The organism is Rufibacter glacialis, assembly GCF_008271745.1.
Classification (GTDB): Bacteria; Bacteroidota; Bacteroidia; order Cytophagales; family Hymenobacteraceae; genus Nibribacter; species Nibribacter glacialis.
In genome coordinates, this window is sequence record NZ_VKKZ01000022.1 from 57,672 (window position 1) to 519,044 (window position 461,373).

Annotated in this window: 311 protein-coding genes, 3 tRNA genes and 3 pseudogenes (2 of these 317 running past the window's edge); 208 read left to right on the forward strand and 109 right to left on the reverse strand. The window is 50.3% G+C overall.

Annotation, left to right across the window (positions count from 1 at the left end; all coding sequences use genetic code 11):
• The 5 genes from FOE74_RS14295 to FOE74_RS14315 all read left to right on the forward strand — a co-directional run.
• On the forward strand, positions 1–326 hold the 3' portion of the coding sequence (locus FOE74_RS14295; RefSeq protein ID WP_149099312.1) for a phytoene desaturase family protein. 1,180 nt of this gene lie to the left of the window's left edge; the window shows 326 of its 1,506 coding nt (coding positions 1,181–1,506); the start codon falls outside the window, past its left edge; it ends in the stop codon at positions 324–326.
• 7 nt (positions 327–333) lie between these two features.
• Complete coding sequence (locus tag FOE74_RS14300) at positions 334–1,182, forward strand: phytoene/squalene synthase family protein (protein WP_149099313.1); 849 nt, start codon at positions 334–336, stop codon at positions 1,180–1,182.
• Positions 1,183–1,190: 8 nt separating this feature from the next.
• Positions 1,191–1,712 (forward strand): hypothetical protein, encoded by a 522-nt coding sequence (locus tag FOE74_RS14305; RefSeq protein WP_149099314.1) that lies wholly within the window; start codon positions 1,191–1,193, stop codon positions 1,710–1,712.
• Positions 1,713–2,164: 452 nt separating this feature from the next.
• Complete coding sequence (locus FOE74_RS14310; RefSeq protein ID WP_149099315.1) at positions 2,165–3,010, forward strand: 4-hydroxy-3-methylbut-2-enyl diphosphate reductase; 846 nt, start codon at positions 2,165–2,167, stop codon at positions 3,008–3,010.
• A gap of 362 nt (positions 3,011–3,372) precedes the next feature.
• Positions 3,373–4,032: a fatty acid desaturase gene (locus FOE74_RS14315; RefSeq protein WP_149099625.1), complete on the forward strand. Its 660-nt coding sequence runs from the start codon at positions 3,373–3,375 to the stop codon at positions 4,030–4,032.
• A gap of 88 nt (positions 4,033–4,120) precedes the next feature.
• Here the strand turns inward: FOE74_RS14315 and FOE74_RS14320 are convergent, their stop codons facing one another.
• The 4 genes from FOE74_RS14320 to FOE74_RS14335 all read right to left on the reverse strand — a co-directional run bounded on the left by FOE74_RS14320 (position 4,121) and on the right by FOE74_RS14335 (position 9,496).
• Positions 4,121–5,995, reverse strand: coding sequence for a M1 family metallopeptidase (locus FOE74_RS14320; RefSeq protein WP_149099316.1), 1,875 nt, complete (start codon positions 5,993–5,995; stop codon positions 4,121–4,123).
• Between the two features lie 233 nt (positions 5,996–6,228).
• Entirely contained in the window at positions 6,229–6,582 is a 354-nt protein-coding gene (locus tag FOE74_RS14325; protein WP_149099317.1) for a heavy-metal-associated domain-containing protein, read from the reverse strand.
• Positions 6,583–6,755: 173 nt separating this feature from the next.
• Entirely contained in the window at positions 6,756–8,978 is a 2,223-nt protein-coding gene (locus tag FOE74_RS14330; RefSeq protein ID WP_149099318.1) for a TonB-dependent receptor, read from the reverse strand.
• An 83-nt stretch (positions 8,979–9,061) separates the two neighbouring features.
• On the reverse strand, positions 9,062–9,496 hold the full coding sequence (locus FOE74_RS14335) for a hypothetical protein (protein WP_149099319.1): 435 nt from the start codon (positions 9,494–9,496) through the stop codon (positions 9,062–9,064).
• 329 nt (positions 9,497–9,825) lie between these two features.
• On the opposite strand from FOE74_RS14335, the gene mraZ reads away from it, so the two are divergent.
• The 13 genes from mraZ to ftsZ all read left to right on the forward strand — a co-directional run bounded on the left by mraZ (position 9,826) and on the right by ftsZ (position 25,419).
• A complete protein-coding gene (gene mraZ, locus FOE74_RS14340) occupies positions 9,826–10,293 on the forward strand; it encodes a division/cell wall cluster transcriptional repressor MraZ (protein ID WP_149099320.1) in 468 nt (155 codons plus the stop codon).
• 6 nt (positions 10,294–10,299) lie between these two features.
• The gene (rsmH, locus tag FOE74_RS14345) at positions 10,300–11,226 is read left to right on the forward strand and encodes a 16S rRNA (cytosine(1402)-N(4))-methyltransferase RsmH (protein WP_149099321.1); all 927 of its coding nucleotides are present in this window, start codon (positions 10,300–10,302) and stop codon (positions 11,224–11,226) included.
• A gap of 39 nt (positions 11,227–11,265) precedes the next feature.
• Positions 11,266–11,706, forward strand: a complete 441-nt coding sequence (locus tag FOE74_RS14350) for an FtsL-like putative cell division protein (protein WP_149099322.1) — start codon at positions 11,266–11,268, stop codon at positions 11,704–11,706.
• On the forward strand, positions 11,696–13,849 hold the full coding sequence (locus FOE74_RS14355) for a penicillin-binding protein (RefSeq protein ID WP_149099323.1): 2,154 nt from the start codon (positions 11,696–11,698) through the stop codon (positions 13,847–13,849). Before FOE74_RS14350 ends, FOE74_RS14355 begins: the two co-directional genes overlap by 11 nt.
• The gene (locus FOE74_RS14360; protein WP_149099324.1) at positions 13,788–15,251 is read left to right on the forward strand and encodes a UDP-N-acetylmuramoyl-L-alanyl-D-glutamate--2,6-diaminopimelate ligase; all 1,464 of its coding nucleotides are present in this window, start codon (positions 13,788–13,790) and stop codon (positions 15,249–15,251) included. The genes FOE74_RS14355 and FOE74_RS14360 overlap by 62 nt, the downstream gene beginning before the upstream one ends.
• A 73-nt stretch (positions 15,252–15,324) precedes the next feature.
• Positions 15,325–16,542: a phospho-N-acetylmuramoyl-pentapeptide-transferase gene (gene mraY, locus FOE74_RS14365; RefSeq protein ID WP_149099325.1), complete on the forward strand. Its 1,218-nt coding sequence runs from the start codon at positions 15,325–15,327 to the stop codon at positions 16,540–16,542.
• Positions 16,543–16,781: 239 nt separating this feature from the next.
• A complete protein-coding gene (gene murD, locus FOE74_RS14370) occupies positions 16,782–18,131 on the forward strand; it encodes a UDP-N-acetylmuramoyl-L-alanine--D-glutamate ligase (RefSeq protein WP_149099326.1) in 1,350 nt (449 codons plus the stop codon).
• Positions 18,128–19,297, forward strand: coding sequence for an FtsW/RodA/SpoVE family cell cycle protein (locus tag FOE74_RS14375; protein WP_149099327.1), 1,170 nt, complete (start codon positions 18,128–18,130; stop codon positions 19,295–19,297). The genes murD and FOE74_RS14375 overlap by 4 nt, the downstream gene beginning before the upstream one ends.
• On the forward strand, positions 19,290–20,393 hold the full coding sequence (gene murG, locus FOE74_RS14380; RefSeq protein WP_149099328.1) for an undecaprenyldiphospho-muramoylpentapeptide beta-N-acetylglucosaminyltransferase: 1,104 nt from the start codon (positions 19,290–19,292) through the stop codon (positions 20,391–20,393). Before FOE74_RS14375 ends, murG begins: the two co-directional genes overlap by 8 nt.
• On the forward strand, positions 20,393–21,802 hold the full coding sequence (gene murC, locus FOE74_RS14385; RefSeq protein ID WP_149099329.1) for a UDP-N-acetylmuramate--L-alanine ligase: 1,410 nt from the start codon (positions 20,393–20,395) through the stop codon (positions 21,800–21,802). Before murG ends, murC begins: the two co-directional genes overlap by 1 nt.
• A gap of 199 nt (positions 21,803–22,001) precedes the next feature.
• Positions 22,002–22,550 carry a cell division protein FtsQ/DivIB gene (locus FOE74_RS14390; RefSeq protein ID WP_225840828.1) on the forward strand — a complete coding sequence of 183 codons (549 nt, stop codon included), beginning with the start codon at positions 22,002–22,004 and terminating at the stop codon, positions 22,548–22,550.
• Positions 22,551–22,558: 8 nt separating this feature from the next.
• Positions 22,559–23,887, forward strand: a complete 1,329-nt coding sequence (gene ftsA, locus FOE74_RS14395) for a cell division protein FtsA (RefSeq protein ID WP_149099331.1) — start codon at positions 22,559–22,561, stop codon at positions 23,885–23,887.
• A gap of 23 nt (positions 23,888–23,910) precedes the next feature.
• Positions 23,911–25,419, forward strand: coding sequence for a cell division protein FtsZ (gene ftsZ / locus FOE74_RS14400; protein WP_149099332.1), 1,509 nt, complete (start codon positions 23,911–23,913; stop codon positions 25,417–25,419).
• A gap of 84 nt (positions 25,420–25,503) precedes the next feature.
• Here ftsZ and FOE74_RS14405 read toward each other — a convergent pair whose 3' ends face one another.
• The 4 genes from FOE74_RS14405 to FOE74_RS14420 all read right to left on the reverse strand — a co-directional run bounded on the left by FOE74_RS14405 (position 25,504) and on the right by FOE74_RS14420 (position 29,719).
• Positions 25,504–26,028, reverse strand: coding sequence for an NADPH-dependent FMN reductase (locus tag FOE74_RS14405; RefSeq protein WP_149099333.1), 525 nt, complete (start codon positions 26,026–26,028; stop codon positions 25,504–25,506).
• 185 nt (positions 26,029–26,213) lie between these two features.
• A complete protein-coding gene (locus FOE74_RS14410) occupies positions 26,214–26,966 on the reverse strand; it encodes a succinate dehydrogenase/fumarate reductase iron-sulfur subunit (protein ID WP_149099626.1) in 753 nt (250 codons plus the stop codon).
• Between the two features lie 139 nt (positions 26,967–27,105).
• Positions 27,106–29,019, reverse strand: coding sequence for a fumarate reductase/succinate dehydrogenase flavoprotein subunit (locus FOE74_RS14415; RefSeq protein ID WP_149099334.1), 1,914 nt, complete (start codon positions 29,017–29,019; stop codon positions 27,106–27,108).
• A 10-nt stretch (positions 29,020–29,029) separates the two neighbouring features.
• Positions 29,030–29,719, reverse strand: coding sequence for a succinate dehydrogenase cytochrome b subunit (locus FOE74_RS14420; protein ID WP_149099335.1), 690 nt, complete (start codon positions 29,717–29,719; stop codon positions 29,030–29,032).
• Between the two features lie 346 nt (positions 29,720–30,065).
• Here FOE74_RS14420 and FOE74_RS14425 point away from each other — a divergent pair, with 346 nt between their 5' ends.
• From FOE74_RS14425 to FOE74_RS14490, 14 genes are all read left to right on the forward strand, one after another.
• Positions 30,066–32,813 (forward strand): T9SS type B sorting domain-containing protein, encoded by a 2,748-nt coding sequence (locus FOE74_RS14425; protein WP_149099336.1) that lies wholly within the window; start codon positions 30,066–30,068, stop codon positions 32,811–32,813.
• 1,102 nt (positions 32,814–33,915) lie between these two features.
• Positions 33,916–34,932 carry a GntR family transcriptional regulator gene (locus FOE74_RS14430; RefSeq protein ID WP_149099337.1) on the forward strand — a complete coding sequence of 339 codons (1,017 nt, stop codon included), beginning with the start codon at positions 33,916–33,918 and terminating at the stop codon, positions 34,930–34,932.
• 449 nt (positions 34,933–35,381) lie between these two features.
• On the forward strand, positions 35,382–38,567 hold the full coding sequence (locus FOE74_RS14435; RefSeq protein WP_149099338.1) for a SusC/RagA family TonB-linked outer membrane protein: 3,186 nt from the start codon (positions 35,382–35,384) through the stop codon (positions 38,565–38,567).
• 22 nt (positions 38,568–38,589) lie between these two features.
• Positions 38,590–40,101: a RagB/SusD family nutrient uptake outer membrane protein gene (locus FOE74_RS14440; RefSeq protein ID WP_149099339.1), complete on the forward strand. Its 1,512-nt coding sequence runs from the start codon at positions 38,590–38,592 to the stop codon at positions 40,099–40,101.
• 157 nt (positions 40,102–40,258) lie between these two features.
• Positions 40,259–40,465 (forward strand): hypothetical protein, encoded by a 207-nt coding sequence (locus tag FOE74_RS14445; protein WP_149099340.1) that lies wholly within the window; start codon positions 40,259–40,261, stop codon positions 40,463–40,465.
• A 141-nt stretch (positions 40,466–40,606) separates the two neighbouring features.
• Positions 40,607–42,223 (forward strand): arylsulfatase, encoded by a 1,617-nt coding sequence (locus FOE74_RS14450; protein WP_149099341.1) that lies wholly within the window; start codon positions 40,607–40,609, stop codon positions 42,221–42,223.
• The gene (rhaM, locus tag FOE74_RS14455; RefSeq protein ID WP_149099342.1) at positions 42,223–42,546 is read left to right on the forward strand and encodes an L-rhamnose mutarotase; all 324 of its coding nucleotides are present in this window, start codon (positions 42,223–42,225) and stop codon (positions 42,544–42,546) included. The genes FOE74_RS14450 and rhaM overlap by 1 nt, the downstream gene beginning before the upstream one ends.
• A gap of 83 nt (positions 42,547–42,629) precedes the next feature.
• Positions 42,630–45,506: a glycosyl hydrolase gene (locus FOE74_RS14460; RefSeq protein WP_149099343.1), complete on the forward strand. Its 2,877-nt coding sequence runs from the start codon at positions 42,630–42,632 to the stop codon at positions 45,504–45,506.
• Between the two features lie 204 nt (positions 45,507–45,710).
• Entirely contained in the window at positions 45,711–48,413 is a 2,703-nt protein-coding gene (locus tag FOE74_RS14465) for an exo-rhamnogalacturonan lyase family protein (RefSeq protein WP_149099344.1), read from the forward strand.
• Between the two features lie 62 nt (positions 48,414–48,475).
• Positions 48,476–49,219, forward strand: coding sequence for a DUF6250 domain-containing protein (locus FOE74_RS14470; protein ID WP_149099345.1), 744 nt, complete (start codon positions 48,476–48,478; stop codon positions 49,217–49,219).
• 681 nt (positions 49,220–49,900) lie between these two features.
• The gene (locus tag FOE74_RS14475; protein WP_225840829.1) at positions 49,901–53,011 is read left to right on the forward strand and encodes a SusC/RagA family TonB-linked outer membrane protein; all 3,111 of its coding nucleotides are present in this window, start codon (positions 49,901–49,903) and stop codon (positions 53,009–53,011) included.
• A 19-nt stretch (positions 53,012–53,030) separates the two neighbouring features.
• A complete protein-coding gene (locus tag FOE74_RS14480) occupies positions 53,031–54,941 on the forward strand; it encodes a RagB/SusD family nutrient uptake outer membrane protein (RefSeq protein WP_149099347.1) in 1,911 nt (636 codons plus the stop codon).
• Positions 54,942–55,435: 494 nt separating this feature from the next.
• Positions 55,436–58,354, forward strand: a complete 2,919-nt coding sequence (locus FOE74_RS14485; RefSeq protein WP_149099348.1) for a glycoside hydrolase family 2 protein — start codon at positions 55,436–55,438, stop codon at positions 58,352–58,354.
• 252 nt (positions 58,355–58,606) lie between these two features.
• The gene (locus tag FOE74_RS14490; protein WP_188686768.1) at positions 58,607–60,628 is read left to right on the forward strand and encodes a rhamnogalacturonan lyase; all 2,022 of its coding nucleotides are present in this window, start codon (positions 58,607–58,609) and stop codon (positions 60,626–60,628) included.
• Positions 60,629–60,867: 239 nt separating this feature from the next.
• On the opposite strand, the gene FOE74_RS14495 is transcribed toward FOE74_RS14490, so the two are convergent.
• Positions 60,868–63,801: a DUF6298 domain-containing protein gene (locus tag FOE74_RS14495; RefSeq protein ID WP_149099349.1), complete on the reverse strand. Its 2,934-nt coding sequence runs from the start codon at positions 63,799–63,801 to the stop codon at positions 60,868–60,870.
• Positions 63,802–64,068: 267 nt separating this feature from the next.
• The gene (locus tag FOE74_RS14500; RefSeq protein WP_149099350.1) at positions 64,069–65,085 is read right to left on the reverse strand and encodes a family 43 glycosylhydrolase; all 1,017 of its coding nucleotides are present in this window, start codon (positions 65,083–65,085) and stop codon (positions 64,069–64,071) included.
• 747 nt (positions 65,086–65,832) lie between these two features.
• Here FOE74_RS14500 and FOE74_RS21260 point away from each other — a divergent pair.
• The 11 genes from FOE74_RS21260 to FOE74_RS14555 all read left to right on the forward strand — a co-directional run bounded on the left by FOE74_RS21260 (position 65,833) and on the right by FOE74_RS14555 (position 95,427).
• The gene (locus FOE74_RS21260; protein ID WP_188686771.1) at positions 65,833–70,662 is read left to right on the forward strand and encodes a rhamnogalacturonan lyase family protein; all 4,830 of its coding nucleotides are present in this window, start codon (positions 65,833–65,835) and stop codon (positions 70,660–70,662) included.
• A 1,256-nt stretch (positions 70,663–71,918) separates the two neighbouring features.
• Positions 71,919–74,129: a fasciclin domain-containing protein gene (locus tag FOE74_RS14510; protein WP_225840853.1), complete on the forward strand. Its 2,211-nt coding sequence runs from the start codon at positions 71,919–71,921 to the stop codon at positions 74,127–74,129.
• Positions 74,130–74,157: 28 nt separating this feature from the next.
• Entirely contained in the window at positions 74,158–77,436 is a 3,279-nt protein-coding gene (locus tag FOE74_RS14515) for a SusC/RagA family TonB-linked outer membrane protein (protein ID WP_149099352.1), read from the forward strand.
• A gap of 30 nt (positions 77,437–77,466) precedes the next feature.
• Positions 77,467–78,966, forward strand: coding sequence for a RagB/SusD family nutrient uptake outer membrane protein (locus FOE74_RS14520; RefSeq protein ID WP_149099353.1), 1,500 nt, complete (start codon positions 77,467–77,469; stop codon positions 78,964–78,966).
• An 18-nt stretch (positions 78,967–78,984) separates the two neighbouring features.
• Complete coding sequence (locus FOE74_RS14525) at positions 78,985–80,640, forward strand: fasciclin domain-containing protein (RefSeq protein ID WP_149099354.1); 1,656 nt, start codon at positions 78,985–78,987, stop codon at positions 80,638–80,640.
• A gap of 223 nt (positions 80,641–80,863) precedes the next feature.
• Entirely contained in the window at positions 80,864–82,204 is a 1,341-nt protein-coding gene (locus FOE74_RS14530) for a fasciclin domain-containing protein (protein WP_225840854.1), read from the forward strand.
• 65 nt (positions 82,205–82,269) lie between these two features.
• Entirely contained in the window at positions 82,270–85,446 is a 3,177-nt protein-coding gene (locus FOE74_RS14535) for a SusC/RagA family TonB-linked outer membrane protein (protein ID WP_225840830.1), read from the forward strand.
• Between the two features lie 117 nt (positions 85,447–85,563).
• The gene (locus FOE74_RS14540) at positions 85,564–87,165 is read left to right on the forward strand and encodes a RagB/SusD family nutrient uptake outer membrane protein (protein ID WP_372427674.1); all 1,602 of its coding nucleotides are present in this window, start codon (positions 85,564–85,566) and stop codon (positions 87,163–87,165) included.
• A gap of 452 nt (positions 87,166–87,617) precedes the next feature.
• Positions 87,618–90,578: a glycosyl hydrolase 115 family protein gene (locus tag FOE74_RS14545; RefSeq protein ID WP_149099358.1), complete on the forward strand. Its 2,961-nt coding sequence runs from the start codon at positions 87,618–87,620 to the stop codon at positions 90,576–90,578.
• A 151-nt stretch (positions 90,579–90,729) separates the two neighbouring features.
• The gene (locus FOE74_RS14550) at positions 90,730–93,714 is read left to right on the forward strand and encodes a glycoside hydrolase family 2 protein (RefSeq protein ID WP_149099359.1); all 2,985 of its coding nucleotides are present in this window, start codon (positions 90,730–90,732) and stop codon (positions 93,712–93,714) included.
• 408 nt (positions 93,715–94,122) lie between these two features.
• Positions 94,123–95,427 carry an acetylxylan esterase gene (locus FOE74_RS14555; protein WP_149099360.1) on the forward strand — a complete coding sequence of 435 codons (1,305 nt, stop codon included), beginning with the start codon at positions 94,123–94,125 and terminating at the stop codon, positions 95,425–95,427.
• 86 nt (positions 95,428–95,513) lie between these two features.
• Here the strand turns inward: FOE74_RS14555 and FOE74_RS21635 are convergent, their stop codons facing one another.
• Positions 95,514–96,638 (reverse strand): PKD domain-containing protein, encoded by a 1,125-nt coding sequence (locus FOE74_RS21635; RefSeq protein WP_188686783.1) that lies wholly within the window; start codon positions 96,636–96,638, stop codon positions 95,514–95,516.
• Positions 96,639–97,125: 487 nt separating this feature from the next.
• Positions 97,126–98,553, reverse strand: a complete 1,428-nt coding sequence (locus tag FOE74_RS14565) for a glycoside hydrolase family 28 protein (protein ID WP_149099361.1) — start codon at positions 98,551–98,553, stop codon at positions 97,126–97,128.
• 777 nt (positions 98,554–99,330) lie between these two features.
• On the opposite strand from FOE74_RS14565, the gene FOE74_RS14570 reads away from it, so the two are divergent.
• The 3 genes from FOE74_RS14570 to FOE74_RS14580 are packed head-to-tail and all read left to right on the forward strand — an operon-like array spanning position 99,331 to position 105,315.
• Positions 99,331–102,357: a SusC/RagA family TonB-linked outer membrane protein gene (locus tag FOE74_RS14570; protein ID WP_149099362.1), complete on the forward strand. Its 3,027-nt coding sequence runs from the start codon at positions 99,331–99,333 to the stop codon at positions 102,355–102,357.
• 28 nt (positions 102,358–102,385) lie between these two features.
• Positions 102,386–103,909, forward strand: coding sequence for a RagB/SusD family nutrient uptake outer membrane protein (locus tag FOE74_RS14575; RefSeq protein ID WP_149099363.1), 1,524 nt, complete (start codon positions 102,386–102,388; stop codon positions 103,907–103,909).
• A gap of 56 nt (positions 103,910–103,965) precedes the next feature.
• Positions 103,966–105,315 carry a PD40 domain-containing protein gene (locus FOE74_RS14580; RefSeq protein WP_149099364.1) on the forward strand — a complete coding sequence of 450 codons (1,350 nt, stop codon included), beginning with the start codon at positions 103,966–103,968 and terminating at the stop codon, positions 105,313–105,315.
• A gap of 793 nt (positions 105,316–106,108) precedes the next feature.
• Here FOE74_RS14580 and FOE74_RS14585 read toward each other — a convergent pair.
• Entirely contained in the window at positions 106,109–107,530 is a 1,422-nt protein-coding gene (locus tag FOE74_RS14585; protein ID WP_149099365.1) for a glycoside hydrolase family 88/105 protein, read from the reverse strand.
• A gap of 253 nt (positions 107,531–107,783) precedes the next feature.
• Complete coding sequence (locus FOE74_RS14590) at positions 107,784–109,070, reverse strand: DUF4861 domain-containing protein (protein WP_149099366.1); 1,287 nt, start codon at positions 109,068–109,070, stop codon at positions 107,784–107,786.
• Between the two features lie 516 nt (positions 109,071–109,586).
• On the opposite strand from FOE74_RS14590, the gene FOE74_RS14595 reads away from it, so the two are divergent.
• The 16 genes from FOE74_RS14595 to FOE74_RS14670 all read left to right on the forward strand — a co-directional run bounded on the left by FOE74_RS14595 (position 109,587) and on the right by FOE74_RS14670 (position 130,091).
• Positions 109,587–111,437, forward strand: a complete 1,851-nt coding sequence (locus FOE74_RS14595; RefSeq protein ID WP_188686786.1) for a rhamnogalacturonan lyase — start codon at positions 109,587–109,589, stop codon at positions 111,435–111,437.
• A 6-nt stretch (positions 111,438–111,443) separates the two neighbouring features.
• A complete protein-coding gene (locus tag FOE74_RS14600) occupies positions 111,444–112,223 on the forward strand; it encodes a rhamnogalacturonan acetylesterase (RefSeq protein WP_149099367.1) in 780 nt (259 codons plus the stop codon).
• 49 nt (positions 112,224–112,272) lie between these two features.
• Complete coding sequence (locus tag FOE74_RS14605; protein ID WP_149099368.1) at positions 112,273–113,124, forward strand: rhamnogalacturonan acetylesterase; 852 nt, start codon at positions 112,273–112,275, stop codon at positions 113,122–113,124.
• A gap of 178 nt (positions 113,125–113,302) precedes the next feature.
• Complete coding sequence (locus tag FOE74_RS14610; protein WP_149099369.1) at positions 113,303–114,451, forward strand: glycoside hydrolase family 88/105 protein; 1,149 nt, start codon at positions 113,303–113,305, stop codon at positions 114,449–114,451.
• 131 nt (positions 114,452–114,582) lie between these two features.
• On the forward strand, positions 114,583–115,890 hold the full coding sequence (locus FOE74_RS14615) for a rhamnogalacturonan acetylesterase (protein ID WP_149099370.1): 1,308 nt from the start codon (positions 114,583–114,585) through the stop codon (positions 115,888–115,890).
• A 124-nt stretch (positions 115,891–116,014) separates the two neighbouring features.
• Positions 116,015–116,953 (forward strand): glycoside hydrolase family 43 protein, encoded by a 939-nt coding sequence (locus FOE74_RS14620; protein ID WP_149099371.1) that lies wholly within the window; start codon positions 116,015–116,017, stop codon positions 116,951–116,953.
• A gap of 331 nt (positions 116,954–117,284) precedes the next feature.
• Entirely contained in the window at positions 117,285–118,337 is a 1,053-nt protein-coding gene (gene rhaT, locus FOE74_RS14625) for an L-rhamnose/proton symporter RhaT (protein WP_149099372.1), read from the forward strand.
• A gap of 104 nt (positions 118,338–118,441) precedes the next feature.
• Positions 118,442–120,568, forward strand: coding sequence for a bifunctional aldolase/short-chain dehydrogenase (locus tag FOE74_RS14630; RefSeq protein WP_149099373.1), 2,127 nt, complete (start codon positions 118,442–118,444; stop codon positions 120,566–120,568).
• Between the two features lie 201 nt (positions 120,569–120,769).
• Positions 120,770–122,044, forward strand: a complete 1,275-nt coding sequence (locus tag FOE74_RS14635; protein WP_149099374.1) for a sugar isomerase — start codon at positions 120,770–120,772, stop codon at positions 122,042–122,044.
• A 105-nt stretch (positions 122,045–122,149) separates the two neighbouring features.
• The gene (locus FOE74_RS14640; protein WP_149099375.1) at positions 122,150–123,541 is read left to right on the forward strand and encodes an FGGY-family carbohydrate kinase; all 1,392 of its coding nucleotides are present in this window, start codon (positions 122,150–122,152) and stop codon (positions 123,539–123,541) included.
• 3 nt (positions 123,542–123,544) lie between these two features.
• On the forward strand, positions 123,545–124,285 hold the full coding sequence (locus tag FOE74_RS14645) for a (Fe-S)-binding protein (RefSeq protein WP_149099376.1): 741 nt from the start codon (positions 123,545–123,547) through the stop codon (positions 124,283–124,285).
• 2 nt (positions 124,286–124,287) lie between these two features.
• Positions 124,288–125,673: a lactate utilization protein B gene (locus tag FOE74_RS14650; protein ID WP_149099629.1), complete on the forward strand. Its 1,386-nt coding sequence runs from the start codon at positions 124,288–124,290 to the stop codon at positions 125,671–125,673.
• Positions 125,666–126,253, forward strand: a complete 588-nt coding sequence (locus FOE74_RS14655) for a LutC/YkgG family protein (protein ID WP_149099377.1) — start codon at positions 125,666–125,668, stop codon at positions 126,251–126,253. The genes FOE74_RS14650 and FOE74_RS14655 overlap by 8 nt, the downstream gene beginning before the upstream one ends.
• A 260-nt stretch (positions 126,254–126,513) precedes the next feature.
• Entirely contained in the window at positions 126,514–126,888 is a 375-nt protein-coding gene (locus FOE74_RS14660; RefSeq protein WP_149099378.1) for a hypothetical protein, read from the forward strand.
• Between the two features lie 381 nt (positions 126,889–127,269).
• Positions 127,270–128,145 (forward strand): ACP S-malonyltransferase, encoded by an 876-nt coding sequence (gene fabD / locus FOE74_RS14665; RefSeq protein ID WP_149099379.1) that lies wholly within the window; start codon positions 127,270–127,272, stop codon positions 128,143–128,145.
• Between the two features lie 71 nt (positions 128,146–128,216).
• Positions 128,217–130,091, forward strand: a complete 1,875-nt coding sequence (locus FOE74_RS14670; protein WP_188686789.1) for a polysaccharide biosynthesis protein — start codon at positions 128,217–128,219, stop codon at positions 130,089–130,091.
• A gap of 350 nt (positions 130,092–130,441) precedes the next feature.
• Here the strand turns inward: FOE74_RS14670 and folK are convergent, their stop codons facing one another.
• Both folK and FOE74_RS14680 read right to left on the reverse strand, forming a co-directional pair.
• Positions 130,442–130,924, reverse strand: coding sequence for a 2-amino-4-hydroxy-6-hydroxymethyldihydropteridine diphosphokinase (gene folK, locus FOE74_RS14675; protein WP_149099381.1), 483 nt, complete (start codon positions 130,922–130,924; stop codon positions 130,442–130,444).
• Positions 130,921–131,781: an alpha/beta hydrolase family protein gene (locus FOE74_RS14680; RefSeq protein WP_149099382.1), complete on the reverse strand. Its 861-nt coding sequence runs from the start codon at positions 131,779–131,781 to the stop codon at positions 130,921–130,923. Before FOE74_RS14680 ends, folK begins: the two co-directional genes overlap by 4 nt.
• A 104-nt stretch (positions 131,782–131,885) precedes the next feature.
• Here FOE74_RS14680 and FOE74_RS14685 point away from each other — a divergent pair, with 104 nt between their 5' ends.
• Complete coding sequence (locus tag FOE74_RS14685; protein ID WP_149099383.1) at positions 131,886–132,863, forward strand: polyprenyl synthetase family protein; 978 nt, start codon at positions 131,886–131,888, stop codon at positions 132,861–132,863.
• 66 nt (positions 132,864–132,929) lie between these two features.
• Here the strand turns inward: FOE74_RS14685 and FOE74_RS14690 are convergent, their stop codons facing one another.
• Positions 132,930–134,042, reverse strand: coding sequence for a sensor histidine kinase (locus FOE74_RS14690; RefSeq protein WP_149099384.1), 1,113 nt, complete (start codon positions 134,040–134,042; stop codon positions 132,930–132,932).
• Positions 134,043–134,241: 199 nt separating this feature from the next.
• On the reverse strand, positions 134,242–135,495 hold the full coding sequence (locus FOE74_RS14695; RefSeq protein WP_225840831.1) for a peroxiredoxin family protein: 1,254 nt from the start codon (positions 135,493–135,495) through the stop codon (positions 134,242–134,244).
• Positions 135,496–135,648: 153 nt separating this feature from the next.
• Between FOE74_RS14695 and FOE74_RS14700 the strand changes: the two genes are divergently transcribed.
• The gene (locus FOE74_RS14700) at positions 135,649–137,925 is read left to right on the forward strand and encodes an aconitate hydratase (protein WP_149099385.1); all 2,277 of its coding nucleotides are present in this window, start codon (positions 135,649–135,651) and stop codon (positions 137,923–137,925) included.
• A gap of 110 nt (positions 137,926–138,035) precedes the next feature.
• Here FOE74_RS14700 and FOE74_RS14705 read toward each other — a convergent pair whose 3' ends face one another.
• On the reverse strand, positions 138,036–140,852 hold the full coding sequence (locus FOE74_RS14705) for a S8/S53 family peptidase (protein ID WP_149099386.1): 2,817 nt from the start codon (positions 140,850–140,852) through the stop codon (positions 138,036–138,038).
• A 975-nt stretch (positions 140,853–141,827) separates the two neighbouring features.
• Here FOE74_RS14705 and FOE74_RS14710 point away from each other — a divergent pair.
• A complete protein-coding gene (locus FOE74_RS14710) occupies positions 141,828–142,238 on the forward strand; it encodes a response regulator (RefSeq protein WP_149099387.1) in 411 nt (136 codons plus the stop codon).
• A gap of 431 nt (positions 142,239–142,669) precedes the next feature.
• Here FOE74_RS14710 and FOE74_RS14715 read toward each other — a convergent pair whose 3' ends face one another.
• Positions 142,670–142,966 carry a sll1863 family stress response protein gene (locus tag FOE74_RS14715; RefSeq protein ID WP_149099388.1) on the reverse strand — a complete coding sequence of 99 codons (297 nt, stop codon included), beginning with the start codon at positions 142,964–142,966 and terminating at the stop codon, positions 142,670–142,672.
• 136 nt (positions 142,967–143,102) lie between these two features.
• On the opposite strand from FOE74_RS14715, the gene FOE74_RS14720 reads away from it, so the two are divergent.
• The 3 genes from FOE74_RS14720 (at position 143,103) to treF (ending at position 147,415) form a co-directional block, all read left to right on the forward strand.
• Complete coding sequence (locus tag FOE74_RS14720) at positions 143,103–144,926, forward strand: TrkH family potassium uptake protein (RefSeq protein ID WP_188686792.1); 1,824 nt, start codon at positions 143,103–143,105, stop codon at positions 144,924–144,926.
• A gap of 12 nt (positions 144,927–144,938) precedes the next feature.
• Positions 144,939–145,625, forward strand: a complete 687-nt coding sequence (locus FOE74_RS14725) for a potassium channel family protein (RefSeq protein WP_149099390.1) — start codon at positions 144,939–144,941, stop codon at positions 145,623–145,625.
• A 185-nt stretch (positions 145,626–145,810) separates the two neighbouring features.
• Positions 145,811–147,415 (forward strand): alpha,alpha-trehalase TreF, encoded by a 1,605-nt coding sequence (gene treF, locus FOE74_RS14730; protein ID WP_149099391.1) that lies wholly within the window; start codon positions 145,811–145,813, stop codon positions 147,413–147,415.
• A gap of 64 nt (positions 147,416–147,479) precedes the next feature.
• Here the strand turns inward: treF and FOE74_RS14735 are convergent, their stop codons facing one another.
• Positions 147,480–147,827 (reverse strand): TM2 domain-containing protein, encoded by a 348-nt coding sequence (locus FOE74_RS14735; protein WP_149099392.1) that lies wholly within the window; start codon positions 147,825–147,827, stop codon positions 147,480–147,482.
• Between the two features lie 172 nt (positions 147,828–147,999).
• Between FOE74_RS14735 and nhaA the strand changes: the two genes are divergently transcribed.
• Positions 148,000–149,208, forward strand: coding sequence for a Na+/H+ antiporter NhaA (nhaA, locus tag FOE74_RS14740; protein ID WP_149099393.1), 1,209 nt, complete (start codon positions 148,000–148,002; stop codon positions 149,206–149,208).
• 172 nt (positions 149,209–149,380) lie between these two features.
• Positions 149,381–149,773: a response regulator gene (locus tag FOE74_RS14745; protein WP_188686795.1), complete on the forward strand. Its 393-nt coding sequence runs from the start codon at positions 149,381–149,383 to the stop codon at positions 149,771–149,773.
• 40 nt (positions 149,774–149,813) lie between these two features.
• On the opposite strand, the gene FOE74_RS14750 is transcribed toward FOE74_RS14745, so the two are convergent.
• The gene (locus tag FOE74_RS14750) at positions 149,814–150,071 is read right to left on the reverse strand and encodes a hypothetical protein (protein ID WP_149099395.1); all 258 of its coding nucleotides are present in this window, start codon (positions 150,069–150,071) and stop codon (positions 149,814–149,816) included.
• Between the two features lie 260 nt (positions 150,072–150,331).
• Between FOE74_RS14750 and FOE74_RS14755 the strand changes: the two genes are divergently transcribed.
• Both FOE74_RS14755 and FOE74_RS21780 read left to right on the forward strand, forming a co-directional pair.
• On the forward strand, positions 150,332–152,926 hold the full coding sequence (locus FOE74_RS14755; RefSeq protein ID WP_192576621.1) for a PAS domain S-box protein: 2,595 nt from the start codon (positions 150,332–150,334) through the stop codon (positions 152,924–152,926).
• A 232-nt stretch (positions 152,927–153,158) separates the two neighbouring features.
• Positions 153,159–153,773: a YqaE/Pmp3 family membrane protein gene (locus FOE74_RS21780; protein ID WP_317131766.1), complete on the forward strand. Its 615-nt coding sequence runs from the start codon at positions 153,159–153,161 to the stop codon at positions 153,771–153,773.
• 256 nt (positions 153,774–154,029) lie between these two features.
• On the opposite strand, the gene FOE74_RS14765 is transcribed toward FOE74_RS21780, so the two are convergent.
• From FOE74_RS14765 to FOE74_RS14775, 3 genes are all read right to left on the reverse strand, one after another.
• Complete coding sequence (locus tag FOE74_RS14765) at positions 154,030–156,855, reverse strand: M16 family metallopeptidase (RefSeq protein ID WP_149099397.1); 2,826 nt, start codon at positions 156,853–156,855, stop codon at positions 154,030–154,032.
• 494 nt (positions 156,856–157,349) lie between these two features.
• Positions 157,350–158,330, reverse strand: coding sequence for a TIGR03885 family FMN-dependent LLM class oxidoreductase (locus FOE74_RS14770; RefSeq protein WP_149099398.1), 981 nt, complete (start codon positions 158,328–158,330; stop codon positions 157,350–157,352).
• A gap of 369 nt (positions 158,331–158,699) precedes the next feature.
• Positions 158,700–159,464, reverse strand: a complete 765-nt coding sequence (locus FOE74_RS14775; protein ID WP_149099399.1) for an oxygenase MpaB family protein — start codon at positions 159,462–159,464, stop codon at positions 158,700–158,702.
• Positions 159,465–159,718: 254 nt separating this feature from the next.
• On the opposite strand from FOE74_RS14775, the gene FOE74_RS14780 reads away from it, so the two are divergent.
• The 21 genes from FOE74_RS14780 (at position 159,719) to FOE74_RS14880 (ending at position 182,128) form a co-directional block, all read left to right on the forward strand.
• Complete coding sequence (locus FOE74_RS14780; RefSeq protein ID WP_149099400.1) at positions 159,719–160,555, forward strand: glycosyltransferase; 837 nt, start codon at positions 159,719–159,721, stop codon at positions 160,553–160,555.
• A gap of 349 nt (positions 160,556–160,904) precedes the next feature.
• The gene (locus tag FOE74_RS14785; protein WP_149099401.1) at positions 160,905–162,029 is read left to right on the forward strand and encodes a glycosyltransferase; all 1,125 of its coding nucleotides are present in this window, start codon (positions 160,905–160,907) and stop codon (positions 162,027–162,029) included.
• A gap of 28 nt (positions 162,030–162,057) precedes the next feature.
• On the forward strand, positions 162,058–162,429 hold the full coding sequence (locus FOE74_RS14790; protein ID WP_149099402.1) for a hypothetical protein: 372 nt from the start codon (positions 162,058–162,060) through the stop codon (positions 162,427–162,429).
• Between the two features lie 93 nt (positions 162,430–162,522).
• Complete coding sequence (locus tag FOE74_RS14795; RefSeq protein ID WP_149099403.1) at positions 162,523–165,816, forward strand: glycosyltransferase; 3,294 nt, start codon at positions 162,523–162,525, stop codon at positions 165,814–165,816.
• A 147-nt stretch (positions 165,817–165,963) separates the two neighbouring features.
• The gene (locus FOE74_RS14800) at positions 165,964–169,014 is read left to right on the forward strand and encodes an acyltransferase family protein (protein ID WP_149099404.1); all 3,051 of its coding nucleotides are present in this window, start codon (positions 165,964–165,966) and stop codon (positions 169,012–169,014) included.
• Between the two features lie 166 nt (positions 169,015–169,180).
• Complete coding sequence (locus tag FOE74_RS14805) at positions 169,181–169,594, forward strand: sugar 3,4-ketoisomerase (RefSeq protein ID WP_149099405.1); 414 nt, start codon at positions 169,181–169,183, stop codon at positions 169,592–169,594.
• Positions 169,584–170,003: a sugar 3,4-ketoisomerase gene (locus FOE74_RS14810; protein WP_149099406.1), complete on the forward strand. Its 420-nt coding sequence runs from the start codon at positions 169,584–169,586 to the stop codon at positions 170,001–170,003. The genes FOE74_RS14805 and FOE74_RS14810 overlap by 11 nt, the downstream gene beginning before the upstream one ends.
• Positions 170,000–170,521 (forward strand): GNAT family N-acetyltransferase, encoded by a 522-nt coding sequence (locus FOE74_RS14815; RefSeq protein ID WP_149099407.1) that lies wholly within the window; start codon positions 170,000–170,002, stop codon positions 170,519–170,521. The genes FOE74_RS14810 and FOE74_RS14815 overlap by 4 nt, the downstream gene beginning before the upstream one ends.
• On the forward strand, positions 170,511–170,744 hold the full coding sequence (locus FOE74_RS14820) for an acyl carrier protein (RefSeq protein ID WP_149099408.1): 234 nt from the start codon (positions 170,511–170,513) through the stop codon (positions 170,742–170,744). Before FOE74_RS14815 ends, FOE74_RS14820 begins: the two co-directional genes overlap by 11 nt.
• Entirely contained in the window at positions 170,744–171,754 is a 1,011-nt protein-coding gene (locus tag FOE74_RS14825; RefSeq protein ID WP_149099409.1) for a 3-oxoacyl-ACP synthase III family protein, read from the forward strand. Before FOE74_RS14820 ends, FOE74_RS14825 begins: the two co-directional genes overlap by 1 nt.
• Before the next feature lie 11 nt (positions 171,755–171,765).
• Positions 171,766–172,872 (forward strand): DegT/DnrJ/EryC1/StrS family aminotransferase, encoded by a 1,107-nt coding sequence (locus tag FOE74_RS14830; protein WP_149099410.1) that lies wholly within the window; start codon positions 171,766–171,768, stop codon positions 172,870–172,872.
• The gene (locus FOE74_RS14835; RefSeq protein ID WP_149099411.1) at positions 172,865–173,791 is read left to right on the forward strand and encodes a glycosyltransferase family 2 protein; all 927 of its coding nucleotides are present in this window, start codon (positions 172,865–172,867) and stop codon (positions 173,789–173,791) included. The genes FOE74_RS14830 and FOE74_RS14835 overlap by 8 nt, the downstream gene beginning before the upstream one ends.
• A 73-nt stretch (positions 173,792–173,864) precedes the next feature.
• A complete protein-coding gene (locus tag FOE74_RS14840; RefSeq protein ID WP_149099412.1) occupies positions 173,865–174,629 on the forward strand; it encodes a rhamnan synthesis F family protein in 765 nt (254 codons plus the stop codon).
• Positions 174,626–175,459: a hypothetical protein gene (locus FOE74_RS14845; RefSeq protein WP_149099413.1), complete on the forward strand. Its 834-nt coding sequence runs from the start codon at positions 174,626–174,628 to the stop codon at positions 175,457–175,459. The genes FOE74_RS14840 and FOE74_RS14845 overlap by 4 nt, the downstream gene beginning before the upstream one ends.
• Before the next feature lie 3 nt (positions 175,460–175,462).
• A complete protein-coding gene (locus FOE74_RS14850) occupies positions 175,463–177,667 on the forward strand; it encodes a glycosyltransferase (RefSeq protein ID WP_149099414.1) in 2,205 nt (734 codons plus the stop codon).
• Positions 177,667–178,464 (forward strand): ABC transporter permease, encoded by a 798-nt coding sequence (locus FOE74_RS14855; protein WP_149099415.1) that lies wholly within the window; start codon positions 177,667–177,669, stop codon positions 178,462–178,464. The genes FOE74_RS14850 and FOE74_RS14855 overlap by 1 nt, the downstream gene beginning before the upstream one ends.
• An 8-nt stretch (positions 178,465–178,472) precedes the next feature.
• Positions 178,473–179,222 (forward strand): ABC transporter ATP-binding protein, encoded by a 750-nt coding sequence (locus tag FOE74_RS14860; protein WP_149099416.1) that lies wholly within the window; start codon positions 178,473–178,475, stop codon positions 179,220–179,222.
• A gap of 41 nt (positions 179,223–179,263) precedes the next feature.
• Positions 179,264–180,298, forward strand: a complete 1,035-nt coding sequence (locus FOE74_RS14865) for a GHMP family kinase ATP-binding protein (RefSeq protein WP_149099417.1) — start codon at positions 179,264–179,266, stop codon at positions 180,296–180,298.
• 1 nt (position 180,299) lies between these two features.
• On the forward strand, positions 180,300–180,890 hold the full coding sequence (locus tag FOE74_RS14870) for a D-sedoheptulose-7-phosphate isomerase (RefSeq protein WP_149099418.1): 591 nt from the start codon (positions 180,300–180,302) through the stop codon (positions 180,888–180,890).
• Positions 180,880–181,596: a nucleotidyltransferase family protein gene (locus FOE74_RS14875; RefSeq protein WP_149099419.1), complete on the forward strand. Its 717-nt coding sequence runs from the start codon at positions 180,880–180,882 to the stop codon at positions 181,594–181,596. Before FOE74_RS14870 ends, FOE74_RS14875 begins: the two co-directional genes overlap by 11 nt.
• Positions 181,583–182,128 carry a D-glycero-alpha-D-manno-heptose-1,7-bisphosphate 7-phosphatase gene (locus FOE74_RS14880; protein WP_149099420.1) on the forward strand — a complete coding sequence of 182 codons (546 nt, stop codon included), beginning with the start codon at positions 181,583–181,585 and terminating at the stop codon, positions 182,126–182,128. The genes FOE74_RS14875 and FOE74_RS14880 overlap by 14 nt, the downstream gene beginning before the upstream one ends.
• Before the next feature lie 75 nt (positions 182,129–182,203).
• Here the strand turns inward: FOE74_RS14880 and FOE74_RS14885 are convergent, their stop codons facing one another.
• Entirely contained in the window at positions 182,204–183,532 is a 1,329-nt protein-coding gene (locus FOE74_RS14885; RefSeq protein WP_149099421.1) for an O-antigen ligase family protein, read from the reverse strand.
• Positions 183,533–183,854: 322 nt separating this feature from the next.
• On the reverse strand, positions 183,855–184,229 hold the full coding sequence (locus FOE74_RS21265) for a hypothetical protein (protein WP_188686800.1): 375 nt from the start codon (positions 184,227–184,229) through the stop codon (positions 183,855–183,857).
• 550 nt (positions 184,230–184,779) lie between these two features.
• Here FOE74_RS21265 and FOE74_RS14895 point away from each other — a divergent pair.
• Together FOE74_RS14895 and FOE74_RS14900 are read left to right on the forward strand one after the other, a co-directional pair.
• Entirely contained in the window at positions 184,780–188,133 is a 3,354-nt protein-coding gene (locus FOE74_RS14895) for a VCBS repeat-containing protein (protein ID WP_149099422.1), read from the forward strand.
• Positions 188,133–189,488: a vanadium-dependent haloperoxidase gene (locus FOE74_RS14900; protein ID WP_149099423.1), complete on the forward strand. Its 1,356-nt coding sequence runs from the start codon at positions 188,133–188,135 to the stop codon at positions 189,486–189,488. Before FOE74_RS14895 ends, FOE74_RS14900 begins: the two co-directional genes overlap by 1 nt.
• 346 nt (positions 189,489–189,834) lie before the next feature.
• Here FOE74_RS14900 and FOE74_RS14905 read toward each other — a convergent pair whose 3' ends face one another.
• From FOE74_RS14905 to FOE74_RS21735, 7 genes and pseudogenes are all read right to left on the reverse strand, one after another.
• Positions 189,835–190,269 carry a hypothetical protein gene (locus FOE74_RS14905; RefSeq protein ID WP_149099424.1) on the reverse strand — a complete coding sequence of 145 codons (435 nt, stop codon included), beginning with the start codon at positions 190,267–190,269 and terminating at the stop codon, positions 189,835–189,837.
• Positions 190,270–190,457: 188 nt separating this feature from the next.
• A complete protein-coding gene (locus FOE74_RS14910; RefSeq protein WP_188686803.1) occupies positions 190,458–191,483 on the reverse strand; it encodes an acyloxyacyl hydrolase in 1,026 nt (341 codons plus the stop codon).
• Positions 191,484–191,892: 409 nt separating this feature from the next.
• Positions 191,893–193,038, reverse strand: coding sequence for a multinuclear nonheme iron-dependent oxidase (locus FOE74_RS14915; protein WP_188686807.1), 1,146 nt, complete (start codon positions 193,036–193,038; stop codon positions 191,893–191,895).
• Between the two features lie 27 nt (positions 193,039–193,065).
• Entirely contained in the window at positions 193,066–193,230 is a 165-nt protein-coding gene (locus tag FOE74_RS21270; protein ID WP_188686810.1) for a chryseobasin-related MNIO class RiPP peptide, read from the reverse strand.
• Positions 193,231–193,887: 657 nt separating this feature from the next.
• On the reverse strand, positions 193,888–196,326 hold the full coding sequence (hrpB, locus tag FOE74_RS14925) for an ATP-dependent helicase HrpB (protein ID WP_149099427.1): 2,439 nt from the start codon (positions 196,324–196,326) through the stop codon (positions 193,888–193,890).
• 419 nt (positions 196,327–196,745) lie between these two features.
• Positions 196,746–198,287, reverse strand: coding sequence for a Fic family protein (locus FOE74_RS14930; RefSeq protein WP_149099428.1), 1,542 nt, complete (start codon positions 198,285–198,287; stop codon positions 196,746–196,748).
• 112 nt (positions 198,288–198,399) lie between these two features.
• Positions 198,400–198,590, reverse strand: a pseudogene (locus tag FOE74_RS21735) (hypothetical protein); the annotation flags it as partial.
• Between the two features lie 280 nt (positions 198,591–198,870).
• On the opposite strand from FOE74_RS21735, the gene FOE74_RS14940 reads away from it, so the two are divergent.
• The 4 genes from FOE74_RS14940 to FOE74_RS14955 are packed head-to-tail and all read left to right on the forward strand — an operon-like array spanning position 198,871 to position 203,993.
• A complete protein-coding gene (locus FOE74_RS14940; RefSeq protein ID WP_149099429.1) occupies positions 198,871–200,031 on the forward strand; it encodes an AAA family ATPase in 1,161 nt (386 codons plus the stop codon).
• 10 nt (positions 200,032–200,041) lie between these two features.
• Positions 200,042–201,841, forward strand: coding sequence for an SAP domain-containing protein (locus FOE74_RS14945; RefSeq protein WP_149099430.1), 1,800 nt, complete (start codon positions 200,042–200,044; stop codon positions 201,839–201,841).
• A gap of 5 nt (positions 201,842–201,846) precedes the next feature.
• Positions 201,847–203,364, forward strand: coding sequence for a class I SAM-dependent methyltransferase (locus FOE74_RS14950; protein WP_149099431.1), 1,518 nt, complete (start codon positions 201,847–201,849; stop codon positions 203,362–203,364).
• A gap of 2 nt (positions 203,365–203,366) precedes the next feature.
• Entirely contained in the window at positions 203,367–203,993 is a 627-nt protein-coding gene (locus FOE74_RS14955; RefSeq protein ID WP_225840833.1) for an alpha-ketoglutarate-dependent dioxygenase AlkB, read from the forward strand.
• 138 nt (positions 203,994–204,131) lie between these two features.
• Here FOE74_RS14955 and FOE74_RS14960 read toward each other — a convergent pair whose 3' ends face one another.
• Positions 204,132–204,713, reverse strand: a complete 582-nt coding sequence (locus FOE74_RS14960) for a TMEM175 family protein (protein ID WP_149099433.1) — start codon at positions 204,711–204,713, stop codon at positions 204,132–204,134.
• Positions 204,714–205,076: 363 nt separating this feature from the next.
• On the opposite strand from FOE74_RS14960, the gene FOE74_RS14965 reads away from it, so the two are divergent.
• Positions 205,077–206,906, forward strand: coding sequence for a mechanosensitive ion channel family protein (locus FOE74_RS14965; RefSeq protein ID WP_149099434.1), 1,830 nt, complete (start codon positions 205,077–205,079; stop codon positions 206,904–206,906).
• 318 nt (positions 206,907–207,224) lie between these two features.
• Here FOE74_RS14965 and FOE74_RS14970 read toward each other — a convergent pair whose 3' ends face one another.
• The 4 genes from FOE74_RS14970 to FOE74_RS14985 all read right to left on the reverse strand — a co-directional run bounded on the left by FOE74_RS14970 (position 207,225) and on the right by FOE74_RS14985 (position 212,174).
• Positions 207,225–208,310, reverse strand: coding sequence for a zinc-binding metallopeptidase family protein (locus FOE74_RS14970; RefSeq protein WP_149099435.1), 1,086 nt, complete (start codon positions 208,308–208,310; stop codon positions 207,225–207,227).
• A 74-nt stretch (positions 208,311–208,384) separates the two neighbouring features.
• Complete coding sequence (locus FOE74_RS14975) at positions 208,385–209,290, reverse strand: transglutaminase-like domain-containing protein (protein ID WP_149099436.1); 906 nt, start codon at positions 209,288–209,290, stop codon at positions 208,385–208,387.
• 21 nt (positions 209,291–209,311) lie between these two features.
• Positions 209,312–210,265, reverse strand: coding sequence for an alpha-E domain-containing protein (locus FOE74_RS14980; protein ID WP_188686816.1), 954 nt, complete (start codon positions 210,263–210,265; stop codon positions 209,312–209,314).
• A gap of 307 nt (positions 210,266–210,572) precedes the next feature.
• Positions 210,573–212,174: a circularly permuted type 2 ATP-grasp protein gene (locus FOE74_RS14985; RefSeq protein ID WP_225840835.1), complete on the reverse strand. Its 1,602-nt coding sequence runs from the start codon at positions 212,172–212,174 to the stop codon at positions 210,573–210,575.
• 965 nt (positions 212,175–213,139) lie between these two features.
• Between FOE74_RS14985 and FOE74_RS14990 the strand changes: the two genes are divergently transcribed.
• Positions 213,140–214,222, forward strand: a complete 1,083-nt coding sequence (locus FOE74_RS14990) for a hypothetical protein (protein ID WP_149099438.1) — start codon at positions 213,140–213,142, stop codon at positions 214,220–214,222.
• 428 nt (positions 214,223–214,650) lie between these two features.
• Here the strand turns inward: FOE74_RS14990 and FOE74_RS14995 are convergent, their stop codons facing one another.
• Positions 214,651–215,856, reverse strand: coding sequence for a DUF1624 domain-containing protein (locus FOE74_RS14995; protein ID WP_149099439.1), 1,206 nt, complete (start codon positions 215,854–215,856; stop codon positions 214,651–214,653).
• A gap of 1,127 nt (positions 215,857–216,983) precedes the next feature.
• On the opposite strand from FOE74_RS14995, the gene FOE74_RS15000 reads away from it, so the two are divergent.
• Together FOE74_RS15000 and uvrA are read left to right on the forward strand one after the other, a co-directional pair.
• Positions 216,984–217,553 carry a DUF6169 family protein gene (locus FOE74_RS15000; RefSeq protein ID WP_149099440.1) on the forward strand — a complete coding sequence of 190 codons (570 nt, stop codon included), beginning with the start codon at positions 216,984–216,986 and terminating at the stop codon, positions 217,551–217,553.
• A 180-nt stretch (positions 217,554–217,733) separates the two neighbouring features.
• The gene (gene uvrA / locus FOE74_RS15005) at positions 217,734–220,280 is read left to right on the forward strand and encodes an excinuclease ABC subunit UvrA (protein ID WP_149099441.1); all 2,547 of its coding nucleotides are present in this window, start codon (positions 217,734–217,736) and stop codon (positions 220,278–220,280) included.
• Between the two features lie 501 nt (positions 220,281–220,781).
• Here the strand turns inward: uvrA and FOE74_RS15010 are convergent.
• Positions 220,782–221,333, reverse strand: a complete 552-nt coding sequence (locus FOE74_RS15010) for an REP-associated tyrosine transposase (RefSeq protein WP_149099442.1) — start codon at positions 221,331–221,333, stop codon at positions 220,782–220,784.
• A gap of 195 nt (positions 221,334–221,528) precedes the next feature.
• Complete coding sequence (locus FOE74_RS15015) at positions 221,529–221,966, reverse strand: hypothetical protein (protein WP_149099443.1); 438 nt, start codon at positions 221,964–221,966, stop codon at positions 221,529–221,531.
• A gap of 496 nt (positions 221,967–222,462) precedes the next feature.
• Here FOE74_RS15015 and FOE74_RS15020 point away from each other — a divergent pair, with 496 nt between their 5' ends.
• Positions 222,463–223,371, forward strand: a complete 909-nt coding sequence (locus tag FOE74_RS15020; RefSeq protein ID WP_149099444.1) for a hypothetical protein — start codon at positions 222,463–222,465, stop codon at positions 223,369–223,371.
• Positions 223,372–223,530: 159 nt separating this feature from the next.
• On the opposite strand, the gene FOE74_RS15025 is transcribed toward FOE74_RS15020, so the two are convergent.
• Both FOE74_RS15025 and FOE74_RS15030 read right to left on the reverse strand, forming a co-directional pair.
• Positions 223,531–224,235 (reverse strand): alpha/beta hydrolase, encoded by a 705-nt coding sequence (locus FOE74_RS15025; protein ID WP_149099445.1) that lies wholly within the window; start codon positions 224,233–224,235, stop codon positions 223,531–223,533.
• Between the two features lie 229 nt (positions 224,236–224,464).
• Positions 224,465–225,199, reverse strand: coding sequence for a hypothetical protein (locus FOE74_RS15030; protein WP_149099446.1), 735 nt, complete (start codon positions 225,197–225,199; stop codon positions 224,465–224,467).
• Positions 225,200–225,474: 275 nt separating this feature from the next.
• On the opposite strand from FOE74_RS15030, the gene FOE74_RS15035 reads away from it, so the two are divergent.
• From FOE74_RS15035 to FOE74_RS15055, 5 genes are all read left to right on the forward strand, one after another.
• Entirely contained in the window at positions 225,475–226,380 is a 906-nt protein-coding gene (locus FOE74_RS15035; RefSeq protein WP_149099447.1) for a S66 peptidase family protein, read from the forward strand.
• A 74-nt stretch (positions 226,381–226,454) separates the two neighbouring features.
• A complete protein-coding gene (locus FOE74_RS15040; RefSeq protein ID WP_149099448.1) occupies positions 226,455–227,291 on the forward strand; it encodes an alpha/beta fold hydrolase in 837 nt (278 codons plus the stop codon).
• Positions 227,292–227,624: 333 nt separating this feature from the next.
• Positions 227,625–228,950 (forward strand): SDR family oxidoreductase, encoded by a 1,326-nt coding sequence (locus FOE74_RS15045; RefSeq protein WP_149099449.1) that lies wholly within the window; start codon positions 227,625–227,627, stop codon positions 228,948–228,950.
• Positions 228,951–229,318: 368 nt separating this feature from the next.
• A complete protein-coding gene (locus FOE74_RS15050; protein ID WP_225840836.1) occupies positions 229,319–230,743 on the forward strand; it encodes an erythromycin esterase family protein in 1,425 nt (474 codons plus the stop codon).
• A gap of 115 nt (positions 230,744–230,858) precedes the next feature.
• Entirely contained in the window at positions 230,859–232,034 is a 1,176-nt protein-coding gene (locus tag FOE74_RS15055; RefSeq protein ID WP_149099450.1) for an MFS transporter, read from the forward strand.
• A 206-nt stretch (positions 232,035–232,240) separates the two neighbouring features.
• Here FOE74_RS15055 and ggt read toward each other — a convergent pair whose 3' ends face one another.
• Positions 232,241–233,833, reverse strand: coding sequence for a gamma-glutamyltransferase (gene ggt / locus FOE74_RS15060; RefSeq protein WP_149099635.1), 1,593 nt, complete (start codon positions 233,831–233,833; stop codon positions 232,241–232,243).
• Positions 233,834–234,591: 758 nt separating this feature from the next.
• On the opposite strand from ggt, the gene FOE74_RS15065 reads away from it, so the two are divergent.
• On the forward strand, positions 234,592–235,368 hold the full coding sequence (locus FOE74_RS15065) for a DUF5602 domain-containing protein (protein WP_149099451.1): 777 nt from the start codon (positions 234,592–234,594) through the stop codon (positions 235,366–235,368).
• Between the two features lie 188 nt (positions 235,369–235,556).
• Here FOE74_RS15065 and FOE74_RS15070 read toward each other — a convergent pair whose 3' ends face one another.
• Together FOE74_RS15070 and FOE74_RS15075 are read right to left on the reverse strand one after the other, a co-directional pair.
• Positions 235,557–237,101, reverse strand: a complete 1,545-nt coding sequence (locus FOE74_RS15070) for a hypothetical protein (RefSeq protein ID WP_149099452.1) — start codon at positions 237,099–237,101, stop codon at positions 235,557–235,559.
• A gap of 591 nt (positions 237,102–237,692) precedes the next feature.
• Positions 237,693–241,085: a DEAD/DEAH box helicase gene (locus tag FOE74_RS15075; protein WP_149099453.1), complete on the reverse strand. Its 3,393-nt coding sequence runs from the start codon at positions 241,083–241,085 to the stop codon at positions 237,693–237,695.
• 314 nt (positions 241,086–241,399) lie between these two features.
• On the opposite strand from FOE74_RS15075, the gene FOE74_RS15080 reads away from it, so the two are divergent.
• Both FOE74_RS15080 and FOE74_RS15085 read left to right on the forward strand, forming a co-directional pair.
• Complete coding sequence (locus FOE74_RS15080) at positions 241,400–242,410, forward strand: glycoside hydrolase family 43 protein (RefSeq protein WP_149099454.1); 1,011 nt, start codon at positions 241,400–241,402, stop codon at positions 242,408–242,410.
• 647 nt (positions 242,411–243,057) lie between these two features.
• Positions 243,058–245,283 (forward strand): M3 family metallopeptidase, encoded by a 2,226-nt coding sequence (locus tag FOE74_RS15085; RefSeq protein WP_149099455.1) that lies wholly within the window; start codon positions 243,058–243,060, stop codon positions 245,281–245,283.
• A gap of 288 nt (positions 245,284–245,571) precedes the next feature.
• Here the strand turns inward: FOE74_RS15085 and msrB are convergent, their stop codons facing one another.
• The gene (gene msrB, locus FOE74_RS15090; RefSeq protein WP_149099456.1) at positions 245,572–246,045 is read right to left on the reverse strand and encodes a peptide-methionine (R)-S-oxide reductase MsrB; all 474 of its coding nucleotides are present in this window, start codon (positions 246,043–246,045) and stop codon (positions 245,572–245,574) included.
• 333 nt (positions 246,046–246,378) lie between these two features.
• Between msrB and FOE74_RS15095 the strand changes: the two genes are divergently transcribed.
• The 6 genes from FOE74_RS15095 to FOE74_RS15120 all read left to right on the forward strand — a co-directional run bounded on the left by FOE74_RS15095 (position 246,379) and on the right by FOE74_RS15120 (position 250,938).
• Positions 246,379–247,938, forward strand: a complete 1,560-nt coding sequence (locus FOE74_RS15095) for a DUF3943 domain-containing protein (RefSeq protein WP_149099457.1) — start codon at positions 246,379–246,381, stop codon at positions 247,936–247,938.
• Between the two features lie 264 nt (positions 247,939–248,202).
• Positions 248,203–248,637, forward strand: a complete 435-nt coding sequence (locus FOE74_RS15100; RefSeq protein WP_149099458.1) for a hypothetical protein — start codon at positions 248,203–248,205, stop codon at positions 248,635–248,637.
• Positions 248,638–248,741: 104 nt separating this feature from the next.
• Positions 248,742–249,089 (forward strand): hypothetical protein, encoded by a 348-nt coding sequence (locus FOE74_RS15105; protein WP_149099459.1) that lies wholly within the window; start codon positions 248,742–248,744, stop codon positions 249,087–249,089.
• 227 nt (positions 249,090–249,316) lie between these two features.
• Positions 249,317–250,114 (forward strand): HipA family kinase, encoded by a 798-nt coding sequence (locus tag FOE74_RS15110; RefSeq protein ID WP_149099460.1) that lies wholly within the window; start codon positions 249,317–249,319, stop codon positions 250,112–250,114.
• Entirely contained in the window at positions 250,092–250,475 is a 384-nt protein-coding gene (locus tag FOE74_RS15115) for a DUF3037 domain-containing protein (protein ID WP_149099461.1), read from the forward strand. Before FOE74_RS15110 ends, FOE74_RS15115 begins: the two co-directional genes overlap by 23 nt.
• Positions 250,476–250,758: 283 nt before the next feature.
• Complete coding sequence (locus FOE74_RS15120; protein ID WP_149099462.1) at positions 250,759–250,938, forward strand: hypothetical protein; 180 nt, start codon at positions 250,759–250,761, stop codon at positions 250,936–250,938.
• 189 nt (positions 250,939–251,127) lie between these two features.
• Here FOE74_RS15120 and FOE74_RS15125 read toward each other — a convergent pair whose 3' ends face one another.
• The 8 genes from FOE74_RS15125 to FOE74_RS15165 form a co-directional block, all read right to left on the reverse strand.
• Entirely contained in the window at positions 251,128–251,592 is a 465-nt protein-coding gene (locus FOE74_RS15125) for a cold-shock protein (RefSeq protein ID WP_149099463.1), read from the reverse strand.
• A 414-nt stretch (positions 251,593–252,006) separates the two neighbouring features.
• Positions 252,007–252,198 carry a cold-shock protein gene (locus FOE74_RS15135; protein WP_149099465.1) on the reverse strand — a complete coding sequence of 64 codons (192 nt, stop codon included), beginning with the start codon at positions 252,196–252,198 and terminating at the stop codon, positions 252,007–252,009.
• A gap of 398 nt (positions 252,199–252,596) precedes the next feature.
• On the reverse strand, positions 252,597–253,340 hold the full coding sequence (locus tag FOE74_RS15140) for a pseudouridine synthase (protein WP_149099466.1): 744 nt from the start codon (positions 253,338–253,340) through the stop codon (positions 252,597–252,599).
• A 111-nt stretch (positions 253,341–253,451) separates the two neighbouring features.
• Positions 253,452–254,531, reverse strand: coding sequence for a LacI family DNA-binding transcriptional regulator (locus FOE74_RS15145; RefSeq protein WP_149099467.1), 1,080 nt, complete (start codon positions 254,529–254,531; stop codon positions 253,452–253,454).
• 511 nt (positions 254,532–255,042) lie between these two features.
• On the reverse strand, positions 255,043–256,479 hold the full coding sequence (locus FOE74_RS15150) for a Gfo/Idh/MocA family oxidoreductase (protein ID WP_149099468.1): 1,437 nt from the start codon (positions 256,477–256,479) through the stop codon (positions 255,043–255,045).
• 138 nt (positions 256,480–256,617) lie between these two features.
• Positions 256,618–257,262 (reverse strand): carbohydrate-binding family 9-like protein, encoded by a 645-nt coding sequence (locus FOE74_RS15155; RefSeq protein ID WP_149099469.1) that lies wholly within the window; start codon positions 257,260–257,262, stop codon positions 256,618–256,620.
• 4 nt (positions 257,263–257,266) lie between these two features.
• On the reverse strand, positions 257,267–258,415 hold the full coding sequence (locus tag FOE74_RS15160) for a phosphotransferase enzyme family protein (protein ID WP_149099470.1): 1,149 nt from the start codon (positions 258,413–258,415) through the stop codon (positions 257,267–257,269).
• The gene (locus FOE74_RS15165) at positions 258,412–259,341 is read right to left on the reverse strand and encodes a sugar phosphate nucleotidyltransferase (protein ID WP_149099471.1); all 930 of its coding nucleotides are present in this window, start codon (positions 259,339–259,341) and stop codon (positions 258,412–258,414) included. Before FOE74_RS15165 ends, FOE74_RS15160 begins: the two co-directional genes overlap by 4 nt.
• 918 nt (positions 259,342–260,259) lie before the next feature.
• On the opposite strand from FOE74_RS15165, the gene FOE74_RS15170 reads away from it, so the two are divergent.
• The 18 genes and pseudogenes from FOE74_RS15170 to FOE74_RS15250 all read left to right on the forward strand — a co-directional run bounded on the left by FOE74_RS15170 (position 260,260) and on the right by FOE74_RS15250 (position 294,969).
• Positions 260,260–261,810 (forward strand): alpha-L-fucosidase, encoded by a 1,551-nt coding sequence (locus tag FOE74_RS15170; RefSeq protein ID WP_149099472.1) that lies wholly within the window; start codon positions 260,260–260,262, stop codon positions 261,808–261,810.
• A 131-nt stretch (positions 261,811–261,941) separates the two neighbouring features.
• Positions 261,942–264,182, forward strand: a complete 2,241-nt coding sequence (locus tag FOE74_RS15175) for a glycoside hydrolase family 20 protein (RefSeq protein WP_225840837.1) — start codon at positions 261,942–261,944, stop codon at positions 264,180–264,182.
• A gap of 405 nt (positions 264,183–264,587) precedes the next feature.
• Complete coding sequence (locus FOE74_RS15180; RefSeq protein ID WP_225840838.1) at positions 264,588–266,936, forward strand: glycoside hydrolase family 20 protein; 2,349 nt, start codon at positions 264,588–264,590, stop codon at positions 266,934–266,936.
• Positions 266,937–267,341: 405 nt separating this feature from the next.
• Positions 267,342–269,807 carry a glycoside hydrolase family 95 protein gene (locus FOE74_RS15185; protein ID WP_149099474.1) on the forward strand — a complete coding sequence of 822 codons (2,466 nt, stop codon included), beginning with the start codon at positions 267,342–267,344 and terminating at the stop codon, positions 269,805–269,807.
• A gap of 270 nt (positions 269,808–270,077) precedes the next feature.
• Complete coding sequence (locus tag FOE74_RS15190) at positions 270,078–271,373, forward strand: glycoside hydrolase family 27 protein (protein WP_149099475.1); 1,296 nt, start codon at positions 270,078–270,080, stop codon at positions 271,371–271,373.
• A 50-nt stretch (positions 271,374–271,423) separates the two neighbouring features.
• Positions 271,424–273,361 carry a peptide-N-glycosidase F-related protein gene (locus FOE74_RS15195; protein ID WP_149099476.1) on the forward strand — a complete coding sequence of 646 codons (1,938 nt, stop codon included), beginning with the start codon at positions 271,424–271,426 and terminating at the stop codon, positions 273,359–273,361.
• A gap of 867 nt (positions 273,362–274,228) precedes the next feature.
• Entirely contained in the window at positions 274,229–275,335 is a 1,107-nt protein-coding gene (locus FOE74_RS15200) for an ROK family protein (protein WP_225840840.1), read from the forward strand.
• 551 nt (positions 275,336–275,886) lie between these two features.
• Positions 275,887–279,138 carry a SusC/RagA family TonB-linked outer membrane protein gene (locus FOE74_RS15205; RefSeq protein WP_149099478.1) on the forward strand — a complete coding sequence of 1,084 codons (3,252 nt, stop codon included), beginning with the start codon at positions 275,887–275,889 and terminating at the stop codon, positions 279,136–279,138.
• 11 nt (positions 279,139–279,149) lie between these two features.
• Positions 279,150–279,797: pseudogene (locus FOE74_RS21740) on the forward strand (RagB/SusD family nutrient uptake outer membrane protein); the annotation flags it as partial.
• Entirely contained in the window at positions 279,798–281,144 is a 1,347-nt protein-coding gene (locus FOE74_RS15210; RefSeq protein WP_229726197.1) for a RagB/SusD family nutrient uptake outer membrane protein, read from the forward strand.
• 411 nt (positions 281,145–281,555) lie between these two features.
• Positions 281,556–282,380 (forward strand): glycoside hydrolase family 16 protein, encoded by an 825-nt coding sequence (locus tag FOE74_RS15215; RefSeq protein WP_149099480.1) that lies wholly within the window; start codon positions 281,556–281,558, stop codon positions 282,378–282,380.
• Between the two features lie 137 nt (positions 282,381–282,517).
• The gene (locus FOE74_RS15220; RefSeq protein WP_149099481.1) at positions 282,518–285,061 is read left to right on the forward strand and encodes a beta-N-acetylhexosaminidase family protein; all 2,544 of its coding nucleotides are present in this window, start codon (positions 282,518–282,520) and stop codon (positions 285,059–285,061) included.
• 408 nt (positions 285,062–285,469) lie between these two features.
• On the forward strand, positions 285,470–286,993 hold the full coding sequence (locus tag FOE74_RS15225) for a sulfatase (protein ID WP_149099482.1): 1,524 nt from the start codon (positions 285,470–285,472) through the stop codon (positions 286,991–286,993).
• A gap of 152 nt (positions 286,994–287,145) precedes the next feature.
• Entirely contained in the window at positions 287,146–288,573 is a 1,428-nt protein-coding gene (locus FOE74_RS15230) for a glycoside hydrolase family 125 protein (protein WP_149099483.1), read from the forward strand.
• Between the two features lie 326 nt (positions 288,574–288,899).
• A complete protein-coding gene (locus FOE74_RS15235; RefSeq protein WP_149099484.1) occupies positions 288,900–289,877 on the forward strand; it encodes an isoaspartyl peptidase/L-asparaginase family protein in 978 nt (325 codons plus the stop codon).
• Positions 289,858–290,655: a copper homeostasis protein CutC gene (locus FOE74_RS15240; RefSeq protein ID WP_149099485.1), complete on the forward strand. Its 798-nt coding sequence runs from the start codon at positions 289,858–289,860 to the stop codon at positions 290,653–290,655. Before FOE74_RS15235 ends, FOE74_RS15240 begins: the two co-directional genes overlap by 20 nt.
• 30 nt (positions 290,656–290,685) lie before the next feature.
• Positions 290,686–292,539 (forward strand): alpha-L-fucosidase, encoded by a 1,854-nt coding sequence (locus tag FOE74_RS15245; protein WP_149099486.1) that lies wholly within the window; start codon positions 290,686–290,688, stop codon positions 292,537–292,539.
• A 120-nt stretch (positions 292,540–292,659) separates the two neighbouring features.
• Positions 292,660–294,969, forward strand: a complete 2,310-nt coding sequence (locus FOE74_RS15250) for a family 20 glycosylhydrolase (RefSeq protein ID WP_149099487.1) — start codon at positions 292,660–292,662, stop codon at positions 294,967–294,969.
• Between the two features lie 719 nt (positions 294,970–295,688).
• Here FOE74_RS15250 and FOE74_RS15255 read toward each other — a convergent pair.
• Positions 295,689–297,989: a GH92 family glycosyl hydrolase gene (locus tag FOE74_RS15255; protein WP_149099488.1), complete on the reverse strand. Its 2,301-nt coding sequence runs from the start codon at positions 297,987–297,989 to the stop codon at positions 295,689–295,691.
• A gap of 94 nt (positions 297,990–298,083) precedes the next feature.
• Entirely contained in the window at positions 298,084–300,756 is a 2,673-nt protein-coding gene (locus FOE74_RS15260) for a glycoside hydrolase family 2 protein (RefSeq protein ID WP_149099489.1), read from the reverse strand.
• Between the two features lie 824 nt (positions 300,757–301,580).
• Here FOE74_RS15260 and FOE74_RS15265 point away from each other — a divergent pair.
• Positions 301,581–302,567, forward strand: coding sequence for a CgeB family protein (locus FOE74_RS15265; RefSeq protein ID WP_149099490.1), 987 nt, complete (start codon positions 301,581–301,583; stop codon positions 302,565–302,567).
• 458 nt (positions 302,568–303,025) lie between these two features.
• Here FOE74_RS15265 and FOE74_RS15270 read toward each other — a convergent pair whose 3' ends face one another.
• From FOE74_RS15270 to FOE74_RS21275, 3 genes are all read right to left on the reverse strand, one after another.
• The gene (locus FOE74_RS15270) at positions 303,026–303,646 is read right to left on the reverse strand and encodes a TlpA family protein disulfide reductase (protein WP_149099491.1); all 621 of its coding nucleotides are present in this window, start codon (positions 303,644–303,646) and stop codon (positions 303,026–303,028) included.
• A gap of 544 nt (positions 303,647–304,190) precedes the next feature.
• Complete coding sequence (locus tag FOE74_RS15275) at positions 304,191–304,985, reverse strand: sulfite exporter TauE/SafE family protein (RefSeq protein ID WP_149099492.1); 795 nt, start codon at positions 304,983–304,985, stop codon at positions 304,191–304,193.
• 157 nt (positions 304,986–305,142) lie between these two features.
• Entirely contained in the window at positions 305,143–305,280 is a 138-nt protein-coding gene (locus tag FOE74_RS21275; RefSeq protein ID WP_188686823.1) for a hypothetical protein, read from the reverse strand.
• A 700-nt stretch (positions 305,281–305,980) separates the two neighbouring features.
• On the opposite strand from FOE74_RS21275, the gene FOE74_RS15280 reads away from it, so the two are divergent.
• Complete coding sequence (locus FOE74_RS15280) at positions 305,981–307,291, forward strand: DUF5690 family protein (protein ID WP_149099493.1); 1,311 nt, start codon at positions 305,981–305,983, stop codon at positions 307,289–307,291.
• Positions 307,292–307,663: 372 nt separating this feature from the next.
• Here FOE74_RS15280 and FOE74_RS15285 read toward each other — a convergent pair whose 3' ends face one another.
• Together FOE74_RS15285 and FOE74_RS15290 are read right to left on the reverse strand one after the other, a co-directional pair.
• Entirely contained in the window at positions 307,664–309,172 is a 1,509-nt protein-coding gene (locus FOE74_RS15285; RefSeq protein ID WP_149099494.1) for a serine hydrolase, read from the reverse strand.
• A gap of 67 nt (positions 309,173–309,239) precedes the next feature.
• Entirely contained in the window at positions 309,240–310,205 is a 966-nt protein-coding gene (locus tag FOE74_RS15290; protein WP_149099495.1) for a GlxA family transcriptional regulator, read from the reverse strand.
• A 449-nt stretch (positions 310,206–310,654) separates the two neighbouring features.
• Here FOE74_RS15290 and FOE74_RS15295 point away from each other — a divergent pair, with 449 nt between their 5' ends.
• From FOE74_RS15295 to FOE74_RS15315, 5 genes are all read left to right on the forward strand, one after another.
• Positions 310,655–311,461: a carbon-nitrogen hydrolase family protein gene (locus FOE74_RS15295; protein ID WP_149099496.1), complete on the forward strand. Its 807-nt coding sequence runs from the start codon at positions 310,655–310,657 to the stop codon at positions 311,459–311,461.
• Positions 311,462–311,571: 110 nt separating this feature from the next.
• Positions 311,572–312,468 (forward strand): polysaccharide deacetylase family protein, encoded by an 897-nt coding sequence (locus FOE74_RS15300; protein WP_149099497.1) that lies wholly within the window; start codon positions 311,572–311,574, stop codon positions 312,466–312,468.
• Positions 312,469–312,479: 11 nt separating this feature from the next.
• Positions 312,480–312,800 carry a hypothetical protein gene (locus FOE74_RS15305; RefSeq protein WP_192576623.1) on the forward strand — a complete coding sequence of 107 codons (321 nt, stop codon included), beginning with the start codon at positions 312,480–312,482 and terminating at the stop codon, positions 312,798–312,800.
• On the forward strand, positions 312,790–313,803 hold the full coding sequence (locus FOE74_RS15310; protein ID WP_149099499.1) for a CobW family GTP-binding protein: 1,014 nt from the start codon (positions 312,790–312,792) through the stop codon (positions 313,801–313,803). The genes FOE74_RS15305 and FOE74_RS15310 overlap by 11 nt, the downstream gene beginning before the upstream one ends.
• 442 nt (positions 313,804–314,245) lie before the next feature.
• A complete protein-coding gene (locus tag FOE74_RS15315; RefSeq protein ID WP_188686825.1) occupies positions 314,246–316,030 on the forward strand; it encodes an arylsulfatase in 1,785 nt (594 codons plus the stop codon).
• Between the two features lie 1,023 nt (positions 316,031–317,053).
• Here FOE74_RS15315 and FOE74_RS15320 read toward each other — a convergent pair.
• Both FOE74_RS15320 and FOE74_RS15325 read right to left on the reverse strand, forming a co-directional pair.
• On the reverse strand, positions 317,054–318,721 hold the full coding sequence (locus FOE74_RS15320; RefSeq protein WP_149099501.1) for a gliding motility-associated C-terminal domain-containing protein: 1,668 nt from the start codon (positions 318,719–318,721) through the stop codon (positions 317,054–317,056).
• A gap of 522 nt (positions 318,722–319,243) precedes the next feature.
• Positions 319,244–320,071 (reverse strand): helix-turn-helix transcriptional regulator, encoded by an 828-nt coding sequence (locus FOE74_RS15325; RefSeq protein WP_149099502.1) that lies wholly within the window; start codon positions 320,069–320,071, stop codon positions 319,244–319,246.
• 103 nt (positions 320,072–320,174) lie between these two features.
• Here FOE74_RS15325 and FOE74_RS15330 point away from each other — a divergent pair, with 103 nt between their 5' ends.
• The 5 genes from FOE74_RS15330 to FOE74_RS15350 all read left to right on the forward strand — a co-directional run bounded on the left by FOE74_RS15330 (position 320,175) and on the right by FOE74_RS15350 (position 324,772).
• On the forward strand, positions 320,175–320,744 hold the full coding sequence (locus FOE74_RS15330) for a sugar O-acetyltransferase (RefSeq protein ID WP_149099503.1): 570 nt from the start codon (positions 320,175–320,177) through the stop codon (positions 320,742–320,744).
• Between the two features lie 42 nt (positions 320,745–320,786).
• Positions 320,787–321,884 (forward strand): alpha/beta hydrolase, encoded by a 1,098-nt coding sequence (locus FOE74_RS15335; RefSeq protein ID WP_149099504.1) that lies wholly within the window; start codon positions 320,787–320,789, stop codon positions 321,882–321,884.
• Between the two features lie 155 nt (positions 321,885–322,039).
• A complete protein-coding gene (locus tag FOE74_RS15340) occupies positions 322,040–322,528 on the forward strand; it encodes a cupin domain-containing protein (RefSeq protein ID WP_149099637.1) in 489 nt (162 codons plus the stop codon).
• A 52-nt stretch (positions 322,529–322,580) separates the two neighbouring features.
• The gene (locus FOE74_RS15345) at positions 322,581–323,060 is read left to right on the forward strand and encodes a cyclophilin-like fold protein (protein ID WP_149099505.1); all 480 of its coding nucleotides are present in this window, start codon (positions 322,581–322,583) and stop codon (positions 323,058–323,060) included.
• A 602-nt stretch (positions 323,061–323,662) separates the two neighbouring features.
• Positions 323,663–324,772 carry an MBL fold metallo-hydrolase gene (locus FOE74_RS15350; RefSeq protein ID WP_149099638.1) on the forward strand — a complete coding sequence of 370 codons (1,110 nt, stop codon included), beginning with the start codon at positions 323,663–323,665 and terminating at the stop codon, positions 324,770–324,772.
• Positions 324,773–325,621: 849 nt separating this feature from the next.
• Here FOE74_RS15350 and FOE74_RS15355 read toward each other — a convergent pair.
• Together FOE74_RS15355 and FOE74_RS15360 are read right to left on the reverse strand one after the other, a co-directional pair.
• A tRNA-Glu gene (locus tag FOE74_RS15355) sits at positions 325,622–325,693 on the reverse strand.
• A 431-nt stretch (positions 325,694–326,124) separates the two neighbouring features.
• Positions 326,125–327,444 carry a hypothetical protein gene (locus FOE74_RS15360; protein WP_149099506.1) on the reverse strand — a complete coding sequence of 440 codons (1,320 nt, stop codon included), beginning with the start codon at positions 327,442–327,444 and terminating at the stop codon, positions 326,125–326,127.
• Between the two features lie 404 nt (positions 327,445–327,848).
• Between FOE74_RS15360 and yjjX the strand changes: the two genes are divergently transcribed.
• Positions 327,849–328,394: an inosine/xanthosine triphosphatase gene (yjjX, locus tag FOE74_RS15365; RefSeq protein WP_149099507.1), complete on the forward strand. Its 546-nt coding sequence runs from the start codon at positions 327,849–327,851 to the stop codon at positions 328,392–328,394.
• A gap of 130 nt (positions 328,395–328,524) precedes the next feature.
• On the opposite strand, the gene FOE74_RS15370 is transcribed toward yjjX, so the two are convergent.
• Positions 328,525–329,079: an RNA 2'-phosphotransferase gene (locus FOE74_RS15370; RefSeq protein WP_149099508.1), complete on the reverse strand. Its 555-nt coding sequence runs from the start codon at positions 329,077–329,079 to the stop codon at positions 328,525–328,527.
• Positions 329,080–329,440: 361 nt separating this feature from the next.
• Positions 329,441–332,665 carry a S41 family peptidase gene (locus tag FOE74_RS15375; RefSeq protein ID WP_149099509.1) on the reverse strand — a complete coding sequence of 1,075 codons (3,225 nt, stop codon included), beginning with the start codon at positions 332,663–332,665 and terminating at the stop codon, positions 329,441–329,443.
• Between the two features lie 606 nt (positions 332,666–333,271).
• Between FOE74_RS15375 and FOE74_RS15380 the strand changes: the two genes are divergently transcribed.
• Together FOE74_RS15380 and FOE74_RS15385 are read left to right on the forward strand one after the other, a co-directional pair.
• Positions 333,272–335,719, forward strand: coding sequence for a TonB-dependent receptor (locus tag FOE74_RS15380; RefSeq protein WP_149099510.1), 2,448 nt, complete (start codon positions 333,272–333,274; stop codon positions 335,717–335,719).
• A 91-nt stretch (positions 335,720–335,810) separates the two neighbouring features.
• Positions 335,811–337,124 carry a PepSY-associated TM helix domain-containing protein gene (locus tag FOE74_RS15385; RefSeq protein WP_149099511.1) on the forward strand — a complete coding sequence of 438 codons (1,314 nt, stop codon included), beginning with the start codon at positions 335,811–335,813 and terminating at the stop codon, positions 337,122–337,124.
• Positions 337,125–337,840: 716 nt separating this feature from the next.
• On the opposite strand, the gene FOE74_RS15390 is transcribed toward FOE74_RS15385, so the two are convergent.
• The gene (locus tag FOE74_RS15390) at positions 337,841–339,481 is read right to left on the reverse strand and encodes an amidase (protein WP_149099512.1); all 1,641 of its coding nucleotides are present in this window, start codon (positions 339,479–339,481) and stop codon (positions 337,841–337,843) included.
• A gap of 164 nt (positions 339,482–339,645) precedes the next feature.
• Here FOE74_RS15390 and FOE74_RS15395 point away from each other — a divergent pair, with 164 nt between their 5' ends.
• Both FOE74_RS15395 and FOE74_RS15400 read left to right on the forward strand, forming a co-directional pair.
• Complete coding sequence (locus FOE74_RS15395; protein WP_149099513.1) at positions 339,646–340,791, forward strand: DmpA family aminopeptidase; 1,146 nt, start codon at positions 339,646–339,648, stop codon at positions 340,789–340,791.
• Positions 340,775–341,626 carry an aminotransferase class IV gene (locus FOE74_RS15400; RefSeq protein ID WP_149099514.1) on the forward strand — a complete coding sequence of 284 codons (852 nt, stop codon included), beginning with the start codon at positions 340,775–340,777 and terminating at the stop codon, positions 341,624–341,626. Before FOE74_RS15395 ends, FOE74_RS15400 begins: the two co-directional genes overlap by 17 nt.
• Positions 341,627–341,926: 300 nt before the next feature.
• Here the strand turns inward: FOE74_RS15400 and FOE74_RS15405 are convergent, their stop codons facing one another.
• The 4 genes from FOE74_RS15405 to FOE74_RS15420 form a co-directional block, all read right to left on the reverse strand.
• Positions 341,927–343,054: an endo-1,4-beta-xylanase gene (locus FOE74_RS15405; protein ID WP_149099515.1), complete on the reverse strand. Its 1,128-nt coding sequence runs from the start codon at positions 343,052–343,054 to the stop codon at positions 341,927–341,929.
• 160 nt (positions 343,055–343,214) lie between these two features.
• On the reverse strand, positions 343,215–343,982 hold the full coding sequence (locus FOE74_RS15410) for an SDR family NAD(P)-dependent oxidoreductase (RefSeq protein WP_149099516.1): 768 nt from the start codon (positions 343,980–343,982) through the stop codon (positions 343,215–343,217).
• A 10-nt stretch (positions 343,983–343,992) separates the two neighbouring features.
• Positions 343,993–346,158, reverse strand: a complete 2,166-nt coding sequence (locus tag FOE74_RS15415) for an alpha-glucuronidase family glycosyl hydrolase (RefSeq protein WP_149099517.1) — start codon at positions 346,156–346,158, stop codon at positions 343,993–343,995.
• A gap of 156 nt (positions 346,159–346,314) precedes the next feature.
• Positions 346,315–347,370, reverse strand: a complete 1,056-nt coding sequence (locus FOE74_RS15420) for a LacI family DNA-binding transcriptional regulator (protein ID WP_149099518.1) — start codon at positions 347,368–347,370, stop codon at positions 346,315–346,317.
• 680 nt (positions 347,371–348,050) lie between these two features.
• Here FOE74_RS15420 and FOE74_RS15425 point away from each other — a divergent pair.
• The 6 genes from FOE74_RS15425 to fsa all read left to right on the forward strand — a co-directional run bounded on the left by FOE74_RS15425 (position 348,051) and on the right by fsa (position 360,786).
• Complete coding sequence (locus FOE74_RS15425) at positions 348,051–351,173, forward strand: SusC/RagA family TonB-linked outer membrane protein (protein WP_149099519.1); 3,123 nt, start codon at positions 348,051–348,053, stop codon at positions 351,171–351,173.
• Positions 351,174–351,183: 10 nt separating this feature from the next.
• The gene (locus tag FOE74_RS15430; RefSeq protein WP_149099520.1) at positions 351,184–353,142 is read left to right on the forward strand and encodes a RagB/SusD family nutrient uptake outer membrane protein; all 1,959 of its coding nucleotides are present in this window, start codon (positions 351,184–351,186) and stop codon (positions 353,140–353,142) included.
• 362 nt (positions 353,143–353,504) lie between these two features.
• Positions 353,505–354,677 carry a mannonate dehydratase gene (uxuA, locus tag FOE74_RS15435; RefSeq protein ID WP_149099521.1) on the forward strand — a complete coding sequence of 391 codons (1,173 nt, stop codon included), beginning with the start codon at positions 353,505–353,507 and terminating at the stop codon, positions 354,675–354,677.
• 200 nt (positions 354,678–354,877) lie between these two features.
• The gene (locus tag FOE74_RS15440) at positions 354,878–357,775 is read left to right on the forward strand and encodes a glycosyl hydrolase 115 family protein (protein ID WP_149099639.1); all 2,898 of its coding nucleotides are present in this window, start codon (positions 354,878–354,880) and stop codon (positions 357,773–357,775) included.
• A 408-nt stretch (positions 357,776–358,183) separates the two neighbouring features.
• Positions 358,184–359,929, forward strand: coding sequence for a glycoside hydrolase family 43 protein (locus FOE74_RS15445; protein WP_149099522.1), 1,746 nt, complete (start codon positions 358,184–358,186; stop codon positions 359,927–359,929).
• A gap of 182 nt (positions 359,930–360,111) precedes the next feature.
• Positions 360,112–360,786, forward strand: a complete 675-nt coding sequence (fsa, locus tag FOE74_RS15450; RefSeq protein ID WP_149099523.1) for a fructose-6-phosphate aldolase — start codon at positions 360,112–360,114, stop codon at positions 360,784–360,786.
• A 709-nt stretch (positions 360,787–361,495) separates the two neighbouring features.
• Here the strand turns inward: fsa and xylA are convergent.
• Positions 361,496–362,827, reverse strand: coding sequence for a xylose isomerase (gene xylA, locus FOE74_RS15455; RefSeq protein WP_149099524.1), 1,332 nt, complete (start codon positions 362,825–362,827; stop codon positions 361,496–361,498).
• Positions 362,828–362,851: 24 nt separating this feature from the next.
• On the reverse strand, positions 362,852–364,333 hold the full coding sequence (locus FOE74_RS15460; RefSeq protein WP_149099525.1) for a xylulokinase: 1,482 nt from the start codon (positions 364,331–364,333) through the stop codon (positions 362,852–362,854).
• A 379-nt stretch (positions 364,334–364,712) separates the two neighbouring features.
• Between FOE74_RS15460 and FOE74_RS15465 the strand changes: the two genes are divergently transcribed.
• From FOE74_RS15465 to FOE74_RS15475, 3 genes are all read left to right on the forward strand, one after another.
• Positions 364,713–365,732 (forward strand): LacI family DNA-binding transcriptional regulator, encoded by a 1,020-nt coding sequence (locus FOE74_RS15465; RefSeq protein ID WP_149099526.1) that lies wholly within the window; start codon positions 364,713–364,715, stop codon positions 365,730–365,732.
• A 338-nt stretch (positions 365,733–366,070) separates the two neighbouring features.
• A complete protein-coding gene (locus FOE74_RS15470) occupies positions 366,071–366,958 on the forward strand; it encodes an MBL fold metallo-hydrolase (protein ID WP_149099527.1) in 888 nt (295 codons plus the stop codon).
• 354 nt (positions 366,959–367,312) lie between these two features.
• Complete coding sequence (locus FOE74_RS15475) at positions 367,313–367,627, forward strand: hypothetical protein (RefSeq protein WP_149099528.1); 315 nt, start codon at positions 367,313–367,315, stop codon at positions 367,625–367,627.
• A 149-nt stretch (positions 367,628–367,776) separates the two neighbouring features.
• Here FOE74_RS15475 and hrpB (FOE74_RS15480) read toward each other — a convergent pair whose 3' ends face one another.
• Positions 367,777–370,329, reverse strand: coding sequence for an ATP-dependent helicase HrpB (gene hrpB, locus FOE74_RS15480; RefSeq protein WP_149099529.1), 2,553 nt, complete (start codon positions 370,327–370,329; stop codon positions 367,777–367,779).
• A gap of 154 nt (positions 370,330–370,483) precedes the next feature.
• The gene (locus FOE74_RS15485; RefSeq protein ID WP_149099530.1) at positions 370,484–370,975 is read right to left on the reverse strand and encodes a YciE/YciF ferroxidase family protein; all 492 of its coding nucleotides are present in this window, start codon (positions 370,973–370,975) and stop codon (positions 370,484–370,486) included.
• Between the two features lie 436 nt (positions 370,976–371,411).
• Between FOE74_RS15485 and FOE74_RS15490 the strand changes: the two genes are divergently transcribed.
• The 11 genes from FOE74_RS15490 to FOE74_RS21485 all read left to right on the forward strand — a co-directional run bounded on the left by FOE74_RS15490 (position 371,412) and on the right by FOE74_RS21485 (position 383,576).
• Positions 371,412–372,320, forward strand: a complete 909-nt coding sequence (locus tag FOE74_RS15490) for a lytic transglycosylase domain-containing protein (RefSeq protein ID WP_149099531.1) — start codon at positions 371,412–371,414, stop codon at positions 372,318–372,320.
• 170 nt (positions 372,321–372,490) lie between these two features.
• A complete protein-coding gene (locus FOE74_RS15495; RefSeq protein ID WP_149099532.1) occupies positions 372,491–373,039 on the forward strand; it encodes an RNA polymerase sigma factor in 549 nt (182 codons plus the stop codon).
• Complete coding sequence (locus tag FOE74_RS15500; RefSeq protein WP_149099533.1) at positions 373,036–373,647, forward strand: cupin domain-containing protein; 612 nt, start codon at positions 373,036–373,038, stop codon at positions 373,645–373,647. The genes FOE74_RS15495 and FOE74_RS15500 overlap by 4 nt, the downstream gene beginning before the upstream one ends.
• A 562-nt stretch (positions 373,648–374,209) precedes the next feature.
• On the forward strand, positions 374,210–374,983 hold the full coding sequence (locus FOE74_RS15505; protein ID WP_149099534.1) for a sensor histidine kinase: 774 nt from the start codon (positions 374,210–374,212) through the stop codon (positions 374,981–374,983).
• 105 nt (positions 374,984–375,088) lie between these two features.
• A complete protein-coding gene (locus FOE74_RS15510; RefSeq protein WP_262713749.1) occupies positions 375,089–375,718 on the forward strand; it encodes a response regulator in 630 nt (209 codons plus the stop codon).
• A 212-nt stretch (positions 375,719–375,930) separates the two neighbouring features.
• Positions 375,931–376,455, forward strand: a complete 525-nt coding sequence (locus FOE74_RS15515; protein ID WP_149099536.1) for a hypothetical protein — start codon at positions 375,931–375,933, stop codon at positions 376,453–376,455.
• Positions 376,456–376,518: 63 nt separating this feature from the next.
• Positions 376,519–377,628: a transglutaminase-like domain-containing protein gene (locus tag FOE74_RS15520; RefSeq protein WP_149099537.1), complete on the forward strand. Its 1,110-nt coding sequence runs from the start codon at positions 376,519–376,521 to the stop codon at positions 377,626–377,628.
• 349 nt (positions 377,629–377,977) lie between these two features.
• Positions 377,978–379,402, forward strand: a complete 1,425-nt coding sequence (locus FOE74_RS15525; RefSeq protein WP_149099538.1) for a hypothetical protein — start codon at positions 377,978–377,980, stop codon at positions 379,400–379,402.
• A 965-nt stretch (positions 379,403–380,367) separates the two neighbouring features.
• On the forward strand, positions 380,368–381,642 hold the full coding sequence (locus FOE74_RS15530; RefSeq protein ID WP_225840841.1) for a S8 family peptidase: 1,275 nt from the start codon (positions 380,368–380,370) through the stop codon (positions 381,640–381,642).
• A 76-nt stretch (positions 381,643–381,718) separates the two neighbouring features.
• Positions 381,719–381,952: a hypothetical protein gene (locus FOE74_RS15535; protein ID WP_149099539.1), complete on the forward strand. Its 234-nt coding sequence runs from the start codon at positions 381,719–381,721 to the stop codon at positions 381,950–381,952.
• Between the two features lie 1,099 nt (positions 381,953–383,051).
• Positions 383,052–383,576, forward strand: a complete 525-nt coding sequence (locus FOE74_RS21485) for a D-arabinono-1,4-lactone oxidase (RefSeq protein ID WP_225840842.1) — start codon at positions 383,052–383,054, stop codon at positions 383,574–383,576.
• A 135-nt stretch (positions 383,577–383,711) separates the two neighbouring features.
• Here FOE74_RS21485 and FOE74_RS15545 read toward each other — a convergent pair whose 3' ends face one another.
• Positions 383,712–383,903 carry a cold-shock protein gene (locus FOE74_RS15545; protein ID WP_062542011.1) on the reverse strand — a complete coding sequence of 64 codons (192 nt, stop codon included), beginning with the start codon at positions 383,901–383,903 and terminating at the stop codon, positions 383,712–383,714.
• A gap of 347 nt (positions 383,904–384,250) precedes the next feature.
• Here FOE74_RS15545 and FOE74_RS15550 point away from each other — a divergent pair, with 347 nt between their 5' ends.
• Positions 384,251–384,649 carry an NUDIX hydrolase gene (locus FOE74_RS15550; RefSeq protein ID WP_149099540.1) on the forward strand — a complete coding sequence of 133 codons (399 nt, stop codon included), beginning with the start codon at positions 384,251–384,253 and terminating at the stop codon, positions 384,647–384,649.
• 617 nt (positions 384,650–385,266) lie between these two features.
• On the opposite strand, the gene FOE74_RS15555 is transcribed toward FOE74_RS15550, so the two are convergent.
• Entirely contained in the window at positions 385,267–386,565 is a 1,299-nt protein-coding gene (locus FOE74_RS15555) for a DEAD/DEAH box helicase (protein ID WP_149099541.1), read from the reverse strand.
• 593 nt (positions 386,566–387,158) lie between these two features.
• Between FOE74_RS15555 and FOE74_RS15560 the strand changes: the two genes are divergently transcribed.
• The 4 genes from FOE74_RS15560 to FOE74_RS15570 are packed head-to-tail and all read left to right on the forward strand — an operon-like array spanning position 387,159 to position 389,693.
• Complete coding sequence (locus FOE74_RS15560; RefSeq protein ID WP_149099542.1) at positions 387,159–387,587, forward strand: hypothetical protein; 429 nt, start codon at positions 387,159–387,161, stop codon at positions 387,585–387,587.
• Between the two features lie 20 nt (positions 387,588–387,607).
• Entirely contained in the window at positions 387,608–388,693 is a 1,086-nt protein-coding gene (locus FOE74_RS15565) for a toxic anion resistance protein (protein WP_149099543.1), read from the forward strand.
• Entirely contained in the window at positions 388,693–388,869 is a 177-nt protein-coding gene (locus tag FOE74_RS21280) for a hypothetical protein (RefSeq protein ID WP_188686828.1), read from the forward strand. The genes FOE74_RS15565 and FOE74_RS21280 overlap by 1 nt, the downstream gene beginning before the upstream one ends.
• Positions 388,866–389,693, forward strand: a complete 828-nt coding sequence (locus FOE74_RS15570; protein WP_149099544.1) for a hypothetical protein — start codon at positions 388,866–388,868, stop codon at positions 389,691–389,693. Before FOE74_RS21280 ends, FOE74_RS15570 begins: the two co-directional genes overlap by 4 nt.
• Before the next feature lie 212 nt (positions 389,694–389,905).
• Here the strand turns inward: FOE74_RS15570 and FOE74_RS15575 are convergent, their stop codons facing one another.
• Together FOE74_RS15575 and FOE74_RS15580 are read right to left on the reverse strand one after the other, a co-directional pair.
• Positions 389,906–393,988 (reverse strand): chemotaxis protein CheB, encoded by a 4,083-nt coding sequence (locus FOE74_RS15575; protein ID WP_149099545.1) that lies wholly within the window; start codon positions 393,986–393,988, stop codon positions 389,906–389,908.
• A 51-nt stretch (positions 393,989–394,039) separates the two neighbouring features.
• Positions 394,040–395,596, reverse strand: coding sequence for a GAF domain-containing protein (locus FOE74_RS15580; RefSeq protein ID WP_149099546.1), 1,557 nt, complete (start codon positions 395,594–395,596; stop codon positions 394,040–394,042).
• 971 nt (positions 395,597–396,567) lie between these two features.
• On the opposite strand from FOE74_RS15580, the gene FOE74_RS15585 reads away from it, so the two are divergent.
• Positions 396,568–399,771, forward strand: coding sequence for a T9SS type A sorting domain-containing protein (locus FOE74_RS15585; RefSeq protein ID WP_192576624.1), 3,204 nt, complete (start codon positions 396,568–396,570; stop codon positions 399,769–399,771).
• A gap of 124 nt (positions 399,772–399,895) precedes the next feature.
• Here the strand turns inward: FOE74_RS15585 and FOE74_RS15590 are convergent, their stop codons facing one another.
• Complete coding sequence (locus tag FOE74_RS15590; RefSeq protein ID WP_149099548.1) at positions 399,896–401,788, reverse strand: amidophosphoribosyltransferase; 1,893 nt, start codon at positions 401,786–401,788, stop codon at positions 399,896–399,898.
• Positions 401,789–402,418: 630 nt separating this feature from the next.
• Between FOE74_RS15590 and FOE74_RS15600 the strand changes: the two genes are divergently transcribed.
• The 4 genes from FOE74_RS15600 (at position 402,419) to FOE74_RS15615 (ending at position 405,860) form a co-directional block, all read left to right on the forward strand.
• Positions 402,419–403,306: a DMT family transporter gene (locus FOE74_RS15600; protein WP_149099550.1), complete on the forward strand. Its 888-nt coding sequence runs from the start codon at positions 402,419–402,421 to the stop codon at positions 403,304–403,306.
• Positions 403,307–403,385: 79 nt separating this feature from the next.
• A complete protein-coding gene (locus FOE74_RS15605) occupies positions 403,386–403,646 on the forward strand; it encodes a hypothetical protein (RefSeq protein ID WP_149099551.1) in 261 nt (86 codons plus the stop codon).
• Positions 403,647–403,800: 154 nt separating this feature from the next.
• Positions 403,801–405,213 carry an aspartate ammonia-lyase gene (gene aspA / locus FOE74_RS15610; protein WP_149099552.1) on the forward strand — a complete coding sequence of 471 codons (1,413 nt, stop codon included), beginning with the start codon at positions 403,801–403,803 and terminating at the stop codon, positions 405,211–405,213.
• Positions 405,214–405,608: 395 nt separating this feature from the next.
• Complete coding sequence (locus FOE74_RS15615) at positions 405,609–405,860, forward strand: hypothetical protein (protein ID WP_149099553.1); 252 nt, start codon at positions 405,609–405,611, stop codon at positions 405,858–405,860.
• Between the two features lie 154 nt (positions 405,861–406,014).
• Here the strand turns inward: FOE74_RS15615 and FOE74_RS15620 are convergent, their stop codons facing one another.
• Positions 406,015–412,389, reverse strand: a complete 6,375-nt coding sequence (locus FOE74_RS15620; protein ID WP_149099554.1) for a YDG domain-containing protein — start codon at positions 412,387–412,389, stop codon at positions 406,015–406,017.
• 830 nt (positions 412,390–413,219) lie between these two features.
• On the opposite strand from FOE74_RS15620, the gene FOE74_RS15625 reads away from it, so the two are divergent.
• The gene (locus FOE74_RS15625; protein WP_149099555.1) at positions 413,220–414,356 is read left to right on the forward strand and encodes a fatty acid desaturase family protein; all 1,137 of its coding nucleotides are present in this window, start codon (positions 413,220–413,222) and stop codon (positions 414,354–414,356) included.
• A 243-nt stretch (positions 414,357–414,599) separates the two neighbouring features.
• On the opposite strand, the gene FOE74_RS15630 is transcribed toward FOE74_RS15625, so the two are convergent.
• The 3 genes from FOE74_RS15630 to FOE74_RS15640 form a co-directional block, all read right to left on the reverse strand.
• Entirely contained in the window at positions 414,600–415,631 is a 1,032-nt protein-coding gene (locus FOE74_RS15630) for a radical SAM protein (RefSeq protein ID WP_188686835.1), read from the reverse strand.
• A 199-nt stretch (positions 415,632–415,830) separates the two neighbouring features.
• Positions 415,831–417,507, reverse strand: coding sequence for a hypothetical protein (locus tag FOE74_RS15635; RefSeq protein ID WP_149099557.1), 1,677 nt, complete (start codon positions 417,505–417,507; stop codon positions 415,831–415,833).
• A gap of 11 nt (positions 417,508–417,518) precedes the next feature.
• A complete protein-coding gene (locus tag FOE74_RS15640) occupies positions 417,519–418,265 on the reverse strand; it encodes a hypothetical protein (RefSeq protein ID WP_149099558.1) in 747 nt (248 codons plus the stop codon).
• A 181-nt stretch (positions 418,266–418,446) separates the two neighbouring features.
• Here FOE74_RS15640 and FOE74_RS15645 point away from each other — a divergent pair, with 181 nt between their 5' ends.
• Positions 418,447–418,701 (forward strand): hypothetical protein, encoded by a 255-nt coding sequence (locus tag FOE74_RS15645; RefSeq protein ID WP_149099559.1) that lies wholly within the window; start codon positions 418,447–418,449, stop codon positions 418,699–418,701.
• A gap of 36 nt (positions 418,702–418,737) precedes the next feature.
• Here the strand turns inward: FOE74_RS15645 and FOE74_RS15650 are convergent, their stop codons facing one another.
• Positions 418,738–419,352 (reverse strand): ankyrin repeat domain-containing protein, encoded by a 615-nt coding sequence (locus FOE74_RS15650; protein ID WP_225840843.1) that lies wholly within the window; start codon positions 419,350–419,352, stop codon positions 418,738–418,740.
• Between the two features lie 663 nt (positions 419,353–420,015).
• Between FOE74_RS15650 and FOE74_RS15655 the strand changes: the two genes are divergently transcribed.
• The 3 genes from FOE74_RS15655 (at position 420,016) to FOE74_RS15665 (ending at position 423,245) form a co-directional block, all read left to right on the forward strand.
• Entirely contained in the window at positions 420,016–420,447 is a 432-nt protein-coding gene (locus FOE74_RS15655) for a cupin domain-containing protein (RefSeq protein WP_149099560.1), read from the forward strand.
• 486 nt (positions 420,448–420,933) lie between these two features.
• On the forward strand, positions 420,934–422,046 hold the full coding sequence (locus FOE74_RS15660; RefSeq protein ID WP_225840844.1) for an acyltransferase family protein: 1,113 nt from the start codon (positions 420,934–420,936) through the stop codon (positions 422,044–422,046).
• A gap of 341 nt (positions 422,047–422,387) precedes the next feature.
• Complete coding sequence (locus tag FOE74_RS15665; RefSeq protein ID WP_149099561.1) at positions 422,388–423,245, forward strand: EamA family transporter; 858 nt, start codon at positions 422,388–422,390, stop codon at positions 423,243–423,245.
• Positions 423,246–424,088: 843 nt separating this feature from the next.
• Here the strand turns inward: FOE74_RS15665 and FOE74_RS15675 are convergent.
• Complete coding sequence (locus FOE74_RS15675) at positions 424,089–425,447, reverse strand: S41 family peptidase (protein ID WP_149099563.1); 1,359 nt, start codon at positions 425,445–425,447, stop codon at positions 424,089–424,091.
• A 715-nt stretch (positions 425,448–426,162) separates the two neighbouring features.
• On the opposite strand from FOE74_RS15675, the gene FOE74_RS21745 reads away from it, so the two are divergent.
• The gene (locus FOE74_RS21745) at positions 426,163–426,330 is read left to right on the forward strand and encodes a histidine kinase (RefSeq protein ID WP_149099643.1); all 168 of its coding nucleotides are present in this window, start codon (positions 426,163–426,165) and stop codon (positions 426,328–426,330) included.
• Positions 426,331–426,387: 57 nt separating this feature from the next.
• A complete protein-coding gene (locus tag FOE74_RS15685) occupies positions 426,388–426,621 on the forward strand; it encodes a hypothetical protein (protein ID WP_149099564.1) in 234 nt (77 codons plus the stop codon).
• 94 nt (positions 426,622–426,715) lie between these two features.
• Here FOE74_RS15685 and FOE74_RS15690 read toward each other — a convergent pair whose 3' ends face one another.
• The 5 genes and pseudogenes from FOE74_RS15690 to FOE74_RS15710 form a co-directional block, all read right to left on the reverse strand.
• Positions 426,716–427,588, reverse strand: a complete 873-nt coding sequence (locus FOE74_RS15690; protein WP_149099565.1) for an alpha/beta fold hydrolase — start codon at positions 427,586–427,588, stop codon at positions 426,716–426,718.
• A 305-nt stretch (positions 427,589–427,893) separates the two neighbouring features.
• Positions 427,894–428,136, reverse strand: a pseudogene (locus FOE74_RS15695) (acetyl-CoA C-acetyltransferase); the annotation flags it as partial.
• A gap of 107 nt (positions 428,137–428,243) precedes the next feature.
• Positions 428,244–428,741: a DinB family protein gene (locus tag FOE74_RS15700; RefSeq protein WP_149099566.1), complete on the reverse strand. Its 498-nt coding sequence runs from the start codon at positions 428,739–428,741 to the stop codon at positions 428,244–428,246.
• A gap of 50 nt (positions 428,742–428,791) precedes the next feature.
• A complete protein-coding gene (locus FOE74_RS15705) occupies positions 428,792–429,394 on the reverse strand; it encodes a TetR/AcrR family transcriptional regulator (RefSeq protein WP_225840845.1) in 603 nt (200 codons plus the stop codon).
• 66 nt (positions 429,395–429,460) lie between these two features.
• Complete coding sequence (locus FOE74_RS15710; protein WP_149099567.1) at positions 429,461–429,706, reverse strand: SOS response-associated peptidase family protein; 246 nt, start codon at positions 429,704–429,706, stop codon at positions 429,461–429,463.
• 118 nt (positions 429,707–429,824) lie between these two features.
• Between FOE74_RS15710 and FOE74_RS15715 the strand changes: the two genes are divergently transcribed.
• Together FOE74_RS15715 and FOE74_RS15720 are read left to right on the forward strand one after the other, a co-directional pair.
• Positions 429,825–430,460 carry a recombinase family protein gene (locus tag FOE74_RS15715; RefSeq protein ID WP_149099568.1) on the forward strand — a complete coding sequence of 212 codons (636 nt, stop codon included), beginning with the start codon at positions 429,825–429,827 and terminating at the stop codon, positions 430,458–430,460.
• 35 nt (positions 430,461–430,495) lie between these two features.
• Positions 430,496–430,807 (forward strand): zinc ribbon domain-containing protein, encoded by a 312-nt coding sequence (locus FOE74_RS15720; RefSeq protein ID WP_149099569.1) that lies wholly within the window; start codon positions 430,496–430,498, stop codon positions 430,805–430,807.
• A gap of 456 nt (positions 430,808–431,263) precedes the next feature.
• Here the strand turns inward: FOE74_RS15720 and FOE74_RS15725 are convergent.
• Positions 431,264–431,335, reverse strand: a tRNA-Glu gene (locus tag FOE74_RS15725).
• Between the two features lie 179 nt (positions 431,336–431,514).
• On the opposite strand from FOE74_RS15725, the gene gap reads away from it, so the two are divergent.
• The 3 genes from gap (at position 431,515) to FOE74_RS15740 (ending at position 433,943) form a co-directional block, all read left to right on the forward strand.
• The gene (gene gap / locus FOE74_RS15730; protein ID WP_149099570.1) at positions 431,515–432,510 is read left to right on the forward strand and encodes a type I glyceraldehyde-3-phosphate dehydrogenase; all 996 of its coding nucleotides are present in this window, start codon (positions 431,515–431,517) and stop codon (positions 432,508–432,510) included.
• Between the two features lie 154 nt (positions 432,511–432,664).
• Positions 432,665–433,594 (forward strand): diacylglycerol/lipid kinase family protein, encoded by a 930-nt coding sequence (locus FOE74_RS15735; protein WP_225840846.1) that lies wholly within the window; start codon positions 432,665–432,667, stop codon positions 433,592–433,594.
• A gap of 4 nt (positions 433,595–433,598) precedes the next feature.
• Positions 433,599–433,943, forward strand: a complete 345-nt coding sequence (locus tag FOE74_RS15740; RefSeq protein WP_149099571.1) for a translation initiation factor — start codon at positions 433,599–433,601, stop codon at positions 433,941–433,943.
• Between the two features lie 62 nt (positions 433,944–434,005).
• On the opposite strand, the gene kdsB is transcribed toward FOE74_RS15740, so the two are convergent.
• On the reverse strand, positions 434,006–434,749 hold the full coding sequence (kdsB, locus tag FOE74_RS15745) for a 3-deoxy-manno-octulosonate cytidylyltransferase (RefSeq protein WP_149099572.1): 744 nt from the start codon (positions 434,747–434,749) through the stop codon (positions 434,006–434,008).
• A 363-nt stretch (positions 434,750–435,112) separates the two neighbouring features.
• On the opposite strand from kdsB, the gene FOE74_RS15750 reads away from it, so the two are divergent.
• A complete protein-coding gene (locus tag FOE74_RS15750) occupies positions 435,113–435,337 on the forward strand; it encodes a DUF2905 domain-containing protein (protein ID WP_149099573.1) in 225 nt (74 codons plus the stop codon).
• Positions 435,338–435,420: 83 nt separating this feature from the next.
• Complete coding sequence (locus FOE74_RS15755; protein ID WP_149099574.1) at positions 435,421–436,185, forward strand: YdcF family protein; 765 nt, start codon at positions 435,421–435,423, stop codon at positions 436,183–436,185.
• On the opposite strand, the gene FOE74_RS15760 is transcribed toward FOE74_RS15755, so the two are convergent.
• Complete coding sequence (locus tag FOE74_RS15760) at positions 436,176–437,555, reverse strand: NAD-dependent succinate-semialdehyde dehydrogenase (RefSeq protein ID WP_149099575.1); 1,380 nt, start codon at positions 437,553–437,555, stop codon at positions 436,176–436,178. The genes FOE74_RS15755 and FOE74_RS15760 overlap by 10 nt on opposite strands.
• A gap of 223 nt (positions 437,556–437,778) precedes the next feature.
• On the opposite strand from FOE74_RS15760, the gene FOE74_RS15765 reads away from it, so the two are divergent.
• From FOE74_RS15765 to FOE74_RS15795, 7 genes are all read left to right on the forward strand, one after another.
• Entirely contained in the window at positions 437,779–438,312 is a 534-nt protein-coding gene (locus FOE74_RS15765; RefSeq protein WP_225840847.1) for an RNA polymerase sigma factor, read from the forward strand.
• A gap of 2 nt (positions 438,313–438,314) precedes the next feature.
• Complete coding sequence (locus tag FOE74_RS15770; protein ID WP_149099576.1) at positions 438,315–439,154, forward strand: anti-sigma factor; 840 nt, start codon at positions 438,315–438,317, stop codon at positions 439,152–439,154.
• Between the two features lie 175 nt (positions 439,155–439,329).
• On the forward strand, positions 439,330–439,665 hold the full coding sequence (locus FOE74_RS15775; protein ID WP_149099577.1) for an arsenosugar biosynthesis-associated peroxidase-like protein: 336 nt from the start codon (positions 439,330–439,332) through the stop codon (positions 439,663–439,665).
• A gap of 172 nt (positions 439,666–439,837) precedes the next feature.
• Entirely contained in the window at positions 439,838–440,890 is a 1,053-nt protein-coding gene (gene arsS, locus FOE74_RS15780; RefSeq protein ID WP_149099578.1) for an arsenosugar biosynthesis radical SAM (seleno)protein ArsS, read from the forward strand.
• A gap of 2 nt (positions 440,891–440,892) precedes the next feature.
• On the forward strand, positions 440,893–441,417 hold the full coding sequence (locus tag FOE74_RS15785; RefSeq protein WP_149099579.1) for a rhodanese-like domain-containing protein: 525 nt from the start codon (positions 440,893–440,895) through the stop codon (positions 441,415–441,417).
• Complete coding sequence (locus FOE74_RS15790) at positions 441,410–442,027, forward strand: TIGR04282 family arsenosugar biosynthesis glycosyltransferase (protein WP_188686844.1); 618 nt, start codon at positions 441,410–441,412, stop codon at positions 442,025–442,027. The genes FOE74_RS15785 and FOE74_RS15790 overlap by 8 nt, the downstream gene beginning before the upstream one ends.
• 305 nt (positions 442,028–442,332) lie before the next feature.
• On the forward strand, positions 442,333–443,022 hold the full coding sequence (locus FOE74_RS15795) for a DUF2461 domain-containing protein (RefSeq protein WP_149099581.1): 690 nt from the start codon (positions 442,333–442,335) through the stop codon (positions 443,020–443,022).
• Between the two features lie 95 nt (positions 443,023–443,117).
• Here FOE74_RS15795 and FOE74_RS15800 read toward each other — a convergent pair whose 3' ends face one another.
• The 3 genes from FOE74_RS15800 to FOE74_RS15810 all read right to left on the reverse strand — a co-directional run bounded on the left by FOE74_RS15800 (position 443,118) and on the right by FOE74_RS15810 (position 446,638).
• A complete protein-coding gene (locus tag FOE74_RS15800; RefSeq protein WP_149099582.1) occupies positions 443,118–444,305 on the reverse strand; it encodes a putative hexosyltransferase in 1,188 nt (395 codons plus the stop codon).
• A gap of 164 nt (positions 444,306–444,469) precedes the next feature.
• On the reverse strand, positions 444,470–445,936 hold the full coding sequence (locus FOE74_RS15805; RefSeq protein ID WP_149099583.1) for a glycosyltransferase: 1,467 nt from the start codon (positions 445,934–445,936) through the stop codon (positions 444,470–444,472).
• A 6-nt stretch (positions 445,937–445,942) separates the two neighbouring features.
• On the reverse strand, positions 445,943–446,638 hold the full coding sequence (locus tag FOE74_RS15810; protein ID WP_149099584.1) for a glycosyltransferase family 2 protein: 696 nt from the start codon (positions 446,636–446,638) through the stop codon (positions 445,943–445,945).
• A gap of 179 nt (positions 446,639–446,817) precedes the next feature.
• On the opposite strand from FOE74_RS15810, the gene FOE74_RS15815 reads away from it, so the two are divergent.
• The gene (locus FOE74_RS15815; RefSeq protein WP_149099585.1) at positions 446,818–447,696 is read left to right on the forward strand and encodes a TolB family protein; all 879 of its coding nucleotides are present in this window, start codon (positions 446,818–446,820) and stop codon (positions 447,694–447,696) included.
• An 84-nt stretch (positions 447,697–447,780) separates the two neighbouring features.
• Here the strand turns inward: FOE74_RS15815 and FOE74_RS15820 are convergent, their stop codons facing one another.
• The 3 genes from FOE74_RS15820 to FOE74_RS15830 form a co-directional block, all read right to left on the reverse strand.
• Positions 447,781–449,094 (reverse strand): metal-dependent hydrolase family protein, encoded by a 1,314-nt coding sequence (locus FOE74_RS15820; protein WP_372427606.1) that lies wholly within the window; start codon positions 449,092–449,094, stop codon positions 447,781–447,783.
• Positions 449,084–450,013 (reverse strand): PhzF family phenazine biosynthesis protein, encoded by a 930-nt coding sequence (locus FOE74_RS15825; RefSeq protein ID WP_149099586.1) that lies wholly within the window; start codon positions 450,011–450,013, stop codon positions 449,084–449,086. Before FOE74_RS15825 ends, FOE74_RS15820 begins: the two co-directional genes overlap by 11 nt.
• Positions 450,014–450,173: 160 nt before the next feature.
• A complete protein-coding gene (locus FOE74_RS15830; RefSeq protein WP_149099587.1) occupies positions 450,174–450,977 on the reverse strand; it encodes a DUF1206 domain-containing protein in 804 nt (267 codons plus the stop codon).
• A gap of 1,424 nt (positions 450,978–452,401) precedes the next feature.
• Here FOE74_RS15830 and FOE74_RS15835 point away from each other — a divergent pair.
• The 3 genes from FOE74_RS15835 to FOE74_RS21490 all read left to right on the forward strand — a co-directional run bounded on the left by FOE74_RS15835 (position 452,402) and on the right by FOE74_RS21490 (position 455,070).
• Positions 452,402–452,484, forward strand: a tRNA-Leu gene (locus FOE74_RS15835).
• Positions 452,485–454,129: 1,645 nt separating this feature from the next.
• Positions 454,130–454,564, forward strand: coding sequence for a hypothetical protein (locus FOE74_RS15840; RefSeq protein ID WP_149099588.1), 435 nt, complete (start codon positions 454,130–454,132; stop codon positions 454,562–454,564).
• A 230-nt stretch (positions 454,565–454,794) separates the two neighbouring features.
• The gene (locus FOE74_RS21490) at positions 454,795–455,070 is read left to right on the forward strand and encodes a hypothetical protein (protein WP_149099589.1); all 276 of its coding nucleotides are present in this window, start codon (positions 454,795–454,797) and stop codon (positions 455,068–455,070) included.
• 159 nt (positions 455,071–455,229) lie between these two features.
• Here FOE74_RS21490 and FOE74_RS15850 read toward each other — a convergent pair whose 3' ends face one another.
• The 6 genes from FOE74_RS15850 to FOE74_RS15875 all read right to left on the reverse strand — a co-directional run.
• Positions 455,230–456,387, reverse strand: a complete 1,158-nt coding sequence (locus FOE74_RS15850; RefSeq protein ID WP_149099590.1) for an AI-2E family transporter — start codon at positions 456,385–456,387, stop codon at positions 455,230–455,232.
• 655 nt (positions 456,388–457,042) lie between these two features.
• Positions 457,043–458,605, reverse strand: coding sequence for an NFACT RNA binding domain-containing protein (locus FOE74_RS15855; RefSeq protein WP_149099591.1), 1,563 nt, complete (start codon positions 458,603–458,605; stop codon positions 457,043–457,045).
• A gap of 2 nt (positions 458,606–458,607) precedes the next feature.
• Complete coding sequence (locus tag FOE74_RS15860; protein WP_149099592.1) at positions 458,608–459,369, reverse strand: MBL fold metallo-hydrolase; 762 nt, start codon at positions 459,367–459,369, stop codon at positions 458,608–458,610.
• Positions 459,366–459,644 carry a hypothetical protein gene (locus FOE74_RS15865; protein ID WP_149099593.1) on the reverse strand — a complete coding sequence of 93 codons (279 nt, stop codon included), beginning with the start codon at positions 459,642–459,644 and terminating at the stop codon, positions 459,366–459,368. Before FOE74_RS15865 ends, FOE74_RS15860 begins: the two co-directional genes overlap by 4 nt.
• A 20-nt stretch (positions 459,645–459,664) precedes the next feature.
• Complete coding sequence (locus FOE74_RS15870; protein ID WP_149099594.1) at positions 459,665–460,042, reverse strand: response regulator; 378 nt, start codon at positions 460,040–460,042, stop codon at positions 459,665–459,667.
• A 2-nt stretch (positions 460,043–460,044) separates the two neighbouring features.
• Positions 460,045–461,373, reverse strand: the final stretch of a protein-coding gene (locus FOE74_RS15875; RefSeq protein WP_149099595.1) for a PAS domain S-box protein. 3,936 nt of this gene lie beyond the right edge of the window; 1,329 of the gene's 5,265 nt are visible here — the last part of the coding sequence; the start codon falls outside the window, past its right edge; its stop codon occupies positions 460,045–460,047.

Below are 461,373 nucleotides of genomic sequence, written 5' to 3' on the forward strand. Positions count from 1 at the left end.
AATACTACCAGATGGTCATGACGCGCCTGGAGAAGATCACAGGGCAGGAAATCAGGAGCCACGTGCTTTATAAACGCACCTACGCCCATCAGGACTTTATCAAAGATTACCACGCCTTCAAAGGCAACGCCTACGGCTTGGCCAATACCCTGCTGCAGACGGCCGTGCTCAAGCCCAGCCTAAAGAGCAAGAAAGTACACAACCTGTTTTACACAGGCCAACTCACCGTGCCAGGCCCCGGGGTGCCACCGTCGCTCATCTCGGGGCAGGTGGTGGCCGCAGAGGTCATGAAGGAATTTGCCTTGCAGGAACCCACTTTAATCTGATGACATTATGATATCCTCGCCCAAGGCCCTTTTTGATGCCACCACCTTGGAATGCAGCAAGCTGATCACCCAGCGCTACAGCACGTCCTTCACCTTGGGGATCAGAACACTACACCCTCGGTTCCATGAGTCCATCTACGCCATTTATGGGTTTGTGCGGTTCGCGGATGAGATCGTGGACACCTTCCACGCCCATGACCGGGCGGGGCTGTTAGAAAGGTTCAAGCAGGAGACTTACCGGGCGCTTGAGGAAAAGATAAGCCTGAATCCGGTTTTGCACGCGTTCCAGATGGTAGTGCACCGGTACCAAATAGACGTGGCCTTTATTGATGCCTTTCTGCACAGCATGGAGATGGACCTGCTGGACCAGCGCTACAACTGTGACCTGTATGACGAGTATATCTATGGCTCTGCCGAGGTAGTGGGCCTCATGTGCCTGCGCGTTTTCTGCGAAGGGGACCAAGCCATGTTTGACCGTCTTCAACCGGCGGCCTGCGCCCTGGGAGCGGCTTTCCAGAAAGTGAATTTCCTGCGCGATATCCAGAGCGATTTCCAGGACCGGGGCCGGGTGTATTTCCCTGAGGTGGATTTTAGGTCGTTCTGCAACCAGGACAAAGAAGAGATAGAGGCCAATATCCAACAGGATTTTGACAAGGCCTACCAAGGAATCCTTGCTCTGCCCAGAGGTGCCAGAATGGGCGTTTATCTGGCGTATATCTATTATTTAAAGCTTTTTAAGAAAATTAAGCAACTTCCTGCTGCCCAAATTTTGGTAGAACGCGTAAGAGTGCCTGATAATACGAAGCTGGCTTTACTGCTAAGTTCGTATATTAGATACCAGTTTAATACGATCTAATGCAGTCAATGGCCTCTCTTCTTTCTTTGTGTCTCTTTCTGGTGGCCCTTCAGCAGAAAGCCGACCCTTATGCCCATTCCTCTTTGCTTGCCTATTACCAGACGGCCACCAAAGATGAGGGCATTGCCAGGAAGTTCATCACCCTCATGGACAATTACCAGGGCAGGGATCCTCTGAAGCTAGGTTATAAGGCGGTTTCGCACGCCATTATGGCCAAACATGTCTGGAGCCCCTACGCCAAGATGAAGTACCTGCGGCAATCATCGCAGATCTTTGAAGAAGCCGTGGCCCTTGATAAACATGACCCTGAGGTGCGATTCCTGCGTTTTTCCATTGAGAACTACATACCGCGCTACCTGAACATGAGCAACAACCTGGCAGAGGACAAGAAGGTGTTCATGGCCGCCATCATGCGGCATCCCCGTTCTGGAATCTCTTCTGAAACCGTTAAGATCATGCGTGATTTCCTGGTACGCAAAGATCTGCTCACCAAGCAGGAACAACAACAAATGGAGAAAATCAACCTGTAAGGGCTCAACGCATTAACAGTTTCATTTACTACCTAGGCCCTTTGTGCTTGCCTCAATTTCTTAACCATGAAAATAGCATAGAGGGTTAGGAGGTGGCGCTTTTGTACTAAAGCAAAAAAACCATTCACTAAAAAGCTTTTCTACCTCTTGGCTTGATGCTTTTTGTTGCTTGACAAAGTTTCAAGTATGAATCCGCACTTGGACTTCTTCCATAAAGAATGAATTTTCGGGAGAAAGGTGCAAGGTGTTCTTTAATTTGTTTAATTTAAGGCAACCAAAGAAAAATGGGAGCGGCAGAGAAGCTGCTCCTTTTCGCGGTGTCCACCAATCCACAGGCTCTACACTACGGGCTCCAGTATCTGAGAAGAAAGGCAGCCACCCTGCAAAATGGGATTACCACCAAAAATTCAGGCAGGCACAAACAATCTGGGAAGGGAATTGGTTAAACAGATATGCGTCAGCTACAGGTACATATTGATTCAAATTCAGGCTTTTGCTTTGGGGTGATCTATGCCATTCAGATGGCCGAAGACCTGCTGGAAGAACAGGGCTACCTGTACTGCCTGGGTGATATTGTGCACAATGATGTGGAGGTGGAGCGGTTGCAGAAAAAGGGGCTGCGGATCATCAACTATGAGACGTTACAAAGCCTTCGTGATGAATGCGTGCTCATACGGGCCCATGGCGAGCCACCCTCTACCTACCAGACGGCGCTGCAGAACAACCTCACCTTGGTAGATGCCTCCTGCCCCGTGGTGCTCAAACTCCAGAACCGCATCAAGACCTCCTTCGACAAAAAAGACCAGATTTTCATTTACGGGAAACACGGCCATGCCGAAGTTCTGGGCTTGTTAGGCCAAACCAATAATGAGGCGATCGTGTTTGAGAACCTAGACGAGTTGTTGCGCCATGAGTTGCCCCAGAACATCACGCTCTACAGCCAAACCACCAAAAGCACCGACAATTTCTACCGCATCAAGAACGAGCTGGAAACGCGGGGGTATTCCGTGGCAGCCAATGATACCATCTGCCGCCAGGTGTCTAACCGCGACAAGGAGTTGCGGCGCTTCGCCCAGCAGTATGATAAGATCGTGTTCGTCTCTGGTACCAAATCTTCCAACGGACGGGTGCTGTACCAGGTCTGCAAAGACACCAACCCCAATACCTTCTTTGTGTCTATGGTGGAGGAACTGAACCCTGCCTGGTTTGAAGAGGGAAACACCATTGGCATCTGCGGCGCCACCTCCACGCCCATGTGGCTCATGGAAGAGGTACGTGATGCTTTGTTGACGTTCTAATCATTGGAAGCAGCAGGTGTTTAAACAGCAATTGGAAAAGAGGCTTGCTTTTGGGCCAGTTTGTTAGCCTTTCGTCATAATAGTGAAATTTCAAAACTGTCTGGGGAGGAAGGAATGCGTACGACGTTTCCCTGTAACGTCGCTACAGAATACCCGGTCATGTAGCCTCGTTGCCTGGTAACGAGGTACTTGAGCAAGGCTAATGGAAACTGCCTCTCCTTAGCTTGACAGCAGTGGTTGTTGCCATTCACAAGCATTGTTAGCAGAAACAACATTACCTTCGTAAAAGGAACAAAGTAAGATTCGTTTTGAAGCACCTTTTGCAAAAGCACACCGGAATCCTTATCGCCTGCGCCCTTCTTATGGCCTGGGGGAGCGTGCTGTGGTTTCTGTTGCATTGGCCAGTTTCCTGGAGTTCTCCAATTACTTACCTGGGCGTGTTGGTGATGATGCATCTGTACACAGGTTTGTTTATCACGGCCCATGATGCCATGCACGGCGTGGTGGCCCCCGGAAATAAAAAGCTGAATACGATCATTGGCACCCTTACCGCCGGGTTGTTTGCCTATAATTACTACGGGCGCCTTTACCCCAAGCACCACCAGCATCACCGCCACGTGGCCACGGACCAAGACCCCGACTACCACGGCGGAAACTTCTTCCTGTGGTTCTTCAGCTTTGCCAGGCAGTACATTACGGTGGTACAGCTGCTCTTGATGGGCGGCAGCTTTCACTTGCTGCAGCTCTGGTTCCCCCAAGAGAACATCATTCTCTTCTGGATGGCGCCAGCGGTGTTGGCCACGTTCCAGCTGTTCTATTTCGGGACCTATCTGCCGCATAAAGGGGAGCATGACCCAGACAACAAGCACAAATCCTCCACCCAAGGCCGCAACCACCTATGGGCATTCCTGAGCTGCTATTTCTTTGGGTATCACTATGAGCACCATGACAAGCCTTACCTGCCCTGGTGGAAGCTCTACCAAGAGAAAGACCGGCTGGTGAAAGGGCGGCAAACCGTTTAAGGGCTACTTTCATGAAAAAAAACAAAAAAAGAAGGCCGGGCAGAAGAAATCATCTTTCTCTGCCCGGCCTTCCATTTTTGTTGGTGCCTTACTTCATCACATACACATTATCCTTGGGGTTGGTGTCTGGCACATAGGTTCCTTTCAGCTCCAGTTTCCTCACCGTTTTCTCTGATTTGAACTCCACTTGCAAGGTTGTGTTGCCGGCTTCCCAGACAGACACATCCCGAAATATTTTGGAGGTGGTGTTGTCAGCGTAGGTAACCACTAGTTCTATGGGTACGGGTTTGGTGCCTTTGGCTTCCACGGTGACCTGTAAGTTGCCGGCTTGTTGCTGTACGTGGGCAATGGCGAGGTCTGGGTGGCCAGGGTCAAAGAACCAGCGCTTCCAGAACCAGTTGAGGTCACGGCCCGCGCCGGCATTCATGGCGTTGAAGAAGTCCCAGGGCAAGGGGTGCTTGCCGTTCCACTGCCCAATGTAGTGGTGCAGGGCCTTGGTGAAGAGTTCGTCGCCCAGCATCTGTTTCACATAGAGATAGCCCAGGGCCGGCTTGGGGTAGGAGTTCAGGAAGAAAGGGGTGCCGGTTTGTTGGGTAGACAAGGTCATGGTGGGCATGTCAGCCTCAGTGGAAGCCAGTTGAGCATAAGGCTGCACGCCGTAGTCATCTACCAGCTTGGGCTCTATGATAGAGGAGATGATCCATTCACCCAGGGTAGCCCAGCCTTCGTCCATCCAGCCGTACTTGGTTTCATTGGTGCCCATGTAGAAGGGGAACATGGCGTGGAAGATCTCATGGTCTGTGAGCATGATGGCGTCTTCGCGGGTTGTCACGGGGTTGTCGTTCGCCATCATGGGGTATTCCATCTGGTCCAGGCCATCAAAAACGGTCTGGTGGGAGAAGGGGAAAGGCCATTTAGGGAAAGAGTAGCTCATGGCTTCCACCGTTTTGCGCGTGAAATGGATCACCTCCACAAAGTCATGGTGAACGGGGCTGAAAGCCACATCTACCCGGGTGCGGCGCTTGGTCTTGGGGTCCACTACCAGGCTGGTGGCGTTCCAGAGGTAATGGTCTGACGTGGCGAAGGCAAAGTCCACCACGTTCTGGGCGGTGAATTTCCAGGTGTTGCGGTCGTTCTGGGCGGTGATGTCGCGGCGCTTCAGGTCTGTGCTGTCAATGATGGCGATGATGGCGTCTTTCTTCTCGGCGTTGGCCAGGCGCTTGGCGTATTTTTTGGTGAGCACCTCCTGGGCGTTGTTCAGGTCGCCGGTGGCCCACAACACAAAATTCTTGGGTACCGTGATTTCCGTGGTAAACGAGCAGAAGTCATTGTAAAACTCCTGCGGACCCAAATAGGGCGTGCGGTTCCAGCCGTCCACGTCATCATACACGGCAATGCGCGGGAAAAAATACGCCACAAACGCCGAGCCGAGCGAGTCTACCTGCCCCGTCCGCATGTGCGACCCGGCATTCAAGAAGTAGTGGTAAGCAATAGAGAACTGCGCTTTCTGCTTAGGCGGAAGAGGTTTGATGCGAAGCGTGAGGTTGGTAGCGTCTATGCGCAGTTTCTTTACGTCTTGCGGTTCCTGGTTCACGCTGAGGCGCTCAATCTGTACTCCTTCGCTCACGTCTTGCGGGGCAATGCGGCTGGCCCGCGGGGCTCCTTTCTGGTACAGGTTGGGGTAGAGTTTGAACACGATCTGCTTGAGCGTGTCTGGGCTGTTGTTGGTGTAGTCAATATCTACGGTTCCGGACAGTTTTCTTGAAAATGGATCAAAATCGACTTTGATGGTGTAGGCGGCCGTGTTCTGCCAGTAGTTTTTGCCGGGCAGGCCGTCAGGGCTACGGGTGCCTTTCTGGTAAGCAGCCGCAATGTTACGGGGCATGGGCAGTTGGGGCTGGGCAACAGCAGGAACGGCGGCTGTCAGCCAGGCCAGGCATAGAAGCGTTGTTATTAATCTCATGCAGCAAACGGAAAGTGGATAAGCCAACCTATGGATGGTATACTTAAAGGTAAGGCGATTTTCCTTTTTGTGAAAAAGTGCCAGCCCAGGAAGCTATGAGGAAAACTGCTGCCAAGGTACCACGTTTTCAATAGGTTTTCGGGAAAACTAACCTTAAAAGGGTAAGACCTGAAAACAGGAAAGCCTGCTCATTTGAGCAGGCTTTCCTGTTGAAACTTTAGGGAAAAGGAAGCTTAGTGGCTGCCGTTCTCCTTCTTGCAGCAGGCATCCAGGCGGTCATAGGCGCGGAGCGTGGCAGGAGAAGCATCAGCGTCATAGCCCAAGTCATTCACGGCTTTCTTCAGTTTCTCCACAGAGGTTTTGTCGCTATTGAAAGCCACTGTCAGGACTTTTGAATTCACATCCAGGGTAGCTTTGTTCACGCCTTTCTCATAGGCCAGACCTTTCTCCAGGGTGGCTTTGCACATACCGCACACCGCAGAGGTCTTGAATTTCACTTCTTCGACTTTCTTGCCGCCTTGGGCAAAGCTTACAGAAGCCAGACCAGTAAGAATTAAAGAAAGCATCCAGATTTTAAGCGTTTTCATGATGTTTTAGTAAGAGGTTAAGGATTATAGGTTTATAGACTAAATTCAGTTTGAAAGGATTACTGGCTGTTTTGCCAAAATCGGGCCAGAAACGGTTTTAATTGTTGATTGTCTGTTGTTGATTTTTTTCTTTTTAAATGGACAACCAGCAATGGACAATCAGCAATACTCCACTATTTGATAGTAAAACGCATTCCTGCATAAATCACGCGGCCAATGACCGGCGCCCACACCATACTGGCGTCAAAGTCCTGGCTAAAGGGGCGGTCAGCGGCGATGATCGGGTTTTTCTGTTTATAATCCAGCAGGTTCTCGCCACCAACGTACACTTCCCAGCGTTTGAATGCCCGCGTGATCTGACCATTGAACACCGCATAGGGGTGAACAGTTCGCGTTTTGATAGGCGCGTTGTGCTGATCCATGGCATGCTCCATCACGGGAACCAGGCGGTTGCCGAACCATTGGGTGGTCAAATCAGCGCGCCATTTGTCAAAAGGCGTGGCAAACCCCAGGTTCAGGAACGCCCGGTGGTTGGGGATGAACGGCCGCTGCAACAGTTGGCCATTATAGGTGGTGCGCACATCAAAATATTTGTAAGCCGCTTTCACATCCAGCATAGACGAGATCTCATACTGCAGCTCGGCCTGGAAGCTTTTAGAGAAGGATTCCCCGTTCAGGTTCGTGAACGCTACCTGGTACGGGCTGCTGTACATGTCGGGCACGATCTGGTTCTGGAAGGTGGTGTAGTAGTAATCCGTGATGAAGGCTCCTTTGCGCTCGCCCACCTCAAAGTACTGCGTGAAGCTTCCCCCCAGGTTCCAGGCTTTTTCCGGCTGCAGGTTGTTCTGGAAATAGAACGCCCGGTTGCTGATGAGCGAGGCCACGTTCTCAGCGATGGGGTTGGCTACCCTGAACCCTTTTCCAGCGGCCAGGCGCAAGATGGAGTTGGGGTTGAAATCGTACTTCATGTTGAAGCGGGGCGTGTACACCCAACCATACAGGTTGTGGTGGTCGGCTCGAACCCCACCCACCAAAGTCAGATTCTTGCTGTTTTGGTAAATGTACTCGAAAAACGCCCCCGGCACCCGTTCCTTCCGGCTCAGGCGTTGCCCGGCCAGGTCTTCCTGAAAGTCTTCGTACTGGTAGCTTAGCCCGGTTTTGTAGGTGTGGGCAGTATTTCCAAACGCCGACTGGAAGATCAGATTCGCCAGGCCGCTGTTCTGGTAGCCGTCATACGTTCTGGGACCGTAGTGCGAGTCAAAGTCATGACGGGCACCTGATAAGATCAGCCCGATGCTCTGGTACGGCCTGTTTTTGAAGGTGTAGGAGGTTTTGGAAAAGGCGCTGAACCGGTCCGTCTCCGACTCAATGCCGTAGAGGCTGCCTTCCCGTTGCGGCATGCCGGGGCGGTAGCCAACCTGCCCGCTCAAACGGGTTTCGCGCAGGGCCTGAATACCAATCTCGGCCACCCACTGCTTGCCCGTGTTGTACTTCCACTTGTTGAACACGTTGTAGTGCTTGCCCAGCGGCAAATCCAGGAAACCGTCATTGTTGCCGTCTACGCGGTTGCTGAGCTGGTCAGTGTGCAGCATGAGCACGGTGCTCAGTTTGGGGGTGAGGGTGAAGGAGGTGTTCACGTTGGCGTCCCATTTGGCCAGGCTGTTGCCGTAGAGGTTCACGTACAGCCGGTCTGATTTCTCTGGATCCTTCAGCCGCACGTTCACCTGCCCTGAGATAGACTCATAGCCATTCAGTACCGAGCCCGTTCCCTTGATGATGTCAATGGCGTCTATATAAGTACCCGACAAGTAATTCAAGCGGTACGGGGTAGCGAGTCCACGCAGGGCCGGAACATTGTCTGTGGTCATCAAGGTATAGGCGCCATCTAAACCCAGCATCTGGATCTGCTTTGCGCCTGACACCGCGTCTGAGGTAGAAACCTCCACGGAGGCGTTCGTTTCAAAGCTTTCCGCCAGGTTGCAGCAGGCTGATTTGGTTAAGTCTTGGGCGGTGATGACCTGGGAGTTGGTAGGCGTTAGCGCCGAATAGCGGTCTTGCCGCCCCGTGATGGTGACTTCCTGCAGAGAAGTGACAGGCTTCAATTGCACTACTAGATGGGCGCGGCCCTGTACCTGCACGGTATCTGATTTGTAGCCAATGTAGGAGACCAAAACGGCGGTCTCGCCGTTGGGTGCCGGAGCCAGGGTGAAATGGCCGTTGGCATCTGTGCTGGTGGCCTGGCTGGTGCCTAACCAGAGAATGGAGGCGCCAATGAGAGGAGTGGCGTTGGCTGCGTCTACCACGCGGCCAGCAAGGGCTTGGGCTTGTCCTATAAAAGGAAGCAGGAGCCCCCATAAGGTCAACGCGAATACCGCCTGACGTTTAGAGAATAACATGGGTGGATTTCATTTAAGTAAAACATCTGTTCTGGAGCGAAAGCACGGGAAACCGGCTTCAACTGAGCGAAGGGATGTAAGACCTAAATGTTGAGGATGTGCAGACGGTGGAGTAGGGCCCGGCCTGCCAAAGGGGGCGAGGTATCTGAGTAAAAAGGCCAGGAACCTTCAATAGGAGTGAGGGCTACTGGGGGTAACAGGAATACCGAGGCTAAGGCCGGCGGCAGCGCCACAAACTCTACCTTGCTGAGCTTCAGGGTAGAAGGAATGTCCAGTTTGTGGTGGGTGGTGGCTACCGAACAACAAGGGGTTTTGTCTACCCGCGTGGTGCCGTCTGGGCAGGAGGCTTTTTTCTTGGCCTTGCAGCAGCCCATCTCCTCCATTTTCCGGGTCATTTCCTGAGAAGGAGCCATGCTCAACATGGCGCAGAAGCGCTGGGTTGCCGCCATCCCAACAGAACCTGTCAGGAGGCTAAACGCCAGCACCAAAAGCACCACATGACGGAGTTTTCCTCTCATGCTGCAAATATATGGTTTTTTGACCCACTTTCCACCACCTTCTCACCACAAGTGATTTTTGCTGTAGGTGCTTGGCGGTAAACTAAGTTAACCGATTGATTGTAAGGGTTATACGTAAGTATTCACGGGTTATTTACTAAATATATTGAAAACGTTATCCATAACTTATCCCGAAGTGGCGGGGAAAAATGTGGATAATGTGCATAAGTGGGGTGGATAACCATGATTTATCCACAAAGTGGGAAAAAGTGGGAGACCGTGGTTGACTTTGCCTGCCCCTTTAGTACTTTTGTTTTGTACCAAAGACTCTCGTCACTGCCTCTACCACCATGAATTTCCTCTCCGGCGAATACGAATGTAAGCTAGACCCGAAGGGAAGATTGGTGCTGCCTGCCAAAATCAAATCCAACCTGCCAGATGAGTGCGGGAACCAGGTAGTCTTGACCCGCGGGTTTGAGCCATGCCTGGTGTTGTACCCTAAAACAGAGTGGAAAACGATCTATGACCGGGTGGCGAGTTTGAATGAGTTCAATGAGGAGTACCGCCATTTCCAGCGGAACTTCTTCCGGGGAAACACGGAGATTGAACTGGACGGGGCCGGCCGTTTCATCTTGCCGCGCACCATGGTACGGTACGCCGAGATTGAGAAAGAGGCCATTGTGGTAGGCTTAGGGAACCGGGTGGAAATCTGGAACCCAGACAAATACGACGCATTTTTAATAAAAGACCAGCAGAACTTCTCGCAACTGGCGCAGAAGTTCCTCGGGGACCAACCGAGCTTACCCCCAACTGAATAACAGCCTATGCTATACCACCAGCCCGTTTTGTTGCAGGAATCGGTAGATGCGTTGGCCCTTAAACCCGGCGGCATTTACGTAGACGTCACCTTTGGCGGGGGCGGCCACTCTGCACATATCCTAACTCAGATGCAGGGCGGGCAACTTTACTCCTTTGACCAGGACACCGATGCCGAGCAACAGGCTGAAAAGCTGATCTCTGACAAGTTCACCTTTGTGAAGGCCAACTTCCGGTACCTCAAAAAATACCTGCGCCTGTACGGCGTGAAGCAGGTTGACGGCATTCTGGCAGATCTGGGCGTTTCTTCCCACCAATTCAATACCGCAGAGCGCGGCTTCTCCACCCGTTTTGACGGTCCCCTTGACATGCGCATGGACAAAGAAAGTCCGCTCACGGCGCAGCAGGTGATCCTGGAATACTCAGAAGAACAACTGCACCGCATCTTCGGGCTGTACGGCGAGGTGAAGAACGCCAAGACCCTGGCGCGGGAAGTAGTATCTGCCAGAAATGTGCAGACCATAGAAACCATCGCAGATTTCAAGCAGGCCATCATGGGCTGCACGCCCAGAGGCAAAGAGAACAAGTACCTGGCCCAGGTGTTCCAGGCGCTCCGCATTGAGGTGAACGATGAACTGAAAGCCCTGGAGGAGATGTTGGAGCAAGCTGTAGAGGTGCTGAAGCCCGGCGGAAGACTGTCGGTGATCTCTTACCATTCCCTGGAAGACCGGCTGGTGAAGAACTACATCGCCAAGGGCAAGTTCTTCGGTGAGGTGGAGAAAGACTTCTTCGGGAATGAGATCAAGCCGCTGGATTCCGTGACCCGCAAACCCATTGTGCCCGGGGCGCTGGAACTGCAGGAAAACAACCGCTCCCGCAGTGCCAAGCTACGGGTGGCGCAGAAGCGCGAGACCCCAGAATCGTTGAAGAAGTAGAAAGATAGAAGGGAAAGCACATTAGTTTACGATTTGATTATGGCAGTCAACACCGCACGTCCACAAGTGAATCGGCCCAAGGCAAACACCCTGCGGGAAGTGCCTAAGGTAGAGAAGCCACGTCCGGCCCGGCCGCCGCGCCAGAAGGGCACCAGCCTGTTTGAATTACTGGACCGCTACACCAAGGTAGACTGGTTCTTTGCCGAAGGTTTGCCGGTACGGTACCTGCCCAAGGTGCTTTTTCTCATGGCGGTGACCTTGTTCTACATTGGCAACACGCATTACGCAGACCGCACGCTCCGCCGCATTGACAAAACCAAAGCCGAGACCGAAGACCTGCGAGCCGACTACACTACCCTCAAATCTGATTACATGGAGGCCAGCAAACAGTCTGAGGTGGCCCGTAACGTGTCGCCTCTGGGTTTGATGGAAAGTTCTACCCCACCCATTCAAGTAGTTATCAAGAAAGATGAATATTAAAAGGTCTATCGTCACGCGGGTGCGGGTGGCCTTTTTGGCGATCTGCCTTTTCGCGTTCGCGATTATTTACAAAGTAGGGTACATCCAGTTGAAAGACGGTGACCGCTGGCGCGAGATCGCGAATGAGAAACGGTTCCATTACCAGCCCGTCTACGCTACCCGCGGCAACATCTACTCCAATGATGACCGCATCATGGCTACCTCGCTGCCGTTCTACCGGGTGGCGTTTGACCCTACCATTTCCCCAGATGACGTTTTCGCCAAGGGCATAGACTCCTTGTCCATCCAGTTGTCCCGTTTCTATGGGGACCATTCACCGGAATATTACAAACGCAAAATCAAGAACGCCCGCAGCGCCGGACGTAAATACGTGCGTCTGAACAGCCGCCTTATCAATTACCAGGACAAGAAGATGATGGCCAAATGGCCGGTTTTCCGGGCGGGTAAAAACAGGGGCGGGGTGATCTTCGAAAAGCTGGACCGTAGGTTCCTGCCGTTCGGGTCACTGGCCAAACGGACCATTGGGTTCATCAACGAAGACCGCAACGGCGCGGGGCTGGAGTTCAGCTTTAACCGCCACCTGGCCGGGAAAGACGGCGAGGCCCTGTATGAGCGCATGGCGGGTGGTAACAAACCCATCAACGACGGTACGGAGGTGAAACCCATGCCCGGCTTTGATATCCAGACCACCATTGACATCAACCTGCAAGACGTAGCGGAAAATGCCTTGCGCCACGCTTTGACCATTAACGACGCTGCCCACGGCTGCGTGATCCTGATGGAGGTGAGCACCGGGCACATCAAGGCCATTGCCAACCTGGGCCGCCAAAGCGAAGGCGTGTACGCCGAAGATTACAACTACGCCGTGGGTAACCAAGGCCGCACAGAGCCGGGCTCCACCTTCAAGTTGGCCTCTATGATGGCCTTGTTGGAAGAAACCGACCTGCAGTTGAATGACACTGTAGACACTGGCGTGGGTTCTGAGCGCATCGGCGGGGCCGTGAAAACCGATACTCGCGGTTACGGGAAAATCACGCTACAGCAGGTGTTTGAGAAGTCCTCTAACGTAGGGGTGGCCAAGCTGATTCAGCAGACGTTTGAGAGCAATCCCCAGAAGTACGTGGATTACCTGCACAAATTCGGGTTGCACCAGCCGCTGGGCTTCCAGATGAACGGCGAGGCGGTGCCTTACATCAAATCACCCAAAGACCGCAGCTGGAGCCGTCCGTCCCTTTCCACCATGGCCATTGGATATGAGATGAAGCTTTCTCCTTTGCAGACCCTGGCCTTCTACAACGCCGTGGCCAACAATGGCGTGAAGGTGCAGCCCATGATCGTGAAAAGCATCAAGCGCGCTGACCAGGTGCTGGAGTCTTTTGACACCAAGGTGCTCATCCCAAAGATCTGTTCAGACGAGACCCTGGTGCAGTTGAAGACAATGATGGAAGGCGTAGTGGAAAACGGCACGGCTAAGCACCTGAAAAGCAAAGACTACAAGGTGGCCGGTAAAACCGGAACTGCCCGCAAGGTGATCAACGGCCAGTACACCAGAAGATACTCCACCTCGTTTGTGGGCTACTTCCCCGCTGACCGGCCCAAGTACAGCTGTATCGTGATCATTGACAACCCGCAGAAGAACGCCCAGTACGGTGGTGATGTGGCCGCCCCGGTGTTCCGGGAATTGGCCGCCAAAGCCTACGCCCAGGATTTGGCCATCCATGCGCCCATGGCGCGCCGCCCGGTGGGGATAGCGCCTAAGCTGCCGGTCTTGCACGCCGGTAACCAGGAAGAACTGACCATTCTCTGCAATAAACTTGGCGTGAGTGCCCACCCCATGAGCCCTGAGGAAGATTGGGTGCGGGTAGACACGCAAAAGCAATCCGTGGCCTTGAAACCGGTGCCGGTGAAAATGGGGCGAGTGCCCGATGTCACGGACATGACCTTGAAAGATGCCCTGTTCCTCTTAGGGAACCACGGCATCAAAGTGCGGGCCATCGGGCTGGGCCGGGTAGAAAGCCAAAGCATTCCGCCGGGAGAACCCGTGGCCAAAGGAACCACCATTACCATTACATTAACTACACATGGCGCAACTAGAAAACCTGCTACAGGTACTCCAGTCACCGCAATTGCTCGGGCCTACTAACCCCGAGCTTTCTGCGTTAACGATGGATTCTCGCCAGGCAGGCCCGGGCGTAGGGTTCTTCGCGATCCGGGGTACGCTCCGCGATGGCCATGACTTTATTGCCTCCGCCGTGGAACAGGGCGTATCGGCCGTGTTTTGCGAAGAACTGCCCCAGAACACCCCCGCGCACGTGACCTTTGTGCAAGTGCCCAATGCCGCCGAGGCGATGGGACACGTAGCGGCTGAGTTCTACGGTAACCCCTCTAAGAAACTCAAACTGGTTGGCGTGACGGGTACCAACGGCAAAACCACCTGTGTGACCTTGCTGCACAAGCTGTACCGCGACCTGGGCTACAATGCTGGTTTGTTGTCAACGGTGCAGAACCAAATCAACGAGACGGTGATTCCGGCCTCGCATACCACGCCAGATGCCATTACCCTGCAAGGCCTGTTGGCGCAGATGGTGAAAGCCGGCTGTACCCACGCCTTCATGGAAGTGAGTTCGCACGCCCTGGTGCAGCACCGCGTGACCGGCGTGCAGTTCACCGGGGCCGTGTTCACCAACATCAGCCATGACCATCTGGACTACCACGGCACTTTTGATGAGTACATCAAAGCTAAGAAGCTGTTTTTTGACCATCTGGGCAAAAAGGCCTTCGCGTTGGTGAACTCAGATGACAAGCGCGCCATGGTGATGCTGCAGAACACCAAAGCCGCCAAATACACTTACGCCCTCCGCAAGGAAGCTGATTTCAAGGCCCGCCTGCTGGATAATTCCATTCAGGGGCTGCAACTGGAGCTGGAAGGGCAGGAGGTGTGGTTCCGGTTGATCGGTACGTTCAACGCCTACAACCTGCTTGCCGTGTACGGAGCCGCCACGCTGCTGGGCGAAGACAAGCAAGAGGTGCTGGCGAGTCTGTCCAGCCTCACTTCTGCCGCGGGCCGCTTTGACTATGTGGTGTCTGCTGGGCAGATTACCGGCATAGTGGATTACGCCCATACCCCTGATGCGCTGGAGAACGTGCTGCAAACCATTCAGCAGATCAGAAGGCCCGACCAGAAAGTGATCACCATTGTGGGTTGCGGCGGAAACCGTGATGCCACCAAGCGCCCGGTCATGGCGGACATCGCTGCTAAGATGAGCGACCGCGTGATTTTGACTTCTGACAACCCCCGTGATGAAGACCCGCAGGAAATCCTGAACCAGATGCAGGCGGGCGTGAAAGCTACCGACCTCAAGAAGGCGCTCTCCGTTATTGACCGCCGTGAGGCCATTAAAACCGCGGTACTCCTGGCCGAGGCGGACGACATCATTCTGGTAGCGGGCAAAGGCCATGAGACCTACCAGGAAGTGAAAGGCGTGCGTGCACCATTTGATGACAAGCAGGTGCTCCAGGAATCGTTTGCCTTGTTGCAGAAATAAGGGCTAGCGCCAAAAAGGAACTTCACCAGAGCAGGGCGGGCATTTCCGTTCTCCTTTTGAAAGATAGAAACAGATGCTTTATTACCTATTTGATTTTTTAGACAGGCAATTCGACTTCTACGGGGCGGGCGTGATGCGCTACATCTCGTTCAGAGCCGGGTTGGCTGCGCTTTTTTCGCTCTTGATCGCCATGATCTTCGGGGGGCGCCTTATTCGTTTGCTGCACCGCAAGCAAGTGGGCGAATCTATCCGTGACCTGGGCCTGGAGGGGCAGTTGGAGAAAAGAGGCACGCCCACCATGGGTGGGTTGATCATCATCCTGGCCATCATGCTGCCCACTCTGCTTTTTGCCCGGCTAGACAATGTGTACATCCTGTTAATGTTGGTGTCTACGGTGTGGCTGGGGGCCATCGGGTTCCTGGATGACTACATCAAAGTCTTCCGCAAGAACAAAGAGGGCTTGGCCGGCCGTTTCAAAATCCTGGGCCAGATTGGGCTGGGCCTCATTGTTGGCTTGACCCTGTTTTTCTCGGAGGATGTGGTGGTGCGGCAGTACCTCACCAGCAAGGGCATCACCGCCATTGACTTCTCCACCTCTTACCAAGATGTCCGGAAAATGATCACCACGGTGCCGTTCACCAAGAACAATGAACTGGATTACCACCATTTCTTCAGCTTCGCCAGCCCTTTGTTGGGATCTTACGCCCGGTTCCTCTACATCCCGCTGGTGATCCTGATCATTACGGCCGTGTCTAACGGCGCCAACATCACCGACGGCATTGACGGCTTGGCCGCGGGTACCTCCGCCATCATCGGTACCACGTTGGCCGTTTTTGCCTGGGTTTCCGGTAACTCCGTTTTCGCCGATTACTTTGACATCATGTACATTCCCAACACGGGCGAGCTGGTAATTTTCTGTACCGCCTTCGTGGGGGCCTGCGTGGGTTTTCTGTGGTACAACTCTTATCCGGCGCAGGTGTTCATGGGCGACACGGGTTCCTTGTCTATTGGCGGTATCATCGCTGTTTTAGCCCTGATTTTGAGAAAAGAGCTCCTAATCCCTATCCTGTGCGGCATTTTCCTGGTGGAGAACCTGTCTGTGTTGCTACAGGTGAGCTACTTCAAATACACGAAAAGGAAATACGGCGAGGGCCGCCGCATCTTCAAGATGTCGCCGCTGCACCACCACTACCAGAAATTAGGGTACCATGAGTCCAAGATCGTATCGCGCTTCTGGACCGTGGGCATTATGCTGGCCATTTTGACGCTCGTTACATTAAAATTAAGATAAGCTGTTTAGGGGCCTTTTTCGTGAAATTGGCCCGAACCCCCTTTTTCCTGTCATCCTGAAAGGATCTTGTGGGCAAACTAGATGGACAGTGGTGGTAGCGTAGTTACCGTTCGCAACCAAGATCCTTTCAGGATGACAAAGAGGGAGAAATAGTTTAGAAAAGCAGAAGTGAAAAGGAAACGTTTCAGGCTTCTTTCTTGGAAAACAGGTCTGAAACGAAGAACATAAAAACAAAAGCAATGCAAAAAATAGCCATACTAGGAGCAGGGGAGAGCGGCGTGGGAGCAGCCTTGTTGGCAAAAGCCAAGGGCTTTGACGTGTTCGTCTCAGACCGTGGGTCTATTGCAGAAAGATACCGGGTGCAGTTGAGCCAGGCCCAGATTCCTTTTGAGGAGGAAACCCATTCGCTGGAGCAGATTTACTCGGCCCAGGAAATCATCAAAAGCCCGGGTATCCCAGACACGGCCCCAGTGATTCAGGGCGCGGTGGAGCGGAATATCCCTGTCATTTCTGAGATTGAGTTTGCCGGCCGCTATGCCAAGGGCAAGTTCATCTGCATCACTGGCACCAACGGCAAAACCACCACCACACTCCTCACTTACCACCTGCTCAAAAGCGCCGGGTTGAAGGTAGCACTAGCCGGGAACGTGGGGGAGAGCCTGGCGGGGAAGGTCTTGGAAGGCGGGTATGACTACTACGTGGTGGAACTGAGTAGTTTCCAACTGGATAACATGTATGCCTTCCAGGCCCACATTGCCATTCTGCTCAACATCACCCCAGACCACCTGGACCGCTACGGCTACCAGATGGAGAATTACGCCGCCTCAAAGTTCAGGGTGGCGCAGAACATGACCTCTGAAGATTATTTCCTCTTCAACCAGGATGACGCAGAGATCCAAAAGTACTTAGGGGCTCATGCCGTGCCCGGAACCCAGGTGCCGTTTGGCTTGAAAAATACCCAGGGGGCAGCGCTTCAATTCCAGGGGCATTCGATTTCGGCTTCTTTTGCTGGAAAGAGTGTCCAAGTAGCCACCTCCAACTCCCCGCTAATTGGGCAGCATAACCAATACAACACCATGGCGGCCGTGGGTGCTGCCTTGCTAGTAGGCATTTCTCCGGCGCAGATAGAAGCGGCGTTGGGCACTTTCCAAAACGCCGGCCACCGCCTGCAACCCGTGGGAGAAATAGATGGGGTTCGCTTCATCAATGATTCCAAAGCCACCAACGTGGAGGCGGTGTGGTACGCCCTGGATGGTATTCAGAAGCCCATTGTATGGGTGGTAGGCGGTACCGACAAAGGAAATGACTACTCGCCCCTGTTGCCTTTGGTGCAGGAGAAGGTGAAAGCCATTGTGTGCCTGGGCGTGGATAACAGCAAGCTTTTCGCCTCTTTTTCCCAAACCGGCCTGAAAATGGTGGAGACCCAGGATGTGCAGGAAGCGGTGCAGCTAGCCAAAGACTTCGCCGCGGCCGGAGACGTAGTGCTGCTTTCCCCCGCCTGCGCCAGCTTTGACCTTTTCAAGAATTATGAACACCGGGGCCGGGCCTTTGCCGAGGCAGTAGCCGCCCTTAACCAACCCGTAGCATGACCACTCCTATCAAAAACTGGCTTCGCGATAACCTGAAGGGCGACCCTATTTTGTGGGGGATCGTCTTGACGTTTGGGCTCATCAGTATTGCCGTGGTGTATTCGGCCACGGGTACGCTGGCCTACAAGAAAATGGGCGGTAATACTGAGTATTATCTGTTCAAACACTCCAGCCTTATCTTCATTGGCTTGGCCTTTGTGTGGCTGGCGCACAAGATCAACTACCGGTATTATGCTAAACTAAGCTTGCTGGCTTTGATTTTCTCGGTGCCCTTGCTGATCTACACCTACCTGAAAGGCTCCAACATCAACGAGGCGTCGCGCTGGCTCACTATTCCTATCATCAACCAGACGTTTCAACCCTCAGATTTGGCCAAATTGGCCCTGATCTCTTACCTGGCCAGTATCCTGAGTAAGCGGCAGATGGACATTGATTCTAAAAACACACTTATTCCGCTGGTGTTGTGGAGCGGGCTCATCTGCGGGTTGATTGCCATGAGTAACATCTCCACGGCTTTGCTTCTGTTTTTGACCTGCCTTTTGCTCATGTTTATAGGCCGGGTTCCCATGAAACCCATTCTATCCATGATCGCAGTGGGGATTTTCTTTGGGGTGATCGCCTTGTCTTTGGGGCAACGGGGGAAGACGGCCATGAGCCGGATTGAGAACTTTATGGATAAAGAGCAGACGGTTTTCCAGTTGGAACAATCGTACATCGCCATTGCCACGGGCGGGGTGTTGGGCAAAGGGCCCGGTAATTCCGACCAACGCAACGTGCTGCCCCACCCATACTCTGACTTTATCTACGCCATCATCATTGAGGAGTACGGCATGCTGGGAGGGGCCGTGGTGGTCTTCCTGTACCTGGCATTCCTGTACCGGGGCATGATGGCCGTCACCAATAGTTTGGGGGCCTTCGGCGGATTGCTCTCGGCGGGCATCAGTTTCAGTCTGGTCATTCAGGCCATGGTGAACATGGGGGTGGCCGTTGGGCTGGGCCCAATCACGGGTCTGCCGCTGCCACTGCTGAGCATGGGAGGTACCTCCTTGATTTTTACGGGTATCTCCATTGGAATTATCCTGAGCGTGAGCCGGAGCGAGCACGAAGCCAAACTGGCGGCGATGCCTTCGGCGAACAAACCCGTTAATGTATTGACGAATGCCTGAGAAAAACTATAGGTTCATCATCAGCGGCGGGGGCACAGGCGGACACATTTATCCGGCGGTGGCCATTGCCAATGAAATCAAGCGGCTGCACCCCTCGGCAGAGATCCTCTTTGTGGGAGCCATGGGCCGCATGGAGATGACGCGGGTGCCCGAGGCGGGCTATAAAATCATTGGCCTTTGGATCAGTGGGCTCCAGCGCCGCCTGACCCTGGACAACCTCTCTTTCCCGTTGAAGGTCCTTTCCAGCGTTAGGAAATCATATAAAATCATCAAAGACTTCAAGCCAGATGCTGTGGTAGGGGTAGGGGGATACGCCAGCGGCCCGCTATTATACGCGGCTACAAAGATGGGAATCCCGTCCCTGATCCAGGAGCAGAATTCGCATGCGGGCATCACCAATAAGCTGTTGGCTAACAAGGTAGATAAGGTCTGCGTGGCCTATGACAGCATGTACAAGTATTTCCCCAACGCCAAGATCGTGCTCACGGGAAACCCGGTACGCCGTGATATCACAGAACTGGCCGGAAAACGGCCGGAGGCCATGAAGTTCTTCGGCCTGAACCCAGACCGGCTCACCTTTTTGGTCATTGGCGGAAGTCTGGGCGCCCGTACCCTGAACCAAAGCACTGAGCTGGCTTTGCAGAAAATCCAGGAGGCCGGCTATAACCTCATCTGGCAGACGGGGAAACTCTATTACCCTACTGCAGAGGCCGCCGCCAAACAGCAGCCAACTGACCAGATCAAGGCCTATGACTTCATCAAACGCATGGACCTGGCCTACGCCGCCGCTGACGTGGTGATTTCCCGGGCCGGGGCTCTCTCAATCTCAGAGCTTTGCCTGGCCCAGAAACCCGCCATCCTGGTGCCTTCGCCCAACGTGGCCGAAGACCACCAAACGAAAAATGCCATGGCCCTGGTCCAGAAAGAAGCCGCCGTGTTGGTGAAAGATGTGGAAGCCTCCCAGAAATTGTGGGATACCGCCTTCGCTCTGGCGCAGGATACCACCAGACAGCAGGTCTTGCGGAAAAACATCGCGCAACTGGCCAAGCCGCAGGCTACTGAAGCCATTGTTCAGGAACTTTTGAAATTAGCCTAATGAATCTGCAACAATACCGTCATATCTATTTCCTGGGCATTGGGGGCATTGGCATGAGTGCCTTGGCCCGCTGGTTTTTGGCCAAGGGGTTTGCCGTGGCGGGGTATGACAAAACACCTACGCCCTTGACCCAGAAACTGGAGAAGGAAGGCGCCACCATTCACTTTACGGATGACGTGCAGCTGATTCCGGCCTCTTTTAGGGAAAACAAAGAGGAAACGCTGGTGATCCTGACGCCCGCCGTTCCAGCCTCGCACCAGGAGAAACAGTACCTGGTCCACCACGGCTTCACCATCATGAAGCGCTCCCAGGTGCTGGGGCTCTTAACGCAGGACCAGTACCTGGTGGCCGTAGCAGGAACCCACGGGAAAACCACCACCTCCAGCATGGTGGCGCACCTTCTGCACCACGCCGGGGTATCTACTTCCGCGTTTTTAGGGGGCATTTCCACTGATCTAGGGTCTAACCTGCTGTTGCCGCACCAGGAGGAAGAGCGGGCTCTAGCCGTGGTGGAAGCTGATGAGTATGACCGGTCGTTTCTGACCCTGCACCCAGACATTGCCATTGTCACCTCCACTGACCCAGACCATCTTGATATCTACGGCGAGAAAGAAGCCTTGGTAGAGTCATTTAAGCAGTTTGTGCGGCAGATCAAGCCCAACGGCTACCTTTTGCTGAACCACACGGCAGACCAGAGCCTGGCAGAAGTGGTGGACCCATCGGTAACGGTTATCCGGTACGGACTTGAGAAAGAGGAGTTAGCCGTCACCGACTTGCAGATAGCTGATGGGGCCATGAATTTTTCCGTCAAAGGAAGGAACTTAGTTTTGCCCCAGACCGCTTTGCAAGTGCCCGGCTTCCACAACGTGGAGAACGCGGTGGCCGCGGCGCAGGCCGTTTCCCTTTTAGGCGTACCGGTCCAGAAAATCCAATCAGGAATTTCTACTTACACCGGCGTAAAAAGAAGGTTTGAAAAGTTATACGCAACCAAAAAAAGAGTATATTTAGACGATTACGCGCATCACCCCAGAGAGATAGAAGCGTTCCTCCAATCGGTCAGGGCGTTATATCCGGGGCAGAAGCTGAGAGTTATCTTTCAACCCCACTTATTCACTCGCACCCGCGACTTTTTAGAAGGATTTGCCCGGAGCCTGAGCCTCGCAGATGAGGTATGGCTCTTGGAGATCTACCCGGCCCGGGAAGAACCTATCCCGGGGGTGACCTCGGCCCTGTTATATGACCAGATAACAGGTGTGAAAAAGCGCCTTTTGCCCAAAAATGCAGTTCTGCAGGCACTCAGAGAAGATTTGGATTATAAAGTGTTGGCCACCATTGGGGCAGGCGACATAGACACCCTGGTACCAGAGATTAAATGTTTATTGGAGGAGAAGGACCATGTTATGGAATAGGAAGGTAAAAGCGCTTCTATTTGCCCTATTCTGCATGGGGGGCTTTGTTTTTTTAGCGGGATTTTCAAAAAATAGGCAGGAGGGAAAAATATGCAAAAAAGTCAATATTAAAATTGATAATGAGTATAACAATTACTTTCTTAGTGAATCGGAAGTGATGGCGCTGCTGACCCGTAACGGGAACCAGCCACTCACCGGAATGAAAAAAGAGGAGATTGACCTGAAGCGGCTGGAAATGCGAATAAAATCGCATAAATTTGTAAGGCAAGCGGAGGTCTCTCGAGATCTGGAAGGGAATATTAACGTCACCATACAGCAAAACCGGCCTATTGCCCGGCTGCTGAGTACTGAGAAAGACGTGTACTTAGACGAAGAAGGAAATCAACTGCCTTTGTCCACCCTGTACACGGCCCATGTCATCCCCGTGACATCCTCAGTGGTGGCCAAACCCAAGTCCGGTTCTTTTTTTCAGGATTCTGTGGGCAAGGCGTACTTGTCTCTGCTCCGCTTCATAGAAAAAGATCCCTTTTGGAACGCCCAACTTGCCCACATGGACATTGACCAGAAAGGCAAGGTGAGTTTTTTGACCCAGGTGGGGGACCAGCGCATTGAATTTGGCAAGCCGGTAAACGTGCAGGAGAAATTCAGAAAGCTTTTCATCTTTTACAAAGAGGTGATGCCAGTAGTGGGCTGGGATAAGTACAGCCGCTTGAATATTGAATACAAGGATCAGATTATTTGTGAATAGTTAATGATATGACGCAGAACGACAAAATAGTTGTAGGCTTAGACATTGGAACAACCAAAATTTGCGCGCTGGTAGGTAGGAAGAACGAGTATGGCAAGCTGGAGATCCTGGGCTTGGGCAAAGCAGTATCTGAAGGGGTAGTGCGGGGCATGGTAAGTAACATTGACAAGACAGTTGAGGCCATCCGCAAAGCCATTAGGCAAGCAGAGGAGCAATCTGGAATTGATATAAAAGTAGTGAACGTAGGTATTGCCGGGCAGCACATCAAGAGTCTGCAGCACAACGGCAGCATCACGCGCACTTCCTTAGACAGTGAGATCACCGTGGAAGACGTGAACCGTCTTACCAATGACATGTACCGCCTGGTGACCCCACCCGGCAGTGAGATCATCCACGTGATGCCGCAGGACTACAAGGTGGATTACGAAGATGGCATCATGGACCCGGTGGGCATGTCTGGCGTGCGTCTGGAAGGTAATTTCCATATCATCACGGCGCAGTCTAACGCAGTCAACAACATCACCAAGTGCATTACCCGCGCGGGCCTGGAGATTGATCAGTTGATCCTGGAGCCCTTGGCCTCTTGCATGTCTGTGCTGAGTGAGGAAGAGCGCGAGGCTGGTGTAGCCTTGATTGACATTGGCGGCGGAACCACAGACCTGGCTATCTTCAAAGACAATATCATCCGGCATACGGCGGTTCTCCCTTTCGGTGGAAATATTATCACTTCAGATATCAAGCAGGGCTGCATGGTCATGCAGAACCAGGCGGAGCAGTTGAAAGTGCGTTTCGGGAAGGCTATTGCCGACGAAGCCTCTGACAATGAGATTGTTTCCATTCCTGGCTTGCGTGACCGGACCCCTAAAGAGATATCCTTGAAAAACCTTGCTTTTATTATAGAAGCAAGAATGGAGGAAATTGTTGAACTCGTTTACTCAGAAATTGTTAGAAGCGGGTATGCGAACCAGTTAGCGGCGGGCGTTGTGATAACCGGAGGCGGGGCACAACTGCAGAACCTGGTGCAATTAGTAGAGTATTTGACTGGCCTTGATGCCCGTATCGGTTATCCGAATGAGCATTTGGGAAAGAGCAAGATAGACTCTGTGAAAAGCCCCATGTTTGCAACTACCGTTGGGTTGGTTCTAGCTGGTTATCAAGCCCTGGATGAGCGGGTAAACCGCTACACTGAAATGACCAACAGCCCAGACACCCGGGTGGTGAATGAGGTGAAACCAGTGCAGAAGGCCAGCAGCGGAGGTGGATTCTTTAACAAGATTATAGAACGCACCAAAGGCATGCTCATCGATGATTTTGACGATAAGCAACAGAACTATTAACGCGTAATTTCAGGAGAGATAACATGAGTTTTTCATCGTATAAGTTTGATGTGCCATCACACTCCAAATCCATCATCAAGGTCATTGGTGTTGGCGGAGGGGGAAGCAATGCCGTGAACCACATGTTCAACCAAGGCATTAAGGACGTGGAGTTTGTGGTGTGCAATACCGATGAACAGGCGTTGAAAAGCAGCAGTGTGCCCAACAAGCTCCAGATTGGTACCACCCTGACCGAAGGTCTTGGCGCGGGGGCTAACCCAGAGCGTGGCAAACAGGCTGCCTTGGAAAGCAAGGAAGAGATACGGGAACTGTTAGGCGCCCATACCAAAATGGTTTTCATCACGGCAGGAATGGGAGGAGGAACCGGTACCGGTGCCGCCCCAGTTATTGCCAAGGTGGCCAAGGAAATGGACATCCTGACGGTAGGTATCGTGACCGCTCCCTTTGCCTTTGAGGGCCGCAAGAAGCGTACTGCCGCTGACAACGGGATCAAGGAACTGAGCGAAAACTGCGATACGGTCCTTGTTATCTTGAATGATAAACTACGCGAGATGTTCGGGAACCTGCCTATCAGGGCAGCGTTTGCCAAAGCAGATAACGTCTTGACCACCGCCGCCAAAAGTATTGCCGAGATCATCACGGTGACTTCTGAGGTGAACGTGGACTTTGAAGACGTGAAAACTGTCATGAAAGACTCCGGTGCCGCCGTGATGGGTTCTGCCATCACCGAAGGCGAGAACCGTGCCCTTCGGGCCGCCGAGGAATCCCTGTCTTCGCCGTTGCTGAACAACACCGACATCCATGGCGCTCAGAAGATCCTTCTCTCCATCATGTCTGGTGACCAGGCCGAGTTGGAGATGGATGAACTGACGGAGATCACAGATTACATCCAGGAAAAAGCAGGTGATGATTCTGAGGTGATCTTCGGGCACGGCATTGATTCTTCTTTGGGAGCCAGCATCCGGGTAACGGTGATCGCTACCGGGTTTGCGCGGGAAATTGAAAGCCTGCCAGCTCCAAAAAAGACCGTTGAGGCCGGACCAACCATTGGAGCAACTGCGCCTCAGGCAGTAACTGAAGAAGTTATAGAGCCAGTCGCTCCGGTAATCCCTACCACGTATTCGGTGACGCCGCCTGCTTCCGCTACCCAATTGGTAGCCAACGAGCCGGTACGCAAGCCCGTGCCAGTGGCAGAGAATACAAGCAGAATCGTGTTTGACCTGGATGCGGATAGCGGAATCGTTTCACCTGCGTACGAGGAAGAGGTTTTTGTCCCTGAACCTGTCCAGGAAAGCCGGAACCCCCAGACCAACCGCATGGATGAGCGCCGCGAGCGCCTGCGCAGATTAAGTGCAGATGCTTATTCAGATGCTTCTATCAAAGAGAAACTGGAAGTTCCTGCTTACTTGCGCAGAAACGTGCAGCTGGAGAATGTGGTGCCCTCTGCAGAGCAGAAGATCTCCCGGTTCAACCTGAATGATGACAATGAACTACTAGGAGACAACCGTTTCCTGCATGATAATGTAGACTAATTACCGTCTGCTTTCAAAAAAGAAGCCCGAAAACGTTCTACGTTTTCGGGCTTCTTTTTTGAATAGGCCTACAAGATTCATGGATTAAAACTGGAGGAACTCGGTGATCTGCTCTTCCAGCAACTGCAGGTACAGCGTGTTGGTGAACTGGCCATCCTGGAGGTGCTTGTGGATGTACGGGAACCGGGGCTTCTGGGCCAGCACATGCAAGCCACAATAATTCAGAACATCGGTTAAATGGCTTAAGGCAATGTTGCCGCCTTGGCTACCCGTAGAAAGCCCCACCAGGGCTCCCTTCTTGTAACGCAGCGCCTGGGGGTACTCCAACCCGTCAATGAACGCCTTTAATACCCCGGGGTATGAGCAGTTATATTCTGGCACAATAAACACCATCTTCTGGACCCCCGCCACGCGTTGCCTAAGTTCCAGGAACCCCTGCGAGTACAACTCACTTTTGTACAGGGTAGGGGAGGCGAAGTCTAGCGGCAGGTCTTGCAGGTCCAGGATCTCTGCCGTTTGCCCTTTGGCAATGAGTAGTTGCTGGTAGAGCCTGGCTACCTGCAGGGTGATGGAGTTGGGCCGGTTAGTGCCCGATATGATTAGGATCATCAGGATCTTTGTTTGGCTGAAAATGAAGCGAAGCAGGCGCTAATTTACTCCATTTTATGAGAAGGGAAGAACAACTGGTGTTTCCCTGTTCCCCGTTTCCCGCCTGTTTTTATAAAAGGAACCAAAAAAAGGCGAGGCCTTCCAGATAGAAAGCCTCGCCTTTTGTAAAAACACCCGGGAAATCGTTACACGTTCTCTGAGGTGAAGGAGGCGTTGATGTACTCGCGGTTCAGCATGGCAATGTTCTCCAGAGAGATACCCACCGGGCACTCAGCCGCGCAGGAACCAATATTGGTACAAGCCCCGAAGCCTTCTTTGTCCATCTGGGCCACCATGTTCTCTACACGTGTCTTCCGCTCTACCTTACCCTGGGGCAACATGGCCAGCTGAGAAACTTTGGCAGAAGTGAAGAGCATGGCAGATCCGTTCTTACAGGCCGCCACACAGGCGCCGCACTGAATACAGGTAGCCGCGTCAAACGCTTTGTCCGCAATATTCTTAGGGATCGGGATCTCATTGGCGTCAGGTACCCCACCGGTGTTCACGGAGATGTACCCACCTGCCTGCTGAATGCGATCCAGGGCCGAACGGTCGGTGCAAAGGTCTTTCAACACCGGGAACGGACCTGCTCTCCAGGGCTCAATGGTAATGGTGTCTCCGTCAGAGAACTTGCGCATGTGCAACTGACAGGTGGTCGTGCCACGCTCCGGGCCGTGAGCCCGGCCGTTGATGTACAGGCTGCACATTCCGCAGATACCCTCGCGGCAGTCATGGTCAAACGCCACCGGATCAATGCCTTTCAGGAGCAAGTCCTCATTGAGCACGTCCATCATTTCCAGGAAAGACATTTCCGGGGAGATGTCTTTAATTTGATATGTTTCCAGCGTACCGGCCGCCTGGGAGTTTTTCTGTCTCCATACTTTCAGCGTCAGGTTCATTGGTTTGCTGTTAGGATTATTACCAGCCATTTTCTTTCTAATTAAGAATTAAGAATCTGGAATCAGGAATGGAAGGAAGTGGAGCTACTCAAACAGCTTACTGGAGTTTATCTCCTGCTTCTTTATTCCTAACTCTTACTTATTTATAGCTTCTCTGCGTCAGTTTCACATTCTCAAACTTCAGCTCTTCCTTGTGCAATACCGGCTGTTGGTTAATGCCTGTATATTCCCACGCAGCTACATAGGTGTAATTCTCATCATCACGCAGGGCTTCGTTCTCTGGGGTCTGGTATTCTTCCCGGAAGTGACCGCCGCAGGACTCGTTGCGGTTCAGGGCATCCTCTACCATCAGTTCGCCCAGCTCCAGGAAGTCGGCCACACGGCCGGCTTTCTCCAGGGTAACGTTCAGTTCCTCGTTCACGCCAAGGATCTTCACGTCTCTCCAGAACTCATCACGCAGCTTCCTGATTTCCTGTTTGGCATACTGAAGGCCTTCGGCGTTACGGGCCATACCGCAGTAATCCCACATCAGAAGACCCAGGGCCTTGTGGAAATCATCTACCGTTCTGGTACCGTTGATGCTCAACAACCGGTTCACGTCAGCCTGTACCTTCGCTTCGGCCTCTTTGAAGGCCGGGTGAGTGGTCTCTACTCTAGTGGTAGGGTTCTGAGCCAGGTAGTCACCAATGGTGTAAGGAATCACGAAATATCCATCGGCCAGGCCTTGCATCAGGGCAGATGCGCCCAGACGGTTGGCACCGTGGTCAGAGAAGTTACACTCACCGGTGGCATACAAGCCTGGCACGGTGGTCATGAGGTTATAATCCACCCAAAGCCCACCCATGGTGTAGTGTACCGCAGGGTAGATGCGCATGGGTTGCTCATAAGGGTTCTCGCCGGTGATCTTGGCGTACATCTCAAAGAGGTTCCCGTATTTCTGGCTGATTTTGTCCAAGCCTTCGCGTTTGATGGCATCAGCAAAGTCAAGGTAAACGGCCAGCTTGGTGGTTCCTACGCCACGTCCTTCGTCGCAAGCCAGCTTGGCGTTACGGGAAGCCACGTCGCGGGGCACCAGGTTACCAAAGGAAGGGTATTTACGCTCCAGGAAGTAATCACGCTCGTCTTCTGGGATTTGGTCGGCCGGACGGTTATCACCCACGGCTTTCGGCACCCAAACCCGGCCATCGTTCCGCAGGGACTCAGACATCAGCGTCAGCTTAGACTGATAGCCGCCAGACACGGGAATACAGGTAGGGTGAATCTGGGTAAAGCAAGGGTTGGCGAACAAAGCACCTTTCTTGTGCGCTCTCCAGATAGCCGTGGTATTGGAACCCATGGCGTTGGTGGAAAGGAAGAACACGTTGCCGTAGCCCCCGGTGGCCAGAATCACAGCATGGGCGCTATGTGACTCAATCTTACCGGTGATCAGGTGACGGGTCACAATGCCGCGGGCTTTGCCGTCTACCATCACCAGGTCCAGCATCTCGGTGCGTGGGTACATCTTCACCTTGCCATAGGCAATCTGACGGTTCAGGGCAGAGTAGGCACCCAATAACAGCTGCTGACCGGTTTGGCCCCTAGCGTAGAAAGTCCGGCTTACCTGGGCACCCCCGAAGGAGCGGTTGGCCAGCAACCCGCCGTACTCACGGGCGAAAGGAACGCCTTGGGCCACGCACTGGTCAATGATGTTCACACTCACTTGGGCCAGACGGTACACGTTGGCCTCGCGGGCACGGTAGTCACCCCCTTTGATGGTGTCATAGAACAAACGGTACACGCTGTCCCCGTCGTTCTGATAGTTTTTGGCGGCATTGATACCTCCCTGGGCGGCAATGGAGTGGGCACGACGCGGGCTGTCCTGATAGCAGAATGCTTTTACGTTGTAACCAAGCTCGGCTAGGGTAGCCGCGGCAGAAGCGCCGGCCAAGCCGGTTCCCACCACAATGATATCGTATTTTCTCTTGTTGGCAGGGTTTACCAACTTCACGTTGAATTTATGCTTGTCCCATTTCTCGGCCAATGGCCCTTCGGGAATTTTAGAATCTAAAATCATAGCGTATTGCTTAGTTCAGAAGACCTTGAATGAAAAAGTAGAGTGGCATGGAGGCAAAGCCAGCAGGTACTACTATGGAAAAGAACGCCCCAAACTTCTGGATGGCCGGCGTGTACTTCTTGTGGTTCAGCCCCAAGGTGTGGAAGGCGCTGGAGAAACCGTGGTATAAATGAAGGCCTAAAGCAATCTGGGCTACCACGTAAATCAATACATACCACCACAGTTGAAAAGACTGCACCACCACTGAATATAAATCGTCATAGCCGGTGCCTTCAATGTCAATCATGTTAGGTTCGCCAAAGCGGGCGCGCCAGAAGAAGTTGTATAAGTGGATGATCAGGAACAGCAGGATCACCGTGCCTAGCAATCCCATGCTGCGCGAAGACCAGTTGCTGTTGTCTTGCGGGCGGTTGTAGGCATAAGGCACCTTTCTAACGCTGTTGTTTTTACGGTTCAGGTAAAGGCTTTGGTAAATGTGGAACACGAACCCAAGCAACAGCACGATCTCCATTGTCCGGATGATCGGGTTGGTGGCCATAAAGTGGGAATAAATATTGAAGGACGCGCCTCCATCACTTTTGAACAACTGAAGATTCCCTATAAGGTGGACCACCAAAAAAGAGCAGAGAAACAAACCAGTCACGGCCACGACCAATTTACGGCCTATACTACTGGAAAACGTTTTAGAAAACCAACTCATTTTGTTGTGTTAAGGTTGATAAAAAGGTGTGTAAAGGATCGGTTAAATCTTTTCAAAGGTACATGCCAAGGCTTTCTCAAGCAATGGAAGTTTTTATTTTAAATGAATCTAAATAATTGGCCTCTGAGAGGTGAAACAGGAGGAAAAAGCCGCTTGTTTTTGAACTGTTTGCCCCAAATTCGCTTAAAAACACTAAATGATTCGTAAATTACAACAGTGGTACAGGTAATTCGTTATAGCCATACAAACGTATAAATATAACCATGAGGCATTGGATTTGTTTCTCTTGCCAGTGGGCTGTATCTAGCTTCTTCTATCTTTGTTTTTGCGTGCAAAACCCTACTATATGCCTCTAATTTTACAGAAAGTGAGAGCCTTATTGTTTTTGCTGGGTGGGCTGATCTTTTTTTCCTTGGTTTCCATACAAGAAGCGCAGGCTACCCACTTGCGGGCCGGAAACATCTACGTGAAAAGTGATACCACTGCTGCCCGGAATCCCCTTCGGTTCTTCTTTACCCTTGAAACCTACAGTGTGGCACCACCCCCGTTTGAGGATCTGGAAGCTACCCTCTATTTTGGTGATTGCACCAGCCAACGCGTGCCCAGGGAATCAAGGACATTGATAGGTGGTAACCAGAACGGTACCTTCCTGAATATTTATCGGTTTGAACATATCTACTCTGGACCGGGCACCTTCACTGTGACCTTTGTGGGGGAAAACCGGAATGGCGGGGTAGTCAATATTTCTTCTTCCGTACAGCAGACCTTCTTCTTGCAGAGTACCCTCACCGTAGATCCTTTCTTAGGAATCAACAAATCACCTGTGCTTCAATATGATCCGGTAGACGTTGCTGTTCGGAATCAGATTTATATCCATAACCCGGGAGGCTATGACCCTGACGGGGACAGCCTTTCTTATAAAATGCTGGAGCCAAGGGTCTTTAATGCAAACGATGCCTGTGGTAACCCAACCGGCAGAACCGCACCTGGATACAGAGGATTAGAAAACTATTTAGGTAGAGTTGATAATGCTAACAACAGGCCTGCTGGGCTCACCCTGGACCGCAATACCGGCCAGCTGACCTGGAACACTCCCGGGGTGCTGGGTGAGTTCAACATCGCCTTCGTGGTGGAGGAGTGGCGAAATGGTCGCTTGATTGGCCAGGTGATCCGGGACATGCAGATCTTCGTGCGCGAGGACCCCAACCGCCCGCCCGTCCTGTTCATCCCCCGCGACACCTGTATCGTGGCGGGTACCCTGCTGCGCGACACCGTCAGGGCCCGTGACCCGGACCGCGATCCGGTCATTATCACGGCCATAGGGAGCATGCTGCCCCCGGCCACCTTCCCCAAGTTGAATGACACCACCCATATCTTCAACTGGCAGACCAGCTGCGCCGATGTGCAACGGACTCCTTACCAGGTCGTGTTTCGGGCAGAGGATGTACCTCCTGCTGGTAGGATAAAACTAGTGGATCTGCGGCCCTGGCGGATAACGGTGGTGGGGCCGCCGCCGGTATTGGTGAATGCGGTTCCCAAATCTGGCAGCAGCATCCAACTGACTTGGCAGGACTATGTTTGTCCTAATGCCACCACCATGTACATCTACCGCAAAGAAGGGCCTTCTGACTTTAAACCTGATGCATGTGAGACCGGAATCCCTAAATCAGCGGGCTATACGCTGGTAGGGCAGGTAAGTGCCGGTGTGACCACCTTTCTGGACAACAACAACGGCCAGGGGTTGGCACGTAACCGTACCTATTGCTACCGCATCTACGCTGAGTTTCCTCAGCCCAAGGGCGGAAGCAGTATTGCCTCTAATGAGATTTGCGCCTCCCTGGAGTCCATTTCCCTGACTAAAGTGAGTGTGACAGAAACCAGTGCTACCACCGGTAAGATGAGGGTAGAGTGGAGCAAGCCCCGCCCGGCGGTAGTGGCATTGTTCCCTGGTCCGCATACCTACCGCTTGCTGCGGGCCTTGGGTCAAAACAGAGGGGCAACGGCGGCCTTCACCCCGGTACCAGGGTATACCTTCACCAGTTTGAACGATACCGTGTTCACGGATAACAACCTGAATACGCGAGACACCTCCTATACCTACCGGATAGAATTTTATAATTCCGGAAATACCGGTTCACCCACTAGTCTGGTAGATTCCTCCTCGGCCTCCAGCGTACGGTTGAGAGCACAGGCCGCTGGTCCGGCCCTGGTGCTGAACTGGACCTATAATGTGCCCTGGAACAATGCCAGCACCCCGGAACGGCAGCTCTACCACGTGATCTACCTGGCCCAGAATGGTAGCCGGAATTTCGTGAAATACGACAGTGTGCAGGCCACCGCCACCTCAGGGACCTACCGAAAAGAGATTCCGTTGCAGCCCGGCCAGGAGTACTGTGTGTTTGTGCAAACCAAAGGTACCTTCAATAACCCCTTCCTGCCAGATCCTATCCTCAACAACAGCCAGGAGGTGTGCGTCACCAGGCCTTGTATCCCGGTCCTGGAGATTGACCCGCTAGTCTGTGATGAAAGTTTTGAGCCCGGTCCCGCTCCCTTCACCAACCGGTTGCGGTGGACCCTGCCGACAGGTTGTAGCCCCAATTCCATAGATTTCTACACCTTATATTATAAAGAGACCGAGGACGGGCCGCTGGTAAAAATTGCCACCATAGACAATACCGGACAAACCGTTTACGAGTACCTCCACCAGAATCTGGTATCTTATGCCGGGTGCTACGTGGTGACCGCTACTGGCCTGGATGGGGTAGAAGGGGAGCAGAGCAATGTGGTGTGCAAAGACAATTGTATCGTGTTCTCGCTGCCTAACATCTTTACCCCTAATGGTGATTTAAAGAACGATGTCTTCACGCCAAAACAGGGAGCTACCTTTATCAGAAAAGCCACGCTGAAGGTGTTTAACCGCTGGGGGAACAAAGTCTTTGAAGGCAGCGGTGATCCGGCCCTGAACTGGAGCGGCGTTGACAACAGCGGCAAAGCCCTCTCAGAAGGCACCTACTTCTATCAGGTGGAAGTGGATTTCTATGGCCTGAAGCCAGACGTAAGAACCTTTAAAGGCTGGGTAGAGATTGTAAGATAGAGCCCAGTTGCTGGCGAGGACGTTGCCCCTGGTGCTCCTCCTTGCCATAACATGTTGAGAAAAGCCCGTTCCTGGGAGAGAAGAGATGGTACCTCTTTTCCTCCAGAACGGGCTTTTCAATTTCCCTGGTTCCCTTACAGATTGAAAGGAAATGCGTATTGGATGTTCCCGCTTTACCCATAAGGATCCAAAGTGGCCTTTAAGCTGGAACCTATGATGGAAGTACTGCTTCCCACTGGCTTAGATAAATAGCTTGGGCAGTTTAGGGCCTGTTTTTTAGAAATCCTTCAAGAAGCAGGTTGCATAGCCTCTTAGCCAGCGCCGTTTTCCCAAGTATTGACTTCTAATGCGGGAGGCCCCAATTGATCTTTCATGAATTCGGCCTTCTTTTCCCAAAACTACTTCAAAACATTGACTCAGTTGGTCAGGCTCCTGGAGAGCCTGGATCTTCTCAATAGAATCCTTGGGAGAGGTAAGGAACTTAGAAAAAGGCAAATTAGTCAAGAGCAGGAAGTAGAAGAAGACTGATAATAGGGGCTTAGGTTTTTGCCAAAAACGCAATGTCTGTGCAAACATTACCATCATCCACCTGCTTTGGTTTCAGCTGGAGTTGCCAATGATAAGCCCTTGCTTTTCCTTCGTTTCTTTGAACTGTTTGCCAAGACGTTTCCTGTATCCAAAGGCTACAAGATTGGCTTTGAATAGTACCGCCTTGTTGCAGCAATAAGGCAAACGAGCGAGCTGGCCTAAAAATGGAAGAAGAAAAAAATAATTACAGAATTTTTATTTTAAACCTAGTATGAAAAGAAATAATTGATTAAATTTCAATAGAAAGACCAAGGATTGGATAATATCTAATCAGGTTGTCATGAGTATTCAAGGTGTTTTTCCACCTCTTTTTTATATAGGATTGTGCAATCGATAGCACAAGTACCAATCGGACTGTGGAGAAGTTGGCGGAAGGAAGAAGTAGTAAGTAGCATCTAAGGAGGGTAGGGAGGTAAACGGAAATTACAATTTTTGCAAAACCTCAAATGGCCTCTAGTTTAGTTTTCTTTGAATAAGTTGTTTAAATATTGATATCCCCTTTTTAATTAACTCTATGGAACTTCTAGACAGAATAGATTCTACATCAGCCATCCCCAAGTACTTACAGGTGGTCAATGCGGTAATTCAGGATATAGAGGCCGGTGTATTGAAACGTGGTGAGCGTGTTCCGTCCATCAACGAGACCAGTGAGATGTACTACCTTTCCAGAGACACCATTGAGAAAGCGTACAGGATTCTGCGTAAGAAAGGCGTGATCAGCTCAGTCAAAGGCAAAGGCTGTTATATCAGCAATAGCTTCGCCGCCAGCAAAATAAGGGTGCTGTTGCTGTTCAATAAGCTGAGTGCTTATAAAAAAGCCATCTACTATTCCATGCTCAAGGTATTAGGGGAAGACGCGGTGGTAGATCTGCACATCCACCATTATGACGGTAAAATCTGCGGGAACCTAATCCAGGAGAATATCGGCAAGTATGACTACTATGTGGTCATGCCCCATATCTCCTCCGGCTTGGAGGAATTCACCCAGGCCCTGAACAAAATACCCGAAGACAAGCTGATTCTCCTGGATAAGAACGTAGAGACGTTTCATGGGAATTGTGGGGCCGTTTTCCAGGATTTTGAACGGGACATCAGAAGAGCCTTGCACTCTGGGGAAGACCTGTTGAGTAAGTATAATAAGTTTGTGCTGGTGTACCCACGGGAGATTTCCTACCCCATAGAGATTGTCAAAGGTTTTCGGCAATTCTGCCGGGAAATGTCTATGGAGCATGCCGTCATAGGCTGCGTGCTGCAGGAACCCTTGGTTCCCGGAACGGCCTTCCTTGTCCTGGAAGAGTCAGACCTGGCCAACCTGATCACCCAAACCCGGGCCAACCATTTGCAATTAGGAAAAGACATTGGCCTGATCTCCTATAATGATACCCCCTTGAAAAAGATCCTGGATGCCGGCATCACGGTAGTTTCCACAGACCATGAATTGATGGGGGAAACGGCAGGGTTTATGATCAAGCAGAAGTTGAGAGAGAAAATCCATAATCCCTTTATGCTTGTTCGAAGAAATTCGCTCTAATTATAAAATAGAACTTTAAAATTTTTAACCCTGGCTTTTCTTAAGAAGAGGCAGGGTTTTTTTATGCGTTTGATTCAGGTAATCCATGTTTTGTTCAGCTACAAATTTGCTGAGCCTTGCCTATTGGCAATTTAGAAGATTGGCTCAAAGTTGTTTTCAATAGCAATACCTAGAAGATAAATTTTGCTAGCTGTTAACAGGATACAACAGGATAGAAAGAAGTAAGTGATGATCTAGTTTTGGTAAAAGGCTGGAAGAAGGAATAAGGTTCTTGAGTTCTCTAGGAATCTAGTTTCCATCATTATTTCTAGTGTAGCATTTTGTTAATATTTAAAGAAGATACCAGCGGTCAATATTTGATACAGGGTCTTTGGGGTATATCTCCTACCTATTCATGGCAGGTGAGGTTTTCTAAACAGAATAGTGTTTTACATATTTAAAGATAAAGTATGACTAAGTTTTTACCAAAGCAAAGTAGGCTATGGCGGCTTAATTGCTTCCTCGCATGTATTCCTTTGAGTATGGTAGGTGTTGTAGTTCCGTATAAGGCTACATCTCATCCATTTGCAGACAATAACTATGCTTTTCAGTGGACACTTTCTGGAAAAGTTGTTTCTAGTACTGGAGATCCTTTACCAGGAGTTACTGTTTTACTGAAAGGCTCTACCACTGCTTCTTCTACCGGGGTAGATGGGAGCTTTACTATCGCTGTTCCAGAAGCCCCAGGAACCCTGGTTTTCTCTTATATAGGATTTACCTCCCAGGAAAAGGCCTTCACCGGGCCAGCAACTTTAAATATCACTTTGTCTGATGATGCCAAAGCCTTAGAAGAAGTAGTGGTAGTAGGTTATGGCACCCAGAAAAGAGCCGATGTAACTGGGGCTATTGCCACCATGAATGCTGAAAAGCTAAATGAGCGCCCTTTGGCCAGGGTGGACCAAGCATTAGTAGGCCAAATGGCCGGCGTAAGGGTTCAACAAACCAGTGGAGTGCCTGGCAGAGGTTTTAGTATCCAGGTTAGAGGAACAGGATCAATTTCGGCCAACAATGAGCCTCTTTATGTGATTGATGGTTTCCCGTTAGCGGTTCAGCCGCAAAATTCTGGCGGGGGTTATTCCAGTGGCAACCCCTTAGATAATATCAATCCCAATGATATAGAGTCCATCCAAGTATTAAAAGATGCGGCTGCTTCGGCTATCTACGGCTCCAGGGCATCAAACGGAGTGGTACTGATCACCACAAAAAGAGGGAAAACGGGTAAAGCCAAGATAAACCTGAATGTTTATGGAGGTGTTAGTGAAGTGGTTAAAAAGCTTGATGTGCTTAACGGGGAAGAATGGATTGATAGGGCGATTGAAAGCATTAATTACAACTGGGTGCGTTCCGGTACAGGCAGAACAGCCAATCAAACTACAGAAGAAAGGCGAGTACTACTAAAGCTGCCTGCCGGGTCAGTAAACCGCAACTTCATGATTGATGACAGATGGCTACAGGAAGGATACCCTGGCTTGAAGTTTATTGATTGGCAGGATGAATTATTCCGCCAAGGTAATGTGAAAAACTACCAGCTTTCTGCCAGTGGAGGCACAGATGCAGTCAATTACTTTGTTTCTGGTGATTACTTAAATCAGCAGGGAGTGGCCATTGGCCTGGGGTATGAGAGATACTCTGCGCGAGCCAATGTGGAGGTAAAAGCCAATGACAAATTAACTTTAGGTCTAAATCTTTCTCCTTCTTATGCGGTTACAAATGACCCTGGGGTGGAGGGTAAAGACCAGTTAATGCACTTATCGGTTTCTATGCCCCCGGTAGTGGAGGAAAGTGCAGGTCTGCAAACAGGTGTTGCTCCTTTTAACGTGTACACCTGGGGACCTGCCAGGGTAAGTCCGGTTGCGGTTGCCAGAGAAGCCATAGGGGAAAATAAAGTTTTCAGAACGCTGGCTACCATTTTCGGACAGTATAAAATCCTGGAAGGGCTTAATTTTAGGACTACGTTTAACTTAGACCATGCTGATGCAACAACCAAAAACTGGTTACCCGCTAAGTTAGCCATCAACAGAAACACCACAGGGAGTCTGTTAGGCTATCGTAGACAAACCTTCGTAAATGAAAATACCTTAGACTATAATAGAACCTTTGCCAAGATGCATAATATTTCTGCACTAGGTGGGATTTCTTATAGCAACTACAAATTCGACAGCTGGCGACTTAGCGGGGCAGGGTATACTTCCAATGAGATTCCAACCTTAAATCAAGCTACCTCCTTTTCAGGCACCAGTGCTGAAACTCGGAATGTTCTGTTCTCCTACTTTGGTCGGGTGCAGTATAACTACAATGACCGTTACCTGCTTTCGGCCTCTATCCGGAGAGACGGTTCTTCAAGATTCGGAGATGAAACACAGTGGGGCGTTTTCCCATCTGCTTCTATTGGCTGGAGGGTTTCTCAGGAGAGGTTTATGCAGAATATACCAGTTATCAATGATCTGAAGTTAAGGGCAAGCTGGGGTATTGCCGGTAACAACGGGGTTGGTGATTATGATGATATCTCCCGCTTACGGGTAGCTAATTACTCTTTCGGATCAGGTTTGGCGAACGGGCAGGTTCCACAAAACTTTCCTAACCCAAGGTTAAGTTGGGAGGAATCAGAGACCATAGATGTTGGTTTTGATTTGGGCCTGCTCTCAAACCGCGTATTCACCTCATTTGACTTTTATGTTAAAACAAACAGAGACCTTCTGTTGAATATTCCGGTTCCTACGGCTTCCGGATTTACCACCGCGCTCACGAACATTGGGAAAGTAGTCAACAGAGGCTGGGAATTAGAGCTTACCACCCGCAACCTGACGGGTTTGTTTGAGTGGAATACAAACCTGAATTTCAGCCACAACCAGAATGAAGTAAGGCAGCTTGGTCCTAACAATACCCCCATTGCAGGCGGAGATTGGGACATAAACCATAACTTATTAATGGTTGGTCAGCCGATGTACAGCTTGTGGTTGGTACAGCAAGTGGGCCTGTTGTCAGCCCAAGACATAGCTGCTGGCTACCCCATGTATGGCAAGCAAGAGCCAGGAGATCCTAAGTACCTAGATGCCAACAAAGACGGCAAAATAGATGCAGGTGACCGTGTGTTATCTGGCCATCCTAATCCAGATTATGTGTGGGGTATCAACAATTCCTTTAGTTACAAAGGGTTTGATCTAAGTGTTCTGGTGCAAGGCCAGTGGGGCGGAAAAATCTACTCTACCTTTGGGCGTGCGGTAAACAGAACGGGTATGGACTTTATAGACAATACCTTGGGGATGTACCGCAACAGATGGAGGTCGCCCGAAGACCCTGGCGACGGGGAGACCCACAAAGCCCCATCCAGCTTTGGCCGGATCAAGAACACAGATTGGTTATACCCTTCTGATTATTGGCGGGTAAGAAACATCACCTTGGGCTATAACCTTGGAGGGCTTATGAAAAGCAAATTCATCAGCGGTGCCAGAGTGTATGTAACTGCTGAAAACTGGTTTGGGGATGATAAGTACACCGGAGGTTTCAACCCAGAAGCTGTGAACAATGGAGGTGATGATTATGGCGCTTTCCCATTATCTAAGTCCATGATAGTTGGATTGAACCTCACCTTTTAACTACCCTTAAAAGACCAGAATCATGAAAAGAATAGGAATACTACTTTGTTCGGCTTTGCTACTTAGTCTAGGAGCATGTGAAGACGATTTAGACCAAGCACCCATTTCAGAAGCCAGTGCTGCTAATTTCTACCGAAACACGGAAGATTTCCAAATTGCAGTAAACGGTATTTATAATGCCTTGGGGAGCTATCCGGTCAGGAGCCTGAACTTGTCTGAGGTTAGATCAGATAATGTGTATGCTCCCGGTGTGTCTGGTGTGCGAGAGTGGAACCCCGTGAACAACTTTGAGAAAACGTTGGCCACCAACCCGTTGATATCAGATGCCTGGAACGCCAATTATGTAGGTATTTTACGATCGAACACGGTTTTAGATAAAATAAACGAAACGGTAGTTCCAGATGCCGCTACCAGAGACAGGTTCATCGGGGAGGCAAAATTTTTAAGGGCCTTCTACTACTTTGATCTGGTGAGGTTGTTTGGCAGAGTTCCATTATTCAATAGAGTTCTGACGCCAGCCCAGGCCCTTGAAGTACCCAGAAGCCCGGTTGAAGAAGTATATGCGTTGATCATATCAGATCTTGAAGATGCCATTTCAAAGTTGCCTACTACCTACAATGCCCAAAACAGAGGAAGGGTAACTGCATCTGCCGCCAAAGGAATATTAGCCCTGGTACACCTAACCCGTTCCGGGCCCAAGCTACATCCGGCCGGACCTACCTTGGGGGTAAATGAGTATAGTAAAGCACTTACTTTATTGAATGATGTCATCAGCAGTGGGCAGTACTCCTGGGTTAATAACTATGCCAGCATCTTCTCCTATACCAATGAGAACAACCCAGATATAGTTTTTGATGTGCAAGCCATTGGCGGAAGCGCCGGGGATGTAGGGGTGGGTTCTAATCTGCCATCTGAGATGTATGAAGAGCTATATGCGCGAGCCATAGGTATTCCATTTCCGGGCGGTATTCCAATAGATGGCCCTAAAACACCATCTAATGATTTGATCAACTCCTATTCAGCAAATGACGTGCGTGATAATTTCATCATCTTGCCTTCTTACAGAGATCCAAACGGAGCTTTGGTCAACCGGGCACAGTTTGTGAAGTTCTTGGATGTAAGCCGGGCAGGGGTAGACCGTTTTAACTGGCCTATCAATTATCCCGTGCTACGGTACACAGATGTCTTGTTGCTGAAGGCAGAAGCCATTTTGAGAGGTGGAGCCGGAGGCAGTCAGGGAGAGGTGGATGTCATCGTGAATCAGGTAAGGGCCAGAGCAGGTCTGCAACCTATTGCTAATGTGAACCTGGATATGCTTTTAGCCGAGCGAAGAAGAGAGTTTGCGGCTGAAGGGCTTAGGTGGCATGATCTGGTAAGAACAGGTAAGGTGCTTGACGTGATGAATGCTTGGAGAGCCACGGAAGATGTTGCCAGAAAAATTAATGCGGTCACTGCAAATGATATTGTCTATCCTATTCCGCAAACCCAACTAGATGTTAAAAAAGGCTTGTATGACCAAAATCCAGGTTATTAAGATTCTTTTTCAGGAGAATAACTTTGTAGAAAGAGCGCGCCCAAGGGCGCGCTCTTTCTTTTTGTAAGAATTTATAATTAAGGATGGTATTCCACAGAAAAGAAAAGCTTTTATTTTATTATTACCCTTCTCAGTTGACAAGCCTAAGCCGCTCAGGGTGCACCTAAAGACCGGTGACCTCATCCAGAATTTCAAGTACACGGATATCAAGGGCTTCGCCTACAACAGCTATATCCCGGGAGGTGCCGCCACGGTGTTGGATCTTCCCTTGAATTCCAAAAAGAAGCTAAAATCATTAGAAGTGAAAGCCCTGGCCAATGATGTCGTGATTGGGCTGATGGGAGTGTCATTGGTGAGGAGATAAGGGGCAGGAGCCTGGAACAGAGCTTTTGCGGGCAGGTCACAGCAGGATAATCAAAAGGAAAAGAGCGGCTATATTTAGCATGGATGACGTGCGCGCACGCCTCTAGTAGACACCTTTTGTTTTACCTTTCAGGCTACTTCCATGAAAACGCCCCGTGTCCTTAGCCTTTGTTTGGTGGTTGCTGCCAGCCTTTTAGTGGGCCTGGGGCCACGGAAAACGCCGCCCAACATCATCATCATCCTAGCTGATGACATGGGGTATTCTGACCTGGGCAGTTTTGGGGCGGAGATAGAAACCCCGCACTTAGACGCGTTGGCCAGGGGAGGGCTCAAAATGACCCAATTCTACAATGCCTCGCGCTGTTGCCCTACCCGGGCGTCTTTGCTCACCGGCGTCTATCCGCACCAGGCGGGAGTAGGGCATATGGTGAATGAGCGGCAGCATCCTTCGTACCGGGGCATGCTCAACCAAAACTGTGTCACCATGGCTGAAGCCTTGAAAGAAGGAGGCTATACGACCCTGATGACCGGCAAATGGCACCTGAATTCCCGCAAAGAAGAATGGCCCCTGAAACATGGCTTTGACCGGTATTTCGGGCTATTGGATGGCGCCAACAGCTACTTCGGGAACCGGCCTTACCGCCCCAACCAAAAACTCACCTATGCCTTGGATGAAGCGGAATACACGCCTGGCAAAGACTTCTATGCCACCAATGCCTACACAGAGTACGCCTTGAAGTTCATAGACGAACGGAAAAATAAGAACAACCCCTTCTTTCTCTACCTGGCGTACACCGCCCCGCACTGGCCCTTGCATGCGCTGGAAAAGGATATCGCCAAGTACAGAGGAAAGTACCGCAAAGGGTGGGACGTGCTGCGGGAAGAGCGCTTCAGACGCATGCAAGCCTTGGGTGTGGTAGGCCCAGGAGCTAAACTCCCGTCTAGAGCCCCGGAAGTGCCCGCCTGGATTTCGCTTTCAGCAGAAGAGAAAAAAGGGTGGGAAGAGAAGATGGCGGTATATGCGGCCATGATAGATAGAATGGATCAGAACATTGGCCGGCTTCGGCAGAAACTCAAAGAAACCGGGGAAGACCAGAATACGCTCATCATGTTCCTGTCAGACAACGGAGGAAGCTATGAAGTCATAGAGGGCCCCGAATTTACCTCTGAGATAAATGAAGCCAGTAAAAAGCCTGCCAGTGATCCTGCTTCCTTCACCTCCTATGAATACGCCGGAGCCAACCTGAGCAACACGCCCTTCCGCAAGTTCAAACGCTGGGAGCACGAGGGCGGCATTTCCACGCCGTTTATCGCCTATTTTCCAGGAACCATCAAACCCGGCAGCATCAACCATCAGCCCGCCCACCTCATAGATTTAATGGCCACCGCCTTAGATTTCGCTGGGGTGGCTTACCCAAGCACCTACAAAGGAAAAAACATCAAACCCATGGAAGGCATCAGCCTGGCACCTGTGTTCAGAGGCCAGAAATGGGCGGGGCATGAAGCGCTCTTCTTTGAGCACGAAGGCAACCGCGCGGTACGGAAGGGCGACTGGAAACTGGTTTCCATGTTTCCGGAAAACAAGTGGGCGCTTTACAACATCACCGCAGACCGGTCAGAATTGAACGACCTAAGCGCCCAACATCCTGAAAAGGTGAAGGAAATGGAAACGCTTTACAATGGCTGGGCCACCCGGGCGAATGTGGTGCCCTTTGCCCAGTTGTTGGAGTTAGATAAGCAGCAGAAGGAAAAGAAATAATGGTACAAACGAAACAGAGATTCGCGTTCAAAATGAAATTGAAACCAGGCTGTGCGGCGGAATACAAAAAACGCCATGACCAGATCTGGCCAGAGGTAGCCCAACTTTTGAAAGAGGCAGGCGTCAGTGACTATTCCATCTTTCTGGACGAGGAGACCCATACCTTATTTGCGGTGCAAAAGCAGCAGGGAGCCTCTTCCCAGGATTTAGGCACTACCCAGATCGTGCAGAAATGGTGGGCCTACATGGCCGACATCATGGAAACCAACCCAGACAACTCACCGGTCTCCGTTCCCCTGCCAGAAGTGTTTTACCTGGCGTAGCTTTATTAAGAACACAAAAAAGTTAAAAGGCTAGAATACCGGCTATTCCTCCCTATTTTACCTCACCACCCAGATTCTTCCCCATGGCATTTAAATACAGATCCCTTGCCTCGCTTGCTTTGTTCGCAACTCTGCTGGCCAATTGCCGTCAGCCGCAAGCCTCCACGGTGGTTTCCGGGGCTATTTCAGCAAAACAGGCCCAAACGGAGGCCTTGTGGCCTGAGGTGAAAAAAGAGAACCGCCCCTGGACCCGCTGGTGGTGGATGGGGAATGCGGTAGATGAAAAGAACATTGACCGGCTATTGGCCGAATATGCAAAGGCTGGCATAGGCGGCGTGGAGATTGCGCCCATCTACGGGGCTAAAGGGCATGAGAGCAGGTACCTTGATTTCCTGTCCCCGCAATGGATGGCCATGCTGGATGCTACGGTAAAGAAAGCGGGCAGCCTGAACATGGGCGTGGACATGACCCAAGGCACGGGATGGCCTTTTGGTGGGCCGCAGGTAACGCCGGAGCATGCTGCTTCCAGGTTGATTCTGCAAAAGTACGCCCTAAACGGCGGGCAGACGCTGACCGAGAAGCTGGAGGTGAAAGACCCCAAGCAGAAGGAAGTAGGCGTGGTGTTGCAGGCGGTCATGGCCTACCATGACAAAGGAGCCATCCTGAACCTCACCGACAAAGTAAGCCCCGAGGGCAAGCTGAACTGGAAAGCTCCGGCTGGTACCTGGGAGATTTACGCCGCTTTCAACGGAAAGACCCGCCAAATGGTGAAGAGAGCTGCCCCGGGCGGAGTAGGCTATACGTTGGACCATCTGTCAAAAACAGCTACCCAAGCCTATTTACAGCCTTTCACCCAAGCCTTCAACGGCAGCAACCACGGCGTAAGGGCGTTTTATAACGACAGCTATGAAGTGTACGGCGCGGACTGGTCGGCAGGCTTTTTTGAGGAGTTCCAGAAGCGGCGAGGGTATGACCTGCGGCCTTTCCTGCGGGAGCTGGTGAGCAAAGAGCACACAGAGAAAGTAGCCCGCCTTAAATCTGATTATCGGGAAACCATGAGCGAAATGCTCTACCACAACTTCTATACTCCTTGGAACGAGTGGGCGCACAAACACAAGAGCCTCACCAAAAACCAATCGCATGGCTCTCCCGGGAACCTCCTGGATTTATACGCCGCCGTAGACATCCCTGAGTGCGAGACCTTCGGGTCTAGTTATTTCCCCATCCCCGGTCTGCGCCGCGACAGTGCCGATGTGCGGAACGTAGACCCAGATCCTATCATGTTGAAATTCGCGTCTTCGGCAGCGCACGTGACCGGGAAAAACCTGGTGTCCAGTGAGACCTTCACGTGGTTAGGGGAACACTTCAAGACCTCCTATTCCCAGATGAAGCCCGAGGTGGAGCAGGTTTTCCTGTCTGGCGTGAACCATGTCTTCTACCACGGGGTCACCTACTCGCCAGAAGAGGTGGCTTGGCCCGGTTGGTTGTTTTATGCCTCGCTCAACATGACCCCGGCCAACAGTTTGTGGCCGCAGTTCAACGGGTTCAACCAATATATCACGCGGGTCCAGTCGGTGTTGCAAGCGGGCAAGGCAGATAATGAGATATTGGTGTACTGGCCCATCCATGATGTGTGGAGCAAACCTGAGGGCATGCAAATGATGATCGGGGTACACGAAGTGGATGAATGGCTGCATCCCACGCAATTCTACAAGCAGTCAAAAGGATTGATGGAAGCGGGCTACTCTGTTGATTTTGTCTCCGATAAAATGCTGCACCAATCCAGCGTAAACAATGGTCAGATTATGACGGCCGCTGCTGCTCCGGAGCACAAAGTGCTGGTACTACCCCAAAGCAAGTACATGGCCGAAACCACCTTTGAGAGAGCTATCCAACTGGCCAACGAAGGCGCTACTGTTATCATAGAGCAATTGCCCACCGAGGTTCCCGGTTTGCATGACCTGGAGAACAGAAGACAGAAGCTGCAACAAGTAACGAAGTCCCTTTCTTTTACCGATGCGGGCAACGGCATCAGGCAAACGAAAGCCGGCAAAGGCGAGATCCTGCTATCCAAAGACATCCAAAAGGCCCTGGCTTATAAGAACATCCAGCGGGAAGCCCTCACCGACACCGGACTGAAATTCACCCGCCGCCATATTGGCAATGGGAAGTACTACTACCTTGTAAACCATACCGCCAAAGCCATTGACACCACTATACCTTTGAACGTGGCTGCCCAGTCGGTGGTGATGCTGGACCCGCAAAGCGGAAATGCCGGGTTGGCGGCTTCCTCCACCTCTCATGAGAAAACAACGGTACGGGTCCAGATGAAACCCGGCGAGGCACTCATCCTGAAGGCCACCACCCAACAGACCCCTGAGGTGATAGCTTGGCAATACCTGGATAATGCCGGTGCTCCCTCAGAAGTAAAAGGAACCTGGAGCCTCCGCTTCACCCAAGGCGGACCCGAGTTGCCTGCTGAGCAGAAGTTAACGCAACTGACCTCCTGGACCGAGTTACCAGACAAAAAAGGCGAATCCTTCTCTGGTACCGGCGAATACACCATCACCTTTGAGGTGCCTGCCAAAAAAGCGGCCGAATATGTGCTGGATTTGGGAAAAGTAAACGAAAGCGCCAAAGTGTGGATTAACGGTCAGGAAGTGGGGTATATCAACAGTATCCCGTTCCAGGCCAGGGTAGGGCAGTACCTGAAGCCGGGTAAAAACACCCTGAAAATTGAAGTAGCAAACCTGATGGCCAACCGCATCCGGCACATGGACCAGCAGAAAATCCAGTGGCGTAATTACTACGAGATCAATTTCGTGAACATCAATTACAAGCCTTTTGATGCCTCGGTATGGCAACCAATGCCTTCCGGGTTGTTGGGGCCAGTGACCTTGACCCCTTACAGTACCTCGGCAGGTGCGGTTTCCGGCTCCTTAGGAAGAAAAGGCAACTAAACCTACCGCCCGCCAGAACTCCCGTTCCCCAGAAAGCCTACGTGAAAACCGAGCCTTTCTAAGGAATGTCTTTCCGGCATTGGCCACACAAGTGGGAGTGCCCGGCAGAGGACCGCCCGCCCGTAGACCCTGTTAGCGTGGGGTAGCAAGACTGAGCTTTGGGTAGATTTTTCAGAATGCCTTCACCACCTAAAGAACACGCCCATGGGAAAGTTACGTTTCACCTGTTTGGTTATTGGCCTCTATTTGTGTTTTGGGGTTGTTTTTCCAATTTCGGCCCAAAAAGGGAAACCTGTCCCCGTAGACCTCAAGTGGCTCCATGGTCACACCTTGAACAGCGCTACCGGGGTAAGTTGGGGAGTGCCGTGGCCGAAGGGAACTGTAAAGAAGGGGCAGTCCTTCCACTTGACGGATGCTGCTGGCAAGACCTTGCCCCTGCAAACGTGGCCGTTGGCGTATTGGCCCGATGGCTCGTTGAAGTGGAGCGGTTTTGCCACGGTGGCTAGGCCTGACAAGGCTGGCCTGAAACTGCACCTGGGCAAAGCAGAAGCTGCCAAAACAGAAGGGCCGGTGCAGGTAAAGGAAAATGCCCAAGGCGTCCGCATCCAGACCGGCAACCTCCAGTGCGTCATCCCCAGAACCGGGCGCTTTCTCCTGGACTCTCTGGTGACGGGTGGCCGTGTGGTAGGCACGCAAGGCCGGTTAGAATGCGTGTTGCAGAACGGCCCGGACGGGGAGGTGCATGAATCTCCCAGAAAGGAGCTATTCTTTAGCAAGGTGGAGAAAGTAACGGTAGAGCAATCTGGGCCGGTGCGGGCGGTGGTACGGGTAGAAGGCAAACTGAAGGCGGAGAAAGGCGGACGTTCGTGGCTGCCCTTCAGTATCAGGATGTACTTCTATGCCGGATCAACTGCCGTGCGCCTGGTGAACACCCTGGTCTATGATGGCCATGACCAGCAGGACTTCATCAAAGGACTGGCGGTGGTGTTCTCTGTGCCCCTGCGCGAACAGCTCCATAACCGGCACGTGCGTTTTGCGGGGGAAGGGCCCGGAATCTGGGCAGAACCGGTGCGGCCTTTGGTGGGAAGACGGCTGGTTACCTACCAGGGTGAGAATGTCTTCCCAAATCAGGTAGCCGGAAAGCGCATCGCCAACCAGGAACAATTCGCTGAGCCGGAGCAAAAACTTATCCAGGACTTCCCGGTCTGGAATGACTACAAACTGGTCCAGAACAACGCAGACGGATTCAATATCCAGAAAAGGACCAACTCCCAAAGCACCTGGTTAGACGCCAGTGCCGGCAAGCGGGCCTCTGGATTGGCTTTTGTGGGAGATGTGCAAGGCGGGCTAGCCGTGGGTTTGAAAGACTTCTGGCAATCTTACCCCGCGGCTCTGGAAGTGCGGAATGCGGCCAAAGGGGTGGCCGACTTGAAGGTTTGGCTATGGTCCCCGTACGCAGAGGCCATGGACATGCGCCATTATGATACCCTGGCCCATGGCCTGGAGGCCACCTATGAAGACGTGCAGGAAGGGTTCAGTACGCCCTACGGGATTGCCCGCACGAGTGAGCTGACCTTGTTCGCCAGGGCAGAGGTTCCCTCGCATGAAGAATTGAGTGGCTTCACCAGCCTTAGCCGCCAGACACCTTTATTGGTTTCCACGCCAGAATACCTGCATTCGGTCAATACCTTCGGTGTATGGAGTTTGCCCGACCGCTCCACTTCCGGTAAAAGCTGGATAGAAGATCAACTAGACAAGGCCATTGCCTTCTACCAAAAGGAAATAGACCAACGCAACTGGTACGGCTTCTGGAATTACGGCGATGTCATGCATGCGTATGACCCCGTGCGGCATACTTGGCGCTATGACATAGGTGGATTCGCCTGGGCCAACACGGAACTAGCCCCTGACCTGTGGCTCTGGTACAGTTTCCTGCGTACCGGCCGCGCCGATATCTTTAAGATGGCCGAGGCCATGACCCGCCATACCAGTGAGGTAGATGTCTACCACATCGGGAAGCTGGCCGGATTGGGCTCCCGCCATAACGTGCGGCACTGGGGAGACGGCTCCAAAGAAGTGCGCGAAAGCCAGGCGCCTTACCGCCGGTTCTACTATTACCTCACCACCGATGAACGTACCGGTGACATGATGCGCGCAGTAGCCCAAATCGCAGACAAAGCAATGGTAGAAGTAGATCCGCTGCGGTTGATTCTGCCTAAAAGCGAATACCCCACGCACTCCCGCATTGGTCCAGACTGGCTGGCCCTGGTAGGGAACTGGATGACCGAATGGGAACGGACGGGTGATAAACGGTGGCGCGATAAAATCATGGCCGGGGTCAACAGCTTCGCTAAGATGCCGTATGGGTTCTTCTCTGGCAAGCAGGGAGCCTTTGGGTATGATCCGGCTACGCAGAAAATGTACATGCTCAGCAAAGATGCGATTGGTTCTGCGCATTTGACCGTACTCATGGGTGGCCCAGAGGTAGCCTTTGAATTAACCGACCTTTTGCAAAACGACACTTGGAACAGACTCTGGCTGCAATACAGTGAGTTATATGGGGCTTCAGAAGACACCATTGAAAAAGCCTTAGGCAGACGCACCACCCTGGGAGCGCCCGGTCCCCATTTTGCGCGTTTACCGGCCTATGCTGCCAAAAGGAAGCGAAACCCGGAACTGGCAAAACGCGCCTGGGCCGAGTTTCTGACTCCCAGAACCAAGGCGCAGTTTGACCCACAATTAATTCAGGGGGTACAGGCCTTGAAACCCCTGGAAGAAGTGCCCACTATCTCCACCAACAATACCGCGCAATGGTGCCTCAATGCCATTCAGTTGCTGGAATTGGTAGGGGACCAGATGCCGGAACAAAACGAGCTCTGGAGTTCTACCGGGAAACCCAAAAACTAACCATCGCTTACGTTGGAAAACCCTCAGAATTAATTTTCCACACTTGTTTTGCCCATAGACTGATGAAAGAAGTTAAATTCTTAGGGCTCCTGTTTTCGTTTAGTTTGCTGGTCTTTGTGGGTAGTTGTGTTCCGCAGACAGGAGCAACTACGGGAAGTGGGGCTGTTCCCCAGAAGAGCAGGGCGTTCTACCAGAAAGCTGAACTGCTGTATGAAGACAACTTCGATTCAGACTTACGCAACTGGGTGGTAGAAGCCCAACTTTCACCCTCCTCTAAGGTGCATGTCCAAGGCGGTAAACTGGTACTGGATGTAGCCGGAGGCGCCACCGTCTGGTTTAACAAAAAGCTTTCAGGGAACCTGTTGATTGAGTTTAAACGGAAAGTGTTGGTGGGAAATGGAAAAAACGACCGGCTTTCAGACCTGAACCAGTTCTGGATGGCCCTTGACCCCAAGAACGGAAACCTCTTTACCAGGTCTGGGGAATTCAGCCAATATGATTCCTTGCTTCTGTACTATGTGGGCTTTGGCGGGAACACTAATTCTACCACCCGTTTCAGAAAATACACCGGAAACGGGGAGCGGGTCCTTTACACTGACCTCACGGATACCGCTCATTTGCTACAACCTAACAAGGAGTACTTCATCACAATTGTCGTGAAAGACGGCATCACCAAGTTCTACGTGGACCAGGAAGAGTACTTCTCCTTTCAAGACCCAGAACCGTTACGGGAAGGATACTTCGGATTCAGGACGGTACAATCCCGGCAAGAGATAGATGATTTCAAAGTGTACCGAATTAGATAAAATAGCTGCTCATCTCCCGGTAAGCCTGCTTTTGGGCTTCCTGTAGGCTGGTTTTTTCTCTCATAAACCCTTTAGGTGTCACATCTTCTATTCTGCTCCCTCCACCAAGGCTGGACTGGGAGAAGAACGTCCTTGTACCCTATCTGTTTCTGAGCTGGTGAGAAGAATGATTGGACTCTAGAACCTTAGTTTGCCAGAACTACTTCTGCCGCTTTCCTCCAGGCAAGTCGGGCCGCAGCGTGCCAGGAAAAACCATCCTTTCCAGAGCTTCCTTCTTTTAGGGGTATTTTTTTTTCTTCGCCCTCCAATAATCCTGTCTACCGGGTACTCTCCCTGAGCCGCTGTTTTGATGGCTTATTCGGTGAAGTAGCTGCTGTTCTTAGGTGGTTTAAAAGCGAGGAAAAGCAAGGTGAAAATACCGTGACCCGCAACAACAGACAGGATAGTGCAGGATACGTGTCCATTGAAAGGTTTTTATTTTTAAGTAATAGTCCATTGAGCAGACCGCCATGAAAGCCCTGTAGTACTTAATAGAAGGATAGTATGAAGAAGAGATTTTATTATGCTTGCTATGTTTGTTTAGCCTTGCCCTTGCTTGGCATTGGCACAAATGCAGCGCATGCTGATAGCATGGTGACCTTGAAAGGAGCCAGCAACGGTAGGGCCGCCTTTACCGCAACTGTGGCTACAACCAAAAGAGGGGAGGCAAATCAGAACCATAAGACTTCCGCCTACGCAGACGTGGCCGTCAGTGGGAAAGTGACCGGTGAAGACGGGAAAGGCATGCCAGGCGTGACGGTGATGGTAAAAGGTACCACCATTGCTACTGCCACAGACGTGGAAGGTAATTTTACCTTAAACGTACCAGATGCAAATGCTACTTTATTGGTCTCTTTCATAGGGTATGTGACCCAGGAGGTGGCCCTTAACGGGCGTACCACCATCAACGTCTCCCTCAAAACAGACGCCCAGGCGTTGGATGAGGTGGTGGTGGTGGGGTACGGAACTGCCCAGAAAAGCGACGTAACGGGTGCCCTGTCTTCAGTATCAGCGGAACAGATTGCGCAGGTGCCGGTGCAGAATATCTCCCAAGCGCTTCAAGGGCGGGCAGCTGGTGTTGACGTAGCTGCTGGTACCTTTAGACCTGGAGAGGCTCCCGTCATCACCATCAGAGGAAACCGATCTATAAGTGCTACTAACCAACCCTTATATGTAGTAGATGGAATACCGCTAGCCCAGGGAACAGGGTTAAACGACTTTAATCCATTAGACATTGAGTCTATAGAAATCTTGAAAGATGCCTCCTCAACAGCTATTTACGGCTCTAGAGGTGCTAATGGGGTGATTCTAGTAACCACTAAAAAGGGGAGGGAAGGTAAATTCACCGTCAATTATGATACCTACCTCAGTTTAGACAGGCCATTGGTGAAATTAGATCTTTTTGATGGTCCAGGGTTTGCTGAACTCAGGCGCGAAGCCTATAGGAATATAAATGGTCAAGATAGATACTCTACTCCTTTTCCCAATCCTGTAGATGACTTCCGGTTATTTGGGGCGGACCCTTATACCTGGGAATCCTTAGCCATGGGGTACGAGTGGGTTGACCGGGAAAAGCGTATTCCCCGCATGCGCCCTGCCACGGCAGAAGAACAGGCCCGGTACGGAGTAGCTGAACTCCCCATCTATAACCCAGCGAATGTAAGAAGCACTGATTGGCAAGATATGGCCTTTCAAGATGCCGTTACCCAAAACCACCAGATCATGGTTAGGGGCGGCTCTGACAAAGTCAGAACTGCTTTTTCTGTGGGGTATTTAGACCAGGAAGGGATTCAGCGGGGCCAGGACTTTAAGAGATATAATGCCCGCCTGAATATGGATTTTGACGTAGCCAAGTTCCTGACCATGGGTGCTTCTATCAACGCCAACGTCAACATCCAGAATTTGGGGGGTAATATCTACGGCCGGTTTATTGCCCAGAACTCACTTGCTGTGCCGTATGATCCTCAAGGGAATTTCATAGAACTTCCGGGAGCGGATGATCAGGTGTACAACCCAGTTCGGGAAGCCGACTTGGTTTTCAACGAGCGACGGACGACACGTTTCTTCGGTAGTTTTTATGGCGAAGCAAAATTGGGGAAAGGCTTGCGGTACCGGCTGAACTTCGGGCCTGATTTCCGGCAAACCAGAAATGGGACCTATGAAAGTGGTATTTCTGCAGAGCGCCAGGGTACCTCCAGGGCGGTCAACAGCCAAAACCAGAATTTCACTTATGTGGTGGAGAACCTGCTGTTCTATGACAAGAACTTTGGGAGTGACCATGCTTTAGGGGTAACCTTATTACAAAGTGTCCAGAAAGACAGATTTGAATCTTCAGGTATCACAGCCACTGATTTGCCTTATGAAAGCCAGTTATGGTACAACATAGGAACCACCAATCTAGGGCAGCCCAGTGCTTTTTCGAGTGGCTATTCCCTTAGAACCATGCAGTCCTTTATGGGCCGGGTTAATTATAGTTTTAAAGACCGCTATTTGTTGACTGCCTCTGGTCGCTATGACGGGTCTTCTGTATTAGCCTCGGGTAACCAATGGGATTTCTTCCCTTCTTTTGCCTTGGCCTGGAAAATGCAGGAAGAAGAGTTCCTGAAAGCTGTAAGCTTTATCAACGAACTTAAATTGCGGGTAGGCTACGGTGCGGTAGGTCAGTCTTCTGTTGACCCTTACCAGACAGGTGGAGTTTTGAGTCGTACCCCGTACATATGGAATGAGACGGCGGCCTACGGATACACCCCAACTGGTCAACGGTTACCAGACTTAAGTTGGGAGAAAACCAGCACCTTCAATGGTGGTATTGATTTCACCTTCTTTAATCACAGAATCAGTGGGTCGGTAGATGTTTACCAGGCAAACACCACAAATTTAATTATGCCTAGAGCGGTGCCAACCGCCTCTGGTTTCGGCAGTGTTTTACAGAACATTGGCGCTACCCGTAACACGGGGGTAGAAGTTTCATTAACTACCCATAATGTACAGTCAGCAGATGGTTTCAACTGGAGCACTGACTTTATCTTCTCCAGAAACAAAGAAGAGTTCGTGGAAACACACCTTGGGGAGGTGGATGATGTGGGGAACAGGTGGTTTATAGGACAACCGCTGGGGGTTTATTATGACTATAAGTTTGACGGAATCTGGCAGACAGACCAGAAAGACCTAGCCGCCAAATATGGACGGGTACCTGGTGACATACGGGTGGTAGATGTCAATAACGATTTTCAGATCAATGCCCAAGACCTGATGGTGCTGGGATCTAACAGACCCAAGTGGTCTGGTAGTGTCAACAACAGGTTGTCTTACAAAGGGTTTGAGTTGACGTTCCTGGTGTACGCCAGAATGGGCCACCTGATAAACAATATCATGTACCGCCCAGGTTTAGGTGGCAGATATCAAAGCATTGCCCGTGATTATTGGACTCCTACTAATCCAAGCAATGAGTACCCACGGCCAGTTAAAGACAAGGATATCTCTGAGTTTGGGCAGTCACTCCAATACCAGAAGGGAGACTTTGTGAAAGTGAGGAACATCTCTTTGAACTACACTTTCCCGCAGTCATTTGTCTCCAAATTCAGGGGAAGCAACTTAGGAGTGTATGTGAATGTGGTCAATCCTTTCTTGTTCACTGATTTTGAAGCCTTGGATCCTGAGGTAAGTGATCCGGGTACAGGTGCTTCGGAAAATAGAAGAGCTCTTGGCCTGAGCACCAGAAGCTATGTGTTTGGTTTGAGAGTTGGGTTTTAATGAATAAAGAGACAAGGAAATGAAAAAGAGGAATATACGTATTGCATCCATTTTGGCGTCGCTTCTGCTGTTAGGTACCCTCTCTTGTAATGACTTCTTGGAAGAGGAATTAGTGGGTACGCTCACAGAGGACTATTACCGTACTGAGCAAGGGGTAGAGGATCTGATAGACGCTTCCTATGAGCCAACGCGCACAAAATTCACCTACGAATGGGCATACGCCCTTTGGAATTTTGGGACCGATGAATTTACCCATGGGGACCAGGTGAACTTTAACTACTATAACACTTATGATAGCCGGTTGAATGCCAACCCAGCTGACCCAGATGTTTTTATACACGAGGTTTGGGCTACTTATTATGATGGAATAAACCGCACAAACAACGGAATCAAGTATCTGCCAGAGGTGCAAGGGGTGAGAACCCTTACCACACCGGTAGCCAAAGCCCAACGAATGGGAGAATTACGCTTCTTGCGGGGGCTCTACTATTTTACCCTGGTGCAGCAGTTTGGGGCAATTCCATTGGTGCTGGAGCCCACCCAAGGTATCAGAACAGAATTCAACAGAGCCCCGGTGCCAGAGGTATACAAAAGCATCATTTCAGACCTCAGGTTTGCGGCTGATAATTTACCAGCAACCCAACGGGATTTTGGCCGGGCAACAAAAGGAGCCGCCCAGCATTTCTTGGCAAAGGCCTACCTTACCAGAGGCAGCGCCAAGGCGGAACAGCGCGGCCAGCAGCCAACTGATATAGACAGCGCTGCTTATTTTGCTGATTTGGTTATCAAATCCCCTGTATATGTTCTGGAAAATGACTTTTCTAATTTGTGGGCTTTGTCTAGTTATGATGACAATGTAAACAAGTCCCAGACCAGCAAAGAAATTATATTCTCTGCCCAATGGAACGATGATCCTTTGATTGCCGGGCGTTATGGGAACCAGACCCACATGTATTACATCATGCAGTATGACAACCTTCCTGGCATGCGGCGTGATATCATAAATGGAAGACCTTTCCGTAGGTTGATGCCCACGGATTATACCATGGACATATATGATCGTAAGAATGATTCCCGCTTTTATAAGAGCTTCAAGCTAGCCTGGATCTCCAATAACCCGGGTACCATTCCTAAATGGTCAGCTTCCAATGCGCCTGACCCAAGCCTAAGAGACAAACCCAAATTTACTGAGGGGGATACAGCAGCCTATATCTGGGTCAACACCCCGGCTACCGCTTTGACACAGGCTACCATTGATGCGTCACCCCATGCTCTTTTCCCTAGATACTACAGAAATAGTAGAGGTGAATTGGTTTCAGCCTTTACCACCCGGAATAGGTACCCAACGTTGGTGAAGTGGCTTGATCCATTCCGGCTAACGGCGAACCAGCAACAAGGAGTAAAAGATGGTATACTGGCGCGTTTAGGAGAAACGTACCTCATTGCTGCCGAAGCGTATGGACGTAAAGGTGATTATGCCAAAGCCCTGGAATATATCAATGTCCTAAGGCAAAGGGCCGCCTATAAAGCCGGGGAAGCAAAGCGTCCGGAATACTGGCTAGTGGAAGGTGGTCAAAAAGACAATGTGGCTAGTACCTATTCTGAGATAAGGGCCACTACCGCCTTGTTTACCACTAATGCCCCAAGTGAGCTTTACCCCTCTGGTGTGTCTTCCACGGCAGATAGATTTATCCATTTTGTCCTGAATGAAAGGACCCGTGAATTGGCGGGTGAGTTCCACCGGTGGGAAGACTTGGTTCGGACAGAATCACTTTTGAATAGGGCAAAGGCCTTCAATCCGGATGTTAAAAATCTACAAGGCTTCCATGCCCTTAGGCCAATTCCATTACAACACCTGGAGCGGTTAACCGTCAATGGGCAACCGCTTAACTCTGATCAACGTCAGGCTCAACAAAACCCTGGGTATTAATTAAGGAAAGGCCCAATAGGAAAGGGAGACAGGAGGTCCATCTTCTGTTTCCCTTTTCTTTTAGGAAGAAAGCAGGAAATCCAGGATTACCTTAATTCACCAGTCAATATCCTAATGGGGCCTTTTTTGGCTGTTTTTAGTAAAATAAGCCTGAAACAGTTTTTGCCCTTAGGGAGATTCTGGGGGAGAGGGTGCGCAGGGCAACAGCTAAAACCAAGACAACCGGATAGAACAGGATGCTTCCGCCAAATCGCGGGTTTAATTTCAAAGCTAGTAACGAGCAGAAGGAGCGAAGGGCACCCCAGAAGCAATAAAATAAAAGGTGAGTTAACAGCTGATTTGCTGAAAACAGCTCCTAAACCGGCCTTACATTGGGAAGGAAGTCACAAGACGTTCCCTTGCTTGGGTAAGGCTTCCAGGTAAGCATCTTACCTCTGGTAGTCAATAAACTTACCATTGAGTATCTAGTACCATACCACCACAACACGTAGCACATGCTGATTAGAAGAATCGTACTCCTTAGTTTCCTGTGGCTGGGCCTGGCCGGAGCCTACGCGAAAGGGCCAGAAACCCGGCAAGTCCAGTACCTGTCTGGCACCGACAACAAGAACACCGTAGCCTGGGACTTTATGGTGACTGGCGGACGGCAAAGCGGGAAATGGACCACCATTCAGGTGCCCTCGCACTGGGAGCAGCAGGGCTTTGGGACTTACAACTACGGGCGTGACTACGTGACGTACGGCAAGAACTTTCGCTTCGCGGATGAGAAAGGCCTGTACAAGCACCGGTTCCAGGTACCCAAGAACTGGAAAGGCAAAGACGTGTACATTGTTTTTGAAGGTTCCATGACCGACACCGAGGTGAAAATCAACGGCAAATCAGCAGGGCCCATCCATCAGGGGGCCTTCTACCAGTTCAAATACAACATCAAAGACAAGCTGGAGTACGGCAAAGACAACCTTCTGGAAGTCACGGTGAGCAAAATGTCAGCAGATGCGTCCGTGAACAACGCGGAACGCCTGGCCGACTACTGGATCTTCGGGGGCATTTTCCGCCCGGTTTTCCTGGAAGCCTATCCAACGCAGCACGTGGCCTATACCGCCATTGACGCCAAGGCAGACGGAGCCTTCTCTATGAACGTGCACCTGGTGAACCCGCAGCCGGGCCAGGAAGTGGTAGCCGAAGTAGTGGACGCCGCCGGCAAAGTGGTGGGCACCGGTCGGGCCATTATTGCCAAAGACACCCTGGTGAACATCAAAACCAAGGTCAACAGCCCCTTGCAATGGACCGCAGAAACGCCTCATCTCTATACCGTCAAGACCTCTATCCGGTCAGGCCGGAAGAACCTGTACCAGACCTCGGATAAGTTCGGGTTCCGTACCATAGAGATCAGACAGGGAGACGGCATTTACCTCAACGGCACCAAGATCAAGATGAAAGGGGTGAACCGCCACGTGTGGTGGCCAGAGACGGGCCGCGCAGTGAACCGCGACATTGACCTGATGGATGTGAAGCTGATGAAGGAAATGAACATGAACGCCATAAGGTGCTCCCACTACCCGCCAGACAAAAGCTTTCTGCAACTCTGTGATTCTTTGGGGCTGTATGTGCTGAACGAGCTGGCCGGTTGGCAGAAAGCCTATAGCACCAAGGCCGGAGCCCCGCTGGTGAAGTCAATGGTGACCCGTGACGCGAACCACCCGTCCATCATCTTCTGGAGCAACGGCAATGAAGGTGGCCACAACAAAGAACTGGTAGATGACTATGCCAAGTATGACCATTCTAACCGGCCGGTCATCCATGCACATCATCGTCCCGGCAACGCGTTCAACGGCATAGACTGCAACCACTACGAAGATTACTACAGCACCAAAAACTTACTGGAAGGCCCTAATATTTACATGCCTACGGAGTTCCTGCACGCCCAGGATGATGGCGGCGGTGGAACCTCGCTGGCTGATTTCTGGGAACTGCACTGGAACAGCAAACTGGGGGCAGGCGGCTTCCTGTGGGACCTGGCCGACGAGGGAATCGTGCGCACGGACTTGAACAATATCATAGACGTGAACCGGGTAAACGCCCCCGATGGGCTGGTGGGCCCGCATCGCCAGAAAGAAGGCAGCTTCTTCGCCATCAAGGAAATATACTCGCCGGTCCACCTCAAAATGGAGAAACTGCCCGCTGCGTTTGATGGCACTATCCCGGTGGAGAACCGTTACCATTTCACCAACCTGAACCAATGCACCTTCCAGTGGGAGCTGGCGGATTACCGCAAGCCCGGTGACACGTTTACCGGAACGGTGACCCGCAAGAAAGGCACCGGTGCCGGGCCTTCTATCGCGCCAACGGCCAAAGGAAGCCTGAAACTCAACCTGCCCGCTGATTGGAAAGAGTATGACGTGCTGCTGCTTTCAGCCTTTGACCCGCAGAAAGAACTGCTCTACACCTGGACCTGGAACGTTAAAACCCCTGATAAACTGCTGGAGGGCATTGTGCTGCTGACCAAGGACCAGGCCAAAGCCGCCACTAAAACTGATTCTGCCAATCAGAAAAAAAACGCGGTGCCGGACTGGAAAGTGGAAGTCACGGAGACGGATTCCACCATCCAACTGAGAGGCGGCGAGATTGGGATCAAGCTGGACAAGAAGAAAGGCACTTTGACGGAGGTCACCAATATCACGGCCAAAAACCTGAATTTCGGCGATGGACCTGTCATGGTTTCCGGGAATGCGAAGGTAGCCAACGTGAGGCATTACAAAGACGGTGACGGCCACGTGGTGGAAGTCAATTACTCCGGCGACCTGAAGTATGCCAAATGGAAGATGCACGGCAGCGGCTGGGTAAGCCTTGACTATGAGTACAGCCTGAACGGGCACTATCCTTTCACCGGTATCAGCTTCACCTACCCAGAGAACTTCATTATTGGGGCCAAGTGGCTGGGCAAAGGCCCGTACCGCGTTTGGAAAAACAGACCTCAGGGTATGGAGCATGGCGTGTGGGAGAATTACTATAACGACACTCAGACCGGAAGTGCCCCGTGGCAGTACCCAGAGTTCAAGGGGTACTTCTCAGACATCATCTGGATGGAGTTCAACACCGCGGAAGGCAAGTTCATTGTCGCCTCTCCGCAGGAAGGGCTGTTTGTGCGCCGCTTTGACTTCTATGGGCTTTCAGGGATAAAGCCGCATCCGGAACTGCCTGTCGGGAATGTGTCTTTCCTGGACAACATTCCGGCGTTGGGCACCAAATTAGCCTTGAATATCAGTGCCAACACCAAAAACCTGGGCCCCGCAGGCGAGTTGAACAAGGTTTCCGGGCCTATCAAACGGACCCTGTACTTCTACTTCGGCCTGCCAAAAACGGACGGTAATTCCCAGCAGTTTGACAGGCCTGTAGTAAACGAATTGTTTTAAACGGGAAGCCCTGGCAGGTAGAACACTTGTCAGGGTTTTTTTTCCTTCAGGTAATAGATCAGGTTCTATTGAATTGCCTGATTCAAAAAGAATTGTTCCAGCTAGCGGCTCCCTTGAAAGGCCCGGGACAAAATCCTCTTATTAGGAGGATGGCTTAATTGGTTTTAGGCCTTTTTCCGCTAAACCGGCTCTGAAACAGAAGGAAACCAAGGGTTGTAACTTTGAAAACTGCCTCCTCTTAGTCTTACCTATATGAATCAATACGAACCCGTTTCTTTTGAGCATCAATCTCCAAAAAGAAAGGAGAATCCTATAGAACGCCTGCTCCCCCATAATGAAAAGCAGCACAGGTATGGGAACAAGAGGCTGGGGATCTTGTGCCTGTTGCTGTTTGTCTTTACTGCCGGAGTTGCGCAACGTCATGTAGAAAACCTGGGGCGCGGGGTAGTAGCAGTCAGAACCGCCCAGGATCAGGTATTCGTGAGCTGGCGGGTTTTGGGCACTGATCCCCAGAATATTGCCTTTAACCTGTACCGCGGGAAGAGTAAACTGAATACTTCTCCCATCACCGGCGCCACCAATTACGCAGACAAAACAAATGTGAATGAAACCTACACCGTTCGGCCGGTCATAGGTGGGAAGGAGCAAGCGGCTTCTGCTCCGGCTTCAGTATGGGTTGAGCCCTTTAAGCGGATACCCCTTCAACAACCAGCCAGCGGTACCACTCCAGATGGCGTAAATTATACTTATAGTCCCGGAGACTGCAGTGTTGGTGATTTAGACGGCGACGGTGAGTATGAAATCATTGTGAAATGGGACCCTTCCAACGCCAAAGATAATTCCCACAGAGGGTATACCGGGAACGTCTTCCTGGATGCGTACAAAATAAATGGAACCCGGTTGTGGCGCATTGACTTGGGCAGGAACATCAGGGCTGGGGCCCATTATACCCAGTTTATGGTGTATGACCTGGACAGTGATGGCAAAGCCGAAATAGCTTGTAAAACCGCCGATGGAACGGTAGATGGAGCGGGTAAGGTCATCGGGAATGCTTCAGCTGACCACCGGAACCAGTCTGGGTTCATTCTGGAAGGACCGGAATACCTGACCGTCTTCAATGGGCGAACAGGCGCTGCCATGGCAACCGCGGACTATGTGCCGGCCAGAGGCGAGGTGGCTGGTTGGGGCGACTCAAATGGTAACCGGGTGGACCGTTTCCTGGCCGGGGTGGGGTATTTTGACGGTCAGCGGCCGAGCCTGCTCATGACCCGGGGCTATTACACCCGGGCGGTATTGGCGGCCTGGGACTGGCGGAACGGCAAGATAACCCAACGCTGGGTTTTTGATTCTAACAACGAAGGCAACAGGGCTTATGCGGGACAGGGCAACCACAACTTAAGCATCAGTGACGTAGACAAGGACGGCAAAGATGAAGTGGTGTTCGGTTCTATGACCATCAATGATGACGGTACCGGGCTCTATAGCACGGGTTTAGGCCATGGTGATGCCCAGCACGTGGGTGATCTGGACCCGGACCGCCCTGGCTTAGAAACCTGGACCGCCCATGAGTCACAGCGGCAATACCAGGGCAACGGTCTCTGGATGCGTGATGCCGCTACCGGCGAAAAGCTTTGGGGCGTGCCTGCCCAGGGAGACATCGGTCGGGCCATGACCGCTGACATTGATCCCAGACACAAAGGATATGAGGCCTGGGGAGCTACCGGAGGATTGTATAACGCCAAAGGGGTAGAAATTTCGCCTACCCGGCCCCGAAGCATGAACTTTGGCAGCTGGTGGGACGGCGACCTGCTGCGCGAACTCCTAAGCGGCACTGCCATAGAAAAATGGGACTACAACACCAGCAAGCTGGAGAGACTACTGTCCGCAAACGAGTTTGGGGCGCAGAGTAACAACGGCACCAAAGCCACCCCTGGCATAAGTGCTGATATTCTGGGGGACTGGCGCGAAGAGGTGATTTTCAAAAGTAGCGATAACAAGGAGCTGCTCCTCTTTACCACTACCATTCCTACTACCCATCGGTTTTACACCTTTATGCATGATACGCAATACCGCACGGGCATTGCCACTCAGAACGTAGCTTACAACCAACCGCCCCACCCTAGTTTTTATGTAGGGGAAGGCATGGCATCTCCTCCAACTCCTTCTATTTTCTTAGTACCAACCTCTGCTTCCTCTTCTTCTGCTAAGTCGGCTACCGTTAAACCTACTTCTGCTAAACCCATCCGAAAAAAAGTAGTAAGCAAACGGCTTTAACTCCACCTTTTGTCATTCTGTAAAGACCTTGGTAGCATACGGCACTGGCGGTTCAGAAAGGCCGGTCTAGATTGTTCACTAGGTCGTTTCAGGGTGACAGAGAAGGAAGGAGTACCTGGGCTATGTTTTTTTGGGAAGGCCTTTTTCTGTGCGCAGCTAATAATCTTATAAATGAGATAGCTTCTGAATCACTTCCTTCTCCAATAGTTTAGTGGCAATTAATTTCTACCTGTTTAAAATTATCGAGCAGCCTTCAGTAACAAGAGCCAATGGGCGGCAGTAGGCTTAGGTAAGGCCGTTCCCTTTTTTAACTTGGCTGGTAACTCAGCAGGTTGCGTTTTACCCGAATTCGGATCAAACCAACGACCGGTATAGGTTTTCTTAGGAAGCTTCTGATCAAAGGTGATTTCCTGACCAGCAAGGGAGGACAGAAGAACCGTGTTCCTTTTTAAATCAGTTAATGCCCAGTTCTGGGTACTATGGGCAAGCAGTCCGTCTTGAGGTTGCAGGTGCATGAGGTGGGCGGCCAGATGCTGCTGTACAAAGGAATCCAGCGGATGGGCATCTACGGTCCTTCCTTGCCCGTGCCCAGCCGTAGGGTTGCGCATGATGACCTGCGCCCCGCCCGCCATCAAGGCGGGCACTGGCCCGGCGCCGCTGTGCCAGGCAACAATGGCTTTGTCTGGGTATTTGGTGTGGTATTCCCGCACCTGCCGATAGACTTGCTGTGGGGTGGTATTGTCGCCGAACTCCTTGGGGTGCATTTCACGGAAAGCCAGGTTCTTGCCGCCTTCTGGGGCCCACAAGGTACCGTCTGGCAGGTAGTGCCAGTAACGCATGTCTATGACGGCCACCTGTTTCGCCAACGCAGGGTCAGCCAATACGGCATCGGTGACGTTCTTGCTGGTGTCCAGCACCAGGCGCACAGTGCGGTTGTTCTTCTGCTCCCATTCGGCCACAGTTTCCTGAAAAAACCTCTGAAACGCAAAGGGCCCGGAATACTGGAAACTTAACCCGAAGAGGATGTTGTCAAAGTGTCCCAGTAGGTCTAATACATGGAAGATGTACGCCCGGTGCAGTTCTCTTAGCTTTGGGTTGGTGGCGTCATAGAACTGGTTGGCCACGTGAACCCGGGCTTTCGGTTCCAGCGGATCTGGCAAGTTGGTTTCATTGATGTTGTTGGCAGGCCGCCAGGGGAAGTCTATCCAGTGCGAAGCGGTTTCTAATAGGTTGTGGTTGTTGTACAGGTGATGGTACAGCACAAGGCCTTTCTGGTCGCTGAGACGGGCGAATTCCCGGGTGCGGTCAAAGTACCAAGGATTGTAGGTGCTCACGTCGTACTTACTTAAACCGTCCCAGGCTTTGCCTTGCCCGCTGCGGGCCCAGGGTAGTTCATAGAAGGCGGCCCACACGTTGCTGTTGGGGCGCTCCACAATGGAATGGTCATCGCGTCGCCGGTCATACCAGATGGCGGGGCCGCTTTGGTAAAAAGGGGTGCCTTGTGCAGCTACTCTGGAGGCTAGGGCAGAGAGGTCTTCCGTCAGGCCTGGGCCCGTTCTGCCCGGCACGAAACGGGTAATACTGAGGCCGGCATCTAAGGCGTTGTTTGGTGAGGTTTGTCCCAGCCACCAGGCATCATTCACCATTCCTCCCCAGAGCGTTTTGTTCCCGATCACAAACCGGCCGTTCACAATTTGAAGGGGAGAGGAAGCCAGTTTCTGCTCAGATGGAGCAGGAGGGAGGTCTGTGGGGGTGAATTCTCTGAGAAGGCTGAAATCTGTTTGGGTGTATTCAGCCGGCTGTTTCCTGATGGCTGCCAACGCCTGTTTACCCAGTCTTTTTGAAAGCTGGATTGAGAAGAGCGGCTCAGGTGACGTGACGGAAACTACTGGCGCGGTAGCAGGTCCTTTAGTGACAATCTCTTGGGCAGTACAATTCCAGAGGACAGAATTAGCGGCAGTCCAGCCGCCGGCTTGTGCCCGTTCTATGTCATAGGTAAGCCTTAGGCCATTTCCGTTTACCTGCACATTTTCATAAAGTACGCCCGAAGCCCAACTCTCAAAAGAGCCGCTGGGGCCTTGGGCCTTGGTAGCAATACAATTCAGGAAGACATTGGGGCCGGCTGCCGTAAACCCGATGGCGAAGTCATTGATTCCTGCCTCTGCGGTGCAGTGTTGCACAAGTACCTGTTGCCCCTCAACTAAGAAGCTATGTCGGCGGTAGCCGCCAACCTCAGAGATGGGTTGTTCACTCCGGCAGCTTTCTACCGTTATTCTTCGGGCCCTAGGGCCAACCCGTACCGCCGAAGACACAAAGTGACGCGCCGTGATATTCTGCACCCAGGCATCCTGCACGTGGTTTACACTGATGGCATACCAGGCATGTTCCTCATCTTTGGGGTTGGCCTTGGAAAACTCACTTTCCAGAACCAGGTTTTCTAGGCCTAGGTGCTGTAGTGGTGCCTCTGCCATGACTTTCGCTACCGTGCCACCTCCGTATGGCTTTTCCAGGGCAGTGGTAATGGGGGCGTCAACGGTAATCTGGTTTTTAGCTGGGTCAAGAGAGATGATTGTGCGGTCCCAAACAAGGTTTCGGGAACCTGCCGGCCAGTGGAAACGAAGATCAGAGAACACCCCTTTTAACGTATCCATGCCTAGGGCGGCGATCCATTCTTTGGTGCTGGGACGGGTTATCACGACCAGGTCACCCGTATGGAACCCTTCCAGGGTTTCCAGGGTAAAGGTGCGGCTCCCGGCCGGAACAACTTGGTCTGTTACTTTGACGGAGGGGCCTGGCTTGGGGAGATTCTCTTTGCCAACAACCAGCAAGCTTCGCCGGCCCTTGCCGGTAGCTACTATGATTGTTTTTAGGTTTCCGCTTCCTCTTAGCACCACTCCATCTGCCTTCAGGTGAAGCTGTCCAGAGACCAGGAATTTACCTTCGCCCAGTTGCAGGGCACCTCTGAATCCATTTGGCTGAAGCGGTAAACGTGCTGCCTGATCCAAGGCTCCTTGCAATAATTTAGTGTCATCTTGCCCCGAAGGCCTTACAAGTAAAACTGCCGGAACTTTAGGGATGGAAACACCGCCTCCCCCGTAACCAGCATGCGAAAAATCAATAGCCGGTAAGAAAGGTGTGGGCTGCGCGTGCACAGGAAGTAGCGGCAATTCCATGAATAGAAGCGTAGCCAAAAAGAAAAGCATTCTGACTGGTGCTGGCTGCTTATGCTGGAAAGCGTTGGGGAGAAGTGAATACATAACGGTTTCAGGGGAGTTATTCCAAAACTTGCCTTAAACTGTTCCTGCGGTTTAGGACTTATTTTACCAAAAGAGGCCCTATACCGGAAGATACTGATGATATGGAGGAGCCGAATTATCCGCTTTGCGTGCTTTTAGATTACGCCTTTCCTTACTTGCCCAAGAAGGGAGATGTGATAAGATCTATGGCCGTTTTCCTGGTTTTAAGTTGATAAAGGTAGGCTTATCCCGGTCAGAGGTGAGTTTGCCTTCCTGGTACCCCAGTTCAGCGAGTTGGATCACACTCCTTTTGGCGGCCACTGAATTAGCCGGGGCCGGATTGGCTTTTGATCTTCCGGGGTGAGTGAAGTAGAAAAGGTACGCCTTGTCCCCGTTCACTACTACGTCTGGGTGTCCGCCTATGGCTTGGTCATCGGGGCCTTGGCCTGGTTCCTCCAATAGTCGCTCTTCCAGGGCTTGCCAATGGAGCAGGTCATTGGATTTGAATACCTGTAAGCCTTTCCAGGCGTCAATAATCATCCAGTACTGGTCTTTCCATTGGAATACCTTTGGTCCTTCTCCTCTGGCCTGAAGGGCCTTACCTTTGTCTTGCCAATGGTACAGGTCTTTGCTGTCTGCGTAGTAAATGGACTTGCCGTCTCTTTCATTGTTGTACCAGAGCCGCCAGGTGCCATCGGGTAACCGAAACACGCAGGCATCAATGACTTTGTCGGTGACTAGGGGCAGGGTAGACTGGTAGTCCCAATTGAACAGGTCTTTGCTGGTCAAGTGGATGATGTGGCGCGGGTGGTTCCAATCGGTGAAAATGCCGGGTACGTAGGTGAGGTACATGTGGAACACGCCATTATGTTCTACCACGTCTGGTGCCCAATGCGTATAGGCGGCCACCGGACGGTAATTGATGTTGGCTGTGTCCCGGTAGGTCCAGGAGGCACCGCCGTCGGTTGACTCCGCTATCCCTATGCGGGTTCCGTGGACCCAGGTAACACCTTCGGCCTGGGTATCTGTGGCCCGGCGGTTGGTGTAGAGCATAAACCATTTCTTTTCCTTTTTATGGTAAATCACCACCGGGTCAGCCGCGCCATCATAGATGGGGTCCGCAAACAAAGGTTTGGAAACCGGTTGCCGCGGCAAGTTCTTCTGAGCGCAGGCACCTAAGGGAAGCATCAGAACCATACCGAACAGACAAAGCTTCTGCATTTTTCTCAAGGCAGGGTGGCGTAGAAAGCTAGAAATGATGGATAGAGTATTTTTCACTATTAAGATAGGGTAGAGGAAAGGCTTTGAGAAACAAGGGTTTCGAGGCCTCTTTTCTAAAAGTAGCTCCTTTTTGAATGTTTCCTATCCTGTGCTATCCTGCCAACCTAATGGCCTGCTGAAGAAAGGAACCTTGACCTGGTGGAAGTACAGAAAAGCATTCTCTTTGGTCTTGTGAGTTGGTTACTTGAAAGTATAAAGTACGGGGCTTGGGCCTCTACTTAGGTATCCTCTTCAACGCCCTTACAACCTGAATAGTAAAAGCCAACGGCCCCTTTGGTCCAGCCAATCTAAATTTTACCGGAAATCCTCCGCTGGGTTCTAGCAGAAGCAGAGAAAAGACCAGCGTCTAGTCTGATTCTCTGTCTATTCATCTACTATTCTATCAGGTTGAGGTGTGGCAGGTGGTTTGTATTTTATTTATAAAATATTAGAAATAATCATAAGAAAACAGGATAGAACAGGATGCGCTATCCTCCTTAGTTACATAAACTTACCTATCCATAATCATGATTTTAATGGAGAAGCCATATGGCATATTCTACCAGCAAGTTAGGAACAGCCACAGGTAACTAAGTTTTACATCATTTCTTCACCTCATTTCAGTATTCTATGGGAATATCTCTACTATTTAAAAGAAGAAGGGGCACTTCGAAAATCTTGTCCTTTATCCATTCAAAATTAAGCTATTTGGCCCTGACACTGGTTTTCATAGTCTCAGGTGCCACTGATTCTTCCGCTCAGCAATGGAAGATTTTGGGGAATGAAGGCCAGATAGCATCTTCTGCTGCTTCCTACCCGTCTATTACCGCCCTAGATGATGTTCCGCATGTTGTTTTCCGCGAAGGCAGTTCGCCTGTGGTGAAAGTAAAAAGAAGGAACCCTGCTACAGGTCTCTGGGAACAGGTGGGGGACAACCTTGGTAACAACCTTACTTATACCAGAATCCACCTGGATAAGAAGAACAACCTGTTTGTAACCTATGTAGATGCCTCAAATGGCAATAAGCTGGCTGTCAAAACTTTTAACCCAGAAGGCAATGTATGGGAGCCGCTGAACAATGACAACAGCAACCTTTACGTGTCAATTGGTTCGGTGACCAATACCGTTTCCCAATACAGCTCCACGCCCCGGAGTTCGCTGGCCTTTGACTCAGACAACACGCCCTATATCGCCTTCGGGGAAGGGAGCACCCTGGCTCCTTATGTAAAGAAATTCGATGGCACTTCCTGGGTGACCGTAGGTGCTGGTGCAGTTACTGCAACCGTTGCGGTTGGCGTAAGTTTGGTATTAGACGAAACAGATGTTCCCTGGTTAGCATTTGTGAGCCAATCAACTCCTACTTCCACCACCGGAAATATGGCGCTCTTCCGGTACAGCAATGGCGTCTGGGCATCTGCCACAGCCACCACCATAGGGGGCATCCGGCACACGAACATGGCCCTTAATGCAGCCAATAATCTGGCTATTGCTTACTTTAATACCGGAAACTCCAACAGAGCTACCATCATTGTATACAATAAAACAGCCGGTACCTGGGGATCGCCCACGGCGCTTTCTTCCCGTGATGCTCCTAGTCTAAGCTTGACCAGAGATGTTTCAGGCAACCTGTACTGTTCTTTTATTGACAACATTGCCAGCACCTCCCGTTCACAAGCCAGGGTATTCAAACAGTTGGCAGGTGCTACTGCCTGGGCTGAATTAAGAGACCCAAATAATACGTTGGGAGGCATAGACGAGCCGGTGGGTAACCTGACGATTGCCTCTGGAAGTGAATTTCCCTTTGTTGTGTACACCAAAACAAATTCAAGCGGGGTTTCTACCCCTATTGTCCGGGTGTACACCCCGCCGGCGGCCCCTGCCGTTCTTTCTACCACTGGTTTCAGTGACATCACACCTACAACTGCGGTAGCGGGAGGTAACATAACCTCTGATGGCGGCTCAGCTATTACCGAACGCGGCGTGGTATACAGCACCAGTCCCAACCCAACCACTGCCAATGCCAAGGTGGTTGCTTCTACAGCAGGTACCGGGCAATTTACCGTGAACCTTACCGGACTTGCTCCCTCCACCTTATATTATGTAAGAGCCTATGCCATCAACGGGGGTACCACCTATGGCAACACCCTGCGCCTCAGCTCGCTTGCCCAGCCCGATGCCGTGGTGTCCGGGCCAAAGCAAATGGAGTTTCTGAACCGTGGCGTTGTGGCGGCCCGTACCTCCAGCACCAAGGTGTATGTAGGCTGGCGCCTGCTGGGCACAGATCCTTCGGCTATCGCCTTCAACGTGTACCGCGATGGGGTAAAACTAAACCCAACGCCCATCACCGCCTCCACTAATTTTGAGGATAATACCCCTGTGAATGGCACGTACACAGTGCGCCCTGTTCTGAACGGAAAGGAAGGCGCACCGTCTGCTCCGGTTTCGGTTTGGGCCAAGAATCAATTATCCCTTCCCCTGCAAATCCCAGCCGGAGGCACCACTCCAGATGGGGTAGCTTATACCTATTCGGCCAACGATTGCTCCGTGGGTGATGTAGACGGCGACGGTGAATACGAAATCTTCCTGAAGTGGGACCCCTCCAAGTTGAACCACAATTCAGGCGGTTATTCCGGTGATCAGATCATTGATTGCTATAAATTGAACGGTACCCATTTGTGGCGCATCAACCTGGGCAAGAACATCAATGCCGGGCCGCATTTCACCCAGTTCATGGTCTATGACTTTGACGGAGACGGGAAGGCAGAGATCATCCTGAAGACCGCCGATGGCACAATGGATGGCATGGGTACCATCATTGGGGATGCTAATGTGGATCACCGCAACTCTGGTGGCTGGGTGCAAAAAGGCCCTGAATACCTGACGGTTTTCAACGGTCTAACCGGGGCAGCCATGGCTACTACCACCTATGAACCAGCCCGCGGCAATGTGACAGATTGGGGCGATAGCTATGGTAACCGGCAGGACCGTTTTGTGTCGGCGGTGGCTTATCTGGATGGTACCCGGCCCAGCCTGATCGTAGGCCGAGGGTATTATGACAAATTAGTAAGAGCTGCTTATGATTGGAGAGACGGGAAACTTACCCTGCGCTGGATCTTTGACAGCAAGGATGCCAGTGATCCCACTAACAACACCTTTTCAAGCCAGGGGAACCACCAGATGACCATAGGGGATGTGGACGGTGACGGGAAAGATGAGGTGATCAACGGTTCCAGTGCCATCAACGATGACGGTAAGCGCCTTTGGACCTGGGGCTATGGCCACGGGGATGCCCTGCACATGAGTGACATGGATCCAGACCGCCCGGGACTGGAAATCTGGCAAAGCCTGGAGTCTCCCAGCCAATATGATACCTACGGGTTGCGGTTAAATGACGCCAAAACGAGCCAGACTATCTTTGGGGTGCCTACTACCGGTGACGTTGGTCGGGCCATGGCCGCCGATATTGACCCGGCGCACAAAGGCTATGAGATATGGGGCTCCTCCGGGAACCTGTACAACGTGAAAGGAGAGCAGATTGGCACCAGCAAGCCTAATTTCAATTTTGGGATCTGGTGGGACGGCGACCTAAGCCGCGAGCTCTTAGACAAAAACGTACTGGACAAGTGGAATCCGGCCACTAAGTCCATGAACCGGCTTTTTACCATTTACCAGGCAGCGCCGGTCACCTCCAACAATGACAGCAAGGCCACGCCTGGTCTCACCGGCGACCTGTTGGGTGACTGGCGGGAGGAAATGATCTTCAGGACTTCAGATAACACGCAGCTCATATTATTTACCACCACCATCCCTACTCAGCACCGGATTCCTACTTTGATGCATGACCCGCAGTACCGGACAGCAGTGGCCTGGCAGAATTCGGGCTACAACCAGCCGCCCCACCCAAGTTTCTACCTGGGTACTGATATGGAGGCTCCTACCATGGCTAACATTAAGGTCACTGATATGGTGGCACCTGAAGTTTCCAGCATCACAAGAGAGGCAGCTGCCCCGCAAGTCAGTAATGCTACTTCTGTTACCTACCGGGTTGATTTCTCCGAAGAGGTGTTGGGTGTGGATGTTTCTGATTTTACCCTTACGTCAACTGAAACCGCTGCCGGAGTCATTGAATCGGTGAGTGCAGGCTCAGGATCGTCCTTTGTCGTAACCGTTGGTAATATCACAGGAGACGGCACCCTGCGCCTGAATGTGAACAGCAGCAACACGGGCATCACAGACGAAGCCAATAATCCTTTGGGCGAAGGTTATGCCAAGGGAGAGATCTATACCTTTGATCATACCGCCCCAACCCTGACCGCTGTGACCATTGCTTCTAGCAACGCTACACCTGCGCTAGCCAAAGAAGGCGATGTGGTTGCCTTGACCTTCACGGCTTCGGAAGTTGTCACCAATCTGAAGGTAACCGTTGCTGGCAAAGTAGGGTCAGTCACGGCAATGGAAAATAATCAGTTTAGCGCCTCTTTTCCCTTAACCAATGCCGAAGCGGAGGGCCTGGTACCCTTTACTATTCATTTTGAAGATGAGGTAGGCAATGCAGGGATTTTGGTAACTGCCACAACCGATGCCAGTACCGTTACCTATGATCGGACCAAACCAACCTTGTCTTCTGTGGCTATCTCGTCTGGCAATCATAATCTGGGGTATGCCAAAGAGGGAGATGTTATCACCCTGAACTTCACCGCCTCAGAAAGTACCGAGACTCCTAGGGTAACCATAGCCGGCAACCCGGTGCCTCCCACGGCTGGGGTCACTAATAGTTACACTGCCTCCTACATTATGACCGCCGCTGATGCGGAAGGACAGGTTGCTTTTACCATTGATTTCCAAGACCAAAGTGGGAATATGGGAACGCAGGTGACCACCACTACCAATGGAAGCAGCGTTGCTTATGACCGCACGGCTCCGGTGATCACCAAAGCTTCTGTCAATAAGCCAAAGTTAATGGTACCGAACCATACCTTGGAAGACATCAAAGTAAGCTATGTAGTCACCGACAGGAATAATGTGAACGTGGTGCTGTCTGTCACCAGCAATGAGCCCGAAAATGGTGTAGGCGATGGTAATACAGGCCCAGATATGGAAATAGTGAATGAACACCAGGTAAGGCTTCGGGCAGAACGCTCCGGAACAGGCAATGGCCGCATCTACACCATTACTATAACAGCTACTGATATAGCAGGAAATATTAGTACCCAAGCCTTAACGGTTACGGTACCACTCCACCACGGTGTGTCTCCAATATCCAATTCAGGCGCTGCAGCAGCCCTGCTGGAGGAGAGGGATTTTCAAATTTCGGCCTATCCTAATCCGGCGACTGACTTCTTCAACCTCCAGGTTAAAAGCAGGAATCCTACGCCCATCACCTTGATCATCACTGATGCTGCGGGCCGGCTTATTGAGGAGAAAAGAGGTGTGGCTGCCAACAGCAAACTGCTGATTGGACACGCCTACCTACCGGGGGTTTATTATGTGCAGGCAATCCAGGGAAATGAAAGGTCTGTTCTGAAACTTGTGAAATAAGCTCGGTTTTATGGGTATTTGCCTCCTTTTTTAAAACTGCTTTGAAAGGCAGGAAAGGTTCTAAAGTAGGAGGCGCTCAAAACGAATAGGAGAGGCCAAATAACAGATTACTTCAACAGGCCGCCTCCGGTGCTCTAAGTTAAAGCACCGGAGGCGGCCTGTTGAAGTTAAAATGATAAAACTCCTGTACCAGGTAGTATGCCTTTAGGTTAGAACCATACTACTTAAGGCTGGACTTTAAGGTCGTCACCAGAACTCTTAGGTGGGACCAGAAGAAATCAAAAGCCCATTGATCAGGATTTTAATGGTCTTTTTTCTAAAACTGCTCTGAAACAGCTAAAGGGTTCTTTTTCCAACCTAACCGCATTGGCCCTTAGTAGAAGGTGAGGAAAAAATAAGATAACAAGATTTTTAAGGATTCCTCTGCGCTACAATTTATAAAGTCAGAGGTCTAAGGATTGGAAGATTTTCAAAATTCGGCGGTTTTTTTCTCTAAACGGTAATACTTGACGGATGAGGAGCAATGAAAAAGAAAGAATAATAAACGGAAAGCAAGACAGAGCAGGACAGAGCAGGATAGTTGGTTCCGGCCTACTCATTAGCTTTATAACATTAATACTAAATAAAATAACAAAACTATCCCCACCAAAGAAATTTGCATATATGGCCAAACTCTACTAATCTAATTCTTACCTCATTTAGGCAAGGTAACTCACGTAGCCCCAGTCTAAAACCTACAGAGGTCACCTAAACATTTAGGCAGGGAAAATCAACAAAAGGTGCTGGTATTCAGTGGGATGCCTGCCTTATGGTACTGACATGGACGGTGTTCCAAGGATGCCTTTGGCAGAATGTCCACCTCGCTAGGTAGTACCCAGTCTTAGCTGCCCTATTCCTCTTTTGATCGTGCAACTAAAGCGAAGTGCTCGCTTCTAGTTTAACAGAATCTGCGCCCTGGTAAGGGAGGAGGTCAATTTTACCGGCCAAGGCCTTTGGCAAAAAGGGGGGATAAATAAGAGTTTAAAGCTATAGCATTAAATTTCAGGGAATTAGTATTTCCCTGTATTGGAATAAAACTAGGAAAATAGTCTAAGCACTGACTTTTTAGCTCCTAAAATAGAATGCGATTTTAAACAGTGGCTTTTCTGGGGAAGGTGGTTCTTTACCTGCTTAAGCCAACAAGGGTGGTAGACCATACCACAAAATGGAAGCCTGATTCATTTACTGTTACTATGACCAAATCTGTAAAAGTCTTCATGTACTTGCTGTCATTATTAGTTTTTCTGACTAATTGTGATGACAAAGAGGAATATTATGCCAGGCCTGAAAACCTTGAGCCCGCTATTTACAAGCAATTAGAGGATAGGGGTAATTTTAAAAACTTTTTAGCCTTGATTGATAAGGCTGAGTACAAGAATATTCTTAGTGCTGCCGGTTATTGGACCCTTTTTGCCCCAAATGACCAGGCATTTGTGAAGTACTTTGCGGAAACAGGTATTTCTGGGGTAGACGCCATCTCCACCGAAACAGCCCGGCAGATAGTTTCCTATGCCTTGGTATATAATGCTTTCATGACCGACCGGCTGGATGATTATCAGGCCAATGTAGGTTGGACGGTAGATCAGGCCTTTAAGCGCAGAAGTGCCTATTACAAAGGGGTCTATACCGGTTCCGCGAAAATAGGAACCCAGGTAGTGGCCAATCAACATATCATTTCCGGCAACAGGACCGGAAACTTTGTATTCACCGATAACAACAATAAATACCTTCCCTACTTTACGCAGATCTTTTTCGCCAAGCAACAGCTTTCGGCTACAGATTATAATTTCTTTTACCCTGGCAGCAACTGGAACGGGAACCTACATGTGGCAAACGCCCAGGTGGTTACCCCCAATATTATTTCTGAGAATGGCGTGATTCATGAAATTGATCAAGTGATCCTCCCGCTGGCAAACATAGAAGAACACCTGGCCAGCAAATCAGAATACAGCGTTTTCAGGGGACTTTTTGAAAAGTACATGGTTTACTACCAGGAAAACGCAGAGGCAACGGCCCGCAACAAGGTATTAACCGGTTCGGCCAACCCAGTGTACGCTAAGATCTATGATGGGCAATTGGAGTTTGCCTTGAATGATGAAGGGTTTGAAGTACGTGGTGCCAACCGCCTGAATAATGAAGGGCAGACCAATACCTACACCATTTATGCTCCCCGGAATGAGGTAGTCACCAATTATATTAACAGAGTACTTCTTCAGCATTATACATCACTGGATGAGATGCCGGTTGAGATCATCCGTGATTTCTTGAATGCCCATATGTTCCCTTCGGCGGTATGGCCTTCTAAATTCAGGCAGGCTCCTCTTAAAACCAGCGAACAGGCCAGAATGGACCCTAGCAGCAACGTGGTAGAGGCAAAAATGCTGAGTAATGGGTTCTTCTACGGGACCAATAAAGTGCAGGAAGCCAATGTTTTCCATACCGTTTATGGAAAAGCGTACCTGGATCCCAAGTATTCCATGATGATCAGGGCTTTGGCCGGTTATAAAGAAAGCCTCAACCTGCCAAACGTGAAGTATACCCTGTTCCTGATCTCTGACCAGGTGTTAACGGCCGCCGGATTCTCCTGGGATACCCGTTTCAATTACTGGGTGTATACTCCGCCTACCGGAGGGGCCACCATTACAGGTGCCCCGGCTTCTGTCCGCCTGCAAAGAATCATAGACCAACATATTGTTCCGGCCGGGGAAAACCAGAACAGGATTTACAGTGACCTCACTGGGGACGGCATTATCAAGACCTTTAGTGAAGAGTACATCAAATACAACAATAAGAAAGTATTTGCTGCCGGTAATGTAGACAGAAACGAAGTAGTTAACCTAACCGGGCCAGTAGAAGCCAGCAATGGGGTGGTCTATTACGTTGACCGTATCCTGAACTTCTCTGAGCTGAAAGTGAGTCAGCACATCGCGGCTAATCCTAATTTCTCCCATTTTAATAGTTACCTCAGAGGTTCCACCATCATGTTTGATGCGTCTACCAATGATGTAAAAGGAACAACCGTAGGAACGCCCTATACTTACCTCATTCCTACCAACGCCGCCATACAACAGGCCGTGAAAGATGGTCTTCTTCCGGGTACTGTAGCAACAGGAGTGCCTAATTTCAACCCTGCTACTCAAACCCAAGAGCAACGTGATCAGGTAGCCAGGTTTATCCAGTACCATATCATTGCCAAAGAACAGGTGCCGGTGAAAGACCAGCCTGAGGACCCGAGAGGGTATGAAACTCTATTCCAAAGTATTAGTGGCAATATAGGTACAGTAGGTGTTTCTTATGTGGGCGGGCAAATGGTGATCACAGATGCCTTTAACAGGAAAGCGAATGTCATCAAGGCAAACAGCAATGTTTTGTCAAATAGAGCCATCATTCACCAGCTTGACAACTACTTACGGTACCGCGACAATTAAGAATTTCGGTAATCTATAGATTATACATATGAAAAGAGTTTTAGGGAATTTCTCTTGTTTCATTCTAACGGTGGTTTTTGTCTGCTGCGGTATGGTGGCCAAAGCCCAGCCAGGGCAGACCATTGTTAGGGGAACGGTGACGGACAGAGCAACCAAAGAGCCACTGATTGGGGTGTCTGTGTATGAGATAGATAGCGAGAACCGGACCCTGGGCGGAGTAAGCACCGACATCAACGGAGGGTATGCTCTTAGAATGAGAGACCCCCAGCATAGGGTAATGGTCTCCTACATAGGCTATAAGAACTTCTCCTTCACGGTGAACAACCGGTCTGTGGTCAATGTGCCTCTGGAGTCTACATCCAATATGCTGAACACGGTGGAGGTGATCTCTCAGCAAAAAACAAACACGGGGATGATGGACGTGGACACCCGAAACCAGACCTCAGCTATCAGCACCATTGATGCTTCCAAATTGGCGGAATTACCTGCTGCCTCTATAGATGAAGCTTTGCAAGGCCGTTTGGCAGGGGTGGACATTGTGGCCAGCACCGGTGACCCAGGAGCAGGGATGCAGATCCGTATCCGGGGTACCTCTTCCATCAACTCCTCTTCTGAGCCATTGATTGTGGTAGACGGCATGCCATATGATATAGAGATTGCCTCTGACTTCAACTTTGCCACGGCAGATGAGCAGGGATATGCCCAGCTCCTGAACATTGCCCCTTCAGACATCAAAGAGATTTCAGTTCTGAAAGATGCGGCGGCTACCGCCATTTGGGGTGCCAGGGCTTCCAATGGGGTACTCGTGATCACTACTAAAAGAGGTAGAATTGGAAAACCAGCCTTAAACTATACCTTCAGGGGATCAGTTACCAAACAGCCTGATGCGCTCCCCATGCTGACTGGAGACCAGTACTCCCAGTACATTCCGGAGGCTTTCATGAATAGAACGGGAACTCCTCTCAGACCAGATGTGAAAGAATTCCAGTATGATCCTAAAGATCCTTACTGGTACCACAACTACAATAAAAACACCAACTGGATAGATGAAATCACGCAGTTAGGTCATATCCAGGACCACAACATTTCCTTATCTGGGGGTGGTGACAAAGCCAGATACTACACTTCCCTGGGCTTCTTCAAGCAGGCAGGTACCACCATTGGCACAGACCTTTCCCGCATATCTGCCCGGATCAACCTGGATTTTACTGTATCAGACAGAATCAGGTTCAAAACAGACCTTTCCTATACGCACCTGGACAACAACCAGAACTACACCAACACCATCAGAAGTGTGGCTTATAACAAGATGCCCAACATGAGTGTGTATGAGTACAATGAATTTGGAGAGCGCACACCTAACTATTTCTCACCGGCCAACAACATTCAGGGGGGCTATATAGGAACGGATAACCCAAATCGTGGTGCCGGTACTTTCAACCCGGTGGCAATGGCACGGGAAGGCATTAACCGGCAGCTAGGGGAACGTATCATCCCTAAATTCAACCTGCAGTATGATGTGTTACCAGGTGTTTTGCTGGCCACTTCTGATATCCAGTTCGATATCAATAACAGCAAAACAAAAATGTTCTTGCCCCAGACCGCAACCGGCCGTCCCTGGACAGAAACCACCGTAAACCGCGCCTCAGACTCAGACAATGACAGGTTCAGTGTGAATACCAAAACAAACCTGCTCTATACGCCCAGATTGGGCGACAATCATAACCTGCAGGGGGTCTTCTCCTTCATGACCTTTGATGCCAAAAATGAAGGATTTGGCGTGATGAGCTCCAACACTGCTTCTGCTTACCTGCAAGACCCGTCCGTTCCCGCCAGGATCCAGGGGAATGAGCACCGGTTAGGCTCCTCCTCTTCCCAAACCAGAAGCGTGGGGGCCTTGCTTTCCGCCCAGTACGGGTACCTGGACCGCTATATCGTGAACGTGAGTGTTCGCCGCGACGGAAGTTCAAGATTCGGGGAAAACAACCGGTATGGAACCTTTCCTTCCGTCTCCGGACGCTGGAGAGTATCTGGCGAGACCTTCATGCAGGGGGTAACCTTCATCAATGACCTGAGCATAAGAGGCAGTTACGGGGCAAGCGGTAATGAGCCGCGGGCCGCCTACGGGCACTATGACCTGTATGAAAACTACAACTACAATTACCTGGGAATGGCTGGTTTGTACCAGTCTACCATGAAATTGAAAAACCTGAAGTGGGAGCAGGTATTGCAGTCAAACATTGGAATTAACCTGATCATGATGGACCAGCGGGTTTCCATTGACGCGGATATCTATAAAAGACGCACGAAGGACATGTTCTTCCAGGACCTGCTGATTTCATCTATCACAGGCTTTACTGATATAGACATGAACGTGGGCACCATGGACAACATGGGCTGGGAGGTAGGGTTAAATTTGACGGCCTATAGAACAAAAGACCTCACCGTTGACTTTGGCCTGAACCTGTCCCAGAATCAGAACATGATCAGGGAGATATCAGAGTTTTACCCGCGTGAAAGAGGGAATTTGAATGCCAACGGAAACTACCTGATCACCATTCAGGAAAACAACCCATTTGGTTCTTTCTATGGCTACCGGTATAAAGGCGTCTACAAAGATGCAGAGGCAACCATTGCGAAAGACAAAAACGGGAATGCCATTGTAGGACCTAACGGTCAGGTAGTACCCATGCGCTTTGGCTATCCTTCCCTTGATTATGTATTTCAGCCTGGTGATGCCATCTATGAAGACATCAACCATGATGGCAACATAGACTATAAAGATGTTGTGTATCTGGGCAATGCCAACCCCAAGCTTACCGGCGGTTTTGGTCCTACCATCAAGTACAAGAACTGGAGATTGAACATGTTCTTCAACTTCAGATACAAGTATGACATTGTCAACCAGACCAAGATGTATACGGAGAATATGTATGATTTCTCCAACCAGAGCACTGCTATCCTGAGAAGATGGAGACGCTCCGGAGACGTTACAGACATGCCTCGTGCCTTGAACAATATGGGGTACAATTGGCTGGCCTCTGACCGGTATGTAGAAGATGGGTCTTTCCTCAGATTTAAAACAGTTACCGTCAGATATTATCTTCCTAAGCCACTCATTGAGAAGATCAGAGCCAATGACCTGAGCTTCTATCTAACAGCCAACAACCTGTTTACTTTCACCAACTATACAGGCCAGGATCCGGAAGTGGGTCTGGCAGGAGGCGATCCCTTTAAAATAGGGTTTGACACCTCAAGAACCCCTCCGGTGCAAACGCTGACCTTGGGTTTTGATGTAAGGTTTTAAAGATTTGTTTTTGATTAAGAGAAAAACAGAATGTTGAAAAAATACACATATAAAGCAGCGTTGGTCCTCTTGGTTCTAGTATCAAGTGCTTGCGATAGCTGGTTAGATCTTAAACCCGAAAATGGTATTGTAGGGGATGAATTCTGGAAAACCAAAGAACAGGTGAATTCTGCTGTAGTAGGCATTTATTCTTCCATGTTAGACCAGGACCTAGCAGAAAAGCTCTTTTTATGGGGAGAACTGAGGGCCGATATGCTTTCAGCTAATACAGGGATCAGGTTTGGGGAGCTGGAGGTAATGAACGGGAATATCGTAGATACCAACCCTCTTTCTAACTGGAGACCCTTCTACAGAACCATCAACCAATGTAATACGGTCATAGAGCGGGCCCCGGGGGGTCTGGCAGAAGACAAGACCTTTACGCAGGAGCAGCTGAATACCTATTTGGGGGAAGCCTATGCCATCAGGGCACTCATGTACTTCTACCTGGCCCGGAGTTTTGGCGATGTTCCGTTGAAGCTTACGGCCACCATTAGTGATGATCAGGCGGTTGCCATGGCCAAAACAAGCCAGGCCAAGGTATTGGACCAGGTGGCAAATGACCTGTTGAAGGCAGAAGAGTTAGCCATTATTTCCTACGGGAACAGTGCCTTTAACAAAGGCCGGATCACAAAATACTCGGTCAACGCCATACAGGCAGATGTGTACCTCTGGAAAGAAAAATATGATAGTGCCCTCATCGCTACTGATAAGATCATCAACTCAGGGCAATTCGGGCTGGTACAAGGGGTGAATAACCCGCAATGGTTTCAGCAACTCTTTGTCCAGGGAAATTCCAGCGAGATCATTTTCTCCCTGCAGTTCAACCCCCAGCGGACAAACCCTTTCTTTCCCATGTTCAGCACCGTGACGGGCAGAAGATTTGTGGCGGCCACCCGCGTATTGGAACAAGTTTTCCCTCCTGATCCTGTAGACGTGCTGAACGCCGATATCAGGGCAAACGCTTCGGTAAGAGTGTCAACCGGTGCTGTCTGGAAATACCTTGGCCTCACAGAAGAAGAGAGCAGAACGCAAGACCAATCCTATGCCCATTGGATTTTTTACCGCTACGCGGATGTGCTGCTGATGAAGGCCGAGGCGCTGGTGGCGCAGAACAGCGGAAAAGGGCCAGAAGCACTGGAGTTGATCTACCGGGTTCGGCGCCGGGCGAACGCTCTCCCGGGTACGGATAACCCAAACATCAACCCCAACTCCATGAATGATATGATCAATTTCATTCTGGAGGAACGGGCCCGCGAGTTTGCCTTTGAAGGCAAGCGGTGGTATGATGTTTTGAGAAATGCCAGGAGATCTAATTATTCCCGCCAAGATCTTCTGAACCAGTTGGCCATCAACAGCGCTCCGGCCGACCGGCAACAGTCTATTCTAAATAAGTACAAAGATCAGAACAGCCATTATTGGCCAATATACCAATATGAGCTTACCACCAACAAGAGCTTAGAGCAGAATCCTTTCTACAAAGGCAGATAATATTTTAAAACTTTTATTATGGGAAACTCAATTTTTGCCAAAGCCTTGAAAGCTAGAATAACGGCTCTGAGCCTTGTATTGATGACTTTATTGTGGGGCTGTGAAAAAGAGGTGGTAGATGTTGCTACCACCACTGACGTGAACATGCTGGGCTATTTTGAGAAAAACGCAAATCAGTTTTCCAGTTTGATAAAGATTCTGGAAAAAACCGAAGTGGCCGGCTTTCTGGCAGCTTATGGTTCCTATACCATGTTTGCGCCCACCAATGAAGCTATTGACATTTTCTTGAAAGAGAAAGGGGCTACCTCCGTAGATCAGTTAGATGCTGAGGAAATGAAGCGGATAATACGGTTGCATTTGTTGGAGGACACCATCCCTACTTCAACGTTTACTGATGGAAAGCTTCCAAAAATCACCATGCTGGGGCAATATGTCATCACGGGTGCTGAGGTGGAAAATGGTGCTTCCAGAACCCGAGTGAACCGGCAGGCGAATGTGATCCAGGCCAACATACGGGTGGGAAACGGAATCATTCACACCATTGACCGGGTATTACAGCCTGCCAGCAAAACAGTGGCGCAAATGCTGGAAAGCAACCCGGAGTATTCCATTTTCACGGCGGCTTTAAAGGCGACTGGTTTGTTCAATCAATTGAACACAACCGGCGCTGGAATTTGGTATACGGTTTTGGGTCAAAAAAATTCCGTCTACCAGAAAATGGGGATCAGCAATTACAACGCCTTGAAGGCCAAGTATTCCCACACCGGCAACCCAGCTGATAAAAGTGACAGCCTTTACTTGAACATGGCTTATCATATTCTGAATGACAGTAAATATCTCGCTGATCTGGTAACAGCAACTTCCCATGTTACCCTGGCACCACAGGAAGTTATTACTTCAAAGTTGAAAGGGGAGCAGGTCTTGATCAATGAGGATATCTTCAATGGCGTGCTGGAAAAAGGAGCGTTGGTAGACAGAAAAGCCAGCGACAATACGGCCACCAATGGGGTGCTGCATGATGTTACAGAAAACTACCAGATAAAAAAGAGAAACCCCGTGCGGGTGTATTTTGACGTAGCTGATCAACCTGAAATACGCATTCTACCGCAATTCAGAAGACAGGGGTCTCCTAATGTCGTTTTCCCGGTGGGCTCTTTCAAAGATATATATTTTGAAGGTTCTAATAGTCCAACCATTTCTTATGTCACTGGTGCCGACGCCAACGCCGGGTATGCCTACAATGATTATTTACTTGTTAGGATGAGTGATAACGTGGCAAGGTTAGTAGAATTTACAACGCCTAGCCTTGTCAAGGGAAGATATAAGGTTTGGATTGCGTTCAGGCAAATTGGTAACACTGCGCCCTTGCAGGTATATTTTAATAATCAAGTATTGCCAAGAACCATTGATATGAAGCTGTTCTACCCTGGAGGTGTTGAAAGAGAACTGTTGGCCCAAGGAATAAAACACTACTTAGCTGATAACCCAGGTAATTCCCACGCCAGATTAGCCGGCACTATCACCGTGGAAACTACAGGGCGTCATAAAATCAAGTTTGTAGGCCTCGCCAACACCAATGGCGTCCATAGGCTTGACATGATCCAGTTCATTCCAGAGGATCAGGACCAGCTTTACCCTAAAATAAAAAGGGATGGTACCCTAGTTTACGAATAGGATGTAGTGCTAAATGTAGGATTTGCTTCAAACAGATTTACCGGTAGAAATCGAAAATCTGCCGGTAAACCCTCAAGATGATTTTGTCTATAAACAATCAACAGAAATGGACTTTTATAAAAAGTTGCTGATAATGGCCTTTCTTCTGGCAGGGTTTACCGCCTGTAAAGATGCCTGGGAAGACCATACAGACCAGAATGACCAGGCACTGACTAAGAACTTAATGCAGGAGATTAGCAGTAATTCCAGGCTAACCAGGTTTCATGACCTTCTTGTGAAAACAGGCCTTAATCAGGTGCTCGAATCTTCTAAAACCTTCACGGTTTGGGCGCCCACCAATGAAGCGCTGCAGAACGTAGACCAGAACATTTTAAACAACCCGGAAAGGCTAAAGCAGTTTGTAAGCAACCACATCAGTTACCAGCAATATTTTTCCCATACGCCGCTGCCTGCTACAAACCAGATCAAGACCTTAAGCGGTAAGAATGTTCTCTGGAACAAGGCGAACGCTACCGTAGAGTCAGCCAAAATTGAGGAAGCGAATAAATATACCGCCAACGGGGTATTGCATATTGTTGGGGCACCGCTGACGCCCAAAATGAACTCCTGGGAATTCTTAACCAGTACCAACCTCAGCCCGCGTCAGAAAGCTTATATGCAGTCACTGGACGAAAGGGTTTTTGTGGATAGCCTTGCTGTACAAACGGGGGTTGACCCCGCTACGGGTAGACCCGTGTATGATCCTGCAACCGGTTTTGTCCAGCAGAACCAGTTTTTCCAGCGCGTTTACAACCTCGCCAATGAAGATTCTGTGTACACCTTCATCATGCTGACAGATGAAGCCTACTCAGCAGAATTCAGCAGATTCCAGAAGTTCTTTTCTACTAGTACTACAGACAGTACCAATGCCCTCACCAATTGGGCGGTTACTAAAGATCTTGCCTTTAGAGGGGCGTTCACCAAAGAAACCTTACCACCTACCCTGGTTTCCAGATCTGGCGTGCAGGTGCAAATAGATAAGAGTGCCGTGGTACGGGAAGAGCGTACTTCCAATGGAATGGTATTGGTGGTAAACAAACTCACTGTTGCCAACCAAGAGAAAATCAAACCGATCAGGGTTGAGGGTGAGTCTATTTTTGACATAAGAGCTCTCCGGTTGAGCCATCCTGATAAAGCAGGAAATGTTTCCGTTCAGACAAGAAGAAGCGGCACGTCAGGGGAGAACTACCGATACTTGCGTGCCACTGGGCACGGTGTCTCTGGCTTATGGTTACGGTATGTGATTCCTAACGTGAACTCTACCAAGTACAAAGTCTACTGGAGTGTGATCAATGATTTTCAAGCCGATCCCTTCAATCAAAGAATTGTTCTTGGAACACTAGATGCCACCGCTTTCCCTTACAAGGCAGTAGCGGCTTCTACCTTGCCAGTGCGAGAGGAGCTAGGAGAGTACACCGCTGCAAAATATGGCAATTTGAATGCCTTTCTGAGAAGTGCCCTTTCCACTACCAATGCACTCAATCCCCTCACCCTGGATTACCTGGAATTAGTGCCGGTCTTTTAACAACCCTTTAGCTAAGGAAGTACATGCCTGTATTTTACAAAAAAATAAAAGAGATATCATTCCTTTTGGCTTTAGCCAGCACCCCTTTTTGTGCGGTGGCTCAACAGACAGATTCTGTTGCTACCTTATCTGACACAGTAGCGGTGGCCAGGCAGCCAGTGGGGGGGGTAGTGGTGACCGGTACGGTAACGGCTGCTGCCACCAAGCTTCCGCTGGCCGGCATCAGTGTGAGTGTGCCCGGGTATTCAGCCGCCTTGACAGATGATAAGGGAACCTTCTCCCTCTCGGTGCCCTCTTCTGCGTCTACCCTTACACTAGAAGGCGAAGGCTTTCAGCGGAAAGAGGTGGCGATAAAGGGAAGGAGCCAACTCATGGTGAGTCTGCATGAAGGCAATTTCACTTCCATTTATGATATCGCGGTCTTACCGAATAACATTGATAAACCTATAAACCAGGTGACGGGGGCGGTAGTCTCCTTGAATCCGAGCCTGCAAAAATGGAGTACTTCTGCTGAATCGCCGGAAAACTACCTCCAGGGGAAAGTAGCCGGCCTAAATGTGGTTCGCCGGTCTGGTACGCCCGGAATAGGTGCCAATCTGTTCTTAAGAGGGTACTCTTCTCTGTACACCACAAACCAGCCGTTGATCATAGTAGATGGAATGATCTATGACATGAACGATTATGGCGGATCCATTATCAGCAACCACTTCACCAACCCGCTCTCCAATATTGATATCAAAGACATAGATAACATCACGGTTATCAAAGACGCTGCTTCCCTCTATGGCTCTAAGGGAGCCAACGGCGCTATCATGATCACCACTGGCCGGGCCCAGGAATTAGCCACCAAGATTGACTTTGCCACGTACGCGGGCGTCAATTTCACTCCTAATTTTATTCCGGTGATGAATGCCTCCAATTACCGCATTTACTTATCTGATGTTTTAAAAAGCACAGGGTTAACGGATAACCAAATCCAGGCGCGGCCCTATATGAATGATGATGTATCCAGTCCTGGCTATTACACCTACCATAACAATACCAACTGGCAGGAGGAAGTAATGAAGAGAAGTTACAGCCAGAATTATTACATGCGGGTAGTGGGGGGCGACAACATAGCCAAGTACGCCTTGTCGCTTGGGGTTCTGGATAGTGATGGTATTGTCCAAAATAAGGGATTTCAGCGGTATAACACCTTGTTTAATGCTGACCTGAACATGACGCCAAAGCTGACGGTCAACTCCAATCTGGCTTTTACTTACAGTGAGCAGAATCTGGTGGACCAGGGGATTGCCCTGAATACCAACCCTATTTACCTCAGCTTAATCAAGGCTCCGTTTCTGTCTAAAAATGAAATATCCAACGAAGGTATCACCTCACCCAACTTATCAGATACGGATATCTTCAATGTAGGCAATCCGGTGGTTCTTACGGGTAACATGCAGACCAAAGGAATCAACTACCGGTTCTTTGGCTCCGCTAAATTCAATTATGCCTTCACCAAAAACCTGGTGGCCAGCACGCAGTACGGCATTACCTATGATAAAATACGCGAGAGTTTCTTTGTGCCACGCAGAGGCACCAGCGCAGAACAGTTAGAAAATGCCATTGCAGAAAGCAGGATGGGGGCACAGGTGCAAAGATTGTTCGCCACCTTCAGTGACACCCGCTTAGCCTATACCAATACCTTCCACAACATACACCGCGTTGACGGCAGCATTGGCCTGAGATACAGCAAAAACGAAAGCGAATCAGATACTGGTTTCGGGTATAACTCCGCCACTGATGAATTGAGAACCATTGGTACCGGAGCTGCTGCCTTGCGCAGGGCCGGTGGTGAAATTGGGGACTGGCTTTGGCTGAACTATTACGCCGGGGCCAATTACGGGTTGTTGAGCAAATATTTCCTCTCGCTTACGGTGGCAGTAGATGGTTCTTCCCGGTTCGGGACAGAGGCGAAAGAGGGAATCAGCCTGTTCAACAGAAAGTTTGGGGTGTTCCCATCTGTGGGGGCTGCCTGGCTGGTTTCTTCTGAGAATTTTATGGCAGGGTTTGATTTCATTGAGATGCTGAAACTGCGCACCACCTACAGCATCAGCGGGAATGATGACATTGGGAACTACAACGCCCGCCAGTACTATGTTTCACAGAACCTGTTAGATTTCCAGGGGTTGGTAAGGGGCAATATAGGCAACCCAGCCTTGCAATGGGAAACGAACCGGAAGGTCAACGCTGGAGTAGATCTGGGCTTGTTCAATGAACGGCTATCTATCAGTGTAGACGCCTTCCGCAACGTGACTGATAACATGCTGGTGCGTGAACAACTGGTTTCCGCTTCCGGGTTTGATTTCATGTTCACCAACAACGGGAAAATGAAAAACGAAGGGGTGGAGCTGGCATTGAACAGCCGCCTGGTCAACACCGGTACCTTTAAATGGGATATAGGCCTTACCCTTTCAAGATACAAAAATGAAGTGACAGCCTTATCTGCTGATCAATTCACCACACAATACGCCGGCGCTACTATTCTTACCAAAGTAGGCCAGGAAGCTAATTTGTTCTATGGCTATAAAACAAACGGGGTGTACACTACCAACGCCGAGGCCGTTCAATCAGGCTTAAGCACAAGAACACCCAGTGGCCAAGTGGTCGCGTTCCAGGGGGGAGATATGCGTTTTGTGAATCATAATGATGAAGGGGCTTCTAAAGGCATGATTGATGAAAACGATAGGGTGGTGATAGGAAACCCTAATCCTGACTTTACCGGCATGTTCACTACCAGACTGGAGTATAAAAGATTCTCCCTGGATACCTACTTCACGTTCAGCCAGGGCAACGATATCTATAACTACACCAGAGCACAGATTGAGTCCGCCGCCGGTACCGGCAACCAAACAGACGCGGTCATAAGAAGATGGCGAACAGATGGTCAGGTAACCGATATGCCAAGAGCCAATTTTGGAGACCCACTGGGCAACAACCGTTTCTCCGACAGGTGGATTGAAGACGGCTCTTACCTGCGGCTAAGAACCCTTACGGTAAGGTATGACCTGCCACTGAACACGAAATACATCAAATCGGCTTCTTTCTATGCCACTGGTAACAACCTCCTTACTTTCTCTAACTACAAAGGCTATGACCCTGAGTTCAGTGCCGGGGAAACCATTTTCGCCCAAGGGGTAGACGTGGGGCTGGTACCGCAAGTTAGATCAGTCTTGCTAGGGGTGAGAATTGGTCTGTAAGAGAAAGTGTTCACAAAAGCATTAAGTGATTAACCCATGAAAAATAAATTTATCAGGTCCGTAGTCCGTGGTGTGGCATTGGTGCTGGTTGGCCTCAGCACCTTCTCCTGTGAAGACATGCTGGATGTAGCGCCTGAAACCACCATTGATGCAGGACAGGCCTACCAGAATATCTTTGATGCAGATGCGGCGGTGATTGGGGTGTATGGCAAGTTCATGAATCTGGCAGAACGGCACATTATCTTAAATGAGCTACGGGCAGATTTGCTGAATGTAACGCCAAACGCCGCTGGTAATTCTGATTTGCTACAGATCAATTACCATTCTGTACTGCCAGAAAATAACTACGCTAATCCAAGACCTTATTATGAAGTCATCATCAACTGTAATGATGTGCTGCACAACTTCAATAAGATGGTCAAGGAAAACAAGATCACCAGAGATGAGTACAACCATCGTTACTCTGATATTATGGCCTTAAGAAGCTGGTTGTACCTGCAACTGGGCATTCAGTATGGGCGGGTACCCTATATCACAGACCCCTTGGCCCAGGTAGTAGACCTGACAGATCAGTCTAAATTCCAGAGAATTGAGTTTGAGGTGTTGTTAGACAGTTTAATTGCGGTAACTGAAAGAATACCTTACAAGGAAGTGTACCCAACGGGTAGCTCCCTTGTGACAAACATAGGAGGTTTTGGTACCCAAAAGTTCTTCGTGAATAAACGTTTGGTATTAGGAGACTTGCATCTGTGGAAAGGGAATTACACGCAGGCCGCAACTAACTATAGGGCCCTGCTGGAAACCGGTGCTACTGATGCCTCAAGAGGCAACAGGTACTTTGACCAGTATAGAGTTAGCGGGTTTAGTACAGCAGTATTCAATCATGCTGCAGATTTTGCTGGTATTCAAAATTCATTTTATAATAATGAGTGGATATGGGATCTGCCTTTTACCGCAAATACTACTCCTTCCAATCCTTTCATTAGGTTATTTGCAAATGCAGGAGGCAGTTATTTATTAAAACCCTCACAAGCTGCAATTGACAAATGGGCTGGTGAAACTAATAATAATTTAACTCCTGGTGATTCCAGAGGAACGGCTGTAAGATATCAACTAGGACAACCGGTAGTAGGAAAGTATCTGCAGAATTTCAGTGCGGCTCAGCCTTTTGAAAACAGAGGTAACTGGTTTTTGGCTCGAGCATCACTTTTACACCTTCGGTTTGCCGAGGCTGCCAACCGTGATGGTCATTCTAAATTAGCTCTGGCACTATTACAGAATGGTATAAAAGCTGCCTATACTGATCCAAGCCTACCTACTTTAAACCCAGATGTAACACACAGTCAGCAGACTTTTCTGCCAGCACCCTATAACTTTGATGCAAGGCAGGGGGACTTCCCGTCTTTTAGGGGAGACTGGTACCGTAATGCTGGAATCAGAGGCAAGGTAGGTTTGCAAAATATCAATTTTTATGCTCAGGGTACAGAAAATTTAGTGAATCGGGTAGAAGACGCCTTGATACATGAAGCTGCCTTAGAGTTAGCATTTGAAGGCCACAGATGGCAAGACTTGCTAAGAATTGCAAGAAGAAGAAAAGATCCAGCATTCCTCGCTGATAAAGTCTATGAGAAGTTAGTGAAAGCAAATGACCCAAGGGCCCAGGAAGTAAGAGCAAGATTGGTGGATCCAAATAACTGGTACCTGCCTTTTAAAATGTAAGGACTTTTGTACTGCCATTGACGGAAGCCTGTTTTAAGGGGTAGGCTCCCTCTTTTCTATGTTTCTCAGGATCAATGTTTCTCAGAATAGAAACGCAGCCTTCTCTCTGAAAGAGCCAGCTCAGTTTGGGACATTTTTGCTCCGATTTTTTAAAAACAGGCGAAAATCATCTTCCTCAGGTTTCCAAAACAACGAAAGCGAGTTTTTTCCCATTGGCTTGGTTTAAAGTAGGTAGCCCCTGATAGGTTCTAGAACTTGTCAGGGGCTACTAGTTCCAGGGGCTCCAAAAAGTAAGAGTCCTCTTAAGGTTAGGTCCTTCTGGGGGAAGACCTGTAAGAGCAGGATGCGATCCTTGAATTGTTTCGTGTAGTTAGTTTCTCAAAGTATAAAATCAAAAGCTCAATCATCAGCGAAGGGTGAGAAAAGCCTTTCAATAGCCACAAAACACGTGAATGACTAAACGAATTGCCTTCTTGTTGGGTCTTGCCTATACGTTGATAGGCTTCAGGCTTCAGGCCCAAACCGCGCAGAAGGCGGGAGGCATCTCCGTAACGGCTGAGCCAACGCCTGGTAGCTTCCCACTGGTGCAGGCGGGCCAGGCAGCTCCCATCTATCTAGATGCTCAGGCGGCGGAGGTGGTGCGAATCGCGGTAGCGGCCTTAGCCGAAGACATGAAAGCAGTCACCGGTTTTGGGCCCGAAATCAGAAAAACAGGCCCAAAAGAGCTTCCTGCCTTGCCGGTCATTGTCGGTACCATTGGGCAGTCTGGGCTCATAGACCAGTTGGTGGAGAGCAAAGCGTTGCAGGTGCAGGAAATCAAGGGGAGGTGGGAAAGTTATACCATTGCCGTTGTGGAGAAGCCTTTCGCGCCAGTATCAAAAGCCTTGGTCATTGCCGGCAGCGACCCCCGCGGAACGGCGTTCGGGGTGTTTGAGGTGTCCCGCAGGATGGGCGTGTCCCCCTGGTACTGGTGGGCCGATGCCAAGCCTGCCCTTAAAAAGGATCTTTTTGTAACAGCCGGTACCCTGGTGAAGGGTCCGCCCTCGGTCAAGTACCGGGGCATCTTCCTCAACGACGAGGACTGGGGACTGCAGCCCTGGGCGGCCCAGAACCTGGACCAGGACCTCAAGGACATCGGGCCCAACACCTACGCCAGGATCTTTGAGTTGCTGCTGCGCCTCAAGGCGAACCTCATCTGGCCGGCCATGCACCCCAGCACCAAGGCTTTTTTCCATTACCCAGCTAATCAAAAGGTGGCTGATGCCTACTCCATTCTGGTGGGCACCTCGCACGCAGAGCCCATGCTGCGCAACAACGTAGATGAATGGCAGGAGACCACCATGGGTTCCTTTGACTATTTCAGCAACCAAAAGGCGGTGCAAGCTTATTGGGAGAATCGGGTAAAAGAGGCCAAAAACCTGGAGGCCATCTACACCATGGGCATGCGGGGCGTGCATGACAGTGGTATGAAAGGAGCCAAGAACACTTCTGAGGCTGCCACCATGCTGGAGAAAATCATTTCAGATCAGCGTGAGCTGCTGAAGAAGCATGTAAGCCAAAACGTAACCGCCGTTCCGCAGGTCTTTACCGCTTACAAAGAGGTACTGGACATCTATGACCATGGCCTTAAACTCCCCGAAGACATCACCCTAGTTTGGCCCGATGATAACTACGGCTATATCCACCGGTTAAGCAACCCGCAGGAGCAGCAGCGGGCCGGGGGATCTGGTGTGTACTACCATGCCTCTTACTGGGGGAGGCCCCACGATTATCTGTGGCTGAGTTCCACCCACCCTTCGCTGATAAAAGAAGAAATGATAAAGGCCTATGCCATGAAGGCAGACCAGCTGTGGGTTCTGAACGTGGGCGACATCAAGCCGCTGGAACACAACATAGACCTTTTCCTGGACATGGCGTATGACGCCAGCGCTTTCCAAGGCCGTAACTCTGCGGAGCAGCACCTGCGGCAATGGGTAAGCGAGGTGTTTGGGGAGGAGAAGGCCGGCGCTATGAGCCAGATTCTCTGGAAGTACTATCACCTGGCTTTTGAGCGGAAACCGGAGTTCATGGGTTGGAGCCGGACCGAGCCTACCACCCAGACGACGTACACCGCCTACAACCATTTCTACTACGGTGACGAAGCCCAGAAAAGAATAGACCAGTATGAGGCGCTGGAGAAACAGGTAAAAGCCCTGCGTGGCCAGATAGCTGCCAAAGACGCAGACGCCTTCTATCAGTTGGTCTACTACCCGGTGGTAGGTGCCTCGCTCATGAACAAGAAGTTCCTGTACCGCGACAAAAGCTACCTGTATGCCAAGCAGAACCGAACCAGTGCGGCTGACTATGTCCAACTAGCTAAGCAGGCCTATGAGGGCATCATGAAAGAGACGGACTATTACAACCATCAATTAGCCAACGGGAAGTGGAAGGGCATGATGTCCATGAAGCCCCGTGACCTCCCCGTTTACCAGGAGCCGGTTTTACCTGAAATTGCCAAAAACAGCTCTTTTTCGTGGAGTATCGCACCAGAGGGATTTGTCACCCAGGATTCATCTCTGACCTCAGGGCCAGGCCTTCAATTGCCGGCTTTCCAACCTTGGGGAAGTACCTCTTACTTTGTGGATCTGTTCCTGACCAATCATCAGTCTGTTTCCTGGCAAGCGAAGCCTTCTGACAAATGGATCAAGGTGTCAGTGCCGAAAGGGGAGTTAACAACAGTCATTGGGCAAAAGCAGCAGCGTATCTGGGTAAGCGTTGATTGGGACAAGGTTCCAAAAAAACCAGAGGCATTAGGTCACATTACTTTCAAAGGAGGCGGCCAGGAGTTTAAAGTAGCGGTGAAGGCTGCTAACCAAATGGAACCTTCCTTGAAAGATCACAAAGGCTTTGTAGAAGAGAAGGGGTACGTCTCCATCCACGCCGAGAATTTTTCCCGCGCCTCCGGAAAGGAAGGAAAGAGCTGGGAAGTGGTGGAGGGCCTGGGGCATACGGGGAAATCCCTGATGGCATTGCCCCTACAGGTGAACTCCGTTCCCCAACCTGAAAGCCTGAAAGAGCAGGCACCGGTAGTAGAATACGACTTCTACGCCCTCACGGCCGCCGCGCCCACCGTCTCTGTCTTCACACTTCCTACCCATCCGGTTACTACGGGGTATAGTATGCGCTACGGGGTTTCCTTAGACAACGGCCCCGTGCAGGTGGTGGACTTCAAGACGGTGGGAAGAAGCGAGGAATGGAAGGTGAATGTGCTGGAGAACCGGGCAAAGCGGCAGGTGAAGTTTCCTGCGCTAAGCAAAGGAAAGCACACCCTTAAGATCTACCTGCTGGACCCCGGCGTGGTGCTGGACTACATCACCATTGATCTGGGCGGGTTGAAAAAGGCGTATTCTGTCCTTCCGGAGACTAAAAAATAAAAAGCAGACTCCTCTTAGAGCATGGCAATAACACTCCTATAGAAACAGTATCAGGGGCAATCCACTGCTTCTTTCACCACATGATGGTGCCAACAAAATTGCCTGATGCCTTTTGGTAACTCATCTAATTCTTGCTTTGAACTTAATGGTCATGAAGAGAACAATTTTTACTTTTCTATTTCTGGTTAGCTTTTTACTAAGCGCCGCCCAACGGGTAAAATATAACTTCAACAGTGACTGGAAAGTATTAGTGGGAGATGCGAAAGAAGCGGCGGCTCCTTCCTTTAATGATGCCAGTTGGAAAAAGGTAACGCTGCCCTATGCCTGGAACGAAGATGATGCCTTTAAAAAGGACATCGTGGACCACCCCACAGGAATTGCCTGGTACCGCAAGCATTTTAAGCTACCCGCCTCGGCCAAGGGCCATAAGATATTCCTAGAATTTGAGGGCATCCGGCAGGCCGGTGAATTCTATCTGAACGGAAAGCCTATCGGGTTGCACGAGAACGGAGCCATGGCCTTTGGTTTTGACGTGACCGATGTAGCCAACTTCGGGAACGAGGAAAATGTGCTGGCCGCCCGTATTGACAATGACTGGAACTACCGAGAGAAGGCCACAAACTCAAAATTCCAGTGGGAGGACAAGAACTTCAACGCCAACTATGGCGGCATCAATAAAAACGTGTACCTGCACGTGCTGCCAAAGATTTACCAAACGCTGCCGTTGTATAGCAATCTGGGTACTACCGGGGTGTATGTGTACGCAGATGCTATCAATATTAAGGGAAAGTCGGCCATCCTTCATGCTGCTTCCCAAGTGAAGAACGAGAGCACCCAGCCGCAGCAGGTGGCCTATGAAGTCAGCGTGACAGATCTGAATAATAAATTGGTGAAAACCTTTACCGGGGAGAAGGTCACCCTAGCACCTGGCGAGACCAAAACCATCAAGGCTGCCGCCAAAGTCAATGGCCTGAATTTCTGGAGTTGGGGCTACGGGTACCTGTATGACGTGAAAACGGTACTTAAGGTAAACAATAAGCCCGTGGATGCGGTCACTACCAAAACCGGTTTCCGAAAAACCGCCTTCCAGGACGGCATGATTTACCTGAATGACCGGGTGATCATGGTGCATGGGTACGCGCAACGTACTTCCAATGAGTGGCCGGCCATCGGGCTTTCTGTTCCGGCCTGGCTGAGTGACTATAGTAACGGCCTGATGGTGGAAAGCGGGGGCAACCTGGTCCGTTGGATGCACATTGCCCCTTGGAAGCAGGACGTGGAAAGCTGTGACCGCGTGGGCCTCATGCAGGCCATGCCCGCCGGTGACGCCGAGAAAGATGTGGAAGGCGTACGCTGGGATCAGCGGAAGGCGCTCATGCGCGATGCCATTATCTATAACAGGAACAACCCAAGTATCATTTTTTACGAGTGCGGCAACGAGAGCATCAGCGAACCACATATGGCAGAAATGAAAGCCATCAGAGACCAGTATGATCCGCACGGCGGCCGGGCCATCGGTAGCCGTGAGATGTTAGACAGCAAGATTGCCGAATACGGCGGCGAAATGCTGTACACAAACAAAAGTGCCCGCGTTCCTATGTGGGCCATGGAATATTCCCGTGATGAAGGTTCCCGCAAGTACTGGGATGAGTTCACGCCCCCTTTCCACAAAGACGGTGATGGTCCCCTCCATAATGGGCAGAGCGCGGCCGCGTACAACCGCAACATGGAAAGCCATGCGGTGGAAAATGTGAAACGCTGGTTTGAGTTTTGGAACGAGCGGCCCGGAACCGGGAAACGGGTAAGCAGCGGCGGCGTGAACATTATCTGGTCAGAGACGAACACCCACCACCGAGGAGAGGAAAATTACCGACGCAGTGGGGAGGTAGACGCCCTCAGAATCAAAAAACAGAACTTCTTCGCCCACCAGGTCATGTGGGACGGCTGGGTGAATCCAGAGAAACACCGCCTGCACATTGTGGGCCATTGGAATTATGCGCCCGGCGTGAAGAAGGATATCGTGGTCATCTCTTCAGCAACTAAAGTAGAGCTGAAGGTGAACGGGAAGTCGCAGGGCTTTGGCACCAGGAGTGATGGGTTTCTCTTCACGTTCAAAGACGTTGCCTGGCAGGAGGGGACCATCAGCGCGGTAGGGTATGATGCTAATAACAAAGAAGTTTGTTCCTATGCCCTCAAAACGGTGGGTGCCCCTGTGGCCTTACGTTTGACCCCAATTAAAAGACCAACAGATTTTCTGGCCAATGGCCATGACCTGGCCTTGGTGGAAGTGGAAGTGGTAGATGCCCAGGGAAATCGTTGCCCCACCGCGTTGAACATGATTAGCTACACCTTAGACGGACCGGCGGAATGGCGGGGCGGCATGGCCATGGGGCCTGGTAATTATGTCATGGCCAAAAGTTTTCCGGTGGAAGGGGGCGTGAACCGGTTCTTGATCCGCTCTACCACTAAGGCTGGCAAGATCACCGTGCAGGCCAAAGCCGAAGGACTCAAAAGCGCCACCCTGGTGTTAACCACTAAACCCTTCAAGACCGAGAATGGCCTGGCAAAAGCCTTGCCGGCCGCCGGTCTTCCTTCCATCCTGGACCGGGGCCCAACTCCGGCCACGCCTTCTTACACCATGACCCGGACCCCAATCAAAGTGGTCAGCGCCACTGCCGGGGCCAATGCTGATAAAGCAGAAGCCAGCTTTGATGACAACGAGCTTTCTGACTGGGTGAATGATGGTAAACTGGCCACCGCCTGGATTGAGTATACCTTAGAACGGGAGGCAACGGTTAACGAGATAACCCTTAAACTGAATAATTTCCGATCACGTGTTTACCCGTTATTGATCACCGTAGACGGCAAAGAAGCCTTCAACGGGAGCACCCAAACCTCTTTGGGGTACCACACCATCAAATGCAAACCCCTCAAAGGAACCAAAGTAAGAATCCAATTGGCCGGTACAACGGCCACCAATGGGGCTAACTCCGGAGTGGAAGTGAATGGCAAAAAGCTAGACGATGGGGTGGCGCGGGATGATGCCAAAGCGAAAGGTACCATGAGTATCATTGAAGCCGAAATTTATGAGAGCCTTTCAACCGGGACTGAATCTGCATCAAAGTCAGGAGAATAGTTGTAAGGAGAAATTCCTAGCTCCGATATGGAGAAGTGCTCTGTCCTTTTGCCTGATGTTGCTTTACCTAAAGCTCATATTTCCCAACTAGATGGTACCTGACCAACAGCCTAAAAGCATCACCATAACGGGTGGTGCTTTTAGGCTGTTTGGAGTAATTATTGTGAAAAGAGGTCAGAAATCACGACAGGCGTTTTTATACTGAAGGTTGGTGCTTAACTGAAACTTTGCTGTGGAAGCATCTTCTGCCAGGTTCTTCTGAATAGCATACAATTCCCTGGAGAGAGATGATATTCGTGAAACTTCAAAGGGTCAAAATCCTTTACTTTACAAACTTGTTTAGCGTTTATTTCTAGAAAAAAGGTCGCTAAACAAGTACCCACATATTTTATGTTTAAGCTCCTTCCAATGAGAAAGACTTACTTTCTATTAACTCTATGCCTCTATCTGCTGCTATCAGGCCAAGTAGGTGCTCAGAATTCGGCGGCGCCATTAAAGCTGATCTCCTTTGTGCTCACCCCTAATGCCGCTGACTGGAAGTACAATGTGAACCAATCCGCTTCTGTACAGGTAATGGTGTTCAAGAATGATGTGCCTCTGGAGGGGGCGAGCATCAGCTATGAGTTTGGCCCTGAGATGCTGCCGGCAGAGAAAAGAGGAACCCTGAAACTGAAGCAGGGACAAGGAAAGATAGACATAGGAACCAGCAAGGAGCCAGGTTTTCGGCAATTGGTAGTCAAGACAGAGCACCAGGGCAAAACGTACAGCAGCCAGGTGAAAGTTGGTTTTTCACCGGAAAGAATAGCGCCTACCGTGACCCTGCCTCCTGACTTCACTTCTTTCTGGGAAGAGGCGAAAGCGGAGGCCGCCAAAGTGCCCATGGATGCGAAACTGACCTTTCTGCCTGAGCACTCCACCACCACGGTAGACGTGTACCTGGTCAACCTCCAGAATCACAAGAAAGGACAACGCTTGTATGGCTATCTTTGCAAACCGAAGGCTCCCGGCAACTACCCGGTTCTGTTCTCGCCACCGGGGGCAGGGGTGAAAGCCTCTAGTCCCAGCACCTTTTTCGCTGACCACGGCTTTATCAGTCTCAGCATTGAAATACATGGCATCTCTCCCCAGTTGGACAGTGACACCTATAAAAACATCAGCAACGCCTTCGGTGATTACATGTTCCATAAGCTGGATGACCGGGACAACTACTACTATAAAAGCGTTTACCTGGGCTGCGTGCGCTCCATAGACTACCTGTGCAGCCTCCCTGAGTTTGACGGGAAGAACGTGGTGGTTACCGGTGGCAGCCAGGGTGGGGCCTTGGCGATTGTCACGGCCGCCCTGGACAAGCGGGTAAAGGCACTCGCCTCTTTCTACCCAGCCTTGGCTGATATGACGGGGTATTTGCACGGCAGGGCCGGAGGGTGGCCCCACCTGTTGAGCGCCCGCTACGCGGCCGTCACCAACACCCCCGCCAAGCTCAGGACCATTGGCTATTATGACGTGGTTAATTTTGCCCGGCACGTCACCGTTCCCGGGTTCTACTCGTGGGGTTACAACGACAATACCTGTCCGCCCACCTCGGTGTATGCTGCGGTGAACGTTGTAAAGGCCCCAAAAACCCTGGCCATCACGCCTATCACCGGTCATTGGCGCTTTGAGGAAACAAACCAGGAATCCATGGAATGGCTGAAGCAGCAGTTGGTGAAGTAACCTATCCAAACTCCCGCGCATGAAAAGAGGCTGTTTTTTCTGAAACAGCTTCTTTTCATGAACCGGTTCTGTTCCTCAAAATCCTTCTACTTCACAGCCACATCCCACACTTTCGCCCGGTGCGATTTTCCGGCTGGTCCTTCTACCCATAGGGTGACCACATATAGGCCTGCTTTTTCATAGGTGTGGGTAGGGTGCTGGTTTGTGGACGTCTTCCCGTCGCCGAAATCCCATTTCCAGGAAGTGATGTTGCCTTCTGATTCATCTATAAAGGAAACCAAACGGCGGTCCATGTCCACTACTTTGAACGACCATTGGGCATTCAGCTTCTTTTTAAATTGGTCTTCCAGCGGCATAAGCCGGAAAGGCAGCAGGAAAGACGCATTCCCGTACATGGTGTGCTCTTTAGACAGGTTCCAGAAGGCGTGTTGTTTGCTGTTGACATCATCATAGTCCAGCACGGCCCAGGCAAGGCCCACGTTTTTGTTTTCCACTAGTTTCGTTTCTACGGCCCGGGAGGGGGCCTCTGCCCCGGCGTAGTCAAAAGGGGTGATCCAAAACTCCAGAATCAGTTTGCCTGCCTCGCCCGGCCTGAATTTGTAGTCATAGGCGAAGTTGGCATAGGGAAGGTCTTTGATCCAGGGTTGGCTGCCCCAAGCCAAGGCCCAGTCTTTCCCCTCTGCGGGGGTAAAGATGTGGTAGTTCTGGGCGTGCACTCCGTGGAAAGAGAAGTAAGCGTCCATGGGAGACAGGCTTTTGTTGGGGTGGAATCGGTCTATAAGAGGCCCACCCGACTGGTCTCCATCTACTACCACCTCAAAAATGTCGTTGTGCAGGTCTGGGTGCGTGAAGTCCCAGTAATTGTCATAGGCTTCATAGAGGAAGTACAGGCGGTTCAGGCCCTTCACCCACCCTACTTTCACCTTTACGTCCAGGTTCTTCGGGTCTGGCTTGGGGTTTTTGCCGGTATCATCTATCAACTGGTCCATGCCAACGGTATAGGACTCGGGCACCATGCTCCAATCTTCCTTGCTGCCATCAATGCGCGGTATCATGTTGGCTGGGAATTGGAAGATCTTATAACTGCGGTTTTCCTTCCCTTTTTCCTTTTCCTGGCCAAAACTGTTGGGGCTTCCCAGCAAAGCACACCCTAAGAAAAGAAAGCAGAACTTGACGGTAGAGGAAACAGACAGCATAGGAGAGAGGTACATTTTGTTAAGATATTTTGAAGGATAAACCTTTAGGTGAAAGTTTTGATCGTTCTGTTTAAGTGCCGTTTTTCAAGAATCAGCTCTAAAATAGAATCCAAAGGTTTTTTTAAGGAGCAGCACTATTCTTCAATCAGCACTCAGTATTCTAAATGCAGTATTCTCAATAAGGAATGAATAGATGGCGTGAAGAGTATCATAAAGGGCGAGGGGTACCCTGGGCTTATCCTTTCTATTCCTCCTTGTCATCTTGGAAAGATCTTGTGGGCGAACGGTAATGACCATCATATAAAGCTATCGCAGTTCGCTCTCAAGATCCTTTCAGGATGAAAATAAGGGAGAGTGGGGTTTTCATTACTTAATGGCTTGGCTACTTAATGAATGCTTCATAAGAGGATGTACCTTAAAGGTTGTTTAGGGGCCGTTTTCTGAAAATAGTCCTGAAACAAAAATGCTTGCCTACTCCTCATCTCCAGCTTCCTCCTCAGCTTCAGCTTTCTATCTTTATGGAAATGGGGTTGAACTTGGTGGGGTGCGCGGCTTCTCCCTTGAAGTTCTTTAGCTTGAGGCCGGTGACATCATGAGCTTCCAGGGCATGGCTGTAGTAGTCGGGTAGGTTTTTCCCCCACTTCACGGTGCAGTTTTTCAGGGTAACGCCATCGGCAAACCTGAGGTAAAAGCCCGGATTTCTATGAGGTTCTATGTCTGGGTAAGCGGTGGTGGGCCGGTTATCAAATAAACCACCTGGATAGCGCGTCCAGCGTTCAAAGGTGAGGTCCACGTTCTCAAAGGTCACGTTCTTGAGGCGGCTTTCTTTGGTGCCGTTGAGGCGCACACTGTTCTCAGCACGGCCTTTTACGTTTTTGACTTTCACATTCTCAATGACCCCAATCTTGCTTTGCGGGGTTCTGGGAATGGCGGTAAAGGAAATCGCTTCGCCCCGGCCCCACCAGGGCGCAGAGTGGTACCGTGACACAAAGGTGATGTCCTTGAATTCAATGTTGCGCACGTTCCCCTCATCGCGGAGCTGGATGGTAAGGCCCCGGCAACTGGTCTTGATCTCACACCGCTCAAACGTGACATTGTAGATATCCTGCGTGGTCTCCGTCCCGATTTTAACCCCGGAGTCCTGGGTTTCCAGGAGGCAGTCCCGGACGGTGATATTGGCAGAAGGCCCGAAATCCTCCTTCTGGCGGGTGGCTTTGATCACGATGGCGTCATCGCCGCACACGATGTGGCAATTGCGGATATCTACGTGGCGGCAGTGGTCTGGGTCAATGCCGTCACAGTTGGGTACATCCAGGTGGTTGCGGATTTTGATGTTGTCTACCAACACGTTTTCGCAACCCATCATGTGGAGGCTCCAGCTAGGCGCCTTGGCAATGGTGATATCCCTTACTTTCAGGTTATGGCAGGCAGTGAGGATGAAGAGCTTGGGGCGCCATTCCTTGGGAATCCACCACTCATTGGCCTCGTCAAAATGGGTCATGAACTCCAGGGCGCGGCCGTTGATGCTACCAGTGCCCGAGATGGTGAGATTATGGGCATCACGGGCTATAATGGCGGCGGATTGGGCGGTGTAATCGTTCTGGTTCGTGCTCACCAGCAGCTCGGCATCTCCTTCCAGGTGGAAATCTATGTTAGGTTTAAGGTCCAGGGTTCCTATCAGGTACTTGCGCCCCCCTTTCACCAACACCCGGGCGCCCTTTCCCGCCTTAGTGGCTTCATTGATGGCTTTCTGAATGGCTTCCGTGTCTGGGGTTTTCCCGTCGCCTACCGCTCCAAAATCCAATACATTAAACACCAGAGCACCCTTTTTTCTGCCTTGGGCTAAAAGAGAAACAGGACCCACCGCAATGCCCAAAGCAGAGAGGGCGACAATTTTTACACCCGTTTGCAAAGCTTGGCGTCGTTTCATAAGTGGTTTAAGGCTAGACATGGGTGGGCTGTTTAACGGAAGGATAAAAGAGAGCTACCCGGGCCGGTATAATTAGTGGCAGAAACTGTCAAACAAATCAGGGAAGCGCAGGCAGTGCTATCCTTTAAAAATAATCAACCAGTCAGGCATAAGTATCCTGCACTATCCGGTTGTTTGTCTCCCATTTAATGATTGGCTTTTGCTTCAAGGGCCCAAGGTGCAGCGCCTTACTTATACACCTGAAACCTGACCAGGAAACAGTTAGCCGTTTCAAGCCTGCTTTTCTAAAAGAACTCCTTAAATGACTTAGGCTACTAAAGGAATTACCAAAGAAGGGAAGCCCACAGGCTAGGGGAAATATAGGACTGATAGCGAAAGAAAAGATTCTTTACACTCCTAAAAAGGTTTACTAGGCTAGGTGCGCAGTACGTGAAGCATAGGTTTTTATAGAATAACTTTTAGGGTTTTTTCATGAAAAAGTTAGGGTGGGTCAGGACACAGCAGGATGCCCCCGCCGTTTTGGTTTGGTATACTTACTATGGTAAAAGGCATCTGATCCATGATTTCCTTTGAGAGGGAATGTTTAGCCTTGCTAGCGCCTGATCACCTTTTACAGAATCCCTTCGCTGATTGAAAACAGGGGTTTTTAAGATATGAGGCTTGTCCCATGAGGCAAGGTCCCACCCTTTGTATCTAAAGACGGAACCCTGAATCAGAGTATCCCTGAAGTTTCGGTTCATCCAGCACTCACATCCATTTCTTTATATCAACACAATCATGGACAGATTTTATTCTAGACGCATGGGCAAGGTCTTGCTTATGCTGATGCTTTGCCTGTTGCAGATAAGTGCGTTGGCACAATCTGCCGTGACGGGCAAGGTAACGGCCGCCGGCAGTGGTGAAGGGCTGCCGGGGGTAAGCGTGGTGGTGAAAGGCACCACCATTGGTACCGCTACGGCGGTAGATGGCAGTTACTCTATTGAGGCACCCGCTAACGGGACCTTGGTTTTCAGTTACATTGGCTACAACAGCCAGGAAGTGGCGGTGGGCAACCGGACGGTGGTCAATGTGCAATTGGCCACTGATACCAAAGCCTTGGACGAGGTGGTGGTAGTGGGCTATGGTACCCAGAAACGGGGCGATATAACCGGTGCTATCACCTCTGTGGGGGCCGAAGAATTCAATAAGGGGGTAGTGGTGAGCCCGCAGCAATTGATTCAAGGCAAAGCGGCTGGGGTGAATGTGACCCCCAGCAGCGGCAGGCCAGGTGGGGCCTCTACCATCAGGATCAGGGGAGGTACTTCTATCAGCGCCGGAAATGATCCTTTGTATGTGGTAGACGGGGTGCCCCTGCAATTGTCAAATGCGGCCCGGCAAAGCAACATAGGGGGGAGCGGTGGCCAGTTGATGATCTTCAACCAGGAACCCGTGAACCCGCTCAACTCCATCAACCCGTCTGACATTGAATCCATGGAGATCCTGAAAGATGCCTCTGCTACCGCTATTTACGGGTCCAGGGGAGCCAACGGGGTCATCATCATCACCACCAAGAAAGGCAAGCAAGGGTCTATCAGCACCAGCTATGACACCTATTTTGGGGTGTCTAAGGTAGCCAAGACCTTGGAGGTCTTGTCAGCCGATGAGTACCGCCAGTTCATGAAGGACAACAACATCACCAATTTCACAGACAAAGGAGCCAGCACAGATTGGCAGGATCAGATTTTCCGGACGGCGTATTCCCAGAATCATAACCTATCCGTGAGTGGTGGAACGGAAAACACCTTGTACCGGGCTTCGGTGGGGTACATCTCGCAACAGGGGATCATCATCTCCTCTGGTATAGATAATTTTACCGGTAGGGTGAACATCAACCACAAAGCCTTGAACGATAAATTGTCCATTGACCTGAACCTGGGCGGAGCAGTGGTAGAGGAAGACAACGCCCCTATCTCCAGTGCCCTGGGGGGCGAAGGCGGGAATATCCTGAAAGATGCCCTTCGGTTTAACCCTACCTACCCCGTGTATGATGAGAAAGGGAATTATTCCCAGATAAACCAGTTCATCATCAACCCAGTCTCTTACGCCGAGCAGATTGAGGACATGCGGACCACCAGAAGAAACCTGGGCAACATTTCTACTACTTACAACATATGGGGGCCGGTGAGTGTCAATGTAAACCTGGGCTACACTTATGAGAACATCAAAGGAAACGCCTACGTGCCCAGGGCCAACCCCTTAGGCCAGGGGTTGGGCGGATTAGCCAACGCCCAGGCCTCAGAACACTGGAGTAAGTTGTTAGAGACCACCCTGATCTTTAAAAAGGAGATCAATGCCAACAACCATATTGACGCCATTGGGGGGTATTCTTACCAGTATTTCGTAGATGAGGGCTACCGCACAAGGGTCTCCAACTTTGTTTCTGACGAATTCAAATACTACAACATTGGCGCCGCCAGCCAGAGAGACGCCATTACCTCTTACCAGGAAAGCAGTAAACTGATCTCTTTCTACGGCCGCGTGAACTACAACTTACTGGACCGGTACCTGGTTACCTTGACCGTACGGCGTGACGGGTCAAGCCGGTTTGGCGCAGACAACAAATGGGGCGTTTTTCCCTCTGGTTCCGTGGCCTGGAGAGTCTCCAATGAAAGCTTCTTCCCTAAAACGGACCTGGTAAGTGACCTGAAATTTAGGGTTAGCTACGGCATCACCGGTAACCAGGAAATCGGGAACCTGTTGTCTTTGCCCACTTTGGGGGCCACTTCCAGCACCTATAACATTGGAGGCAACGCGATCACCATTGTGTCACCGGAACGCTATGCGAACCCAGACCTGAAATGGGAGGAAACCGCCCAGTTCAACGTTGGGGCAGATTTCCAGTTCTTCAAAGGCCGGGTGTACGGCTCGCTTGACTACTACAAGAAGAACACCACTGACCTGTTGCTGAGCTTCAATATTCCTTCTCCCTCGGTGGTGACGACCCAATTAGCCAACGTGGGGGAAGTAGAGAACAAAGGGGTGGAGCTTGCCTTAGGCGGGTATGTTTTTGACAAAACGGACTTCCAATGGAAGGTGGATTTAAACTGGAGCGCCAACCGGAACGAGGTGATCAGCCTTTCCAACGAACAATGGAGCACCAAAATCCTGCAGAACTATGAGCTTTCAGGGTTTGGGTTTACCGGCATCAACAGCCAGGCCATCATTCCCGGCCAGCCCTTAGGAACGTTTTATGGTCCAAAATACATAGGTACCGAGAATGGGGTGGAACAGTATGAAGACGTGAGTGGGAACGGTCGGTTTTCTTTAACGGAAGATGTAACCATCATAGGAAACACCCAGCCTGACTTCACCTTTGGGGTCACCAACACCTTCAACTACAAGCGGTTTGATCTCTCATTCATGCTCAGAGGGTCTAAAGGGAATGACGTACTCAACAATACGGCCTTAGACCTGCAGCGGAAAAACATATTGCCTGGTCAGAATATCCTTAGGGCGGCCTTGGAAGATGAGGTAGGGTACAAAGGAGACGTAAGGTATTCTTCCAGATGGATTGAAGACGGCTCTTTCATCAGGCTTGATAACATGACGCTGGGCTACAATTTCAATACCGCCAAGGTGTCCATTTTGAAGAATGCCCGGGTGTATGTCACCGGCCAGAACCTCTTCCTGATCACCAACTACTCAGGGCTAGACCCTGAAGTGATTTCCAGCATCAGTGGCATTGGCGAATCTCCCAGAGGCATTGACTACATGACCTATCCCAGGGCTAGAACCTACATGGTAGGTGCCAGCATCACTTTTTAAGTAGCCTTCATTTTTTAAGACTTATCAGATGAAAACGTTTATATCAAAAAAGAAAAGTATCATCCTGGGGCTGTTGGTGGCTTTTTGCGGAAGTTGCACCGACCTGGATGAAGAGCTGTATGGAAGGGTGACACCAGAAAGCTTCTACCAGACCGACGTGGAAGTGTTGTCTGCTATGGCAGGCGTCTATAGTGCCATGTCTTTTGCCGGGAACGGAGGTAATGGGTGGCGGGTAATCCATTTAGGCACAGATGAGTTTCTAATTCCCTCCAGGTCAGACGGACGATGGGGGGACGGAGGCGTTTGGCTGGAGCTAGCCAACCACACCTGGACTCCGCAGAACAATAGAATTTTAAGTGCCTGGCGGGAAGTATTCACTGTGATTGGCAGAGCCAACGCTGTACTAGAGAACTTGGGAAACACCCCTAGAGAAGGATTGGAAGATGAAAAAGCAGAAATGAGGGCGGTTAGGGCATATGCTTATTTTTATGCCATGGACTTGTTTGGGAATGTTCCCCTTGTGACCCAATCCCGCATAGATCCTAAGAACCTCCCCAAAACAAATTCGCGGGCAGAAGTCTTTGATTTTGTGGTGAGCGAGCTAAATGCCGCCATTCCAAACTTGCCTTCTGTAGGAACAGGAAATAATAGAAACAACTATTACGGCCGCATAACCAAGGAGGCTGCCTACTCCATATTAGCCATCACCTATTTAAACGGACAGGTTTATACTGGGAAAAGTTCTTGGCAGGAATCCATTGCCGCCAGTGATATGGTCATAAACTCTGGGGGCTACAGCCTGCCTCTAAATTTCCTGGACAACTTTGTGGCGAACAATCATACCTCCCCGGAGTTCATTTATGCCATCACGGTAGACCCCGGTAGAAACGGAGGGGCGAACAACTTTGTGCTTAGGGGCACCCATGACTCCCATAGGTTCAAATACAACCTGCCTTTCACGCCCCAAAATGGCTTTACTGTGCTTGAAATGGCCTATGACCGCTATGAGGATCAGGATGTGCGCAAGAGCTTATTTCTTTTGGGCCCCCAAACGGACGCCAACGGAAGACCCCTTCCTAGAAATACTGGGGCAGGGCAGTTGGTATTAGTGCCTCACCAAAACATCACCAATTCGGCAGAAAACGAAGGCTACCGGTTGGTGAAGTGGCAGCCAGATCCGTCATGGGTGGGTCAGTCAGGGAATAATGACGTCGCCTTGATCCGGTTCGCGGAGATTCTGCTCACCAAAGCCGAGGCCTTGTTGCGATCAGGAGGCTCTGCCGCTGAAGCCTTACGCCTTGTGAACCGGGTGAGAACCAGAAGCAATGCTACGCCACTGGCTACCGTCACCCTTACTGACATCTATGACGAAAGGGCGCGGGAACTCATTTGGGAAGGTTCCAGAAGAAGGGATATGATACGGTTTGGCACCTTCCTGACCTGGGACTGGAGATTCAGGACCACCGATTCTCCCAAGTTCAGGGAGCTGTTTCCGGTGCCTATTATTGAATTGAATGCCAATCCCAACCTGACGCAGAACCCTGGTTATTAAGTTTCAGCTTCTTTTCAACTTGCTAGATATTCCCCATGCTAATGAACATCAATTCCATGAATAAAAGAAAAGCCCAAAGAATTCCTTCCCCTGTGAAACAGGGGATAGGCATTCTGTTAGCGTTTTTGGGCACCACAGGCGTGTCGGTGTCGGCCCAGGCCCAGGTAATTGGGGGCGTGGATTACTCAGACCGGGCACACGTAGACAAAACCTTTGACATGGCCGGCACTGATATCTTCGGGCAACGGTTCCCCTCTGAGAGCCTGACTATTCCAGACCCCGTCACCGGGGTGAAAATCACGGCGCTTACTACCTCCAGGCACAGCAGTTCCAAGATATACCAGGACCACCCCAACTGGACGGCAGACGGGAAATATATTGTCTTTACCTCTAACCGTAATACAGCAGCCGGCGGCAATGTTACGTTTGCGGCCAATGCTGGGGCTCCCCGCAGGGAAAGGCAGTTCTACGCCATTTCCATGGACACCCATGAAATTGTACAGGTGACCACCGGCGCCGGGGTGGGGGATCTCCTGCTGGGCCACAAAAGAAACGTGGCCTTCCGGATAAGGGACAACCAGGTGATAGAGCTGAACCTGGGTGAGCTGCTCAAAGACAGCGAAGCCGGCCAGGTGAAACCGCCCGGCAGCTATGAAAAAGTGGTGGCCACCATTCCCAGTGACCTTAAACCGGGTGGGTCTTGTCTGGATATCAATGATAAGCGGATCTTCTTCTCCACCAGAGTAGGGGAAGCGAATTCAGCCATCCACAGCATTGACCTGGACACGAAAAAGACGACCAAACTGGTGGAGGTGCCTTTCCGGACGGGCCACTTTCAGGCAAACCCTTTTGTCTCTGGCGAGATGATGTACTGCTGGGAAACCGGTGGTGATGCTCCGCAACGCATGTGGGTTTTAACGGTGGACAAGAACGGAAAGGCCACCAACCGCCCCGTGTACAAAGAGAAGGCAGATGAATGGGTCACGCACGAGGTATTTGCCGGGCCAGACCACATCCTTTTCAACGTGATGGGGCATATTGACCGGTTAAAAAAGAACCCCACGGGCATTGTCTTGCACAACATCCGCAACAATGAATCAAAGCTGCTGGGGCAGGCGAAAGAACTGGGAGGGTATTGGCACGCTGCCGGTACAAAAGACCTGAAATGGGCCGTGGGCGACTCTTTTGACGGCAACATTTACCGCCTGAACATAGACCAAGGCACCGCCACCTTATTAACCACCGGGCACCGGCCCAACACCAAAAGCCCGTTCTCCAGCCAGGCACACGCGCACCAATCCATCAGCCCAGACAGGAAATGGGTGCTTTTCAACTCCAGTATGTTAACTGAAAGTGACCTCATGATGGTGCCTCTGCACCCGGATGGCTTATCCCTTAAAAAGTAAGCCAGAAGGAGCGCTTTAGGTCTACTCCGAAGAGCAAATATCAAAGCCGGTGCAACCGAGGTTATTCTTGGTTCGCACCGGCTTTTTGGTTTGGAATTGGAAAAGACTGGGTAAGTTGGGGACGCACTATCCCTGCTAGAAGGAGTCTCTTTATTAGCAGTTAATTAAATGTCGTTTCTGTGAAACCAGCCCCTAAACAAACCTGAAGCCTAATCTATGGCGCAGGAGTTACTTCCTTGTCTTTCCCCAAAGTTCAGAAGGCACGGAAGAAGCTTCTGCGCCATAGGGTGGTAGGCAGTGAGGGACCATAGTTTGGGTTAGCACCAGAACGTTGCCTATAGTGGACAACAGGTGAGGCCTACGAACAAGAGCCTCCTTCCTGAAAGGTCAATGTCATACTTCAATTTTAGCTCTCTTTTCTAAAAACAAGGTAAAAACCTAAAGCAGCAAGGCCATTTTGTTTCCGGATCAAAACCCCACTTTAGCATCTCCTACTTCTTTTGCTGTACCACCACCTATAAGGGCTTTATCCTTATTTGGCAGAGTTGAAGTTTAACACATTTTCATGGATGTGCTATTTCCCGGTTGCTTTACCTGAGGCCACATTCTTTATCTGGACAACATTAATAGGGAGCTCTTTCTAGCCAAAAACAAAGTACCTAGCAACCCCAGGTAGAGGAGGGCATTTTTCATAGCAGTGTTCTTCCCCATGTAAAGCACCAGCGCGTTCATGGAGGAGGTGAGACGAAAAAGAAAGGTAGGGATAGGCAGAAGAGGGAGCTGGCCTTTTAGCCTACCGGGAGGAAAACTGGACAGAGCTATCGTTGATTTCGTATTTGCTTCCTTTGAGCAAGGTAATGACCTCAGCTCCGGCTAACAGCACCGGGCCGTACCCATGCGCGGCATACACATTGATGGGCCGGTAAAAGTAGAAGGCCGGATCAAAAGCCATGCCCGTTCCCACGCAGGTTCCTTCCACCTGGCCTTTGGCGTTGATTTTGGTGGCCACGGCGTTCCAGGCAAGTAGCACCATAGGGCCATACGCCTGTTTGTCAAGCCACCCTCTATTGATGCCGCGGGCAATGGAATACGCGTAAATGGCGGTGGCCGAGGTTTCCAGGTAGGAATTATTGCGGTCAAGGAGCTGGTGCCAGAAACCTTCCCCTGCCTGGTACGCCGCCAAGCCTTTCACGTGCGCCCGTAACTGATCCAGGACTTTAGGGTACCCGGGGTGGTTCTGGGGCAGCACGTCCAGCAATTCAACCAGGGTCATGACGGCCCAGCCATTGGCCCGGGCCCAGTGGAATTGCGGGTGGGGTTCCATGCCTTGTACCCAGCCGTGCATGTACACACCTTTCTCCTTGTTGAACATACGGTCAGAGAACTGCACCACCTGTTTCACCGCATCATCATAATAGCGCTGCTCACCGGTTAATTTTCCCATCTGGGCCAAAGCGGGTACGCTCATGAACAGGTCATCCAGCCAAAGGGTGTTCGGCAAAGGCCGGTTTCGGGCCAAGGTGCCATCGGCGAGCCGAAATTCTTTGTTACTGATATAGTCCAGGTAGTTGTTGATGAGGGGCCGAAGGTCTGACTTGACCACGTTGGCCCGCGAGGCTTTAATCATGGCGGCGGCCATGGCACCCGCATCATCCAGGGCGTGGGGCAGGAGAACCTGCCGCATAGGCGTTTCCAGTTTAGGGTTCTTCTGCAATTCCGTGCGGTAATAAGGTGCCAGATCAGCCAGGAAATTCAGCCGCTGGGTAGTGTAATTGGTAAAGCGCTGGTCACCGGTGGCCTCGCCGGCCAGCAACATGCCGGAATAGGTGACGCCCCACTCGTAGCTGGTGAGCCTAAAATCTCCTTGTTCAATGGCGGAATTTTCATTGAGCTTCTTGAGATCTGTTACCTGTTTGCCGGTTTTCTTGTCCACCACCCGGGCGGGGGTAGCGGCGTCCAGGTAGGAGTGGACCCGGTGCAGGACTTTGGTCACATCCTCTACTTTGGTAGTGCCATAGGGGGTAGGATAATCGGGCTGCATGGCATGGAGCGGCGTGTTGGTGTCAGATACCTTCTTAGGGGTAGTCTGGGCGTCCGCTGCGTGCCAGGAACCAAAAAAAGCCAGGGCCAGGAACGCTTTTCTGGCGTTGCCCCAGAGCCAAGCTTGCGGTTGGCGCGGGGCAGTAAAGGGTATGAAGGTTGCTTCAGGTCTCATGGTATGGATAGTTTTCGGTTACGGTTGTTTTTATCTCACCCTTTTGAAAACAGGCCATAAATGGCTGAAAGCAGGTGAGTTAGACAAAGTAGAAAGAAATTCAGACGAAGCTATCCTGTACTGTCCCGTAGGGAGGAAGGAGCGGCAAAAGTTAACTGTTCAGCGCTTGTTTTTTAGCTGGTGAGGAGGGAAAAGGCCTAAAAAAGGCCTCTTTTTGGAGAAAGAGGCCTTTTTTAGAAGAAAAGGGTTGGTTCTATTTGACCTGCACCTGGACCTCGGCCCCCAGCTGTCTGGCTAGGTCCAGCACGTAGTTCTGAAAAGAGGCGGCCTCTTTGAAGGCCTCGTTGCTCAGTTCCCATCCACCCACGGCGTAATAGGTCACGGGTTGGTTGTCCTGCACCTTCATCTTGGCAAAATACCCTTGGGCCAGCCTGCCCGAGACTGGGGCCTCCACAAAGCCTTGATAGGTGCTTTTGGGTAGGATCAGGGCCAGGCCTAAGAGCCATTCTTTGTTATAGGTTTCGCGGTCATGCGTGAGCAGTACCACCCATTTGTCGTCCACGTTGATTTCCTTCACCGGATCGGTCGGGTCCAGGTTGTTCATGCCAATGAGCAATAGCTCATCGCCCTGCAAGCCAGAAATTCTAGCGGTATTCTGGTAGGCATACATGCCGGGCCAGATGGCGGGGTTTTCCTCCACGGTGTACCGGCGGTTGGTGCCGTCCGGCCTCCAGGCGTGGTACTTCAGGTGCATGACCGAGCGCACGGGGCCTTCGGTGAGAATCTGGAAGCTGGTGCTTTCCACGTTGTTGATGGAGTCATTCACCGTCACCCCTAAGCGGTGAAAGTTATTGTTGATGAGGAGGGCAAGGCCCCCAATGCCCGCTGAGTTACCAACCGCCATGATGTCCCGGCCCCAATCGGCCATGACGTGGTAATTGTCCTCTACTGCCCCGGTAGCGCTAATGCCCACGGTTTCTGGAGACATATACGCCACCCGCTTCCCGAAGAGGTCTTTGGCGTTGCGGCCGTCAAAGTAATGCCGGAACCCAACTTTGTCATTTTCCCAGGAGGGGCCATCGGTTTGGTAGGGCTGGTAGCCGTAGCCAGGGCTTTTGGGTAATTGGTTCGCGTACAGAGTATCACTGGTCTTGGGCTGCACCGGCGTGTCTTTAGACGTGCGCTTGCCAAAACGAACACTGGTCTTGACGGGGTATGCGGGCTTGGTAGGCACCCAGGAAAGCGTCAGGGTCTGTTGGCCGGCAGCGGGAAGGTCTGTCACGAAAAACAGCTCATCCCACTTCTGGTCCCCGTCCAGGTCATCGGTCTGGGCCGCCACGGTGTCGCCGGACTGGGTTAACAAGACGGGGAATGCACCGGTGGCGGAGGGACTTTTGAGCTGGTCTCTCTTAATGGCAATGGCCTTGTCCTGCAAAGCAACCGAAGAACGGTTGGTGAGCACCACCTGCTGTGTGGAGACGCAGGAGACCAGGGAGCAGCTGAAGGAGAAGACCGAAAGTAGGAGGAGTTTTCTATCCATGGCAGATGGGAAGTCAATATAAAACGTAGGATTCCGGGTAGATTTCTGAAAAATAGGCTAAAAACGAATAAAACGTTTCCTTGGGGCGGAGCTTGCCTGGCCGGTGATAGTAGGTGCCCGGTTTCCGCTCCCTTTTTTTAACTCCAGCAAATGCCTACCCCAAATTCTCTTTAGGCAACGTTGCCTTGGGCCTAAAGGTAGCAAGGCAAAGGTCCTGGGCCATCCTGCCGTGCCCTGTTTTTCTGGGGGCAGTAAGGGGGTAGGCGCCGGAAATATTTTTCCTCCCCGGCCTGGCAGGATAGTGCAGGATAGGAAAAGAATTTAGGGTGCTTACTTTTAGAGGAATTGATCAAGCGTGTGATGGGTAGGTTCTTGAAGGATACGTTCTTCCGCCATTTTTTATGGATTTTCTGTCCAAGGAAAGCCAGGCACCAAAGGGAGGCGGTAGTTTAAGGACTTCTTTTAAAAAATCACAGCCGAAACATCTTTTTTGCACCAGTGTTTATACCAGATCCTATGCATGCATGTAGCTTCCCAGGCAAAGTCTTCCTTCTCTGTATAGGGCTCCTATACACCGGGCAGGCGCTGGCGCAAAGGCAGATGGAATACCTGGGCAGAGGGTTGGTAGCGGTGCCCATAGGATCAGGTTCCGTGTATGTGGGTTGGCGGTTTCTGGGAAACGAGCCCGAAAACCTGACCTTCAACTTATACCGGAAAACCGGGAGCAGCAAAGCCGTTAAGGTAAACCAAAGCCCAATTACCACTAGCACCAACTACCTAGACCCCAAGGCAGACCTGCGGCAACCCACCGCTTATTTTGTGCGGCCTGTATTGCAGGGCAAAGAGCAGGAAGCCTCAGAGCCGGTGAAGGTGTGGACCCAGCAGTATCTTTCTATCCCTTTGAAGACGCCCCAAGGCTACACGCCCAATGACGCCTCAGTAGGGGATCTGGATGGCGATGGGGAATACGAGATCATCTTGCACCAAACAGGGCAAGGCCGGGATACCCCCTCCAAGGGTTTCACCGACGAGCCCATCTTTCAGGCCTACAAGCTGGATGGTACGCTGCTCTGGACCATCAACCTGGGCAAGAACATCAGAGAAGGCGCGCATTATACCCAGTTCATCGTCATGGACATGGACGGAGACGGCAAGGCCGAATTCGCCTGCAAAACCGCCGACGGCACCATAGACGGCGCCGGCAAAGCCCTGGGTGATAAAGCCAAAGACTGGCGGGATGCTGACGGGAAAATACTTCAGGGCCCTGAATTCTTTACCGTGTTCAACGGCCAGACCGGAGCGGCCTTGGCCACGGCTGACTACCTTCCGGGGCGCGGAAACCTGGCGGGCTGGGGGGGCGTAGGCGGCAACGGCGGCAATGACGCTACCGGAAACCGCGTAGACCGCTTTGTGGCCGGCGCCGCTTATCTGGACGGGAAACTGCCTAGCGTGCTTATGTGCCGGGGCTACTACGGCCGCAGCGTCATTGCTGCCTGGGATTACCGCGGCGGCCAACTCACCTCGCGCTGGGTATTCGACTCCCAGGATGGAGAAAACCCTTATTCCGGCATGGGCAACCACGGTCTCAGCATAGCAGACGTGGACCAGGATGGCAAAGACGAGATCATTTACGGCGCCATGGTAGTGGACGACAACGGCCAGGGCTTGTTCACCACGGGCTTGCGCCACGGCGATGCCCTGCACGTGACAGAACTGGACCCTTCCCGGCCGGGATTGGAGGTGTTCGGAATTCATGAGAATGAGCATTCTACCTCAGGCCCGGGTGCTGCTTTGTATGACGCCAGAACCGGCGCCATCCTTTGGAGAGGACTAGAAGGGCAGGATGTAGGCAGAGGCGTGGCCGCTGACATTGACCCAACCAACCCAGGAGCAGAGATGTGGTTTTCAGGTTCCAACGGCTTGTTGAACCTAAAAGAACAAAAGATCGGCCCCAATCCACCTTCCACCAACTTCGTGATCTGGTGGGATGGGGACCTCACCCGGGAGCTTTTAGACGGCAACCACATTGACAAATACCGGGGCGGGCGCCTTGTCACGGCAGAAAACTGCGCCTCCAACAACGGCTCCAAATCTACCCCTGCATTAAGTGCCGACATCTTGGGAGATTGGCGCGAGGAAGTCATCTTCCGGACGAAGGATAACCAGGAACTGCGCATTATTACTACCACCATGCCCACCTCCCACCGGTTTCTTACCCTCATGCATGACCCCCAGTACCGGATGGCCATTGCCTGGCAGAATGTGGCCTATAACCAGCCTCCGCACCCAAGTTTCCATATAGGAGAAGGCATGCAGCCCATTAAACGTACCCCCATCACCATTGTCAAAAGGAAAAACAGCAACTAGAGAACCATGCACCTGAAAAAACTTTTTGCCTTTGCCTTTCTCCTTCTCCTGGCAGCAGGCCTTCTGGCTGGGTTCACCCAGAAAACCAAGCCAACGCTGTACATCATCGGCGATTCCACCGTCCGGAACACGGGTGACGGGTATGGGGGTTGGGGATCTTATATCGCGGAGCTGTTTGACACGACCAGGATCTCGGTGAGCAACCAGGCCATGGCCGGCCGAAGCACCCGCACCTTCCTCAAGGAAAAACGCTGGGACAAGGTGCTGGCTACGCTCAAGCCTGGTGATTTCGTGATCATGCAGTTCGGGCACAATGAAGGCAGCGTGCCAGACACCAGCAAAGCAGGTTACCGGGGCGTGTTGCGAGGCACCGGCGAAGAAACAAAGGAACTGATCTGGAAAGACGGGGAAAAAGAGGTGGTGCACACCTACGGCTGGTACCTGCGCAAATTTGTAAGGGAAGCCAAAGCCAAAGGAGCTACGCCCATTATTGCCTCCATGATTCCGCGCAACCAATGGAAAGAGGGCAAAGTGGTGCTGGCAAACCAGGATTTTGGGAAATGGGCGGCGGAAACCGCCCAGGCAGAGAATATCCTGTTTATTGACCTGAACAAAATCACCGCTGCTAAATACGACAAGCTGGGGCCAGAGCAGGTAAAAGCGCTTTTCCCCACTGACCACACACACACCAACCCCCAGGGCGCCCGAATCAATGCGGCCTCCGTGGTGGAAGGCTTGAAAATGAACAAAAAGCACCCTTTGGTAAAATACCTGAAGAAATCCTGAAAGCTTTTCTTCCCTCCCCACTAGTTGTCCTGCATACCGTGAATGCCCTATGAAAATACCTGTCCTGCCCCACCACCGTTTGAACAAGAGAAAACCTACTGGTTTTCTGCTTCTGCTATGCCTGACATTTGCTGTTTCCTGCGCGGTTTTGAAAACTTATGAGCCAAAGCCCACCCTCTTTCTCATTGGCGACTCTACTGTGAAGAACGGCCGGGGAGATGGCGGCGGGGGCTTGTGGGGCTGGGGCAGTTTCCTGGCCAACCATTTTGACACCACCAGGATTAAGGTGGAAAACCACGCCTTGGGCGGCACCAGCAGCCGCACCTTCCGCACCCAAGGCCATTGGGACAAGGTCTTGCCCAAAGTGAAAGCCGGTGACTTTGTCATGATCCAGTTCGGGCACAATGACAGCAGCCCCGTGAATGACACCCTTCGGGCCCGGGGTACTATCAAGAATAACAGCGAGGAAACGCAGGAGATTGACAACCTCATCACCAAGAAGCAGGAGGTGGTGCATTCGTATGGTTGGTACCTGCGGCAGTTCATCTCTGAGGTGCAGGCCAAGGGCGCCACGGCCATTGTTTTGTCGCCGGTGCCCAGAAATACCTGGAAAGACGGAAAGGCCAACCGCAACCGGCAGGACTACGGCCAATGGGCCGCCGAGGCCGCCGCCCAGATGAATGCGCCCTTCCTTGACCTGAACGGCATCATTGCTGACCGTTATGAGAAAGAAGGTGAGGCCAAGGTGAGAAGCACCTATTTTAACACCAAAGACCATACCCACACCATTGAGGCCGGGGCCCGGGTAAACGCCGCCGCCGTGGCAGAGGGAATCAGGCAGAACAAGAAGCTGGAGTTGAATAAGTACCTCCTGAAGCCGGGCAGAACCGCCCGCTTATAAGTATCTCCGGGGCTGCAAAGTGTGGATCTGTTTTGAGCCCGTTTTAGTTAAAGCAGCCTTGAAACGGCCTTTTGGCTTACCCTATTTTCTCCTCCTCAGCAAGGAGGCATTAAACAGGGGCTAGCAGAGTTTCACTCATAACATGTTTACAAGCAATTTTCATAAAAACACCCTCAAAATGACAAACCGAATAATCTTGCTGAGAAGCTTCTTCCTGTTCAGTTTTCTATTGCTCTTTAGCGTGGCCCAGGCCAAGCCAGGAAAATTGCCTAAAAAGAAAAAGATCCTCAAAACCCTGCGGCTCACCAACGACTACTTCATGCAGAAGTGGCCCGACCCAGGCAAGGAGATTGTCACCAATAAAACCCGGCCCAGCAACATCTGGACCCGCGGCATCTACTACATTGGCCTCATGGAACTGTACCGCACAGACCCGCAGCAGCGATACTATGATTACGCGGTAGATTGGGGGCAGAAACATAATTGGGGCTTGACAGGGGGTGATCATGTGCGTCATGCTGATTATCAGACCTGCGGCCAAACGTACATTGACCTGTATAAAATAGATCCGAAGCCAGAGCGCATTCGTTCTATCAAAGCCTCTATGGATAACATGGTGAACAGCACCAAGGTCAATGACTGGGATTGGATTGACGCCTTGATGATGGCGATGCCCTTGTACACCCAGTTAGCGCAGGTGTACCCGGAAAGTGCCGACAGCTACTACAAAAAAATGCACGAGATGTACCTGGCTACTAAAAACGAGATTGGCGGGGGGCTATACAACCAGGAGCACGGGCTGTGGTGGAGAGATAAAGATTTTGTGCCGCCGATGAAATCGCCGAACGGGAAAGATATCTACTGGTCCAGAGGAAACGGTTGGGTAGTAGCTGCGCTGGTGCGGGTGATGAGCATGCTGCCGAAAGACCATCCCAACTACCAGGAATACCAGAAGACGTACCTGGAAATGATGAAGGCACTCGTTCCGATTCAGCGGGAAGATGGCTTTTGGAACGTGAGCTTGCATGACCCGAATCATTTTGGCGGGAAAGAAACCTCTGGTACGGCGCTGTTTGTCTACGGCATGGCCTGGGGCGTGAACAATGGCCTCTTGGATAAAAAAATGTACACCCCCATCATAGCCAAAGCCTGGAATGCCATGACCAAAGATGCCGTTCACCCCAATGGATTCCTGGGCTACCTGCAAGGCACCGGCAAAGAACCAAAAGACGGGCAGCCGGTATCTTACACCAGCAAGCCAGATTTCGAGGATTATGGCCTGGGTTGTTTCCTGCTAGCCGGAACCGAAATCACGAAAATGAAATAGGCTTTGCCTTAAACAAGAACCAGAAAGCTATTATATAGGCTTTCTGGTTCTTGTTCTAATTACCCCTTACCCTTGGGTCTTTCCTGCTGTGGGACCCTTCCATTTTTAGGTTTGATTCTACTCCAACTAGCATGTTAAAAGGTAATCGCCTGCAGGGGCTTTGTGTAGCACTTCTTTTCTTTGGATGCACTGCTGCTTTTGCCCAGAAAACCACGGTCAAGTTTGATTTCGGCAGCGGCAAAGTGGCCAAAGGATTTACCGGCGCCACGGCAAAGGATGTGTATTCAGAAGCGAAAGGCTACGGGTTTGAACCGGCTACCCCGGTCACGGCGGTAGACCGGGGTAGCAAAGATGCGCTGAAGGGCGATTTTGTGACAAGCGAGAAGCCCTTCTATTTTTCAGTGAAGGTGCCGGAAGGCAACTACAAGGTGACCGTCACCTTGGGCGACCCTAAAGGGAAATCCGCCACCACCGTGAAGGCGGAATCACGGCGCCTGATGCTGGAGAACATCCAGACCCAGGCAGGGCAGTCGGTGAGCAAGACTTTTATTGTACATATCAAAGACCGCAAAATAAACGACACCAAGCAGGTAAGCCTGAAGCCCCGGGAGCTGACCAAGCTGGACTGGGACAACAAGCTCACCCTGGAATTTAGCCAGAAACCTGCCTTGGCAGCGGTGGAGATTACCAAAGTGGAAGACCAAATCACCGTTTTCCTGGCGGGGAATTCCACGGTGGTCAACCAGGAAGATGAGCCCTGGGCCTCCTGGGGGCAGATGATTCCCCGTTTTTTCAAACCCGGGGTAGCCATTGCCAACCACGCTGAGTCAGGCTTGTCGTTGGGCAGCTTTATTGGGAGCCACCGGCTGGAGAAGATCCTGAGCGTTCTCAAGCTGGGCGACTATGTTTTCGTGGAATTTGGGCACAACGATGAAAAGGAAAAAGGACCCAACGCAGGCCCTTATAAGTCTTACACCGAGCGGCTTCGCCTGTTTGCCAGCGAGGTGAAAAGCAAGGGCGGTCATCTGGTGATTTTGACGCCTACGGCCAGAAGGTCTTTCAACGAACAAGGGGATATGACCAACTCGCACGGGGATTACCCAGACGCGGCCAAAAAAGTAGCCGAGCAGGAGAAGGTTCCCCTCATAGACCTAACCGCGCACACCACTACTTTGTATGAGACGCTAGGGGTAGAGGGTTCTAAAAACGCCTTCGTGATTTACCCAGAGCAGAACCTGAATGACAACACGCATTTCAATCCCTACGGGGCATACCAAATCGCTAAAATGGTGGCAGAGGGAATAAAGGCCCATAACCTCAACCTGGCGGCCTACTTGCAGGAACTTCCTACCTATGACCCCAAAAAGCCTGATCCGTTTAAAAACTTTAACTGGCCCCCCAGCCCTAGTGCCAGTTTGCTGAAACCAGACGGGAATTAGCCTCAAGCTTAAGGAAGTAGTTGAAAGTAAAAGGTCCTTTCTCCTGACTTCCTATTGGTTAAAAAAGCCTTCCTTATGCCTGTTAAATCAAAAGTGCCACCCCAGTGTTCTTGCTGAAAATAGTATGAAGCAACTTCTATCCTTTCTTCTTTTATCTATTACCCTGATTTCCTGTACGGTACTGCCAAAGCAACCTGCGCAAGAGGAGGTGTATCTCTTCTCCTACTTCAAAGGAAACGGCGACGGTTTGCACTTGGCCTATAGCCAGGACGGGTACCAATGGAAGGCGCTCAAAAACGACTCTATCTTTCTCAAACCAACTGCGGGTATTGACAAATTGATGCGGGACCCTTGCATTATTAGGGGCGGAGACGGCAAATTCCACATGGTCTGGACGGTGAGTTGGAACGAGAAAGGAATAGGATACGCTAGTTCAGAGGATCTCCTGCATTGGTCGGAGCAAAAGTTTATTCCCGTAATGGCGCATGAGCCAAACGCCCGCAACACCTGGGCCCCGGAGATTACCTATGATGCCAGGAACAAAGAGTACCTGATCTATTGGGCCACTACCATTACCGGTCTGTACCCTGAAACGCAATCTGCCATGGATAAGGCATACAACCACCGCATCTACTACGCCACCACCAAAGACTTCAAAGACATTAGCCCCACCAAGCTGCTGTATGAGCCGGGGTTTAATGTCATAGACGCCAGTATTGTCAAAGACCAAAACCGGTACGTCATGTTCCTGAAAGACGAAACCCGGGAACCGGCGCAGAAAAACCTTAAAGTAGCCTACAGCAAGAACCTCACGGGACCCTACTCGGCGGCCGGTCCTCCCATCACCGGCAACTATTGGGCAGAAGGCCCCACCACCCTGCAACTGGGGAAGAAGTGGATCGTCTACTTTGATAAATACACGCAGCGTGCCATGGGGGCCGTGCAGTCTGAGGATCTGGAAACCTGGGAAGATATCTCAGATAAAATCTCTTTTCCGCAAGGAATGCGGCATGGCACCATCTTCAAGGTGAGCAAGCACGAGTTTGAGAAACTGTTGCAGTAAGCACCTCCCAAAACAAGCTCGGTATCCGCTGCCCCACCTCTTGGAATCCTTTTATTTCCCAGATGTGAAATAGCCAAAGGGTTCAAACCAAGGTTTTTCCAGTGCGACTTATTCAGGCAAAGCTGGAGCGCGGAAACCGGGAGAAGAAGCTGCGGGCCTGTAGTACCACTCGTAGGAGCCTCCCTATTTTCCCGCAAGCCTTTTCCCTCTGAGAAGCAGAGCCAACCGTCCAAAGTATTTTCCTGAAAACAGCTGCTTGCCATGACAGTACAGGATAGTGTTTATCTGCCATCCTTCTATCTTGAGTCATCATTCATTCTAGACCCACGTTATGCAGGCACTTCTTGGCGTTCTTTTCCACTTTATCGGCGGTTTCGCTTCCGGTAGCTTTTATATCCCTTACAAGAAGGTAAGGAATTGGGCCTGGGAGTCTTACTGGATTGTGGGCGGCATTTTCTCCTGGCTTTTTGCCCCTTTGGTAGCAGCGTACCTGACCGTTCCTGATTTCATGGGCATCATCAGCAGAACAGATTCCACCACGGTCATGTGGACTTACCTGATGGGACTTTTCTGGGGAGTGGGGGGCCTTACCTTCGGGTTGGGCATGCGCTACCTGGGCGTTTCCCTGGGTATGTCGTTCATCCTGGGTTTCTCCTCCGCCTTCGGGGCGTTGGTGCCACCTATCTACCGCGATTTTGTGGGTACTACCGACGGGGAGACCTTCACCGGGATGCTGAGCAGCCCCGGCGGGCAGGTAGTTTTGCTGGGCATTGCGCTCTGCCTGGTGGGCATTGCGGTCTGCGGAAAAGCGGGCACCATGAAAGAGAAGGAGATGACCACCGAGCAGAAAACCGAAGGCATCAAAGAATTCGACATTAAAAAAGGCTTCACGGTAGGCATCATCTCGGGTGTCTTGAGCGCCTGCTTCAACTACGGAATTGAGGCCGGCAAACCCATGGCCCTGGAAGCGGTGCAGATGGGCGGCAATCCTCTTTTCCAGAACAACGTCACCTTTGTGGTGATTCTCTGGGGCGGCCTTACCACCAACTTCATCTGGTGCATGATCCTGAACGCCCGCAACAAGACCTTCAGCAATTACACAGATAAAGGCACTCCCTTGCTGAGGAATTACCTGTTCTCGGCCCTGGCCGGGGTCACCTGGTTTATGCAGTTCTTTTTCTACGGCATGGGCGAAAGCAAACTGGGCAACGGCGCCAGTTCCTGGATTCTGCACATGGCCTTCATCATCCTGATCTCCAGCGTGTGGGGCATGGCCCTGGGTGAGTGGAGAGGCGTACGGCGCAAAACCTTTAGAACCATTCTGGCGGGCGTAGCCGTGATCATGACCTCCATCATGGTGGTGGGCCTGGGAAACTCCTTTTAAATCAGAGGCGCGTTTAGCATCTGATTTCCTGAAAACATACCAAAAACAGCGCCTTTCCTTGACAGAGGGCGCAATCAACCATCTACACTTTCATATTGTGTTTTATGTCAGAAGTTAAGACAAACACCACATTCAAGCACGTGAGCTATCTGTGGGACGAGGCCAAGGCGGCCGAACTGGAGGGCGATGAGGTAGCACTGCTGATCTACCGCTCTAACCTGTTGGGGGCAGACCTGCGCCTGACGAATTACGGCGGGGGAAACACCTCCTGCAAGACCACGGCCAAGGACCCCTTGACCGGTCAGGAGACGGAGGTGATGTGGATCAAAGGTTCCGGCGGTGACATTGGGACCCTGAAGAAAAGTGGTTTGGCGGCTTTGTACGTAGACCGGCTCAGAAGCCTGGAGAGTGTCTACCGCGGCATTGCCCACGAAGACGAGATGGTGGAGCTGTTCAACCACAGCATCTTTGACCTGGCCTCCAAAGCCCCGTCCATTGACACGCCTTTGCACGGTTTTCTGCCGTTCAAGCACATAGACCACCTGCACCCAGACGCGGCCATCGCCATTGCGGCGGCCAAAGACGGCAAGCGCATCACCGAAGAACTCTTTGGTGGGGCCATTGGCTGGGTAGACTGGCAGCGCCCGGGCTTCGACCTGGGATTACAGCTGCGCCAGTGCCTGAACGAGAACCCCGGCATCAGGGGCATCATGCTGGGTTCGCACGGCCTTTTCACCTGGGGTGACACCGCCTATGAAAGCTACTTGAACACCCTGGAGGTGATTGAGCAGTGTGCTGAATATTTAGAAGAAAACTATGCTAAAAACGGTCCGGCCTTCGGCGGAGCCAGAATAGAGAGCCTGCCTGCTGGGCAGCGCCTGCAACAAGCCGCGGCTTTGGCTCCGGTCTTGCGAGGTTTCTGCTCCAGCGAGCGCCACATGGTGGGCCATTTCACCGATGATGCCCGCGTGCTGGAGTTTACCAACTCCCATGATTTGGACCGGTTGGCGCCCCTGGGTACCAGTTGCCCAGACCACTTCCTGCGCACCAAGATCAGCCCGTTGGTACTGGACCTGCAGCCCGGTGAGGATCTGTCTGACGTGAAGGTTTTGAAGGAGCGTTTAGCGCCTGCTTTTGCTCAATACCGCCAGATGTATACCCAGTACTACGAATCCTGCAAGCACCCCAACAGCCCGGCCATCAGAGATACCAACCCGGTGATCATCCTGTACCCGGGAGTGGGCATGTTCTCCTTCTCCAAAGACAAGCAGACCGCCCGCGTGGCTTCTGAGTTCTACGTGAACGCCATCAACGTGATGAAAGGAGCCGAGGCCATTTCAGAATACACCTCTTTGCCGCGTCAGGAAGCCTTTGACATTGAGTACTGGCTCCTGGAAGAAGCCAAGCTGCAGCGCATGCCAAAGCCTAAAGCCCTTTCCGGCAAGATTGCCCTGATCACGGGAAGTGCCGGGGGGATTGGCAAAGCCATCGCGAAGAAGTTTGTGGAGGAAGGCGGCGTGGTGATCCTGAACGACATGAACGAGGAACGCCTGCAAAGTGCCGGCGAGGAGTTCAAGAAGCAGTACGGCAAAGATTCCTACGCCACGGCTACCCTGGATGTGACCAAGAGCGACGAGATTCACGAGGCATTTGCCACCGCGGCCCTGGCTTTTGGGGGCATTGACATCGTGATCAACAACGCGGGCCTGTCCATCTCCAAAACCATTGAAGCCCACCAGGAGAAAGACTGGGACTTGCTGTATGATGTGTTGGTGAAGGGCCAATTCTTCGTGACGCAGGCCGCGGTGGAAGTGATGCGCAAGCAAGCCATTGGCGGCGATATCCTCAACATCGTGAGCAAGAACGCCCTGGTGAGCGGACCCAACAACGCCGGTTACGGCAGCGCAAAAGCCGCCCAGCTGCACCTGAGCCGCCTCAATGCCGCCGAACTAGGCGCCGACGGAATCCGGGTGAACGTGGTGAACCCCGACGCGGTGATCTCAGACAGCAACATCTGGGCCGGTGGCTGGGCCGAAGGGCGGGCGAAAGCCTACGGCATCACCGTAGAGGAACTGCCGGCTTACTACGCCAAACGCACGCTGCTGAATCAGATCATTCTGCCGGAGGACATCGCCAATGCCTGCTTCGCCTTTGTGGGCGGACTGCTGAGCAAATCCACGGGAAACATGCTCAACGTGGACGGCGGCGTGGCCATCGCCTTCCCCAGGTAGCCGGCTAAGGCAATCGTTTTGGCGCTGTTTCTCTGGAAATGGCCCCAAAACGATTTAGCTTACCCTTGAACTACCGTGAAATGAGCTGAGGAAAGGGCATTGCCACAAGCTTCGCTGTTTTCAGGCGGTTTTCTGAAAATCAAGACCAAAACCCATGTCCCATCCTTCTCTCTCCGGAGGGGGGACCTAACAAACAAAGCCATGCAACTAGAGAAATATAAAATAGACGAATTCAACCACAGCCAGCAGGCGGAACATACGCGCAAGTTTGAGTTCCTGGCCGAGGGGCTTCCCAAGGTGGAGGAGGTGCTGCAGAAGCTGGTGGATTTTCAGATTGCCATTCCTTCGTGGGCCTTGGGAACCGGCGGAACCCGTTTCGGGCGTTTCTCCGGGGGCGGCGAGCCCAGAAGCCTGGAAGAGAAGATTGAGGACGTGGGCTTGCTGCACGCCTTGAACCGCTCCAGCGGGGCCATCTCGCTGCACATTCCCTGGGACATTCCGCAGGACTACAAAGCCACCAAAGCCCTGGCGGCCCAATTCGGGCTCAAGTTTGATGCCGTCAACTCCAACACGTTCCAGGACCAAGCGGACCAGGCCAAGAGCTACAAGTTCGGGTCTATGCAACACGTGGACCGGGCGGTGCGCCAACAAGCCATTGACCATAATATTGAGGTGATCAAACACGGCGTGGAACTGGGTTCAGATTCGTTGACCGTTTGGCTCGCCGATGGCTCCAGCTTCCCGGGCCAGCTGAATTTCCGGAAGGCGTTCCAGAACACGCTGGAGTGCCTGCAGGAGGTGTACGCCGCCTTACCAGATAACTGGAAAGTGTACGTGGAGTACAAAGCCTTCGAACCCAATTTCTATTCCACCACCGTGGGCGATTGGGGCCAGTCTTTGCTGTACGCGAACAAACTGGGTCCTAAAGCTTATACCCTGGTAGACCTTGGGCACCATTTGCCCAATGCCAACATTGAGCAGATCGTTTCTCTGCTCTTGATGGAAGGCAAGTTGGGCGGGTTCCACTTCAACGATTCCAAGTACGCAGATGATGACCTAACTGCCGGCAGCATCAAGCCTTACCAACTGTTTTTGATCTTCAATGAACTGGTAGAGGGCATGGACGCCCGAGGCATGAACCACGCCACTGATCTGGGTTGGATGATTGACGCCTCGCACAACCTGAAAGACCCATTGGAAGATCTGTTGCAGTCGGTGCAGGCCATCATGATTGCCTATGCGCAGTCGTTAATGGTAGACAGAACCGCCTTGAATGAGGCCCAGCAGCAGAACGACGTGGCCCGGGCGCAGGAAATCCTGCAAGACGCTTTCCGTACTGATGTGCGGCCCTTGGTGGCCGAGGCGCAAATGCGGGCGGGCGGAGCCGTGAACGCCTTGCAACTGTACCGTCAGCTGAAGGTGCGGGAGAACCTGATTCAGGAAAGAGGCCTTAAAACCGTTTCCTCTGGTTTATAGGCAAAGACGAAGACCTTGAGGTTGGAACGAGAGAAGGAAGAGGGTGAACCTTCCCTTTCTATTCTCTCTTTCACTCCATCACTCCATCACTCAATTAACCAAGGCATGCAGAAGATACCGGTAATCGCCATCTTTGACGTGGGCAAGACCAACAAGAAGCTGTTCCTCTTTGATGAGCACTATCGGATCGTGTATGAGCGGACGGCTAAGTTTACCGAGACGGTAGATGAAGACGGTGACCCGTGCGAAAACCTGGAAAGCCTGCGGTTATCGGTGTTTGATTCTTTGCGGGCGGTCTTCAAACGGCCTGAATTTGAGATCAAGGCCATCAACTTCTCCACTTACGGGGCCAGTTTCGTGTACGTAGACGAAGACGGCAAGCCGCTCACGCCCCTTTACAATTACCTGAAACCCTATCCTGAGGAGCTGCAGAAGCAGTTCTACGCTACCTACGGGGGAGAGGAGAATTTTTCAAAGGAAACCGCCTCGCCGGTGCTGGGTAGTCTCAACTCAGGCATGCAGTTGTACCGGATTAAGCAGGAGCAGCCCGTGGTATTCCAGCAGATGAAGTACGCGCTGCACTTGCCTCAATACCTCAGCTCCCTTATTTCCGGCGAGTTTTATTCAGACATCACCAGCATAGGCTGCCATACCAACCTCTGGGATTTTACCAAAGGGGATTACCACGCGTGGGTAGACCAGGAAGGCATACGGGAGAAACTGGCCCCGCTGAAAGGAGCCGACGAGGTGCTTTCGGCCTGTTTTCCGGGAAACACCTACAAAGTAGGCATTGGGCTGCATGACAGTTCGGCGGCGTTGATCCCGTACCTGGTGAATTTCCAGGAACCATTTGCCCTGATCTCCACCGGTACCTGGTGCATCACGCTCAACCCGTTCAATACCGCGCCCCTCACGGCCGAGGAGTTGAAGCAGGATTGCCTCAGTTATCTACAGTACAAAGGCAAACCCGTGAAGGCCTCCCGTTTCTTTGGCGGGTATGAGCATGAACAGGAGGTGAAACGCATCGCCATCCATTTTGACATGAGTACCGCTTTGTTCAAGACATTGGAGTATCACCCGGAGATCATCCAGAAACTGCAGCGAAACCAGAGAACTCCAGAAGTCAACCAGGAGAAAGGCAATGCCTTGCCCACCTCCGGTTTTGCGGAGCGGGATCTGGCGGCTTTTTCAAACGGGGTAGAGGCCTACCACCAGTTCATGCTGGACTTGGTGGCGCAGCAGGTGGCTTCGAGCCAATTGGTGCTGCAGGATACTGGGGTAAAACGGATTTTTGTGGACGGAGGCTTCGGTAAGAACGCCATTTACATGAACCTGTTGGCCGGCCATTTTCCAGAGAAGGAAGTGTACGCCGCTTCCCTGGCGCAGGCTACCGCCATTGGTACGGCCTTGGCCATACACCCGCAGTGGAACACCAAGCCGTTTCCCAATGATCTCATTGAACTGAAATATTACGCAGTAACCCACCAGGAGGCATAGAAGATGACGGTAGGGCTTTTCATTCCTTGTTACGTGGATCAGTTTTACCCCAACGCGGCCATTGCCACGCTGGAACTGCTGGAGAAAGCAGGAGTGAAGGTGGTGTACCCCCAGCGGCAGACCTGCTGCGGGCAACCCATGGCCAACTCCGGGTTTGAGCACCTCACCAAAGACTGCAACGAGCTCTTTGTGCAGAACTTCGCCCAATTTGATTATATCGTGTCTCCCTCGGGAAGCTGTGTGTTGCACATCAAAGACCACCTGCACTCAGAGAAGCACGAAGACCAGGCCCAGGGCATACGAGGGAAAGTTTACGAGTTAGTGGAATTCCTGACGGATGTGGTGAAAGTAGAGAAACTGACTGCCCGCTTCCCGCACAAGGTAGGGCTGCACCAGAGCTGCCACGGCCAACGGGGTCTGGGATTGGCGCAGATGTCAGAATTGGTGGCCCCGGCCTTTTCCAAGCCTGAGCAACTGCTGAGCATGGTGCAGGACCTGGAACTGATCTCGCTTTCCCGGAAAGACGAGTGCTGCGGTTTTGGGGGCACGTTTTGCGTAGCGGAGGAAGCCGTCTCCGTAAAGATGGGCAAAGACCGCGTAGCGGACCACCTGCAACACCAGGCCGAGGTCATCACGGGAGCCGACATGAGTTGCCTTATGCACTTGGAAGGCATTCTGAGAAGGCAGAAAAGCAACGTGAAGGTGATGCACATCGCCGAGATCTTAAACGCGCAGGAGGGATGAGGATGAAGGAAGAGCACACCAAAGACCACGCGGCACTGGCCGAGGATTTCAACCAGGACGAACCACGGGTCAACTGGCACGACGAGACGCTCTGGTTTATCCGGGAGAAGCGCGACCGGGCCGCCTTTGCCATCCCAGACTGGGAGCTGCTGCGCGAGACGGCCTCGCAGATCAAATTCCATACCCTGTCTAACCTGAGCCAGTATTTGCAGCAGTTTGAGGCCAATGCCCAAGCCAATGGTATGACGGTGCATTGGGCAGCCGATGCGCAGGAGCATAACCAGATCGTGCACTCCATTCTCCAGCAGCACGGGGTGACCCAAATGGTGAAAAGTAAATCCATGCTCACCGAGGAATGCCACCTGAACGATTACCTGGAACAGCAAGGCCTGGAGGTGATCGATTCTGATTTAGGGGAACGCATTGTGCAGCTGGCCAAAGAGCCGCCCAGTCACATTGTGCTGCCCTGTATCCATTTAAAGAAAGAGGAAATAGGCAATATCTTCCACCAGCACCTGGGCACCGAGGCCGGCTTGTCGGACCCGCAGATTTTAACCGAAACTGCTCGCCAGCACCTGCGCGAGACGTTCCTGACCCGTAAGGCGGCCCTTACCGGAGTGAACTTCGCTATTGCCGAAACCGGGGAGTTCGTGGTCTGCACCAATGAGGGCAACGCCGATATGGGTGCTCACCTGGCAGATGTGCACATTGCCAGCATGGGAATTGAAAAGCTGATTCCCAGACGGTCTGATTTAGGGGTGTTTTTACGATTATTGACCAGAAGCGCCACCGGTCAGCCCATTACCACCTATTCCAGCCACTTCAAGAAGCCCCGTCCCGGGCATGAACTGCACCTCATTTTGGTAGACAACGGCCGCAGCGTGCAGTTAGGGCGCGAGGATTTCCGGAACTCGCTTAAGTGCATCCGGTGCGGGGCCTGCATGAACACCTGCCCGGTGTACCGGAGAAGCGGCGGACACAGTTACCAGTCGGCGGTGGCGGGACCTATCGGGTCTATTCTGGCCCCTAACCTGGACATGAAGAAGCACGCCGATCTGCCCTTTGCCTCCACCTTGTGCGGCTCCTGCTCCAACGTGTGCCCCGTGAAGATTGACATCCACACCCAACTCTACAAATGGCGGCAGGTAATTGTGAAGGAAGGCTACGCTGATCCAAAGAAGGCCATCGGTATGAAAGCCATGAACCTGGTGCTGTCTTCGCCCAACACCTTTAAGCTGTCGGGCAAAGCGGGCCGCTGGTTTATGAAAACCGTTCCTTTTTTGGTCAGCAACCAGATGAATCCCTGGTACAAACAGCGCGAGATGCCGCAGCCTCCAAAAGAATCTTTTGGCGAATGGTACCGCAAAAACCGCCCACAGCATGACTAGCAGAGAACGCATACTGGCTGCCGTGGCCCAGAACCAACCTGCTTTGACACCTTTGCCGCTGGTGCCCTCTTTTCAACTGGAGACGCCTGACCTGGTGGAGAAGTTTTCTCAGGTAGCCGTGAACATTGGGAGCTGGGTGCTAGAAGTGAGGGATTATGAGGAGATCCAGGAAATCCTGCTGCAGGATTTCAAGGCCCACCACCGGATCATCTCCCACGTGCCGGAAGTATCCTCTTTTGCAGATGCCACGGCGTTGGAAGACCCACAACGGCACCTGTTGGAGAACGTGGACCTGGCCATCATAAAAGGGCATTTTGGAGTAGCGGAAAACGGGGCTTGCTGGGTGACCGAGGATCTGCTGGGGGTGCGGGTGGTGCCGTTCATCTGTCAGCATTTGGCTATTATTCTGCCAAAACACCAGATGGTGCCCTTGATGCATGATGCCTACGAGAAAATTGGCGACGCAGAATACGGGTACGGGGTCTTTATTGCCGGGCCTTCCAAAACGGCAGACATTGAGCAGTCCCTGGTTTTAGGAGCCCACGGCCCCAGAACCCTGACTGTGTTTCTGATGGAGTAAAGATGAGTAAGTAAGACAAAAGCAAAGCAACATCTACAAGCCCTCTATAAGAAATAAGTATAACAGAAATAGTAACTGCCCTATATTATCCTTCTTACCCCTTGCCCTTTAAAGTTATATCCTAATAAACAATCGGTAACCAGTCTTGCATAGAATCCCGGAGGCTGATCAACCGCTAAGTCACTATCTAATATTTGAAAAGCAATAATATATAACCACCTAAAAGATACTTCGGACCCTTCTGCCTAACAACCTCCTATTTGGGTGATGCCTCTTTAAAAATCCTTGCCTCACCTGACCCTTCTTTTACAGCAAAGCCCCTGAAGATTGAACCTGCTTTTAGAAAAACATCGTGTTTCGCTATGGATACCTCCAAACAAATTATTGCTGTTGCCTCCCGGTATGGAGTGGTGATTCAGCACATGTTTTCTGATCTATATTCAGCCATCCGGTTTCTTAAAAAAGGGGAGAGGGAAGGGAAACATTTTGCCTTAGGGGCCTTTGATCCTGTGAGCGGGGTGGTGTATACCTTAGAGAAAGAAGCGGAAAGCTGTACCTCTCGCAAGGTAGTGCATGAGAAATTAAGTTATTTTTTAGAATTAGGGCTGAAAGCCTCCAGTGTAAAAGCCTACTGAAGAACCGTCTAAGCTTCTTTTTTCACTTGGTTCGGCCTGAACTTCAACCCCAGCCTTTTTCCTTTCTGAAAAGAAAACAGCTTGTTTCAGGTTTAACGGGCTGCCGCCCTCTTCCTGCCTTACGCAAGTGCGGAATCTTTATTTTTTGGCGGAAACTTCCCATCAGATAAATCCTCTATTTGTCCTCCATCAGGTACCTTGGGTGCTTTAGCACCTAAGGAAACGTTCCCTGCCTTACCCCATCAGGTATAGTCCAAGTTGGCTATTTTCATGAAAGATGGACACCATTTTTATATCTTTGCTTTTACCAAAAAAATTAAAACGTACGTTTTAAGTCTTATTTGCAGAAAATAGGCTGAAAACCTCTATAACACGCAACGCATGAAAGCATATGTTTTCCCGGGCCAAGGCTCTCAGTTTGTAGGAATGGGCAAAGACCTCTATGAGCAGCACCCCGCCGCCAAAGACCTTTTTGAAAAAGCCAATGAGATCCTGGGGTTCCGCATCACCGATATCATGTTCTCCGGGACCGACGAGGAACTGAAACAAACCAAAGTAACCCAACCCGCCATTTTCCTGCATTCCGTCATTCAGGCGGCAGTGGCCGAGGACTTCCAGCCTGAGATGGTGGCCGGTCATTCTCTGGGTGAATTCTCTGCCCTGGTGGCTAATAAGGTATTGTCTTTTGAAGATGCCCTGCGACTGGTGTCTAAACGTGCCCTGGCTATGCAAAAGGCCTGCGAAGAGCAGCCTTCTACCATGGCGGCTATTTTAGGCCTGGAAGATGAAAAAGTAGAGCAAATCTGCGCCGAAGTGGACGAGGTAGTGGTAGCTGCCAACTTCAACTGCCCGGGCCAGTTGGTAATTTCGGGCTCTATTGCCGGGGTTCAGGAAGCCTGTGAGCGCCTGAAAGCCGCCGGTGCCAAACGGGCCCTCGTATTGCCTGTGGGCGGTGCTTTCCATTCGCCCCTTATGAAATCAGCGGAGGCGGAACTGGAGGAAGCCATCAAACAGACGGAGTTCAAGCAGGGTATTTGCCCTGTTTACCAGAATGTAGACGCGAAACCGCACGTAGATCCGCAAGAAATCCAACAGAACCTTATCCAACAATTGACCGCTCCCGTACGTTGGACTCAGTCTGTGCAGCAGATGATCGCTGACGGCGCAACACTCTTTGTGGAGTGCGGGCCCGGCAAGGTGTTGCAGGGATTGGTGAAAAAAATTGACAAGAACGCCGAAGTTAGCCAGGTAGGATAAACCAAGTTTGCTTTTCCGGCAACCAGATAAAACGCGAGATGGGGCACATACAGCAGCTTTTCAACCAGAAAATGCCAAGACAATTAGTGTTTGGCCTGGACATCTGTTTATGTGCCCTGTCTTTTTTCATGGCGTACCTGTTGCGCTATAACTTTGACCTGAAGAAGTACACAGAGCTTTCAGTGGTGCAGATGCTGCCCATTGTACTGGTGGTAAGGGCTATTGCCTTTTATTACTTCCGCACGTATGCCGGCATTCTGCGCTACACCAGCTTAGATGACCTGCGCAAGCTGTTCCTGGCGCTCACGGCCAGCTCATTTCTGCTGATTTTCGCGCAGCTAGTCTACAACAAGCTGCTGGGTTTCCAGAATTTTATTCCCATCTCGGTGCTTCTGATTGACTTTCTGGGGAGCATCCTGGCTATGTCCTTGTTTAGGGTGTGGGCCAAGATCGTGCATTATGAGTGGCAGCATAGTAGTTCCAGCAAGGTCAATGTGGTCATCTTTGGCGCGGGCGAGGTGGGCAGCATCACCCTCCAGACCTTGCAGCAAGACATGGGCACGTATTACAACTTCGTGACTTTCCTGGATGATGACAAAGCCAAGCAGAACCTGATCATCAACGGGGTGCCCATCACCTGTCCGGCGGCAGATCTGGAAAAGCACCTTGCCTCCCTGCAGGTAGATCTGCTGATCGTGGCGGTGCAGCAGCTTCCTATTGCCCGGCGCCGGACCTTGGTAGAAGCGTGTCTCAATGCCGGGGTACAGGTGTTGGTGGTGCCACCCGTCTATAAATGGATCAACGGTGAACTCAGTTTCAAGCAGATCAGGGAAGTGCGCATTGAGGATGTCTTAGGTCGGCCCGCCGCCGAGATTGATTCTCCTCTGCTGCACAAGGAACTGCAGAACCGCACCATCTTGGTCACCGGCGCCGCGGGCTCCATTGGGAGCGAGTTGGTGCGGCAACTCATTAAGTTCAAGCCAAAGCAATTGATCTTGTTAGACCAGGCCGAATCTGCTTTGTATGACCTGGAACTGGAACTGACGGAACTGTATGTAAAGCTCCACTTTGAGGTAGTGCTGGGCGATATCTGCCACAAAGAACGCATGGAAGCGGTTTTCCGCAGCTTCAGGCCGGAGCTGGTTTTCCATTGCGCGGCCTACAAACACGTGCCGGTGATGGAGGAGAACCCTACGGAGTCGTTGAATACCAATATTCTGGGTACCAAAATACTGGCGGATCTGGCCATCAAGTACCAGGCCCAGAAGTTCGTGCTCCTTTCCACCGACAAAGCCGTGAACCCTACCAGTGTCATGGGCGCCTCTAAACGGCTCTGCGAGATGTACGTGCAGGCCCTGGACCATTACCTCCGCGATTCCGGCAACAAGCGCACCCGTTTTGTGACTACCCGCTTCGGGAATGTGCTGGGCAGCACGGGTTCCGTGATTCCCCGGTTCAGAAAGCAGATTGAAGACGGCGGCCCCGTTACGGTGACGCACCCTGATATTTCCCGGTACTTTATGTCCATCAGGGAAGCCTGCCAGCTGGTGTTGGAAGCGGCCTCAATGGGCACCGGCGGCGAAATCTATATCTTTGACATGGGTGACTCCATTAAGATCGTGGACCTGGCCAAAAAGATGATCAAACTCTCTGGCCTGACGCTAGGCAAAGACATCCAACTTGTGTATACAGGATTGAGACCCGGCGAAAAGCTGGAGGAAGAGCTGTTCCATGAGAATGAATCGGTGCAGGCCACCGCGCACCCCAAGATCAGGCTGGCCAACCTACCCACGCCCCACAGTGAGCAGGTGCTCCACGAAACCCAGGCCCTGATCGACCTTTTCGCTTCACAGAACAATGTGGCAGTGATCAAGAAAATGAAGCAGCTGGTGCCGGAGTACGTAAGCCAGAACTCTGTCTACCAGAAATTCGATGTGCGCAAGTAAGGGTTAATGTGCTAATTTGTTAATTTGGAAATTTGAAGATTTGGAAATTTGGGGATTGGAAATGAGCTAAATCGTTGTTAACCGATGACCTCTCCCTGATCTACTCTTCAGTTTTTGACCTGTTTTACTAAAGTAAACCTAAAGTGTTTTCTATAGGTTACCAACCCCATTTCTTGGGCGTTTTGACAAGATTTCTTTAAAATCAGGCCCATTTAGGGCATCAGCCTAAAAATAATTGCCCAATTTTACCTTCAACACCTCAGCCCATTGCCTCATTTTCACATCTCCACATCTCCAAATCTTCACATCTTCAAATCTTCACATTAGCACATTAAAAAATTAGCACATTATTACCCAACTTCTTTCACTTCCAGCGGGTCTGGGCATTCTTCCAGTAGTTGGGATATAGTTTTCTGCAGGACCGGGTGCATAAAGGTGGGGGCTACCTGGGCTAAGGGCGTTAATGTGAACCGGCGGAGGTGGAGCTGTGGGTGGGGCAGGTGTAATTCCGGGGTGGTTATCACCTGTTGGCCATAAAACAGCACATCAATATCAATCACCCGGGCTCCCCAGCGCTCCTTTCTGATGCGGCCCAGGTCCTGTTCTATGCGTTGGGTAAGGGCCAGGACTACCCTGGGCGAAAAGCCGGTGTTGAAGACCAGCACCTGGTTCAGGAACGGGGGTTGGTCTTCCAGGCCCCAGGCCGCCGTCTCGTAGAAGCTGGATTTTTGCCTTGTTTTCCCGAAAAGGGCCTCTAAACGGGTGGTGGCTTCCGCTAAGTAAAAGCAGCGGTCGCCCAGGTTGCTGCCTAGCAGGAGGTACAGAGAAGTCATGAAAGGCGCGCCAGGGTGTCTTGGAAGAATTGGATGGTTTTGTCGGCGGCGGCTTTGGCCAGGTCTGGCAGGTGTTCCTGGTCGTAGGGGTGGCGGCCCCCGAAGGCATGGTCGCCTTCCGGCAGAAGGAAAAGCTCTGCGTAAGGGTTAGCAGCATGCAGGCTATGCGCCATCTGCACGGGCAGGGTTTCGTCTTTCTCCCCGTGCACAAGCAGCAACGGCATCTGTAGTTTCTCTATGGCTTTGGGAATGTCCAGCCTTGCCCGGTTGGCATGGAAGTTCTCCACCAACTGGTAGTAGAGGGGCATCTGCTGGCCGGTGCGGGCGTTGGCAATGTACTGTACCCCGTCTTGCTTCCACTTAGCCATGACCTCTGGGGCCCAGCGCTGGTCTATGTCACTGATGGCGGACCAGGTGGCCACCGCCGTTACCTCTGGGGCCTCCGCGGCCTTCAACAAGACCAGTCCGCCCCCGCGGCTGTGGCCAATCAGGAAAAGGTAGTCGGTATCAATCTCCTGGGCTGGAATAGCGGCAGGGTTGGTTTTCAGGTAGTCCAGCAACGTGCCCACGTCGTCTAGCTCAATGCAGAAATTGTTGTTCCCGAAGGCTTCCAGATTGGTCAGGTCACTGCCGTCTGGTTCTACCCCGTTGTGGGAGAGGTTGAGTTTCACGAACACGAAGCCGTGGTGCGCGAAATAGTCGGCGAGCAGGTTGAAATGGCCCCAGTCTTTGAATCCTTTGAAGCCGTGCACAAACACCACCACCGGTTTGGCTTGGCCGTCTGCGAGCCAGCGGGCGTCTACCGCAAAGTCACGGCCGTGGGGGGAGGAGAGAAGAAAGTGGGCGCGTTTTATCATAGACGCAAATATCTTAAAAAGCCGGGAAGTAACGCGGGAATAACGGGAATTCCAAACCGGCGTTTGCTTCTGAGGGCGGAGCCTCGTAATATTGCGCCCGAGAGATGAGCAGCCCTTTAGACCAGATACAGGCCCCGATTGCGATTGAGATGCAGGAATTCGAAAAGAAATTCCGCCAGTCTATGCAATCAAACGTTTTGCTCCTGGACAAGATCATGGGCTACATTGTGAAACGCAAGGGCAAGCAGATGCGGCCCATGTTCGTGTTTTTCATGGCCAAGCTCGTCCAGGAACAGATCCCCGATGCCACGTATCGGGGCGCCGCGCTCATTGAACTCCTGCACACGGCCACCCTGGTGCACGATGACGTGGTAGACGATTCCAACTACCGCCGGGGATTCTTCTCGGTGAACGCCCTCTGGAAAAACAAGATCGCGGTGCTGGTGGGGGATTACCTTCTCTCCAAGGGCTTGCTGCTTTCGCTCAACAATGATGATTTTGGGCTCCTCAAGATCGTGAGCAACGCCGTGCGCGAAATGAGCGAGGGCGAACTGCTCCAGATGGAAAAAGCCCGTCGGCTGGACATCACCGAAGAGGTCTATTTTGATATCATCAGGCAAAAAACGGCTTCGTTGATTGCCTCTTGCTGTGCCGTAGGCGTGTCCTCGGTGGGAGCTGATGCGGCCTTGGTGGAACGAGCGCGCCTGTTTGGGGAGAAGGTAGGGCTGGCCTTCCAGATCAAAGATGATTTGTTTGACTACGGCACCGCCGAGATCGGGAAGCCTGTGGGCATAGACATCAAGGAAAAGAAGATGACCCTGCCCCTGATCTTCGCCCTGCAAAAGGCCGATTGGCTTACCAAGCGCCAGATCATCTACCAAGTAAAGAACAACAACGGCAAATCTGAACGGATCAATGCGGTGATTGACTTCGTGAAGAAATCAGGCGGCCTGGAGTACTCTATCCAGTGCATGAACAAACTGCACGCCGACGCCCTGGAGCTGCTGCACACGTTCCCGGCTTCGCCCTCCAGGGATTCCCTGGAGCAACTCATCCGCTACACCATAGAACGCGAGAAATAGGTGTCTGGCTGATTTAGGCCTGGTTGGAAGAAAGGAGGTCCAAAATAGGAACATCCTGCATCTATTTTACGCCTGTTCTTGTAAATAGACCTTGAATTCAGAGCCTTCTCCTGGCTTGCTCTTGACGGTGATTTTTCCCCCGGCATTCTCCACTATTTTCTTCACAAGGTAAAGCCCTATGCCGGTTCCTTCCACCTTTTTCTCATAGCGGGTGAAAGGAATGAAGATGGAATCCAGCTTGTCTTTCGCAATGCCCAGGCCATTGTCTTTGACAGAGATCACGGTAAAATCCTTCGTCTTTCTGGTTTTGATATGGATCTCTGGTTCTATGCCAGGGGCGCGGTACTTAATGCCGTTGCTGAGCAGGTTGTAAAGAATACTCCTTAGGTTTTTGCGGGAGAATTTGATTTGGGTTTCTTTCAGGTTAAAGTGGAGGTGCGCCTTGCTTTCGTTTATTTTTTCCTTGATCGTCAGCTCCACTTCTTTCAGAATGTCGTCAAACTGGATCGTCTCCAGCTTTTCCTGGTAGTTGCCTTCAATCTTGGTTATCTCAGATAGCTCGTTGATGATGTTCCGCATGGACTTCACGGATTTTTCCAACATGCCCGCCACCAACTTCTGCTCTTCTTTGCTATCGGCTTTGCCCTTGGCTAGTTCATCTGAGATTTCCAGTAAGTTGTGGACCAACCCTTCAATGTTAGAAAGGGGGGCCTTCAGGTCATGGGAAACCGAGTAGATAAAGGTCTCATGCGATGTGTTAAGCCTTTCCAACTCCCGCAGGTTTTTCATGCGGTCTGTGATGTCTACAAACGTGATGATGACCCCGTTGGTCTTTTTCTCCTTTAAGATGATGTAAGGGAGGATATTCATCTGGAACCACCTGAAGTCAGACGTCTGGATTTCCTTCTCAAAGATCTCCCCGGTTTTAATGACCTCCTCTATGTTCTCTACAATGGTGGAATACCTGATGTTGTCCACCATTTCTTCCATGGGCCGGCCAATGTGTTTTGGCGAGAAGTCAAACTGCTTCATGGCCGGCGGGGTGAACTTTCTGAGAATCAAATCAGCGTCTACAAACAGCTGCGGAATAATGGTGTTCTGGAAATAATTCTCCAGCTCGTCATTCAGTTCAATCAGCTCTTTTTTGGTTTTGGCGCTGTCAGGATTTGATTGGGGCATGGCTTAAAACTGTTTGGGAATGGCAAGGGTAAGCCTGAAGGTATTTTCTGTTTCCAGAAAAACCCAAGCTTTGGCTAAAAGCTTGGGTTTACGTTAATTGGTCTGAAACAGATTTAAGGCAAGGAGGAAAAGCAAGGGGACGGTTAAACATTTCCTCTTCAGGCGGATAATCCAACCTCAAGCCCTAACTGACTGGTGGTTATTTCTCCGCCAACAGTTCATCAACGGTTTTATTGAAATCCTGCACAAACGCGTCATAATACTTGCCGGTGCCAGGGCCCGAGAAGCCAGTGTGGATTTTGCGCACCTTGCCCTGCTTGTCAATGAAGATGGTGGTAGGGAAGGAGAGTACGTGGTTCAAAGCCGGCAGTGACTTGGCCACCAGTTCCTTGTCTTTGGTGCCGCCAATCAGCAAGGGGTACGTGACGTTGAGCCGGTCGCGCATTTTCTCTACCCGTGCTTTGGCTTTCTCAAAGTCGGGGCTTACCTCGTAGCCCAAGCCCACTACCTCTACACCCCGGTTTTTGTTTTTGGCGTACCAAGGCGCCAGGAATTGCGTCTCATCCATGCAGTTGGGGCACCAGGACCCGAAGATCTGCGCTATGACCACCTTGCCTTTGAACTGCGGGTCATTCAGCGAAACCTTCTTGCCGTTCAGGTCAGGAAAAGAGAAGTCCAGCCGCTCATAGCCGGGTTTGAGGTAAGTCAAAGTATCTGCGGAAGCCAGTTGGAAGTTGTCGTTGCGTTTGGCCGTCCAGGTCTCGTGGCTGGACTGACCCGCGTAGAAGTCGCCTTTGAGGGAACCGTCTGGTTGGGGCTGGGCAGTGAACAGGTAGGCGTGCGCCCCGTCAAAGGCAGACAGCTTGAGTTGATCTCCGTCTACCTGGCCCTGCAGGTAGCGGTAGTCGCCGGTAGCGGTCAGGAACGTGCCGGTCAGGGCATTGCCTTGCTGCTGGAACTCGCCAATGGCCGGGTAGGTTTTGCCGTCTTCCTGAGTGAACAGCACTTCCCATTTGCCAGAAACGTCCAGGGCGGGTTTGGCCGGGTTTTCAGAAAAACGGGCGGTTTTCCCTTTTTCAGCGGTAAACGGCAGGCTGTAGGGTACGGCCTGGTCTTTCCGCTCCCAGCGGCCATTCAGTTTGTCGCCGTCTACTTTGGCAATGAGGGCCGCGTCAAAAATATGCATCTGCAGCCGCACGCTGTCCTGCGAAAAGGAAATTTCATCAATCAAAATCTTCTCATCTGCGTTAAGAAGATAGGCTACCTTCTTTCCTTCCTGGGTGGAAACCGTGAAGTTGAACGGCATGGGTTGGTTGCTTACCTGGAGGATACCACGCCAGGCGCCTTCGGGCAGCTCAGAAGTAGCCGTAGAAGGAGAGGAACAGCCCTGTAAACCCATGGCGGCCCAGGCCAGCGTGAAAAAAGAATATTTGAAAAGGGAATTCTTGTTCATCTGGTAAAAGTAAGCTTCGCGCTTCAAAATGCCACATGGCCGGGTAAAAACCTTTCAGGGCGGTGGGCCTTTAAAAGTTTGTGTAAAAGTGTTCTGTTTGCGACATTTGTGCGCGACGTTAGCATTGAACTTAAATTAATACAAAGCAGATCTATGGCATTTGATGTAGACATGATCAAGGCAGTGTATGCGCAACTGGGCGACCGGATTGCAGCGGCACGTACGGCAGTAGGCCGGCCTTTAACTCAGACTGAGAAAATTCTTTACGCCCACTTATACAATGGCTCTGCAACAGAGGCGTATGAGCGGGGTAAATCCTACGTAGATTTCGCGCCAGACCGCGTAGCCATGCAGGATGCCACGGCTCAGATGGCTTTGCTCCAGTTCATGCAAGCAGGCCGTCCTACGGTAGCGGTTCCATCCTCGGTACACTGTGACCACTTGATCCAGGCCCGCGTGGGTGCTGACCAGGATTTAGCTGAAGCGTATTCAGAAAACAAAGAGGTCTATGATTTCCTGGCCTCTGTCTCTAATAAATATGGTATCGGGTTCTGGAAGCCGGGTGCGGGTATCATCCACACCGTGGTATTTGAGAACTACGCCTTCCCGGGCGGAATGATGATCGGGACCGACTCCCACACGCCGAACGCGGGTGGTTTGGGTATGATCGCGATTGGCGTGGGCGGTGCTGATGCCGTAGACGTGATGGCCGGCATGGCATGGGAACTGAAGTTCCCGAAAGTGATTGGCGTGAAACTGACCGGTAAACTGAGCGGTTGGGCTGCGCCAAAAGACATTATCCTGAAAGTGGCGGGTATCCTGACCGTGAAAGGCGGAACAGGGGCCATTGTGGAATATTTTGGCGAAGGTGCCGCAAACATCTCCTGCTCCGGTAAATCCACTATCTGTAACATGGGTGCTGAGATTGGCGCTACCACTTCGGTGTTTGCCTATGATGAGTCCATGGCGGAGTACCTGAGACAAACCGAGCGCGGTGAGATCGCTGAACTGGCAAGCCAGGTGGCTGAGCACCTGCGCGCCGATGAGGAGGTGTACGCGAACCCAGAGGCGTTCTATGACCAACTGATTGAGATCAACCTGAGCGAGTTGGAGCCGCATGTGAACGGTCCGTTCACCCCAGATGCCGCCTGGCCTATCTCTCAGTTTGCCGCTGCCGTGCGGGAGCACAACTGGCCCACCAAACTGGAAGTAGGTTTGATCGGGTCTTGCACCAACTCTTCTTATGAAGACCTGACCCGCGCCGCTTCTCTGGCCAGACAGGCCGTTGAGAAAGGCTTGACCGTAAACGCCGAATATACCATTACCCCAGGTTCTGAGGTGGTACGGTACACGGCAGAGCGTGATGGTATCCTGGAGAACTTCGCTGAGATTGGCGGCGTGGTATTGGCCAACGCTTGCGGTCCTTGCATTGGCCAGTGGGCACGTCACACAGATGACCCGAAACGCAAGAACTCCATCATCACCTCGTTCAACCGGAACTTCGCGAAGCGGAACGACGGGAACCCGAACACGCACGCATTTGTGGCCTCGCCTGAGATTGTGACTGCTTTTGCCATTGCCGGTGATTTGACCTTCAACCCCTTGACAGATACCCTCACCAATAAGAACGGCGAGCAGGTGATGCTGGATGAACCAACCGGTATCCAGTTCCCGGTAAACGGTTTTGACGTGGAAGATGCGGGCTATGTAGCCCCGGCGGCAGATCCAAGCCAGGTAAGCGTGGTAGTAGACCCTACCTCAGACCGTCTGCAACTATTGGAGCCCTTCCAGCCTTGGAGCGGACAAGACCTCATTGGTCTGCGTCTGTTGATCAAGGCCCAGGGTAAGTGTACCACTGACCACATCTCTATGGCGGGTCCTTGGTTGAAATACCGTGGTCACCTGGACAACATCTCCAACAACATGCTGATTGGGGCCATCAATGCTTTCAACGGCGAAGCCAATAGCGTGAAAAACCTGTTGGTACAAGGCGAAGGGTATGATGAGGTTCCTAGAGTAGCCCGTACCTACAAAGCAGCCGGCGTAGGGTCTGTGGTAGTGGGTGATGAGAACTACGGAGAAGGATCTTCAAGAGAGCATGCGGCCATGGAGCCTCGTCATTTGGGCGTGAAAGTGGTATTGGTAAAATCTTTTGCCCGTATCCATGAAACCAACCTGAAGAAACAAGGCATGCTGGCGCTTACCTTCGCCAACAAAGAAGACTACAACCGCATTGAAGAAGCGGATGTGATTGACGTGTTAGGCTTGACTTCTTTCACCCCAGGGGTTCCTCTGCAGGTAAGGTTGACGCACAAAGACGGTACTACCTATACTTTTGAGGCGAACCATACCTACAACCAAGGTCAGATTGAGTGGTTTAAAGCCGGTTCAGCCCTGAACTTGATCCGTTTGCAGCAACAGCAAGCTTAACCGTTTGTTGATTCCTAAAACAGAAAAGGCGGCCCAACGGTCGCCTTTTCTGTTTTATGGCATGTAGTGGTTTTACCCTTATTTTCTAAAAAACATCCTGAAACGGAAGGCTATTTGGCAATCAGGAATTTCTGCGTGACCACTCCGGCGTCTGAGGCCAACCTCAGGTAGTAGATGCCGGCAGAAAGGGAGGAGAAGTCAAATTCCAGCTTCTCTTTCTTATGAAACGTACCCTGTGGTGAAACAAGGCCTTTGCCGTCCAGGAGTTGAACCGTTACGGACGTTTGTCTCATGGCAGAGGGCAACGCTACGGTGATTTTGCCGGTGGTAGGGTTAGGGTACAAAGCCACCGTTTTGGAAGTGATTTCCTTTGGAACGGAGGTCACGGTTTTGCCGGCGTTTATCTGGTGGTATTTCAAAAGAGCCGCCGAAGCGTTTTTGGTAATTTCCTCTCTTGACCTTCCGGCCACCAGAGCAAAGGCCACGGTGTCTGTTTCGGCGGGAGCCAATGGGCCTATTTTGGAGGAGATCACGAAATAAACATCTTTACCTTCGCCTACCCCCGCCCGTTCCCGTTGTACGCCGCCTGAAAGTGCCAGGAATTTCTCCTGGGTGGAGAACCCGTCTGAAAGCACTATTCCGGCCGAAGGGGAGTTGTCCAGCGCATAGAACCCCGGGGCCCCGTTCGTCAGGATCTGGATGCCCGCCCAAAGGGTGCTGTCTGTCAGGTGCCGCACCATGCCCAGGCGTAGGGGCGCATTCCATTCGGCCACGTTCTTAGAGGCAGCCTTGATGTCCCAATCAGCGAACATGCCGGCAAAAGCTTCGGTGATGGGTTCTTTCGTGCGGTTCGTGAGAACATATTCAAGCACTACAAAATCCTGGTTGGGGGCGTTGGTCCAGGCATAGACGTTCTGCTGGATCCGGAGGCCTTTGGTCTTGGTGGCGGTGATGGAATCCTCCATGAGGTTGGAGGCATAGAAATCGGCGTAGGGCGCATTGTACTTCTGTTGCAGGTTGGTCACTGCGTAGAAGTCCCCGTCTGTGCTGCCTTTTTCATTCCTGATGTTGTCAGAGACGTGCGTGGGGGAATACCCGATCATCAAACCGCCTTCCGGAAGCAAGGGCTCACTGCCCCGGTAGGTAACGCCTTTGCCCTGGGTGAATTTAAGCCCGTTGTAGCCAATGTTGCCACTGCTCATGATAGAGGCCACCAGGTTGTTGACATTCGCCGTCACAAAATCTGGGTTCAGCACCAGCCTGATGTACTGGTAATCAGAATAGCCCCCGGCATTGAAAGCGAGCCTAACGGTGACTGCCGTGTTAGAGGGCGTGTTTTCGGCGATCTTTAATATGAAGGGGTTGGCATAAATGTCGGTAGCCGCCATGGTAGCCACGCTGCCCACTGCCACTCTTTCCTGGATTACCTGCAGATAAGGGCTGGAGGAGGAAATGCTCACCGTTAGCCCTGAAACCGGGCTCAGGTAATTCACAAAGTTTCCCGCTAGCCTGATCTCAGCCCCCGGGGTCAGCGCCGCGGAGCCGGTCAGACTCCAGGTGGTCAATCTCACTGAAACAGGGGCAGCTTCTGTGAGGGCGCGGTATACGTTTAACCTGCCTTTTCCCAATTTCTCACGGAAAGCAGCATTGCCGGCAATAGAATAGATGTCATCAGCCGTTACCCGTAGCCTTTCTATGACCTGCAGCGCCGTGAGCGCGGGGAAATAACTACGCAGCAAGCCCGCCGCGCCGGCCACCATAGGAGAAGCATAGGAGGAACCAGTACCGTGCGCATAAGCTTGATCCCCAGAATTATGCGTGGTCAATACGTCCATTCCCTGGGCACCCAGGTCAATTTGGTGGCTGTAGGTGTGGCTGTTACCCTTTACATCATTTCTATCCAGGGCAGCCACCGAGAGAACGTTCTGGTAAGAAGCCGGATAAAAGTCCAGTTCCTCATTGGTGTTACCCGCGGCGGCTACAATTACCACGTCTTTGTTGATGGCCGCATAGTTGATGACATCCTGCTCAAAGGCAGAATGGAAACTAGCCGCCCCCCAGGAAAGGTTGATGACTTTACTCCCGCGGTCGGCAGCGTATACTATGGCTTCATAGCCTTTGAAAGAGCCGGTAGCCTTAGACGCATACACTTTGATGGGCAAAAATTTGCAGTTGTAACCTACCCCGGCTAACCCCACCCCATTGTTTGGTTGCGCCGAGGCTACTCCCGTTACCATGGTGCCGTGTCCGTTGGCATCGGCGGAAGGATCGTTGTCGCCGTCGGCCAGGTCCCAACCCCTGAAATTGTCTACATAGCCGTCTTTGTCGTTATCAATGCCATCTATGGGGTCTGCGTAGTTATACTTCAGGTTGTTTTTAAGGTCTTCATGGGTAAGCTTTACCCCAGTGTCTAAGATGGCAATGACCACGGTGGTATCACCTTTGGTGATGTCCCAGGCTTTGTAGGCGCCAATTCTTTTCAGGTAGTTCTGGCCTCCGGAAACGGAGTCTGCCTGGGGGTCAGAGGGAACGAACAACGGGGCATGGAGATAGAGGGGCTCCACGTATTCTACCTGGCCAGTACTCAGCAACTGCTTTTTAACCTGTTCAAAGGTCTGCGTGGGGGCATACCGTAACTGGTAGATCAGGGAAAGGTCTACGGCACCCTTTTTTGAGGATTTAGCCTGTGCGAGGGGAGTAGCCTGGGGGAACTTCTGTTCAGGCTTGGTGGTGGCTATTCGTTGCACTACCTCCTGCACGGCGGAAGAACCAGCGCTTTTGGCAGTGGCGGAAGCGGCAGAGGCCTTCAGTTTGTATACCAGGGTGAACGGCTCTGTCTTTGGCAGGTTTTGAGCCTGGGCAATTGGCCGGGCAAGACCCATGATGGCAAAGATAGCCAGGCAAAGGAGGTGGTAACGGTAGGTCATTGAATCAGGGTAGAGGTAGTATCAAATAGCCAATTCGTTTAATGGGACTGCTCTTGTTAGTGGCAAAGGTTAAGCAAGAAGATTTGTATTTTATGGGTATTACGTTTTTGAGCCAGGAAAGGATAGGGGAGAAGTAAGATATTAAATATATTCACATGGTATATTTCAAATATACCGTTTTATTTATATTAATTTATTTGCCCTTTGGGATTATCTCTTGCTAATTGCCGCCTCTTATGCCAGAATAAAAGAGGTTTTCTCCCTACCAAGGAACCAAGAGAAGAGCGTTGATGCTCATTTTCCGCGGAGAAGAGAAAGTTCTTTCTGGGTTGTATCCAAAGTAGAGGATAAATTTCTTTCGTCCTTGGCTCGTATATAATTTAAGAAGGAGGAGACCGGTCAAGCACCATAAGCCCGAAAGTCCTATCAAATCCAACTTGAAAATTTATGGAGAAGGAAGGGAGATACGGCTTCCCAGGAAAAACCTGGGGCTTGTAAGAGGTAGAAAACCTGAAGGTGGTAAAATAGAGGATGAGGCTTGTACTTTAAATGGGTTTTAGCTTTCTTGAGAACCAACTCGCAGGAATAATCAAACTACGGGAGAAAGGAATAGGCCAGGCAGGTGGCAGAAGGAATAAGGAGGAACTGAAGGTAGGAGTAACAGCTGTTTTATTTTTTATCTCAGGCTTACAAAGCATTAAATTCTGGGGCAAAAGCATGATTTGGAATTCCATTTTATTCCTGTATTTTCAAACGGCTTTTGACTCCTCCAAATACATAGCTATGAGGTAGGCATAGACAATAAAGCGGGGCAGTGAAATTTTTGAGCCCTCTCATCGTTTTCTCCCTCATATAGGGGCAGCGAGGGAGGGTGGCACATGGTCAATCCCAGGTTGAAGCAAAGAGCGGAGAGTTTAGGAATAGGGGTTGGCGTGAGGTCTATGTTCAAAGTGTTTTTTTCAAGTACCACCAAAAATGGCGAAATACCAGAAAGTCTTCTTAATTGACGATGATGAGATCCACAATTTCCTTTGCGAAAGTGTGATCAGGAGTCAGCAGTTCGCGACGAACGTGTGCAGCTACTTATGGGCAGAAGAAGCGTTGGAGGCCTTGGGCACCCTGGTGAAAGAGAATCCGGAGGAATTTCCGGAGATCATTTTCCTGGACATTAACATGCCGGGCATGGATGGCTGGGAATTTATTGAAGAGTACCGCAAACTGCCTTTGGAACTCACCCAGAAATGCTTGCTGTTCGTGCTCTCCTCGGCCGTAGACAAGAACGACATCACCCATGCCAAAAACCTGTCTGAGGTAAATGACTTCTTCTCAAAACCCCTCACCTCAGATATTCTCCATATTATCTCGGAGCAGTATTCCACGCTGTAAGAGAAAAGATAGCTGCTTCCATAAGCCTTGGGTGCTGGTTTCTGATGACGTGCGCTTTCCTTTCCTGCCTTCATCCTGAGGTGTAGCTGACAGGCATATTCAAGAGTTCTTGGCTGCGTTTTCAGGTAAAGTTGGTTTTGCGGCTGTTTCTGGAAAATAAGCAGGAAACCAGATCCACTGGAACTAGCTAAAAGTAAAAATGAGAAGGTAAAAAGTAACCTGGTGCGGGGGAATCAGAACCAGGCTAATGGACGAGCGGGTTAGAACTTAGGCTTTGCCCCTGTAAGTAGAAGATAGGAGTCCCAAAGTAAGGTAGTAAAAAGCCCGAGGGTTTAGAGGCTGATTTCGCAAAATCAGCCTCTAAACCCTCGGGCTTTTCAAATCATACCGTATTCCGTTCTTCTAAAATTAAACGGTGGGGCAGGAGGGGGCTAGAAAAGTTTCTTTATGCCGTCAGTAAGTTCTTCCAGGCTGCGTTTGATGTCTTGCCAGGTGCTATCTGTGGCGCTGGAGGAATTGTCCAGCTTCTGAGCGATCAGGGCGCGCTTGGCTTCCAGCGCTGCAATGTGCTCATGGTACGTATGGTGTGAGTCTGCGGTAGTGGCGTGGGCCCTGCCCTGCAGCACCTTTATCTTAGCGTCCAGTTCTTCCAGGCTTTGCCGGATTTCCTTCTCATTCAAGTGCTCAGGGGCTCTCATGTGTTCGGGTTTCAGGTTATAGGTATCCATAGTAGGCGAGGTTAAGGTGAGCGTTTGCCTTTTAAGTACTTCCTGGCGGCAAAAATGTTCTGCCAAGTATTCATTTGTCTCGTACATTGGGGCTGGTATGGGAGGTGTGTTGGTTCATCCCCGGCTTTTTTGGCAAATGAACGTTAAGAAAAATAAATTCCCCATCTCCCCCCTTAAGGCTGCCCTGGGGCAAACCCCAATGGTGGTGCGGGTGGTAGATACCTTGCTGCTCTACCTAAGTTCTGTGGGTTTGGTGGTGTTTCTGTATGACATAGGTTTTGAGCACCCGGCCTACGTGCCGGCCCTGCTGCATTACTTTTATCACACCTTTTTCCTGGTGGTTCTGGCTGGCCTGGGCTTGAGAACCGGGGTGCTGTTGGCCAATGGGGTACGAAGGCCATCTCTGATCTTTGAAAGCCTTTTGCTCCTCTTCATGCTCTTTACCTTGGTGTCAAGGTTTATGATGCATAACCAGTTTACCAGTGCCAGCACCTTGCTGCGGTTCTTTGACAGTGAGCAGCCGGTCTATTTTATCATTTTCTATGTGTTTTTCATAGAAATGTCAAAAAAGACGCTGCTTTTCTACCGCAGCACGGTGCACCCGGCGCAGATGTTCGTGCTGAGCTTCGTGTTCCTGGTATTGGTGGGCACTTTCCTGCTGCTGTTGCCGCAAGCCACCTTTGCAGGAATCAGTTTCATAGACGCCCTCTTTACCGCTACCAGCGCCGTATGCGTGACCGGGCTGGTGACTCTAGACACGGCTACCGTTTTCACCCCCACCGGCAAGGTGATCATCCTCATCCTCATTCAGGTGGGTGGTTTGGGAATCATGACCTTTGCCAGCTTTTTTGGGATCTTCTTCCAGGGGTCTTCGCTTAAAAGTTCGCTCTTCATCAAAGACTGGCTTAATGAAGACAACCTGGGCCAGATTACGGGCACGCTCTTCAAGATTGTCAGTTTTACGCTGGGTCTTGAGTTGGTGGGGGCTTTGCTGGTGTATGCCTCCCTGCAGGGAATTCCGGCGGAGGTGTTACCAGACAAGTTGAGCTTTGCCTTGTTCCATGCGGTCTCGGCTTTCTGTAACGCTGGTTTCTCTACCCTTTCCATGGGACTATATGACCCTATGCTGCGGTTCAATTATCCCCTGCAAATCATTATTGCGGTTCTCATCATCATTGGCGGACTTGGATTCCCCATCGTCTTCAACCTCTTTAAATTTGTGCGCTATAAGTTCCTGGCCTGGCTGGACCGGCTTACGCCCAACACGCCCATCAAGCACACGCCAAGGTTGCTGAACGTGAATACCTTGCTGGTGATCATCACCTCCACCATTCTCTTGGTAGTGGGCATGGTGCTTTACTTTCTGTTGGAGTACAATAACACCTTGGCAGAACACAGCTTGACCGGGAAAGTGGTGGGTGCCTTCTTTGGGTCAGTCACGCCCCGCACGGCGGGCTTCAATACCGTGAACATGTCGGCGCTGGCGGCCCCCACCATTTTGCTTTACTTGCTGCTGATGTGGATCGGGGCTTCGCCGGCCTCGGTGGGTGGGGGTATCAAAACCACCACGTTCGCGGTGGCCATCCTCAACATCGTGAACCTGGCCCGGGGAAAAGACCGGGTGGAGGTATTCAAACGGGAGATCGATAACGAGTCGGTGTCCAAGGCCTTCGCCATTATCCTGCTTTCTTTGTTGGTGATAGGGGTGGCGGTGTTCCTTATCACTATTTTTGACCCCCAGATGGAGTTGTCGGCGGTGGCTTTTGAGTGCTTCTCAGGTTTCAGCACCGTAGGGTTGACGGTGGGCATTACCCATTTATTGAGTACCCCCAGCAAGGTGGTGCTTATCTTGACCATGTTCTTAGGACGGGTGGGCACGCTTACCTTGATCATAGGGCTGCTGCGCAAGGTGTCTACCCTGCGGTACCGCTACCCTAAAGAAACCATCATTATCACATAACATCAGTAGAATATGCGTTACATAGTCATTGGACTGGGGTATTTTGGGTCATCGCTTTCCATGAAATTGACCGAGATGGGCCATGAGGTGATTGCCGTGGACAAGAACATGCAAAAGGTGGAAACCTACAAAGACAGCGTGACCCACACCATTTGCCTGGATGCCAGCGATCTGCAAGCCCTTTCCACCCTGCCCACCGCGGAGACCGACGTGGTGGTGGTGGGCATAGGCGAGGACTTTGGGGCTTCTGTCATGGCTACTGCCATTTTCAAACAATTAGGCGTGAAACGGCTTATGAGCCGGGCCATCTCTCCCTTGCACCAGACCGTGCTGGAAGCGATAGGGGTAGACCAGATCATCAGGCCGGAGCAGGAAAGCGCTGAGCGTCTGGCCAAAAAACTGGAGATGCGGGGCGTGATCGACTCCTTTGACCTCACGGAGGATTACAACATCATTGAGGCCACCGTGCCGGATCGCTATGTAGGCAAGACCATTGCCGAGTCTGATTTCAGGGCCCGCTACCAGGTGAACGTGCTCACTATCCTGCGCTCCCAGGAGTCTAAGAACCTTTTCGGGAAAACGTACCAGAAACCCACGGTGCTGGGCGTGGTGAAGGCCGAAACCAGATTTGAGGCCGGCGACATCTTGGTGGTGTTTGGCAAGATCCAGGACATTGACCGGTTGTTGCACATGCGGTAAGTTGTCTTGGCCTTGCCTCCGCCTTGGGGCATTTCAACGGGTCTCCTGAACCCGGCCTATTTTTATAAAATTAGGTGGGAAACGGTTGGTTGCCAGCCAGGCTAGCGCCCACTAGTGCGGGGTTTTGTATCCTAAAACAAAGGTTTCTGCGTAAAGAAGGGGAAGTTGAACCCAGTCCTTTCCCCATGAAACACCCGTTCTCCTTCTCTCCACGTCTTGTTACTTTCCCTTTTCTATTGGTTCTTTTCATCTTCCTCGGGGGCGGGGTCTTCTCGTCACAGGCCCAGTTCAAGCCGCATGAGCAACTGGGCCAACTTTTCAAGGATGTGCAGTTGGCACCTGTTTTCCCAGATTCCAAGACCTTCCCAGATTGTATTCCCAAGGCTCCTCCAGAGCAGATCATGCAGGCCTACACGCAGGAAAAAGACAAGCCTGGGTTCAACCTGAAAGCCTTTGTGCTGAAGCACTTTGAGTTGCCGCAGGAGCCCGCCACTAATTTCACCTCCAACGCCAGCTTGCCCGTCACCCAGCACATTCACCGGTTATGGCCGGTATTGACCCGCCAGCCGTTGGCGGAGCAAAGTTCCCTTATTCCCTTGCCCAAGGCTTACGTGGTACCGGGCGGGCGCTTCAGGGAGATCTATTACTGGGACAGTTATTTCACCATGCTGGGCCTCCAGGAGAGCGGTCAAACCCCCTTGATCCAAGACATGGTGGATAACTTCACGTACCTCATCCAAACGGTGGGCCATATCCCCAACGGGAACCGGAGCTACTACGTGAGCCGGTCGCAGCCGCCGTTCTACGCGCTCATGCTGCGCCTCCTGGCCCAGGAGAAAGGACCTGAGGTGCTGAAAACCTATGAGCCGGCGCTTTTAAAAGAGTATGCTTTCTGGATGCAGGGGCAGGAAACCCTTTCAGCGGACCAGCCCCATCACCGGCGGGTGGTACGGATGCCCAACGGCACGGTCCTGAACCGCTACTGGGATGACGACCCCTCGCCCCGCCCTGAAGCCTATAAAGAAGACGTGGAAGTGGCCCATGCCTCGGGCAGGGATCCGCAGGAGGTCTACCGTGGCCTAAGGGCCGCCGCCGAGTCTGGCTGGGATTTCAGCAGCCGCTGGTTTGAAGACGGAAAAACCCTGCTGACCATCAGAACCACCCAGTTGGTGCCGGTAGACCTGAACGCTTTGCTGTACCACCTGGAAGTAACTCTTGCCCACATGGCCCAACTAAACGGCAACCGCGCGCAGGAGCTGTTCTACACTCAGAAGGCAGAACAGCGGAAAGAAGCCTTGCTTCTCTATTGTTGGAACCCGAAGGAACGGTTCTTCTTTGACTATGACCTGGTGCAAAAGAAGACCACCGACATTCCTACGCTGGCGGCAGTTACCCCGCTTTTCTTCTGCATGGCCTCCAAAGCGCAGGCCAAAGCGGTGGCGCAACGCCTGGAAAAGGATTTCCTGCGGCAGGGCGGGTTGAGGACCACGCTCACCCATTCAGGACAGCAATGGGACGCGCCCAACGGCTGGGCGCCGCTGCAATGGCTCAGTATCCAAGGCTTGCGTGCCTACGGGCAGAACAGGCTGGCGGCTGCCATTTCCGCCCAATGGGTCAGACAGAATGAGAACGTTTACCAGGCTACGGGAAAGCTCACCGAGAAGTACAACGTGGAAAAACCTGGCGCTCAGGGCGGAGGCGGGGAATACCCCAACCAGGATGGGTTTGGTTGGACGAACGGGGTGCTGCTAAAACTGTTGAGGCAAACGCACCCGCCGGAAAAAAAATAGCAAAGGGTAATCCTTCCTTTTTAGGGCCGAATTTTCAAAAAGGGGCAGAAAACAGATGGGAGCCTTAGCTTCTATGCACCATTTTGATGTTGGCCAGGCACTCCAGGGCCCAGGCGTCATTATACCTCCTGATTATGCCCGGCATTCGGAACAGGTCAATGATCCACCAAACCCCCAGGCCGCCACCCGTGATCCAGAACACGAACTGCACGGCCCATTTGTTCACGTAGGCGTAGTGCAAACCGAAGAGGACCCAGAGCAGGTAGGCAAATCCCATAGACTTGCGGCGCTGCATGTATTGGGCAAAAAAGGCGTGCTGCAGCTCGGTAGAAAGCGTAGGCAACTCTACCTGCGCCAGGTACGGAAGCTGCTGCAGAAAGGACAGGGGCAAGGTAGAGGAGTTGGAGTCCAAGGCTTTATGAAACAATGATGAAATTAAATATACGCGTTTTTTTAAGCGATTGTGCCTATGTTTGTAAAAATTCGCCCAGAAAAGCCGCTGATTTTTCCCTATTTCTGGCTAAAGAGTGAGTGTTTGTTAATCAACAGCGCCACCATCTGTCTTCTCATCAACCCTTCTGCCTATGATCCGTCAGTTAATCAACCTCACTGTTTTCAAGTCCTTTCTCCAGTCAGCCTCTGCTGGCGGCTTAATCCTGATTGTTTGTGTGATCCTGTCACTAGTGGTGGCCAATTCCCCGCTGGGCCCAGGTCTAGAGACTTTTCTGGCAACTGAGGTAGGGTATGCCTCAGAGAGCATTGGCCTTAGGTACCCCATCTTGCTGTGGGTGAACGACGGCCTCATGGCCATCTTCTTTTTATTGGTGGGGTTAGAGATCAAGCGCGAGCTGGTAGAGGGAGAGCTGTCTTCTTTCAAACAGGCGGCCTTGCCCATCTTCGCGGCCTTGGGTGGGGTGGCCGTGCCCGCCATCATCTATTCCCTTTTCAACATGGGAACGCCCACCGCCAGTGGTTGGGGCATTCCCATGGCTACTGACATTGCCTTCGCCATTGGCCTGCTTTCTTTGTTAGGGAACCGGGTGCCCCTTGGTTTGAAGATCTTTTTAACCGCCCTGGCCATCGTAGATGACCTGGTAGCCATTTTGGTGATCGCTGTTTTCTATTCCACTGACCTGCACCTGCAGTATTTGCTGTACGTGGGCGGCCTGCTGGCCCTGTTAGTGGCTTTCAACCGATTGGGCATTACTAACCTGCTTTTTTACCTGGTGCCAGGCGCGGTGATGTGGTACTTCATCCATCATTCCGGGGTGCATGCCACCTTGGCGGGGGTATTAACGGCCCTTACCATCCCCACCAATGAAACCGACCAGGAGTCTCCGCTGGAGCGCCTGGAGCACGCTATTGTGAAGCCTGTCAATTTCCTGATCATGCCCATCTTCGCGTTCGTGAACACCAACATCAGGTTTGAGGAGAGCATGGTGGCGGGATTAGCCAGCCCTCTGGGATTGGGAATTTTGCTGGGACTTTTCCTGGGCAAACCCATAGGGATCATGTTGCTTTCATGGCTGTCTGTGCGGCTGCGGATCAGTTCCTTGCCTTCCTATGTGACGTGGGGGCAGATGCTGGGAGCCGGGTTGTTGGCCGGAGTGGGCTTTACCATGTCCATCTTCATCGCGTTGCTTTCCTTCCAGGAGGAACTGTTCCAGACCAATGCTAAATTTGCTATTCTGGTGGCCTCTTTGGTGAGCGGTTTGGCAGGGTATTTGGTTTTGAAAAATAACAAGGGCAAAAACATACCGGACGAATTAGAAAATATAGAAACTAAGCTATAGAAGGTTTTTATAGGCCTTTTAATCCTCTTTTTCTTCTTTTATTGGCTATACCTTCCACTTTCTGCCTTGTTTTTTCACTTTTTAAGTAAAAACAAGGCAGAAAGATGTGTATTTATCCATGCCTTTGGTGTTACTTTACTACCTCAATCTCACAACCTGAAACAAAGTGCCAGTGAAAAAATTAAAGTCAATCCTTCTGATAGAGGATGATGAAATCACGAATTTCCTCAATCAAACCGTTATCGAAGAAACAGGAATAGCGGAAGAGGTGATTGTGGCTTTGAACGGCATGGAAGGGTTGTCTTATTTGCAAGGGCTGCAGAGCCCGGAGGCGTTTCCCTCTTTGATTTTGCTGGATATCAATATGCCCGTTTTAGATGGGTTCTCCTTTATAGAGGAATATAAAAGGTTACCCCTGGTGGAGGAAACCTCTACTAAGATTGTGGTGCTGTCTACCTCGGGCAACGCCTCAGACATCAACCAGATGCGGTCTTTAGGCATTACCACCAGCCTGTTGAAACCCTTGAAGGAGTCAGACTTCAGGAAAGTGGTAGCTGAACTATAGCCATGGCTGTTTCATAGAAGATTCATTTCTTCCATTTCCTTTATCCTACATTATACTCCCTCTTTTCTTCCTTTTTGGTTCTCTTGCCATTAGGAGAGGAGGAACTCCTATCTCTACCTATTGCCCGTTTCTTCAATCCAAGAACCGTTTCCAAACCGTTCTTTAGGAAGTCCCGTGAAAACGATATGCCTTTCCTTTCTGCTGGTGCTTCTTCAATTTTAGGTTGTAACCCCTTCCACCCGCATCTTAAATAAAACCATCTGCGCCTTTTCCTCTCTGGAATAAACAGTGACTTCAAGCTATGGCTTTAGAAGAAGCAATTGTAGAGGAATAGCTGTGACATGTTGGTAAAGTATAGAAAAAGTGAGTTTTGAAGTACAACTATGAGTTGGTAAAAAATTCAATTTCCTATGTGTTATGGGAGAATTTCGGGCTTTTAGTAAAAGATAAAGCATAAAGTTGCACAATTTGAACTACTTCTTTTGTTGTAGCCATAATCCTATTTAAAATGATTTCAATTGCTGTAATTTGCCTATCATTCAGTAAACCAGTTCAGCAGTGGAAGCAAACGCGTCAGGGGTACCAGAGAGGCAATGGGATAGAATCATATTGGATAAGGTCATGGAGGGGTCCTCAGACGTTCTCTGTGCCCTGGATCAGAATGGCTACTTTGCTTATTTGGGACAGGCCTGGCAGGAAGTGCTGGGCTATGCTCCGGAAGAACTGGACCGGAAAAACTTTTTGGAAGTAATTTCCCCCGCCGACCAAGCCTCCACCTTGGCTGCTTTCCAGAACACCCTCCAGGGCAAACGGCTCCAGCATTACCTGAACCGGTACCTGCACAAAGAAGGATTTGAGGTGCCTATTTTCTGGTCAGTGGTATGGTCTGAACAGGATCAGCTCATGTACTGCCATGGCCGGGTAGCCCAAGACCTGCTCCGGGCGCAGCAACAATTGCAGATAAAGGAAGGAAGGCATAAAGCACTGGTAGACCACGGGCCCTGCCTGATGGGACTATTAAATGAAGCCGCAGAATTCACCTACCTGGAAGAACCTGGGCCCCTACGGTTCAAATATCAAACTTACCAGTTACTAGGGTCCCGCTTGTTGGATTGGCTCCACCCGGAAGATGTAGCCCTGGCAACGGCTGCTTGGGAAGAGGTAAAGGATTCTGAGGTGGTGCAGGTGCCAGACGTGCGGTTCAAAGCCGGAAACGGAGCGTGGCGGTGGGTGGAGGCAGTGATCAGTAACCATCTGCAGAACCCCATGATCAGGGCCTTTGTGATCACCTGCCGTGATATCACGGAGAGAAAGCAGGCGGTACTTCAGTTAGAGGAGAGTGAGCAGCGGTTCAGGTCTTTGTTTGACAGCAACCCAGACATGATGATTTATGAAGATCGGGCCGGAAACATCCTGGACGCGAATGCTCAATTCATCGCTTCCTGTGGCCTGCCCAAAGAGGAAATCATCACCCGAAACCTTCGCGAGATCATACCCCAAGACGCGCTTGCTCCTTGCCTCCATTACCTGGAAAAAGCTTTTCAAGGAGAGATTGTCACCTTTGACTTGCAGGTAAACCAGCCAGACAAACCACCCACTGATCTGAGGGTAACCAAGATGCCGGTGCTGGGGAAAGACGGGGTGAAAGGGGTGCATACCATTGCCAAAGACATCACAGAGAAGAACCAGACCCGCGTCATCATCAGGAAACAGGCCGAAGCCCTGCTGGCGGTTTTTGAGAGCATCACAGATGCCTTCTTCATGCTGGACCACGCCTGGTGCTTCCAGCTGATCAACAAGGAAACGGAACGGATCCTTCAGCTGGACAGGCAGGAGTGTTTAGGCGAAAGTATCTGGGAACTGCTCCCTATTCTCAAGACCAGTGCCTTCTTCCGCTATTTCCACCAAGCCGTGGAAACGGGCCAGGCGGTGCATTTTGAAACCTATCTGGAGCGTTACAACCTGTGGTTTGAGGTCAAGGCCTATCCTTCAGAAGAAGGGCTTTCGGTTTACTTTTCAGATATCACGGAGAGAATACAGGCCAAGAAAGAGTTAGAGAAACTGTCTCTGGTAGCCAGCAAGATCTCCAACGGCGTGATCATCACTGATGCCGCGGGCCGTATTGAATGGGTCAATGAAGCGTTCACCCGCAATACCGGTTTCAGGTTGGAGGAAGTGAAAAGCAAGATACCCGGTACCTTTGTTTTGGGGCCAGATTCTGATCTAGACGTAGGGCAGCAAATCATTGACAAACTGCAGCTGGGTAAGCCTTTCCACATCAGTACCCTCAATTACCGCAAAACGGGCGAGAAGGTGTGGTTTGCTATGGATTTCACGCCAATCCTCAATGAGGAGCAGGCCATTACCCGGCACATCGTCATCCAGAAGGACATCACCTTCCGGAAAGAGGCAGAAGAAAAGCAGCTGGAAATGACCCGTGACCTGTACCGGCAGAACCGTGATTTTCAGCAGTTCACCTATATTGTGTCGCATAATCTGCGGGCGCCGGTAGCCAATGCCATGGGTTTGGCCGAGTTTCTTTCAAAACAGGACAAAAACTCTGACACCTATGATCAGTCATTGGCTTACCTTAAAACCAGTGTCTTCAAGATGGACACGGTCCTGCGGGACCTTAGCCTGATTCTTTCCCTGAGAGACAAACAAGACGTACTGGAGAGGGAAATGGTAGCCGTGGCCGAGGTCTGTGAACAGGTGCGTCAGTATTTCCTGGAATCCCTGATGCACCACAAAGGGGAGTTGAAGGTGGAGATGGACACCTCCATCAGGCTCAATACCAACCGGGCCTACCTGTACAGCATCTTCTATAACCTGCTTTCCAACGCCATCAAGTACCGGGCAGAAGGCAGGGCCCTGCAGGTCATGATCCAGTGCCACCTCCAGCCCGAAGGCGGGGTGGTGATCCATTTCTCTGATAACGGGTCTGGCTTTGACATGGCCAAAGCCGGTGATAACGTGTTCAAACTGTATAAGCGCTTCCACTTGAACAAAAAGGGCCGGGGCATGGGTCTGTTCCTGGTGAAAACCCACGTGGAAAGCATGGGCGGCACCATTAAAATGACCAGCAAGCTGAATGAAGGCACCCAGGTAACCATACAGCTCCCTGGGGAGATCTCCAGCCATCCGTCGGCCTAAAGTCAGACCGCAAGGAGCCTCTCGTATTGCAGAATTGCCTAAAGAATGTGCTAACAGGTACATTTTTTATGGTTTCCAGGCATAATTTCTTATTTATTTTATAACAAATATCAGATAAGCATAGTACAAAAGAAGGTGCGCGTAAAACCTGTTTTGCGAAGGCCGGCCACGTTGGCGGTCCGGGGCAAAGCAGCCGTTACAGGCGTTTTTGTTCACCTAATACCCATGTATTATGAAATTCAAAAGTTTACTCCAGTTCGTTCTTGTGGTTCTGGCTGGCCAGTTTCTGTTTTCCTGTAGCTCAACTGAGTACTACCGGTTCGCCTCTGTCAAACCAGAAACCTACCAGAGAGCCATCGCTAAAACAGAACCGGTGCAGGCGCCCGCAGAAACCGTAGTTCCCGCCCAAGCGGTGCCGGTGGTAACAGTAACGCCCAGCCCAACGGTGGCCAAAAAGGCCGAGCCGGTATTGGAAGCCTCTGCCAAAAAAGCCCAACCTGTATTGCTGGAAACCAAAAAAGTGGCCGGCAACCTACCTGAGGCCAAGGTAACGCAGCCTGTGCAGAAATTGGAAGCAAACACTGCCTTGGAAGCCGCCAAAACCCGCCTGGCGCACATGACCAAGGCAGAGAAGAAGGAATTCAGAAAAGAGATGAGACATGCCCTGCGTGAAACCAACGCGTTAAGTGACATAGTAATGATCGTCCTGGCTATTCTCCTTCCTCCGTTGGCGGTATTCCTGCATGAAGGTCTGGGAAGCAGGTTCTGGATAAGTATTCTGTTGACATTGCTGTTCTTTATACCTGGGGTGATTTTCGCGCTTTTGGTGGTGACAGATTCTATCTGATAAAGCCTTCCTCTTCAGGTTACTTTAAAAATGCCCTGGCACCAGATGCCAGGGCATTTTGTTTTAGAGGCTCTAATCATTTTTATAATCCAGGCGGGCCGAAGGGGAAGAGAGGCATTGGTTTCCCCTACAGCACATGAAACCCAAAGAGGGCCTAACTTGGTTTACAGCCTGATTTAGAAAAGTAAGTGGTAAAAGAACGGCCTGCCCTTTGTTAAGGGACAGGCCGTTCTTTTATGCTAGTTACAAGTTGGGTTTAGTTAAGGAGCACCGGTTTCCCGAAACCTAATTGTTCCAGTTTTTTAAGTTGGGTAGCGGCGTCGCCTACAATCAGGTAATACATGCGGTTAGGGTTCACATACTGCTGCGCCAGCCCTTTAATTTTGTCTACCGTCATCTCTTTTACCAGCGCCTCGCGTTGTTTGGCGTAGTCAACGGGCAGGCCATAGGTGCTGATGTTGTGGAGCATCCCCAGCTTGGCACCCATGGTTTCAAACGCGCGGGCATTACTTTTTACCAGGAAGCCTTTGGTAACGTCCAGATCCTGGCCTGAGTAGGTAGGACCGTAGCTCTGCATGATCTGCTTGATCAGATCCACTGATTCAAAGGTGACATTGCTGCGCACCCCGCTCTGGATCTGGAACGGCCCGGCCAGCTGAGAACCGCCAAACGAAGAACTGATGCCGTAGGTATACCCCTTGCCTTCACGGAGCTGCTGGGTAAGCTTGGAGGCAAAGCCACCCCCGCCCAGAATGTAGTTCATCACCTGCGCCGGGTAGAAGTCCGGATGCGTGGCCGGCAAGGCCAGGTATCCCAGCCTGAGCACCGATTGCTTGGCACCCGGCACGTCATAAAAATAAACGGTGGCTGTTTTGGGCGGGGCGGGAGCAGGGTATCTGGGCTCAAATACTTCCTTCGCTTTCCAATTCTGCTCTAACCCACTCAATGAAGCGAGAACCTCTGGTTGGCTCACGGCCCCCACCACCTGATACGCCGCCAGGGTAGGAGAGAGGTTAGCTGCGTAGTAGTTTTTGAGGTCCTGGAAGGAAATGGCCTGCAAAGAGGCTTCGGTACCCAGAATGTTCCGGGAAAGGATATGGCCAGGGCCGTAGAGTAATTTGCGGAATTGGTTTTCAGCAATGGCGTTAGGATTGGCTTTCTGCTGCTTTATCTGGCTTTCTACCCGTTGCTTGGCCAGTTTGAACTCCTGCTCGTCCCAGCGCGGCTCCAAGAGGATCTCCTGCACCAGCGCCATGGTGGGGGCATAGTTGCGGGCCAGGGTTCTGCCGGAAACGGTGATGCTTTCCTCACCGGCGTTGACGCTGATGGAGGCCCCCAAAGCCTCAATGGCTTCTTCCAGTTGGGCCGTGGTTTTGTTCTTGGTGCCTTTCAGGAGAAGTTCGGCGAGCAGGTTAGAAACCCCCACTTTGGCCGAGTCTTCCAGAAGCAGGCCTCCCTGCAGGCGCAGGTTAAACTGCACCAAGGGCACTTCTCTGTCCACAATGCCCAGCGTTTTAAGCCCGTTTTTCAATTTTCCCTCCCAAACGGCGGGCACTCTGGTCTCGGGGGCTTTGCCGTAAGGCGGTTCCACGGTGCGGTCAAAGCTGGAGGGGGTGCGGGGGTAGCTGGCATAGGCCGTGGCATCAAATTTCTCTTCGGCGCCCTCGGTGATCTTCTCCTCCACCACACTGGCTTTTTGGGAACCGGCCAGTGCCAGTTCGGCCTGGCCTTTGGGTACGAAACTGGTGGCTACGTACGGCTTGTTTTTGATATACTGCCCAAATACCCGCATCACGTCTTCGCGCGTGACAGCCAGCATGTTCTGGATGTCTTTGCTGATGAAGCCCGGGTCGCCGGCAAAGATCTGGTATTGGGCCAACTGGAAACCTTTGCCTTGTACGCTGGACAGGCTGTTGTAGAAATTCACCTCCTGCACTGCTTTGATCCGGGCCAGGTCTTCGTCAGAGAATCCTTCCTGCTCAAAGCGGGCAAAAGCCTCTTCTACCGCGGCATGGATCTGGTCCAGGTCTACTTTCTCATATCCCCTGATGCTCAGCATGAGTTGCCCTGCCAGTTCAGCGCTGCTTTGGTACATGGTGATCCGGCCGGCCAATTGCTTCTCGTCCACGATCAGCTTGTTGAGGGGCGCTTTCTTACCATCTGTTAATAAAGTAGCCAGGGTTCTGAGGGCGTAAGAATCTTTGTGGTACGTGTGGATGGTTGGCCAGGCCATGGTGAGTTCCGGCAGTCGCGCAAAATTGTCTTCGTGGTAGAGTTTCTTGGTTTGGCTGAGCACCGCCGGCCGCTTCTCCTGCTTGGGTATGTCAGCCCCTTTCTTGATCTCCGCGAAATATTTCTCTACCCAGGCTTTGGCTTGGGCCGGCTCAAAGTCACCGGAAACCACCAGCGTCACGTTGTTGGGGGCGTACCAGCGGCGGTAGAACTCCTTCACGTCTGCAAGGGTGGCGTTCTGCAAATCTTCCAGCGACCCGATCACCTGCCAGTGGTAGGGGTGGTCTTTGGGGTACAGGTTCTGGTCAATCACGTACGAGGTATGGCCATAGGGGGCGTTGTCATAGCTTTGCCGCTTCTCATTCTTCACAACCTGCTTCTCTTTGGCCAACACCTGATCGGTCACGGTGTTGATGAAGAAGCCCAGTTTGTCGGCCTCGGCCCAGATCATTTTCTCCAGCGCGTCATTGGGAACGGTCTGGTAATAGTTGGTGCGGTCACGGTTGGTAGAGCCATTGGCTCCGGAGCCGCCAATGCGGGCGCTCATCTTGTCCAGGCCGCCTTTGCCCAGGTTCTCAGATTCCAGGAACAGCAGGTGCTCAAATAAGTGCGCAAAACCGGTGCGGCCTTCTTTCTCCCGCGCAGAACCCACGTGGCTCGTCAGGGCCACGGCCACCACCGGGTCAGATTTGTCTACATGGAACACCACAGTCAATCCGTTGTCTAAGGTGAATTTTTCAAAATCTACCTGGAAATCCTGTGGCGGGGTCTTTGATTTGCTTTGCCGTTGGCAGGAAAGCAGCGCCACTGCCATGAGGCAGAGAAAGGTAAGGTGCTTGGGAAGGTGCATGAAATCGTCTGTTTTTGTTTGGATGTTCTAGGAAAGAGGTCAAGCCGTAAAGGTCCCTTCTCTTCCTTTACAAAGGTAGCAGAGCAGTTCTCTTGAACTATCTTCTGGCAAAATAAACCAATTGTCAGGTTAAGGAGAGAGAGAAATCCTGTGATCAGTGGGTGAAGTGGCAGTTGTTTAGCGGCAGTTTTTGTGAAAAGGTGCCTGAAACATGCCTAGGCAATACTTGTTTATGGTTCCTTTTTACAAAACGACCCTGAAAACCAGAACCGCCTATGTGGAAAGGGTGGGTTTCTATGAGTGATAAGGAACAAGGGTGATAGAATCTAGGAAAACCACAGCTCCCAAGGCTTTCAGACTTAGTACCCGGTGCCCCAATTAGGTGCGGCGGCTTCCGGGCGTTCTGCCGCCAGGAACATGAGAGTTTTAGCGCTCCTAATGTATTCCGTGGCAACTACCAAGTTGAATGAAAGAGAGGGTTGGGCAATAAGGGGCTATTTTCTTTTCAAAAGCTCAGGCAGCACCTTTTCCCCGAAAAACTGGATATACTGTTCCTGCTGCAGGTTCACGTTGTGCAGGTGGAGGTGCGTGAATCCTAATTCCAAATCCTTGGCGAGCCATTCTATGTGCTCCTGGGCACTGTCAGAGATGCGTACGTGCGGTTCCAATTCGTCGGGCTTTACCATAGAGCCGGCGGCGTCAAACCCTTTCACCGTGGGAATCTCGGAGAGCAGGGCCGAAGGGAAAACATTGTTCTTCCACTGCTCATGGGCTCCCTGCCGGGCTTTTTCTTTGGTTTGGTCATAGGAGAGTTGCACCTTCAAATGCATGGGCTTCCCTTCGCCGCCGCCTCGTATGAAGGCATCTACCACGGCCTGGAGCTCTTTAGGCGGTTGGGAAATGGTGATCAGGCCATCTGCCCAGGACCCCACCCACTCCGCGGTCTCCGGGGTGATGGCGGCTCCCAAAACCGGAGGTGTGTAGCTGGGGCGGGTGTAGAGTTTGGCGTTTTCTACTTCCACCAACCCCTTGTGCGAAACGGTTTCTCCTGCCCATAGGGCTCGCATGATGTCAACACAGAGTTTCAGGCGTTCATTTCGTTCCTGTTTGTTGGGCCATTTCTGCCCTGTGATGCGCTCGTTCAGGAACTGTCCGCTGCCCGCGGCTATGAAAAAACGGTGCGGAAACATCTCGCAGAGAGTGGCTACTTTCTGGGCGGCAATGGCCGGGTGGTAGCGTTGGCCTGGGGCAGAAACCACGCCAAAGGGCAAAGAAGTGGCTTGCATGGCGGCTCCCAGCCAACTCCAGGCATATCCGCTTTCCCCTTGGTTTTCGCTCCAGGGGTAGAAATGGTCTGAGGAGAGGATGTTGCCAAAACCGGCCTGTTCCGCCTGCTGCACCAGGGAGAGCAGGTGACTGGGCTTGAATTGTTCATGGGAGGCGTGGTACCCAATACTGACGTCTTTGTTTTCCATGGTTCAGTTCCTGTGGGGAAGTAGTTTGCGCCCCGTGTTATAGGTGATTTTTCGGTTTGCCCCTATTTGTGTAAGGCTCCTAAAGCTCCTAAGCTTGGTTCTTCAGTGTATCACAACGGCTTTCTCCGGAAAGGGTAGGAGAGGTGCTGGGGGAAAGAACCACTGGAATTTCCTGGGAAGATGTACGGGTCGGAGGGGAAGGGGTTTTCCCGGAAGGAGCCCCTGGGTTTGATTTCGGGAAAGGATTCTTTTGCTTTAGCCACTCAAGTTTTCCATGAAAATGCGGAAGGCATCCTCAGGTACGTTCTAGGTAGGTTTAATTGCTGAAATCCAAAAAACAAGGCTAAAACAATTAACCTCAGACACGGTTTAAGTAGGCCTTTGGTCAAGGTCCTTAATCTCTTTTTTATAAGCCCCCGGTAAGATGAGGGATTTAAGAAACCAATCCAGTTGCAGGGCCCGGCTTACTTTGTAGCCCTGCAAGAGTGGTGTTAACAGGGAGATTTTCCGGAAGCCCAACAGCTCCTTTACCCGGTCTGGCACCACCATCATCTGGGCTTCGAGCAAGATCCGGTACCGAAGCGTGCCCAGGTGCTTTTTGTATTGCTGGAACAAATCATGGGTGTAGTGGCTGGAGGCTAGGTCTTGCTGAAGATGGCTTTGCCGCATCTGGGTCCATTCTTGGAAAGTACCCGGTAAACCGGTAAGGCCCATGCGGTGCCCCACCCGGTAAAAAACATCGAATACCTCCGTCTTTTCTTCCACGGAGAGTTTGCGTTCCAGCAGCTCAAATGACCGGATGGAATAATCAATCAACATGAACAGGACATCGCGGTACGCCCAGTCAGGAATAGCCATGCCCCGCTTGGCTTCCACGCCGGCATGGATACTGGCCATCTTGTCTATGGTTTTATGGGCGCCCTCCAGAGAGGAAAACACAATCTGCCGGGCATAGGCCACGGTAGAGAAAAGCCTGCCTAAGGGGTCAGCCGGAAGCCTTCCGGTAAAATAAAGCCAGTCAACGGCCTTGTTGAGAGCAAATTCCGCCGCAGATCCCGCGAAAATAAAAAGGATGGTATCTCCCTTCCCCCAGATCTCCCGAACCACAGAATCTTTCTCCACAAAATATTGCATATCCTCTCCCATTGATTTTGCTCCTAGGCCCTGTGGCGTTTTGTCTTTTACGGTAGTCCCTTTTAGCAGTACGCTTCCCTACTTTGATTTCCGAAGTAAAAAAGGGAAAACGGAAGAAAAGAAGGAAAATAACCAGGCTGGACTTTAGTGCCTTCCTTTGCCACCGTTTGGGAACCACTGCCAAGTGCAGTAAATTTGGGTGAATAAATGGAGAAAAGCAGCAGGGTAAAGCCTGCTACCTTTCCTCTTCTTGAATGTACTGTTCTATTTTGAAAGAAACCCAGACGTCCCCCATTGCTGAATTTGAAGTATGCGTTTTAATCCCGTGCTACAATAACCATGAGGGGTTGAAAGCGTCTTTGGAAAGTATTTCCTATTACCCCGGCCGGTTGTGCGTGGTGGTGGTAGATGACGGTAGTACCACCCCGGTTTTGAAAGGAATTGAGGGGAATCAGAAAGACATGATCACCCATGTCATCAGGATAGAGAAGAACGTGGGCATTACTGCGGCTTTGAATACCGGCCTGCAGTGGATAGAGGACAACCTAGTGGTACGCTATATAGCCAGGTTAGACTGTGCTGACATCTGTCACCAGGACCGGTTTTATGACCAGGTGGCCTTTCTTGATCAGAACCCGGAGGTAGGGTTGTTGGGGACTTGGTGTAAGTTCCTCGACCCCCAATCAGGTTTCAGCTACCTCTATACCACCCCCACCCAGCATGAGGCCATCCTGATTGAGATGCATTTCAGGAATGTCTTTATTCATCCCACGGTCATGTTTAGGGCACAATTGTTGAAAAAGACAGGATTTTATCCCCTTAACTTCCACCTGGTAGAGGATTATGCCCTGTTTTTTGTCATGCTGCACCAAACCAAAGGTGCTGTTTTAGACAAGGTATTGGTTACCTGTGAAATCAACCCCAAGGGCCTTTCCATCTCGAACAGAAGAACTCAATTAATAGGAAGGGATCGGGTTGTCAATGAGTTCGGAATTGGTACTATTTATAAATGGTTGGCGAAGGCTAAGCTCTTAATTCTAAGAGGGTTGCCGTACCAATTCGTGTTATTTGTCAAAAACAAAAGGAATTAAATTATATGTATATACATATAAAAAAAGAAAGAAATTTCGTGATCTGGTAATAAAAAGGAATTAAAATCGACTAATAAACTGTTAGGAGGCCAAATAGATAATTTAATATAACTTGGAATAATATATAAACTTAAATTAATAGAGGAGTTTCTTGAAAAAAAAGGTAAAAAGTATTAATATATGTTGCCAGTTTCTTCTTTTTTGGACAAAGGAAACAAGGTAGTCTTTAAAAAATGACGCCAAAGAAGGATTGGTAGTTTTATCTGATATAAAAATAACTAACTTTGGTGTCTCCCAAACCAAATTTATAAAGTAGCTTTTAGTACCTCCCCCAACTGTTCCCCAGCGCATGAAAATAGTACACGTAATAGAACCTTTTGCCTCTGGGGTTGCCGTTTTCGTGAAGTCGCTGACGGAGACCATGCCAGAGGATCTCCACATCATTGTACATGGTGAACGGAAACAGGTGATGTCTGCCAAAGATGTCAAAAAGACCTTCCCAAAGCAGAATGTACGGTTTATCCGGTGGAAATCTGCCCAGAGGTCCATTCATCCTTTCAAAGACTTTTCTGCGCTAACTGAACTCCATTACATTTTAAAAAGACTCAAAAACAGGGGCTTTGTAGATGCGGTGCATTTACATTCCTCTAAGAGCGGTCTTTTGGGCCGACTAGCGTGCAGGTGGGCCGGAATCAAAAATGTGGTATACACTCCAAATGGCGCTCCTTTCCTCTCGGCAGGAAACCCATTCGTAAATTTCATTTTCAAGCAAATTGAAAGGTTTGGGAACGGGGTAGGAGGGAAGGTAGTCTGTTGTTCCGCCTCAGAAATGGCTGAATACCAAAAAATTGGCATTAACGCGACTTATATAAATAATGGGGTTGTCCTACCTGAAATACCTTATTCTCCTTTCCCTAGGAAAAAGAAAGAGAAATTCCAGGTGATAACCACAGGTCGTATTGAGGAGCAAAAGAACCCAACACTCTTCAACACCATTGCTGCTTTTTTTGAGGATTATGATCAAATAGAATTTATTTGGGCGGGTGATGGCAAAGAACGAACTGCTTTATCATCCAAAAACATTACGGTTACAGGTTGGCAAACCCCGGAAGTCGCCAAAGAATTGGTAGCTCAGGCAGATGTCTTTATCTCTACTTCACTCTTTGAAGGACTTTCTTTTAGTGTGCTGGAAGCATTAGCATTGAAAAAACCAGTACTTCTGAGTGATTGTGTGGGCAACTCAGATATTATTAAAACCGGGTTAAATGGGGACTACTTTAAAAACGAGGTGGAGGCTATTGTTAAAATCTTGAATTACTATAATAATCAGGAAATGCTAGGAGTGATGGGTGATTACTCCTTTGGTGTTTGTGAGACAAAATTTAACGTTGGTTTAAATTTCAAAGAATACAGGTCTGCTTATAAGATTTTTAATAAGCAAGAAAAGAGAGTTATAATGGCTCTGACCACGTGAGCGCTTGAATATTAGATAGAATATTGATATGAGAAAAACCTTACTATTACAAGATTATATCTCCCCCAAAGATCCACTTGAAGAGATACATAGTTCCCTTGATAGTATCCAAAAGCAACTGCTGCAAGAGCTTTCTAATAAACAGGAAATACTTGAGGAGAAGAACATGGAGATAATGGAACTGAAATGCGCCTTAGCAGGACAAAAGCAACTTGTAGAAGAGTTGAAAGAAAAAGTAGCTTCTGTAGAAAAGAATAATGAAGGAAATAAACAGCTGAATAAGAAGTTAATCAGTGAAATTGTGCGCAAGCAGCAGGACATAGAATGGTATAAACGTACCTATGAGAAAAGAAGCTTTCTGGGCACTATCAAAGAAAAGGTTTTAAAAAGGCTGTTTTGAATAATAAGGCACACTATTTTTAATATATAAGTCATGGTTTTAAGGTGCTCCTTGTGAGCCAGATTTTAATCTTTTATCTTTTAAGGTATCACCGTGGAGTTTACAGGGGAAAGGTTTGTTCCTACAACAGAATTATTAACCGATGAAATCGGGATAGAGCATTTACACCGATATGAGACTTGTGTCGGGTTTGTCAACAATAAAGATGTACTAGATATTGCGTGCGGCGTAGGCTATGGCTCAGCGCTATTTGCCAAAAATGCTCGCACAGTTATTGGAATCGATATTGACTCAATTAGCATAGAATACGCTACCCAAACCTATAGCAGTCATAACACTAATCTTCGTTTTTTAACAGGGTCTGTTGCTAAAATTCCACTCCCAGATAATTCCATTGATGTTGTGGTTTCTTTTGAAACCATTGAACACGTAGATGAACCCACGCAGCATGCCTTTCTGCAGGAAGTAAAAAGAGTTTTAAGGAATAATGGAAGTTTAATTATTTCTACACCAGATAGAGCGAATTATTCTGAACGGTACAATTATGTCAATGAATTCCATATTAAGGAATTTAATGCAGAAGAGTTTCAGCGTTTTTTAAGTCGATATTTTACTAACATAGAATTTTTTAGTCAAGGCTTTGAAATTATCAGTGCTATTACTCCAGTCGGTTCTACCCAGCTAAATCAGGTTAAAGTATGTGATTTGGACTTACACTCACCATCAAGTTCAAAGAAGTATCTACTCTCTGTTTGTAGTAATATTGTACAACAAGAGGCACTGCAGTTGTCTTCAGTTGTATTTAATACTGGCAAGGATTACCTGGAAATCACAGATACAATTGTCGAGAAAGAAGCACACATCTTAGAGTTAGGAGCATGGGGTAAATCGCTTGACAAGCATATAGCAGAAAAGGATAACCTTATACTTTCAATGCAAGAGGAACTGGAGCTGAAGGCAGCCTATGTGCTGGCATTGCAGTCGGAGAATCAAAAAAAGTCTTTAGAGTTAAGCAATGCGAAGGCAGCCAATGACCTTCAACTTGAAAAACTAACCGAACTGGGGAAAAGCATTCTACAACTACAAGAAGGAATACAGAATGCTACTTCAAAAAACACATCTTTACAACAAGAATTAGAAGATAAAGACAATATAATAACGTCTCAAAAGCAGAAATTACACAGCCTATATAACCAGATAGACAATTTAAATGGAAGATTAAATGAAATTTATGTTTCAGAAGGCTGGAAGCTACTAAGTCTTTACTATGGGGTAAAAGGGAGGTTACTCAAAGAAGACACTAAAAGGTACAAACTTGTCAAGAAGGTAGTGAATAAACTTAGAGGTAAGACTGAGAGTTCCTCCAGAATTATGGCTTCAACTAACACTACCGAATTATCGGCCCCAACTTCTTTGCTCAAAGAGCCTGATGTTGTCTCCTATGATCCCATCACGTTGCCAAAATACGCCCAACCATTAGTGTCCATAATTATTCCAGTTTATAATGCTTGGGAAATGAATTATAGGTGCATTAAGGCTATTCAGAGAAACTCCTTAGGGGTAAGCTATGAGGTGATCATTGGGGATGACTGCTCCACAGATGAGACGAAGGAGATTGATTCTTACATAGAAAACCTCGTTTCAGTACGCAACGAGGTGAATTTAGGTTTCTTGCAGAATTGTAACCATGCAGCCACATTTGCCAAAGGCAAGTACTTGATTTTCCTCAATAATGATACTGAGGTAAAAGAAGGCTGGCTGACGGCATTAACAGACCTAATGGAACGTGATATTACCATTGGGTTGGCTGGCTCTAAACTTATCTACCCAAATGGGAGATTGCAAGAAGCAGGTGGCATAATCTGGGATGATGCTTCTGGCTGGAATTATGGCCATAAACAAGATCCAGATGCGCCTGAATTCAACTATGTGAAGGAGGTTGACTATGTTTCTGGAGCCAGTATTATTATCAGGTCTGAATTATGGAAGGAACTTGGGGGATTTGATATTAGATATACTCCGGCCTATTGTGAGGATTCAGACTTGGCTTTTGCCATTAGAAAGAAAGGTTTCAAAGTAGTGTATCAGCCTTTATCTGAGGTGATTCATTATGAAGGGTATTCACATGGTAATGACCGAGAGCAAAGTGCAATTAGTTCTATCAAGGAATATCAAAAAATAAATAATACTAAGTTTTTTGAAAAGTGGATACTGGTCTTGCAGAAAGATCAATTCCCAAATGCTGAGAATGTATTCTGGGCGCGCGATAGAAGTAAGGGGAAGAAGACCATATTAATGATTGACCACTACGTGCCCCAGTTTGATAAAGATGCTGGTTCAAGAACCACTTTTGGTTACTTAGAGCTCCTCGTGAACATGGGGTTCAATGTAAAGTTCTTAGGAGACAATTTCTATCAGCATGAACCTTACACCACAGTACTTCAGCAAATGAGTATTGAAGTATTGTATGGTCCTTGGTACCGAGACAATTGGCAACAGTGGTTTAAAGATAATAGTGATAAATTTGATTACGTTTATTTGAATAGGCCTCATATCTCCATCAAGTATATTGAATTCATCAAACAACATTCAAAAGCCTTGATTTTATATTATGGCCATGATCTTCATTACCTGCGTGAGCAGAAAAGATATGAACTGGAGAAGGATCCTTCTATTCTAAAAGGAGCCAATAAATGGAAAGAAACAGAGACATACCTTTTTGACCATAGTGATGTAATTCTAACTCCCAGCGAAGAAGAAAAGAAAATTATTGGTGCTTTGAACCCCAACTACAATGTACAGGTCATAAGACCTTTTATTTACAATACCCTAAATGAACCTGTTGTTGACTTTGCATCAAGAAAAGACATATTATTTGTAGGAGGCTTTGGGCACATGCCCAATGTGGATGGAGTAATATGGTTTGTAAAAGAGGTATGGCCTTTGGTGAAGCAACAAATACCAGATGCGAAATTCATCATAATTGGCTCTAACCCTCCAGAGCAGGTAAAACAGCTAGCTAATGAAGATGTCATCTTTAAGGGCTTTGTAAGCGATGAAGAGTTAGAGCGCACCTACAAGGAGGTAAAGTTAGTTGTAGTGCCACTACGATATGGAGCAGGAGTAAAAGGTAAATTGGTGGAAGCTATGCACTATGGAGTTCCTCTAGTAACTACATCTGAAGGAATAGATGGATTACCAGGGGATGTGTCTTTTATTGTACCTGCTAATAATCCTGTACAGCTTTCTGAACAAGTAATAGAATATTATTTATCTAATGAAAAGCTTGTTAAGCTTAGTAATCTTGAAACAAATTATATCAGGGAATACTTTTTCAAGGATGCAGCTAAAGAAGTGCTTAAAGATATATTAACCATGGCTACTTAAGTAAGATAGCTTCTAAGTTTGCCAACTCTTAAATTAATTCTGTATTGAAAGTAACGAAGAGATAGAGCAAGGCTTATGCCTTTATAATATCAATGGTTTAGTAGGTAGCGCTTTACAAGAATTCTATACGAATCTGTAGGTGTTTTTATGTTAGTTTTTGTTTTAATGTATTCCCAGAAGAATTTAAAAGACGTTTTAAAAAGAGGAGAAAACAATTTTGATATACTAAGATTGTTTGCGGCCTTAGCTGTTATAATAGGGCATTCCTATTCCATTTCACCTGAACCTCCCTATCAAGATATAGTACTTAATTTTCTGCATTTTGACTATTCTGGTTCATTAGCAGTAAAGTTTTTTTTCTTTTTAAGTGGCTTATTGGTGACAAATAGCATTATAGCAAAACCAGATCCATTTAGCTTTCTATTAAAGAGAGCATTGCGGATTTTTCCTGGACTGCTTGTTTGTTTATTGATCTCAGTATTCATGATTGGGCCTTTGTTTACGCATTTGCCTTTAATTGAATACTTCTCAATGTCAGAAACTTGGAGGTATATAAGCGATAACCTTTTCTTATACAATATCCGGTGGAAATTATCAGGTGTTTTTACAGAGAGCAAGTTTGGTCTGAACGGATCACTATGGACTCTCTCTTATGAAATTTTGTGCTATTTATATTTAGCCGTTTTTTATGGTTTAGGATTTCTTAGGAACAAAGTAAATTCAAATATCTTCTTTACTATTATTATTGGTGTATCATTCTTTGCTCCATTATATCTACCTGGCTTCTTCTCGCAGAACCCAGAAGCACATTTACTGCCTGGTTGCTTTAGTATTGGTGCTCTATTTGCTGTCAACAAAGAAAATATACAAGTAGGGATTCCCTACTCCATTTTGTTCCTGTTGCTTATTATTCTGCTCAAGGATTCAATTGTTTTTCAATTTGTATTCTATATAGCATTGTTCTATATGACAGTTGTTGTTGCTTCATTGCCCTATGTTGTACAAAAAATAAAGCTTCCATTTGATGCATCTTTTGGGGTGTATATTTATGGCTTTGTAATTCAACAATGTCTTCATGCTGTTTTTCCAGAAATGGGAGTCCATAGCCATCAGGTTATTTCATCATTATTAGCCATTGGGTTTGGGGTATTTTCATGGCAATTTGTAGAAAAGAGGTTTATTAAGCTTGGTAATGAGATAAGGGTAACCGATTTTATAAATTTTATAAACAAAAAATCTAAAGTTCAAATTGAAAACATACCACAAACTCAACAAATCTTTTTTAATGATAGAGTTTTAGGAATTGATATAAAGAAACTCAAATCTTCTAAATTTATATTTTTGATATCTTTTACATTAGTAGCGGCAGTTATTCACGCTCTTGTGTTAAAGTTTGTCTTTCCTGGTTATTATAGCCCATTATATCCACTTCATTCGGATTATTACATACCTGCAGCTGTAGCCAACTCAAGCTTGGACGTTTATTCTTTTTCTGGATTGTTAACTTGGCCAAGACCGGTTCATATAACATTCATGAAAATAATAGGATACACAGGAATACAAGGAAGTATTGCTTGTGTTATTGCTTTAGTATGTATTAATACAGCTTTGGGTGCTCTTTTACTTAAATACATATTCAAGATTCCAATTACCAAGTTGTTTTTGCTATTCTTTATACTGTACTGCTTTCTGTTGTTTTCTCAACCCTATTTCTATATATTTTATGCTCAAGATATAGGTTCTCAGTTATCATACTTTTTTCTACTAATTGGAGCCCTTGTATATTTTTTTAAGTATGAAGATTCAATAACCTTTGCAAATATAAGTCTATTTGTATTTTGTTTCTTGGCATTTTTGAGTAAAGAAACTTATGGATTAGTAGGGTTATCATCAGCTTTTCTTTGGTTTATTTATTACCGGAGAAAACATGCATTTAATGCTTTCATTCCAATGATTGCAACTGGTAGTGCTTTGGTAATTGCATTTGCTATTAATATTCTAGTAAAATCATCATTCATTAATCCTGACGCAGAAGTAAACTCAGATTACCACATAAGTTTAAATCCTATGTTGGTGATTCCGGAGTGGCTTAGGTATGCAAATGAATCAATTAACATTGTTAACATTATAGTAGCGATATTGATTCTATTCCTGGTAATCAAATCAAAAAACTCTAATCGAATAAAACTACTGTATTTATTAGCAGGATGTATAATAGCAACTGGTTTGTCATGGGTGCCTAATGCTATTCTGCCAAATCATCATTTCAAAGGTTACTCCTTCAATGGTGCATATTTGTTTTACTTGCCTTTGTTAATTTTACCTGTAGTTCTTTTTGAAAAAGATAAAGCTAAAGGTTTTTCGATTGCTGTTGTTGTACTGTGTCTTCTAAGCCCCGTATTCAATAAAAATAAATACAGCGATTTAGATAATACTTGGGTTCTGATTCAGGAAGGTACCCAGCGAAACCTATTAAAAAGTCTTGATAAGCAGATAGGAAGATTAGAAGCTTCTAGCACTCCTCAAAAGATAATTATTCAAGGCATTTCCTTTCCATTTCATCCATTTTCACATCCAGAAGCATTAAGAGTTTTCTCCAATGCTAAATTTGCTCATTTTGACGTAGTGAATACTAACCCTTCATTCCAAAATGGAGTTAGAACAGATCTTGTTAAATTTATTAGCCCTTCTGATACTTTGAAAACAAGATATGATGAAAGATGGCAATTTGATGATCAAGGCAATTTGATTGCAGCTATAGATTTAGAAGCCGAAAAGGTTTTCTTAAAGCCGAAGGTTAGAGAAAGTGCTTTTATAGTAACCTCAGAAAGTTTACCACTTCATAAAACTGAAGGTTTTTATAATCTTGAAGGTAATCTTAGGTGGACGAATGGTGAAGCTTCCATTGGCCTAGATTCCACAATTTCAGTCAAAGATAGTGTGATATTAAAGCTGGATACATTTATGCCTCCTATTTGCAAAAATGTTAGCCCTGAGTTGAAAATTGTTGGTAGCAATAATAAAATTTATAAACCTAGAATGTTTATGAGAAGTGGAGATACTTTTTATTTCTTATTTCTAATGAACAATTCTGATTCAATCAAAAAAATTGATATTACTTCTGAACGTATAGATGCATCACCTGATTTGCGCATTTTATCCTTCCCTTTTGTAAGGTTAGAGGTTATAAAAAAGTAGTCTTTAAAAAGTAGTCTTTAATTAGATAATTAAACGAGCATGTAAAATATTCTTCTCTCATAAAAGAATATAATTAACCTTGATTTTTTTGAATGTTATATTCATAGCATACATCTATAGATGTAACTAATCTTTATTTTAACTTTTTAGATTGTATTTTTATTAAGTGGCTACTTTAAATGAATGCGGTATAATTGATTTTCCTAAGATACTTGATCCAAGGGGTAATCTTTCATTTTTGGAGGAGAACAAGCATTTTCCATTTCACATTGAAAGGACCTACTGGATCTATGATGTACCTGGGGGAGAAAAGAGAGGTGGCCATTCTTTCAAAACTAATCAGGAGGTCATTATTGCTCTATCCGGCAGTTTTGACGTTGTCTTGGATGACGGGGTCAATAAAAAGGTGTTTTCCCTTAACCGTTCTTATTATGGCCTGTATATTCCCCAACTAATTTGGAGGCATATGGAAAATTTCTCGACGAACTCTCTTGCATTGATGGTTTCATCTACAGTGTTTGCCGAGTCAGATTACGAACGCGATTACGGGGTGTTTTTAAATACAAAAAATGGTAAATAGGGGGCTGGGTATCTATGGCTGCTCAGTGATCGAGCTGCAGAGAATCAATTTCCGGGCAGGTAATATAACGCCTGTGCATAACTCGGTGGACGTTCCGTTCGATGTGAAACGTATCTTCTATCTGTATGACATACCCGGGGGAGAATCAAGGGGGGCACACGCCCATAAGGAGTGTCACCAGTTCCTGGTTGCAGCAAGTGGTAGTTTCGAGGTTCTTCTGGACGATGGGTATAACAAGAAAATTGTAAGCTTGAACAGACCCTATTACGGGTTGCACATTCCGCCCATGATTTGGGCCTCCGAGATAAACTTCTCCTCCGGGGCCATCTGCTTGGTCTTAGCTTCCCACACCTATGCTGAAGCTGACTACATAAGAGACTATTCTGATTTTAAGTTAAGGCTGGCATGATGGAGTTGAAGCTGGAAAATTTTACGATGAGGCTGGTAGAGGAGGAGGATTCTGAGTTTATCGTGCAGTTGAGGGACAATAAGTACCTCAGCGGTACCTCCCCTGACGTTGAGGAGCAGAAGGCTTGGGTTAGGAGTTATAAGGAGAGGGAGGCCGAAAGGAGGGAGTATTACTTCATTGCCGAGGACCTCAAGGGTAAGAGACTTGGCCTGGCAAGGATCTACAACTTCAAGGGCGAAAGTTTCGAATTGGGAAGCTGGGTCTTCATGAAGGGTATCGACGAGTCTATTCCGGTGCTGGTGGACATTGCGGTACGGGATTTTGCCTATGACCGGTTAGGCTTCCGGGTCTGCAGGTTCACGGTAAGCAAGGAAAACAAGGCGGTGCTCCGGTACCACCGGATGTATAAGCCTGAGTTGGTCAGGGAGGATGAAGAAAACTATTACTTTGAGTTAGAGCTCAGTGCTTACAAGAACAGTAAAAGAAAGATCTTAAACATAATCGAAAATGGAAGCTAAAGCCTTTATAGACAATTTCCGGGAACAGTTCATTGACGCAGATGAGATCACGGTAGGAATGGATACACGGTTCCGGGACCTTCCTACCTGGGATTCCCTCACGGGTATGTCGATTCTGGTGATGATACAGGATGACTACCAAGTATCCTTCACTGCCGAGGAATTGAAGCAATGTAACACGGTACAGGAGGTTTATGACAAGGTAAGCCTAAAGCAAGGGTAATGGGTAGTGCCAGAGCAAAGTATATCGAATACTATCTCCCTGACCACGTCCTGGACAATCAGCAAATCGCTGCCGAGCACCCGGAATGGACTATTGAGAAGATAGCCGCCAAAACGGGTATCTTCCGCCGCCATATTGCCGCCAAGGATGAATTCGCCAGCGATATGGCTGTCAGGGCCGCCCTGGATCTGTTCTCAGCCCATGGTATTGATCCACAGAGCATAGATTTCATATTGCTTTGCACCCAGAGCCCCGACTATTTCCTCCCCACAACCGCGTGCCTGGTGCAGGATAGGTTGGGGTTAAGCAAACAGTGCGGCGCCCTTGACTTCAATTTGGGCTGTTCGGGGTACATCTATGGGCTTGGTATGGCCAAAGGTCTTATTGCCACAAAACAGGCCAAGAACGTTCTACTGATAACCTCTGAAACATACACTAAGTTTATTCACCCCTCTGACAAGAGCAATAAAACCCTGTTCGGGGATGCGGCTGCTGCCACACTAGTAACAGGTGAAGAAGACGGTGAATCTTTGGGTGGCGAGATTCTTGAGTTTGTGTATGGAACAGACGGATCCGGCGCCAGCTCATTGATTGTGAAAAATGGCGGCGCTAGGACGAACTTCGTGCGGAACAACTTGGTTGAGGGCCTAGAACCTGATGGGGATGACCTCTACATGGATGGTGGGGCTATCTTTGAGTTCACCGCATTTAATGTTCCCAAACTGGTAAAAGACACCTTAGTTAAGCATGAGTTGTCAATGGAGGAAATTGACCTATTTGTTTTTCATCAAGCTAACCAGTTCATGCTGAACACCATCCGGAAAAGGGCGGGTATTCCCGAAGAAAAATTCTTTGTTTACCTGGAGGATTGCGGGAATACGGTCTCCTCCACCATCCCGATCGCACTTAGGGAGGCAATGAGACAGGGCAGAATTAAAAAAGGCGACAAAGTGCTGTTGGCCGGGTTCGGGGTGGGCCTTTCCATGGGCGCAACTATTTTACAGTTTTAACTTATTCAAATATGCAAATACCTTTTTTATCCTTTAATTCCCAGAATGCATTGATCCGGGATCAGGTACTTGAGGCAATGCAGGGCGTATTTGACTCCAAATGGTACATCTTAGGCGACTACGTTAAGCAATTTGAGAGGGAATACGCCATTTTCAATGATACCGCTAGTTGCATAGGGGTGGCCAATGGGTTGGATGCGCTGCAGATTTCGTTGAAGGTGCTAGGGATAGGCGAGGGGGATGAGGTGATTGTCCCGTCAAACACATACATCGCCACTTGGCTGGCCGTGTCATACGTAGGGGCCACCTTGGTGCCCGTAGAACCTAATATAGCTACCTATAATATTGACCCAGCTAAAATAGAAGCTGCTATTACTTCCAGAACCAAAGCCATAATTCCTGTCCATTTATATGGCCAGGCGTGTGAAATGGACGCTATAATGGCAATCTCAAAGAAGCACAATCTGTATGTTGTGGAGGACAACGCACAGGCACAGGGGGCCTTGTATAACGGAAGGAAGACCGGGAGTTTTGGTCATGCCAATGGGACCAGCTTCTACCCTGGGAAAAATCTTGGAGCCTTGGGAGATGCGGGCGCCATCACCACCAATGATGAGGAGATATCTAAGAAAATTACTTCTTTCCGAAATTATGGGTCTCATAAGAAGTATTACAACGAGGTCAAGGGCGTTAACTCTAGGTTGGATGAGCTTCAGGCGGCCATATTAAGTGTGAAATTACCTTATTTGCTTGAGTGGACTGAACAGAGAAAAAACTTGGCAGACCATTATAATAGATGCTTGGCTGACGTGCATCAACTTAATACACCCGTTTTAACCAATGGTGCAACACACGTCTACCATATCTATATGGTACGTACAACAAAGCGGGACGAATTACAACAATTTCTTCAAAGGAAAGGGATAGGCACGGTCATCCATTACCCGGTGCCACCCCACCTGCAGGAAGCTTACAAATATTTAGGATACAAGAAAGGAGACTTCCCAATAGCAGAAGATATAGCAAATACCTGCCTGAGCTTGCCCTTGTGGCCTGGTATGACCAAAGAGGAGGTAGAAACAGTATGTAGTAGTATTGAAGAATTCTTTCATGACTAAGCTTTCCATAGTAATTCCTTGTTACTTCAATGAACAGAATATACCTGCCACAACAAAAGAATTAATATCTAGTGAAAGCCTTTTTGATGAAGAGGTTGAGTTTGAGTATATTTTTGTTGATGACGGTTCAGGAGATAATACCCTCCAAGAACTACTAAAATTTAAGAAACTGTATCCAAGTAAGGTTAAGGTGTTAAAACTGGCAGGGAATGTTGGTTCCTATAATGCGGTTGTAGCAGGCATGGAGGTAGCAAGCGGTGATTGTACGGTTATCATTGCAGCAGATTTGCAAGACCCACCTGAATTGATGGTTCAAATGTATAACTATTGGAAGCAGGGATTCAAGTTGGTAATTGGGAACAGAATGGATAGGGAAGAATCGCCTGTTCAGAAATTCTTCTCCAATACCTTCCATTCCATTATGAAAAAAATCGCCCTTAAGAATATCCCTGATGGAGGCTTTGACTATGTTTTCTTTGATAGACAGATAAGGGAAGAGGTTGTTAAGATGAAGGAGCGTAATAGCAACATCTTTTATCTTATGACTTGGATGGGGTACGCCTACATAAACATACCCTATGTAAGGAAGAAGCGAGAGATTGGAAAGTCAAGGTGGACTCTACAGAAAAAGATTAAGCTTTTAATCGACTCATTACTCTCATTTTCATTTTTCCCTATTCGAGCTATCTCTGTAATCGGAATAGGGCTTGGGTTAGGGGCTTTCATTTACGGGTTATACATTATGATCTCTCGTTTTATGGGCTTTATAGATGTAGAGGGTTGGTCTGCGCTTATGGTAGTGGTATTGTTTGTGTCTTCCTTTCAAATGATAGCTATAGGAATATTAGGAGAATACGTTTGGCGCGGTCTTGATGCAAGTAGAGAAAGGCCTCTATTCGTAGTTGAAAAAGTTTACTAAACGTCAAGGCTAGTCATGATGCTTGCTTAAGGCTTTTTTTCATTTAAGGAAAGCTTAGTTTAACTGATGGATATTGAAATTTTATTTATCTTCCAATTTCTTAATGAAAGGGGCACCCATATTTTCTATAATGGTACATTGCTTTTATGGAGTGGATAGCTTTCAGGAACAGATACATCCTTTGAATGAAAAGTATCCTTTTCAATTATTCCTTAACTCAGTGATTCATAATGGGATGTGCAATGATACTGCAATCACAGATTTCGATTTCATACCCAGCCAAAATGTGGTCTTTAGAAGGTCAACCAACGTAGGGAAAGACATTGGAGGTAAGTTTGTTTTATTAGATACTTACTTAAGATTAGGTATAAAAACCAAATACATAGTTTTTATCCATGACAAAAAAAGTCCTCACTTAGTTAATGGAAGCAAGTGGTTTGATAATCTTATTAGAATTGTTGAACCTACTTTAGTTGATGAGATTATAAACTCTTTTGAAAGAAACAATAAGATTGGCATAATCGCATCAAGAGGATCTGTAATGAAGGAAGCTAGTTCGCCAGGGTACTTTGAAAGCAATAATGGTAGGTTACTTTCTCAGTTACAAAAGAAATATGATGTTTACCCAATAGACTTAGCCTATGTGGCCGGCACTATGTTTTGGGTAAGATCTGACATCATAACAAAGTTTTTCCAGCGTTTTCATCCTCTGGAGATAAGGGCAAGTTTAGAAGAAGGGAATATATTAGACAATGAGGCAGGTACAATTACGCATTCTTGGGAAAGGCTTTTATCGTGGATCGTCACCTCTCAAGGGTACCACATCAAAGAAGTATGAAACTCATTGATGACCTTTGCATCATTCTGAAAGATCCATCAGAACTGGTGGATTATGGACTAGGCTCTTTATCCCAAGATCTATATGTATCATTTTTGATCGATCAATACAATTTAGATAAAATTAAAGAACTGTATAAGATCATTAGTGAGAGCCAGTTAGATGTCAAGTTTTCCCTTACTCTTAAAATAGGGTCTGAGAGCCTCCTGAAGCATTCACCTTTTGATATTGCTGCTTTCTTCTTCCTTTCAAAATACAAGTTGGCAAGTGGTAACCCTGTAGTCAATATATTGTCAATTAATGATAAGGAATATGATGTAACTTTTAGTTTCTTAGATAAATTATCAAAAGAACAAGGATTTGGTAGAGTCATCTGTAATCGTTTAACTTTGTATAACTACATTGACTTTACAGACATCAGGAATTTAGGTAGTGAAAAATTCGATGAGATTCAGAAAATTATATCTGGACGAGATTGGTTAAATGAGAGCAACTTCTTTTTAGGAGCACAACTATATACTTTAAAGGATTTGCCAGAATTTATTCATGAGGTGGAAAGACAAGAAGATAATATAGTTAAGAGTAACCCTCAACTATTTAAGCTATTTGTTTTGAAGGTGAATTTGCAAAAGGAGGTTGAAAACCTTCAAAGCCAAGTCCAATACCTTACTGAGTGTCTATGTAATGAAAAAACTTATAATAAATTTTTAAAGGAGAACCATCAGGGGAAACTATTGCAAGAGTATTATGACCACGAGTATGAGATTCTTCCAACCTGGTTTAAGCGAGTGGGCCATGTCATCAAATATATTACAGGAAAAAGAGCGTAAAGCTTGAATTTATTATCTATACCCAATTTGAATTACTGGCTCCTTACAACAGAATATCCTCCTTTCTTTGGCGGCGGAATTAGCACATACTGTTATCATACCGCAATAATGCTTGTTGCCAATGCCCACAAGGTGACGGTTTTTGTGAATGATACCTCGGTTCCAAAAATCATATCTGAGGAAAGGGAGGGAGTTAGAATAGTAAGATTTAACCCAAACCATACTAACTCTTCCTCTCATCTTGGTCACGTGACCAACATAAGCTATGAATTTGCATCTATTGTAAAAGCCTATGTAGAAGCAGAGGGAGCCCCAGACATTATAGAAGCACAAGAATACTTAGGAATAGCTTACTACCTGTTGCAGTTCAAACACCTGCACTACAATTGGGTAAAGGATGTTCCAGTGGTTATCACCATGCATTCTCCCTCTTTCCTTTATATGGAGTATAACCATGTGCAGCAATACAAATATCCCAATTATTGGATTTGTGAAATGGAGAGGTTTTGTTTGCAGGCAGCAAATCTTGTCATATCACCAAGTCAATTTATGGTTAGGGAATTGGCGGAAAGATTTCATCTCTCCAATGAGAAGGTGAAAATTATTCCTAATCCTTATGAATTTCAGGACGTTGTTCTTCCAGAATCTGAGAACGACCAGCTTGCCGAAATTATTTTTTTTGGGAAGTTAACTTATCAGAAAGGTGCCTCCAACCTGTTGAAGTACTTCAAGGAAATGTGGGATAGTGGTTTTACTGAGCCATTATTTTTAATTGGAGGACAAGATATAGTGTATCATCCAGAGGGTAAGACTATGGGTGATATCATTAGGCATAAATATAAAGTCTATATTCAAAAAGGCTTACTTAAGCTTGAAGATAAAATTAGCCCTTCTCAAATCAAACAACGCTTGGCAGCAGCCAAGGTAGTGATTGTTCCTAGTTTGAATGATAACCTGCCTTATGTAGTGTTTGAAATGATGAGTCTAGGTAAAATTGTATTGGCTTCAAAACAAGGTGGCCATTACGAGGTGATTGAGCCTGAGATTGACGGCTTCATCTTTGACCATGATACACCTGGATCTTTTGCGATTCAATTAAAGGCAATACTTGCCCTTCCTAAAGAACAAAGGATCTCCATTTCTAAAAATGCCATCAAGAAGGTGAAAGAGGTGTATGACCTTAAATCCATCTATCGCAAAAAAAATCCTGCTCTTCAAGCTGTTCTTAAGCAAAACCAGGAATCCAGTTATTTTCCGTACATAAGGAATAATCCATTTTCGGGCATTCCCTTAGGTACTCCTGACAAAGTAGAAGAGGAGGATTTACTTTCCATTGTTATTCCATTTTTTAATTTGGGCCAGTATTTGGAAGAGACGGTATCTTCCATTGAAGGCTCAGATTATAAGTACAAGGAAATCATTATTGTTAATGACGGCAGTAATGACAGTTTGAGTATTTCTGTTTTAGACAAATTCAGGAATCGAAATGGTTTTGTAGTCATAGATAAACCTAATCAAGGTCTTGCATCAGCAAGAAACACTGGAGCTTTATATGCTAAAGGGGCATTTCTGGCATTTTTAGACGCTGATGATATAGTTGGCTCAGAATATTTTACCAAAGCAGTTAACGTCCTGAAAAATAAAAGTAATGTTCATTTTGTAGGTTCCTGGACGCAGTATTTTGAGGGAGCTAGCACAATTTGGCCTACCTTTGTCCCAGAACCACCTGTTATCTTATTTCATAATGTGGTTAATTCAAGTGCACTGGTTTTTAAGAGGCAATCCTTTTTAAGTGGTGGTCTCAATGACAATAAAATGCCATTTCAAGGACTAGAGGATTATGACGGTGTTCTGTCTATGGTAAATAAAGGTCTTTATGGTGTAGTTTTACCGGAGGTGTTGTTCTTTTATAGGGTTCGTAAGTCTTCTATGATTAGAAGTATCTCGAAAAATAAAAAATTGTTGTTATATGAATACATCACTAGGAAGTATCCAGAGGTTTATGGCACTTTTGCAGCTGATGTCTTTAATTTGGCTCTTGCAAATAAGTCGGTCACTGTTTTAGATAATCCTTCTAAAGATAGTAATCTGTTAGAAGGACTGCCATTTGGGGGGGAGTTATCTGCAAAAGCTATCTCCTTTATTAAGAAGAATAGCTTGGTTAAACCTATCGCTTATAAGGTATATAGTACATTTTTTAAAAAATAATGCTTTTACAAGATTCTGTTACTTGGTTTAAGAAAAATAATAAATTAGAAAGGCTTTGGCTATTAGCTAAAATCGAATTTAAGTTACGCTACTATGAAAATAGGCTTGGCCTGTTTTGGGCATTGCTAAAGCCTATATTAGATATTTGTATATATTATCTAGTATTTCAAATAATCTTAAAACAAGATATTCCAGCTTTTGCCTCTTATCTTTTTATTGGTCTTATTTTCTATAATTTCTTTATAGAAAGTACTAGTGGTACCATTAGCCTTCTCCATACAAAGAAGTATTTATATGAATACAGTAATATGAATAAATTGGAGATTTACATTTCTACTTTAATGAGTAATGTAATAGGGTTTTCTTTTAACCTTATTATGTTTATGCTTTTTTATAATTTAATTGAACCTGAATCTATGGGTCTTTCATTTTATAATTTTTGGATTATACCTGTCTTTGTGAACATTTTTATACTTGCTTTAGGAGTTTCTCTTATCCTTTCAAATATTTTTATATATGCTAAAGACATAACCCAGATCTGGCAGGTTATTGCTACTCTACTTTTATTCACGTCCCCTATTTTTTATAAACTGACTAGCTTCAAACAAGCTTTGCCCACTTTTGATCATCTTAATCCAATAGCTGGTATCATCATTAATGCTAGGCGGGTAATGATGCAAGGCGTATCTCCAGATTTTAGTTTAATGCTATTTGATTACGGGTATGCTTGTTCATTCTTAATAATTGGGTTGATTCTTTTAAATAAAATCGGTTCTAAGGCTGCTGAGAAATTATAATAGTTGACATGGAGAAAACGGATGTGCAGAAGTCAATTGCTATAGAGGCAAAGAATATTAGTAAGACTTTTAAGATTTCAGAAAATAGCCATAATACGGTGAAACACCGTTTATTTAATATTTTTAACCCTCCAAAGACCAAATATGTACCCGCGATTAAAAATATGTCCCTTGAGATTCTGCAAGGTGAATGCATTGGTCTGCTGGGTAGAAATGGATCTGGTAAGTCAACCTTGATTAAGCTTCTTGCAGGTGTTTATCCTACAGATAGTGGTTATGTTAAAATTAAAGGCACAACCATGCTTATGAACCTTGGGGTAGGTATGAGCCATGAATTAACTGCCAGAGAGAATATTTATGTGTCCGGCTCCGTACTAGGTTTGAAGATCAAAGAAATAGATGCAATCTTTCATCAGATCATTGATTTCGCAGAACTTGATGGATTTATTGATTCTAAAATCAAGTTTTTTTCCTCAGGAATGGTAGCAAGACTAGGTTTTTCAATTGCCGTTAATGCTGGAGCCGATATTATGTTTCTTGATGAGATTTTCGCAGTTGGTGATGTGAAATTCCAAGAGAAAGCCGTTAAGGTGTTTGAAAGTTCATGGATAAAAGGTAGAACGGTAATTTTGGTGAGCCACAGCATGGATGTTATCAAACAATACTGTAATCGTGCGGTATTTATGAAAAATGGTGAAATGAAATATGTAGGAGATACAGAAAAAGCAATAGAAATGTATATGGAAGATAATCATTAGACCAAGAAGAAAAAATTTATACCATATTTTACAAATTATAAATGTTAATTCGCGCAAAGGCCCCTTTAAGACTAGGTTTAGCAGGAGGTGGTACAGATGTAAGCCCTTATAGTGATACCTATGGAGGGGCAATTTTAAATGCTACCATTAATAAGTTCGCTTATGCTACCCTGATCCCGCTAACCACTCCTCAGGTTATTTTTAAGTGTTTTGATATTGATAAGAGCATCGTTTTTGATAACGTGAATTATTTTGCAAATGAAAACGACGATTTTAGGTTGATTAAAGGGATTCATAATAGGATCAAATCTGAATTCAATATTGAAACGCCCCTTTATTATCAACTAGAAACCTTTGTTGATGCACCTCCAGGATCAGGATTAGGATCATCTTCCACTTTGGTGGTAGCCATTGTGGCGGCATTCGCTGAATGGTTAGGTCTTCCTTTGGGAGAATATGACATTGCCCACTTGGCCTATAGCATTGAGCGGGAAGATTTGGCATTGTCGGGTGGAAAACAAGACCAATATGCAGCAACCTTTGGGGGGTTCAATTTTATGGAATTCCATGCAGACCGGGTGGTCGTGAATCCTCTCCGGATCAAAGAAGAGTATATCCATGAACTGGAGTTCTCTCTGATCCAATACTATACTGGTACATCCCGGTTGTCTTCTAAGATCATTGATGCGCAGGTTAAGAACGTGCATAATAATTCAGCTAAATCAATTGAAGCCATGCATTCTCTAAAAGCGCTAGCCTTCAATATGAAAGAAGCATTATTAAGAGGAAAATTAGATGAGATAGGAGAATTGCTTCATGAAAGCTGGATTTCTAAGAAGAAAATGGCAGATGAAATCTCTAATCCGGTGGTAGATGAGATTTATGACACTGCTATTAAGAATGGAGCCATTGGAGGCAAGATATCTGGTGCCGGGGGCGGGGGGTACATGATGTTCTATGTTAGAAATAGCTCGCTATATCCTTTGATTAATAAGCTAAATCAATTTGGTGGCCAAGTAGAAAGGGTGAATTTTTATAGTCAAGGAGCTATTTCCTGGAAGACAAAATATATTTAGTATGCAAGACTTTATCTCATCAAAAATTCAAGAGAGTATAGATGTAAAAGCCCAACTGCTGAAAGACAAGAGATTATTAGAAACCATAGCTAAAGTTTCGGATTATATTTCTTCAGCTTTTAAAGCAGATAAAAAAGTGTTTTTCTGCGGAAATGGAGGGAGTGCTGCGGATGCCCAACATTTAGCTGCTGAATTTTCTGGAAGGTTCTATCTGGATCGTGCACCCTTGTTTGCTGAAGCGCTACATGTGAATACTTCCTATTTAACGGCAGTAGCGAATGATTATTCCTATGATGAAGTTTACTCAAGATTGATTAAAGCAAAAGGAAGAAATGGAGACGTATTAATAGGGATTTCTACCTCAGGAAACTCTAAAAACATTATTAATGCTTTTAGGGAGGCGAAGAAGAATAATGTACTTACAGTTGCCCTAACTGGAGAAAGTGGGGGAGCAATGAGAAATGAAGTTGATTATCTCTTGAATGTTCCATCTAATGATACTCCCCGGATTCAAGAATCTCATATCCTCATAGGCCATATTATCTGTGAAATTGTGGAGAGGGAACTATTTGTTATAAATAATGACAAATGAGGCCATTGTCTTAGCCGGAGGCTTAGGTACCCGGCTAAGATCTGTTATTCAAGATGTTCCTAAACCAATGGCCGAGGTAGCAGGTAGGCCATTTCTTGATTATATTCTTTATTCCCTTAAAAAGAATAACATCAAGAAGGTGGTTTTTGCCGTTAGTCATAAGTATGAAGTAATCCAAGACTATTATAAGGACAGCAGAAACAGTTTTGGGATTGAGATAAGTTATAGCATTGAAAAAGAACTTTTAGGGACAGGCGGAGCCATATATGAAGCCTCGCAACAAATCCTGGGAGATAGCTTCTTCATATTAAACGGAGACACTTATTTTGAAATAGATCTATCCCAACTGCATACTTTTGCGAAGGAAACCTCGGCAGATTTAGCCTTGGCACTAAAAATGATGCCTCACTCTGACAGGTATGGTAGCGTAGTTTGCGCCAACGACCATAAAATAGTATCCTTTAAAGAAAAAGAACCTGGTAAAAAGCAGGACCTTCTAATAAATGGGGGAATCTATCACATGAATAAAAGAGTAATAGAAATTTTATCCATGCCATCAAAATTTTCTTTTGAAATTGATTTCCTGCAAAGAGATCTCAACAAAATAAGTGCCTATGGAAAGCTTTTTGATGAGACCTTTATAGATATTGGAATACCAGAAGATTATGAATATGCCCAATCCCTTTTGAAGAATGTCATTCCCTAAGCTGTTTGATACTCTGTTTCTGGATAGGGATGGAGTAATTAATCTTAAAATAGAGAACGGGTATGTGACTAATTTTTCAGCCATTGAAATTCTACCTGGTATCTCAGAATTTTTAGCTGCGGCTCAAGAAAAATTTGAAAGGATTATTGTTGTAACTAACCAGCGTTGCGTTGGAAGAGGGATAATTTCAACAGATGATTTAATACAAATCAATAACAAGATCAATGAACTGACGGGTAATTTAATCACCCAATTCTTTTTTTGCCCTCATTTAGAGGAAGATGGCTGCACTTGCAGGAAACCTAAAGAGGGGCTTTTCCTTAAAGCTGCAGATACTTTTAAGATTGATTTTTCTTCCTCTTGGATGGTAGGTGACTCAGAAACTGATTTAATTCCAGCAAAAAAATTAGGCTTAAAAACAGTTTTTATAGGGGGAATAAGTGAGTTCGCTGATGTAAAGGTTGATAATACCCTTGAGTTGCTTTCCTTCTTCGCTCATATGTATACTAGTGAAGTCTTACCTTCAAATTAGAAGAAGAGTTTACTGAAAAATTTACTATTTTTTTGGATCTTAAATTTTTTTTTTATAATTCTTCTTATAGAGTCTTCAATATCTCTTTTGGGTAGTACTGATCAATGGATCACTAGAAATAAGCACAAACGGAACAAAGAACCCCACCAGCATCGTCCCAAAATTCTTGCCAAAATACACCTCTGTAATCCATGCAATGGCAAAGGTAGCCACTACCAGCAGTGCTAAGCTATTCTGGGTTTTGTACGCATATAAAATGGGTAAAAGCAGCCAGCCTGATAGGAAGATAAGAAAGCCTATAATGCCTAAACTGAACAAGATGTCTAAATAATTATTGTGCACATTTTTGTCTGTTTCAATGGCTATGTAAAACTTCTTCTCCTGGTATTTCTCAATCAGTTCAGTCTCTTTATCTCCTAAGCCCACTCCTAGTAAGGGAGCCTTTTGAAAAACTTCCCAACCACACGTCCAAGCGGCTAAACGGAAGTTAGCCCCGTTCCATTGGTCTGGAGTAACTTCCATGTTGTAATGGCTTTCCTTGCCCCGGCTCTCAAAATCAAACTTCTGGTAGGTAAGCTCTTTGTATCGGTTGAAGGTAGAAGGCATTAATTTATGGATGACCACCGTCCCTATGACCATTCCTAACACCAAAGTAATGCCTTCCAAAACCCTTCGTTGCCGGATAATATAATAAAAGCTGAAACCTAGCGAGCTTGCTAGAAGTACCGCAAACATGATTCTGCTGGCCAGGAGGTAACTAAACCCAAATAAAAATACGACTGCCAAGCACATAAGGCCTTTGTAAGAGCCTGGGCGGAAGAAGATATGTCTGGCGAAAATAAAAATAGCAATATTTATAGCCAACGCCACGTAAATAGATTGTTGTCTACTGATCGCAGTGAGTGAATCATTGTAAAGATATTCTGGCCGTGAGAAGAAATCAGAAGTATAGACTGCTGTCACAAAACAAAACAGGGCGACTAACGTGGCAATGATGGCATAGGATAACAAAATCCTCTCTTTAAGCTTTTCTTGTAAATGCAAAAGCCCAATGCTGGCTGGGAAGAGGAGCAAGGGTAACCTGATCTTCAGATTGTGGAGTCCCCAACCAATGTCATCAGACAAAATCGTGCTCACCACCAAGGCAAAATAGAACAACAACATGCCTTGAATGTAAGGCCGTTGCTTAAGGGTTTCCCATTTTTCCCGGAAGGAGCTGAACCAAAAACAGTAGAGCACCAAGATCCCTGTTACAACGGCATTCACCCCGCTTAATTTAGCAAAGAAGAGGGTAGTAAAGAAGAGAAGAACAAGTAGGTAGAGGCCTTTTTCTTTTTTATTAAGGTCTTGAAGGTTTACTATCATCACAGAAACAGGAGGGAAGGCAACCTGGCTAAGTTGCAAGATGCCTTCTTTTATGGTGAAGAATGGTGAGATAAAAGAGGATATTTTGCTCCCTTTTTTACAAAAATAACCAATTAATAAGTAGGAAGTGACGTCAAAAGGATTTTACTCCTATAACTTATAATGTAGCTTGCCTTAAAAGCGGATGGAAGGTTTTGCGGCCGTTTTTAGAGAAAGAGCCTTCAACAGGAAATGTCTGTCAGAGGAAGAGCATTGCTTCTGTTAAAGCTTTTGTTTGGCCTGACCAGGCTGCTGGCAAAAAGAAAGGTGCGGGTAGGAAACCCGCACCTTGAAAAGGGAGATAGGGTGCCAAGGCTTGCGCCTATCCTTGGTGGTTGTGATCGCCGCCGTTGTAGTTTCCGGTGTTGCCACTGCCGCCATAGCCGCTGCCAGCTCCTGAGGCAGTGCTAGCATCTGAACCAGACTGGTGGCCGCCATACGATTGGCCTCCTTTATTTTTGTTTTTCTTTCCGCTGCCCACTTGGCCAGAGGTGGTTTTTTTGCTTCCTCGGTTCAGGAAAAAACCATAGGCAATCAGGCCTATACCTGCCGCAAAGGCAACATATTGTTTGTCTTTGTTGCGGAGCGACTGGTAGAATTTCATGCCATTATCAGCCGGATTGTTGATGATATTGGAGATCTCCTGCGGATTTTGGATTAGGTCAGAAAGGGCTTTGGTTTCTTGATTATCTTCCATAGTTGTAAAGGTTTATGAGGTTTTAGGTACGGCTTTTTATCCTTAAAAGATGCCTCGTTTGGCGTAATAAGTCATTTTTGTAGACGCGGGGCAAAAACAGCTTTTACATTGGGCCAGTGATCTTTCCTTTGCATAATAGCTTACATAGGAGTAAAGGGCTTTTCCTGCTACCTGCACCTTCCTCTTCTTTAAGAGGTGCTTAAACAAAGATAAATAGCCTGTTAAGTAGCGGAGGTAGGAGCAGTATGTAGGTGCTAGGAGGGGAGTGAATCCTTTATGGGCAAGCCAAGAAGTGTGGTTTCCTATGCACAGGTCAAGTTCCAGCTTACACGGTTAGCCTTTTTATTCAACCAAAGCTAACCCGCAGAAGAACAGCATTCTATAAATCACCGGTTGGGAACAGGAAATTAAAAGCAAGATAATCCTAGCAGAAAATGCCTTCCTCATCCGTTTTGGGCGTTGTTTCCATTTTTTATCCTGGAAACAGGAAAAGGCCTCTTACATAATTCAAAAGTTTTCTGTATTATTATAGGCTTTTTAATAATCCGTCATGGTTTTGTGTAAACGTTTCTCTTTTAGTGGGCTCGTTTTTGGGTTGCTGGTTATTTTGGGTTGCGGGGGGAATTACAAAGAGAAAGACCAAAATAAACCCACCGTGGCCCACGCGGATCCTGCTTTATTCTCTTTGCTCGCGCCGGAGAAAACCGGGATCGGGTTCCAGAATATGTTACGGGACATGCCCAAGGTCAACATCATTACCTACCAGTATTTTTACAATGGGGGAGGGGTGGCCATCAGTGACGTGAACGGGGATGGACTACAGGATCTCTATTTCTCGGGGAACCTGGTAGCCAATAAACTCTACCTGAACAAAGGGCAAATGAGGTTTGAAGACGTGACCAACGCCGCCGGCGTCTCGGGCCGGGCCAACACCTGGAAAACCGGTACCACCATTGCTGATGTCAACGGAGACGGCAGGCCCGATATTTACCAGTGCTATTCGGGAAATCTGCCCGGAAACGCCCGCGCCAACCAACTATTCATGAACCAGGGAGTAGGGGAAAACGGGACACCCACGTTCATTGACCAGGCTCGTGAAATGGGCCTCGCAGATTCTTCCTTCAGCACCCACGCCGCCTTCTTTGACTATGACCAGGACCATGACCTGGACATGTTCCTCTTGAACCACAACCCGGTTCAGTTCAACAACCTGGATGATGTGACCATTCAAGACATCCTGAAGAAGCCGGCCCGTAACATGCAGGCAAAGCTGTACCAAAATAATAACGGAACTTTCCAGGATGTCTCAGACAAGGCAGGCCTGCATAAATCGGCCTTCTCGTATGGGTTGGGGGCCGGTATCTCAGACCTAAACCAAGACGGCTGGCCAGACCTGTATGTGTCCAATGATTATTCCGCACCTGATTTCCTGTTGATCAACAACTGGAACGGTACCTTCTCAGACCAATCAAAGACAAGCCTTCAACATACGGCCATCTACTCCATGGGCAACGACATAGGTGACATCAATAATGATGGCCTGCCCGATATCATGACCCTGGACATGCTGCCCGAAGACAACAAGCGCCAGAAACTGCTCTTCGGGCCTGACAACTATGAGTACTTTGACATGATCGTGCGCGCGGGTTTCAACCACCAGTACATGCGCAACATGCTGCAGGTCAACAACGGGAACGGCACGTTCAGTGAAGTGGGCCAGTTGAGCGGCGTTTCCAACACAGACTGGAGCTGGGCGCCTTTACTAGCGGATTATGACAACGACGGCTGGAAAGACCTGTTCGTGAGCAACGGTTTCCTGAAAGATTTCACCAACATGGACTTCCTCAAGTTCAGAAGCGCTTTCTTTCAGTATCTGGGTGGCAAGGTGACGCCCCAGAGTGTGATGAATCTGCTTTCCAAAATGCCCGCCTCTAACGTGACCAACTACATGTTCAGGAATACGGGCAACCTTCAGTTCCGCAACATGGGCAAAAGCTGGGGCTTTGACCAGGCTTCTAACAGCAACGGTGCGGCCTACGCGGACCTAGACAATGACGGCGACCTTGATTTGGTAGCCAACAACGTGAACCAACCCGCTTTTGTGTACCAGAACCATGCTGAGAAGCAACTGAAGCACCACTACCTGCAGGTAAAACTAGCGGGCAGTGGCAAAAATACCCAGGGCCTGGGCGCCAAAGTGACGCTCTACCACCAAGGGCAACAACAGTTCCTAGAACAGATGCCCTCGCGTGGGTTTCAGTCCAGCGTAAGCCCGGTCTTGCATTTCGGGCTGGGCAAGACTGCTATCGTGGACTCGGTGCGGGTAGTGTGGGTAGGCGGAAAACAGCAGGTATTGACCCAGGTGAAAGCCAATCAGGTGTTGACGCTGGAGGAAAAAAATGCCACTTCTACCTACAGGAGCCCCAGCCGCAAGAAAAGCTATTTCACAGAGACGGCCGCGCCAGTCTCCTTCGCGCACCAGAAAAGCCCTATCAATGATTTCAAGCGGCAGCCGCTCCTGATCAACCCACTGTCGTTTTCAGGGCCATGTTTGGTAAAAGGCGACGTAAACGCTGATGGGCTAGAAGATATTTATATGGGCGGGGCGGCTGGCCAGGCGGGAACCCTCTATATACAGGGCAAAAACGGGAAATTCAGCTTAAAACCCACCGTGGCCTTCGCCTCTGATAAAAGCAGCGATGACGTGGATGCCCTTTTCTTTGACGCCAACCAGGACAAGGCACTTGATTTGTATGTGGTCAGCGGCGGCTACCACAACTTTATGCCCACAGATGCTGCGCTGCAAGACCGCCTGTACCTCAATGATGGCCAAGGCAACTTCACTAAAAGTACGCAGGCGCTCCCGGCTATGCCCACCAGCAAAAGCAGTGTGAGGGCCTCAGACGTCAACGGCGACGGTTTCCTGGATCTGTTCGTGGGCGGAAGGGTGGTGCCGGGACGTTATCCTGAAACGCCCCGCAGTTACCTCCTGCTTAACAACGGCAAGGGCCAATTCACTGACCAGACTACCGCCCTGGCGCCCCAATTGCAATCCATTGGCATGGTCACAGATGCCGCCTGGCAAGACCTTAACGGCGACCGCCAAGCAGAACTGATTGTGGTTGGTGAGTGGATGCCCGTGACGGTTTTCAGCAATGCCAAGGGCAAACTGCAAGACAACACGTCGGCTTTCTTTGCCAGAAAGTACAGCGGCTGGTGGAACAAGATCTTGGTAGGCGACTTCAACCAGGACAAACAGCCAGACCTGATCCTGGGTAACCAGGGCCTGAACACCCAATGCAAAGCTTCAGACAAAGAGCCCGCCGAACTGGTGTACAAAGACTTTGATGACAACGGCGCCATTGACCCCATCCTTTGTTTCTACATGCAGGGCAAAAGCTACCCGTACGTTACCCGAGACGAACTCCTTGACCAGATGAGCATGATGCGCACCCGCTTCCAGGATTACGCCAGCTATGCCAATGCTACCCTGACCAATATCTTTACCCCGGAGGAAATCAAGGGAGCCGGCCGGTTGTCTTGCAATTATCTGCAAACGGCTTATTTCCAAGGAAATGCCAACGGAAAATTCAAAGAAATGAAGTTGCCTTTAGAAGCCCAGTACGCACCCATTTTTGCCATGGCTACGGTAGACCATAACCAAGACGGAGCACCTGATCTTTTGATGGCAGGAAATGTGAACAAAGCAAGGCTGCGGTTCGGCAAAGCCGATGCGAATTATGGCCTCTTGTTGCAGAATGATGGGAAGGGCAACTTCACCTGCGTGCCACAGCACAAATCTGGGTTTAAGTTGGTGGGAGATGTGCGCAGCATTTTACCCATCCACAACCAGGTGTTGTTTGGCATGAACCAACTTCCCCTTAAAGCTTACCGGTTACAATAATGAAAAGGCTGCTATTAGTGGTATTGGTCTGGTTTCTGGGGTGGGGATGTGCCATGCCAGGCAAGGAAAAGAAGCAGAACCTGGCGTTCGGGCCCGCGCAGATCAGTCAGGTGATCCACAAGATGACTGATATCATGGTGAATGATGTCACCAACCCGCCCTTGGCCTCCCGGTTTTTCTCTTACGCTTCCTTGGCGGGCTATGAAGTGATCACCCAAAATGATAGCGCCTATGTAACTATGCATGGCGTCCTGAACCAGTACCCGGCCATTCCCAAACCCGACGGACTGTCTGGGTATTCCACCGAGTTGAGTGCCTTGCTGGCCATGATGGAAACGGCCAAAAAAATGCAGCCGTCGGGCCGGTTGCTGGACTCGCTGCAGGTACAGTTCCTGGATTCCTGCCGGCGGGAAGGGTTGGCCGAAGAGGTGATTGGGGCTTCTCTCACCTATGCGCAGGCGGTAAGCAAACAGGTGCTGGCCTACGCCAAGGCAGACCGGTACAACCGCATCAGTAACTACCCCAGGTACACGCCCACCCTGCAGGAAGGTACCTGGTACCCCACCCCGCCCGCGTATTTCTCGCCGGTGGAACCTTATTTCAATACGGTACGGCCTTTCACCTTAGATACCTGCCATCAGTTTAAGCCAGCGCCACCCATTCCTTTCTCCAAAGACAAAAACTCGCCGTTTTTTAAAATGCTGCGGCAAAACTACGAGCAAAGCAGAAGTATCACCCTGGAACAACAGGAAATGGCCGCCTTCTGGGACTGCAATCCGTTTGCCCTCCAGGACAACGGCCACCTGCAAGCCGGCCTGAAGAAAATATCGCCGGGGGCGCATTGGCTGGGCATTACGGGCATTGCCTGCCAAAAAGCGAAGGTGTCTTTTGCCCAGGCCCTGAAGGTGCACACGTTGGTGTCCATCGGTCTCATGGACGGTTTCATTTCCTGCTGGGACGAAAAATTCCGGAGTAACCGCATCCGCCCGGAAACCGCTATCCGGCAGTACCTGGATCCCTCTTACAAGCCTTTGCTGCAGACACCACCGTTTCCTGAATACCTGAGCGGACATTCTACCATCTCGGCGGCCTCGGCGGTGATTCTGAGCTATTATTTCGGAAACGACTTTAACTACACAGACACCGTGGAAGAGCGGTTCGGGTTGCCTGCCCGTTCTTTTGACTCGTTTCAGGCGGCGGCCGTGGAAGCCGGCCTTTCGCGGTTTTATGGCGGCATCCATTTCATGGATGCCATTGACAACGGCCGTACGCAGGGCTTGCAGGTAGGGGAGTGGGTGCTAGGTAAAGTAGAGAAGAAACCCCAGACGCTAGCCGCTAGCAGGCACCAGAAATAAGGTCTAGGAAGTCAGCCTGATTTAAGTGCGTTTTTTGAAATAAACCCTTTAAACTGGTAAATGGCTTTGAGGAGGAACGGTGTAGGAAAGCCCCTACCCATTGCCTGCAATGACCTGGAAACTCCTTTGCTAACAAGTGCCTGTAGCTTTCGGTAAGGATCCTATTCTATGGGCAGCCAGGGTTTCTGGGGTGTTTTGAAGAAAAGGGGCCGGAAATGGGGCTGCCTCACTGTAAGCGGAAAGAGGGCAAAGGTTTCCTTCAGGCTCCTTCCCAAAGAGATAAAACAAAAGCCGCTCTTACCATAGCAAGAGCGGCTTTCTTTATTTAAAAGGGAAATGGCAGCGCTTAGTTGCCGGGCCAGGCGTTCCAGGGAATGCGGCTCAGGATAAGGAGCAAGCCCAGTCCGTAGAAGATAGCCATGGTTTTAAAGCCTTGTGTAGACCCGATTTGGCGTTTGGCCTTGGAATAGCCAATGGTGATCAGGATCACGGCAATCACCATCATTAAGGGGTGCTCCAGAAAATAAAGGCGGGAGGTGGCGTCTTTCATGGCGGCCCCAGAGGCATTAGACATGCCCAGCGGCGATACAAAATATAGGATCAGGCCAATCACCCATTGCAGGTGCGTAGGGATCAAGCCTAGCAGGCCCATTTTCCGGTTTTGGTCAGTAAAGGTTTTTCCTCCGAATAAGCCGGCCAAGGCCGCGAGGAAGGCGATTGCTACCCCTAAAAGCACCAGATAGGCCAGGTAAGAGTGCGCGTGCTGAAGTCCAGTATACATGTTCTCAAAGATTGGTTGCAGGTGTAAATATAGGGAATACGTTCTATTTGGCAGTAGGTGCCAGCGCCCAAAAAGGTAAACCCCCGAAAAGAGGACCAGGAACCCCAGGCTTTCCAGGCAGTTTATTAGGCTTTCCGGTAAAACAGCCCTTAAACAGAGGCCTCAGGAAAAAGGGACCTTAGAAATTATCACAGATGCAAGCCCAGACCCCATTCAATCACGTTGGCGTGGCCGTCATGGGCCATGAGCAACGCACTCGCCGACAGGTGCCTGGAGACCATGAACTTGAAGCCGTACCGCTGGTAATAGTCAGGGAAGAGGCCGTGGGGTTGGTACAGGTAGCGCCCAAAATGGAAGACCACCGCGAGGCGGCTCAGGTGCAGTTCATGGCCCAGAAACACCCCCGCTGATTCTTTCTCCAAAAACCCTTCTGGGATATCCATGCCCTTGTTCAGGTATTCTTCCCCAATGGCCGTGTCATGGATCGCATCTGCGCCCAACAGCAGGGAGTTGGTATGGCTAAGCCGTTTGCTGGCGTACGCCGACATCATGTACACCGGGTGCTTGAAGTCATCCCGCAGAACCTCTTTCACCCCGCCTGCTACGAGCACATTAAATCGGAGGGACTTGTCAAGGGCGAGAATCAAGGAATCAGGAAAGGCCACGGGCACGGCCATTCTGGGTTGGTACCGCACCCCCACGCCCAACAGGGGCATGTTCATGCCGTTGTTGGACTGGTTCAGGCTTCCGTTAGAGAAGTGCCTAAATGCGAAGATGACATTCAGGAACCATTTTTGGGTAAGGGGGTGCTCGTAGCGCAGGTTCCCCCGCAGGGAGAACGTGATGGGGCTGCCAATGGCTTTGTTGTTCTCGTTGGAGGTGGAGTTGTAGTACCGGGTAGTATAGACTAATCCCGTGCCCAGGTTATAGCGCAGGTTTCCTTTGCCAACCTTCGTGATGAAGCCATCCAGGTAAGAGGTGCCGGTCACCGATTCGCCAAGTTCCTGGGGTACCCCATAGTTAAAGTAAGAGAGCGCGAAGCCAATCTGCGGGAGCTTGTAGCGCTGTTCCCAGTGGCGCTTGCCCAGTGTGTGCTTGTTGGCGTACAGTTCCACCCCGTGCAAGTTGGCATAGTTTAGCAGCGAAAGCCCAGACCGGTACCGGAAGTAGGCACCATAATACCCGTTTACGCCATAGGACCAGGGTTCTTTCATTTCTGGAGTTTTTTCCTGGGCCAGTACAAAAGCCGGCCAGGAGAAAGAGAGCACCAGGAAAAGGAAAAGAACTTTAAGGGGTTGGGACATAAAAACGAAGGAATTTGCCAAAAACACACCTAAAAACCATAGAAGCTGAGTGTGGGTACAAATTAGAAAATAGTTTCAAGGGTAGAGGCACGTTTATGGGTAAATACTTGCGGGCAAGGCTTGGCCACCGCAGAAATTACCCATGGGAGACAGAAAAAAGGAATGGGTGCCCCTGTTACCGACCGGCAAGCCACGGGAATCCGCTAGCAGGTTCCGGTTAGGGCGCCACGGGAAGTTGGTAAGAATAGAAAGGTTTTTGGCAGGTTTTCAGCTTGTATTCCCAAAACGAAGGCGTAAACCTCTGGTGGCCCTTCGCAAGTCAAGCGGAAAGGTCAGGCTTTTTCCATTTCTGGGCCAGGTGGAGGGCCGTTTCCAGCAGGTGGGGTTCCCAGTGCTCAATGGCCCAGGCAGTGTTCGCCAGGGACGAGGCCAGTAACCGCTGGTGGGCCTGGGTCAGGGAAGGGGACTCTTCCAGAATAGAGGAAAGCAGAAGTTGTTGCTGGTAAAGGGCTTCATCCTCTACGGGCGCCGGAAGCTTTCCAGGAGCCAGGGGCAGAAACAGATTGGGCGCGGTAAGAGACGGGAAAGTAGAGGCATTGTGCTGCTTTACCAGGGTTTCCATCCGGCAGAAGTCCTGGTAAAACAAGGCTTTGTCTTCCGGTGATTTGAGGCCGGTGCCTAGTTGCTCCAACACCACGTATTTTAATTGGGGGCACAGGGGCATGGTGGCGGAAAGGAGGTCAAAAACCTCTTCGGGTACTGCGCTGTCATGGGTGTCTCTCCTGACTTTGCGCTGGGGAAGTACCGCAGAATCTTGCCAACTGCCCCCAGAAATATGGATTTCCCGCACGCGGTGCAAGGGGTACCATGGAAGGAGCGCCTCCAAAGGCAAACTGAAATTGTGGAGTTGGCAGTACAGGTTGTGCAAGTCCAGGATCAGAAACCCGTTGACAGGTTCCACCAACTCCTCCAGGAACGCCCCGTGCCGTTTCACTTCCTCTAAAGTGTAAGAGAAAGCCAGGTTCTCCAGTCCCACCGGGCATTGGGCCGCCTCTTGAATACGGGCTAACCTATCTCGGCCTATGGCCAGCGTGGCGGCCGTATACGGAATTGGAAGCGGGGCGCCATGGTGGAAGTTCTTCCCGGTCATGAACCCGAAGTGTTCCGTTACGTGGTCAAAGCCGTACGCAGCCGACATCTGAGTTAAATGCCGGAGCCAGGCCTCCTGGTGCTCTGACCATTTGCCCGAGAACAGCGAAAAAAACACGCCGTGCCCTATCAGGCGTTTTTCCCGCCCGTAGGTCTCCAGCAAGGCCAGAAACCAAGAGGGCACCTGTTCCTGCTGGAACAAGGTGTCAAAAGACCACTCCAGACCTTCCACGCGGCCTTCCTGCAGCAAGGGCAGGGAAGCCGAGAGAATATCTACGTCCAGGTTACAAGCAAGCGAGGCAAAGACTTTTGGCATGGCGGGAACAGGAAGAAAGTGAGGTTTTTATCCCATGCCACAGCTCAGGCAGTTACCAGCTGTTTTAGGTTTTCCTTCCGCGTCACTTTGTTCCTGTTTGGGCTTTGGTAATTCTTCCTCGTCTACGCAACTGGTGGCCTGCACAGAGATACCAATCAGAATAGCGCTCAAAATACTCTTAGGTACGTTCATTTGGGTAACGGTTTAGGGTTGATAAGAAGAAAGAAGGCGTAAGAATCTGTCTTGTAAAAGGAAGAGTCTTTTTCAAAGCAAAAGGATGCAGGAGGCCTGTTTTTTTTTCAGAAAAAGTGAGAGAAGAAAAGTGAGAGGAGAAAAAGAAGCGGCAGCCTTTATTTAAGGCCGTTTTTGTGAAAAGAAGCGGGAAAGAGGAGCTGGGCTGTCGCACCCAAAGATTTCTGATTTGTGCCGGTGCCGTTACCCCAACTAATAAACCGGGCAATGGGTCGCTTAGCCCTTCTGTAGCAATAGGCGCTTTGCTTCTGAGGCCAATAAAGATTTTTCTGGCCTGGTCAGAGAAGAACACCCACCAAACCGGAAGCACTAAGCCACCTGAAAAAGCGAATCGTTTTCAGGCGTTTTTTAGAAAAGACACCTGAAAAGCCCCCGGGCTAGTAGCAATGCCAAGGAAAAGCAGGAAAAGTAAGGAACCAGCTATTGGCGTAGCTGCCACCCCACCTTAAATAAAAGATTTCCGTTTCATGCTTGTTTTTTGTAAAACAAGTATGAAACGGAAATCGCTGTATAAAGAAAGACCTCACAGGTTTTCAAAACCTGTGAGGTCTTTGTGGCTGGCGCGTAACATTCAGCAATCAACAACCAGTAATCAAACTATCGCCAATCCACCTTCGGGAAGCGGGCTTTCAGGGAGCCTCGCATCAAGCGGTACTCCTCTGCCCAGAAGTAATGCAGGCTGTTGACTACTTTCAAGGGCTTTAAATCAGGAGAGAGCAAGTGCAAGGCCACTCCCACATCACCGCCGTCTACGGTAGGGTTGTTTTCCCAGTCAAAAATATCTTGTAACCTAACCTCCATGATGGGGGCCTGGGCGTTGTCTGGGTAATAAAGCTCCAAGGCATGGCCGTCGGGTAAGGTCAAGGTAGCGGGGGCCAGTTCTTCCAGGCGTTGGCGTTGCTCACGGGTAAGCATGTTCTGGAGCAGGGGCAGCAAGTCAATGTCCAGCAGGTCCTGGCCAATCTGCACGTCTTCCAGGTGATACGCCAGCCACTCCTGGCAGGTCATGAGCAGGGTAGGGGTGCTGATATCCGGGAAGCCTTCGGTGGGGTGCCATTTCCGAAGGCAGAGCACGCGGTTCTGGAACTGCTTTACCTGGTCAGAGAAATTAAGCCAATCTTCGCCTTCACGTTTGATGGTCTCGCAGATGGCGGGTATTAAGAAGCGTTCGTCGGGTTCGGGCAGGGGTTTGCTTTGGAGCACGATGGAACCGATGCGCATGTCACGGGAGGCGGTGAGTTCGCCTTCTTCGGGATCCCAGTTGACCACGTCTTTCTGCTTTACCAGCGGGGCCAGGTCTTTGGGGTTGAGCGGTGAGGCAAGGAAAATACGGCCCGGTCCGTCGCCGCCGGCGTGCAGGTGGGCAATGGCCAGCCAAGGGTCATGGGCAAGGTCATCGCGGTGGCCGGCAGAGGCGTATTTGCCGTTAGCGAGCTGGAACTGGGCGTTGTTCCCCGGGCGGGCGTAGGCAATGCGCTCGGGGTAGCAGTTGGCCAGCAGCACACCCGTTTCATAGGGGTCTACGGCCGTATTCTCGGGTTCAAGGGAGAACATCCGGCGGTAAGAGGCGGCAATCTTGTCAATCTTGGAAAAGCGCTTCTGGTGCAGCCCTTCCTTGCGGGTGCGGCGCAGGGCCTCAATGCGCAGGTTCAGGTCAATACCGGCCTCGCGGGGCAACGGATCACGCTCTTCCAGCAGGGCGGCAATATCGGTGGCCAACGCCAGATGGTCGCTTTCCTGGGCGGCCAGCAGCATGTGGGCCAGACGCGGGTGCGTGGGCAGGGCGTGCATCTTACGGCCATGGGCGGTGATGCGTCCGTTCTCCAGGGCGTTGAGCTGGTGCAGGGTTTCCTGGGCGTATAGCAGGGCGGCTTTGGGCGGCGGGGTTAGCCAGGTGAGCGCCCTGATGTCTGAGATGCCCCAGGCGGCCATGTCCAGTACCAGCGGGGCCAAGTCGGCTTCCTGGATCTCAGGGGTGCGGTGCGGGGCCAGGCGTTCGTGCAGGGCCTCGGTCCAGAGGCGGTAACAGGTGCCGGGACCTAACCGGCCCGCCCGACCAGCGCGTTGGTCGGCGGCGTCCTTGGAAATGCGCACCGTCTCCAGCCTGCTGAGGCCGGTGGCGGGGTCAAAGCGTTGGGTTTTGGCGAAGCCAGTGTCAATGACCACGGTCACGCCTTCAATGGTGAGGCTGGTCTCGGCAATGGAAGTAGCTAGCACCACTTTGCGCTTGCCGTTGCGGTCGGGCATGATGGCGGCGTACTGCTTGCCGGGGGGCAACATGCCGTACAGCGGATGGATAGCCACTTCGCGCAGGCCGCGCCGGAGCAGGGCTTCCACTTTCCGGATGTCCTGCTCGCCGGGCAGAAACACCAGCACATCGCCTTGCTGGTCTTGCAGGGCTTTCCGGATGGCGCGGTCGGTCATCTCATGCAGCAATTGGGCATCAGTTTCGCCGGCGTACTGCACTGTAATGGGGTATTGCCGGCCTTGGCTCTCTACGGCGGGGGCGTTGAGCAGGCGGGTGAGCTGGGGCATGTTGAGGGTAGCGCTCATGACCAGAATGCGCAGGTCGGGGCGCTGGTGGGCCTGGGCTTCGCGGCAGAGGGCCATGGCCACGTCTGCGTGGATGCTGCGCTCATGGAACTCGTCAAAGATGACCAGCGCCACGCCTTTGAGCGCATTGTCTGAGTGCAGCATGCGGGTGAGGATGCCCTCGGTGACCACCTCCAGGCGGGTCTTCTCTGAGATGCGGTTCTCAAACCGGATGCGGTAGCCCACGGTCTGGCCCACCTCCTCGCCCAGCAGCTGCGCCAGCCGTTCGGCAATGGTGCGGGCGGCCAGCCGGCGGGGTTCCAGCATGATGATTTTCTGCCCCTTCAACCAGGCCTCGTCTAAAAGGGCCAACGGCAACAGGGTGCTCTTGCCCGCCCCCGGAGGCGCGTTCACAATGAGCGTGTTCTGGGCAGCCAGGTGTTCACGCACCGCCGGGATAATCTCCCGAACGGGTAAGTCTATGGTAAAAGGATCGAAAGGCAAGGGGTGAGAATTTAAGAGGTTGAGCTAAGCGTAAATGAATTCTACCAACGACTTAGACTACAAAAATACGGGCTAAAGCTTCTGCTTGTGCCCACTTCTGCAAAAGTACTCATTATGTATGACGCCTGTATTTGAGAAAATAGCCCAAAAACAGCGGCACAAGCAGATGATTTGGTTCGTGAATGCAAACAGGAGGGTTACTTACTACCTGGCTTTTGGTTTCCCATTTCAATAGAATGGTCAAAAACCTTTTGCACGCATTCCGTCCCCCTTAGAAGGGGGTAGGGGGATGACCAAGGCTGTTGAAGAGCCATCAGCAACAGTTATGAAGCGTGAATGTATAAGTCTCGGGAATGTGATTATCTGCAAGAGTAATCATCCCCCTACCCCCTTCAAAGGGGGACGAGACGCGTGGTACGCTACTCCCTCTCAAAAAAGAGCCTGAACTGCGCTTCTATGGCTTCTACTTCTTCTGGCGTGAGGGCCGCGAATTCCTTCGTTCTGGCGAGGGCTGACAAAAGGCCATCGCCCTGCCATAGGAACTGGATAAGTAAGGCCACGGTTTTGTCCGGCATCTGGAAACGGTCATCCAGCCAGGCTTTCATACGGTCATATTTCTGCAGATACGCTACTTCTTCCGGAATAATGTGGCTGATGGTGTAGGCCACGCATTGGAACAGGAATTCCGCCTGCGGGGTGGCGTCAAAATACTGGTAATAATCTTGGGTATCATTCAAGACCTCCACGTTGTGGTCTGCGGTGGTGCGCCATTCTATAAAGTCCAGCAGGGGGTGGGAGTAGGCTTCCAGCACCTGGCGGTAATCTGTGATGTGTTCCAGAATGGCAGCCGACACCGGGAAGATGATGCCTTGCGGGGTAAAGCGCATAGCCGCCAGTAAATGGTGGATCAGGTAGCGGTGCAGCCGGCCATTGCCATCTACCAACGGGTGAAGGAAGACAAACCCGAAGGCAATCTGGGCAGCCGCCAGCACCGGATGGAACTGCGCCTTTTGCAGGAGCTGGGCCGCAGACAGCAAGCCCTCCATCAAAGGTTCCAGGTCTTGCCAGCGGGCCGAGATATGGTCTGGGATTGGCTCCCCGTTGCTTCGGTCATGTTCCCCCACAAACCCACCGGCCGTGCGGTAGCCCAGGGCGGTGAAACGGCTGCTGCCAATGACTTGTTGCTGCAGCCGGAGCAGTTCGGCTTTGCTTAACGGCCTGGCCCCGGCCTGCCCAATGGCCTGTCCCCAGCGTACGGCCCGGCTTTGGGTAGGGTGCTCGCCTTCTATGCTGAAAGAGGCTTTGGAGTCTTTCAAGAGCAGAAACGCCGAGGTGCGGCTCAGCACATCTTTGTGCACCCCGCGCAGCACCTGGCCTATTTTCTCATCCAGCTTTTCCTGCAGGAAGTTGTCCAGGGCAGGGGTTTTACAGATCAGCGGACAAAAGGCGACGGAGCCGGGCAGGTTGTTCAGGATGCGGTGCCGCCCCGACCGCAAGCCCGTCTGTATCCCGTACTGTAGTTTCTCATCCAGCAAGGGCACGTAATTCTTGAAGGTCAGGTCTGGAAGCGGCAACTGCTCCTGTAGGAGCCACTCATACAGAAACCAGACCTTGCGCATGTACTGCCCCGTGTATTCCTGTTGAATAAGCGCCACCACCTCGGTGAGCGGCAGGTGCTGGAACAGCTTTTTGAAAAACAGCAGGTGAACGCCTTCATACTTCAGGGCGAAGGTAAGGTGCCCGGCCAAGGTGTCTGCCGGCGCATAGGAAGGCGGAAACACCAGCCACTCCGGTTGCTGGTACCGGCGGTTCTTCTTGCTGATCAGCGCCAATTGCCGAGGCAAAGGCAGGGCCAAGGTAAAATGTGCCATCAAGGCCCCATACCCCACCAGGTTACCCGCCTCGGGTGCAGTGCGGCCGTGAAAAACAAGTATTTCCTGTGAGATTTGGGTATCAGGCATGAGGTAGCATGAAAAGCCGGTCATGCGAAGGTAGTGAAATTGGGTATAGGTTGTGAAAAGTAGATAAAATTGGAAGCTTGTTGAGGAATTGGGGTATTGGTTTGTTTGATTAAATGGTGCGAGCCGCCAGCCGACGGGGTTCCAGCAGGATGATTTTCTGCCCCTTGAGCCAGGCCTCGTCTAAGAGAGCCAGCGGCAACAGGGTACTCTTGCCCGCCCCCGGAGGCGCTTTCACAATGAGCGTGTTCTGGGCGGCTAGGTGTTAACGGATGGAAGGGATATCTCCCGAACGGGCAGGTCTATGGTAAATGGGTTGAAAGGCAAGGGGAAAGGGTTGTTATTTAGAAAAGTATATAAGGTGTTTAAAGTACTATACTATAAATTTATATCAAATCTAGTAGAATAAAGTTTTGTTCATTAGAATCACTGTACGATATTGAGTGAAAATTTAAAGGCAGCTAGTTTTATATTTTAGATGTCTGGCATGTGGGCCAGTTAAAATATAACTTAGGTATTATAAAGAAAATAAGTAATAAGTAAAACCCAAACAGTAATTGTTGAATTTTTTTAAATAATAGATTATATGGCATTTGTTTTTAATACAATTTCAGAAACTGAAATACTCAATTCTCCAGGTGGTAGAATGATGATGGATGCAATAAATTATAGTGGGGAAAAACATTTAATTGTAACTGGGTGTCCTGGAAGTGGCAAGACTACAGTTACCTTAATGAGAGCAGCTAAATTATCAAGAGAGAAGAAAAATGTATTAGTGCTTACTTATCAAAATCTATTGAAAATTAGCTTAGTGAATATTGCTACTCCAGATATGAAGTGGAGGATAACTGGATTTTACGAATGGTATGTAAAGAATACAAGTTCATACCTTGAGCACAGCGACACGTGCGAAAAAATGATTGAGAAGCTCAAGAATGTTGGCGAATTTGATGAAATATTAATAGATGAAGGCCAAGATTTTGAGAAGAGGATATTGAAAACTATTGGTAATAAAACGAAAAGAATAAATGTAGGCGCTGATAACGCTCAAAAGTTACATAGTAAAGGAACTAATGCTCAAGATATAATTTCAATTGTTGAAGATTTTGGAGGTGTTCAAAGAGTTAATTTGCAATATAATTATAGGAATAACTTTGAAACTTATAATTTTGCAAGGTTCTTTTTGCCATTAAATGAGAGGGCAAACAATTTGGTTACTTTGGATAGGATGCCAAAAGGGAGAGGTATAAAGCCTACTGTTTTTATGGCTAAAAATGAGCAGGAAAGGCATAAAATACTTAAAACAAGGCTGAATGACGCTGGAGATGTTAATATTGCTATTTTAGTGTACTCAATTGAAGAAGTAGAATATTACTATAAATTAATTCCAACTCTTGGAGATTTCAAATGTTCTAAATATTACAATGAAATGCCTAAGGCTGAAAAGAGGAATGTTGAATTATATATGGAGAATATAATAGTTACAACATACAAGTCAGCAAAAGGTCTAGAGTTTCAGGTAGTCATTATGCCCAATATGGAAACGGCTATGGATGAAATATATAAAACACCAGAACATTATTATGTTGGATGTACCAGAGCGAAAGAGCAATTATTCTTAATTGCAAATATTCACAAGCCAAAATATTTGAATAATTTCGACAGCTCAACATATGAATTTGTTGAAGACGCTGGTTTGGATAATAGTAATTTCTTTAATGATGAAGATGATGATTTGCCTTTTTAACCAACAATAGATGAAAATTAATAAATTAAAGGTTGAAGATTTAAGGGCTAAGTGCATATCCCTAGGCCTACCCTCTGACGGTAATAAGCGTGAGCTGTTAGGAAGATTAGAGGCACAGAGCGTAAGTCAGAACGAAGAATCGAGCTTATTTGGAACTAATGTTATAGAGGGCAGTAATAAAAAGAGCTCTATCATAGAAAGAAACTCTTTTTATATTCAAATGAATATTGGGAATCTACCCATCTATTTAAGTAAAGGAGTCTTATACCCTAACTGCTTCGAAGATAATGAGGTTTATATTAAGGAGAATAGGAAACAAGATAATTTAAGCTTATTTCCAAATTATCTTGTTTTATCAAAGCATGCAATTAATGATTTTGATGAAACACAAGTTTTAGTGGAGGTTGTCTTGAATAACCAAGAAAATAGTAGGCTTTTAGAGAATACTAATTTGTTTTTTTTGAGCCAGCCATTGCCAGTCTCTAGAATTAGGTATGTGCATTTTTTTAATAATTCTGTAAGGAATTCATTTTTAGCTTCATTGAATTCTTTTCCTGACTCATATTTGCCAGAAAGTGTTACTTCTATTATTTCTGATAAACTAGATTCTATTTCATTATTAGATGTGCAATATGGAAATGAAGTATCTGAAAGAGATATTGAGCAATGGAAGGGCGTTTTATTAAAATTTGATAAAATTCTAGGGTCTATAGCATTTTTGAAAAATGCTTCTTTGCTATATTCTAATATAACAAATGAATTTAATGAATATTCACCAGGCTATTTCGATGTCTTAAGTCTAATAAATACATATGAAAGCGAGAGTAAAAAAATAAACGTATTTTTTAAATGGATTTTATTTCCTTCTGAAATTGAAGTTGAGGGTAATATTAATAGGTTTATTTTTAAAAGTATCATAGAGGGGATTTATGCTAATTTTGTATTTGATATTGATTGGGCAGTAGCTCTGATTGATGAATGTGTTAAATTGGAAAAAACAATAGAAAAGAGAGATGAGTTAAAGAAAATTGCTATTCTGTTTAATCAATATAAAAAGTTTAGTATTGACTATAAATCATTAATAGCAAATAAAGCAATTCAATCATCTCTGCCAGTTACGATTTTAGTATTCTTAATAAAGTTTTCTAATAAATCTTTAGGGCATACTGATAAGCAAGCTGTTAGAAATTATTTTAGTGGTGTTGACAATTCAATAGAAAAAGTTAATGCAGAATTTATTTTAGCTGTACTTGGGTTATATTATGGGTATAGGAATTTAGTTAAGACTGATGTTTTAAATTTTAGAAATGAATTCTATAAATCTTTAGGCAAAAACAGAGAAAATATTAAATTCCAGCTTAATTCATATTTTGATAGGTTTGCTATAGAAAGTGTGTTTGAATTTTGTAAGAAAGGATGCGCAAGGTTAAATAATAGTTTTGATTTTTTGGTATTCTCTGATAAAGCAAAATTGGAAATGGATAACCATATTAAATCGGATGTTTTGAATTTTAATAATGATGGTAAATATGTTGATAAGTCGGTAATTAAGTTTAACAAGTATTTGCCTATTTACAAACACCTTGACCCATTTGAATCTGTTTGTAGCTTAATTGATGGGTTTTATCCTAAAAATATTTCGCAACAGTATCATTTGTTTGCTTTTGTGTTCAATAATTTTCCAGAGCTTATAAATATTGATAAAGATAAATTGATTGAAAAATTGCGTGATTCAAGTAAGTTTAATTTAGATGAATTAGTTGCGGTTGCAGAAGTTGATAAAAAAATAAAAAATATAAGAAATAAATAAGTTAAATGAATATTGCTGAATTTGTATCTACAGTAAAGCGAATAGACACTGTCTACGAGTTTGAAAGATTTATTGATTCGAAGATTGTAAGTGTTAGATTGTATTATTATGGGTTAAAAAAAGTAGACCTTTTAGCGAGTGCTCATGAGTTTGAAGATTCGTTTTATGAGCTCAAGGATTGTGCCCTATTTAAAGAGGTCTTGTTATCTAGAGAACCTTATTCTGAGCAAATAATTAATTTATTAGTTTTTTTTGCTACTATTTTTGAAAGAATTAACCCAAATCCAATATTTGATATTGTCTCTAACTTGCCTGACTCTTCTATAAAGTTTAGATTATTAGCTCATATGTTAGCTTATGAGGAAATTGATAACGCAAAGACTCATTTCAGAATGAACTTCCTTCGAATTTTGGATTTACTAGCAAAGTCCCAATTCGATGGAGAAGAAGATTATACTCATGCTGTTGTAGTATTTTTAGTAAAAATGTATCAAAGGGCAGTAGTGAAACTGGCTGGTTATCATTTTTATGATGAAATAACTCATTTACAATCATTGTATATTAATGAAGATAATAAAAACAAGTACCCATTTCTTCTCCATCCACTAATTGAAAATGTAATTAGTGGTAATCTTGAAACCTTAGATGATTTAGTTGTTGATTCGAATAAATCAAAATTATATGTACCATCTGATAGGATGTTAGGGATTTTTGATTTAGAAATTGTAAAACCAATAATTAATCATGTCGATACTGAAGGGTATCAAATGCCTTTAGGATATCCTAGTAGAGTGGTTAGAGAGCAAATATTAGAATTTGGCAAAGCAGATTTTACTATAGGTTTTAGAAATCTAACAGATGATGATAAAGTATTGCTTTATTGTTATTTTAATATGCGTAAGCATTTTTTCACCACTTTTTTTGTATTAGAAAGGATTTATGATTCGCTCCTTTCGCTTTTTACTAATGCCAATCTTGTACCTATTTTCATTGATATTGGTTGCGGACCTTTAACATCTGGTTTAGCTATATCAGATTTGCATTATCAGAAGTCTGGGGAATTATTGAAAACTAATTATATAGGAATTGATATTTCCCCTGCTATGTTAAGAAAAGCTCATGGCTTTTGGAATAGAGGAATTTTTGCCAAAGAAAGTAGAGCCTCTTTTTTTTGTAGTTGGAATCAAATTTCAGATGATTTATTAGCAGATTATGTGGGTTTGCAAAACCCTATAATAATAAATGCGTCTTATCTTTTTGCAAGCAAATCCTTAGATGAAATTCAGTTAGCAAGGTTTATTAAAGGTGTTGCTAGGAGACATGAGCAAAGTAAATTATATTTTGTTTTTCAAAATCCAAATTCTTTGGAAAAAAATAATAAGTATTTAAGCTTTAAATCTCAATTTGAGTTTATAACGTATTTGAGTAATGTTGAACAAATAGATTATAAAACAAATCCATATAGTAGGAACGATGTTAGTGGTGAAGTTGTTTTTTTTGAAATTCTAGAACTTAAAAATTAGAAATGATGGCGCAGTTGGATTTGTTTTCTTCAGAAGCTAAAATTCCAAAAAATAAATTTGATGCCCTAAATAAAGTTAAAGGGTTAGTGTACTGTGAAAACTATATATCATCAGAAGAGCATTTTAACCTACTTCATTTTATTGATAACCAAGATTGGTTAGGTGATTTAAAAAGGAGAGTTCAGCATTATGGATATAAATACGATTATAAAAGCAGGAAGATTGATTACTCCATGTTTATTGGAGATCTTCCTGCATGGGCTTCCCATTTAGCACAAAGACTCTATAATGATGGATACATTAATTCTATTCCAGACCAAGTAATAGTAAATGAATATTTGCCTGGTCAAGGTATAGCTCATCATATTGATTGCGTTCCTTGCTTTGATGATACTATAATCTCATTGAGTTTAGGTTCACCTTGTATAATGGATATTTTATACAAGTTTGATAGAACTCTTAGAGTAGAAGTATTATTAGAACCAAGGAGCTTAATAGTTTTAAAGGGAGAGTCTCGATATAAATGGTTACATGGGATATCAGCCAGGAAAATAGATAATTTTAATGGAATTAGTTTTAATAGAGAAAGAAGGGTTTCCCTTACCTTTAGAAAGGTAATTATTGAATAACTGACAGAGAAGTAGTTGTTCTTTGTGTGAATAGAATAATTGCAATTGATAATATTTGTTTCTTGTTTTTAGCCTGTTTTTATTTAAGAAAGTTAACATTAAGTTTTCTTAAATTTTTGGTGTATGTGGTGTAGGTTGTCAATGCCCCTCTTCATAAACCCGCTCAATCCTTCTATCTGGTATTAACCACATCATCGCCACCAGCACATAGACCCCGTTCGCGGCCCAGGGGCTCCAGAAGGAGAGGGCGATGCCGGTCAGGTACAATACCGGGGAGATTTTGCCTTTCAGGTCAGGGCCAATGGCTTTAGCGAGCACAGAGTCTTTGCCGTCCTTTCTGATAATCATTTGCTCCAGTACCCAATAGGCAATAGAGCACAGGAGTAGGATGCCGCCGTACAAGGCCGTAGCCGCCGGCGCGAAGCTGTTTTCGCCCATCCAGCCGGTGGCAAAGGGAATCAAGGATAGCCAGAAGAGCAGGTGCAGGTTGGCCCAGAGAATACTGCCGTTCACCTTGCTGGTGCTGTGCAGCATGTGGTGGTGGTTGTTCCAGTAAATGCCCAGGTAGATAAAGCTGAGCACGTAGCTCAGGAACACGGGCAGGAGCGGGGCCAGGGCCGTCCATTCGGTGCCGTGCGGTACCTTGATCTCTAAGACCATTATGGTAATGATGATGGCTATCACCCCGTCACTGAATGCCTCAAGCCGCGTTTTGTTCATAGATAGTTGCGCCGGGTGGTTTCCCGTTGCCGGCAGGAAGGTACAAAAAAAAGCCGTTGGCTGGGAAGTGGAAAAGCGCACGCTTCTTTGGAACCTCTTTTTTGAAAAACAGGCCCCAAAGAAGCTGATGCTGGCAGATTAAAGAAAAGAAAAGGCTCCGTTTTTTACCAAGTTTCTAAAGACTGGTGAGGGGATTTCTTTGCCGCCAGGGGCAACTCAGGGCCTGGGGAGCCGTTTGTAAGGTATTCTAGGGAAGACCAGGAGGGTCAGCGGATACTGGTGGGCATTCCACGTTAAGCCAGAGGCAGCTTGGCCCTTGGGAACGGTGCTTCCAGCAGTAGTTTGAATCTGTAACCTCAGTCCATGGAATTTTCACTTTTTGGCGGGCCAGCTTTTTCACGTCCTCTCAGACGGGCCGCCTCCTTTCGTTTCCTCTTCTTTTTTACGTTTTTCTTGAGTGCCGTGGCGCCGGTAGAATCTGCCCTGGCCCAGGAAACCGCCAAAGAGCCGGCCGCTGACACCACCTCAGTGGTGGAAGAAATTCTGGCGCCCGACTGGCTCCCTGATTCGCTGGGCCGCCGCACGCCCCGGGGAACCGTGTCTGGTTTCATCAAAGCCATTTCAGAGGAGAATTATAACAAAGCGGCCCTTTTCCTCAACCTGGACAGTGCCCTGCAAGACGAGCAACACGGGGCCCGGCTGGCCCATGCCCTGCAACGCCTGTTGAACAAGGGAAACCTGACGCCCTATACCTTGATCAATGACACCTATGACGGCAAGACAGACGACAACCTGGGTCCTAACCTGGAGCGGGTTGGTTCGGCCTCAGTGAACGGCGAAACCTTTGACCTGTTCCTGGAGAAAACCGAAGACCCGGTCGGTGGCCCTATCTGGTTGTTTTCGTCCCAGACCGTTCAGCGTATTCCGGTCACCATAGAAGAAGTGTCCAAGCCCCTCGCGGACAAGGTCATGCCTGAGTTCACCATTGAGAAGAAGTGGGAAGGCATCCCCATCGGGCACTTGCTGGCGCTGCTGGTCACGGCCCTGTTCGCCTACGCGGCCGCCTGGGCCATTACCCGGGCTTTGGCGTACCTGCTGCGGCTGGTTTGGAAGAAAGCTACCCAGGAACCCACCATGGGCATTATCAAGGCGTTCACGCTGCCCATTCAGGTTTACTTGTCGCTGTGGCTCTTTATTTTCTCTAACCAGGAAATTGGCATCTCCATTATCGTGCGGCAGCGGTTCAGCCAACTGACCGTGATCATAGGCATGCTGGCGTTTCTGCTGCTGTTGTGGCGGTTGGTAGATGTGCTCACCCAGTTCCTGCAGCGCCGCATGATGAACCGCCACAACCTGGCGGGCCTGTCGGCGGTGCTGTTCCTGCGCCGGGGGGCCAAGATCGCCATCATCGCCTTCGGGATCATCGGTTTCCTGAGTTCGCTGGGCTTTGACGTGACCACGGGGCTGGCCGCTCTGGGGATTGGCGGTATCGCCCTGGCGTTGGGGGCGCAGAAAACCGTGGAGAACTTTGTAGGGAGCGTGACCCTTATTGCGGACCAGCCCATCAGGGTAGGTGATTTCTGCAAGGTGGGCGAGACCTCGGGTACCGTAGAGTCCATTGGCATGCGGTCTACGCGCCTCAGAACCAACGACCGCACAGTGGTCACCATTCCCAACGGCGATTTCTCTTCGCAGCGCATTGAGAACTTCGCCCACCGGGACCGCGTCTGGTTTCACCCCACCCTGGGCGTGCGGGCCGACTCCAGCCCAGACCAGATCAGGTACCTGCTGGTTGAATTGCGGTCATTGCTGTACTCGCACCCCAAGATTGATCCAGACAGTGCTCGGGTGCGGTTTGTGGGCATAGGCGCTTCTTCTTACAACCTGGAGGTGTTCTCTTACGTGCTGGTGAAAGACTACAACGAGTTTCTGGAGATCCAGGAAGACCTGCTGCTGCGCATGCTGGATATTGTGGAAGCCAGCGGCACCGGTTTGGCTTACCCCACGCAAACCTTGTTCATGGGCCGCGACACGGGCAAGTCAGAGGAGAAAACCCAGGCCACCGAGGAAAGGGTACAACAATGGCGCGATGCCGATGATTTGCAGCTTCCTAGTTTTGACGAGAAACGCATCAAAAGCCTCCGGAACAAAATCCCATACCCCACCAAGAAACCGCATTCCCCCAAGAAGTAACCTAACTCCCGCACCGGAAGCGTATGGTAATTAGGGAAACCCGAAAAAGGCCTGTTTTTCAGAAAACAGGCCTTTTTTATGCCCCAGCCCAAGCCTTTTGATAACAGCCTGAACTACGAAAAACACCCCGGAAACGGGGGCAGGTTTCTGGCCTGCGCTCGTTTCCGGGGTGTTTTGGAATAATCAATGGATTTCTTCCGGAAGTACTTTCCAGGGGAAATGGTAAAAACGCCCTTGAAACGGCCTTGGGCGAAAACCTCCATGAATTTCCCAAGAGTTTACCCATTTCCTTAGGCTGAAGACCTGGCGAAAAAAGCGTTAGGCAGGGTCAGGCTTTTTCCGATTGCGCTGGATGAGGCGGTGAATGTAGGTGAGTTTTTCCACCACAGGATCAGAGAAGGTCTCAGGCAGCAGGTCGGGGAGGCCCAGCGACCGGTTCACTTCGTTTACCCGCAGGCTTAGATCGGCGTAGCGCGTGAGCATTTCCTCTAGTTGGGTGTCTACCAGATCATGGTTGGGGAGTTGCAGCAGTTCCTGGTTGTCAGCGGTGTCCAGAACGGCCATCATGTCCAGGTAGGTGCCCCAGGTCTCGGCGAAGTCTTCCCAGGAGTGCATGGTGGCGTAGGCACTGATGTAGCTATGCGCCCAGTTGGCTTTGGGGCCGTTTTTGTAGTACTGGTCCATGGCGTCTGAATAGGACGGGTTTTCATGGTCGCCGAAGATGGCTTTGTAGGCTTCCTCGTCTTTGTCCTGCACCAGCAATTGCCAGTAGTAGTGGCCTATCTCATGCCTGAAATGGCCAATCAAGGTGCGGTGGGTTTCCCCGAAGGCGACGCGCAGTTTTTCCCGCTCCACCGGGTCCGCCTCCTGCAGGTTGATGGTGATCTTGCCATCGGCGTGGCCGGTAAAGACCTTTTCGCCTTTCTCCAGGCCCATCCAACCCAGCACCGATGAGGCTTCCACATCTTCCTTGAAGTCAAAGGAGAGGGGCAACTCAAAGTTAGAGGATTTAGAGCCGTACGGGAGGCCCAGCTGGTCCAGCAGGTAGAGCAGGCGCCGTTTGGCTACTTCTAAGTGGTACCATTTCTGGGGGTTGCCCTCCACTGACAGGTCTGGAATGGTCTCGGTGAGTTGGCAGTACCCGCATAGCTGCTGAAAATTGTGCGGCTGGCCCTGCGGGGTTTCAATCATGCGGTTACACACGTTGTGGGTAACGTAGTTACAACATTTCACCACGCTGGACCGGCACGTTGGATTGGTGCAGACATAGCCCCCCTTGCCGTCCAGCTCCATGGCATGGATGCCCTGGCAAACCGGGCACCAGCCTGTTTCGCGGTGACACTTCAGGCAGAAAGAATTCTCAAAGAACAACTTGTTGCCGCAACTGCAGTGAAATGTTTTCATGGTTTCTCTTGAGGAACAGAAAGCTGCTACTTCTGGTAAAACACCTGTTAAACGCAGAAGAAGCGCCGCCCTGGTTAAAGTGATAGGGTAGATTGGGCTTGTTGCTGTTGTTGCTGAGCGGCCTGTGGGGGTTCTAGCGGGGTTACTGTCACGCCATAGGTGGTTTTATGGCCGCCGTTCGTCTTTAAGGTTCCCCGCAGGGGGCTACAGTCGGCGTAATCAGAGCCGTGCGCCGCCTTGAGGTAGTGCCCGTCGGCCAGCAGGTGGTTGGTGGGGTCAAAGCCCTGCCAGCCGAAGCCCGGGATGTAGGCCTCGGCCCAGGCGTGCATCACCGCCGAGCCGGTCAGGTTCAGGCCCTGGTTCAGGTACCCAGAAACGTACCGGCACGGGATCTGGTTGAGCCGGGCAATGCCTATGAACAGGTGGGTGAAGTCCTGGCAAACGCCCCGGCGCAGTTTCAGGACCTCGTTGGCCGTGGTGCACACGTGCGTAGGCTCGGGGTCAAACTCCAGCAAGCCGTGCACAAATCGGTTCAACTGCTGCAGGTAATCATACACCAGCTGGTCTGGGGCCCGCATCAACAAGCCAGGGCGGTAGGCCTCCTTGATCTGCGTGTACTGCCCGGCGCCCAGAAACAAATGGTTTTCCAGGTAGAACAGGTGATCACAGAGGAGTTGCTGCTCCTCAGGCACCGACAAGATGCCTTCCAGCGGAAACAAGGGAGCGGTTTTCTCCACCAGGGCCCGCATCTGAAACTCAAAGACCTGGAACGGTTTCACCGTGTGCAGGCTGGTGACCTCAAACCCGAACGCGTTGGGGTGGTGGAATACCTCGGCCTCCAGAGAGTTAGACAAGGAGAGATGGCGTACTACCTGGCTATCATCATGGCAGGGAAGAACCAGGAAGGAATAGAACGCTTCCCTAACGGTTTCCTCATAGATGTTCTGGGTGCTGTACACCACCTCGTATTCTGTCTTCATTCTGGCGGAAGCCGCGGGGGCTTAGTTGTATTTCAGGTATTTGACGTCTAACTGGCTGGCGAGTTCATACACATTGTCAAGGGTTCTTTTCAGGAACTGCGGCGCCCGGTCTTCCACCTCCTCAATGGTGAGGTACTGGAAACGGCAGGCCAGCTTGCCGGCCATGAACTCCAGAGATTCCTTCCGGCTTTCTTCCTGGTTAAAAGAGATGCCCTCAATGCAATCGCGCACCCGGTTCATGCTATACGCAACAGATTTGGGAAACTGGGTATCAAAAAGCAGAAAATCTAACACGTGTGACCGGGTGGGGCTGGTTTTGTGGCAGCGCATGAACATGTCAAAGGCCTCGGTGCTCTTAAGGGTGGTGCTCCACTGGTAGTTTTCCAAGGCGCTTTCCTGGGTATTCATCTCCAGTTTCTCAATGTCGTCTAGCTTGGTTTGCAGAATCCGGACCACCTGGATCACGCGTTCCAGGTGCATGCCCAGCGAAATGAGCATCCAGACGTCATTGTGGAGCAGCGTGTTCTCTATGTACCCTTTGGTGATGTAGCTGTTCTCTTCAATACGCCGGGCGAAGAACTCAATCTCTTCAGAGGGCATCTCAGAGGTCATGAGTTCATTGACCTTGTGGTAAAACCGGTTAATGGCTTCCCACAACTCAATGGAGATGTTGTCACGGGAGCCGCGGGCATTCTCCCGGATGCGGCCAATATAGCTGATGATGGAGAAGGCGTTGTCTTCCGAGATGGAGATGAAGTCAATGACCTTGTCGTCTTCCAGTTTCTCATGCAGGGCCAGGTACGCGTCTTTGCTGCCCGCCATGTCCAGGATAGATTCCAGGATCAGCTCGCGGTTCTGCCCCAACGGGGCATCTACGCTGGAGACATACTGTACCCGGGTGTAACGGGCAATGTGTTCGGCTCTCTCAATGTAGCGCCCCATCCAAAACAAGCTGTTGCCAATTCGTGAAAGCATAATGTTTTTATAGTTCTGAGTCCTGAGTCTTGAGTTCTGAGTCAGGAGGTTGGTGTACGTGGTAATAGGTGGGAGTAGGGGCAATCCCTTGTGGTTGCCCTTCTCTGTTTTTAAGTAAATATTCTCCCCTTGAGGGGAGCGAAGAGGGGTGTTGACACCTTGCGATCCACGCATTGCGGATCATGTGCTTCGTACGAACATAGGTGGAGTAGTATCGCTGCCATCTGTGCTCTCCTGTGTCAACACCCCTCTTCCTCTACCCTCACGGCTAGAGTCTGCAGTGAGAAGCCTAAAAGTAATTCACCGGCTATTCGGCGCCTGGTTTGGCCATAGACATGCCTTCCGGGCCCATGGTCATAGTTTGCCCGTTCATGGTCATGCTTTGGGACATAGACCCATTTTGCTGCATAGAGGCGTTGTTGGAGCCGTCGTCCATCATAACCCAGGTGTCTTTGGAGCCGCCGCCCTGCGAGGAGTTCACAATGAGGCTGCCTTTTTTGAGGGCCACGCGGGAAAGTCCGCCTTTGAGCACGAACTGCCGGTCTTTGCCCAGCAGGGTGAACGTGCGCAGGTCCACGTGGCGGGGCTCAAACTGGTCTTCGCCCTCAATGAAGGTGGCGTGCATAGACAGGTCCATGATGGGCTGGGCAATGTATTTGCGCCGGTTTTCAGAAATGAGGGTTTTAAACTCCTTCAGCTCTTCCTGGGTGGCCTTGTTCCCGATCAGGATGCCGTAGCCACCGCTTTCATCCACGGGTTTGATGACTAGGTTGGCCATGTTCTCCAGCACGTACTTGAAATCATCTTCCTTCTCACAGCGGTAGGTGTGCACGTTGTTGAGGATGGGCTCCTGGTTCAGGTAGTATTTGATGATCTCGGGCACATAGGTGTACACGGCCTTGTCATCGGCGAAGCCGGTACCGGGGGCGTTGATCAAATTCACGTTGCCTTTCTTGTAGGCGGCCATGATGCCGGGCACGCCCAGGAGCGAATCTGGTTTGAAGGCCATTGGGTCCAGGAAGTCATCATCCAGGCGGCGGTACACAACGTCTACCCGTTTGGGGCCGTTGATGGTTTTCATGTACACAAAGCTGCGCTCTACGTACAGGTCGCGGCCTTCTACCAGGGGCACCCCCATGGTAAGGGCCAGGAACGCGTGCTCATAGTACGCCGAGTTGTACACGCCCGGGGTGAGCACCACGCAGTTGGGGGCATCAATGCCGTGCGGTGACACTGACTGCATGGTGGCCAGCAGCTCCTGCGGGTATTCCTGCACCGTGCGCACGTTGAACTGCCGCACCATCTGGAAGAGGGTGCGTTTCATGGCTACCCGGTTAGAGAGCACGTAGCTGATGCCCGAAGGGCACCGCAGGTTGTCTTCCAGCACGTAATACTCGCCATCTGAGTGCTTGATGAGGTCGGTGCCGGAGATGTGGTTGTAGATGCCGCCCACTGGTTTAATGTCCAGCATGGCCTTGAGGTAGTTCTTGGAGGAGAAGATCAGCTCGGCGGGCACTACTTTGTCTCTGAGGATGTGCTGCTTGGAGTAGATGTCCTGAATGAAGAGGTTCATGGCCACGCAGCGCTGCAGAATGCCTTCCTCTACCCGGGCCCACTCGGTGGCCGGGATAATGCGGGGGAACAGGTCAAAAGGGAAAATACGCTCCACGCCCTTTGCCTTGTCTGAGTACACCGAGAAGGTGATGCCCTGGTTGAAAAAGGACATCTTGGCGTGCTCATTGAGTTCTTTGAACTCTTCTTTGGAGAACTCCAGGAACTGCCGGTACACGTTCTCATAGTGGGGGTGCACCTGGCCCGGGGCATTGAATACTTCGTCTAGAAACTGCGGCGGAATCTGGTAGTTCCGGAATACATCACTGGTCTGGGTCTGGCGCATGGCTGCATCCATAGGGTCTTTGGGGGCTAAACAGTTAAGCTGGTTTGAGGATATTCTTTCGCGGTGGTGCAACTGGTAGGAAGCCGTCACCTAGGCATGACCTCCTGGGAAGGTCCTTGAAGTTGGCTGTCACTTTGGTCTTTTATTATGTTCAGCAGGTGGCGCGGGGTAAATATCATACCTTCAGGCAGGGAGGTTTAGGGTGGAGGCAAGGGCATTTCACAGGTGCCTGGTGCCTTCTTAGATTGCCCCTTACGCAAAAGGGGGAGGGTTTTGTTGACCTCTTTGCCGTTTCTGACCCGTTTTTCTCAAAATACAGTATTTGCCTAGGCTCAGCTACGTAGTTCACGCAAAATAGAAGAACTAGCGCCGCGCTCTGCGGCGTTTTCTTCCTCTATATTCCCTTTTGATAGATACGGAAAGGGTAGAGAAATCTAAGGTGCTCTGGGTCTGGGTACTAGGTGGCGCGTGGTCTGGTGTTTCAGGCCTCTTTTGGAAAAAGAGGCCTGAAACCATTGTGTTCCGGCCCTGCCTATGGAGTAAGTTTAGAAAGGGGCGTCCATAAAGGCAGTAGAAAACGCCTGCCGGGTACCTGATAGGCAAAAGAGAGGAAGAGAAAACCCAGAAGAGCCGGCGCAGGCCTTGAAAGGAGAAGGAACTGTGGTGAATCCTCTGGGACCGGCATTTTACGACAATAGCCTTGTACGTTTTGGGCAAGTGCAAGTGGTTAAGTGGACTCCTAACTTCAGAAGGAGAAGGCTATCTAGAGTGCGCTTCAGGCACATCCTGGGAAGTATCAAGTAAGTAGACCCTTCCGCTTTATACAGGTCACATGTTTGTATAAATCTCTTTAAATCAGTAAATTATAATAGGTAACGGGGTTGAATTACCCATAAGTGGGTATTTGCTGCGGGAAAACCATACCCTACCTTAGGCTACCTCCATTGCCAAGAGTTGTCACCTCTAAAGCCAACGCCATGTTAGATCCAGTATTCAATGCCACGTTTGCGGCTAAGTCCTTGTCAGACATGGCCAGCGCTGAAATAGCCAAAGCCTCCAACCTCTTGTATGAGAAGGCGTCTAAGGCAAAGGAGAAATACCAACAGCACCGGTTCAATCCTGACGACCCCATTGAGGTATTGCGCAACAACTGCCTGAGCAAAATCTGTACGCTGCAACATCAGGTAGTGCTTTGTGTCATTGATGCTGACTTTCTGAGGAAGGTGATGCCTTTGCTCCTGGACCACGTGGGGAACGTGTATGAGGCCACCACCACCCAGGAACTAAGGATCATGGACATGAGTTTGGCCCGCATAGAGAATGCCATCAACTCCTATAAACGAGAAAAAGATAGAAGGAAGAACATCAGGATGGTGGCGGTGGTGGTTTCTTTGGCCAGTCTGGTGGGCATCAGCCTGTTTCTGTGGTATGGCTCCACGCACTGGAACATCACCACTGAAACCACCATCAAGATTCTCTCTATCCCGGTGCCAGTGTTGATCTGGAGCATCTTAGGAAGTTTTTCGGCCATCTTGTACCGGTTCACCAATGCCGGCGACAAAGAACTGAACGAGCCCTTGCGGTGGCTGTTCGCCCGGCCTTTGACCGGCATCATCATGGGGGTAATCTCTTACCTGGTGCTCAAGGTGGGGTTGTTGACCATTCAAGGGTCTGAGGCGGGAACAGGCATTGGCAACCCCGAGGTGATTTGGCTTATTGCTTTCTTAGCGGGTTTCAGTGACCGGTTTTCTGAATCTCTCTTACGCACCGTGGTAGGCAAGTTTGGGGGCGACAAAGAAGGCGAATTGGTTTCCATGGAAATGCGGTCAACCAGTACCACCGTAGAATCGCATAGCCCTTATCTGGAAGTGATAGGCGAAAGAACCCAGGGTGACAACCCTGCGAGAGAAGTAGACGAGCGGCTTTTAGTAGACCAGGCAGACGCCGCCATTCCTACCGGTACCCCTATGGGAGAAGCAGCACCCCCCAACAAGGTGAAGAAAGTAGAGACCGAAAAAATTGAAATCACCCAAACCAAAACAGATGCTGACAAGTCCTGACCGTTCCTATTCTATTTCTGGTGTACCAGGTTGTAGGAGGGAAAGGAAATAAGCGTAAGAAAGGAGTTAGAAGCATTGAAATATACCATACACCAGAAGCTCCATCTATTTTAAGATGGAGCTTCTGGTGTATAAAAGGCAACGGATTGGAAAGAGGGGTGAAGAGGATAGTTTACCTAAGGAGCCCTTCAACCCGAATCTACCTATTCATAAGCAGAACAAACTTCTTCCTACAGATAACTGAGCCTTTTCATGCCGCAAGTTTGAGCGAAGCGGTAACTTGTGGCTTACATTAATGCCAGTTTGTAACTGGCGTAGGATGCAATCCTAAAATGCAAAACGCCAGTTTCAAACTGACTAACATTTCTCCTCCATTTACCGCTGCGCTCCAACTGGAAGTATGGTTCTCTTCAGTTTTAAAGCAGATGCTACAGATAACTCAGCCACTTCTTCTCGGCGTGGGCGGCTTTGTAGCGGCTGTACCAGCGGCAGGCGGGGTAGAGCACCAACACCACCGCTACCCAGACCAGGTACACATAGGGCAGCTCCACGCCCACGCCTACTTTGGGCCGGCCAAACTCCAGCGTGCCGAACGGCAGTTGCTGCCAGGTGAGGCCCTGCCAGAACATGAGCAACAGCATGCCGGTGTGAATGAGGTACCAGTGCGCCAGGTAGAAGAACAGCGGCACCCGGCCGTAGACGGTCAAGAAGCGGGCAAAACCGTTTTGGGCCCGTTCCAGCAAAACCAGCGCTAAAAACATAAGCCCTAGGAACAAGGCCGCGTACAACAGGGACGGCGGGTATTTGGTTACGTTCAGGAACGACAGCACCGTGAACACCGCCGTTTTCTGCACCGCCCAGGGGTTAGGATCTCCGTAGACCTGCACGTACCGCAGCACGGCGAACACGCCCAGGGCCACCGCCGCTGAAAGCCAGAGCAGCTTCCGGCGTTCTGGCTCCGTTTTCCTGAAAACAGGCCCAAAACCGAAGCCCAGCAGCAGAATGCCCAGCCACGGGATCACCGGATACGCCACCAGAAACGAAAAATGCTCAGTGGCCGGGAAGAACCCCTGGCGGAACAGCAGGGAATAGGCGAATTTACCCGCCATGCCCTCCGCCGGACCTACTTGCGGCAGCAGGTTGTGCAGCAGGATAATAGCCAACCCGATCCCTCCAATGACTTTGGCCGGGAGCCGTAGCAACGCTGCCAGCACCACAAACCCGAACCCGATGGCAAAGATCACCTGGAACATGGTCGTCCGGAAGAAGATGTCAAACCAGATCCCGAAGCTGATGATCGTGACCTCCAGCACCATAAGCCAGACGCCTCGGGAAAGCAGGAACCGCTGGGCGCGCCCATAGTTTCCGTCTCGGTGCAGCGACAGGTAGGCAGAGGTGCCCGCCAGGAACACAAAGGTGGGCGCGCAGAAATGCGTGACCCAGCGTGTCAGGAACAGGGCCAGGGTAGTGGTGTCAAACGACAGCGGGTCTTGCGCCAGCGAGGTGGTGTGCCACAGATCGCGCACGTGGTCTAGCGCCATGATCACAATGGCCAAGCCTCGCACCACATCAATGGAGGAAACCCGGGTTTGGCGGGCTTGCGCCAGCGGGGTAGAAGCTTCGGTGCGGAGCATGAGCGGAAAGGCTTGGATGGTTTGATGCTGTTTCTAAGGTAAGAATCCTCCCCCTTCTTTCCTATATGCTCAAGGCCAGCGAAGTAAGTGTAAAGAAAGATTGTTGATATGTAATTTTTCTGTAGTGGTCTATCCTGTATGATGGATAAGAGGAGGTGGGATTCTGAGCCTGTATCACATAATGCCTTTACGGTTAAATAGCGCAATCCAGTAGAAGGCTTTTGCTGATTGTCAAACCTATTTGGGCGTCAGCATATATGGTAGTCAACAGCCAATTTTTTTTGTCCTCCTTTAAGGATCTGGTTGGCAATCTGTAATTCCTTGACGCCAGGCCTTTTCTGGTTCGTCCACCAGGCCCTTTCAGGGGGGCAGAGTAGGGAAAGGATATGTATTGCTGTCAAATATACTTTATGGCTATCCACCGCCTTGAATCTGCGCTAATAAAACTACTTGCATTAACAAGTGAATACTTTATCCCCTTCCATTTGGTTGGAAGTACATTCTGATTACAGGCAGATTTTCATAAAACAGCCTGCAAACAAAAGTTGCTTTGTATAGGGGAGGAACGGGGAAGTAAAACCGCTGCTTTGGCCTTTCGTAACTGGGGTTGACGTTCGTCTCCTAATTTCACGGCATGGCACAAGATTTTACTTCTCTCTCTAATATTTCTTTCACCGTCATCGTTCGCGGAGCGCGCGCATAATTTAAAGAACGTAGACCTATCTATACCCCGAGATGCGCTGGTGGTGTTCACAGGCGTGTCGGGATCGTGGATTCGTCGCTGGCGGTGGAGACGCTGTACGCTGAAGCACATCGCAGATACCCACCTTTATGATCGTCTTGTTTAACGTCTACTTTCCCGAAAAAGCCCTCCAATAGAACTGTAGCAACTTAGGAGGCAAGCTTTTCAAATTCGTCCTTAGGCAACGCCAAACCTTTTGTGGCTCAATTTTGTATAGATTATAATAACTTTGTAAATAGTAGTGTTGAAGTAGTTGCAAGAGTTACTTACAAAAGCACGTAAACAAGAAAGGAGAGCCTGATGGCAACCGAAACAAAACGAAAAGTAGACTGGGACCAGGTAGTGAAGCAAATGGCCGCTGATAAAAAGCGGATTGAAGCTTACCTTGAAAACCCTGAAGAGAAACAAATCAATGACATCAAGTTCGTCAAACCTGAATCCTTACGAACTTCTAGAAGTAAGTAGTGGATTTCAATTCTTAACGGATCAGGGTAAAGCCTACTTCGTATATACAACTGAAGCAGAAGGGTACTTTCCAGAAGGTACCCTTTTTGCTGCCCATGCCTTTATGTTCGGGTTTAAGCCACTGCGTGAAAACCAACATTCTTTAGAGGAGACTACTTCTCCCTTCCATTCTTTCCCAAGGTCTCGTTTTATTACCTTTGATCCCAGAATTTCAGATACTATTGTTTCTTTCATTCTGGAGTTATTCAAAGACAAAAGAATCGTGCTTCTGTATGTTTGTGACCCGTCAGATAGCAGGCAAGGAGTCCGGGCGAAGCTCTTTGATATATGGTTCCGCCAATACAGGATTCAAAATATCATCAAAGTCACCCTCGCCAACACTTCTTCGGTGTCCGCCTGTATGCTTTTTAGCAGTGAGAACACTTATAAAGGGGAAATAGAAGACTGCCTCCCTGAAATGATGGAGAAGATAAGCAACTACTTGGAGTAACAAGAGGGTACTTTTATACTCTTCCTTCTGGTTGGAAGTACCTCCTGTTTACAGGCAGATTTTCATAAAACAGCTTGCTAACAAAGTTGCCTTGTATTGGGTGGGGTAGGAAAGGGGAAGTAAAACCGCTGCTTCGGCCTTTCGTAAGCGGGGTTGACCTTCGTTTCCTACTTTTACAGCATGGCACAAGATTTTTCTTCTCCCCCTAATACTCCTTTCACCGGCTTCGTCACCGTTCGCGGGGCACGCGAGCATAACCTCAAGAACGTAGACCTATCTATACCCCGAGATGCGCTGGTCGTGTTCACCGGTGTGTCAGGGTCGGGCAAGTCGTCGCTGGCGTTTGGCACCTTGTACGCCGAGGCCCAGCGCCGGTACCTGGAGAGCGTGAGCCCCTACGCGCGGCGGCTGTTCCACCAGATGGCCGTGCCCGAGGTAGACGCCATTGAGGGCCTGCCCCCGGCCGTGGCCCTGCAGCAACAGCGCGGCACGCCTACCACGCGCTCCAGCGTGGGCAGCGTGACCACGCTCTCCAGCCTGGTGCGCATGCTTTATAGCCGGGCCGGAGATTACCCCAAGGGCCAAGGCATCATCTACGCCGAGGCCTTTTCGCCCAACACCCCCGAGGGCGCGTGCCCCACCTGCCACGGCCTGGGCCGCATCTATGATGTCACCGAGCAAAGCATGGTGCCCGACCCTTCGCTCACCATCCGGGAGCGGGCCATTGCCGCCTGGCCCATGGCCTGGGGCGGGCAGAACCAGCGCGACATTCTGGTGACCCTGGGCTTTGACGTGGACCGCCCTTGGCGCGATCTGCCCCAGAAAGACCGCGACTGGATTCTCTTCACCGACGACCAACCCGTGGTGCCCGTGTACCCCGGCTATTCGCCCGAACAGACCCAGCGCGCCTTCAAACGCAAAGAGGAACCCAACTACATGGGCACCTTCTCCAGCGCCCGGCGGCACGTGTTCCATACGTTTGCCAACACCCACAGCCCCCAGATGAAAAAGCGGGTGCTGCAGTACATGCTCCACACCGACTGCCCCACCTGCCAGGGCAAACGCCTCAACCCCGCCTCGCTTTCCGTCACCTTCGCGGGCCTTGACATCACGGAGTTTTCCCGCCTGCCGCTGCAGCGCGTGGCCCAGACCCTGCAACCGTACGTGAATGCCGTTACCAACCCCCACACCCAACACGAGGAGGAACACCCCGAGCAGGTGATTGCCAAGCAGCGCATCGCGCAGGATTTGGTAGCGCGTATTCAGGTGCTGCTGGATTTGGGGCTAGGATATCTGGCGCTGGAACGCAGTACGCCTACCTTGTCGCCCGGCGAGTTGCAGCGCCTGCGGCTGGCCACGCAGCTGTACTCGCACCTGTTCGGCGTGGTGTACGTGCTGGACGAACCCTCGGCGGGCCTGCACCCCAGTGACACGCTGGCCCTGCTCACCGCCCTGGCCAACCTGAAGAAAGCCGGCAACTCCCTGTTTGTGGTGGAGCATAACCTGGACGTAATCCGGCAAGCCGATTGGCTCGTGGACGTGGGCCCCGCGGCCGGCGAGAAAGGCGGCGAAATCCTCTACAGCGGCCCGCCCGATGGCCTGCAGCAGGTGGCCAACTCCCAGACCGCGGCCTACCTGTTCGGCTTGGCGCCGATGCCATCGCGTGAGCGCCGCTCACCTGCCGGCTGGCTCAAGCTGAGCGGCGTGACCCGCAACAACCTCCATAACCTGGATGCCGAATTTCCGCTGGGCGCGTTCACCACGGTCACGGGCGTGTCGGGCTCGGGCAAGAGCAGTCTGGTAAGCCAGGTATTGGTAGAGCTGGTGGCCGAACAGTTGGGCCAGGAAATCCAGGCGGAGGAAGAGGAGGGAGATGACCTGGAACGGGCCGCGCCGCAGACCACCGGTGGCCGAATCGTGAGTGGGATGGAGCACATCCGGCGGCTGGTGCGGGTAGACCAGAAAGCCATCGGGCGCACGCCCCGTTCCAACATGGCCACCTATACCGGCCTCTTTGACCACGTGCGCAAACTCTTCGCGGCCACGCCGCTGGCCAAGAAACGCCGCTATGACGCGGGCCGCTTCTCGTTCAACGTGGCCAAAGGCCGCTGCGAGAACTGCCAGGGCGAGGGCTTCGTGATGGTGGAACTGCTTTTCCTGCCCAGCGTGTACGCGCCCTGCCCCGTCTGCCACGGCGCCCGCTACAACGCGCCCACGCTGGAGGTGACCTACAAGGACTTTAACATCGCCCAGGTCCTGAACCTCACCGTAGACGCCGCCGGCGAATTCTTCGATGAGGAACCCGCCATCCACCGCGCCCTGACCGTGCTGCGCGATGTAGGCCTGGGCTACCTGCGCCTGGGGCAGCCCGCCACCGAGCTCTCGGGCGGCGAGGCCCAGCGCATCAAACTCGCCACCGAACTCCAGCGCGCCAACCGCGGCAACACCCTTTATGTCCTGGACGAGCCCACCACCGGCCTGCACCCGGCAGACGTGGAGAAACTCATGGCCCAACTGGACACGCTGGTAGAGGCCGGCAATACCGTGCTGGTGGTGGAACACACCATGCGCGTAGCCGCCGCCTCTGACTGGGTCATCGACATCGGACCCGGAGCAGGGGAGGAGGGCGGCCAGATCGTGGCTACCGGCACGCCGGAGGAAGTAGCGGCTGCCTCCATGAGCAAGACGGCCCCTTTTCTGGCGAAAGAACTAGGAATTAAGAATTAGGAATGGTGCTTTTTGGGAGGTTTTTTGGGAATTGAGGCCTTGATCGATTTAAGGTATTTCTTTACCTGCCGGAAACTTGAGCCTTATCTGCCCCTTTACCTGCCGCAAGTTTGAGCGAAGCGGTAACTTGTGGCTGACAATGAAGCCAGTTTGTAACTGGCTTGGTCATAATTAGGTAGTGTGTTGCGCCAGTTACAAACTGACGGTCATTTCTACTCCAAGTTACCGCTTCGCTCAAACTTGAAGTATGTTTTGTTTTTGGGCCGGTTCCTTAACTTCAGGGCTTAAACAGTGGTGTTTCCATCACCTATCATCCGTCACCTCCATAGTCAATAGCGCTTTCATGCCGCAAGTTTGAGCGGAGCGGTAACTTGTGGCTATTCATGAGGACAGTTTGTAACTGCCCTTGGTATTCCTGTGGTAATAGGTGCGCCAGTTGCAAACAAACGGTCATTTCTACTCCAAGTTACCGCTTCGCTCAAACTTGAAGTAGCCTTGCTTTTACTCTATCAGAATTACCTCCACCAGTCCCTTGCCACCTGCATAATCTATGGCGCTGCTGTAGAGATACTCCTGGGGCTCCCGCACAATTCCTGCTTCAACGGGGTTCTGATGAATGTACCGGAGTTTTTGCTCTAGCAGGAAGTTGGTGTTGAGCGCAATGGGGTGATTGTGCTGTTGCCAGAATTGGAAGTGCTGGTTGTTGGGGTTGCTGCGGCCCGCTCTCTCAAACATCCACAACATCCAGGCTTTCCTGCTTTCCTGCGGATTTTCAGCAATGGCTTGCAGGATGGTTTTGGCGGTGTATTTCTTCAAGTCGCGGAGGATGCCCTCTAAGGCGTTCTCACCCTTTGTGCCCACAATAGCATGTACGTGGCTGCTCATGATACACCAGGCATATACCTCCAATCCTTTGTGCCGGATGCAGTACTGGAAGCTGTCTACCACAATGTCTTTGTACTCGGGCCGAATAAAAACATCTAACCAGTTTAAAGGACTGAAGGAGAGAAAGTAACGCTTTTCCTGATCATGGATGCGGTAATGCCGGCTCATAAGGGGCGAAGTTGGTCCTTCCCCCTATACGGAATAGAATGGGTGAATATTTCAAGGGGAGTGCGACGGTGACGGGGTGTAGCGGAGGCCCCTTGCTAAGGGACCATAAAAAGGCGTTTAGGGGCTGTTTCCAGAGAAACAGCCCCTAAACGCCCATCTTGTTAAGGCTAGCAGTGGCGGTGGCGAGGAAGATTACTACCGCTCCAGGAGGACTTCCTCTATTTTGAGGAGGGTTCGGCCGTCTTTGGTGGTGGTTTCCTCCTTGACTAGAAGCGCTCGCTGCCCCTCTATGGTGACGGTGTAAGGTTGTTTGTTCGGGTGGTTCTGCCCGATGAACAATTTATCTCCGTCCATCCAGGCGGGTAAGGTGGTGGAGTGGTTTCCGTGGCCATCCACAATCACCAGCTTCCCGTCGGCGGTAAAGGTATAGGTCTTCTCTCCGGCATCATATCCCTCTTTCTCCACCTCAGGCGCCTCGCCGGGGAAGGTTTCCGTTTTGGTTTTGGAAAGCACGTTCCATTTGCCTAGCAGCCGGTGGTCGGTGGGGTTCTGCCCAGAATCATCAGAGCAGGCGGTGGTTACCAGAAAGAAGAAGAGAAGGAGGAGGTTGAAAAAGTGTTTTGGAAGATGCATGGCTATTGGTTTAGTGGGCGCTCCCTCGGGCCAGTTCAATTTGAAGAGCTAGTCGCGGCGAAGGCAAAGGGGTGCCCGGTGAACGTAAGCAAAAGTAGGGGAGCCTGGTTCCGGAAGCATTGACCCAGGGCAACGTTTTCAGACCATGGCTTGGGCAGCGGGCAGGAACCCGGCAGCAGCAGGCCTAGGGGTGCGAAAAGGTAGGCGCCAAGGGTGAAAATTTGTTGGCGGCAAGGGCCCTGGGTATTCCATTTTTTTGTCCAATCTCCTACTTTTACAGCGGCATACAGAAGGCTGGGCCCCTTATGGCATGGCGTAGCTTCAGAAGAGAATTACTAGCCTAACCCTGGTTTGCCTCCCCCTGCATTTATCCCCCATTTTTTGAAAAACACTTAGAAAACCAGTGAGTAGCCCGGTGGGTACCTGTGCTCCGTAGGCTTTTCCCGGTTCATTTTTTGAAGTCCCTTTGAAACCAAACCTTATTCCTTTAAACCCTATGGCCAAACTTTTACGAACCTACTTGACCCTTTCCTGCTTCCTTTTCCTGCTGGGTGGCTGTTCAGGCAAAAAGGAAGAAGACCCGGCCCCAACGCCTGAACCCGAAGTAGTCCTTTGCAGACTGCTCAAGGAAGAGGTGGTCTCTCCCAACCCCAGCCAAACCTTCACCCGGGACTATATGTATGTTGGCCTTGACCTAACGGGGGTAGAAGATGTCTATCCGCAGAATCCGGCCTCTTCCAGCACCATTGCCTTTGGGGTAGATGTGGCCGGGAAGATTGTGAGCACCACCATTTTCAGAAACGGTACGGTCTTCCAGTACTACCTTTTTGAGCATGATGCGCAAGGCCTGATCAGCCGGGTAGATCTGTATGCCAGAACGGGCCCACCTGGCTCGCAGCCGGTGAAAATGGCCACCAGAGAGCATACCTACAATGCCAAAAAGCAGCTGATTTCCAGCAAGAACTATCAGGTCACCGGCGGTGCGCCGCGCTTGTTGAATGATTTCACGTTCACCTACAATGACAAAGGCAACCTCACGGAGGTGCGGGAATACCGGGCTTTTAATTTCCAGAGCTCCGGGGCCTTCAATGACATTGTCATCAAGACCACCTATACCCATGACGATAAAATAAACCCCTACCATGAATACCCTTCGCAGAACTACCTGCCGCCGGGCCTGGTGATCCAGAACATGTCGCCTAACAACATCCTCACGGTCACGTCCATGACCACCACAGAAGGCACCACGCACGGGCCAGGCGCCACCTTTGACACCGCCGCCCTCAACTTCACCGGCACCAACACCTATACCTACACCGCCAACAACCGTCCGGCCAAAGTAACCGGCTCCCTGGGGGTGACCAGAACCTTCACGTATGCTTGTGCGAAGGTGACCAAACCCTGAACTAACATTGCTGGTGCTCCAGAAAGCCGGAGGCGGGGAATAAAACCCCGCCTCCGGCTTTTTAGGTTTTATACTGCAGGCCTTGCCAGCGGAACGTTTAAAGCTACCCGGTTCTCTGGTTTCCTGCCCCTTGGTGCTCTGCCTTTCCTGGACCTTCCTCTATCCGATTTTCTTCCCTAGAAACCATTCTACCGCTGCCGCTGAGACAGGGCCTGGTATTTCGTGCTCTCCCTCAAACTCCAGGTAATTTACTTCCAGGCCCAAGTCCTTCAGTTCGCGGTACACTTTCCGGCTGCAGGGGTCAATGGGCAGAATGGGGTCTTGCTGGCCATGCGATAGGAAGACGGCGGCCTGGCCTGTTTTCTCTCGGCTAAAGCCGAAGCCGGGGGAGAAGGCGATGACATGTGTGAAGAGGTCGCCGTTGGTCAGGCCCATGCACAGGGCGTACGAGGCACCGTCTGAGAAACCGCCCACGGCTATCTTGCCCGGGTCAATGGCATAATGGGAGAACACGTGCGCCAGGGCCTGGTCAGTGTACCACGCATCTGGGCCAAAACTGTCGCTCACGATCACGTCCCAGGTGTATTTGCGGGAGGCCGGCGCCAGGAGAATGAGGTTGGCAGCATCAGCGTATTGCTGCAGTAGCCATTGGCCTTGCTCTGGGTTGCCACCTGAACCATGGTACAGCACCGCCAGGGCGGCGGGCAGCGCCGGGTCATAACCTAATGGCACGTAGAGCAGCCCATCTTTGTCGGGGTCCAAGCCCAGAGGGTGCAGCCCGGTCTTAGAAGTGGTTTCCAGGGTGGGAAGATGGGGGGCGGCGGTCAAACGCCCGGTCTGGTAGCTGTTTCTGCTGGGGATCATCCGGCCTCCTTCTTTTCTGTGATTCACCTAAGACATACGGGAAACAGGCAGAGGGTTGTGTCTGTTGGTAAGATTCAGGTTAAATACGGAGGAGTGGCCCACACCCTCAGAAGGAAGAAACAACTTAGCGCATTACGTTTGAACCGGAGGCTGAGAACCGGCGGGTTTATTGCCCCTTTTTCGCCAAATAGGCCGAAAACAGACCCTGGACCTGCGAACCTGCCCTTGGCTATGGCGCCAGAACCGCCTGTTCGTAGAGCAGCTCGTTCCGAAGCTTGCCCACTACGGCCAGGGCTTCCATCTTGCGGAGGCAGTAGGTGATCTGGCGGCACCGGTGTAAGGGCAGGGCCAGGGCTGCCGCCAAGTCTCGGTTAGAGAAGGGCTGCGGCAGGTCTTGTGGCAGGAACTGCAGGAAATCCTGCGACGAGGAAAACCGGTGCGTGCTCACCACCTCCAGCAGCTTACGGTCTTTGATGCTCACTTTCTTGCGGTGCTTGCTGCCCTTGCCATCGCGGCAACGCACTTCCTCTTCCCTAATGAGGGCAAACTCCAGGGTAAAGCCTTTTAGCGGCACCAGGTCCGGGAGGCGTACCAGTTCCTCAAACAGGTCAGTAAGGGCGCCCCTGTACGGTGATTTGCGGCGCGACAGCATAGCGCCCCCTTTGTCCTCTACCTGCACCACCCATTTCTCATAGGTGACCGGGTGCAGCAGGTGCACGGGGTGGTCCTGGAGCAGCGCCTTCAGTTTGGGCCTGATGGCGGTAAAGTTCCGGGTCTGGATCTCTACCAGCTGCGGGCCTCTTACCAGGTCAATCACAAACCCGCTCACCGGCACTTCAAACCGGTCGTGCGGTTGCGCATACCACTGTTTCAGGCCGGCGTGCAGCGAGCGCTCGTTGTGGAGGTTGATCCCCTGGCGTTCTGCTGCCGTTTTAGGCGATTCTGTCTCTTCCCCTGCTGCCATTCTCTGCCGTTCCATATTTCCCAAAACTACACAATCTTCATTAGTCCGGTTATATGGGTAAAGGTCAGGAAACGCCTGACCGGTGAATTTTGGCCGTTTTTCTGAAAAAGAGTGCTAAACAGAAAGGAGCAGGGGCCCATCTCCGCGCTTTCTTTCTCCCGCCTCGGGGAGGACTGTTTGGAGAAAACTACGGAGGTGAAGCGGGGAAAACACGGTATTCGCGGTCTGGCCCAACCACCTAAAGAATCCCGCGTTGCGGAGAGAAAGGCAAATGCATGATGGTACCTCCATTTCTGAAGCCCGGCGACAAAGTAGGCCTGGTCAGCACCAGCAACTACACTGTGCCTGGGTACATTGAGGCCATGGTCAGGATTCTAACGGAATGGCAGCTGAAACCCGTGCTGGGGCGCACCATTGGCCCCCGGCACGGAAGCATGGCCGGACCAGATGCGCTGCGGCGCCAGGACCTGCAGCAGATGCTGGACCAGGACGAGGTAAAGGCGGTGTTCCAGACCATGGGCGGCTACGGCATCAGCAGGGTAGTGGACCAGCTGGACTTCAGTAAGTTCAAAGACCACCCCAAGTGGCTCGTTGGGTACAGTGACACTACCTTCCTGCACAGCCTCGTGCAGAGCAGGCTGGGCACCGCCACCCTCCACGGCACCATGGCCGCCGACCTGGAAACCGGCTACGACCAAGAGTCCTGGGAAAGCCTGCGCAAGGCGCTGTTCGGGGAGAAGCTGGCTTACCGCGTGCCTCCGCACCCGCTCAACCGGACGGGAGCCGCAGAGGCCCCGCTGGTGGGTGGCACCCTCAGTGTGCTCTGCATTGCCAAGGGCACCCTGTCAGAGGCTAACACCAACGGCAAGATCCTGTTCCTGGAAGAAGTAGGCGAGAAGCCCTTCCGACTAGATAGTTACCTGATTTCTTTGAAGCAGGCGGGTAAGTTTGACCAGGTGAAAGGCCTGCTGGTAGGGGAGCTGGTAGACATGCAGGAAGATGACCCGCCCTTTGGCAAAACCCCCGAGGAGATTCTCCTGGACGCGGTGCGGGAATACGACTTTCCAGTGTGTTTCGGGTTTCCGGCGGGGCACGGCAAGGTGAACAAAACCTTGGTCTTGGGGGCGCTCGTGCGGCTGGTGGCGACTGCGAAAGGAGGCAGCATCACGTTTGTACGGTAAGCCGGCCTTCCGCCCCTGCGGATGGTGCAGAAGTGGAGAGAATCATTTAGCCCCTGGTTACAGAAAAGAAAGCCATGAACGTACTGCTGCCCCATCAAGATGCCTGGTTGTTTACCACCCTGCACCTCAACCCCGGTAAGGAAACCGTGCTGCTGCTGCACGGCGGCCCGGGCGTGCCCGAGGGGCTGACCTTTGTGCGCAAGTACCTGGCCCGGCAGTTTCAGGTCCTCTCCTTTCACCAGCGGGGTACGCTTATGTCGCCGTGCCGGTCCCAGGACTATTCCCTGGACCGCTACCTGTCAGACATCACCTGCCTGGCCGGCCATTTCAGGCTAGAGCGGTTCCATTTGTTAGGGCACTCCTGGGGCGGGCTGTATGCCCAACTGTATGCGCAGCGCAACCCCAACCGGCTGTTGAGTTTGTTTCTCGCCAACCCGGCCTCGGGCACCGGCACCCACTGGAAAGAGATGAGCCTGGAGATTGCCCGCTACAACCAGAGAAAGAGCACGTGGTGGGAGTGGCTGGCTATGAACGCCCACGCTGGCCTGGGGCTGTTGGGGCGGGATCAGGGATATCGGGGTTTCTTTCGGCAGGCCCTCCTGAACTTCAGCCGGGGCTTTAAAGAGGTGTACCCAGAGCAATTTGCCCTGCATTGCATCAAAGCCCAGCCAATCAACCGCACGGTAAAAGCCATCTTATCCCACCCGGAATTGTCGCCGGGCCAGGACCCGAGTTGTCCTGTGACGGTGGTGTATGGGCAGCAGGATATTTACGGGGAAAGCATGCGCCATGTGGTGCAGCGGTACCCAAAGGCCCGGTTCGCGTTCCTGCCCACTTGCGGCCATATCCCCTGGTCGCACAACCAGCCCGCTTTTCTGGAAGTGCTGAACGGCCATTTCAGGATTAGCTGACTTCTCTTCCGCCGGTTCGGCGCCTGGGCTTCAAGGGGTAGATTTCTGGCATCGGAATTCAACGGGTGCCGGGGTGCCAGGTTTAAAGCCCGTTTTTGGCAAAGGAGGCGAAAAACAAACTACGCGCTTTTTGTCAGGACTGCCCCTTCGCCAATTCTAAGATAGGGAACCGATCCCTCTGTTTTGGGGCTGTTTTCTCTGAAACGGCTCCTTTTCAGGGTTTGCGGAAAACGACAGGAGGAATGTGGGAAATACCTAATTCCTTTAGGCTGATGAACTTAACCAGTAGGCGGGCGTACCTCTTTACCAGTATCAACCTGAAACCGAACGCATATGATAGCAGTGATCACAGGGGCTTCCAGCGGTATTGGCCGCGCCACCGCGTATGAATTTGCCCGCCGCGGGTACCAATTGGTGCTGGCCGCCCGTTTTGGGGCTGGTTTAGAAGAAGTAGCCGAGAAATGCAACCGCCTGGGAGGCCAGGCCATTGCCGTGCCCACCGATGTAGCCAAAGAGGAGGAGGTCAATGCGTTGGCTTACCAGGCCCAATCCTCGTTTGGCGGGTTTGACGTATGGGTGAACAACGCGGCCGTGGGGCTTTTCGGGCGCTTTGAGGAAATCCCTACTGAGGACATCCGGCAGTTGATGGAGGTCAATGTGTTTGGGTACATTTATGGGGCCCGAGTGGCCATCCGGCAGTTCCGTTCGCAGGGGTATGGTACGCTCATCAACGTTTCGTCTATGGCGGCGCTGGTGGGGCAGCCCTTCTCCATCCCGTATACCATGAGCAAGTACGCGGTGCGGGGCATGAGCATCAGCCTGACCCAGGAACTCGCCGATGAAGAAAATATCCATGTGTGCTGCGTGCTGCCGGCGGTTATTGACACGCCTATTTTCCAGCATGCCGGTAATTACATGGGCCAGGCCGTAAAAGCGCCAGACCCGGTGATTCCTGCCAAACGGGTAGCCAACGCCATTTACCGCCTCACCAGAAAGCCGCAGGAGCAGGTCACGGTGGGCAACATGAGCCGCATGATGCGGTTGCAGCGCCTGGTGTCTCCGGCCCTGCTGTTTGATAAGTACCTGCAGAAAATGATCGCCCACAACCACTTCAAAAGCCAACCGTCGGGTCCGTTCCAGGGCAACCTGTATGCCCCTATGACCAACTGGAACAAGGTGAACGGCGGCTGGTTGCCCAAGGATTCTGGGAAAACCGCCGGAAAAACCTTCCCGGTGCTGGCCGGACTAGCCCTGGCCGGGGCAGTGGGGTATTACCTGCAGCAGCAGAAGAAAGGCACCTACACCGGCTCTGCTTCGGCGCAACGGCCGGTTCCCCAGCCAGCCACCTACCCCGTGGCCGCTGATCACCACACCTCCTTAAGCCAGACAAGTAAAGCTGGAAGCGTAGGCAGCACCTCAGAATCCACCACCGGAAGCACCAGCCGCAGCACCGGCGACCAGACAGGCAACTTCCCGGACCATCGCCCCGGCAGTGCCAATGACCATATCAGCACTTCACCAGATATTTACGGAACCGGCACTGTGGGCCATAGCGGTACCAGTACCAACACCGGAAGTGGAACTGATGCGGTCCGGCCGGCGGGTGATCCATTGGGTGGCCTCACCGGTTCACCCGGCACTACGCCTGGAACCCTGTAAAAGAGAATGGGTGGGCCGCCATGGCTTCTGCGTAAAAAGCCTTGGCGGCCTCAGTCCCTGACCGTAGGCGCTTCTGCAAGTGGTTCACGGCGAGTCTGGAGAATCGCTTCCTCCCATGTCATGAGTCTGGAGACTCGCGCCAGCAGGTTATATTATCAGACTCAGGACTCTCGACTCAAGACTCAGAACTCAACCCGACCTCGTAGGGTGTGCAGCTCCTGCGAGTGTCTCTGCCAATCCCGTTTTAGGGCCATTTTAAGGAGAATAGCCCCTAAACACGGTTAGCACAGGCTTTCTGGTGCAAGTTCAGGTTTCCAGAACAGGCTATCCCAAAACCTTAGATACACTTCTAGAAATTGAAATGCGGTATGAACAAGTGGAAAATACCCCTACGGGCGATCTGGTTTCTGTTTTTGCCTTGTTTTCTGATGTTGGGCTGTAAACCGTCTCCGGCGCAAAAAGCAGCCCAGCAGAATTCTGCGCCACCCGTTGCGCAAAAAAGCGACAAGACCGTCACGCTCACCATTCCCAACCATCCGCTTAAAAACGAGCAGGACCTGGATCTCCTGTTACAGGAGATTGGCGAGGCCCGGGTGGTATTGCTGGGCGAGGCCTCGCACGGCACCTCTGAGTACTACACCTGGCGGGCCGCCATCACCAAGCGGCTTATGCAGGAGAAAGGCTTTGACTTTATGGCGGTGGAGGGCGAATGGGCCGATTCTTATCGGGTGAACCAGTTTATCAAAGGTCCCGGAAAAGACAGTGCCGCCACCGTTGCCCTGCTGGAGCAATACAACCGCTGGCCCACCTGGATGTGGGGGAACCATGAAGTGGCAGACCTAGTCACCTGGCTCAACGGCTACAACCAGGGCAAACCGGTTGCACAGAAAGTAGGCTTCTACGGTTTGGATGTGTACTGCCTCTGGGAATCTATGAACGAGCTCATGCCCTACGTGGAGCAAAACCCAGCATTGTTGAAAGCCGCCCGGCAGGTGCATCAGTGTTTCCAGCCCTACAGCGCAGACGCCATGCAGTACGCCCAGGCGGTGGCCAATGCCTCGGCCAGTTGCCGTACCCAGACCAGCCGCCTCTGGAAGGAAATACAGCAACAGAACCTCGCCGCGGGCACGCGCCCTACTGAAGCCCAATTTGTGGCCGAGCAGTATGCCCTGGTGGCCCTGAACGGCGAACGCTACTACCGTGCCGCGGTGAGCAGCAACACAGAATCCTGGAACGTGCGGGACAACCACATGGCCCAAACCATGAAACGCCTGCTGGACTTCCATGGGCCAGAGGCCAAGGCCATTGTCTGGGAGCACAATACCCACGTAGGCGACGCGCGCTACACCGACATGGCCAGCAGCGGTGAGGTAAACGTGGGCCAGCTGGCCCGGAAGGAGTACGGGGAGGAAAATGTCTATATCGTGGGTTTTGGGTCGCATAGAGGCACCGTGATCGCGGCCAGCAGCTGGGGAGCCCCCATGAAAACCATGCCGGTACCGCCCGCCACGCCCGGCAGCTGGGAACAGATTCTCCACCAGCTAAGCCCCACAGACAAGATCATCTTTTCTAAAGACCTGCGCGAGAACAAGGTGCTGAACAAGCCGGTGGGGCACAGGGCCATTGGCGTGGTGTATAATCCCAAAGTAGAGCACTTGGGCAACTACGTGCCTTCGGTCATGCCCAAACGCTATGACGCTTTCATTTTTATAGATAGCACCCGGGCTTTACGGCCCATAAAGACCATCAAGGTTCGGCAAGAACCGCCAGATCTTTACCCATCAGGGACATAATCGCGTAGAAGGTTTTGCCCGCAGGGGGAAAAGCCGGTGCCCTGGAAAGGCAAAGGGCAAGCATTGGCACCGGTTTAGCCATAAAAGCGCATCTTTGCGCCCTTACGTTAGTACAATGCAGTTGATTCAAAAGCAGCGGATTTCGCTTAGTTTATTCTTTTTCCTGTCCGGTTTTAATTTCTCCAGTTGGGCTTCCAGAATACCTACCATCAAACAAGCTCTAGACCTGAATGAGGCAGAGTTAGGCACCATTTTGCTCACCATGCCGGTTTCCTCGTTGATTGGGGTGCCTTTGTCTGGCTGGCTGGTGTCTCGGTTTGAGACCAGGATTCCCCTGGCCGTGGGCTTTCTGCTGAATTCCCTGGCGCTTTCCCTCATTGGGCTGGCTCCTTCGCCGGGTATGCTGGCCGTTGTCTTGTTCCTGTTCTCGTTGAGCATGCGTATTTTCAATATCTCCGTCAATACGCAGGCCATTACCCTTCAGAAACAATTTGACCGCAAGATCAACGGGGCTTTTCACGGACTTTGGAGCACTGGGGGCATTGTGGGGGTTGGCTTTACCACCTTGTTGATTTCTTTGGGCGTACCCATGGTGCCCCACCTGATCTCGGTGTCGGTGGTGAGTTTGTTGGCAACGGTTTTCACCTTCGGGTACCTCCTCAAAAATGACCAGTCCCCATCTGGCAACAAGCTGTCTTTCAAAAAGCCCGACCCGTACATCATGTACCTGGGGTTGCTGGTGTTCTTTGCCGCTGTGTGTGAGGGGGGCATGTTTGACTGGAGCGGCATTTACTTCCAGGAGGTGGTGAAAGAAGAGGTGTTTACCGTCGGGTACCTCACATTTATGACCTTTATGGCCCTCTCGCGGTTTGTGTCTGACAAGATCATTGACCGCATTGGCATGGCCACCACCTATATGCTGAGCGGGGTATTCATCTTCACCGGCATCAGCCTGGCCATTCTGTTCCCCACGTTCTGGCCCGCCATGATTGGTTTCTCGCTGGTGGGGTTTGGCACGGCCTCTGTCATTCCCATGACCTATACGCTGGCCGGAGCGTCTAAAACGTATTCCCCCGGCATTGCTATTTCCCTGATCGCTACCTTCGGGATCGTGGGCATGCTTATTGGGCCTCCTATGATCGGGTACCTGGCACACGCCTTCAACCTGAAGATCTCCTTCATCGCCTTTGCCTTGGCTGGCCTCATGCTGATCCCTATCACGCGGTTGTTCTTCAAAATGCAGCGTTCTGAAGCAGACCCCTTTAAAGTAGAGGCCAAAGAGATGGCGTAGGTTAGGTGAGTCGCTTGTATGAAGTGTAGGGGCAATCCCTGGTGGTTGCCCTTCACGTTAGCTGGTAATTGCCTTATGTACTGCCAAATCAATTTCCTGAAGAGATTGGACAGGTCGCGACCTGTCCGTACCATGCATTTTCTGGAAAATAGGTGGGGAATGGTAAAGCAACCATCAGGGATTGCCACTATATGAAACCAACCCACTTAAAACCCTGCTGCCGCATCATCACCTCTGGGATCTGCGCCGCCTTCTAACCGGCCATCTGGCAGCACCAGAATACCGGCGGCCCGGCCGATGCCGTGGATGGCGGGGGCGATTTTGTGGCCTTTCAGCCAGAGTCCCAGGCCGGTGCCAAATCCCAGGGCTCCCCATTCTGAGAGAACCCAATTGGGTTTCCATTGGTGGTGGAACCGGCCGGCGGAGATGGCGCCTTGCATGGTGTGTCCGTGTTTGGTTACGTTCTGGATAATCTGGTACACGGTGGTAATGATGGTGGAACCGCCCATGGCACCCACCACCATGAACAGCTGGCCGTTCTTTTCCAAAATGGTGGGAGACATGGAGCTGAGCATGCGTTTGGCGGGGGCAATGGCGTTGGCTTCACCACCCACCAGGCCGTAGCTGTTGGGGAACCCGGGCTTGATGCTGAAGTCGTCCATCTCGTTGTTGAGCAGGAAACCGGCCCCGCCCACCACCACCTTGTTACCGAAGCTGCTGTTCAGGGTAGTGGTCACGGAAATGGCGTTGCCCTGGGCGTCTACAATGGAGTAGTGGGTGGTGTGCGGACCTTCAGGCAGGGGAGGCGTACCCGACGAGACTTTCTGGCTGGACGTGGCTTTGGTAGGGGAATACCCTCTCATCCGGCTCCTGATGTAGGCTGTATCCAGCAATCCTTTCACTGGCACCTCATAGAAATCGGCATCGCCGAAATGCTCTGCCCTGTCGGCGTACACCCTGCGTTCAGCCTCTATCATGAGGTGACTGGAGGGTACCGTATTCCAGCCCCAGGCGTTTAAGGGGTATTTTTCAGAAATAGTCAATAATTGAATCAGCGCAATGCCGCCGCTGGAAGGAGGAGGCATGGAAATCACGCGCAAAGGGCCCACCTGCCCCGTGACTGGTGTACGCCAGACGGAACGATAGGCTGCCAGATCTGCTTTGGTAATGATGCCCCGACCCCGTTTCATCTCCGCGGAAAGCAGATCTGCGGTGCGGCCTTCGTAGAAACCAGCCCGCCCCTGGTCCCGAATCCGTTCCAGGGTACGGGCCAGGTCGGTTAGCCGGAGGGTGTCACCTTCGCGCCAATGGTCTTGGAAGAAGAACTCTGGGCTTTGGGTGTTGTACTGCACAAAATCCTGGCGTTGATCGTTCAGCTTCTTCGCCTCTTTTTTGGTGAGCGGGAAACCAGTAGCCGCCAAAACCACCGCTGGTTGCACTAATTCTGACCAGGGCAGGCGGCCGTATTTTTCGTGCACCTGCACCATGCCGTCTACCGTGCCGGGTACCCCGGCGGCTAAGTGCCCTTTGTAGCTCAAGTCTTCTATCACTTCGCCTTGCCCGTTCAGGTACATGTCACGGTGGGCGGCGGCGGGGGCTTTCTCGCGGTAATCCAGGGCGTGGGTGGTGCCATCTTTGAGCCGCAAGATCAGGAATCCGCCCCCGCCAATGTTGCCGGCATCTGGGTACACCACAGCTAAGGCAAACTGCACGGCCACTGCGGCATCCACCGCATTGCCGCCCCGCCGCAAAATCTCGGCCCCCACCGCCGAGGCCAGCGGATGGGCTGATACCACCATGGCTTTCTGGGTGACCAATCCCCGGGTGTACAAGTCTGGGTGGGCGCAGCCGGTAAGGCAAACGAGAAAGAAGAACAGGTAGATTTTTCTGAGGATCACGCCGGCGGAATAACTAAAGGGCTTTCTCTCTTTGTCTTTACCTAAAGCAAGGGCTTGAGGTTTCCTACCGTCGGAATCAGGGACCCCAAAGGTTTTCCCACCGGAGGGAGAGGCTGGCTAACTAGATTTTAGACATCTTTTCTGGTAAACTGGCCGGTAAAAGTTAGCTATTCCTCGCCCAATAAAAACGATCTTGGTAAATAAATGGCAGTTTCTCTGCCACCACCCTAGGTAAAGTACCTTAAATCTGTTAATTATTTAGATTAAAGTAGAATTGTTTTGCATTTTGTTAAGAGTGTTTTTATCTTCATCAGACAAGGGCTTAGCTGGGGCCGAACCCCCGGATACCTGAAGAAGAACCGGCCCTCAGAATAGGCAATAAGGTGGTATCTGAAAAAGCCGGTATCTAGTTTTCAGGCCATGGGAAACCGTCTAAGGCATGGTTCCGTTTTTCGGCACAAGCCCTTTAAAGGAGCTGCTAAGGCTCCCAGCAATTTCCCTTCTCTCCCTAGGTGGAGTATCCTGTCACCTGTGTTGGCGTTCCTACGTCCGTCATCTGCCCACCTTTTCTAGTTAGCGCTACCGGCAGTACCCGCTATTGCAACCGCTGTTCTGGTTCCCCCTTGTTTTCTATACTTTTCATTCATCTTTCTATTCTGATGAAAGCACATGTATTTTATACCAAGGCCTTGCTCTGGTGCGGGCTCCTATGTTCCTTAAGTTTCTTCACCACCTGTTCTGATGATGATGACGATGACATGGCTGGTACCTTTTACGGCCCCTTGGTGACCGTGGGGCAGGGAAATGCCAGGACCTGGGTCACCACCAATGACGCAGGCACCCCCACCTCTTTGGGCCTGACCTTCTCTGAACAAGCCATCACCGGTAACCTGGGCAACGCCATGCGCATGTATACCCTCGCCTTACCGGCGCAGGCAGATCAAACCCTCTATGACCATGTCATGCTGGATTGGAATCCCCAGGGCCATGACCCGGGACCTTTGTATGGTGCGCCCCACTTTGACCTGCATTTCTACATGATCCCGCCAGATCAGGTAGCCAATATCCAGGGAAGCGCCGCCACCGACCAAATGCCTGCCGCGCAATTCAGGCCCCAGAATTATATGATTACCCCCGGCATAGTACCTGGCATGGGAGCCCATTGGATAGACTTCACAGATGTCAATAACACCCCGGGGAACTTCGCCAAAAACTTTATCTATGGCTCTTTCAATGGCAATTTCATCTTTCATGAGCCCATGTTCACGCTGGCATACCTGAAAACCCTGCCTACTATTGGCACCCAAACCATGGATATTCCGCAGCCCGCCTCTTATCAGATGGCCGGCTTGTATCCGCAGCGGTACAGCTTTTCTTACAATGCCAATACCAAAGAATACACCATCTCTTTGCTTGACCTTACCCAGAAGCAATAACCTCTTCTTCTGAGGCTGGTGAGAAAGCTAGTGATGCAAGAGGCTGTTTTGGTGCTGTTTAAAGAAAAACAGCACCAAAACAGCCTCTTTTGCTGTAGGTGGTAAAAAAAATTAGGGTAGCTTAAGAGCTATGAATGAACCTGCGGAGGGAACCTATGCTTGAACCAGGGAGCAGGTGAGGTTTTTATCTAATCTTTCACGGTCGCTTTGGCAGCCAGATAAGCAGGCAGATGTTGAACAGCTTCATTCAAGCGTTTAAGATTTGCTTTCTGCCGATTCTTATCCTCTAGGTTGATATTGTAGTGCTTAAACAGGTAGTACAGAAGTATTCGGTTGTAAGTATCCAATTGTTTGTCCTGGATCATGGCAAGGATTTGGTTTTCTAGGGAGGGGGCATTCTGAGCTTCTGTTAACGCTCTGCCTATTCGCCCAATGTTGCCGTAGTAATGGTTCTCGCCGGAGTTCTCTAGCCTGAGGCTGATACCCAGAAGAAGGTCTGCCACGTTGATGTCTACTACTTCCAGTTCTTTGATATAGGTTTTTCTTCCGGCCCAGGCATAGTTACCGTCTGAAACCCGATCAAAACGGTCATTCATAATATCAAGATGGGCCCGCAAGAAGGTTTCCCAGTTTACCGTTTCAGCAGACAGTTTGGCGATAGCCACCGCATGGGCCCGCGGAGCAGTATCCTGGCTACAGCTTCCTATTACACGGCGTTTCCTTTTCAAGTCTAACTCTGCCTTTCTTGAAATATACAACCCCACGTATTCTTCAAATTCGTTGTCATACCCACCTTCTATTAGAGCAACAGACAGTGCCTTGGTTAAAAGATCCATGAACTCTTTCCGCTTTGACAGATCATCCTGAACCATGGTTTTCCTGGTGTGGTGGTACCACTGGGAATGCTTTGCAGAAAAAGCTTCCCCCTGCTTTTCATCATATTCGGGCTTACCTGTCTCTTGGTGGACGTATCTGATGAAGTTCTCTATGGCGGCGGGTGTCTTTCCTTGGTTCCCGTTTCTCCCCCAAACTGTCTCAACATAGATTTGGGCGGTGGTGTCTATCAGGCAATCGGCGTATTGTACCATACGGGCATACTGTTTGGGCAGAGGGGGAGCATTGAATTCCTCTGGAAAGTAAAAAGCCGCTATACTTTCCTCAGAATACCTGGTTTTTGGACGATAGTTGACTACCCAATTTTCTTTCAGGGGTTTCTTTTCTTGAAAGGAGTCAGCTGAAATGCTAATGGTGTGCTCTCCTTTTCCGTTGAGCGGTAAACTGAAGAACTCTATAGTTTCATTCCCCTCGTAATCTTTGCTTCTGTCCTTGGCCACCAGTAGATCCTGGCTGATGTTGGCGGGCCGGTATTTCCTTAAAAACCCTTCAAAGGAAATGTTCTGCTCCAGGTCAGCTTTTGCAGCTTTGATGTCTCCTTTTGCTAGAGAGGTATAATGCCCCCGGGCCTGGGACATAGCCCGATACTCTTTGTGCAGCTCACATACTTTGTGTTTCAAATTCAAGGAATCTACAATGGCCTTGAGTTGAGTAATGGTATGGTTGCTATAAATCAAGCCATTTGGGTGGGTTTTGAACTCTGAATCTGAGGTCTCTGCCACCTGGCTCTGACCATAAGAAAGGGTAGTTAACAACAAGATGGGCAGTACCGCCAGCAAAATGAAACAAGTAGCCACTATCACTGGCATAGTGGTGGAAATGGTCTTGGGAGTTTTCATGACGGAAGGCGTTAGGTGGAAGAATCCTTTCTAAGCAAAAGATGCCCGCCCTCGGCAAATTCCATAGACCGTCTGCTCAGAATTCTTTGGTAGGTTTAGGAAGGATGGGAGCAGAACCAACCCCTTAACCCCACAGGAAAACATTCCTTGGCATTTGATTAGAAATGGGTGCCAAAGACAGAGGATAGTAATACGTGAGAGAGACAAAAGATAGCCATGTGTAGAAGACAAGAGATGGCAATGCGTAAGGAGACAAGGCGGTGCCTAGTCTCTACAGAGGGTACATCATCACCGGTAATGCTACTTTCCCCGTTTCCAGTCTTTCCCGAGCGCGCCTCGCTTTTGGCCCTAGATAGACGATTACTAAGAGAGCAGAACGGTGCAGGCCGAAAGGGCAGTGCGAGCGGGGAGGACGGGGCCTCGCGGCCGTGAGCGCACGAAGGGTAGCTATGAAAAGACCAAGCAGAAGGGCCTCGCAGACAGCAGCCGCCACGCTAGCAAGGACAAAAGGCATGCACTAAAGCAGCAGCAAGGACAAAAGGCATGCACCTGTTCCAGGCCTTTTTCCCAAAAACACTTCTTAAACGCACCTCACCCCAACAACGCCAGCAACTCCTGTTTACTAAATGCCTTCAGCATCCCCCCATCCGTCTTGATCAAGTCCTGCACTAGGTCTTTCTTACTCGCCTGCAGCTTCATGATTTTCTCTTCCACGGTGTCTGGGCAGATGAGGCGGACGGCGACCACGTTCTTCTCCTGGCCAATGCGGTAGGTGCGGTCAATGGCCTGGTTCTCCACGGCGGGGTTCCACCAGGGGTCTACCAGGTACACATAATCGGCGCGGGTGAGGTTGAGGCCGGTGCCGCCCGCTTTGAGGCTGATGAGAAACACCCGCACGTCTTCCTGTTCCTGGAAAGCCGCCACCGCGCCTTGGCGGTCTTTGGTCTGGCCGGTGAGCATGGAATAGGAAATGCCGCGGGTATTTAGCTCCTTCTTTATCAATTCCAGCATGGAAACGAACTGCGAGAACACCAGAATCTTGTGGTGCGGCGCTTTGCTTTCAATCTGCTCCAATAGCACGTTCAGCTTAGAAGAAGCCTCACCGAAAGATGCTTCCTCAGGCAGTAGGGCAGGGGAGTTGCAGATCTGGCGCAGTTTGGTGAGGCCGCGCAGCACGTGCATGGGGTTCTTCTGGATTTCCGCATCGGCCTGGGCCGAAATGAATTCCCTGATCTCCAATTCATAGGCGGCGTAGACCTGGCGCTGCTGGGTGCCCATCTCGCAATAGAGCACCATCTCGGTTTTGTCCGGCAGTTCTTTGGCTACTTGTTCTTTAGTGCGCCGTAGCAGGAAAGGACTTATTTTGCGCTGCAACTCGGCGGCCCGAACGCTACTCTTGAACTGGTCAATGGGCTTGGAATAGTGGTCGCGGAAAAAGCGTTTGTTGCCCAGCAAGCCGGGACAGGCGAAGGAAAGCTGGCTGTACAGGTCGTAGGTGTTGTTTTCCAGCGGCGTACCGGTCATCACGATACGGTTGCGGGCCTGCAACAGACGCACCGCCCGGTACCGCTGCGATTCCGGATTCTTGATGTTCTGCGACTCGTCCAGGATAATGTAGTTGAACCGGTAGTCCTTCAGCACCAGAAGGTCTGACAACAACGTGCCGTACGTGGTGAGTACCAGTTCATAGCCGTCCAGTTCCAGCGGATTTTTGACGCGGTTGTTGCCGTACACCGTCAATATTTTGAGGGAAGGCGCGAACTTGGCTACTTCTTCCTGCCAGTTAAACAGCAGCGAGGTAGGCACCACCACCAGGTTGGTGTTGCGGGCCACTTTGCCGCGTTGCGAGAGCAGAAAAGCCAGAATCTGTACCGTTTTCCCCAAGCCCATATCATCTGCCAGACAGCCCCCGAAGTTGAACTGATCCAGGAACGAAAGCCAGTTCAGGCCCTGCTGCTGGTACGTGCGGAGGGTGGCGTGCAACTCGGCAGGAACGGCCACCTCAGGAATGGCTTCAAAGTGGGCGAGCTTCGTCCGGTAGGTGACTAGTTCCTGGCGCACCTCCTGGCTCAGAACTTCCTCCTCGTAGAGTTCTTCAATAGTGGAGAAGTTCATCTTGGGCGTGCGCAGGCGTTCCCCCACCACCTCTGCGGGCTCAAAAAAGCGTTTGAGTTTCTCTATCCATTCCTGCGGCAGAATGCCCTGGGTACCATCATCCAGTTGTACGAAGCGGCTTTTGTTGCGCAGCGTTTTGTGCAGGTTCTTGAGCGAGGCTTTCTGCTTCCCGAACTGCACATCCAAAGAGGTGTCAAACCAGTTGATGCCGCTGGTCACCAGAATGGTGATGTTGACTTTGTGCGGGTTCAGGTTGGTGGTTTTCAGTTCTTTGAAGCCCAGTACGGTGATGTCCTTGTTGCGCCAGGTGTCAAAGGCTTCCAGAAACCATTCCTGGTCCAGGAACCGATCTTTGTGCAGGTAAAAGCAGTCCAGGTGCAGCTGCTCTTTGAAAAACGGATGCTGCCGCAGAATCAGGGCCAGAAACTGCAACTCGGCTTCCCTGTCGCGCACTACGGTGAAGGAATTGCCCAGCACATCCGTCGCGTAAATCTGCTTCTGGGAGAGCACCGGGATCTCCACGTGCCCGTATCGCATGACCGGCGTTAGCAACAAGTAATCCTCGGATTCTGAAAGGTAAATGAGCTGCTCCCGACCCTCGTCAAAGCCCTGTTCTTCCAGTTGCTTGGGGGTAGCCGGTTTCAGGTACGAGTACGAGATCTTGATGCGGGTTTCCAGGTTCGCCAAAATGTTCTCCCGGAACTCTTCAAACTTAGAGGCATGCACCAGCAGGTAATAGCCCCGCTTCTGGAAAAAGTCGATGACGCGGCGCAAGTCCGGGTTGTGCAGCAGATACAGCCGGTCCTGGATCTGGAGGAAGTGCCCGTACTTGATCTGCAGGTGCTTTAACGCGTACGGCTGGTCTTCTATGTGCAGCAGCGCGGTGACGGAGTAGAAGTTGTCTTTCACCTGCACCTCCAGCACCAAATCCAAGGGTGCTTTCTTCAGTTGGATAGGTGAAACGGAACTAGCTGTGATGTTAGCTGATATATCAGGGTTATGCTGGTACACCTCCAGGCCCAGCGGATTCTGCACCAAGGCTTTGAGCGCTTCCAGGTCGGCCTGAGAGGGTTCGGTGTTGTAGTTGTTCTGGAAGCGGGAAAGGGCGGTGTAGAACTTGAGTTCCTCGGGCTGGTTTGTTTGCCAGACTAAATCCAGCGGAGCCAGCGCCTTGAGCGGGTTCTTGATTTTCCCGGTTTGCGTGGTGGCCGCCTCCAGCAGTTCCACGCTCAGGTGCTTGTAGTATTTGTGCTCGCCCAGCACCATGATGCGCTGGGTGTTTTCTTTGGGGCTGGGGCCCGAAGGCAGAAAAGGCAGCCCTTGTTTGGGTACCAACTTCTCTTTCAGAAACGCCTGCGACTCCTCGGTGATGGGCAGCAACTCCGTGAGCCGGGGTTTGATGGACAGGCTTTTATTCGCGTATTCCAGGGAGAAGTACTGGTCTAGGTTGTCTTCTTCGGCCAGGCCGTACTCCGCCGCCACCGGTTTTATTTTCTCCTTACGGAGCTTTTCGTCAAAAAAGGCCCGTAAATCGTTTCGGTTCAGAAGCGTTTGCAGCACCTGCGATTGGTGGGCGCACAACGCCTGTTTGGGAGCGGGACAGCCGCAGGAAAGCAGCAGTCCGTTGGGGAGCTGTTTTACCGAAACAGCCGGAAAACGCACCAAAGGAGACACCCCCGAGATCACTGCCCGGTTAATCTCCAGGTGGGTTGGCTGCAATTCAAAACTACTGCTGCCGCCTGCCATGGCCTCGGCGGAAGAGTGGCGGGCAATGGTAGCGTAGGTGAGACTCGCCCCTGATATGCCTTCCAAGAAATACTCTGTGGGGGGTACGCTTGCCTGCCTGGGTGCCTGTTCTTTCTCCGCCATGTCGCCGTTGTTCTGAGGGTTGAAGTTAGGTATTTTCTGGCGAAGGGTTTGTTTTGCCTTTTTAGCAGAAGGCGGAAGAGCCTTGGCGTTTAGGGGTTGTTTTTTGGAAAATAGGAGGGAAAGGGGGGATTTGTTTGCAACGGAAATAGCGGGTAGTAAAGGGAGGGCAACCACAAGGGATTGCCCCTACTGTCTGAAATACCACACCACCCTTTGTAGGGGCAATCCCTGGTGGTTGCCTTTTTCACACTTGTTATTAGCCATCCCCGTTTTTCAGGTATTTTCTTATATTTCTGCCTAATCCAGAATCTGAAATGAAGCAACAACTGCGTATTTGTCTGGCGTTCGCGCTCTTAGGCCTCTGCCTATCCTCATGTACAACCTCACAAACCAATAAAGCAGGCGAAAACAAAAACGCAGTGACCGCAGGCAACCCTGTATTCCCGGGCTGGTACGCAGACCCGGAGGGCATCATCTTCGGCAAGAAGTACTGGATTTACCCCACGTTCTCGGCGCGCTACAAAGACCAGGTGCACCTGGATGCCTTTTCCTCCCCTGACCTGGTTTCCTGGACCAAGCATAACCGCATCATAGATACCGCCTCTGTCAAATGGGCGAAAAAGGCGATGTGGGCGCCCGCGGTGGTGCAGAAAGGCAAAAAGTACTTCCTGTTTTTCGGGGCGAATGATATTCAGAGCGACCAGGAACTGGGCGGCATCGGTGTGGCCGTGGCTGACAAGCCCGAGGGCCCATTCAAGGATTACCTAGGCAAGCCGCTGGTAGACAAGTTCCACAACGGGGCACAACCCATTGACCAGTTTGTTTTTCAGGATAAAGACGGCCAGTATTATTTGATTTACGGCGGCTGGCGGCACTGCAACATTGCCAAACTGAAGGATGATTTCACTGGTTTCGTGCCTTTTCCAGATGGTAGCACGTTCAAGGAAATCACGCCGCAGAATTATGTGGAAGGCCCGTTTATGTTCATCCGGAACGGGAAATACTATTTCATGTGGTCAGAAGGCGGTTGGACCGGGCCGGATTATTCCGTGGCCTATGCCGTGGCCGACTCTCCCTTCGGGCCTTTTGAGCGGGTGGGCAAAATTTTGCAGCAAGACCCCGCCATCGCCACCGGCGCCGGGCACCACTCCGTAATTCAGGTACCCAAAAAAGACGAATGGTACATTGTCTACCACCGCCGCCCCTTAACCGAAACCGACAGAGACCACCGCGTCACCTGCATAGAGCAAATGTCCTTTGACCAGCACGGCTTTATCAAACCCGTGAAGTTGACGAAGGAAGGAGTAGCTAGAAGACCTTTATAATGGGTAGGAGATTCTGATAAGGATTACATGTAAGCAGGGATATTCTCGATTTGGGACGCATTTCGTTCCCCTTTGAAGGGGGTAGGGGGATGAAAAAGGCGGGAGAAGACGCAGCTAACCTTCGTTCATTCTAAACAGCTGGGCGTAACCGGGTAATACCATCCTTGGCCTGTGCGTAATCCTTATCTTTAAATGGCTCTTTCGGATTTATCCATCCGAAAGCACTCTGTCGGGGATTTCCAATCCTCAGCTCTACTTAACCAGGCGAAACGGATTGAAAGGGGATTTATAAATCCCCGACAGTATGGTTCGGGATTGGAAATCCCGAACAGCGCCATTCGCAGAATATCTTCCTCAGCCCGTGTAATCAGCCACCAGCATAATCATCTATTAACAAGCGGAATCATTGCCTAAACCCTTGTAAGTAGGCAATCTGCGATCGTGCTTTAATCTGTATATGAGGAACTTCTCAAGGGGATAATCTGTGTTGGATAGGCAGGGCTGGTGTTTTACTTTGCTGCTTCCCTTCATTGTTGCTTTAGGCTCATTTGCTCTTTCCGGCGCGTTTATGCTTTGTTTTTAGTAACTTCATGTTTCAAAATACCCCCAGAAGTGCCATTTGCGCTTTTGCTGAAACTGAACTTAAGATGAACAAACAAACCATAGCCTTTGGCAAGAAACCAGGTTTTCTGGTGATGCTGGCACTGGTAGGCTGTACCTCCACGCAGCCCCAGCAGCCTACTGCCACCGTTCCCACCCCTCCGGCCGTAACCCAAGCACAGCAGGAACCAGAAAATCTGCTGCTGGCGGAATGGACCGGTCCGTACGGCGGGGTACCGGCCTTTGACAAGATGAACCTGGGGGACATCAAGCCTGCCCTGGAAAAAGGCATGGCCTTGCACCTGGCAGACATTGAGGCCATTGTGAATAACCCGGCGGCCCCTACGTTTGAGAATACCATCGTGCCGTATGAGAAAGCAGGGGAGGAGTTAGGCCGGGCCTTCATCTATTACGGTATCTGGGGCAGCAACATGTCGTCGCCGGAGTACCGGAAGATTCAAGCCGAACTGGCGCCTAAAATCTCTGATTTCCGGTCACAGGTCTCGCAGAACCCCAAATTGTTCCAGCGCATCAAGGCCGTGTATGACCATGCGCAGAAATCTCCTCTGCCCACCGACCAGCAGCGCGTGGTGCAGTTGATCTATGAGGAATTCGCGATGGAAGGAGCTGGCCTGAGCCCCGAGGCCAAGCAACGGTACGCGGCCATCAACAAGGAACTGTCCTCGCTGTATACCTCCTTCGGCAACAACGTGCTCGCCGATGAGGAAAGGTACGTGACCTATTTCACCAAGGAGCAGGCCAGCGGGTTACCGGAGTCTTTTTTGAAAGCGGCGGCCAAAGCAGCCGAAGACCACGGGCAGCCAGGCAAATACGCCGTGACCAATACCCGATCCAGCATGGACCAGTTCCTGACCTATGCAGACAACCGGGCGCTGCGCGAGAAAGTCTGGAACACCTATTACTCCCGCGCCGACAACGGAGATGCGAACGACAACAACCAGAACATCGCCAAGATTCTGCAGTTGCGGGATGAGCGGGTGAAACTGCTAGGCTATGACACCTACGCTGATTGGCGCTTGCAGAACCGCATGGCCAAGAACCCGCAGAACGCCATGAACCTGATGAACGCCGTATGGCCGGCAGCCCTGGCCCGGGTAAAGCAGGAGGTGAAAGACATGCAGGCCGTGGCCAATGCCAGCGGTGCCAAGATCACCATTGCCCCCTGGGATTACCGCTACTACGCCGAGAAAGTGCGCAAAAAGAAATACGACCTGGATTCTGACCAAGTGAAGCAGTACCTGGAGCTGGGCAACCTCACGCAGGCCATCTTCTTCACGGCCGGTGAGTTGTTTAATTTCGCCTTTAAACCCGTTCCCGCCGGTTCTGTGCCCGTTTTCCATGAAGACGTGAAAGTGTGGGAAGTAACTGATAAAACCACCGGGGAGCACATAGGCCTTTGGTATTTAGATCCGTTCGCCCGTCCGGGTAAGCGCTCCGGGGCCTGGGCCTCACAGTACCGCAGCTTCTCTACCTTTGACGGCAAGAAAACGGTGCTGGCCTCCAACAACTCCAACTTCATCAAGCCCGCGCCGGGTGAGCCTGTGCTTATTTCCTGGGATGATGCCACCACGTTCTTCCATGAGTTTGGGCACGCCCTCCACTTCCTGGCCTCTAACGTGAAATACCCCACCCTCAACAGCGGCGTGCGGGACTACACCGAGTTCCAGTCGCAGTTGCTGGAGCGCTGGCTGTCCACGGACAAGGTGATCAACCAGTTCCTGAAGCACCACAAAACCGGACAGGTAATGCCGGCAGACCTGGTGGCCAAGATCAAGAAGGCAGCCACTTTCAACCAAGGGTTTGAAACGACTGAGTTCCTGGCCTCGGCTCTGATGGACATGAAGTACCATACGCTTCCAGAACCCGCCGGCATTGACCCCGACAAATTTGAGCGCGAGACGCTGGCGGCCCTGAACATGCCCAAGGAGATTGTGATGCGCCACCGGTCGCCGCACTTCACCCACGTGTTCTCCGGTGAAGGCTACGCCACCGGCTACTATGGTTACCTGTGGGCAGACGTACTCACGGCAGATGCCGCTGAAGCGTTTGAAGAGGCTCCCGGCGGCTTCTATGACAAAGAAGTAGCCGCCAAACTGGTGAAATACCTCTTCGCCCCGCGCAACTCCATGGATCCCGCTGAAGCCTACCGCCTGTTCAGAGGCCGTGACGCCAAGATAGACGCGCTCATGCGTGACCGGGGCTTCCCGGTTCCTAATCAGAAAACCGCTGCACCAAAGACTTCTAAGAAGTAGTTGGGCTCACTGAAATAGAACAGCCTCCTGTGCCTCCGAAAAAAAGGAAGGGCAGGAGGCTTTTTCTATTTGCTTTCTAAAGGCATTTCGTCCCCCTTAGAAGGGGGTAGGGGTTGATAACTCTTTCTGATCATGGCATTCCCGAGAATCTGTCTCTGGTGCTATTTAACATCTGCTTTTCGTTCTTTTACTGCCTTGGTCATCCCCCTACCCCCTTCAAAGGGGGACGAAATGCGTACTTGTTTTAAAATAATTACCTGAGCAAAGGCCGCCTTACAGGGCAGAAGGTCAGGTATTTTCGCTTTCTTTTTCAGAGATCTCCTCCACTCTCTGCAAACTCTCAGAATTGATGCAGTAGCGAAGGCCGGTGGGTTCAGGGCCGTCTGGGAATACGTGGCCCAGGTGCCCGTCGCAGGTGTTGCATTGTACTTCTATGCGCTGCATGTGGTGGCTGTCGTCGAAGTGGTATTGGAGGGCATTTTTGGTGAGGGGGTGGGTAAAACTAGGCCAACCAGAGATGGCGTGGTATTTCTGGGTGGAGTGGAACAAAGGGCTTCCGCAGGCGGCGCAGGCGTACACCCCGGGATCATAAGAACGGCAATAGGCATTCCGGTAGGGCGGTTCCGTTTCTTTCTGCCGTAAGATCCGGTATTGGGCAGGAGTGAGCACCTGCTGCCATTCCGCCTCGGTTTTATCCACCCGCCTGGATGGTTCAGGATTACTGTATTTGGCAAATTTGATCACGTCCAGCCAGCGAAGCATTTCCTTGAATAGGTAAGAGGTAGTAGAAGCAAAAACGGGGGAAGTGGCCGGGTGGTTCCTCTATTCTGGCAGAAAGGGGCCCAGTGCAGCGGCGCTTGCCAAAGAGTGCCAAACCTCTATGCGCTTAGCCAAGGGTTCAGCAGGATTGACTTGGAATAGTTTAAGTCTATATTCTTGAATATAAGGGCGAAACACTCTTGTGAGACTTTTTTTGCTTCCTCTGGAAACCGAACTGCATGGGATAAATACTACTTTTCTTCTGCTTTTTCCGTATGACGCCTGTAGGCCCAAGGATTGCAAGGTCCGTGTCGCCTGCCAGACTTACACGCGCATATGAAATATACCCTTACTTTTCTTCTCTGTTTTTATTGGGTAATGGGGGTGCAGGCCCAGGTGATCACGGCACCTCCCACCATCAAACCCGGTCTTGGCGCCAGAGACGTGCAACTGCAACGCATCAAAGACCGGAAAAAAAGATTGTTCGCTGAAACACCGGGCCGGATAGAACCCGGCAACGCCCACCTCCTGGATACCACTCGCTTCAACAAATACGGCGACTTGCTCCATGATGACCCCGTTTACAACCCGCGCCAGCCTCTCTGGAAACCCGCCGCCCAGGTGGTGGGCGTCAATGCCTTGTTCATGGGGTTCAACCGCTACATTGCCAAGGCCGACTATGGCTACGTGAGCGTTGATTCCTGGAAGAGGAACCTGCGATCTGAACCGGAATGGGATACCGATGAATTTGGCATCAACTTCATTGGGCACCCGTACCAAGGCACCTTGTACTTCAACGCCGCCCGTTCACAGGGGTACAATTACTGGCAGTCATTGCCCTTCGCCGTAGGCGGAAGCCTTACCTGGGAGTACTTCGGGGAAAACACGCTGCCTTCTTACAATGACATGATTTACACGCCGCTAAACGGGGCCGCCCTGGGCGAGATTCTGTATAGGTTGAGCTCCAATATCCTGGATGACCGAACCACCGGCCGGGAAAGGGCGGTGCGGGAGGTAGCGGCCGGTCTGGTGAACCCGGTGCGGGGCCTGAACCGGCTGTTGCAGGGCAAGACCTTCCAGGTCACCAACCGGGAGGTGTATGAGAAGGAACCCATTAACGTCACCCTCTTTGCCGGGGTGCACCGCCAGAACGAACGCCAGGATGAGGTATTCGGGTCCAGTGACACCAAGGCCATGGTGAACGTGCAACTGGACTACGGCAACCCGTTTGAGCTGCAAAAACGCAAACCATTTGACCTCTTCCGGCTGCGCGCCGAATTCAGCAAAGGCGGCGATGACACCTCGGCAGGTACCATCAACAACATCACCGGCTACGGAATCCTCTTCGGCCGCAACTCTTCCCTTGGCAAACTAGACGTGCTCACCGGCCTTTTCCAGTACTATGACTACTGGAACACCCGCAATTTTGACTTGGGTGCCCTGGGGTTCGGTCCCGGTCTTTTCACCCGGTTGCCGCTGAGCAAACAGGTAAGCCTCTACACCAATGCCCACGTGGGCGTGATTCCCCTGGCCGGGAACAGCACCCGCTTTGCCCCAGATGCCAACGGGCTGCGTGACTACGTCTACACCACCGGCCTGCACGGGAAAATTGAGAGCACCCTTAGCCTGGGGCGGCATGCTACCGCTGCCTTTGTGTACTACCACTACTGGCTCAACACGTTTGAAGGCCTGGAAGGCAACAACTCCATTGGCATTGTACGGCCCAGGGTTACGGTGCAGGTGTACAAGAACCTGAGCCTGGGGTACGAACATTTCGGGTACACCACCAACCGGCGTCTGGAGGATTATCCTACCCAACGGGCCGTGATCACGGACCAGAAAATCTTCCTGCAACTCTTCCTCCAGGACCCGCAGCGCAAGGGCCGGTATAATTGATAAAACGGCTGTTCACTGGCAAACACTTTCCTTGTTGACGGCATTAGCCGCTTTGGGCTTGTTTTTAGGGAAAGAGGCCCAAAGCGGCTCAACTTGGGCCAACCCAGAACGGGAAAGAAGAATAGCCGGGTCAGGAGCCATGATTTTGCGGGAAGGCCGGGCTCTTTACCCCAGAAGCCGTACCTTTGGGACACTAATTTGAAGAAGCAGGGCCAAGGACATTGGGAGAACCAAGGCTTGGACCATGGACCGCGCAGAAAGACCATGAAAGTAATAGGCAACGTACTAGACATCACCCCTCAAAGAGACAGCCGCCACCAAGGCGTAGAGGTGCACCTTGACACGGTGGAATACCTGACCAGCAAGAAAGATGGGCGGTACTACCAGGACTTTGAGTACGAGGTGGAGCTGGAAACCCCTTTGGTGCTCACCGGTGACTGCCTGGCCCGCACAGATGCCCGCAAACCCAAAGACGGCGAATACGAGTTCAAGGTATTTGACAAGGTAGGCGAGGAGTACGTGCTGAACCCAGATAAGAAGCTGTACCTCACCCTGGAGTACGACTTTGATGATGATGTCACTATCCTTTCCTCGGCTTATTACTCGGTGACCTTGTCTAATGAGGAGTTCACCAAGTTCAAAACCGAGCAGGAGAAAGAGAAATCGCGCAAGAACTGGAAAGGAAGAAAAAAATCCTGATTGGGTTTTTCAGGTATTTCAGAAAAAAAGGCGTCTTTAACGAGCTATAACTTTTCCGCGGAAAACCTGTTCCCCTAAATATTCCCTTTCCTTAAAAATAAGCCGTGAACATTACTGAAGCTGACCCCTGGGGAATCCTATCCCCGCAAACCCTTTACGAGGATGCTGTCTTCCGGCTTCAGCTAGACAAGCGGCATGGGTTGCTCCTGTGCACGTTTTTCAGGAACCCCACGCCAGAAGAATTCAGGAACAGTTACCGCCTGGCCTTTGACTGTGCCCGGTTGAAAGAAGTAACCCTGTGGCTCACCGACGCCCGAAACATCACCTCTATGCTACCCGACAATCAACGGTGGCTCAAACAGCACATGGCCACTCTGTTCGCTGCTGGGCTCTTGTGCAAATTTGCCATAGTCATGGCCCCGGAATGCTTTGTCATGACTGACCCTCACTAGGTTTATGAGAAACCAATAGCCGAAGAGCCGGCAGCCGGTCCGGTCAAAGTGCATTTTGAGGTGACCACCGCCCTTGCCTGGCTTTTTACGGAATAACGCATCCTAGCCCTTTTCGCCTTACCTTTGCCTGCCAGGCATCTACCCGGCCTTTGCCGCTGATGCCCGCCGGTGATGTTCCGTGCCTAACGGCCGCGGAAAGTTTTTGACAGACCATGAAGGAAGTAACTATGAGTCATACTGAACCTGACCTGAGAACCGTGCATGTGGTGCGGTACGTTACCCCGCTGCGCGAAGGGGGCTCGCTGCCCGCTATCGTAGAAGCCGATGACGGATTCTTTTACGTACTCAAGTTCAGGGGAGCGGGGCAGGGTGTGAAAGCGCTGATTGCTGAACTGGTGGCCGGAGAGATAGCCCGGGTACTGGGCTTGAAGATCCCGGAGATCGTCTTCGCCCACCTGGATGTGAGCTTTGGCCGGGCAGAACCCGATGAGGAAATCCAGGACCTGCTGCAGTTCAGTACAGGCCTGAACCTGGGCCTCCACTACCTGTCTGGTGCCATCACCTTTGATTCCCTGGTAACCACCGTGGAGCCGCTGCTGGCCTCGCAGATTGTGTGGCTGGACTGCCTCATCACCAACGTAGACCGTACCGCCCGCAATACCAACATGCTCATGTGGCACAAGGAACTCTGGCTTATAGACCATGGGGCAGCCTTTTATTTCCACCATTCCTGGCAGAACTGGCAGGAGCAGGCCAAGCGGCCGTTCGTGCAGGTCAAAGACCATGTGCTGCTGCCGCAAGCCACCCAGTTAGAGGAGGTAGACGCCGCCTTCAAAGCCTTGCTCACGCCCGCGCAGATCCAGGCCATTGTGGCGTTGATCCCAGAGGATTGGCTGACCGGCGACTCTCCTTTTGCCTCTGCCCAGGAACACCGCCAGGCTTACGCCCTGTTTTTGGAGACCCGCCTGAACCATACAGAAATTTTCATCAAAGAAGCGCAGCATGCAAGAAAAGCACTTATTTGAGTACGCCACGCTGCGGGTGGTTCCCTGCGTTGAACGCGAGGAGTTCCTCAACGTGGGTGTCATTCTGTACTGCCCCGCGCAAGGATTCCTGAAAACGGTTTTCCATTTGAACCAGGACCGCCTAAAAGCTTTCTCCGCCAGGGTAGACCTGCCAGAACTGGAGGAGCGGCTGAAGGTGTTCTCCACCATCTGCACCGGAGGCAAAGCTGGGGGCACCATTGGTAGGTTGCCTATTGCCTCGCGTTTCAGGTGGCTTACCGCCACCCGAAGCACCATTGTGCAGTCCTCAGCGGTTCACCCGGGTTTATGCACCAATGCCCAGGAAACCCTGGACCGGTTGTTTGCCCAAATGGTAAGCTAAGGCTGCCCCGGGCAGTCGGGGAAGTAGCCTTGGATTATAGAAAAAGGCCTCTTGGTTCTTGTTCCTATCTGGGGTTGAATTCCTGGAGGCTGGCAGGGGAGAGAGCTTGCTTTGTTTTAGGCCTGGTTTTCATAAAAAGCCGCTGAAACACGCAGGAGCGATTAGACAGCTCAAGAAGGAATTACTAGCCCTCGGGCCGTGTTACTGGTGCAGAAGGAGGTGGCCAAAGAGCCAAATACTGACAACGGCTTATGGCGCCTCATCACAAAGAAAACCCCTGAAAATGACCGAAGAGGAATTTGACGCCCATTTCGCGCAGACCCTGGATGCTGTCTTGGTTTCCTTAGCCGAGAGCCCAGACGTGGACCTGGAGAAGTTCTACACCATGACCTGCTTTATGGAGAACCTCCGGTTCTTCAGCCCGGTGCTGTATAGCGCCCTCAAAGAGCAGCACAAACCCTAGTTTAATGGGTGATTTTTAAAAAGTAACCCATTTTCAACAATACCCCGTCAACAGGTATCTGTAGTCTGAAGGTTAAATAAAAAAGGGATTGGTGGCCACGTCTAGCAGACGTGGCCACCAATCCCTTTTTTATAGGGCCGCAGAAGCCGGTTAAGCGGTGAAGGCTACCGGGTTTTCTGCTAAAGCTGGTTATTCTTTTTCAACAAGCTTCACATTGATGGCATTCAGGCCTTTCAGCCCTTTCTCTACCTCAAAGGTTACTTTGTCGTTTTCCTGCACGGTAGTGGTCAAAGCATTCTGGTGCACAAAGATGCTTTCCTGCGAGTCATGGTCTTTGATGAACCCGTACCCTTTGGAAGTGTTGAAGAAGGTGATGGTCCCTTTCCGGATCAGGTCGGCTGGGTCTGGTTCGGCCTGTCTGGAGATCCCAATCTGGATGTCTTCCTGGTTGATCACCAGTTTCTTTTTGTTAGGATCCGGGGGCGTAGAGGTGATGTTCCCGTTGTCATCCACGTAGGCCAGCATCTCATCAATGCCTTTGCCTTTGCTAGAAGTGGCGGTGCGCTCCTCCTTCTTCTGTTCCTTGTCTTGGCGTTTCTTTAATTTTTTCTTCTCCTTTTCTTTTTTACTGAAGGTTTCTTGTGATCTACCCATTATGTGTTATTGATCTTTGTTGGTAATACGAGTGATGGTGAATAGTAGGCCGGCAGTGCCGGTAGCGGGGCCTTACCTGAATAAGAAGTTGGTCCCGTTGCGGATCCATTTCTCAAAGAAGGTGTTGTCATTGAATTCGCCGGAAACCAATTCTGCTTCGGCATTTCCTTCTTTAGAACGCGTATTCATAAAATTAGGAAGGGAATCCTGATTGTTAGGAACCCAATCCTGTCCTTTTTTCAAAGCGATACATAGATACTCACGTGTTTCAGTGTCTACTAGATATTTTCTGTTCATGCCATTAATTTTGGTGGTCCTGCCAGGCAGAGCCGAGGTTAAAAAAGACAGGGAAAACCCTGCCGGTTAGAATAAAAAAGCCTTACAAGTCGTAAGGCTTTTTTATTCTTCTATATACTAGACGCGTTTAACATTAACCGCGTTTACTCCTTTTTTACCTTCTTCAAGATCAAAAGTTACTTCGTCGTTCTCTCTGATTTCTTCAGTAATCCCAGAAACGTGTACAAAATACTCCTGTCCCGAGTTTGATTCTTTAATGAAGCCGAAACCTTTCTGCTCATTGAAGAATTTTACCTTTCCATTGTTCATGCGTGCTGCGTTAGTATACATCTACTACACCAGGGGCAGTAGATACGTTCATTATTTCGTACAATGTACAATAAAAAGTTTACAATCTAGCAAGAAAAGCTTAATAACTTATAAAATATCCAAAATTTAGGAAAATAAATTTTTGGCCTAAGTAGCACTTTGCCAGGTTTGCCCTGAATAGACAACGGGACCTTTGCCAAGGGGGTAAGTTGTTGGGCAAGAGGGCAAGTAAGAAAGGAAATAGACGCTGATGCTCACGTCTTGCTTCTTCAGCGGCTGGCTTTTAACCTGGATGGCGTGGCGCGTTTCATCTATAAGGGGCAGGAAGTCCTTTCTTCTGACGTTCCATGTCACCGAGGTAATTACATCCACCTGTGGCGGCTTACTGGCCTTTCCCCTTAAAGGGATGACGGTACCGGCTGCGGCAGGGCATCTTGCTGGGCCAGGACCGGAAGCCAGGAGAATTGTTGGCAAAGGCGCCGCATGTTCTCCGGCAACGCCGCCTTGATCTCTATGGATTCGCCGGTAAACGGATGTTCAAATTGTAGGGAGGCTGCGTGCAGCAACAAACTCTGGCTCCGCAGTTCCTCTAAAAACATGCGGTTGTGCCGCCAGTCGCCGTGCTTCTTGTCGCCAATGATGTAGTGCCGGAGGTGCGCGAAATGCTTGCGTAACTGGTGCATGCGGCCGGTTTCTGGCTTGATTTTCACCAAACTGTAGCGGGCGGTTTGGTAGGGGCCCACCGGAATGGGTAGTTCCACCGTGGCCAGCCGTTTGAAATGGGTGATGGCCTCCTGGGCATCTTTGTGCTGGTGGTCTTTGTCTGGCCTGATGGGGCTGTCAATGGTACCTTCTTCGGGCGCATAGCCCCGCACCACCGCGAAATAGGTTTTATCTGGCTGGCGGTCAGAGAAGGCTTTCACCACGGGAGCGGTGGCCTCTGCCGACTTGGCGAATAATAACACGCCAGAGGTGCCCCGGTCCAAGCGGTGCAGGGGAAACAGGCGGTAGCCTAACTGATCGCGCAGGATCTGGAGGGCGAATTCTTTTTTCTCTTCGGCAATGCGCGTGCGGTGCACCAGTAACCCATTGGGTTTGTTAATGGCCACATAGTGCGCGTCTTCAAATATTATCTCTAGCACGTTCTTTTACCGTTTTGGGCCCTATTTACCCAACCTGGGACCCTGCTGCCCGGAAGGAGAGCTTTGTTGAAGGAGGGAGGGGCTGTTTCTGGTAAAGGCAATCCTTGCCCGTTAATTATCTGCGTCAATGTAGTATTGCAGGTTCTCTTTGGTGATGATGTCCAGCGGCAGGTATTTGATAGGCTGGTTCTTCTTCTGGAAGACCAGGTGGTCTGCCAGGGCGTAGATTCCATAGTACCCTTGCCCTTTTGGGTTCTGGTTGATCAGGAAATCAATGGTACCGTTCTCCAGGTAATGCAGGTTCTTTTCAATCAGGTCGTACCCAATGAGGCAAATGCCCTCCACCTTTTTCCGGTGCAGGTATTCGGCAATCATGTTGGCCTTGGAGGTAGTCACGAAAATGCCCTTCACCTGCGGGTTTTTCTGCAGGACCTCTTCCAGCTGCCCGGCAACCGCGGCCGAAGAATTGCCCTGGAAATCGATGGGCAGCACCTGGTGCTCTTTCTCCAGGTGGTGCTGGAAAAAGTAGTCTTTGAACCCCTGTTCCTTGTGCAAAAGGTGGGAGGAGTTCTGGATGTCTTCGCCTATATGGGCCACCACAAAGGTGCCTTTCTCTTTGCTGCCATAGTGCAGGAGTTTGCCCGCCAGAAAACCACTCTGGTAAGAGTCCTGCCCAATGTACATGAGCGGCTCATAGTCGGGGATGTGGGTGTTGAACAGCACAAATGGGACGCCCTTCTGTTTCCATTGCCTGAAATAGCCCAATGACTGCCGATAGAAGATGGGGGCAATCAAGATCCCGTCAAATTTGGTTGCGTCAAGGGTATCTGCGGTTTTGGAGAAGGAGTTGGCATCAAAAGGGTCAAAGATGAACTGGGTGACCATGATGCCGTACTGCTTCAGCTCGCCTTCGGCTTTCTCTACGCCATCTTTGGGAGATTGCCAGTACCCGTCAATAGAAGGGTCTGGGATAAGGGCCGCCAGGCGGAAGGATTTGTTTTTGACCAGGGCCCGGGCCAGGAGGTTGGGCTTGTAGTTGAGTTCCTTGGCTATTTTAAGAACCCGCAGACGCACGTCATCGGCCACCCTTCCGCGGTCATGCAACACCCGGTCTACGGTTCCCGTGGAGACCTTCGCTTTTTCGGCGATGTCTTTGATCCTTACCATTCTATCTGCGTTGCCCGTTTTCATATCGTTCAATTATCATCTTGCTTCCAAGTATAAAAGGCCTGGAACTCCTGGTACTTTTTCTATCTGTCTGTTCAGGGAGAAGCGGCAGTGGGAAGTGCTCTCTTCAAGGGTAGGCCAAGGATTTGAGGGCTCTTTGCGTCCTCCCAGAGCCGCAGAAATCTCTGAAGGTAAAGGTACGCCAATATTTATTTTTTTAAACACAGCCAGTCCCGGTAAACCTTCCCGTGCAGGAACCCATGGTGTTTACGGCTTATTCTTGTAAAAAAAGCGGATAACTGCGTAGTAGAAAGTCAGCCATTTAGCCAAAAAGGAAGCAGCCTGCCCAACCTCGGCAGGTCGGGCAGGCGCTCCTCGCATGGAACAATGGGAACACTGGGAAATGATAGAGCAGGAGTGTCCTATTAGGAGAAAGGGTAGAAGGACTGTCCTCAAAAGCGTTGCCCCAGACTTTCACCTGGGGCAACGGTAACCGGAATTCCTTTTGGGCGCGCAGGAAAGATCCAGAACGGAGTTACTTGATGATCACGTTGGTGGTTCCTCCACCGGCCAACGAGAGGTTGACAGGGGCATTGGTTTGCCAGGCCCCCACGGTAAAGTCAGGCACGTCTATGGAATTGGAGCGGTTGGCCACCGACCACTCACTCAGCAAGCCCACTGCGGTCCAGGAGGCGGCATCGTATACGTCCTGGTCCAGGGGCAGGCCATTGCGCAGGCAGTCAATGAGGCGCCAGTCCATCATGAAGTCCATGCCGCCGTGACCCCCTATCTTTTTGGCCATTTCGCCTATCTTTCTCACTATATCTGGGGTGTACTGCTCCTCCAGTTTCTTCACCTCCTCTTTTGACAGCCAGCTATGGCCCGTGGCGATCTTCTGCTCCGGCCACTTGCGGGCAATGCCTTTGGTGCCGCTCACCAGGTGAATCCGGGAGTAGGGGCGGGGCGAAGTCACGTCATGCTGGATCATCATGGTCTTCCCTTTCTTGGTGCGGATGGTGGTGGTGTTCATGTTGCCCCGATAGGTATCCTGCACGAACGGCTTGTAGAAGGGATCAGAAGCTGCGAGTTTCTGAGCTTCCTCGTACATCATGAAGTCATCGGTCTGCACGGCCGTCAGGTAATCCATCACGTCGCCGCGGTTGATGTTCATGACCTGGCAGATGGGGCCCAAGCCGTGGGTAGGGTACAGGTTGCCGTTGCGGGTCATGTTCTCTCTGAGGCGCCACATGTTCTGGTACCCGTTCTTCTTGTCAAAGTTGAGGTCCACCAACTGGTGGATGTAGGCGCCTTCGCCGTGTACGATCTCCCCGAAGAACCCTTGGCGGGCCATGTTCAGGGTGAGGATCTCAAAGAAGTCATAGCAGCAGTTCTCCAGCATCATGCAGTGCTTTTTGGTGCGCTCAGACGTTTCCACCAGTTGCCAGCACTCTTCAATAGTAGTGGCGGCGGGCACCTCGGTGGCCGCGTGCTTGCCGTGCTCCATGGCGTACACCGCCTGCGGCGTGTGCAGGTGCCAGGGGGTGGTGATGTAGATCAGGTCTATGTCATCGCGTTCGCACATCTCTTTCCAGGAATCTTCCTTGCCGGAGTAAAGGGTGGGGTTGTGGGCAAAGCCTTCGTCCTGAAGTTTCTTCTTCACACTTTCGGCCCGCTCCGGTAACAGGTCGCACAGGGCCTTGATCTCCACGCCCTCAATGCGGCTCAGGCGGTACACCGCCCCGGGCCCGCGCATGCCCAGTCCTACAAACCCAATGCGCACCTTATCAAGTTTAGGGGCCTGGTAGCCGCTCATATTAAAGCGTTGGGTGTACTTCCGTTTGGCCTGTTTCTCAATCTGTGACAGCTTGGAGGCCTGCTCTGCCGTGGCACAGCCACTCAAGAGACCAGAGCTGGCCAGGCCCAGGCCGGCCAGGCCGGAAATCTTAAGGAAATCTCTGCGGTTGTTTTTCATGATTTCTCGTGTTGATAGGATGTGGTTTGTGGTTTGGTGCTGATGGAGTTTGCAGATGATCAGGGGAAAAGAAGCGCCGGTGATGTGCGCCAGGTGTTTCCGTTCCGATGTTGTGTTTTCAGGTTGTTTTTACAGAACTCAGGCAAAAAGGAGTTTACCGAAGAACTGGGGCAGGTGGAAGTTGGGCTGGGGAGCCTTCACCGTGTTCCAGGTCAGGTAATGGGGTTCAGGCAGTTCATCACCGCACTTGTAGAAATTCACCTTGGCCGGCACCCCTTCAAACGAAGGCAGGCGGTGGGCCGTGAACACCTCTGACGGGATGGCAACGGTTAGTTCCCACCGAACCCTCGGCGACTGCCGCGGATCTACCTTCAACGAAGACCAGGTCTTGATCTTGGCTAAGGTGCTTTCTGGTAATAAGGTGCGGTCTTCCCGGCCCGGGCCGAAGCCTGCTCTACAGGTACCCAGGCAATTGAACTCCAGGTTGTAGTAAGAAGATTCGCCTTGGAAGGCGATGAAGAACTCCACACAACTGTCTTTGTAGACAGGACTGTTGGTACGGCGGTGCCGCGCCCGGACAGAGCGCTCCTGCACGTAGTATTTGAGGAAGAGGCAGTCTCTGTTGTAGGCCATGGAAAAGGTGACGTCTGGTTTGGCCAGCGCATCTGGCCAGGGCATCTCCGCCACCGGGTGCCTAGGCAGCGCATCCAGCTCCTGGGTTAGCAACTGGATAGGGCCTTGGAGAAACAAATGGGGGATCTGGGGTATTTGCAGGATTTTCATACGCTTAGCTTTGGCCTTGGGCAGTGAGGCGACAGTTTTGAGCCGTTTTTTGGATAATGGCCCCTAAATGCTCCTGTTTTTCTTCCAGGAGCTGCACCAGCCTGAATTGCGCCCGAGCCCGTTGCAGGTTATGGCCGGGGTGTTTGATTTTATAGTAGGTGTCACCGCCCAGGTAATCGGTCAGGAAGCGGAGCCCCATGATGAAGGGCAGGAGGGTGACGCCCATGGTCAAGGATTCAATCTCCTTTTCTGTTAGAAAGGTGCCAGCCTCTTGTAAGTACCCTTTGGTAAAGGCCTCAAACAAAGGCAGGTTCACCTGTATTTTGGCCAGGTCTTCCTCGTCCTCGGGGGCGGCGTTCACGGTGGTCCGGATGGCGTCTCCAAAATCATAGGCCACGTAGCCCGGCATCACGGTGTCCAGGTCAATCACGCATTGGGCCAGGTCCTGGGCGTTTAGCAACACGTTGTTGAACTTGGTGTCATTGTGGGTAACCCGAAGGGGAAGTTTGCCTTCCTGGCCCAGGGTAAGGATGCCCAGCATGGTCTCGGCCCGTTCCTGCACGAAAGCTATCTCAGCGGCGGTTTCCTGGGCCCGGCCTTCATGGTTGTGCACCAAGGCCAGGTCAAAGAGCCGAAGCCTGCTCTGGAGGTTGTGGAAATGCGGGATGGTCTCGTGCAGCAACCCAGGTTCCAGGTCTACCAAAAGCGCCTGAAACCGGCCAAAGGCGCGGCCTCCTTCAAATGCCTGCTGCTCTGTCTCTACCAGATCATAGCTGCGGGTGTTCTGGAGGAAAAGGAACATGCGCCAGAAATTTCCGTCGCCGTCTTGGTAGAAGGCCTGGTTCTGGCGGGTGGGGAGCAGTGTCAGAACTTCCTCTGCCGGGTTGGCTTCGGGTGTGGCGGCCAGCTTATTCCGGAGGTGGGCCGTCACCAGCAGGATATTCTCCATCAAGGCGGGCACATCTTTGAATACGTGGTGGTTCACGCGTTGCAGAAGGTAATCAGGGGAGGTGGACTCCGCGGTTTTAACCCAGTAAGTATCATGGATATGGCCGGACCCGAAGGGCTCTATTCCGGCCACGGTCCCTGCCGTGGCGAATTTTGCCAGCACCTCTGTTAAGGTCTGGGCGGCGGCGTTGCAGGTGTCTTTCATATAGAGTTGGCAGAATGGGTCTCCCGAAGGTTTTGAGGATAGGTGCCTTCGTGCACCAGGCGTTGGAGGTTGCGCATGACCACCGCTTTGTCATCTGGGTAAGTCACCCCGAACCATTTTTCCGGAGTCTCCAGCACTTTCACCTGGGCTCTTCCGGTTTTGACGGCGTGGTCTACAACCGCCGGTAAATAGAATTCCGCATTAGGATTGGTGCTGTTCTCCTCCAGGAATTCCTTCAGCCCCTGTTCAAAAAGAGGAAACACAGACGGCTTAAAAACCATCAGGTTCATGGAGACAAGCTCCTGCCCGGTAAGTTGCAGCGGTTCCTGGTCTGGGTTCTGCGCCTCAATACCATCTCCTGTTTTGATGATATGCGTTTGCTCGGTGACGGCCTCTAAATATCCCTCCTCGTCTAGCTGGCACAGACCTCGGGAGACGGCCCCATGCTCTGACAAGGTGTTCTCCAGCTTGAAACCTATCAGGCCATACTCAGTCTCACTCGTACTGTGCCGCAGGAAATCTACCACCAGTCCAAAAGACCGGTAGCCGTAGAAATCATCGCCGTTGATGACAGCAAATGGGCCCTGGATATGGGAGGAAGCTACCCAAACCGCGTGGCCGGTGCCCCAGGGTTTGATCCGGTTTTCAGGAACTTGGTAGCCCGCGGGCAAATGGTCCAGTTCCTGCGTCACATAGAAGAGGTTGTCCAGGGTGGGGAACTGGTGGCGCATAGCGCCCTCAAATTCCTCCCGGATAGATTCCCGGATCACAAAGACGATCTTGCCGAAGCCAGCCTTGAGGGCGTCATGAACAGAGTAATCAATAATGGTTTCGCCATGGGGGCCAAAACTGTCTAACTGCTTCAGGCTCCCATAGCGGGTCGCCATGCCGGCAGCCAGGACAAGTAAGGTGGGGGTGGTGCGCATGTTGGGTCAGGTAAGACGATTATCCTAAGGATCTAGAAAACTCAAACTTTTTGAAAGGAGTCTCAAAGACTAAACCCACTGGAGAAAGAAATATCGGTTGCCAGTGGTGAGGAGTAAAGTTAAAAAACGAATAGAAAAAAACTAAACAAAAGATGACAATGTTTACGAACACGCAAAGGTTCTGTTCGTAAACGCACTCCCTGTGAAATAGGAGGAGGAACCTTTTTAGTCCAAGGAGGGATAGGTTGTTTAAAGACAGTTTTTTAAGAAATGACCCGGAAACACCTTCTCCTTGAAACTAATGGGCAATTACGTTTAAGGAGATGTATCAATCCTCTGGAGATGGATTTTCATTACCCAATCCTTTATTTCCTCCTTGTCGTGATAGGCTTATTCCTTAGCCGAGAATTTTACTATAACCTCCCCTTAATCTACGGAATCAAACTTTTTTTACGTTGAGAAACTTTTAAAAGAGATATTTCCTGATGGCCGTCCGTCCGTCTTCCCCCAAAAAAGCAAATACCCGAGAAAAGGGCGTGTTTTTCCAAAAACAGCCGAAAACCTTCTTTGAAAAGGGCCAGCATTAAAGTCTAATTCTTTTTGCGGCTTGCGAATAAAATATATATTTGTGTGCACGATCACGCTAAAAAGCACACATTTGCCCGGTTTATTAGTCTGCGCCTATCTAGAAGGAGTTTTTGGTGTTTATACATTTCCCTTTATAGACCTAAAACCACCGCTATAGGAGCGGGCAATCCAATTTCAACTTACCCAGGTAAAATTGCTTTGGGAAAGTGAAGGGGTAAGGGCTTGAGACAGAGGAAATGGCAGGGGAGGTACAAAGAAGCGAAGAGGAACAATTGCTTCTAGGATAGAAGGACCATCAAAGAATCTATACCATCATCTGAGGAAACCAGTATGAAAAGAATTGCCTCCAGCTTGTTTGCGCTGCTCTTGACGGGAGCTTCCGCGGCCTTTGCCCAGCAAGGCCAGGAAAAGAACTATGTATTGATAAAGCCGGAAGACTCCATGGCGGAGATCATCAAGAAGGCGGCCCATGTGGTGCCTTCGCCCCGGCAGTTGAAGTGGCAGCAGCTGGAATTGACGGCTTTTTTCCATTTTGGCGTGAATACGTTCACCAACCGCGAGTGGGGCACCGGCAAAGAAGACCCCAAGATTTTCAACCCCTCGCAACTGGATGCCCGCCAGTGGGTACGCGTGGCCAAGGAGGCGGGGATCAAACAAGTGATTTTGACGGCCAAGCACCACGACGGTTTCTGCCTGTGGCCCACCGCCACTACGGACCATTCGGTGAAAAGCAGCCCCTGGAAAGGCGGCAAGGGTGACCTGGTCAAAGAGGTGGCCGAGGCCTGCAAGGAGTACGGCATCGGGTTTGGGGTCTACCTTTCCCCCTGGGACATGAACTCGCCGGTGTACGGCACCGAGGCCTACAATGACTTGTTTATTGCCCAACTCACCGAACTCCTGACCCAATACGGCCCCATTGAAGAAGTGTGGTTTGATGGCGCCAACGGCGAAGGACCAAACGGCAAGAAACAGGTGTATGATTTTGAGCGGTGGTACCAGCACATCCGCAAGCTACAACCGGCCGCCACCATTGCAGTCATGGGCCCAGATATCCGTTGGGTAGGTACCGAGACCGGTTACGGCCGCGAAACAGAGTGGAGTGTGGTGCCGGCCAATAACCTGGACCAAACGGCCACGGCGGCAAATTCGCAGCAGGGCCTGGCTTTTAAACCCCAGGGCGACATGCGCGGCACCGTGCTGGGCGGGCGTGAGCAAATCAGGAACGCCACGGGCCTGGTATGGTACCCCGCGGAGACCGACGTGTCCATTCGGCCGGGTTGGTTCCACCACCCGAAGGAAGACCAGAGCGTGAAAACCCCTGAGAAACTCCTGGACATCTACTACAGCTCAGTAGGGCGCAACAGTGTGCTGCTGCTCAACCTGCCCCCAGATACACGGGGCCTGATCCACGAGGCCGACGTGAAGAACCTCCAGGGCTGGAAGCGCCTGCGTGACGAGACGTTTAAGGTAAACTATGCCCAAAAAGCCAAGATCAAGGCCGCGGGCGGCAAAAACCTGAATGCAATCCTGGACGGCAAGTACAATACCTATTTCACCACTTCCTCAGAAAAAGACACCACGGCCGTCATAGAACTGCAACTAAAAGGCCAGCAGACCTTTGATGTATTAATGCTGCAAGAAAATATTGCAGTAGGCCAGCGCATTGAATCCTTTGTCCTGGAGTATTTGGATGGACAGACCTGGAAAAAAGCCACCGAAGGCACTACCGTAGGCTATAAGCGGCTTCTGCGCTTTAACCCAGTCACCGCCAGTAAAGTACGGTTGCGGATTCTTTCGTCTCGGCTGAACCCAACCCTATCTGAGTTTGGGCTTTATCAGAACGCCTTGCTGAAGGAAGGGAAACCTAGCCTGGGCCAGTAGCTCTTTTTAAACTGTCTACCTGTCCATAAACCCATGTGTGTCTGTTTGCCCCCAACTAGTTTCTGATGAGTAAATTCCTAAAGGTCCTTTTCTTATGCTTTCTGCCGTTCCTAGGCTTTTCCCAAACCAGGGTGAGCATCATTCCGCAACCAGTTAGCTTGCAGGTGCAGGAAGGTGTGTTTGTGATAGACGGGGAAACTTCCATCAGGCTGGAGAACAATGAAAAAATTCTGAAACCCGCCGCCCAGTTTCTGAACGCTTACCTCACGCAGGTGGCCGGGCTGGAGTTGCCTATCAAAAACCGCAAAGGAAAGACCGTCTCGTTTGCCTTGGAGAAAATAGAAGAGATTGGGGAAGAAGGGTACCTGTTAGACGTGACGCCCACCGGCATCCGGCTCCGGGCCAACACCAAGGCCGGGATCGTGTACGGCATTCAATCGCTGATCCAGACCCTTCCCGCGGTGCGCACGAACGCTGTTTTAGCAGTGCCAGCCATGGCGATCAAAGATTATCCCCGGCTCCAGTACCGGGGCATGCACCTGGACGTAAGCCGCCATTTCTTCTCGCCTGCCGTGGTGAAGCAGTACCTTGACCTCATGGCCAGCTACAAGATGAACACCTTCCACTGGCATCTGGTAGATGACCAGGGCTGGCGTCTGGAGATCAAGAAATACCCCCGCCTCACCAGCGTAGGCGCCTGGCGCGTAGACCAGAACGACAAAGTATGGAGCGACCGACCCCAGGCCAAAGAGGGCGAGGTGCCTACCTACGGCGGTTATTACACCCAGGCGCAGGTAAAGGAGATTGTACAGTATGCCGCCCAGCGGAACGTAACCGTGGTACCCGAGATTGAGATGCCCGGCCACGTGGCCTCAGCCATTGCGGCCTACCCACACCTGAGCTGCGCCCAGAAACCGCAACTGCCGCTCACCGGCGGAAACTACACCGGCATCTCAGCTAATTACTGCCCCGGCAACGAAGAGGTCTTCACCTTTCTGGAAGAGGTTTTGACGGAGGTGGTGGCGTTGTTTCCTGGACAGTACGTGCACATTGGCGGGGATGAGGTAGACAAATCAGGGTGGAAGAGATGCCCCCGCTGCCAGGCCCGCATGGCTTCAGAGAACCTGAAAAACGTGGAAGAGCTCCAAAGCTACTTCATCCGGAGGATGGAGAAGTACCTGGCCTCCAAGAACCGCCGCATCATTGGCTGGGACGAGATCCTGGAGGGTGGGCTGGCACCTCAGGCCACCGTCATGAGCTGGCGGGGCGAGACCGGCGGCATTGAGGCAGCCAAGATGAAGCATGACATGATCATGACGCCCGGCAACCCCGTGTACTTTGACCATTACCAGGCTGGCCCCGAGGGCGAACCCCTGGCCATTGGCGGGTTCAACACCCTCAAGAAGGTCTATGAATACGAACCCATCCCCAAAGAACTGACTCCCGAGGAGGCAAAGCATGTTTTGGGTGCCCAAGCCAACGTCTGGACGGAGTACATCACCACCGCGGAGCACTTGGAGTACATGGTGCTGCCGCGCATGCTGGCGCTGGCCGAGGTGGTGTGGTCACCGAAGGAAAGCAAGGACTGGGTAAGCTTCAACCAACGCCTGCAAAAGCATTTCCGGGGCTTTGAACAGAGAGGCCTCCAGTACTCCCCGGGCAATTACACGGTAGAGATCACCCCATTGTCGGAGGCCGGGAAACTGCGGGTGCAACTCGCCTCAGATGTGGTGCACGGCGCCACCATCCATTTTACCACAGACGGCTCTGAACCTACCACCCAAAGCCCGCAGTACACCCAGCCGCTCAAGATTGATTCATCAGTGGTGATAAAGGCGGTTTCTGTGATGAACGGGAAAGTGATGGGCCTGAAAGCCGCCGAGCAAGCCTTCTCCGTGCACCAAGCCGTGGGGAAAGACGTGCAGTACGTGAACCCCGTGAATCGCCATTACCCCGCCAACGGCCCCAATTCCCTCACCGATGGGGTACGGGCGAAGCACGCGGTAGGCAAATACTGGCACGGCTTCAACGGCCGCGACCTGGTGGCCACCATAGACCTGGGCGCGGAGAAAACCGTGCGCAGCATCACCCTGGGTTGCCTCCAACACTACCGCGACTGGATTTTCCTGCCTACCGCCGTGACGTTTGAGGTGTCAGCCGATGGCCAGAGCTTCAAGGAGGTGCAAACAGTGGGGCACACCATCTCCGCAGACGAGCAGCAATCAACTATCCATGACTTCAAAGCTAGCTTCCCGGCCCGCAAGGCCAGGTATGTTCGCGTGACGGCTAAGGCCTTACCGGCCTGCCCCAAAGGACACAGCGGGGAAGGGCAACCCACGTGGCTTTTCGCGGATGAGATCATGGTGCAGTAAATCGGCCTGGGCCGAAAAAGGAAGTCGTTTAGAGGACGTTTTTTGCAAAGTAAGCCAAAAACTGCTACTACTTAAGAAAGTAAGAAAAGCGGATAGTTTTCCAGAAAAAGGAGAAAAACAGAGGCTTTGGATAACCGGAAAAACGACAATCGTCCTGGACGAAAAAGGCCTGTTTTGGTAAAAGGAAGGAAGAAACGTGGCCGGTGATTTGCCCACTAAAATGGCGTTTCAGAGCCGGTTTCTGAAAAAGGCGGGCAAAATAGAAACGCGGGGTTGCTCCAGTTCTAGCCGCTAAGAGGAACACAGAAGATAATTCAACCAAGCAAAAAGCCTAGGGGCTACTACATTCCCCAAGGCAGGAGCAACATATAAACTAAATTCAATTTTTAACACAACCCTCATCACATGAAATTGACCCTGAGCAAAAAGATGGTTGGCCTGGTGACCGCGTGTGCCTTGACTTTCCTGTCGGCCCCGTATTCGGTGGCCACCGGACAGGAGAAGGCGCCGCAACAGGCTATCTCCATTATTCCCCAGCCCGTGAAGTTGAGTCGCCAAAGCGGTAGCTTCGCCCTGACCAAAGACACCAAGATTTTTGTGGATGCCAAAAATGAGCAGCTTCGCAAGATAGGGGAGCAGTTGGCCGGCAGTTTCAAGGAAATGACCGGTATCCAGCCGGCCATCGTGCAGAAAGCACCGGACAAGAACGCCACCAACAGTATCTTCCTGACCCTTAAAACCCCGGTAGATACGCTGGGCGAGGAAGGCTATACCCTTAAAGTGCAGCCAGAGCGCGTGGTGTTGGCCGCCAAAACGCCTAATGGCTTATTCCTGGGCACCCAGACCATCCGGCAGTTGCTTCCCGCGCAGCCTACCACTTCCCCGGTAACCCTGCCCGCCCTGGAAGTGGTAGACAAACCCCGCTTCAGCTGGCGCGGCATGCACCTAGACGTGGCCCGTCACTTTTTCCCGGTGGAGTTTGTGAAGCGCTACATAGATTACCTGGCCATGCACAAGATGAACACCTTCCACTGGCATTTGACCGAAGACCAGGGCTGGCGCATTGAGATCAAGAAATACCCAAAGCTGACCCAGGTAGGCGGCTGGCGCGATGGTACCCTGATTGGGCACTACAGCAAGCAGCCGCACCAGTTCTCCACTGAGCGCCACGGCGGTTTCTATACCCAGGAGCAGATCAAAGAGGTGGTGAAATATGCCCAAGACCGCTATATCACGGTTGTTCCTGAGATTGAGATGCCCGGCCACGCGCTGGCCGCCCTCACCGCCTACCCAGAGCTTTCCTGCACCGGCGGGCCGTTTGAGGTAGAAAAGAAGTGGGGGGTGTTTGACGACGTGTTCTGCGCCGGCAACGAGAAAACCTTCACTTTTCTGGAAGACATCATGACCGAGGTGATGGCGCTGTTCCCCAGCAAGATCGTGCACATAGGGGGTGATGAGTCGCCTAAGACCCGTTGGGAAAAATGCCCTAAATGCCAGAAGCGCATCAAAGACCAAGGCTTGAAAGACGAGCATGAACTACAGAGCTACTTCATCCAGCGCATGGAGAAATTCATGAACGCTAGAGGCAGAACCATTATTGGCTGGGACGAGATCCTGGAAGGTGGCCTTGCCCCGAATGCCTACGTGATGTCCTGGAGAGGTACCGAGGGAGGCATTGCCGCCGCCAAACAGAAGCACTACGTGGTCATGACCCCGGGCTCACACGTGTACTTTGACCACTACCAGGGAGAACCTGGTCTGGAGCCAATAGCCATTGGCGGCCTCACCACTCTGGAGAAGGTGTACTCCTTTGAGCCTATCCCTTCCGTGCTGTCCGCTGACGAGAAGAAATACATCTTGGGCGCCCAAGCCAACGTCTGGACGGAGTACATCCCCACCACCCAGCAGGTGGAGTACATGATCTTCCCGCGTATGTCGGCTTTGTCTGAAGTGCTTTGGACGCCGGTGGCCAGGAAAGACTGGAATGATTTCCAGAACCGCATGCAACAGCAGTACAGACGCTACGCCACCATGGGCGTGAACTACGCCAAAAGCACGTTCAACGTGAAGCAGCAGATCAAAGTAGACCCTACCAAAGCCGCTGCTACGGTGACCCTGGCTACAGATGCCCTTGGCCCCCAGATCTACTACACCCTGGACGGATCTGCGCCTTCGCCAAAGGCGAATGCCTACACTGGGCCTTTCAACCTGGTGCAGTCCGCTGAAGTGAAAGCCGCCTCTTTCCAGGATGGCGTGCAGATGGGCAAGGTGAGCACGAAGAAGGTAGACATGCACAAGGCTTTTGGGCAAACCGTGAATCTGACCCACGCCCCGCACCGCACCTATACCGCCGCTGGCCCCTTGACGCTGGTAGACGGTCAGCAGGCTGCCAACAGCTTCACCAACGGTCAGTGGCTCGGTTTCCTGGGTACCGATGTGGAAGCCGTGATTGACCTGAAAGGGAAACAACGCATCAACAGCATCTCCAGCTCTTACCTGCAAACCAAAAACGACGGCATCCATCTTCCGGCCCGCGTGGAATACGCCATCTCTAAAGACGGTAAGAAATACAAGACGGTGAAAGTGTTCAGCGAAATAGCTGACAAACCGGGTGTGTTCAAAGAGGAACTGGTAGCCGAGGTGCCTAACAAAAAAGCCCGCTACGTGAAAGTGACTGCCCAAAACGGCCGCTCAGGCGCCAAGCCCGAGGAGAAGAAAGGCTGGTTATTCACTGACGAGATCATTGTGAAATAATCCGTTGCCCTTGCCAGAAAGCCTTTCTACCCCTAACCTGTTTCTTTGAGGCAGAATAGGTTTCAGGGCCCATTTTTAAAAATGGGCCTGTAAACCGGAACGGCTTTTACTCTTAGAATCGCCTGCCTATACCAATGGATTGGCAGGCGATTCTACCAATAGATCCAACCCAAGTTCTTACGTAGGAAAGCCCTACACCACTGCTCCTGGATCAAGCAGTGACCTACTGGTTCAAACGGGAAAATTTGGGCCCAAGGAATACCATCAGAAAAAAGGAATAAAGTAACCCCGCCTTTAAAGAGGGATGGGCCACCTGTAGCTGCACCCTTGAAAGAGGCCGTTACCCAAAATTAAATACTTAATCAGAACCGGTGCATCTTCTGTAGGAAGGTGACCCACATTGGCATGATCCATTTGAAGATTCAAAAGAAGGCCTTATTCGCGATTCTCCTGCTCCTGCTGGGAGTGTGCCAGGTGAGCTTGGCGCAGGCTGGCGATCAGACGTTGTTCTTCAAGAAACCGGCGGCTACATTCCATGAGGCACTGCCCCTGGGGAATGGCCAGTTAGGAGCCCTGATTGGAGGGAATCCGAGCCATGACCAGATTGTCCTCAATGAGAAATCCCTGTGGTCGGGTGGGGTGCAGGAAGCCGACCATCCTGCGGCCCACCTGTACCTGGGGCAGATCCAGAACCTCCTGTTACAAGGGAAAAACGCAGAAGCGCAGGCCCTGCTGCAAAAACAGTTTGTAGCTAAAGGCGCCGGGTCTGGAAACGGTAGCGGCAAAAACGTCCCGTTCGGGAGTTACCAGACCTTGGGCAAGCTGCATATTAAATGGGGAGACACCGCCGTAGCCTATACCCACTACCGCCGCACCCTGAACTTGGGCACCTCCACCGCCACCACTTCCTGGAAACGGGGCAACGTGACCTACACCCAGGAAGCCTTCCTGAGCATCCCTGACAAAATATTGCTCCTCCGGCTACGCTCCTCCGCAAAAGGAGGCCTGAATTTCACCACCACGCTCAGCCGCCAGGAAAATGCGCGGGTTTCCGCCAAGCCGAACCGGGTGGTGCTCACCGGGCAATTACCCAATGGCGACAAGCCGGGCATGCGGTTTATGGCGGCCGTGCAGGTGCAGGCTAAAGGAGGCCGAACCGTGGTCCAAGGCAGTGAACTCCAGGTCACCGGCGCTGATGAATGCCTGCTGCTCTGGACCGCCGCCACTGATTACAACCTGGCTGATTACACCCAACGCGGGCCGGACCCCGCCAAAACCGTGAACCAGGTGCTGGCGCAAGCCACTAAAATCTCGGTAGACCGGCTGAAGAAAAGGCATCTGGCATCCTTTGGCGATTATTGGCACCGGAACCAGTTCCAGTTGCAGGGCGCAGCGGCGGGCGTAGATACCTTGAGCACGCCAGAACGGCTCATCCGGTATGCGCAGAACAAGCCAGACCCCCAGTTGCCGGCTTTGTATTACAACTTCGGGCGGTACCTATTGATCTCCTCTTCGCAGCCGGGAGGCTTGCCCGCCAATCTGCAGGGCCTCTGGGCCGAGGAACTGCAAACTCCCTGGAACGGCGATTACCACCTCAACATCAACCTACAGATGAATTACTGGCCGGCAGAACCCACCGGCTTGGGTGACTTGGCTGCTCCGCTGCATGCGTTTACCGCGGGTTTAGTAAAAACCGGGCAGAAGACGGCGAAGGCCTATTACAACGCCCCCGGTTGGGTGGCGCACGTTATTTCCAATCCCTGGGGCTTCACCTCGCCGGGCGAAGGAGCCAGTTGGGGGTCCACCCTTACCGGAGGCGCCTGGCTCAGCCAGCATCTGTGGGAGCATTTCCAGTTCACCAGAGATTCCGCCTTCCTGGCCAAGTACTACCCGGTGATCAAAGGCGCGGCCACGTTTCTGGCGTCTATTCTGGTAGAAGAGCCCAAAAAGAAATGGCTCGTGACGGCGCCTTCCAACTCCCCCGAAAACACCTACGTCATGCCCTCGGGGTTCAAAGGCCAGACGGTGATGGGGCCCGCCATGGACCTGCAGATTTGCCGTGAGATCTTCGGGTATAGCCTGGAGGCCGCCCGCATCCTGAAGAAAGATGCGGCCTGGGCCGAGAAGATCGGTCAGATCAGGCAGCGGCTGGCCCCTAACCAGATTGGTGCCGCCGGTGACCTGAATGAGTGGCTGGAAGATTGGTCAGACGCGGAGCCAACCCACCGGCATGTGTCGCACCTGTATGCCCTGCACCCTTATGACGAGATCACCCCCTGGGCCACGCCGCCATTAGCCCAGGCCGCCCGTGAGACGCTTAAGCAAAGGGGAGATGGCGGCACCGGTTGGTCAAGAGCCTGGAAGATCAATTTCTGGGCGCGGCTTGGCGACGGCGACCATGCCCTTCTCCTGTTTAAACAATTGCTGACACCCGTGATCCCGTCCAGTGGCATGAACACCCGTTCCGGGGGTACCTATCCCAACCTGTTCTGTGCCCACCCGCCCTTCCAGATAGACGGCAACTTTGGGGGTACCGCCGGCCTGGCGGAGATGCTGCTGCAAAGCCATGGTCCGGAGAATGTGATCCGTTTGTTGCCTGCCTTGCCTTCAGACCCGGACTGGCAGAAGGGGCGGGTGAAAGGCATGCGGGCCCGGGGTGCCTTCGTGGTGGACTTCGCCTGGGAAAGCGGCCAGGCCGTGCAGGCGAAGGTAGTCTCCCTCCAGGGCGAACCCTGCCGGATTCTTTTGCCGCCCAATGCCACCGTGGTGGATGCAGGAGGGAAGACTTTGGCAAAAACAACTGAAAACGCCGCGGAGGTAAGGTTCAAAACCGTGAATAACGGCGTCTACCAAATCAGCATCAAGCGGTGAGGGTAGGGGAAAGTACTAAGCCGGAAGTGGTTGTTTTAGGTTTTTAGGTCGTTTTTAAAAAAAAGGTGCCTAAACCGCCGGAGCCTTTTCTAAGATAGAAGTGCTTCATGGGAAGGTAGGGAAGATCCTTCAGGCTAAACTCCTTGCCTCCAGAAACTGGAATCAAGGGTACTTTAAATGGGGGTAGGCCAAGTGCCGGAAACGATGAGTTATCCCTTGCAATTGGCCTATGGAGCCGTCGTCTTAAGAAGAAAGTAATGAAAGTTTTGTATGAGGTATCGTATTCCTTTCGGGGTAGAAAATAAGGTAAGGAAGGTTGGCCTACTGCTGGGGCTGGCCGTGCTGGTTGCCTGCCAGAAGCCTGGCAGCAACGTCGCCCCTGGTATTTCCCCGCTGGGGGGAAAGCAAGGCCAGGCGGCGGTCCGCCCGAAGACCCCTATCATGGGTTGGGCCAGCTGGAATAATTTCAGGGCCAACATCTCCGAGGAGATCATCCGGTCGCAGGCTGATGCCATGGTGTCCACTGGAATGAAGGCGGCCGGCTATTCCTACCTGAACATTGATGACGGCTTCTTTGGGGGCCGCGATGCGGAAGGAAACTTACTGGCCCATCCCACCCGGTTTCCGGGGGGAATGAAGGCCCTGAGCCGGTACATCCATTCCAAAGGCCTTAAGGCGGGAATCTACTCTGACGCCGGCATCAACACCTGCGCTTCTTACTGGGACAAAGATACCGTGGGGGTAGGCATGGGGCTGTACGGCCACGAAGAGCAGGACCTGCGGCTGATGCTACAGGAGTGGGACTATGACTTTATCAAAGTTGACTGGTGCGGTGGCGACTGGCTGGGGCTGGACGAGCAGACCCGGTATACCCACATTGGGCAACTGATAAGGCAAATCAAACCGGAGGCCGTGTACAATGTGTGCCGCTGGAAGTTTCCGGGTACCTGGGTGGTGCCCCTGGCAGATTCCTGGCGCATTTCCGGGGACATAGACAACACCTTCGCCTCCGTGATGCATATTGTGGATCTCAACGCCAACCTCTGGAAACACTCCTCCCCGGGCCATGTCAATGATATGGACATGCTGCAGGTGGGCCGGGGTATGAGCTATGAGGAAGATAAGACCCACTTTACCATGTGGTGCATGATGAACTCGCCCTTGCTGGCCGGAAATGATTTGCGCCGAATGACTCCGCAGACCATCAGTATCTTGACCAATAAGGAGCTGATTGCCTTAAACCAAGACAAATTGGGGTACCAAGCCCGGCGCCTGCAAGACCAGGGAGAGCTGGAAGTATGGGCCAAGCCCCTCCGCTCCACCATGAGCGGCCAGGTGGCGGTGGCGCTGCTTAACAGGTCGGCACAGAAAGCTACCATGGCGCTCCAGCCAAATTCGGTGGGGCTGGAGGCGGCCAGAGGCTATACCATCCGCAACCTGTGGGAGAAGAAAGAGTTGCCGCTTTCCACCAGCAAGAAGATGAGCTTTGAAATTCCGGCGCACGGCGTGGTAGTGCTGAAGGTAACGGGTACCGCCCGGCCTTTCAATGTCTTTCAATACAAATAACCATCGCCTTACCCGCCGCTTACCTTTTTAAACACCTATTACTGCCCTTTATGACCAAGAAACCTTACTTAAAGAAACATTTTTTCGGCCTGCTGGCTTTGTTACTGCTTTTTGCCTTGGACGGGCGCGCTTCTGATACATTGCGGGTGACCACCCACCAAAAGGTGACCGTGGTCACTGACCCCAGCAAGGGCACCAAGCATCATAAAGCCTGGGGCGTGTTCCCGAAGGTGAAAGAAGACATCCGCAGCATAAAATTGAAAGTACGCATGGGCTGCCCTGATAACATGCGCTGCGCCGACTGGGACTACAAAGACCATATCACCATCCGGAGGACCGGCGGGGTGAAAGGCGCCTCCCTGGATTATGAGGTTGCCCGCATGCTCACGCCCTATGGCGGGGCCTTCGCCAAAGACTGGCAGTTTAACTGGGAAGTGGACGTGACAGATTTCAGCCTGCTCCTGCGTGATAGCGTGGAGATAGACTATGAACACACCGGTTGGGAGCCTAACGAAGACCGCGGCTGGAGCGTGACTCTGGAGTTTGAGATCATCAAAGGGAAACCCGCCCGGCAGCCCATTGCCATCCAGAAGATCTATGACGGTGCCTACCGGTACGGCGACAGCGCCAAAGACATTGAGACCCTCTTGAAGCCTGTTTCTTTCCAGGCGAACCCGCAAGCTTCCATGGCCCGCCTGCGGGTGGTGCAGACCGGACATGGTATGGACAAACCAGACAACTGCGCCGAGTTCTGCAATAAATACCGCGAGATCTGGTATGACGGGAAAATGATTGACAAGCGCGACATCTGGAAAAAGTGCGGCGACAACCCTTTATATCCTCAGGCCGGCACCTGGGTGTACGACAGAGCCAACTGGTGCCCTGGTGACCTCATGCAGCCGGACCTCTATGACCTGGCGGTAAAGCCGGGTGGGCAGCATTCCGTGGACATCAACATGCAGCCCTATGTCTCCTCTAACCCCAGCGCTGACGAATTCATCACAGCCTATCTGATTCAGTACAAAGCGCCAGAAGCCAAGCATGACGTAGCCCTGGTAGACGTGATGGTTCCTTCCTCCAAAGACGCCTACCGGCGGCTGAACCCCGCTGGCGCCCAGCCGCAAATCCTGATCAAAAACCTGGGGGCTGAGCCCTTGCGGGAGGTGAAGGTACGGTACGGCACCAAGGGCTTCCCCCGGAAAGAATATACCTGGAAGGGCGAATTGGCCCCGGCCGCCGAGCAACACTTGGTATTACCCGGCCTCCTGCACGGTCAGGGAGAGAAAAATGAGTTCGAGGTAGAACTCCTGAAACCGAATGGGAAAAAGGACAAATACACGGCAGATAACAAGATGAGCAGCAGGTTTACGGCCGTGCCCGGCCAGGATAGCGTGCTGATCGTGTACCTGATGACCAACCGCCAACCCGAGCAAACCAGCTATTCTGTTAAAAACGCAGCCGGAAAAGTAGTGAAGGAACGGGCGGCCGGTACGCTCAAAGCCAACACCCTCTACCGTGACACCCTGTATTTAGATAAAGGAACCTACACCTTCAGCCTCCTGGACGCCAAAGGCGATGGACTGGAGTTCTGGGCCAACCCCAGAGGCGGTCGCGGCAAGGCCCGGTTGCTCAACCAGCAAGGCGCCATGCTCCAGGACTTTGAATCAGACTTTGGATCTTCTGTGCAGTACTCCTTTACGGTAGGTGGCCCAAAGGCGCCCGTAGCGGACCTTAGTTCTTTTGGCCTGTACCCCACGCGCACCAATGACAGCACTACCTTTGATTACTACGCCAACTCGCCCCAGGATGTGCTGGTGCAGATTGTCACTGATCCGGGCAACGTGGTGGTACACGAGCAAACCTATAAACAGATCAGGGAAGGGATCTTCACCTATGACCTAAGCCACCACCCCAAAGGAAGGTTTTACCTTAAGGTCTTGATTGGCGGCGAAGAGAAATTCAAAAAGCGCATCAGGCTGAAGGAGTAAGATCCTGTAAAAAAGACTAGGCACCAACCGGCTGCTGTTACCTGATTCCCAGGTGGCAGCAGCCGGTTGACGTTTCCAAGGAATTTTTAGATGAATAGGCCAAAAGAATGCCTTATCCATTTTAGGAGCCGGTTGACTGAAAATCCCGTAATCCAGTACACAAAAGTCTGTTCTTGTTGGCTAGTCCTGTTCCTGCATTGGGGAAGGAATTTTATAGGGGAAAAGTACTTAAGGAAGTAGACGTCAACGTCGCCGGGCTCTTTAGAGGCTATTTTCGCAAAGAAGGGGTAAAACATAGATATACTATTTAAGGAGGTTAGGCACATAATCGTATGGGTGAGGCTGTGCCCTAGAGAAAGCCGAGTATTCCTGGCAAAGGATGAAATGCTCAGCAGTGCCCATGTAGGTGAAGGAGATTCTAAACCCAGGAGCTATTGTGGAAGCTAAGAAATAGTCCCGTTTCCCGGTACATCAGAATATGAAAATGCCGGAGAAAGATGCCTCGCGTAGGTGTCCTCAAGAAGTATAGAACGGGTATATCCCTTAATTTCTTAAAACCGAGGCCTAAAGCTGCTTTCCGTAAAAAGCCACCTTTCCGCTGGAGGTGAAGACAATTACTGCCTTGGTAAAAGTGTCCTTTTTTTACAAGTGGACGGTAGTAATTAAAAAAATCAAAAAGTTTTTTTAATTATTTAAAACAAACACTACCTTGTTAACATAAATTTAATTTCAGGGGTAAACCAAGGCTTAAATTAGATGTTTGACAAGCAAACCGGTTATAAGAGGAGTGTCATCAAGTTCTTATATTTTACTAAGGAGCTCTCGTGTGCAGACCTAAGTAAACTTACCAAAAAGAGCCTTCCTCTGGTGACAAAGGTGCTGAATGAACTCATCGCAGAAGGGGCCGTGGTAGAGAATGGCTATGCGCACTCCACCGGAGGAAGAAGGCCCCAGATGTATTCCCTTAAAAAAGACCTGATGTTCGTGGTTTCTGTGGCCATGGATCAGTTAGTCACCAGGATTGCCCTTCTGGACATGCACAATACCTTAGTGGGTGAGGTGGAACAGATTGACCTGCCCCTCACGGATAACCCCAACGCGTTGCCCCAACTGGCAGACTACATTGATTCTTTCATCACCCAAACAGGGGTAGATAAAGATAGTGTTGTTGGGATTGGTATTGGAATGCCTGGGTTTGTGGATGTGGAGAAAGGAGTCAACCACTCTTTCCTGAAGACAAGCCAAGGAAGTATTGTAAGCCACATTGAGGCTGTAGTAGGGCTTCCGGTGCTCATTGACAATGATTCCAGCCTGGTAGCCTTGGCCGAGCAGAAATTCGGCGTCGCCGTCAAAAAAAAGAACGTCATGGTGCTCTCCCTGGGGTGGGGCATTGGGCTAGGTATGATCCTGAATGGAGAATTGTTCAGAGGAGACAATGGCTTTGCGGGCGAATTCAGCCACATTCCCCTTTTCACCAACAATAAGATATGTAGTTGCGGCAAAAGCGGCTGCCTGGAAACAGAAGCCTCTTTGTTGGTGGTAGTTGAAAAAGCAACCCAAGGCATAAAGGAAGGCAAGGTCACGATCCTACAGAACCTGCCTACCGACAGTGTAGAGGAAGCCTCCAATATAATCATGGAAGCGGCTCAAAGAGGAGACCGCTTCGCCATTGAGCTGTTCTATGAAATTGCCTATAATATAGGGCGAGGGATTGCCATTTTGATCCATTTACTTAACCCTAAATTGATTGTGCTAAGCGGAAGAGGTTCCCAGGCCGGGCGACTGTGGCTAGCTCCCATCCAGCAAGCCATTAATGAACATTGTATTCCTAATATCTCAGAGAATGTAGAGGTCAAGGTTTCTTCTTTGGGGCACCAAGCTGAAGTGATAGGTGCCGCAGCATTGGTGATGGAGAACTATGATAAGAGCAGGAGTAAAGGAGGGAAAAAAAGTGCTGTGCTACTGGCTCACTAACAAAAAAGAAGGTAAGACTTCTAAAGAAGTTAAGATTTCAAGCCGACTGACGTCTACCTCCCTTTCAGAAAAGTAGGCTTTCTGAAAGGGAGGTTAGGAAATGGAGAAGATGCTTGCTGGGTAGAAGCCGGCAGGATTTGGTGGCAGTTTTTCTCTTGTTTGGAAGAAGTGATGGAAAGCTCACAATGTAACCTGCCATCCTTGGACCAGGATTCTGATATAACTCAATGCATTCATTGTATTGTCAAATAATACGAGCATTTGACAAAAAATACTTAAGTAGGCAGGTTTTTTAGGTTAAAAGAGTGTGTACGAACACACTAATTAACTCATTAATTAAATTTATTTTTATCAAACTATTATTTATGATCTAAAATACCTACCTTATTGATGTTATAGTTGCGTGGACGGACAATATTTTCAATAAGGTAACTTGTTTTATAAGTATCTACTTGACACTTCCAAAAAAAGTGTCCGCGATACTGTTATGCGAAAAATTACTTTCTGTATTGTTTGAGTGTCATTTTAACTAATTATAAACCAATTCCTGTATGAAAAACAATTACAAACTACCCATTCTGTTGCTATTAGCGGGCTCTATGAGCGTGCCCGTTAACGGCCAGATGTTGGCTGATCTCAGGAAGAAGAGTCCTGGGGTAGGAGCCGCCCAAAACTTAGGCACTAATTCAACTGCTTTCCAACAATCCACACCGGTGGAAGGGAAAGTTACTTCCGCTAACGGGGAGCCGCTGGCCGGAGTAACGGTTATGGTAAAAGGCACTACCACCGCTGTTTCTACGGGCATTGACGGAACTTTTAAGATAAATGCACCCGCAGGCGGTACCCTTGTCTTTACCTTTATAGGGTTCCAGAGGCAAGAAGTAGCAGCGGCAGGCAAGGCCAACATCACTGTCACCTTGCAGGAAGATTCAGAAGCGCTGGATGAGATTGTGATTGTAGGCTTTGGTACCCAGAAGAAAGCCAACCTGACGGGTGCAGTTTCTACTATTGATGCCAAAGCGCTTGAATCTAGGCCTGTCCAAAATGTAAGCCAGGCCCTGCAAGGCCTTATACCGGGTCTTAATTTGCAAACAGCAGGCTTAGGAGGAGAATTAAACCAAAACCTAAATTTCAATATAAGAGGGGTTGGACAAGTAGGTACTTCCACCAGTTCAATGCCTTTGGTATTGATTGATGGCATGGAAGGAGTTTTAAATGCCATTAATCCGCAGGACATAGAATCTATTACAGTTCTTAAAGATGCGGCAGCTTCCTCCATTTATGGGTCTCGGGCTCCTTTTGGGGTTATTTTAGTGACCACTAAGAAAGGCAAGGCAGGAAAAACTACGGTTAATTATAACAATAATTTCCGAGCTACCAGCCCTATTGGGTTACCTACTATGTTGGACTCCCATACGTTTGCACTTTACTGGAATGAAGCCGCCGCGAATGATGGGGAAGGGCCTAAGTTCAGCCAAGCCGTGCTAGACCGAATAGTGCAGTTCCAAAAAGGGGAAATCAAGGATGCGACTGTTCCCAATGCCAACGGGAGGTATGAGTATTATACCGGTTCAAACGCCAATACTGATTGGTTTAAAGAGCAATACAAAAAGTATGCTTTTTCCCAAGACCATGCCATCAGTCTGAACGGGGGCTCTGAAAATACCCAGTTCTATGCTTCCTTGGGTTATCTAAACCAGGGAGGGTTGTCTAAGTTTTCTGGTGATGGATTCCAACGTTATACCGCCACTGGTAAAATAAGCACTACCGTTAGTAAATATGCGAAGTTGGTTTACACTTCTAGGTACGTGCGGGAAGATTTCTCCAGAGCCTCGCATATGAATGATTTGTATTACCATAACATTGCCCGTCGCTGGCCTACCATCCCTGTCAAAGATCCTAATGGACATTATTCAGACCCTAGTGAAATCGCACAGTTGTTAGATGGGGGCCAAACCAAGGACCAGCGGGATAATGTTGTCCAGCAGGGCCAGATTACCATTACTCCTGTCAAAGGGTGGAATATCATTGCTGATCTTAATTACCGTATTACTAATTATAATCTCCATAGTGATATTACTCCCGCCTATGCTTATGATGCCAATCAGAACCCTTATGCGTTAGCAGTTGGGTATAATCCAGCCGAGTATACTTCTGTTAATGAGTCTGTTAGAAAAGACAATTTTTTTGGGGCTAATCTTTATTCCAACTATGAGTTCAAAGTAAAGGACAGCCACAATTTCAAAGTGTTAGGTGGGTTTAATACTGAACTTTTAAAGTTCCGTACCTTGGCAGGCTTCCGCACTGGCCTTATCACTGCTGAACTTCCCACTATCAATACGGCTATGGGTGACAGCAGGGTTTCCGATGGGCAGTACGGCCACTGGTCTACTGCTGGTTTCTTTGCTAGGTTGAACTATGATTACAAGGGACGGTACCTCTTGGAAGTAAATGGCCGCTATGATGGTACTTCCCGGTATATAAGAGAAAAGCGGTGGAATGTATTCCCATCGGTCTCTGCGGGCTGGAATATTGCGGAAGAGAGCTTCTGGGCGTTTGATAAGATCCAGGTATTAAAGTTTAGAGCCTCTTATGGTGAATTAGGGAACCAGAATACTAATAATCTTCATCCTTTCTTCGCCACCCTTCCTGTTTTCTCAAATAATGGAACCTGGTTGGTAAATGGGATAAGGCCAAATACAGCTAATTCTCCTGGCTTGATTAGTGAGTTTCTTTCCTGGGAAAGGATAACCACTATGAACGTAGGGTTTGATTTAGGGGCCTTCAATAATAAACTGGCTCTAAACCTTGATTTCTACAAGCGTAAGACCCTTGACATGGTAGGGCCAGTGCCGGACCTGCCAGCAACTCTTGGCGCCCAAGTGCCATTCTACAATAACTCTGATATGGAGTCAAGAGGATTTGAAATTGAAGCCAAATGGCAGGATCGTATTGGGCAGCTAGGGTATAGTGTTCGTGCGGTACTCTCTGATGACCAACAAAGAGTAACTAAATATCTTAACGTTACCGGGGATGTTAATAATTGGTATAATGGAAGAAAAGTAGGCGAGATATGGGGATATACCACTGTGGGAATAGCCAAGACTAAAGAAGAGATGGAGGCCCACCTGGCTACTACAAGCCAAAGTTTATTAGGAGGCAACTGGGGAGCAGGTGATATCATGTATGCTGATTTAAATAAAGACGGCAAAGTGAATGGGGGGGCCTTCACCTTAACTGACAAAGGAGACCGTTCTATCATTGGGAACAGCAGCCCTAGGTATAGATTCAGTCTGGACCTAACTAGTGACTGGAAAGGATTTGACATGAGAATTTTACTTCAAGGCGTAGGTAAAAGAGATTACATGCCAAATGGTCCCTATTTCTGGGGTGCCTCAGGAGGAATGTGGCAATCTGCCGGTTTTGCAGAGCACATGGATTTCTTCCGTGATGAAAATTCTGGAATGGTGAAGGCAGGTAAAGCTGAGGTAAACCTTGATTCTTATTTCCCTAAACCCTATTTCAATACTGGTAAAAACCAACAGTCTCAAACACGTTATTTGCAAAATGCGGCTTACGTAAGACTAAAAAATGTGCAGATCGGATACACAATTCCTGAAAGATTCACCTCAGTGGCAAGAGTTTCCAGAATGCGTGTCTATTTGTCCGGCGAAAACCTGCTAACCTTTACTAAGTTGATTGATATTTTCGATCCGGAAACTGTAGCTCTCAGTGGCTGGAACGATGGGAAAACATACCCATTGGGAAAAGTCCTTTCTGGAGGCCTTAGTGTAACCTTCTAATTTGTCTTAAAATGAAAAAAAGTATATCTGTTAAATTATACACGGCTTTGGCTTTTTTAGGCCTTTTTGGAGCTACTAGTTGCAATGAATTTCTGGACCGGGAGCCATTATCCTTGGTGCCACCTTCTAAATATCTGTTGACGGAGAGTGACTTGGCATCTTATACCATTGCCCGCTACAACTTTCCAACACACAATGGATTCAATGTAGGAACGCATGGTAATGATAACCATACTGATAATCAGGCTACTACTAATGCCGCTACCCGCTGGGTACCGGGGGAATTTCGGGTTCCGCAATCTGGAGGAAATTGGGAGTTTTTCAATATCCGTCATATAAATTACTTCCTTGGGGATGTGGTACCGCGCTGGAAAGAAGGTAAAATCAAAGGCAATGCTACCAACATAAACCATTACGTAGGAGAGGCATACTTTCTGAGGGCATATGAATACCTAAATAAAGTACAAGCTTTCGGAGACTTTCCAATAGTCAAAACGGCCTTCCCAGATGTACCAGAATTGCTGGTGGCTGCCTCTAAACGGAGACCAAGAAATGAGGTTTCGCGGTTCATCCTCTCAGACCTTGATTCTGCCATTCAGTTTCTGAGTGCAACCCCTCCAGGGGGCAAAAACAGGATTTCTAAGAATGCTGCCCTACTATTGAAATCCCGGGCTGCCCTCCATGAGGCTTCCTGGCTCATGTACCACAAGGGAACTGCCCATGTACCAGGTGGCCCTAACTGGCCTGGTGCCGGAAAAGTAGAGAACTTCAGCATCAACATTGACGCAGAGATTGACTTCTTCCTCACGCAGGCTATGGCATCTGCTGAGGTGGTAGCAGAGGCTGTGCCATTGGTGGCCAACACCAAAGACAATGGGTATAACTCCTCTCAGAACCCATATTTTAACATGTTTGGAGATCAGGACATGAATAAATATTCTGAGGTGCTGTTGTGGCGTCGGTATGACCCTACGTTGGGTATTAACCATAACGTAAACCACTACATCAACCAAAACGGTGGTAATACGGGTTATACCAGAGGGTATGTGGAAAATTTTCTGATGGCAAATGGCTTGCCTATCTATGCCGCTGGTTCAGGGTACAAAGGCGATGATTCTATTTCTACCGTGAAGGAAGGCCGCGATAACCGCCTTCAACTGTTCATGAAAGCCCCTGGTGATTTGCGCTATACAGACAGAACCAATACCAACGGTACTCTTATTTTGGAAGGTAAACCAGACATCATAGGCTTGGTTGAAACCCGGTATGTGACGGGGTATGCGGTGAAAAAAGGCTTCTCTTACTTATGGGCAAATTCACAAGGTAGCATGGGGTCAACCGGGAGCATCGTCTTTAGAGCAGTGGAGGCCTACTTGAACTACATAGAGGCTTCTTACTTAAAGGAAAAAACCCTGAATAGCAAAGCCACCAAGTATTGGAGAGCGATCAGGGAGAGAGCTGGGGTGAACCCTGATTTCAACATTACCATTGCCGCTACCAACATCAACGAAGAGGCCAAAAATGATTTTGCGGCTTATTCAGCAGGAAAACTCCTTACGGACATGACCTTGTACAACATCAGGAGAGAGAGACGCTCTGAATTCATTGCCGAAGGTATGCGGTACACAGACCTTAAGCGCTGGAGAGCGATGGATCAACTTAAAACCACTCCTTATATCATTGAAGGTTTCAAGCTTTGGGGCCCAATGCAGGAATGGTACAAAGATCCTACCAAGGGTACTTCTCTTCTCATTGAGGCAGGTACCCCAGGTAAAACAGCTAACGTTTCTAAGAAATCATCCAGTCTGTACCTACGGCCTTATCAGGTTAACTTGACAGCCACTAACTTAGTTAGAGATGGGTACAGATGGGCATTCGCGCATTACTTGGAACCAATTCCTATCAAGGAATTCCTGCTTACTAGCCAGAACAATGACCTAAGCACCTCTGTCATCTACCAGAACCCTGGTTGGCCTACAGTAGTTAACTCAGGAGCGACAGAGTAACTTTTTTCGCTTGAAGTCATTCTTCTGACTATTAAAAACTTTTGGACACGGGGTAGTGGGGTAGAACCTATTACCCCGTGTCATAATGTTTGGCCAGTGGTGAATTCCTAAATACCCAAAATGGAATATTGAGAGGCCTGCATGTCTCAACCACTTGTACTTCTTGTGCCTGCTTTTGAAGCCATCTAACAACCAATGCTTTCATAGATCTTTCCTTCTACTGCTCTTTTTAAAAAACAGCCCGCAAAGAATTTAGGAACAGGTAAGCCCCCGGATTTTACGGTTCCAATCCCACCACAGAGCAGAAAAAGATAACTGTGATTTATTGATTTGTCAAGCATCTGAATAGGACGTAGAAGCCGACGCTGTTCCTCTGGGTACCAATATTCCCCTACTTTACCTCCTCCTGAAATGATGAAAAAACTTTACGTTTTCCTGTTACTCTTGTGCACTGGTTGCGCTACGGTGCCCCAGAAAGGAACCACCTCAGACTGGACCCTGCTTTGGGAGGATGAATTCAATAAAGACGGCGCCCCAGACCCCAGCAAGTGGAGCTATGCGGGTCGGAGATCCCCGGATTGGGCCTGCTATTGCGCCGATAACCCAGAGATCACCTATGTGAAAGACGGGTTGCTTTATCTGAAAGCCGTTCTGAACCAAGACAAAAACGATACCGCCAAATACCAAACGGCCTGTATCCACACCAAAGACAAGTTCGTCTTTACTTATGGCAAGGTGGAGGTGAGGGCCAAGCTCTCCAAGGGCAAAGGTTCCTGGCCGGCTATCTGGCTCATGCCGCAGGACAGCAAATACGGCGGTTGGCCTAAAAGCGGGGAGATTGATGTCATGGAGCACTTGAACTATGATACCATCTTTTACCAGACCCTGCACAGCGAGTACATTGACCAGATGAATCAGAAAAAGAATCCGTTGTACTTCGCCACCCCTGCATTTAAAGAAGGAGAATTCAATGTGTTTGGGTTGGAGTGGTATCCAGACAGAATGGATTTTTTCGTCAACAACCAGAAAACCTTCACCTATCCCAGAATAGAGAACGCAGATGCACGCCAGTGGCCCTTTGACCAGCAGTTCTACCTCATCCTGAACCAAGCCCTGGGGGGGAACTGGGTAGGCACCATCAAAGATGAGGATCTGCCCGTGCAAATGGTGGTGGATTGGGTAAGGGTGTTCCAAATGCAGGATTCACAGAAGAAGCCGGTAAACGTGCTCAAATAAGGCTCCCAAAAGGAGACATTTTTTCAGAGCTTGTTTAATGGCTATTTTCTTAAAAACCCAGCAAAAAGGTTGATTCCTACCATTGCTAGGAGCGCTAAGGCCCCAAGGTCTTTTCCTTTCAAGTTGCTTTTAATTCTATGTATAGTATGCTTGCCAGTTGTTCTAAAAGAAGTTTTTTAGTTATCCTGCTTTCCTGTTTCTCTTTGCTCTCCTGGGCGCAGCAGGTGCTGCCACAACCCCAGGAAGCGGTAATCAGTCAGGAGGGTTTTGTGCCTGTCCGGCCTTATCGGGTTAGTGGATTACCCGCCAGTGAACAATCCGTTCTGGCGTTGTTGAAGGCTGGGTTGCCCATCACCCAGAAGGGGAAATCCCTTCCTCTGAAAATCTCGAAACTGAAAGAGAAAGATGCTCGCCTGCAACGCTCAGGCGCGTACAAGCTCACGGTTACTCCGCAGAAAATAACCATTGAAGCCTTTGACGACCGGGCCACCTTTTATGCGGTACAAACGCTTCTCCAGCTAACCAAGAAAGATAAAAATGGCCAGGTAACGCTCTTGCCCGCCACCATTGTGGATTTTCCGGATGTGGCGTACCGGGGTACGGTAGAGGGATTTTACGGCGAGCCCTGGAGCCATGCCGACCGCTTGGAGCAATTGCGGTTCTACGGCAAACTGAAGCTGAATACCTACATCTACGGTCCTAAAGACGACCCTTACCATTCTTCCCCCCACTGGCGGGATCCCTATCCGGCCAAGGAGGCGGCCCATATCAAAGAGCTAGCCGACGTAGCCAAACAGAACAAGGTGGAGTTTGTGTGGGCCATCCATCCGGGCAAAGACATCAAATGGAACCAAGCAGACAGCGCGGCCGTGTTGGCCAAGTTCAACCTGATGTATGACCTGGGGGTGCGGGCGTTCGCGGTCTTTTTTGATGACATCTCGGGGGTAGGTACGGATGCCCACATGCAAGCCAACCTCCTGAACCACATCCAGCGGAACTTCATCAACCAGAAAAAAGACGTGGCCCCGCTCATCATGTGCCCTACTGAATACAACAAGGGCTGGGCGAACAAGAAAGAAGGTACCTATCTTGACATTCTGGGCCAGAAACTAGACCCCGCCATCCACGTCATGTGGACGGGCAACCGCGTGGTAGACGATATCACCAAAGAAGGCCTGGAGTGGGTGAACCGGAGAATCAAGAGACCCGCCTACGTGTGGTGGAACTTCCCGGTAAGTGACTATGTGCGCAACCATCTGTTGATGGGGCCTTCCTATGGCCTGGACCAGCAGGCGGCCCAGGATATGTCGGGCTTTGTCTCTAACCCCATGGACAAAGCAGAAGCATCAAAACCGGCTATCTTCAGTGTGGCTTTGTATAGCTGGAACCTGCAGGCGTATCATCCCCAGAAAGCCTGGGAAGCGGCCCATGCCTTCCTCATGCCCGAGGCCACCGCGGCCTTCAGAACCTTCAGCGCGCACAACAGTGACCCGGGCCCCAACGGTCACCTTTACCGCCGCGAGGAATCAGTAGAGCTTAAGCCCCATTTGCAGTCCTTTCTGGAGGCGTACCGGAGCGGGCAATACCCGGCGGAAGCAGGAAAACTACTCGCCCAGGAATTCAGGAACATAGAAGCTGCTGGTCCTGAGATCAGGACTAAGAGCACGAACCAGCGGCTGGTAGAGCAGATAGCCCCCTGGCTGGTTCAGTTCAACTATTTAGGAAAAGCCGGTAAACACGCTATGTTTATGGCAGAGAAGAAGGCCAGCGGTCAACCTGGCTCGGCCTGGGCCGAATACCTGCGCGTGGAAGCCTTACTGGACAGCATGGCCCTGGTAAATTTGACGCTCAACCAGAACCCCTACCAACCGGGGGTGAAAACCGGGGCCTTGCATGTGAAGCCTTTTGTAGAGGAACTCTTCCAGCATACCGGCCGCTCCTTCCTGAACCAGAAAGAAGCTTCTGGTCAACCTGCCCAGGCAGATGCTTTGGTGAACGCCCCCTACAGCAAAGCGGTCCGGTTTGCCTCGCAGCCGCTGGTGTTCAACAACCAAGGCCTTTCGTTTTCGCCCATGCTGGAGACCGTGTTCCTTGACACCACCGAATACCTGGGCCTGAAAATGGGAGATGCCTGGCAGGCGACTGCCTTGTCTTTCAATTTTTCCACCAACAACCTGGGTGCCTGGGGCGTATTGGAGGTTTCCTCAGATGCCAAGACGTGGAGAACGGTGCCCCTGACCGAACAGCGCGGCAAAGGAAGAGTGGAGTTCGCTGACCCTTCCATCCGGTATGTGCGGTTCAGGAACAACTCTGCCAAAAGACAGAACTTCTACCTCAAAGAATACCGGCTGGAAGTGAAGCCAAAGGTAGGCCAGGACCCCTCTCTCTTCGCCTATGACAAAAGCATCAACACGTACCAAACCATTAAGGGAGGCCAGCCCGTGACGGTAAAGCTGCCCGCAGAATTGAAAGGTAGTCCGCTGACCGTGTTGCTAAGAACAGATGGTGTTCCCGTGACCATTTCGGTTCCTGGTAAAAAGGGGACTCGTCAAACCATTTATAGGGGCAGTGAGGCTTATGTGACCCTGGCGGCCAGCCAATTGAAGAACGTTTCCCAGCTGGTCTTTTCCTCTGAGGCCGCCCAACCCATTAGGATCTATGAAATCGTGAAAGGGCAATAAACAGGAAGGACCCTCCTTTTGGGGCAGTTTCAAGGAAAGAGACTCTCAAACAAGGCGCTTGCAGGCAAGACATTCAAGCTATCTATTTTGTTTGAACGGTCCACTTTCTACCGATTTTGTCATTCTGAAAGGATTTTGGTGCGAACTGGAAAGGCTTTGTTGAACCGCCTTTACCGTTCTCTCACAAGATCCTTTCAGAATGACATAGAAACAGGGAATGGGTAGTTTGTCCTCAGAAGGAAGAGAATGGGGGAGGTGCAGGACCGTGTGCCCGGGCTGGGCTATTCCTGGGATCAGGCGGCCTCTCCAAAATTGCGCCGGTTGCCACCCTTCCTTTTTGAAGCAAGAGGAGGGCTTTAGAGAAGGGATTTCTTCCGCTGCGTGCTGTATAATTGACTTTAATTTCTCATGAAACGTTTCCTGATACTCGCTATTTACTTGTTTCCGTTGCTCTCCCTGGCGCAGCAAAGGCCTAATATCATTGTGTTTCTGGTAGATGACATGGGTTGGATGGATACCTCGGTGCCCTTCAGCGGAAAGGTGGAGGCCCTGAACCAGCGGTACCATACCCCTAACATGGTACGCTTGGCCCGCGAAGGCATGAAGTTCACCAATGCCTATGCTACCCCCATCTGTACGCCCACCCGGGTAAGCCTGATAACGGGCCTGAACGCGGCGCACCACCGCGTCACCAACTGGACCAATATCCGCCGTGATGCCCCCACGGACCACCCCGATTCCACGTTCCTCCCCCTGGCCTGGAACTACAACGGCTTGAGCCCAAAGCCAGGGGTGCCGCACACCGTGACCGCCATCCCTTTGCCCAGGCTGTTGCAGGAAGCCGGGTACTACACCATCCACGTGGGCAAGGCGCATTTTGGGTCCGCCGGTACACCGGGCGCCAACCCGTATAACCTGGGCTTTCAGGTCAACATTGCCGGGAACGCCGCCGGGCACCCCCAGAGCTTTCTGGGTACCGAGAACTACGGCAACCTGCCCGGGAAAATCAGCTGGCACGCCGTGCAGGACCTGAGCGAATATTATGGCACCGAGACCTTCCTGACCGAGGCCATCACCCTGGAGGCCCTGAAAGCCCTGGACGGGGCCGTTAAAACCAAGAAGCCTTTTTTCCTGCACCTGTCCCACTTCGCCCTGCATGACCCCTTACAAGCCGACCCGCGCTTTATCCAGAGATACCAGGACGCCGGTTTAGATCCCCAGGAGGCGAAATACGCCAGCATGGTGGAAGGCATGGATAAAAGCCTGGGAGAGGTGCTGGCGTATCTGCAAAAGAACAAGCTGGATCAGAACACTCTTCTGCTGTTCGTGTCTGATAACGGCGGCCTCAGCATGGGTGCGCCCCGGGGCGGGAAGCCGCAAACCCACAACCTGCCGCTGCGCGCCGGCAAAGGATCAGTGTACGAAGGCGGCATCCGGGTGCCTCTGCTGGTGCGCTGGCCGGGCACAGTAAAGGCGGGAACCACCGCCCACCAGTACCTGATCATAGAGGATTTCTTCCCCACGTTGTTGGAGGTCGCCGGGGTGAAAAAAGTCCCTGCGAGCCAAGGGGTGGACGGAAAGAGTTTTTTGCCTCTTTTGAAAAATCCAGCCTTGAAAGACACCAATCGGGTGCTGGTGTGGCACCACCCCAACAATTGGCTGCCGCAGGGCGGGCCAGGCATCAACTACAAGAGCGCAGCCAGGCAAGGAGACTGGAAACTGGTCTACGACCTGCGCACGGGGCAGAAAGAGCTGTACCACCTGCGCTCAGACCTGGGCGAAACCACTGACCTGGCCCACCGGCACCCGGAAAAAGTAGCGGCCCTGTCCAAGGCCTTAGGGCAGCAGTTGCGGCACTGGAACGCTTTGCTGCCCATCTTTAAAAACACCAATACTCCCGTGCCTATGCCAGACCAAGCCTGGCCCCAATGAACCTCTGAAAGTGGGGTGTTTTTCCCAAAACAGCCTAAGAAAGATTATCCTAACTTGGGGTTCGGAATAGGGGCCTTTCTCAAGAAAACCTTGAATGAAGGAATGCTTCCAACCGCCAACCTCAGAAACCATTCACCACAGAAAACAACCCTATGCCCACCCGCAGAGAATTTGTGAAAACCGGCAGCCTGGCCGCCTTAGGCGTGGCCACCACTGGTTTTTCCCTCATGTCTTTCAGTTTCAAAGACTCCTTCAAGAGCCAGCGCCCGGCGCCGGCCAACCGAAACTTCACCAGCCAGATCATTGAGAAGAAGCTGCAGGAGGTGAAGAAATCCATCGGGGACCAGGAGATCGCCTGGCTCTTTGAAAACTGCTTCCCCAACACCCTGGACACCACCGTGTTTTACAAAGAGGTGAACGGAAAACCAGACACCTTCGTGATCACCGGCGACATAGAGGCCATGTGGCTGCGTGATTCCACCGCGCAGGTGTGGCCGTACCTGCCCTTCGTGAAGCAGGAGAAGAAGCTCCAGAACCTGGTGGCCGGGGTCATCAACCGCCAAACCAAATGCATCCTCATTGACCCCTACGCCAACGCCTTCAACGACGGCCCCAAGGGCAGCGAGTGGGAAAAGGACCTCACCGACATGAAGCCCGAACTGCACGAGCGGAAATGGGAGATAGATTCGCTTTGCTATCCCATCCGGTTGGCCTACCACTACTGGAAAACCACCGGTGACACCAACTGCTTTGACCAGGAGTGGCAGAAAGCCATGCACCTGGTGGTGAAGACCTTCAAAGAGCAGCAGCGCAAAGAAGGGAAGGGGCCTTACACGTTCCAGCGAAACACGCCCAAGCAAACCGACACCGTGGCCGGTGCCGGTTATGGCTATCCCATCAAGCCGGTGGGGTTGATCTGCTCCACGTTCCGGCCTTCAGATGACGCCACCATGTACCTGTTCCTGGTGCCATCCAACTATTTCGCGGTGGTATCATTGAGGCAATTGGCGGAGCTGAGCCAGAAGGTGACCAAAGACGCGGCGTTTGCCGCCGAATGCACGGCCCTGGCCAACGAGGTGGAGAACGCCCTGAAGCAGTACGCGGTGGGCGAGCACCTGAACTTCGGGAAAGTGCATCCTTTTGAGGTAGACGGTTTTGGGAACCGGTTGTTCATGGATGACGCCAACATTCCCAGCCTGCTGGCCATGCCGTATCTGGGCTGCTGCTCTCTCCAGGACCCGGTGTACCAGAACACCCGCAGGTTCGTGTTGAGCGAGAACAATCCTTGGTTTTTCAAGGGCAAAGCAGGACAGGGCATCGGCGGTCCGCACGTAGGCCCGGAGATGATCTGGCCTATGAGCATCATCATGCAGGCCATGACGAGCCAATCAGATGCCGAGATCAAGAACTGCCTGCACATCCTGAAGACGACGCACGCGGGCACTGGTTTCATGCACGAGACCTTCCACAAAGATGATCCTTCCAACTTCACCAGGAAGTGGTTTGCCTGGGCCAACACGCTGTTCGGGGAGTTGATCCTGAAACTGCACGCCGAGCGGCCTCACTTATTGAAAGCCTAACTAAGTAGCGTTGGGGGCTTGTTTTTCAGATAATAGGCCCCAAACGCTACCAGGTTAGGCAATACAATGAAACTGGTTAGGAAAACAGAATAGTTGACCACCCAGCTACTATTCCTTCGCCCTTGTTGGTGTTCTCACCAACAAGCAGAATAGCCCCTACCTTTGGGTTTGTTGGTGAAAACACCAACAAAGGCGGCAGAAAAGCGGAAGAGAACCAAGTGGCGTTTGGGGCTTGTTTTTCAGGAAACAGGCCTCAAAGGCTATGGAAGGTTTTGCCATACCATTGAAAAGACAGTTCAGACATAGAACTTAAATAAAGACAGCAGATGAGCAGTAGACGTAGATTCATCAAGGTATCTGCCTTGGGCGCCACCTTTCTGGGTGGAGCCTTCCACCTGGAAAAAGTATTCGGGGGAATACGGGGTGCCGCCAAAACAAACAAACCCATCGTGATCTCTACCTGGGACCACGGCATGCCCGCCAATGAGGCCGCCTGGAAAATTCTCTCCAAGAACGGAAACGCCCTGGATGCCGTGGAGGCCGGGGTGCGGGTGCCCGAGGCCGACCCCAACGTGCGGACGGTAGGCTACGGCGGCTACCCCGACCGGGAAGGGAAAGTGACCCTGGATGCCTGCATCATGGACAAAGACAGCAACTGCGGCGCAGTGGCGTTCCTGCAGCATATCAAGCATCCTATTTCCGTGGCCCGAAAAGTCATGGAAGACACCCCGCACGTGATGCTGGTGGGGAAAGGCGCCTATGAATTCGCATTATCTAAAGGCTTCAAGAAAGAGAACCTGTTAACGCCCGCTTCTGAGAAAGACTGGAAAAACTGGCTTAAGGAATCCAAGTACAAGCCGGTCATCAACATAGAGAACCATGACACCATAGGCATGCTGGCCCTGGACGCCAACGGTGATCTGGCTGGGGCCTGTACTACCAGCGGTGCGGCCTACAAGATGCACGGCCGGGTAGGGGATTCGCCCATCATTGGAGCGGGGCTCTTCGTGGACAATGAGGTAGGGGCGGCCACGGCCACGGGTCTGGGCGAGGCTGTGATTCGGATGGTAGGCAGCCACCTGGTGGTAGAACTCATGCGGCAAGGCAATTCGCCGGAAGATGCCTGCCGGCTGGCCGTGGAGCGGATCATTTCCAAACACAAAGACGTGAAAGACCTGCAGGTGGGCTTCATTGCGCTCAACAAGAAAGGCGAATACGGTGGCTACTGCATCCACAAGGGCTTCAACTACGCCATTCAAGACCAATCAGGGAAAAAGCTGGTAGATGGAAAAAGCAAGTTCTAAGCCCGCCTTCGCGCTGGAAATCTGCATTGACTCTGTGGCCTCAGCCGTGGCGGCGGAGCAGGGCGGGGCCCAGCGGGTAGAGCTGTGTGATTATTTGGCCGGCGGCGGCACCACGCCCAGTGCCGGCATGATCAGCCTGGTGCGTGACAGCATCCGGCTGCCACTGCATGTCCTCATTCGGCCCCGCCGGGGCGATTTCCTGTATTCTGCCGCCGAAATGGAGATCATGAAGCGGGATATACAGGTATGCCGCGACCTGGGTGCCGATGGGGTGGTGATCGGTCTTTTGACGAAAGAAGGAGCCATAGACCTAGCCGGAACCGAGGAACTCATCCAGTGCGCCGGCCCGCTCAGCGTAACCTTCCACCGCGCCTTTGACCTGACCCGTGACCCTTTGGCGGCCTTGAATGATCTATTAACCCTGAAGGTAGACCGGCTGCTTACCTCTGGGCAAGAGGCCACCGCCTTGCGGGGCGTGCCCTTGCTGCGGGAACTGCAGCGAAGGGCAGCTGGTAAATTAACCATCATGCCCGGGAGCGGCGTGAACCCCGCCAACGTGCGGGAGATTATGACCAGCACCGGGGTGAAGGAAATCCATGCCTCGGTGCGCCGGGTAGTGGAAGGCGAGATGGTCTTCCGGAAAGACTATCCGCCCATGTCCAGCCACAGCCCTTTGTCTGAGTTTGAGCAGCAGGTAGCGGACGTAGCCCAGATCAGGCAGGTGCGCGCGGCGCTTGACGAAATCCAATGTAGTACCCCTGTCCCTTCACAAACCTAATATCTAAGGCGCAGGATTATTTTTTACGAGATGACGCACAAATACAGGTATTTACTTCTGATTTGCTTCGTGCTTGCCCAGTTATCGGGCGTAGCCCAGGCGAAGAAAGAGACGGAGGCCGAGCGGAAGGCCAAGATGCAATGGTTCGGGGATGCTAAGCTGGGCATCTTCATCCACTGGGGCATTTACGCCGTGCAGGGCATTCCGGAATCATGGTCGTTTTTCAACAACTATATCAGCCATGAAGACTACATGAAGCAGTTGGCGGGCTTTACCGCCGCGCAGTACCGGCCCGAGGAATGGGCGGCGCTGATCAAGGAATCCGGGGCCAGGTACGCGGTGATCACCACCAAACACCATGACGGCGTGGCCCTCTGGGACAGCAAGAAAGGCGGCCTCAACACCAAGTTGCATACGCCCGCCAAAAGAGACGTGCTCACCCCGTTTGTGGCCGCTTTGCGCAAAAACAACCTGAAAACCGGCTTCTACTTTTCCCTGCCAGACTGGAGCTACCCTGATTATGACGTATTCACCCGCACCAGAACCCGCTACAACCTGACCCAGGAACCAAAGCGGTGGCAGAAGTTTCTGGGCTATTACCAGGGGCAACTCCAGGAGCTTTCGCAGCGCTACAACCCAGACCTGTACTGGTTTGATGGCGATTGGGAACACAATGCCGAGCAGTGGCAGTCCCAGAAAGTGCGGGAGATGCTGCTGGGCTACAACAAGAACGTGATCATCAATTCTCGTCTGAACCATTACGGCGACTACGCCACCCCCGAGCAGGGCGTGCCTGTGGTGCGGCCGCAAGATGCCTACTGGGAGCTGTGCCTGACCATGAATGATTCCTGGGGGTACTCGCCGCATGACCACCACTACAAGAGCGCGAACCAGATCATCCGCACGTTCGCGGACTGCATTGGCAACGGGGGCAACCTGCTGCTGGACATCGGGCCTAAACCAGACGGTACCATACCGGCAGAGCAGGTGGCGCTGTTGAAGGCGCTGGGCCGCTGGACGAACAAGCACCAGGAAGCCATCTTCGGCACCGTGGCGGGCTTGCCCGAAGGACATTTCTACGGCAGCACCACGCTCTCTGCGGATCGTAAAAAGCTGTACCTGTTCCTGCCTACCCAGCCCCAAGAATCTATCCAGGTGAAGGGCCTGCTGTCGGATGTTAAAAGCGTGACCCTGGTGGGGAATAAAACCCCGCTCCCGTTTGAGAAGCAGGGTAACAGCACCTTTATCAACGTTCCGGCCAGCGGCCATGACCAAGACCTGACCGTGGTGGCGCTGTCTTTTGACGAGCCGCTTAGAGTAGGCGAGCCAGCGCCAGAAAAGATTGCCTTGGCCACGCTGCAGACAAAGAAAGAAATCCCCCCGGTAGACGTCAACAGAATCCTCCGGCAACTCGCTGATAACGTGGGCCAGGGCTGGAATCCGTTTGCGGCCACGGCCCTCCAACCTGATGGGGCAGAAGTGAGAAATCTGAAAATAGCCGATAAACGCATAGAGGACTGGGTGCGCAAACATGCCGAGGCTTTTTACAAGACCCGCGCCGGGCTGCCAGCCGGGCATTATGCGGGCGCCACCGCCTTGTCGGAAGACTGCCAAACGCTGTACCTGTTCGTGAATGGCAAACCCAACGGACCTATCGTTCTTAAAGGCCTCAAGAACAAGATTCACCGCAGCAGGGTGGTGGGGCAGGGCACGCTGCTCAGCCATGAGATCTTCAACAAGCAGTACTGGAGTGACATCCCCGGAATCATCTACCTCAACGTGCCGGAGGCCGTGCTAGACCAGGAAATGACCGTCATTGCGCTGCTCCTGGACAAACCCGTGGAACTGCATCGCGAGGAAATCAAACCCATCGAAAGCAATTGATAAGCGGCCTATTTAAGCCTTGAAGAAGAGGTTTTCCATCTACTTAAATTTCCTTTTATCCCGTTTAGCCCCGGTGGAAACGCCGGGGCGAAGACGATTCTTACCCATTTTCCAAAAACCATGCTAAAACGATTCTTCCCCCTTTTGCTGTGGGTGGTGCTTCTTACCGGGCCGGTTGAGGCCTTGAGGGCCCAAACGCCAGAGAAACCCTTTGACCTTATTCCGTATCCCAGTTCAGTGGTAGCCCAACCGGGTTCTTTTACCATTACCGCCCAAACCAAAGTGGTGGTGCCCAAGGAAAGCAAACTGTTCAAGAACGAAGTGGCGCAGCTACAGGCCCTGCTAGCCGGAACCGGGGCGAAACCGTTGAAAGAGGCCAAAAAAGGAACCTCCAACGTGATCCTGTTCCAATATGACAAGAGCCTGACGGCCGACGAAGGATACCAGATTGCAATCAGCCCGCAGCAGGTGAAATTAACGGCTAAAACGCCAGCCGGCATGTTCAGGGCGGTGCAGACCCTCCGGCAATTGCTGCCGGTGGCGATAGAGCAGCGCAAGACTTCTGCCGGTGCTCAGGCCCTGGTACTGCCGGCGGTGCAGATCACCGATGAACCCGCATTCGGGTGGCGGGGCATGCACCTGGACGTGTCGCGGCATTTCTTCACCACCGATTACCTCCGGAAGTTCATTGACCTGATGGCCCTCTACAAATTCAACAAGCTGCACCTGCACCTCACCGATGACCAAGGCTGGCGCATTGAGATCAAGAAATACCCAAAACTCACCGAGGAAGGCGCCTGGCGCACGTTCAACAACCATGATTCAGCGGTGATCAAAATGTCCAGGGATAACCCTGATTTTGCCCTGGACAAACGCCACATCGTGCAGAAAAACGGCCAGACCCTATACGGTGGGTTCTATACCCAGGCAGAGATGCGCGACATCATCGCCTATGCCTCGGCCCGCCACATTGAGATCATCCCGGAAGTGGACATGCCCGGGCATATGAAGGCTGCCATTGACGCCTACCCGTTCCTGACCTGTGGAGAAGCCGGGTGGGGCGAAACCTTCTCGGTGCCCATCTGCCCCTGCGAGGAAAGTACCTATACCTTTGCTGAAAACGTGTTCCAGGAGATCATCGACCTGTTCCCGAGCCAGTACATTCACCTGGGGGCGGATGAAGTGGAGAAAACCACCTGGGCTAAATCACCGGGCTGCCAGGAACTCATGAAGCGCGAAGGCCTCAAAAACGTGGAGGAACTGCAAAGCTATTTCGTGCACCGGATGCAGCGGTTCTTTGAATCAAAAGGCAAGAAGCTGATTGGCTGGGACGAGGTGCTGGACGGTGGCATTGATTCCAAGGCGGTGGTTATGTTCTGGCGCACCTGGGTGCCCAAGGCTCCTTTGATGGCCGCCAAAAACGGCAACCAAGTGGTCATGACCCCTAACAGCCCCCTGTACTTTGATGCCCTGCCCGACAAGAATTCCCTCCGGAACGTATACCAGTTTGAGGTGGTGCCCAAAGGCCTGAACGCTAACGAGGCAAAATCCATCCTGGGTGCCCAAGCCAACATCTGGACCGAATACATTCCGTCTGAAGCCCGCGCCGAATACATGTACATGCCCCGCATGACGGCCTTAGCCGAAGTGGTGTGGTCTAAAGACCGGAATTATACCAGCTACCTGAACCGCATGAAGAGCCACTACAAGCGCCTAGATGCGCTCAACGTGCGTTACCGCCTCCCTGACCTGGAAGGATTCCTGGACGTGAACGTCTTCACTGACAAAGCCACCCTGCACCCGCAAAAACAGCTGGAAGACCTTCAGGTGCGCTACACCACCGACGGAAGCCAACCCAGCGCCACCTCGCCCTTGCTGGACAAACCCCTCCAGATCACCCAAACGACTGCCCTCAAGTTAGCGGCCTTCACTCCCGCAGGACTCAAAGGCGATACCTATGGCGTGCGGTATGAGAAGCAGACGCTGGCCGTTCCCGCTAAAGTAAGTAAAACTGCATCTGGCCTCACCGCCGTGTATTACAAAGGCAACTTCAAAACCACCAACGGCATGAAGAAGGCCACCCCCACCGAGACCCTGGAAGTAGAGAAACTACAGGTGCCCCGTAAGGTGGGATCAGGCAGCTTCGGCATTCAGTTCAAAGGCTATCTGGACGTGCCCGAAAGCGGCGTCTACAGCTTCTTCCTCACCTGTGATGACGGCGGAGTCCTCCGTATTGCAGACCGTTTGGTCGTAGACAACGACGGCTTGCATGCCCCCCTGGAAAAAAGCGGACAGGTAGCCTTGGAGAAAGGCTTACAACCCTTCCAGCTAGATTTCATTGAAGGCGGCGGCGGCTACACCCTGAAACTCCTCTACAGCAAAGACGGCAGCCAACCCCAGGAAGTACCCCAAACCTGGCTCAAGCGCTAATCAGGATTGAGATGGTAGCTTTCTGCGTTTAGCGCCCTTTTTCTTAAAATCAGCCCAAAAACAAGGAACTCCTCCTGAGCAGCTAGCCCGGGAGGAGTTCTTTGTTTTGGAGGGAGTCTGTTTGTACCCGCCCTTATATGTTTTAAACCATGTTCTGTTTTTTACGAATTCCGTCCCCCTTTGAAGGGGGTAGGGGGATGACCAGGGCAGCCGAGGAACCGGTAGCTTTCGTAACGGAGCAAGGGCAACCACAAGGGATTGCCCCTACCAGTACCCCTTGTTGGCCAAGATCAGCAAGAGAAAACATCCCACCTTTCCTTAAACTTCTATGGCGCGGATTTACTTCCGTTACTTTTTAAAGTTATACCGTTAATGAGTTTGGAAGGGGCAATCCCTTGTGGTTGCCCTTGCGTTTAGGGGAGGGGAATGGTTCTTCAACGGCCTTTATCATCTCCTACCCCCTTTTCAAATACCCCCTTTTCAAAGGGTGACGGAATGCGTAGCTTATCACGTGCAAGAAGGCAGGCTGTTCGGAGGTATTATCCCGAAAGAGCATGTAAGAAAGAAAAAGCCTTATCACCGAATGAACCTATAAAAAAACCTGCTCCGTTTATAACCGGTTTCAAGATAAACAGGTCATAAACGGAGCAGGTTTTTTTAAAATCAGCAGACTTAAAAGCGCTTTCCCCAAAATTGGAAATCGCTCTTAATCTCTTTCCTTATTGAGCAGGAACAGACTGAGGCCAGGCTTGCTTGGCAACGCCCCAGGTAGGGTGCGGGGTGCTGCCCATCTCAAACTCCAACTTGCCGCCGTTGATCAGGTCTTTGTGCAGGATATATGATTTGGTGTACGGCTTCCCGTTGAAGGTGATGCCCTGGATGTAGATGTTCTGGGGGCTGTTCTTCGGGGCTGAGATTTCCAGCACTTTTCCGGAAGGCAGGGTGAGGGTGGCCTGTTTCACCGCCGGGCTACCAAACACATAGGCGCCGTTGGCCGGGTTCACCGGGTAGAAGCCCAGGGTAGAGAAAATGTACCAGGAAGACATCTGGCCCACATCCTCGTTTCCAATGATGCCGTCTGGTTTGTCGGTGTACATGTGCTGGAGGATGTGGCGTACCTTCTGGGCCGTTTTCCAGGGTTGGCCCACGTAAGGGTAGAGATAGGTGATGTGGTGGCTGGGCTCGTTGCCGTGGGCGTACTGCCCAATGAGGCCGGTGATGTCATTGGAGGCTTCCGCGCCCATGTCACCTTCGGCCACAAACAGAGAATCCAGCTTGAGGGCGAAGGCTTTCTCGCCACCCATGAGCGCTACCAATCCCTCCACGTCCTGGGGCACAAGCCAGGTGTACTGCCAGGCATTGCCCTCGGCGTAATCATCTTTGCGGTGTTCCGATTTGAACGGGTCAAACGGGGTGCGCCATTTGGTTAGGGAAACGCGGCCCCGCATGAACCGGGTTTCCTTGTCAAAGTAATGCTGGTAGTTCTTGCCGCGCTGGCTGAAGTAGCGGTAATCTTCCTCTTTGCCCAGGTGCTTGGCTACCAAGGCCACGCACCAGTCACTGATGGCGTATTCCAGGCCTTTGGCCACGCTTTCCACCTCTTCCTCCGCCGGGATAAACCCTTGTTTCTTCACCCAGGTAAGCCCGAACTCGTTGCCCATGGCCGTGGCTTTCATGGCCTCATAGGCCAGGTTTTTGTCAAAGCCGTCAAAGCCTTTCATAATGGCGTCGGCCACCACGGGAAGAGCGGGGTAGCCGACCATGGTGTTGGTCTCGTTGCCCATGAGGTGCCACACGGGCAGCTTGCCTTGCTGCTGGTAGATAGCCAGCATGGAATTGACCATGTCATTGACGCGGTTGGCCTGCAACAGCGTGTACAACGGGTGGGTGGCCCGGTAGGTGTCCCAGAGCGAGAAGGTGGTGAGGTTGGTGAAAGAGGCCTTGGGGTACACTTTCTTGTCGGTGCCGCGGTAGTCGCCGTTGTGGTCATTGAAGATAGACGGCGCAATCATGGTGTGGTAGAGGGCCGTGTAGAACGTGCGCAGCTGGGCCGAGTCAGTCGTTTCCACCCGGATCTTCTGCAGTTCCTGGTTCCAGGAGGCATCTGCTTCGCGCACTACCCGGTTAAAGTCCCAATGCGGGAGTTCCGCCTGGATGTTGGCCAGCGCGTTCTGCGTGCTCACCGGCGACAGGCCTACCTTCAGTTTCACTTTCTCGCCGGGTTTGGTCTTGAACCGCGCCACACCTTTGATGCGCGTACCTTTGGAGGCGGGCTTGGGAGAGGTGGCGGCGGTGTCATGTACCTGGAAGCTCTCGAACTTTTGAATGGGTTTAGAGAAAACGGCAGTGAAATACACCCGTTGGTCGTTCGCCCAGCCCTTTGAGAACCGGTAGCCGGCCAGGGTGGTGTCGTTCACTTGCTCAATGAAAGTCTCCGTGGGAGAGTCCCACCCAATGCCTTCTTTCAGGTCAATGATGATGCTGGCCTGATCTGCTTTAGGAAAGGTGTACTGGTGGAATCCCACCCGCTGGGTGGTGGTGAGTTCCGCCTGAATGTTGTAGCGTTTCAGCCGCACCGCGTAATACCCGGGGCGCGTCTTTTCCTCTTCGTGCGAGAAAAGCGAGTAGTACCCGCTATTCGGGTTTTTGATGCTTCCCCGCACCAACTGTACGTCACCGGTGGTAGGCATGACCAGAATATCACCCAAGTCGCCTATTCCCGTGCCGCTGAGGTGTGTATGGGCGAAGCCCACGATGGTGGAGTCTGAGTAGTGGTACCCAGAGCACCAGTCCCAGCCCTGTGACATGTTGGTTGGCCCCAACTGCACCGCCCCAAACGGCACATTGGCGCCCATAAACACGTGCCCGTGGAAGCTGGTACCAATGTAAGGATCTACCAATTGAGTCAGGCTACCCGCCTGCGGGGAGTTGCTTTGCTGCTGGTTTATCTGGGAGCAGGCCAAGGGGAAGCCCAGGAGCAGCAGCAGGGAGTGGCGTTTTAGAAAAGCTTTGAGATGCATGTGGTCGATTCTTTAAAATTACCCTGCCCTCCGTGGCCAAGTGGCCTAAGAGGGGCAGGAGAAGGAGTGAAGGGTTTCAGGTCTGATTTTGTGATTATGGGACCAAAGGCTTGATGGGGTAGGTCTTCAGGTCTACGTTCCAGCCTTCCACGGTGATGGCGGGCGCGGGGGAACCCGCCTCCGGGGTGTATTCCAGGGTGATGGTCTGGTGCTCGCCGGGTGGTACCGAGATATAATTGTCACTGTTGAATACTGGCAACAGACGCAGGTTCGTTTGCGGGTTGATAAGGGAAACCCGGTTGAAGAAGGCCACCGGGTTGTTGGCGGGGTTACGAAGCGTGACTTCCACCTTGCCTTTGCTTAGTTCTTTGGCCTCTACCTGTACCGGCGCCTTGGCCAGTTCCTGCAGGCCGGTGTACTGGCCTTTGGCATTGGGCAGCCAATAGAAGTTGTTGCTCACCACGTTCTGGTTGAAGTCCAGGAGCCGGAGAGACAGGAACGCGCCCTTCTCTTTGCCCAGTCTTCTGAGGGCTCCTTTGATGGGGAAATATTTCTTGGCCGTAGAGGGGCTTACCTCTACCACCAGTTGCCCCAGCGAAGTGCTTTTGCCGGCCATGTCATAGCCTGTTACCACCAGCATCAGGTCGCGCTTGATCTCAAAGCCGTTGTTCACGGCCATCACCATGCTGTCTACCGGGTCAAACATCACGTGCAGGGGTTCGCTGCCGTTGCGCAGCCCGAAGAGACCGGCATTGGGGTCCAGGTAATAGTCGTACAACTGGCCGCGCATGGAAGTCCAGGGGTTCTGGGTTTTCCAGATGATGGTGCCGGTGTACCAGTCCCACATGTGCGAGGAGAAGCCCTCCATTAGAGCGCGGTACTGGTCATAGTTCACCAGCTGCGCCTTGCGGGTGAAATCTTTGATGTCTTTGGGGGCACCGTACGGCAGAATATGGTGCTCATACCCAACGCCGGTGTAGGTATGGTAAGTCCACATGGAGTCCACTTTCTCTGTGGGCTTGCTGTTTGCGCCCAGGAACTGCGGGGCCACCAGGTTGGCCTTCGGCAGAAAACGCTCCAACGACTCCAGATCGCCCACGCCCACCGAGCCTACCTCTGTGTTGAAGGGCCAGGTGCGGTACGCCCAGAATTGGCTGATGGGCTGGATGGTATACGGGCCGTCGCCACCGCCGCCAATGGAGTTGAACGACATGCTATCAGCGTTGGAGTAGGGGATAAACCAGCGGGTGCCGTCCAGTTGGGGAAGGATGGAGTCTTCCAAGGCCGTGAGAAGGTCTTGCGGCGGGGTGATCTCGTTGCCGCCGCACCACATGGCCAGCGAGGGGTAATTGCGGATCATTTTCACCTGGTCAGCGGCGGAGCGCAGGAACAGGCTGTGGTCGTCCGGGTATTTGCGGCGGGTCAGTTGGTCGTCTTTCTTCAGGGGGTCTACCCAGCGGCCGTTCGCATCAGCCGTGATCCAGAAGTCCTGGATCACCAGCAGACCATATTTGTCACAAGCCTCGAAGAACTCGGGCCGCTCCACCAAGGCACCACCCCACACCCGCATCAGGTTCAGGTTCATGTCGCGGTGGTAACGCAGCTCGGCATCATACCGGGCGGGGGTAAATCTGAGCATGGCATCGGAGATGATCCAGTTGGCTCCTTTGATGAAGATCTTCTGGCCGTTCACGTGGATCTGCATGCTGCGGGTGTGGTCGTTCCATTCGGTTTGGATCTCGCGCACGCCCACCTGCACGTCTTCCTCATCAGAAAGGGTTTTCCCGTTTACCAGGAACTGTAGTTTCATGGGGTAGAGGTGCTGCTGGCCGTACATGTTGGGCCACCACAGCTTGGGGTTCTGGAGGGACAGGTCTTTGAGCTGGATTTTCTGGGTGGCCCGGGCCGGAAGGGTCACTTTCTGGGAAATCATCTGCCCCGCCAGCACATACTGCAATACCCCGCTCACTTTTTTATCCGTGGGGTTCTCCAGTTCCGCGGACACTTTAATGATAGCCGGCTGCTGGGGGCCATCGGGTTTCCGCTTGCCGGGCACCAGGGTAACCACGTGCGGGTTCTTCAGGTTGATCTGCTGGGTTTTCTCAAGGATGACCTTGTCCCAGATACCGGTGTTGCGGTCTCTGATGGGTTGGATCCAGTCCCAGCCGGCCACGTATTGGTGCGTCACGTTTTTGGCGATGGTCCCGTCGCCGCCCTGACCGCCGTTTGGCTTGCCTACCGGATCTGGCGGGTACACCACAATGGCCAATCGGTTTTGGCCGTCTTTTCCCAAGTGGGCGGTGATGTTATAGCTCTGGCGCAGGAACATGCCGTGGTGGGTTTCCTGGTTCAGCTTCTGCCCGTTCAGAAACACCTCACAGCTGTAATTGACCCCGCGCAGGTGCAACCAAACCTGCTCGTCCTTTTTCGGGGCTGTTTCTGTGAAATCCTTCGTAAACCAGTAGGTGTAATAGTCGCGGCCGGTGGTGTAGATATCCGGGATTTTCTCATTGTTCATGCCATAGAACGGGTCCGGGATCTGCTTGTTCACCAGTTGGGTAGTCAACACCGTTCCGGGCACTACCGCAGAAGCCCAATTGGCCGTGGAGTAGGAGGGGAGCGAGATGGCTTGCCCGTTGTCCGTTACCTTGGCAATGGGCTGGCATTTCCAACCGGAGTTCAGCTCGTACTTTGATTGGCCGAAGGCGGGAGAACAGAGGACACCGGCAACGAGGAGGAAAAGGAGCGGGAAGAGTTTTAATTTCATATTATGCTGATAGGTTTTGCCGCTGGCAGAAGGGTGAAACCAACACTTCATCAAGAGGCTAAAGAAGGGGAAATATAGGACTCTTTCTGCTGGTTAAAAAAGGAAAGGGCCAATTTGTATTAGATTCCTGAAATATTTAAAAGATGGCGGTACCAGGCAGTGTGTACCTTAACGCAAAACCACAACATCCATCAGAATTTAAGACTTGGCTGCCATTTTCTGCCGGCGGGAATAGCAATATAAGAGGCTCCGGTCATAGCCCTTCCCAACCGCCTTTCCACCGGAACTTAACCTTTCCTCCCAAAGCATTTCAAGGGCGTTTTTCTAAAACCACATGCTTTTCAATTCTCGAACCGGCATGGTTGATTCTTATTCTGCTGTACCAGATTCAGTCACCTTCCAGAGTTCCTATGGAAGGTGACTGGGAGGAGAGGAACTCTGGTTTTAAGGGTTTCCCAAAAAAGAAGCGGAAAACCCGGTAAGGATAAGGAAGAAAGGTGTAGGAGACGACAGAGCCCTTTTGGTAAAAGAGCGCCTCTTCTTAGGATAAACCAATTCGGGTAGAGTAGGTGAATTTGCGGATGGATTAAAAAAATGATAGAATTTTAGTTATTGCTTATATTTATAAAGGTACAGGCCTGAAAACCTTGGTAAAGAGTCCATTTCCTTGGTTGTGGGCTTACCTGATTGGAGAAGCAGGGTAGTTGGTAAAAAGAACCTTTGGCCAGAGTAGTTGAAAAGGGATGCGGACCAGGTTTTCTCCCTCAAAAGCAGGGTCAGTACGCCTCTTTTTAGGAATGAAGGTTCCTTTAGAAAGATTTTAGATGATTGAGAGAGTAAAACAGAAGCTTGCCGGAAAAAAAGTTTTATTTATTTCCTGCAAATTTTACCATTACGGGGAGGCTGTTCGGGAGAAAATAGAATCCTGCGGTGCTGAGGTGACCTTTTACTATGAACGGAATACCACTCTTCAGCACGTATTGGTCGCTAATTTCTTTCCGCACCGGCTGGATGAATGGCAAGATGCCCACTACCGGAAGATTCTCAAGGAAACGGCCCAACAAACCTTTGATTATTTGATCGTGATCAGGGGGTACAAAATGCAGGGCTGGTTTGTGGAGGAGCTAAAAGAAAGGAACCCCCAGGTCCAGACAATCCTCTACCAGTGGGATTCTTACAAGGCCTGGGATGCGGACTACCGGTATTTATTGCCTTATTTTGACAGAACCCTCACCTTTGACTACCAAGATGCGGCTCAACTGCGCATCCCGTATGCCCCCACGTTCCATACCGATGAATATGCCAAGGCCAAAGGCGGACCTCCGATGTACGATTTCATTTTCTGCTCTAACCTTACCGAGGAGAAGTATGAGTTTTTGAAGCGGTTTCTGGAATTCACCTCCCAAAGGGGCTATCGGGTACACACGCACATCTACGTGAACTGGTTCAAGTACCTGAAAGACAGGTTTAGGGGCAAAGGAGTAGAGTTCAGGCACGTCTCCTTTAGGCGGTTGAACCGCTGGGAGTACTTCTCCTTGTTCTGCCGGTCAAAATCTGTGGTGGACTTTTCCTCTACGGCCCAAACCGGCATTACCATGCGGGTGATTGATGCGCTGGGAAGCGGCAAGCGGGTATTGACCAACAACACCTACGTAACCCAAGAACCCGGTTTTGACCCTCGCCAGGTAGTGATCTACAACGCCTCTGACCTGTCGCTGCCTGAATACGTGGCCCAGGAAGAGAGCTTCAGCAAAAAGGACTATTCCATTGATAAGTGGTTAGACAACCTGTTTTTTGCCCAGGCTGAATAAGGCCATTGATGCTTCACTGCTGTTTTCATGTGAGGCCTTCATTTTTTGCCTCTTTTTAAGAAGGAAGCCAAAAACGGGTTAGTCAAAAAAGAGGCAAATGAAAACGTGTCCTGCGAAGGGTATTCTGGTTTCCTGAATATTACTTATTATTTTCCCCGGCTTTCAAAGCAGTAGGCTAGAAAGTGTTTTTACCCTCATGAAGAACCTACCAGTGTTTTATACGCTTATTATTTACCCAAGGGGTACCTGTTCATGCCAGAGAAGCAGGAGCAACCTTTCGATTAATATATTTCCTTTTCCTTCCTGAATGGCTTGGGCAATACTACACTTTTCCTGTTAAAGTACTTCCTGAAGGCGGATAGGTTTGTAGTTCTACGCGTTAACGGCTACAGGCGCTTCCGCTGCCGGGCTGGTAAAGGTGCCTTAGCAAGTGCTGCGGCTTAGAAGTATAGGACTTGTTACTGGGCCATTTTCTCCAGAAATTCACGCACTTCTGGTGTGTCATATTCCGCCATGCCCTTCTGCTGGGCCACAATTTGGCCTGCCGGTGAAATAATGTAAGTAGTAGGAATGGCAGGACTACTGAATTCCTCAGGCAACTGGCTAGCAGGCATGTACACTGGGAATGTATAGCCTTTCCTGGTGATGAATTTCTTTACCTTGTCTATGCCTTTCTGGTCCACTGAGAGCATGACAAATGCAATCTTGTCAGAGCCCACTTTCTCGTAGAGACGCTGGATGTTGGGCATTTCGGCAATGCACGGCGGGCACCAGGTGGCCCAGATGTTTAGGAAGATGACCTTTCCTTTGAGTGATTCAAAAGCGACCACTTTCCCTTCTAAATCTCTCATATGAAAACCTGCCCCCGCCATAGCCGCCGAAGCCGGAGTTTCAGGAAGTTCAAGTGCAGAGGGCACCTCGGCGGATTTAAGGCCGGTGGCGAGTAAAAGACGTTGTACCTGCCCAATGGCTTCGGGGTGCAGACCGGTGGCATATAACACCCCGAAGAGGGCCAAGGTGATCACCCAGCCGGGAATAGCACGAAAGGAGAAGCCGTCTCTGGTTGTTTTCTGGTTCATTTTTACAAAAGTAGGTCAAAAGTAAAACGGCATCAGGTTCCAAAACGCATAGTTGATCAAGCCGAATACTATAAAATCAGAAGAAACAGCCAATTTAAGGTTCCCTGCTCAGTGGAAAACACACCTGGTAAATTTAGAATCCATTAGACTAGAGTTAAAGTCTTAAGCGGTTTCTGCGTTAAGGTGGGTGCTCATCTGGTCACCTGAAGCCTACTTCTCATTTGGCTATAACTTAGCAGAGAAAACCAAAGCTAAGGTTTCCTCCTTGTTTTTTGCAAAGTACCCACTTTTCGGCAGCCCACAGTTAAAATTTAATTCAGCTACCATGGTAATGGGTTTCTGTCTATTGAAAAGTATCCTGCAAAAAATAGGGTAAGAAATGCTTGGCCAGTGACTTTGGTTACCTAGGCCCAGTTGCCTTCTTTGGTTGGGTAGCTTGGGGATAGAGGAATATCTCTGCGGGCGGAAGTGCTTTTTCTCCGGTCACTGCTTCTGAAATGGGCAAGTCAGGTTAGTGCCATTCAAGAAGTGTAACGCTAATTTCTTACCTCAGGAAGATCTCTTTGAGCAGGATGTAAAGGCCCATGGCCAGGATAAACCACCCAAACCCCTTCCTTAGCTTGACCCCGTTGATTCTGGTACTCAGGGCGGTGCCAATAAAAATGCCCGCCACAGATAAAGAGGAAAAAGCCAGCAGGAAAACCCAGTCAATCGAGGAATGCAAGACATCGCCCAGGAAACCGAAGAGTGAATTGGCCGCGATGATGAAGAGGGAAGTGCCCACTGCCACCTTCATATCCAGTCCAGTCAACAGCACCAAGGCCGGAATGATCAAAAAACCTCCCCCGGCACCCACCAGGCCAGAGATCAGGCCCACCAGCATACCCTGGCCAATAACAGATCCATACTGAATGCTGGCCCTCTGGGGTGTGGGCTTGATCCTCCTTTTCTGGTGAATCATGCTATAGGAGGCAGCTACCATCAACAAAGCAAACAACAGCATGAGCAACATGTCTTTGGTCACCAGTAAAGAGCCTAAGGAAAAGAGAATGTCAGGAATGGCAGGTATGAGGAAAGCGCGCGTGAAGAGTACCGTCACTAGAGACGGGATCCCAAATACTAAGGCCGTATCAAAGCGCACCAGGTTTCTGCGGTACATCTTGAAACTGCCCACCAAACTGGTGGCGCCTACCACAAACAGGGAATAGGCGGTGGCCGTGACGGGCGTTAAACCAATGAGGTACACCAGAATAGGGACCGTTAGAATAGAGCCACCGCTTCCGGTCAGGCCTAAAGAAATCCCGATAAATAAAGCCGCCGCATACCCTAGTATCTCCATTTCTGGTATTGCCTTATGATGGAACAATGCAAAGGTAAGACAAGGGGCTTCGGGGCACAGTGACTATAGTCACACATTTAGAATAGGTCAAGATGGTTGGTTTCTATAAAGTTACGGTTTAGTAGGATGCCCTGGTCTGTTCCAGTTTTTTCAGCAGTCACGAGATCACTTTCTGGGAGCTGTTGGGTTCATGCGCTATCTGTTGGTGCGAAAGGTGTACTTCCTGATCCATCATTTCCTGGTGACGCTTCAGGAAAAACATCAGCCCAAAGGATACATCTTGCACTTGGCTCAATTTTTAAAGGTTTAGTTTTTGACCTGGGTACGCAAGGGGACGCTGTGATAATTTCCTTCCTAGAACACGGCCTCTTTCTTACTTTTTCCTATTGTAAACAGGCCATTTCCTGTTGTAGGTCTTCCAGTAGTAGGTGCATGCTGACCTATTTAAAACCTTAAGAACTGTACTTTAATTGGAAATTCGCCCGCTCTCCAGCCTTGACCCCAAAAGTAACAGTTCCTCCGGATTTAACAGAAGCCAAAACTGGAATAAACCGAGGCTCTGGGGTAATCACTGCCTGGGAGAGTCTCCTACAAGGGAAACCTACTTCATTTTCTTATAACCAATTCCTGCTGCATTTGCCGGGAATTGGTCTTTAGGTTCCCTCTTGAGACGTAGGCAATTTTGATGCTCAGGAGTAGGAGGGAGGCAGGCTTAAGGAAACAGAGAGAGGTGCATGAAATAAGCGTTTCAGGTTTTCCCCGAGGCTTTTCAGGAGATTGATTTCAAGAAATCAAATTCTAGATGTTGGCTCTGGCATTGGACTAAGCAAATGAAAGATTTCAGAAGAGAGGCTACTTTCTGAAACTACCCGGTAAAGGGCTTTTTCAAAGAAAATTAGAACAAATCCCTTAGGTCCTTATCCAACTTCCACCGCTATTACCTACATTCCCAGAGCAAAAGAAAAATTTCAAACCTAAGAACCAAAGTAAGTACTATGACTGAGAGAACTGAAATGACCAGAAGCCAGATAAAGGTAGGGATATATGCCGCGGTGGTGGTTTTTCTTACTTACATCATGATTTTTGGCTTCAGGAAGTCGTTTACAGTGGCTACGTTTGATGGGCTTGAAATAGCAGGGTATAGTTACAAGACGGTGCTGGTGATCAGTCAGATGTTGGGGTACCTGCTGGCGAAATTTTACGGTATCAAGTACATCTCTGAGCTTAAGCGTACGGGCAGAGGAACCGTGATTCTCCTCTTGACGGGGATTTCCTGGGTAAGCTGGCTGTTTTTCGCGCTGGTGCCCTTGCCGTATAACATCGTCTTCCTTTTTATAAACGGGTTTCCCTTGGGCATGCTCTGGGGCGTGGTTTTCTCCTACGTGGAGGGCCGGCGGAGCACTGATTTTATTGGAGCCACGCTGGCGGTGAGTTTCATCTTCGCCTCTGGGTTTGTCAAATCCGTGGGGGCTTGGCTGATGGTGCAGTTTGGGGTGTCAGAATTCTGGATGCCCTTCTGCACTGGTCTGGTGTTTGTGCCGCCCCTGGTGCTTTTCGTTTACCTGATGGAGAAGATTCCAGCACCCAGTAAGGAAGACATCCAACTCAGGGCTGAACGGACGGCCATGACCCAGGAAGACCGGCAAAGATTTATCAGGGAGTTTTCAGTTGGCATTGCCATCTGCGTCCTGATTTATTCTTTTGCGACCATCTTCCGGGATATCAGAGATAACTTCGGGGCAGAGATGTGGAAAGAGCTGGGGTATGTGAACCAACCCGCTATTTTCGCAAAAACTGAAACCCCCATTACCCTTATTATTCTGGTGTTGATTGGCAGCATGGTATTCATCAGGAACAACCATAAAGCCCTGCAGACCGCCCATGTTTTCATTCTGTTAGGGTTTGTCCTGGCCGGGGGCAGTACTCTACTTTTCTCGGCTAAATTCCTGGCGCCCGCCTGGTGGATGATGCTGGTCGGGTTGGGTTTGTACATGGTGTACATTCCCTTCAATGCCGTTTTCTTTGACCGGCTGATTTCCACCTTCAAGTATACCGGAAACGTGGGCTTCCTGATTTACCTGGCAGATTCGTTTGGGTATGTGGGCAGTGTAGGGGTATTGCTGAGCAAAGAGATTTTCAAGGTTCAGTTGAACTGGGTCACGTTCTTTTCTAACAGTGTGATAGCCCTATCCGCGCTAGGTGTTTTGTTAACCGCTTTCTCTATGGTGTATTTCGGGAGGAAGTACCAAAAGTTTAAGGCTAAAAGGGTAATTCCTGCTATGCAAGCTGCTTCTTCTATTAGATAGATTTAGGGATTTTAGCTTTCTTTTTAGGTTTTACCTTCAAAGAAGGGCAGAGATTATAAAGGAAAGGAATCTGCAACTTTAATAAATATTCCCGGTCTGTTAGACAGGATATAAAAGGAGAACCAAAATCATAGCACAAAATACCCCATTGACTTGCAAGACTATGGCATTTAAATAGTTCTGAAATCCATGAGATTTTCTGATAGACCTTCTTTCACCATGGACCAGGGCTGATGTCTCCCAAACAATAAACTTTAATAGCACAGTTTCCAGTTACATTCTCATTAATTACTCAAGAATTCTCTTTTGGCATTATGGTCTTCTAAGAACACCGGTAGATTGTCCATGGAAAATGGAGCGATAGGGCTGCGGTCACTGACGACTAAATTCGATTGCTTTCAAGTCTGATTCGAATTTGATGAACAAGGAGGATATAGTGCCTTTTTTATCCTTTTGAAACTGGAGTGGCGGCATTACCCGCTTATAAGGATACACAGTGGAAAGGGCATGGAAGGTGTCTGGTAAAGCAGGAACGATTTTTACCTTTCTTTTTCTGAAATAGGTGTACAAGGAGCCGTCTTCAGAAAAGAGTTTGATGCTCCCATATCCGGGATTGGCATAAGTCCCCACATACTGATGGAGTTCCTGGGGATTTAGGACTGCTGGAGGAGCAGGATTTGCTGAGGTAGCAAGGGGTTTAGCCTCAGATGGGCTCACTCCCCGGTTTTTCTGATAGATGTTTAGCCAATCTGTTCTCTTGGCACCCAGCATAGAATCCATCAGCGTGTTTCTGATCATCATCGCCGCCTCATAGCCAGTTTGGTTCGTTAAAACGACCACTCCAACCTTGTCATTCGGGAAAAAGGCAACCGTTGCCCTAAACCCATCTATACTGCCCCCATGCTCTACTCGGTAATGTCCTTTGTAATCGGAGATTATCCATCCGTAGCCATAACTTGCCGCATATATCGCCGGGAACTCCTCTTCCGCTAGATACCCCTTCGGCATAACCACGTGGGGGCTCATGGCCTCTTCCACATATTTTTCCGGCAGGACCTGCTCTTGGTTAAATCTTCCCTTATTGACCCAGGTGAGCAGCCAGTTCCCCATATCCTGGGCCGTGCTGTTTATTGCGCCAGCGGAGTTCATGGCAGAAAGGTCATAATAATCTACTTTCTCCAGCCGGTTGTTACTGAAGTTATACCCTAAAGCCACATTGGGGCGCTCGGTCAGGCTTTTTACCCCAATGGTGGAACTGGTCATCTTCAAGGGTTTGAAAAGCGCTTGTTCTACATTTGTTTCCCAGGGTTTTCCAGTAAGCTTTTCGGTGATGGTTCCCAGAACGAAATAGGAGAAATTGCTATAATTCCATTTCATCCTCAAGGGGGTAAAGGGCTCAAGATATTCGATTCTTCTCAGCAAACTATCCCTATCGCTCACAGGAAATCCTGACCAGGCCTTGTCATGGAGGGCAAGCCCCGATCGCATGCTCATCAGGTCCTGCACAAGGAGCGAATTGTTTAACTGGTCATTGTAGAATCTTAACCCCGGCACATACTTTTTTGGACTTTCTTCAAATGTAAGTGCTCCTTTCTCCCGAAGCTGGCCAAGAAGGGCGGCGGTAAAGGCTTTTGTGGTAGAACCAATGGGGAAAAGGGTATTGGCATCAGCTTTTATCTTATTTTCATAATCCCTATATCCGAAACCCTGGGTATAGAGCACTTTGTCACCTTCCACTAGGGCAATGGCACACCCTGGGGTATTGGTGGCCTTGAGAATTTTCTCTATTTTTTCTGTGATGCCTCGCAGACGCGGGTCCAGTTGGGCGTGGGAGGTGATGAAAAGGAGGAGTAATAGGAACGTAAGGGTAACTTTCTTCATGCTGGTTTTCTTTCTTCGGGGCAAAGGTATCGCCTAAAGAAAGAGACAAGAAGGACATAGAGGGCGCCTATTCGGACAAAACAAGGATACTGATCAATTCACCGTCCATTTCATGGGCAGCCTTAAGAAGCTTCCTGAGTTGGCTGACCCCCTCAAAGCCGCACTGGCTAGCTACATACTCCAGCTTATGACCCTCTCTTAGCAAATGACTGGCCTTTTCTGCCCGCACCTTATTTAGGTATTCGCCTATCGTCAGACCGGTCGCCTTTTTGAACAAGCGGGTGAGGTTCCGTGGGCTCATATTTACCTGATCAGCGATGGTTGCGGTTGGCAGTTTCTCCCCAAGGTGCTCAAAGATGTACTGCTGGGCGGCGTGCACCCTGTCCTCCAGATGGTTTCCGTGGCGCAGAAAAACACTCAGCTGAGGATCATCGCTTCCCCTACGGGTATAGACCACCGTGATTTTGGCTATTTCGTAAGCAAGCCGCTGGCCATACAGCCTCTCCAGGATAAAGAGCGAAAGGTCTATGCCAGAACTGACGCCTGCGCTGGTGAAAATGCCCCTGTCCTCTACGAATAAGCGGTTGCGCTTCAGCTCCGCCTCAGGGAATTTGGCGGCGAATCGGGAGAAATAGGCCCAGTGCGTGGTGCAGTTTCTCTGGTTCAACAGGCCCGCCTCCGCCACAAGGAACGCCCCCGTACAGACGGAGCAGATGGTGGCCCCTGCCGCCTGCTGTACCCGCAGCCACTCAAAGAAACCCTGGGAAGCCTGGAGAAAGGCAGGGTCTGAGAGGACAGAATACTCTATTCCCGGAATGAAGATGTAATCCCCTTTCCCTAAGGAATAGGACTCAAACGGAGTCAATCTTGAGAAGAACAGGCCTGCCGAGCTTTCCACCTCAACGGAAGGGTCTATAGAGAAGAAGCACAACTCCAGTTCAGGGTGAAATACTTTGGCCTCATAGAAGATATGGGCAGGCCCTGTAATGTCGAGGAGGTGAACTTGGGGTGGTACTAAGAACAGGATTTTCATTTGTTGGGTAGGGAAGGCTTTTGGGTATGCTGAAATTTGCCTCAATAGTGGCAGGCCTGGCCTTGGTCCCTCAGCAGTACATTCGCAGGTAGGTAGACCTGATAGAATGGAGTAGATTATTTTTTGGCGAATATACCCAAGATCCACCAGATATAGGAGGGTTTCGCCTTTGATGCCCGTGACGCAGGCTTTCTAAACTGTACCAGCTCCAAATGTGTAGACTCATTCTTTAATTGAATTGGGTAATAAAGGAGACTAAGGAGCTAGAGGTAACAGGAAACTATAAAAAGGCGGTGAGCTGCCAAAAGAGCTGGTGTTCTTACTGTATAATTTCCATCTAGGCCTACCAATCTTTTTCCTGAAACTCCAAATGCATTTTCAACCATCAATCCCACCCGCTCACGTAAGAGATAAGAAAGGAAAGGTGTGATTTCTGAAAAGATAGGGTTATGGAATCAGAAAAAATAAAAGTTGCGGCAGTCCAGATGGATTGCGTTTTGGGTGACAGGGAAGCCAATCTTAGGAAAGCTGAAAAGCTGGTGGTGCAGGCATTGAAGGCAGGGGCAAGGTTGATTGTATTGCCGGAGTTGTTCAACACCGGGTACCGGGTAGAGGAGCGGGATGTGGAAATGGCAGAAACCATACCCGGCCCTACCGTGGAATGGATGCAACACCTGGCCCGCAAACATAGTGTATACATAGCAGCCGCCATACTGGAGCAGAGTCTGAGCAAAGGGCTGGTGTATGATACGGCTGTGCTGGTAGGGCCAGAAGAGCTGCTGGGCACTTACCGCAAAACCCATCTCTGGGATGTAGAGAGCATTCGCTTTACCAAGGGCGATGCGTTTCCGGTGTTCCAGACAGCGGTCGGCAACATTGGCCTGCAGATTTGTTACGAAGTTGGTTTTCCGGAAGGGGCCCGCGTGCTGGCGCTCCAGGGGGCCGATATCCTTCTCTACCCTTCGGCCTTCGGCAAAGCCCGGGGGTATGCCTGGAAAATAGCAACCCGATCGCGCGCGCTGGAGAATGGCGCCTATGTCATAGCGGCAAACCGCACCGGCACCGAAAAGGAGGAGACCGAGTTCGGAGGCGGAAGTTGCATTGTGAACCCCTGGGGCGAAGTAACAGCCGAAGCCAGCGAAGAGAACGAGGTGATTGTGTCGGAGATAGACCTTCGGGAAGTGGTGGAGCAGCGTAGGCGGCTCCCGTACCTCCGTGACATGAACAGATCTCTCTTTGCCAAGCTATACGGGTAAAGCCTTGATAAACAGATACTGTATCGCTGAACTATGCCTTCCGGCCTGCGTACTTTCAATATACGATCCGGTGTACTCCGGGGGACTTGGACAGGTAAAAATTCGGAACGATGGCTAGAAAAGAAATTCTCGTTGCTTATGGGGTAGACGTGGATGCTGTTGCCGGCTGGCTCGGCTCTTATGGCGGAGAAGATTCCCCTGACGATATCTCCCGTGGTCTGTTTGCCGGTGAAATTGGTACGCCCCGCCTGCTGAAGCTCTTTGACAGGTACAACCTCAAAACCACCTGGTTTATCCCCGGCCATTCCATTGAGACCTTCCCGGAGCAGACGCGCCTGGTGGTGGAGGCCGGCCATGAAATAGGCGTTCACGGCTATTCCCACGAGAACCCGATTGCCATGACTGCGCAGCAGGAGGAAGACGTGCTGCTCAGGTGTATTGACCTCATAACAGAAGTAGCGGGGCGCAGGCCTACCGGTTACGTTGCGCCGTGGTGGGAGTTCTCCAACATCACCAACGAATTATTGCTTAAAAATGGCATTAAGTATGACCACAGCCTGATGCACAACGACTTCCATCCTTATTATGTGCGCGTGGGGGATAAATGGACCAAAATCGACTATACCCAGCAGGCCGCTTCCTGGATGAAGCCCTTGCAGCGGGGAAAGGAAACGGATCTGATAGAGATTCCGGCAAACTGGTACCTGGATGACCTGCCCCCGATGATGTTTATCAAGAAATCTCCCAACAGCCACGGTTTTGTGAACCCCCGGGACATTGAGCAGATGTGGAAGGATCAGTTCGACTGGGTATACCGCGAGCATGACTATGCTGTCTTCCCGATGACCATACACCCCGACGTAAGCGGACGGCCCCAGGTTTTGCTCATGCACGAAAGGCTGATTGAGTACATCAACAGCCATGAGGGCGTGCGCTGGGTAACCTGCGACGAGATGGCCGATGACTTTGCCCGCCGCTTTCCAAGAAGCAAGCAAAGCCAAGTATAAGCCCTATGTGCGTGTTATGTACAGGAGCCATCCTGCAGGTGCATTGGACCGACAAAAGTACCGGGGCAGGTATACCAGATGGAGACCAGCTCAGGCTTTACAGGCGAGAACGCCTGCACCGGGCCAGCCTGGCTAACAAAATACTCTGCCATTACGGTTTAAAAGTAGAGGAATGGAACGGAAGCAAGTATCTCCTCAGCGACCGCAAAGGCCGGCAGGAGATCATAGACGACCTGGGTGGCCTTTGGCCAGCTGCGGAAAAACTGGCAGGGTATACCCTAAACCCCCTGGACACCGTCCTGATTGCGAAATTGAAACAAGATGTCTGCTAAGCATAAGCTGCCTGTTACCATCGTGACAGGCTTTTTGGGAAGTGGCAAAACTACCCTGCTGCAGCACGCCCTGCGGCAACAGGGAATGCAAGACACAGCCGTGCTGGTAAACGAGTTTGGCATGGTAGGCCTAGACCATCACCTGCTGCAAATGGTAGAGGAAAGCACCATCCTATTAGGGGGCGGTTGTGTGTGTTGCTCTACCCGGGATGACCTGGTGCAGGCACTGACTCAACTGCTTAACAGGGTACAAAAAGGGGAGCGGGACGTAAGCAAAGTAGTCATCGAAACCACGGGCCTGGCGGATCCGGCGCCTATTGTATTTACAGTATTATCGCACCCGGTGCTGCAGCATCATTTTCATATCCAGAATGTGATCGTTACGGTAGATGCCGTGAACGGACTCTTTCATTTGCGGCGCCAGCCAGAGTCTGTAAAACAGGCGTTGGTAGCGGACAAATTTATCATTACCAAAACAGACTTGGCACCCGGCGAAGAGGTAAAGCAACTATTGAGGGAATTACAGGTTATCAACCCTTCCGCCGGGAGGCATACCGCCGTCCATGGTGTTATTGATGCTGCCTTGCTGTTCAGCCCGGCTGTTACCATCAGGCAAAGGGCAGCAGACCCCGCACCCGTTTTCCAGGAGAAGGGAACGCATGTGCAGGATGTTAACTCCGTGTCCATCACTTTCCGGGAACCGCTGGACTGGACGGCTTTTGGCTTATGGCTGAGTATGTTGCTGCACGCCAAAGGAGAAGATATTATGCGGGTGAAAGGTTTGCTGGACATTGGAGGAGCCGGCCCTGTGATACTGAACGGGGTCCAGCACATTATACATCCACCAAATCACTTGGAGGCCTGGCCCTCAGAGGAACGGGTGTCTACTTTGGTTTTTATAATGCGGTCGGTCTCTCCAGAGGAAATACTAACCTCTTTAGAAGCTTTTCAAAAGGCCTTTGATGTAAAGCACAACATGCCCGAGATGGAGATACTTCAGTAATATTTAACTAAGCAGCTACCTGCTGTTTGAGGCCGCCCTAGACAGGGTCTGGCGAAAGGGCAAACCATAGCAATTATATAAACATATGGGAAAAGAGAGGGTAACAATTCTGAGTTTCCTGTCGCTAAACGCCTGCCTCTTATTTTTAAGATCTTGATGAACAAAGTGATTCTATAGTCGTAAAAATAACTTTTACGCATGCAAAGTTGCGCTTTAAGCGCTGACGAACCTTAATCATTTGGGTTACTAGATGACCTAGGAACTTCATCTATTTTACAGCAACGCTACGTTAGGTAAAGGTGCCGCTGTAATCTAAAGCTCTTCCTCTCTGCTCCTGTAGCCTTTTCGCCACCTAGTACCCCCGGTGCTCATTAACTGCACTTGATGGACCTTGTTCCAGATCATGCTGCCTTATCAAGCCCAAACTATTCAACGGAAAAGAATGAAAACGACATCCTTTCTCCTTTACCTGCTTTGTACTGCGTGTCTTCTCCTGATAGGTTCCTGCGGAAACCGTACATCTGAAGACCAGAACGAGGCTGATTCCCAGACTTCCTCCCCTAAAAACAAGCCTAACATCCTATTTATCGTGGTAGACGACCTGGGGTACTCAGACCTGTCGCCGTTCGGCGGAGAGATCCGCACCCCTAACATCCAACGCCTGGCTAGTAACGGCCTGATTGTGCAACATTGCTATACTTCACCACTTTGTGCCCCCTCCCGTGCCATGTTCCTATCCGGTATGGACAACCACATCAGCGGTGTTGGTGCCATGCCTCCATTTCAGGCTGCCAGCCAGTACCAGCAGCCCGGTTATGAGGGGTATCTGAACGACCGGGTCATGACCCTGCCCGAAACCTTGCGGGAAAACGGCTACCACACCTACATGAGTGGCAAGTGGCACTTGGGGCACGAAGAAGGAAGGCGGCCGTTTGAGGAAGGCTTTGAACGCAGTTTCTCCTTCTTGGGTGGAGGAGTCAGTCACTTCAATAATATTTTCCCGTTAGGGCCTGAAGAAGTAATCCACACTGTGTATTATGATGACAGCGTGCAGCTGAAAAAGCTGCCGAATGATTTTTACTCTTCTGACTACTACGCCGATAAAATGATCCAGTACATCACCGAGCAGAAGGACGATGCGCCCTTCTTCGGCTACCTGGCTTTTACGGCGCCCCACGATCCACTGCATGTGCCAGCCGACTGGAAGGATAAGTACAAGGGAGCATATGACCAAGGGTACGACCACATCCGCCAGGTTCGGATGGACAACATGAAAAGGCTGGGCCTGATAGCCAAAGATCTTCCGATGAACCCTGGTTCAGGAGAATATAAAAAGTGGAATGAGCTCTCAGAGAAGGAGAAAAAGTTACAGGCCCGTAGGATGGAACTCTACGCCGCCATGATTGAAATCATGGACCTCAACATCGGCCGGGTGTTGGAGACCCTGCAAAAAGCAGGCAAGCTGGAAAATACACTGGTCATCTTGATCGGTGACAACGGCGCCAACCCCAAAGACCCTTCGTTTTATAAAACAAACATGAAGCCGTTTAATAACAGCCTGGAAAACATGGGCAACCCGGACTCTTTCGTTTCACTGGAAGGGGCGTGGGCAGAGGTAACCGCTACGCCATATTCTTATTTTAAAACCACTACGGGCGAGGGGGGTGTCCGGGTACCCTTCATTATCTCCGGGCCGGGCGTTACCCTGAAAGGAGTGGATGCCACCAATAAGATTTTAGGCACTGACATTATGCCCACGCTGCTCGATATCACAGGGACCAATCGCCCAGATACGTTTAAAAACAACAAGTTAGCCGCCATGACAGGTATTTCCTTTAATGAAATGTTAATCAATAAACGAAGTACCGTAAGGGACAAGGACACTGGGTTTGGGATTGAGAGCCTGGAAAATAAAGCTTACCTCAAAGGCGACTGGAAAATCCGGTTTCTGATGCCTCCATTTGGGGAAGGAAGGAATTGGCAACTATTTAACGTGAAAGAGGACCCCCGAGAGCAACGTGACCTTGCTCTGCAACACCCGGAAAAGCTCCACGAAATGTTGAGCGGCTGGATGGGCTATACGCAGTCAGTGGGTTACATCCCATTTCACGGGGGCAGAGCCTTTGAAGTGCTGGGACCAAAAAACTTCTTTAAAGCAGAATTGGACTCCGCAAACCAGGCCCTCCTGGGAAGAGCTGCGTTGGATCTGGTACGTGGTGGAGAGTAAGATTCAAAATTACCTTGTAAGTTGAATTGCCTGTTCTCAAGGCCGCCCTACCTGGCTAAAGAAGAGCCGCAATAAAAGCTAATCCTAATTGCTATAATCGTGGATAAAAAATGCTTTAGGATGGTTTTAGGGCTTTATATATGTTTTAGGAAATCAATTTCTATTTCCTTTTTCCGGGGTTCGTGTTTAGACGCTTATTTATTATAACGAATGGAGGCAAACTTGATGCTTTGTGCAATTGGCAAAGTTGAAGTAGACCACGGAGATTCTTTTGACTCTTCAAGAGAGCCGGTAAATGGATATTTTTGACGGGCCAGAGCTTTTACAGATTGCCTTTAAGGCAAATAACCAGCCCTATATTTTTGAAATTTCCGGCAGCGGGGAGGAACTCTGTGAATCGGGTGCCTATAGTCACCCTACCCGAAGATGGCAATCCAATTGTCTGGGCTGTTTCCAAACTCCTTAAATTTTTTTATGGAGTGTTAGAGGGTGAAGTGTAAATTAAACTCCAAAGGTAAGAAAAAAGCCGCTCCATTTGCATGAAGCGGCTTTTTAGTAGACCGGAGGAGTGAATAATTGAACCTTATTCACAATGACTTTAAGTTGCTCCAGGAATTTCTGGAACAGAATATCTACTTCCTGAACTCTGCATCATGAGCTTTGTATGCTTCTAGAAGTAATTCACGAAGTAGGAAAGGTTATCTAAACTCACACTGTACCCCATCTTTTTAATTTTTTTATTTTGGAGTGCAGCCAAAGCAGCTGTGTCTCCAACCTCAGTCGTTCTTGAACCATCTGGAAGGAGGCTTTCCCTTAAGCTAGCCGGTGCTGCCAGATAGATTTCTGTAGGAAATACCTATTAATAGCGTGTACTTGGTCACCGAAAGCGTTTGGGGTTTTTCTCCTCAATCAGGTGCACGAATTTGGTCAGATGCCCTTTTAGGTATCCGACGCAAAAGGTCCATAAGGAGTGATCTACTCATAATGGTTTTCCTATCACTGAATCTGGATCAGAAATGCCTCCTATCTAACAATATTTACCCAACCCTTCATGGTCTTATTTTCTTTTTCCAGGTATAGAATGTAAAAATAGGTTCCGTCCGACAGCCCGGTTGCTTCCCAATTGTTTTGGTAAGAAGGGCTGTGGTATACTTGTTTTCCCCAACGGTTATAGAGTACCAAAGAATTCTTTTGGTCTTTATTCAAATTGATAATTTCAAAGAATTGGTTTTTATCATCACCATTGGGTGTGAAAATATTAGGGATAGTTATTTGTTTCTCTTCCTCGGGTTCAGGCTCAATGACTAATTTGGGATCAAGAATAGAGAGTTTCTCTTTATATAAGAATATGTCTAAGTCATTGGTGGGTTTTGTGGAAATCACATTATTCAACTGAAGGGTGGAGGAAACGGTAATACCTACCAAGTAAAACTCCTTTTGTTGATTTATAAAGAGCTTTGATGGTATAGTTGTGCCGTCTGAATTAGATTGCAGCGCCCCCGCCACTTGGCCGTCTGGTTGTATTTTTGTCAAGAAGGCTTCTCCATCTGTGGCTCTTTGTTGGGTGGTCAAGAAAGTGTTTCCAAAGGTGACGTTTCCTTTGAAAGCTCCCGTCAAAAGAATGGAGTTATCTTCTTTGTTCAACTTAATTGCACTTGCATAGATGCCTCCAGTATTTTCGACAGTGGTTTTTCTAGCAACCTGAAAATTCCAAGTTCTTGCCCCTTCCGGATGATATTTTTGTATTAAAGAAATATTGTCAGATTTATGCGAGAAACTGCCTGTTAAGTATATGTTCTCCAGTTCATCTAAAACTAAGCTAGTAGGTAAATTATATTGCTCACTTTCTCCCACCTGGGCGGCCCACTTAACGGAGCCGTCAGCATTACATTTAAGTAGAAAGGCATTTGCCAGATTGCGGCCTTCCAACAGTTTGCTCCCAATAATCATTGAAAACATGAATTGCCCCGTAATAATGGGCTGTTGCTTAGAATCCACAATAATGTCACGGAGGTGGGTAACTCCGGAGGTTGTGTTGCTGGATAGAATGCTTTCTAACAGCGGGGCTCCGTCCTTGTCAAATTTGTAGAGTACCAGCCGGGTAGTTATTACAGAAGTACTAGTTGATCTGCCTTGGCGGCACGCAAAGTATAGATTGTTTTTGGTGTCAATGGTAAATACAACCTCTATGTTCACCTCCCCAGGGACATACTGTAACCACAATGGATTACCCGAAGCGTCATATTTGGCAACAAAATAGCGCGGAATGTAGGAATCTTCGGTATATGTTTTATCTCTAAAAGTTAACTCCCCATGAAAGCTACCAAGGGCATAAATATTTCCTTCTGAATCAAGGACGATATCTTCAAATGCGCCATATCTGTTACTTTCCAAAATACGACTCCATTCTACTTTTCCGTCCGCTTTGAACCTCGCTAAAAAGCCACATCTGGCATTCTTCGGGGCTTTGCTTATTAAAAGGACGTTATCAATTGGCATTTGACCCTTTCCATAAATGAAAGAGCCAGACATGATTAATTCGCCTGCCGCATTCATTGTAGCGGAAGTGACAGCGTTTTCCTCTTCACTGCCTAAGCGTTTAAGCCTTTGTGCTTCTTGCCCACTTGCTTGATAAACTTTACTGAAAAGCAGTAAAAACAATGAAAATATAAGCCTGTTTAGATGGGGCATGCGGAGAAGAATGTGTATGGGAAGCAATAAATAAACTTAGATCTTCTGAGGAATAAGTTATGAAACATTCTTAAGTATGGTTCATAATCAAATGCTGCGCTTTCTCTACAGCGTTTGAATAGAAAATACCGTTTAGCTTTTTAATTTTTAGGAGGTACGTTAAAATAGCTGGATTTTAGCTTAGAGAATGTGTTCGTAAGATATAGGCAAATTACCAAATTAAAAATAGAAGCGTTATTAGCATTGGTTTCGTTTGTGACCTGGATTATGGTCGTTAATGGAATGGCTTAAAAATAAAAAAAGCCGCTTCATTTGCATGAAGCGGCTTTTTAGTAGTCAGTAGGAGTGAATTATCGAACCTTATCCACAAAGATATGGCCCTGTTACAAGACTATTGCAGTAGAGGAGGAGACTGCCTTAAAGGTGTCCTAATAAACATAACTTGCGTTATAGGCTAGCTGATTCCTCAGGTTTGCGTAAAGGTGGTGGGAGAGTATTTAATTAATAGCCATTCAATTAATATTACCCCAATCGATTCCTAAAATCACTAGGAGTGATTCCCAATATTTTTTTTACGTACCGAGTGAAAAATGACCGGCTTGAAAAATTCATTTCATCGGCAATTTGGGAAATGTTCAGGTTTTTGTCTTGTAAAAGAAGAATGATCCTTTCTTTGGTATAGCGCTGTATCCAGTCAGAGGCGGTCACATCCGTGTTCTGTTTACAGATGTAATTCAGATGTTTAGCGGTAATGTGAAGCCTTTTGGCATAAAAATGAACTTCCCGCTCTTTCATGCAATGTTCCTGCACCAATTGCATGAAACGCTCATAATGGGTCCCACTTTCTAAGGTTCGCTTTCGGTGTTCATACTCATTAGCAAACGTGTGCCACATCTCTAAAATGAATACCTGCATCTGCAAACTCAAGACCTCGTTGTAAAAACGATGGTCTGTCTCCAAGAATTTAGAGTGCAAGAGCTGGAAATTTGAAAGCACCCTCTTCTTGTCGTCTTTATTGCTCAGATGCAGAACAGGGTTTTCTTTCGAGTGAAGTAGAGCATCGATACTCCACCTTTGGTCAGGAATATTAAAATCTAGGAAATCCTTTTCCACACACAAGACTGTTGCTTTTATATTTTTAGAAAAAGTCAAACCTGTCAGCTTGCTGTCAGCAAACCAGAACACAAATTCCCCAGCTTCGCATTTATATGGCCTGTCATTAAAAGAGAAGGATATCCTTCCTCGGTGGCAGAAGATATGAATGTGAAAACGATTCTGTAAATATTCAGGAAGATGCTTATTGCCAAGCACTTCAAACAAAACTATGCTATCTTTTTTTATTATGTCCATTATAATTGAAGGATATGTAATATGTGACATTATGCACGTTAAAAGTGTAATATATCAGACAAGTATAGCTAGTATCTTTGCATAAGTAAAATATGACACGAAGATGGAAAGGCAACACATAGATATTTTTGAAAGACTACTGACGGGTGAAGCGGTTCCGTTCAATGATGCAGATTATCATAAGATCGACAGCGCCTGTAGCGAGACCAGAAGACTGCTCATCCAGTTGAACAGCGAAGCAGACTCGAAGAAGATCAGGGAGTTGTTAAATATCATCACCGGCTCTCAGATTGAAGAGACTACCACTGTTTTCCCTCCCTTTCAAATCAACTACGGAAAGAACACCAGAATCGGGAAATGTGTAATTATCAATTTCGACTGCACCTTCCTGGATTTGGGAGGCATCACCATTGAAGACAATGTAATGATTGCCCCTAAGGTAAGCCTGCTTTCGGAAGGGCATCCTATTCCTATCGCCGCAAGACAAACCCTTACTGCAGGTAAAATCCATATCAAGAAGAATGCTTGGATTGGTGCCAGCGCCACCATTCTTCCAGGCGTGACCATCGGCGAAAATTCTGTGGTGGCGGCAGGTGCAGTGGTGTCCAAAGATGTGGCAGACAATACCGTTGTAGGCGGAATCCCGGCAAGAGTTATCAAGACAATAGAGTAAGTATCCTTTTTCTAAGGGAGAATTCACCAAACTGAAATTGAAATGAAAAGAATAGCAAGTATAGCGGTTATGTCCATCCTACTGTTTGGACTAGCCCATTCTCAGACCAAACAAAGAAAGGAAATCGTAAAAAGCGCAGAACAAAAAGAGGTGTTTACCTTTAAATTAAGCGACAAGGTTAGCCGCCAGGCGGTAACATTCAAGAACCGTTACGGTATCACAGTATCAGCCGACTTATACATCCCTAAGAATAGCGGAGGTAAGCGTTTGGCGGCACTTATCGTAAGCGGGCCGTTCGGTGCGGTGAAAGAGCAGTCCTCGGGGCTTTACGCGAACGAACTGGCCTCCAGAGGCTTCGTTACATTGGCATTTGACCCCTCCTTTACAGGCGAAAGCGGCGGGGAAGTCCGTAACCTAGGCTCGCCTGAGATTTTCACGGAGGACTTCAGCGCAGCGGTAGACTACCTAGGCTTGTTGCCCTCCGTTGACCGGGAACGCATAGGGGCTGTAGGGATTTGCGGCTTGAGCGGCATGGAGATTACCGCTGCCACCAGTGACACCCGTATTAAAGCGATAGCCACGGCTTCCATGTATGATATGTCCCGTAGCATCAGTCGCAGTCATAAGGACAGTTATACCTTAGAGCAGCGCAAAAAAGTGATTGATTACCTAAGCCAGCAGCGCTGGGCAGATGCCGAGAACGGTAAGTATTCCTTGGGCTTACACGAGGTTCCGTTTGACGAAAAGGGCAATGTTGTCAAAGGAGACCGAGTGCTTCCTGAGACGCTTCCCCAAAATCAGAACCCCGTCTTAGCCTCTTTCTTCGATTATTACAGGACACCGCGTGGGTTCCACCCCAGGTCGATTAACTCCACAACGGCGTGGACAGCCACAACACCAACATCCTTCTTCAATTTCCCGATGATGGCAAACATTGAGTTGATTTCCCCCCGTCCGGTAATGTTGATAGCTGGAGAGAATGCCCACTCACGTTATTACTCTGAAGATGTGTATAAAATGTTATCCGGGCCAAAGGAATTGGTTATTGTTCCCAAGGCAGACCACGTTGATCTATATGACAAAGTAGAGTTGATTCCCTTTGACAAAATGGTATCCTTCTTCACGCAAAACTTGAAATAAGTAAGCAAGAGAAGCTAATCGGTGAAGAGTAAATCACCACGTCTTTATTACACAATTACAGACTTAATTCTGCCATCAGCCTTACCCTGGTAGAGCTGATGGCAGAATGGCTAACATTTGACACCCTTAATTAAAAAGGTATGAGACTAAGAACAATGAAAGCTCCCTTTAAGGCTGCATTTTTTATCGCAGCCTTGTTGACCCTTGGTTGCAAGGAACAAACAATTCCTCAAGCAGGGGAGGTGAATGAATTACAAGCCATCTTTCCGAAAGGTGAACCGGGACCAGCAGAGAATTTCACTGGCAAGGCTTGGAATTACGGGGTGGTTGATAATGACAGCACTTACAATACCCTGGTAGGTAACGTATATTTTGAGCCTGGCGCCAGAAGTAATTGGCATATACACCCTAGCGGGCAAATCTTAATCATCACAGATGGTGAGGGATACCACCAGATAGAGGGTGAGCCTAGGCAGGCTCTTAAGAAAGGAGATGTGGTGAAGTGTCCGCCCAATGTGATGCACTGGCATGGCGCAAGCCCCACTATCGGAATGCAACAAATGTACATTCTACCCAAAACAGAGAAAGGGATTGTGAAATGGCTACACCCTGTCACAGACGAAGAATATCAAAATGAGAATTAGGTTGCGGATGCCTTGCTGAGGCAAACATGATTTAAAACAAACCATAGGCACTATGAAGTACCCATTGATAGTAATCCTCTCCTTATTTACTCTTTTAGTGAGCTATGCATCATGTGATAAAGATGCCCCTATACTTGATAGACCGGATACAGAAAGTGATAATGGAAACAATAACCCTTCAGGTAGCCTAATGAAAATTAAGATTGGGTCTAACACCTTCACAGCAACGCTCCATGATAACGCTGCTGCAGCGGCCTTCAAAGCCCGGTTGCCAATGACTGTTGATATGAGAGAGCTAAACGGTAATGAGAAATATTTTGATCTGTCAGCCAGTCTCCCTACAAATGCCTCTAACCCAGGAGCAATCCAAACCGGCGATCTGATGCTGTATGGTTCTAAAACTCTGGTGCTATTCTATAAAGGCTTTTCTACCTCTTATAGCTACACTAGGTTAGGGCGCATCAACGATCCTTTAGGACTTGCTGCGGCAGTGGGGTCTGGAAACGTCACCATTACATTTGAGCTTCAATAAAACTAAGACCTTTAGATGGATTGGAAAAGGTCAGCGAAAGCAGTATATCAAATAAATCCCTCTCCCAATACACCTCTAAAAATCCACTTCTATGGCAAATAAAATTGGAACAGAGGCTGCAGAGATGGCGATTTAACATTGGTAGGAAGGCCAGGGACGCCGGTCCCGGTAGCTGCGTTCAGCCTTAATTTAATAACCAATAGGAAAATCAGGTATACTCAGGTATATATCTATATATCGCATCTAGCTGATAGACGATAATTAGTGGTTAAGTATAAGATTTTTAATTTTTCAGGAATCGGTATTGAGATTGGCTACCGTCAGGTTTGAGCTCGGGTTCTAGTTTAGCTCATGACCTGGATGTACCCGTTTTTAATGGAGGATAAAAATTTTCTTTTGGGGAATTCTGAAAGAATACAAACAAAAGAAACACTCTGCTCTTACCAAGTGTTTGAGTGATGATTGGTTATTGTGATTTTTGGCACCTTCTACTGGATATACTCCTCTAAAGCATAATCAACCGTTGTTGTCATCTAGAAATATGTTCTAACCTTCTAGGTGACTTCATTTCTAATTGTCACTTCATGTTTATAAACTTCAGAATGAATAAAAAATATAGCTTAAGCCTTGTTGTTACCGTCGTTCTCCTTGCTTTAGGTGGAACTGGTTGTTATGTGAATAATCAAATTGGCAAATTAAAGTCTAGTGACGAACGTTTAGGAGCATATTCCAAACATGCCTATTATTCACCTGAAAAAAATGAATTTGTAAGCCCAAAGGAGATCGTGTATTATGAAGAGAAGGTAACTGGGGGTAAATCTGGGTTCTGGAGGTTCTTCACAAAATCTCCCAATGCCCCAGTGTATGAACTCCCGAGACAGGTACTAACAAAAAAGGACTTTTCGGGAGTACCCTCTCCGTTTGCCGCGTATTGGCTGGGGCATTCCACTGCTATCATTGAGCTGGACGGGAAACGTATTTTGATAGACCCAGTGTTCGAGAACGCGGGTCCTTTACCTATGATTGCCAAAAGAATGAGTGTCTCTCCTTTGCATCGGGAAGAACTCCCAGCGGTTGATATTGTCATCATCACCCATGACCACTATGACCATCTGGAAACCGAGACCATGAAGTTTTTAGCAGATAAAAACATACAGTTCATCGTGCCGCTGGCCGTAGGAGCCAGATTGCAGGGTTGGGGTGTTCCGAAGGATAAGATTGCCGAGCTGGCCTGGCATCAATCTGTCACCCATGGTTCACTGAAGATAACCGCTGCCCCTACGGTGCACTACTCTGGAAGAAGCTATAATGACAGAAACAAAACGCTGTGGGCTTCCTATGTAATCAAAGGCAAAGAGAAGAATCTGTACTGGAGCGGCGATACGGGATACGGCGAGCATTTCAAGGAGATCGGTAGCAAGTACGGTCCCTTTGACCTAGCTTTTATGGAGATAGATGCATGGAACAACGGGTGGCCCAATACCCACCTTTTTCCAGAGCAGGTAGTCAAAGCCACCCGTGAGGTAGACGCTAAGCTCTTGTTCCCTATCCATTTTTCGACCTTTGATCTGGCGTTACATGCTTGGGATGAGTCAATCAACATGGTTGCTGAATTGGCGGCACGAAACAACATAGGACTTGTGACACCCATCATGGGACAGAAAGTGGTGCCGGGGATAACCCCAACCGAAAAATGGTGGGTGCGCAAATAGATACATCACATGGATAAAAGTCACCTATGGTTGCAAGGTGCCTGAGAACAGTATAAAGATGCTGGCAGACTTCCGGTAAAAATATAGATATTCAGGAAATCACACTTCAATATAATCCCTGCTTTAAATACTAGGTTCTTTGCATTTCTACTTAAGTTCTTTCGCTTCAAGTCTAGCAAATACCAGAAATTACGTCAGTTAAAAGGAAAGAACCATCTGTCAATACAATGACTTTTGAGCCGTGTAGCCCATCTTTATTGTCAGTTGAGTGGTTTGTGCTGCTCTGTGCTTTCAAGCCTCACCAGTCCGCTAATCGTTAGCTTTCACCTGTCCCGTTAAACGGCAGTTTCCTGAGACAGGGCAGGGGCTTCCGTTATCTGCCCTAATTGGCACATTGATTTCTCTTTTTGCCGTCTCATAAATCAAAGATCGCTTTTAAAAAATGAGATGGATAGGAGAGACTGCATCTAAAGATTCCCTAGATTCAATAAGGGCCTTCGCCTTAGCCGATGAGGGTGGAGAAAAGCCAGCTTCCTATTCTTCAATCTCCAGTTATCGATGCAGGGTATTTACTTATATATGCCGTTTACTAAATTATCGGTGGATTATATGATGTTCAGTCCTATGTTCAATTTACTTATATATGGATGGAACATGAGCAGAGGATTCATGTCAAAGCTGGATTGCAGAGGGAATAAGAGGTATTAAATGGACACTGGGTGCCGTGCTTTGACTAAAGGAAGGAACTAAGTTTTGCGGAATATAAGAACCATTGGTGCAGTGGAAACCTTAATTGGTGTCCGAAGTGAAATAAAAAGGCCCCTCAGCGTTAACTGAGGGGCCTTTTAGTAGTCCGTAGGGGAATCGAACCCCTGTTACCAGAATGAAAATCTGGTGTCCTAACCCCTAGACGAACGGACCATCTTTCGGTTTTGATGGTGCAAATATAGCGGGGTGATTTTGATTTGCAAAACCTAGGGCCAAAAAAAGTTCTGGTTTTAGGCCGTTTTCTAACCTTTTCCTTCAAGGGCTTGAAAATGAGGAAGAATAAATTAGAGCCATCCTGAAAGTTTTTTCAGTTCTTTCCCTGTTTTTCTGGAAACAGGCCAAAAACGAACTTAGGTTCACCCGTCAAAACCGGAAACGGAATGGTCTCTATCGTCCATTAAGGAAAGCCAATATTCCAGAAGGCTTACCTTTGCAGTGCGCAAGACCATTTCTTCCATTTTAAGGAAGCCACCGTTTAAGGCCCGTTTTCCTAAAACGCGCCCTAAACGGAGGTTCAAAAGGGAGGCTTTGCTAAAACCCTCCCAAGCGGTGGAAGGACTTTGGGAGGAACTTCCGGCAAGGTATTACTTCAGCCCGGGCTGGTTTCCCAGTTGCTGAAGCGTATGTAGGTGCTGGGCCAGTTCAAACAAAACAGGATGGTCCAAGCCGCTTACCTGACGGGCTTCCCTTTCAGACAGGCCGGCCTCATAGGAGGTAAGGTACTTTTGGTAGCCACTGGTAAGCTGGCCAAAAAGAGTGTGGAGTTTCTTTTGGGATACCTCCGCTGGGTCTTTGTCCATGGCACCTTTGGGTAAAACCTCCTCCACCAGGTAAAACTCCTCCTGCATGATCTGGTGGGTACCGTCTTCGCCCAACACCAAGGGTTTATACACCTTGAACGTATGCTGGTCCACCAGCAGGGTGCAGCCGGTAGCGTCTTCCAGCATAACCACCACCGGGGTGTCAGAAGCAGCAGAAGAGGGGTTTTGAGGGGCCGGGGGAAGTACTTGCTGGTCGTGCCCCAGGTAATGGGTGAACAGGGCGTACAGGTCCTCAAACTCGAAACCCAGGGAAATCCTCTTGCGCACGGTTCCTGTGTGGAGCAGGCCATTCACGGTCACCGCCGTATCCTCGCCGTATACGATCTTCTCTATCTCTAGCGTGTCTGCCAGCAGGATGGACTCTGGGCAATAGGTAGAAGGATCTATGTTGTCTTCCTGGGGAAGGTCAATCTCTGGCAGGGCCGCTAGCTGGGCCAGTAGCTGGGCATCTTTGTCTTCCCTCTGGAAAAGGCTAGACACAAAAATGCTGTGCTCACTGCTGTCGCCTAAGGCCTGGAGCTGAAGGAGGTAGGTGTCCAGGAACTGGAGCTGCGGCTTCAGCTTTTTGTAAATCTTGGTTTTCCTGAAAGACTTGCGGTGGTTGTACAGCAGGGTGGCCACCTCTCCATAACAGTCCAATTCTTTCACTTTTTCCATTTCCTGCAGCACTTGCTCAGGGGTAGCCCTGCTTTTGAGCAACATTTCCTCAAACAGAAAAATGGGATAATCATGGGTGGGTTGGCCAATCTCAGGCAGCACGTTGAAGGCGCTCAGTTTCTCGGTCTTGGCTTCCAATAACACCTCCAGGTCCGTTTTCACGGGCGCCATGAGGTGCTCGGTAGCGGCTTCTCTCAACTGCTGCTCGGTTTCCTCTATGGCTTCCTCAGAAAGGGGCACCGCCTCGGTGAGTTGCCAAAGGATCTGCAGGTGGGTGTGCGAAGGCGGCAGCCCGAACACCGACATGATGTCTTCCTCCAGTTCCACCACTGATTCAAACAGTTCCGTGTTTTCTTCGGGGCCGCCTTTCTCCTTTAAATCTTGGTAATAATGGTAATATGTCTTAAGTTTTTCGGTTACCTGCATAGCCAGTTAGGTTCTTTCTATGGTTAAAAGAAGACGTTCCTTTGCTTTGGGCGCTCGCGCAAAGCAAAACCTAGTACTACCAGGCCGGCACAGAGGTGACAGCCTGGCAAGGGGAGGTACCAGTTATAACGGTCTGGCCACCGAAGCTTGTACGCAAAGCTTCCGGGCGAAGTCTTGTATTTTTAGGATAATTTGTAGCGGCCCCGCAAAAGCAGGGGCGTAGCGCGGGGTATTCAGGTCCCAACGGCGCCCGGTAAAGACCAAGGTTTACCGGCAGATGTTCCTACCACCCTTTATCTTTGGCCCACATTTACTAAAAAGAGGTGGCAAACGCCTGATGAACGCCTGAGGATAAAACAAAGGGTGGCTTCTGGTAAGAAACCAGCGGCCCACATAGCAATAACATGGACACAAAAGAAAAAAGCGTGGTGGTTTCTTCCACCAACCCGGTGAAAGTACAAGCCGCCCTTTCCGGATTTGAGCGCATGATGCCGAGCCAGGCGTTTACGGTGACGGGGATTTCTGTTCCTTCAGAGGTGGCAGACCAACCCATGACAGAGGAAGAGACACTGCAGGGAGCCTTGAACCGGGTCCAGAATGCCCGCGTAGCACACCCTTCCGCCGATTATTGGGTGGGGATTGAGGGAGGCGTAGAGGTGGTGCAAGGGGAATTAGCTACGTTTGCCTGGGTGGTCATCGCGGGCCAGAGTATCGAGGGAAAAGCCCGGTCCGGCACGTTTTTCCTGCCTCCGGCCGTAGCCGAGCTGGTGCAGCAGGGCCTGGAGCTGGGCAGTGCCAATGACCAGATCTTCCGGCAGTTGAACTCCAAGCAGAAGGGCGGGGCCATAGGCATCCTCTCCAACGGTGCCCTCACCAGAAAAGAGCTGTATGAGCAGGCCGTGGTGCTGGCGCTGCTTCCTTTCTTGCAAGAAGAGTTGTATGCCCGCTAATCTTTGTATTGCCTACCCTTTTTGAAAATTACGGTGAAAACACCCCTCTTAGCGAATGTCCTGATAAGGGTGCTTGGTTGTTTCGCGGCTGTTTTGAACAAACAAGGAGAAAAACCATTGGCCGGATAAGCTAAGGAAGAGCAAGACCGGTATGTGTTTTCAAGTAGACGGGGGCCACAAAGTGGGTGAGCCAGACGTGGTTTTCAGAAAGGAAAAAGTCAACGCCGTCTTGGTGCATCTGTCCGCTTTCCACTAGAAAAACAACGGGTTTTCCGTGCCGGGCGCCTACTTTCATGGCCGTTTCAACCTCCGCGGAAAGGTGCACGTACTGCCGGTTCTGTTTTTTAAGGCCTTCTTGCTGAATGGCGGCGGCGAACCGCTGCGCCGTGCCGTGGTACAGGACGGGTGGTGGCGCGAGGGGCTGTAATTTCAGGTCTACTGCCAGAGAATGCCCTTGGCTGGCCCTGATCAGGGTCTGGTCTTGATTGAAAGAGAACCGTTGTTTGTCATTGGTGGCTACTACTTCCTTAAGTTTCTCCAGGGTAATGCCTTTTCCCCTGGCCTGCATTTTCTGCAACAGAACCTCCACGTTGGTCCAGCCTTCCGGGTCCAGTACTATGCCCAAGGCTTCCGGTTTGTGCCGCAAGACCAAACTAAGGAATTTACTGATGTCTTTGTCTTTCATGCCTTTCAAATGTGTCCTGATGGCAGATGGATTATACCGATTTTGATATGGTAATAACAACCCATTGAAACTATACCCATTGGCATTCTGGAAGGATCTTGTGGACGAACTAGAAAGGCTCTTTTAAACCGTTCTTACCGTTCGCTCCCAAGAACCTTTCAGAATGACAGAGAAACAGAGTAGGAGTATATTTGTCTCTTTGAAATAGGGAAAGAGTAGGCTTTTCTAATGATTTTTCAGAAAAGAAGCTGAAACAAGTGCGGTCAGCTAATCTTCAAACTTGCATTCTCCAAACTGGATGTACGAAAACCTCCTAAAAAGTAAAAGCCCGGTATGACCGGGCTTTTACTTTTTAGAGAGATTACTTTATTTCCTTCAGAAGCTCTTGCACGGCTACTTCCAGTTGTTGGTCTTTGCCTTTGCTGACCAGGTGGTACTCGTTCATCACTTTCACGTCTGGTTCGGTCTGAAGGTTCTCCAGGTAGCGGTTCTGCACGTCTTTCACGCCCAGCGGCGGCACGCCCCATCTAATGCTGTTGTCTTGGAGGCTTTCCCAGCCGGCGAAGGTACAGGTGCCCGGCACCGGCATACCCACCAATTTACCCAGTTTCAGGTCTTGGTAGCTGAACGCGAAGCAGTGGCCGTCTGAATAGTTGGCTTCGTTGGCCAGGGCAATGGAAGGCTTGTTCCAGCGGAAAGACGGTTCCATGCCCACCGACCGGTTGTCGGTGGTGTAGCTCAGGAACATTTTGCCACTCAGGAACATGGCCAGATCCGCTACCAGGTCACCCCCGGCGTTGTTGCGCGAATCCACTACCATGCCTTTCCGGTTCGCATATTTACCCATTACTTCCTCATAGACGGTGCGGTAGCTGGGGTCGCTCATGTTGGGAATATGCACGTAGCCCAGTTGCCCGTTGCTGAGGCGGTCTACTTCCTCGGCGTTGCGGCGCACCCAACGCTTGTAAAGAAGCGCATTCTCTTCGCCCGCCGAAATAGGCTTCACGGTGATTTCGCGGCGTTTTTTGAATTTAGGGTCGAAAACGGTGAGTAGCACATTCTTGCCGGCTTTCCGGTTCATGAACTGCGCGTAGTCTTTCTCGGGAGTTAAGGTTTCGCCATCGATTTTCTCAATGATCATGCCCGCCGTCACGTCCAGGCCAGCTTTCTGGAGCGGACCTTCCAGGAGAACTTCGTCTATCTTGAGGCCGTTGCCGGTAAAGTTCTGGTCGTAGAAAACACCTAAGGAAGCCGTGGCATCGGCGTTTGCCGGCACATTGGAGAAGCTAGCCCCGGAGTGCGACACGTTCAATTCGCCCAGCAACTCGCTCAGCAGCTCAGTGAATTCATAGTTGTTGCTGATGTGGGGCAGGTACTTCTCGTAGTCGGGCTTCAGTTCCTCCCACTTGGCGCCGTGGAAGCCGGCGGTGTAGAAGGTCTTCTGGGTGCGGCGCCACACGTGCTCTAGCATAAAGGCGCGTTCTGCGGCCACGTTCAGGTTCATGTCGCCGCTGATGGCCACGTTCTCCTGCTTGTTGGCGGCGGGGTCTAATTTAATCACCCGGCCATCGGCGAGCAGGAAGATGTTCTTCAGGTCTTTGTCCCACTCCATGGAGGCACGGTTGGCGTTGAGGGTCACGGCCATCTTAGTTTCCTTGGTGCGCAAATTCGTGCTCCAGAGGTTGAAGCCTTTCTCAAAGCGGGCCAGGTAATAAAGCGTCTCGCCGTCTTTAGACACCAGCGCATCGGCCAGGTTAGAGGAATGCAGGGTAAGGCGTGCCTTGCGGGTTTTCAGGCCTTCCCAGTCAATGGGGAGTGCCTCGTCTTCTTTTTTCTTCTTCTTGTCTTTCTCCTTTTCTTTGGCGGCTTTCTCTTCCTGCTCTTTGATCAGGGCATAGTCTTCTTTGCTCAGCCTGAATTTGTCATAGGCATCCTGCGTCAGGAACATGGCGAATACATCTGACTGGGCCCCCCCGCTGTTGGCCTGGGAGCGCATGCCTTCGCGGGTGCTTTGCCAGATGAGCATCTTGCCGTTCAGCATCCATTGCGGCTCAGAATCCTGGTAGCCGCTCTCGGTGAGGTTGATTTTCTTTCCTTTTCCGTCAGCAGAGATGATGCCCACCTCGCCGTTCCAGTAGCCGGGCTCCGAGAACTCAAACGAGATCCACTTGCTGTCTGGGCTCCAGGTGAAGTACAGGTCATTGTCGCGCATGGAGAACAGTTCATTGGTGGTGAGCAGGGTGCGCACCTTCTTGTCTTTGAGGTTGTACACCTTCAACGTCATGCGGTCTTCCACAAAGCCAACCTCTTTGCCGTCAGGCGAGAACTGGGGTTGGTAGTTCTCTTTGTCATTGTCAATGAGGGCGGTTTCTTTGAGCAGGGTGGAGGCATAGAAATAAGGTTCGCCTTCCCGCTCCATCTGGGTCTGGTAGATTTTCCAGCCTTTGCCGCGCTCACTGGAGTAGAGCAGGGTCTTGCCGTCTGGCGAGAAGCTCACGCTGCGTTCCTGCTCTGGCGTGTTGGTGATGCGCTTGGTAGCGGTGCCTTCCACGGCAGAAACAAACACCTCACCGCGGTAAATAAAAGCGATTTCCTTGCCGTTAGGCGAAACCGCCAAATCCTGCACGCCCGCACCAGCCACGGGCACGATGCGCTCGTTGTTGGTCCTGCCCTCGGTGGCCAGCACGATGTTCACCTTCTGCGGCGTGCCGTTCGGCTGCATGGTGTACACGTCCCCGTCAAATCCGAAACACAAGACCCCGTTGTTGGCCGCGGTCAGAAAGCGGACTGGGTGTTTGGTGAACTTGGTGAGTTGGGTGGAAGGGCCGGGTTTGTCAGCGGCCATGCGGTGTACGTTGAACGAGCCGCTCTCCTCGCTTAAATAATAGATGGTTTTGTCATTGTTGGCAAAAACCGGGGTACGGTCTTCGCCGGCGTAGGTGGTGAGTTTGGTGTGTTGGCCGGTTTTGGTGTCATAGCGCCACAGGTCCCGGGCCACCGAAGACACGTGGTGTTTCCGCCACTGGTTCTCGCCGCCTTTTTTATCCTGGTACAGGATCACCTGGCCGTCTTTGCTCAGTTTTACTTCCTCTGCCGGAGTGGTCAGCACTTGCTGCACCCGTCCGCCGGCCAAAGCTACCTTGTACAGCTCGGGCTGCGCAAAGGTGGGGAATTGGCGGTTAGAGGCCATGTCTAGCCGGGTAGACCCGAAGTAGACCGTCTTGTTGTCGGGGCTGATCTCATAGGGGTACTCGTTGGACGAGTGGAAGGTCATGCGCTGGGCCTCGCCGCCGGTGGCAGGCATCTGGAACAAATCAAAGTTGCCGTACCGGTCAGAGGCAAACACAATGGTTTTGCCGTCTTTGCTCCAAACGGGCATGAAATCATGGGCCTCGTGCGCCGTGAGCGGAATAGCCGTGCCACCGCTGGCCGGTACCCGGAACAAGTCGCCTTTGTAGGTGAAGACAATGGTTTGCCCGTCGGGCGAAATAGAAGAATAGCGCAGCCACGATGGCGCGTTCTGGGCATTGGCCGCCCCAAGAGAGCCAGCCACTAATGCCCCGGCAAAAAACAGTTTCCTTAACATAGAATCATGAAATGACGCAGTAAGTTACGGAGAGGCAAGGGGATTTGAAAACGATGGCGGGCGGTTTGGACTTCTTTAAAGAAAAGGAGCCGGGAAACGAAAAAGAATAGAGGAAGGAAGAAGGCAAATAGATCAGGAGGAAGATCAACCAGTCTTGAAGCGCTTTGGAAGGAGCAGGAACAGTAAGGTCGTTTTAGACCCCTTTCCTAAAAATGGGGCAGAATCTTCCTGCTACTTACCTAAGTTAGCATAGGGTAGTAACCAATGCCTATCTCTATTACATATTTCTAATCGTGTTTCTCAAAATAGCCCCGAAATGTAAAAGGTGGGACAAGGCCATTTGCGAAACAGCAGTGGAATGTCAGAGTACCCAGTAAGTCTGTGCGAAAACAAAGCGATGTTGTCGCCTTCTCAAATAAGTTCCGTTCGGCCTTAAAAACTTTCCTTCATTATTTGGACTTGATCTAAATAGATAGTTAGTTTGCTGCTGTTTAGAAGAAATCTAAATAGCGGTGGCGCTGGCTGACGAGTGAGGCGCCCTGTCGCATAAAAAGGAAAGCACCTGATAAGTTGGGAAAGCGCCTTTGATTAACCAATCCCTCTGTCATGCTTAAAAATATTACCCTTTATAGCTTTCTCTTACTCTTTACCCAGATTGTTTTCGCCCAACGCCATACATCCCTCATAAAAGGAACCATCACCCAGGAAAACGGAGCTCCCGTTGCCTACGCTACTGTTGCCTTGGTAGGAACCGCCTACGGCACCTCTACCACCGAAAACGGATCTTTTGAGATCAAACCCTTGGCAGAGGGTCCATACCAGATTAGAGTATCTATGATTGGGTTTCAGACGATAGACCAGAAGTTCCAACTGCAGGGAAACCAGGAACTGGAATTATCCTTCGCCCTGAAGCCTGTTACGAATGAAATTAAGCAGGTAGAGGTCTTTGGCGAACGGCAGCGGCAGCCAGACAAGTTAGATGCCATCACCCGCCTTCCCTTGAAACCCATTGACCAGATCCAGTCCATTTCAGTTATCTCTGACCGCCTGATAGAGCAGCAAGGGGCCTTGACGGTAATGGATGCGGCCCGCAACGTGCCAGGCGTGTACACCTATGCCACCTATGGCGGGGTGCGGGAAAGCATTTCTTCGCGCGGATTCAGAGGAATCCCTACCCTTAAGAACGGCGTGCGCGTGCAGTCAGACTTCAGAGGTATGGGCTTTGTCTCTGATATGCAGGGCGTGGAAAGCATCCAGGTCTTAAAAGGCTCCAGTGCCGTGACCATGGGTGCCGCCACCGATTTAGGCGGCCCGGGCGGGATTGTGAACGTGGTGACCAAAACGCCTAAGTTTGAAAATTCCGGCAACGTGTCTATGCGCGTGGGCAGCTTCGGTTTGGTACGGCCAACCTTTGATGTGCAGAATGTCCTGAATGAAACCGGCACGGTGGCTTTCCGGCTGAACGGGGCCTATGAAACCGGCGGCAAGTACCGGGCACACATGATGAACGAGTCGTTCTACATCAATCCCTCTCTGGAGTGGCGGCCGAATGCTAAAACCACCTTCACCCTGGAGATGGATTACCTCAATGACAACCAATCCATTGATGCGGGTACGGTGAACATGTCGGTGGGCAATGTGGCGAACCAGATCTTTGACATCCCCCATGACCTGAACCTGGGGTTCAAGTCAGACATCCAGATGGTGAAGCACACCACCTACGCCGCCCGCTTCAAGCGATACCTGGATGAGAACAACAAACTCTACGTGCGGGGTGCCTATTTCCAGTCTGACTACGACCAGGATGCCATCAGAACCACCTTGACGGCGCTACCCAAAGTTGATGGCGTGAACACAGATCGCCTTACCTTCTTCAGACGGTCCATCGGGCATAACCAGACCCGCGTAGACAAAAACAAAGTCATTCAACTGGATTTGGTGGGCGACGAGGTAGTGACAGGCCCGGTGCGGCACACGTTCCAGGTAGGCGTTGATTTCCGGACGACGGATCTATATCAGCCTACCTTCAACTCTATCGCCATTCCCGGTCAGATCAATATCCTGGACCCTGCCACCATCTCCAATGAACTGCCGGCTGGTATCCCCAATTTTACCTCAACCGGCGGCACTCAGAGCAATGATACCAGAATGGGGGTGACGGCGCAGAATGTGATCCATGTGGCTAATTGGATGAAAGTATTTGGAGGCATCAGGTACAGCACGAACCAAAGCAGCACGCCCACTTCGGCCCTAATTAGCCGGGCCAGTTACTGGAACCCTTTGGCAGGAGTGATGTTCACGGTGAAACCCGGCTTGAACGTATTTGGCTCTTATACCAACAGCACTTCCCCGGAAAGCACCACTCAACTGGATGAAGCGGGCAATACCTTCGGGAATTCTACCATTGACCAGTGGGAGACGGGTCTGAAGTCTGAATGGCTGAACCAACGCCTGCGCTTCAACCTGACCCTGTACCACATTGAGGAGAAAAACATTATCCAGCAACTGTACGGGGCCGACAACCAGCCTGTCCTGGTGAACGGAAGAACCGTCTTTCGCCAGGCCGGAGATGATGTGCGCAAAGGCGCCGAGGTGGAATTGACCGGCCGCTTGCTGGAGAACCTGGAGATGATCCTGGGCTATTCTTACATTGATGCCCGGTTCCAGAACACTCTGGTGAATGTGGAGGGCTCAGCCCCCAATAACACCCCCAAACACACTTACAACGCCTGGGCCAACTATCGGGTGAATTCCGGTGCCTTGAGAGGAGTGAACGTAGGTTTGGGCGTGTACCACCTGGGCGAGCGCCCTTACAATGACTGGACGCAGGTGGGCTACCTCACCCACGGCGTAGACACCAGTAAAAAGCCCTGGTACAACAAAGCCTATACTACCTTGAATGCGCAGCTAGGCTATGACTTTGCCCAGCATTGGGGCGTGCGGGTTCTGTTCAACAACATCACAGACGCCGTGGGGTATGATGCCTACCGCACCAGCTTTATTGACCGCATTCAACCCAGAAACTTCTCCGGTACGGTAACCTACCGTTTTTAAGTAAGGACGAAGAAAAACAAAGCGTAACGGCTGCCGGTGCTTGGGGACCGGCAGCTTTTCTGCCAAAAATTAAAAACTAACCGCAAAACACATGAAAAAGGGGTTCACCTGGCGAAAATTATTCAATGACATCCACCTGTGGCTGGGGCTGGCCAGCGGTCTGGTGCTGTTTGTGGTTTGCCTTACCGGCACCATCTTCACCTTCCACACAGAGATAGAGGAAATGCTGGAGCCGGAAAAATACAAGGTGGAGGTGCCGGCCAACGCCGTAGCCCTCTCGCCGGATGTGCTCATAGGCCAATTGCAGGCCGCCCAGAAAGGCAAAGTAACCGCGCTCCAGATTCCGCAAGACCCGGCCAAACCCTACCGGCTTACCCTTAAAAAAGGAGAGGGGGGCAAAGGCGGTAAACCCGAAGGAGCCAAAGCCAAAACCGGGGAAGGCCCTAAAGCCGAAGCTGCTGGTCCTGTTGCCGGGAAAGGCGGTAAAGGGGGCAAGGGCGGCCCTGGCGGCGGACGAGGCACCACTTACCTGGTGAACCAATATACCGGCGAAGTAAAAGGAACCACTGAAGGCCCCGCCCATGGCTTTTTTGAGGCCGTGGAAGGCCTGCACCGGACCTTGCTGGTGAAGCGTGAATCAGGGGAGCTGAACCCCGGTAAAATCATTGTAGGCGCCTCTACCATTATTTTCGTGTTCATCATCTTGACCGGACTGGTGATCTGGTTCCCCAAGAAGCTGAAGAACTGGAAGCAGGGACTCAAGGTGAAAACCAGCGGCAACTGGAAACGCATCAACCATGACTTGCACAACTCCCTTGGGTTCTATTCCTCGTTTCTTTTGTTGATCATGGCCTTGACAGGACTATGCTGGTCTTTTGACTGGTACCGCCAAGGAGCCAGCGCCGTACTGGGAGACCAGATCTTCAAGCAGCGCTCTGAAAAACCAATGACCTCAGATCTGGCTGCCATTTCCAACCAGAAACCGGGGTTGTCTCAATTGATCCAAACCACCAACGGCCTCTTGCCCTATGAGGGCAACTACCGCATCACCTTGCCCGCCGATTCTGCCGCTGCCGTGGTGCTGAGCAAAACCCAGAGCGGCTTCTTCGCGCTGTCAGCAGCCGACAAGGTGCAGTTAGACCAATACACCGGCCAGCCCCTGAAGGTGGAGAAATTCGCCGACAAGAAGTGGAACGAGAAAGTAGCCGCCTCTGTCAAAGCCTTGCACCTTGGTGATATCTTCGGGACTTTCTCCAAGATCATTTATTTTATCTGCTGCCTCATTGCCACCAGTCTGCCTATCACCGGAACCCTGATCTGGTGGAACAAGCTCAAAAAGAAATCCAAACAGCAACAGGTGCCTACCCGGCCTGCTGTCACGTCACCCGCTGTTTCCCAGGTATAGCCAAGCAGCAGCAATTTTGGGGCTGTTTTCAGAAAACGGCCCCAAAAACCCCACCGACTGCCTAATGAAAAGCGGGTGCCGGTAAAGGTCATCTAACGTCGCATGAAAAAGGGCTTAAACCATTGGTTTAAGCCCTTTTTCTATTCTAGGTACAAGGAAAACTAACTAAGTATAAGGACAAAAATAACCTACTTTTCATTGTCACCCTGAAAGGATCATATGGGCGAACTAGAAAGGTGTTCCAGAATTGTCCTTGCCGTCCGCTACCTATATCCTTTCAAGATGACAAAATAGGAGAGACCAATTAGCTCCCTCGATGTAAAATTGCCATTGAGTTTAAGCCGCCTTTGTTGGTGTTTTCACCAACAAACCCAAAGGAGGGGCTATTCTGCTTGTTGGTGAGAACACCAACAAGGGCAAAGAAAGCGGGGGTCGGAAAGGTTCATCTAACGTCGTAAGAAATAGGGCTTAAACCAATGGTTCAAGCCTTTTTTCTTTGGTTTGGTACTGGAACTAAAATAACCATGCCTTTTTTCTTTGTCATCCTGAAAGGATCTTGTGGGCGAACTAGAAAGGCTCTTTTGAACCGTTCTTGCCGTTCGCTACCAAGATCCTTTCAGGATGACATAATAGGGGAGACCAATGGCTAACCTTGATGCAAGGTTAACCACTGGGTTTAGGAGCAGTTATTCCTAAAACAAGCCCTAAACAGCTTCCTAAGACGGAATAGTGGTTTTCAGGAACTGCGGGGCTTTCCGGTTTTTGGAGACTTGCTCGTAGGCGAAGGCCATGCCCAGCAGCTGAGGCTCAGAATACGCGCCGCCGAAGAAGGAGATGCCTACCGGCAAGCCTTGCACCTGGCCCAGGGGAACCGTGATGTGCGGGTAGCCAGAGATAGCCGCCGGGGTAGAAAGTCCGTAACCGGTAAAGGAATCGCCGTTCACCAGGTCAATGCACCAGGACGGACCGTAAGTAGGGCCAGAGATGGCATCCAGGTTGTGCTCTTTCATGATCTGGTCAATGGCGGCCTGGGAACCGGATACCTGTTTCTTCACCGCCTCCTGGTATTCCTTCGTGTTCAGGTCGCCCAGTTTTTCAGACATTTCCAGGATTTCCTGCTTGAAGAAAGGCATGGAGGTGGCCTCGTGCTGCTTGTTCCATTCAATCACGTCCTTCAAGGATTTAACCTGGGCATTGGCGGTGGCCAGGTACTTGTTCACCCCGTCTTTGAATTCATACTGGAGAACCTTGAAACTGGAGCCCGAGACTTCCCTGATCTTTTTCATGACCTCCACTTCCACAATGGTGGCACCTTTGCTCTTCAATTGTTCTAAGGCCTGCTGCAACAGGGCGTCAATGGCCACGTGGCCTTTCAGAAAGGATTTCTCCACCCCAATCCGTTTGCCCTGCAGCGCATTGGCATCCAGGAAGCGGGTGTAGTCTTTGTGTGCTTTGCCGGTGCTTTCCTTAGTGACAGCATCCTGGGCATCAACGCCTGCCAGTACGCCCAGCAGAATGGCCGCATCGGTGACGGTGCGGGCAATGGGACCAGCGGTATCCTGGGTGTGGGAGATAGGAATAATACCGGTTCTGCTTACCAAGCCCACGGTAGGTTTGAAGCCCACCACGCCACTTACTGCCGAAGGGCAGACAATAGACCCGTTGGTTTCGGTGCCTACGGCCACGGCGCAGAGGTTGGCAGAAACGGCCACGCCTGACCCAGAACTAGACCCGCAGGGCGTGCGGTCCAGCACGTAGGCGTTTTTGGTTTGCCCGCCCCGGCCGCTCCAGCCGCTGGAAGACTCCGTAGACCGGAAATTGGCCCATTCGCTCAGGTTGGTTTTCCCGATCAAGACGGCACCTGCGGCCCGTAATTGACTTACAATGAAGGCATCTTTGGCGGCTTTGTTATCGGCTAAGGCCAAAGCCCCCGCCGAAGTGCTCATTTTGTCATGGGTGTCTACGTTGTCTTTTACCATGACCGGAATACCGTGTAACGGGCCGCGTACCTTGCCTGCCTTGCGTTCCTGGTCCATGGCCTCGGCAATCTGCAGGGCGTCTGGGTTGACTTCAATGACCGATTTCGTTTTGGGGCCATTTTGGTCTACCGCTTTAATGCGGTCCAGGTACAGTTGCGTGATAGCCTTGGAAGTAAGTTCACCGCGCTGCATTCTGCGTTGCAGGTCAGGGATGGTGGCCTCATTGAGCGAAAAGGTTTCCGGGCCGGTTTCCGCAGCAGAGGCGGATTCTGCTTTGACCTCATTTCCGGTGGAGGAGGTGGCGCAGGCGCCTATTCCCAAGGCTGAAAAAGTTATGCCGGCCAAAGAGCCGGTTCTTATGAAATTCCGTCTGTTCATTCGTTTGGATTTTGTAGAAAGATACTTCAAACAGGGCATAAATGAAATGCTTTCTGCCGGTGTTTGTACGGTAAATTAAAGTGCTTTTTGATGGGCGAAGGCCCCAGAAGAGGAGTTTTTTCCCGGAGAAACAATAGATTTACCGGGCTAACGGTCCCTTGCGTATGAAACAGTTCCCGCTACTTCTACTTCTGATGATGCTCATGGTATCTACAAGCCCGGCCAGTGCCCAGGAACGGAAACGGCTTCGTGAATACGGAGCCAAGATTGGCGTGCTGCCTACCGGCAAAGAAAACGCGATCACAGACGTGGCCGGGGTGCTGGTGGGGCAGGTGACACTCCAACAAGGCCAGCAGGTACGCACCGGGGTCACCGCCATTCTTCCGCACGCCGGGAACTTGTTCCAGGAGAAAGTGCCGGCGGCCGTGTACGTGGGCAACGGGTTCGGGAAGTTGGCCGGCAGTACGCAGGTGCAGGAACTAGGCAACCTGGAGACGCCCATCATCTTAACCAATACTTTGAGCGTGGCCACCGCCATGCACGCCGTGATCACGCACACGCTGCAACAACCGGGCAATGAAAAGGTGCAGTCGGTGAACGCGCTGGTAGGGGAAACGAATGACGGCGGCCTGAACGACATCAGAGGGCGGCATGTCACGGAGAAACACGTGCTGGAAGCGATCAGAAAAGCAGCGGCCGGACCCGTGGCAGAAGGCAATGTGGGCGCGGGCACTGGAACCATCTGCTTTGGGTACAAAGGCGGCATTGGTACCTCGTCCCGTAAACTACCTGCCAATCTGGGCGGCTACACGGTAGGGGTGCTGGTGCAATCCAATTTTGGGGGGGTGTTGCAAATTGCCGGGGTGCCGGTAGGGCAGGAACTGGGGCGTTTCTCTTTCCGGCAGCAGATCCTGGAAAAAGCCGACGGCTCCTGCATGATCGTGGTGGCTACCGATGCGCCCCTGGATGCCCGTAACCTGGAGCGCCTGGCCAGCCGCGCCATGCTAGGCCTGGGGAAAACCGGTGGCCTTGCCTCCAACGGCAGCGGCGATTATGTGATCGCCTTTTCCACGCACCCGGGCCTGCGCGTTCCGTATGAAACCAAGGATAAAACCCAGACCATGACCCTGCTGCGCAACGACGAGATGTCTTCCTTGTTCATGGGCGCCATAGAAGCTACTGAGGAAGCCATTCTCAACTCGTTGTTTAAAGCTGAGACCACCATCGGCAAAGATAAAACCAAGGTAGAAGCTTTGCCCCTTGATAAAACCATAGACCTCTTAAAGAAACACCATGTCCTCAACCCATAAACTGTACGCCTACCTGCACGAGGAGATTTTGCCCCTTGAAAGCGCCTATTTGCACGTCAGCGACCTGTCTATCCAACGCGGGTACGGAATCTTCGACTTCTTCAAAACCCTAAACGGCCAACCTCTTTTCCTGGAAGAGTATCTGAACCGGTTCTATGCCTCGGCCTTGCTCATGGGCTTGCAGGTGCCCCTCTCTGAGGAAGAATTGACGGCTACCCTTACCCAATTGATCCAAATGAACGGGCTTATTGATTCCGGGGTGAAAATGATTTTAACGGGCGGCTACTCGGCGAACGGGTATGACCCCGGCCCGCCCAACCTGATCATCCTCCAGCAGCCGCTCACCATGCCCTCAGAAGCCCAGCTGGCCACGGGTATCAAAGTGATCACCCATGACTATGTGCGCGAGTTGGCAGCCGCCAAGACCATCAACTACACGGTGGGCATCCGGTTGATTCAGCAGATCAAAGCAAAAGGGGCAGATGATGTCCTGTATCACCAGAACGGCGTGGTGTCTGAGTTTCCGCGCAGCAATTTCTTTCTGGTGAAGGAAGACGGCACCTTGGTTACCCCCGCCCGGGAAATCCTGCACGGAGTCACCCGCAAAAACGTGCTGGAACTGGCCAGAAAGAAATATAAGGTAGAGGAAGGCACCATAACCCTGGAGGATATCGCCCAGGCAAAAGAGGCGTTCATGACCAGCACCACCAAACGCATTCTGCCCATTGTGGAGGTAGACGGCAAATCAGTAGGCAACGGAAAGCCCGGCACCGTTTCGCTTGACTTGCTCCAGGACCTGATCGCTTTGGAAGAAGCGCAGATCAGGGCTTTGTAGCCTGAGGAGAATTTCCTGCAGCCCACTTTTAGTGAGCTCTATTTAGAAAAGCATATGAACTCTAAGTTAAAGAACCTACCTGATTGAATGCCCAAAGGAGAACCAGAAACGCCTCATAAACACTCCTCTTTAGAGCTGCGCTCGCTGCCTTAAACTCTCGTTTGGGCAATCCTCAAGGGGAGAATCTACTAATTTGACGAAGTCCCAAAATGCCCCTTGGTTTAGAGGCTGTTTTCAGAAAAACAGCCTCTAAACCAAGGGGCATTTTGAATAGAAGGGCCTTTCTGCTTTGAGACTGCGTTATTTCTTCTGTACCGCTTGCACAATGGCCTGCAGAGCGGGCTTGGGCTGGTAGTTGCGGTCGAAGATCAAGGGGTAGCTGGTGCGGCCTTTGATGGGCCAGTTGTTCAGCCAGGAGTCCGCGTCAGTCACGCCCCAGAACGTTACCCGGCTAATCTTGTCGCGGTGCTTGTGGAACAGGGCGAAGATCTCAGCGTAACGCTTGGTCAGTTTCTGCTGCACCTCATTGGGCAAGCCGGTGGTGTATATGTTGTATTTCTGGTCAAACTCAAAGGTAGCGTCAATGTCGGCGCCCTGGCGGTTGCTGGGGTTGGGCAGCACGTCAATGTCCAGTTCGGTGATCATTACCTTGCCCAAAGCCGAGAATTTCACAATGCTTTCCTCAATCTGCTGGATGGAAGGGTGCTCCAGGCCATAGTGCCCCTGCATACCGATGCCGTCTACTTTAAGTCCCTTGGCTTGCAGGCTTTTGACCAGCTTTACGGCTCCATCGGCTTTGGCCGGCTTCCACATGTTGTAGTCATTGTAGTACAGCTCTGCTTTGGGGTCTGCTTTGCGGGCAGTTTCAAAGGCTTTGGCCAAATACTCTTCACCGGTGATCTGGTGCCATTTGCTTTTGCGGAGAGTTCCGTCATCGTTCAGGGCCTCGTTTACCACGTCCCAGCCGTTGATCTGGCCTTTGTACCTGCCTGCCACCGTCATGATGTGTTCTTCCATGCGCTTGAGCAGTTTGTCTTTGGTGACCGGTTGGCCGGGTTGGCTTTCAAAAACCCAGTCTGGGGTTTGTTGGTGCCACACCAGGGTGTGCCCAATGATGAACTGCTTGTGTTTCTTGCCCAGCGCCACGTAATCATCGGCGGGTTTGAAGTTGTATTTGTCTGGCTGCGGGTGCACGTTGCCCCACTTGAGCAGGTTCTCTGGGGTGATGGTATTGAAGTGCTGGGCAATGATAGCCTCGGCCTTGGGGTCTTTGCCCGATGCCTGTTGGTAGTTGAGGGCCGCGCCCACGTAGAACGCGTCTTTGAAGACGGTCTTGAGCGAAGGTTCTGCCCGGCGGGTCTGGCTGGACACGCAGGCCAGAGAGGCAAGGGCCACGCTGGCTGCTAACAAAATTCTACTTTTTCTCATGGAATAATACGTTTTCAGCTATATGATCATTGAATAAAGTCAGAAGGGTGACCCAGGAAGTAGTCCAATGTTATCCTTCTGTTAAAAATGCCTCAGGTTTGGTTTTCTGCCCATTTTCAGAAAAAAGCCTCAAAATAAGGGATGCCCGGGTCATCCTGCCTTAGAACCCGATGGAGTTTCCGCCGTCTACGGGTAACACGGTGCCGGTTACATAGCGGGCGCCTTCGGTGGCGAAGAAGTACACGGAGTCAGCCACATCTGCCGGCGTCCCGAATTTGCCCATGGGCGTGCGGCCCAAGGCTTTGTTTTTGCGTTCAGGGTCACTGTCCATGGCTTTCGCCGACATGGCGGTGGCGATGAAACCCGGGGCCACGCAATTGATCCGGAGGCCCAGCGGCGACAGTTCAGTGGCCATGGCCCGGGTCATGCCCTCAATGGCAGATTTGGAGGCGGTGTAGGCAATCACCTTCGGGATGCCGTACTGGGAGGCCATGGAACTGATGTTCACAATGGCGCCTTCGCCGTAGGGAAGCATCACCTTGACCACTTCGCGGCTCAGAGAGAAGACAGCGCTCACGTTGGTGAGCAGAATGCGCTGGAAATCCTCGTCTGTCACCTCCACCAGAGGTTTTTTCATGTTCACACCGGCGTTGTTCACCAGAATGTCCAGTTGGCCGTGCTCCTGCGCCAGCCGTTCCACCAGAGCCGGAATCCCGGCCAGATGGTTCAAGTCAAAGGCTTCGGTGATGCAGAGCGGACCAAAACGCTCCCTGGTTGCCTGTAGTTTCTGTTCATCCCGGCCAATGACAATGGTTTTGATGTTTTCCTGGATGAATTTCTCCACAATTGCCAAGCCTATTCCTGAGGCGCCCCCGGTGACAATGGCAGTTCTGGTAGTTGGAAGCGGAGATGGGGTTATGTTTTGCATGGTGTCTGGGTTAAATGCCCGGGGAGAATTTGGGCTCTATTTTCATATACTCCTCTAAAGTGCCCTGCGGCTTCTCCAGTTCTTGGGGAATGGGTCTTTTGGAAAACGTCTGGAAGTACAGCAGGCAGGCGTCTCGCCACCAGCGGGCATCTTTCTCCTGGATGGCCAGGTATTGCTTCACTTGGTGGTGCCGTTCCTTGTCCACCTGACCCGCCAGGGAATCCCAGGTTTTCTGCATGGTGCGCACCGAGTCCACGCCCCCGGAGTAGCGGTAGCAGAGCTCGTCCCAAAGGGTGCGGCCAGATTTGGTTTTAGCGTCCCAAGCTACGTGGTGGAACCAAAGCAGGAACTCTTCTGGGCAGGTAGCCGGGTTTTGCCACTGGGCCTGCACCTCGGGTGCGTACTGCGACAAAGCGTTACTGCCGGTTTTGGTGCGGTCAAAACCTATCCCTTTCTCGGTGGCGCGGTGGTAGTATACGGAGGTCCAGTCTGCCCGGGGTTTGTCTTTGATCCAGGGACCCGGACCGTAATGGTGGCTCCAGCCCATGAGGTGGTGCAGCCCCATGGGGGTCATGTAGTTCACCACCGCTTCGCGGGAACCCATCATCATTTTCCTAACGGCGGGTACCAAGGAAGGTGAGCTGGAGAAGGTCATCTTGATCCACTCGTCGGCGATGGCTTCTGAGGTAAGGTCATAATCCCAGGCCAACCGCCCGAAGGCATACCAGTTGGCTTGCCCAAACGGGTGGCTGGTCCAATTGATGTCATTGCCAATGTTGGCCACGCCGGCCATGCCGGAAATGGGGTGGCGGTCCAGGCTGCCGTCCACCACCTTGGCTACGGTAGAGCCTTTTCCTTTGGCGTAGGTGTCTGCTTCCAGGGTTTCTTTGAACATAGGGGCCAGATAGGCCAGGTGGGTGCCCTGCCCCAGGTATTCCTGCGTGATCTGGAACTCCATCATGAGCGGCGTCTTGGGCATGGCGCCAAATAAGGGGTGAAACGGCTCGCGGGGCTGGAAGTCAATGGCCCCGTTTTTCACCTGCACCATCACATTTCCCTTGAAGGTGCCGTCCAGCGGTTTGAACTCGGTATAGGCTTGTTTGTGCCGGTCATCCGGTACGTTGTTGTCATAGACGAAGGCCCGCCACATCACAATGCCACCTTTGGGCGCCAACACCTCGGCCAGCATGTTGGCCCCGTCAGCGTGGGACCGGTTGTAATTCTGTGGGCCCGGTTGCCCTTCAGAGTTCGCCTTTACCGTAAAACCGCCAAAATCAGGCACGTAGGTGTAAATCTCGTTTACTTTGTTTTTCCACCACTCCTTTACCTCGGGGTTCAGGGGATCAGCGGTTTTGAGTTTGCCTAATTCAATGGGGGAACTGAAACGGGCCGTCAGGTAGACTTTGATGCCATAGGGCCGGAAAACGTCTGCCAGAGCCTTGACCTTTTTCAGGTACTCAGGCGTAAGCACGAGGGAGTTGGCGTTCACGTTGGTCAATACCGTGCCGTTGATCCCAATGGAGGCATTGGCGCGGGCATAGTCTAAGTAGCGCTGGTCTATGTAGTCAGGGAGTTTGTGCCAGTCCCAGATGGAAAAGCCGGCGTACCCGCGCTCCACGGTGCGGTCCAGGTTGTCCCAGTGGTTCAGGATGCGGAGCTTGGTTTTGGGGCTGTTGCTAACCTTCAGGTTTTGGATGTCCTGTTGGGTCTTCAGCAGCCGGAGGAGATGGAAGGTGCCGTACAGCACCCCTTTTTCGGTGTTGGCCGCAATAACGGTATAGCTTTTTCCCTTGTGTTTTTGCGAAAGAAGCAGGAAACCCTCTTGTCCCACTTCCTTTAACTGAGGTTCCAGAGAGAGGTCTTTGACGAGGGAAGAGGTAGCCGGCGTGCCCGCCACTAAGGCAGCTTTTTTCGAAACCGCGCCTGAAACGGCCACCTTAGAACCCAGCAACCCGGTCAGAGCCATCTCTAATTCCTCTTTCACCACCGTGAGGGTAGGGGAGGCGCCCTGCACCACCACCTGTCCCAGGCTTTTCCTGTACTGTTGCAGCCGTTCTTTGTCCTGCACCAGATCATACCGTTGCCATAGCCGGTAGCCATCTTCGGCTTGGGCGTTTCCCTGGCAAAAGAACAGAAACAGCAAAAAAGCGAAACGGAAGAGGTGGGTCTTGCTCATATGAATAGGCGAATGGTGTCTGATGTTGAAAGAACCTAAAAGCTGTTTAAGGCCTCTTTTGGCTGAAACAAGCCCTAAACGACTCTGCTGAAGGGTTTTCTTAGCACTAAAAAGAAGTAAGTACCCACTGGGCGCCCTGGCACAATTGCTCTTGGCTTAGGAAAGCACTGCTTTCTTTTTGGTGTTGCCTACCTTGCTTCGCACCGAGGATTCCCGGATGATCAACTCGGATCTAAGGTTGATGGTGTTGCTGGGAATCCCTTCCACGGTGCCGGACATCTGCATGAGCAGTACCCTTACGGCTACCTCGCCCATTTCCTGGCCGGGGTAATTGACCGTGGTCAGGTTGGGTTCCACCACCCGGGAGATGGCGTCATTGTTGAAACCTGCTATAGCAATGTCTTTAGGCACTGAGACACCCGCTTGTTTCAGGGTTTTAAGACAGCTTACCGCACAAGTGTCATTTGACACGAACACGCCATCTGGCATAGGATTCATGGCCAGGATCTTTCTGGCCGCCTCCTCGCCCGCCTCCTCACTCAGGTTGTTGATCATGATGTTACGGTCATCATACGGCAGGTCATGGTCCACCAAGGCATATTTATAGCCTTTGAGTCGGTCTGAGTACACGTTCCTGTTCAGGTTACCGGTAATATGGACGATGTTGGTGCAGCCTTGCTCAATCAGGTGCGAGGTGGCCTGGTAAGCGGCCTGCAGGTTGTCTATCACAATGCTGGTGCAGCTTGGGTGCTCGGCCACCCGGTCATAGAAAATCACGGGAATGCCTTTGTTGATGATACTCTGGAAGTGGTCCAGATTCTCGGTTTCATACGACAAGGACACCAGCACGCCGTCTACCCGGCTGTTGAACATGGTTTTGGCGTTGGCGATCTCCTTCTGCAGGGTCTCCAGGGACTGGCTGATGATGAGGTTGTAGCCCGCGTCGTTGGCTACTTTCTCCATGCCAGACAGCACCGAGGACATGAAAGGGCTATTGAGGCGGGGGACAATCACCCCGATGGTATTGGTATGTTGCTTTCTTAAGTTGCTGGCGAACAGGTTGGAACGGTAGCCCATGCGGGCGGCCGCCTCAGAGATCCTTTGTTTTGTCTTCTGGTTTACGGCAGGATGGTCATTCAAAGCCCGGCTTACCGTGGTAGGCGACAGGTTCAACTCCCTTGCAATATCATATATGGTGATGTCTTTCTCCATGCGGCAAAAATCGTTTGGAAACAAATGTATGAAATCGGTTTCAATAATAATAGCGTTTTATGCATTTCAGGCCTTCCAAGCCCTTTCCTTGATTTGGTGCCAAGGTATATTCAAATGTAGCGAATTCTGACTTGAAATAGGATGAAGTCCTGGTAAATCATGACATAAATAGGTTTAACGCCATGTTTTGGGTAGAACTGGTGTGGTTTTTCAAAGTTATACAACTTAGTTGAGGGTAGTTTGATTCAAATTTTTCAAAAATACTTGCTCATTATGATGGTATTTTTTTGAAATAACTTATGAAATCGGTTGTAATATTTGAAAATAATATCCAAGTTTGTAAAGGCAGGAAGGGAAACCAATCAGTTCCTCCTTATAGAGCATCGGAAGACGAAAAGGAAGACACTTCCATAATCCTTCTGGCAGCCTAAAGTAGGAGGGAGGTTCTTCTGCCTTGTGAAGAAGATTCAAGCCAAGGCTCTTTCTAAGATAGGAGGGTTTTTCTTGGGGAAGCTTCCTTTAAGTGTTCCTTCTGGAAAGTACCCTGAATCTTGAGGTCCAGGGAAGACCCAGAGAAAAGCCCCGCTGAATTCTTTGATCGTGGTGCTTGGCAGGGGACCTGCTTCTAACACACCTATTGCTTATAACCGCTTACCTCTACCAACTTAACAAACTTATGTATGAAAGGTAACAGTACCCAAAATCCAAGATCACTGATTTCGCTTCTCCGGAAGCCAGAAATCTTGAAACTAGCTATGTTGCTGGTGGTCTCTCTGCTGATGGGTGTACAAGCCATGGCGCAGAGCCTTACTGTAAAAGGGAGAGTCACTGATTCCTCAGGAGGAGGCTTGCCCGGGGTAACCGTGCTTCTCAAAGGAACCACCACCGCCGCACCTACTGATGTAGAAGGAAATTACTCCATCACAGTCCCTAACGGCACCGGTACCCTGGTCTACTCTTTCATTGGATATGTCACCCAAGAGGTAGCCATCAACAACAGAAGTACGGTGAATGTCACCCTACCCACCGACCAGCAGACCATTGAAGAGGTAGTAGTGGTGGGGTATGGTACCCAGAGCGCCGAGGCAGTTACCGGTTCGGTTGCTTCCATCAAAGGAGAGGAACTGCGGGAGGTACCTGCGGCCAATATTTCCCAGGCTCTGCAGGGGCGTTTGCCAGGCGTGGAGTTCTCGCAATCCTCCTCTCAGCCGGGTGCTACCATGCAAATCAGAATCCGGGGGGCACGTTCCCTCAATGCCAGCAATGACCCATTGGTGGTACTAGACGGAATTCCTTTCGCCGGTTCAATCGGGGACATCAACCCAAATGATATTACCAGTATTGATATCTTGAAAGATGCCTCTGCCACCGCCATTTACGGTTCACGCGGTGCCAACGGCGTGATTTTGGTCACCACCAACCGGGGAAGACAAGGGCAGGAAGCCAAACTGAGCTACAACAGCTTTGTAGGCATAAAAGATGTTTTTGCCAAATACCCTATGATGAACGGTGCTGAGTTTGTTGCCCTTCGCAAGGCGGCCCGTATTTACAACAACGCCGTGGATGAAGCGGATGATGTGGACACGGATTGGCAAGACCTGCTGTACAAAAAAGGCATGGTCAACAGTCATGATCTGGGTGTAGCCGGAGGTACTGAAAAAGGGAGCTATAATTTCAATGCCGGGTACTACAATGAGAAAGGGGTAATCCCCACCCAACAATACACCCGTTATTCGGTTCGTGGTTCCCTTGACCAGGGGGTAGGGAAATACCTCCGGTTGGGCTTCACCACTTATAATACCTATAGTGTTTCTGAAGGTTCAAACGTAGGTCTTTACGGCATTTTGAGCATGTCGCCTATTGCCAATCCCTATAAGGCAGACGGCACCTGGAAAAGAACCGTGAAGATGCCACTTGATGAGCAATGGGTGTTTTCAAGAGACATTGTAGAAGATTTAAGTGACAGCTGGTTAAGCGAAACCAGAGCGTTCGGAACCTACAACACCATGTATGGGGAGATCCAAATCCCTGGCATAGAAGGTTTAAAGTATCGTGCCAACCTTGGCATTAATTACCGTCAGAGCAACGGTGGGGCCTATACTGCCCAGGGCATTGGCAGTTCCACTGCCACCACTCCCTCCACTGCTTCGGTTAGTAACTCCCATACCACTGACTGGACCATTGAAAACCTGTTGACCTATGACCGCACCATTGCTGAGAAGCACATGATTAACGTGGTTGGTTTATACTCTGCCTCAGAAAGCAAATTCAACAGATCACGCATGGCGGCCAGAGATATTCCTTCTGATGCTTTCCAGTTCTACAACCTGGGTTTGGCTGCCGGTGAAATCACTGTAGCCCCTGGTGACCAGCAATACTGGAAGAGTGGATTGATGTCCTGGATGGGCCGCGTGATGTACTCCTATGATGACCGCTACATGTTGACGGCCACTGTACGGTCAGACGGTTCTTCCAGACTGGCTCCAGGACACAAATGGCATACCTACCCGGCCATTTCAGTTGGTTGGAACATTGCCCGCGAGTCCTTTATGGAAGGGGTGAGCCTGGTGAACATGATGAAACTCCGGGCGGGTTATGGGAAAACCTCCAACCAGTCCATTGATCCCTACGCTACCCTTGGTCGCCTGAGCACCAGACCTTATAACTTTGGTCCTGATAACTACCAAACCGGGCTGTTTATAACCGAACTGCCCAACCCTAACCTAGGATGGGAATTCTCTGAAACCTTCAATTACGGGTTAGACTTCGCTCTTTTAAATAACCGTCTTTCCGGAACGGTGGAGTACTATGTCACCAAAACCAATGATATCTTATTGAGAGTAGGTCTGCCGGCTACCACAGGGGTGGGGAGCTACGTAGCCAACATTGGCAAAACCCAGAACAAGGGGGTGGAACTCTCCCTTAATGGCGTGATCCTGGACAACCTGAACGGCTGGACCTGGGAAGCTGGCTTCAACATGTATGCCAACCGCAACAAACTGGTAGCCCTGGCCGGCGGCCAACAGCGCGATGAAGGGAACTGGTGGTTTGTGGGCCATCCGATCAATGTGATCTATGACTACGAGAAAGTAGGCCTATGGCAAGCCGAAGACCCCTATAGAAATATTCTGGAACCAGGAACAGATGACCAGATAGTAGGTACCATCAAGGTGAAATATACCGGCGGGTTCAATCCTGATGGAACCCCTGTTAGAAGAATAGGGCCTGACGATCGCCAGATCATGGACGTGAATCCTGATTTCCAGGGAGGCTTCAATACCCGGGTTTCTTTCAAAGGGTTTGACTTAAGCGCAGTGGGGGCCTTCCAGGGCGGTGGTCTTCTCAATAGCACGCTGTATGGGTCGTCTGGGTACCTCAATATGATGACCGGCCGCCGGGGGAACGTAAAGGTAGACTACTGGACGCCAGAAAATACCGATGCCAAATATCCTAACCCTGCCGGGAAAAGAAGCGGCGATAACCCTAACTACGGCAGTACCTTGGGGTACTTTGATGCCTCTTATCTGAAAATACGCACTATTTCCCTGGGGTATAACTTTGATAACAACAACTGGTTGAAAGGGGCTGGTTTTGATAGACTGCGGGTGTACGCCACGGCCCAGAACCCATTCGTGTTTTTCTCGCCTTATAACAAAGAATCAGGCATGGACCCTGAAACCAACTCCTTCGGTAATGAGAATGCGGCAGTGCCCTTGTCTGATAACCTGAGACGTTTGTTGACTTTAGGTACAAACTCACCTGCCACACGCGGTTTCCTGGTTGGTTTAAATGTTACTTTCTAAAAAGAATTCAATGAAACGATATCTTAATATAAAAGCCTTTGTAGGAGCAGCCGTGATCTCCATGTTTTCAGTGGGGTGCTCAGATATTCTGGAAGAGGAGCCACGTAGCCTTTATACCCCCGGATTTTTCCAAACGGAAAGGGGTATCAACGGCGGAATTACCTCTATGTATGCTCACTTGCGTTACATTTACGGGCAAGCCTACTATTACAACGCAACCCTGACCGGTACTGATGAAGTGACCTATGCCAGTGATGCCGACGAGAACTTTAGAGTCATGGACCTTTCTAACCAAGGGGCCCTGACTTCTACCAACAGCCGGGCCGATGTTCTGTGGGGAGCTGCCTTCCCTAACATCAACACCGCCAGCGGGGTCATTGAGAATGCCACCACCATGGGCACTATTTCGCCAGCGCTTATTGCTGAAGCCAGATTCTTCCGCGCCTTTGATTATTTTCAACTGGTGCAAACGTTTGGGGGAGTGCCTCTGGATCTAGGCAATGGGGAATTGAAGTATAACCCCAATCCAGCGAGAACCTCTGTGCGTAACACGGTACCAGAGGTATATACCAAAGCCATCTTCCCGGATCTCCTGCAGGCCATCACCGACTTGCCAGAAAGAGGCCGTGTAACTGGTGGTGCTACTAAAACACTGGCCCGTCTTTATTTGGCAAAAGCTTACCTGACTTACGGTTGGTGGCTCCAAAACCCGAACAATATCCCTACTTATCCTGCCACTCCGCGCACAGACCCTAACGGAAAGGATGCGCAGTGGTATTTCCAACAAGCCTATGATATAGCAGTCACGGCTATCAACAATCCAGGTCCTTTTGGGTTGCAACCTACTTACTATGATGTGAACGTGGGCTCAAACGACAGAAACTCGGAGATTCTTTTGTACGCGGACCATACCGAGAAAAGCGAGTTTTACAATGGAGGTAGCCTTACCTTCGGGAGTGGCGGTGCCCCGGATAACTTTGCGGGCTGGATGATGACCTGGAACTATACCAACATCAGGAGCTATACCAACGCCAACGGGACGGGACCTTTTAGCTCTGTCCAACGGGAAGCTTCTCAAGATTTAGGACGTCCCTGGACCCGTATGGCGCCCACCATCAACGTGATCCAGAACACATTCGCCGACAAAACAAATGATTCCCGTTACGACGGAACCTTTACCACCGTTTACCGGGCCAACTGGCCAAAAGCTGGCGGTACCGTAGCCCCGGTGCTGTATAACGCCAACCTTTTGCCAGTACGGCCGGGTGAACCAGTCTTGACTTTCCTGAATGAAGAACCAGCTACTGCTATTGCTTACCCGTCTGGGGCAGGTAGAAGCAACATTGGAGCTGGAGAGGTACCCGGAAGAGCGGATTATGTGATATCGCCCAATGGCATAAGCCGGATCGTGTATCCTAAGCTTTGGAAACTTGGTACCTACCGAACCGACAATGGCACCGGATTAGGGCAGCCGAACGCGGGCAGCACCCGTCCGTTCAACATTGCCAAATTCTCTGAACTGTACTTCATCGCCGCCGAGGCTGCCGTGAAGGGGGCCACTACCCAGGCCGGTAAATCCGCCAGAGACCTGATCAACGTGCTCCGGGCCAGGGCCGGTAAGTGGCGTTTTGACAACAACGGGAATATGGCTAAAGTAGCCGACAATAGCGCTGCTATGGTAGCGGCTACCCCGGCCACCATTGACATCAACTACATTCTGGCAGAACGTTCGCGTGAGTTCTATGGCGAAGGGTACCGTTGGTTTGATTTGGTACGCACGCAAAAGTGGAATGAACTCGCCACCACCTACCGCATTGCCGGAAGTACCTACGGAAACCATACCCCTGTAACAGTCACTCGTACCATTAAACCGGAACACTACCTGCGCCCTATTCCGCAAAGCCAGTTAGACGCCATGAACATGACCGCCGCAGAAAAATCCAACTATCAGAACCCAGGCTATAACTAAACCTCTACCTCCTGCCTGCTTGTCCTTTGCGGCAGACAGGCAGGAGGCTTTTTTTAAGGTACAGGGCTTCCGTGGTACTTTAAGTAAATCACAAGAAAAGCAGCCTGCCTTATGAAGATGGGCAAGGGCCGGAAACAGCTTGGAAGAAGAAGTTTCCTGAAATATAATGGAAGGGCGGAGCGGCAAGTTTGGAAACAGAGCTTGCCGTTTTTGTCTTTCTGGAGAAAGGCCCGTCTTAGAAGGGATTTCTCTGTCTTGCCCATACATAAGGAAGGTACCCACTGACGAGGGGAAGGAGAGGCTTTCTGAAAAGTCTGCTGGGTTTTTCTTCGGGTAATCAATAAAAAATTAAACGTTAGAACATGTCATTACTGCAAAGTTGGAGATGGTACGGCCCCAATGACCCCGTTACCCTGCAAGATGTGAAACAGGCCGGTGCCACGGGTATTGTAAGTGCTTTACACCATATCCCGCACGGGGAAATGTGGCCCTTGGCCGAAATCCAGGAGCGCAAGCGCATTATTGAGGAAGCCGGGCTTACCTGGGCTGTGGTAGAAAGCGTACCGGTGCACGAGTCCATCAAAACCCGGGCCGCAGATTGTGAGCTGTTTTTAGAAAACTACCGCCAATCGCTCCGCAACCTGGCAGCCTGTGGCCTGCACATCATCTGCTACAATTTCATGCCCGTGCTGGACTGGACCAGAACCAACCTGGCCTATGAACTGAAGAACGGGGCCAAAGCCCTGTACTTTGACTGGGCAGACTTGGCGGTCTTTGATCTCTTTATCCTGAAAAGGGAAGGCGCAGCCCAGGACTATGCCCCACCCGTGGTGCAACTGGCCCAGGAAAGAAGTAAGACGTATTCCCAGGAAAAACTGGAGCAGCTGAGCGAGATCATCCGGATGGGCGTACCCATGGAAGGATTCATCACCCTGGAGCACCTCACCCAGAGCATCAGCATCTACAAAGAGATTGGCCACGCCGGCCTGCGGGAGAACCTGGCTTATTTCCTTGAGTCGATTATGGGCGTTTGTGAGGAAAACGGCCTGAAAATGACCATCCATCCAGATGACCCCCCGTACCCCATTTTAGGCCTGCCCCGCATTGCGTCTAACAAAGAAGACCTGCTCTTCATCCTGAAAAGGGTAGACCGCGCACCCAACGGCATCTGTTTCTGCACGGGTTCCTTAGGGGCTGGCGGCCATAACAACCCCGTTGAAATCCTGAAAGCGGTAGGGGAGCGGGTGTACTTCGCGCACCTGCGCAATGTGTTGAAAAACCACCAGGGCAACTTCTATGAATCTGACCACCTGGCCGGCGACGTGGACATGTATGGGGTGATGCGGGAGTTGGTCAGAATCAACCAAACCCGGCCAGAACCCATTCCCTTCCGGCCCGACCACGGGCACCAGATGCTGGATGACCTGCACAAGGTGACCAACCCTGGGTATTCGGCCATTGGTCGCCTGCGGGGTTTAGCGGAGCTGAGAGGCCTGGAAATGGGCATTGAGCGCACCTTATACCCTGCCCCTTAAACAATCGCAGAATCCGCCCCAACCTGCCTGAATTTTACGTGTTTTTTGAAAATCAGGCTATTAACAGATGGCCACTGGGCAGGAAAGGGGAGCCTGAAAGCACCTCCGCCAGCTACTGGCGTTTTTAAGCACTTACGTTTATGGTCCATTTTAACTGAACCTCCCTCATGCGTACTCTTCCTCAAAACCATGCCCGCAGAATGAACCAGTTGTTACGCAGTTGGCAAAAAATCCTATTCCTTTTTATAGGACTTTCCATCACGCCGGCCGCCTTCGCGCTGGATGATGTTTCCTATGTCTTTTTCCAAAAGAAGGCCAATTCCTTCGCGCTCGCCGAGGGCGGGAAAAGCGCCCCGTTCTACATCAGTGACCGGGATCATGCGGGAGTGATCAGGGCCTTGCGCGATTTCCAGGCTGATCTCAAGAAAGTGACCAACGCTGAACCGTCCTTGACGGTGGGCGGAAAGATGCCGAAAGCCCGCACCATGGTGTTGGTAGGCACCTTGGGCCAAAGCCCGCTCATTGACCAACTGATGAAAAGCAAGAAACTGGATCTGAAAGAGCTGGCCGGTAAGTGGGAAACGTTTGCAGTGCAGGTGGTGAAGAAGCCCATGAAAGGCGTAGAAGAGGCCCTCGTGATTGTGGGCAGCGACAAACGCGGTACCATCTACGGCATTTATGACGTGTCGGCTCAGATTGGCGTCTCGCCTTGGTATTGGTGGGCTGATGTGCCGGTCAAGCCCCAGGCGAACGTGTACGTGGCCGAAGGCCGCCACACCAAAGGCACCCCCGCCGTGAAGTACCGGGGCATCTTCATCAATGACGAGGCTCCGGCGCTCTCCAACTGGGCCAGGGAGCAGTTTGGCGGCTTCAACCACAAGTTCTACGAGAAGGTGTTTGAGCTGATTTTGCGCATGAAGGGCAATTACCTGTGGCCCGCCATGTGGGGCAGCGCCTTCAACGACGATGACAAAATTAACCCGCAGGTAGCTGATCTGTATGGCATTGTGATGGGCACCTCTCACCACGAACCCCTCAGTCGCGCCCACGATGAGTGGCGGCGCTACGGGTCCGGCCCCTGGAACTACAGCACCAACCCAGAGAAACTGCGCGAGTTCTGGAAAGGCGGCATCCAACGCATGAACGGGTACGAAAGCATTGTGACCGTGGGCATGCGCGGCGACGGCGATGAACCCATGAGCGAGGAAAGCAACATCGGGCTGCTGGAGCGCATTGTGGCCGACCAACGCAAGATCATCTCTGAGGTGACGGGCAAAGATGCCTCCCAAACGCCGCAGATTTGGGCCCTGTACAAAGAGGTGCAGGACTACTATGACAAAGGCATGCGCGTGCCCGATGATGTGACCCTTTTGCTAGCCGATGACAACTGGGGGAACATCCGTAAACTCCCCAAGGTAGGCGAGAAACAGCATTCCGGCGGCTACGGCATCTATTACCACTTTGACTACGTGGGCGGTCCCCGGAACTACAAATGGCTCAACACCAATCCTATTGCCCGCGTCTGGGAACAGATGCACCTGGCCTACCAGCACAAGGCCGACCGCATCTGGATCGTGAACGTAGGCGATATCAAGCCTATGGAGTTCCCCACCGAGTTTTTCCTGGACTATGCCTGGAACCCGGAAAAATGGCCTGCTGACCGGCTGGCAGAATACACCAGGCGATGGGCCGAGCGCCAGTTCGGTCCGGAACACGCCCCCGCCATTGCCCACCTCCTGGCCAGATACACCAAGTTCAACGGCCGCCGCAAACCAGAACTGCTGGCCCCCAACACCTACAGCCATACCAACTACCTGGAGGCTGAGACGGTGGTCAGGGAGTACAACCAACTGGCCGAAGAGGCGGAGCGGATTGCCAAGGCCTTGCCTGCCCAGTACCGAGACGCCTATTACCAGCTGGTGCTGTTCCCGGTGCAGGCCAGTGCCAACCTCAATGAATTGCATATCACCACGGGCCGGAACCACTGGTACGCGCAGCAAGGCAGGGCCACCACCAACGACCTAGCGGACCAAGTGAAACGCCTCTTTGACCGTGATGCCGCCCTCACCCAGGTGTACCACAAAGAAATAGCCGGCGGCAAATGGAACCACATGATGTCGCAGACGCACATCAGTTACACGTACTGGCAACAACCGGAGAAAGATGTCCTGCCGGAGTTGAAGCAGCTTTCTTTGCCGGTTGCGGCTGAGATGGGCGTGGCCCTTAAGGGAACCGACAAATGGTGGCCACAGGAAAAAGGAGAAGCCGTTTTACCTGAGTTTTCCCCTTTCCAGACCCAAAACCACTACCTGGAGATCTTTAACCGCGGGCAGCAGCCTTTTACGTATTCCATTCAGACCGGAGCCCCTTGGCTGAAGGTGTCGCACCCAACTGGTACGGTGGCCAAGGAGCAGCGCGTGGGGGTGACGGTGGATTGGGCCCAGGTTCCGAACGGAACCCAAAGGGAACCCCTGACTATCACCAGTTCCACCGGTAAAAAAGTGGTGGTGCAGGCAGTGGTGGTTCATCCAAAAGACCCCAACCTTCGGCAGTTCAATGGTTTTGTAGAGAGCAACGGCTATATTTCCATGGAAGCGGACCATTTTACCCGCGCGGTAGACGCAAACAACATCCAGTGGAAACGGATCCCGGACCTGGGCCGCACGGGATCAGCCATGACCACCTTTCCGGTGACCGCTCCCAGCCAGACACCCGGGTCCGGCAGTCCGCACCTGGCCTATCAGGTGTACCTGCACCAAGGGGGCGAGGTGAACGTGCAGGTATTCTTATCGCCTACCCTCAACTTCCACAACACGCAGGGCCTGCGCTACGCCATCTCTTTTAATGAGGAGCCCCCGCAGATCATCAACATCCACGCAAACAAGACAGAAGGGGAGTGGAACCGCAACGTGGCCAACAACATCAACCTCACCATCTCCAGGCATCAACTCAAGAAGCCAGGGGAGCAGGTGCTTAAATTCTGGATGGTAGACTCAGGCGTGGTGTTGCAGAAGATCGTGATTGACGCCGGTGGCCTGAAACCCAGCTACCTGGGGCCTCCGGAAAGCATGAATCCAGCGGCCAAGCCAGTAGAATAACGTTTTAGGCCTGATTTCTTTAAAACGGCTTAAAAACCGGCTGGAAGGAAAGAAGGAAATAAGGGATGACTGATCAATGGTACTTAGGCTTCGGCTTGTAAGGAAAAGCAGCCTCTAAACCCTTCGATGGCGCTGAGCTTACTTCCGGGTCTTGTAATCCTGGGAAGTCACGGAAGTAACCTCTGCGCTATTGCCGATGTAGGCTTTACCAAGGAAAGGAGAATGGAAACCCATGGAGAAAGCCACCCGAGAGATTCCGCTTAAACCTAAGAGATTTTCCAAAGGTGCCAGTAAATTTAATTGATCTTCAGCGGAAAGGAATTTCCACAAAAGATTTGTATACCTGTTTCAGCCTTTGTTTTAAGAAAAGAAGCCAATAAATAGAATTTGATCCTCAGTTAAATAAATATGTTAAATAAAATAAATCTTAGGTCTACAGGTTACCTGCGGCGAACGCTATCTCTGGTGGTGGTGGTACTTCTGGCGCTGTTTGGGGCTGTTTCGGTTAAGGCGCAGCAAAAACAGGAGTTCCAGAACCCGATCTTCCCGGGTTTTTACCCTGACCCCAGCATCTGCCGGGTGGGGGAGGATTATTACCTGATCACCTCCACGTTCGCCTATTTTCCGGGTGTGCCCATTTTTCATAGCAAAGACTTGGTGAACTGGACGCAGATTGGGAACATCCTGGACCGTCCAGAGCAGCTGAACCTGGCGGGGCATGACGTTTCCCGGGGCATTTTTGCGCCCACTATCTCCTACAAAGACGGCACGTTCTACATGGTGACCACCCTTATTGACAGAGGTGGCAACTTCGTGGTGACGGCCACCAATCCGGCCGGGCCCTGGTCTAACCCGCACTGGCTTCCCAACGTGAGCGGCATTGATCCCTCGCTCTTCCATGATGAAGACGGGAAATCGTATATCATGTACAATTCAGAGGCCCCGGATAATAAACCCTTGTACGACGGGCACCGCACCATCCGGATGTTTGAGTTCGACCTGAAGACCATGAAAACCGTGGGGCCGCAGCATTTGCTGGTGAACGGGGGCGTGGATCTGTCTAAGAAACCGGTCTGGATTGAGGGGCCGCACATCTACAAAGTGAACGGGTATTACTACCTCATGGCCGCCGAAGGGGGTACCAGCGTCAATCATTCTGAAGTGATCCTGCGCAGCAAAACGGTTACCGGACCGTATGTGCCCTATGAGAAGAACCCCATCCTGACCCAGCGCCACCTACCTGCCAACCGGCCCAACCCTGTTTCGGCCACCGGCCACGCGGACCTGGTGCAGACCCAGAAGGGCGAATGGTGGGCAATCTTCCTGGCCACGCGTCCTTACGATGGTCCCGGTGATTACTACAACACCGGCCGCGAGACCTTTCTGGCGCCGGTGACCTGGCAAGACGGCTGGCCCATCATCAATGCCGACCATGACCTGGTGCAGTATTCGTACCCAGTACCCAACCTGCCGGCCCAGATGACCCCTGCTTTCCCGCTCACAGGCAACTTCACCTACCGGGAAGACTTTGTATCTGGCACCTTGCCTATGTACTGGCTACAGCTTAGAACCCCTGGTACCACCTGGTACAGTTTAAGCCAACCCAAAGGAAAGCTGACGCTGCAGGTGCGGCCCGAGAGTTTCACGGAAAAAGTGAATGTCTCTTTCCTGGCCCGGCGGCAGCAACACCTCACGGGAAGCGCCAGCACCCAACTGGAGTTCCAACCCGAAAAAGCAAACGAGTTTGCCGGCCTGGTCGCTTTCCAGAACAGCCAGCACCACTACGCCCTGGGCAAGACCAAAAAAGGCCAGGAGGCGGTGGTACAGCTCTTGAAAGCTGACCAAACGGTGCTGGCTGAAATTGCCTTGTCTAAAAAAGAAAGCCGGAAACCGCTTTTCCTTAAAATTGAATTCAACCGAGACACCTACGCTTTTTATTACAGCACCCAAAAAGGCAAATGGCGCCTGCTCAAAGGAGACGTAGACGGCAAATACCTCAGTACTCGTGTAGCCGGGGGCTTTGTAGGCGTGACCCTGGGCATGTACGCTACCTCCCATGGCCAGCCTTCCCAGAACAAAGCCGCTTTTGATTGGTTTGACTATGAGGGCAAGGATGCTACCTATGCACGACCTGAGGTGTCACAAAAGCAATAGGTTTTGATAAGGAATTCCCCTTTCAGGGCTGTTTTTAAAAAATAACACCTAATTGTCGGTACAGGAGGCAACCTCTGCCTTCAGGAGGTGTAACATGAAAGAGCGGTCTGCAGCCGTTTCAGAAGGTAGGGGAGGTTCTGCCTAAATAATTGAGTATAAAGAAGTAACTAAACTACAAGCATATGAAATTTTTCATTGACACAGCCAATCTGGCTCATATCAGAGAAGCCCATGACCTGGGAATCCTGGACGGCGTCACTACCAACCCTTCGCTCATGGCCAAAGAAGGCATCAAAGGCGAGCAGGCAACTCTAGACCACTACAAAGCCATCTGCGAGATAGTGGACGGTGACATCAGTGCCGAGGTGTTGTCCACAGATTTTGATTCGATGGTGGCCGAGGGCAAGATTCTGGCGGCCTTGCACCCCAACATTGTGGTGAAGGTTCCCATGATCAAAGACGGTCTCAAGGCCATCAAGTATTTCACTGACAACGGCATCAAGACCAACTGCACCCTCATTTTCTCTGCGGGACAAGCCATTCTGGCGGCCAAAGCAGGGGCCACTTACGTTTCCCCTTTCCTGGGCCGGGTAGATGACATCGGTTGGGACGGGGTGGAACTCATTGCCCAGATCGCCAACATCTTCGCCATCCAGGGCTATGACACCCAGATTCTGGCAGCCTCTATCCGCAGCTCCATGCATATAGTCAAATGTGCCGAAGCCGGCGCCCATGTCTGCACCTGTCCGCTGGAGCCTATTTTAGGGCTGCTGAACCACCCGCTCACCGCCAGTGGCCTGGCCAAATTCGTGGCAGACGCTGAGAAAATGAAAGAGATCATGCAGGAGCAGGCGTAGTCCGCACCTTTACTTTTTGATGCCAGTTTTTGCTTAGATCCAGAAAAGGGCACTTAAAACAAACTCTGTAAATCAGGCTCCGAAAGAGCCTGATTTTTTTATGGCTTTGGTCCTTCTATTTCTGTATGATTCTCCCCTTGAGGGAGATAAAGAGGGGGTATTTACACAGGAGAGCACGCATTGCAGTCTGTTTCAAAGAGGAAATCGTTCTTGATACTTCCTTGAACTGGTTAACGGGAGATGCGTGTACCAGCAGATGTAAACACCCCTCTTTAGAGCTGCGCTCGCTGCCTCAAACTCTCGTTTGGGCAATCCTCAAGGGGAGAATCTATTGAATCACCCGCAGCAGGGTTTATGACTAGTATTTATGGCTTTTAAACTCTGAGCCTGTTTAGTAAAGAAACCGCCACTAACTACTCTTACCCTTGCTGCGTGTTTTCACCAGCAAGCGAAAAGGCTTCTGCGTCTGGATTGTTGGTCTCTGGGAACACCAACAAGGACGGCTGAGCTGTCTATTTTGTTCAGTACTAAACAGGTCCTCTATTAGTTCATCAGTTTCCATTTATACACAAACACCAAAGTACTTGCTACAAAGTAATTAGGAATAGAAAAAGGGCTGTCTCTCCTAGAGGCAGCCCTTTTTGGGTATTTACATGAAAAATCAATAAAAGTGTTCCCTTCTTTGACAGAGGAGAAGAGAAACGGGTGACTAGATATAGCGGTTGATGAGGTTCTCCATGTACTCCTGGCGGCCGCTTTTCACAGCTGGTTCCCCTTGCTCCAAGGCGTAGGCGCGCAGGTCTTCCAAGGTCAGTTTGCCTTGCTCAAATTCCTGGCCTTTGCCGCTGTCAAAAGATGCATACCGCTCTTCCCGCACCTGGCGGTAGTCTGATTTCTGCAGGATATTGTCGGCGGTGATCAGGGCGCGGGCAAAGGAATCGGCCCCTCCGATGTGCGCGTAGAACAAGTCAGCAGGATCTGTGGAGTTTCTTCTGATCTTGGCATCAAAGTTTACGCCACCACCTTGCATACCCCCGGCCTCTAAGAAGACCAGCATGGCCTCGGTCAGTTCGTTCAGGTTGTTCGGGAATTGGTCAGTGTCCCAGCCGTTTTGGTAATCCCCGCGGTTGGCGTCTACTGAACCCAATACGCCGGCATCAGCAGCAACTTGGAGCTCGTGTTGGAAGGTGTGGCCGGCCAGGGTGGCGTGGTTGACCTCAATGTTGATTTTGAAATCGCCCAGTAGATCATGCTGGCGCAGGAAACCGATCACCGTGGCGCAGTCATAGTCATATTGGTGCTTGGTGGGCTCCATGGGCTTGGGTTCAATGAAGAACGTGCCTTTGAACCCTTGGGCACGGGCGTAGTCTTTGGCCGAATGCAGGAAACGGGCCAAATGCTCCTGCTCACGTTTCATGTTCGTGTTCAACAGGGTCATGTAGCCTTCGCGGCCGCCCCAGAACACGTAGTTCTCGCCGCCCAGGGCGATAGTGGCATCCAGGGCACCTTTTACCTGCGCCGCCGCATGGGCCAGCACGTGGAAATCTGGGTTGGTGGAAGCTCCGTTCATGTAGCGCTCGTGCGAGAACACATTGGCCGTGCCCCACAGCAGTTTTACCCCGCTTTCAGCTTGTTTTTGCTTCGCGTATTCCACCATGGCCTGCAGGCGGCGGTCGTTTTCCTTGATATCATTGCCATAGTCTACCACGTCTACGTCATGGAAGCAGTAATAGGGCAGGCCCAATTTGGTGATGAATTCAAATGCGGCATCCATTTTGGCCTTTGCGCGGGTGATCACGTCAGAGCTCTCGTCCCATGCGAAGTTCAGCGTTGGCCCCCCGAACGGGTCTGAGCCGTTGGCGTTGAACGAGTGCCAGTAAGCCACCGAGAACTTGAAATGGTCTTTGAGAGTTTTCCCGGCCACCACGCGGTTTTCGTCATACCAGCGGTACGCCAAAGGGTTGTCGGTCTCGGGGCCCTCAAATTTTATCTGTCCTATTCCTTTGAAATACTCTTTTTCTCCTACTGTTAGGTTTGCCATGGCTTTGCGGTTATGGTTGGAAAATTAGTTGTTCAGTTGTTTTTCAAGCAGGGCCTTCCAGTCCTGGAAAGCTTCCTCATACGCGGGGGACTGCGTGGGCTCAATCACCTTCAATCGCTCAAAGCGGCTAAAGGCTTCCTGCGCAGAGGCGAAGGTCTGGGCCCCAATGCCCGCCCCCAGGGCTGCGCCCACGCTGCCGTCGTTCTGGTAGAGTTCTACCGGTACGTGGGTGGCGTTCACGAAAGCCTCGGCAAAGAGCGGGCTCAGGAAAAGGTTCGCCTGCCCGGCCCTGATCACCTGCGGGTTCATGCCGTTCTCGCGCATGATGTCAAGCCCGTACCGGAAGGTGAACGCGATGCCCTCCTGCACCGCCCGGAACACGTGGGCCTTGCTGTGCAGGTTTAAATCCAGGCGGTGGAACTGCGCCCCCAGAATGCGGTTGTTGAACACCCGCTCTGCCCCGTTCCCGAAGGGGAACAGGCGCAGGCCCTGGCTCCCGATGGGGGTATTGAGTGCTTCGTCGTTCATCTGCGGGTAGGAGAGGCCGTGGCCCAGGTTCTCCTTGACCCAGCTGTTCATGATGCCCGTGCCGTTGATGTTCATGAGCACGCCCACCCGCTTAGAGGCTGGAGAGTAATTCACGTGCGCGAAGGTGTTCACCCGCGACTGCGGATCAGATACCAGTTGGTCGCTCACGCCGTAGATCACGCCGGAGGTTCCGGCCGTGGCCGCCACTTCACCGGGGTTGAGCACGTTCAAAGACAGTGCGTTGTTGGGTTGGTCCCCAGCCTTGTAAGTAACCGGAATACCTGCTTTCAAAGACAAGGCCGCCGCCACTTCCGGCTTTACCTCGCCGTGCGAAGAGAACAAGGGCCGCACCTGCGGGATGATCTCTTGGCTAAAGCCGAAGAAGCCCATCACATCCTTAGACACCTCGTCTTGCTGGAAATCCCAGAAAATTCCCTCCGACAACGCCGACACGCTGGTGGTGATCTCGCCGGTCAGTTTCATGGCCAGGTAATCACCGGGCAGCATGATCTTGTGGATTCTGTTGAACGTTTCCGGCTCGTTTTCCTTTACCCAGGCCAGTTTGGCGGCCGTGAAGTTACCCGGTGAGTTGAGCAGCCGCGTCAAGCTTTGTTCCTGCCCAATGTGCTCTAGTGCTTGCTGGCCGTAGGGCACCGCCCGGCTGTCGCACCAGATGATGGATTCCCGCAGCACCTCCTGGTGCTGGTCTACTATGACCAACCCGTGCATCTGGTACGCGATCCCGATGGCCCCGATGTCCTGCGGATCATAGGCGCCCGTGGCATTGGCTTTTAGGATGGCTTTCTGCGCATGTTCCCACCACATCTCCGGTGCCTGCTCTGCCCAACCGGGCTGCCGGGAATTGATTTTTGACTCAGTTTCCGGAAACTGGGCCGAAGTCAGGGCTTTCTGGGTGGCAGCGTCTACCACTGAGACTTTGATGGAGGAGGTGCCTACGTCTATTCCAAGTAAAAGCATATGCCGAGAAGGGGTTAAAGCGAAACGTGCGAGTCAGATTCTTTACGTGGCCTGACCAATTCTTATCTAAATCCAATGGTTTGTGCCAACGTTGGCATAAGTTTACGGTTTATTTTTTACATTCGAAAATAATGTGCCGGGGAATTAACAAAGATGCTCAAATCTGCTACTAGGGAAGGGGGCAGTTCAGTAGGTCCAGCCGGGAAAAGGACAAAGCATTCTTCCCTCCACAGTTGGCAAATGTGCTTCTGCATGAGGGTATTGGTTGGTTCTTTTGGCCTTCCATTTAGTAAAGTGCAAGCGAAGGCGCGAATAGGAGTACCGGGAAAGTGGGTTCAGAAAGTGATTTGAGTATCTTTGCCTTTATATTACCAAAGCCTTGAAGCGAACTACCATACATGACATAGCCCGGGAACTGGACGTGACGTTCTCCACGGTGGCGCGGGCCTTGAATGACCACCCGGCCATTAGTGTGGCCACCAAGGCGGCAGTGCTGGAAACGGCCAAGCGGCTGAACTACCAACAGAACAAGCTCGCCTCCTCGCTGAGGTCGGGCCGCACCAACGTCATCGGGATTATTGTGCCCAGCCTGGACACCAGCTTTTTCAGCTCGGTGGTACACGGCATTGAAAAAGTCATGACCGACAATGGCTACAGCATCCTCTTATACCAGACCGGCGAATCGCTGTCGCAGGAGCAGAAAGGCATAGACACGTTCCTGCAATCCCGGGTTGACGGGATTATATCGTCGGTGTCCAGTGAGGCCGAAGGGGCGGGTTTCTATGAACAGATCTGCAAGCGGCAGGTACCGCTGCTTTTCTTTGACCGCGCCATTGGCCAGTTGCCCGTTCCCTCGGTGACCATCAACGACTACCAGGCGGGGTTTGTGGCCACGGAGCACCTGCTCCAGCAGGGATACCGCCGCATTGTGCACCTTACCTCAGACCAGGACCTTACCATTTTCAAAGAACGGTTCAGGGGGTATAAAGCGGCCATGAAACAACACGGGCTGCCGGTGCCCAAGAAAATGACCTTGAAGGGAAGGCTTTCATTGGAATTCGGCAGGGCCTCTGTGCAGCAACTTCTGGACGAGAAAATACCATTTGACGCGGTGTTCGCGGCCGAGGACTATACCGCCATGGGCGCTTTGCAACTCTTGCTGGAGAAAGGCATTAAGGTGCCGGAACAGGTAGGGGTAATGGGGTTTGCGAACGAGGCCTTTGGGGCTTTCGTGACGCCGTCTTTGTCTACGGTAGACCAGCAGACCGTGAAAATGGGGGAGATGACGGCCCAGCTTTTCTTGAAACTCATTGGGGAGAAAGACTACTATAAAGCTGCCCAGGAGCACATTGTGTTAGACCCTATCCTTATTCCCCGCGCGTCTTCCCTGCCAAAATAGCACATTTGGCAGCACTTCGTTTGGCCGGTACTTTTAAGAAATCAAGTAGTAAGCACCCTTTCCAGTTTCTGACCTTTTTTGAAAAAGAAGGGCAGGAACCGGCTGTTTCTTCGTGCTTCAGCTTCCATGGGAATTCCTGCTCTTGGCTACGATTATGCCTTGGTAAGTTTTCAGGGTAATCTATAAATAGTAGTCTGTGCCGATACTTAGACTAGAGGAGTGCTCATTCAGACGGCCAGGGCTTATCTTAAAACCTATGTTAAGTAAAACTGGGTTGAAATAATTTGCTGGGTACAGGCGAAAGGGAATGAGGGAAACTTCCTTAATTTTGCCTTGATATGGGGTTGAAGATAACATCGTTGGCATCGGGGAGTAACGGGAATTGCTATTACATTGGCAATGAAGAGGAGGCGGTGCTGATAGACGCGGGAATTTCGTGCCGCGAAACGGAGGGGAGAATGCGGAGATTGGGCCTTTCCATGACCCAAGTGAAAGCCATCTTTGTTTCCCATGAGCACTCCGACCATATCAAAGGACTGCCGGTGCTGGCCAAGAAATACCAGTTGCCGGTGTACATCACCCCGGGTACCTACAATCGGCTTCGGTTTGGGTTGGATACCCAGTTGCTCCGGTCTTTTTCGGCTTATGAGCCCGCGCAGGTAGGCAATCTATCCATTACCGGCTTTCCCAAGCGGCACGACGCCGCCGACCCGCATTCCTTTCTGATCTCAGCCAATGGCATCAACGTGGGCGTGTTTACGGACATCGGATCGCCGTGCGACCACGTGATCCGCCAGTTCCAGTTGTGCCATGCGGCTTTTCTGGAGACCAATTATGATGAGGAAATGCTGGAGAATGGCCGTTACCCATACCACCTCAAAGCCCGGATCAGGGGCAACCACGGGCACCTTTCTAACCGGCAGGCCCTGAACCTGTTTACGGGCTACAAACCCAGCTTCATGAGCCACGTATTGCTGGGCCACCTTTCCAAAGACAATAACTGCCCCAAGCTGGTGCAGAACCTTTTCTCTACCCACGCAGATGGCACCCAGGTAGTAGTGGCCTCGCGCTACGAAGAGACTCCTGTGTTCACCATTGAAGGCCCACCCGTTCTACTCCAAGTTCCACCTCTCCAGGAAGTCCAGAAAGAGTCTGTTCCTGCTCTCAAGGTTTCCAGGCGCAAGCCCAAACAAGCCCCTTCCCAACTAACCCTAGATCTTTTCTAAGAACCTGCTGCTGTTTCTGACCCACCTTTTTTCAGTTGTTTTTTGAAAACAGCCTTAAAACCCTTGGTTGTCTTTTCCTTTTTTAAGGAAGGCAAGGGATTATGCGGCCTTTATTCGGGCGGAATTAACAAGACCCCGTCTATTGCTACTCTGGAAACAGGGCTTTTTCAATTTGAAGGGAGCGCTGTCTAGCTTGCGGATTGGTAGAGACGCATGATAATTCCCTCAGTAGAAGTAGGTAAAGTCTGCCCCAATCATGGGTGCCGCCTCACTTCTTACGCATTTTAGCCAACCCTAGAATTGCTTCCTACGTTTTGATACCCATGTACCACCTATTAAAAACGAAATAAAACCATGGATGCATCAAACTTGAAAGAAAAAGCCGATAACTTTAATCCAGAACATAAAGAAGGACCGGTAGCACGTACCATTGAGGAGTATACTGCCAAGTTACCTTCTGACCTTTTCCTGTGGGCCGCTCTAGGCTCAATGGCGGTTTCCGCTACTCTGAAAATCATGAAGAAGGACGATGAAGCCTTGTTCGTAGGACAGTGGCCCGCTCCTTTCCTATTATTAGGCCTTTACAACAAGATCGTGAAAGTGGAAGGCCACGAAGGCGAGAAACGCGGCGACAAACGCCCAGGCGGAGCAGGAGGAGGAAATTCCTAATCAGCTTCAGCTAAAACAGAGAAGGGGAGGCCACGGCTTCCCCTTCTCTGTTTTAGGGCTGTTTTTGAAAAAAGGCATTAAAACCCATTTTTCTAAATGTCTTCTGTATGGGACCAGTTTTCCATCAATAGAAAGTTTTGTTCCTGAGTTTACCATCCTTGCGGCCGCTTTTTGGTGCCTCTGATGGGGACCGCCGAGAGCGGATCATCGGGCCAATGGTGCTTGGGATAACGGCCACGCAGGTCTTTGCGCACGTCAAAATACCCGCTGCTCCAGAAGCTGCTCAGGTCCCGGGTTACCTGTACCGGGCGCGAGGCGGGGGAGAGCAGGTGCAGCAGCACCGGCACGGTGCCTCCGCCAACGTGGGGTGTGTCCAGCATCCCGAATACTTCCTGCAGCCGCACGGCCAGCACCGGGGTGGTTGGGTGTGAATAATCCAGGGGAATACGGGAGCCGCTGGGTACCTCCAGGTGCGTAGGGGCCAGCCGGTCCATCTCCTGCCGCTGCTCCCAGGAAAAATCAGCCAGCAGAATCTCCTTGAAATCTAACCGGGCCACTTGCTCCAGGGTTCTCAAGCCCAGCAGGTGCGGCAACAACCACTCTTCCAGGGTCATTTGCAGCTTGTTTTCTGAAAAGTCGGGCCATTGGGCGGGGGATTGGTGGTGCAGGAACGCCAACCGCCGCAACGTCTTTAGCGCTTCCTCAGACCATGGCAACCGGTCCACCCCTTTTTCCTGCAGGGCCTGCAAAAGCGCCTGGGCTACCAACTCTGGGTCAGGATTCGGCAAAGCCGATTCCTGCAAAGTCAGGGCCCCCATTCTGATGATCTGCCGGGCCACTACTTTCTCAGTAGCGGCCTCCCACCGTACTTCGGCCACGCGCTCTAGTTGGTCCGAAAAATGGGTCAGCAATTCTTCCTTCCGGACCGGGGCGGCCAACAGCACCCTGGGTTTGGTGCCTAGTTCCAGGTGCGCGATAGCGTAAAACTCCGCTTCCCCCAATTGTTCGGTGGGCAAGGCGGCCCGTTGCCCCGAGATAAGCCTGACTCTACCCGAGGTTTCACGCTGCGCCAGGCGGTCTGGATAAGCCAGGGCCGTCAACAAGCCGGTGGCGCTGATGTCCAAAGGCGCTCTTTTCTCTCTGATCCGTTGCCGCAGGTTCTGGGCCTGCTCCCTGATTTTACGGAGGGTGTTGGCATCAACGGCATACCCCGGGGTGGGCGGCGACTGCCCATCCAGGAGCTCCAGGCGCAAGGCGATATCCGGCAGAGGGTCAGACCAGGAAAGTTGCAGGGGCCGGAGGATATCCCGGTCCGACAGGAGGGCGGCCAGATCACAGGCCGTGGTGCCCAGCCCCATGGCTTGGCCCCGCACCACCAGATGCCCTAGCCTAGGCGACAAACCTAACGCGGCCAGGGCTTTCCCATGAGCGGTGGCCTTGCCGGAAGGATCCAGCGCCTGGAGCCGCACCAGTAAGTCATGAGCCAAGGAAAGTGCCGGGGCCGGGGGCATATCCAGCCATTTCAGGTCGCTGGCGTCCTGGGCGCCCCAGATCGCTAATTCCAGGGCCAGGCCGGTGAGGTCCGCTTCACAGATCTCAGGGGTAAGGCGGTCGGCGAGTTGTAATTGGTCAGCCGACGTCCACAGGCGGTAGCACACGCCCGGGCCTAAACGGCCTGCCCGGCCCCGGCGCTGATCGGCGGCGGCCCGCGAAACCGGAATGGTGGCCAGGGTAGTGAGCCCAATGCGCGGCACGAATTTAGGAACCCGGGCAAATCCGCCGTCAATGACCACTTTCACGCCCTCTATGGTCAAACTGGTTTCGGCGATGCTGGTGGCCAGCACCACCTTCCGCCTTCCGGCGGGGGCGGGCCTGATGGCGGCCAATTGTTGGGTCAGGTTCAGGTCGCCGTGCAGCAGGTGCAGGTCAACAGAAGAGGCCAGTTTTCCCTCCAAGGCTTGCGCTACCCGGCGCATTTCACTCATGCCGGGCAGGAAGACCAGCATATCCCCCTCGGCTTCCTGCTCCAGCGCCTTCCGGATGGCTTTGGGAACGAGGCCCACCAGGCGTTCAACGGGTCTGGGCCCTACGGCGGCCAGTTCAGCCGGGGAGAGGTAGTGGGTTTCCACCGGGAATTGCCGGCCTTCGCTCTTAATGATGGGGGCTTCAAGCCAATTGGCTACCAAGGCGGTGTCTAAGGTGGCACTCATAACCAACAGCCGCAGGTCGGGTCGCAGAATGGCCTGGGCATCCAGCGCCAGGGCCAGACCCACATCAGCTTGTAAGCTGCGTTCGTGGAACTCATCAAAGATGATGGCTGCCACGCCTTCCAGACCAGGGTCGCTCTGGAGGAGGCGGGTAAGGATGCCCTCGGTCACAACCTCAATCTTTGTTTTGTCAGAGACGATGTGCTCCATGCGCACCCAGTAACCTACCGTTTGGCCTACTTCCTCACCCAGGAGGTCAGACATGCGCTGGGCCGCCGCCCGGGCCGCGAGCCGCCGGGGTTCCAACATTAGGATCTTGCCCCCCTGGCGCCACTCAGCTTCCAGCAAGGCCAAAGGAACCAAGGTGGTCTTTCCGGCCCCGGGGGGCGCTTCCAACACGGCGCGGGTATTGGTTTCCAGGGCGGTTAAGAGCTGCGGCAAAGCTTCCTTAACCGGTAAGCTGGGTAAAAGGGGAAGGAGAGAGGTAGCTGACATGCGGCTTCAAATTTCCGGATTCTTCCGGTAACCTGTCCTGTACCGGCGGTTTATTTTTGCTGTTTAGGAGCAGTTTTCGCTAAAATGCCCTTAAAACAAAGAAGCCTGCTCTCTGGAGAGCAGGCTTCTTTGTTTAGCCGTGAGGCTGGAAAACCTATTCGGCTTTCTCGTTGATATAGCTTTTCGCCAGGTCGTTCAACAGGGTGTCTGTCTTTTGCTCCTCGGCCAGGGTTTGTCTCAGAAGCTCAGCAGCCTCTTTATGACCCAAACGCTCGGCAAAGTGCGCAGCCGTTCCGTAACCGGCAATCTCATAGTGCTCAATGCGCTGGGCAGAGGCGATAAGACCGGCGTCTTTTACTTCGGGGGTAGCATCTTCCTCAATGGTTTCCTCGCCTTCCTCTACCAGGCCTTCCATGGCTTTGCACTTCATGCGGCCCGGGCTAATACCTACCAGTTCGCATACTTTTTCCAGACGGTCTTTCTGGGCTTTGGTTTCTTCTAAGTGCGTCTCAAAAGCGGATCTCAATTTTGGGTCTTCGGTCACCTTGGCCATTTTGGGTAGCGCGGCAATTAATTGTTTCTCAGCGCTATATAGGTCTTTTAATTGGTGTTCAAATAGATCTTCCAGTGTTTTTAGCTTTGCCATAGTTTTATGAATGGTATTGGTTTGTGTTTACAACGTCTATACGCGGAGGTAGGAAATGGGTTAAGGAAGAACCAAAGGCTAGGCCATTTTTTACCTGTTTTCTGAAATTCAAACCTAAAGCGGAAACTGGGTGCACCTGCCACCCAGTTGGCCCAAGACTTGGGTCCTTAAAGTTACCCATTGGTTTGCAGGGTTTTAGGTTAGATGTTGTATGGCCCAAAGGCCACGTTTTCCGGCTGTTTCTTGAAAAAGGGGGCCGAAATGAGTACCTTAGGTACCAAAGGGCAGCAAACCCCTCATCTGAAAAATTGGAACGTATCTTGTAGTCTGCCGGAGGAAATGCCCGTAAGACTAGAGCGGAATGATCCGGGGAATAGAATAAAAGCGGGCGGAAGGAGGTTATTCAACGGAAGAATCAGCCTGAAAGGAGGAGCGTATGACACACAACATTTGGAAATACCTGGGAACCCTGGGCCTGGTGGGCCTTACTTTGAACCTGTGCAGCCAACAACCACTGCAGCAGAGCGCAGCCGGACCGGATGCCCCTTTTGCCAGCGGTAGACTCATCAAGGCCCCTACCTTGCCCACGGCCATGTCGTTTGCCGGGGAACCCGTGCCTTTGGACGTGCCTGATGTGGCAGAGCGGTTAGACCGGGAACTGCTGGTGAATTCTTACCTGCAGGCCACTACCTTGCTGGGGCTGAAACGGATGCAGCGGTATATGCCGGAAATTGAGCGGCTGTTGAAAGAGAATGACATACCCGCTGATTTTGTGTACCTCTCCTTGGCTGAGAGCCTTTTCAGTCAGGTGACCTCGCCGGCCGGGGCCTCCGGGTTTTGGCAGCTCATGCCCGACACCGCCCGCGGCTACGGCTTGCAGGTGAATGGGGAGGTAGACGAACGCTTCCACGTAGAGAAATCCACCTTGGCGGCCTGCCGCTACCTCAAGTCCGCGAAAAAGAAATTCGGGTCCTGGACCAACGCCGCTGCTGCTTATAACCGGGGAGTAGGGGGCATTGACCGCGCCCTGGCGCAACAGAAGGTTAGCTCCTATTATGACCTGTACCTCACCGACGAGACCTCGCGGTACATGTTCCGCATTCTGGCGCTAAAAGAAGTGTTGGGGAATCCGCAGAAGTATGGCTTTGACCTGCCCCAGGAGCAGGGGTATGAGGCGTTGCCCACCCGCTCTTTGACGGTTACATCCTCTATTCCAGATCTTGCCCAGTTTGCCGTGGACCAGGGCACCAACTACAAAACCCTGCGCCTGTACAACCCCTGGATCAAGAACTACAAACTCACCGTGGCCCCGGGGAAACAATACGTCCTGCAACTGCCCAAATAACCCCTGGTGCAAAACGTTGGATTTAGACAGGATGATCCTTTTTCGCGCTTGAAAGCCTAGGTGCGCAGGTGCCTTTGCCTGCGGTTTGCGGAAATCACAGGCTTCCTGTATCTTAGGGAAAACTTTAAATAATTGGGGTTGAAGGAAGAGGGTTTTGACATCAGCGGAGTATGGTAGAAAATAGAATGGGGGGAGAGAGTGAACAGCGGCTGTTAGAAGCCATCAGGCTGGGGAAACAGGAAGCCTTCGGATTATTGTATGACGCCTACGCACCGGTGCTCATGGGCATGATCTCACGCATGGTACCTTCGTCTGAAGTGGCCGAAGAGGTCCTGAAGGAAACCTTCTTGGCCATTTGGTCGCGCATCCATATCTTTGACCCTTCCAAAACCCGATTCCTGACCTGGGCTTTGGCCCTTGGGCGGGGAATTGCCCTGGAAGCGCAGAAAACCGGCCTGTACGGTACCCTGTTGCACACCAATGGAACCGAAGAGCGGGCCAGGCAGGAAGAGGAGCGGCGTGCAAAAGAATTAGAAGAAGCCCGGGTAAAAGAGGCTTTCTGCCAATTGGCACCTCAGGAGAAAGCCATCATTGATTTGATCTACCTGAAAGGATATTCCTGTGCCCAGGCCGCCGAAGCCTTGGGTATCTCTGAACAACAACTGAAAAGCCACCTCAAACTGGCCTTTAAACACATAGGAGCGGAAAGAACTGCATGAACCCCATCACTGACTGCATAGAATCCGGGATTTTAGAGCTGTACGTCATGGCTGCCACCACGCCTGAGGAAACGCAGGAAGTAGAGGCATTGGCGGCCGCGCACCCTGAGATCCGCCAGGAGATTGAGTCCATCCGTCAAAGCATAGAGGCCTATGCCCTGGCCCATGCCGTGGAACCAAGAAGCACGGTGAAACCGCTCGTGCTGGCCACCATAGATTACATGGAGCGCATGAAGAACGGTGAGCCCGTCTCGTCGCCCCCAGAACTTTCGCCGGCCATCAAGGTGAAGGACTTCGCGCCCTGGTTGACCCGGCAAGACCTGCAACTGGCCCCAGAGGCCGAAGATATCTACGTAAAGATCATTGGGTATACCCCCAGCGTGACCACCGCCATTGTCTGGCTCAAAGACATGGCCGAAGAGGAAGTGCACCATGACGAGCATGAACGCTTCTTTATTTTGGAAGGCACGTGTGACATCACAGTAGAGGAGGAGGTTTATTCTTTGAAGCCCGGTGACTTCTTCGCCATCCCGCTGCATAAGAAGCATATGCTCAAGGTGACGTCTGCGGAGCCGTGCAAGTGTATTCTGCAGCGGGTAGCGGCGTAGGTTGGCATTCCATCTCTTTTCTTAAGGCTTAGCATTATTGAGCCATGCTGCTGCCGTTTTCCAAGCTAGTGTAAGGAGAAGTATCTCCACTTCTCCTTACACTTATCACCACCCTCTATTTACTTCTACGGGAACATAAACCTATATATTTTATTGTAATGATTGCCTATCTTGCTGGTAATCAATTAATAGAATACCTATAAATAGGTATTGCATTGATAATGTCTTAAGTCTAAATTGCCTTAACAATATTTTAAATTGCCTTAACAATATTTATTTATCAAACCTGAAGTTATCCATTTGATTATATTTCTGTTTTTATAAATGCCGCAAGGCTTGCTTATAAATCATGTCCTTAAAGAAGGATTTGTATTTACTGAATTATTTCATGTTAATTAATTCTATAAATTAATACAATAAAGTAGAAGGGCCAATAGCTGAAGCAGCCTTTGGTCTAAAGCTTTTATACCCGTCCAGATTGGAAAACGTCTTCCTCGTTTTTCCGGCCGTCTTGCATTGATGGAATAGGTCAAAATCAAACTCACCATAAACCTTCAAATTTATGGTAATGACTGATTTGCTGGAAAACCTCCTAGCTTGGATGTACCAGCGCATGCAATTTTTAAATAAGAAAGTAAAGTTTCAGGAGTCCTACCGGCCCCAATTGCAATCGCTATTGGAAGCCCAGCATGAACGACAGGTAGCGGAATTGAAAGTAGAAAAATTTAAAAAGGAATTGCATGTACAACGCCAAAGGCTAGGGCGGGACTTGCATGATGGATTTGGGTCTCAACTCACTCACCTTAACTCTCGGCTGGAATTGCTAGCCTACCGTAGAGTTCCAAATTCAGATCAACTTCTTCGCTTAAGTGAATTCACCCGCGAGATGAATCATACCCTCAGAGAAACCATTTGGCTTCTTGATCAGGAACAGATTACAGCAGAAGCTTTGGGAGGGCGAATGCACGGGTTATTACTCAAGGTTTGGGAAGACCGCAAATTGCCCAGTCTTAAATGGCAATTCATGGCTATTGAGGATACTTTAGAGGTCCATCCCTTGATTGCTAATCACTTGTTACGCATTGCCCAGGAAGGAACTAACAATGCCCTAAAATATGCAGGTGCATTGGAGGTATCTGTAATCTTCAAGGTTTCTCATACAGAGGCATCACTTACTATCACAGATAATGGTAAAGGTTTAGATGCTTTCTCTTCTAAAAATGGTTCTGGACTTACCAATATGCGTAAGCGTGCAGAAGAAGTACAAGGCGCGTTCACTCTAGATTCTTCTAATTCAGGTACTTGTATCAAGGTTTTACTCCCCATAAGGGCTTAAAAATACGTCATTTGCCGTATTTACAAGCTGCTTTACTCATTGTACCTTTCATCTGCAGAACAAATCATATTTCTACTTTGAATGCAAAAGATAACCGTCGGCATCGTGGAAGACAATGTTCAATTAGGGCAAGACATCCGTGATAAGCTGGCGCTTAGCGAAGAGATGGAGGTGTTGTTTGAAGTTCAGAATGGGAAAATTTTACTACAAAGATTATCCATGGGTACTATACCAAAAGTGCTTCTGATGGATATAAATATGCCTGAAGTAGATGGTATTGAAGCCACATGGAGAGTAAAAGAACTTTACCCAGTGATAAAAATAATAATACTTACAGTTATGGATGATGAGAAGAAGCTATTTGAAGCGCTACAAGCTGGAGCCACAGGATATTTACTAAAAGATGCAAAACCACACCAATTACTTAACGCTGTTGATGAGGTTTTAGAAGGTGGTTTGCCGCTTTCACCGTCATTAGCTTATCAGGTACTTGCATATTTAAAAGGAGAAAAGCATGTCCCTAAACGACCTATAGCAGCATTCGAAGTTCTAAGTAAACGAGAGAAGGAAGTCATGGAATTTTTAAAACGGGGATTGCCTATAAAGCAGATATCAGAAGAACTTTTTATTGCGAATAAAACTGTACGGAAGCACTTAGAAAATATTTATGAAAAATTACATATTCATTCATACAAAGAGCTTATAGCTAAGATAAATGGTGATGAAAGAAATTAGATGCCCAAAGTGTGTATTTAATTAAGTTTGGTGATTTAAAAGATATAAACTTTAACTAATTTATTTAAGAATGGTCACTTTTTATAAAAGATATATAAATGATTTTATAAATGATATCATTTATAAAATCAGAAAAGGATATATTAATAATTTTTTCTTTAGAGTGTAAGCTATTATTTATGTCATTTATATACAAAATATAAAGCCTTCCTATGAAAATTTTCACTAAAACTACAAGTTCACTACCAAATGCGCCGGGAGCGCCAGGACTTGTAGAAACGCAAACTTCAACTTATGATTTACCAACATCATCACTAGCTAAATTCGCTGCAATAGCAACTGCAATAGGAACAATCATTACTGCACTTGTTAGCTTTCTAAGTAGTTTGTGGAATTATCAAAATGATGATAGTTTACAGATTTTTAAAAGTAAATATTTTAATGTCTTATTGTTGGAGAGAGTTCTTGAAGACACCTCACTGGAAGAGCGGGCTAATTCTTTGAAGCTTTTGATGGCCACTGGTATACTTGAGGATCAAAAGTGTGAAATAATGAATTTGATAGAAAACAAGGATGTGCCGAGATGGACGTTGCGAAACATGAGTCCTATTGATAATATGTTAGTCCCCGCTATGTCCGGAAGCTCGAGCCTAAATTTTGGAACAACCTCCGGAACAACCTCCGGAACAACCTCCGGAACAACCTCATCAAAACTTCCAACTAAACCAGGTGGATAGGTTTTAGAATATGAATTAATTATTATTTACCATTTTTGTTTAATAAAATTTATAATACACATTATGAGCAATTTTGTGAATACAATGCATATTTTAGGACGGTTTCCTGAGCTTAGTGATAACCAACCATTATTAAATTGGTTAGGAACTTATGGAGGGGATGTTTGGCATGAAACACCTGTGTCAGATGAAGGATATATTACTGTTATAGTACAATCTAAAAGTAAGCTAAATATTTTTGCTGCTCTGTTGCAGCGCGATATAAGTCGGATTGATGAAGGTATAATAGATAATAAACTTGTACGTACAGATGATTTTGATCTTACAATTCATGGAGCGCAAGCGGTTCCATCTGGTATGGCTGCACTGATAGTAGGAGCAGAAACAGGAGCATCAAGTACTAATATTCATGCAATAAGGCCAATAGTTGATCTTAGAGTAGATAAGCCTCAAATATCTTGGGAGGTAGAAGTAATGTCAAATACTACGCTTAAAACCTTTAATATTAATTCTCAACAAGTTCTAACAAAGGTAAATGAGGTCAAATTAAAAAAAAGTGAAAGAATTGAAATTGCAAAGGAGAAAACAAAGCCTACTAGTGATTGGTTAGAAGAAAATGAATGCCACCATGTAACAACATGGAGTTCTTTAGCAAGACAAATGGCAGGTACTGCATCTACAACCGCCGACCGGGCATTTGCAATTTGGGTCAGTGTTCGCCAAAGAATGGTTTATGATGGTAATATAACTAATATTAGTGAATTTACTTGTTCTGATAATTTAACAATCAATCAAAATGGATGGCGTGGAATATGTGATGAATGGGCAGTTGTCCAAATTACTCTTTTAAGAGCTTTAGGAATTCCTGCTACATTAAAATTTTTAATATGGAATAACGGTGATGTCGGACATGCATGCCTTGAATGGAACGATAATGGCAATTGGCGCCATATGGATGCATTATGGAATGCTTTTGATGATAGGGCAATTTACAGGAAAAACGGTGCTTTAAATGTAACTGTAATGGATGGTACCTCGCCAAGAGATTCGCGTTATGGCGGCCTAGCATGGGGAGTACTTGACGTTCCAGGTGATCAAAGGTTTTATCCTTATGGAGACTTTATCATCAATCCAACTTACCCGGGAAATCAACGGCCAGGTTACAGTTACTAGTTAAGTTAATGTGCAATTTTCAACTTTATAAATTAACCTGTAGCTTCCTAAAGATTATAAGTTAATAGTGCATTTAATCAATTTGCCGAACAGTTCTTTTGATGACAATATCAACAAATGAAATTATCCGATAACGCTCTTAACGAATAGAAGTTGCGCTTCCATTTTTGTACTTAGTTGGCTACTAATTAAGCGGTATAAGTATGTGATTTTTAATATATCAGTGCAATAGGGATAATATGTTTGCTAATTGTGCATTTAGATAGTGTCCATACTGCTGCCTTAGTAATTATGTATTAAGAAAGTTTTGAGGGCATTCCTTTTTTGTAAAACAGTAAATAAAATAAAAATGAAAACCCTTTATCTGATTTTAATGATAGTTTTAGTTACTAATTTAAATTCTTTGGGACAAAGTGTGAACAAAATTTTAGAAAACGGGAAACTAATTAAGAGGCAAGAAAAGATATTTTTAGAATATAATAATGGAAAATTATTTTACGACTATGGTAAGGTTCCTGTTGATTTCAATCCTTTAACAGATTCAAGTATTTTTTTGATAGATAATACTTCTGTTAATATATGGATCAAATCATTGAATCCTCTAAAATTTAATAATAAATTTAATATAATTGAAATAGAAGATATAATTGAAAGTAATTACAATGAAGCATTCGGAAAATTAATTAAAGGATTATCAAGCCTTCTTCCTCCACCTGCAGCAGCTCCACCAGCTCCAGTAACTCCAACCCCTGAACAGCTTGCCTGTGATAATTATACAGATTATCTTATTAAAGGAGTTAAAAAAATTAATAATTTATTGGATAATAACAATAACAAAAATGTTAATTCAATTTTTAATAAATTAAGTTCATTAACATTTAATCATTCAATTAGTACTGATACATCTTTAATAAACCAAAACATAAAAACATTGATAAAGCAAAATGAAAATATAAAGTTAAGAATACAGAGTTTAAGAGACTCCATTAATATTTTCTCTTGTTCACCCTCTTTGAAGTTTCAAGAATTTACAGTGAAAACTTTAGTAACTAATATTTTATCTGAAGCTGAATTGGAAAGAATTGTACAAGAAAAGCGATTTAAAAATCTGAACAAGCTGTCATTGCTTGTAAGAACTACCATTGAAACTGCTAACAAAATAGGGGCTAGTGAACAGTTATATACCCCACTTGAACCAGTTACAGCAATTAGAGGGAAAGTTAAATATGCTGTAATTGAAATTAGTAAAGGGGGATTTAAATTAAATAATACGGATATAGAAAAAGCTGAAATCGTTCAAGCCGAAGAAACTGATAAAATTACTAGCATTCTTGTAATAAGAAAGTTCTTCCGGTTTATACCTGATGTTTCCGCAGGTGTTGCCTTTACTGATATTACCTTTCCAAAGTTTGGTACAGCAGTAGATGCAAATGGGCGCACCATTATTGCCGATGCAGGCGAAGAGAAGCTTAGGAAAGTTAATGTAAGTGCAATGATTAATTTTAATTATTTTGCGCCGGATATAAGGCCTTTATATCCTTTCGCCCAGCTAGGGCTAGGTACTAATTTTGATTATCCTACATTTTTTACTGGTGGTGGAATTAACATAGACCGGAGAATCGCTTTATCGGGCGGGTGGGCATCAACTTGGGTAAAACAGCTTAACGAATTAAAAATAGGTGACCCTGTGCCCGGGACAGCAGATTTGGAGAAAGATATAACTCAAGAGTTCAATTGGTTCAAACCTTACTTCAGTATCCAATTAAAATTTTAGTTTCAAGTTCATATTTAGTACCCATGTCAAGCAAATTATTTAGCGATTATTGAAGTACAAGGTAAAGAATGGAATAGTTTAAAGTTACTTCTGAGTTGATATTTGTATTTTTATTATTTTATAGTTTTAAACATGGGTACTGATTTAACTTAAATTATCGGAATCTTTAAAGGATTTTAAAAGTGTGTATGCTTTTTCATGATTAGAAAATGTGAATTTAGGTGAAAGATTGAAATTGTTTCAATTAAGCCTAAGAGTGTTTAATTGTAGTAGGTGCCTCTATGGCTATTAGGGTATAGATACCTGTTTCATTTAATTTTTTTATTACAATGTCCCTGTTCCGATTTAAAAAGCATATCAATCGGTATTAAAAAAATGAGATGCCAAATTCAGCTAGATGACTTGTGATTCTTAGGGTCATATGGTCTGCATTTATTAATTATTATGCACTTGCATAAAATAAGAATGATTTAGTTGAACATACTAAAAATAATATCAAAGAGTTTTAATTTTGTCTAAGTAATTGTTATTAAAATTGTAATAATAAATTATATATTAGCCTGGTTGCTCCCTCCCAGCTTACCTTTAGTTGTTAAAGGTATATTTCTAAATGTAACAATAAAAAATGTTATATTATGGATTGATGATACTTTTGTTGATACTAAAGATGGTGATTATAAAAGTAGCTTTAAAATTTCAGTAATTGAAGTATTTCCCAGACAATTAGTTTATATTGAATAGGAGGATGAAACTTATGTAAAGCATTAACAAAGAAAAAATTGTTTACAATCAATCGAATTACGTCAATATAATTTTGATTTTATCAGCATAACTTTCAATGGTTAACTATGAATAATCTATTTGCATTTATCATCATAGAAACTAGCTTTTTGTTTATTGATTATTAGTGAAAATGATGTTTCTTATAAATTATAATTAATCTTCTTTAATTTAACTATATAGATATGGAAAATGATTTTACTATGCAATTTGGTAACATCCCAGAAAGAGGCGAGACAACGGGTCGGTTTTTAGTTTCCTTTGTAGATGGAGGATCAGAGAAGAAGGACATGGACTTGTTAAAAAAAGCAAATTTTAATGTTGCTTCAACTAGTGACTTCAAAGAAACTTCAATTTCGTCAGGAAGTATTCCTGATGACAGCAATGGAATTTATTATAAAGAGTTGGGTGTAGCTTTAATTAAAACAGAGCCTTACTCAGATCAAATGACCTCTTTATTGACAAATAATCCAAATGGTGACATAATTATGGAACCTGAAAGGGTTATTTATGCTATTAAAAGTTTGGACAAAAAATATTTAGAGGGATATTACGATGCTGTTAAACAACTTTATGAAAAGGCACAGGGTAGTCAAGGTTTTCAAGAACAAATTGAAGCCTTAACTGATCAAAAATCTACTTGGGGACTATTGGCAACTAATGTACTTGCTTCTAAATATACTGGTAAAGGTGTTAAAATTGCTGTGTTAGACACAGGTTTTTATACTGGACATACAGATTTTATTGGAAGAGTAGTAGATTCTAGATCTTTCATTCCTGGCGAAGATGTTGAAGATTTAAATGGCCATGGCACTCATTGTATTGGGACTGCTTTGGGTTCTAAACGTTCTAATCTAGGATCTAGATATGGTATTGCTCATGAAGCTAATATTTTTGTGGGTAAAGTTTTATCAAATGGGGGCAGGGGGACTGATGGAAGTATTCTAGATGGCATTGAGTGGGCTGTTGAAAATAATTGTAAAATTGTTTCAATGTCTTTAGGCGCTCCATCTTTGGGACAATCTTATTCTCTGATATATGAGGATGCTGCTAGAAGGGCAAATGCGAAGGGAACCCTAATCATTGCTGCTGCTGGAAATGATAGTGCTCGTAAAAGAGGGAGAGTTATGCCAGTTTCTCATCCGGCGAGCTGTCCATCCATAATGGCAGTTGGGGCTGTTGACAGCAAGTTCAAGGTTGCAGACTTCTCTAATCATGGCCAAGTAGATATTGCAGCACCTGGAGTTGATATTTTTAGTTGCTGGAAGTCTCCAGAAAACTCTCATACTATTTCTGGTACTAGTATGGCTACTCCACATGTAGCAGGTATTGCAGCCTTGTATGCCGAAGCCAATCCCTCAGCTACTGCTTATCAACTTTGGCAAGCCCTAACTGGTAATGCTAAGAGGTTGAATCTGCCAAGCAGCGATGTTGGTGCTGGGTTGGTTCAAGCTAAATAATTTAAACTTTTTGATCAATGAGAACGTTTTAATGTGTACATTGGTAATCATAAATTCAATTTTCATTATGGGGCTTATGGATCAAGTAAAAATACAATTTATTGCTTCTATAGATGATGAGCATATGGATCAATTAAATGAGATTGTGCAGCGGTTGGAGAAAAAAGGTTTTTCCATACAGAAAGTAAGAAAGATTACCGGTACAATTTCTGGTATAGTTGATAGTATGGATAAAATCAGGGAAGCTAAAATTGAAGGGGTGAAAATTATTGACACAGAGAGAGAATACTTTACACAAGGCATATTTTAGCACTTGAATTGACAATTCATCAAGAAAGCTCAATCATTTGATACGGTTAGAGTAAATTTTTTTTGATAATATAAAAAGTAAAAAAGCCTTATTGATTATACAATAAGGCTTTTTTACTTTTAAATAACCTGTAAGTTTAAGTATATGTGTATTTTAGTAATTTGTTTTTTATACTGTAATGAGATATAATTAAATAAGGTGTTGATATTGTTTCTTTGTTACATATATGTAGCTTCCTTTTTAAGTTTATTTTTATTAATATAAGCTGTATTTTTATTCTACCTTTCAGTTGCATTAAATATAATCCTTTTTTAATGATTTGAATTTATGCTAAAATGTGAGTGACATTCCTCTCACCAAAGAATTTCATAAATTGGGCTGGAAATCTCACCTATGGTATAGAGGAAGTGCATATGCCTAAATCATTTAAGCATTATAAGCCTTTGTTAAGAAATCCTCAAAGGTTAGAGCATTAGGTTCAAGGCATTCTTCCAAATCAATAGCTGATAGTGATGAAGAATTAATTTCATTGCAGAACCGGGCCTCAGAAGTAGCATTTGATACACAAGCACTAACATTTACAGTAGAAGCAGGTTTGCGATACTGTGATCTTGCTACCATCTTGTAGGAACAAGATTATGCCGTGCCTAATATGGCTCCTTATCACATATCACTGTAGTTGGGCTTGTGCCACAGCCACCCATGGTTCAGGCACTCAAAACGGAAATTTGGCTAATTCGTTTTAGCCATTTAGTTTTTCAATGCTGCAGGTAAACCGATGACTATGTTCCGACAGAAAGTTGGAGAACAGTTCAACGGAGAAGTAGTGGCACTTTGAGGTTTGGGGGTAGTGACCAAGATTACCCTTGACCTACTGCCTTCCTTTAAAATGATGCAATTTGTACACCGGCATATACATTTGCGATCGCTGCAATATCATTTTTTTTTGGCGATCATGTGGTAAGGGTACAGCGTCAGTTTGTTCACTGATTGGAGAAACCAGAACCTAAACGAAGTCTGGATCAAAAGTATCGTAGAGGAAGGCCTTTCAGGTGAGGCAGAACCAGAGTTATTCGGGGCCAGGCTGGCAACCCAGAACATGCACCCCATTAAAAGTGAGTCGGCGGTAAATACCACGGAGCAGATGGGCGTACCCGGCCCCTGGTATGACCGATTACCCCATTTCAAGATGGGCTTCAAGCCTAGCGCCGGGAAAGAACTGCAGAGTGAATACTTTGTGCCGGTGGAACATGCTTATGAAGCAATTATCGCTTTGGAGAGCCTACAGGCCTTCATTTCCCCTTATCTGTTCATCTCTGAGATCAGAACCATCAAAGCAGATGACTTGTGGCTGAGCCCGCAATACAGGCAGACCACGGTCGCGTTCCATTTCACCTGGAAGCAGGATTCAGAAGCAGTGATGACACTTCTGCCGTTGATAGAAGAAAAACTGGAGCCATTCCATCCGCGGCCGCACTGGGGCAAATTGTTTACCATGTCGCCCAAGGTTCTGCAATATCGGTATGAGCGGCTGGAAGACTTCAAGCAGTTAATCCAGAGGTATGACCCAACCGGGAAGTTCCGGAATGACTTCCTAGCCCAGAACCTTTATTCTACCACTTAACCAAACCAGGCCAGCAGCGTTTAAAGTCCCTTTTTCAGGAAATAGGCTAGAATCGCCATAGACAAAAAGCAGGCACAAAAAAAAGCCTCTCCCAATCGGAGAGGCTTTTTTGTAATTTGTCTTTATAGCGAAAGACTAAGCGCGCTTAACGTTGATGGCGTTTAGTCCTTTTCTTCCTTCTTGAAGATCATAGACTACCTCGTCGTTTTCTCTGATTTCATCTACTAATCCAGATACGTGTACGAAGTACTCCTGATTTGAATTGTTGTCTTTGATAAAACCGAACCCTTTAGAGTCGTTGAAGAATTTTACTGTTCCTTGATTCATATTGTTGATTATTATACATCTACTACCCGTAAAGGTAGCCATAAGTTCAAAGTATCCTAGAAAAAGTAAAATTTATTTTTAAAATCGTTAAATTTTAACGGCTTAATAGGCTGTAGACGAAACTTAAGGCCCCATCCAATTTGGTCATAACGTGTTCACCAGCTACAGAATAAGACAGAGGAAACGTTGAATTTTGAAGCTGTTTTTCTCTAAATCAGACCCAAAAAGAAAATTTCAAGGGTTAACCAAATCATAGGCCTTCTGTGGAATAATATTGCCGCCAGAGGCGGGACGGCACCGTAAGATTGAGTATATTTAGTTCATACGCGTACCCAATACCAGTTCCCATGAAAACCATAGATAAACTAGCCTGGATTGAAATCCATGACGGGAGAATCCTGAGCACCCGCAGCAAAGGGCGGAGCAAGTACTACATACCGGGAGGCAAACGCGAGGAAAACGAAAATGATTTTGCCGCGCTGTCCAGAGAAATCAAAGAGGAGTTAGACGTGGACTTGGTAGAGGAGACCGTGAACTACTTTGGCACGTTCCAGGCCCAGGCCGATAGCCATCCGGAAGGGGTAGAAGTGAAGATGACCTGCTACACCGGGTCCTTCCAGGGTACTATTCAACCCGCCAATGAAATAGAAGAGGTGGTCTGGTTGGGTTACGCCGACCGCGAAAAAGTGTCTCCGGTAGACCAGATCATCTTTGACTGGCTCAAAGAAGAGAAATTGTTGTCTTGATGCTAGGCCCTCAATCTCAGGCTTTCCCATTTAGAAGGTGTTTTTAGAAAAGCAGCCTTAAAATTGATATGAAAGTTTAATCCCTTGATATTTCAAACTGCTTTGCTTTCCGGTCCATAGAGATCATTATTGCCTTACAAATAAACCCCGCTCTTATTGGCCATTAACGGCAGCAAGAGCGGGGTTTCATATTTTTGAGGTAAGAAATACTAATTCGCCTGTTCTATCTTATTTGCCCTTGTTGGTGTTCTCACCAATAAGCAGATTAGCGCCTTCCTTTGGGTTTGTTGGCTCCTGGGAACACCAAAAAAGGCGGCTTAGTTGCCCTTTGATATTCAATCCTAAACAGTCCTGTATCTTGGAAATTGAATAAAAGACATGGCTCCCAAATAATAACCCCACCTTTGTCGGCTTCAATTACCAGCAAAGGTGGGGTTTTACTTTATAAGAAATGGAAATTCGAACCTGTTTAGTACAGAACAAAAATAAACAGCCCAGCCGCCATTGTTGGTGATCCCAGGGGCCAACCATCCAGACGCAGGAGCCTTTCCGCTTGCTGGTGAAAACACGCAGCAAGGGCAAGAGTTAGTGGCGGTTTCTTTACTAAACAGGCTCTTCTAATTCGCCTGTTCAATCTTCACTTTCTTGCCTTTCAGCTTCTCTTTCTGAAGCAGCTGTACCGCTTTGGCTAATTTCTGTTTGGCTACCGCAACATAGGCAGCGTTGTCTTGCAGTTCAATGCGGCCCAGGTCATCTTTCAGCAGGTTGCCTTTTTGCAGCATCCAGCCTACAATGTCCACTTTGTTGACCTTATCCTTTTTGCCCGCGCTAATGTACACGGTCTCCCAGGGAGAGGCAGGGGGCAGGGCCAGGTTTGAAGGCAGTTTTTCAAGAGGCGGCACCTCTGACAGGTACGGTGGCTTCTCCTGAGGTTGCAGGAGCAGGTAGCTGGTCCCCTTCGCGTTCATGCGGGCGGTGCGGCCGTTGCGGTGGGTGAAGTTCTCCTGGTCGGGCACCTGGAAATGGACCACGAACTCCACTTCTGGTATGTCCAGGCCCCGCGCCGCCAGATCCGTGCTGACCAGGGTGCGGTAGGTGCCGTTCCGGAACTTCATGAGGGTGCGCTCCCGGTCGGGTTGCTCCAGGCCGCCGTGGAAAATGCCGTGGGGAAGGCCTTTGCTTCGCAGGAAGTCGCTGACCGCCTCTACTGTTTCGCGCTGGTTGCAGAACACCATGCTGGAGGCCGTGCCTACAGAACACAGCACGTCCAGCAACGCCTGCATCTTGTTGCCCTTCTGCACTTCCACCGTTTTCACCTGCAAGGCCGGAGCATTGCTGGCGTCCTTCAGGAAGTTCACGGTCACCGGGTTCTTGAGCCGGGTAAAGGAAGGCACCTGGTGCATGGCCGTGGCCGACACCAGCAGGCGCTTGTCCAGGTTCTGGAGCTGCCCTATGATGTAGGCCATGTCTTCCTGGAAACCATATTCCAGGGATTTATCAAACTCATCCAGCACCAGCGTCTTGATAGAAGAAGTGGCGAAGTTCTCTTCCCGCAGATGATAGGCAATGCGGCCCGGCGTACCGATCAACAAAGCCGGGGGATTAGCCAGGCTCCGTTTCTCCGGATTGGTAGCGTGTCCGCCGTAGAGGCTATCTACCCGTAGCCCGGTGGCCATGCTGCGGAATACCTGCTCAATCTGCATAGCCAGTTCCCGGGAAGGCGCCAAAATCAGGGCCTGCACTTCCGGTACCTCGGGCTTCAGGCGGGGCAACACCGACAGCAGGTACCCTAGGGTCTTGCCAGAACCAGTAGGTGAAAGCAGAATCACATCGCTTTTCTGGGCCGCGGCCAGGGTTTCTTCCTGCATCTGGTTCAGGGAGGTGATCTTGAGGGTATGGAGGATATTCTGAAGCATCTTGCATGGTAAATATCCTGCAAAGGTAGCTAATATTCCCGCAGGCTTTTCCGGGAAGGGGAAATAGCCGGTAATCCACCCTAAAATGGCAGATTATGTATCTGCGTTCTGGCCCAGGTACCCACGGCGGCGGCTTCTTTTGGCTTGTTTTCTTTAAAATACGCTGGAATCATCTGGCAAAGCCCGATTTAGTTCGAAGGGGGCCTGCCTGCTGGAGGAGAGGTTATTCAGAAGAAGATGAGATGCCAACCTGGGCGGGCAAAGTAATACCCCAAGACCCAGGGCAAACCAGTTCCTCAGCAGGAGAAAAATGTACCTAGGCACGCTTCAGGTAACGGAACTCAGCCTGGGAAGGGTGAGGCAGCATATAGGTTTTAGAGAGGGTTTTCAGAAAACAGGCTGGAAATAGTAATATTCACGAACCTTTCACGACTCATAAGCCAGAAGAGGACCCTCAGTTAAAGGCATTTCAGGGTAGGTTCCTACGGGAAAAGAAAACATTTGGTACCTTGGGCTGGGGAACCTTGGCAATTTGAATTCAGCGTGCGTATAGAATGGAGTAGTTTCTTCGTTTTTAGATAAAAAACAAAAATATGGCAATCTTCTTCGCATTCATACTGGCGGGCTTTTTAGGATATCTCTACGGCCACCGCATCAGACCCAACCTGAAACTCCAGAAAACCCTGAAAGACCTTCAGGAACGGTGCAAGGCCGTGTTGGAAGACGAGAAAAAAGGCGTGTACAAAACCATTGTCACAGATAACCAGAAGTCTTCTGAGTTGGTGGTGGAGGTGAAGGAACTGGCGGTGACCGAAGGCGGGCAGGTGAAAGTAGAGTACCTGAGCGCCTTCTACAAGAACCCGGTGTTCAGGACCCGCAAAGGACCGGAGCTTCTGCAGGAAGTGCACGGCCTGCTGGGCGACTACCTCCCCAGGCATGAGGTAGAATGGTATGAGGTCAATGGCCGCCACCAGAAGATCAGAGAATTTGTCACTGAGCTGGAGACCGCTCAGAAACCCTAAATTGGCAAAATAGAACCACCATGGAAAATAAAGATATCGTTCTGTCAGAGAACAAAGAGCTGATCCAGCAGAAAGCCCTGGAAATCTCCAAGACCATAGATCCCGCCAAGCCCGAGAGCCTCAGTTCCTTTGGAGTGGAAACCCAGCGCAAGCTAGGCTACTACTCCAATGAGCTCCTGAGCAAGGTGAAGGCTAAAGACTCTGGAGATGCCGGCGAGGCCATCAATGAACTGCTCACCCAGATCAACATGATCAAGGTAGACGAGACGGAGAAACCAGGGTTCTTCTCCCGACTTCCGTTTGTGGGCAAGATCAAAGACAAGACCAAACAGCTGGCCAGCCAATACAACTCAGTGGCCGAGAACGTAGATGATGTGGTGGTGAAGCTGGAGAAAACCCGTCAGAGCGTCTTGAAAGACTCTACCGGTCTGGAGGTCATGTTCAAGCAGGTGGTGGAGTACATCCATGAGGTGCGCTCGCTGATAGCTGCCGGCAAGATGAAGATTGACGAGATTGAGAACCAACTCATTCCGCAACTGCAGTCTGAGGTGGAAAGCAGCGGGCAAGACGAACTGGTGGTGCAGCGCCTGGCTGATATGGTGGCGTTTAAAGACCGTTTAGAGAAAAAGGTGCACGATTTCACCTTGTCGCATACGATTGCCACCCAATCCATGCCGCAGATCCGCATGATCCAGACCACCAATGATGTGTTGGCCCAGAAGATCCAGAACTCCATTGTGACCGTGATTCCGGTGTGGCGCCAGCAGGTAGCCATTGCCTTGGGCCTGGAGAAACAGCGCAAGGCCCTGGAAATCCAGAAGAAGGTAACTGATACTACCAATGAGATGCTGCTCAAGAACTCTCAGTTGCTCAAGACAAATGTGGTCACCGCCGCGCAGGAGAACGAGCGGGGCATTGTGGATTTGGATACCCTTAAAAAGGTAAACAAAGACATGGTAGAGACCCTGGATGCCGTAATAAAAATCTCTGAGGAAGGAAGCCGCAAACGGGCCGAGGCGGTGAAAGAGCTCGCACAGGTGCAGGAAGAGCTGAACAGTAAGATCCTGGGCACGCTGGGCAAATCTAAACGCATAGAAATTGAATAATGGCCGGAAATATCTCGCCTGAGAAATCCCTGGAAGGAGTCCTGACGCAGGAGCAGGACTCCCTCTTAGACCTGTATTTAAACAACCTGGACAATTTCTTTGAGAACCAGAAGAACGCCGAGAAAATACAGGTTGAAATTGAGACGCTCCACCTAAAAAAGATTCTTACTGAATGATAGAGTTCATGCGGACCCTGTTTGGGATGAAAGAAACGGGCAAAAGGAAAGTAGTAGGCGCGCCCGTTGATTTTGGAGTACAGGAGATAGCGTACATCAATGATTCTACCCGCCGGCTCACGCAGCTGCAGGAGTTGGGGCTGCGGTACAAAGGTACCCCACAGGCCGCCAAGATGAAGGCGGTCTATGAGAAGACCAAGAACATCCACACGTACCTGGTGTCCCGGAAGAAGTTCCATGACCTGGAGCTGTTCCACCTGAAGAACACCGACCATTTCCTTACCACTTTCACCGCCATCCTGGACGTACACCAGAAACATGCCCTCTTGTCACAGGGAGCCACGGGCGCCAGCGGTACCATAGAGGTTTCCGCCCAGAAGAGCCAGGTTGAAAGGCTGAAGCGGCTGGAGAAAATCGCCAACCTGCCTGATCTGGTACAGCCAATCACCAATTCAGTTAAGTTCTACAATGCCGGGGAGGCCAGAACCGCCGTGCCCCGCCTGTACGTGCCAGACATCTCCATCAATACCGTAGAGAAAGTCACGTATTACACCGAAGGGAAGTCTGAGGAGCTGGTGGCGAAACAGATTGGTTTTACCTCTTCCAAAGACCAGAAAGAAGCCTTCCAGCACCACCTGGCCCTGCGCCTGGGGCTCAAGGAGGTGTCTTACGTGGGCAATGCCCTGGTCACCATTCCCAACAACAACGGCATCCAACCTACGGGCATTGTGCCTGTCATCCACTGGGAGGGCTTCCTGTACGCCCTTAACCTGAACGACTACCGGCTTTTCCCCGTCAGAATCTACCGGAACGGCGGAAAGTAGAGACCAGGCACCGCCTTGTCTCCTTGATACCAGTTCTTGGTGGAATAAACCACTTGCTTTGGTAAATCAGTCTGAGAATAGAAAAGGACCATCAATTAGAAAGGGCTACCGCATAAGATTGCTCCTACAGAAAAGCCTCGTTTTGGTGGTGTTTTTAATAAAGCAGCGCCAAAACGAGGCTTTTCTGTAGGAGCCCTTAGAGGAATGGCAAGTTATTTTGGGAGGAACACCCTAAACGTGGTGCCTTCGCCTAGATGGCTGTCTACCTCTATTTTGCCGCCGGCATTGTTCAGGATCTTCTTCACCATGTACAATCCAATGCCCGTGCCTTCCACATGGTCATGGAAGCGTTGGAACATGGAGAACAGCTGCTCCTGCTGTTCCTGGGGAAGCCCCAACCCGTTGTCTTGCACCTCCAGCACCAGGTACTTCTTCTGTTCCTGGCACCTCACGGTAATCCTGGGCTCCCGTTCCGGGGACCGGTATTTGATGGCGTTGGAGATCAGGTTATAGACAATGCTGCGCAAATTCTTCTCAGAGAAGGAGATATAAGGGCATTGGCTTACATCCAGGTCCAGGTGAGCTCCGGCTTCCTTGATCAAAGGGTCCAGGTCAAGGCTTACGTCCTGCACCAGATGGGCCAGGTCTACGCTGGTCACATCAGTGCTGTGGTCATTCTGGAGCTTGGTGATCTCGGTGAGGTTACCAATGGTTTTCTTGAAACGCTCAATGGCGCCCTGCATCATGTTCATGATCTGCTGCACGTCCATCATCTCAAAATCCTCGCGGGGCAGTTCTACCTGCAGTTCCCGTAATAGGGCCTCAATGTTGTGGATAGGGGCTTTTAGATCATGGGAGGCAGTGTACACGAAATTGTCAAGGTCATCAATCACGCGCAGCAAGTGGGCATTGGTGTCTTTGAGTTTCATCTGCGTGTCTTTCAGGTCTGAGAGGTCAATGAAGGAACCCAGCACGCGGTACGGCACCTGGTACTCATTGTGCAGGATGTAGGCCCGGTTGTAGACAAAGGCAAACGAACCATCGGCGCGGGTAAGCTTGAACTCTTCCACCCATTGGTCCTGACCTGAGTTAATGGCCTCATTGATGCCTTTGATCACCCGCTGCTTGTCTTCGGGGTGGATTTTCCCAAACCAGGCGTTAATCCCCTTGCCCATTTCCTCGGGTTCGTAGCCTAAGATGGGTTTGAGGGTGTCACTCCACCAGAGCTCGTTGGTGATGAGGTTCCAGTCCCAGACCACGTCATTGGTGGCCATGGATACCAGCCGGAAGCGTTCCTGGCTTTCAGATAACTCTTTGGTTCTTTCTGCTACCCGTACCTCCAATTCCGTGTTCAGTTTGATAAGGTCTTCCTCGGCCCGTTTCAGGTCTTCATAGGCCATCAGGATCTTCTCCTCACTTATCCGCTTCTCGGTGATGTCACCCATGGTGACGGTCAAGCCTTCGCCCATCTGGGCGGCAGCCACCTCATACCAATTGCGCTGACCGTTTATTTCCAGGCCCTGCTCTATGTGCAGGGGCTGCCCGGTTTCCACCACCTGAACGAATTTTTTGAACAACCCGGATTTCTTTAAAAAAGCCATCTCGTGCAATACGCTCTGGTGCAAGAGTTGGGCTTGTGATTTCCCTATCAGTTGCTCCGCTTTCCGGTTGAGCATGCTCCACCGGAAATCCACTATTTCCTGTTCCTCATTTCGTTCCGCCTGGAACGCCATGATGTTGTTGAGCGAACTGTTCAAGACGCCCTGCACCACATTGCTGAGGGTTTTCATGGTGGTGATTTCCACAAAGCTTAACACCACCCCGTCTTTGGTGCCGTCATGTTTGAGGTAGGGGATGATCCGCATCAGGAAGTACTTACCCTTGGTAGTCTCCAGTTCCCGCTCTACCTCCGTGGAGGTGTTGTTCACTTTCTGGATGTCTTCCAGCCAGCCACTGTACTTCAGGTTATGCGACAGGTGGTGGATGGGTCGGCCTATGTCTAAGTCCATGATGTTGATCAGCTGCATGACCGTGGGGGTGAATTTCCTGATGGCCAGGTGATGGTCCAGGAAGAGCTGCCCTATGTTGGAGCTTCTGATGTAGTTGTCCAAATCTTCGTTCAGCTCCTGCAGTTCTTTTATCTTGAGCTGGTGCTCAGAGTTCACCGTATGCAGCTCCTCATTGAGCGACTGCATCTCTTCATTGGAGCTTTGCAGTTCCTCATTGGACGACATGAGTTCTTCATTGGTTGACTGCAGTTCTTCATTGGAGGTGCTCAGGTCCTGCACGGTCAGATGAAGGCTTTCACGGGCCTCCTTCAATTCGGCCTCTAAAATGGAAAGCTGGTGGAAATAATCGGTGTCTGTCTCAGAGACCAAGGAAGGCTGCAGGGTTTTGAGCGAGGGGTTGGCTTTCCCTACCTCCTGGAGCAGCACCAGCAACACCTTGGGCAGGTCTTTCTCCACGGAGATAGGTTTCACCGTAAGGTTCACCAGCTGGGTTTTTGAACCCAATGCTACCATGACCTGTCTGGAGAGGGTTTTGTGGGTTTTGAGCACCTTTCTGATCTCCACGCTCAAGGTGACGGCCAGTTCCTTAGGCACCATTTCCAAGAGGTTCAGTTGCAGCCGTTTCTGGGGTAGTTTCAGGAAACGGTTGAAATCGCCCACGCCGTGCAAAAGGTGGTAGTTGTCATCAATGTAGAGGCCGGTCATCTTCAGGTCATCGGCCACGGCATCTAGGAACAGTTCATTGTACTTAAGGGCCTGCGCACTCCGGTAGGTGGTGCCCCGGCCTTCAGAAGAGGCATGGGAGTGATGGCTTACCCCGTAGGTCTGTTGGATTCCCTTGCTTTCTTTCACCTTCTGGAAAATCTTCCATTTCCGGTCCTTTTCCACGAAGAAGTTCTTCAACTCCCCAATGTGCTCACTTGGGCCCAGGAACAGGTACCCCTCCAGCTTCAAGGCGTACGGGAACACCGACATTACCTTCTTCTGGAGGTCTGGGTTCAGGTAGATGAGCATGTTGCGGCACGAGATAAGGTCTATGCGGCTAAAGGGAGGGTCTTTCTGCAGGTCATGCTGGGCAAACACCACCAGTTGCCGCAGGTCTTCCTTGATGGTGTAGCGGTTGCTCTTGAAATGGAAGAACTGCTGCAACCGCTTCTCTGAGATTTCTTTGGCAATGGAGGCCGGATAAACACCCTTAGAGGCCTGCCTGATGGCGCGCTGGTCAATGTCCGTGGCGAACAGCTTCACCTGCGGTTCCCGGCCTACTTTCTGAAAACCCTCCTGAAACAGCATGGCAATGGAATAGGCTTCCTCGCCGGTGCTGCACGCCGCCACCCACACCTTGATGGTTTCCTCCGGAGGGGTATTGGCAATGATGGTAGGGATTATCTCCTGCTCCAGCACGTCAAAGGCCTCCGGATCCCGGAAAAAGCGGGTCACGCCAATCAGGAATTCCTGGCAGAGCTGCTTGATCTCAGCAGGGTTCTCATGGATGTAGGTGAGGTACGCTGGCAGGGAGGCCACCTCCAGCAGGTCCATCCGCTTTTTAAGGCGGCGGTAGATGGTGCCCTGCTTGTAGCTCTTGAAATTGGTTTGGGTATGGGTACAGATGAGGTCCAGGATTTCCTGGAGTACTTCCTCGTTTTCTATGCTTCCGTCCTGTTCGGTCAGGTTCTGCACCAATGGGAGCTGGCGGGTGTATTCCATGATTTCATGGGGCATGTGCTCTGGGGCGAAAACATAATCCACGGCCCCGGTGTCAATGGCACTGCGGGGCATGCCGTCAAATTTGGCGGTAGCCGGGTCTTGTACCATCACCATGCCCCCGGCCGCCTTGATCATCTTCACGCCTTTGGTACCGTCTGTGCCGGTGCCAGAAAGCACGAGGCCAATGGCATACCGGCCCCGGTCCTTGGCCAGGGACTCAAAAAAGACATCAATGGCGAAGTTAGGCTCCCGGTTCCTGATTTGGTCCACCAGGCGTAACCGGCCATTCTGGAGGGTCAGCTGCTTGCCGCTGGGCAGCACATAGATACAGTTGGGGCGGGTGACCATGTCATGCTCCGCTTCCTGCACCCGCATTTGGGTATGCTTAGACAGCAGCTCTGCCATCAGGCTCTTATGGTCAGGCGACAGGTGCTGGATAATGACAAACGAAAAGCTGGAGTTATTTGGAAAATGGTCAAATAACTTATGAATAGCCTCCAGGCCACCCGCAGAAGCCCCTATCCCTACCAGATAATGGTCTGTTTTAGGGGCAGTGGCTGGCTTTTTCAAATTTACCATGGGAAATGGTGTTAAAGTTCTATCTTAAAAGAAACTGGGCAAGGAGGGTTCTCAATATCTTTCCTTGATAATTTTTTCCAAGACAGCACTTCGTAAGGATTCAGCGGCCTCTACTTCTTCTTCCAACCAAGGCAGGGAGGTATGTTTCACGGTTTCTTGGTAGGTCGCAAAGGAGTTGCGAGGGTGGTAGGACTTTCCGTCTGGCTCCAACTTAATAGCCTGGTTAGGGTCTCCGCCCCAGCTTATGGTCTGGAGCACCTCGGCCCTAAAACCCAGGATATAATCCCCCTGGGCGGCATTGATAGGAAGTACAATCAAGCCACTGGCCACGTCTTTGTAGTCCCGGGCCCGCACGTATTGGTGGGGGAGGGTGTCGGTGGCAAAAAGCTTGTCTGTATTGTTTCGGCGGAGCCAGTAAATCAATTCTTTCAGGTCTTGGGCCGAAGGCGTTTCCCCACCGGTCCACACAGCTCCCTCAAACAACAGTGCCGCCCCGGAAAGGTTTAGCAGGTTCATAATGGTGGAGGCACCAGACAAAAGGCCCTCTGAGAGAGAGGCGGTAGTATACAGCTGTTCCAGTAGTTGGGCATGAATGCCCCGCAACTGGGCCCGCAACGTAATGGTGTGCTCCCGCTCTTTCGCCGCCAGCTGGGCTGATACAATTCCCGCCAGTAAATCCAGCGCCGACCGAATCTCATAACTGGGGTTCATGGGCTGTCTGTGGTGGCAGGAAACCAGGCCCCACAGTTTGTTGTCCACTATAAAAGGCATTGACATGGAAGCCCTGACTTGCAGGTTGGCCAGGTACTCCAAATGCACGGTGGCCACACTTCTGAGGTTACAGTCAGATAGATCGGTGAATTGCTGGGTGAGCGGGTTGATGAGGGGCCTTAGCCGGACGGGGGTGTACTCTCTGGTTGGAATCAGGCGGTAAGGGTTGCTGTAGTACAAATCCCTTGATTGTTTGGGGACATCAGAGGCCGGGAAACGCAACCCCAGGTAATCATCCATGCCTTCTTCCTTGGCTTGGCCTATGACCACCCCGTTCCATTGAGGGTCAAACTGATAGGCCAGCACGCGGTCAAATCCGGTTAGTTTCTTTATTTCCTCTACCGTGATCTGAGCAATTTCCTGGATGTTTTCCGCCCCTTTTATCAAAGAGGTGAGGTATTTGATTTGCTGGTATAATTCAAGGAAAGAGTCTTTCGCAGAAGAGCTTTGGTTGTCTTCTAGTTCAACCAATACATAGTCTTCTCTTGGGTGAACCAAGGCGGTGTAGGCGGCTTCTTTTTCCTCTACCAGGAACGTGAGGCTGAAAGGTACTTTTACCTGGTTCACCTTTCTCTGCACATGCGTCTTGAAAAGCTCAAACTGCGATGGCGGAAGAATAGCGGAAATAGGCTTGTCCAGGATATCAGAAGCTGGTATGCCCAGCAATTGCTCCACGTTCTCACTTACTTGTACTAGCCGCAGGCTGTCTTTTTCTAAGGTAAGCAAGACACCGTGGGGTTGGATAAGATTTACTAAATGCAGCGGGATGCTTCCGCAAAAGTCAGAGTCGTAGTTTTTTTCAATGGTGAAGCTAATGGGGGCCTGCTTTTTTTCCATGGGGTAGTAGTAGTCTGTAAAAGGCTATAGGTACGCGTAAGCGGTCCAGGGGGAAGTGCGCTTCCAGTTTCTGGATGCCCTATGACTTGCTACTACTTTGCTAGGATTTAGAGTAGGGCACCATGGGCGGGTTCAATTATTTCAAAAGTACGACAGGATTAGGAACTCTAAAAATATTGTGAATTCGCTTCTACGTATCTATCCTAGCCACTGCTGAAGAAAAAAGAATGATTGCTCCTTTTAAACCTGAGGATCCTCCTGTTTGGGGGCTTCTAATACTGCTCTTACCATAGGTTTGACTTTCTGCTTTGCCAGAAGAAACACAGCTTCCATTAAGAAATTTCCCCTTGACCTGACTACCCTAGAAAGTCTAGCCTTCTAAAAGCAGGAATTTTTTATCACCAGTTTTTAGGATTTTATTTTTATCGGCTGTGCTTTAACAGGAATAGAGGGATTTTTATAATCATGCTTTTTGAAAAAAGTCAAGTAAACTAAGTTTTAATATAATTATATAAATATAAAACATTAACATTTGATTGAACTTCTCTTGCCGTACTCTGGTTTGCTGGATTATACTATAAATATTAAATAAAAAATTATAAACTAATAAAGCATTCAAGATGATGGTTAGAGCCTGCTACCCTGGTTATGTAAACCTTTCTCCAAAAATTTCCCTCTTAATTTTCTTATTTATTACCTCCTTTCATCTATTTGGATCAGCCCAATCACCTAGTACTTTTGTAGTGGGCGATTACCGAACTGCTTCTACTGGAACCTTAAGCCAAACCGGGGGCACATGTGTTTTAGAGCAGTTTGCTGCTGATGGAACCTGGAAGCCCGCTTCGTACCCCCTTCCCATAACCAGTACGCTTTTCGTAGAGCATACTGCCCAATTATCAGGTTCTCTCCAGGTGGCTACCCTGTTCATTGCCTCCCAAAAGACATTTACCATACCAGGGAGTCAAAAGCTGTTGACCACAGCCAAACTTACCATTTCAGATTTAGCGGAACTGGTACAGGAAGGAGAAATAGAAAACCGGGGAACCTTGCAGTTGCTGGCGGGCTCCAGGTTAAGAATCAAAAACGCAGCTTATAAATCCAGTGCTTTGATTTGGGCAGGCACAGAGGAGATTGATGCCAATTCTGAAATCAGAATTGAGTCAGCGGAGGCTAATGCCCTTTTGTTCAGTAACACCCAGCTCAGTCCGCAGGCCCATGGCTATTGGTTCGGCAAAGTGACCCTAGCCCTCCCCAACGCCAATACCCAGTGGCAACTCCTTGATTCTTCGGCACCATTGGCTGCCCAGGGTTTTCAAGCGACCTTAGCCGCTTCCTCTTCACTTGTTTTTTTGGCGGGCCCCAACCTTTCCCTTCAGTTTGGCCAACACCTCACCTTAGCTGGTGGTAGCTACGTGCTGCAAAACCAAACCAGCGGAACCGGCAACCTTTCCGTAGCCGGCGACTTAGTCTTGCAACAAGCCACCCTCACCTTTACCCCGGGGCCTACTGCTTCTGTGGTATCCACGCTTGACCTGAAAGGGAATCTAACCACAGATGCTGCCTCTGTCCTGAACAGCAACAGTACCATTGACGCGAGCAAGAGCGGGATCCGGTTTAACGGAACTTCTTGGCAAATGCTCCAGGCGGCCGGACCGGTAAACCATGTCTCCTTGACAGTCAAAGGCGGAGCCTTGGTTCGGCTTGGGAGCAACCTCTTACTAAACCCAACCAATTCTGTGTATGCCAGTACCTTGGCCGTTGAGAACGGCGGTACGCTGGATTTTGCCACCGATGCTGCGGGGCAGGGCTATCAGGTACAGGGGCAGGGCTACTTCAGGCTGGAACAGGGCGGCACGTTGTTTGTCACCAGCGCCGCAGGTATCAATGCTACCGGCCTGAGTGGGAACGTACAGGTTTCTGACAGCAGGAGATCTTTCAACCATTTGGCAACCTATGTCTACAATGGCAAAGTCCCACAACAAACCGGAACCGCTTTCCCCACTACTGCCAGTGGCAAAATCATCATCATAGACAATCCTACTACCGTCACCGTCACCAGCAATGTTGGTATTTCCAGTAATACCGGTCAATATCCTCAGGGAGGTAGATTAGAGATCAGGAATGGCACCTTGGTGGCCACTGCTTCAGGAGATGTGACTGGTAGCGGTAAATTGGTCATGAGTGGTGGGGCCTATCAGATTCACACGTTGAACACCACTGTGCCCCTCCTTTCAGGAGACTATGAATTAACCGGAGGTACTGTTGAATTGGCTGGTCAGGGAAACCAAATTATAAGAGGAGGAGCGTCTAACATTTACCACAACCTGCTGATCAGCGGCAAGAATGAACCTGGTATCTCTTCAAAAACCATTTCCACCACTACCACGGTGAATCAGAATTTGACCATTCTACCCAACGCCATTCTGGATATCACGAACAAGTCTTTGAAGGGAGATGCGGGTTTAACCATGACCGGCGGCGTGTTCAGGACCAGCAGAACCGGTACCACCTTCCCAGAACTAGACGGGAAAAATACACCGTATACCCTCAGTGGCGGCACCATTGAGTTCTATGGGACGATCAACGGCCAACACCAATCCATCAGAGGAACTTATGGATCCTCCCAGAAAGTGACCTACCAACATCTGTTGCTCACCGCCGCAGTTGCGAATACGATGAATGAGTCTGGAAACCAGTTGGTTAGTGCCAATTTTGATGTAAGCGGAACGCTCACCGTTAAAGCCCCGGCTGTGTTTCAGATAGGCAGTAACCGCGCCGTGGGAGGAACCGGGAACTTCGTGCTGGAACCAGGGGCAACCTTGTTATATGGGTCTCCGCAGGGAATCACCGCTAGCGGTACGGGGACTTCTGCTGGCAATGTGCGGGTGAGTGGTACCCGGTCTTTTTCTGCCCAAGCCCACTATGGCTTCATTGGGAACTCTGAGATGGTGACCGGAGAGGCCTTGCCAAGCACAGTGGCCCAACTACTGGTGGCTAAAACCGGCGGCGGCGTTACACTGTCCAAGGCGGTCAGCGTAAGCCAGGGCATCACCCTGAAAAGCGGAATCGTTAAAACAGAGGGGCATGAGTTGTCTCTCCTGAACCAGGACCCCAATGCTTTGAAAATAGTAGATGCCTCTTTATACATCCAGGGTAATTTGAGGCGGGCGGTAGGCAGCAGTGGCACCTATTCCTTCCCGGTAGGAAATTCTGCAGGAAAACGGAATGTAGACCTGATATCTAATGGATTAAGCGGAAATGGTTTCCAAAGCATTCTGGTGAACTTTACCCCGCTCTCGCACCACCAGGACCAGGACCTTCAGGTCACGGAAGAGAGTTTGCGATACGCCTTTTTAGAGAAGGAAGGGGTATGGCAAGTACAACCCAATGCCACGCCTGCCACTGGAAAGTATACCGCCCAGGCTTCTCTGCTTGGCTTCCCCAATGTATCAGACAACAGGTTCGGGTTGTTGACCCGGCCAATGGGCGCTGCCAGCGGTAAAGAGTGGACTACGGGTGGCGGAACATTAGAGCCTGCGGGAAAAGAAGGCCGGACGGTGGTGGGCGGCTATGCCCAACGGAATAACGTGAACGCCTTTGGTCAACTAGCCTTGGGAACAGTGGAAGGTGTGTTGCCGGTAACTTGGCTGCACGTGAGAGCTGAGTGGAAAAACCTGCAGGTGCAGGTGCAATGGGCCACCGCCATGGAGGTGAACAATGACCGCTTTGAAGTAGAGGTATCAGAAGATGGAAAGCGGTTCCAGAAAATAGGAACGGTGTCCGGTAAAGGAAACAGCCAAATGGTGCAGCACTATTCTTTTCTTCATACGGCCAAGAATGCCACTGTCATGTACTACCGCGTGAAGCAGATTGACTATGACGGAAAGTATGAATACAGTAAAGTAGTAGCGGTAAAAGCAGGCGGACCTTCCCTGGCTTCCATGACCTTGTATCCCAACCCCAGCCAGGATTATTTGTATCTCAGGGGTCTAAGTGTAGAACCTACTGCAGTTATTGAGATTATGGATATCAGGGGGAACAGAGTAATCCAGGTAAAGCCTGTTCAACACGAGGACGTGCTGGTTATTCCGGTGCAGCATCTGGCGGCTGGTGCCTATCTTCTACGGATCCAGACAAACACAACTTTGGTGCAGGAGCGGTTTGTGAAACAGTAGGTTTTAAGGCTTGTTTTTGAAAAAACGGCTAAAAAGAGAGGGCTGCACCAGAATGGTGCAGCCCTCTCTTTTTAGCTATTGAATAACGGACTGGGCCGCTCGGTTCATAAAATCTTCTGGCGACTTAGTAAGCCCGGCCGTTGTTGTTCTCCATGAAGTTCACGAAGGCTCTATTCACCACTTTCATCCCACCCGGGGTAGGGAAGTTGCCGGTGAAGTACCAGTCGCCAATGTGGTTGGGAATAGCGGCGTGAAGGCCTTCCACGGTCTGGAAAATCACCTCCACCTCGGCTTTCACGCCAGGGGCTTTCACAATCTGGGCAACTTTAGAGCTGATTTCCTCCAGAGTGAACTGGTCGTAGAGTTCCTGGACGAAGTTCTTCTCTTTGGCGGCCCCGTTGGCCAGGGCGGTTTGGCATTTTTGGTACACCTCGGTGGCCATTCCTTCGCGCTGATGGTCTTTGAGCAAGCCCATCATGGCCCTGAACGCCACAAACTCCTTCATCTTAGACATGTCAATGCCGTAGCAGTCTGGGTAGCGAATTTGGGGGGCGCAGGAAACGATGATGATTTTCTTCGGCCCCAGGCGGTCCAACATCTTGATGATGCTTTTCTCCAGGGTGGTACCGCGCACGATGGAATCATCAATCACCACCACGGTGTCAATTCCTTTTTTCACCACCTCATAGGTCGTGTCATAGACGTGGGCAACCAGGTCATCGCGCGAATCATTGTCGGTGATGAAGGTGCGGAGCTTGGCGTCTTTGATGACCAGTTTCTCTACCCGGGGCTTGAAGGAAAGGATGTTCTCCAGCTTGGTCACATCACCGTTGGCTTCCTCTATGGCCGAGCGGCGGTAGGTGCGCAGGTAATCTTCCACGCCTTCCATCATGCCCAGGAAAGAAGACTCCGCGGTATTGGGGATGTAGGAGAAAACGGTATTCTCCAAATCGTAGTCCACAGCTTTCAAGACCTGCGGGCTCAGGAGTTTGCCCAGCATCTTGCGTTCCTGGTAAATCTCGGGGTCATTGCCGCGCGAGAAGTAGATGCGCTCAAAGCTGCAGGATTTCTTCTCCAAAGCAGGCAAGACCTCTTTCTCAGAGGCTTCGCCGTTCTTACTTATAATTAGCGCATGGCCCGGCGATACTTCCTTGATCTGGCTGTATTCCACCCCGAAGGCGGTTTTAATAGCCGGTTTCTCCGAAGCGATCACCACGATCTCGTCATCCATGTAATAATATGCCGGCCGGATACCCGATGGGTCCCGCACCACGAAGGCGGCGCCGTAGCCCGTGAGCCCTGCCATGGCATACCCGCCGTCAAAGTCCTTGCAGGCCCGGCGCAGAACGCGCTGCAGGTCCAGGTTTTCTTCAATCAGGGCGGTGATCTCTTCGTTGTTGTGGTCGGGTTTGAAGTAATCAAAGAGGCGCTGGTTTTCCTCGTCCAGGAAGTGCCCGATCTTCTCCAGTACTGTCACGGTGTCAATCTTCTGGCGGGGGTGCTGGCCCAGGTCGGTGAGCACGTTGAAGAGCTCGTCAACGTTGGTCATGTTGAAGTTACCGGCTACGGCCAGGCTCCGGTTACGCCAGTTGTTCTCGCGCACCATGGGGTGGCAGTTGTCAACGCTGTTCTCGCCGTGGGTGCCGTAACGCAAATGGCCCAGATACACATCACCCAAAAAGGGGAGATTCTGTCTGAGCCATTCTACATTCTTGGATTCCTGCGGGAACTTGCGCTTCATCTTGCCGTATTTCTCGCTTATTTTCCCAAAAATAGCGTCAATCGCCTTGGTCTTGACAGACCTATAGCGGGCAATGTATTCGGTGCCGGGGGTAGCATTGATCTTGATGCTGGCAAAACCAGCCCCGTCTTGGCCACGGTTATGCTGTTTTTCCATGAGCAGGTACATTTTCTGTACCCCGTACATGGGAGTGCCGTATTTCTCAGTGTAATATTCTAAGGGTTTGCGGAGGCGGACCAGGGCTATGCCGCACTCATGTTTTATCGCATCACTCATGGTAAAAGGTTTAAAGGCGAAAGCACGGGTTCAATGACTTCCGGCAGCCAGCTTGCATTCTGAAAGGAGCAGAGCGGGCATGCAAAGGTAATGGGAAAAATACGTAACCTGCTACAGGAAAAACCCTTTTTCTGGCGACCCATCCTGCAGTGTCCTGAGACCTATCGGTTCCGGGACCTGCTCTCTTGCCTCTTCCTTTGTAAGATGATAAAGCTCCCCTGAAAAGTGCCACCGGAATTTGTTGTTGGGTAATGGTGAACTAGCCTTCAGCCCTGGAAGTAAGGAGCCTAGGTTCTTCATCATGGTGTTCTACCAATAAGCCTCCTTTGAGCCTGGGCTTTTAACAGACCCTGAACTTGGGGAGACAGGATGATATTACAAGGCCGCAGAAGGCTCTTCTTACCTCCAATTTTATCCATAGTATTCGGTGATCAAATTTTCCTCACTCTCTGCTCATTTTAAGCGTTTTGGCTTTCTTTCCTTAAAAACAGGGCAAAAGAAAGCTGAAGAAAAACCCTTAATCGAGCAGAAGACGGAGGGATTCCCGTTTAGGTGGTAGTTTCTGAAAAGTGAGTAGGAAAGGAAGGAGTAGGCGCAGGAGGGCTTCTGAATGTTGCCTACCTTTGCGGCATGAACAGACAGTTACAGGTGCATGGCGCCTTGTTTTTGGTAGCCCTTATCTACGGGGCTAATTACAGCATTGCCAAGGAGATCATGCCCCGGTATATTTTGCCTTTCGGATTGATTGTGATCAGGGTGGTGAGTGCGGTGCTGGTGTTCGGAAGCCTGTCTTTGTTTGTGGTGAAGGAGAAGGTGCAGAGCAAGAAAGACTGGCTCCGCCTGATCCTGTGCGGTCTGTTCGGGATCACCATCAACCAACTTTCGTTCTTCAGTGGCCTCAACCTTACCTCGCCCATCAATGCTTCGCTCATCCAGACGGTTTCGCCGGTGGTGGTGGTGCTGTTGTCCGCTTTCCTGCTGAAGGAACGGATTCAGGTTTTCCGCATGGTAGGCATTCTTCTGGCGGGTCTGGGTGCCTTGCTGCTCATCTCTGGCAAGGCCGGCAATGCCCAGGGCCATCTGCTGGGCGACCTCCTGATTCTGGTGAACGCGGCCAGCTTTGGGGCCTTTCTGGTGCTGGTAAAACCTCTGATGCAGCGCTATAATCCTATTACTGTGGTCAGCCGTATTTTCCTGGTGGGTTCGGTGGGGGTTATTCCTTTTGGGCTGGGGCAGGTCATTCAACCGGCTTACGGATCCTTCCCGGCAGCCATCTGGGGAGCCATTGCTTTTGTGGTGATAGGCATGACCATTGTGGCGTACCTGTTAAATGTGTGGGCCATGAAATACGCCAGCCCGGCGCTGGTGGGGGTGTACATCTATTTGCAACCGGCGTTTGCCATCCTGATCGCCGTAGGCTTGGGCAAAGACGTCTTCACCTTCCAAAAGGCCCTGTACGCCAGTATGATTTTTGGTGGGGTATACCTGGTGAGTAAGCCGAAAAAGGTAGCTGTTTAGCGGGTGTTTCGTAAAAAATAGTGCTAAAACGATACCATGGGCCGGACTCACTCGTTCAAGGCAGAACAACTAGTAAAAAATGACCGATCTGAATCCTTACGCCGATGACGCCCTCCACCACCTTTTTCTGCTGGTAGAAGCCCAGGATGCCACGTGCATGCTCAACCTGGCTGGCCATCCGCTCCGGATCAGGGAGGTGGTTTTCCAGATGGTGGACAACGGGTGCCGGGTGAGCAAGGTGGAGGCCGACTTTTACAACACGTTTCTCTATGACAAAGAGGTGACGGAGATCTATGACTACCTCACCACCATCATCAAAGTAAAGTTTGTGAAAGTGTAGCTGGGTTTTGGCGGCATATTCCGGAAAAGGCTGCCAAAACAGGTTAAAAGGGTATGACACTCTTCTCCGGGACAGAGGGCCGGAGAAAACAAAGTTGCCTGAAATGGGGTAAAGTACAAGATGATGCGCGCATCCGTATTTAAACCTATTGCACATGGACACCACCTTCAGAACCGAACATGATTTTCTGGGAGAAAAAGAGATTCCTAACTCCGTGTATTATGGGGTGCAGACCCTGCGAGCCTTAGAGAATTTCAATATCACCGGCATCACCAACGCCTCAGAGCCTCTTTTCATTGTCGCCTTCGCCTACGTGAAAAAGGCTGCCGCCATGGCCAACCGCGACCTGGGCGTGCTGGATCCTACAATAGCGGAAGCCATCATGTTCGCCTGTGATGAATTGATTGCCGGCAAATACCGCGACCAGTTTGTAACCGACCTTATCCAGGGCGGGGCGGGTACCTCGGTGAACATGAACGCCAATGAGGTCATCGCCAACATTGGCTTGGAGTACCTGGGGCACCAGAAGGGGCAATATACCTTCCTGCACCCCAACAACCACGTCAACTGCTCCCAATCCACCAACGACACCTATCCTACGGCTATCATGATGGCCCTGCACCTGAAAGTGGATGTTTACCTGCAGGCCCTGGTTGCCCTTCAGGAGTCATTCCTGAAAAAGGCCGAGGAATTCAAAAACGTGCTGAAAATGGGCCGAACCCAGCTGCAGGATGCCGTTCCTATGACGCTGGGCCAGGAGTTTCAGGGGTTTGCCACCACCCTGGGAGATGACATCAAACACCTGCGGGAAGCCCAATCTAAGCTTACCGAATGTAACATGGGTGCCACCGCCATCGGGACCAGCATCAATGCCCCGGAAGGGTACCCCGAGCTTTGCACCAAATACCTGGCCCAGATCACCAAACTGCCCATCACCCTGGCCCCCGACCTGGTGGAAGCCACCTCAGACATGGGGGCTTACGTGCTGGTGTCGGCTATGTTGAAACGGAGCGCCATCAAGATCTCCAAGATATGCAATGACCTGCGCCTGCTTTCCTCGGGTCCGCGCACAGGCCTCAATGAAATCAAACTACCCCCAATGCAGCCCGGTTCTTCCATCATGCCGGGTAAGGTGAATCCCGTAATTCCGGAGGTAGTGAACCAGACCGCTTTTTATGTGGTAGGGGCGGATGTGACCATCACCATGGCCGCCGAGGCCGGGCAGTTGCAGTTGAATGTGATGGAGCCGGTCATCGCCTTTAGCCTGTTCACGTCCATGAACTACATGATCAACGCTATTAACACGCTTCGTCTCAAATGTATTGATGGGATTGAAGCCAACGTGGAGGTGTGCCGCGAAGAGGTTATGCGCAGCATAAGCATTGTCACCGCCCTGAACCCAATCCTGGGGTACGAGACTTCGGCCTCCATTGCCAAAGAAGCCTTGGCCACCGGCAAGTCTATCCATGCTATTGTGGTGCAGGAAAGGGGCCTGATCACTCAGGAGAAATGGGATGAAATCTATTCATTTGAAAACATGGTCAACCCCGTGTTCATCAATGTGTAGGGAAGCGCTGTTTTTGTTTTCTTTTTTGTAAAACAAGGCCAAAATAGGTAGAGGAATGGCCTCCGGTGGTCTTTAAGCTTAGATCAGGCATTCTACACTTCTTTTAGGCATTGAACAGAAGGTGGTTCCAAGCAAAGAAAGGAGTGGCGAAGAAGATAGGGGAGAAGATGGAGGTGAACGATTAAAGGACAGGTTCCAGAAGGAGGCAAGTGAGTTCCTTATTCGCCGAAGGGTTATCTCTGGCTCCATTCCTTTGTCATTAAAACTATAAGTTTAGATTTGGGAGAGTTGGGTATTTGTGAAGTTAAGATTCCCGGAGGAAACCTTAACTGGACTTGAAACTTTATCTTCCCTATGATCCTTATGGGAAAGAACATTCAGTTTGACAGCCTTACATGTTAGAACATTCGCTATTCCGGAAACTTCCTCCTTGGGTTCAGGCCGAACTGCTCACGCAAAAAGGCGAAGCCCTGGCGTTGCGGCATTTCAATGGATGGTCTATCACCCTGCATCCGTATGAAAATACGTTCGTGGAGGTTTGGGCAAAATTTGGGGTAGAGGTAGTGGGAACCTTCCATCAGGCTGTCTCCTACATGGACGTCATAGAGCCTTACCTCGCTGTCATGCCGGTGCCCGAAGGGACTTAGAATTTTAGATCTTACCCTAAACAGAACAGCCGTTGAGATTACGTATCTCAACGGCTGTTCTGTTTAGGGCAATGTTGAAGGAAATGGAGGGTACAGGTAATTAAAAGCCCCTTGCTTGAAGAAGCAAGGGGCATTTAATAGGAGGGCTGGAAGGTTATTGTCTCATAACGCGCAGGGTTTTCACCTTGTTGCTAGTGGACAATCTGATGATGTATACCCCCACGTTTGATGTTCTGGCATTCCAGGTAGCAGTGATGGTTTCACTGGATCCTGCCTTGCCTTTTTGCAGGTGTTTCACCAACGCGCCCTTCATGTCATACACATCCAGGCTGTACTCCTCATTCTGGGTTACGCTGAATTCAACGGTAGCTTCGTCTGTGAGGGGGTTAGGGTAGGAAGTTAGTTTGGGCTCGGCTTTTGCTGCTTTCTCCGGAGCAGTGGCGATCACAGCTTTAGACGTGGTAGCTACAGGGGTGGTTGGGGTGGAGCAAGCCATGGTTCCTCCTCCTTCCACAAACACTTTGCTGGTGGCATTCACTTGTTGTTTTACGGTGTTGCTTCCGGTCCAATTGCTGGAGAACCAGATACCGCCCGCTTTCCTGAACAAGGTAATGGCTACCTGCTGATCGCAATTCCTCTGATAAGCTTCCATCTGGAAAGTGGAACCTCCCTCAATTGCCACAATGGATAAGTCATCCAGTTGTTCCACAATATTGGCTTTGGCACTGAAGTTTCCAGTAGCTGAACCATCTGGGGCTTTGGTTATATTCAAAGTTGCAATGGCATTGGTGGTGATCAGGTACGTGTGCAATTTGCTATCTAAGGTTCCGTCTGGCTTATAGTAGCTGCGGATCATTACCTTCGCTTTCCCCTTGGGAGAAGTGCCCGACTTGGTGTATTGGATATCAAACTGGTAGTCCGTGTTCATGCCTTCCTGTCCTTTGAGGTACCCATTGGAATTTTTATTCGTCATCTGGCTTCCGCCCACAATGAACCCACCCGGTACTGGTTTTGACACGGTGATGATGGCTTGCGCAGTGCTAGGCTGGTTGGTGTAGGCGCCACTTACCCCCACGGCCACCTGGTAATCCATAGCGTTATTGGATCCTATGTCAAACTGGACAGTGGCAGTGGCAAAGCCCACCGACCCATCATTCACATCTACCAAGCCTACCGGCAAGTCTTTGGCACTAGGGATAGGCGTTAACGTGGTACCATTCACGTAATAGAAAGTAACTTTTGCGGCCCTTAAATCACCAGTGGGAGTGTTCACATCCTTAAGTGAGGCAATAAGGGTAACTGTTGCTTTACTGGAAGTGCTGCTAGTGGTCCAGGCAAAAACATCTCCGGTATAGAAACCTGCATTGACATCCCTGGCAGAGGCATCTCTTGGGGTTACTGTTAGGGCCTTGCTACCATTGCTACCTGAATAATTGCTGTTGGTGGCAGAAAAGGTGGCAGTTAGGTTGTAGTTGCTAGGTAATTCAGCCACCTGCTTTATCAAGGTTGCTTGAACGGAACCATCTGAAGAACCAGGAACTGGAACAACGGCTACCGTACCATAAATGACGCTCCCAATTTTGAATTCAACGGAACCGGTTAAGGCACTGCCTGTATTCAAAGGGGTGATCTTAGCGGTCATGGTCAGGTTATCCATGAATCTTACTTGACCGGCGCTGGTAACCAAAGTGGTGGTAGTGCTGGCTTTTGTAATTTGGGCGGTGGTAGAGGTGGTAGGGTTAGGTAAAGTATAGTTACCAGCATCTGCTCCCCCAGTGATAGCTATGCCATTGATAACTACTGCTTTATTCGTGCCTACTGTTGGGTCAGAGAAGGAGGCTGAAGCATACCCTATATTCAAGGCATCACCGGCCACTCTGTTGTCATTAAGTGTGGCAGTAGCGGTGGTAGTACCATCATACACTTTGTCCTTTCCTGTTGCATTTACCATCAGGTCACGGGTGGTAATAGTGGCTGTAGTGGTAGCTATTGAAGTTAAGCTGTAGTTCCCTACACCAGTTCCTGCCAGAGAAGCACCCGTTAAGGTTACGGTTTTATTATTGGCAACATTCTTATCACTGAAAGCAGCGGAGCCCCCGGTTAAGCTAACCGAAGCTGCATCAGTCGGTATCACGCCATTCAAGGACCGTCCTGTAACCATTGCATTGGCTAAACCATCATACACTTTGTCGGAAGCCGTGAAGGAGCCGCTGATAAGTTTGGCTGTAATTGCTCCGGAGGCAGCAATGCTAGCCATGCTATAATTCGCCGCAAGCCCTCCTTCCGTGCCATTGGCTAGTACATAAGAGATGGAAGTAGCTTTGGCAGCACCTACATTGGCATTTTCGAAGTTGGCAGCAACAGGGGTGATCACCAATGTCTCTGAATTTACCAATCCTGTTACTACCCCCAAGGACACGGTGCCTGTGGCAGCGGAACCATCATATACCTTTGAAGCAACAGTGGAGGAGGCTGTCAAGGCTTTCTGGTTGATAGTTGCTGAAGTAGAAGCGGTGGCATTGGCCAGATAGTTGCCGGCATCGTCACCTGATTTGCTTACGGTAGCGGATATTCCTTTGGCCGTTCCTGCGTTTTTGTCATTGAATAAGCCATTGGAGGCACTTACCGTTACTTTGTCGCCAGTAACCAATCCGTTGGTAATGGAAGCTGATACTACGGCACTCGCGTTACCGTCGTACACTTTATCTTGTGCAGAAATACTGATGACAAGGTCCTTCGAAGTGATGTCCGCCAAGGCAGTGGCCACTGAGGTTAGCCTGTAATTGGCGGCCTGAACTCCAGCCAGAGCTGCGCCAGACAAGGTCACCGTCTTTCCGCTGGCCACGTTCTTGTCTGAGAAGGCAGCTGTGCCGCCAGATAAAGTGACTGCGTCAGTTCCTTCCACGCCCACCAGTTGCCGGTTGCTAGCAGCCGCATTTGTATTACCGTCATACACTTTGGTTGCAGATGCGAACGTGCCTGTAATGTCTTTGGCGGTGATGTTGGCAGTGGCTGTGTTTACGGCAGCCAGGGTGTAGTTGCCCGCGGCAGCGCCAGCCAGGGCGGCTCCAGTCAAGGTCACCGTCTTGCCGGTGCCCACATTCTTGTCAGCGAAGGCGGCCGTGCCCCCTGTCAGGGTCACCGCGTCTGATCCTACCAGGCCCCCCAGGCTGCGGGCGGTCACGGTGGCGTCAGCGGTACCGTCATAGGTTTTGCTGGCCGCCAAGAAGGAACCCGTTACTTCCTTGGCAGTGATAGCGAACTTGTTACCGCCGCCCAGGAGGCTCAGGCTGTAATTAGTTCCGGCAGTTAGAGAACCTAGGGTATAGGCGTATTGGCCCACTCCGGCTCCGGCTTCGCGCGCTAAATTTCCAGAGAAGCTATTGCCAGTAAGTAGAGACTCGCTTGCGGTGTAAGTGAAGGTGGGATCAGCAGCTCCGTACACCTTCGTTTGGCCAGCGATGGGCGTTACCGTAATGGCTTTCGGGGTGATGTTGGCCGTAGTGGTAGCGGTGGCAGTGGCCAGCCTGTAGTTACCTGCGGCTGGGCCGGTTAAGGTAAGGCCTGTTGCTGTCACTGTCTTGCCGTTTCCGGCTGCCGCCGAGGCAAAAGAAGCCGTGCCACTGGTGCCCAGACTCACGTTGCTGGCGTCAGCAGACAGCACCCCAGCCAATGCACGGGTTAGGACGACGGCAGTAGCGTTACCATCGTACTCTTTGTTGTCTGCCGTGAAGGAGGCGGATACCTCCTTAGCGGTGATGGCGAAAGTTGCCAGGGGGGAAGCATTGGTCAGGTTCAGGCTATAGTTGATACCAGCCGACAGGGAGCCTAGAGTATAGGCATAGGTCCCCACGTTGTTTCCGGGCTCACGGCCCAGAGCACCCGACAGGGTAATTCCAGCTAGTGGCTGCTCACTCAAGGTGTAAGTGAAGGCTTGATCCTCTTCGCCATAGACTTTGGTCAGAGCGTTCGGCACTACCGTTACCTGCTTGGCGGTGATTTCCCCCGAGGCAGCCAGAGGAGCCATGCTGTAGTTGGCAGCAAGGCCTCCATTGGTCCCATTAGCCAGTGTGTAACTGATGGATGTGGCTTTGGTAGTACCCACGTTGGCGTCTACGTAGTTGCTGGCTGTAGGAATAATGGCCAGGGTCTCAGAGTCCACTAGCCCCGAAACGGTACCCAGGGTAACTGAGCCGGCAGCGGCGGAGCCGTTGTAGACTTTAGAGGCTACCGTGGAGGCAGCCGTCAAGGACTTAGCGCCAATGCTGGCGGAAGTCGAATTCACTGTGGCAAGGCGGTAGTTGCCAGCCGCAGCCCCGGCTAAGGTGGCATCAGAAAGAGTCACTGTTTTAGCCTCTCCCACATTCTTGTCAGCGAAGGTGGCCGTTCCTCCGTTCAGAGTAACTGCGTCAGAGCCAATTACGCCTATTAGTTGGCGGTTGGTGGCAGCTGCGTCCGGGTTGCCGTCATATATTTTGTTAGCCGAAGCGAAAGTTCCGGTGATGTCTTTGGCGGTGATGGCAAACTTGTTACTGCCGTCTAAGCTCAGGCTGTAGTTGGTTCCAGCGGACAAATTCCCCAGGGAGTAGGAGTAAGTATTCACGTCCTCCCCAGGTGTGCGTGCCAGCTTAGTAGTTCCGAAGGCGCTTTCGCCCAGACCGGCATTGTTGCCAAAAGTAAATGTAGGTTCTGGTGTTCCGTAAACTTTGCTTTGATTGGGAATCGGGGTCACCAGCACCGGTTTTGGGTTTATTTCCCCTGTGGTAGCAAAAGGTGCCATGGCGTAATTAGAGGCTTTTCCACCATTTGCACCATCTGCCAGGATATAGGTAATGGTAGTGGCTTTTGCACTTCCCACGTTGGCATCACTGAAATTACTTGCCTGGGGCGTAATGGTTAACGTTTCAGTCCCCACCATACCTGTTACCGCTCCCAGGGAAACTGTGCCCGGAGCAGGAGAGCCGTTGTACTCTTTTGAAGCTACTAAGGAAGTAGCTCTTAGGTTTTGAGGTGTGACTATTAAATCAGCAGCATCACTTGTTGTTGTTTGAGAAGGTGTACAAGCAGATAACACCACTCTATACTTCCTTCCACTCATTTCAACTCCTGGCTTGGCCAAAGTCAATGTGGAAGTAGTTACTCCAGAATAAATGTCATTATTAGAAATGTTTGACCAAACAATTGGCGATCCAGTACCTACTTGCCACTGATAGGATTCTACTCCCGTGGCATTTATCGTGAATGTTGCGTTATCACCATACGTCTTTGCCTGATGTACAGGTTGGCCGCTTGTTAATGTGGTTATGGTTGGGGCATTACAAAGGTTACTTATAATAAAAGGATTACTTAAAGCATTAGTTAACGACGGTGATCCTGTAACTGAAGCTGTTAAATTATAGGAGCCAGCAGGGGAAACCGTGATATTATTAAATGTTGCCAAACCACTTGAACTAGTGGAAACAGATGTTGTTCCGCCTAAAGCGCCAGAATTATTTATTGTTAATCCAACAGTTCTAGTGCCAGAAACTGAATTGCCAAATTGGTCTTGAACCTGAGTTGTTAGAGCAGGTGAAATAGCTACACCAGTATGTGCATTGCTTGGCTGCTGAACAAATGCTAATTTTGATGGTACACCTGCAGTTTGCGTAATTGAGGCTAAACTTGTAGGAGAAGTAGCACCTGCTATACTTCCATTAAAAGACAATGTAATGGTACCAGTATTCGGAATAGTATTCCCATTTACAGGTCTAATATTAACATTATTGATGATAATTATGTCGCTTGTACTAGTACCAATGACTTTAACCGGAATAGTTATTGTTCTTGGAGTATAACTTATAGTTCCAAAACTTGTTATATCACTACTAGTTCCCGAAGCAGAAACACCACTTTGCTGAAACTCCCAACCGTTTTGTGCCGTCAATACTAATTGAGTAACGTTGGTACTGATATTGCCTCTATTTCCATTACCAGGTCCCTCAGAAATACGAACGCTACCATTAGCTGTAGTCCCGATTAAAGTATAAGCTGGTGTAACGGCATCTGCTGCTTTGTCTGCAGAAATATTGAGACTTATTGGGAGTGATGAATTCCCACCTACAGAAAGTGCTACATCATCAGTAAAATGGGTTAATGCCAGATAGCCCGTTTGCTTTCCAACCACAGAGACATCAAACGCAACACCCAAATGCCTTAACTCAATTGGATATTCTATTCTCCAATTGCCCATTGCATCCACTACCACCCCATGGAAATCATGCTGATGCTCTAGGTGATAAGCCGGAGTTTCTTCAAAATGTACATCAACCTGCGTGTCTTTCGTCCAGCCGGTGCCGGTAATGATTGCCACTTCACCAGGAGCATAATCATCTTTATCTGATTTGACTGTAGGCACTGGCAGCCCAGCAGCTGCGTAGGCATTTGTTTGGGCGAAAGCACCTCCTGAAAGGAAGAGACTAAAGAACAGGAAGAGCAGGAGGCCATTACGTCTGCTTTGAGTCCAGGAGAATGGTAGTAGAGTTTCATTCATAATATGTAGCGTTGATTAGGTGAGAAGTCTTAGAAGGGAATTTTATGTTATGCAAATTTAATTTTACCAATAAAAAATATAGGTATTATTCGATGAAGTGTTGATTTAACTAGTTGAATAATAGTATTCAAAGGATAAGTATAACTTATGTGGTATAAATTCTTTTTGATTTTGTAAATCATTCAACCACTGACTATTAGGAATCATTAATCTCCTCCTGGAAGTCACAAAGAAGAAAGAGGAAATGAAAAGGCTGGGAGGAAAAGTAAACCTTGAGGGTGATCAGGAAAAGCAAAGCTTTACTGATGGGAGGTGAACCAGGTAAAATGTCTCTTAAACTCTGGGTTTTTACCGCTTTCAAAATATGCATCCTTTGGCCTCCCAATATTTCTATCCTGACAGGTCTGGGAGGAATTTTTACAATTCCTTTCTATATAAACCTACCACCTGCGGTAGTGGCGCCACCTCCATTTTTTTAGAATTAGGAAAAATGCTTAAGTATTTATTCCGTGGTTTGTGAAACTCTACTATAGCGCTGCCTGTTTAAGAAGAGCAAGCAAGAGGAACAGTTCCTACCCTCCAAGATTTTAATGACCTTAGATAGGTATCTTTAGAGGTTCACTTCTTTTCACCTATTCGCTTTCCTGGTCTTTGCCTACCATTATTGGCAAGAACTGGATGATCATCTGTCCTCATGGAGTTCTTTTTTAACAAAAGGAGGGTAAACAAGTTGCTTATTTTTTGATTCATGTAATTGCAGAGGTTGAGGCCTGGAATTCCACAGTCATTGATAACCCATTGCTTTTCATCCCTCAATCAATTCCGCATTCATGTCACAAAAAGTAAAATTCATCAATAAAAACCAGTCAGCTTTCTTTGCGACTGTCCGGCAGCGGGTAGAAACCTCTTTCAAAGAAAAGGGGCTTTCAAAAAATGGCAACGGCGCCATGTGGGGGAAAACCGCCTTCTTTGTCCTAGGCTTCTTTTCTCTGTACTTGCTCATTTTGTCGGGGTGGTTTGGTGCTTGGGCCATGCTGGGCTTGACCTTGGCCCTGGGGGCTTTTGCGGCCTTTATTGGCTTTAACGTTTGCCATGACGCCATTCATGGATCCTTCTCCCAGCATGCACGCGTCAATAAAGGCTTGAGTTTCCTTTTCCACTTGGTGGGCGCCAACCCTTACGTATGGAACATCACGCACAACATTGTTCACCACACCTACACCAACATACCGGGCCATGATGAGGACATTGAGGTGGCGCCTGGCCTTATCAGGTTAGATGCGAGCGAAAAGGTGAATGGTATTCAGCGGTACCAGCACTTGTACGCCTTTTGGTTGTATGGACTAGCCTCGCTTTCCTGGGTTCTCAGAAAAGATTACATCAAGTTCTTCAAAAAGAATATTGGTCAGCATACCGCCCAACACCCAAGAATAGAATACTTCAACCTGTTCTTTTACAAGATCCTGCACTACGTGATTTTCATTGCCATTCCCTTAGTGGTGTTGAACCTGACGTGGTGGCAAGCTGCCCTGGGGTTCCTGGTGATGCACATGGCAGAGGGCATGGTGATGGGCTTGGTCTTCCAATTGGCCCACGTGGTAGAAGGAACAGATTTTCCGGTGCCAAATGAACAAGGTAACGTGGAAGAGGCCTGGGCCGAGCACCAAATGCGCACCACGGCAAATTTTGCCCCTACCAGCGCCCTAGCTAGTTTCTTCTTAGGCGGGTTGAACCGACAAATTGAACACCACCTTTTTCCCAAAGTTTGTCATATTCACTACCCTGCTATTGCGGTGATTGTGCGGCAAACGGCCCAAGAGTTTAACTTGCCTTATATTGAAAGCCCTACCTTTGTCTCCGCCATCCAGTCCCATTACCGCATGCTAAAAAAGCTAGGTAAAGAAGCCTATCACCTTCAAGCCCAGGAAGAGGAGAGTCAAAACAGCAAAAGACTTTTCGCTGCCTGAGCCGGGAGTGAACAAAAGGAAAAAAGCGTGGACACTTACGCGTCATTCAAAAACTTGATTTTGTAGAAGTATCCAAGGTCACCCTCCTGAGGTGGCCATTAATTGATCCGTTTTAACCCTTCCCAACACCAGTGCCTCCTGTTTAGGGCTTGTTTTAGGAAAACAAGCCCTAAACAGGAGGCACTGGTGTTTTTCACCTACAAAGATCAAAGAGCAAGGGGAAGCCGCTTAATAAAGGGTAATTCAAAGAGTTGGCACTACCAGGCAACCTGAAAGGCGGATGCTTTCTAAAATAGGGGAGATGTCTTTCTCAAAGGCATTTCCCGCAGGCTTCCGACAGAAGGGGCAAGCATGGAGTTGGCCATCAGTGTCAACATAGACATGGCGGTCCGCAGAAGCGGCACAACCGGCCCTTCGGCGTTGCAGGTCATAATACACCACCATGGGTAGGTGATGGTAGGCGGGGTTGTAATTCAAGTTGGTGTAAAAATTCTCCAGTAGTTTCTGCTGCTCTACCGGTAACCCCACCGCTTGCCCGGCATAATGCCCTACGGACCTAGGTTCAAGCACTTGAATAAAAGCGGCTCCTAAACGGCTGGCTAACTGAGCGTACTCCATCAGGTTTTCTTCCGTCACAAAAGATTTGGTGGCACACAAGGAGAAAGCAACCACTAACTCAGCCTGAGAAGCATGATAGGCAGCTTTTTCCACCCATTCATAGGCAGTGTCAAATTTCCGGAACAGATTGTGAAGAACGGGATCTACGTGGTCCAGGCTGATGGTTACGCCAGTCAGGCCCGCTTTCTTCAATGCCTTGGCACTCTCCAAAGTAAAAAGGTGACCTGAGGTAAGCACCCAGAAATCAGTGGTGGGCTGCGCCGCTTGTAATACCGAGAGCAGGGCAGGCACCCTGAGCATAGGTTCACCTCCTGAGAACTGTAGTTGCCCTACTCCCTGTTTCTGGAAATTGTGCACCATCTGTTGCAGGTTCTCCACGGTGAGTTTCTCCTTTCCGTTCAGGGCCTCCCACTCAAAGCAATGGTCACACCGGAGGGCGCATTTCTTGGTGATAGCGATAATGACGTTCTTTAAAACAAAAGGCTTGTTTTGGAAAGGAAGGATCCGGTTGAGTTCAGCCAGGTGATAATCATCAAAGGCGGAAGATGGCCAGCCCGGCGTATTGTATTCATAGTAGTAGCGACCGCCTACCTTGGCCACCTTCTTCAAGGCGGAATCCCCTAAGTACCGGCGCCTAGTCTTGATCAGGGTGCGCATGGCCTTGAAGGCTTTAATAGGGTGTTGGATTTGACCCAGGATAAGCAAAAACAAATGCCACCTAATCCGGCTGATGGCTAAAAAGCTTTGATACCGGTTAAGAATGACAGGTTTTACCAAAGGTTTCTTCGCTGGTTTTCCCCCTGCCGGATTTAAGTCTAAGGCTTCCTGCTTTGAAGATGCTGCTGGAGAAAGAATATCACTGGGCATGGGCGGTCATGAAAGATTGGTAGTTATTCTCTTGCGCGAACTGCACATACTTCTGACGGGAAAACTCTATGAAATGCCCTGGCTTTTCAAACGCCCGCAGGGAAACCAGGTTGGGGAGGCCAGTATACTCTCTGATGTGCTCATAATACCCTCTGGTATGCAGGAAAGCAGTCTGTACCTGGTCTTTGGGCTTCTGAGGAAGGGCAAAGGTGAGTTCAACGGCGTCGCCCACGTTGAATTGCCGCAGATAAACCTGGTCTGTGGCCACTAAAAGGGGCCGCATGTTTTGGCCTGAACCTTCAAAAGCGCTGGCCGCGGCTATTTTCTGCACCTCCAGGGGGAGAAGGGAGGTGAAATCCATGCCTGCCTGGTCTATCTGCCAGAACATGAACCCGCAGGAGAGCCGTACCTGCACCTGTTCCTGGGCGTGGTGGGCCGGTAGGGGAATAACCAGATCACGGCCAGCCAAGGGCCCCACCGGAGGTATCTTTTCCACCACCTGCCAACCCGTAGGGGTGTTGACTTCTACCAGAAGCGGGATTCCCTGTTCCTGCTGCCACCGGTAAAGCTCCGCCGCTGGTACGTCTTTCTGCTTTTCGGCCCAGCGGTTGTAGATGCCCCCAAATTGCTTTGTGAATTCCCCGTACAGGTAATCCATCCACAGGGTGTTCTGGGCGTGCAGCACCAGTTTGGCTTCCTTGGCCCCCGCCGGCTTTGGGAACCGGAGCACCAGGGAATTCAGGTTCACCTGGTGGTTGCTGGCTGACCAGACCGCTGAGTCCTGGGCCTGTAGTTCCGGCGTGAAATCTGCCCCCCCAGTGGCCACGGCTGAAACCGGGGGAAGGATCTCTTGCAGGGCGTGGGCTTTCCCTTGCTGATCTAGCAGCACCTTGACATGGGGGGCATGTTGTACCACCAGGAGTTGAGCTAGGTTGGTGTACTGGCGCTCTTTCAGTTCATTGGTGATCTTTACCTGCACCTTGGATTCCTGTGCCGCGCTTAAGGGTAAGGGCATATAATCATCCCGCTCCAGCGGCGAAAAGATGGCTCCACCGTAGGTTTCCCCCACAAACTGGTAGCTGTTGCCGTTTTTCACATACACAAAAGGACAAGAGCTTTTGAGCAACGTTGCTATCACGGCCACAAGGGCAAAGGCCACCGCCAGTCCGCCAATACCGCCCAGCACGTACGAGGCAACGGTGGCACCTGTGTCTTTATCGGCGATATCAATCCGTTTCAGGGAGGAGACCGGAATCACTACCTGTTCGTTGGCCAAGGCCATCTCATTGACGTGAAGGTGCACCACATGCAGGGCCACGCCTTTGCTCTGGTTCTTGTATCGTATAGAGGAATTAGGCTTCACGTTGACAAAAGAAAGTAAATCCTCTGGTACGCTTTTGACCTTGCCTGTAAGGGTATTTTCCTGTACGGTTAACCCCGTCAATTCCCAGGCATTGGTACCCTGGTGCAGGATAAACCGCTTGTAATTGGGCAAACTGGCTACTTTCTCCGCTGACAACTCTTTTTCCTGCTTCAGCCGGTAATAGTTGCAACCCGTGGCCAAAGGCAGAAAAGCGAGTAACACCAGCCAGGAAATGGCCTGTTTCACCTCTGAAAACCGGAAAACCCCTAAAAACCAAGACGGAGAGTGATTGAATGCTTTCATATATCAGGAGGCTAAAACCGAAACCCTACGTGGATGTTGCCGGGTAAGAACACTCTGTTCCTCTCAAAGAGGTAGGGATCCTCATCTGGGGTCCGGAAGAACCGGTACCCCAACCCTAAATCTGCCCCCACCAGAAACAACTTTGACAAATGGAAATAGGCTCCGCTTTTTAGCGCCAGGCTGACCATGGAGGCATCTGCTTTTTGGGGCTCAGGCTGCATAGGCCGGTAGTCATAGTAATAGACGGAATAAGACCGGTAGTGGAAGGCTGGGGTAATAAAGTACCTGAACCTTCCCTGACCGCTGGGGTAGAAATTCAGCTCCAGGCCAATGCCAAAGATCTCATTCTCCCGGAACGAGTTGTCATAAAAGTCACTGTTTGTCCCCATGTCTATAATGAGGGGAACTTTGACCCCAAGTTTCCCGGAAGAAGAGATCCGTTCATAGGAGAAAGAGAAGTTGCTGAAGATCAGATCCAGCGGATAGAAAGCCAGGATATTCTTCCTGAAATGCGTTTCATAGTCAAAGGGAAGATCCTGGGTAGAGGTGCCGGTTGGGGTGGCGGCGGGGGAGAAGGTCTTCACTGATCCGTCTGCCATCTGAATAGTCTGGATATCCCTTGGGCTGATCTGGTACAGGAGAGAGTCTGACGCCCCAAACAGCCGGAAGCGCACCAGAGTAGGGCTGATCTCCAGCACTGTGGCCTTGAGAATTACCCCATCGGAGCGGGTAATGATATCCTGCCCACGTGCGACCATGGTGAACAGTAAAAGACAAAACACCAAAACCACACCTTTTCCCATCGGCGGAACGGTTTAAGAAGTACAGGGGGATCAATGCTTCTAATGTAGCTATAAAATATCTAATTAAAAATATATCTTTTATAGGATGTTTTGCCAAAAGTAGGCCTTAAACACAAACCAAATCCATAGACCACCATTGGAAACAGCAGTAAGGAAGGTGGAGGCAAAGTTTGGTGGAAGAGTCGTGTGGAAGGGAGGCAGGAAGGGTAAAATAGTCCAGTTTCTTCTGGGAGAAGGCTGGGAAGGAGGGAGGAGCTTTTTATTGAGCAAGATAATCAGCTCGGGTTTCAGGGGCAATTTTAAAAAAATACCTCTGAAACCCGAGCCTACCCAAACCCCAGGAGCAAAGGCAAATGGGCGGGCTTTTTATCTAAAGAGTGAGAAGAGGTAGGGAATTGGGTAGGCGGCTACTAATTATTCAAGCAGCTTATTTGGTGGAGTGTTTCGCTTTTTCCAGTACCTCTGCAATGGCGGAGAAATTCCGTTTTTTAGCATGCTGCAGGGCAGTGACTCCGTCATTGTCTGGGATATTGACATTGCATCCGGCGTCTACCAAGGTCTGTACGATGGTGACATAGATCTTGCTGCCATCGCCTAGCACCACAGCCTCCATCAAAGCTGTCCAGCCCAGACGGTTCACGTGGTCTATGGGAAACCCCGGGGTGTGAGCCAATACTTTCACCACCGAAATATGGCCCCTTTCGCAGGCGGGGATAAGGGCCGTTCCGTGGTACCGATTGAAGACGTCAAACCGGGCCCCATTGGCCAGAAACAGCTTCACCAGATCTGTGTAGCCTGCCGCACCCGCATATAGGAAAGGACTATCCTGGATATTATCCTGCTGGTTTACGTCTGCGCCATGGGCCACCAGCAATTGCACCATCTTCAGTTGGTTGGTTTGGGTAGCAAGAAGCAGAAGCGATTTCCCGTCTTCATCTTGGGTGTTGACCGGTGCGCCTTTTTCCAAGGCCGCAGCTACGGCCTCTACCTGCTTGTTTTTGACGGCGTCAATGATGGAAACTTGAGCGGAAGGAGTTTTCATGAAGGCTTCTGGAGAACTGGGATGAACAAACATAAGGAGTAGGATAAATAGGAACTGGTACATGGTAAAAGGCATCACTTTCTATCGTTTCTTTAGATTAACATGCTGCCCAAGTAGATTGGGGGCCCCGTAGGTAGGCCTGGGAAAACTGCCAACAAAGGTACTCTGGATAAGGCGGAGGGCTCTTATGTCCGGGTTTCTTAGGGCTATACCACAAAGGTAAAGGCCCAGCGGCTGGAAAACATTGACTTAAAGCAACACTTTCAAGGCCTGGGACTTAATCTGTTGAGCGTGTAAGGAAAAATGGCTGGCAATTGATCCTGGGTTGGTAGAAATGAATACTTGGAAAGCCGCTGGTGCCAGATCACCGGTTGTTCTTTTTACCAAACCTACCTCCCGAAGGGCTTCTATCCTTCAAGCAGCCAAAGGCCAAAGAAAACCTTTTGGGTGGAGTTAGTTAGTGTTGTTCCTCTTCCAGGATTATTCATTATTACCTTGTCTTGACGAGTATCCACTGGTTTCACTCTTCTGCCAAAGGTTTGTGTTCGCCTCTAGTCCCGGTAAAGCCTGGGTTAAACCTAGACGGTTTCCTGGCTCTTTTTTATAAAGGAGTTTCCTTTGATCTTATTCCCTCTATATTTGTTGAAATCAACCCCTAAGGCTATGGAAATCAAAGTTATACTCTCGTGCGTTTCGGCCTTCCTTTTGGCCATAGGTAATGTTAGCGCGCAGGAAAGGGTGCCTGATCAAAAGGGATATGTGCTGGAACAAGAAGCGCAGATCGCTAAAAAGCAACCGGGTCCGCATAATGGGGGCGGAGAAACCGTGGCCTACAGTTTCTTTGAGGGAGTTCCTGGTTTTACTACTGCTTTTCGGAAAAGGGTCCTGAAACCGGGTGCTGCCATTGGGTATCATTTGCAGAAGGAAGATGAGGTGTACTACATTCTGAGCGGCACCGGCCAAATGCAGATGAACGGTAAAACCTTTCCTGTTAAACCCGGCGATGCCATTTTAACCCGACCAGGGAGTTCTCACGGACTAGCCCCAGACAAAGACACGGATTTAACGGTGCTTATTGTGTACCAGAAAAAATGAGACCGTGGGAGCTACCCAACGGTTTATGGTCCATTTTTGAGATCCTGCACGCAAAAGCTTTCCAAGGAAAAAGACAAGTGAACCGGACTTTAAAAAGGTAAACCTGCTCTTGGTCAGTTAGATTATTCTGCCCTTCTAAATTAGAAACAACAGGAGAGAGCAGAGTGAGAGGCGTTTCCGCCGCGAAATAAGTAAAAGTGCCTCATCCTGCTTTGGAAGCTCCTGATTTTATCCTGAGTATGCCAATGGTTAAGGTAATCCTCTTCCTTCCTGGGTACTGTCATTTAACTTATTACCTTCTGTTTTTAGTGGTTATTTAGAAAAAGAATCTGGTATTGAAGCCTAGCGCAGGAAGCACTTTATAAGTTAATCACTGGGTTGGGCTGTGAAAAACTTAATATATTGGCGCATTCCTTACCAGCTTCTATGGCAAACAACCCATTTTGCAGTAAGTTGCCTATTGCTTTTCACCCTTACCAGAGTTCCATGAACATGCTCAAAGTAACCCCGGGGCATCTTGATACCACCCCGGATATTTTACAGACCAAACAGCACTTTGTCATCTTAGATGGATTAAGGGGAGTAGCAGCTTTGGCCGTAGTGATTTTCCATTTCATGGAATGGATTTACCCAGATTCCAGCAAAAACTTTATTGGGCATGGCTTCTTAGCCGTGGACTTCTTTTTCTGCTTGTCGGGGTTTGTTATTGGGTACGCTTACAACGACCGACTGGGTAAGATGGGGGTTCTGGAGTTCTTTAAAGCCAGGTTGATAAGGCTTCACCCTTTGGTGGTGCTGGGCTCGGTACTGGGGCTGTTGGCTTTTCTCTTTGATCCGTTCGCCGCTTACACAGAAGAGTATGGCACGGGTAAACTTTTGCTGGTGTTTCTTTGCTCCCTCTTTCTTATCCCCTTACCAGTCATGAAAGACAGGGCCTTCAACCTGTTCAGTCTTAATGCCCTTTCGTGGTCCTTGTTTTGGGAATACATTGCCAATATAGTGTATGCCTTGGTTCTGTACAGACTCTCGCGTCGTCATTTGGCGGTATTGACTACCTTGGCCGCGGTGGCCCTTTGCCTGGTTAGTTTTAGGGCCGGAAACCTATTGGGTGGCTGGTCGGGAGAGACTTTCTGGGACGGCTGCGCCAGGGTTTCCTACTCCTTCTCAGCTGGGCTCCTGATTTACCGTTCTAATTGGGTGATCAAAAACAGACTTGGTTTCCTTGGGCTGGCAGTCTTGCTGTCGCTGGCATTTGTCATGCCCCATTTTAAGTTTAACTGGGTGGCAGAGGCGTTGGTTGTCCTGTTCTATTTCCCCTTGCTGGTGGCCTTGGGTGCCGGTTCCAGTTTGGCACCAGGCTTAAAAAAACTCTGTGTTTTCTCCGGAAATATCTCATACCCCCTCTACATGACCCATTACGCCTTTATCTGGATGTTTGGTAACTATTTCACCAAGTACAAACCCGAAGCCGCAGAATTGTTCCTTATCGTTTCCCTCGGAACTATTCTTTTGTTAGGCGTAGCTTATTTAGTTATGGTAGTGTATGATCTCCCTGTCAGGAAATACCTGAACCGCAAAAGGCAACAGCCGCAGGGTTAGGAGCCTTTAATAAGGGATAGCCGGGCTTGCCGTGCTGAACCGCAAGAAGTGCTTGAGGAAACAGAGCCACAGGAATAGAACTCCCATCTAGATTGGCTTTCGCTATTCATAAAAAGGATTCTAAGTCTTCACACCAGCAAGCCTTGTGAAGTGCCTACTGCTGAGCTTCACAGGCTCCACCCCGGTTACCCACTCTCTATGTTAATCTAAAAATGCTCCATCCCTATTTTTCAAAAACTGTACTAGCCCGCCAAAGGTAGGGGGTACCAGCTGCCGGATTGGTGGTTTCACCATGCAAGGTATCCCTGGGTTTTTCAGCCTATAAAACAATCCTCCAGACAATGAATCTCTCAAAGTATAAATTCTCCATACCTGCTATTCCGGCAGTGCTACTGGCTATGGTCAGCGTGCAGGGCGGGGCCTCGGTGGCCAAGCACCTCTTCCCGTATTTGGGGGCCAGCGGTACAGCTTCACTTCGTATTGGGTTTTCGGCCCTTATCTTAATGGCGGTTTTCAGGACCAACCTTTTTCAATTGAATAGAAAACAATGGCTGTACTGCCTGGCCTATGGCACCTGCCTGGGGGCCATGAACCTGGTCTTTTACTTTGCCATCAAACGCATCCCGCTGGGGCTGGGAGTTACCCTGGAGTTCACCGGACCCTTGGTGCTGGCGCTGTTAAGCTCTAGGAAACTGCTGGATTTACTCTGGGTGCTGCTGGCGTGCCTGGGCATAGTACTTATTGCCCCCTGGCAGAACGACAACGTAGACGTACTAGGTGTGGCCCTTGCCTTGTTGGCGGGTGCTTTTTGGGCAGGTTACATTGTGTTGGGCGGGAAGGTTTCCAAACTCATGGTAGGGGGAGATGCTGTAGCCGTGGGAATGATTTTCGCCACCGCCTTCGTCCTGCCCTTCGGGATTTTCAGCGGTGGCCTGGTGGCCGTGAACGGTTCCCTGCTGTTGATTGGCGTAGCAGTGGCCCTATTGACCAGTGCTATCCCGTTCACGCTGGAAATGGGGGCGCTTAGGCAGCTTTCCCCCAAGACCTTCGGTATTCTGATGAGCTTGCACCCGGCGTTTGGTGCCCTTTCTGGTTTGCTTTTCCTGGAGGAGTACCTGAGCCTTACGCAATGGCTGTCCATTATCTGTGTCATCATGGCAAGCCTGGGAGCTACTTATTTTTCCAAAAAGGAACAGTAATCAGGAACTGCTTTCATCCACCGTCTATACCTATGTAGTTTGCTACCAATAACTCTGGCGTAAATTACTTTAGAACTGAAGTTTACCCACCGTTACTGATTGGTTCAGGAATAAGCCGGGTCAATACCTTTCATGGTGGAATTCCAAACTTCCAGGCCTCACTGATGGCTATTGCCGGCACAACATCCCCCTTATAATTTGGACTCGCTGCTCGTCTAATTCCGAGGAATTGCTGCGTGGTGCGAGTCCATTTAGCGGAAGGCCTATCTTTTGTTTATAATAGGCCGTCTGTTGCTTTGCCGGCAAGTCTAGGGGAGTAGGGGCTGAATAGGGTCTTGAGCAAAAAAGCCGCTCCATTTGCATGAAGCGGCTTTTGAAGTAGTCCGTAGGATAGAATTATCGAACATTATCCAAAATGATTTGGTGGCTGTGAGTAATTATCTGGAGGTAGGGGAGGAGTGGTAGAGCTCATTTCATTAGTTATATAGGTGTTGTTTATCATAACAGTTGTTATAAGCGGCACTAGTTAGAAAGGCATCTTCGCAAGTGGCTGGAGGGAAGGGGAAACAAAGCTTTTTCAGCTCAAAGCAGAGAAACTTCCCAGGGCTGGCAGTATGCGGCTGGGAGCATACGGAACGTCTCCCGTGCCAGTATAAGGAAAAGGACGGGATAAGAGCCCTCCCCACGCCATTTACGCTGCGCCACTCTTTTGCCATGCACCTACTGGTGCAGTGCATGGATCTGCACTACATCCAGGCGGTGCTAGAGGAGTAGGTCCATTAAATCAATAAGATCTATACCCACATCTGTTGGTAGACAAAGGCTATCTTTATGCTTATCCTGTTATATTCTCGGCTCCTCAAACATATCTCCATCACTTACAAAAATTTTGGCCCTGGAATAGTTGCCTGTGTTGTCCTTTATAAATTCAATATGTGCATTGCCATCCAGCACGAAAAGGTTTTTTGAAATATGTGCCAGTTCAGTGACCTTATCTGCAATCTTACAATAAAGCTTATTGCCATCGCGGTAGATGACCAGCGGTCCATAGGTTCCTGTTAATTGATCAAATTGATCTAAGGGGAGAGTGAGAAGGTCATTGTTTACGTAAAGTGCATTTATCAGGTATTCCAGTTTTTGTCTCTCTTTCTCATTTTTTGCTGTTGTTTGACGGTCTCTGAATACAAGCTCTTGTGCTTTTAAAAGGGCCTTTGTGGCTTCAATTTTAAAATCAGGGATTACACCCGTTCCTTCCCAGTCGGTTTGGGTAACAGAATTTAGTGATCGTGCAAATGGGATTGAGATGATAAAGCCCTGTCCTACAGAAAAAGGCTTCGTTGGATGCGCACCACCGCCAGTTACTTCTCCTACAAGGATTGCCCGTTTAGCATGTTGCATCGCATAACTAAAATCCTCAGCGGCTGAAAAAGTCTTTTTGCTGGTTAAAATATAGATTGGCATGGATAAAGTTAAACCATCTGTTTTAGCGGGGTCAGCATAATAAAAGGTGGTGTCTCTATTGGAGCGGTTTACCAAATCGTTCATACGGGTCTTTTCTTTAAAAAAGTAACTTTCTAACTGGCTTACCATACCAGGATAACCACCTCGATTTTCCCTTAAATCAATAATGATAGCACTGGTATTTGCTAAAAATCCCAGTGCTGATGCTATAATTGGTTTCGCCTCTTCTACATGTTCAACAAATCCGTTCAAGGGAAGATAGCCAATATTACCTGGCAATAGTTCTACTTTCTTAAACAGATAGTTGTTCTCTTTCCAGAACGCTTTTGATTGCATAATTTCTTCTTCTGTAGGCTCAATTTTGCCCTGGAGTCGGTCCGTTAAGCCAGGATTGAATTCAACAAGCATATGAGGATCACGGTGTATTTTATAAATGTCAGCTTGTATTTGTTTAGCCAACTTATGAGGATCGTTTGAAAAGGATGAATAGGCTTTATTTTTTGTCTGAATTTGAAGAAACTTTATGATCTTTTGAGCCTTGTCAGGAAATACATAATGATTGTCTAAGCTTAAGTTTATCGATTTAATAAGGCGGTCAACTTTTACGGATTGAGTATTGGAGGCTTGTCCATTGCATAAGTAAGAGGTGCAAAACATTAGCAATAGACTTAAAAAGAATGGTGTGGAGCTTTTCATGCAATAAATAAATAAATAAGGTGAGAATGGTTGTTGCAAAAACATTTCGTTAATCGGTCAAGCAGATACAACTGGCCGGAAAATGGCCGGTGTCACTGTTGTCATTTTAAATTGATATGATTCAAAATTGAAGACTGCATTAAACTCCGGAAATTCCATTATTCAGCCAGTCGGATATACTATTTTAATAAGTCAATTTAATGGATGAATTAAATTTGAATAGTTAAACAGGTATTTGATATAACATAGAAGTGTTAGCTGCTTTCTTTGAGGTATATTTGACTTTGGGTATAAAACAGCAGCTCTACAATTCAGGATATAAAGGCGCTTAAGATTAGGCTGAAATCTTTCCTTCATGTACTAGTATGGACCTCTTTGTGCTTATTTGTTTGGCATACCGTCAATACGATAAGCCCTTTCAGAAAACAGGACGGAAGTATATACCTTCCACTATTCTGGAGTACCGGTCTGAGTATGGTACTGCTTTATTTGAATGGTTTGTATTTGATTCCCTGGTTTATAAAGGTATAGTTTTCTAAAGAAAATACATTTTTTGGGTGATCTTTTTATTTATCACCATTGTCTTTTTTAAACTCAGTTTTTCACCCGCTATACAGCCTCCCGCTTTTTTAACTGAAAAAGAACCTTTTTTGTCAGAACTCGAAATAAGCACTCGGAGTAAGGCAGTTATCCTCTCCTTATCCATCGGCTATGGGTTAACCAGGCAGGGATTAAAAATTAGGAGCGTCAACAACACTTAATTCAGGACGATCTTAAAACCCAATTAAAATACTTGAAAGCACAGATCAGTTCGCATTTTATATTTAATACCTTAATTATGGTTTTTGCTTCAGCAACTAAGAGTAATGAAGTGGTAACTGCCGATATTATTGAAGAGTTTTCAGGTCTTATGCGCTACGTGTTATAAGAGAGCAATGAGGATAAGGTCTTTCTTGAAAAAGAGATTCGTTATATTGATAACTCAATGAACCTTCAGCTGCAACGCTTATCACCTGAATTAGCAGGTCAGGTAAATTACCAGGTAGAAGGAGATTGGCAGAACCGTAAAATAGCTCCTATGATTCTTATTCCATTTATTGATAATGTTTTTAAGCATGGGATTATCCTTAGTCAAAGATCAGATATTTCCATATCCATATTTTTAAAGGATAATATTTTGACGCAGGAAACTAAAAACGTTAAATCCGATTATTTATAATAAAGCGATTTAAGTCAATCTTGACATAGGAGAGCAGGGCAAGATAGATCGGACCTAGTTATAAGAATACTTCGGCTCTTTGATTACTGTTTTATTACTTGATACCTTTATCCTGTAGGAAATTCTTAATAATAGAAGCTGCCTTCAAGTAATGTTCTTCTAACACAAAGTGCCCTCCATTCAATAAGCTGATTTGTGCATCTTTAATATCCTTTTTAAAAGCTGTTGCACCTGCCGCGGTGAATAGTTTGTCGTTTTTACCTGAAATCACCAGTGTAGCTGGTTCATGCTCTCTGAAGTAAGCATGCCAAAATTCATAAAGCTGGAAGTTGCTGCCGTAATTTCTAAACAAAGCAAGCTGAATAGCATCGTTGCCAGGTCTATCCAGGTAATATTGATCTGTGATAAAGCTATCAGGATTTATTCTGGAATCATCTTCTGCACCATCTGTGTATTGCCATTTTGTGGCCTCAAGGGTAAGGAAGCTTCTAGCCGCCTTTTCTGTCTCACCGCTTGGGTTTAGAATGTAAGCGGCTAACGGAGCCAAGGCTTCTCCTAATCCCTCATGGTAGGCATTTGCATTTTGAACTATGAGTGCCTGAATGAGCTCGGGGCGTTGTGAAGCAATTCTAAGGCCGACAGGACCCCCATAATCCTGCATATAAAGACTGAGCTTTCTTAAACCTAGCGCATCTATAAAGCGATTAATGGTAGTAGCGAGGTTATCAAAAGTATAGGTGTACTCCTTGAGGGTGGGTGCACTACTCTGGCCAAAGCCGGGATAGTCCGGGGCGATGAGGTAATAACTGTCAGACAGGTTTTTCATCAGGTCATTATACATGCGAGATGAAGAAGGAAACCCATGTAGCAGCAGGATAGCCGGCTTGCTTTTGTCACCTGCCTCCCGGTAAAAAATTTCCAGCCCGTTGATTTCAATCGTTTTGAAAAATAAACTTCCTTGTTCCATAGTGTTTTCTTATTTGAATGAATAGTATTATTGAATCTGTTCTGTGATACCTTGATGATTACTACTCGGCTTCATGATAGCCTTTGTTTAAGAGATGGCACATTAATCTGTTTGACATCATTCCAACCGCTCCTGGCAGGAGCATAGAGGAAAGAGTTTTAATTTGTATCCCTAACCATTCCACTGCCTAGATTTACTTTAATTTGCACCCCTTCTTTCCAATCGTCTTCCTAGGTCGCCGATCAATATCACCGAATTTCAGTTGGCTTTATTTTAGCACTCTTTTAAAGGCCCTCCATGTTCAGTTAGGAGCAATTTTGGAGAATCATCGCACTCGCGCCACCGCCGCCGTTACAGATGGCTGCCGCCCCGAATATGCCTTCTTTCTGATGTAACACAGACAGCAGCGTACAGAGAATCCTTGCCCCAGACGCACCTTGCGGGTGACCCATGGCGACCGCTCCACCATATACATTGGTCTTAATGGAAGGAATCTCGAGGATTTGCTGGTTAGCTAAAACTACTGGGGCATATGCCTCGTTTATATCTCATCACCTCTAAATGGGCTTGCCGCAAAACTTTCTAATAACCCCAAGAAACTACCCATCGGCGTTCGCTTTGCTGATACGATGAATACTTCTTTCATTTTATTTTGCTATTTGCTCAGTTGGAGTACCTGTTCTTCCATTAGGCCAATGATAGGAGGGGTGGCTACACCTAATAGGTTCAGGTAAATGCATAATGCTCCCCGATGGTGTATCTCATGCACGAACAGTGCCCTTAAAAAATTCCCCAGCCCAACCTCCTTGCCATCCAGAGATTTAATTTTCCGCTTTAGTGCCTCATCAGATAATGACTTGAAAATTTCAATTGACTCTAAGTGCATTTGGTTGAAGTATGAAAGGATGTTATCATAACCATCGGCCAGTTCTTTACCACAACCCTTATAGTTGGGCTTGTTGCCTATGGCCATCTCCGCAAAAACGTTTCTTTCAATAGAGGCTATATGGCGAACTAAGTCACCAATGGTGAATTTTCCTTCCATATAGGCCCAGTCCATTCTATCAGCTGGTATTACTTGGACTACTCTGTCTGTTATCTGCCTGGTTTTTTCATAGTAGTTGAGAAAACCCTTGATGTGCGTTATTTCCATTGACTTATAGGTTTATTTTATACCGAACGGTATATTATTTTCCAAAAAAATTAGACTTTCAGGTTGGTAATTATTTTTTCCAGATAGTTCATTGTAGTCATCAGCTCCGTCTGTCTTTCTGTAACTTTTGCTTGCATGATAGCTCCTTCTATAAGCGATATCAATACAACAGCAAATTCTGTTGGGTTGGTGTCGGGTTTGATTTCTCCTCTTTGTATTCCCCTCTTGATTTGGTTTTCAATCGAATTTTTCCAAATCAGCAGCGCATTAGATGCCCTCTCTTTTAACTTAGGGTGAGTATCGTCCGCCTCAGTCGAAGTATTAAGAATGGGACAGCCAGGCTCTAAGAAAGGGATTTTTAAAAAGTTCCGGTAGACTTTCGGATAAACCAATAAGCTTTCGATGGAATTTTCGCTCGCTAGGATTCTTTCCTTGATGTAATGTGTAACACGATTGAAATTATAGTCAAATGCAGCAATAGCAACTTCGTCTTTATTTCTAAAGTTTCCATATATACTTCCCTTTGAGAGTCCGGTTGCATTTGTCAAATCACTGAGGGAAGTGCCTGCAAAGCCTTTTTTGTTGAAGACAGGCGCTGTCTGCTCGATAATGAATTGCTTTGTTCGCTCTGATTTTGAAATTCCTTTCCCCATAGGTGACACAAATATACAATAAAAAACCAATCGGTATATTTTATTTAAAAAAGTTTGGATAAGTTCTCACCTATACGGTGTGGAGTTTACCTGCCAGTCCATGCCAAAGCAAATAAAGCCAAAGGAGAACAGCTTTTCATTCTTGAGCTGGAACCTGTGCGGCAACTTTCCCTGTGGTGGGGCCATCCATTCATAGAATCCGTCTGCAGGCACAAGGCACCTTTTAGGTGAGAGAAGGTTCCTTAAAGAAGTTTTCACGTTCAGCGGCAAAGGCCTACCCACATCCTTTGGTGGTAAGACCGTGAATGCCATGGTTGAGATATGAAGGCAGGCGGACCTTGACGCCGGCAACAAGAAAGTGATCCGTGGCAAGGTGGCCGTGATCTACACCCGTGTCTCCATCTAGGAGCAGGCCGAAACGAACCAGAGCTTGGAAACCCAGCCCACCAGCTGCGAGTCCTATGCCAAGCACCACGGCTACCAGGTGTTGGGGCACTTAGGAGGCACCTGCGAGAGCGCTAAGTCTGACGAGCGGAAGGAGTTTAAGCGCATGCTCGACTTTGTCAAAAATAACAAGCACAAGATAGGCTACATCATTGTCCACTTCCACGATCGCTTCTCCCGCTCCGGCACCAGCGCTGCCTTTATTGCCGATCAGCTCCGCCAGCTGGGCATTTCCCTGTTGGCTGTGGCCCAACCGGTGGACACCTCCACGGCCATGGGCATGCTCATGCAGCAGCTTTATTTTTCAATGAGTCACCTCGACAACCACCAGCGTAAAGAACGCTATACGGCCGGCATGCTGGCCATGGTGAGGAAAGGCTGCTGGCCGGGCAAAGCGCCCATGGGCTACGACCTGCTGAAAGCAAATGGAGAGCAGGTGATCAGGCCCAACAAGATAGGTCGACTCATTCGGAAGGCCTTCCACCTGAAGGCCGAGCAGGGCCTCTCCAACACTGACATCATCAAGCGTCTCAAGGCGCCGGGCCTTTCGCTCCTCAACCAGACGCTCACCAAGATCTTCCGAAACCCCTTCTACTGCAGCCTCGTCACCCATGCCTGCTAGCCGAAGGGGAGGTGGCCGTGGGACGGCCTGAGCCTTTGATCTTCAGAGAGTTGTTTCTGCGGGTCAACGGCCTGCAGCAGGAGAACGAGCATGGCTACACCCAGGTAAAGGAGGAAGAGCACTTGCCGCTGCGCCACCACATCAAGTGCGGCACTTGCGGCAAACCGCTGACAGGCTACATCGTCCGAAAAAAGGAGCTTTTCTACTACAATTGTAACAAGATCGGCTGCCGGCTCAACCGCAACGCCTCGAAAATGCAAAACCTTTACCAGGACCTGCTCAAGCATTACCAAGTAACTCCTGTGCTTTTGCCCCAGGTGCAGGAGGCCATGGAGCAGGTGTTCTAGCGCCTCTCCCAGGATTATGCCCGGGAAGCCCGGCGCCTGCAAGGGCAGCTGTCGGCACTGAACGCAAAGCTGGACACGCTGGAGCGGTGCCATACCTTCGGAGAGATAAAGCGGGAAATCTACACCAGGTTCAGCGCAGAGCTCACGGCAGAGGGGCAGGCACTGGAGGATCAGCTGGAAAAACTCGCCGCCCCCATGTTGAACCAGCAAAAGCTGCTGGAAGCGGCCTTGAATTTAGTGTAAACCTCTCAAAGTCAATGGGTAATTTTAGTGTCACTCAGCGTAGGAGGCTGCAAGCGTTGGTGTTCCCGGAAGGAATCGCTTATGATTGGGAAAACCGGGCTTATCGAACCAGCAGAGTCAACTCTTTTTTCGGCCTAACGGCGGAGATTTCGCAGGAATTAGGCCAAAAAGAAAAGGGGAAAAGCAGTTTTGAAACTAACTTTTCCCCTTTAGTAGTCCGTAGGGGAATCGAACCCCTGTTACCAGAATGAAAATCTGGTGTCCTAACCCCTAGACGAACGGACCGTTTTTTCCGTTTTGATGGTGCAAATATAGAAGGCTCTTTTTGATCTGACAAGCATATCTCCCAAAAAAAATGCGTTTAAACGGTAATTGGCTCAAAATGAGCCGGTAAATTTTTAATTTGTTTTGCCTGCCGGAACATGTAACTTGCCGGCGATATTTAAGAACAAAACATACGTAACATGTCTAAGAAAATAAGAGTAGCCATCAATGGCTTTGGCCGCATAGGCCGTCTTACCTTTAGGACCCTGATTGAGCGCGAAAACATAGAAGTGGTGGGCATCAATGACCTCACAGACAATGCCACTCTGGCGCACTTACTAAAATATGACTCAGTGCACGGCCGGTTCAACGGAACCGTTACAGCAGATGAGAACAGCATTACCGTAAACGGCCAGCGCATTGAGATCTACGCTGAGCGTGAGCCAAAGAATTTGCCTTGGGGTAAATTAGACGTAGACGTAGTATTAGAGTCTACCGGTCGTTTTGTGGATGAGAAAGGCGCAGGCGGGCACTTAGAGGCAGGCGCTAAAAAAGTAGTGATCTCTGCTCCCGCCAAAGGCAACATTACCACGGTGGTATTAGGCGTGAACGAAGATGTGTTGACCGGCGAAGAGAAAATCGTTTCCAACGCTTCTTGTACCACCAACTGCCTGGCCCCAATGGCCAAGGTATTGGATGATGCCTTCGGAATTGACAAAGGCTATATCACCACCGTACACGCATACACCGCCGACCAAAACCTGCAAGATGCGCCCCACGCCGACTTGCGCAGAGCCCGTTCCGCGGCGTATTCCATCATTCCTACCTCTACCGGTGCTGCCAAGGCCGTAGGGTTGGTGTTGCCGCACCTGAACGGTAAGCTAGATGGGGTAGCCATGCGCGTGCCTATTCCAGATGGCTCTTTGACTGACTTAACGGTGATCCTGAAGAAGGAAGTTTCCGTAGAGGAAATCAACGCCGCTATGAGAAAAGCCGCCGAAAACGAATTGAAAGGCATCCTGGAGTACACCGAGGATCCTATCGTTTCTATTGACATCGTGGGCAACCCGCACTCCTGTATTTTTGACGCCGCCCTTACTTCTGCCAACGGAACGCTGGTGAAAGTAGTAGGCTGGTATGACAACGAGTTCGGGTACTCAAACCGGGCCGCCGACTTGATCGCGCGCATCGGGTAAACCCTTTGATAATGCATAGCTAGTGGTGTCGCCTTCCGGCGGCACCACTTTTTTTATGTATTTTTGCCAAAACACCCCCTAAACGTCAGCCCACAAAAATGGACCGCCTTTTTTGCCTTATTTTATGGCAAAGGGCCTTAAACATGTAGGAGGTGTGGCCAAGACAACCGTACAGCAAATGGAACAGGTGACTGCCCCGGAGAAAGCATATTTTATCCTCAACCCTAAGTCTGGGGTTCAGAGCAGCATATCAGTACCAGACCTGATTGCCGAACACCTGGATACCGCCCGCTGGTCGCCGGAGATCGTGCTCACCCAGCATGCTGGCCACGCCACCGACCTTGCGCGACAGGCCGTTGCCGCTGGGGCCCGATTGGTGGTGGCCGTGGGCGGAGACGGTACCGTGAACGAGGTAGCCCGCGGGGTGAAAGACACTTCTGCTGCCCTGGGCATATTACCCAAAGGCTCCGGCAACGGTTTGGCCCGGCATTTGGGCATCCCGCTGGTACTGCCCCAGGCCTTGGCCTTGTTGAATGAGCCTACCTTCCACCACATTGACTCCTGCACGATCAACGGGCACCCGTTCTTCTGCACGGCCGGCATTGGGTTTGACGGTCTGGTAAGCTCTGTCTTTGCGGCCAGCACCAAACGCGGGCTCTCCAGCTATGTGCAGTTGGTGGTGCGCGAGTTCCGGAATTTCAAGTCAGAAACGGCCACGGTCAGCATCAACGGCCGCGACCTTACCTCAGATTTCTTTGTGGTGGCCTTTGCCAACGCCTCGCAGTACGGCAACAATGCCTACATAGCGCCCAACGCCGACATTCAGGATGGTCTGATGGACGTTTGCCTCATCCGGCATGTGGGGGTAGCAGAGGCTATTCAGTTGGGCTTTGGTTTGATGACCAAACAGATTGCGCATTCCAACTTAGCAGAATTCCATACCTGTTCCACCGTGCAAGTACAAAGCCCGGAACCCCAGTATTTCCACGCTGATGGGGAATTCATGGGCCAAGCCACGGAGTTTGAAGTGAAGATGTATCCGAAGTCGTTAGAAGTGATCGCCTCCTTGGGGGCCAAAGCCTGATACCATGAGCAAGAACAAAAAGAACCGCGAGGGGATCGTTTTCTCCACCAACCCGGATTTTGAGTACGAATACCAACAGGAGGGAGAAATCCAGACCCTGCCCCCTCAGCAACAGAACCTGCGGGTGCAGCTGGACAAGAAAAGCCGGGGCGGCAAACAAGTCACCCTGATCACCGGTTTCGTGGGACAGGACGATGACCTGCAGACGCTGGGCAAAACGCTGAAATCCAAATGCGGGGTAGGCGGCAGTGCGAAAGACGGAGAAATCACCATCCAGGGTGATTTCAGAGACAAAATCCTGCAACTACTGCTGGACCTGGGCTACAAAGCCAAAAAAGCCGGTGGCTGATCACCCCTAAACAGGCTTAGTTTCCAGGGGGATAGAGATTCCTAATTCCTAATTCTTAATTCCTAATTACTATTTAGGTACTGCAGCGCCTTCTGCACGTCCTCGGGGGTGTCAATTCCAATGGTGTCCAGTTGGGTCACGGCGGTAACTATCTTGAACCCGTGCTCCAGCCACCGCAACTGCTCAAGCGACTCGGCTTTTTCCAGGGCAGAAGGAGGGAGTTGGGTGAGTTCTGCCAAGACTGAACTGCGGTACCCGTAAATCCCGATGTGCTTGAAATACCCATGGCGGGAAAGCCATTCTTCCTGTTCTGCACCACGCAGGTAAGGGATAGGGTGCCGGCTGAAGTAGAGCGCCTGCTGGTGGGTGCCCACCACTACTTTGGGGCTGTTCGGGTTGAAGAGCTCTTCAGCAGACACTACCGGTTTGATCAGCGTAGCGATTTGGGCCTCTTTCTGCGAAAAGCAATCCAACACCTTGTTGATCTGCTCGGGCTGAATAAACGGTTCATCTCCCTGGATATTGACCACCACCTCAAAGGAAGCCTTCAGGTTTGTATAGGCCTCATGGCAGCGGTCGGTGCCGCTTTGGTGATGGGCCGAAGTCATGGTCACCTTACCCCCGAATCCTTCCACATGGTCCCTGATCCGGTCATCATCAGTGGCCACTACCACTTCCTGCAGGTTGGCGGCCCGGGCCTGCTCATACACCCGCTGGATCATGGATTTGCCCTCCAGCATAATCAGGGGTTTACCGGGGAAACGGGTAGAGGCGAACCGGGCAGGAATGATACCAACAGCTTTCATAGGAAGTGAGAATTAGAGGCAGAGGTTGTGATTTCAGGATTTCTTACCGGCAAGTTAACCGGATTAAGCTCCAGAAAACAAACTTTGGCTTTAGAAAGTAAGATTCTGCCCCTAGCAGCTACCGCCAATCTGCCGGGGACAAGGGAAAAAATTATTGTTTGTTTTTGCCTTCTTTATCGGAAAGGAGAGGGAAAACAGAACAGCTCACCAAACCAAGGAACCTGGAAAAACGGAGGTAAGCCTGGCCTTCTCAGAACTTCGTCCAGTAGGGAAGTGGGCCAGAGGAAGCGCCGTTTAACGCTTGTTTCCGTAAAAGTACCCGTAAAACGAACCACCTCATAAACTGAACATAACCCTGAAAACATGCAGCCGATTGGGAAATACATTATGCTATTGGGCCTGGGCATTGCCCTGGTAGGAGGAATCATCTGGTTGCTGGGCCCTCGGCTGGATTGGTTCGGTCGCTTGCCCGGCGATGTGCGGGTAAACCGGCCCGGTTTCAAAGTCTTTGCGCCCTTTACCACCATGTTGCTGTTGAGTATCCTCATCAGTTTGGTGCTGTGGGTGATTCGCCGTTTCTTTGGTTAAAGATCAAGAAAAGGCCTTGCTAGCCAACTCTTTTTCCCTTTATTAATTAGGCAACCTTGGTTTGGTGGCTTTCCTTTGAATCCATGTTCTTTCTGCTCTCTAAGCTGCTTCAGTACCTTATCTCCCCTTTGTTATGGATAGTGGCCCTCTTCGTTTTAGGGTTACTTCTGAAAAAGCAGGCCAGAAGCCGCTTCGCCTTTAAAGCCGGGCTGGTTTTACTGCTGTTTTTCACCAATCCCTTTTTGAGTAATGAAGCCTGGCTGGCTTGGGAACCGGAGCCGGTTTTGATGAAAGACGTACCGGTGTATGACGCCGGTATTGTGCTGACCGGTGTCACAGAGGTGAACAAATCACCCCATGACCGGGTCCACTACCAAGAGGGCGCCGAACGGATACTGGATGCCATCCAGCTCTACAAAATGGGCAAGCTGAAGAAAATCATCATTTCCGGCGGGTCTGGGGCTATCAAAGACGTGGCCAGGACGGAGGCCAGGAACCTGCAACAGACGGCGCTATATGCAGGCGTCCCCGCCGTCGATATCCTGTTGGAGGAGCGGAGCCGGAATACGCGGGAAAATGCCCAATTCACCAAGGAGCTGGTGCAGACCCAACCCCGGTTGCAGAAGCTGTTGCTCCTTACCTCGGCGTTTCACATGCGCCGCGCTCAGGGTTGTTTTGAGAAAGTAGGCCTGAAAACAGACCTCTTCCCCACAGATTTCCGGACCCATGACCGCAGTTTCCATTTAGATGACCTGCTCATCCCTGATCCGGAGGCGCTTCAACAGTGGACTAAACTACTACACGAGTGGATGGGGTATGTTACCTATAAGGTGCTGGGTTATTCCTGAGGTTCACCTACCCAAATGGTTTTCTGGTTCACGAACTCCCTGATGCCCAGGTAAGACAACTCCCGCCCGTAACCTGATTTCTTCACGCCCCCAAACGGCAGGGCAGGGTCTGAAGCTACAATGGCATTCACGAAGACGGCGCCGGCTTCCACTTGCTTGGCCAGTTCCTGCCCGCGTTTCACATCATTGGTCCAGACAGAGCCGCCCAACCCAAAGGGGGAGTCGTTCGCTATCTTCACCGCCTCTTCAACGTCTTTGGCAATGAACACCAGCGCCACCGGCCCGAAGAACTCCTCTTCATAGGCGGGGTTGCCCGGTTGGATGTCAGTGAGGATGGCGGGGTGGAAGAGCGCTTTGTCTGGGTCGGGTTGGCCTCCTGGAAGGTAAAGGTGAGCACCGGCGGCCACCGCGCGCTCCACCTGTTGGGTCAGTTCCTGGGCCAGGTCTACGCGGGCCATGGGGCCGTAGTCAATGTCATCGTCTTCCAGCGGGTTGCCGGTTTTCTTTTTCTGCAGGTTTTTGGAAAAAGCGGCCAGAAACGCCTCGGCGATGGGTTTCTCCAGAATGAACCGTTTGGCGGCAATACAGCTTTGGCCGGTGTTGATGAGGCGGGCATTAGCCGCCTTCTTGGCCACGGCCTCCACATCAGCGTCGGCTAAGACAATGAAGGCATCTGACCCACCCAATTCCAGCACCGTCTTCTTGATCTCCTGGCCCGCCACGGCGGCTACCTTGGCCCCGGCGGCTTCGCTGCCGGTGAGGGTGACGGCTTTGATACGGTCATCTTTGATGAGCTGCTCCACCTCCTGAGACCCAATCAGCAACGACTGGAAACACCCTTCGGGGAACCCCACCTTGTCAAACACCTCCTGAATGGCAAGGGCGCATTGCGGCACGTTGGAGGCGTGTTTGAGCAAGCCCACGTTCCCGGCCATCAGGGCGGGCGCGGCAAACCGGAACACCTGCCAGAACGGGAAATTCCAAGGCATCACCGCCAGCACCGTACCCAAGGGCTCAAAGGAGATGAAGCTGCGCAGGGCGCTGGTCCTGATGTCTTCCTCCTGCAGGAATTCCTCGGCATGCTGGGCGTAATAATGGCATACCATGGCACATTTGGTTACTTCGCCGCGCGCTTGCGCCAGCGGCTTGCCCATTTCCAGGGTGATGATTTTGGCGTAGTAGTCGGTGTTGCCCGCCAGTTCATCACCGGCGCGTTGCATCAGGGTGGCTCTTTGGGAGAAGGTGGTGGTGCGCCATGCCTGGAAGGCGGTATCTGCCTTCTGAAGCGTCTCCTCAATCTGCTGGGAAGTGGCGGCCTCAAAGGTTTTCTCCACTTTATTCGTGTATGGATTCAAGGTTTGGATAGCCATAGTGGTTAAATTAGGGTAATTAGTACTTCTACGGACAAAAAGAAGGAACCTGCTTTCTACTTGTGCGTAAAATACCCTGTTCCTAGATGTGCAAGACCGGAGCCCTAAAACATATTTTACCTGACGGTGTTAAAAGGGTTACGTAAAGCAAGGAACTTTCACTTCCCCCTGCTCAGTCTCCACCGGCCGTATGGCCTAACGATTTTACTTGTTGGACTCAACATTGAATATTTCTTCTGAAGAGGAACTGGTAGCGCGGTTACGGGGGCAAGACCAGCGCGCTATCACCCTGCTGTACCGGAACTACTCTGCTGCGCTGTATGGGGTGATCCTGCGGATTGTGAAGCAGGAAGAAGTAGCCGAAGATGTTCTGCAGGAGAGTTTTGTGAAGATATGGTCGGCTTTTCCCAGCTATGATGAGCAGAAGGGACGGCTCTTTACCTGGATGCTGAACATTTCCCGAAATTTGGCCATTGATAAAATCCGGTCAAAACAATACCGCGTAAGTTCAAGAACCCAACCCATGGAAAACACCGTGACTTCCCACATGGTGAGCAGTGACGGCATCAAACCGGACCACATCGGGTTGCAGGAAATGACCGACCGTTTGAACCCGGATCAAAAAGTAATCATAGATTTGATGTACTTTAACGGATTCACCCAAAGCGAGGTGGCAGAAGAGCTGAACATCCCGCTGGGAACGGTAAAAACCCGGGCCCGCATGGCCATTAAATTCTTGAGCAAATTAATCAAATAGAGTTGAATACACAGGAGTATATAGATTCTGGAGTACTGGAGCTGTACGCAGCCGGCGGGCTCACGCCTCCTGAAAGGGAGGAGGTAGAGCGCATGGCCCAGCAGTACCCAGAAGTGCACACCGCCCTGGACGAATGCCTGCAAACCATGGAGGCCTATGCGCTGACCCATGCCAAGCCGCCACGCCCTGAATTGGAAGATCAGATTTTACGTAAATTATACCCCGCCCCAACCGCACCGGAAGTGCCGCAGGCGCCCAACGGCAAAGTGCTGCCTTTTACTTCTTCTGCCCCAAGCCTTCAGAAAGAGAAAGAAAATACCCGTTGGTGGCAGATGGCGGCTGCCGTGTTGCTGTTGATCAGCGCCGCTGCCAATGTGTACCTGTACAGTTCCTTGCGCAACACCCGCAGTGAACTGGTCAGCGCCCGCCAGAGCACCCGCCTGTATGCCCTGCAAGTGAACCAGCTGGAGCACAAGAGTCTTCAGACGGAGAATCTTTTGGGAGTCCTGCGCAATCCGCAGACCTTGGCCGTGCAACTGAAAGGGGTTCCCCAACACCCTGACGCGCAGGCTACCGTTTTCTGGAACCAGGAGACCAAAGAAGTCTATATGGATCCGGCCAGGTTACCGGCGGCCCCACAAGGCAAGCAGTACCAGCTTTGGGCGCTGGCCCAGGGTAAACCAGTTGATGCAGGCCTCGTGAGAGCCACTGAACGGGCCTTGGTTCAAATGAAAGCAGTGGAAGAGGCCCAAGCCTTTGCCGTGACCCTGGAACCGGAAGGGGGCAGTGTGAACCCCACCTTAGAAGAGATGTATGTGATGGGTACCCATTCGGGCAAATAAAACAGGTCAAATAACGCCACTCCTTTAATAGTTTGTCTCTCTTCCTGTAGATCTCTGATTGGAAAAGCTTTTTTGCCCTGTTTTAGAAAATTCGGCCCTGAAACGCGTAAATGGGAGAGGAAGGCGTTACAACAGAAACCCATATTCGGTTCATCTCACTTAAAAAAGTGTACCCATGGAAAAAACCTACTACAACCCGGCAGATCTAGGCAAGTTTGGCGCCATTGCTGAATTCCAACCTACCCTGGCCGCTAAGTTTTTTGACTACTACGGCGAAGTGTTCAAAGAAGGCGCTCTCACTGAACGGGAAAAGGCCTTGATTGCCTTGGCCGTGGCCCATGCCGTGCAGTGCCCTTACTGCATTGATGCCTACACCACCGGCTCCCTGGAAAAAGGCGCCGACGAAGCCCAGATGATGGAAGCCATTCACGTAGCCGCCGCCATCAAAGGAGGCGCCGCCCTGGTGCATGGCGTTCAGATGATGAACAAGGTGAAAGAAGTGATGATGTAAGGTTTGATTTGGAGATGAGAAGATTTGAAAATTTGAAAATTAGAGGATGTATAAATGATTAAACCCTTTGCTCATTTTTAAAACTGCATAATATCCAAATTTGTACATCTCCACATCTTCAAATTTGCACATCTCCACATCTTCAAATCCTCACATCTCCAAATTTAAGAACATGAAATCCCTAGCCGCCCAAAATAGCCCTTTCGCTGATGCTGGTTTCCAGCTGGAGGTGCTTCGGCAGCCGCTTCCGCAGGGGACGGTTTTTCCGGCTTTTGGGCAACGGCTCCTGGACCATGGGTTGTGGCCCCTGAAGCCCTCCCATATTTCCATCTTGCAGGTCAACCTGGGCAAAATGTGCAACCAGGTCTGCAAACATTGCCACGTAGATGCCGGACCAGACCGCAAGGAGATCATGACCCGGGAAACCATGCAGCTGTGTCTGGAGGTGCTGGCGAAGACCGACATTCCGGTAGTGGACCTGACGGGTGGGGCGCCGGAAATGAACCCGCATTTCAGGTGGTTTGTAGAGGAGATTTCTAAATTAGGCCGCCAACTCCTCGTACGCTGCAACCTCACCATTATCCTCGCCAATCCCAAGTACCATGACCTGCCCGAGTTTTTCCGGCAGCACCGGGTACAGGTGGTATCCTCCCTGCCGTACTTTACCGCCAGCCGCACCGATACCCAGCGGGGAGACGGAGTGTTTGATAAATCCATCAAAGCCTTGAAAATGCTGAACGCCGTGGGGTACGGCCACGAAGACAGTGGCCTCACCCTGGATCTGGTGTACAACCCGGCCGGGGCATTTCTGCCGGGTAACCAAAAGGCGCTGGAAGGTGAATTCAAGCGGCGCTTGCAGCAGGGCTACGGCATCACGTTCAACAACCTCTTTGCCATCACCAACCTGCCCATCAGCCGGTACTTAGATTACCTAATTTCCACGGGCAACTATGAGCCTTACATGGAAAAGCTGGTGAATGCCTTCAACCCCGCCGCGGCCGCCAACGTGATGTGCCGCCACACGCTTTCAGTGGGGTGGGAAGGATCACTCTATGACTGTGATTTCAACCAGATGTTGGATTTGCCGGTAGAGGCTCGCGCCCCGCGCCACCTCCGCGATTTTAACCTGGAAGCACTTTCCTTGCGGGATATTGTGGTGAACCAACACTGCTTTGGCTGTACTGCCGGCGCGGGCTCCAGTTGCGGCGGCGAAACCGTGGCCTGACCATGAACCGTTTCAACCTGTGCTGGTTTGTTTGTTTCCTCCTCTTTCTAAGTTGCAGGCCGCCGGCGGGAGGGCAGGGTCCTTATCCGCTGTATGACTGCCTGCTGTCTGCGCTTTATAAAGATACGGTGCCCACGCTCACACCCCAACAAGTGACTGACTTGCTGGATAAGACACCTGAAGATATCCTCCTTCTAGATAGTCGGTCCGCTGCAGAGTTTCGGGTAAGCCATCTTGCATCAGCCCAATTCCTTGATTTTGAGAAGGTGGGAGATGAACAACTTACCCGGTTGCCAAAAAACAAGACCTTGGTAGTATATTGCACGGTAGGTTACCGCAGTGAACGCCTGGGCGAACAACTGAAGGCTCTTGGGTACCCAAAGGTGTATCACCTGTACGGCGGCCTCTTCCAATGGGTCAAGGAAGGAAGGCCGGTGGTCAATGTGCACGGATCAACCCAAAAAGTGCATGCCTATTCCCGGTTATGGGGTATTTGGCTTAAAGAAGGACAGAAAGTTTATGAGTAAACCCTTACTGCTGATTTTTGTACGCGCGCCTAAACTGGGCAAGGTAAAATCAAGGCTTGCCCAAACCATTGGCCCTGAAAATGCCTTGCAGGTTTACCAGGAACTTCTGCAGACTACCCGTGCGGCTGCAACCCCAATACAAGCCACTAAATGGGTGTGCTACGCCGATGAGATTATGGAGCAGGATCTTTGGGCGGAGGCTGACTTTGAAAAGCACCTGCAACCCTCTTTGCCAGATCTGGGTCACCGCATGCATACCCTATTTGCCAAAGGACTAGTAGAAGGCTATTCCCCGGTGGTGATCATCGGAAGCGATTGCCCTGGGCTCACTGCCGCCCACCTGGAGGAAGCATTTCAAAAACTAACCCAGACAGATTTGGTCCTCGGCCCAGCAAAAGATGGCGGTTATTACCTGCTGGGGCTCAATTACCTGGTTCCTGATTTGTTCGCCAACATTCCCTGGAGTACAGAAAATGTGCTTACCTCCACAGTCGCCGTCGCCGAAGAGTTAGAGTTGGTGGTCTCGTACCTCCCGGTCCTCGCCGATGTGGACGAAGAAGCGGACCTGGCCGCCTGGCCCCACCTGCAAGCCTTGGTGAAAGTCCAGTGAGCTAAGTGACTTGGCTATAATCCAGAAGCCCTTTCAGGTAAGTTAGCGCTCTAAAGGGTAAGTTAAGCTTGCTGAACGATTTTAATTCCGGAGGTGCCAACTGTTTTTACTTCTGTGTTGATTCTCGTTGAAGGCAGTTGAATATGGAATTAGCCAAGGCGCCTGTTTTCTGGCCAATTTTCAGAATACAACCCTAAAATGCGTGCAAGCGGTCATTGGTCCAAACTGGGGTACCTTAGACTAGAACTTACCCTGGTGCTTTCTTGTTTCCTTCGCAAGGCAGCCGCCTTCCAATAATAGACTTCATGAAAAAACATTTAGACCCATCTACCTTAGCCTTCATCCGCGACCTTCGGGTGAACAACCAGCGCGAGTGGTTTGAGGTGAACCGCAGCCGCTACGAGGACGCCCGCCAGGATTTCATCCTTTTTCTAACTACGCTTTTGCAGGGAGCCACTGAATTTGAACCAGCCCTGGAGGGGCAAGCCCCTAAAGACCTGATGTTCCGGATTTACCGTGATGTACGGTTCTCCCATGACAAGCGCCCTTACAAAGACCATATCTGCGCCTACCTGGCCGAAGGGGGCCGGAAGACCATCAACCCGGGTTTTTACCTGCACATCAGTCCCAATGACGGTTCTTTCCTGGCTGGCGGCGTTTGGATGCCCCCCGCCCCGGAATTAAAGGCCATCCGGCAGGAAATTGACTACAACTACCAGGAACTGAAGGAACTGCTTAATGCCCCTGCGTTTAAGAAATACTTTGTCGGTTTGGGCGGAGATAAGCTGAAAACCACGCCCAAAGGCTATGACAGCGAGAACCCCGCCATTACCTTACTTCGGCACAAAAGCTGGAATGCCACCTACATGCTCACTGATGACGTGGTGACCAGTGACCGGTTATATGAAGAATGCCTGGCGGCCATGCAAGCGGTAAAGCCGGTGAATGATTTCTTCCTTAGGCCCATGAAAGAATTGAAGGGAATGGAAGTCTAAGCCGCTTTTGGCTTCTTTTCTAAAAAACTGATCCAAAATAAAAGCGTCTCCTGACTCAGGAGGCGTTTTTATTTGTTCCTCTCGTTCGGCTCATCTCAACCCGCAAAAACGGACGCGTGTTTCTGCCGTTCTTTCCGCCATTCCCACCCTAAGAAGAAGAACACTACCCCATATTCCAGGGCTACCAGCCAAAGGTTCTCTCTGTATGCAGTGGTTTGGTAGGCTGCATAGGAAAGGATTGCCATTCCAGACCAGACCATCGGGAACCTGTAGCGAGTGCCACAGGCCAAAGCCACCAAGGTACTGAGGTACCATGGGTGCACCGTGGTGGAAAGGAAAAAATAGAGGCTCATGAGCCCCAAAGACGCAATCACCAACCAGGGAAAGGACTTAGGCTGGGCCGGCTGCCCGAAGCCCAACCAAAGGGCACCTGCCAAGGTCAGGATAGGTAAGCCAAGGCCTAAAAAGGAAATGAGGTTAAACCCCGCCAACCAAAAGCCCACGGCCCGCAGCAGATAGTACACGCTGGCATTGAACTCAAACTTCTGGAAATACAGGGTAAGGCTGGAACCCAGGTGCGCTACCAAATCAGGGCTAAGGAATGGTGAAAAGAGGAGCAGGAGGGTAAGCCCCACCAGCAGCCCCACCGCCACCGCCTTTGGCCAGCCCAGATACCTGGGGAGCAAGGGCAATAGCAACAGCGGCAACAGTTTGCTTCCCACGGAAAGCCCCAAGCAAACCGCGGCCAGTGCCCACCTTTTCCCGGAGAAAAAGTAAAAAGCGCTCACCAGGAAAAATATCATGAACGCCTCAAAGTGGAGGTTGCCGGTGAGTTCCAGGATCACCGCTGGGTTCAAGGCGTACCAAAGGGCTTGGGCAGGAGGGAGGTGTAGCCGCTGCAGTACTTTGGGCAGCAGCCAAAGAGTACCTGCTTCCGCCAGCATTACGCAGACCCGCATCATCACCACGCTGGCCAGCACGTCTCCTTTGATCAGGGTGCTCACCCAAAAGATGAACTGGCACACCGGCGGATAAACCGAGTAATACTGGGGAGAGTTCAGCGTCTGGTAAAGGGCTGGGGAAAGTCCGGCAGGCAGGGGCGCGCCAACTTCCATCCAATCACTGGGCAAATTTAGGTAAGGATTCAGGCCGTTCTGGAGCAGGTGTCCGTCCCAAAGAAACCGGGCGTAATCATCTGAGAGGGCGGGCATGGCCAACAACAGTACCAGCCGCAATACCAGCCCTAACCCCAGTCCATACCACAAGGGTATTTTGGCCTTCATTTGCAGAAAGTAGGCTAAAAAGGCCAGACTAAACCAACAAAAGAGGCCCCCAAAATCAGTCCGGGCGATTTCATACCCTAAAACGTAAACGGCCGCCAAGGAAAGTATTCCTGAAAAAACCACCAACCAGGAAGGCAGAGGCAAGGCAGAAGCAGGCAATGACTTCATTTGCTATGGCGCCAGGTGTAGAAGAAGACCAAGCCGAACCCCAGGCTTAACATCAGGTGGTAGGGGAGAAACCCATACGTTTGACGTACCACCCCCACGCCAACGGCGAAGAGGAAGTAAAGGCAAAGCAGCCCCTCTAACCAAGCCAAAGGAGGCACCTTGGAGAGCGAATATTGATTCAGGCGCCAGTTGCCTTTCTGTTGCGGGGCTAGGTTGAATTTGGGTGTCCGGACGAAGGGGGTTTTCCGGCCCAGGAACCCCTCCAGCACGGCCAAAGCATTGTGCAACGACAGCCCCAATGACATGACCAGGAAATAGAAAAACCGCACGGGAAACGTCCAGCCGGAAAGGGTGCCGGAGTACAGGTGCCGCTCAGCCGTCCAGTAAAAGAAACCCAGGATCAGGAAACTGACTTTGAACACCGAAGAGTACCCCAATAAGTGCACCACCACGGGGTACCGGTCTTGCACCAGCATGACCGGCACGCTCAGCAAAGCCGCAACCAGCACCGCCACAAACACGCTGCTGTTGAGCAGGTGAAAAAAGGCGAACCATTTAGATAGCCAGGGTTTGTCTGAGCGGAGCACCTGCCAGAGGTGTTTGCGGGCGGTTTCAGCAGCCCCTTTGGTCCAGCGGTATTGCTGCGACCGTAGGGCGGGCATGGTCACAGGCAGTTCTGCCGGTACCGCAATATGTTCCACGTACCTGAATTCCCAGCCTTGCAGTTGCGCGCGGTAGCTTAAGTCCAGGTCTTCGGTGAGCGTGTCTGCGTGCCAACCACCGGCCTCCAGAATGGTTTTCTTGCGCCAGATGCCAGCCGTACCGTTGAAGTTGATAAAGTGGTGGCCCTTGTTTCGAGCCCCTTGCTCCACGGTGAAATGGGCATCTAAGCCAAAGGCCTGTAATTGGGTAAGCAAAGAGAAGGACCGGTTAAGGTGCCCCCAACGCGTTTGCACCACGCCCACCCGCGCGGAGGTGAAATAGGGAAGGGCTTGGCGCAGGAAATCGGGCGCAGGTAAAAAGTCGGCGTCAAAAAGGACAATGAATTCCCCCGTGGAAAGAGGCAGGGCATGTTGTAAGGCTCCGGCTTTGTACCCGGTTCGGTCTGGCCGGCGAACTTGTTGAATGGAGAGCCCCTGCCGTTGCCCTTTCTCCACCTCCCGCGCCACCAGGGCCACGGTCTCATCTGTGGAGTCGTCTAAGACCAGGATCTGCAGCAGTTCCCGGGGGTAGTCTAAGGCCGCTACGGCCCGCAGGAGGCGTTCAGCCACATATACCTCATTGTACAGCGGAAGTTGCACCGTCACGGTGGGCCACTGGTGAAGCGGCGCCGGTTCCTTTTTTGGCCTTTTCCGGTAGTGCCGGTACAAGACCGTCAGGTGCAACTGGACCGCGCTGTAGAGAAACAGGAATACCAGACAAGCCGCATACAGCACCAGCAACGTTATTTCCAGCCCTTCCATGTTATGTTACTTTCTGCGGTAGTGCTTGCCAATGGTCCAAAGGATTTTATAGCCCGCAAGTACCACGCCTTTGACCGTGCCGGAGATTTTGGAAACCCCAATCCGTTTGCGGTAGGTAACGGGTACCTCAGTGTACCTGATGTTCTGTTGGGCTGCTTTCAACTGCATTTCCACGGTCCAGCCATAGGTGCGGTCTTGCATGTTCAACTGGCAAAGGGCTTGCGTGCTGATGGCCCTGAAAGGACCCAGGTCTGTGAAACGAGCGTTGTACAGACTGCGGAGCAGCGTGGTGGCTAGCCAATTGCCGAAGATCTGCGGTATTGTCATAGAACCCGGCTCCCGTTGTCCCAGCGCCCTTGATCCTATCACCAGGTCATAGCCTTGGGTGAGAAGGGGGTGCAGCACTAGGGGGATTTCCTCTGGATAGTCAGAAAAGTCGCCGTCCATGAAGAGGATAATGTCTGGTGGGGGGACCTGATTAAGAGCATGGGCAATACCGGTGAGGCAAGCCTGGCCATAGCCCTGCCGGGGCTCCCACACCACGGTGGCACCGGCCTGGGTTGCCACCTGCCCGGTGCTATCCGTTGAATTGTTATCCACCACTATGACCTGCTGCACCAGTTCCCGGGGAATGCCGGCTACCACTTTCCCAATGGAAAGGGCTTCATTATAGGCCGGAATAATGACGGTGATCTGAGGCATGTTAAACAAAGATGGGTAAATTCACCTGCTAAAACTAATTTACCGCCCATCTCACAGGAATGGTGTTGTTGATCGAATCGGACAAACAAACCGAGGCTATTCTATCTGAGGAGGAAGTAGCATTTGGTAGACACAGTCTTCGGCTGAAAAAATATGTTAACTAAAAAAAGGATTGCTCTATGAAACACACCTACCTCACCATAATTTTAAGCTTTTGGGCGGCAGGTGCCGTGGCGCAAGGCGTTCCGGATACTGACATCTTTTTAGTACCGCTGAAAAAACAGAAGGAAACTTACCAGGTAGGTGCGCCCCTCAACATTACCCAGCGGCCAGGGTATGACAACCAGCCCAGCTTCACGCCAGATGGGAAATCGGTGCTGTATGCTTCCCAGCGCAACGGGCAACCCACTGATATCTACCAGTATTTCCTCAAGGAGAAGAAGACTTCGCAACTGACGGCCACGCCTGAGGCGGAATATTCTCCCTTGGTTATGCCAGACGCTCAATCGTTCACGGTGGTGCGGGGCAAAGAGCAGCACCTGTGGCGTTTCCCGCTGAAGCCGGCAGCCAGCTCGCCTGCCTTGGTCTTGCAAATGCCGCAGTTGATCGGGTACCACGTGTGGTATAACCAGGATTCTATGTTGGTGGCCGCTTTCCCGGAAACGCCTCCCATGAGCCTTTACCTGGCAGTACCCGGTAAAAAAGAGCCGGTGAAGTTGGAAGAATCTGTGGGGCGGTGCCTGCAGAAGGTGCCCAGGCAGCAGGCCATCAGTTTTTTGGTGCCCGTTTCTGATGCGGTAGCCGACATTAAGCTTATCCATCTGAAAACCATGGAGCGGGAAACCTTAGTACAGGCCTTGCCGGGCAGCCAAGACTATGCCTGGACTCCAGACGGCCAACTGCTCATGGCCCAAGGCAGCAAGATCTTCCTCTTTCGCCCCGGAGCCGGTGGTAAGTGGAAGGAGGTCGCCGACCTCAGCACCAAGGGAATCAAGAATATTACCCGGTTAGCGGTTAGCCCTACTGGTAAGCACCTCTCCTTTGTAGCCACCCTTTGATTTTGTAGCTTAATTGAAAGGCTTTTTCCGCCTGTTTTTAAAGAAACAGGCGGAAAAAGCCTTTTAGGCAAAAATGGAAGATTCTTATGGTTGCCGGTATATCTGGCCACCCTTCATCACCAAGTTCACTTTGCGTAACGCTGAAATGTCTTTGAGGGGATCCCCAGCCACGGAGATGAGATCCGCTAATAAACCAGTCTTCACGCTGCCTAGCCGTTGGTCCAGGTGGAAGAGGCGGGCATTGCCCGAGGTGGCGGCGCGAAGCACTTCCAGGGGAGACATCCCATATTCCACCAGCATTTCCAGTTCCCGGGCATTGTCGCCGTGCGGGAAAACCCCTACATCGCCGCCTGCGCTGATGGGTACCTTGGCGGCCAGGGCTGCTTTGAAACTGGCCCTTTTCTGGGTGATACGCAACGGTTCTGGATCCTGGCCTTTGCGCCAGCCGTTGTATTGCAGAATGGCGTCGCCGGCGGCCAGGGTAGGGCAGAGGGCCACCTTGCGTTTGGCCATTAGTTTGAAAACTTCCGGCGTGCCGCCGTCACCGTGTTCAATGGTTTCTACGCCGGCCTCTGCTGCCCGGCGCATGCCTTCTGGGGTGCTGGCGTGGGCCACTACGGGGCGGCCGCTGCTGGACGCGATCTCTACTATCAGGTTCAGTTCTGAGAGGGTGAAGGTAGGCATGGCTTCGCCGTTCGGGCCCCAGCGGTAATCAGCGTAGACTTTAATGATATCGGCCCCTTTGCCAATCTGATCGCGCACCACTCGGGAAATCTGGTCTATGCCGTCGGCGGCTTCGGCACCTTGCGGCACCTCAAAGGCCGGATCAAATCCTTTTGGGCCATAACTTCCCGTGGCAATCAAGGCTTTACCCGCCACCAGCATCCTGGGACCGGGAATTATGTTCTGGTCAATGGCCTGCTTCAGGCCCACGTCCGCGAATTCAGCTCCTTCAGAACCCAGGTCCCGTACGGTGGTAAAACCGGCCAGCAGCGTGTTGCGGGCGTGCACGGTGGCTCGGGCTACCCGCAGGGCATCGGCTTCTTTGAGTACCTGGTCGTTCCAGGAGGTTTCGTTGTAGGGGTGCAGCAGCAGGTGCGAATGCCCCTCGATCAAGCCCGGTAAAAGCGTCTGGCCCGGCAGGGAAATGACCCGCGCGTGGGCAGGCACCGTAACGGAGGTGGCAGGCCCGGCGGCGGTGATGCGGTCTCCTTGGACCACTACCACCCACCCTTGCCGCATCTGCTGGCCATCAAACACCTGGTTTGGCTTCAATACGAAGGTTGAATCTGTTTTAGGGCTTGTTTGGGCAAAACCCTTTAAAAACGACAGAAAAACCATGACCAGCACGAGCAGGGCTGGCCAGGGAAAAGCTCTCCGAAGAATATTAGTGCGCATACCACTCTCCCTTCGCGATAAGCTGCACCTGGCCCCCCACCTGGAGGTCATATTGCTCCTCGGCGGCTAGCGAGCCTTGCAGTTTGATGGTGGAGTCGCGTTTCAGTTCATAGCCCTGCTCCACCAGCAAGTCTAGGGGGCCTTCTCCGAAATAGCGGTGTTTTAATAAATAAGCCAGGAAACAGCCGTTGGCGCTCCCAGTGGCGGCGTCTTCAATCACCTGACCGTTCTCCAGGGCCAGCATGCGGGCATTCACCTGGTGGTCTGCGGAATAGGTTTGCGGGCAAAAAAAGTACAGGGCCACGGAAAGCCCATCTGGCCGTTGCGTCTTGTACAGGCCATGGTGCTGGAGAAAGGCAAACAACTGGTCTGGTTGGAGCTTCAGGCGCTGTATGTCTTCCAGTTTCTGGAGGGGAATGAGGAGGAAAGGCAGTCCCGTGGAGACTTCCTGTACCGGAAACGAGGGGTGTAGGCTCTCTTGTGGCAGTCCTATGAGTTGAGCCAATTCTTCTTGCGGCACCTCTTTCCCAAAAACCGGATTGATTTGCCGCATGAGCAGGAAATCTGGGGTATCATGGGAATAGGTGAAAGTCACCGGGATCTGCCCCACCTTCAGGTGAAGGCTAAGTTCAGGAACTGGTTTCTGTAGCACGAATTGCTGAAGAACATAGGCAGTGCCCAGCGTGGGATGTCCGGCAAAAGGAACCTCATATTCCACGGTGAAAAAGCGGCAAGCAAACCCTTGGGTACTCGCTTGCCAGGAAAGGATAAATGAAGATTCCGCAAACCCGATTTCCTGCGCCATCTGCTGCATTTGATGGGTGGTGAGGTCTTCTGGCGGGAGAAATACAGCCAATTGGTTGCCTTTGTAAGGCGCATTGGCGAAGACATCTACAATGTAAAAAGGAACCGGTTGCATGGCCGGAAGTTATGAACTATCTGTTACAAGAAGTAGGGCGGGGTGAGAGATTTTTACCGATCCGGGATTTAGAGGTCATTTCTGGAAAACACCCCTAAAATAAAAGTAGGGCCTCCCTTGAAAGGGAAGCCCTACTTGATATTGGGAGGAAAAGGCAACCTCAGGAAATAGAGATTTGGCTATACCTGGCTTGCACGAACATGAAGATACCATAGCCTATGAGGCCCAAAGCTACAATTCCCAACAGCACATTCCCGAAAGGGGAGGTTTGTAAGAAGGTGAAGGCATCTTCTGTGCCGCCGGCACCTTCCGGTTGCTGTGCCCAGGCTGCGCGGGCAAACAAGAAACCAATAATACAGAAGACAATTCCCCGCGCGGCATAACCAGCTTGCCCGGCTTTTTTAAGAAAATCGAACCGATCTCTGGGCAACCCTTTAACCTCTTTCATAAAGGAAGCGGTTGCTGCTTTTCTTAGTTGGTTAAGCCCGTTGCCAATGGTTATTAATCCTATAAGGATGGCTACATATTTTCCGTAGTCATGGCTTAACAATTCAGTAAGAACAGATTGTTCTTTGCCGCCGCTGCTGCCGGCACTGCTTTGGTTTCCTGTTCCTATTTTAAAAGCTACAAATGCCAAAGAGCCATACAGCAGACCACTAAATGCGTACGCCAACCGTTTGCCAATCCCTTTCGCGCCTGATCCTTTGTTTTCGGTATCTTTAATGGCTTGCGTTAATCGCCAAAGGGCATACCCAAACAACCCGGCAGCTAATATCCCTAATAAGAATCCGCCCCCGGGAAACTCTTTGACTTGTCGCAGGGCATCTGTATTGGAGGCTTTTTCTCCCCCTATTCCAAAGGCGAACATTGCCGTAAGAACCCCAATGAGAATATATACCAATCCTTTTGCCACATATCCTGCTTTTGCAAATGATTCAATCCAATCTTTGTGTTGTTCCTTCATTTTAATCTTGTACTACTTTAAATGGAATGGGTTTTTGTCTTTCGATGTATGAGTGCCTTTTAGTTATTACCTTGGTTTGGCATTAGAATTTTATAGTTGAAGTTGGTTGAATGTTTAGATGAATTTTTTTTTAAAGATGATTTGTTATTTATTACTAATTAAAAATTAATTAAATAAAAAATGTTAACGATGGATTTTGGATGGAATAGAAAAGATAAAAATATTAGCATTCTGGTGGAGGAAACTTTCTTGTAACCTGTTCATGGCTCCGTCTTAGTTGAATTCGGATCTTTTAGTACTTCAAGTAAGTCTTCAGGTTTGAATTTGTAAACTACTGACCATTATTAAGAAAGATCAGGTGATTGTATGTTTTGCTTTAAGTGGATCGCATTTAGTCATTTTCTGCGGTAAGGAAGGAGTAAGGATAGTTTTACCTGTCGTTTCAGATGGCAAACCAAACCTTCCATAGATTTACTCTTCTCTAGGTTCTGTAAATACGATTTTATAATAGGTGAGTTGTGAAAAGGAAATGATAAGGTATTAAGCACAAGGTTTAAGGAGTTTCATTTTTTTGTTTGAAGGTTGTTTTTAGAGCCTAATAAATAATGATCTGATTTATGGTGTAGATATTGTGCGTAAAGGGTAATAGTAGAATAGATGTTTGTAATTGTTGAAAATACGTATCTTTTAGAGGCCTTTTGGAGTTAACGTGGTTGAATAAAATATTAATATTAAAATAATTTTACTATAACAATTGCAAGGGTTTATGATAAAAACTTGTTTAGGATTTCTACTATTAAGTTTTCTTTGAATACTAGTTAACTTAATTCAATTAATAATATGGCAATTTTAAAAATATTAAACTAAAGAATGTATTAACAAATTTTATAATTAATTTATATGATTTAAAATAACAGTGTTAAAATTATATAAGTGATATATTAGTGATGCAGCTGTTGTTGTAATAAAATGTGGCAAATAAGGCTTATGAAAATATATTTTAAGTTGTTTTTTATTGTTAGATGCGGTGCAGAATTTGAGTAATTGTTTTAGTTTGAGTAAAATAAATTAGAGTCTTTGTTGCTGCGTGAATTATATCGAATGCTTTAGAGCTTATTTATTTTATGAAAACGTTTAGATTTAAACCTTATTAAGGTTTAAATCCGCTTTTTAAAAGCATATTAAATTTTTAATGGCCAATTCAAGGAGCCAAAAAACAGCCATAAAAAGTAAGAGTGGATGAAGAAGGAAGGCGTTCAAGCATGCTTAGGAACTAGGTTAGACTTGACCACGGAACGGGAGGACAAGGTGGTCTATTTCAATTTCTAGTGGAAGGGAGGGTTTAAAAGTTAAAAAAGGCTTGGAAGAAATAAAAGGATGCAATACATTTGTACCACCAAATCAGGAACAGCCTTTTGGGATTTGCGCACGTGGTGAAACTGGTAGACACGCCATCTTGAGGGGGTGGTGCCTTACGGGTGTGGGAGTTCGAATCTCCCCGCGCGCACATTGAGTATAGAAAAGCCCTGTAACTTAGATAGTTACAGGGCTTTTTTGTTTTAGAGGAAAACCAAAGATTTTAATATTCTGCCCCTACTGGAGAACCATACTTTTTAAGGAGACCTACTGCTATTCAGTCTTAGTGTACCTAGTATAAGATCCTAGATAATTCTCCCCTTCATGATAGGCAATGGAAGGGCTACGTACTGCGTTTGGAAAGGAAAAGCTGTACTCTTTGAACTTTCTAAAGGGAATGCAGTAAACCTAATCTGTCCTATATCAACAGAGAATCTATGAAAAGAGGTAAAGTAATAATTCCCCTTGGTTTATTATTGAGCGTTTCCACAGGCATGTACTTGCTTCGGCAAAAGCATGAGACTGGAGGAGGGGAGAAACGGCTAACACAAAGCCGTGGGGGCCATGAGCAGCCCTTACCAGCACAGGTGAATGGCCAACTCTAAGGCTTTCAGGTATTTACCGCCCTTACATACTGTAGTTTTGAAACCCCCACACTAAAAAAGACTGCCTCCAGGGCGGTCTTTTTTAGTGTGGGGGCACTTTATCTTTATCGTGTTCTTGGGGCATGAAACATCAATATAATAGCAGCATTGCCTTTTTTGAAACGGAAAGCTTGGTAAGGTCCTTTACCCAGGTGTTTCATTAGCAAGTGTACCAAGTCTTGAGTAGTGCAGGCAACTTGATCACTTTTCTTTTGAGGCAATACTTTCCACCGGCCTTTTGAGTGGAGATAATCGTGTAAATACTGATTTTGGCCTAGTTAAGGCAAAACAGGCAAAAACCGGTTTGATTATTGTCTCACTATTTTCCTGATCTGTAAATGGAATTCAGGTGGGAGGCGCAGGTGAAAAAGAGAAATAAGATGAACGCACTGCACATGCAAGGGGCTGTTAGCCCCTATTATGTAATCCGGGATGGGGTACCCTTGGAGAAGGCTTTTGTGAGTTTCTACCAAGCTTACATGTATGCCCTTAACCTTTTTGGCAATGAGGACTTCCTGGTTCATAAAAAGGGCTGGTAGGCGCTTGTTGCGGGGCGAGAACTGCCGTTGGGGGGGCAGTCTTGGAATGGTGTCTCGCTTTATTAGCCGGCAATGCGAACTGGCATTGCACTTGTCGGGCTCCTTTACCTTCTTTATACCTCCAGGGCTTACGTCTTTGGCCTTTCTAGTTTCTTAAACCACTGGCTTCTTCCTCTTAAACAGGCTTTAGAAAACCCATTTACCATCAGCATGAAGATCAGGTTCTCAGCCTGGGTCTAGGCATATACAGGGTGGAGGACAAGGATGGTACAACCACCCCGCCTTTTCAGAGCTTAAGAGGACCTCCTTGGTACTGTGATAATTGTCACCACCCCAAAGCCTGTTTTTGCTCCATTTTGAAGTTTATGCCTCCGAGATGCCTTGTTAAACTGATTAGATCCTTGAAGGGGTTCATACGCTTTATAGGGGAAGTTAAAATTCAGCACAACCTTGGTACTGATTTTAAAATTAGTATAATCCAAAACTATATTTATTTTCTTTAATTTATTGTATATTAGGTAAATAAAGTGTTAAAGCGTAACGCCTTATGAAGCTAATGCGATTACCGGTGGTAGTTTTTATACTGTTGCAATGCTGGATTTGCCAACCAGTAATGGCTAGGCAGATACCCGATAGCCAGGAGGAGGTAGTTGACAGTGCCACTGCCGCCCAGTTTGGCAATGCCTCAGATCCGGCCGAAGCTGCTTCCTCTACAGAATCCGCCGCTGCCAAAAGGTACACCTTCGGGACCGGGAAGAACCCCAGAACCAAGGCTGATTTGGCCCGCGAACTTTCTTTCTGCGTGCTCGGGTTTGGAGTTATTATGATGGGGCTGTTGGTGCATGTCATCAAATGTAGCCACATTGAGAAAGAGAACATTGTACGGGTTTTAATGGTGACGCTCATCATCATCAGCACCCTCTTCCTCATCACCGCCGGCTATAGCAACGACCAGATTGCTCCCGCCATCGGGTTGTTAGGTACGGTGGCCGGATACCTGCTCGGGAAGTCTTCTTCTCCCACGTCAAATGATCAACCTAAAGGATAATGGAAACCTGTATGATCCAGAGTATAAGGTGTCTCCTCCTATGGATAGTGCTGCCCTTACTAGGCGGTTGTGCGCAACCGATGAAGGAGCAATCAGGGGAGACGACAACAGAGAATACCTCTACTGCTCCAGAGCAACCATCAGACTCGGCGGCACTGCCAACGCAGGATACCATGATGGTAGGGAGTCCACCACCTCCGCCCCCTCCGCCGCCGCCTCTACCAGAGGTCATGGATCCACTGGAAATTGATGATGTCACCATTGTAAATGAGACAGGCATCAACAATTTTACCATCCTGTACAGCTTTGATGGCAGCCATTGGAATCCTATGGTGATAAAAGTAGGAGGGATGGCGGCGGTGCCGGTCAATGATGATAAAGAAGTGTATTTGATGGTGATCGACAAGAAAAACCGCAAATCAACCAAGAAGGTGGTTCCTTCAGGGAAAGAGGTAGCAGTTTACCGCGATACGAAAAATCAAAAGTATGCCTTCCGTTTCCATTAGCAGACAGTCCCAATAGGAAATACTTGCTTACCTCAGGCCTAAGCAAAATTTGAGAACTTTGCTGCCAATCCCCTGCAGACAAGATCACCTGAATCATCTATAAATAAGCCCCTGCCGCTAGCTAGCTTGAAGGGCAGTGAGCTATTATCACTGATACTGTTAAGGTCTGGAAGCACTGTCTGAGCTTGGTCTCATGGCGCCGTGCACTACTTCTCCTTTTGCTGGGGGTACTTCTTCTCTGGCCAAAGCAGGTGCTGGAGAGGCTTGTCCAGGATAGGAGGCAGGAATTTGGTCTCCCAGCAGTCTGCCCCAAGGTTGGAGGTATTCAATTCGGTCGAAGATGATTTTCAAGACAGCCACCAAGGGTATGGATAGAAACATACCTGAAACGCCCCACAAAGCACCTCCCAACAATACCGCCAAAATGGAAATCAAGGCGTTGATCTGTACCTTAGAAGAGACAATTCGGGGTACCAGCACATTATTGTCCAGGAATTGGATGACGGCATAGGCGCCTATGATCCCTAACTGGGTGGTATACCCCTCGCTGGAAACAGTGGCCATAAGCACCGGTAATAGAATAGCGATAACCCCGCCCACATAGGGAATCATGTTCAGAATGGCCCCTATCACGCCCAACAGAATGGCATAAGGAACACCCAGCAGCAGAAGGGCGGCTGAATTCAGGAAGGCTACAATAGAGGCCTCAATCAAGAGCCCCACAATATAGCTTTGCACCGCTGATTTGGTTTCATGGAGGATTTCCGCCACATAATGGCTGTTTTTATAGGAAAACACCTCAAAAAGGAAATTCAGAATGAGGGGCTTGTACAAGAGGAAAAGGAACACATACACCGGAATCAGGAACAGCAGACTGAAAATGCCCAGTACGCTACTGACCGTTTTTCCCAACAACGCCGTTCCACTATTGGCCGTTTCTTTCAGAAACTGGGTTTGTTTCTGAATACTGATCCCAAAAGTATTTTGGGCAAAATTCTGGATTTGCGTCAGGATCTGCGTGAACTTCAGCTTAAGGGCTGGTACCATCTCCCCAAATTGCATGATCTGCGCCGACAAAAGGTAAAGCAGCACCCCCACCACCACCATGGCTACCAATAACGTGAGCAGGATAGACAATACCGGGGGAATCTTCAGGCGCATTAACCGACTGTTCAAGGGATTGAGTAGAATGGCCAGCAGCAGGGAGAACGCAATGGGTACAAGAATGTCTGTGAGAATGTAGAGGGCATATACCAGCAAGATGATTCCCAATAAAACCAAGGTGCTTTTCTTGTAGAACTGATCGGTAGAAGTCATGGACCTTTTTACTGGTTCTTTTTTGTAATGTTTACATTATCAAAGAGTTATTTTACAGGTTTTTGTTCATTAGAAGCAAGAGATTACCCAGGTGGAAGGCATTGCCCCGGTTGTTCCAAGCCCTTGCTCTAAACTCCTTAAAGACTTGTGAACTGAGCAGCTTTTATATTTTTAAATACTTTCCTGAAAAACAACCTGTTTTCAGGAGCATCGTTCTCTGTTCTTGCCCATGGCCCCGATGGGTCTTAATTCCGCAGGAAGCTGGTGCAGGGTAAAGTTCAAAAAGAGCATGGGACGAACCCTTCCCAGAAGAAGAGCCTATCCTTAAAGTGGAATAGGGTACTGCCTGGCTTATTGGTCATTTCTTAGGCAACCAATTGGAAGTCTGGAACTTTAAGGGCAATACAAGGTACAGTTGAGTTGACCAAAACCGTACGCATTTGGTTCTGGATGGGGGTAGGCGCTGGAAAGGATAGAAAGTGGAAAGCCTCAGTCTCGGTTTAGGAAATAGGGGGAAGCTATCCTTGATAAGATCAAAATCAAAAGGGTTCCGCCTAAAAACCTAACTTCGGCAAGTGAAAGACCAACCAAACTATGGGCTGACCTTATTTATAGGCAGTTTTCAGGAAATAGGCTGCAAAGGAAGGAGAAGAAATCAGAACGTCTGTTTAAAAGGGTTCTGGGGCTTCACCAGCAACACTTTTTCCCTTTCCACTACCACGGAGCCGGGGGTAGCGCCTTTTGGTTTTCTGACGTACTTTTTGGGCGTGTACAAGACAGGGCAGAGGCTGTCGCTCTTTCGCTTAGAGTAAAAGGCCGCTAACTGGGCGGCAGCTTCAAGCACGGGGGTAGGAAAAGCCTTGCCCGCTTGGAATTTGATCACCACGTGCGATCCAGGCACATCTTTGGCGTGGAGCCACAGGTCGTCTTTGTGGGTGTGCTTCAGGGTAAGTTTGTCGTTGGCTTTTGCGTTTTTGCCCACCAGAATCTTGAATCCAAGCGTTTCAAAGGTGTGGTAGGGGAGGTCTACCTGGGCCACCGGTTGGTTTGGGGTGTGTTTTTTGAGAAACTGCCGCAAAGCAGGGGCGGTATCCATGCTTTCCAGTTCTTGCAGCTCCTTGGTGAGGCGTTCCACCTCTTCCTCCTTCCGGGCGGCCCGTTCTTCCAGCAATTGCCGTTCAATCTTTTGGTTCTTGGCCTTCTTGTACAGGCGCTCGGCGGTTTTCTGCGGTGTCTCGGTTGCGTTGAGCTTTATCAGCTGCGTAGTGCCGGCGTAGAAATCAAAAAGTTCTGCCTCCTTGCTACCTGCCGGAATGTTAGTCAGATTCGCCATGATTACATCAGCGGTTTGGGCGTAGGGGGTGCCGTGGTGCCATTGCTCCAACTGTTCCTGGATCTGCCACCAGATTTTCTGGGCTCCCTCCAGTTGCTTGCTGAGCTGCTTATGCGAGGTAGCGTAGTTCTTCTGGAAATACTCCTGGGCCCGGTACTGGGGCACAAAGGCATTCAAGGCCGTAATGGGGTCTGTGAAGGTCTCGGAAACCTGGCCCAACGGCAGTAGCGAGAGCCGCAGCAACTTCTGGACCGTGATAAGGTAGTAGTGGGGTGGGTTCTCCAGCAAGGCCAGCATTTCCTCTACCTGTTCCCACTGCTTATCTGGTGAAAGCGCAGCGTAGTTCTTTTCCTGCAGGTACAGCAAAGGAACCTCACCCAGGGTAGGTAAAAGCTTCTTGAGGTTCTGGGGCGCCTGCAGGAACGCTTCCTTGGTCAGGTGCCAGGTATGGTCCATGGTGCGGTAATCCAGGTCCAGGTCTTTGGAGAGTTTCTTATGGAAAAGCTCTGTGGCCTGGTCCTGCTCATACAACACCACGTTAGACCGGTTCCCGAACAATTTGAACAGCAACACCTTCCCGTTCGTGAACCGGACGTAGAAGCTGCGTTCCTGCTGGTGCCCGCGCACCTCCAGAACTTCTTCCCCCACCAAACCAGTGAAAAGGTCCACCGAGTTTTGGCGGGCCCGGTTGAACGTCTGCGGGAACTGCAGGCTGGAAAAGGTAGGTGTTTGAATGGCTTTCAGGTAGAATTCCTTTTCCTCCTGGTAGAAGGCCAGCACCAGTTCATCTTTCTCCTGGCTGAAGGCGGCCTGCAAGGTGAAACCCTTAAGCTGCTGATCAAGTTTCTGGGCTAATTTCCGTAAAAAGAAGTAATTCTGGTGCACGGCTATAGGGTAAGCGAAAGGCCATCATAGGCGAGCCTCACAAAAGAAGGAAGTTCTTTCTCTACCCGCTGGTGTAAGCCCAGCAGGTGGCTGATGTGGGTGAGATAAGCTTGTTCAGGGGCCAGTTCCTCTAAGACAGTAAGAGCCTCAGACAAGGAGTAATGGGAGATGTGGGGTTCCTTCCGGAGCGCATTGAGAACGATCACCTTGGAGCCCTTTACCTTCTCCTTCTCCTCTTCAGAGATGTAGTTGGCGTCTGTGATGTAAGTGAAATCCCCTATCCTGAAGCCGAACACGGGCAGCTTGTGGTGGAGCACATGAATAGGGGTGACGGGAATGCCCTGCACCTCAAAAGGCTCGTTCTGGATGGGGTGGAGTTCAACCCGAGGCACCCCGGGATAGGTGGAGTTGGTGAAGATATAGCTGAACTCCTGTTTCAACTGGTTCAGCACCCGCTGGTCGGCGTACAGGGGCATGTCAAGGTGCTGCATGAAATTGAAGGCCCGTATGTCATCCAGCCCCGCTGTGTGGTCTTTGTGCTCGTGCGTGAACAAGACGGCGTCTACCCGTTTCACCCGTTCCCGCAGCATCTGTTGCCTGAAATCAGGCCCTGAGTCAATAATGAAGGATTTTTGCCCCACTTCCACCAACACAGAAACCCTGAGCCGTTTGTCTCTGTAATCCAAGGAGCGGCATACCTCGCATTCACACCCAATGACGGGTACGCCCTGAGAGGTACCTGTTCCTAAGAAGGTGATTTTCACGTAGTGGATATGGTTTGGTGTTTGATGGCCAGGTACAGTTCCTGGCTTTCGGGGCGTAGGCTCTCCGGAAGGATGTCAACTGCCCGCAGGATCTCTACCAGACAGTTGACCTTGCCCTCCAAAGGGAAGTATTTATTTACCACCGCTACCTTGGTATCTTTCAAGATACAGAACCCGGACTTGAAAGTACCCTTCTCATACCGCAGCATGTATTCAGACTCGGCAAAAATATCTTCTAGCCTGTTTAAAAAAGGCCGGGTATACTTGATCTGCATAGGTAAGAAAAGAATTCCGCTTAGTGCACGTACTCTTTTACGGTTTGCACCAGCATGTCAAAATCCAAAGGCTTGGGCAGATAGGCATTGATGCCGGCCTCTTTGAATTGCTCCAGCGTATAGTTGTTGGCGTTGCCGGTGACGGCAATAATAGGAATCTGGGCGATCTGCGGATCCTGGTTGGCCCTAATCTCCTTGGTGCACTCCATGCCGTTCTTCACCGGAATGTTCAGGTCCATCAAAATGGCGTCAATTTTCTGGTCTTGCACCTTCTTCAGAACCTCCCCGCCATTCTTGGCCGACACTACCGTATAGTTCTGTAGTTCCAGGATTTTCTTGGTAAGGTTCAGAATGACAGAGCTATCCTCTGCAATCAAAATGGTTTTATTCTCGGCCATGGCTAGTTCGATAAGATTATATTTCGATAGTTTGCTCTAAAATTAGTAAAACTTGACTCCAAATCAGAGAAGGTGGTATCAACAAATGTGAATTTTCCCTTTTTTATGTCGTGTTCCAGGGTTTGGGCCAAGGTAGAAACGGAGTCAAGACCCAAGGTGGAGGCAGTTCCTTTGATTTGATGCAGTGTACTTAAAATGCCTTCATAATGTTGTGCGGCCACTTCTCGTCTGGCTTCGTCCAATAATTCTGAGGTTTCTTCCTCAAATTCTATGTACAGTTGTAAGGCGAATTCATCGCCGCCCAGGTCTTTCAATTGCTCCAGCACGTGCAGGTTCATGGAGAATTCTGTTTTCTCCTGGTTCTGAAGCGGCAAAGGAGTGGTTTCTTCCAGAGGCGTGTCAGCGGGTACCCCATTGCCGTACCATTTCAAGATCCGCTCATGCAAGTCAGAGATTTTAACGGGCTTGGAAACATAATCGTCTAACCCCTCACTCATGAATTTTTCCGCATCATCTTTCATGGAATAGGCGGTCATGGCAATGATAGGAGGGCAGTTGGTCGCCAGCAGCTTCTTAAGTTCCTGGGTTGCGGTTACCCCATCCATTTCCGGCATCTGGATGTCCATGAAGATGAGGTCATACCGTTTCTGGGTGGCTTTCTCAATGGCCTCGAAGCCATTAGAGGCCAGATCGGCAGTACAGCCCATGCGTTCCAGCAGCTTCAGGGCCACTTTCTGGTTGATCTGGTTGTCATCTACCAGCAGCAGGACCGGTTCTGGAGAAAACTGGCCAATGGCGTCTAACTCCTTGGATGACTGCAATTGCTCATGGATCTGCTTGATGTTCTCCGCCTCATGGCAGACAATGGTGAACCAGAAGGTACTACCCTGGCCCAGCACCGATTCTACGCCTATCTCTCCGCCCAATAATTCACTTAACTGTTTGGAGATGGCCAGCCCCAGACCAGTGCCCCCGAAGGACTTGGAAGAGGAATTGTCAAGCTGCGTGAAGTTGGTGAACAGCAACTGGATGTCCTCCTCACTGATGCCAATGCCGGAGTCGTTTACCCTGAACAGCAGTTTATGCTCATCTCCCTCGCCGCCCACTCTGCTCACCTCCACGCTCACCGTGCCTTCATTGGTGAACTTGATGGCGTTGGAGGTCAGGTTAGACAATACCTGCAATAGCCGGGTTTCATCTGTGACAATGTAACGGGGCGTATCTTCAGAGATGTCATAGGTGAAGGTGAGGTCCTTCTGGATGGCCCGGTTAGAGAACAGGGCATGGGTCCGCTCCAGCGCATAGAACAAGTCAATGCCGGTTTCGTGCAA

Bases quoted from the DNA above. Each gene is read 5' to 3' on its own strand.
- FOE74_RS14300 (WP_149099313.1), top strand. From the start codon at position 334: ATGATATCCTCGCCCAAGGCCCTTTTTGATGCCACCACCTTGGAATGC.
- FOE74_RS14305 (WP_149099314.1), top strand. From the start codon at position 1,191: ATGGCCTCTCTTCTTTCTTTGTGTCTCTTTCTGGTGGCCCTTCAGCAG.
- FOE74_RS14310 (WP_149099315.1), top strand. From the start codon at position 2,165: ATGCGTCAGCTACAGGTACATATTGATTCAAATTCAGGCTTTTGCTTT.
- FOE74_RS14315 (WP_149099625.1), top strand. From the start codon at position 3,373: ATGGCCTGGGGGAGCGTGCTGTGGTTTCTGTTGCATTGGCCAGTTTCC.
- FOE74_RS14320 (WP_149099316.1), bottom strand. From the start codon at position 5,995: ATGAGATTAATAACAACGCTTCTATGCCTGGCCTGGCTGACAGCCGCC.
- FOE74_RS14325 (WP_149099317.1), bottom strand. From the start codon at position 6,582: ATGAAAACGCTTAAAATCTGGATGCTTTCTTTAATTCTTACTGGTCTG.
- FOE74_RS14330 (WP_149099318.1), bottom strand. From the start codon at position 8,978: ATGTTATTCTCTAAACGTCAGGCGGTATTCGCGTTGACCTTATGGGGG.
- FOE74_RS14335 (WP_149099319.1), bottom strand. From the start codon at position 9,496: ATGAGAGGAAAACTCCGTCATGTGGTGCTTTTGGTGCTGGCGTTTAGC.
- mraZ (WP_149099320.1), top strand. From the start codon at position 9,826: ATGAATTTCCTCTCCGGCGAATACGAATGTAAGCTAGACCCGAAGGGA.
- rsmH (WP_149099321.1), top strand. From the start codon at position 10,300: ATGCTATACCACCAGCCCGTTTTGTTGCAGGAATCGGTAGATGCGTTG.
- FOE74_RS14350 (WP_149099322.1), top strand. From the start codon at position 11,266: ATGGCAGTCAACACCGCACGTCCACAAGTGAATCGGCCCAAGGCAAAC.
- FOE74_RS14355 (WP_149099323.1), top strand. From the start codon at position 11,696: ATGAATATTAAAAGGTCTATCGTCACGCGGGTGCGGGTGGCCTTTTTG.
- FOE74_RS14360 (WP_149099324.1), top strand. From the start codon at position 13,788: ATGGCGCAACTAGAAAACCTGCTACAGGTACTCCAGTCACCGCAATTG.
- mraY (WP_149099325.1), top strand. From the start codon at position 15,325: ATGCTTTATTACCTATTTGATTTTTTAGACAGGCAATTCGACTTCTAC.
- murD (WP_149099326.1), top strand. From the start codon at position 16,782: ATGCAAAAAATAGCCATACTAGGAGCAGGGGAGAGCGGCGTGGGAGCA.
- FOE74_RS14375 (WP_149099327.1), top strand. From the start codon at position 18,128: ATGACCACTCCTATCAAAAACTGGCTTCGCGATAACCTGAAGGGCGAC.
- murG (WP_149099328.1), top strand. From the start codon at position 19,290: ATGCCTGAGAAAAACTATAGGTTCATCATCAGCGGCGGGGGCACAGGC.
- murC (WP_149099329.1), top strand. From the start codon at position 20,393: ATGAATCTGCAACAATACCGTCATATCTATTTCCTGGGCATTGGGGGC.
- FOE74_RS14390 (WP_225840828.1), top strand. From the start codon at position 22,002: ATGAAAAAAGAGGAGATTGACCTGAAGCGGCTGGAAATGCGAATAAAA.
- ftsA (WP_149099331.1), top strand. From the start codon at position 22,559: ATGACGCAGAACGACAAAATAGTTGTAGGCTTAGACATTGGAACAACC.
- ftsZ (WP_149099332.1), top strand. From the start codon at position 23,911: ATGAGTTTTTCATCGTATAAGTTTGATGTGCCATCACACTCCAAATCC.
- FOE74_RS14405 (WP_149099333.1), bottom strand. From the start codon at position 26,028: ATGATCCTAATCATATCGGGCACTAACCGGCCCAACTCCATCACCCTG.
- FOE74_RS14410 (WP_149099626.1), bottom strand. From the start codon at position 26,966: ATGAACCTGACGCTGAAAGTATGGAGACAGAAAAACTCCCAGGCGGCC.
- FOE74_RS14415 (WP_149099334.1), bottom strand. From the start codon at position 29,019: ATGATTTTAGATTCTAAAATTCCCGAAGGGCCATTGGCCGAGAAATGG.
- FOE74_RS14420 (WP_149099335.1), bottom strand. From the start codon at position 29,719: ATGAGTTGGTTTTCTAAAACGTTTTCCAGTAGTATAGGCCGTAAATTG.
- FOE74_RS14425 (WP_149099336.1), top strand. From the start codon at position 30,066: ATGCCTCTAATTTTACAGAAAGTGAGAGCCTTATTGTTTTTGCTGGGT.
- FOE74_RS14430 (WP_149099337.1), top strand. From the start codon at position 33,916: ATGGAACTTCTAGACAGAATAGATTCTACATCAGCCATCCCCAAGTAC.
- FOE74_RS14435 (WP_149099338.1), top strand. From the start codon at position 35,382: ATGACTAAGTTTTTACCAAAGCAAAGTAGGCTATGGCGGCTTAATTGC.
- FOE74_RS14440 (WP_149099339.1), top strand. From the start codon at position 38,590: ATGAAAAGAATAGGAATACTACTTTGTTCGGCTTTGCTACTTAGTCTA.
- FOE74_RS14450 (WP_149099341.1), top strand. From the start codon at position 40,607: ATGAAAACGCCCCGTGTCCTTAGCCTTTGTTTGGTGGTTGCTGCCAGC.
- rhaM (WP_149099342.1), top strand. From the start codon at position 42,223: ATGGTACAAACGAAACAGAGATTCGCGTTCAAAATGAAATTGAAACCA.
- FOE74_RS14460 (WP_149099343.1), top strand. From the start codon at position 42,630: ATGGCATTTAAATACAGATCCCTTGCCTCGCTTGCTTTGTTCGCAACT.
- FOE74_RS14465 (WP_149099344.1), top strand. From the start codon at position 45,711: ATGGGAAAGTTACGTTTCACCTGTTTGGTTATTGGCCTCTATTTGTGT.
- FOE74_RS14470 (WP_149099345.1), top strand. From the start codon at position 48,476: ATGAAAGAAGTTAAATTCTTAGGGCTCCTGTTTTCGTTTAGTTTGCTG.
- FOE74_RS14480 (WP_149099347.1), top strand. From the start codon at position 53,031: ATGAAAAAGAGGAATATACGTATTGCATCCATTTTGGCGTCGCTTCTG.
- FOE74_RS14485 (WP_149099348.1), top strand. From the start codon at position 55,436: ATGCTGATTAGAAGAATCGTACTCCTTAGTTTCCTGTGGCTGGGCCTG.
- FOE74_RS14490 (WP_188686768.1), top strand. From the start codon at position 58,607: ATGAATCAATACGAACCCGTTTCTTTTGAGCATCAATCTCCAAAAAGA.
- FOE74_RS14495 (WP_149099349.1), bottom strand. From the start codon at position 63,801: ATGGAATTGCCGCTACTTCCTGTGCACGCGCAGCCCACACCTTTCTTA.
- FOE74_RS14500 (WP_149099350.1), bottom strand. From the start codon at position 65,085: ATGCAGAAGCTTTGTCTGTTCGGTATGGTTCTGATGCTTCCCTTAGGT.
- FOE74_RS14510 (WP_225840853.1), top strand. From the start codon at position 71,919: ATGTACTTGCTGTCATTATTAGTTTTTCTGACTAATTGTGATGACAAA.
- FOE74_RS14515 (WP_149099352.1), top strand. From the start codon at position 74,158: ATGAAAAGAGTTTTAGGGAATTTCTCTTGTTTCATTCTAACGGTGGTT.
- FOE74_RS14520 (WP_149099353.1), top strand. From the start codon at position 77,467: ATGTTGAAAAAATACACATATAAAGCAGCGTTGGTCCTCTTGGTTCTA.
- FOE74_RS14525 (WP_149099354.1), top strand. From the start codon at position 78,985: ATGGGAAACTCAATTTTTGCCAAAGCCTTGAAAGCTAGAATAACGGCT.
- FOE74_RS14530 (WP_225840854.1), top strand. From the start codon at position 80,864: ATGCAGGAGATTAGCAGTAATTCCAGGCTAACCAGGTTTCATGACCTT.
- FOE74_RS14540 (WP_372427674.1), top strand. From the start codon at position 85,564: ATGCTGGATGTAGCGCCTGAAACCACCATTGATGCAGGACAGGCCTAC.
- FOE74_RS14545 (WP_149099358.1), top strand. From the start codon at position 87,618: ATGACTAAACGAATTGCCTTCTTGTTGGGTCTTGCCTATACGTTGATA.
- FOE74_RS14550 (WP_149099359.1), top strand. From the start codon at position 90,730: ATGAAGAGAACAATTTTTACTTTTCTATTTCTGGTTAGCTTTTTACTA.
- FOE74_RS14555 (WP_149099360.1), top strand. From the start codon at position 94,123: ATGAGAAAGACTTACTTTCTATTAACTCTATGCCTCTATCTGCTGCTA.
- FOE74_RS21635 (WP_188686783.1), bottom strand. From the start codon at position 96,638: ATGTACCTCTCTCCTATGCTGTCTGTTTCCTCTACCGTCAAGTTCTGC.
- FOE74_RS14565 (WP_149099361.1), bottom strand. From the start codon at position 98,553: ATGAAACGACGCCAAGCTTTGCAAACGGGTGTAAAAATTGTCGCCCTC.
- FOE74_RS14570 (WP_149099362.1), top strand. From the start codon at position 99,331: ATGGACAGATTTTATTCTAGACGCATGGGCAAGGTCTTGCTTATGCTG.
- FOE74_RS14575 (WP_149099363.1), top strand. From the start codon at position 102,386: ATGAAAACGTTTATATCAAAAAAGAAAAGTATCATCCTGGGGCTGTTG.
- FOE74_RS14580 (WP_149099364.1), top strand. From the start codon at position 103,966: ATGAATAAAAGAAAAGCCCAAAGAATTCCTTCCCCTGTGAAACAGGGG.
- FOE74_RS14585 (WP_149099365.1), bottom strand. From the start codon at position 107,530: ATGAGACCTGAAGCAACCTTCATACCCTTTACTGCCCCGCGCCAACCG.
- FOE74_RS14590 (WP_149099366.1), bottom strand. From the start codon at position 109,070: ATGGATAGAAAACTCCTCCTACTTTCGGTCTTCTCCTTCAGCTGCTCC.
- FOE74_RS14595 (WP_188686786.1), top strand. From the start codon at position 109,587: ATGCATGCATGTAGCTTCCCAGGCAAAGTCTTCCTTCTCTGTATAGGG.
- FOE74_RS14600 (WP_149099367.1), top strand. From the start codon at position 111,444: ATGCACCTGAAAAAACTTTTTGCCTTTGCCTTTCTCCTTCTCCTGGCA.
- FOE74_RS14605 (WP_149099368.1), top strand. From the start codon at position 112,273: ATGAAAATACCTGTCCTGCCCCACCACCGTTTGAACAAGAGAAAACCT.
- FOE74_RS14610 (WP_149099369.1), top strand. From the start codon at position 113,303: ATGACAAACCGAATAATCTTGCTGAGAAGCTTCTTCCTGTTCAGTTTT.
- FOE74_RS14615 (WP_149099370.1), top strand. From the start codon at position 114,583: ATGTTAAAAGGTAATCGCCTGCAGGGGCTTTGTGTAGCACTTCTTTTC.
- FOE74_RS14620 (WP_149099371.1), top strand. From the start codon at position 116,015: ATGAAGCAACTTCTATCCTTTCTTCTTTTATCTATTACCCTGATTTCC.
- rhaT (WP_149099372.1), top strand. From the start codon at position 117,285: ATGCAGGCACTTCTTGGCGTTCTTTTCCACTTTATCGGCGGTTTCGCT.
- FOE74_RS14630 (WP_149099373.1), top strand. From the start codon at position 118,442: ATGTCAGAAGTTAAGACAAACACCACATTCAAGCACGTGAGCTATCTG.
- FOE74_RS14635 (WP_149099374.1), top strand. From the start codon at position 120,770: ATGCAACTAGAGAAATATAAAATAGACGAATTCAACCACAGCCAGCAG.
- FOE74_RS14640 (WP_149099375.1), top strand. From the start codon at position 122,150: ATGCAGAAGATACCGGTAATCGCCATCTTTGACGTGGGCAAGACCAAC.
- FOE74_RS14645 (WP_149099376.1), top strand. From the start codon at position 123,545: ATGACGGTAGGGCTTTTCATTCCTTGTTACGTGGATCAGTTTTACCCC.
- FOE74_RS14650 (WP_149099629.1), top strand. From the start codon at position 124,288: ATGAAGGAAGAGCACACCAAAGACCACGCGGCACTGGCCGAGGATTTC.
- FOE74_RS14655 (WP_149099377.1), top strand. From the start codon at position 125,666: ATGACTAGCAGAGAACGCATACTGGCTGCCGTGGCCCAGAACCAACCT.
- fabD (WP_149099379.1), top strand. From the start codon at position 127,270: ATGAAAGCATATGTTTTCCCGGGCCAAGGCTCTCAGTTTGTAGGAATG.
- FOE74_RS14670 (WP_188686789.1), top strand. From the start codon at position 128,217: ATGCCAAGACAATTAGTGTTTGGCCTGGACATCTGTTTATGTGCCCTG.
- folK (WP_149099381.1), bottom strand. From the start codon at position 130,924: ATGACTTCTCTGTACCTCCTGCTAGGCAGCAACCTGGGCGACCGCTGC.
- FOE74_RS14680 (WP_149099382.1), bottom strand. From the start codon at position 131,781: ATGATAAAACGCGCCCACTTTCTTCTCTCCTCCCCCCACGGCCGTGAC.
- FOE74_RS14685 (WP_149099383.1), top strand. From the start codon at position 131,886: ATGAGCAGCCCTTTAGACCAGATACAGGCCCCGATTGCGATTGAGATG.
- FOE74_RS14690 (WP_149099384.1), bottom strand. From the start codon at position 134,042: ATGCCCCAATCAAATCCTGACAGCGCCAAAACCAAAAAAGAGCTGATT.
- FOE74_RS14695 (WP_225840831.1), bottom strand. From the start codon at position 135,495: ATGAACAAGAATTCCCTTTTCAAATATTCTTTTTTCACGCTGGCCTGG.
- FOE74_RS14700 (WP_149099385.1), top strand. From the start codon at position 135,649: ATGGCATTTGATGTAGACATGATCAAGGCAGTGTATGCGCAACTGGGC.
- FOE74_RS14705 (WP_149099386.1), bottom strand. From the start codon at position 140,852: ATGACCTACCGTTACCACCTCCTTTGCCTGGCTATCTTTGCCATCATG.
- FOE74_RS14710 (WP_149099387.1), top strand. From the start codon at position 141,828: ATGGCGAAATACCAGAAAGTCTTCTTAATTGACGATGATGAGATCCAC.
- FOE74_RS14715 (WP_149099388.1), bottom strand. From the start codon at position 142,966: ATGGATACCTATAACCTGAAACCCGAACACATGAGAGCCCCTGAGCAC.
- FOE74_RS14720 (WP_188686792.1), top strand. From the start codon at position 143,103: ATGAACGTTAAGAAAAATAAATTCCCCATCTCCCCCCTTAAGGCTGCC.
- FOE74_RS14725 (WP_149099390.1), top strand. From the start codon at position 144,939: ATGCGTTACATAGTCATTGGACTGGGGTATTTTGGGTCATCGCTTTCC.
- treF (WP_149099391.1), top strand. From the start codon at position 145,811: ATGAAACACCCGTTCTCCTTCTCTCCACGTCTTGTTACTTTCCCTTTT.
- nhaA (WP_149099393.1), top strand. From the start codon at position 148,000: ATGATCCGTCAGTTAATCAACCTCACTGTTTTCAAGTCCTTTCTCCAG.
- FOE74_RS21780 (WP_317131766.1), top strand. From the start codon at position 153,159: ATGAAATTCAAAAGTTTACTCCAGTTCGTTCTTGTGGTTCTGGCTGGC.
- FOE74_RS14765 (WP_149099397.1), bottom strand. From the start codon at position 156,855: ATGCACCTTCCCAAGCACCTTACCTTTCTCTGCCTCATGGCAGTGGCG.
- FOE74_RS14770 (WP_149099398.1), bottom strand. From the start codon at position 158,330: ATGGAAAACAAAGACGTCAGTATTGGGTACCACGCCTCCCATGAACAA.
- FOE74_RS14775 (WP_149099399.1), bottom strand. From the start codon at position 159,464: ATGCAATATTTTGTGGAGAAAGATTCTGTGGTTCGGGAGATCTGGGGG.
- FOE74_RS14780 (WP_149099400.1), top strand. From the start codon at position 159,719: ATGTACTGTTCTATTTTGAAAGAAACCCAGACGTCCCCCATTGCTGAA.
- FOE74_RS14785 (WP_149099401.1), top strand. From the start codon at position 160,905: ATGAAAATAGTACACGTAATAGAACCTTTTGCCTCTGGGGTTGCCGTT.
- FOE74_RS14790 (WP_149099402.1), top strand. From the start codon at position 162,058: ATGAGAAAAACCTTACTATTACAAGATTATATCTCCCCCAAAGATCCA.
- FOE74_RS14800 (WP_149099404.1), top strand. From the start codon at position 165,964: ATGTTAGTTTTTGTTTTAATGTATTCCCAGAAGAATTTAAAAGACGTT.
- FOE74_RS14810 (WP_149099406.1), top strand. From the start codon at position 169,584: ATGGTAAATAGGGGGCTGGGTATCTATGGCTGCTCAGTGATCGAGCTG.
- FOE74_RS14815 (WP_149099407.1), top strand. From the start codon at position 170,000: ATGATGGAGTTGAAGCTGGAAAATTTTACGATGAGGCTGGTAGAGGAG.
- FOE74_RS14820 (WP_149099408.1), top strand. From the start codon at position 170,511: ATGGAAGCTAAAGCCTTTATAGACAATTTCCGGGAACAGTTCATTGAC.
- FOE74_RS14825 (WP_149099409.1), top strand. From the start codon at position 170,744: ATGGGTAGTGCCAGAGCAAAGTATATCGAATACTATCTCCCTGACCAC.
- FOE74_RS14830 (WP_149099410.1), top strand. From the start codon at position 171,766: ATGCAAATACCTTTTTTATCCTTTAATTCCCAGAATGCATTGATCCGG.
- FOE74_RS14835 (WP_149099411.1), top strand. From the start codon at position 172,865: ATGACTAAGCTTTCCATAGTAATTCCTTGTTACTTCAATGAACAGAAT.
- FOE74_RS14845 (WP_149099413.1), top strand. From the start codon at position 174,626: ATGAAACTCATTGATGACCTTTGCATCATTCTGAAAGATCCATCAGAA.
- FOE74_RS14855 (WP_149099415.1), top strand. From the start codon at position 177,667: ATGCTTTTACAAGATTCTGTTACTTGGTTTAAGAAAAATAATAAATTA.
- FOE74_RS14860 (WP_149099416.1), top strand. From the start codon at position 178,473: ATGGAGAAAACGGATGTGCAGAAGTCAATTGCTATAGAGGCAAAGAAT.
- FOE74_RS14865 (WP_149099417.1), top strand. From the start codon at position 179,264: ATGTTAATTCGCGCAAAGGCCCCTTTAAGACTAGGTTTAGCAGGAGGT.
- FOE74_RS14870 (WP_149099418.1), top strand. From the start codon at position 180,300: ATGCAAGACTTTATCTCATCAAAAATTCAAGAGAGTATAGATGTAAAA.
- FOE74_RS14875 (WP_149099419.1), top strand. From the start codon at position 180,880: ATGACAAATGAGGCCATTGTCTTAGCCGGAGGCTTAGGTACCCGGCTA.
- FOE74_RS14880 (WP_149099420.1), top strand. From the start codon at position 181,583: ATGTCATTCCCTAAGCTGTTTGATACTCTGTTTCTGGATAGGGATGGA.
- FOE74_RS21265 (WP_188686800.1), bottom strand. From the start codon at position 184,229: ATGGAAGATAATCAAGAAACCAAAGCCCTTTCTGACCTAATCCAAAAT.
- FOE74_RS14895 (WP_149099422.1), top strand. From the start codon at position 184,780: ATGGTTTTGTGTAAACGTTTCTCTTTTAGTGGGCTCGTTTTTGGGTTG.
- FOE74_RS14900 (WP_149099423.1), top strand. From the start codon at position 188,133: ATGAAAAGGCTGCTATTAGTGGTATTGGTCTGGTTTCTGGGGTGGGGA.
- FOE74_RS14905 (WP_149099424.1), bottom strand. From the start codon at position 190,269: ATGTATACTGGACTTCAGCACGCGCACTCTTACCTGGCCTATCTGGTG.
- FOE74_RS14910 (WP_188686803.1), bottom strand. From the start codon at position 191,483: ATGAAAGAACCCTGGTCCTATGGCGTAAACGGGTATTATGGTGCCTAC.
- FOE74_RS14915 (WP_188686807.1), bottom strand. From the start codon at position 193,038: ATGCCAAAAGTCTTTGCCTCGCTTGCTTGTAACCTGGACGTAGATATT.
- FOE74_RS21270 (WP_188686810.1), bottom strand. From the start codon at position 193,230: ATGAACGTACCTAAGAGTATTTTGAGCGCTATTCTGATTGGTATCTCT.
- FOE74_RS14930 (WP_149099428.1), bottom strand. From the start codon at position 198,287: ATGCCTGATACCCAAATCTCACAGGAAATACTTGTTTTTCACGGCCGC.
- FOE74_RS14940 (WP_149099429.1), top strand. From the start codon at position 198,871: ATGGCATTTGTTTTTAATACAATTTCAGAAACTGAAATACTCAATTCT.
- FOE74_RS14945 (WP_149099430.1), top strand. From the start codon at position 200,042: ATGAAAATTAATAAATTAAAGGTTGAAGATTTAAGGGCTAAGTGCATA.
- FOE74_RS14950 (WP_149099431.1), top strand. From the start codon at position 201,847: ATGAATATTGCTGAATTTGTATCTACAGTAAAGCGAATAGACACTGTC.
- FOE74_RS14955 (WP_225840833.1), top strand. From the start codon at position 203,367: ATGATGGCGCAGTTGGATTTGTTTTCTTCAGAAGCTAAAATTCCAAAA.
- FOE74_RS14960 (WP_149099433.1), bottom strand. From the start codon at position 204,713: ATGAACAAAACGCGGCTTGAGGCATTCAGTGACGGGGTGATAGCCATC.
- FOE74_RS14965 (WP_149099434.1), top strand. From the start codon at position 205,077: ATGGAATTTTCACTTTTTGGCGGGCCAGCTTTTTCACGTCCTCTCAGA.
- FOE74_RS14970 (WP_149099435.1), bottom strand. From the start codon at position 208,310: ATGAAAACATTTCACTGCAGTTGCGGCAACAAGTTGTTCTTTGAGAAT.
- FOE74_RS14975 (WP_149099436.1), bottom strand. From the start codon at position 209,290: ATGAAGACAGAATACGAGGTGGTGTACAGCACCCAGAACATCTATGAG.
- FOE74_RS14980 (WP_188686816.1), bottom strand. From the start codon at position 210,265: ATGCTTTCACGAATTGGCAACAGCTTGTTTTGGATGGGGCGCTACATT.
- FOE74_RS14985 (WP_225840835.1), bottom strand. From the start codon at position 212,174: ATGGATGCAGCCATGCGCCAGACCCAGACCAGTGATGTATTCCGGAAC.
- FOE74_RS14990 (WP_149099438.1), top strand. From the start codon at position 213,140: ATGTTAGATCCAGTATTCAATGCCACGTTTGCGGCTAAGTCCTTGTCA.
- FOE74_RS14995 (WP_149099439.1), bottom strand. From the start codon at position 215,856: ATGCTCCGCACCGAAGCTTCTACCCCGCTGGCGCAAGCCCGCCAAACC.
- uvrA (WP_149099441.1), top strand. From the start codon at position 217,734: ATGGCACAAGATTTTTCTTCTCCCCCTAATACTCCTTTCACCGGCTTC.
- FOE74_RS15010 (WP_149099442.1), bottom strand. From the start codon at position 221,333: ATGAGCCGGCATTACCGCATCCATGATCAGGAAAAGCGTTACTTTCTC.
- FOE74_RS15015 (WP_149099443.1), bottom strand. From the start codon at position 221,966: ATGCATCTTCCAAAACACTTTTTCAACCTCCTCCTTCTCTTCTTCTTT.
- FOE74_RS15020 (WP_149099444.1), top strand. From the start codon at position 222,463: ATGGCCAAACTTTTACGAACCTACTTGACCCTTTCCTGCTTCCTTTTC.
- FOE74_RS15025 (WP_149099445.1), bottom strand. From the start codon at position 224,235: ATGATCCCCAGCAGAAACAGCTACCAGACCGGGCGTTTGACCGCCGCC.
- FOE74_RS15030 (WP_149099446.1), bottom strand. From the start codon at position 225,199: ATGGCAGCAGGGGAAGAGACAGAATCGCCTAAAACGGCAGCAGAACGC.
- FOE74_RS15035 (WP_149099447.1), top strand. From the start codon at position 225,475: ATGATGGTACCTCCATTTCTGAAGCCCGGCGACAAAGTAGGCCTGGTC.
- FOE74_RS15040 (WP_149099448.1), top strand. From the start codon at position 226,455: ATGAACGTACTGCTGCCCCATCAAGATGCCTGGTTGTTTACCACCCTG.
- FOE74_RS15045 (WP_149099449.1), top strand. From the start codon at position 227,625: ATGATAGCAGTGATCACAGGGGCTTCCAGCGGTATTGGCCGCGCCACC.
- FOE74_RS15050 (WP_225840836.1), top strand. From the start codon at position 229,319: ATGAACAAGTGGAAAATACCCCTACGGGCGATCTGGTTTCTGTTTTTG.
- FOE74_RS15055 (WP_149099450.1), top strand. From the start codon at position 230,859: ATGCAGTTGATTCAAAAGCAGCGGATTTCGCTTAGTTTATTCTTTTTC.
- ggt (WP_149099635.1), bottom strand. From the start codon at position 233,833: ATGGTGGTATCAGCCCATCCGCTGGCCTCGGCGGTGGGGGCCGAGATT.
- FOE74_RS15065 (WP_149099451.1), top strand. From the start codon at position 234,592: ATGAAAGCACATGTATTTTATACCAAGGCCTTGCTCTGGTGCGGGCTC.
- FOE74_RS15070 (WP_149099452.1), bottom strand. From the start codon at position 237,101: ATGAAAACTCCCAAGACCATTTCCACCACTATGCCAGTGATAGTGGCT.
- FOE74_RS15075 (WP_149099453.1), bottom strand. From the start codon at position 241,085: ATGGCGGAGAAAGAACAGGCACCCAGGCAGGCAAGCGTACCCCCCACA.
- FOE74_RS15080 (WP_149099454.1), top strand. From the start codon at position 241,400: ATGAAGCAACAACTGCGTATTTGTCTGGCGTTCGCGCTCTTAGGCCTC.
- FOE74_RS15085 (WP_149099455.1), top strand. From the start codon at position 243,058: ATGAACAAACAAACCATAGCCTTTGGCAAGAAACCAGGTTTTCTGGTG.
- msrB (WP_149099456.1), bottom strand. From the start codon at position 246,045: ATGCTTCGCTGGCTGGACGTGATCAAATTTGCCAAATACAGTAATCCT.
- FOE74_RS15095 (WP_149099457.1), top strand. From the start codon at position 246,379: ATGAAATATACCCTTACTTTTCTTCTCTGTTTTTATTGGGTAATGGGG.
- FOE74_RS15100 (WP_149099458.1), top strand. From the start codon at position 248,203: ATGAAAGTAATAGGCAACGTACTAGACATCACCCCTCAAAGAGACAGC.
- FOE74_RS15110 (WP_149099460.1), top strand. From the start codon at position 249,317: ATGAGTCATACTGAACCTGACCTGAGAACCGTGCATGTGGTGCGGTAC.
- FOE74_RS15115 (WP_149099461.1), top strand. From the start codon at position 250,092: ATGCAAGAAAAGCACTTATTTGAGTACGCCACGCTGCGGGTGGTTCCC.
- FOE74_RS15120 (WP_149099462.1), top strand. From the start codon at position 250,759: ATGACCGAAGAGGAATTTGACGCCCATTTCGCGCAGACCCTGGATGCT.
- FOE74_RS15125 (WP_149099463.1), bottom strand. From the start codon at position 251,592: ATGGGTAGATCACAAGAAACCTTCAGTAAAAAAGAAAAGGAGAAGAAA.
- FOE74_RS15135 (WP_149099465.1), bottom strand. From the start codon at position 252,198: ATGAACAATGGAAAGGTAAAATTCTTCAATGAGCAGAAAGGTTTCGGC.
- FOE74_RS15145 (WP_149099467.1), bottom strand. From the start codon at position 254,531: ATGAAAACGGGCAACGCAGATAGAATGGTAAGGATCAAAGACATCGCC.
- FOE74_RS15150 (WP_149099468.1), bottom strand. From the start codon at position 256,479: ATGAAAAACAACCGCAGAGATTTCCTTAAGATTTCCGGCCTGGCCGGC.
- FOE74_RS15155 (WP_149099469.1), bottom strand. From the start codon at position 257,262: ATGAAAATCCTGCAAATACCCCAGATCCCCCATTTGTTTCTCCAAGGC.
- FOE74_RS15160 (WP_149099470.1), bottom strand. From the start codon at position 258,415: ATGAAAGACACCTGCAACGCCGCCGCCCAGACCTTAACAGAGGTGCTG.
- FOE74_RS15165 (WP_149099471.1), bottom strand. From the start codon at position 259,341: ATGCGCACCACCCCCACCTTACTTGTCCTGGCTGCCGGCATGGCGACC.
- FOE74_RS15170 (WP_149099472.1), top strand. From the start codon at position 260,260: ATGAAAAGAATTGCCTCCAGCTTGTTTGCGCTGCTCTTGACGGGAGCT.
- FOE74_RS15180 (WP_225840838.1), top strand. From the start codon at position 264,588: ATGAAATTGACCCTGAGCAAAAAGATGGTTGGCCTGGTGACCGCGTGT.
- FOE74_RS15185 (WP_149099474.1), top strand. From the start codon at position 267,342: ATGATCCATTTGAAGATTCAAAAGAAGGCCTTATTCGCGATTCTCCTG.
- FOE74_RS15190 (WP_149099475.1), top strand. From the start codon at position 270,078: ATGAGGTATCGTATTCCTTTCGGGGTAGAAAATAAGGTAAGGAAGGTT.
- FOE74_RS15195 (WP_149099476.1), top strand. From the start codon at position 271,424: ATGACCAAGAAACCTTACTTAAAGAAACATTTTTTCGGCCTGCTGGCT.
- FOE74_RS15205 (WP_149099478.1), top strand. From the start codon at position 275,887: ATGAAAAACAATTACAAACTACCCATTCTGTTGCTATTAGCGGGCTCT.
- FOE74_RS15215 (WP_149099480.1), top strand. From the start codon at position 281,556: ATGATGAAAAAACTTTACGTTTTCCTGTTACTCTTGTGCACTGGTTGC.
- FOE74_RS15220 (WP_149099481.1), top strand. From the start codon at position 282,518: ATGTATAGTATGCTTGCCAGTTGTTCTAAAAGAAGTTTTTTAGTTATC.
- FOE74_RS15225 (WP_149099482.1), top strand. From the start codon at position 285,470: ATGAAACGTTTCCTGATACTCGCTATTTACTTGTTTCCGTTGCTCTCC.
- FOE74_RS15230 (WP_149099483.1), top strand. From the start codon at position 287,146: ATGCCCACCCGCAGAGAATTTGTGAAAACCGGCAGCCTGGCCGCCTTA.
- FOE74_RS15235 (WP_149099484.1), top strand. From the start codon at position 288,900: ATGAGCAGTAGACGTAGATTCATCAAGGTATCTGCCTTGGGCGCCACC.
- FOE74_RS15240 (WP_149099485.1), top strand. From the start codon at position 289,858: ATGGAAAAAGCAAGTTCTAAGCCCGCCTTCGCGCTGGAAATCTGCATT.
- FOE74_RS15245 (WP_149099486.1), top strand. From the start codon at position 290,686: ATGACGCACAAATACAGGTATTTACTTCTGATTTGCTTCGTGCTTGCC.
- FOE74_RS15250 (WP_149099487.1), top strand. From the start codon at position 292,660: ATGCTAAAACGATTCTTCCCCCTTTTGCTGTGGGTGGTGCTTCTTACC.
- FOE74_RS15255 (WP_149099488.1), bottom strand. From the start codon at position 297,989: ATGCATCTCAAAGCTTTTCTAAAACGCCACTCCCTGCTGCTGCTCCTG.
- FOE74_RS15260 (WP_149099489.1), bottom strand. From the start codon at position 300,756: ATGAAATTAAAACTCTTCCCGCTCCTTTTCCTCCTCGTTGCCGGTGTC.
- FOE74_RS15265 (WP_149099490.1), top strand. From the start codon at position 301,581: ATGATTGAGAGAGTAAAACAGAAGCTTGCCGGAAAAAAAGTTTTATTT.
- FOE74_RS15270 (WP_149099491.1), bottom strand. From the start codon at position 303,646: ATGAACCAGAAAACAACCAGAGACGGCTTCTCCTTTCGTGCTATTCCC.
- FOE74_RS15275 (WP_149099492.1), bottom strand. From the start codon at position 304,985: ATGGAGATACTAGGGTATGCGGCGGCTTTATTTATCGGGATTTCTTTA.
- FOE74_RS15280 (WP_149099493.1), top strand. From the start codon at position 305,981: ATGACTGAGAGAACTGAAATGACCAGAAGCCAGATAAAGGTAGGGATA.
- FOE74_RS15285 (WP_149099494.1), bottom strand. From the start codon at position 309,172: ATGAAGAAAGTTACCCTTACGTTCCTATTACTCCTCCTTTTCATCACC.
- FOE74_RS15290 (WP_149099495.1), bottom strand. From the start codon at position 310,205: ATGAAAATCCTGTTCTTAGTACCACCCCAAGTTCACCTCCTCGACATT.
- FOE74_RS15295 (WP_149099496.1), top strand. From the start codon at position 310,655: ATGGAATCAGAAAAAATAAAAGTTGCGGCAGTCCAGATGGATTGCGTT.
- FOE74_RS15300 (WP_149099497.1), top strand. From the start codon at position 311,572: ATGGCTAGAAAAGAAATTCTCGTTGCTTATGGGGTAGACGTGGATGCT.
- FOE74_RS15310 (WP_149099499.1), top strand. From the start codon at position 312,790: ATGTCTGCTAAGCATAAGCTGCCTGTTACCATCGTGACAGGCTTTTTG.
- FOE74_RS15315 (WP_188686825.1), top strand. From the start codon at position 314,246: ATGAAAACGACATCCTTTCTCCTTTACCTGCTTTGTACTGCGTGTCTT.
- FOE74_RS15320 (WP_149099501.1), bottom strand. From the start codon at position 318,721: ATGCCCCATCTAAACAGGCTTATATTTTCATTGTTTTTACTGCTTTTC.
- FOE74_RS15325 (WP_149099502.1), bottom strand. From the start codon at position 320,071: ATGGACATAATAAAAAAAGATAGCATAGTTTTGTTTGAAGTGCTTGGC.
- FOE74_RS15330 (WP_149099503.1), top strand. From the start codon at position 320,175: ATGGAAAGGCAACACATAGATATTTTTGAAAGACTACTGACGGGTGAA.
- FOE74_RS15335 (WP_149099504.1), top strand. From the start codon at position 320,787: ATGAAAAGAATAGCAAGTATAGCGGTTATGTCCATCCTACTGTTTGGA.
- FOE74_RS15340 (WP_149099637.1), top strand. From the start codon at position 322,040: ATGAAAGCTCCCTTTAAGGCTGCATTTTTTATCGCAGCCTTGTTGACC.
- FOE74_RS15345 (WP_149099505.1), top strand. From the start codon at position 322,581: ATGAAGTACCCATTGATAGTAATCCTCTCCTTATTTACTCTTTTAGTG.
- FOE74_RS15350 (WP_149099638.1), top strand. From the start codon at position 323,663: ATGAATAAAAAATATAGCTTAAGCCTTGTTGTTACCGTCGTTCTCCTT.
- FOE74_RS15360 (WP_149099506.1), bottom strand. From the start codon at position 327,444: ATGCAGGTAACCGAAAAACTTAAGACATATTACCATTATTACCAAGAT.
- yjjX (WP_149099507.1), top strand. From the start codon at position 327,849: ATGGACACAAAAGAAAAAAGCGTGGTGGTTTCTTCCACCAACCCGGTG.
- FOE74_RS15370 (WP_149099508.1), bottom strand. From the start codon at position 329,079: ATGAAAGACAAAGACATCAGTAAATTCCTTAGTTTGGTCTTGCGGCAC.
- FOE74_RS15375 (WP_149099509.1), bottom strand. From the start codon at position 332,665: ATGTTAAGGAAACTGTTTTTTGCCGGGGCATTAGTGGCTGGCTCTCTT.
- FOE74_RS15380 (WP_149099510.1), top strand. From the start codon at position 333,272: ATGCTTAAAAATATTACCCTTTATAGCTTTCTCTTACTCTTTACCCAG.
- FOE74_RS15385 (WP_149099511.1), top strand. From the start codon at position 335,811: ATGAAAAAGGGGTTCACCTGGCGAAAATTATTCAATGACATCCACCTG.
- FOE74_RS15390 (WP_149099512.1), bottom strand. From the start codon at position 339,481: ATGAACAGACGGAATTTCATAAGAACCGGCTCTTTGGCCGGCATAACT.
- FOE74_RS15395 (WP_149099513.1), top strand. From the start codon at position 339,646: ATGAAACAGTTCCCGCTACTTCTACTTCTGATGATGCTCATGGTATCT.
- FOE74_RS15400 (WP_149099514.1), top strand. From the start codon at position 340,775: ATGTCCTCAACCCATAAACTGTACGCCTACCTGCACGAGGAGATTTTG.
- FOE74_RS15405 (WP_149099515.1), bottom strand. From the start codon at position 343,054: ATGAGAAAAAGTAGAATTTTGTTAGCAGCCAGCGTGGCCCTTGCCTCT.
- FOE74_RS15410 (WP_149099516.1), bottom strand. From the start codon at position 343,982: ATGCAAAACATAACCCCATCTCCGCTTCCAACTACCAGAACTGCCATT.
- FOE74_RS15415 (WP_149099517.1), bottom strand. From the start codon at position 346,158: ATGAGCAAGACCCACCTCTTCCGTTTCGCTTTTTTGCTGTTTCTGTTC.
- FOE74_RS15420 (WP_149099518.1), bottom strand. From the start codon at position 347,370: ATGGAGAAAGACATCACCATATATGATATTGCAAGGGAGTTGAACCTG.
- FOE74_RS15425 (WP_149099519.1), top strand. From the start codon at position 348,051: ATGAAAGGTAACAGTACCCAAAATCCAAGATCACTGATTTCGCTTCTC.
- FOE74_RS15430 (WP_149099520.1), top strand. From the start codon at position 351,184: ATGAAACGATATCTTAATATAAAAGCCTTTGTAGGAGCAGCCGTGATC.
- uxuA (WP_149099521.1), top strand. From the start codon at position 353,505: ATGTCATTACTGCAAAGTTGGAGATGGTACGGCCCCAATGACCCCGTT.
- FOE74_RS15440 (WP_149099639.1), top strand. From the start codon at position 354,878: ATGAACCAGTTGTTACGCAGTTGGCAAAAAATCCTATTCCTTTTTATA.
- FOE74_RS15445 (WP_149099522.1), top strand. From the start codon at position 358,184: ATGTTAAATAAAATAAATCTTAGGTCTACAGGTTACCTGCGGCGAACG.
- fsa (WP_149099523.1), top strand. From the start codon at position 360,112: ATGAAATTTTTCATTGACACAGCCAATCTGGCTCATATCAGAGAAGCC.
- xylA (WP_149099524.1), bottom strand. From the start codon at position 362,827: ATGGCAAACCTAACAGTAGGAGAAAAAGAGTATTTCAAAGGAATAGGA.
- FOE74_RS15460 (WP_149099525.1), bottom strand. From the start codon at position 364,333: ATGCTTTTACTTGGAATAGACGTAGGCACCTCCTCCATCAAAGTCTCA.
- FOE74_RS15470 (WP_149099527.1), top strand. From the start codon at position 366,071: ATGGGGTTGAAGATAACATCGTTGGCATCGGGGAGTAACGGGAATTGC.
- FOE74_RS15475 (WP_149099528.1), top strand. From the start codon at position 367,313: ATGGATGCATCAAACTTGAAAGAAAAAGCCGATAACTTTAATCCAGAA.
- hrpB (WP_149099529.1), bottom strand. From the start codon at position 370,329: ATGTCAGCTACCTCTCTCCTTCCCCTTTTACCCAGCTTACCGGTTAAG.
- FOE74_RS15485 (WP_149099530.1), bottom strand. From the start codon at position 370,975: ATGGCAAAGCTAAAAACACTGGAAGATCTATTTGAACACCAATTAAAA.
- FOE74_RS15490 (WP_149099531.1), top strand. From the start codon at position 371,412: ATGACACACAACATTTGGAAATACCTGGGAACCCTGGGCCTGGTGGGC.
- FOE74_RS15495 (WP_149099532.1), top strand. From the start codon at position 372,491: ATGGTAGAAAATAGAATGGGGGGAGAGAGTGAACAGCGGCTGTTAGAA.
- FOE74_RS15500 (WP_149099533.1), top strand. From the start codon at position 373,036: ATGAACCCCATCACTGACTGCATAGAATCCGGGATTTTAGAGCTGTAC.
- FOE74_RS15505 (WP_149099534.1), top strand. From the start codon at position 374,210: ATGGTAATGACTGATTTGCTGGAAAACCTCCTAGCTTGGATGTACCAG.
- FOE74_RS15515 (WP_149099536.1), top strand. From the start codon at position 375,931: ATGAAAATTTTCACTAAAACTACAAGTTCACTACCAAATGCGCCGGGA.
- FOE74_RS15520 (WP_149099537.1), top strand. From the start codon at position 376,519: ATGAGCAATTTTGTGAATACAATGCATATTTTAGGACGGTTTCCTGAG.
- FOE74_RS15525 (WP_149099538.1), top strand. From the start codon at position 377,978: ATGAAAACCCTTTATCTGATTTTAATGATAGTTTTAGTTACTAATTTA.
- FOE74_RS15530 (WP_225840841.1), top strand. From the start codon at position 380,368: ATGGAAAATGATTTTACTATGCAATTTGGTAACATCCCAGAAAGAGGC.
- FOE74_RS15535 (WP_149099539.1), top strand. From the start codon at position 381,719: ATGGATCAAGTAAAAATACAATTTATTGCTTCTATAGATGATGAGCAT.
- FOE74_RS21485 (WP_225840842.1), top strand. From the start codon at position 383,052: ATGCACCCCATTAAAAGTGAGTCGGCGGTAAATACCACGGAGCAGATG.
- FOE74_RS15545 (WP_062542011.1), bottom strand. From the start codon at position 383,903: ATGAATCAAGGAACAGTAAAATTCTTCAACGACTCTAAAGGGTTCGGT.
- FOE74_RS15550 (WP_149099540.1), top strand. From the start codon at position 384,251: ATGAAAACCATAGATAAACTAGCCTGGATTGAAATCCATGACGGGAGA.
- FOE74_RS15555 (WP_149099541.1), bottom strand. From the start codon at position 386,565: ATGCTTCAGAATATCCTCCATACCCTCAAGATCACCTCCCTGAACCAG.
- FOE74_RS15560 (WP_149099542.1), top strand. From the start codon at position 387,159: ATGGCAATCTTCTTCGCATTCATACTGGCGGGCTTTTTAGGATATCTC.
- FOE74_RS15565 (WP_149099543.1), top strand. From the start codon at position 387,608: ATGGAAAATAAAGATATCGTTCTGTCAGAGAACAAAGAGCTGATCCAG.
- FOE74_RS21280 (WP_188686828.1), top strand. From the start codon at position 388,693: ATGGCCGGAAATATCTCGCCTGAGAAATCCCTGGAAGGAGTCCTGACG.
- FOE74_RS15570 (WP_149099544.1), top strand. From the start codon at position 388,866: ATGATAGAGTTCATGCGGACCCTGTTTGGGATGAAAGAAACGGGCAAA.
- FOE74_RS15575 (WP_149099545.1), bottom strand. From the start codon at position 393,988: ATGGTAAATTTGAAAAAGCCAGCCACTGCCCCTAAAACAGACCATTAT.
- FOE74_RS15580 (WP_149099546.1), bottom strand. From the start codon at position 395,596: ATGGAAAAAAAGCAGGCCCCCATTAGCTTCACCATTGAAAAAAACTAC.
- FOE74_RS15590 (WP_149099548.1), bottom strand. From the start codon at position 401,788: ATGAGTGATGCGATAAAACATGAGTGCGGCATAGCCCTGGTCCGCCTC.
- FOE74_RS15600 (WP_149099550.1), top strand. From the start codon at position 402,419: ATGAACAGACAGTTACAGGTGCATGGCGCCTTGTTTTTGGTAGCCCTT.
- FOE74_RS15605 (WP_149099551.1), top strand. From the start codon at position 403,386: ATGACCGATCTGAATCCTTACGCCGATGACGCCCTCCACCACCTTTTT.
- aspA (WP_149099552.1), top strand. From the start codon at position 403,801: ATGGACACCACCTTCAGAACCGAACATGATTTTCTGGGAGAAAAAGAG.
- FOE74_RS15615 (WP_149099553.1), top strand. From the start codon at position 405,609: ATGTTAGAACATTCGCTATTCCGGAAACTTCCTCCTTGGGTTCAGGCC.
- FOE74_RS15620 (WP_149099554.1), bottom strand. From the start codon at position 412,389: ATGAATGAAACTCTACTACCATTCTCCTGGACTCAAAGCAGACGTAAT.
- FOE74_RS15625 (WP_149099555.1), top strand. From the start codon at position 413,220: ATGTCACAAAAAGTAAAATTCATCAATAAAAACCAGTCAGCTTTCTTT.
- FOE74_RS15630 (WP_188686835.1), bottom strand. From the start codon at position 415,631: ATGCGCACCCTGATCAAGACTAGGCGCCGGTACTTAGGGGATTCCGCC.
- FOE74_RS15635 (WP_149099557.1), bottom strand. From the start codon at position 417,507: ATGAAAGCATTCAATCACTCTCCGTCTTGGTTTTTAGGGGTTTTCCGG.
- FOE74_RS15640 (WP_149099558.1), bottom strand. From the start codon at position 418,265: ATGGTCGCACGTGGGCAGGATATCATTACCCGCTCCGATGGGGTAATT.
- FOE74_RS15650 (WP_225840843.1), bottom strand. From the start codon at position 419,352: ATGAAAACTCCTTCCGCTCAAGTTTCCATCATTGACGCCGTCAAAAAC.
- FOE74_RS15655 (WP_149099560.1), top strand. From the start codon at position 420,016: ATGGAAATCAAAGTTATACTCTCGTGCGTTTCGGCCTTCCTTTTGGCC.
- FOE74_RS15660 (WP_225840844.1), top strand. From the start codon at position 420,934: ATGAACATGCTCAAAGTAACCCCGGGGCATCTTGATACCACCCCGGAT.
- FOE74_RS15665 (WP_149099561.1), top strand. From the start codon at position 422,388: ATGAATCTCTCAAAGTATAAATTCTCCATACCTGCTATTCCGGCAGTG.
- FOE74_RS15675 (WP_149099563.1), bottom strand. From the start codon at position 425,447: ATGTTTTTGCAACAACCATTCTCACCTTATTTATTTATTTATTGCATG.
- FOE74_RS15685 (WP_149099564.1), top strand. From the start codon at position 426,388: ATGAACCTTCAGCTGCAACGCTTATCACCTGAATTAGCAGGTCAGGTA.
- FOE74_RS15690 (WP_149099565.1), bottom strand. From the start codon at position 427,588: ATGGAACAAGGAAGTTTATTTTTCAAAACGATTGAAATCAACGGGCTG.
- FOE74_RS15700 (WP_149099566.1), bottom strand. From the start codon at position 428,741: ATGGAAATAACGCACATCAAGGGTTTTCTCAACTACTATGAAAAAACC.
- FOE74_RS15705 (WP_225840845.1), bottom strand. From the start codon at position 429,394: ATGGGGAAAGGAATTTCAAAATCAGAGCGAACAAAGCAATTCATTATC.
- FOE74_RS15710 (WP_149099567.1), bottom strand. From the start codon at position 429,706: ATGGCATTCACGGTCTTACCACCAAAGGATGTGGGTAGGCCTTTGCCG.
- gap (WP_149099570.1), top strand. From the start codon at position 431,515: ATGTCTAAGAAAATAAGAGTAGCCATCAATGGCTTTGGCCGCATAGGC.
- FOE74_RS15740 (WP_149099571.1), top strand. From the start codon at position 433,599: ATGAGCAAGAACAAAAAGAACCGCGAGGGGATCGTTTTCTCCACCAAC.
- kdsB (WP_149099572.1), bottom strand. From the start codon at position 434,749: ATGAAAGCTGTTGGTATCATTCCTGCCCGGTTCGCCTCTACCCGTTTC.
- FOE74_RS15750 (WP_149099573.1), top strand. From the start codon at position 435,113: ATGCAGCCGATTGGGAAATACATTATGCTATTGGGCCTGGGCATTGCC.
- FOE74_RS15755 (WP_149099574.1), top strand. From the start codon at position 435,421: ATGTTCTTTCTGCTCTCTAAGCTGCTTCAGTACCTTATCTCCCCTTTG.
- FOE74_RS15760 (WP_149099575.1), bottom strand. From the start codon at position 437,555: ATGGCTATCCAAACCTTGAATCCATACACGAATAAAGTGGAGAAAACC.
- FOE74_RS15775 (WP_149099577.1), top strand. From the start codon at position 439,330: ATGGAAAAAACCTACTACAACCCGGCAGATCTAGGCAAGTTTGGCGCC.
- arsS (WP_149099578.1), top strand. From the start codon at position 439,838: ATGAAATCCCTAGCCGCCCAAAATAGCCCTTTCGCTGATGCTGGTTTC.
- FOE74_RS15785 (WP_149099579.1), top strand. From the start codon at position 440,893: ATGAACCGTTTCAACCTGTGCTGGTTTGTTTGTTTCCTCCTCTTTCTA.
- FOE74_RS15790 (WP_188686844.1), top strand. From the start codon at position 441,410: ATGAGTAAACCCTTACTGCTGATTTTTGTACGCGCGCCTAAACTGGGC.
- FOE74_RS15795 (WP_149099581.1), top strand. From the start codon at position 442,333: ATGAAAAAACATTTAGACCCATCTACCTTAGCCTTCATCCGCGACCTT.
- FOE74_RS15800 (WP_149099582.1), bottom strand. From the start codon at position 444,305: ATGAAGGCCAAAATACCCTTGTGGTATGGACTGGGGTTAGGGCTGGTA.
- FOE74_RS15805 (WP_149099583.1), bottom strand. From the start codon at position 445,936: ATGGAAGGGCTGGAAATAACGTTGCTGGTGCTGTATGCGGCTTGTCTG.
- FOE74_RS15810 (WP_149099584.1), bottom strand. From the start codon at position 446,638: ATGCCTCAGATCACCGTCATTATTCCGGCCTATAATGAAGCCCTTTCC.
- FOE74_RS15815 (WP_149099585.1), top strand. From the start codon at position 446,818: ATGAAACACACCTACCTCACCATAATTTTAAGCTTTTGGGCGGCAGGT.
- FOE74_RS15820 (WP_372427606.1), bottom strand. From the start codon at position 449,094: ATGCGCACTAATATTCTTCGGAGAGCTTTTCCCTGGCCAGCCCTGCTC.
- FOE74_RS15825 (WP_149099586.1), bottom strand. From the start codon at position 450,013: ATGCAACCGGTTCCTTTTTACATTGTAGATGTCTTCGCCAATGCGCCT.
- FOE74_RS15830 (WP_149099587.1), bottom strand. From the start codon at position 450,977: ATGAAGGAACAACACAAAGATTGGATTGAATCATTTGCAAAAGCAGGA.
- FOE74_RS15840 (WP_149099588.1), top strand. From the start codon at position 454,130: ATGGCTAGGCAGATACCCGATAGCCAGGAGGAGGTAGTTGACAGTGCC.
- FOE74_RS21490 (WP_149099589.1), top strand. From the start codon at position 454,795: ATGGATCCACTGGAAATTGATGATGTCACCATTGTAAATGAGACAGGC.
- FOE74_RS15850 (WP_149099590.1), bottom strand. From the start codon at position 456,387: ATGACTTCTACCGATCAGTTCTACAAGAAAAGCACCTTGGTTTTATTG.
- FOE74_RS15865 (WP_149099593.1), bottom strand. From the start codon at position 459,644: ATGCAGATCAAGTATACCCGGCCTTTTTTAAACAGGCTAGAAGATATT.
- FOE74_RS15870 (WP_149099594.1), bottom strand. From the start codon at position 460,042: ATGGCCGAGAATAAAACCATTTTGATTGCAGAGGATAGCTCTGTCATT.